Source organism: Shewanella inventionis (assembly GCF_019931735.1).
Taxonomy (GTDB): domain Bacteria; phylum Pseudomonadota; class Gammaproteobacteria; order Enterobacterales; family Shewanellaceae; genus Shewanella; species Shewanella inventionis.
On record NZ_CP082926.1, the window covers coordinates 2,537,546 to 2,998,918 of the forward strand.

381 protein-coding genes, 10 tRNA genes and 6 pseudogenes (2 of these 397 only partly in view) are annotated in these 461,373 nt (G+C 41.3%); 195 read left to right on the forward strand and 202 right to left on the reverse strand.

The features are described from left to right. Together K8B83_RS11305 and K8B83_RS11310 are read right to left on the reverse strand one after the other, a co-directional pair. Positions 1-2,172, reverse strand: the 5' portion of a protein-coding gene (locus K8B83_RS11305; protein ID WP_223417196.1) for an efflux RND transporter permease subunit. The gene continues 1,077 nt to the left of window position 1, outside the view; the window shows 2,172 of its 3,249 coding nt (coding positions 1-2,172); its start codon is at positions 2,170-2,172; its stop codon lies off the left edge, out of view. Positions 2,173-2,184: 12 nt separating this feature from the next. Further along, the gene (locus tag K8B83_RS11310) at positions 2,185-3,258 is read right to left on the reverse strand and encodes an efflux RND transporter periplasmic adaptor subunit (RefSeq protein ID WP_223417197.1); all 1,074 of its coding nucleotides are present in this window, start codon (positions 3,256-3,258) and stop codon (positions 2,185-2,187) included. Positions 3,259-3,567: 309 nt separating this feature from the next. Between K8B83_RS11310 and rhlP the strand changes: the two genes are divergently transcribed. Then, the gene (rhlP, locus tag K8B83_RS11315; protein ID WP_223417198.1) at positions 3,568-4,428 is read left to right on the forward strand and encodes a rhombotarget lipoprotein; all 861 of its coding nucleotides are present in this window, start codon (positions 3,568-3,570) and stop codon (positions 4,426-4,428) included. Positions 4,429-4,523: 95 nt separating this feature from the next. On the opposite strand, the gene K8B83_RS11320 is transcribed toward rhlP, so the two are convergent. Continuing rightward, positions 4,524-5,810, reverse strand: a complete 1,287-nt coding sequence (locus K8B83_RS11320) for a citrate synthase (protein ID WP_188739251.1) — start codon at positions 5,808-5,810, stop codon at positions 4,524-4,526. Between the two features lie 409 nt (positions 5,811-6,219). On the opposite strand from K8B83_RS11320, the gene sdhC reads away from it, so the two are divergent. The 9 genes from sdhC (at position 6,220) to K8B83_RS11365 (ending at position 16,802) form a co-directional block, all read left to right on the forward strand. Next, positions 6,220-6,615: a succinate dehydrogenase cytochrome b556 subunit gene (gene sdhC / locus K8B83_RS11325; RefSeq protein WP_223417199.1), complete on the forward strand. Its 396-nt coding sequence runs from the start codon at positions 6,220-6,222 to the stop codon at positions 6,613-6,615. Continuing rightward, on the forward strand, positions 6,609-6,956 hold the full coding sequence (sdhD, locus tag K8B83_RS11330; RefSeq protein ID WP_223417200.1) for a succinate dehydrogenase, hydrophobic membrane anchor protein: 348 nt from the start codon (positions 6,609-6,611) through the stop codon (positions 6,954-6,956). The genes sdhC and sdhD overlap by 7 nt, the downstream gene beginning before the upstream one ends. Continuing rightward, the gene (gene sdhA / locus K8B83_RS11335) at positions 6,957-8,723 is read left to right on the forward strand and encodes a succinate dehydrogenase flavoprotein subunit (RefSeq protein ID WP_188739249.1); all 1,767 of its coding nucleotides are present in this window, start codon (positions 6,957-6,959) and stop codon (positions 8,721-8,723) included. It begins immediately after the preceding gene. Positions 8,724-8,739: 16 nt separating this feature from the next. Beyond that, the gene (locus tag K8B83_RS11340) at positions 8,740-9,447 is read left to right on the forward strand and encodes a succinate dehydrogenase iron-sulfur subunit (protein ID WP_188739248.1); all 708 of its coding nucleotides are present in this window, start codon (positions 8,740-8,742) and stop codon (positions 9,445-9,447) included. A 200-nt stretch (positions 9,448-9,647) separates the two neighbouring features. After that, positions 9,648-12,470: a 2-oxoglutarate dehydrogenase E1 component gene (gene sucA, locus K8B83_RS11345; RefSeq protein ID WP_223417201.1), complete on the forward strand. Its 2,823-nt coding sequence runs from the start codon at positions 9,648-9,650 to the stop codon at positions 12,468-12,470. A gap of 28 nt (positions 12,471-12,498) precedes the next feature. Then, positions 12,499-13,695: a 2-oxoglutarate dehydrogenase complex dihydrolipoyllysine-residue succinyltransferase gene (gene odhB / locus K8B83_RS11350; RefSeq protein ID WP_188739246.1), complete on the forward strand. Its 1,197-nt coding sequence runs from the start codon at positions 12,499-12,501 to the stop codon at positions 13,693-13,695. Between the two features lie 75 nt (positions 13,696-13,770). Then, positions 13,771-14,937, forward strand: coding sequence for an ADP-forming succinate--CoA ligase subunit beta (gene sucC, locus K8B83_RS11355; RefSeq protein WP_188739245.1), 1,167 nt, complete (start codon positions 13,771-13,773; stop codon positions 14,935-14,937). Then, complete coding sequence (gene sucD / locus K8B83_RS11360) at positions 14,937-15,809, forward strand: succinate--CoA ligase subunit alpha (RefSeq protein ID WP_188739244.1); 873 nt, start codon at positions 14,937-14,939, stop codon at positions 15,807-15,809. Before sucC ends, sucD begins: the two co-directional genes overlap by 1 nt. Positions 15,810-15,875: 66 nt before the next feature. Further along, a complete protein-coding gene (locus K8B83_RS11365; protein WP_223417202.1) occupies positions 15,876-16,802 on the forward strand; it encodes an AEC family transporter in 927 nt (308 codons plus the stop codon). A gap of 61 nt (positions 16,803-16,863) precedes the next feature. On the opposite strand, the gene fur is transcribed toward K8B83_RS11365, so the two are convergent. Beyond that, positions 16,864-17,295 carry a ferric iron uptake transcriptional regulator gene (fur, locus tag K8B83_RS11370; RefSeq protein ID WP_188739279.1) on the reverse strand — a complete coding sequence of 144 codons (432 nt, stop codon included), beginning with the start codon at positions 17,293-17,295 and terminating at the stop codon, positions 16,864-16,866. 355 nt (positions 17,296-17,650) lie between these two features. On the opposite strand from fur, the gene cobB reads away from it, so the two are divergent. Continuing rightward, the gene (gene cobB, locus K8B83_RS11375) at positions 17,651-18,385 is read left to right on the forward strand and encodes a Sir2 family NAD+-dependent deacetylase (protein WP_188739242.1); all 735 of its coding nucleotides are present in this window, start codon (positions 17,651-17,653) and stop codon (positions 18,383-18,385) included. Positions 18,386-18,422: 37 nt separating this feature from the next. Then, positions 18,423-18,848: an ATP-binding protein gene (locus tag K8B83_RS11380; RefSeq protein WP_223420055.1), complete on the forward strand. Its 426-nt coding sequence runs from the start codon at positions 18,423-18,425 to the stop codon at positions 18,846-18,848. A 47-nt stretch (positions 18,849-18,895) separates the two neighbouring features. Here K8B83_RS11380 and K8B83_RS11385 read toward each other — a convergent pair whose 3' ends face one another. From K8B83_RS11385 to ggt, 4 genes are all read right to left on the reverse strand, one after another. Beyond that, positions 18,896-20,992 (reverse strand): bifunctional 2',3'-cyclic-nucleotide 2'-phosphodiesterase/3'-nucleotidase, encoded by a 2,097-nt coding sequence (locus K8B83_RS11385; protein WP_223417203.1) that lies wholly within the window; start codon positions 20,990-20,992, stop codon positions 18,896-18,898. 504 nt (positions 20,993-21,496) lie between these two features. After that, positions 21,497-21,892, reverse strand: coding sequence for a type 2 periplasmic-binding domain-containing protein (locus K8B83_RS11390; protein WP_223417204.1), 396 nt, complete (start codon positions 21,890-21,892; stop codon positions 21,497-21,499). An 11-nt stretch (positions 21,893-21,903) separates the two neighbouring features. After that, a complete protein-coding gene (locus tag K8B83_RS11395; RefSeq protein ID WP_223417205.1) occupies positions 21,904-22,650 on the reverse strand; it encodes a hypothetical protein in 747 nt (248 codons plus the stop codon). Positions 22,651-22,682: 32 nt separating this feature from the next. Beyond that, a complete protein-coding gene (gene ggt / locus K8B83_RS11400; protein WP_223417206.1) occupies positions 22,683-24,431 on the reverse strand; it encodes a gamma-glutamyltransferase in 1,749 nt (582 codons plus the stop codon). A gap of 108 nt (positions 24,432-24,539) precedes the next feature. On the opposite strand from ggt, the gene K8B83_RS11405 reads away from it, so the two are divergent. Beyond that, positions 24,540-25,379 (forward strand): peptidogalycan biosysnthesis protein, encoded by an 840-nt coding sequence (locus tag K8B83_RS11405; RefSeq protein ID WP_317846429.1) that lies wholly within the window; start codon positions 24,540-24,542, stop codon positions 25,377-25,379. Continuing rightward, complete coding sequence (locus K8B83_RS21705; protein ID WP_317846430.1) at positions 25,357-25,716, forward strand: peptidogalycan biosysnthesis protein; 360 nt, start codon at positions 25,357-25,359, stop codon at positions 25,714-25,716. Before K8B83_RS11405 ends, K8B83_RS21705 begins: the two co-directional genes overlap by 23 nt. A gap of 18 nt (positions 25,717-25,734) precedes the next feature. On the opposite strand, the pseudogene K8B83_RS11410 reads toward K8B83_RS21705, so the two are convergent. From K8B83_RS11410 to K8B83_RS11430, 5 genes and pseudogenes are all read right to left on the reverse strand, one after another. Next, a pseudogene (locus tag K8B83_RS11410) lies at positions 25,735-26,094 on the reverse strand (LysE family translocator); the annotation flags it as partial. 14 nt (positions 26,095-26,108) lie between these two features. Next, positions 26,109-27,377 carry an IS4 family transposase gene (locus K8B83_RS11415; protein WP_188741273.1) on the reverse strand — a complete coding sequence of 423 codons (1,269 nt, stop codon included), beginning with the start codon at positions 27,375-27,377 and terminating at the stop codon, positions 26,109-26,111. A gap of 109 nt (positions 27,378-27,486) precedes the next feature. Further along, a pseudogene (locus tag K8B83_RS11420) lies at positions 27,487-27,753 on the reverse strand (LysE family translocator); the annotation flags it as partial. A 101-nt stretch (positions 27,754-27,854) separates the two neighbouring features. Then, positions 27,855-28,895 carry a 4-hydroxyphenylpyruvate dioxygenase gene (hppD, locus tag K8B83_RS11425; RefSeq protein WP_223417207.1) on the reverse strand — a complete coding sequence of 347 codons (1,041 nt, stop codon included), beginning with the start codon at positions 28,893-28,895 and terminating at the stop codon, positions 27,855-27,857. Between the two features lie 69 nt (positions 28,896-28,964). Further along, positions 28,965-30,125 carry a homogentisate 1,2-dioxygenase gene (locus tag K8B83_RS11430; protein WP_223417208.1) on the reverse strand — a complete coding sequence of 387 codons (1,161 nt, stop codon included), beginning with the start codon at positions 30,123-30,125 and terminating at the stop codon, positions 28,965-28,967. 218 nt (positions 30,126-30,343) lie between these two features. Between K8B83_RS11430 and K8B83_RS11435 the strand changes: the two genes are divergently transcribed. Both K8B83_RS11435 and K8B83_RS11440 read left to right on the forward strand, forming a co-directional pair. Next, positions 30,344-31,270: a LysR family transcriptional regulator gene (locus K8B83_RS11435; protein ID WP_223417209.1), complete on the forward strand. Its 927-nt coding sequence runs from the start codon at positions 30,344-30,346 to the stop codon at positions 31,268-31,270. 139 nt (positions 31,271-31,409) lie between these two features. Next, entirely contained in the window at positions 31,410-32,198 is a 789-nt protein-coding gene (locus K8B83_RS11440; RefSeq protein WP_188739230.1) for a TIGR00266 family protein, read from the forward strand. 64 nt (positions 32,199-32,262) lie between these two features. Here the strand turns inward: K8B83_RS11440 and K8B83_RS11445 are convergent, their stop codons facing one another. Together K8B83_RS11445 and K8B83_RS11450 are read right to left on the reverse strand one after the other, a co-directional pair. Then, positions 32,263-32,724: an EVE domain-containing protein gene (locus K8B83_RS11445; protein WP_223417210.1), complete on the reverse strand. Its 462-nt coding sequence runs from the start codon at positions 32,722-32,724 to the stop codon at positions 32,263-32,265. A 93-nt stretch (positions 32,725-32,817) separates the two neighbouring features. After that, positions 32,818-33,228, reverse strand: coding sequence for a YccF domain-containing protein (locus tag K8B83_RS11450; protein ID WP_223417211.1), 411 nt, complete (start codon positions 33,226-33,228; stop codon positions 32,818-32,820). 221 nt (positions 33,229-33,449) lie between these two features. On the opposite strand from K8B83_RS11450, the gene K8B83_RS11455 reads away from it, so the two are divergent. Next, a complete protein-coding gene (locus K8B83_RS11455; RefSeq protein ID WP_223417212.1) occupies positions 33,450-34,403 on the forward strand; it encodes a 1-aminocyclopropane-1-carboxylate deaminase/D-cysteine desulfhydrase in 954 nt (317 codons plus the stop codon). Positions 34,404-34,581: 178 nt separating this feature from the next. Here K8B83_RS11455 and K8B83_RS11460 read toward each other — a convergent pair whose 3' ends face one another. The 5 genes from K8B83_RS11460 to K8B83_RS11480 all read right to left on the reverse strand — a co-directional run bounded on the left by K8B83_RS11460 (position 34,582) and on the right by K8B83_RS11480 (position 38,051). Next, positions 34,582-34,755, reverse strand: coding sequence for a hypothetical protein (locus K8B83_RS11460; RefSeq protein ID WP_188739226.1), 174 nt, complete (start codon positions 34,753-34,755; stop codon positions 34,582-34,584). 601 nt (positions 34,756-35,356) lie between these two features. Beyond that, complete coding sequence (locus K8B83_RS11465) at positions 35,357-36,049, reverse strand: ChrR family anti-sigma-E factor (protein WP_223417213.1); 693 nt, start codon at positions 36,047-36,049, stop codon at positions 35,357-35,359. Continuing rightward, a complete protein-coding gene (locus K8B83_RS11470) occupies positions 36,042-36,704 on the reverse strand; it encodes a sigma-70 family RNA polymerase sigma factor (RefSeq protein ID WP_223417214.1) in 663 nt (220 codons plus the stop codon). Before K8B83_RS11470 ends, K8B83_RS11465 begins: the two co-directional genes overlap by 8 nt. Positions 36,705-36,850: 146 nt before the next feature. Beyond that, the gene (locus K8B83_RS11475) at positions 36,851-37,441 is read right to left on the reverse strand and encodes an LON peptidase substrate-binding domain-containing protein (RefSeq protein ID WP_188739224.1); all 591 of its coding nucleotides are present in this window, start codon (positions 37,439-37,441) and stop codon (positions 36,851-36,853) included. Positions 37,442-37,499: 58 nt separating this feature from the next. Continuing rightward, positions 37,500-38,051 (reverse strand): lipocalin family protein, encoded by a 552-nt coding sequence (locus K8B83_RS11480; protein ID WP_188739223.1) that lies wholly within the window; start codon positions 38,049-38,051, stop codon positions 37,500-37,502. A 186-nt stretch (positions 38,052-38,237) separates the two neighbouring features. On the opposite strand from K8B83_RS11480, the gene K8B83_RS11485 reads away from it, so the two are divergent. Further along, entirely contained in the window at positions 38,238-39,182 is a 945-nt protein-coding gene (locus K8B83_RS11485; protein WP_223417215.1) for a chemotaxis protein CheV, read from the forward strand. A 99-nt stretch (positions 39,183-39,281) separates the two neighbouring features. On the opposite strand, the gene K8B83_RS11490 is transcribed toward K8B83_RS11485, so the two are convergent. After that, positions 39,282-39,923 carry a hypothetical protein gene (locus K8B83_RS11490; protein WP_223417216.1) on the reverse strand — a complete coding sequence of 214 codons (642 nt, stop codon included), beginning with the start codon at positions 39,921-39,923 and terminating at the stop codon, positions 39,282-39,284. Between the two features lie 66 nt (positions 39,924-39,989). Next, a complete protein-coding gene (locus K8B83_RS11495; protein ID WP_188739220.1) occupies positions 39,990-40,349 on the reverse strand; it encodes a DUF2750 domain-containing protein in 360 nt (119 codons plus the stop codon). Between the two features lie 225 nt (positions 40,350-40,574). Here K8B83_RS11495 and K8B83_RS11500 point away from each other — a divergent pair, with 225 nt between their 5' ends. The 5 genes from K8B83_RS11500 (at position 40,575) to ushA (ending at position 45,483) form a co-directional block, all read left to right on the forward strand. After that, entirely contained in the window at positions 40,575-41,822 is a 1,248-nt protein-coding gene (locus tag K8B83_RS11500) for a lytic murein transglycosylase (RefSeq protein WP_188739219.1), read from the forward strand. 89 nt (positions 41,823-41,911) lie between these two features. Then, positions 41,912-42,394, forward strand: coding sequence for an FKBP-type peptidyl-prolyl cis-trans isomerase (locus K8B83_RS11505; protein WP_223417217.1), 483 nt, complete (start codon positions 41,912-41,914; stop codon positions 42,392-42,394). 85 nt (positions 42,395-42,479) lie between these two features. After that, positions 42,480-42,707: a DUF3389 family protein gene (locus K8B83_RS11510; RefSeq protein ID WP_188739217.1), complete on the forward strand. Its 228-nt coding sequence runs from the start codon at positions 42,480-42,482 to the stop codon at positions 42,705-42,707. Positions 42,708-42,784: 77 nt separating this feature from the next. After that, positions 42,785-43,456, forward strand: coding sequence for an alpha/beta hydrolase (locus K8B83_RS11515; protein WP_223417218.1), 672 nt, complete (start codon positions 42,785-42,787; stop codon positions 43,454-43,456). A 308-nt stretch (positions 43,457-43,764) separates the two neighbouring features. After that, positions 43,765-45,483 carry a bifunctional UDP-sugar hydrolase/5'-nucleotidase UshA gene (gene ushA / locus K8B83_RS11520; RefSeq protein ID WP_223417219.1) on the forward strand — a complete coding sequence of 573 codons (1,719 nt, stop codon included), beginning with the start codon at positions 43,765-43,767 and terminating at the stop codon, positions 45,481-45,483. 95 nt (positions 45,484-45,578) lie between these two features. Here the strand turns inward: ushA and K8B83_RS11525 are convergent, their stop codons facing one another. From K8B83_RS11525 to K8B83_RS11550, 6 genes are all read right to left on the reverse strand, one after another. After that, a complete protein-coding gene (locus K8B83_RS11525) occupies positions 45,579-46,424 on the reverse strand; it encodes a D-hexose-6-phosphate mutarotase (RefSeq protein WP_223417220.1) in 846 nt (281 codons plus the stop codon). A 97-nt stretch (positions 46,425-46,521) separates the two neighbouring features. Next, the gene (locus K8B83_RS11530; RefSeq protein WP_223417221.1) at positions 46,522-47,139 is read right to left on the reverse strand and encodes a DUF938 domain-containing protein; all 618 of its coding nucleotides are present in this window, start codon (positions 47,137-47,139) and stop codon (positions 46,522-46,524) included. Further along, a complete protein-coding gene (locus K8B83_RS11535) occupies positions 47,139-47,801 on the reverse strand; it encodes a response regulator transcription factor (RefSeq protein WP_223417222.1) in 663 nt (220 codons plus the stop codon). Before K8B83_RS11535 ends, K8B83_RS11530 begins: the two co-directional genes overlap by 1 nt. 192 nt (positions 47,802-47,993) lie before the next feature. After that, positions 47,994-48,431 carry an acyl-CoA thioesterase gene (locus K8B83_RS11540; protein WP_188739211.1) on the reverse strand — a complete coding sequence of 146 codons (438 nt, stop codon included), beginning with the start codon at positions 48,429-48,431 and terminating at the stop codon, positions 47,994-47,996. A 116-nt stretch (positions 48,432-48,547) separates the two neighbouring features. Then, positions 48,548-48,811: a Rho-binding antiterminator gene (locus K8B83_RS11545; RefSeq protein ID WP_223417223.1), complete on the reverse strand. Its 264-nt coding sequence runs from the start codon at positions 48,809-48,811 to the stop codon at positions 48,548-48,550. Positions 48,812-49,195: 384 nt separating this feature from the next. Continuing rightward, complete coding sequence (locus K8B83_RS11550; RefSeq protein WP_223417224.1) at positions 49,196-49,729, reverse strand: SixA phosphatase family protein; 534 nt, start codon at positions 49,727-49,729, stop codon at positions 49,196-49,198. Between the two features lie 266 nt (positions 49,730-49,995). On the opposite strand from K8B83_RS11550, the gene K8B83_RS11555 reads away from it, so the two are divergent. Next, a complete protein-coding gene (locus tag K8B83_RS11555) occupies positions 49,996-51,258 on the forward strand; it encodes an HD-GYP domain-containing protein (RefSeq protein ID WP_223417225.1) in 1,263 nt (420 codons plus the stop codon). 304 nt (positions 51,259-51,562) lie between these two features. Here the strand turns inward: K8B83_RS11555 and K8B83_RS11560 are convergent, their stop codons facing one another. After that, positions 51,563-52,627 carry a 3-deoxy-7-phosphoheptulonate synthase gene (locus K8B83_RS11560; RefSeq protein WP_223417226.1) on the reverse strand — a complete coding sequence of 355 codons (1,065 nt, stop codon included), beginning with the start codon at positions 52,625-52,627 and terminating at the stop codon, positions 51,563-51,565. Between the two features lie 206 nt (positions 52,628-52,833). Beyond that, complete coding sequence (gene ppsR / locus K8B83_RS11565; protein ID WP_223417227.1) at positions 52,834-53,646, reverse strand: posphoenolpyruvate synthetase regulatory kinase/phosphorylase PpsR; 813 nt, start codon at positions 53,644-53,646, stop codon at positions 52,834-52,836. Between the two features lie 126 nt (positions 53,647-53,772). Between ppsR and ppsA the strand changes: the two genes are divergently transcribed. The 6 genes and pseudogenes from ppsA (at position 53,773) to K8B83_RS11595 (ending at position 65,472) form a co-directional block, all read left to right on the forward strand. Then, entirely contained in the window at positions 53,773-56,142 is a 2,370-nt protein-coding gene (ppsA, locus tag K8B83_RS11570; RefSeq protein ID WP_223420057.1) for a phosphoenolpyruvate synthase, read from the forward strand. A 117-nt stretch (positions 56,143-56,259) separates the two neighbouring features. Then, complete coding sequence (gene ydiJ / locus K8B83_RS11575) at positions 56,260-59,307, forward strand: D-2-hydroxyglutarate dehydrogenase YdiJ (RefSeq protein WP_223417228.1); 3,048 nt, start codon at positions 56,260-56,262, stop codon at positions 59,305-59,307. Between the two features lie 21 nt (positions 59,308-59,328). Beyond that, the gene (locus K8B83_RS11580) at positions 59,329-59,769 is read left to right on the forward strand and encodes a DUF1285 domain-containing protein (RefSeq protein ID WP_223417229.1); all 441 of its coding nucleotides are present in this window, start codon (positions 59,329-59,331) and stop codon (positions 59,767-59,769) included. Positions 59,770-60,463: 694 nt separating this feature from the next. After that, positions 60,464-60,883, forward strand: a complete 420-nt coding sequence (locus tag K8B83_RS11585; RefSeq protein ID WP_188739204.1) for a MarR family winged helix-turn-helix transcriptional regulator — start codon at positions 60,464-60,466, stop codon at positions 60,881-60,883. A 977-nt stretch (positions 60,884-61,860) separates the two neighbouring features. Then, positions 61,861-63,465 (forward strand): annotated as a pseudogene (locus tag K8B83_RS11590) (BCCT family transporter). Positions 63,466-63,891: 426 nt separating this feature from the next. Next, a complete protein-coding gene (locus tag K8B83_RS11595; RefSeq protein ID WP_188739201.1) occupies positions 63,892-65,472 on the forward strand; it encodes a BCCT family transporter in 1,581 nt (526 codons plus the stop codon). 72 nt (positions 65,473-65,544) lie between these two features. On the opposite strand, the gene K8B83_RS11600 is transcribed toward K8B83_RS11595, so the two are convergent. Together K8B83_RS11600 and K8B83_RS11605 are read right to left on the reverse strand one after the other, a co-directional pair. After that, positions 65,545-66,261 carry a 3'-5' exonuclease gene (locus K8B83_RS11600; protein WP_188739200.1) on the reverse strand — a complete coding sequence of 239 codons (717 nt, stop codon included), beginning with the start codon at positions 66,259-66,261 and terminating at the stop codon, positions 65,545-65,547. Positions 66,262-66,271: 10 nt separating this feature from the next. Continuing rightward, entirely contained in the window at positions 66,272-68,149 is a 1,878-nt protein-coding gene (locus K8B83_RS11605) for a putative nucleotidyltransferase substrate binding domain-containing protein (protein WP_188739199.1), read from the reverse strand. A gap of 508 nt (positions 68,150-68,657) precedes the next feature. Between K8B83_RS11605 and K8B83_RS11610 the strand changes: the two genes are divergently transcribed. Further along, positions 68,658-69,872, forward strand: a complete 1,215-nt coding sequence (locus tag K8B83_RS11610) for a class I SAM-dependent methyltransferase (protein ID WP_223417230.1) — start codon at positions 68,658-68,660, stop codon at positions 69,870-69,872. A 90-nt stretch (positions 69,873-69,962) separates the two neighbouring features. Here K8B83_RS11610 and K8B83_RS11615 read toward each other — a convergent pair whose 3' ends face one another. From K8B83_RS11615 to K8B83_RS11625, 3 genes are read right to left on the reverse strand one after another with little or no spacing between them, the layout of a single operon-like run. Further along, complete coding sequence (locus tag K8B83_RS11615; protein ID WP_223417231.1) at positions 69,963-71,039, reverse strand: OprO/OprP family phosphate-selective porin; 1,077 nt, start codon at positions 71,037-71,039, stop codon at positions 69,963-69,965. Then, a complete protein-coding gene (locus K8B83_RS11620) occupies positions 71,036-71,659 on the reverse strand; it encodes a DUF4956 domain-containing protein (RefSeq protein ID WP_188739196.1) in 624 nt (207 codons plus the stop codon). Before K8B83_RS11620 ends, K8B83_RS11615 begins: the two co-directional genes overlap by 4 nt. A 1-nt stretch (position 71,660) precedes the next feature. Then, positions 71,661-72,458: a polyphosphate polymerase domain-containing protein gene (locus K8B83_RS11625; RefSeq protein WP_188739195.1), complete on the reverse strand. Its 798-nt coding sequence runs from the start codon at positions 72,456-72,458 to the stop codon at positions 71,661-71,663. Between the two features lie 666 nt (positions 72,459-73,124). Between K8B83_RS11625 and K8B83_RS11630 the strand changes: the two are divergent. Further along, a pseudogene (locus K8B83_RS11630) lies at positions 73,125-73,796 on the forward strand (ABC transporter ATP-binding protein); the annotation flags it as partial. A 129-nt stretch (positions 73,797-73,925) separates the two neighbouring features. Beyond that, entirely contained in the window at positions 73,926-74,099 is a 174-nt protein-coding gene (locus tag K8B83_RS11635; protein ID WP_223417232.1) for a hypothetical protein, read from the forward strand. Between the two features lie 56 nt (positions 74,100-74,155). On the opposite strand, the gene K8B83_RS11640 is transcribed toward K8B83_RS11635, so the two are convergent. After that, complete coding sequence (locus K8B83_RS11640; RefSeq protein WP_223417233.1) at positions 74,156-75,175, reverse strand: NAD(P)H-hydrate dehydratase; 1,020 nt, start codon at positions 75,173-75,175, stop codon at positions 74,156-74,158. A 257-nt stretch (positions 75,176-75,432) separates the two neighbouring features. Next, positions 75,433-76,083 carry a peroxiredoxin-like family protein gene (locus tag K8B83_RS11645; RefSeq protein ID WP_223417234.1) on the reverse strand — a complete coding sequence of 217 codons (651 nt, stop codon included), beginning with the start codon at positions 76,081-76,083 and terminating at the stop codon, positions 75,433-75,435. A 147-nt stretch (positions 76,084-76,230) separates the two neighbouring features. Between K8B83_RS11645 and K8B83_RS11650 the strand changes: the two genes are divergently transcribed. Then, on the forward strand, positions 76,231-77,124 hold the full coding sequence (locus K8B83_RS11650; RefSeq protein ID WP_223417235.1) for a LysR family transcriptional regulator: 894 nt from the start codon (positions 76,231-76,233) through the stop codon (positions 77,122-77,124). A 116-nt stretch (positions 77,125-77,240) separates the two neighbouring features. Next, the gene (locus K8B83_RS11655; protein WP_223417236.1) at positions 77,241-78,383 is read left to right on the forward strand and encodes an acyltransferase family protein; all 1,143 of its coding nucleotides are present in this window, start codon (positions 77,241-77,243) and stop codon (positions 78,381-78,383) included. A 29-nt stretch (positions 78,384-78,412) separates the two neighbouring features. On the opposite strand, the gene K8B83_RS11660 is transcribed toward K8B83_RS11655, so the two are convergent. Continuing rightward, a complete protein-coding gene (locus K8B83_RS11660; protein WP_223417237.1) occupies positions 78,413-79,630 on the reverse strand; it encodes an HD-GYP domain-containing protein in 1,218 nt (405 codons plus the stop codon). Positions 79,631-80,076: 446 nt separating this feature from the next. On the opposite strand from K8B83_RS11660, the gene K8B83_RS11665 reads away from it, so the two are divergent. Together K8B83_RS11665 and K8B83_RS11670 are read left to right on the forward strand one after the other, a co-directional pair. Beyond that, entirely contained in the window at positions 80,077-80,946 is an 870-nt protein-coding gene (locus K8B83_RS11665; RefSeq protein WP_223417238.1) for an AraC family transcriptional regulator, read from the forward strand. Between the two features lie 96 nt (positions 80,947-81,042). Beyond that, on the forward strand, positions 81,043-81,963 hold the full coding sequence (locus K8B83_RS11670) for a nuclear transport factor 2 family protein (RefSeq protein ID WP_223417239.1): 921 nt from the start codon (positions 81,043-81,045) through the stop codon (positions 81,961-81,963). Positions 81,964-82,045: 82 nt separating this feature from the next. Here the strand turns inward: K8B83_RS11670 and K8B83_RS11675 are convergent, their stop codons facing one another. Then, positions 82,046-82,927: a LysR family transcriptional regulator gene (locus K8B83_RS11675; RefSeq protein ID WP_188740148.1), complete on the reverse strand. Its 882-nt coding sequence runs from the start codon at positions 82,925-82,927 to the stop codon at positions 82,046-82,048. 85 nt (positions 82,928-83,012) lie between these two features. Here K8B83_RS11675 and K8B83_RS11680 point away from each other — a divergent pair, with 85 nt between their 5' ends. The 4 genes from K8B83_RS11680 (at position 83,013) to K8B83_RS11695 (ending at position 85,528) form a co-directional block, all read left to right on the forward strand. Then, positions 83,013-83,444, forward strand: coding sequence for a PACE efflux transporter (locus K8B83_RS11680; protein WP_223417240.1), 432 nt, complete (start codon positions 83,013-83,015; stop codon positions 83,442-83,444). A 152-nt stretch (positions 83,445-83,596) separates the two neighbouring features. Beyond that, positions 83,597-83,992 carry a hypothetical protein gene (locus K8B83_RS11685; RefSeq protein WP_223420059.1) on the forward strand — a complete coding sequence of 132 codons (396 nt, stop codon included), beginning with the start codon at positions 83,597-83,599 and terminating at the stop codon, positions 83,990-83,992. Positions 83,993-84,169: 177 nt separating this feature from the next. Next, positions 84,170-84,640, forward strand: a complete 471-nt coding sequence (locus K8B83_RS11690; RefSeq protein ID WP_188740150.1) for a Dps family protein — start codon at positions 84,170-84,172, stop codon at positions 84,638-84,640. Positions 84,641-84,757: 117 nt separating this feature from the next. Beyond that, the gene (locus K8B83_RS11695; protein ID WP_188740151.1) at positions 84,758-85,528 is read left to right on the forward strand and encodes a fumarylacetoacetate hydrolase family protein; all 771 of its coding nucleotides are present in this window, start codon (positions 84,758-84,760) and stop codon (positions 85,526-85,528) included. 47 nt (positions 85,529-85,575) lie between these two features. Here K8B83_RS11695 and K8B83_RS11700 read toward each other — a convergent pair whose 3' ends face one another. Next, positions 85,576-86,163 carry a TetR/AcrR family transcriptional regulator gene (locus tag K8B83_RS11700; protein ID WP_188740152.1) on the reverse strand — a complete coding sequence of 196 codons (588 nt, stop codon included), beginning with the start codon at positions 86,161-86,163 and terminating at the stop codon, positions 85,576-85,578. Between the two features lie 431 nt (positions 86,164-86,594). Between K8B83_RS11700 and K8B83_RS11705 the strand changes: the two genes are divergently transcribed. Continuing rightward, complete coding sequence (locus tag K8B83_RS11705; protein WP_223417241.1) at positions 86,595-87,677, forward strand: major royal jelly family protein; 1,083 nt, start codon at positions 86,595-86,597, stop codon at positions 87,675-87,677. Positions 87,678-87,811: 134 nt separating this feature from the next. On the opposite strand, the gene K8B83_RS11710 is transcribed toward K8B83_RS11705, so the two are convergent. From K8B83_RS11710 to K8B83_RS11720, 3 genes are all read right to left on the reverse strand, one after another. Continuing rightward, on the reverse strand, positions 87,812-89,218 hold the full coding sequence (locus tag K8B83_RS11710) for an alanine/glycine:cation symporter family protein (protein WP_188740153.1): 1,407 nt from the start codon (positions 89,216-89,218) through the stop codon (positions 87,812-87,814). A 76-nt stretch (positions 89,219-89,294) separates the two neighbouring features. After that, complete coding sequence (ctlX, locus tag K8B83_RS11715; RefSeq protein WP_188740154.1) at positions 89,295-90,218, reverse strand: citrulline utilization hydrolase CtlX; 924 nt, start codon at positions 90,216-90,218, stop codon at positions 89,295-89,297. After that, the gene (locus K8B83_RS11720) at positions 90,218-91,294 is read right to left on the reverse strand and encodes an ornithine cyclodeaminase (protein ID WP_188740155.1); all 1,077 of its coding nucleotides are present in this window, start codon (positions 91,292-91,294) and stop codon (positions 90,218-90,220) included. Before K8B83_RS11720 ends, ctlX begins: the two co-directional genes overlap by 1 nt. A gap of 172 nt (positions 91,295-91,466) precedes the next feature. On the opposite strand from K8B83_RS11720, the gene K8B83_RS11725 reads away from it, so the two are divergent. From K8B83_RS11725 to K8B83_RS11735, 3 genes are read left to right on the forward strand one after another with little or no spacing between them, the layout of a single operon-like run. Next, complete coding sequence (locus K8B83_RS11725) at positions 91,467-91,910, forward strand: Lrp/AsnC family transcriptional regulator (protein WP_188740156.1); 444 nt, start codon at positions 91,467-91,469, stop codon at positions 91,908-91,910. A gap of 19 nt (positions 91,911-91,929) precedes the next feature. Continuing rightward, entirely contained in the window at positions 91,930-93,264 is a 1,335-nt protein-coding gene (locus tag K8B83_RS11730) for a sensor histidine kinase (protein ID WP_223417242.1), read from the forward strand. 19 nt (positions 93,265-93,283) lie between these two features. Beyond that, the gene (locus tag K8B83_RS11735; protein WP_188740158.1) at positions 93,284-93,823 is read left to right on the forward strand and encodes a response regulator transcription factor; all 540 of its coding nucleotides are present in this window, start codon (positions 93,284-93,286) and stop codon (positions 93,821-93,823) included. 87 nt (positions 93,824-93,910) lie between these two features. Here K8B83_RS11735 and K8B83_RS11740 read toward each other — a convergent pair whose 3' ends face one another. The 4 genes from K8B83_RS11740 to K8B83_RS11755 all read right to left on the reverse strand — a co-directional run bounded on the left by K8B83_RS11740 (position 93,911) and on the right by K8B83_RS11755 (position 98,121). Continuing rightward, positions 93,911-94,963 (reverse strand): methionine synthase, encoded by a 1,053-nt coding sequence (locus tag K8B83_RS11740; protein WP_223417243.1) that lies wholly within the window; start codon positions 94,961-94,963, stop codon positions 93,911-93,913. 72 nt (positions 94,964-95,035) lie between these two features. Then, positions 95,036-96,010: a DUF1852 domain-containing protein gene (locus K8B83_RS11745; protein WP_223417244.1), complete on the reverse strand. Its 975-nt coding sequence runs from the start codon at positions 96,008-96,010 to the stop codon at positions 95,036-95,038. A gap of 476 nt (positions 96,011-96,486) precedes the next feature. After that, a complete protein-coding gene (locus K8B83_RS11750; protein WP_223417245.1) occupies positions 96,487-96,921 on the reverse strand; it encodes a hypothetical protein in 435 nt (144 codons plus the stop codon). A gap of 525 nt (positions 96,922-97,446) precedes the next feature. Continuing rightward, entirely contained in the window at positions 97,447-98,121 is a 675-nt protein-coding gene (locus K8B83_RS11755; protein ID WP_223417246.1) for a hypothetical protein, read from the reverse strand. Between the two features lie 1,811 nt (positions 98,122-99,932). Between K8B83_RS11755 and K8B83_RS11760 the strand changes: the two genes are divergently transcribed. Next, positions 99,933-101,687 carry a protein adenylyltransferase SelO gene (locus K8B83_RS11760; protein WP_223417247.1) on the forward strand — a complete coding sequence of 585 codons (1,755 nt, stop codon included), beginning with the start codon at positions 99,933-99,935 and terminating at the stop codon, positions 101,685-101,687. Positions 101,688-101,767: 80 nt separating this feature from the next. Here K8B83_RS11760 and K8B83_RS11765 read toward each other — a convergent pair whose 3' ends face one another. Beyond that, the gene (locus tag K8B83_RS11765; RefSeq protein ID WP_223417248.1) at positions 101,768-102,640 is read right to left on the reverse strand and encodes a hypothetical protein; all 873 of its coding nucleotides are present in this window, start codon (positions 102,638-102,640) and stop codon (positions 101,768-101,770) included. A gap of 477 nt (positions 102,641-103,117) precedes the next feature. Here K8B83_RS11765 and K8B83_RS11770 point away from each other — a divergent pair, with 477 nt between their 5' ends. The 5 genes from K8B83_RS11770 (at position 103,118) to K8B83_RS11790 (ending at position 108,029) form a co-directional block, all read left to right on the forward strand. After that, positions 103,118-103,768, forward strand: a complete 651-nt coding sequence (locus tag K8B83_RS11770; protein ID WP_223417249.1) for a SatD family protein — start codon at positions 103,118-103,120, stop codon at positions 103,766-103,768. Beyond that, positions 103,761-104,669: a DUF3307 domain-containing protein gene (locus tag K8B83_RS11775; RefSeq protein ID WP_223417250.1), complete on the forward strand. Its 909-nt coding sequence runs from the start codon at positions 103,761-103,763 to the stop codon at positions 104,667-104,669. Before K8B83_RS11770 ends, K8B83_RS11775 begins: the two co-directional genes overlap by 8 nt. Before the next feature lie 651 nt (positions 104,670-105,320). Then, positions 105,321-106,067 (forward strand): (Fe-S)-binding protein, encoded by a 747-nt coding sequence (locus tag K8B83_RS11780; RefSeq protein ID WP_223417251.1) that lies wholly within the window; start codon positions 105,321-105,323, stop codon positions 106,065-106,067. 8 nt (positions 106,068-106,075) lie between these two features. Then, the gene (locus tag K8B83_RS11785) at positions 106,076-107,464 is read left to right on the forward strand and encodes a lactate utilization protein B (protein ID WP_223417252.1); all 1,389 of its coding nucleotides are present in this window, start codon (positions 106,076-106,078) and stop codon (positions 107,462-107,464) included. Between the two features lies 1 nt (position 107,465). Then, on the forward strand, positions 107,466-108,029 hold the full coding sequence (locus tag K8B83_RS11790) for a LutC/YkgG family protein (RefSeq protein WP_223417253.1): 564 nt from the start codon (positions 107,466-107,468) through the stop codon (positions 108,027-108,029). Between the two features lie 940 nt (positions 108,030-108,969). Here K8B83_RS11790 and K8B83_RS11795 read toward each other — a convergent pair. Both K8B83_RS11795 and K8B83_RS11800 read right to left on the reverse strand, forming a co-directional pair. Then, positions 108,970-109,458: a hypothetical protein gene (locus tag K8B83_RS11795; RefSeq protein WP_223417254.1), complete on the reverse strand. Its 489-nt coding sequence runs from the start codon at positions 109,456-109,458 to the stop codon at positions 108,970-108,972. A gap of 939 nt (positions 109,459-110,397) precedes the next feature. After that, positions 110,398-111,297, reverse strand: coding sequence for a LysR family transcriptional regulator (locus K8B83_RS11800; protein WP_223417255.1), 900 nt, complete (start codon positions 111,295-111,297; stop codon positions 110,398-110,400). 232 nt (positions 111,298-111,529) lie between these two features. Between K8B83_RS11800 and K8B83_RS11805 the strand changes: the two genes are divergently transcribed. The 6 genes from K8B83_RS11805 (at position 111,530) to K8B83_RS11830 (ending at position 120,828) form a co-directional block, all read left to right on the forward strand. After that, complete coding sequence (locus K8B83_RS11805; RefSeq protein WP_188740173.1) at positions 111,530-112,174, forward strand: GntR family transcriptional regulator; 645 nt, start codon at positions 111,530-111,532, stop codon at positions 112,172-112,174. Between the two features lie 54 nt (positions 112,175-112,228). Then, positions 112,229-113,107, forward strand: coding sequence for a methylisocitrate lyase (gene prpB / locus K8B83_RS11810; protein ID WP_188740174.1), 879 nt, complete (start codon positions 112,229-112,231; stop codon positions 113,105-113,107). 89 nt (positions 113,108-113,196) lie between these two features. Further along, on the forward strand, positions 113,197-114,321 hold the full coding sequence (gene prpC, locus K8B83_RS11815; protein WP_223417257.1) for a bifunctional 2-methylcitrate synthase/citrate synthase: 1,125 nt from the start codon (positions 113,197-113,199) through the stop codon (positions 114,319-114,321). Positions 114,322-114,401: 80 nt separating this feature from the next. Next, entirely contained in the window at positions 114,402-116,996 is a 2,595-nt protein-coding gene (acnD, locus tag K8B83_RS11820) for a Fe/S-dependent 2-methylisocitrate dehydratase AcnD (RefSeq protein WP_223417258.1), read from the forward strand. A 60-nt stretch (positions 116,997-117,056) separates the two neighbouring features. Further along, positions 117,057-118,232 carry a 2-methylaconitate cis-trans isomerase PrpF gene (prpF, locus tag K8B83_RS11825; protein ID WP_223417259.1) on the forward strand — a complete coding sequence of 392 codons (1,176 nt, stop codon included), beginning with the start codon at positions 117,057-117,059 and terminating at the stop codon, positions 118,230-118,232. Between the two features lie 406 nt (positions 118,233-118,638). Further along, a complete protein-coding gene (locus tag K8B83_RS11830) occupies positions 118,639-120,828 on the forward strand; it encodes a cation:proton antiporter domain-containing protein (protein ID WP_188740178.1) in 2,190 nt (729 codons plus the stop codon). A 106-nt stretch (positions 120,829-120,934) separates the two neighbouring features. Here K8B83_RS11830 and bcp read toward each other — a convergent pair whose 3' ends face one another. Together bcp and K8B83_RS11840 are read right to left on the reverse strand one after the other, a co-directional pair. Further along, entirely contained in the window at positions 120,935-121,399 is a 465-nt protein-coding gene (bcp, locus tag K8B83_RS11835; RefSeq protein ID WP_223417260.1) for a thioredoxin-dependent thiol peroxidase, read from the reverse strand. Between the two features lie 85 nt (positions 121,400-121,484). Continuing rightward, positions 121,485-122,021, reverse strand: a complete 537-nt coding sequence (locus K8B83_RS11840) for a glycine cleavage system protein R (protein WP_188739741.1) — start codon at positions 122,019-122,021, stop codon at positions 121,485-121,487. Positions 122,022-122,303: 282 nt separating this feature from the next. On the opposite strand from K8B83_RS11840, the gene dapA reads away from it, so the two are divergent. Together dapA and bamC are read left to right on the forward strand one after the other, a co-directional pair. Beyond that, positions 122,304-123,185, forward strand: a complete 882-nt coding sequence (gene dapA / locus K8B83_RS11845) for a 4-hydroxy-tetrahydrodipicolinate synthase (protein ID WP_223417261.1) — start codon at positions 122,304-122,306, stop codon at positions 123,183-123,185. Positions 123,186-123,192: 7 nt separating this feature from the next. After that, positions 123,193-124,293 (forward strand): outer membrane protein assembly factor BamC, encoded by a 1,101-nt coding sequence (gene bamC / locus K8B83_RS11850; RefSeq protein WP_223417262.1) that lies wholly within the window; start codon positions 123,193-123,195, stop codon positions 124,291-124,293. Between the two features lie 136 nt (positions 124,294-124,429). Here bamC and K8B83_RS11855 read toward each other — a convergent pair. Next, positions 124,430-125,474, reverse strand: a protein-coding gene (locus tag K8B83_RS11855) for an IS630 family transposase (RefSeq protein ID WP_223417263.1) whose coding sequence is annotated in 2 segments (ribosomal slippage) — positions 124,430-125,009 and positions 125,008-125,474 — 1,047 coding nt in all. Because the reading frame shifts where the segments join, the coding sequence is not laid out codon by codon here. Positions 125,475-125,744: 270 nt separating this feature from the next. On the opposite strand from K8B83_RS11855, the gene K8B83_RS11860 reads away from it, so the two are divergent. Then, positions 125,745-126,827 carry an efflux RND transporter periplasmic adaptor subunit gene (locus K8B83_RS11860; protein WP_223417264.1) on the forward strand — a complete coding sequence of 361 codons (1,083 nt, stop codon included), beginning with the start codon at positions 125,745-125,747 and terminating at the stop codon, positions 126,825-126,827. Next, positions 126,824-129,919: an efflux RND transporter permease subunit gene (locus K8B83_RS11865; protein ID WP_188739737.1), complete on the forward strand. Its 3,096-nt coding sequence runs from the start codon at positions 126,824-126,826 to the stop codon at positions 129,917-129,919. Before K8B83_RS11860 ends, K8B83_RS11865 begins: the two co-directional genes overlap by 4 nt. A gap of 65 nt (positions 129,920-129,984) precedes the next feature. Here the strand turns inward: K8B83_RS11865 and K8B83_RS11870 are convergent, their stop codons facing one another. Both K8B83_RS11870 and fadE read right to left on the reverse strand, forming a co-directional pair. Next, positions 129,985-130,413, reverse strand: a complete 429-nt coding sequence (locus K8B83_RS11870; RefSeq protein WP_188739736.1) for a PaaI family thioesterase — start codon at positions 130,411-130,413, stop codon at positions 129,985-129,987. An 89-nt stretch (positions 130,414-130,502) separates the two neighbouring features. After that, positions 130,503-132,950: an acyl-CoA dehydrogenase FadE gene (gene fadE / locus K8B83_RS11875; protein WP_188739735.1), complete on the reverse strand. Its 2,448-nt coding sequence runs from the start codon at positions 132,948-132,950 to the stop codon at positions 130,503-130,505. Between the two features lie 259 nt (positions 132,951-133,209). On the opposite strand from fadE, the gene K8B83_RS11880 reads away from it, so the two are divergent. Further along, complete coding sequence (locus tag K8B83_RS11880; protein ID WP_223417265.1) at positions 133,210-133,989, forward strand: class II glutamine amidotransferase; 780 nt, start codon at positions 133,210-133,212, stop codon at positions 133,987-133,989. Here the strand turns inward: K8B83_RS11880 and K8B83_RS11885 are convergent. From K8B83_RS11885 to trhA, 3 genes are all read right to left on the reverse strand, one after another. Next, entirely contained in the window at positions 133,975-134,979 is a 1,005-nt protein-coding gene (locus K8B83_RS11885; RefSeq protein WP_223417266.1) for a DUF3108 domain-containing protein, read from the reverse strand. The genes K8B83_RS11880 and K8B83_RS11885 overlap by 15 nt on opposite strands. A gap of 42 nt (positions 134,980-135,021) precedes the next feature. Further along, on the reverse strand, positions 135,022-135,366 hold the full coding sequence (locus K8B83_RS11890; protein WP_223417267.1) for an MGMT family protein: 345 nt from the start codon (positions 135,364-135,366) through the stop codon (positions 135,022-135,024). 112 nt (positions 135,367-135,478) lie between these two features. After that, positions 135,479-136,162, reverse strand: a complete 684-nt coding sequence (gene trhA / locus K8B83_RS11895; protein WP_223417268.1) for a PAQR family membrane homeostasis protein TrhA — start codon at positions 136,160-136,162, stop codon at positions 135,479-135,481. Positions 136,163-136,479: 317 nt separating this feature from the next. On the opposite strand from trhA, the gene K8B83_RS11900 reads away from it, so the two are divergent. After that, a complete protein-coding gene (locus K8B83_RS11900) occupies positions 136,480-137,022 on the forward strand; it encodes a hypothetical protein (protein WP_188739731.1) in 543 nt (180 codons plus the stop codon). Positions 137,023-137,039: 17 nt separating this feature from the next. On the opposite strand, the gene rrtA is transcribed toward K8B83_RS11900, so the two are convergent. Both rrtA and queC read right to left on the reverse strand, forming a co-directional pair. Then, positions 137,040-137,666 carry a rhombosortase gene (gene rrtA / locus K8B83_RS11905; protein WP_373284924.1) on the reverse strand — a complete coding sequence of 209 codons (627 nt, stop codon included), beginning with the start codon at positions 137,664-137,666 and terminating at the stop codon, positions 137,040-137,042. Between the two features lie 154 nt (positions 137,667-137,820). Continuing rightward, positions 137,821-138,528, reverse strand: a complete 708-nt coding sequence (queC, locus tag K8B83_RS11910; RefSeq protein WP_223417269.1) for a 7-cyano-7-deazaguanine synthase QueC — start codon at positions 138,526-138,528, stop codon at positions 137,821-137,823. Positions 138,529-138,726: 198 nt separating this feature from the next. On the opposite strand from queC, the gene queE reads away from it, so the two are divergent. Then, positions 138,727-139,395, forward strand: coding sequence for a 7-carboxy-7-deazaguanine synthase QueE (gene queE / locus K8B83_RS11915; RefSeq protein WP_188739753.1), 669 nt, complete (start codon positions 138,727-138,729; stop codon positions 139,393-139,395). 89 nt (positions 139,396-139,484) lie between these two features. Here the strand turns inward: queE and K8B83_RS11920 are convergent, their stop codons facing one another. The 4 genes from K8B83_RS11920 to K8B83_RS11935 form a co-directional block, all read right to left on the reverse strand. Further along, positions 139,485-140,543 carry a PLP-dependent cysteine synthase family protein gene (locus K8B83_RS11920; protein WP_223417270.1) on the reverse strand — a complete coding sequence of 353 codons (1,059 nt, stop codon included), beginning with the start codon at positions 140,541-140,543 and terminating at the stop codon, positions 139,485-139,487. A gap of 178 nt (positions 140,544-140,721) precedes the next feature. After that, positions 140,722-140,806 (reverse strand) — tRNA-Tyr (locus K8B83_RS11925). Between the two features lie 26 nt (positions 140,807-140,832). Continuing rightward, positions 140,833-140,917, reverse strand: a tRNA-Tyr gene (locus K8B83_RS11930). Between the two features lie 95 nt (positions 140,918-141,012). Then, positions 141,013-141,097, reverse strand: a tRNA-Tyr gene (locus tag K8B83_RS11935). A 124-nt stretch (positions 141,098-141,221) separates the two neighbouring features. Here K8B83_RS11935 and K8B83_RS11940 point away from each other — a divergent pair. From K8B83_RS11940 to K8B83_RS11950, 3 genes are all read left to right on the forward strand, one after another. Further along, positions 141,222-141,707, forward strand: coding sequence for a VC2046/SO_2500 family protein (locus K8B83_RS11940; protein ID WP_223417271.1), 486 nt, complete (start codon positions 141,222-141,224; stop codon positions 141,705-141,707). A gap of 100 nt (positions 141,708-141,807) precedes the next feature. Beyond that, positions 141,808-142,098, forward strand: coding sequence for a DUF406 family protein (locus K8B83_RS11945; RefSeq protein ID WP_398408990.1), 291 nt, complete (start codon positions 141,808-141,810; stop codon positions 142,096-142,098). A gap of 370 nt (positions 142,099-142,468) precedes the next feature. Then, a complete protein-coding gene (locus tag K8B83_RS11950) occupies positions 142,469-144,697 on the forward strand; it encodes a bifunctional diguanylate cyclase/phosphodiesterase (protein WP_223417272.1) in 2,229 nt (742 codons plus the stop codon). On the opposite strand, the gene K8B83_RS11955 is transcribed toward K8B83_RS11950, so the two are convergent. Then, a complete protein-coding gene (locus K8B83_RS11955) occupies positions 144,694-145,173 on the reverse strand; it encodes a YchJ family protein (RefSeq protein ID WP_223417273.1) in 480 nt (159 codons plus the stop codon). The genes K8B83_RS11950 and K8B83_RS11955 overlap by 4 nt on opposite strands. Further along, entirely contained in the window at positions 145,173-145,775 is a 603-nt protein-coding gene (locus K8B83_RS11960) for a YybH family protein (RefSeq protein ID WP_223417274.1), read from the reverse strand. Before K8B83_RS11960 ends, K8B83_RS11955 begins: the two co-directional genes overlap by 1 nt. Positions 145,776-145,897: 122 nt before the next feature. Between K8B83_RS11960 and smrA the strand changes: the two genes are divergently transcribed. Then, on the forward strand, positions 145,898-146,500 hold the full coding sequence (gene smrA / locus K8B83_RS11965; protein ID WP_188739724.1) for a DNA endonuclease SmrA: 603 nt from the start codon (positions 145,898-145,900) through the stop codon (positions 146,498-146,500). Between the two features lie 56 nt (positions 146,501-146,556). Here the strand turns inward: smrA and K8B83_RS11970 are convergent, their stop codons facing one another. Continuing rightward, positions 146,557-148,407 (reverse strand): M2 family metallopeptidase, encoded by a 1,851-nt coding sequence (locus K8B83_RS11970; protein ID WP_223417275.1) that lies wholly within the window; start codon positions 148,405-148,407, stop codon positions 146,557-146,559. A gap of 196 nt (positions 148,408-148,603) precedes the next feature. On the opposite strand from K8B83_RS11970, the gene K8B83_RS11975 reads away from it, so the two are divergent. Next, a complete protein-coding gene (locus K8B83_RS11975) occupies positions 148,604-149,245 on the forward strand; it encodes a TetR/AcrR family transcriptional regulator (RefSeq protein ID WP_188739722.1) in 642 nt (213 codons plus the stop codon). Positions 149,246-149,256: 11 nt separating this feature from the next. After that, positions 149,257-151,533 carry an acyl-CoA dehydrogenase gene (locus tag K8B83_RS11980; RefSeq protein ID WP_223417276.1) on the forward strand — a complete coding sequence of 759 codons (2,277 nt, stop codon included), beginning with the start codon at positions 149,257-149,259 and terminating at the stop codon, positions 151,531-151,533. A 747-nt stretch (positions 151,534-152,280) separates the two neighbouring features. On the opposite strand, the gene pyk is transcribed toward K8B83_RS11980, so the two are convergent. After that, positions 152,281-153,720: a pyruvate kinase gene (gene pyk, locus K8B83_RS11985; RefSeq protein ID WP_223417277.1), complete on the reverse strand. Its 1,440-nt coding sequence runs from the start codon at positions 153,718-153,720 to the stop codon at positions 152,281-152,283. A 317-nt stretch (positions 153,721-154,037) separates the two neighbouring features. Continuing rightward, positions 154,038-154,892 carry a MurR/RpiR family transcriptional regulator gene (locus K8B83_RS11990; protein WP_188739719.1) on the reverse strand — a complete coding sequence of 285 codons (855 nt, stop codon included), beginning with the start codon at positions 154,890-154,892 and terminating at the stop codon, positions 154,038-154,040. Between the two features lie 339 nt (positions 154,893-155,231). On the opposite strand from K8B83_RS11990, the gene zwf reads away from it, so the two are divergent. The 6 genes from zwf to K8B83_RS12020 all read left to right on the forward strand — a co-directional run bounded on the left by zwf (position 155,232) and on the right by K8B83_RS12020 (position 162,046). Then, a complete protein-coding gene (zwf, locus tag K8B83_RS11995; protein WP_188739718.1) occupies positions 155,232-156,701 on the forward strand; it encodes a glucose-6-phosphate dehydrogenase in 1,470 nt (489 codons plus the stop codon). Positions 156,702-156,710: 9 nt separating this feature from the next. Next, complete coding sequence (gene pgl / locus K8B83_RS12000; RefSeq protein ID WP_188739717.1) at positions 156,711-157,409, forward strand: 6-phosphogluconolactonase; 699 nt, start codon at positions 156,711-156,713, stop codon at positions 157,407-157,409. A gap of 11 nt (positions 157,410-157,420) precedes the next feature. After that, complete coding sequence (gene edd / locus K8B83_RS12005) at positions 157,421-159,247, forward strand: phosphogluconate dehydratase (RefSeq protein ID WP_223417278.1); 1,827 nt, start codon at positions 157,421-157,423, stop codon at positions 159,245-159,247. A gap of 20 nt (positions 159,248-159,267) precedes the next feature. Continuing rightward, on the forward strand, positions 159,268-159,912 hold the full coding sequence (locus tag K8B83_RS12010; protein ID WP_223417279.1) for a bifunctional 4-hydroxy-2-oxoglutarate aldolase/2-dehydro-3-deoxy-phosphogluconate aldolase: 645 nt from the start codon (positions 159,268-159,270) through the stop codon (positions 159,910-159,912). 1,062 nt (positions 159,913-160,974) lie between these two features. Continuing rightward, on the forward strand, positions 160,975-161,202 hold the full coding sequence (locus K8B83_RS12015) for a hypothetical protein (protein WP_223417280.1): 228 nt from the start codon (positions 160,975-160,977) through the stop codon (positions 161,200-161,202). A 151-nt stretch (positions 161,203-161,353) separates the two neighbouring features. Further along, positions 161,354-162,046, forward strand: coding sequence for an aspartate/glutamate racemase family protein (locus K8B83_RS12020; RefSeq protein WP_223417281.1), 693 nt, complete (start codon positions 161,354-161,356; stop codon positions 162,044-162,046). Positions 162,047-162,102: 56 nt separating this feature from the next. On the opposite strand, the gene adhE is transcribed toward K8B83_RS12020, so the two are convergent. After that, positions 162,103-164,700: a bifunctional acetaldehyde-CoA/alcohol dehydrogenase gene (adhE, locus tag K8B83_RS12025; RefSeq protein WP_223417282.1), complete on the reverse strand. Its 2,598-nt coding sequence runs from the start codon at positions 164,698-164,700 to the stop codon at positions 162,103-162,105. A 673-nt stretch (positions 164,701-165,373) separates the two neighbouring features. On the opposite strand from adhE, the gene K8B83_RS12030 reads away from it, so the two are divergent. The 5 genes from K8B83_RS12030 (at position 165,374) to K8B83_RS12050 (ending at position 171,556) form a co-directional block, all read left to right on the forward strand. Further along, on the forward strand, positions 165,374-166,045 hold the full coding sequence (locus K8B83_RS12030; protein ID WP_223417283.1) for an HAD family hydrolase: 672 nt from the start codon (positions 165,374-165,376) through the stop codon (positions 166,043-166,045). Between the two features lie 21 nt (positions 166,046-166,066). After that, on the forward strand, positions 166,067-167,029 hold the full coding sequence (locus K8B83_RS12035) for a sugar-binding transcriptional regulator (RefSeq protein ID WP_223417284.1): 963 nt from the start codon (positions 166,067-166,069) through the stop codon (positions 167,027-167,029). 266 nt (positions 167,030-167,295) lie between these two features. After that, on the forward strand, positions 167,296-169,011 hold the full coding sequence (locus tag K8B83_RS12040; protein ID WP_223417285.1) for a purine-cytosine permease family protein: 1,716 nt from the start codon (positions 167,296-167,298) through the stop codon (positions 169,009-169,011). Positions 169,012-169,109: 98 nt separating this feature from the next. Further along, positions 169,110-170,630, forward strand: a complete 1,521-nt coding sequence (locus K8B83_RS12045) for a mannitol dehydrogenase family protein (RefSeq protein WP_223417286.1) — start codon at positions 169,110-169,112, stop codon at positions 170,628-170,630. 5 nt (positions 170,631-170,635) lie between these two features. Next, positions 170,636-171,556, forward strand: coding sequence for a carbohydrate kinase family protein (locus tag K8B83_RS12050; RefSeq protein ID WP_223417287.1), 921 nt, complete (start codon positions 170,636-170,638; stop codon positions 171,554-171,556). A 152-nt stretch (positions 171,557-171,708) separates the two neighbouring features. Here K8B83_RS12050 and K8B83_RS12055 read toward each other — a convergent pair whose 3' ends face one another. The 9 genes from K8B83_RS12055 to K8B83_RS12095 form a co-directional block, all read right to left on the reverse strand. Further along, positions 171,709-173,070, reverse strand: a complete 1,362-nt coding sequence (locus K8B83_RS12055) for an anti-phage deoxyguanosine triphosphatase (protein ID WP_223417288.1) — start codon at positions 173,068-173,070, stop codon at positions 171,709-171,711. 8 nt (positions 173,071-173,078) lie between these two features. After that, on the reverse strand, positions 173,079-173,666 hold the full coding sequence (gene yfbR / locus K8B83_RS12060; protein ID WP_188739702.1) for a 5'-deoxynucleotidase: 588 nt from the start codon (positions 173,664-173,666) through the stop codon (positions 173,079-173,081). Between the two features lie 121 nt (positions 173,667-173,787). Then, positions 173,788-175,002, reverse strand: a complete 1,215-nt coding sequence (locus K8B83_RS12065) for a pyridoxal phosphate-dependent aminotransferase (protein WP_223417289.1) — start codon at positions 175,000-175,002, stop codon at positions 173,788-173,790. A 276-nt stretch (positions 175,003-175,278) separates the two neighbouring features. After that, the gene (gene efp, locus K8B83_RS12070) at positions 175,279-175,839 is read right to left on the reverse strand and encodes an elongation factor P (RefSeq protein WP_188739700.1); all 561 of its coding nucleotides are present in this window, start codon (positions 175,837-175,839) and stop codon (positions 175,279-175,281) included. 49 nt (positions 175,840-175,888) lie between these two features. After that, positions 175,889-177,076, reverse strand: coding sequence for an elongation factor P maturation arginine rhamnosyltransferase EarP (gene earP / locus K8B83_RS12075; protein WP_223417290.1), 1,188 nt, complete (start codon positions 177,074-177,076; stop codon positions 175,889-175,891). Positions 177,077-177,157: 81 nt separating this feature from the next. Beyond that, on the reverse strand, positions 177,158-177,685 hold the full coding sequence (fldA, locus tag K8B83_RS12080) for a flavodoxin FldA (RefSeq protein WP_223417291.1): 528 nt from the start codon (positions 177,683-177,685) through the stop codon (positions 177,158-177,160). Positions 177,686-177,736: 51 nt separating this feature from the next. Continuing rightward, positions 177,737-178,009 carry a LexA regulated protein gene (ybfE, locus tag K8B83_RS12085; protein ID WP_188739697.1) on the reverse strand — a complete coding sequence of 91 codons (273 nt, stop codon included), beginning with the start codon at positions 178,007-178,009 and terminating at the stop codon, positions 177,737-177,739. Positions 178,010-178,016: 7 nt separating this feature from the next. Then, positions 178,017-178,238 (reverse strand): DUF2788 domain-containing protein, encoded by a 222-nt coding sequence (locus K8B83_RS12090; RefSeq protein ID WP_188739696.1) that lies wholly within the window; start codon positions 178,236-178,238, stop codon positions 178,017-178,019. Between the two features lie 98 nt (positions 178,239-178,336). Then, positions 178,337-179,110 carry an alpha/beta fold hydrolase gene (locus K8B83_RS12095; protein WP_223417292.1) on the reverse strand — a complete coding sequence of 258 codons (774 nt, stop codon included), beginning with the start codon at positions 179,108-179,110 and terminating at the stop codon, positions 178,337-178,339. A gap of 297 nt (positions 179,111-179,407) precedes the next feature. On the opposite strand from K8B83_RS12095, the gene seqA reads away from it, so the two are divergent. Together seqA and pgm are read left to right on the forward strand one after the other, a co-directional pair. Continuing rightward, positions 179,408-180,043: a replication initiation negative regulator SeqA gene (gene seqA, locus K8B83_RS12100; protein WP_188739694.1), complete on the forward strand. Its 636-nt coding sequence runs from the start codon at positions 179,408-179,410 to the stop codon at positions 180,041-180,043. A 35-nt stretch (positions 180,044-180,078) separates the two neighbouring features. Further along, positions 180,079-181,722, forward strand: coding sequence for a phosphoglucomutase (alpha-D-glucose-1,6-bisphosphate-dependent) (gene pgm / locus K8B83_RS12105; protein WP_223417293.1), 1,644 nt, complete (start codon positions 180,079-180,081; stop codon positions 181,720-181,722). Positions 181,723-181,798: 76 nt separating this feature from the next. Here pgm and katG read toward each other — a convergent pair whose 3' ends face one another. The 3 genes from katG to dacB form a co-directional block, all read right to left on the reverse strand. Beyond that, the gene (gene katG / locus K8B83_RS12110) at positions 181,799-183,985 is read right to left on the reverse strand and encodes a catalase/peroxidase HPI (RefSeq protein WP_223417294.1); all 2,187 of its coding nucleotides are present in this window, start codon (positions 183,983-183,985) and stop codon (positions 181,799-181,801) included. A 572-nt stretch (positions 183,986-184,557) separates the two neighbouring features. Continuing rightward, positions 184,558-185,970 (reverse strand): TonB-dependent receptor, encoded by a 1,413-nt coding sequence (locus K8B83_RS12115; RefSeq protein WP_223417295.1) that lies wholly within the window; start codon positions 185,968-185,970, stop codon positions 184,558-184,560. A 119-nt stretch (positions 185,971-186,089) separates the two neighbouring features. Further along, a complete protein-coding gene (dacB, locus tag K8B83_RS12120; RefSeq protein WP_223417296.1) occupies positions 186,090-187,733 on the reverse strand; it encodes a D-alanyl-D-alanine carboxypeptidase/D-alanyl-D-alanine endopeptidase in 1,644 nt (547 codons plus the stop codon). A 556-nt stretch (positions 187,734-188,289) separates the two neighbouring features. On the opposite strand from dacB, the gene pssA reads away from it, so the two are divergent. The 5 genes from pssA (at position 188,290) to K8B83_RS12145 (ending at position 193,343) form a co-directional block, all read left to right on the forward strand. Then, complete coding sequence (gene pssA / locus K8B83_RS12125) at positions 188,290-189,603, forward strand: CDP-diacylglycerol--serine O-phosphatidyltransferase (RefSeq protein WP_223417302.1); 1,314 nt, start codon at positions 188,290-188,292, stop codon at positions 189,601-189,603. 73 nt (positions 189,604-189,676) lie between these two features. Further along, complete coding sequence (locus K8B83_RS12130) at positions 189,677-190,486, forward strand: tRNA-uridine aminocarboxypropyltransferase (RefSeq protein ID WP_188739688.1); 810 nt, start codon at positions 189,677-189,679, stop codon at positions 190,484-190,486. A gap of 169 nt (positions 190,487-190,655) precedes the next feature. After that, complete coding sequence (locus K8B83_RS12135; protein ID WP_223417306.1) at positions 190,656-190,979, forward strand: hypothetical protein; 324 nt, start codon at positions 190,656-190,658, stop codon at positions 190,977-190,979. Between the two features lie 85 nt (positions 190,980-191,064). Beyond that, positions 191,065-193,071, forward strand: coding sequence for a RecQ family ATP-dependent DNA helicase (locus tag K8B83_RS12140; protein ID WP_223417313.1), 2,007 nt, complete (start codon positions 191,065-191,067; stop codon positions 193,069-193,071). Further along, entirely contained in the window at positions 193,068-193,343 is a 276-nt protein-coding gene (locus tag K8B83_RS12145) for a hypothetical protein (protein ID WP_188739685.1), read from the forward strand. The genes K8B83_RS12140 and K8B83_RS12145 overlap by 4 nt, the downstream gene beginning before the upstream one ends. Positions 193,344-193,506: 163 nt before the next feature. Here the strand turns inward: K8B83_RS12145 and eco are convergent, their stop codons facing one another. Continuing rightward, positions 193,507-194,064 (reverse strand): serine protease inhibitor ecotin, encoded by a 558-nt coding sequence (gene eco, locus K8B83_RS12150; protein ID WP_223417318.1) that lies wholly within the window; start codon positions 194,062-194,064, stop codon positions 193,507-193,509. A 179-nt stretch (positions 194,065-194,243) separates the two neighbouring features. Here eco and K8B83_RS12155 point away from each other — a divergent pair, with 179 nt between their 5' ends. Next, on the forward strand, positions 194,244-195,266 hold the full coding sequence (locus K8B83_RS12155; protein WP_188739684.1) for a GGDEF domain-containing protein: 1,023 nt from the start codon (positions 194,244-194,246) through the stop codon (positions 195,264-195,266). Between the two features lie 59 nt (positions 195,267-195,325). Here K8B83_RS12155 and K8B83_RS12160 read toward each other — a convergent pair whose 3' ends face one another. The 3 genes from K8B83_RS12160 to K8B83_RS12170 all read right to left on the reverse strand — a co-directional run bounded on the left by K8B83_RS12160 (position 195,326) and on the right by K8B83_RS12170 (position 202,610). Then, positions 195,326-198,040, reverse strand: coding sequence for a bifunctional acetate--CoA ligase family protein/GNAT family N-acetyltransferase (locus K8B83_RS12160; RefSeq protein WP_188739683.1), 2,715 nt, complete (start codon positions 198,038-198,040; stop codon positions 195,326-195,328). A gap of 185 nt (positions 198,041-198,225) precedes the next feature. Then, entirely contained in the window at positions 198,226-201,414 is a 3,189-nt protein-coding gene (locus tag K8B83_RS12165) for an efflux RND transporter permease subunit (protein ID WP_223417322.1), read from the reverse strand. Between the two features lie 5 nt (positions 201,415-201,419). After that, on the reverse strand, positions 201,420-202,610 hold the full coding sequence (locus K8B83_RS12170) for an efflux RND transporter periplasmic adaptor subunit (protein ID WP_223417327.1): 1,191 nt from the start codon (positions 202,608-202,610) through the stop codon (positions 201,420-201,422). Positions 202,611-202,821: 211 nt separating this feature from the next. Between K8B83_RS12170 and K8B83_RS12175 the strand changes: the two genes are divergently transcribed. Next, positions 202,822-203,382, forward strand: coding sequence for a GNAT family N-acetyltransferase (locus tag K8B83_RS12175; protein WP_188739680.1), 561 nt, complete (start codon positions 202,822-202,824; stop codon positions 203,380-203,382). 98 nt (positions 203,383-203,480) lie between these two features. Here the strand turns inward: K8B83_RS12175 and trxB are convergent, their stop codons facing one another. After that, on the reverse strand, positions 203,481-204,434 hold the full coding sequence (gene trxB, locus K8B83_RS12180) for a thioredoxin-disulfide reductase (protein ID WP_188739679.1): 954 nt from the start codon (positions 204,432-204,434) through the stop codon (positions 203,481-203,483). A 400-nt stretch (positions 204,435-204,834) separates the two neighbouring features. Next, positions 204,835-205,314 carry a peptide-methionine (S)-S-oxide reductase MsrA gene (msrA, locus tag K8B83_RS12185; RefSeq protein WP_188739678.1) on the reverse strand — a complete coding sequence of 160 codons (480 nt, stop codon included), beginning with the start codon at positions 205,312-205,314 and terminating at the stop codon, positions 204,835-204,837. Between the two features lie 219 nt (positions 205,315-205,533). Here msrA and astE point away from each other — a divergent pair, with 219 nt between their 5' ends. The 5 genes from astE (at position 205,534) to nadA (ending at position 211,699) form a co-directional block, all read left to right on the forward strand. Then, positions 205,534-206,577: a succinylglutamate desuccinylase gene (astE, locus tag K8B83_RS12190; RefSeq protein WP_188739677.1), complete on the forward strand. Its 1,044-nt coding sequence runs from the start codon at positions 205,534-205,536 to the stop codon at positions 206,575-206,577. A gap of 187 nt (positions 206,578-206,764) precedes the next feature. Then, complete coding sequence (locus K8B83_RS12195) at positions 206,765-207,943, forward strand: thiamine pyrophosphate-dependent dehydrogenase E1 component subunit alpha (RefSeq protein WP_188739676.1); 1,179 nt, start codon at positions 206,765-206,767, stop codon at positions 207,941-207,943. A gap of 2 nt (positions 207,944-207,945) precedes the next feature. Beyond that, complete coding sequence (locus tag K8B83_RS12200; RefSeq protein WP_188739675.1) at positions 207,946-208,923, forward strand: alpha-ketoacid dehydrogenase subunit beta; 978 nt, start codon at positions 207,946-207,948, stop codon at positions 208,921-208,923. Between the two features lie 9 nt (positions 208,924-208,932). Further along, on the forward strand, positions 208,933-210,522 hold the full coding sequence (locus K8B83_RS12205; RefSeq protein WP_188739674.1) for a dihydrolipoyllysine-residue acetyltransferase: 1,590 nt from the start codon (positions 208,933-208,935) through the stop codon (positions 210,520-210,522). Positions 210,523-210,631: 109 nt separating this feature from the next. Further along, positions 210,632-211,699 carry a quinolinate synthase NadA gene (nadA, locus tag K8B83_RS12210; RefSeq protein ID WP_188739673.1) on the forward strand — a complete coding sequence of 356 codons (1,068 nt, stop codon included), beginning with the start codon at positions 210,632-210,634 and terminating at the stop codon, positions 211,697-211,699. A gap of 167 nt (positions 211,700-211,866) precedes the next feature. Here nadA and gap read toward each other — a convergent pair whose 3' ends face one another. Together gap and K8B83_RS12220 are read right to left on the reverse strand one after the other, a co-directional pair. Beyond that, positions 211,867-212,877, reverse strand: coding sequence for a type I glyceraldehyde-3-phosphate dehydrogenase (gene gap / locus K8B83_RS12215; RefSeq protein ID WP_188739672.1), 1,011 nt, complete (start codon positions 212,875-212,877; stop codon positions 211,867-211,869). A 233-nt stretch (positions 212,878-213,110) separates the two neighbouring features. After that, complete coding sequence (locus K8B83_RS12220; RefSeq protein ID WP_188739671.1) at positions 213,111-213,941, reverse strand: DUF2989 domain-containing protein; 831 nt, start codon at positions 213,939-213,941, stop codon at positions 213,111-213,113. Positions 213,942-214,141: 200 nt separating this feature from the next. Between K8B83_RS12220 and K8B83_RS12225 the strand changes: the two genes are divergently transcribed. From K8B83_RS12225 to K8B83_RS12250, 6 genes are all read left to right on the forward strand, one after another. Beyond that, positions 214,142-215,578: a glyceraldehyde-3-phosphate dehydrogenase gene (locus K8B83_RS12225; RefSeq protein WP_188739670.1), complete on the forward strand. Its 1,437-nt coding sequence runs from the start codon at positions 214,142-214,144 to the stop codon at positions 215,576-215,578. 353 nt (positions 215,579-215,931) lie between these two features. Next, positions 215,932-216,007: transfer RNA gene (locus tag K8B83_RS12230), tRNA-Gly, on the forward strand. 41 nt (positions 216,008-216,048) lie between these two features. Further along, a tRNA-Cys gene (locus tag K8B83_RS12235) sits at positions 216,049-216,122 on the forward strand. Between the two features lie 49 nt (positions 216,123-216,171). Continuing rightward, positions 216,172-216,257: transfer RNA gene (locus K8B83_RS12240), tRNA-Leu, on the forward strand. Positions 216,258-216,769: 512 nt separating this feature from the next. Continuing rightward, positions 216,770-217,018 (forward strand): type II toxin-antitoxin system Phd/YefM family antitoxin, encoded by a 249-nt coding sequence (locus tag K8B83_RS12245; protein WP_188741287.1) that lies wholly within the window; start codon positions 216,770-216,772, stop codon positions 217,016-217,018. Next, a complete protein-coding gene (locus K8B83_RS12250; protein WP_188741286.1) occupies positions 217,018-217,350 on the forward strand; it encodes a type II toxin-antitoxin system RelE/ParE family toxin in 333 nt (110 codons plus the stop codon). The genes K8B83_RS12245 and K8B83_RS12250 overlap by 1 nt, the downstream gene beginning before the upstream one ends. Positions 217,351-217,788: 438 nt before the next feature. Here the strand turns inward: K8B83_RS12250 and K8B83_RS12255 are convergent, their stop codons facing one another. After that, complete coding sequence (locus K8B83_RS12255) at positions 217,789-218,655, reverse strand: PA4780 family RIO1-like protein kinase (protein WP_188740510.1); 867 nt, start codon at positions 218,653-218,655, stop codon at positions 217,789-217,791. 257 nt (positions 218,656-218,912) lie between these two features. On the opposite strand from K8B83_RS12255, the gene K8B83_RS12260 reads away from it, so the two are divergent. Both K8B83_RS12260 and K8B83_RS12265 read left to right on the forward strand, forming a co-directional pair. Beyond that, positions 218,913-219,386 (forward strand): YciI family protein, encoded by a 474-nt coding sequence (locus K8B83_RS12260; RefSeq protein ID WP_223417332.1) that lies wholly within the window; start codon positions 218,913-218,915, stop codon positions 219,384-219,386. A gap of 503 nt (positions 219,387-219,889) precedes the next feature. After that, complete coding sequence (locus K8B83_RS12265; RefSeq protein WP_398410869.1) at positions 219,890-220,159, forward strand: 2OG-Fe(II) oxygenase; 270 nt, start codon at positions 219,890-219,892, stop codon at positions 220,157-220,159. Positions 220,160-220,221: 62 nt separating this feature from the next. Here the strand turns inward: K8B83_RS12265 and yfaE are convergent, their stop codons facing one another. The 5 genes from yfaE to ubiG all read right to left on the reverse strand — a co-directional run bounded on the left by yfaE (position 220,222) and on the right by ubiG (position 226,098). Next, complete coding sequence (gene yfaE, locus K8B83_RS12270; RefSeq protein ID WP_188740508.1) at positions 220,222-220,587, reverse strand: class I ribonucleotide reductase maintenance protein YfaE; 366 nt, start codon at positions 220,585-220,587, stop codon at positions 220,222-220,224. Continuing rightward, positions 220,577-221,707 carry a class Ia ribonucleoside-diphosphate reductase subunit beta gene (gene nrdB, locus K8B83_RS12275; protein WP_223417343.1) on the reverse strand — a complete coding sequence of 377 codons (1,131 nt, stop codon included), beginning with the start codon at positions 221,705-221,707 and terminating at the stop codon, positions 220,577-220,579. The genes yfaE and nrdB overlap by 11 nt, the downstream gene beginning before the upstream one ends. Before the next feature lie 66 nt (positions 221,708-221,773). Then, positions 221,774-224,062, reverse strand: coding sequence for a class 1a ribonucleoside-diphosphate reductase subunit alpha (gene nrdA, locus K8B83_RS12280; protein ID WP_223417347.1), 2,289 nt, complete (start codon positions 224,060-224,062; stop codon positions 221,774-221,776). A 562-nt stretch (positions 224,063-224,624) separates the two neighbouring features. Further along, positions 224,625-225,287, reverse strand: a complete 663-nt coding sequence (locus K8B83_RS12285; protein ID WP_223417348.1) for an HAD family hydrolase — start codon at positions 225,285-225,287, stop codon at positions 224,625-224,627. Positions 225,288-225,375: 88 nt separating this feature from the next. Beyond that, positions 225,376-226,098, reverse strand: coding sequence for a bifunctional 2-polyprenyl-6-hydroxyphenol methylase/3-demethylubiquinol 3-O-methyltransferase UbiG (gene ubiG / locus K8B83_RS12290; protein WP_223417349.1), 723 nt, complete (start codon positions 226,096-226,098; stop codon positions 225,376-225,378). Between the two features lie 387 nt (positions 226,099-226,485). Here ubiG and gyrA point away from each other — a divergent pair, with 387 nt between their 5' ends. The 3 genes from gyrA to K8B83_RS12305 all read left to right on the forward strand — a co-directional run bounded on the left by gyrA (position 226,486) and on the right by K8B83_RS12305 (position 231,100). Further along, positions 226,486-229,206 (forward strand): DNA gyrase subunit A, encoded by a 2,721-nt coding sequence (gene gyrA, locus K8B83_RS12295; RefSeq protein WP_223417350.1) that lies wholly within the window; start codon positions 226,486-226,488, stop codon positions 229,204-229,206. Between the two features lie 223 nt (positions 229,207-229,429). Then, the gene (gene serC, locus K8B83_RS12300; protein ID WP_223417351.1) at positions 229,430-230,521 is read left to right on the forward strand and encodes a 3-phosphoserine/phosphohydroxythreonine transaminase; all 1,092 of its coding nucleotides are present in this window, start codon (positions 229,430-229,432) and stop codon (positions 230,519-230,521) included. A 186-nt stretch (positions 230,522-230,707) separates the two neighbouring features. Beyond that, entirely contained in the window at positions 230,708-231,100 is a 393-nt protein-coding gene (locus K8B83_RS12305) for a hypothetical protein (protein WP_223417352.1), read from the forward strand. Here the strand turns inward: K8B83_RS12305 and K8B83_RS12310 are convergent. Further along, positions 231,043-231,804 (reverse strand): IS5 family transposase, encoded by a 762-nt coding sequence (locus K8B83_RS12310; protein WP_223417353.1) that lies wholly within the window; start codon positions 231,802-231,804, stop codon positions 231,043-231,045. The genes K8B83_RS12305 and K8B83_RS12310 overlap by 58 nt on opposite strands. A 94-nt stretch (positions 231,805-231,898) precedes the next feature. Here K8B83_RS12310 and K8B83_RS12315 point away from each other — a divergent pair, with 94 nt between their 5' ends. From K8B83_RS12315 to K8B83_RS12325, 3 genes are read left to right on the forward strand one after another with little or no spacing between them, the layout of a single operon-like run. Further along, the gene (locus tag K8B83_RS12315; protein ID WP_398410872.1) at positions 231,899-232,993 is read left to right on the forward strand and encodes a ferredoxin reductase family protein; all 1,095 of its coding nucleotides are present in this window, start codon (positions 231,899-231,901) and stop codon (positions 232,991-232,993) included. A 13-nt stretch (positions 232,994-233,006) separates the two neighbouring features. Next, positions 233,007-233,222, forward strand: coding sequence for a 4Fe-4S dicluster domain-containing protein (locus tag K8B83_RS12320; protein WP_223417355.1), 216 nt, complete (start codon positions 233,007-233,009; stop codon positions 233,220-233,222). A gap of 2 nt (positions 233,223-233,224) precedes the next feature. Further along, entirely contained in the window at positions 233,225-235,009 is a 1,785-nt protein-coding gene (locus K8B83_RS12325; protein ID WP_223417356.1) for an FAD-dependent oxidoreductase, read from the forward strand. An 85-nt stretch (positions 235,010-235,094) separates the two neighbouring features. Here K8B83_RS12325 and K8B83_RS12330 read toward each other — a convergent pair whose 3' ends face one another. Then, positions 235,095-236,288: an amino acid aminotransferase gene (locus K8B83_RS12330; RefSeq protein ID WP_223417357.1), complete on the reverse strand. Its 1,194-nt coding sequence runs from the start codon at positions 236,286-236,288 to the stop codon at positions 235,095-235,097. 415 nt (positions 236,289-236,703) lie between these two features. Between K8B83_RS12330 and aroA the strand changes: the two genes are divergently transcribed. The 9 genes from aroA to K8B83_RS12375 all read left to right on the forward strand — a co-directional run bounded on the left by aroA (position 236,704) and on the right by K8B83_RS12375 (position 244,784). Then, on the forward strand, positions 236,704-237,984 hold the full coding sequence (aroA, locus tag K8B83_RS12335) for a 3-phosphoshikimate 1-carboxyvinyltransferase (RefSeq protein WP_223417358.1): 1,281 nt from the start codon (positions 236,704-236,706) through the stop codon (positions 237,982-237,984). Positions 237,985-238,162: 178 nt separating this feature from the next. After that, positions 238,163-238,852: a (d)CMP kinase gene (gene cmk, locus K8B83_RS12340; RefSeq protein WP_188740496.1), complete on the forward strand. Its 690-nt coding sequence runs from the start codon at positions 238,163-238,165 to the stop codon at positions 238,850-238,852. Positions 238,853-238,966: 114 nt separating this feature from the next. Beyond that, positions 238,967-240,634, forward strand: a complete 1,668-nt coding sequence (rpsA, locus tag K8B83_RS12345) for a 30S ribosomal protein S1 (RefSeq protein WP_188740495.1) — start codon at positions 238,967-238,969, stop codon at positions 240,632-240,634. A gap of 76 nt (positions 240,635-240,710) precedes the next feature. After that, a complete protein-coding gene (gene ihfB, locus K8B83_RS12350) occupies positions 240,711-240,998 on the forward strand; it encodes an integration host factor subunit beta (RefSeq protein ID WP_188740494.1) in 288 nt (95 codons plus the stop codon). A gap of 121 nt (positions 240,999-241,119) precedes the next feature. Further along, the gene (locus tag K8B83_RS12355; RefSeq protein ID WP_223417359.1) at positions 241,120-241,416 is read left to right on the forward strand and encodes a LapA family protein; all 297 of its coding nucleotides are present in this window, start codon (positions 241,120-241,122) and stop codon (positions 241,414-241,416) included. Position 241,417: 1 nt separating this feature from the next. Then, entirely contained in the window at positions 241,418-242,578 is a 1,161-nt protein-coding gene (gene lapB, locus K8B83_RS12360) for a lipopolysaccharide assembly protein LapB (protein WP_188740492.1), read from the forward strand. Between the two features lie 54 nt (positions 242,579-242,632). Next, positions 242,633-243,331, forward strand: coding sequence for an orotidine-5'-phosphate decarboxylase (pyrF, locus tag K8B83_RS12365; protein ID WP_223417360.1), 699 nt, complete (start codon positions 242,633-242,635; stop codon positions 243,329-243,331). A gap of 48 nt (positions 243,332-243,379) precedes the next feature. Then, complete coding sequence (locus K8B83_RS12370; RefSeq protein WP_223417361.1) at positions 243,380-244,207, forward strand: SDR family oxidoreductase; 828 nt, start codon at positions 243,380-243,382, stop codon at positions 244,205-244,207. A gap of 25 nt (positions 244,208-244,232) precedes the next feature. Beyond that, positions 244,233-244,784: a DUF2058 domain-containing protein gene (locus tag K8B83_RS12375; RefSeq protein WP_223417362.1), complete on the forward strand. Its 552-nt coding sequence runs from the start codon at positions 244,233-244,235 to the stop codon at positions 244,782-244,784. Between the two features lie 73 nt (positions 244,785-244,857). On the opposite strand, the gene K8B83_RS12380 is transcribed toward K8B83_RS12375, so the two are convergent. Then, positions 244,858-245,802 carry a hypothetical protein gene (locus K8B83_RS12380; protein ID WP_223417363.1) on the reverse strand — a complete coding sequence of 315 codons (945 nt, stop codon included), beginning with the start codon at positions 245,800-245,802 and terminating at the stop codon, positions 244,858-244,860. 235 nt (positions 245,803-246,037) lie between these two features. Between K8B83_RS12380 and K8B83_RS12385 the strand changes: the two genes are divergently transcribed. After that, complete coding sequence (locus K8B83_RS12385) at positions 246,038-247,795, forward strand: acyl-CoA dehydrogenase C-terminal domain-containing protein (protein ID WP_223417364.1); 1,758 nt, start codon at positions 246,038-246,040, stop codon at positions 247,793-247,795. Positions 247,796-247,922: 127 nt separating this feature from the next. Here K8B83_RS12385 and K8B83_RS12390 read toward each other — a convergent pair whose 3' ends face one another. From K8B83_RS12390 to hyaA, 12 genes are all read right to left on the reverse strand, one after another. Beyond that, entirely contained in the window at positions 247,923-248,087 is a 165-nt protein-coding gene (locus tag K8B83_RS12390) for a hypothetical protein (protein ID WP_188740486.1), read from the reverse strand. Positions 248,088-248,166: 79 nt separating this feature from the next. After that, on the reverse strand, positions 248,167-248,511 hold the full coding sequence (locus tag K8B83_RS12395) for a hydrogenase maturation nickel metallochaperone HypA/HybF (RefSeq protein ID WP_223417365.1): 345 nt from the start codon (positions 248,509-248,511) through the stop codon (positions 248,167-248,169). Further along, positions 248,511-249,518: a hydrogenase expression/formation protein HypE gene (hypE, locus tag K8B83_RS12400; RefSeq protein ID WP_223417366.1), complete on the reverse strand. Its 1,008-nt coding sequence runs from the start codon at positions 249,516-249,518 to the stop codon at positions 248,511-248,513. Before hypE ends, K8B83_RS12395 begins: the two co-directional genes overlap by 1 nt. After that, positions 249,508-250,635 (reverse strand): hydrogenase formation protein HypD, encoded by a 1,128-nt coding sequence (hypD, locus tag K8B83_RS12405; RefSeq protein ID WP_223417367.1) that lies wholly within the window; start codon positions 250,633-250,635, stop codon positions 249,508-249,510. Before hypD ends, hypE begins: the two co-directional genes overlap by 11 nt. Further along, positions 250,635-250,874 (reverse strand): HypC/HybG/HupF family hydrogenase formation chaperone, encoded by a 240-nt coding sequence (locus K8B83_RS12410; protein WP_188740482.1) that lies wholly within the window; start codon positions 250,872-250,874, stop codon positions 250,635-250,637. Before K8B83_RS12410 ends, hypD begins: the two co-directional genes overlap by 1 nt. Before the next feature lie 2 nt (positions 250,875-250,876). After that, positions 250,877-251,611: a hydrogenase nickel incorporation protein HypB gene (gene hypB / locus K8B83_RS12415; protein WP_188740481.1), complete on the reverse strand. Its 735-nt coding sequence runs from the start codon at positions 251,609-251,611 to the stop codon at positions 250,877-250,879. Between the two features lie 140 nt (positions 251,612-251,751). Next, on the reverse strand, positions 251,752-254,229 hold the full coding sequence (hypF, locus tag K8B83_RS12420; RefSeq protein ID WP_223417368.1) for a carbamoyltransferase HypF: 2,478 nt from the start codon (positions 254,227-254,229) through the stop codon (positions 251,752-251,754). Positions 254,230-254,269: 40 nt separating this feature from the next. Further along, positions 254,270-256,165 carry a NiFe hydrogenase gene (locus K8B83_RS12425; protein WP_223417369.1) on the reverse strand — a complete coding sequence of 632 codons (1,896 nt, stop codon included), beginning with the start codon at positions 256,163-256,165 and terminating at the stop codon, positions 254,270-254,272. Beyond that, positions 256,152-256,706: a HyaD/HybD family hydrogenase maturation endopeptidase gene (locus tag K8B83_RS12430; protein ID WP_223417370.1), complete on the reverse strand. Its 555-nt coding sequence runs from the start codon at positions 256,704-256,706 to the stop codon at positions 256,152-256,154. Before K8B83_RS12430 ends, K8B83_RS12425 begins: the two co-directional genes overlap by 14 nt. Before the next feature lie 5 nt (positions 256,707-256,711). Further along, a complete protein-coding gene (cybH, locus tag K8B83_RS12435) occupies positions 256,712-257,377 on the reverse strand; it encodes a Ni/Fe-hydrogenase, b-type cytochrome subunit (RefSeq protein WP_223417371.1) in 666 nt (221 codons plus the stop codon). A 30-nt stretch (positions 257,378-257,407) separates the two neighbouring features. Then, positions 257,408-259,111, reverse strand: a complete 1,704-nt coding sequence (hyaB, locus tag K8B83_RS12440; RefSeq protein WP_223417372.1) for a nickel-dependent hydrogenase large subunit — start codon at positions 259,109-259,111, stop codon at positions 257,408-257,410. A 2-nt stretch (positions 259,112-259,113) separates the two neighbouring features. Beyond that, positions 259,114-260,250 carry a nickel-dependent hydrogenase small subunit gene (gene hyaA, locus K8B83_RS12445; protein ID WP_188740475.1) on the reverse strand — a complete coding sequence of 379 codons (1,137 nt, stop codon included), beginning with the start codon at positions 260,248-260,250 and terminating at the stop codon, positions 259,114-259,116. A gap of 364 nt (positions 260,251-260,614) precedes the next feature. Here hyaA and K8B83_RS12450 point away from each other — a divergent pair, with 364 nt between their 5' ends. Continuing rightward, positions 260,615-261,457 carry a mechanosensitive ion channel family protein gene (locus K8B83_RS12450; protein WP_188740474.1) on the forward strand — a complete coding sequence of 281 codons (843 nt, stop codon included), beginning with the start codon at positions 260,615-260,617 and terminating at the stop codon, positions 261,455-261,457. Here the strand turns inward: K8B83_RS12450 and K8B83_RS12455 are convergent. Then, entirely contained in the window at positions 261,454-262,272 is an 819-nt protein-coding gene (locus K8B83_RS12455; protein WP_188740473.1) for a RecX family transcriptional regulator, read from the reverse strand. The genes K8B83_RS12450 and K8B83_RS12455 overlap by 4 nt on opposite strands. Before the next feature lie 87 nt (positions 262,273-262,359). Next, positions 262,360-263,049 (reverse strand): Hpt domain-containing protein, encoded by a 690-nt coding sequence (locus K8B83_RS12460; RefSeq protein WP_188740472.1) that lies wholly within the window; start codon positions 263,047-263,049, stop codon positions 262,360-262,362. Between the two features lie 255 nt (positions 263,050-263,304). Here K8B83_RS12460 and K8B83_RS12465 point away from each other — a divergent pair, with 255 nt between their 5' ends. The 3 genes from K8B83_RS12465 (at position 263,305) to K8B83_RS12480 (ending at position 267,422) form a co-directional block, all read left to right on the forward strand. Beyond that, positions 263,305-263,712 (forward strand): response regulator, encoded by a 408-nt coding sequence (locus K8B83_RS12465; RefSeq protein WP_188740471.1) that lies wholly within the window; start codon positions 263,305-263,307, stop codon positions 263,710-263,712. 3 nt (positions 263,713-263,715) lie between these two features. Further along, the gene (locus tag K8B83_RS12475; RefSeq protein ID WP_188740470.1) at positions 263,716-266,094 is read left to right on the forward strand and encodes a PAS domain-containing protein; all 2,379 of its coding nucleotides are present in this window, start codon (positions 263,716-263,718) and stop codon (positions 266,092-266,094) included. 488 nt (positions 266,095-266,582) lie between these two features. Further along, positions 266,583-267,422 carry a CLCA_X family protein gene (locus tag K8B83_RS12480; RefSeq protein ID WP_188740469.1) on the forward strand — a complete coding sequence of 280 codons (840 nt, stop codon included), beginning with the start codon at positions 266,583-266,585 and terminating at the stop codon, positions 267,420-267,422. A gap of 73 nt (positions 267,423-267,495) precedes the next feature. Here K8B83_RS12480 and K8B83_RS12485 read toward each other — a convergent pair whose 3' ends face one another. The 3 genes from K8B83_RS12485 to K8B83_RS12495 form a co-directional block, all read right to left on the reverse strand. Beyond that, entirely contained in the window at positions 267,496-270,390 is a 2,895-nt protein-coding gene (locus tag K8B83_RS12485; protein WP_188740468.1) for a DEAD/DEAH box helicase family protein, read from the reverse strand. A 16-nt stretch (positions 270,391-270,406) separates the two neighbouring features. Beyond that, the gene (locus tag K8B83_RS12490) at positions 270,407-270,988 is read right to left on the reverse strand and encodes a class I SAM-dependent methyltransferase (RefSeq protein ID WP_188740467.1); all 582 of its coding nucleotides are present in this window, start codon (positions 270,986-270,988) and stop codon (positions 270,407-270,409) included. 79 nt (positions 270,989-271,067) lie between these two features. After that, the gene (locus K8B83_RS12495; protein WP_188740466.1) at positions 271,068-272,039 is read right to left on the reverse strand and encodes a DUF4268 domain-containing protein; all 972 of its coding nucleotides are present in this window, start codon (positions 272,037-272,039) and stop codon (positions 271,068-271,070) included. A gap of 500 nt (positions 272,040-272,539) precedes the next feature. On the opposite strand from K8B83_RS12495, the gene K8B83_RS12500 reads away from it, so the two are divergent. Next, complete coding sequence (locus K8B83_RS12500; protein ID WP_188740465.1) at positions 272,540-273,187, forward strand: HEPN domain-containing protein; 648 nt, start codon at positions 272,540-272,542, stop codon at positions 273,185-273,187. Between the two features lie 1,119 nt (positions 273,188-274,306). Here the strand turns inward: K8B83_RS12500 and K8B83_RS12505 are convergent. Further along, entirely contained in the window at positions 274,307-274,819 is a 513-nt protein-coding gene (locus K8B83_RS12505; RefSeq protein WP_188740464.1) for a hypothetical protein, read from the reverse strand. A 53-nt stretch (positions 274,820-274,872) separates the two neighbouring features. Between K8B83_RS12505 and K8B83_RS12510 the strand changes: the two genes are divergently transcribed. Then, positions 274,873-275,908, forward strand: a protein-coding gene (locus K8B83_RS12510) for an IS630 family transposase (protein ID WP_398409063.1) whose coding sequence is annotated in 2 segments (ribosomal slippage) — positions 274,873-275,337 and positions 275,339-275,908 — 1,035 coding nt in all. Because the reading frame shifts where the segments join, the coding sequence is not laid out codon by codon here. A gap of 443 nt (positions 275,909-276,351) precedes the next feature. Further along, positions 276,352-277,883 (forward strand): IS3 family transposase gene (locus K8B83_RS12515; RefSeq protein WP_223417374.1). Its coding sequence is split into 2 segments (ribosomal slippage): positions 276,352-276,814 and positions 276,814-277,883, totalling 1,533 coding nucleotides; the frame shifts between segments, so codons are not numbered across the junction. 103 nt (positions 277,884-277,986) lie between these two features. On the opposite strand, the gene K8B83_RS12520 is transcribed toward K8B83_RS12515, so the two are convergent. From K8B83_RS12520 to K8B83_RS12540, 5 genes are all read right to left on the reverse strand, one after another. Then, positions 277,987-279,087, reverse strand: a complete 1,101-nt coding sequence (locus K8B83_RS12520; RefSeq protein ID WP_188741130.1) for an alkene reductase — start codon at positions 279,085-279,087, stop codon at positions 277,987-277,989. A 137-nt stretch (positions 279,088-279,224) separates the two neighbouring features. Beyond that, entirely contained in the window at positions 279,225-279,578 is a 354-nt protein-coding gene (locus K8B83_RS12525) for a YkgJ family cysteine cluster protein (RefSeq protein ID WP_188741129.1), read from the reverse strand. 443 nt (positions 279,579-280,021) lie between these two features. Next, positions 280,022-280,900: an NAD(P)-dependent oxidoreductase gene (locus K8B83_RS12530; RefSeq protein WP_188741128.1), complete on the reverse strand. Its 879-nt coding sequence runs from the start codon at positions 280,898-280,900 to the stop codon at positions 280,022-280,024. Positions 280,901-281,436: 536 nt separating this feature from the next. Next, complete coding sequence (locus K8B83_RS12535) at positions 281,437-284,421, reverse strand: TonB-dependent receptor (protein WP_188741127.1); 2,985 nt, start codon at positions 284,419-284,421, stop codon at positions 281,437-281,439. A 1,312-nt stretch (positions 284,422-285,733) separates the two neighbouring features. Beyond that, positions 285,734-287,329, reverse strand: a complete 1,596-nt coding sequence (locus K8B83_RS12540; RefSeq protein ID WP_188741125.1) for an ABC-F family ATPase — start codon at positions 287,327-287,329, stop codon at positions 285,734-285,736. 664 nt (positions 287,330-287,993) lie between these two features. Between K8B83_RS12540 and K8B83_RS12545 the strand changes: the two genes are divergently transcribed. Further along, complete coding sequence (locus tag K8B83_RS12545; RefSeq protein ID WP_188741124.1) at positions 287,994-290,759, forward strand: EAL domain-containing protein; 2,766 nt, start codon at positions 287,994-287,996, stop codon at positions 290,757-290,759. A 192-nt stretch (positions 290,760-290,951) separates the two neighbouring features. Beyond that, positions 290,952-291,455, forward strand: a complete 504-nt coding sequence (locus K8B83_RS12550; protein WP_188741123.1) for a VF530 family protein — start codon at positions 290,952-290,954, stop codon at positions 291,453-291,455. An 85-nt stretch (positions 291,456-291,540) separates the two neighbouring features. On the opposite strand, the gene K8B83_RS21645 is transcribed toward K8B83_RS12550, so the two are convergent. Both K8B83_RS21645 and tnpA read right to left on the reverse strand, forming a co-directional pair. Further along, complete coding sequence (locus tag K8B83_RS21645; protein ID WP_263283546.1) at positions 291,541-291,669, reverse strand: hypothetical protein; 129 nt, start codon at positions 291,667-291,669, stop codon at positions 291,541-291,543. Between the two features lie 176 nt (positions 291,670-291,845). Further along, on the reverse strand, positions 291,846-292,250 hold the full coding sequence (tnpA, locus tag K8B83_RS12555) for an IS200/IS605 family transposase (RefSeq protein WP_188741279.1): 405 nt from the start codon (positions 292,248-292,250) through the stop codon (positions 291,846-291,848). Between the two features lie 124 nt (positions 292,251-292,374). Here tnpA and K8B83_RS12560 point away from each other — a divergent pair, with 124 nt between their 5' ends. Both K8B83_RS12560 and K8B83_RS12565 read left to right on the forward strand, forming a co-directional pair. Next, on the forward strand, positions 292,375-293,628 hold the full coding sequence (locus tag K8B83_RS12560; RefSeq protein ID WP_223417375.1) for an RNA-guided endonuclease InsQ/TnpB family protein: 1,254 nt from the start codon (positions 292,375-292,377) through the stop codon (positions 293,626-293,628). Between the two features lie 189 nt (positions 293,629-293,817). Further along, positions 293,818-294,720, forward strand: a complete 903-nt coding sequence (locus K8B83_RS12565; protein ID WP_188740260.1) for a dienelactone hydrolase family protein — start codon at positions 293,818-293,820, stop codon at positions 294,718-294,720. Between the two features lie 278 nt (positions 294,721-294,998). On the opposite strand, the gene K8B83_RS12570 is transcribed toward K8B83_RS12565, so the two are convergent. From K8B83_RS12570 to K8B83_RS12580, 3 genes are all read right to left on the reverse strand, one after another. Beyond that, positions 294,999-295,340, reverse strand: coding sequence for a response regulator (locus tag K8B83_RS12570; RefSeq protein WP_223417376.1), 342 nt, complete (start codon positions 295,338-295,340; stop codon positions 294,999-295,001). 21 nt (positions 295,341-295,361) lie between these two features. After that, entirely contained in the window at positions 295,362-295,688 is a 327-nt protein-coding gene (locus tag K8B83_RS12575) for a response regulator (RefSeq protein WP_188740262.1), read from the reverse strand. A gap of 76 nt (positions 295,689-295,764) precedes the next feature. Then, positions 295,765-296,706, reverse strand: coding sequence for a LysR family transcriptional regulator (locus K8B83_RS12580; protein ID WP_188740263.1), 942 nt, complete (start codon positions 296,704-296,706; stop codon positions 295,765-295,767). 284 nt (positions 296,707-296,990) lie between these two features. Here K8B83_RS12580 and K8B83_RS12585 point away from each other — a divergent pair, with 284 nt between their 5' ends. The 17 genes from K8B83_RS12585 (at position 296,991) to K8B83_RS12665 (ending at position 317,020) form a co-directional block, all read left to right on the forward strand. Beyond that, positions 296,991-297,722, forward strand: a complete 732-nt coding sequence (locus K8B83_RS12585; protein ID WP_188740264.1) for a histidine phosphatase family protein — start codon at positions 296,991-296,993, stop codon at positions 297,720-297,722. 34 nt (positions 297,723-297,756) lie between these two features. Continuing rightward, positions 297,757-298,527, forward strand: coding sequence for an SDR family oxidoreductase (locus K8B83_RS12590; protein ID WP_188740265.1), 771 nt, complete (start codon positions 297,757-297,759; stop codon positions 298,525-298,527). 48 nt (positions 298,528-298,575) lie between these two features. Next, positions 298,576-299,700, forward strand: a complete 1,125-nt coding sequence (locus K8B83_RS12595; RefSeq protein WP_188740319.1) for an NADH:flavin oxidoreductase — start codon at positions 298,576-298,578, stop codon at positions 299,698-299,700. A gap of 75 nt (positions 299,701-299,775) precedes the next feature. Beyond that, the gene (locus tag K8B83_RS12600) at positions 299,776-300,987 is read left to right on the forward strand and encodes an acyl-CoA dehydrogenase family protein (protein ID WP_188740266.1); all 1,212 of its coding nucleotides are present in this window, start codon (positions 299,776-299,778) and stop codon (positions 300,985-300,987) included. Between the two features lie 105 nt (positions 300,988-301,092). Next, a complete protein-coding gene (locus K8B83_RS12605; protein WP_188740267.1) occupies positions 301,093-302,127 on the forward strand; it encodes a phosphotransferase family protein in 1,035 nt (344 codons plus the stop codon). A 50-nt stretch (positions 302,128-302,177) separates the two neighbouring features. After that, positions 302,178-302,939: an SDR family NAD(P)-dependent oxidoreductase gene (locus tag K8B83_RS12610; protein ID WP_188740268.1), complete on the forward strand. Its 762-nt coding sequence runs from the start codon at positions 302,178-302,180 to the stop codon at positions 302,937-302,939. A 59-nt stretch (positions 302,940-302,998) separates the two neighbouring features. Further along, positions 302,999-304,804, forward strand: a complete 1,806-nt coding sequence (locus K8B83_RS12615) for an acyl-CoA dehydrogenase (protein WP_188740269.1) — start codon at positions 302,999-303,001, stop codon at positions 304,802-304,804. Between the two features lie 294 nt (positions 304,805-305,098). Continuing rightward, entirely contained in the window at positions 305,099-305,560 is a 462-nt protein-coding gene (locus K8B83_RS12620; protein ID WP_188740270.1) for a MaoC family dehydratase, read from the forward strand. Between the two features lie 163 nt (positions 305,561-305,723). After that, complete coding sequence (locus K8B83_RS12625) at positions 305,724-306,644, forward strand: SDR family NAD(P)-dependent oxidoreductase (RefSeq protein ID WP_188740271.1); 921 nt, start codon at positions 305,724-305,726, stop codon at positions 306,642-306,644. Between the two features lie 82 nt (positions 306,645-306,726). Beyond that, on the forward strand, positions 306,727-307,908 hold the full coding sequence (locus K8B83_RS12630) for an acetyl-CoA C-acyltransferase (protein WP_188740272.1): 1,182 nt from the start codon (positions 306,727-306,729) through the stop codon (positions 307,906-307,908). A gap of 102 nt (positions 307,909-308,010) precedes the next feature. Beyond that, positions 308,011-309,675, forward strand: coding sequence for an AMP-binding protein (locus K8B83_RS12635; RefSeq protein WP_223417377.1), 1,665 nt, complete (start codon positions 308,011-308,013; stop codon positions 309,673-309,675). Positions 309,676-309,816: 141 nt separating this feature from the next. Next, complete coding sequence (locus tag K8B83_RS12640) at positions 309,817-310,878, forward strand: patatin-like phospholipase family protein (protein WP_188740274.1); 1,062 nt, start codon at positions 309,817-309,819, stop codon at positions 310,876-310,878. Positions 310,879-310,939: 61 nt separating this feature from the next. Beyond that, positions 310,940-311,938 carry an NADP-dependent oxidoreductase gene (locus tag K8B83_RS12645; protein WP_188740275.1) on the forward strand — a complete coding sequence of 333 codons (999 nt, stop codon included), beginning with the start codon at positions 310,940-310,942 and terminating at the stop codon, positions 311,936-311,938. Positions 311,939-312,006: 68 nt separating this feature from the next. Next, positions 312,007-314,121 (forward strand): molybdopterin-dependent oxidoreductase, encoded by a 2,115-nt coding sequence (locus K8B83_RS12650; protein ID WP_188740276.1) that lies wholly within the window; start codon positions 312,007-312,009, stop codon positions 314,119-314,121. A gap of 47 nt (positions 314,122-314,168) precedes the next feature. Next, positions 314,169-315,002, forward strand: coding sequence for an AAA family ATPase (locus K8B83_RS12655; protein WP_188740277.1), 834 nt, complete (start codon positions 314,169-314,171; stop codon positions 315,000-315,002). A gap of 7 nt (positions 315,003-315,009) precedes the next feature. Next, positions 315,010-316,182 carry a vWA domain-containing protein gene (locus K8B83_RS12660; RefSeq protein WP_188740278.1) on the forward strand — a complete coding sequence of 391 codons (1,173 nt, stop codon included), beginning with the start codon at positions 315,010-315,012 and terminating at the stop codon, positions 316,180-316,182. A 43-nt stretch (positions 316,183-316,225) separates the two neighbouring features. After that, positions 316,226-317,020 carry an SGNH/GDSL hydrolase family protein gene (locus tag K8B83_RS12665; protein ID WP_188740279.1) on the forward strand — a complete coding sequence of 265 codons (795 nt, stop codon included), beginning with the start codon at positions 316,226-316,228 and terminating at the stop codon, positions 317,018-317,020. A gap of 56 nt (positions 317,021-317,076) precedes the next feature. Here the strand turns inward: K8B83_RS12665 and K8B83_RS12670 are convergent, their stop codons facing one another. The 11 genes from K8B83_RS12670 to K8B83_RS12720 all read right to left on the reverse strand — a co-directional run bounded on the left by K8B83_RS12670 (position 317,077) and on the right by K8B83_RS12720 (position 328,772). After that, positions 317,077-317,853 (reverse strand): polysaccharide deacetylase family protein, encoded by a 777-nt coding sequence (locus K8B83_RS12670; RefSeq protein WP_188740280.1) that lies wholly within the window; start codon positions 317,851-317,853, stop codon positions 317,077-317,079. Then, a complete protein-coding gene (locus tag K8B83_RS12675) occupies positions 317,850-318,569 on the reverse strand; it encodes a GDSL-type esterase/lipase family protein (RefSeq protein WP_188740281.1) in 720 nt (239 codons plus the stop codon). Before K8B83_RS12675 ends, K8B83_RS12670 begins: the two co-directional genes overlap by 4 nt. Before the next feature lie 1,331 nt (positions 318,570-319,900). Beyond that, positions 319,901-321,001 (reverse strand): PQQ-dependent sugar dehydrogenase, encoded by a 1,101-nt coding sequence (locus K8B83_RS12680; RefSeq protein ID WP_188740282.1) that lies wholly within the window; start codon positions 320,999-321,001, stop codon positions 319,901-319,903. A 45-nt stretch (positions 321,002-321,046) separates the two neighbouring features. Further along, the gene (locus K8B83_RS12685; protein WP_188740283.1) at positions 321,047-321,832 is read right to left on the reverse strand and encodes an alpha/beta fold hydrolase; all 786 of its coding nucleotides are present in this window, start codon (positions 321,830-321,832) and stop codon (positions 321,047-321,049) included. A 250-nt stretch (positions 321,833-322,082) separates the two neighbouring features. Further along, positions 322,083-322,943 (reverse strand): crotonase/enoyl-CoA hydratase family protein, encoded by an 861-nt coding sequence (locus K8B83_RS12690; RefSeq protein WP_373284938.1) that lies wholly within the window; start codon positions 322,941-322,943, stop codon positions 322,083-322,085. 4 nt (positions 322,944-322,947) lie between these two features. Then, positions 322,948-323,640, reverse strand: a complete 693-nt coding sequence (locus K8B83_RS12695) for a crotonase/enoyl-CoA hydratase family protein (protein ID WP_188740285.1) — start codon at positions 323,638-323,640, stop codon at positions 322,948-322,950. A gap of 34 nt (positions 323,641-323,674) precedes the next feature. Next, positions 323,675-324,580 (reverse strand): bile acid:sodium symporter family protein, encoded by a 906-nt coding sequence (locus tag K8B83_RS12700; protein WP_188740286.1) that lies wholly within the window; start codon positions 324,578-324,580, stop codon positions 323,675-323,677. Positions 324,581-324,640: 60 nt separating this feature from the next. Then, the gene (locus K8B83_RS12705; protein WP_188740287.1) at positions 324,641-325,771 is read right to left on the reverse strand and encodes a DUF2855 family protein; all 1,131 of its coding nucleotides are present in this window, start codon (positions 325,769-325,771) and stop codon (positions 324,641-324,643) included. Between the two features lie 21 nt (positions 325,772-325,792). Next, positions 325,793-326,734, reverse strand: coding sequence for an alpha/beta fold hydrolase (locus K8B83_RS12710; RefSeq protein ID WP_188740288.1), 942 nt, complete (start codon positions 326,732-326,734; stop codon positions 325,793-325,795). A gap of 33 nt (positions 326,735-326,767) precedes the next feature. Then, complete coding sequence (locus K8B83_RS12715; protein ID WP_188740289.1) at positions 326,768-327,430, reverse strand: nitroreductase; 663 nt, start codon at positions 327,428-327,430, stop codon at positions 326,768-326,770. Positions 327,431-327,533: 103 nt separating this feature from the next. After that, positions 327,534-328,772 carry a TonB-dependent receptor domain-containing protein gene (locus K8B83_RS12720; protein ID WP_263283547.1) on the reverse strand — a complete coding sequence of 413 codons (1,239 nt, stop codon included), beginning with the start codon at positions 328,770-328,772 and terminating at the stop codon, positions 327,534-327,536. Positions 328,773-328,778: 6 nt separating this feature from the next. On the opposite strand from K8B83_RS12720, the gene K8B83_RS12725 reads away from it, so the two are divergent. After that, entirely contained in the window at positions 328,779-329,540 is a 762-nt protein-coding gene (locus K8B83_RS12725; RefSeq protein ID WP_011789342.1) for an IS5-like element ISSpu10 family transposase, read from the forward strand. A gap of 17 nt (positions 329,541-329,557) precedes the next feature. Here K8B83_RS12725 and K8B83_RS12730 read toward each other — a convergent pair whose 3' ends face one another. Then, positions 329,558-330,856, reverse strand: a complete 1,299-nt coding sequence (locus tag K8B83_RS12730) for a TonB-dependent receptor (protein ID WP_223417379.1) — start codon at positions 330,854-330,856, stop codon at positions 329,558-329,560. A gap of 563 nt (positions 330,857-331,419) precedes the next feature. On the opposite strand from K8B83_RS12730, the gene K8B83_RS12735 reads away from it, so the two are divergent. Then, entirely contained in the window at positions 331,420-333,216 is a 1,797-nt protein-coding gene (locus tag K8B83_RS12735; protein ID WP_188740290.1) for an acyl-CoA dehydrogenase C-terminal domain-containing protein, read from the forward strand. A gap of 384 nt (positions 333,217-333,600) precedes the next feature. Continuing rightward, positions 333,601-335,352 carry a DUF885 domain-containing protein gene (locus tag K8B83_RS12740; protein WP_188740291.1) on the forward strand — a complete coding sequence of 584 codons (1,752 nt, stop codon included), beginning with the start codon at positions 333,601-333,603 and terminating at the stop codon, positions 335,350-335,352. Positions 335,353-335,451: 99 nt separating this feature from the next. On the opposite strand, the gene K8B83_RS12745 is transcribed toward K8B83_RS12740, so the two are convergent. From K8B83_RS12745 to K8B83_RS12755, 3 genes are all read right to left on the reverse strand, one after another. Beyond that, entirely contained in the window at positions 335,452-336,060 is a 609-nt protein-coding gene (locus K8B83_RS12745) for a flavin reductase family protein (RefSeq protein ID WP_188740292.1), read from the reverse strand. A gap of 100 nt (positions 336,061-336,160) precedes the next feature. Next, positions 336,161-336,907, reverse strand: coding sequence for a phosphatase (locus K8B83_RS12750; protein ID WP_188740293.1), 747 nt, complete (start codon positions 336,905-336,907; stop codon positions 336,161-336,163). Between the two features lie 658 nt (positions 336,908-337,565). Further along, a complete protein-coding gene (locus K8B83_RS12755) occupies positions 337,566-339,497 on the reverse strand; it encodes a S9 family peptidase (RefSeq protein ID WP_188740294.1) in 1,932 nt (643 codons plus the stop codon). Between the two features lie 576 nt (positions 339,498-340,073). Between K8B83_RS12755 and K8B83_RS12760 the strand changes: the two genes are divergently transcribed. From K8B83_RS12760 to darG, 3 genes are read left to right on the forward strand one after another with little or no spacing between them, the layout of a single operon-like run. Then, positions 340,074-340,277 (forward strand): hypothetical protein, encoded by a 204-nt coding sequence (locus K8B83_RS12760; protein WP_188740295.1) that lies wholly within the window; start codon positions 340,074-340,076, stop codon positions 340,275-340,277. Between the two features lie 18 nt (positions 340,278-340,295). Then, on the forward strand, positions 340,296-340,973 hold the full coding sequence (darT, locus tag K8B83_RS12765; protein ID WP_188740296.1) for a type II toxin-antitoxin system toxin DNA ADP-ribosyl transferase DarT: 678 nt from the start codon (positions 340,296-340,298) through the stop codon (positions 340,971-340,973). Positions 340,974-340,981: 8 nt separating this feature from the next. Further along, positions 340,982-342,016, forward strand: coding sequence for a type II toxin-antitoxin system antitoxin DNA ADP-ribosyl glycohydrolase DarG (darG, locus tag K8B83_RS12770; RefSeq protein ID WP_188740297.1), 1,035 nt, complete (start codon positions 340,982-340,984; stop codon positions 342,014-342,016). A gap of 324 nt (positions 342,017-342,340) precedes the next feature. Here darG and K8B83_RS12775 read toward each other — a convergent pair whose 3' ends face one another. From K8B83_RS12775 to K8B83_RS12785, 3 genes are all read right to left on the reverse strand, one after another. Next, the gene (locus K8B83_RS12775) at positions 342,341-343,639 is read right to left on the reverse strand and encodes a tyrosine-type recombinase/integrase (RefSeq protein WP_188740298.1); all 1,299 of its coding nucleotides are present in this window, start codon (positions 343,637-343,639) and stop codon (positions 342,341-342,343) included. A 97-nt stretch (positions 343,640-343,736) separates the two neighbouring features. Continuing rightward, a complete protein-coding gene (locus tag K8B83_RS12780; protein WP_188740299.1) occupies positions 343,737-343,979 on the reverse strand; it encodes a hypothetical protein in 243 nt (80 codons plus the stop codon). Positions 343,980-344,230: 251 nt separating this feature from the next. Next, positions 344,231-344,680, reverse strand: coding sequence for a hypothetical protein (locus tag K8B83_RS12785; protein WP_188740300.1), 450 nt, complete (start codon positions 344,678-344,680; stop codon positions 344,231-344,233). Positions 344,681-344,949: 269 nt separating this feature from the next. Between K8B83_RS12785 and ccoN the strand changes: the two genes are divergently transcribed. The 11 genes from ccoN (at position 344,950) to ttcA (ending at position 354,913) form a co-directional block, all read left to right on the forward strand. Next, on the forward strand, positions 344,950-346,377 hold the full coding sequence (gene ccoN, locus K8B83_RS12790) for a cytochrome-c oxidase, cbb3-type subunit I (protein ID WP_188740301.1): 1,428 nt from the start codon (positions 344,950-344,952) through the stop codon (positions 346,375-346,377). A gap of 12 nt (positions 346,378-346,389) precedes the next feature. Further along, a complete protein-coding gene (gene ccoO, locus K8B83_RS12795; protein ID WP_188740302.1) occupies positions 346,390-347,016 on the forward strand; it encodes a cytochrome-c oxidase, cbb3-type subunit II in 627 nt (208 codons plus the stop codon). An 8-nt stretch (positions 347,017-347,024) separates the two neighbouring features. Then, positions 347,025-347,201, forward strand: a complete 177-nt coding sequence (locus K8B83_RS12800) for a cbb3-type cytochrome oxidase subunit 3 (protein ID WP_188740320.1) — start codon at positions 347,025-347,027, stop codon at positions 347,199-347,201. A 5-nt stretch (positions 347,202-347,206) separates the two neighbouring features. Continuing rightward, a complete protein-coding gene (ccoP, locus tag K8B83_RS12805; protein WP_188740303.1) occupies positions 347,207-348,175 on the forward strand; it encodes a cytochrome-c oxidase, cbb3-type subunit III in 969 nt (322 codons plus the stop codon). A 115-nt stretch (positions 348,176-348,290) separates the two neighbouring features. Next, positions 348,291-348,770 carry a FixH family protein gene (locus K8B83_RS12810; protein ID WP_188740304.1) on the forward strand — a complete coding sequence of 160 codons (480 nt, stop codon included), beginning with the start codon at positions 348,291-348,293 and terminating at the stop codon, positions 348,768-348,770. A 3-nt stretch (positions 348,771-348,773) separates the two neighbouring features. Beyond that, on the forward strand, positions 348,774-351,164 hold the full coding sequence (locus K8B83_RS12815) for a heavy metal translocating P-type ATPase (RefSeq protein ID WP_188740305.1): 2,391 nt from the start codon (positions 348,774-348,776) through the stop codon (positions 351,162-351,164). Beyond that, on the forward strand, positions 351,161-351,355 hold the full coding sequence (ccoS, locus tag K8B83_RS12820; RefSeq protein WP_188740306.1) for a cbb3-type cytochrome oxidase assembly protein CcoS: 195 nt from the start codon (positions 351,161-351,163) through the stop codon (positions 351,353-351,355). The genes K8B83_RS12815 and ccoS overlap by 4 nt, the downstream gene beginning before the upstream one ends. Beyond that, the gene (locus tag K8B83_RS12825; protein ID WP_188740307.1) at positions 351,352-352,041 is read left to right on the forward strand and encodes a sulfite exporter TauE/SafE family protein; all 690 of its coding nucleotides are present in this window, start codon (positions 351,352-351,354) and stop codon (positions 352,039-352,041) included. Before ccoS ends, K8B83_RS12825 begins: the two co-directional genes overlap by 4 nt. A gap of 55 nt (positions 352,042-352,096) precedes the next feature. Then, the gene (gene etrA, locus K8B83_RS12830) at positions 352,097-352,849 is read left to right on the forward strand and encodes an electron transport transcriptional regulator EtrA (RefSeq protein ID WP_188740308.1); all 753 of its coding nucleotides are present in this window, start codon (positions 352,097-352,099) and stop codon (positions 352,847-352,849) included. Between the two features lie 100 nt (positions 352,850-352,949). Then, positions 352,950-353,879 (forward strand): universal stress protein UspE, encoded by a 930-nt coding sequence (gene uspE, locus K8B83_RS12835; protein ID WP_188740309.1) that lies wholly within the window; start codon positions 352,950-352,952, stop codon positions 353,877-353,879. An 89-nt stretch (positions 353,880-353,968) separates the two neighbouring features. Continuing rightward, the gene (gene ttcA, locus K8B83_RS12840; RefSeq protein WP_188740310.1) at positions 353,969-354,913 is read left to right on the forward strand and encodes a tRNA 2-thiocytidine(32) synthetase TtcA; all 945 of its coding nucleotides are present in this window, start codon (positions 353,969-353,971) and stop codon (positions 354,911-354,913) included. 286 nt (positions 354,914-355,199) lie between these two features. Here ttcA and K8B83_RS12845 read toward each other — a convergent pair whose 3' ends face one another. Then, positions 355,200-355,838, reverse strand: a complete 639-nt coding sequence (locus K8B83_RS12845) for a DUF2987 domain-containing protein (protein ID WP_188740311.1) — start codon at positions 355,836-355,838, stop codon at positions 355,200-355,202. Beyond that, positions 355,831-356,649 carry a glucosaminidase domain-containing protein gene (locus K8B83_RS12850; protein ID WP_188740312.1) on the reverse strand — a complete coding sequence of 273 codons (819 nt, stop codon included), beginning with the start codon at positions 356,647-356,649 and terminating at the stop codon, positions 355,831-355,833. Before K8B83_RS12850 ends, K8B83_RS12845 begins: the two co-directional genes overlap by 8 nt. A gap of 394 nt (positions 356,650-357,043) precedes the next feature. Between K8B83_RS12850 and yvcK the strand changes: the two genes are divergently transcribed. Further along, complete coding sequence (yvcK, locus tag K8B83_RS12855) at positions 357,044-357,976, forward strand: uridine diphosphate-N-acetylglucosamine-binding protein YvcK (protein WP_188740321.1); 933 nt, start codon at positions 357,044-357,046, stop codon at positions 357,974-357,976. Positions 357,977-358,204: 228 nt separating this feature from the next. Here yvcK and K8B83_RS12860 read toward each other — a convergent pair whose 3' ends face one another. The 5 genes from K8B83_RS12860 to thrS form a co-directional block, all read right to left on the reverse strand. Next, the gene (locus K8B83_RS12860) at positions 358,205-359,398 is read right to left on the reverse strand and encodes an amino acid aminotransferase (RefSeq protein WP_188740313.1); all 1,194 of its coding nucleotides are present in this window, start codon (positions 359,396-359,398) and stop codon (positions 358,205-358,207) included. Between the two features lie 334 nt (positions 359,399-359,732). Continuing rightward, on the reverse strand, positions 359,733-360,092 hold the full coding sequence (rplT, locus tag K8B83_RS12865) for a 50S ribosomal protein L20 (RefSeq protein ID WP_011637486.1): 360 nt from the start codon (positions 360,090-360,092) through the stop codon (positions 359,733-359,735). 18 nt (positions 360,093-360,110) lie between these two features. Then, the gene (gene rpmI / locus K8B83_RS12870) at positions 360,111-360,305 is read right to left on the reverse strand and encodes a 50S ribosomal protein L35 (RefSeq protein ID WP_011865828.1); all 195 of its coding nucleotides are present in this window, start codon (positions 360,303-360,305) and stop codon (positions 360,111-360,113) included. 82 nt (positions 360,306-360,387) lie between these two features. Continuing rightward, complete coding sequence (gene infC, locus K8B83_RS12875) at positions 360,388-360,930, reverse strand: translation initiation factor IF-3 (protein WP_248957923.1); 543 nt, start codon at positions 360,928-360,930, stop codon at positions 360,388-360,390. A 3-nt stretch (positions 360,931-360,933) separates the two neighbouring features. Then, entirely contained in the window at positions 360,934-362,862 is a 1,929-nt protein-coding gene (gene thrS, locus K8B83_RS12880) for a threonine--tRNA ligase (RefSeq protein ID WP_188740314.1), read from the reverse strand. A gap of 487 nt (positions 362,863-363,349) precedes the next feature. On the opposite strand from thrS, the gene K8B83_RS12885 reads away from it, so the two are divergent. Continuing rightward, positions 363,350-363,550: a CPXCG motif-containing cysteine-rich protein gene (locus tag K8B83_RS12885; RefSeq protein ID WP_188740315.1), complete on the forward strand. Its 201-nt coding sequence runs from the start codon at positions 363,350-363,352 to the stop codon at positions 363,548-363,550. Between the two features lie 77 nt (positions 363,551-363,627). On the opposite strand, the gene K8B83_RS12890 is transcribed toward K8B83_RS12885, so the two are convergent. Next, entirely contained in the window at positions 363,628-364,248 is a 621-nt protein-coding gene (locus tag K8B83_RS12890; RefSeq protein WP_188740316.1) for a riboflavin synthase subunit alpha, read from the reverse strand. Positions 364,249-364,277: 29 nt separating this feature from the next. On the opposite strand from K8B83_RS12890, the gene K8B83_RS12895 reads away from it, so the two are divergent. The 4 genes from K8B83_RS12895 to K8B83_RS12910 all read left to right on the forward strand — a co-directional run bounded on the left by K8B83_RS12895 (position 364,278) and on the right by K8B83_RS12910 (position 366,153). Next, the gene (locus K8B83_RS12895; protein ID WP_188740317.1) at positions 364,278-365,639 is read left to right on the forward strand and encodes an MATE family efflux transporter; all 1,362 of its coding nucleotides are present in this window, start codon (positions 364,278-364,280) and stop codon (positions 365,637-365,639) included. A 176-nt stretch (positions 365,640-365,815) separates the two neighbouring features. Continuing rightward, positions 365,816-365,923: transfer RNA gene (locus tag K8B83_RS12900), tRNA-OTHER, on the forward strand. A gap of 38 nt (positions 365,924-365,961) precedes the next feature. Then, a tRNA-Val gene (locus K8B83_RS12905) sits at positions 365,962-366,038 on the forward strand. 38 nt (positions 366,039-366,076) lie between these two features. Further along, a tRNA-Val gene (locus K8B83_RS12910) sits at positions 366,077-366,153 on the forward strand. Between the two features lie 687 nt (positions 366,154-366,840). Here K8B83_RS12910 and istB read toward each other — a convergent pair. Beyond that, positions 366,841-367,599 carry an IS21-like element ISShfr5 family helper ATPase IstB gene (istB, locus tag K8B83_RS12915; protein ID WP_011637026.1) on the reverse strand — a complete coding sequence of 253 codons (759 nt, stop codon included), beginning with the start codon at positions 367,597-367,599 and terminating at the stop codon, positions 366,841-366,843. 28 nt (positions 367,600-367,627) lie between these two features. Next, positions 367,628-369,172: an IS21-like element ISShfr5 family transposase gene (istA, locus tag K8B83_RS12920; protein ID WP_160056813.1), complete on the reverse strand. Its 1,545-nt coding sequence runs from the start codon at positions 369,170-369,172 to the stop codon at positions 367,628-367,630. A gap of 199 nt (positions 369,173-369,371) precedes the next feature. On the opposite strand from istA, the gene K8B83_RS12925 reads away from it, so the two are divergent. Continuing rightward, entirely contained in the window at positions 369,372-370,010 is a 639-nt protein-coding gene (locus K8B83_RS12925) for a hypothetical protein (protein WP_223417380.1), read from the forward strand. A 400-nt stretch (positions 370,011-370,410) separates the two neighbouring features. Here K8B83_RS12925 and K8B83_RS12930 read toward each other — a convergent pair whose 3' ends face one another. The 7 genes from K8B83_RS12930 to K8B83_RS12960 form a co-directional block, all read right to left on the reverse strand. After that, entirely contained in the window at positions 370,411-373,524 is a 3,114-nt protein-coding gene (locus K8B83_RS12930) for an HsdR family type I site-specific deoxyribonuclease (RefSeq protein WP_223417381.1), read from the reverse strand. A 68-nt stretch (positions 373,525-373,592) separates the two neighbouring features. Beyond that, complete coding sequence (locus K8B83_RS12935; RefSeq protein ID WP_223417382.1) at positions 373,593-373,946, reverse strand: winged helix-turn-helix transcriptional regulator; 354 nt, start codon at positions 373,944-373,946, stop codon at positions 373,593-373,595. Beyond that, on the reverse strand, positions 373,946-375,001 hold the full coding sequence (locus K8B83_RS12940; RefSeq protein ID WP_223417383.1) for a virulence RhuM family protein: 1,056 nt from the start codon (positions 374,999-375,001) through the stop codon (positions 373,946-373,948). The genes K8B83_RS12935 and K8B83_RS12940 overlap by 1 nt, the downstream gene beginning before the upstream one ends. Continuing rightward, positions 375,001-376,239 carry a restriction endonuclease subunit S gene (locus K8B83_RS12945; RefSeq protein WP_223417384.1) on the reverse strand — a complete coding sequence of 413 codons (1,239 nt, stop codon included), beginning with the start codon at positions 376,237-376,239 and terminating at the stop codon, positions 375,001-375,003. The genes K8B83_RS12940 and K8B83_RS12945 overlap by 1 nt, the downstream gene beginning before the upstream one ends. Beyond that, entirely contained in the window at positions 376,236-377,795 is a 1,560-nt protein-coding gene (locus K8B83_RS12950) for a type I restriction-modification system subunit M (protein ID WP_223417385.1), read from the reverse strand. The genes K8B83_RS12945 and K8B83_RS12950 overlap by 4 nt, the downstream gene beginning before the upstream one ends. Before the next feature lie 69 nt (positions 377,796-377,864). Then, on the reverse strand, positions 377,865-378,836 hold the full coding sequence (locus K8B83_RS12955) for a WYL domain-containing protein (protein ID WP_223417386.1): 972 nt from the start codon (positions 378,834-378,836) through the stop codon (positions 377,865-377,867). Positions 378,837-379,480: 644 nt separating this feature from the next. Continuing rightward, positions 379,481-379,702, reverse strand: a complete 222-nt coding sequence (locus tag K8B83_RS12960) for a helix-turn-helix domain-containing protein (protein WP_223417387.1) — start codon at positions 379,700-379,702, stop codon at positions 379,481-379,483. A 90-nt stretch (positions 379,703-379,792) separates the two neighbouring features. Between K8B83_RS12960 and K8B83_RS12965 the strand changes: the two genes are divergently transcribed. The 3 genes from K8B83_RS12965 to K8B83_RS12975 are packed head-to-tail and all read left to right on the forward strand — an operon-like array spanning position 379,793 to position 381,870. Next, positions 379,793-380,044 carry a hypothetical protein gene (locus K8B83_RS12965; protein ID WP_223417388.1) on the forward strand — a complete coding sequence of 84 codons (252 nt, stop codon included), beginning with the start codon at positions 379,793-379,795 and terminating at the stop codon, positions 380,042-380,044. Continuing rightward, complete coding sequence (locus K8B83_RS12970) at positions 380,037-381,254, forward strand: Arm DNA-binding domain-containing protein (RefSeq protein ID WP_223417389.1); 1,218 nt, start codon at positions 380,037-380,039, stop codon at positions 381,252-381,254. Before K8B83_RS12965 ends, K8B83_RS12970 begins: the two co-directional genes overlap by 8 nt. After that, positions 381,247-381,870 (forward strand): HDIG domain-containing metalloprotein, encoded by a 624-nt coding sequence (locus tag K8B83_RS12975; protein WP_223417390.1) that lies wholly within the window; start codon positions 381,247-381,249, stop codon positions 381,868-381,870. Before K8B83_RS12970 ends, K8B83_RS12975 begins: the two co-directional genes overlap by 8 nt. 1,011 nt (positions 381,871-382,881) lie before the next feature. Here the strand turns inward: K8B83_RS12975 and K8B83_RS12980 are convergent. The 4 genes from K8B83_RS12980 to K8B83_RS12995 form a co-directional block, all read right to left on the reverse strand. Then, positions 382,882-385,032, reverse strand: coding sequence for a putative bifunctional diguanylate cyclase/phosphodiesterase (locus K8B83_RS12980; RefSeq protein WP_223417391.1), 2,151 nt, complete (start codon positions 385,030-385,032; stop codon positions 382,882-382,884). Positions 385,033-385,344: 312 nt separating this feature from the next. Next, positions 385,345-386,601, reverse strand: a complete 1,257-nt coding sequence (locus K8B83_RS12985; protein ID WP_223417392.1) for a Y-family DNA polymerase — start codon at positions 386,599-386,601, stop codon at positions 385,345-385,347. Positions 386,602-386,613: 12 nt separating this feature from the next. Continuing rightward, positions 386,614-387,021 carry a LexA family protein gene (locus K8B83_RS12990; RefSeq protein WP_223417393.1) on the reverse strand — a complete coding sequence of 136 codons (408 nt, stop codon included), beginning with the start codon at positions 387,019-387,021 and terminating at the stop codon, positions 386,614-386,616. A 762-nt stretch (positions 387,022-387,783) separates the two neighbouring features. Beyond that, positions 387,784-388,071 carry a hypothetical protein gene (locus K8B83_RS12995; RefSeq protein WP_188741153.1) on the reverse strand — a complete coding sequence of 96 codons (288 nt, stop codon included), beginning with the start codon at positions 388,069-388,071 and terminating at the stop codon, positions 387,784-387,786. Positions 388,072-388,310: 239 nt separating this feature from the next. Here K8B83_RS12995 and K8B83_RS13000 point away from each other — a divergent pair. Both K8B83_RS13000 and K8B83_RS13005 read left to right on the forward strand, forming a co-directional pair. After that, positions 388,311-388,435 (forward strand): annotated as a pseudogene (locus K8B83_RS13000) (IS66 family transposase); the annotation flags it as partial. 57 nt (positions 388,436-388,492) lie between these two features. Next, a pseudogene (locus K8B83_RS13005) lies at positions 388,493-388,726 on the forward strand (transposase); the annotation flags it as partial. A 140-nt stretch (positions 388,727-388,866) separates the two neighbouring features. Here K8B83_RS13005 and K8B83_RS13010 read toward each other — a convergent pair. The 7 genes from K8B83_RS13010 to K8B83_RS13040 form a co-directional block, all read right to left on the reverse strand. Continuing rightward, positions 388,867-389,208 carry a type II toxin-antitoxin system HicB family antitoxin gene (locus K8B83_RS13010; RefSeq protein ID WP_188741154.1) on the reverse strand — a complete coding sequence of 114 codons (342 nt, stop codon included), beginning with the start codon at positions 389,206-389,208 and terminating at the stop codon, positions 388,867-388,869. Continuing rightward, positions 389,205-389,459 (reverse strand): type II toxin-antitoxin system HicA family toxin, encoded by a 255-nt coding sequence (locus K8B83_RS13015; RefSeq protein ID WP_188741155.1) that lies wholly within the window; start codon positions 389,457-389,459, stop codon positions 389,205-389,207. Before K8B83_RS13015 ends, K8B83_RS13010 begins: the two co-directional genes overlap by 4 nt. Positions 389,460-389,542: 83 nt before the next feature. After that, positions 389,543-389,728: a site-specific integrase gene (locus K8B83_RS13020; protein ID WP_223417394.1), complete on the reverse strand. Its 186-nt coding sequence runs from the start codon at positions 389,726-389,728 to the stop codon at positions 389,543-389,545. Between the two features lie 159 nt (positions 389,729-389,887). Then, on the reverse strand, positions 389,888-390,118 hold the full coding sequence (locus tag K8B83_RS13025; RefSeq protein ID WP_223417395.1) for a GDCCVxC domain-containing (seleno)protein: 231 nt from the start codon (positions 390,116-390,118) through the stop codon (positions 389,888-389,890). Further along, a complete protein-coding gene (gene merC, locus K8B83_RS13030; protein ID WP_223417396.1) occupies positions 390,100-390,495 on the reverse strand; it encodes an organomercurial transporter MerC in 396 nt (131 codons plus the stop codon). The genes K8B83_RS13025 and merC overlap by 19 nt, the downstream gene beginning before the upstream one ends. 67 nt (positions 390,496-390,562) lie before the next feature. Beyond that, complete coding sequence (locus K8B83_RS13035; RefSeq protein ID WP_188739080.1) at positions 390,563-390,940, reverse strand: MerR family transcriptional regulator; 378 nt, start codon at positions 390,938-390,940, stop codon at positions 390,563-390,565. A gap of 470 nt (positions 390,941-391,410) precedes the next feature. Further along, positions 391,411-393,177 (reverse strand): putative bifunctional diguanylate cyclase/phosphodiesterase, encoded by a 1,767-nt coding sequence (locus tag K8B83_RS13040; RefSeq protein ID WP_223417397.1) that lies wholly within the window; start codon positions 393,175-393,177, stop codon positions 391,411-391,413. Positions 393,178-393,392: 215 nt separating this feature from the next. Between K8B83_RS13040 and K8B83_RS13045 the strand changes: the two genes are divergently transcribed. Then, positions 393,393-394,924 (forward strand): IS3 family transposase gene (locus K8B83_RS13045; RefSeq protein ID WP_223417398.1). Its coding sequence is split into 2 segments (ribosomal slippage): positions 393,393-393,855 and positions 393,855-394,924, totalling 1,533 coding nucleotides; the frame shifts between segments, so codons are not numbered across the junction. Here the strand turns inward: K8B83_RS13045 and K8B83_RS13050 are convergent. From K8B83_RS13050 to K8B83_RS13075, 6 genes are all read right to left on the reverse strand, one after another. After that, positions 394,921-396,126: an MASE1 domain-containing protein gene (locus tag K8B83_RS13050; protein WP_223417399.1), complete on the reverse strand. Its 1,206-nt coding sequence runs from the start codon at positions 396,124-396,126 to the stop codon at positions 394,921-394,923. The two genes, K8B83_RS13045 and K8B83_RS13050, sit on opposite strands and share 4 nt — an antisense overlap. Before the next feature lie 168 nt (positions 396,127-396,294). Beyond that, positions 396,295-396,498 (reverse strand): hypothetical protein, encoded by a 204-nt coding sequence (locus tag K8B83_RS13055; RefSeq protein ID WP_223417400.1) that lies wholly within the window; start codon positions 396,496-396,498, stop codon positions 396,295-396,297. A gap of 108 nt (positions 396,499-396,606) precedes the next feature. Then, a complete protein-coding gene (locus K8B83_RS13060) occupies positions 396,607-397,290 on the reverse strand; it encodes a DUF6933 domain-containing protein (protein WP_223417401.1) in 684 nt (227 codons plus the stop codon). Between the two features lie 196 nt (positions 397,291-397,486). Next, positions 397,487-400,717 carry a site-specific integrase gene (locus K8B83_RS13065; RefSeq protein WP_223417402.1) on the reverse strand — a complete coding sequence of 1,077 codons (3,231 nt, stop codon included), beginning with the start codon at positions 400,715-400,717 and terminating at the stop codon, positions 397,487-397,489. Next, positions 400,687-403,224: a hypothetical protein gene (locus K8B83_RS13070; protein WP_223417403.1), complete on the reverse strand. Its 2,538-nt coding sequence runs from the start codon at positions 403,222-403,224 to the stop codon at positions 400,687-400,689. Before K8B83_RS13070 ends, K8B83_RS13065 begins: the two co-directional genes overlap by 31 nt. Next, the gene (locus K8B83_RS13075) at positions 403,221-403,799 is read right to left on the reverse strand and encodes a hypothetical protein (RefSeq protein WP_223417404.1); all 579 of its coding nucleotides are present in this window, start codon (positions 403,797-403,799) and stop codon (positions 403,221-403,223) included. Before K8B83_RS13075 ends, K8B83_RS13070 begins: the two co-directional genes overlap by 4 nt. A gap of 290 nt (positions 403,800-404,089) precedes the next feature. Between K8B83_RS13075 and K8B83_RS13080 the strand changes: the two genes are divergently transcribed. Next, a tRNA-OTHER gene (locus tag K8B83_RS13080) sits at positions 404,090-404,197 on the forward strand. A gap of 695 nt (positions 404,198-404,892) precedes the next feature. On the opposite strand, the gene K8B83_RS13085 is transcribed toward K8B83_RS13080, so the two are convergent. From K8B83_RS13085 to K8B83_RS13120, 8 genes are all read right to left on the reverse strand, one after another. Next, positions 404,893-405,963: an ACP S-malonyltransferase gene (locus K8B83_RS13085; RefSeq protein WP_188737761.1), complete on the reverse strand. Its 1,071-nt coding sequence runs from the start codon at positions 405,961-405,963 to the stop codon at positions 404,893-404,895. Further along, positions 405,960-408,248: a dehydrogenase E1 component subunit alpha/beta gene (locus K8B83_RS13090; protein WP_188737759.1), complete on the reverse strand. Its 2,289-nt coding sequence runs from the start codon at positions 408,246-408,248 to the stop codon at positions 405,960-405,962. The genes K8B83_RS13085 and K8B83_RS13090 overlap by 4 nt, the downstream gene beginning before the upstream one ends. Positions 408,249-408,648: 400 nt before the next feature. Continuing rightward, positions 408,649-409,824: an acyl-CoA dehydrogenase gene (locus tag K8B83_RS13095; protein ID WP_188737757.1), complete on the reverse strand. Its 1,176-nt coding sequence runs from the start codon at positions 409,822-409,824 to the stop codon at positions 408,649-408,651. 72 nt (positions 409,825-409,896) lie between these two features. Then, positions 409,897-410,679: a peptidylprolyl isomerase gene (locus tag K8B83_RS13100; protein ID WP_188737755.1), complete on the reverse strand. Its 783-nt coding sequence runs from the start codon at positions 410,677-410,679 to the stop codon at positions 409,897-409,899. Between the two features lie 58 nt (positions 410,680-410,737). After that, a complete protein-coding gene (gene narI, locus K8B83_RS13105) occupies positions 410,738-411,421 on the reverse strand; it encodes a respiratory nitrate reductase subunit gamma (protein WP_167680241.1) in 684 nt (227 codons plus the stop codon). Between the two features lie 9 nt (positions 411,422-411,430). Then, positions 411,431-412,144, reverse strand: a complete 714-nt coding sequence (gene narJ / locus K8B83_RS13110) for a nitrate reductase molybdenum cofactor assembly chaperone (RefSeq protein WP_167680242.1) — start codon at positions 412,142-412,144, stop codon at positions 411,431-411,433. Between the two features lie 10 nt (positions 412,145-412,154). Next, a complete protein-coding gene (gene narH, locus K8B83_RS13115) occupies positions 412,155-413,687 on the reverse strand; it encodes a nitrate reductase subunit beta (protein ID WP_167680243.1) in 1,533 nt (510 codons plus the stop codon). 15 nt (positions 413,688-413,702) lie between these two features. After that, positions 413,703-417,428 carry a nitrate reductase subunit alpha gene (locus tag K8B83_RS13120; protein WP_188737753.1) on the reverse strand — a complete coding sequence of 1,242 codons (3,726 nt, stop codon included), beginning with the start codon at positions 417,426-417,428 and terminating at the stop codon, positions 413,703-413,705. Positions 417,429-417,716: 288 nt separating this feature from the next. Here K8B83_RS13120 and K8B83_RS13125 point away from each other — a divergent pair, with 288 nt between their 5' ends. Further along, a complete protein-coding gene (locus K8B83_RS13125; RefSeq protein WP_188737751.1) occupies positions 417,717-419,531 on the forward strand; it encodes an ATP-binding protein in 1,815 nt (604 codons plus the stop codon). Between the two features lie 201 nt (positions 419,532-419,732). Here K8B83_RS13125 and narL read toward each other — a convergent pair whose 3' ends face one another. Beyond that, positions 419,733-420,380, reverse strand: a complete 648-nt coding sequence (narL, locus tag K8B83_RS13130; protein WP_188737749.1) for a two-component system response regulator NarL — start codon at positions 420,378-420,380, stop codon at positions 419,733-419,735. A gap of 306 nt (positions 420,381-420,686) precedes the next feature. Between narL and K8B83_RS13135 the strand changes: the two genes are divergently transcribed. Continuing rightward, positions 420,687-422,300 carry an MFS transporter gene (locus K8B83_RS13135; protein WP_188737747.1) on the forward strand — a complete coding sequence of 538 codons (1,614 nt, stop codon included), beginning with the start codon at positions 420,687-420,689 and terminating at the stop codon, positions 422,298-422,300. Between the two features lie 82 nt (positions 422,301-422,382). Then, positions 422,383-422,754, forward strand: a complete 372-nt coding sequence (locus K8B83_RS13140; protein ID WP_188737745.1) for a ribonucleotide reductase subunit alpha — start codon at positions 422,383-422,385, stop codon at positions 422,752-422,754. 402 nt (positions 422,755-423,156) lie between these two features. On the opposite strand, the gene K8B83_RS13145 is transcribed toward K8B83_RS13140, so the two are convergent. Next, positions 423,157-423,663 (reverse strand): hypothetical protein, encoded by a 507-nt coding sequence (locus K8B83_RS13145; RefSeq protein ID WP_188737744.1) that lies wholly within the window; start codon positions 423,661-423,663, stop codon positions 423,157-423,159. A 27-nt stretch (positions 423,664-423,690) separates the two neighbouring features. Beyond that, positions 423,691-425,418 carry a bifunctional protein-serine/threonine kinase/phosphatase gene (locus K8B83_RS13150; protein WP_188737742.1) on the reverse strand — a complete coding sequence of 576 codons (1,728 nt, stop codon included), beginning with the start codon at positions 425,416-425,418 and terminating at the stop codon, positions 423,691-423,693. Between the two features lie 303 nt (positions 425,419-425,721). Between K8B83_RS13150 and K8B83_RS13155 the strand changes: the two genes are divergently transcribed. The 3 genes from K8B83_RS13155 (at position 425,722) to K8B83_RS13165 (ending at position 429,290) form a co-directional block, all read left to right on the forward strand. Beyond that, a complete protein-coding gene (locus K8B83_RS13155) occupies positions 425,722-427,008 on the forward strand; it encodes an MFS transporter (protein ID WP_188737740.1) in 1,287 nt (428 codons plus the stop codon). Continuing rightward, positions 427,005-427,379, forward strand: coding sequence for a putative zinc-binding protein (locus K8B83_RS13160; RefSeq protein ID WP_188737738.1), 375 nt, complete (start codon positions 427,005-427,007; stop codon positions 427,377-427,379). The genes K8B83_RS13155 and K8B83_RS13160 overlap by 4 nt, the downstream gene beginning before the upstream one ends. Positions 427,380-427,814: 435 nt before the next feature. Continuing rightward, complete coding sequence (locus K8B83_RS13165) at positions 427,815-429,290, forward strand: NarK family nitrate/nitrite MFS transporter (protein WP_188737735.1); 1,476 nt, start codon at positions 427,815-427,817, stop codon at positions 429,288-429,290. Positions 429,291-429,382: 92 nt separating this feature from the next. On the opposite strand, the gene K8B83_RS13170 is transcribed toward K8B83_RS13165, so the two are convergent. The 7 genes from K8B83_RS13170 to K8B83_RS13200 form a co-directional block, all read right to left on the reverse strand. Continuing rightward, a complete protein-coding gene (locus K8B83_RS13170) occupies positions 429,383-430,339 on the reverse strand; it encodes a Gfo/Idh/MocA family protein (RefSeq protein WP_188737733.1) in 957 nt (318 codons plus the stop codon). 90 nt (positions 430,340-430,429) lie between these two features. Then, positions 430,430-432,523, reverse strand: a complete 2,094-nt coding sequence (locus tag K8B83_RS13175; protein WP_188737731.1) for a two-component system response regulator — start codon at positions 432,521-432,523, stop codon at positions 430,430-430,432. Beyond that, positions 432,523-434,874, reverse strand: a complete 2,352-nt coding sequence (locus tag K8B83_RS13180) for an ATP-binding protein (RefSeq protein WP_188737729.1) — start codon at positions 434,872-434,874, stop codon at positions 432,523-432,525. Before K8B83_RS13180 ends, K8B83_RS13175 begins: the two co-directional genes overlap by 1 nt. Beyond that, entirely contained in the window at positions 434,871-435,329 is a 459-nt protein-coding gene (locus K8B83_RS13185; RefSeq protein WP_223417405.1) for a YfiR family protein, read from the reverse strand. Before K8B83_RS13185 ends, K8B83_RS13180 begins: the two co-directional genes overlap by 4 nt. A gap of 81 nt (positions 435,330-435,410) precedes the next feature. Beyond that, positions 435,411-437,447, reverse strand: a complete 2,037-nt coding sequence (locus K8B83_RS13190) for a TonB-dependent receptor plug domain-containing protein (protein ID WP_188737725.1) — start codon at positions 437,445-437,447, stop codon at positions 435,411-435,413. Between the two features lie 608 nt (positions 437,448-438,055). Continuing rightward, positions 438,056-439,480, reverse strand: a complete 1,425-nt coding sequence (locus K8B83_RS13195) for a LysM peptidoglycan-binding domain-containing protein (protein ID WP_188737723.1) — start codon at positions 439,478-439,480, stop codon at positions 438,056-438,058. Between the two features lie 144 nt (positions 439,481-439,624). Then, positions 439,625-440,989, reverse strand: coding sequence for an MATE family efflux transporter (locus K8B83_RS13200; RefSeq protein ID WP_223417406.1), 1,365 nt, complete (start codon positions 440,987-440,989; stop codon positions 439,625-439,627). Between the two features lie 502 nt (positions 440,990-441,491). On the opposite strand from K8B83_RS13200, the gene K8B83_RS13205 reads away from it, so the two are divergent. From K8B83_RS13205 to K8B83_RS13215, 3 genes are all read left to right on the forward strand, one after another. Further along, positions 441,492-442,205: a FadR/GntR family transcriptional regulator gene (locus tag K8B83_RS13205; protein WP_188737721.1), complete on the forward strand. Its 714-nt coding sequence runs from the start codon at positions 441,492-441,494 to the stop codon at positions 442,203-442,205. Positions 442,206-442,545: 340 nt separating this feature from the next. Beyond that, positions 442,546-444,411: a putative nucleotidyltransferase substrate binding domain-containing protein gene (locus tag K8B83_RS13210; RefSeq protein WP_223417407.1), complete on the forward strand. Its 1,866-nt coding sequence runs from the start codon at positions 442,546-442,548 to the stop codon at positions 444,409-444,411. Continuing rightward, on the forward strand, positions 444,411-445,124 hold the full coding sequence (locus K8B83_RS13215; RefSeq protein WP_188737717.1) for a 3'-5' exonuclease: 714 nt from the start codon (positions 444,411-444,413) through the stop codon (positions 445,122-445,124). The genes K8B83_RS13210 and K8B83_RS13215 overlap by 1 nt, the downstream gene beginning before the upstream one ends. Positions 445,125-445,267: 143 nt before the next feature. Here the strand turns inward: K8B83_RS13215 and K8B83_RS13220 are convergent, their stop codons facing one another. From K8B83_RS13220 to K8B83_RS13230, 3 genes are all read right to left on the reverse strand, one after another. Then, positions 445,268-445,672: a PaaI family thioesterase gene (locus tag K8B83_RS13220; protein ID WP_188737715.1), complete on the reverse strand. Its 405-nt coding sequence runs from the start codon at positions 445,670-445,672 to the stop codon at positions 445,268-445,270. A gap of 124 nt (positions 445,673-445,796) precedes the next feature. Further along, positions 445,797-447,947 (reverse strand): heparinase II/III domain-containing protein, encoded by a 2,151-nt coding sequence (locus tag K8B83_RS13225; protein ID WP_188737713.1) that lies wholly within the window; start codon positions 447,945-447,947, stop codon positions 445,797-445,799. A gap of 1 nt (position 447,948) precedes the next feature. Further along, complete coding sequence (locus K8B83_RS13230; protein ID WP_188737711.1) at positions 447,949-450,102, reverse strand: heparinase II/III domain-containing protein; 2,154 nt, start codon at positions 450,100-450,102, stop codon at positions 447,949-447,951. Between the two features lie 302 nt (positions 450,103-450,404). Between K8B83_RS13230 and K8B83_RS13235 the strand changes: the two genes are divergently transcribed. From K8B83_RS13235 to K8B83_RS13250, 4 genes are all read left to right on the forward strand, one after another. Further along, positions 450,405-450,740 (forward strand): cupin domain-containing protein, encoded by a 336-nt coding sequence (locus K8B83_RS13235; RefSeq protein WP_188737709.1) that lies wholly within the window; start codon positions 450,405-450,407, stop codon positions 450,738-450,740. Between the two features lie 25 nt (positions 450,741-450,765). Continuing rightward, a complete protein-coding gene (locus tag K8B83_RS13240) occupies positions 450,766-451,698 on the forward strand; it encodes a 2-dehydro-3-deoxygluconokinase (RefSeq protein ID WP_188737707.1) in 933 nt (310 codons plus the stop codon). 17 nt (positions 451,699-451,715) lie between these two features. Further along, positions 451,716-452,348: a bifunctional 4-hydroxy-2-oxoglutarate aldolase/2-dehydro-3-deoxy-phosphogluconate aldolase gene (locus K8B83_RS13245; RefSeq protein ID WP_223417408.1), complete on the forward strand. Its 633-nt coding sequence runs from the start codon at positions 451,716-451,718 to the stop codon at positions 452,346-452,348. A gap of 89 nt (positions 452,349-452,437) precedes the next feature. Further along, on the forward strand, positions 452,438-454,210 hold the full coding sequence (locus tag K8B83_RS13250) for a sodium:solute symporter family transporter (RefSeq protein ID WP_188737700.1): 1,773 nt from the start codon (positions 452,438-452,440) through the stop codon (positions 454,208-454,210). A gap of 58 nt (positions 454,211-454,268) precedes the next feature. Here the strand turns inward: K8B83_RS13250 and K8B83_RS13255 are convergent, their stop codons facing one another. Next, a complete protein-coding gene (locus K8B83_RS13255; RefSeq protein ID WP_223417409.1) occupies positions 454,269-455,591 on the reverse strand; it encodes an IS4 family transposase in 1,323 nt (440 codons plus the stop codon). Positions 455,592-455,949: 358 nt separating this feature from the next. Between K8B83_RS13255 and K8B83_RS13260 the strand changes: the two genes are divergently transcribed. Beyond that, positions 455,950-458,025, forward strand: coding sequence for a M13 family metallopeptidase (locus tag K8B83_RS13260; RefSeq protein ID WP_188737698.1), 2,076 nt, complete (start codon positions 455,950-455,952; stop codon positions 458,023-458,025). 261 nt (positions 458,026-458,286) lie between these two features. Further along, positions 458,287-459,189 carry a homocysteine S-methyltransferase family protein gene (locus tag K8B83_RS13265; protein WP_188737696.1) on the forward strand — a complete coding sequence of 301 codons (903 nt, stop codon included), beginning with the start codon at positions 458,287-458,289 and terminating at the stop codon, positions 459,187-459,189. Positions 459,190-459,268: 79 nt separating this feature from the next. On the opposite strand, the gene K8B83_RS13270 is transcribed toward K8B83_RS13265, so the two are convergent. Further along, on the reverse strand, positions 459,269-459,631 hold the full coding sequence (locus K8B83_RS13270) for a hypothetical protein (protein WP_188737694.1): 363 nt from the start codon (positions 459,629-459,631) through the stop codon (positions 459,269-459,271). A 436-nt stretch (positions 459,632-460,067) separates the two neighbouring features. Between K8B83_RS13270 and K8B83_RS13275 the strand changes: the two genes are divergently transcribed. Next, positions 460,068-460,709 (forward strand): peroxiredoxin, encoded by a 642-nt coding sequence (locus K8B83_RS13275; protein WP_188737692.1) that lies wholly within the window; start codon positions 460,068-460,070, stop codon positions 460,707-460,709. Positions 460,710-460,768: 59 nt separating this feature from the next. Then, positions 460,769-461,373: the 5' portion of an MBL fold metallo-hydrolase gene (locus K8B83_RS13280; protein WP_188737690.1), read on the forward strand. It continues 265 nt past the right edge of the window; only the first 605 of its 870 coding nucleotides appear in the window; the start codon lies at positions 460,769-460,771; its stop codon lies beyond the right edge, outside the window.

Genomic DNA, 461,373 nt, shown 5'->3' on the forward strand with positions numbered 1-461,373 from the left:
TGAGAGCTCAATTTCTATCGGCGTTTTAAAACTAAATAATTCAGGATGCTCTATTTGTGCTTCAAGCGCTGGAATGCTACGGGCTGTTTTACGAAGCACCTGGCTAACGGCATCAAAGGCTAAGTGATCAGCCAATACCACTTGTAATCGCCCCCAGTTTTCGCCACCTCTTGCTGTGTCTGATGTCATTAAGCCGCCGCTACCAGCCTGGCTGTATGCGTGTTTTACATCGTCGCGATCGTTAATTGATAACGCGAGCTGTTGAAGAACCGCGTCTGTCTCGCTAACTTCGGTACCTGGTGGTAATAGTATTTCTACATAAAACTCACCCTGATTCATGGGGGGAATGAGCTCCATACCAAGCCTAGGCAATAAACTACTAGCAGCCAATGTCATTATCAACGCGACAACCACAGTGAACACTTGATGGCGCAGCGCATGACGTAAAATGCGGTAATAAAATGACTCAACTATGCGATAAACTGCATTAAAACCTGCACAAATTGGCCTTAATATTAATCCCATTACGCTACTGACACATCTGCTGATAACGATAACTGCGGTGAGTAGGCCTGCTGGGATATAGCTAAACAGTAACTTAAATGGAAATTGTACTATCGCCAGGGCGTAGTAACCTGTTTTGCCTTTTAGGCTAGTTGGTTTTGTTACAACATTAGCTGTAAGTGGCTGAGGCAAGCTAGTAAACCCATTGCGTGATGCCAACATGGGGATGGCGGTTAAAGCAACAAACAGTGAGGCAAGTAGAGCAAAGGTGACGGTTAACGCTTGGTCGGCAAACAGTGCAGCAGCTATTCCATCAACAAACACTAACGGTAAAAACACGGCTAATGTGGTTAACGTTGAGGCAAAAATGGCGCCTGATACTTCTTTACAGCCTGTAACTGCGGCCTCAATTTTGCTCATTCCTTGTGCTTTGTAACGGTCTATGTTCTCTAAAACCACAATGGCATTATCAACTAACAAGCCGATGGCCAGTGCAATGCCGCCCAGTGACATGATGTTTAAACTAATATCAGCAAAATACATCATATTAAAGGTTGCAATAACTGAGAATGGAATGGATATTGAAATAATGAGGGTGGCGATAATGTCGCGTAAAAAGAGGTAAATCACCATCATTGCCAATAAGCTACCAAACAAGGCGGCAGAGGTGACTTCATTAACGGCACTCTCAATAAATTCAGATTGATCGTAAATTACTTTTAATTGATGTTCATTGCCGGCCTGATTAATGTTAGCCAGTTCTGCGAGTAACTTTTTAGCCACGGCAACGGTATTGGCATCACCTTCTTTATAAATGGCAAGTTCAATCGACTCCATTTCACCGATACGCGTAATGTCACTGCGCTCTTTGTAAGCATCTGATATGGTTGCAATGTCAGCTAGCCTTACGAGAGTTTGTCCGTGACGATAAACGATGACTTGGCCAAGCTCGTCCAGTGAGTTGAATTGATTTAAGGTTCTAACTAAATATTCTTTGTCGCCTTGAATCACTTTACCCGCAGATAAATTGATATTTTCTTCATTTATGCGACGTTTTATTTGGTCGGCATTAAGATTTAATTGACTGAGTTTTTGCTGATTGAGCTCAATGTGGACTTCTTGTTCTAGCCCTCCTGATAATCGCACTGCCGCAACACCAGATAATGCTTCAAGACGACGTTTAAGTTCTTCATCAGCAAAGGTACGCATTTGTTTTAATTGTTCTGCGTCGGCATTAGGGACAGAAAACGCTAAGCGCATAATAGGATCTAAATTAGGGTTAAAGCGCAATAACAGGGGTTTATTAATGTCTAAAGGCAGCTCAATGGTGTCGATTTTTTCTCGCACTTCTAGGCTTGCCATGTCCATGTTTGTGCCCCATTCAAATTCAAGCACTACATCAGACATACCTGAGCGTGAAATCGAGCTGATTTTACGTAAGCCTTTGACGACGCCAACGGCTTCTTCTATGGGTTTAGACACAAGTTGTTCAATTTCAACCGGTGCTGCGCCATCGTAAGCGGTACGAATGGTCACGCTAGGGTAGCTTAAGTCGGGTAATAATTTTACAGCTAGGCGTGAAAAGCCCACCATTCCAAAAAGCATTACTGCAAGCATGAACATCCACACAGTGACCGGACGGTTCACTGAAGTATTTATCATCGACATGTTCTTGCTCCGTTATCTAATTGCAGCAAAGTTAAGTGGTGTAATTATCTCAACCAAAGACCGATCTTTAAGGTTTTGTTGGCCACGAATAACAATTTGCTCGCCAGCACTAACGCCAGACAAAATTTCAACGGTATTGTTTTCACGGTAGCCTAAGCTAACTTCACGTCGCTCGGCTGTTGTGTCTTTGATAACATATAATGCTTGAGTATTATCTTGGTTTATCAGTGCATTATAGGGCACGGTTAACACATTTTGATGGGTGTCATATTTCAATTCTACGCGGGTAAACATACCCGCTTTTAAGACTGCATTTTGATTGGGTACCGCTAAGGTTACTTTAAATGTGCCACTTTGCGGATCGACAATCGGGCTAATCCGCAAAACCGTGGCATCGATTATCGTGTTGTTTGCTGTTGGATGTTGTTGAGAAATACTGGCATGTTGACCAATGCGTAAGCTGGTCAGTTCTTGTTCTGGCAAATGTAAAATACCGTGGAGCTGATCTTGATTAACCACATAAAAGAGTTCTTGAAATTCTTTGGCCATATTACCCACTTTGATATGGCGCGCTGCGATTACACCGTCAATAGGTGAGGTGATCTGACTTTCTTTGACTTGTAATTGCGCTAAGTCGCGTTGCGCTTTAGCGGCTTGAAGGTTGAATTCAAGTTTTGCTAATGCATCTTGGCTAATAAACTCTTTATTACTCATTTTATTTAAACGATTGAGTTCTTGCTCAATGATTTGTACTTCAGCTTCGGAGCGATTAAAGTCATATCGTTGGCGCTTAGCATCAATTACCGCCAGTACTTGTCCTTTAGTCACTCTGTCGCCTTCTTCTACATTAATGACTTCTACAATGCCTGAGATACGGCTCATCACGTGTGATTCTTCGGGGGCTTCAAGTGTTGCAGTGGTACTGTAAAATGAGGATACATTGCCGGTTTGAACGACTGTTGTTTCAACGGGTATAGCAAACTTTTCTTCCTGTTTACTCTTTTCTTCTTCGCCGCCACATGCGCTGAGTGCAGTGATACAAACGAAGGGGATGATGAGTTTTTTCATGCTGTTAAACCTATCCATTGGATACCTGCCAGTGTTATATTTTTTAGTTAATGACGGTTTAAAAATATGTTATGCCTTTATTGGTAAACGTCACGTTATCATTTGTAACTAATGTTAATTAACTGGGTGTAGCACTAAGTGTGCCAAAGTTTATAAGTATTAAATTACAAAGAGTTATGTGGTATGACTTACTGTGTTGGCGAAATTGACAATGTTAAATTAGTGAGAATAATTACAATTTGGTGTGATTCGTGATCATTTAATCGTTGAATTGGTAGACGGGTGTTTGATGTGGATAACAATTGATCTTAATAAAAGGAAATATTAATGAGAGCAGCAATATGGTTGTGCACAGTAACAGCGGCATTGTTATTGTCTTCTTGCAGTATGTTAGTGAGTCAGCAAACAGGTAAGCAGTCAGTATCAAGTAGTTTGATAGACTTTTTGTATCCTAAAAAAGAGCAGCGAGCAATACACAGTGAAGAAATCCCTGTGCTGACTTTGCCTGTTAAAGTGGGTATTGCATTTGTGCCTTCGTCTGGATGGCAACATGATGGTATCCATAATAAAGATCAATATGAGTTACTTGATAAGGTTAAAAGCGCATTTGTTAAATATGACTATATTGATCATATTGAGGTTATTCCTAGCTCATATTTAGCGGGTGGCGAGGGGTTCACAACACTTGAACAAGTAGGGCGTTTATATGATATCGATGTTATCGCGTTAGTGTCGTACGATCAGGTTACACAATCGGTTGAAAATAACGCGGCACTCTTGTATTGGACCATTGTGGGTATGTATGTGATACCGGGTAACGAAAATACCATTCAAACGTTTGTTGATACCGCAGTATTTGATATTAAAAGTCGTAAAATGCTATTTAGGGCACCAGGGATCAGCAAACTCGAAAAACGCACCACAGCTATTGGTATTGATGAAACCATGACTGAAAAATCGATGGAGGGGTTCAATATTGCTGTCAGTGATATGAGCAAAAATCTCGATGATGAACTTGCTCGATTTAAAGTGAGGGTGAAAGAAGAGAAGATTGCGAAGGTTGAGCACAGCAGCAATTACAGTGGTGGTTCTGTTGATCTGTACTTTAGCTTGCTGCTATTAGCCATGTTATGCATTCGATTTAGCGGTCATTACGTTAAGCGCTTAGTGTTGAGTGCTAAGTGCTAGCAAGCATTTTTCCTCTGCTGCATTGTAAACACCAGTTAATTTTACACAACAAAAAAGCGCCTTTCGGCGCTTTTTTAGTTTGGTTAATCAAGAGATTAACGCTTATCAACGCTCACAAAATCACGCGAAGACTCACCAGTGTATAACTGACGAGGACGGCTGATTTTATGGCCTGGTTGATCTAACATTTCTTTCCAGTGAGAAATCCAACCAACAGTACGTGACAATGCAAATAGCACTGTAAACATGCTGGTAGGGATACCAATGGCTTTCATGATGATACCAGAGTAGAAGTCAACGTTAGGGTATAGCTTCTTAGAGATGAAGTACTCATCTTCAAGTGCAATACGCTCAAGTTCCATTGCTACATCTAATAATGGATCAACCACTTTCAGTTCTTTAAGGACTTCATGACAGGTTTCACGCATGACTTTAGCGCGAGGGTCGAAGTTTTTATAAACACGGTGACCAAAGCCCATTAGGCGGAATGGATCATTTTTGTCTTTCGCTTTCTCGATGAACTCAGGAATGCGATCAACGCTGCCGATTTCTTCTAGCATCTGCAGACACGCTTCGTTAGCACCGCCATGAGCAGGTCCCCATAACGAAGCAATACCTGCTGCGATACATGCAAATGGATTAGCACCTGAAGAGCCAGCTAAACGAACTGTAGATGTTGATGCATTTTGCTCGTGATCTGCGTGTAATACAAAAATACGTTCCATGGCTTGTTCAACCACTGGATTAACTTTGTATGGTTCACAAGGCGTCGCAAACATCATCGACAGGAAGTTACCCGCATAACTTAAATCGTTGCGTGGGTAAACAAAAGGTTGACCCATTGAATATTTGTAGCACATCGCTGCGATGGTCGGCATTTTCGACACTAGGCGGTAAGCTGCAATTTCGCGATGCTTTGGATTGTTCACATCAAGAGAGTCTTGATAGAAAGCAGAAAGTGCACCGGTCACACCACAAAGCATTGCCATTGGGTGTGCATCACGACGGAAGCCTCTGAAGAAGAAGGCAATTTGCTCGTGAACCATAGTGTGTTCTTTCACCGTGGCAACAAATTGTTCATATTCAGCTTTCGATGGCAAATCACCGTAAAGGAGCAAGTAGCATAAATCTAAATAAGTTGATTCAGTGGCTAGCTGTTCAATTGGGTATCCACGATGTAACAAAATACCTTTATCACCGTCGATATAGGTAATTGCTGACTCACAAGATGCAGTCGCTAAAAAACCTGGATCAAAGGTGAAATACCCTTTTTTCCCAAGTGTACTGATGTCAATAACATCAAAACCTTCAGTACCTTTTTTAATAGGCAGGTCGATTGAATCGTTTCCTGGTAACTCTAATTTGGCTATATTATCAGCCATACCCCGTTCTCCTTACGTCATTCTTATCTATGAGTGCGGCATGTTAAGCGGACATTACTGTACAGCGAATGTGGATCGCAGATCAATTTAAATAAGCGTTTAAATTTGTTAGACCATGGTATATGTCCACTGAAAACCGCACTGTGCTTGCATTAGAATAAAAAATTACTAAAAAAACTTATTTTGCATAATGTGAGGTTTGTATTTGACAATTCCCGCGAGTATACTTGCCTGCGTCCCTAAGGGAGACCAACGTCACAGTTTAGAAATGATGAATTTACGAACTAAATAGTGATTTCTCAACTGACTAGATGTTTGAGAGTAGTCTGTTTTTTGTTTAATAGTGTTATGCCGAATGTCGACATTGTCCATTAAGCAAAGAATAGACACATAACAAAAATAATGCTCAATGGAGCTGAGTGAGCAGAACGTGAAAAAGCAAAGACCTGTCCATCTAGACCTGCAAACGATTCGCTTTCCTGCAACAGCGATCGCGTCAATCCTACACCGTATTTCCGGTGTCATCATGCTATTTGCTATTGGTATCCTTCTTTGGTTGTTAAATTCAACTTTAACATCAGCAGACGGTTTCGCTAGCGTACAATCCTTGTTTGATAGTTTCGTGATGAAGTTCATCCTCTGGGGAATTCTAACCGCGTTGGGTTATCACTTATTAGGTGGCATTCGTCATTTAATTATGGATACCGGCCGTTGGGAAGAGTTAACGTCGGGTGTCGCATCAGCTAAGGCTACATTTGCATTAGCAGCAGCCTTATCAATCATAGCGGGGATTTGGGTATGGTAACAAACGCAGCAAGTTTTGGACGCAGTGGTGTTCATGACTATATTTTATTACGCGCAAGCGCAGTGATTCTCGCTTGTTATACTATTTTTTTAGTAGGCTTTATCGCGTGTAGTGCCCCGTTAACCTTCGAGATTTGGAGTGGCTTATTTAGCGCACTGCCAATGAAAGTGTTTACCCTATTAACGCTGGTTGCCTTGCTTGTCCATGCTTGGATTGGTGTATGGCAAGTGTTGACTGACTATGTCAAACACACTGCGTTACGTGGTGTATTACAGTTTACCTTTGTTGTTGTCGCGTTTAGTTATTTAGCGTCAGGCATTGTAATAGTGTGGGGTGTTTAAGTGAGTATTCCAGTACGCGAATTTGATGCTATCGTAATCGGCGCTGGTGGCGCTGGTATGCGTGCAGCATTACAGATTTCTAAAGAAGGTAAAAGCTGTGCGCTTTTATCAAAAGTGTTTCCAACTCGTTCACATACCGTGTCTGCTCAAGGTGGTATCACCGTAGCATTAGGTAATGCGCACGAAGACCATTGGGAACAGCACATGTACGATACGGTTAAAGGTTCTGATTTTATCGGTGACCAAGAAGCCATTGAATTTATGTGCCAAACCGGCCCAGAAGCCATTATCGAACTTGAACAAATGGGCTTACCATTTTCTCGTTTCGATAACGGTACTATTTATCAACGTCCTTTCGGTGGTCAATCTCGTAACTTTGGTGGCGAGCAAGCAGCACGTACTGCCGCAGCGGCTGACCGTACAGGTCACGCGTTACTGCATTGTCTATATCAACAAAACGTTAAGCATAAAACAGATGTATTTTCTGAATGGTATGCATTAGATCTCGTTAAAAACGAAGATGGCGTTGTTGTGGGTTGTACCGCGATTGAAATCGAAACTGGCGAAATTGTTTACTTTAAAGCTAAAGCAACCATTTTAGCGACGGGTGGTGCAGGGCGTATTTACGCGTCAACCACTAACGCCCATATTAACACTGGCGATGGTGTTGGTATGGCTGCTCGCGCTGGTGTTCAGTTACAAGACATGGAAATGTGGCAGTTCCACCCAACGGGTATTGCTGGCGCAGGTGTGTTGGTTACTGAAGGTTGCCGTGGTGAAGGTGGATATCTGTTAAACAAAGATGGCGAACGTTTCATGGAACGTTATGCGCCAAACGCAAAAGACTTGGCGTCACGTGACGTAGTTGCGCGTTCAATGATGACAGAAATCCGTGAAGGTCGTGGTTTAGATGGTCCTTTAGGCCCACACTGCTTGCTTAAACTGGATCACCTAGGTAAAGAAACTCTAGAAGCTCGTTTACCAGGCGTTTGTGAACTATCGCGTACATTTGCGCATATCGATCCGGCTGATGGCCCGATCCCTGTATTACCAACTTGTCATTATATGATGGGTGGTTTACCGACTAAAGTTAGCGGACAGGTTATTCGTAAGAATGATGACGGCACAGAACAAGATGTACTTGGTTTGTTTGCAGTAGGTGAGATTGCCTGTGTATCAGTACATGGTGCTAACCGTTTAGGCGGTAACTCACTTCTCGATTTAGTGGTATTTGGTCGTGCAGCAGGTCAGCATTTAGGTAAAGCATTAGATGCAACACCTGATCCAAAAGCAGCGACAGACGTAGAAATTAATGCATCACTTGCCCGTCTTAACCGTTGGGAAAGCAACAAAGACGGTGAAGATCCAGCGGTTATCCGTAAAGATCTTCAATTGTGTATGCAATTAAATTTCTCTGTTTTCCGCAGTGGTGAAGCCATGGCTGAAGGTTTAGAACAGCTTCAAGCAATTCAAAAGCGTCTTGAAAATGCTAAGTTAAGCGATAACTCAAAAGAGTTTAATACTCAACGTATTGAATGCTTAGAGTTAGACAACTTAATGGCTACAGCGCTAGCGACTGCCTATGCAGCTAACTTCCGTACTGAAAGCCGCGGCGCGCATTCTCGTGAAGATTATTTAGAGCGTGATGATGATAACTGGTTATGCCATAGCTTATTTGACCCTGTCACTAGAGCAATGAGCAAGCGTGATGTCAACATGGCACCTAAATTACGTGAAGCCTTCCCACCTAAGAAACGTACCTACTAAGGCAGGAGTTGCAAAGATGAAATTAACATTTGCAGTGTATCGTTATAATCCTGATGTAGATACTAAGCCTTACATGAAGGATTACACCCTAGAAGTGCCAGACGGCTCTGATATGATGGTGTTAGATGCATTAATCAAACTGAAAGAACAAGACTCAACGCTTGCGTTTCGTCGCTCATGCCGTGAAGGTGTTTGTGGTTCTGACGGTTTAAACATGAATGGTAAAAACGGACTTGCGTGTATCACGCCATTATCGACCTTTAAAGGGAAGAAAATTGAAATCCGTCCTTTACCAGGCATGCCGGTAGTCCGTGATTTGGTTGTAGACTTAACGCAATTCTACAAGCAATACGAAAAAATTAAGCCTTATCTAATTAATGATGAAAAGGCGCCAGCTCGTGAACATTTACAATCACCTGAAGAGCGTGCTCATTTAGATGGTTTATATGAATGTATCATGTGTGCCTGCTGTTCAACTGCGTGTCCATCTTTCTGGTGGAACCCAGATAAATTTATCGGGCCAAGCGGCTTATTACATGCTTATCGCTTCTTGATTGATAGTCGTGACACGGCCACTGAAGAGCGTTTGTCTGAGTTAGACGATGCTTACAGTGTGTTCCGTTGCCACGGTATCATGAACTGTGTTGACGTTTGTCCAAAAGGATTAAACCCAACAAAAGCGATTGGCCATATTAAGTCAATGTTGCTTAAGCGAGCTGTTTAATGCACGAAGTAGAGCAACATAATATTTATTATTAGCTCTTGTAAGAGTCATCTTCATATTGGGGGTGGCTCTTTTGTGTGTTTAAGAAAGACCTTCTGCAATAATCTTGTTAAGATAATTTCAGAATACGTGTGAATAACCCTGCTTATTCACTGTTATGTTTATGGCTAGCACGTGTATCAAGTTTGAAAGGAATAACAATGCACCAAGGCATCATGAAAGCCTGGCTCGATTCATCACATTTAAGTGGTGCTAACTCGACCTACGTAGAAGAGATGTATGAAGCCTATCAAGAAGATCCGCAATCGGTAACTGCTGATTGGCAGCTTGTTTTTGATAATCTCCCGCCAGTGAACGGTGCCTCAGTAGATGTGCCCGAAACCGCCCACTCTAAAGTTCGTGACTATTTTCGTAGTTTAGCCCTTGAAAGTCGTTCAAAAGGCGCAGCGCGCGTAAGTGACCCCGAGCTAGACGCAAAACAAGTTAAAGTCTTGCAACTTATAAACGCTCACCGTTTCCGTGGTCACCAAAATGCAAATCTTGATCCTTTAGGATTATGGAAGCGTGAGGCTGTTCAAGAATTAGACCCTGCTTACCACGGCTTAACGGCTGAAGACATGCAGCGCGAGTTTAATACTGGTTCGTTTGCTTTAGGCGGCGAAACCATGAAGCTTGCAGATATAATTCACGCGTTGAAAACCACCTATTGTGGTTCGATTGGCGCTGAGTATATGCACATTACCGACACTGATGAAAAACGTTGGATCCAACAACGTCTTGAGCCAACACTGGGTAAAGCAAAATACGATAACGCGGTTAAAAAACGTATTCTTGAAGGGTTGAACGCTGCTGAAGGTATGGAAAAATACCTTGGTGCTAAGTTCCCTGGGGCTAAACGTTTCTCCCTAGAAGGTGGCGATGCGTTAGTACCTATGATGCGTGAAATTATTTACCGTGCAGGCGAAGCCGGAACCAAAGAAATTGTCGTCGGTATGGCTCACCGCGGTCGATTAAACCTGTTGGTCAATATTTTAGGTAAACGTCCTGCTGAATTGTTTGACGAATTTGCTGGTAAGCATGCTGATACTCATGGTTCAGGTGATGTGAAATACCATCAAGGTTTTTCATCAGATTTTGAAACCCCAGGCGGCAATGTTCATTTAGCATTAGCCTTTAACCCATCTCACCTAGAGATCGTTAACCCAGTGGTTATTGGTTCTGTTCGCGCTCGTCAAGACCGTCGTGGTTGTAAAGATGGCTTACAAGTGATGCCAATTACCATTCACGGTGACTCGGCCATTACGGGGCAGGGCATTGTACAAGAGACGTTTAACATGTCTCAAACACGTGGTTTTACTGTGGGCGGAAGTATTCGTATCGTAGTGAACAACCAAGTGGGCTTTACCACGTCTAACCATGCTGATGTGCGTTCTACAGAATACTGTACTGACATCGCCAAAATGGTGCAGGCGCCTATTTTCCACGTTAATTCAGATGACCCAGAAGCGGTAGCGTTTATTTCTCAGCTTGCTGTCGATTATCGTAATGAATTTAAACGTGATGTTGTTATTGATTTAGTGTGTTACCGTCGTCATGGCCATAACGAAGCCGATGAGCCTAGTGCCACTCAGCCGTTAATGTACGCAAAAATCAAAAAGCATCAAACTCCTCGTAAAATTTATGCTGACAAGCTGATTGCTGAGAAAAGTATAGATGAGGAAGAAGTAACAGGCTTAATTAATCATTACCGTGACGCACTAGATGCCGGTGATTGTGTGGTAAAAGAATGGCGCCCAATGACGCTACACACGGTTGACTGGACACCTTATTTAAATCGCGAATGGGATGAAGATTACGTCAGCGAAATGCCGATGGAACGCTTACAGAATCTAGCTAATAAATTAGTCGATATTCCTCAAAACCATGCTTTACAGTCACGTGTTGCTAAAATATATAGCGACCGCGTAGCAATGGCGAAAGGCGAAAAATTATTAGATTGGGGTTTTGCAGAAACCTTAGCTTATGCTTCTATCCTTGAAGATAAAAAGCGTGTGCGTATAACAGGTCAAGACTCTGGTCGTGGTACTTTCTTCCATCGCCATGCTGTTTTGCATAATCAAAAAGATGGCACAACATATTTACCACTTCGTAATGTGGCCGAAGATCAAGCGCCAATTAACATTACCGATTCTGTGTTGTCTGAAGCATCAGTACTTGCATTTGAATATGGCTACGCAACTGCAGAGCCTGGTGGATTGACTATTTGGGAAGCTCAGTTTGGCGATTTTGTTAACTGTGCTCAAGTGGTTATCGATCAGTTCTTGTCATCAGGTGAGCAAAAATGGGGCCGTTTATGTGGTCTAACAATGCTGCTTCCTCATGGTTATGAAGGCCAAGGCCCTGAACATTCTAGTGCACGTTTAGAGCGTTTCTTGCAACTTTGTGCTAACCATAATATGCAAGTGTGTGTACCTTCAACACCTGCACAGGTTTACCACATGTTACGCCGTCAAGTGGTTCGCCCTATGCGTCGTCCATTAGTGGTAATGTCACCTAAATCTTTGCTACGTCATCCTCTTGCAGTGTCAAGTTTGGAAGAGCTGGCTGAAGGGACGTTCCAAAACATTATTGGTGAAATCGATACATTAGATGCCAGTAAAGTCGATCGCGTAGTATTTTGTAGCGGTAAAGTTTACTTTGAACTGCTCGAAAAACGCCGTAAAGAAAACATCGAAAACATCGCCATTATTCGTGTTGAACAGTTGTACCCGTTCCCTGATTTGGAAATGCGTGCAGCACTAGAAGCATATCAACATGTTAAAGACTTTGTATGGTGTCAGGAAGAACCACAAAACCAGGGTGCATGGTACTGTAGTCAGCATCATTTCTGGGCTAACATTCCAGCAGGTGCGCAATTAACGTATGCCGGTCGTGAAGCGTCAGCTGCGCCAGCATGTGGTTATCCAGCATTGCATGTACACCAGCAAGAATCATTAGTGAATAGCGCATTAAAACTGTCGTAATAGATAATATATATAAGGGAAGCTTTCAATGAGTATCGAAATTAAGGTACCCGTATTACCAGAATCTGTTGCTGATGCAACGATTGCTACTTGGCATGTTAAACCTGGTGAAGCGGTCACTCGCGATCAAAATTTAGTTGATATCGAGACTGATAAAGTCGTGTTAGAAGTGGTTGCACCAGAAGACGGTTCTATTTCTGAATTGTTGTTCCAAGAAGGCGACACAGTTTTAGGTGAGCAAGTAATTGCTAAGTTTGTTGCTGGTGTTGTATCTGGTCAAGAAGTGACTAAAGCTGAAGCGCAAGCTCCAGCAGCATCTGCAACTACAGAAGCGGCAAGTGATGAGTCTAACGATGCATTAAGCCCATCTGTTCGTCGTTTGATTGCCGAACACAACCTTGATGCTGCCAAAATTAAAGGTACTGGTGTTGGTGGACGCATTACTAAAGAAGACGTTGAAGCATTCGTTAAGTCTGCTCCTGCAAAATCTGCCCCAGCAGCTGCACCCGTTGCACCGCTTGAAGGCCGTAGCGAAAAACGTGTCCCTATGACTCGTTTACGTAAAACCATTGCAACACGTCTGTTAGAAGCTAAAAACTCGACAGCCATGTTAACGACGTTTAACGAAGTTAACATGAAGCCAATCATGGATATTCGTAAGCAATACCAAGATGTGTTTGAAAAACGCCACGGTATTCGTTTAGGTTTTATGTCTTTCTATATCAAAGCGGTTACAGAAGCACTTAAACGTTTCCCTGAAGTTAACGCGTCAATCGATGGTGATGATATTGTTTATCACAACTATTTCGATATCAGCATCGCAGTATCAACTCCTCGTGGCCTGGTAACACCAGTACTACGTGATACAGATACCATGAACCTAGCTGAAATTGAAAAAGCGGTTCGTGATCTTGCTATTAAAGGCCGTGACGGTAAATTATCTGTTGCTGACATGACTGGCGGTAACTTCACTGTGACTAACGGTGGTGTGTTTGGCTCACTTATGTCTACCCCTATTTTAAACCTGCCACAAAGCGCAATCTTAGGCATGCATGCCATTAAAGATCGCCCAATGGCAGTTAATGGCCAGGTTGAAATCCTGCCTATGATGTACCTAGCACTCTCTTATGACCATCGTATTGTTGATGGCCGTGAGTCAGTTGGCTTCTTAGTCGCTATTAAAGACTTCTTAGAAGATCCAACACGTCTACTACTTGATCTATAAGTCAGTAGATAAACCCTCGTCGCTGGCTCACAACGAGCCAGTTGGATTTGATTAGAAGTATATGGATAGATCATCATGAATTTGCATGAGTATCAGGCAAAATCTTTATTTGCCGAATATGGTTTACCAGTCTCTGAAGGTTTTGCATGTGATACTGCTCAAGAAGCAGTTGAAGCAGCTGGCCACATTGGCGGAAATATGTGGGTTGTTAAGTGTCAAGTACACGCTGGCGGCCGTGGTAAAGCTGGTGGAGTTAAAGTGACTGGCAACAAAGACGAAATCAGAGCATTCGCTGAAAACTGGTTAGGTAAAAACTTAGTAACATATCAGACTGACGCTAAAGGTCAGCCAGTTGCTAAAATCCTAGTTGAAAGCTGTACTGACATCGCTAACGAACTGTACCTAGGTGCAGTAGTTGACCGTAGCACTCGTCGTGTAGTGTTCATGGCGTCAACTGAAGGTGGCGTTGAAATTGAAAAAGTAGCAGAAGAGTCTCCTGAACTTATTCACACTGCTATTATCGACCCATTAACTGGTCCTCAAGCATACCAAGCACGTGATCTTGGCTTCAAGTTAGGTTTAAACCCAACTCAAATGAAGCAGTTCACTAAGATCTTTATGGGTCTAGCTAACATGTTTAACGACCATGATTTTGCGTTATTAGAAATCAACCCACTTGTTATCACCACTGAAGGTAACCTTCACTGTTTAGATGGCAAAATCGGTATCGATGGCAACGCATTATTCCGTCAACCAAAAATCAAAGCAATGCACGATCCATCTCAAGATGACGCTCGTGAAGCGCACGCTGCTAAGTTTGAATTAAACTATGTAGCATTAGATGGCAACGTAGGTTGTATGGTTAACGGTGCTGGCCTAGCAATGGGCACAATGGACATCGTAAATCTACACGGCGGCAAGCCAGCTAACTTCCTAGACGTTGGCGGCGGAGCAACAAAAGAACGTGTTGCTGAAGCATTTAAGATCATTCTTTCTGACAGCAATGTTAAAGCCGTATTGGTTAACATCTTCGGTGGTATCGTTCGTTGCGATATGATCGCTGAAGGTATTATCGGTGCAGTGAAAGAAGTGGGCGTTAAAGTGCCAGTGGTTGTTCGTCTTGAAGGTACTAACGCCGAATTAGGTCGTGAAGTATTGGCTAAGTCTGGTCTTGATATCATCGCGGCAACAAGTCTAACTGACGCGGCTGAGCAAGTTGTTAAAGCTGCGGAGGGCAAATAATGTCTGTTTTAATTAACAAAGATACCAAGGTAATCTGTCAAGGTTTCACTGGTGGTCAGGGTACTTTCCACTCTGAGCAGGCGATTGCTTATGGCACGCAAATGGTTGGTGGTGTTTCTCCAGGAAAAGGTGGTCAAACTCACCTAGGTCTTCCTGTGTTTAACACAGTTAAAGATGCAGTAGCGGCAACAGGCGCAACTGCAACTGTTATCTATGTACCAGCACCATTTTGTAAAGATGCAATCCTTGAAGCAATCGATGCTGGCCTTGAGCTAATCGTTTGTATCACTGAAGGTATCCCTACACTTGATATGCTACAAGTGAAAGTGAAGCTAGAAGAAACTGGCACTCGCATGATCGGTCCTAACTGCCCAGGTGTTATCACTCCTGGTGAATGTAAGATTGGTATTATGCCTGGTCACATTCACAAGCCAGGTAAAGTGGGTATTGTTTCACGCTCTGGTACTTTAACGTACGAAGCGGTTAAGCAAACAACTGACGAAGGTTTCGGCCAATCTACTTGTGTTGGTATTGGTGGCGACCCAATTCCTGGTACTAACTTCATCGACGTATTGGAAATGTTCCAAAACGATCCACAAACTGAAGCGATTGTTATGATCGGTGAAATCGGTGGTAACGCTGAAGAAGAAGCTGCTGAATATATCAAAGCACACGTAACTAAGCCTGTTGTATCTTACATTGCTGGTGTGACTGCACCAGAAGGTAAGCGTATGGGCCATGCTGGCGCGATTATCGCTGGCGGTAAAGGTACTGCTGCTGATAAATTTGCTGCGCTTGAAGCTGCTGGTGTAACTACTGTTCGCTCTTTAGCTGACATTGGTAAAGCATTACGCACTAAAACTGGCTGGTAATTCATTACCCAGTTGGAAAAAGGCGCTTAGGCGCCTTTTTTATTACCTTTTATATAGGTTTTATAGATGGCCATTGCGAATATTATTTTTCCGATTATGTTTATAGTTACTCTTGGCTATGGACTGACTCGTGCTGGCTTTTTTAATAAAGATCACATTGCAGGCCTGAGTAAATTTACCTTTTATGTCAGTATTCCTGCGTTTTTATTTATTAATATGTTGGCGGCACCTTTTGCTCAAAGTATTGACCCGTATTTGTTATTAGCATTTTATATTCCAGTGATATTGGTGTTTGTTATCGGCTATCAGATTAATCGATATTTTGGAGCAAACACACACAGAACCAGCGATGCTAGTGCTGTTTTTGGATTAGGTTGTAGTTATTCAAACACTGTTATTGTTGGGTTACCGGTGATTTCTGCAGCACTGGGCAAAGCAATGATTGGTTCGATATTCATGATCATTACTTTCCACAGTGCTGTCTTGTTTGCGTTAACATTCTTATTGGCTTCACGCGCTCAGCAGCATGGCTTTTCTTGGCGCAACTTTGCCCGCTCTATGGTGCTAAATCCTGTGGTGTTAAGTATTACTCTTGGGATTATTGCTAACGGTTTGAATATCAATTTAGGCCAACAACTTAATGATGGACTGTCATTATTAGCTACGCCTGCTCTGGCTTGTGCTTTATTTGTGTTAGGTGCAAATCTGAGTTTTTATCGAATTGGCGAAAACTGGCGCTTTGCTTTGGTTGCGAGCATGCTGAAAATTTTAATATTACCGGCTTTGGTTTACCTGATGGCGGATAAGGTATTTGGCTTTACTTTACAAAATACCGTTATGCTGGTCTTACTAAGTGCTTCACCCTTAGGTGTTAATGCCTATTTAATTGCGACAGAGATTAAACAATATCAATCAACGTTAGGCAGTACAGTGGTGTTATCAACGTTGTTATCAGTATTGAGCTATAGCTTATGGCTAACCTGGTTGATTTAGGGAAAAACAGGAATGATAGGCAATAAAAAACCAGCTAAACAGCTGGTTTTTTACATACTGACTATTCGTCGGCGTGATCGCAAGTGTCGTTGGTGCAGTGACCATAAAGATACAAACTGTGATGAGTTAATTTGATATTGTGGCGCATGGCGATTTCGTCCTGGCGACGTTCAATTACTTCGTCAGAAAACTCAATCACTTTATCACAGGTTAAGCACACCAGATGGTCATGGTGGTGTTGCGTTGACATTTCAAATACGGCTTTGCCACTTTCAAAATGATGACGATTAAGGATCCCTGCATCGTCAAATTGGTTGAGTACGCGATATACCGTTGCTAAACCAATTTCTTCGCCGACTTCGAGAAGTTTTTTATACAAGTCTTCGGCGCTGATGTGCTGATTTTCAGGGTCTTGCATCAGTTCTAGGATTTTAACTCGCGGCAGGGTTATTTTTAATCCGGCTTTTTTTAGCGCTTGATTTCCATCTGTCATTGCTAATCTCTTGATTGCAGAACCCATCGGTTCATCGGTGGATAATATAATCATTATATGTCTTGATGTTGCAAACATAAACCTCTTAACGCGCTTTATCAACTAATATGGAGAATATTTAGTAAAACACCGACTTAAGTTGATGCAATTTGTGCGATATTGGTTAAATAACAACAGTAAACTTACTTCTACTAAGGGATTATTGCACTTACTATGGGTAAGGTTATGATGAGACTATAAGATTTACAGTTAAAAAATGTGCTAATTTGTTGTAGATTTGACTGATATCTATCCAGAAAGTGTTAATGTTAAATCATGCAATTATATAAAATATAACAACAATAAAGGACGTAACATGTACCGGCATATTGTGGTACTGACCGGCGCGGGGATTTCAGCTGAGTCAGGGATTAAAACGTTTCGAGATCAACATGGTTTGTGGGAGGAGCACCATATAGAAGATGTGGCCACTCCTGAGGGGTATGCTCGTGATATTGAGTTAGTTGAGCGTTTTTACAATACACGTTGGCAGCAATTACGTGGTGGTGATGTCGCCCCTAATGCCGCCCATGAAGCCTTGGCTAAACTTGAAGCTGAGTTTGACGGTGAGCTTTTAGTTATCACCCAAAATGTGGATGATTTACATGAGCGAGCGGGTTCACGTCGTCTTTTGCATATGCACGGTGAGCTTGCTAAGGGCCGTTGTCCGCAATCCTTACAAACGTTTATATTACGTGAGCCATTTGGTGTCGATAACTGTTGTACCTGCTGTATTCCTGCAAGGCGATTACGCCCACATATTGTATGGTTTGGTGAAATGCCTTTTGGTATGGACAGAATTCATGATGCGTTAGACAGATGTGATTTATTTATCGCAATTGGCACTTCTGGTACGGTGTATCCTGCTGCAGGTTTTGTCGATTCAGCAAATCATCACGGCGCACAAACGGTAGAAGTTAACTTATTGGCGGCAGACAGGCATAGCCAGTTTCAATATCATTTTACCGGAAAAGCAGGTGAGATTATGCCAAGGTTAGTTGAGCAAATATTAGCAGGTAAGGTGATAGGTAGTGACTCAGCAGAGCAATAAAATACCAACTGCGGATTTGTCAAAAGTAGCGATTATCATGCGTGGCTTACCAGGTAGCGGAAAATCATATTGGGTTGAACAATACATTAATTCTTTAGGAATTGAGCAATCATTGCATATTCGACAATATGGATATTTTTCTACAGATGATTATTTTATGGACAATGGTGAGTACCATTTTAATCCCAAACATTTGGCACAATTTCATCAAGCAAATCTAACGGCATTTATTAATGCTATGTCGCACGGTGAGCCTGTGGTTATTTGTGATAATACCAATGTGGCTAAATGGGAGTTTATGGCGTATGAAGCCGCAGCAAGGGCATTAGGTTATCAAGTAAGAGTGGTGTTGATTGGTCAGCCCAAAGATGCTGAACATCAGCTATTGTGTGCAGAGCGTAATCGTCATCGTGTTCCGTTAGCGCATATTCAAAAAATGGGACACTTATTTGACATAGATTAGGTGATAAAAAAGGCGCGGTTAGCGCCTTTTTTGTATTTGCTTTAGATTTATTGAGCGGTAAGAGGTGTTGTTAGATCAATACTGTAAATCGCAAAGCCAGCAACAACATCGTCAGTTGTTGGTAACTTCACCATTTTACGTTGTTGATTTTCTGCAACAAATTTATCAGCAAGTTCACTGTCCTGTGTTTCAAAACGAATGTCTAATGCAACGGTAGCATTGTCGATAGTTTTAAAGTCCCAGTTATAATCAGCAGATGGATCAACCATTGCTTCATATTCGCCCGCAGCATTAGGTTGTGATTGCTCTGTAATATAAGCAGATAGCGCATCACGGTTGGTATCTGGTAGTTCAAGCACAACATGATCAGAACCAGTGCCAGCAAATGATCCACCAAACGCGCGGTAGTTATTAGATGCAACTATGAATGACATCGCGGCTAATTCGTCACCTGTAATCACAGTACCATCAGGTGCTGTGTAAGCTAAGTCCACAATTCGATTAGCATCGGCATTAACTACAACACAACTACGGTCAAATTTGCTTGGTTGCGTCACGTCAATTTTATACGTTAAGCCATCGATAACATCAAAGTTATAGGTTGGGTGACCAGCACGGTTAATCAAGTTTTGTGGTGTGCTGATTGTTGGGTCAATTTGGTTGAACTGGTTGGCCGAACATTCTAGCCAATCTTTTAGCTCTGCACCGGTCGCTTTGACTGCAACCATGGTATTTGGGTAAAGATAGAGATCAGCTGCGTTTTTGTACGATAAGTTGCCCGCAGGCACTTGTACATATTGGCTTGCATCACCTTCTGCATAGCGTCCACCTGCTTTAAACGGCGCAGAGGCAGACAAAATAGGTAAGTCTTTTAAATCATCGGTGATTAAGGCCTTTACACGGGCGATTTGAGCATTTGAGACAATTTGAACCGTAGGATCATCTTGAACCAAGGTTAAAAAGCTATACATGTCAGCAGCGGCAACACCGATAGGTTGGCTAACATAATCAATGGTTCCATTGTGCTCAACTTCAATCGCATCTCTTAGACTGGCTTCACCTGTGACTAACTCTACTTTATTGGCATTGTCGTAAATAGGGCGAGCTTTAGCGGTAGATTCTTCATGGATCACAGTCCATTTTCCTTCCACTTGACGTAGTACTAAATCGACAACGCCTAGGTTATCTCCCCAGCGGCCTGGCATCACGGCTGGTATACCGTTTAATAAACCTTTTTCTACATCAGTGTTTGGAAGATCACTGTACGTTGCTGATGGGAAAACAGAGTGGCTATGGCCAAAGAAAATAGCATCAATACCGTCAACATTGGTTAATGCGTAAGTTGCGTTTTCTGCCCAAGGATCGCCAGGATTTTCACTCGAGCCAATACCAGAATGCGGTATGGCTAAAATAATATCAGCGCCTTCAGCCTTCATTTGTGGCACAAATTTATTTGCGGCCTGAACAATGCCTAATACTTCAACTTTACCCTCTAAGTTTGCTTTGTCCCATTGTAAAATCTGCGGTGGAACAAATCCGATATACCCAATTTTTATTGTGTGCTCGTTACCATCAAGGTCAGTAACGACTTTTTCTTTGATGATATAGGGAGTGAACATGTTTTCATTAAATAAAACATCATCCCAACAGCCGTTTTTGTCTGCACAAATAACGTTAGCATTAATATAAGGGAAGTTTGCGCCATCTAATGACTGTTCTAAAAAATCTAATCCATAGTTAAATTCGTGATTACCGATATTGCCTACTTCATAGTCAAGCGTATTCATCGCTTTATAAACAGGGTGAGTATCGGTAAGCATATTACTGTCGGTTTTGAATTTATTTGCAACATAATCGCCCATAGGGCTGCCTTGCAATAAATCGCCATTATCGACCAATACTGAGTTTGTGACTTCAGCACGTGCAGCATTAATTAAGCTAGCTGTGCGCACAAGACCGATGGTTTTATCTTCTTTACCAGAATAATAATTATAATCCATCATGTTTGTATGAAGATCAGTTGTTTCCATCACGCGCAGTGAAATGTCTGCAATCTCTGTGTCTTTACTGTCATTATTTGAGTTACAGCCGCCAAGCCCCATTGCACCGGCGATAACAACGGCTAATATTTTTTTGTTTAACATATGTGTCTCTCTATTTAATTGACCCCAGGGCATATTTATTGTTATTTGCCCTTACGTAGCGTTAACATTGTTTACCTATTTTGATAATAAAATGAAAACACGGTCGTGATTATAAGCATAATAAATGAATAAATTGTGATGAAACGCTAAATTAAATGGATTAATCAGTGGGCTTGCTTATTTATTAATCATTTGTGTAAGTGATTTTTTTAATTGGTTTGTTAAAACGAGTGATTAAATTATGAAATGGTTTTTATTTGTGTTTTTTATTCATCATTAATGATGAATAAAAAACACAAATAAAAATCATAGAGATAGCATTTTTAATCATAAAATTGGCGTATTTATTCTGATATGTTTTGAGTGCTACAGATAATATTGTTTTTTAGATTGTTGTTATATAAAAATGTAAACGCTTACATTGTTGTAAATAAAAAACCGAGTAACATTACGGTTACTCGGTTTAATTACTTTTTACACAAGTGTGCATTACGCCAAATTATATTATGGCTTAAGGATCACTTTTACAGTGGCATCTACATCTGCTTCGTCTATATAGCCGATAGCATTGGGACTACTGGCAACAGCTGATTTCATTGCCGCAGCATTGGGTACTGTAGCCGGTGGATTACCTTTACCGGTAAATACCTGCTTTGACCAGAAGGCCTTTAACTGCGCATCTGATTTACCCGTTACAGCTTGGTGGAATTCACTGCGAGTTGCATTGCCTTCTTCAAGCTCATATACCGCAACAGAAGAATCACCTTTACCTAAAAAAGCTTTTTTTGCATCACTGGCAGATAAATCTCCAGCAGCAGGATTACCAATAACGACCACAGCAGCCTGTGCTGAAATAATCGTTGAAATGCTTAGAGCTAATACACTTAGTAACGTTCTCATTTCGACACTCCTTAGAATACTGCGTCAAATTTAACGGTGTAGATCAGGGTGTCATCATAAGTGAATTTACCTGTTGTAGTATCAAGACTGTTACTGGTTAATCCGCCTGAGATATCGCCAAATTCGTCTGCATAGGTTATGTCAAATTTAACCGCTAGGTTATCAATTGCGTCCCAGCGTAAACCAAGGCTATAAGCCATGCGTTCAGCATTAAACGCAATCATTTGAATCGCCGCTGCTTGCGATAATGGCAAACGTTCGTCATTATCTTGTGTTTCCATATAGGCGACTGTGACATAAGGCGTAAACGCTTTAATGCGGTAGCCTAAGGTTAAATAACCTGAGTCGGTATCAGGGTAGGCTTCATTTATCTCAGAGCGAGTCCATTCAGTAATCGCAATGATTTCACCGTTATCATAACTTGCACCAACACCGACAAAAGATCCTTTTTCATCGTCGATATCAAGTACAGTATATTTTGCGGTGGTGTTAACGTTGCTGGCTAATTCAACATCAACTTCGTTGACTACAGGGCCATCTAATTGTGCTTGAGCATAAACAGCGCGCAGTGTCCAAATTTCGTCTGTCCAGCTGACGTTAGCACCCATTAAATTACTGAGTTTAACCGCTGAGTTTTTAACGTCAGATTCGCCACCAAAAGCTTGGATTGTCAGGGTTGAGTCATCGTAATCAACATAATGCATATCATAATATTTCAATCTTAATAATGGCGACTTTGCTAATTGTAAAGTCGCCATAGAAGTGAAATAGCTAACAATATCGAACAGGATTAATGACCGATGGCCGCTGAGCCTGCACGGCGTGGATCTGATGCCCCAAAAATACCTTGTTCAGTCACCATGATTGATTGCGTACTGCCAATAGACTCCTGAGTCTTAACTTGGTGACCTTTTGCTTCTAGCAGTGAAATGGTATCGCGGTTTAACGTATGCTCTGCCCAAATAAAATCTGGTTGCCATTGATGATGGATTCGCGCAGCAGCGGTGGCTTCAGCGATATTCAATTTATGATCTATCACATTCATGATGATCTGTAAGGTGATGTTGATAATACGTGAACCTCCAGGGCTACCTGTCACGATAAACGGTTTTCCGTCTTTCATTACAATGGTTGGGCTCATGGAACTCAGAGGTCGCTTATTGCCCTGAACAGCATTGGCGTCACCACCAATTAAGCCATAGCCATTTGGTGTGCCAGGTTTTACTGAAAAATCATCCATTTCATTATTTAATAAAATTCCCGTTCCTTCAGCAACTAGGCCTGAGCCATAGCTAAAGTTAAGCGTATAAGTGTTAGCAACCGCATTACCCCATTGGTCTATAACTGAGTAATGTGTTGTTTGATCGCTTTCATATCCTGCAAGCTTACCGGGCTTAATTTCGCTGCTAGGGGTTGTTTTATTAATGGCGATTTTATTTGCAATACTGGTTGCATAGTCACGGCTAATGAGTTGTTTAACGGGCACCTTAACAAAATCAGGGTCGCCTAAAAATTCACTGCGATCAGCGTAGGCATACTTCATGGTTTCTGCCATTAGGTGCAGTGTATTGGCGGTATTGTGACCTAATTGATCAATTGGGAATTTTTCGAGCACATTTAGCATCTCAATAATGTGAATTCCGCCCGATGATGGAGGTGGCATTGAGACGATTTCGTAGCCGCGATATTGGCCGCGAACCGGTTCACGTTCAACCACTTTATAATTAGCTAAATCTTGTAAACTCATTACGCCGCCAGCATCTTTTACTGCAGCAACAATTTTTTCAGCGGTTTCACCATAATAAAAACCTTTACTGCCCTTGTCGGCAATGAGTGACAGAGAATGTGCCAGTTCAGGTTGCTTAAGGAGATCATTTACTTGAAAATCACTTCCATCAGGACGATAAAATATTTTTGCAGAGCTTGGCCATTGGGCAATACGTGATTTGAGTCCACTCAGTGAGTTTGATAAATCAGAGGTAACAAGAATGCCTTCTTTAGCTAATTTAATTGCTGGGGCAATGACTTGTTTTAAGTCCATTGTGCCGTATTTTTCAAGTGCTAGTTCAAACCCTAAAACGGTACCAGGCACGCCAACGGCCAAACCATGCTCACGACTTAGTTTATCGACAGCATTGCCTTGTTCGTCTAAAAAGATATCTTTATGCGCTTTGCCTGGTGCTGTTTCACGGTAATCTATCGCGATGGTTTTATTTTGTTCGGCTAAGTGCACTAACATAAAACCGCCACCACCGATGTTACCCGCACGAGGCAGTGTTACAGCAAGTGCATAACCTACCGCAACCGCAGCATCAACAGCGTTACCGCCTTGTTTTAAAATATCAACACCAATTTGGCTGGCGATAGCTTCTTGGCTTGAGACCATGCCATGTTTGGCATAAATGGGTTGAGCTGTCGCCATTTCGCTGAAAATAGAGATATCATTGGCGTATACACCAGTGCTTAATGCCGGGTAGCAGAATACAACTGACAATGCAGTGCTAAGTAAAAGAGGTTTCAGTTTAGGGAGTCGGCTCACGATCATTCCTTGGTATTGATTTGATTATGTTGTAGAACATGCCACATGATAGTGACAAATGGTACGAGATTTTAACGAGAACGATTTAGCATAAACAGGTAGGATTCGGTGGAACAAAGTAAAGCGTTAGTGTATCAATTCAAATTTGTTAATACTATTAGTGACATAAAAATATCTGACTGGAATACATATTTTGGCCATTTGAATCCCTTTACCCGTCATGAATATTTATCCGCTTTAGAATTAAGCCAATGTGTAAGCCATAACATCGGCTGGCAACCGCATCATCTTATGGTCACTCAAGGTGATACGATTGTAGCGTTAATGCCGTTGTATATTAAAACTCATTCCTGGGGCGAATACGTGTTTGATTGGGCGTGGGCTGAAGCCTATGAACGTAATCAATTAGACTATTATCCTAAACTGGTGAGCAGTATTCCCTTTACGCCAACAACGGGTGCCCGTATTGGTTTTTTGCCTACGTTAAGCGACATCGACAAGCAGCACGTCATTTCAGAAGTCATCACAGTCATAAAGCAGCAATTAAGCGAGCGGCAATGGTCTTCGTGGCATGGTTTATTTAGCCATAAAGCAGAACATACCTTGTGGGTAAATACCGGCATTATTGAGCGTCATGGTTGCCAGTTTCATTGGCGTAATAATGACTATGTGGACTTTAATGATTTTTTAAGCACTATGAGCTCCAGAAAGCGTAAAAATATCAGCAAAGAGCGCGCACAAATACACAAGGCGCAACTGCGTTTTACCTTTATAAATGGCGATAATGCCACCGATGAGCAATGGCAAGGTTTTGTTCGCTGTTATCAACGCACTTATCTTAAGCGTTCTGGCCATCAAGGGTATTTATCTGCGGAATTTTTTCAGGTTAATTGCCCAAACAATGGGGGAGTCAATCAGATTATTAATGATACACAATGCACAAGATGAGTTGGTGGCATCAGCGCTTTATTTTGTTTCAAACACCCATTTGTATGGTCGTTACTGGGGAGCGTTGAGCGATTACGACGGCTTGCATTTTGAAGCCTGTTATTATCAAGGCATCGAATATGCAATTGCTAATCAGCTAAATGTGTTTGATGCTGGCGCGCAAGGTGAGCATAAAGTGGCAAGAGGTTTTTATCCGGTACAGACGTATTCAAGCCATGTGATTGAACACCCTGCATTTGGTGATGCCATTGCTCATTTTTGTGAGCAAGAGCAAGCACACATTAAATTGTATATGGAGCAGATGACACAACAATTACCCTATAAAACCAGTAATTAATCTCGTTTTTTAAAGGGGCTAATCCAGCGCGAGCCAGACTCCTACAAGCATCATTAAGCTGCCGGCGATGCGGTTCATCCAGCGGATATTATCGCCGCGGCTTAAAAACAAACGTAAGCTTTTTCCGCCGCTGGCATAGGCCAACATCGACACACTTTCGGTTATCATAATAATACCCAGCAATACTCCAAGTTGTGGACCAACTGGACTGTCGACATTGATAAACGGAGGCAGTAACGAAATCATAAATGCCCATCCTTTGGGATTGGCAATGGCAGTAATAAACCCCTGGCTAATTAAGCTTGTTCTGCGGGTGTTCACTTGTGCACTGTCGATAACCGCCATTTTACCTTTGGCGCGCCACATATTAATGCCGATACATACACTGGACCTTAAGCATTAAGGCCTGCAAAAACTCCATCTAACGTTATGTCTTTTCTAGATTTTCTTTGTTGTGACTTTTTTGCGTTTATTGTTATATAGCTGACCGCCCAGTCTATCTTTTCTGTTATTTCTGACCAAGCCCGATGACAGATACACTCAAAGATTGGCAGTAGCCAAACGTCCACATTCTTTGCCGCTTTGAACAGCGAAACTGAAGGCATGATGCGCATCGCAGTGCTGCGTCTGATGATAAGTGCCAACAGGCTGGCCCATACTAGGCCGTCAACTATCGCTTTCTGCGCGGTGGCAAATCTCTGCCAGTTTGTATGTGATTTCAACTCTTTGAACAGCAGTTCAACCTGCCAGCGGCAGCGGTAAATCGCCATAATGTCATCGGCTGAGTAAGACTCTGCCGGTAAGTTGGTTAGCCAGATGCAAAATCGTTTTTCTTCTGCAAACCAACGCCTTATCACTCGAAATTCCTGCGTTCCCCGCAGGGCTTTTAGGTCAAGCACTTCTGAGCGATTGGTGCGACGCGTGATGTCTTTAAGCTTCATTCCGGCAAGCTTAGGCAGTACACGGCCCTTGCCATTTCTAGCTTCAACTATTCTTGGGTTGAGTGACTTTTGCCCCCGAAAAATATAGAACCCTTGATGCCGTTCCACATTGGCAAAATATTCGAAATCAGGATAGCCCGCATCAGCCAGAAGCAGTGTATTTTTCATTCTAAAGGCCATGGGGAGATAGGTTCTTTCTGAAGCGGTATCAGCACTTATCGCCATTGCCGTGGGGTTAAATGTGCGCAATGACAGGGTCATATGGCACTCTATCGCGGCTGGATTACGCTTAAAGCGGCTTGGGTACACGTCAGCTAACGCCTTGTGAACATGAAAAGAACTGCCGTCCTGAAGCAAAATATCATCAAAGCCTAACAACTTCTTCGGAAGCGAAGCGCATTGTTGGCGAGCAAACTGAGCGATAGCCAGCTGAACCAATTGCTTCATAAAATCAGCAAAGGCGGCTTTGCGGAGCTGATTATGAAAAGGTTTGTAAGCCACATTATCATTTTCTGTCAGACACATACCATTAAACTGACGATGTAAGTCAGCAATGGCATGGCAGTTCCCTTTGCTCAACGCAGAGAGCAAGCTCGGTACCAATAGTTCAGGTAATACAGCGCGATTTCGCTGTATAAACCCTGTGCGCTTAGCCATTTTTTGAAGGATGTCTGCATTGAAGAATTGCATAAATTGCTTTTTTAAGGTGATAATTGTCATCGGCTTTATTTATTGGTCATGTTGATTTGTTTGGCGACAATTATCAGATCATAAATAAGGCCTTTTTTCTATCTAAAATATAGGTTTATTGCTAAAGATCCTGTCTATGAATGCCGATATAGATTAAATATCCGCCACCCACCCATTTGAGTAAATCAAATACCTGTGGGTAATTAAGCATAATACTGGCTACGCCCAGTACGGCTGCAATGGCCACTAGTGCCACTCCGACCAGCTCCCCTAGCATCATCCATAAGGTTTTACGCACGCCAACACTCATGCCCAGTGTCATGGCTAAGGTCATGCACATACCAGGGGTGATGGAGACAAAAAAGAAGGTCGGAATAAACACGGCAAGTACGGCGTAATCAGGCATTGGCGTCAATTATCAATAACAGAATGTGGCCAAGTGTAATGGCCTAAAATGATAAAAACCAGCAATTTGCTGGTTTTTATGTATCAAATTATACCGATTGGTTACAACACACCGCGTTTGATTTGGTCGCGTTCAATAGATTCAAATAACGCTTTAAAATTACCTTCACCAAAGCCTAGGTTATTTTTACGTTGAATGATTTCAATAAAAATAGGGCCAAATAAGTTTTTGGTGAAAATTTGTAGCAAATAACCCTCGTCATCACCATCAACTAAGATTTGATGATGCTTAATACGTTCACGGTCTTCAGTGACCTGCGGTAATTTATCAAAAATGGTGTCGTAATATTCCGGAATAATATCCAATGTTTGGATTGATGTGCCTTCCATTGCATCTAAAGACGCCACAATATCGCGGCTTCTAAAGGCTAAATGCTGTACACCTGGGCCGTTATATTCACCTAAGTATTCATCAATTTGGTTGTTATTATTGCCTTTACCCTCGTTGATGGGGATACAGAAACTGCCATCGGGTGAACGTAAGGCGTAAGAGACTAAGGCCGTTTGTGCGCCGCTAATGTCAAAGTAACGCACTTCGGTAAAGCCAAAGATATCTTTATAAAAGTTTGCCCATTTTTCCATTGTGCCTTTATAGACGTTATTGGTTAAGTGGTCGACTTCCATAAAGCCTTTTTCTGGCGTGACAATTGGTTGGTCTAAATCGACAAAATCGCTTTGATAAATGTTGTTTTGCTCACCAAAGGTATCAATAAAGTAAATTAAGCTGTCGCCAATACCGTAAATGGCAGGATAAGGCATGTCTTTATTGGAGTCATCTGCCGGTTTTGCACCACGATTAACAGCCTCGATGAAGGCAAAGTCAGCATCTTCAACACGCCAGCCCATAGAGCAAATTGCTGGGCCGTGTGATTTAGCAAACTCAGCCGAAAAGCCACTACGGCCTTTATTGAGTAAAAAGTTAATGTCGTTTTGTTTGTAGTAAACAATGTCGTTGTTTTTGGCTTTTTTTAACATCGAAAAACCAAAATCAATAAAGACCTGGTGCATAAATTGAGTATCTGGGCTGGCAAATTCAGTAAATTCGATACCTAAAAGCCCCAGTGGATTAAGTTCGCTAGCCATTTTGTTTTCCTTTATTTTTCTGTCAACACGCCATCACTCTTTGGTGACTTGGGTTAGTTAAATTACATCTTAGTTTTCTAACCAAGAACGGTTGTAGTCAGCACTCATGCAATGTTTAACATGGGTGGTTAAATTGAGTGGGGCGAATGTATCGACCATCACTGCGTATTCGTAGGTTTCTGTTTTGCCAATGGATGCTTCTGTGCGCCCAGGTTGTGGGCCGTGAGGTACCCCTTTTTGATGCAGCGTCATGTAACCGGCTTCAATACCGGTGCGGCTCATAAAGTCGCCGTCGACGTAGTAAAGCACTTCGTCGCTGTCGATATTGTTGTGGTAATAAGGTGCAGGGATAGACTTAGGGTGAAAGTCGTAAGGGCGTGGTACAAAATTGCAAACCACAAAGTTGTGAGCACTAAACACAAGATGCTCAGATGGCGGTAAGTGGATTTGGCCCACTTTAGGGGCATATTCTGTAATATTAAATGCCCATGGGTACACACAACCGTCCCAACCCACGAGGTCAAAAGGATGCCACTGCAATAGCATTTGTTGGTATCGCTCGCCAAATTTACACACCAAAGCAAACTCGCCTTTTTCAACCACGGCGTCGGTTAACGTTGGTGTGCGAATATCGCGTTCACAATAAGGAGCGGATTCGAGCATTTGGCCATATTCATTTCTAAAGTGTTTTGGCACTTCAACCATTGACGATGACTCAATGACAAACAAGCGCACATTTTGATAATCGTTAAAGGTTAATTGGTAAGTGGTACCGCGTGGAATGACCAAATAATCCCATTTCTTGGTATTAATCACGCCATATTCACTTAATAACTGACCTTCGCCCTCATGGATAAAGACCACCTCATCTGCATACGCGTTGCGATAAAACTCATTCGTTGACTCAGTGACCTTAGCGGTATACATAGCGACATCGTTATTAAAAAAGATTTTATTACGCGCGCTGAAAAAATTGCCTTGGCAATCGGCCTGGCGTGAGTCAAGTTTGTAGTTTTGAATTAATGAGTCTTGCCATTGCTCGCCGTGACTTAACGCATAGGGTTTAACATCAATCGCTTTGGTTGGCATATTGTGATGATATTTATTGGAATAAATATTTGAAAACCCGTGAGTGGAGAACAACTCTTCACGGTAAAGTTCACCATTTTCTTTTTCGAAAGCGATGTGACGTTTTGGCGGCACTTGACCTTGTTTAACATAGAATGGCATTTGATTGTCCTCTGGCAAATCGACTGCATGTGATGCGGCTGAGTGTTAATTATTGTTATGGCCTAATCGCACTGGGCAAACCAATATGTGATCTTATTAACAATTTAGTGGTAAAGATCAACAAAAAAAAGAATAATAAAAAGCTTAACTCAATCAAATTTCTAGATTGTCTTGCTGGCTTTACATTGGTGTATTGATAACAAGACACGGGAGTGGGTATGCGGATTGATATCGATGCGTTTAATGTTTTGCAAGTTCTTGTTGAAGAAGGGAGTTTTGCTAAGGCATCCGAGCGTTTACATAAAGCGCAATCAGCGGTGAGCTACCAAGTTAAGAAGCTAGAACAACATTTAGGGGTGACATTATTTAATCGAGATCACTACCGAGCAGAGTTAACGCCAGAGGGTAAAGTCATTTTGGCAGAGGGCCAGCGACTGCTTCAACATTTAGCCAATATTGAGCATCTTGCTAGTCGTTATAGTCAGGGCTGGGAGCCTAAGCTTGAATTAATCATTGACGGGGCATTGCCGATGGAGCCCATTATGAGCGCATTAAAGTTGATGTCAGAGCACAATATCCCCACCAAAATTCAATTAAATATGGAGTTTTTAGGTGGTGTGCAACATAGGTTTGAGCGAGAACAAGCAGATTTGATGTTGGTTAAAGATTATCGTACTGGGCCGTCGTATCATCCTAAACCCTTACCCACCATTACCAGTGTGCTGGTTGCGGCAAGATTGCATCCATTAAGCCAAAGGCGAGACATAAGCCTGCCTGAGCTGCAACAGCATGTAGAGCTCACCATTGAAGACTCATCGCCGGGTAAACGTGCGCGTGATGAAATGCAATTTGGCGGTGATAAAGTGTTTTATCTGTCAGGCTTTATTATGAAAAAAAATGCATTATTAAAAGGCCTGGGCTTTGGATGGATGCCGGATTTTTTAATCACTGAAGAGTTAGCCAATGGTGAGTTAACGGCAATTGATTTTGTGGGCGGCAATCGTTTTAGCTTTACCCCGCAATTAGTGTCAACCTCAGAGCGTCCTTTAGGCCGAGCTGGGCAATTATTTACTGAACTTATTTTGCAAGAATTTGCCCTATATCAACAGCAACAAACAGGATTAAGTGGCGCAGGATTAGGCTAGTTAGGTGCATGCAATCTTTTTTTGACATATTATGTCACAAAGTTTCCATAGGAATAAAAGTAACATCTTGTTAACCTAAAGCAATAATAGCATCTGTGCTAACGCTGAATCTGCCACACTCATTTTTAAGGAGCAAAAAATGACCAGAAAATGTCACGAAGTTGATTACGAAATTATCGGTTCAAGTATGCAATTAGTTGAAATTGAACTAGACCCGCATGAGGCAGTGGTCGCCGAAGCTGGGGCCATGACATACCTTGAAGAAGATATTTCATTTGAAGCCAAAATGGGTGATGGCTCAGAACCAGAGTCAGGCTTTTTTGGTAAATTGTTGGGTGCAGGAAAGCGAGCCATTACAGGTGAGGGGATTTTTATGACTCACTTTACCAACGAGGGCGGTCGTAAACGTAAAGTGGCTTTTTCAGCCCCATTTCCAGGCACTGTCTTAGCTATCGATCTTGCCAAGCATAATGGCGAACTAATTTGCCAAAAAGACAGTTTTTTAGCCGCGGCAATGGGTACCCAAGTGTCGATGAAGTTTAATAAACGCCTTGGTGTGGGGTTCTTTGGTGGTGAAGGCTTTATTTTACAGAGCCTTAAAGGCGATGGCATGGCGTTTGTGCATGCTGGTGGCACCTTGATTAAAAAAGAATTACGCGGTGAAACTTTACGTGTTGATACCGGTTGTTTAGTGGGTTTTACCCCAGGCATTGATTATGATATTCAGCGTGCAGGCTCATTAAAATCGATGGTGTTTGGCGGTGAGGGGTTATTTCTTGCAACGTTACAAGGTCACGGCACTGTGTGGCTGCAAAGTTTACCGTTTTCTCGCATGGCTGATCGTATTATTGCCCATGCACCGTCAAGTGGTGGTAAAGATCAAGGTGAAGGTTCTGTGTTAGGTGGCATTGGGCGAATGATTAATTAACGTTTCTTTTTTCTGCTCAATTAAAAGGGTGGCTAAATTCAGTCACCCTTTTTTTATACTTAAATCATTGCCCTAGCATAACAATATGAGCAAATTCATCAGCGCTGACAGGTTGAACGCTTAACCGTGCACCTTTGGTCACTAATACCATGTCTTGTAAAGCCGGGTCACTTTTGAGTTGTTGTAAACTGACTATCTGATTCAGTTTTGCAGTAAATTGAATATCTACTTGCCACCACCGCGGTTTGTCTGGCTCTGACTTAGGGTCAAAGTAGCGAGATTGTGGATCAAAAGCACTTTCATCAAGTGTAGGCTGGCTAACAACTGTGGCAATACCGACAACACCTGGCACTTTGCAACTAGAATGGTAAAACAACACTTGATCGCCATGTGTGATTTCATCGCGGATAAAGTTCCTTGCTTGGTAATTTCGAATACCTTGCCAAGCCATTGTATGATTTGGGCTATCACGTAAATCACCAATACTGATGTCATCGGGTTCGGACTTCATTAACCAATATTTCATACTTTACTCTTTTATATTCATTTTTTGGCATATTATCATCCGCACACTAAAAAGCCGACTACGAGATGTAATCGGCTTTCACTAAGAGGTTGTTTATACGGGCTTGGTAACGATAGTTTGACCAATTGGCGTTAAGCTTAATAGCGCTAACTTAATGTGTTGTATTGCAAACGGGATACCAATGATAGTGATAAAACAGGCCAGGGCATGGGCTAAATGACCAATCGCCAACCAAATACCAAAGAATAAAAACCAAATAACGTTACCAATTAAGCCAAAGCTACCGGTGCCAAGATCTTCATGGCCGGTTAAATGCTTGCGGTTAACGCTTTCTTGTCCAAATGGCCAAAACGCCATTTCACCAATCACAAAACATGCACGACCAAATGGAATACCGACAATACTGATAAAGCATAAGAGTCCGGCAAGCCACCAGGCTAAGCCCATCACAAAACCGCCCAAAACAAACCAAGCAATATTAAACAGTAAACGTAAAAGTGACATTGTTTTTCCTTATTGAAATCTAAAAATTCAAAACGGGTACTGAACTGACTTAAGTTTAACTAAGCGATATTTATGCCAAAGTTTTAACTTATTGATTATAAATGTTTTACTGTGATTTTAATAAGGAGGGAATAACGCACGTTAGTGAAATCGTTAAATCAATCGGTGAGTTTTATCATTTATTAGTTAAAATACTCAAATCAAGTATTTAGAGAGCGCCAATGTTTGCTATAAGCCCTGTACAACCAATGCTATTTGAACAAAGACCTATCTTTGTCAAACGAGATGACTTATTACACCCTGACTTTAGCGGTAATAAAGCGCGTAAGTTTTATCATTTTTTATCGCAAGATTATGCGCATATTACCCAACTTGTCGGTTCGGGTTCTGCCCAAGCAAATTCGTTATATTCGATGTCAGTGCTGGCTAAACAACAGGGTTGGCAATTTGATTACTATGTCAGTCATATCAGCGATTTTATTCTCCAGCACCCTAATGGAAATTATGCAGCAGCTATTGCCAATGGCGCTAATATTATTGAAGTCGGCCAACTTAAGTTAGCGGATAAATATCAGCAGATGCATTTAGATGACGTCGTACAACATATTGTTGCATCTGACTACAATAACAAAAACTCATTGTTACACATCCCTGAGGGTGGGCGCTGCGAGTATGCTGAAGCGGGTGTTGCCATATTAGCAACAGAGATTATTGATTGGGCAAGATTACGTAATACCAAAGCATTAAAAGTATTTTTACCTTCAGGCACAGGTACAACTGCAGCGTATTTAAATAAGCAGTTGCTACAACAACAGACAAACAACAATATTAATATCGAGGTATTAACTTGCAGTACAGTTGGCGGGGATGATTATTTACGCCAACAATTTTCTCAATTAGTTGCTCAAGAGTATTTTCCAACCATAGTGAATGACGGGCACAAATACCATTTTGGAAAATTAACGAAACGTTGTTATGAAATGTGGCAAACGGTGTGTCAATCTGGAATTGAATTTGAGTTGTTGTACGATCCGGTTGGTTTTTTAGTGTTAAAACATTATTTACAGCAACATTCGCAGTGGGCCGACGACATCGTGTATGTACATCAGGGTGGGGTTTTAGGTAATCAAACCATGTTACCTAGGTATCAGCGTAAATTTGGCTATTCTGAATAAATCAGAAAACGATAGACAGTTAACAACTAAATAAAAGTTAACGTTAGAGTGAGTGAGGTGTAATAGGGGGAGGTTCATTTTGCTCTGTTTTAATAAACATCGGTAAGTGAGAGGAGAATACCGAGAAATGAGTTTATTAAATAACAGAGCAAATGATTAACGCTAGGCGTTAGGAGTATTACTTATTTGCAGTAATTAACCATTTCATGAAGTTTAGTGCTTCAGTACGCTTTGAAAAGGTTTTTTTGTTTTTACCTAGGCTGTCAGTAAAAGCAATTGAATTTTTGTTTGATGAAATTGAATTAACTGGAAAGCTAACTGAAATTTCATGTCCATTAATGTTGTATGACATATGCCACACTCCTTATTTTTGCTATTCACCCTTGGGTGAGAAAATTGTTCAATAAAATATCCTTGGCATTTTTTAGTGGTGCGAAAGATTAACTTGTCGAGATTTAACTTAACCTATTCTGAACTCACTAATCAAGTGTTGTGATATAAATAGTTGATTAAAGTCAGGTTAACTTGTGATCACAATCAATCATCTGGGTTAACTTACAACTAGAATAACGTTTCACTTAACTCAGTAAGTTGAACATAATCATGTGACAAAAGCATGACCAATACAGTTTGTTTTTAAATTTTACAAACATTGGTGCTATGTCATGAGTATGTACAGAAGCTTGTCTTGGGTTTACGAAGGAAGTTGAGCAGACTTACAGGTAGGTAACCAAAATTAACAAGATTTTAAATCTGTGTAGATTCTATACTCACTTTTCATTTATAGCAACAACGTTTTTCTAAAAAAATACAAACAACATGCAATTTGTACGTATTTTAATCGATAAAAAGTAGAGCTGTAACAAAACACGTGATAAGTAGATGTTTTTAATCGCGATACGCTGTAGCTGATAAAGACACGTATCGCGATTAAAAAAGTTACATCACTTGCGTTAATACAATAAGTCACCAATTGGATTAAGTAACTTGCTTATTCCTTTTGTGAAATATAACGGAGCATCAACGATGGTGTAACACAAACAGCCTTCGGTAGTTTTAGGTGAATGCTCGTGGTTTTGGTCTAGCAGCATAAAGTCACCAGGTTTGTAAGTGTTGTAGCAATCACTAAATTCACCCGCTAATAATAGGGTTAACTCTGAACCTTTGTGAGTATGGTCTGGTATTTCACCATTGGCTGCAATGTGTAATAAGCTTGCTCGAGCTTGTGGTTCGCCAGTGTCTAGTCGTAACCTACTCACCTTACCAATACCTTGCCATCCACTTGTAATCTGCTGTTTAAAAACACGAGGTAACATGTATTGTTGCCCCTTAATGGTGACGCTATTGTCTGCTACCAAGGAGGATTGTGGTTTCGTTTTTACTTCGGTGTCTAATGAATCGAGAGTATTATTTAAAAACTGATTCAGTAGATCATCAAGTTGCCCATGTTGCTCAATAGAGGCAGGTTGAATGGTTTGATTTTGCTCAAAATGCTGCTCAGAAAGTGCAAGTGTCATCTGATCTAATTGCTGCTGACAGTGTGCACAAAACTCGGCATGGGCTGAGATGGCGATAGACATAGACAGAGGCAATTCGCCTTTTGCATGGAGAGACAGCAAATGCTGATCTGGGTGGTAATTAATCATAATGTTTCTCCATAAAGCTTTTTAATTTTTCTAGACCTAGTCTGAGCCGTGACTTAACGGTTCCTATTGGGATATTGAGTTTGTCTGCGAGTTCTTGTTGTGTGAGTTCTTGCATGTAAATACCTTGCACAACTTGACGTTGCAATGGCGGCAGTTCTTCGACATGTTGCAGTAAACTGGCCGACAGTAAAAAATCGTCGTCATTATTTTCAGCGTCATCAGACTCAAATAGTGGCCAAATGTCGTCACCAAATGCATCTTCACGGTTGTGTTGCACTTTGCGCAGCATGTCAAAACACTGGTTGCGCATGATGGTGAACACCCATGTACTCACAGCCGCTTTGTCAGCATTGTATAGATGTGCTTTGGTCCACACTCGTGACATGGTTTCTTGCACCAAATCCATTGCCAAGCCTTGTTGACTTAATCGCTGAACCCCAAAAGAATTGATTTTTGGAGCAAAATGCGAAAACAGTTTTGCAAATGATGTTTTACATCGGTTGTTAGCAACGAGCATCATCAACTGCGCAAGCTCATCTGTGAGCGGATTAGGTTCGTCTGAATTCATAGCACCACTTCGTTGATTAGAATATCTTAGTGAAAGATTTCCTTTATCATAACGAGTTTGACTACTTTGTGATTGAATATTTTCCATTTTTTCACTCATATCCAGTAAATCACGATGAAGCATAGTATTTATGCCGTTTATGCTGCCTATAAAACAACCTTGGAAGATCGTTTGACATCACGTTATATTGAGTAATACGCTGGTGAGCGATAAGTGGATCAGGAAAGCCGGAATTATTTTATGATGTCGAGCAAAAATGATTTTGCTAAAAGATGATCATGGTTATTAATGCACTGATATTTTTGGCTGGCACTTAAAGGGATTATCTCTAACCAACGTTGACAAACCCAGGCGATATCATTGAAGTCGCTTTCACTGTAGTGGGCTAAATGTTGTGGGTATTGCTGTAATAATTGTTTTAACGTATTACTGAGAAATTGATCCTTATCCCGCGCTTGTGATCGTATGTGTGGTTGAGCACTGTTTTCATCAATAATATTACTTGGCCAGCCGTCGATGAGTGTGACGTCTGCTCTCTTAAGCCCATCATCTTCTACTGTTATGTTGTTAATTTTGAATGTTTGTTTACCTTGAACACAGATCCCTAATAGACCATCCTCAAGCGTTTCAAAATCAATGATGTGTGTCAAAGTGCCAATTGGCATAATGGTTTTTTTGTCATCAGACAGCATGCAAAGTCCAAATCCTTGGCCACTTTTGAGTGATTCAGACACTAATCTTTTGTATCTTGGTTCAAAAATGCGCAGTTGCGTATACCCTTGTGGGAGTAAGCAAATGGGTAAAGGAAAAATGGGGATTATCATTACAGCCTCTGGGTAAAATAAAACAATGTTTCTGGGTTAATGTACGTGTTTAGTGTAATTATCGATCACCTTGATTAACCCATATGAGCTGATCTTCACTGATTGAAAGGGCATTAAGTTTGCCAATGAAGCGCTGTTTTATGGTTGGATTTATGTTAGGTGTTCGAGATAAAATCCATGCGTACTTGTTATTAGGTCCAATCACTAATGAGTCTGTATATAATCCTTGTTCATTTTGCACTACGTCGTGGATTTGATAAGCGCCGTAAAATGGCCCAAAGAAAGACACCTTGAGTAAACCTTTGTCATCACCGTCAATAAAGTACGCTTTGCCTTCTGCTGAATCCCATTGCTGCTCGTCTTGTTTAAATCCTTTATTAATCACCACCACTTTGTCACCGTCAATGCTGTATTGCGCGGTCACATTGGTCATTCCACGTTCAAATGAATGATCCAGCCGGGCAACTTCATACCAGGTACCAAGGTACTGGTTTAGTTGAAACGGTTTAACGACATCAACAGGTTCATCAATGACGGTGCAGGCTGATAGCCCAAGCGCGCAAATGCCAAGAAATGGTAAGGTGATGAGATGGCGTAATGACGTTTTCATGGTTAACTCCGTTTCTACAACAACAGTATTTAATGTCAACTATACGACGCAACGGGTTGGTTTGATCTTGAATTGGCCGGTTTAATCTTATTTTGTCGGTTGTGTCATGCTTACAAAGTCCTTTTATAGGCCAATTTTTAGTATAATAAAGCCGATTGTTATTGTTAAGTTTAGGTGGTTTGTTTCATGAATAAAGTGCTAGATACGGTAGACCAACGTACCCAATTAGTCGGTCAAAACCGTTTAGAGCTGTTGTTATTTCGCATTAGTTCAACACAATTATTCGCGATCAATGTGTTTAAAGTAAAAGAAGTGGTTAAATTACCTGCAATCAATATGTTGCCCGGTAGTAACCCTAATATTTACGGTGTGGCTAATATCCGTGGTACATCCATTCCTGTTATCAACTTACGTGAAGCAATTGGTTTTTCGAAATTGCCGATTACTGACGACAGTAATTTAATTATTACTGAGTACAATCGAAGCGTGCAGGCCTTTTTAGTCGGTAAAGTTGAACATATTATCAATATGACATGGAGTGATATTATGCCGCCGCCGAAAACCTCAGGGGCACATAATTACTTAACCGCAATCACCAAAGTGGAGCAAGAGGGGATAACGCGGTTGGTGTCTATTATTGATGTGGAAAAGGTATTGGCAGAAATTATTGATTATGATGTGAGCTTGTCAGACGGGGTGCTCGACGAGAGCCTTGTACCGAGTATGCCTGGTCGTAAAGTATTAATCGTTGATGATTCATCAACTGCTCGCAAACAAGTTCGCGACACATTAACACCTTTAGGCATTGAGATCATCGAAGCTTCAGACGGATTACAAGCGCTGAGGTTGCTGCAATCTTGGGCTGGTGATGGCAAACAAGTGGCCGATGAGCTGTTAATGATGATTACCGATGCAGAAATGCCAGAGATGGACGGTTATAAACTGACCGCTGAAGTACGCGCCGACACGCGCATGTCTGGGTTATTTATCACCTTAAATACGTCATTAAGTGGCAGTTTTAATAAGGCCATGGTTGAGAAGGTCGGATGTAACGAATTTATTTCTAAGTTTCAACCTGACTTGCTGGTGGGTGTTGTTCAAGAGCGTTTGCGTTATCTATTAGGTAAATAATCGGCGCTGCATTTTGTGATCAGTTCGGTAAATACCGCACTGGTCCATGCAACTTATTGCAGGCGTGAAGACTTTAACATTTGGCATAAGATGGTTTAGTTAATCATCTGTATCTTCAATTAATTCATCGATAATTTTTCGTTGGTGTTCACGGGTTATGCCAATATTCAGTCTGGCAATTTTAATGGCGTGGCCAAATTTAGCCTTGCCTAGTAATGTCACTAGTTGTTGTAAAAAGTGCGGGTCTAAAGACAAGGTATGGCTGTAGTGTTCTATTGCTTTAGGCAAAGAAGTAAACCTGACGTCATCAAATTCAAACCCTGCCTGATAATGACCGCTTTCTGCGTCTAGCAATATTCCATCTAGACTAAGTGGCCATCCTTTAGCGTTAATGCGTCCTTGGGCTATTTGATACATCATCCAGGCACTTTTTTTAAAGCCACCAAAAATTTTGCATTCAAATTCAGATTCTTCCAGTTCCTGTTTAGTCCAATTAATGCCGATGGCTAAATCTTTTTGATAGATATGCATTAATTGATCTTTTACCGCATCGCGGCAATCCCAAATTGAGGTCAGGGGATTTTTTTTTGCAAGCCCCAGGCATTCTTTGCATGCGGGTACAGTCAATGACGGGTGAGGCGTATGTGTCATTCTGTAATATTCAAATAATTGATTGCTAGGCTCAGCGCAAAACCAGCACGTATGACGTTGATCAAATGGAATATCAATTAATGGAGGCATAAAAAGGCCATTTAATAAAAAAGCCACTCAAAAGAGCAGCTTAATGGATAAAAAGTCGATAAAGATTTATTCTTTTTCGAAGTCAACGAGTTCTTTTGCTAATATGATAGGATCTAGCTCTTCGCATTCTTGCTCGGCTTCCCAATCGATGCCAACCAGTACGCCGTCATCATTTAAATCGCCAACCCAGTACTCTAAAAACTCAGTTAAAGTAATCGTAACTGCTTTGTAATCAGCCCACTCTTCAGTGCAATGACTGTTTGCTGCTGCTTCACTTGACCATAATGGCATGACATCGGTGTCTTCAAATTCAGATGAGTCACATACAACCCAACCTTCACCCGTTTCATCTTGTAAGCCCCATAAGACTTGGTGTTGTTTTACGTTTTCGATAAAGGCGATTAGTGCAGGAGTTTGTTCGGTCATGATATGTCGCTTCAATGAGTGAGAATTAACATCATTATACGTACTCAAAAAATAAGGAAAAGGCTTAATTAATGACAATTATGTTTATGTTGAAACTTTGTACCAATTAAAATACAAAAACACAATTTCTGATAAATAAACAGGGTTTAATGCTAACACCTCTTGTGTCCTGAATGGGGATGCGTCACGATATTCATTATTTAATTGTGAAAAGTAAGTGTTTACATGGTCCTTCAAAGTCGTTTTTCGGTGTTTATTGCAGCAATGTGTGTTTCAAGCACCTTGTTGAGTGCTTGTGCGGTATCTGCTTCTCCAGAGCCTGTTGTCAATGTTGTGCCTGAGCCTGTCGTTGCAGATTTTGCAAGCTGTGTTGTTAATCTTCAGCAAAAAGCAAAGCTTGCTGGTATATCACAGGAGATAATCAACACCACTGTTGCTAATTTAAAGTTTGTTCCGCGAGTGATTGAACTTGATAATCAGCAACCTGAATTTACGACCACTTTTGGCGATTACTTTGACAAGCGAGTCACAACGTGGCGAGTTGACCAAGGCAAAAAAATGTTGGCCAAACATCATAAGTTATTGGCTAATTTAACAACAGAGTACGGCGTGCCTGGGCAATATATCGTGGCTTTTTGGGGCTTAGAAACGAATTACGGCAGTTATAAAGGCAGTATGCCTGTACTGGATTCATTAGCCACTTTGGCCTGTGATCCTCGACGCAGTGATTACTTCACTGGCGAATTAATTCAAGCTCTTAAGTTAAAACAGCAATATCAATTTGCTGATAATAAAATGGTGGGTTCGTGGGCTGGCGCCATGGGGCATACTCAATTTATGCCAACAAACTATCGTAAATATGCCGTTGATGGCGATGGCGATGGTGTTGCAGATTTATGGAATAGCGAAGCTGATGCATTGACATCTGCGGCAAACTTTTTACAGCATTTAGGTTGGAAAGCTGATCAACGCTGGGGACGTGAAGTGCTGCTACCGCAAGATTACAGCTTTGAGTATTTGGGCAGTCAGTCTGTTTTACCGTTATCGAAGTGGCATGCCTTAAACATTAAGCAAACTAATGGTCAACCCATTGCCACACCAGAAATGCAAGCGGCTTTGTATTTACCCGCAGGGCATACGGGGCCTGCATTTTTAGGCTACGATAACTTTAATGTGATTATGCGCTGGAACCGATCAGAGTTTTATGCCATTTCAGTAGGGCATTTGGCTGACAGAATTAAAGGCGGCGCCCAGCTGAGCCGTGCTGTGCCAAAACAGCCTAGATTAAGCCGCGAAATGGTAAAACAATTGCAGCAAAAGCTTAATGATTTAGGTTTTGATGTCGGTAAGCCTGATGGTATTTTTGGCCGTAACTCAGCACTTGGCTTGCAAGGCTATCAGAAAACACAGGGGTTAATTGCCGACGGTTTTCCTGATGTAGATACCTTTAAAGCGTTGGGGATCCAACTGTAATAAGCCTTTTTTGGCGAGCAACATTATTTTTGTGGATGCATTGGCAGTCATTTGTTAAGCTTCGGAAAAATTTAGATTAAGGGATAACAATGAGCATTAAAGATGATATGGTTGTGCAGTTTAATTACACACTGCGTGACGAAAAAGGCAAAGTGATCGAGTCTAATGAAGGTCGCGATCCTATTGCATATTTGCACGGCCATGACAACATGATGCCAGGCATTGAAGATGCGATTAATGGTAAATCAGTGGGCGATAAGTTCACGGTTACGCCACCTGCAGCAGACACCTATGGTGAGCGTCAAGAAGGTGCTGAGCAACGCGTATCGGTAAAACATTTAGTGGGTGCTAAAGTGTGGAAACCAGGTATGGCAGCAGTTGTTCAAACTGAGCAGGGACAACGTCAAGTCACTATATTAAAAGTGGGTAAGTTTATGGCAACTGTGGATGTGAATCATCCTTTAGCTGGCCGTGAATTAACTTTTGATATCGAAATTGTTGCTGCTCGTGAAGCGTCTGATGAAGAAATCGCCCATGGCCATGCTCATGGCGCTGGTGGACACCATCACTAAGTAAAAATACTGTTTACCTTGAAATCCCAAGTGAATAACTTGGGATTTTTATTTGTGGTATATAAATACATATAAAGGAAAATCGATGGTTATCGACTTGTCTATCGGTAAACTGATTGTCACCGAAACTGAAATTCAGTGTCGTTTTCATGCCAGTCAAATCGTATTAACTGCTTCAGTCGATGACATTAGCTGTTTTCATCAAGGCTTGGTTATCGCCGCAGACGGCGGAACAGTTCGCTGGAGTATTAAGCTTGATAACGCCACACAACTAGAGCAAGTGCTCAACTGTACCGGTATACAAGCACAGTAACGCTTACTTTACTCAAAATAACCACAATGGTGAAATGTACGTGCTTTATATTTAACAAGTAATTGATATAAAAAGGAATGCTTATGTCGTCTTTAGATAAAATTGTTATAGAACCTCAAAAGCCTGCTACAGCCTGTGTGATTTGGCTACATGGTTTAGGTGATTCAGGTGCTGGTTTTGCTCCTGTGGTTCCGTTACTGGGCTTGCCAAGCGATCACGCAATTCGTTTTATTTTCCCGCATGCGCCAGAACAAGCCGTGACCATTAATGGGGGTTATGTGATGCGCTCTTGGTACGACATTAAAAGCATGGATTTACATGACAGAGCTGACTTACAAGGTGTGATTAAATCTGAGCAAGCTGTGAAAGAATTGATTCAAGCGCAAATTGATCAAGGTATAAAGGCAGATAAAATCGTTCTCGCTGGTTTTAGTCAGGGAGGTGTTATGAGTTTGTTCACAGGTTTGCGTTTTACCCAGAAACTGGCGGGTATTATGGCATTGTCTTGTTATTTACCCGGTGGTGAACATTTACCAGAGCAACTCGCAGATGAAAACCAGACAACCCCTATTTTGCAACATCATGGTGAGCAAGACGATGTGGTGCCTTTATTTGCCGGAAAAATGGCCTTTGATGCGCTGACTTCTGCTCATTATCAAACAACGTGGAAAAGTTATCCGATGGCTCACAGTGTTATGCCTAATCAACTTGCTGATATAGGTCAATGGATACAACAAGTGTTGAAATAAAAATTTAACACCGCTGTTCCCTGTGGCGAACAATGGCGTAAACAGCTAGGTTACCTGAAAAGTGAATTATTTAAATGGCTTAACAGCTTATCTGTTACAGCCATTTTTTTTACTTGTTTTTAACAAGTGCATTAACAATCGCATTGTTTTTTGTATGGGGCAATTGCGGTTTAAGTTATTGTTATTAATGTATTAAAAATCACACTTTTTCATAAAAATGAAATCAAAAGTCGTCAATCTTTGTTAATATGCTGTTTGTGAATTGGATTTCACAGATTTAAAAAATAAATAATAACTCGGGGTAAATCATGACTAACATGTTAATTAAAGGATTAGTGGCAACGGCTGTAATAGCAGCATTAACCGGTTGTAACAGCGACGATGATATTATTGAAACACCTATTGCTGCGACGTGTGCAGAAGCGGGTGAAGATTGTAAGACGTTTACTGTGTTGCACACAAATGACAACCATGGTCGTTTTTGGCATAACAGTGATGGCGAATATGGTATGGCAGCACGTAAAGCGCTTATCGATCAAATTCGTGATGAGGTCAGTTCAAATGGTGGTGTCACGTTAGTGTTATCGGGTGGCGATATTAATACTGGTGTGCCAGAGTCCGATTTACAAGACGCTTTACCTGACTTTATTGGTATGAATGAAATTGCGTATGATGCCATGGCCGTCGGTAACCATGAGTTTGACAATCCATTAGCTGTATTAGACTCTCAACGTTCTATTGCTAATTTCCCAATGCTTGCGGCTAACATTTATAAGGCCGACGGTACTCGTTACTTTGATGCTTATAAAGTTTTTGACGTTAATGGCTTACGAGTAGCGGTGATCGGTTTAACCACAGAAGACACTGCTAAAATTGGTAATCCAGAGTATATCTCGGAATTGACCTTCACAGATCCTGCAACTGAAGCTGCAAAAGTTATCGCCGAAATTAAAGAAGCTAATGCAGCGGACTTAATTTTTGCAACCACTCATATGGGGCATTACGCTGATGCGCAAAATGGCAGTAACGCGCCTGGTGATGTAACTTTAGCACGCACACTAACGGCTGGTGATTTAAGCGCTATCATTGGCGGTCACTCACAAAATCCAGTTTGTATGGAACCCGATACAAATAATTATGCTGACTTTGAACCAGGCGATGACTGTACTCCTGATATGCAAAACGGCACTTACATCATGCAAGCTCATGAGTGGGGTAAGTATGTAGGTCGTGCTGACTTTGAATATTTTAACGGTGAACTTCACCTTGCAAGCTATAAGTTACTGCCTGTTAATTTAAAAACAACAGTAACTGATGCCGATGGCAATAAAACTAAAGTATTGGTGGCTGATGAAATTACGCCTGATGCAGAACTTGAAGAATTACTGTCATACTATCAAGAACGTGGTCAAGGTCAGTTAGATGAAGTGATTGCCACCACAGACGCCTTACTTGATGGTGAACGTGCCAACGTGCGCAACATGCAAACCAACCTAGGTCGCTTAATCGCAGAAGCCCAACGTACTAAAGTAGGTGCAGATATCGGCGTGATGAACTCAGGTGGTGTACGTGCTTCAATTCAAGCGGGTGAGATTACGTACCGTGACGTGCTAACGGTTCAACCATTTGGTAATACCGTTACGTTAATGACCATGACGGGTGCTGAAATTACTGAATATTTAAATACAGTCGCTTCGTTCCAACGTGGTGCAGGGGCTTATGCTCAAATAACTGGCGTTAAAATGAACGTTGATTGTGTAGCAAAAACCGTCGCAATTAGCGAAATTAACGGTAAAGACTACAGTGCAACTGACTCATACAGCTTTACTGTGCCAAGCTTTAACGCAGCGGGTGGAGACGGTTACCCAGTACTCGATCCAATCCAAACCGGTTATGTTGATGCTGAAGTGCTGTACAGTTTCTTCCAAGATAAAGGGTCAATTGTTGCGGCAGATTATGCACCAGTAGGCGATATTGTTTATGAAAACTCTGACAGCCAATTAGGTTGTACTATCACAGCAAACTAATTAACGTTTAAGGGCTCATCCTTAAACGATAATCAATACGTGATTAAATAAAAAAGGTAGCATCGGCTACCTTTTTTGTTGCTTAAAATTTATGGCTACTTCCAGCAAATATGGGTCGTTAATGTGTGGCTTTCACCCGGGGCTAACACCACTTTATCGTCCAGCACATTAGCTGCTTCTAAACACACCATGGTGAGGTAATCATTGTTATTAAAACGTGACAACCTTACTGATTTATCTATCCACGGATTCCATAATACTGCAGAACGGCTATTTTCACGGCTAACAACAATGGTGCCATGTGGTGTATTCAGTTCCTGGCTAGCGGTTAAATGGGTGTAAACCCGATCGGTTTCTCGGTCAAAAGTGACGTTATCTTGTGGTTGTTGGAACGGCCCTTGACCAAATTCAATATATTGAGCCCCGCTAAAACCTGTTGCACTCAATTGATGGATATCGCCAATAGGAAAATAACTGTGTAATGCTTGGGTTAAGCTCACTGGGTGATTATCCTTGTTAGTATTAACAATACTAACAGTAAGAGTTTCACCTAAAGTGAACAGAACTTTGACTTGGGTGTTATGTGGCCAATATTGTTGTTCGTATTCACTTTGCGGCAGGCTAAATACCAAATCGACTACTTGATCTTTTATATCAACTGATTCAAGAGACCAAATTTTATTACGGGCAAAGCCATGTTGTGGATATTGAGGATTTTCATGCATTCCAAACCATGGCCAACATACTGGCACCCCACCACGAATGCCATTACCTGGCTGATAGTCATCGGCAGAGGATACCCACAGTAAGGGAGGCTTACCAGACGGTATAAATTGATCTATTTGGGCGCCTTGCATGAAAATCCGCGCCTGGCAGAGCTTTGTTTCAATACTTACATACTCAAGACCATTAGGGTGTTTTTGGGTGGTAACAGAACCCATAGTAAGTGTCCTTGTATTAATCAAAATCGCGAAATGAATTAAGCTTGTAGCTTACCTTATTTTCAAACAAGTGATAATGGGCAAGTGATTGTTGGGATTATACTAATGTAAAAAGTAACATTCGGTTGTTGGCTGGCATGGCTATGTCCTCTTTAAGCTCAAAGCTTTGTTGATGAGCTAATGACGTAATCCATTCAATATCTCGGATCCCACTAACGGGGTTTTGTTGCTTAAGCCAAACATCAAACTGTCTATTACTGTCGCTTGTATAATTGCCAGAGTAATTGAAAGGACCATAAATGACCAAGCATCCTTTACTTGCTAAATGCTTAGCACAGCCTGAAAACAATGCCACCACATTTTCTTTGCTCATGATGTGCAGTGTGTTGGCAGTAAAGATTGCATCTAACGTTGTGGGTAATTGCGGCCAACTAGTACTTACATCCAGCTCTATGGGAGGGGCTAAATTGGCTAAAGGAAAATGAGCTATTCTTGCATGTAATGTAGGTAAGTAACTTGCTTGATCACTGGGTTGCCAATGAAGATGGCTAAGGTGTTTGGCAAAGTAGGTACAGTGTTGTCCAGTGCCGCTGCCAATCTCTAAAACATGTGACGAATTAGCAAACCAGTGAAATAAATTATCTACTATAACTGACTTGTTATTTTCACATGCCTGAGAAAATGGCAACTGTGCTAGTGGTATTATGTGCGGCATTACGAAAGATCAACTTTTTCCATTTCAAGTTGCTGTAATGCAATGACTGCTTGAGTGCGATTGCGCACGCCAAGCTTTCTAAATATTGCAGTCGCATGGGCTTTAATGGTGGCTTCTGACACACCAAAATCATACGCAATTTGCTTATTAAGTAGCCCTTCTGCAAACATTTGTAATACACGATATTGTTGTGGGGTTAAATCGGATAAGCGGCTGGCCATTTGGTCTGTTGGATCATCAGACACTGGCACTAATTCTGTGTCGGCAGGCAACCAAATATCGCCATATAACACCGCCGTTAACGCCTCGGTCAATGACTCCATTGACGCTGATTTTGGGATAAAACCGCTGCTGCCATAATGTACAGCGCGGCTTATGGTATTGATATCCTCGTGTGCTGAAATCACCACCACTGGAATATTCGGGTAGTGTGTACGAAGGTGGATCAAGGTTGAATAACCATGTGAGCCAGGCATTTGTAGATCAAGCAAAATTAAATCAAATCGGCATTCGCTGTTTTCAAGTACAGATTCCAGTGCTTCTGCACTGTCTGCTTCGAGCCATTGTGTATGATTAAATGCGCTGCTTAATGCTTGGCGTAAGGCATTACGAAATAGCGGATGGTCATCAGCAATTATGATATTTAAATTTTCGAGCTTCATGGCTTTTTTTATTCTATGTTGCACGTGAAGATTAACTCAATGTAACAGAAAAGTAATCGAGTGTTCTATTGCTTTGTGACATAAAAAGAGGGTTTTTTGCGAATAACCATTCAATTATAGACTTTAGTCTATGGCGCAAGATGGCTTCTGGGTAACAAATGCAGCCAAATGACCGCATTTGTTACATTGTGCTTAAGCGTGAGGCCACACTTGTGTGGGTTGTCTGTTTTCATCAACGGCAACAAAGGTAAACACACCACGAATGGCATGCTCTCGATGATCTTTGTACATGTCTTCAACATAGATATTAACCTCGACTTTTACTGAGGTATTACCCACATGAATGACTTTGGCAATGAGTTCAGCAAGGCTGCCAGCAGGTATTGCTTTTTTAAAGTCGATACGGTCTGAACTCACTGTCACTAACGATTTTCGACAAAAACGCGTGGCTGCGATAAAGGCGGTTTCATCCATCCATGCTAATGCATCCCCACCAAATAAAGTATTGTGATGGTTGGTGTTAGAGGGAAAAATAGCTTTGATCACCCGCGCTTCAGATTGAATGATCCTCGCCGCGATATCGTCAGGGAAATGGGTTTCTGTTTGATTTGGATTTTGAGCAAGCGACATACAAGGACCTAAATTAACTAATAGACAGGAAAAGCGGCGCGCATTGTACTGTATGAGCTTAAGATATGTCGAATATTACCCAGTATTATTTATCCTGATTGGTATTGCTGTTTAATTTAATCGAGTTGCAAATGTTTGAACATGGCATGTTCATTGAGTACATCAATATGCTTAATGTCAGTTAACAAAATGGTTATTGGTTGCTGCTGTTGTGTTACGCCGCTAATTGCTTCATGTTTTGTTTCACCCTGGTGAACGATAATGGTTTGGCTAAAGCGCCCCACAAGCTCAACACCTGAACGTAAGCTTATCTTCACTTGGTACTGCTGTAAGCACATGATTTCTATGTAGTCATAGTGTTCACATTTTATTAGAGTCATTTTTTATACCATTTCAGTTGTCGATATTGAGCTAATCTAAGCTGTGTTTGTTTTTTAATACTGATGTTGTTTGAAAATATAACGGATTAAGCACGGCGAATGAATTAGCGCCTAGCGGTTTAGAGCATACTCGTTGAACAAAGCAGTAAGTATGTACAAGAGTCTGATGATTTTTCCTGTTTTTTGCAGCGTTTGTTGGCCATTATTTTTGTTGGCCATTATTAAAGCGTTATCGGTTTTTTATCTAGATCGTTATTTTACCTTTGAATATATTTATCAACTAAGATAAACACGCACTTGGTGCTCAATTCATTTATGCACAGAGTGAAACCGCTAATATGTTAGACATCGATTTTGACTTAATAACAACAGCAAATAGGGCGGTTAATATCGTAACAATACGGTAGATACTTGGTGATTATTGGCATCAAGCGTGATGATATAAAGCCTGTCAAATTCAGTTGCATCATTTATAGCGGGTTGTTTTTCTGCGCCCAGTTGTTCTGCAAGCGCTGTGGTTGTATTGCTGTGGCCGATCACCAAAATATGCCCTTGCTGTTTACGTAATATTTCTGCGGTAGAGTTAAGATCAGATGGGTCGTACAAATGGGGTGCTAGTTGTTGGTCTTTTGCAACCGCAAGAGCAGTTTCGCGGGTTCGCTTGTAGTCAGTGGTATACACTTTGGCCAATGGTGTACTTGATAATACGCTCGCTAAACGAATGGCACGTAGTTTACCTTGGGCCGACAGGCTAGGGTCGTTTCCCTCTAGTTTTTCAGCGTGTCTCACTAAATAAAACACTTTGGATTGGACTGCAATGATGCCATCTTTTTCTACTGGTTTGATGGTTTGTGCCATAGTGTAATGACTAAAAAATGTTACTAAAAACAAAAAACAGTATCGAATGCTAAGCGTCATGCCTTACTCCCTTAACGATGTATTGTTTATCAATAGCGGATTAGCAAAAAAGGCAAAAGAGTAACTTTGCCATAAATGTAAAGTTTATATGCAATTTTACATCATTTGAGTTACATGAGTTAAAGGTTATTCAAGGGTTATTAATCGTGATCAATTTTTTGCTAGTTTGCCATTATCCAGCAATACTTGCTTTAAGTTGATGCTCATGCGAACCGCATCTATTAATGCAAGCAGGATGGTGGGTGCACACAAACTAAGGATGGGTTATGTCTGAATCGTTAACCGCACAAATTATTCAAATAGAGCCAGATGATGCCTTGCCGTTATGGCGCCATACTATTTTTATGCGCTTATTTACCACTCTCGTGATCATATGTGTTCCTGTCTATATTACGAGTGTTTACTTGTGTATTGAGCAAGGCATCTGGTACATGGCTATATTTGATACCATTGCTTATGGCCTAATGATATTTGTGGTGTTTTATTCTTCTATAACTGATAAAACCCGTTATATGTGTGGTTGCGGTTTGGCATTTTTTATTGGGGCAGGTTTTTTAATTGTTCTTGGTCCTTCTGGTGCTGGATTTTTTTGGTTATTTACGTTTCCCCCATTAACCAGTGTGTTACTGGGTTCAAAAGCTGCTATTGCTGCGCAACTTATCAACGCTGTTTTATTAATCATAATGGGTGTGGCTTTTCACTATCAATGGTTACATTGGCCTGTAATGGAGCACTTTTCAACCTTGATTTGGTATGTTGTAGTGATTAACTTTTTAGTCACCTGTGCCATTGTTACTCAGTCAATTTCTTACCTATTGGGTAAATTAACCCATTCATTACAATCTACTTTAGCATCTAGACAAGCCACAGTGATTGGTTTGGCAAAGTTAGCAGAATATCGTGACAATGATACGGGGGCGCATCTTATTAGAATGCAGCAATACGCGAAAATGTTAGCTAAGCAAAGATTAGAAGATGAACAGGTTCCAGAGGAGCTCACAGAAGCTTTTATTAAAGAAATAAGCTTGTCTTCAATTTTACATGATATTGGTAAGGTAGGGGTTGCTGATCATATTTTGCTTAAGCCCGGTAAGTTAACGCCTGCAGAGTTTGAACACATAAAAGCTCACCCACAAATGGGCGCAAAGGTCATAGACAGTTTGCTAAAGTATGCTCCTCAATGTCAGTTTTTGTTAATGGGACGAGATATTGCTGGAGGACACCATGAAAAATGGGATGGCAGTGGTTATCCAAAAGGCATTAAAGGTGAGGCGATCCCTTTATCGGCAAGAATAGTGGCGTTAGTTGATGTTTATGATGCATTAACATCCCCCCGTTGCTATAAACGTCCTTTTACTCATCAAGAGGCAAAAGACATTATTTTGGCTGGTCGTTCTACTCATTTTGATCCGGCATTAGTAGACAGTTTTATATCCATTGAGCATCACTTTGCCGAATTATCTCAAGCCTCTTTATCACACCATTCTGCAAGTTATGAATCTGCCTTAAAGACAGCTAACAGTGTGTGATGATTTGTGTCTATATTGGTGGTGTGTTCGTATTTATGAATAAAAAATGCCAGTCTATTTTGACTGGCACTTGATGTGTGGCACGTACATTATTTGGCGTTTAAATTACTTAACCTCAACTCTGGTTAAGAGATGAATAAATAACATCGATTCTAACAATAACTCCATACGATGCATTCAAACTTGAAATTTGCGCTGATAACTAGGCAAATTTACGCGTCAATAGCGAGTCTATTGCAAGTGAATTTAACAACGTTATCGGTGCAAAGAACTGTTTGAAATGCATTTATTATCCAGAGTTAGGTTACTTCGCAAGTAAGTTTATACGGTCACGAGAGGCTTGGGCTAATTCACGTAATAGCTTTTCAGAATCTGCCCAATGTAGGCAGGCATCGGTAATACTTTGACCATAGGTTAAAGGCTCACCTTTAACCACTTTCTGGTTACCTTCAATCATAAAGCTCTCTGCCATAATCCCAGCAATTGCAGTACTGCCTGCGCGCATTTGTTCCATAATACTCTGAGCAACGTTTAGCTGGTTTTTATGCTGTTTTTCGCTGTTACCATGGCTAAAATCAACCACCATGCGTTGAGTTACACCAACTTGTTCTAGCTGTGCTCGAGCGATTTCAATGTCTTTAGCAGAATAATTAGGTGTTTTACCACCCCGTAAAATAATGTGGCCAAATGGATTGCCGTGAGTCCGGTAAACAGCCATTGCGCCATCTTTATCTGGCGAGTAGAAAATATGTGGCACTTGTGCTGCACGAACGGCATCAACAGCAATATTGATATTACCGTCGGTACCATTTTTAAACCCAACAGGGCAAGACAGTGCAGAGGCCATTTCACGGTGAATTTGGCTTTCAGTGGTGCGTGCGCCAATAGCACCCCAGGTTATAAGATCTGCAATATATTGACCATTGACCATGTCTAAGAATTCAGTAGCGATAGGCAATTTAAGCTCAGTAATTTGTTGCAGCAGCTGCCGTGCCATACGCAAACCTTTATTAGGGCTAAAACTGCCATCTAAATCTGGGTCAGAAATAAGGCCTTTCCAACCTACAATCGTGCGCGGCTTTTCAAAATACACTCGCATTAAAATACATAAGTCGTCTTTGAGCTCGTGATGCAGTGTGGCTAATTTTTGAGCGTACTCTAAAGCCGCCTTGGTGTCATGTATTGAACAAGGCCCGATAATCACTAACAAGCGTTGATCTTCACCGGCAATAATGGCTTCTACTTCGCGGCGCTGAGCCACTAAATAATCTGCTGCATCTTGAGTTAAAGGGTATTCTGACGCCAACTGAGCCGGAGAAATCACTTTGCTTAGCAGGGTTGTTCTTAGTTCATCTGTTTTAATAGTCATGCACATTACCGAAAAATCGTGAGATGCATCAGCATCATAATGCTCGGGATTATATACCCAAAGAACTTAAAGATGCGAGGCTTAGCCTAGGATTGTCTGGACTAAAAAAGCGATTGCGTTAAACGTGAAAGGCGAATTGACCCTAGTCAATGTCGCCACCTGATGGTTTTATCGGCTATTTGTAACCTAAATCGATTGTTTATTTATCAGAACATATGGCGTTCAAGGCCTGTGATGTCGAGTATTTTTGTGGCTATTTCTTCTACAGAGTGATTCGTGGTGTTCACAAAAGGGATACGTTCTCTTTTGTACATCATTTCAACTTCTTTAACTTCAAGGCGGCATTGTCTTAATGACGAATAACGGCTGTTTTCCATGCGACTTTGTCTAATTTCATGCAGTCGTTGAGGGTCAATAGTTAGGCCGAATAACTTTGATTTATTGCGTTTAAGCGACTCAGGTAACTTAAGATTATCCATGTCATCTTCAGTAAACGGGTAGTTTGCAGCTTTTATACCAAATTGCATGGACAGGTATAAACTCGATGGCGTTTTACCACAACGAGATACACCTAATAAAATAATGTCGGCTTTATCCATGTGTTTCATGGTTTGGCCATCGTCATTCTCCATTGCATAGTTTATGGCATCAATTCGGGTCTCATAGCCATGATTACCTTTACCATGAGTACGATGCAAAATGGGCTTGGCTTGTACCCCTAAGTGTTGTTCGAGTGGCGCAACAAAGGTATTCAAAAAGTCGTAATCGACACATTCGCTCGAAAAAATCACATTACGAATTTCAGGATTAATGATCGAATGGAATACAAGTGGTCTTTCGCCTGTTGTAATAAAACAATCATTTATTTGTTGTTTAACTTTTTGTGCTCGTTGGACCGTTTCAACGAAAGGAATTGTAAGTGCTTCAAATTCAATAGGAAACTGTGAAAGAACCGCATGCCCAAAAACCTCTGCTGTGATCGCGGTCCCATCTGAAATATAAAATACTTTTGGCGTCATTCTGACCTCTTGTAGTAATAAAATTACAAATAAAATTATAGATTTACGCGTGTTGTATGGGAGTGTAAGATGCTATTGCCCTCGTGTGAAGTGGCCACTGAAATAAAAACTTGCGGAGATAAAACTGTGCAGCAATACGTACTCTGGTATCAAGAATTAGGCATGGGTGATGTAAACAAGGTTGGCGGAAAAAACGCATCCCTTGGTGAGATGATCAGCAATCTGGCTAATGCAGGGGTTCAAGTTCCTGGCGGTTTTGCTACGACTTCTCATGCGTTCAATGAGTTCCTTGAACAAAGTGGAGTAAACCAGAAGATTTTTGACATTCTGGCTACATTGGATGTGGATGATGTCAATGAACTGGCAAAAGTAGGTGCACAGATCAGGCAATGGGTGATTGAGACCCCATTCCAGCCTGCACTTGAAAATGCTATTCGTGAAGCATATGAGCAATTATCAAGTGAAACGCAAGATGCGTCATTTGCGGTGCGTTCATCAGCAACGGCTGAAGACATGCCAGATGCATCATTTGCAGGCCAACAAGAAACATTTTTAAACGTAAAAGGGTTTGATGCTGTCATGCTAGCGATTAAGCATGTATACGCGTCGCTCTTTAACGATCGTGCAATTTCTTATCGTGTTCATCAAGGTTATGAACATCAAGGTGTTGCTTTATCTGCTGGCGTACAACGTATGGTGCGTTCAGACAAAGCGGCTTCTGGTGTGATGTTTACAATGGACACTGAGTCAGGCAATAACGACGTTGTGTTTATCACTTCATCTTTTGGTTTAGGTGAAATGGTTGTACAAGGTGCGGTTAACCCTGACGAATTCTACGTGCACAAACCAATTTTATCTCAAGGTCACGATGCCGTTGTGCGCCGTAACATTGGTAGTAAGTTGATTCAGATGGTTTATTCTGATGACGCTTCTCATGGTAAGCAGGTTAAAATTGAAGACGTGGCCGCAGAGCAACGCCGTGTATTCTCTATTAATGATGCCGAAGTGATGGAGCTTGCTAAGCAAGCCATGATCATTGAGCAACATTATGGTCGTCCAATGGATATCGAATGGGCAAAAGACGGTAATGACGGTAAGTTGTATATCGTTCAAGCTCGTCCAGAAACCGTTCGTAGCCGTGAAGATGTACAATTAATTGAACGCTACCACTTAAAAACCAAAGGCGATGTAATATGTGAAGGTCGTGCCATTGGTCATAAAATCGGCACAGGTGTGGCCAAGGTGCTAGCGTCTATTGAAGACATGGACCAAATTCAGCCTGGCGATGTGTTAGTGACAGACATGACAGACCCAGATTGGGAACCCATCATGAAGCGCGCAAGTGCGATTGTTACTAACCGTGGTGGTCGTACATGTCATGCTGCAATTATCGCTCGTGAATTAGGCGTACCAGCAGTTGTTGGCTGTGGTGACGTTACCGACCGTATTAAGAGCGGCGACATTGTTACTGTATCTTGTGCCGAAGGTGATACTGGTTTGATTTACTCAGGCGAGCAAAAGTTTGAAGTTATCACCAATCGTGTAGACACTTTGCCGTCATTACCAATGAAAATCATGATGAACGTGGGTAATCCAGATCGTGCATTCGATTTTGCTCGTTTGCCAAACGAAGGTGTGGGCTTAGCGCGTTTAGAGTTCATCATTAACCGCATGATTGGTATTCACCCTAAAGCCTTGCTTGAATTTAACGACCAAACTGCTGAGCTACAATCTGAAATCAATGACATGATTGCCGGTTACGACTCACCCGTTGAATTTTATATCGCTCGCCTAGTGGAAGGCATTGCAACGATTGCGTCTGCTTTCTATCCGAAAAAAGTGATTGTACGTATGTCAGACTTTAAGTCTAACGAATACGCTAACTTAGTCGGCGGTGATCGTTACGAACCAGAAGAAGAAAACCCAATGTTGGGCTTCCGTGGTGCAAGCCGTTATATTTCTGAGTCATTCCGCGATTGTTTTGCGCTTGAATGTGAAGCGATTAAACGTGTACGTAACCAAATGGGCTTAACTAACGTTGAAGTGATGATCCCGTTTGTTCGTACAGTAAGCGAAGCATCACAAGTAATTGAATTACTCAAAGAGCAAGGTTTAGAGCGTGGAAAAGATGGTTTACGTGTCATCATGATGTGTGAGCTTCCTTCTAACGCCTTATTAGCTGACCAATTCCTTGAGCATTTCGATGGTTTCTCTATCGGTTCAAACGATTTAACTCAGTTAACATTAGGGTTAGACCGCGACTCAGGTATTATCAGTCATTTGTTTGATGAGCGTAATGATGCTGTTAAAGCATTATTATCTATGGCCATCAAAGCCGCAAAAGCCAAAGGTGCTTATGTAGGTATTTGTGGCCAAGGCCCATCAGATCATTCTGATTTTGCTGCATGGTTAGTTGAACAAGGCATCGACACAGTGTCATTAAATCCTGATACCGTCATTGATACTTGGTTATATTTAGCCGAAGCTCATGGATAAATAACACCAAAATTGCAATTCAACCTGCAATTTTATCAAGTTGTCTTAAAAGCCGCTTTTTAGCGGCTTTTTTTTGTTTATAATGAACTCAATATACCAACAATTAAAAAGCCCTCTATGTTACCTTTGCTATCACATAAACAAACATTAGAACCTATCTATCTTGAGTTTCTTGACGCGCTCGAACAAAGTGAGTTTGAGGGTGAAATAGACAAGCGCTACAGTGCGAGGCTTATTCAGGCAACCGATAATTCGGTATACCAATTTTTACCCCAAGCGGTGATATACCCACTACATCAACAAGATGTTGAATTAGTGTTATCACTAGCCGCACAGCCAAAATATAAACAAGTCACGTTTAGTGCTCGTGGTGGCGGTACGGGTACTAATGGCCAATCATTAACGCACGGGTTGATTTTAGATGTGTCACGCCATTTAAACCAAGTACTTGAAATAAATGCAAAAGAAGGCTGGGCAAGGGTACAGGCTGGGGTTGTTAAAGATGCATTAAACGATGCTTTGCGTCCACATGGATTCTTTTTTAGTCCAGACTTATCAACGTCTAACCGAGCAACTATAGGCGGTATGGTTAATACCGATGCTTCTGGTGCTGGTTCATTGGTTTACGGCAAAACCTCAGATCATGTGTTAGGTATCACAAGTGTACTTATAGATGGCAGTGTATTGAGCACAACCCCAATAAAAAACCATTTACTTAAGCAACAACCCTTTGGTGATAATCAATTAGCCAATACTATTGCCACTAACATTGCAGATGTCTGCCGTGCAAAACGCGACGCCATTATTGATCGTTTTCCAAAACTTAATCGCTTTTTAACCGGTTACGATTTAAAGCATGTGTGGAATGATGAGTTAACACAATTTGACCTATCACGTATTTTAGCGGGCTCAGAGGGCACGCTTGCTGTTATCACTGAGACTAAACTAAACCTAACTCCGTTACCTAAAACCCGGATAATGGTTAACATCAAATACGATTCATTTGAGTCTGCACTGCGCCATGCTCCGTCGTTAGTACAAGCTAAAGCGACAGTTGTTGAAACCGTTGACTCTAAAGTACTTAACCTAGCTCGTGAAGATATTATTTGGCATTCAGTAGCAGAGCAAATTAAGGCGGTGCCTAATAAAGTCATAGAAGGTCTCAACATGGTTGAGTTTGCCGGTGAAGATGACGAAGTGAACCATAAGGTTGCACAGTTAGATGCCATGTTGAGTGAACAACTCAACCAACAGCAATATGGATTAGTTGGTTTTCAAGTTATTACCGATAGAAATGATATCGACAATATTTATGCCATGCGAAAAAAGGCTGTGGGTTTATTGGGAGCAACAAAAGGCAACCGCAAGCCCTTAGCATTTGCTGAAGATACCGCCGTGCCCCCAGAAAATTTAGCCGATTATATTATGGAATTTCGCGCATTATTAGATGGCCATGATTTACAATATGGGATGTTTGGTCATGTTGATGCTGGTGTGTTGCATGTGCGACCCGCACTAGATATGTGCGATCAAGCGGACGAAAAACTGCTTAAAGTTATATCAGATCAAGTGGCTGCGTTAACCCTTAAATATGGCGGCTTAATGTGGGGCGAACACGGTAAAGGTGTTCGCGGTGAGTATGGCCCAGCAGTGTTTGGTGATGAACTTTATGCTGTGCTTGAACAAATTAAAGGCTGGTTTGACCCTGATAATCGTTTAAACCCCGGAAAACTAGTTGCACCAGCGCAATCTGGCCCACTTATGTTTAATGTCGACAGTGTTAAGCGTGGTAGTTTCGACAGACAAATCCCAGTGCAAACGCGTAATGCATTTCCAGATGTGATGAATTGCAATGGTAACGGCTTGTGCTTTAACTACAGCAGTTACTCTCCAATGTGTCCATCGTTTAAAGCGACAGGCGATAGAGTACAATCTCCAAAGGGCCGTGCAGGATTAATGCGAGAATGGTTACGTTTGTTAGAGGCCGAAGGTGTTGATGTAGAACAACTGGCCAAATCTAAACCATTAGGTTGGATGCAGCGTACTCAAAATACCCTAAACAACCAGCGTGATTACGATTACTCCCATGAGGTGATGGAGTCGCTAAAAGGCTGTTTAGCTTGTAAGGCTTGTTCTGGTCAATGTCCTGTTAAAGTGGACGTGCCAAAATTTAGGGCGCAGTTTTTCAATATTTATTACAAACGTTATTTACGCCCAGCAAAAGATTACCTAGTCGCGGGTATTGAAGACACATTACCCTTGATGGCGACGATGCCAAAGGTCACTAATTTTGCATCGCAAAACCCACTTAGCCAGTGGGTGATTAAAAAAGCCATTGGTTATGTCGATGCACCCAAATTGTCAGTTCCTACATTAAAGCAACGCTTAGATGGGCACGCCAGTCGTGGCTATGACCTTGATGCTTTGTGTGCAATTCCCGAGGCTGAACGCAGTAAATATGTATTGGTAGTACAAGATCCATTTAATAGCTTTTATGATGCAGGCTTGGTATATCGTTTTATTCAGCTCATTGAAAAGTTAGGTTTAAAGCCGGTGTTATTGCCGTTCAAACCCAATGGTAAACCTACACACATTAAAGGCTTTTTAGACAAGTTTGCTAAAACTGCACAAGACAGTGCAGACTTTTTAAACCGTGTTCATGCGCTAGGCATGCCAATGGTTGGCCTCGATCCAGCCTTAGTATTGTGTTACCGCGATGAATATAAAGAAGCACTAGGCCAACGCCGTGGGCCGTTTGAAGTCAAATTGGCTAATGAGTGGTTAAGCTCAGTGATAGCAACTCGTGCAGTGGTTGAACCTTTAGCCAAAGATGCACCACAATTTACCTGGTTTAGCCATTGTACGGAATCGACCGCAAAACCGAATACCGCTAACGAATGGAAAGCCATATTCAGTCACTTTGGGGCCAAACTCAATAGCGTTAATTTAGGTTGTTGTGGCATGGCGGGGACTTATGGCCATGAACTGGATAATCTCGAACGTTCTGAACAATTATTTGAAATGTCTTGGCAACCAAGTATTGAAAAAATTGCACAACATAGCCAGGTGCTAGTATCGGGGTATTCTTGTCGTAGCCAAGTAAAGCGTTTTGCAGGCTTTAAACCTCAACACCCAATTGAAGCATTACTTAAGTTGATGGATTAACAATAGATTAAGGCGGATCGCATGGCAGATGAAACAACAGCGCTAAACTCATTTACCCATCCAGATGGCGTGGCGTTATGCAGTGAGGATGTGTTGTTTCATATTAAAGAAAATGGTGAGTGGCTGTACCTTAACAGCCCGTTGCCAGCAAAGTTTGCTGCGTTATTTAGCAGTATTTTGCACTGTATCGATAATGAATATTTCCTCATTACACCCGTCGAAAAGGTAAAGGTGGCCGTAGAATCCTATCCTCTCGTGCTAGTAGATTATCAATCAATTGCCACGTCAGCTAATGAACTGTTTTTTACTACCAGTATTGCAACCCAAGTTAACGCCGTTAAATTGCAAGATATACATGTCACTGATGATGGTATTTATGTTCCATTAATCAGGGGGTTAACTGGAAAACTTAATCGAGCTTGTTATTACCGATATATTAACGATTATATCGATTTTGATTAGCATAGGTGTACCAGTTTATTCGTTAGCTCTTTGTTTTATTACTGAGTGTTTTTGTGCTCGAGCCTAACAAACACGTTTCGTCCTGTTAACTGCGTTAAATGAACTTGCAATAGGCGTTAATTAGGGTCTGGTGAGCTTTGCTGTTTGAATTTTGTTCGAGTAAAAAACGTTTTAATCGAGACGAATGGATTGATGCCTAGTCATCTAAGCAAAATCCATTCAACAAAGAGTAAAACGTTTTTAGCCGAACCTTTCAGGCAGCGTTTGTTGGCCATTTTTACTGCGTTATCGACTTTTTATGTAGAATAACTACACCTCAAAGTCTCTGCCGCGCAGTTATATATGTGAGTAAAGACCAACAATTCGCTGCAAAAACAATCTTGAAAGATCAACAGACCCTGGCCTTGTGAGTAAAATAAATGACAAGATTGACAGTGGATTTTAGTCAAAACATTGTTTTTTATTGTTATAAATATCGCTGTGGGTTAAACAATATTTTATGTAACACAATGAAAAATATGTTCTTTACTATATTAAATACAAATAGTTAACATTTTTTAATCGATATATTCACTCAAACTAAGGCTAAAGCGCTTCTCTTAACGTATAGACATGGTAATCTTAATTTGTTCGCGTTCGTTGAATTGCTATCGAAAGTAACTCAACATGCTAATGACGATGTAGGAGGTATCATTTGAAACGTTTTGAAAGTTTAAGTTACCTGATTTCCCATCTTAATATTGCTTTACAGCAAGAACTTGATACACGCTTAAAGCGTTATGAGTTGGACAGTAAACTCTGGCCTGTGCTATTTGCTTTATGGCAAGAAGAGGGCTTGAGTCAAACTGAGCTGTCTAAACGGTGCGATGTGGCAAACTACACCATGACACGCCTGCTCGACACACTTCAAGTGCAGGGGTTTATCACCCGTCATCAAGAGGCAGACAATCGTCGTGCTTTTCAAATCTTTTTAACTGACAACGGCAAAGCGTTAGAACAAGATTTAGTCCATGAAGCGCAGTGGGTTAATGAGCGCTTTTTAGCGGTGTTGTCAGATGAAGAGCAACAGGAATTTATGCGCTTACTAAATAAAGTGAATCAATTTAGTCAATAAGTGTTAACTCATTTCTCATCATCCTTGTAATTGATTAATAATAAGATATTATTCTGTACGACATTGTTTAAGTCGCAAAAATAGGTGTTGCACTAACAGTATCACGAGAACTTTTGAAATCAGTCAGATAAACTTATTGTTCAGAGCTATCGGTAAAGTAATGAAATCGAGCTATGTTTTTGCTTAAATGTCACTTGCTTTAATCTCATTTGCATTAATCTCACTTGCTTACATGTTACTTGTTTACATGTCACTTGTTTACATGTCACTTGTTTACATGTCACTTGTTTACATGTCACTTGTTTACATGTCACTTGTTTACATGTCACTTGTTTACATGTCACTTGTTTAAATGTCACTTGTTTAAATGTTACTTGCTTAAATAATGTAAGCGTTCAGCAAACTGCGCCTTGCCCAGTTCAACTAGCCAGAGTCATACACTGTTGAAGTCAAAATCAGGATGGGATAATTGTTTTAAGCAGTGTTTGATATATTGAACGGGATTAGTCCATTCGCTTTGGCCGTTTCTATGATACAGTACAATATAGCGCTCGCCTCTACACCACTGTGGTTGTGGTTAAAAGTGATGTGACATCTTATTTTGGTGATCCTATTGGGCTGCAGATTGGACATATGAATTAAATAGCACGATGGGAAATAGTCCAACAGGTTTATCAAAAACCGCAATGTTGTTCAAAATATAGGTTGCTTCATTTTGTTACTCAGACAATGTGTCAGCTCTTTACATGATCAGAGCACCCAACAACGTATATTTTACACGTTTCTTTTTATCCAAATATTTACGCGATAAGGGCTTTCCTTGTTTAAATATGTGATCGATACGCGATAAGGGCTTCCTCTTTGATGTATGTGATGGCATGTAAACCCCTTGTACTTTATTATCTATCTAATCAACACCAATCAAAAATGGAGTTAGTTTCTCTTATTCCTCATTCGAATAGTGAAGCCTGTAAATTATGAAATTCAAGTCAAAAAAATACAGTATAGAATCAACCGATTATCAGGTTGGTCAAGACAATATCTTCAAGTGGGGCATGGATGTCCACAACACAGTTTTTAGCGTTTCCGTCGGTTTATCTATTTTATTTATTGTGGCTCTGCTGGTTTTCCCCCCTGCAGATGCAAAAGCCGCTATCGATGCAGTGAAGGGCGCAGCGTTATCTCACTTTGACTTCGTGTTCATGTGGACTGCTAACATTATGCTCATTTGTGCTATCGGGATTGCGTTTTCTCCATTAGGTAAAATTCGCTTGGGCGGTGATAACGCCACAACGGATTACTCGACAATATCCTGGGTATCTATGCTATTTGCAGCAGGTATGGGTATTGGCCTTATCTTCTGGGGCGTGGCAGAGCCAACTGCGTTTTACACTGATTGGTTTGGCACCCCGCTCGACGTGGCACCTTTTACACCATAAGGCCGTGAATTAGCGCTTGGCGCTTCGGTATTCCACTGGGGGTTTCATGCTTGGGCTATCTACGGTATGACCGCGCTGTCATTGGCATACTTTGTTTATAACAAGGGCTTACCACTTTCAATGCGTTCGGTTTTCTATCCCATATTAGGTGATAAAGTTTGGGGCAAAACCGGTGATGTGATCGACATTATGGCCGTACTGGTTATTTTGTTCGGCCTTGCAACGTCTCTGGGTTTAGGTGGGTCTCAAGCGGCCAGCGGAATAAGCCACGTGTTTGGTTTTGAGAATAGCATTTTTCTGCAGCTGACGATTATTCTGGTCATTATGGGGCTTGCTATTCTATCAGTTGTTCGTGGCATGGATGGCGGGGTTAAATTGTTGAGTAACATCAACATGGTTATTGCCTTTATATTTCTTGGTTTTATCAGCATTCTTAATTTCACGACTGTGCTTGATTCATTGGTCACAGGCGTTGTCGGTTACGTCAAAAACATCATACCATTGAGCCAAAATTCTGGTCGTGAAGACACCAGTTGGCTACACGGTTGGACGGTATTCTACTGGGCTTGGTGGATTGCGTATGCGCCATTCTTTGGTATGTTTGTGGCACGAATTTCACGTGGCCGCACTGTACGCGAGTTTCTGGCTTGTGTGTTGATTATACCCACTTTAGTGACCACCGCTTGGATGTCATTTTTTGGCGGTATCGCGATTCAACAAATCATTGATAAAGTTGGCCAGCTAGGTGTAGAGCAAGGTATTACAGACGTTTCATTGAGTTTGTTCTACATGCTTGATGCTTATCCTATGGGGGATATCCTGTCCATTATTGCGGTATTACTGATTATCGTGTTTTTTGTGACAACCTTAGATTCAGGCTCTATCGTGGTCGATAGCATGACCGCAGGTGGTAAGTTAGAATTACCGATGAAGCAAAAGATTGTTTGGGCGGTTATCTCTGCGCTAATTGCGATGGTGATGTTGTGGATTGGTGGCACTGACTCCATTAAAGCGCTTCAGTCGGTTACTATTATCGCTGCGCTTCCGTTTGCGATTATATTAGTGCTTGCTTGCGTTAGCTTGGTGCTTGGCATGTTTACTGAAGTCAAAAAGCCGCAATTAAACCGTAATCAATCCGCTTAATTACGATGAAGGGGCTTACAAGGTACATTCTTGTAAGCCCTTCTTTTTGTATACGTCACACTGGAAAATGAAGTGCACAGGCTCAAGCTGCAAGTAAGTCGATTTAAAGCATAGATGCTCTGTATCGTTACAGTAGAGCATTACGCTCCATCTTCAATATAGTGTCGGAGTCAGTCTTAATAGGACATATGACAACTTGGCAATATTCGATAGCCTCTATTTACACCTTTTTAACTCATATAAAATTCAATCAACAAAGATCAACATGCTGAGTGACTTGTGATTAATTATTTAAATAAATCATATAGCTAAATAAGTTTGAATCTTAAATAAGCCTGAAATTATTATCTATTTTTGCTAAAATCCGTTACACAAATTATATCGACCCTCACTTTTAAAGTGTCAGGTCGCTCTAACAAAGGTTTTATGATGATGAATAAGGACAAGTACAGTATAGATAATACCGATTATACTGTCGGGCAAGATAACATCCAAAAATGGGGTTTTGATATACATAACGCCGTTTTTGGGATTAGCGCAGGTTTAATTCTTGCTTTTTTAATTGCTATATTAATCATTGATCCGGCTACATCAAAAGAATTTTTAGACGGTTTAAAATGGCAAATTATTGGTACATTTGACAGCCTCTTTATGTGGTCGGCAAATATTTTTGTGGTTTTTTGCTTGGTATTAATCGTTTCTCCTTTCGGTAAAATCCGCTTAGGCGGAGAGGGTGCAAAAGCCGATTATTCAAGACTTTCCTGGATTGCGATGCTATTTGCTGCGGGCATGGGAATTGGTTTGATGTTTTGGGGGGTTGCTGAACCGTTAGCCTATTACACTGGTTGGTATGAAACACCGTTGAATGTGGCAGCAAATACGCCTGAAGCGGTAGAGCTAGCACTTGGTGCAACCATGTTCCACTGGGGATTACACCCTTGGTCAATTTATGGTGTGGTTGCCTTGTCTATGGCTTTCTTTGCTTTTAACAAAGGTTTACCTCTTTCAATTCGTTCGGCTTTTTATCCAATTTTGGGTGATCGTACATGGGGCTGGCCTGGGCATATCATTGATATTTTCGCCGTATTAGCCACATTGTTTGGTCTTGCAACGTCTTTAGGCTTAGGTGCTCAACAAGCTGCATCAGGATTTCATCATGTGTTTGGCATTGAGGCAGGCTTAACCTTACAAGTCACTATTATTGTTGTTGTGACGCTGTTAGCTGTTATCTCTGTTGTCAGAGGCCTTGAAGGCGGGGTTAAAGTTATCAGTAACATTAATATGTTACTTGCTGTTGCCTTGCTCATCTTTGTTGCACTTGTGTCTTTTGCTGTTTCAATGGGGACAATACCTACAACGGTAATGGGTTATATTAAGAATATTATCCCGCTAAGTAACCCAATTGGTCGAGAAGATGAAGCTTGGATGCACGGTTGGACAGTGTTCTATTGGGCTTGGTGGATCTCTTGGTCACCATTTGTGGGCATGTTTATTGCGCGAATTTCTCGTGGCCGTACAGTACGTGAGTTCCTTGCCACTGTATTGATCGTGCCAACGGTAGTGACTATTTTATGGATGTCTGTGTTTGGTGGCGTTGCCATTGACCAAATTATCAATAATATCGGTACATTAGGGAGTAAGGGATTAACTGAGGTTCCGCTTGCTATGTTCCAAATGTTTGATTCGCTGCCATTAGGTAATCTGTTATCGATGTTGGCTGTGTTATTGGTATTGGTATTCTTTATTACCTCTTCAGATTCAGGCTCACTCGTTATCGACAGTATTACAGCAGGTGGTAAAATTGATGCTCCGATCCCACAGCGTATCTTTTGGGCTGTTATAGAAGGTGCAATTGCTGCTGTTTTATTGTGGGTTGGTGGCACTCAGGCGATTGAGGCATTACAAGCGGGTGCCATTTCGACAGGCCTTCCGTTCACCATTATTTTATTGTTGATGTGCGTGAGTTTGATAATGGGCATGCGGACCGAAAAGCATAACCAAAACTAGCTTTTGGGTAACAACAAAAGCCGATGATAAATTCATCGGCTTTTTTATGCATGTTGATTTAGGTTAACGGTATTACACCCATAAGTTTTTGATCGCAGTGTCTGGACTAAAGTGATACTTAATTTGTGCCTGCAGTAATTCAGCCGTGGCAATCGCATCGGTTAATGCATCGTGAGGCGCGTAAGCGGGTAAGTTATAACGTTCACGGCTATTTGCTAACCGAATTGAATGCGGACGCTTACGTTTAAAGAAATTAAAAAATCCCTGAGTTTTGGCGCGATGCAAATTAGCTTCAATTTGCATGGTATCGATTACCGGAAAAACAATGCCTTCATTGATTAACAGGCGTAACGTGTGATTAAGAAAATCACGCTCAATATGTCGATAATGTACCACCACCACTTTACCTGCCAGTTGGTCTAAAAGCTGTTCTAAAATCAATAAAAGATCTGGAGCATCTTGTAGATCTGAGTGAGTGATGCCATGAATAATAATTGAGTTTTCTTGGAGCTTATCTTGTGGATTGAGAAACCATTTTTTGGCTTTACGGCAAAAAATACGCTGTAACGTAAAGGGCACTAGACCAATGCTAATGATGCTATTTTTCTCTGAGTCTAAGCCGGTGGTTTCAAAGTCTAGGGCAACAAAATCAATATCACTTAATGGTGTTTCATTGTGATAGGTTCCAGCATGGTAAAAGTCAAACAAGCGCCGATCTTTGCTTTTTTGCATTTTTAATTCGAGAAAGGCTTGCCAGTTTAAAATTTCTGATTTACTGAAATGTGTCATAAGTTGGCCTTTAACGTTTGTTTGAACTGTAGCGATATTTCAAAAAGTTCTGCGCATTGCTTAGCACTAAAAAAGCATCTTTAAGATTACGACGTTCAAAATCAGACATATTTTCGGGTTCAATATTATTATCAGGCTCAATCCCAGATTCAATATCGGATGATTGGTGACGTAGGCGTACTAAAGAGATAAGTTCCATCGCATGTTGTAAATCTTCCGCTTTTGAAGTGGGGAGAATGCCAGCGTCGATAATATCCTCTAAGCGTTCAAATGAGTTTTGCGATTGTGAGCCAATGGCGAGAGCATGTACTCGGATTAAGTCTGCTAATGGCGCAGTGCCACGACGTTTTAAATTGATGGAATTGTTATGACGACCATCTTTTTCCATCACAAAATCTTTAAAAAATCCTAGCGGCGGTGTCCGGTTAAGGGCGTTGTGTGCCATGCAAGCTAAAAAGTGGTTGTTTTTCTTGGCCTTGTTTAAGATAAATGCATTTAATTGTTCAGCCCATTTAACCCGACCATAAACCCCAGTTAGATCGAAGAAGATAGAACAGTTTAATAAGGCTTGCGGGTTGGGTTTTTCTATCCAGTCACCAAAACAGGCTTCCCATTCTGAGCGAGTTTTACGGTACTCGGGGTTACTGGCCATAATATCGCCAGTACAATAACTGTAACCGCAAGCAGCTAAACCATCACATACAAAGTCTGCTAACTTTGCAAAATATTCACCGTGCACTGCGGCGTTATAGCTGTTATCTAGAATAATCGCATTGTCTTGATCGGTTACCATCAGTTGCTCATCGCGAGCCATTGAGCCTAGCGCTAAAAAACAATAAGGAACTGGTGGTGGGCCGAATTTTTCTTCTGCAAGTTCTAATAAACGCTGCTTAAAGTTACGGCCGATTTCAGACATTGCCCGCCCGACCATATGTGAGTTGGCATCTTCATTAACCATGCGCACAAAACAGTTTTTTAACTGTGAAGATAACAACACTAAATCTTCGCAGCTTTTTTGCTGAAAGATACTACTGACAAATAACAAACTGTTTTGCGACTCGTAACGGATTATATCGGCTACTTCAATTAGGCCTATGGGGATTTTATTTTTAAGAATAGGCAGATGATCAATTTTATTACGAAGCATAAGTAGCATAGCTTCAAAGATGTATGCATTGTGATCCAGTGAAATTAACTCGGTCGACATGACTTGTGAAATAGGACTATCTACATTCACTCCAGCAGCAATCACTTTAGCGCAGAGATCATGTTCAGTAATAATACCCACAAAACTACTGTCTTGTTGATCTTCAATATCTGGATCATTAATTAATACCGCAGAAATATTTTCTTCAGTCATTATCTGGGCAACAGCTTGTATGGTGCTATTACAAGGTAGAATAACAGGCTCTCTGGTCACTAACGTTTTTACTTTAGAGGTGGTAAGGGCATTAGCATCTTCTGTTTTACCCTTTACAGCTTGCTTTAAGCGAGTGGTATCCTCAGCCTCTACAAAATCTGCAAAATCATCATAGTTTTCGCATAAGTCATTGAACACAGATTCAGGTATACAGTATACGAGGGTATCTTTTACTGCTTTGGCCGGAAAACGCACTTTATTGTTGGTCAATAAGCCCATTTGGCCAAATAACTGCCCCTGATCAAGACGATTATAGAGCTCACCTTTACGACGATATAACTCTACAACGCCACTGCGGATCATATAAAGTTCGGTGATCCTGTCATTAAAGTTAACAATCATACTATCGGTTCGGTAGTAAGAAATCTCGACACTTTTGGCAACGTCAATTAAGACGTGTTCTGGAAGCTGATCAAACGGAGCGTACTGAGCGATAAAGCTCTGAATTTCGAGTACTTCGGCTGTCATGAGTAGACCTGTTAATGTGATAACTTGAACTTTGTTTATAGCTATGTCGATATTATACGAGTAAACAAAGCAATATGGGGATTTATCGAGTTCTTGACTATTTTGCAGCAGAACAGCTCAAGGGAGGTGGTCTGTTCTAAGCAGCTCTCAACTCCAATATAAGGGTGAAAAACAATCTGATTGTCATGGGCCTTAGGGTTTGTAGAACTTTTAAGCGTTTTTTACAATAGGTTTTCCTCGATTACTAAACTGCAATTCACTCACCACGCTTAATTTTATTTATCTTGAATAAATTCAGCAAAGATAAACACACTCTAACCTTAAGTGATACCTTAATTATCTCAGCGGACCACAATGAGTTTGATCATAAAGCTTCAAAATCAATATCATCAAAATAAGAGCTCAGTGGCCTAGATGGTGTAGAATAGGGCACAAGCGTCAGATGCAGGTGATTCTGGTTAATCATTTGCGCAACAAGGCTTTCATTTTTACTGTATATGAGATTGTAATGTCAAACCTTACTTCCCCTGAACTTAATAGCTTCGTGCAAGAGTGCGTAAACGCATTAACCGACAATAGATTACAACGCCTGGTGTTTTCTAAATACCGTGGCGATGACAAAGAGCTTAATCGTATTGCGGTGCGCAGTGTCGAGCTTAAAAACCAGCTTGTTGCATCTTGTTTATATGAATATCGTACAAATCATATTACCAAAAATGTTGAAATTACTGAGACTGGTGCGTTGTTTCAACAATGGTTAACCGCCGATTTTCAAAGTGCACATTTGATATGCAGTGAGTGGGAAGTGCAGTTGAGTATCAGTAAAAAGGGCAAAGTATTAATTAATAAATACCGCAATAAAAATGCGCCCAAAACGAGTAATAAGGAAAATACCGAAGACAGTGCAATGTCACACAATCGGGCCAAAAAACGCTTTGTTGAACAACATCGTCCTTACTTACGCGAGCTCGGTATTACGGATGCAAAAGGCGAGATTATTCCGTCGATGTCACGAAAGTGGAAGCAAATCAATAAGTTTATTGAAGTGCTATCTCGTGCCATTGACAACACTGGCTTAGCTGAAAAAAATGAAGTGCATATAGCTGATTTTGGCTCGGGCAAGGCGTATTTAACCTTTGCAGTGCACGATTATTTTACTGACAAGTTACGAGTAAACACGCAGGTTACTGGGGTTGAGCTACGTCAGGGATTGGTTGATTTGTGCAATCAAACCGCATCAAAGTTAGCGTTAACCGGAATTAAGTTTGAGCAAGGCGATGTGCAGCATTTTAAAGCCCAGGGCATTAACATCATGATTGCCTTGCATGCGTGTGATATAGCGACTGATTATGCTTTGCATATGGGAATTAGCACTGGCGCCGAAATTATAATGTGTTCGCCATGTTGTCATAAGCAAATTAGACCACAAATGAAAAGCCCTGACATGCTGGCGCCTTTACTACAACATGGTATTCATATGGGGCAAGAGGCCGAAATGGTCACCGATGGCCTACGTGCATTATTGCTAGAAGCAAATGGTTACGATACCCAGGTATTTGAGTTTATTTCACTGGAACATACCAGTAAAAATAAAATGATATTGGCGCAAAAACGTCAGCAACCGCGTGATAACAGTGCAATATTAGAGCAAATTGCAGGTATTAAATCGTTTTATGGCATTAAAGAGCAGTGTCTCGAAACCTTGCTCTATAGTAAGCCTTAAATTGATAGCTTGATGTAAACTCCTAAGACACATCATCATCGATGTGTCTTAGGTTAGTAAGTGAAAGGATACATTTATTGACGTTTTTGACTAAAAACTGTATTGCGCTCTAAACGAAAACGCATTGTCATACCCAAACGTTTCACCGTCTTCTTGATGTTTAGCACGGATGAGGTTGGCTTTAAACATGAGGTCTTTATTGACAAGATAATTGATTCCAACGGCAAAAGTTTGGGCTTTGCGATCTTCCTGCTCTAACTCAAATTGGCTCACTCGCCATGTGAGTTCCCAGTCGTGTTTGGCCTTAATGGTGCCTAATTTTCCATCTTTGTATCGACGATTTTTACCAGAGAGTGGGTAACTCATTTGGTAATAGCCACCTTGATAGTGGTACTCACCACGGGTTGCATCGTCGATATCTGTTTCAATCCATTCTGCCATCGACACCACGCCTAAGTATTGCCACATGAGCTCTATACTCGCCATTGACATATCTTCTGCATCTAAGCGTGTGCCTTCAAGTAACGAGTCGCTAGAGTACACCTCTAAGGTTTCGTTAATTCTAAACTCATCACCGTTACGTTTTCGCTCACTTAATGCTGAGCCAAGGTGGATAAAGTTATCATCTTGATCTATCAATGCCCAGGTTAACCTACCTGTTACCCCCTGGCTGTTTTGTGAGTTGTCATCGTGAAAATAACCGATATTCCAGGTAAAGTTGCCAGGATTACCGTCGAGCTTAACGCCCATACTGCGACCAGGGGCTAGTGCCTCTGTGACCATGCTGCGTTCTATCATAAAGGTGTCGCTCGAGCTGGTCAGTTTTTCTAACCCAAACGGTTCTTTTTGCTGGCCAAGTGTGATGTTAGCCCAATCCATGCCTTTATACTGTATGTAAGCATCTTTAATATCAAACTCACCTTCAGCAATATCTACCTGAAATTTACTACGCCAATCATCACTCAATTTAGCCTTGGCACTTAATCTTGCACGGCGAATGTCGGTTCCATCATTTGAGTTTTCCTCATCTTCAAGATACAGATCTGAAAATTGATCATGATCAACCATAATATAACCGCCAATACTCAGATCAGGGTAGTCGGTGGCATTTGTACTTGCAGCGAATACTAATAAAGCTGGCGCAACATAGAGGCTTAACTTTTTCATGATTTTGCTTCCACTGGATTTGTATGAGTCGTTGCGAGGTCTTGCTTTGGGCTATCGGGAATGTAGTAAACGATAAGTTCGGCAGTGTCTCTTAAAAAATCGATATGTGCTATTTCTACGTTGGTGACTTCTAAGCCGGTACGTTCACGAAGATCAGCTAATAATAATGCTTTATTTTTAGGTTTAATGTTCTCAATGCGTTCGTATGCAATACGTTGAATTTTATGATGTCCTTGAAAAAAGCGGGTGTCGACTAAAAATGCAACAAAACATAAAAAAGCATTGATTAAAAACAATTGTAACGTAGGCAATTTACTTACAGCACATAACAGGGCGATAGCGGTGACCATGAACAAATACGTCATTTCTTTGATTGAAATGGTGTCTGTGCGATACCGCAACATGCCAAATACGGCAAATAACCCAAAAGCAAACTCCATAGACATATCAACGCCATGGAGCAAATAGGTAATTAAAAAGATCCCAATGCCAAAGAGTACAAATGAGCCCGCAACAGTGGCGTTTTTATTACTGCGGAAATAACAACCGTAGCACAGCATCACAATCGAGATAAAATTGACGGCAAAAAGCACAATAAAACGTGGGGTAATTTCGGTCATTTTAGTGACTCCATAATGCAGTATGTTGGTTGGATTGAGTTAATGATGAAAGTTTCATCAATGTGGGTTTAAAGCGGTTGTATTTAATCGTTTGCTGGTTAAGCAGAACACAACCGATGCAGTATTTGCTGAATGCTGTTGGTGCAAAATAGTGCTGTGGCATCAACTGATAAAATGGCGAGTTTTTTGAATGTTTTAGCTGCTTTAATTCCACAATAAAAAAGCCGTTAAGATCGATGCGTTCATGCCCCATTGATGATTGATACCATAGGTTAAAATCGATAGTTAGTCGCTCTGGTATAGCTTCATTAGCAAGTGCAATTCGTTGGTATCCACCTTGTTGTGAAATTGAAAGTTGAGCAAAGTCATAACCTAAATGCTGTTGAATAAACGAATGATTATTGTCATCTGACTGCAGATTATCATTGCAACGAATACGGCTTTTGATAGTGCGTTTGTGGTTATTTTTAAATTTAACTTCTAAATATTGTGTCTGAGTGTCGAGATAAGTGCGCTTACGCACTTTAAAGCGGTTTAATTTACCGTTGTGGTGGTCTTTATAAAAACTCATTTCAGGGGTGTCAAAGTACTGATTAAAATAATTTGACGTACGCTTACCGTTAATTTCTAACACACTGTAATGCTCACGAGCGGCTTGCAGTAATGTAGGTAAATATGCCAAAGGTAAAATGAACTTAGAGTCCACTCTGTCTTGTAAATTAGCATGTGTTAAGTCGTCTAAATTATGGCTGTCAAAGTTTGATAGCAATTGTTCAATATTATGGTTAATTATATTCATTTGAACCACTTATCATTATTAGTATGGTGTTTACTTAAGTTGGTATCGCGATAGTAAATAGGCATATATTTGCCACTGAAACTGGCAGAGTTATTAACAGGCAAGTATTCGTTTAATTTTTGTGTTGCTCTTTAAATTTCAACGAATATTACAGTTATGTTAAGTGTACAAAGGGATTGTGCAGAAAATATGATGTAAGTGTGGAGAAAAGCTGTAGATATCAATCTAATTTAATTGGTTTAATCAGATAAATATTAATCAATGTTGATGGTGGACTATTTAATTCAGTGTGCATGAAAATCCAATAGTAATTGGCACTATTAGTCATTAAATAACTTGTGGGTACAGAGTAAAGTCGCTAATAAAATGAATGCTTTGTGTCTAAAAAAAATATATGAAAAATAGTTATTCTTCATATTTGTGGCGCTAACGCTATAGGGCCATTTCTTAGCGGTAAATCATTCAATCTAACAGCTAAGCATCAAGAGCAATTTGCAAACAAAATGCTAGCTCCTCTCTAATGTTTCACTCGAAATCTCATCGTTGTTAGCATTTTTCCCAAGCTGCAATCTTGAATATTAAAAAATTTGCAACATAAATGATAGCTAAGTCATTGTTAATTATGGGTTTAAATTAAAGTGTTAAATTTTTTGTGTTTTTTTATCGTTAAACTTAGATACTTATCTTGATCGCAAGCCTGGATAGCTTTAGGGCGGGCAGCGTCAACGCGTTGCCATTGGTCGAGCTATTGTTCGTCAACCGTCGGCATTTTTATTTGACGAGCCGTTATCAAATCTAGATGCCTCTTTACGGGTCAATATGCGTTTAGAGATTTCTGAACTGCATAAAAGTTTAGCCACCACTATGGTTTATGTTAATCACGATCAAGTTGAAGCGATGACCATGGCAGATAGAATTGCGGTATTTAATGCCGGGATTATTGAGCAAGTTGGAACGCCTTTAGAGCTTTATAATAAACCGGTTAACCAGTTTGTTGCTGAGTTTATTGGCTCACCTAAAATGAATTTTATGAGCGTGAAACCTGTTGAAAATGATCCCACCGTCACTATTGGGGTACGTCCTGAACATCTTGCGATTACAAAAGACAGTGGTAAGTGGCATGGCACCGTTGGCGTGATTGAACATTTAGGTTCAGAAACGTTTTTACACGTTCATATTGATAATGGTGAAACATTAACCGTACGTGCAGATGGTAATTGTGATATTCAATATGGTGATAAAGTATACCTTAATGCCTCGCCAGACAAAGTGTTACATTTTGATGCAAAAGGGCTAACCTTATCTGAAGGGACTAAAGACACATTAATGTCTGCATAATTGATTATTTTTAGTCAAAGTGTGTAAGCAAAAGCTCATCAGAAATGATGGGCTTTTTTTTGTTATAGGTATAGAGTGTAATATCTTGATTGTTAGATGCTATATCATTCATACACGATGGGGAAATACATGACTAAATCGATAAAATATCTGTTATTAGCCGCCGTGGTTTGCTTGGCGTTAGTGTGTTTATTTATCGGGAGTGTGCTGGGCGCTGTGGCATTTATTACGATGGGTCTCCTGTTAGAAAGTGCCTTTTGGCTTGGTATCATCACCTCGGTGCAAAAACGCAAACCAACTTAATATTGATATGGTTTATGCCTGCTTGAGTGATACTGATGCGGTTGAGTAATGAACTATCATTGTCGTAATAATTGTTTAATGGCCTTAGGGATATAATCCAGTAAATCACTGGCGAGAACTGAATATTCGCTTAACTCTTTGGCCGCTAAGTCACCGGTTAAACCGTGTAAATAGACACCTAAACAAGCTGCATTTAACGGGCTTACTCCCTGGGCACAAAATCCACTGATAATACCTGTCAATACATCGCCACTGCCTGCTTTGGCTAGGGCGCTATTACCTGTGGGATTAATCAATGTGTATTCACCATCTGTGATGATGCTATTTTTACCTTTTAATACCACGGTAGCGCCAAATTGTTTTGCCGCAATTTTTGCATAATGGGCTCGGTTGTTTTGAATGTCGTTGATATCAATATTGAGCAAGCGAGCGAGTTCTTTAGGGTGTGGGGTGATAATGCTTTTAATTGGTAAACTGGGTATTGATTGATGTGAATTTTTACTGTGATGCAGTACATGGCTGATAAAATTGAGCGCGTCTGCATCAAATATCACACTTTGTTGGCAGGTGTGTAGCTTAGCGAGTAACCCAAAGAAAAAACCATGATTGCCTTCAGCAATGACATCTTCAGTTGCCATTGTTACAGTAAATTGATCTTTACTTTGGGCAATGCTCAAACCGCTACCCACACTAATCACATTGGCTTGTTTTAATTTATCGTCCAGTTGCAATAGCGCTTTTTCGTCAATTGATTCAGTATCGATAGATTGCAGTTCAATAGAGACTGACTCCTCAATATTTGGATTTATCTCGGCATAGATAATCGGACGAGTTAACAAAGGATGCATAACAATATTGGGTGTTAATGTACTGACACTTTGGCAAACCCCCGGGCTACTGGCCAAAGTAACATAGCCCGCACCAACGCGCATTGCGGCAATACTCGATAAATACGCAGCGCCACGATAGTGAAGTGATCCTGCAATGTTAAGCACATGGCCAAATGATAATTTATGGCTGTCCTGTGGTCGATTCGGTAAAAGTGTTTTGATGTATTCTTGCGTGAGGGTCTTCATTTTACCGTCCATTATCGTCAACTCCTTTTGTATAAACATATCATAAGGACGGTTAAAAATTGTGCGCTAGAACAAGAAATGACAACAAAACAAGATGTTGTATTATTTTTGGGTAGATCATTTCACACAACGCGGGTAGATGGATTTCTAGCGAAAGAGGTTTCATTAATATATTGATTACCTCATAAGGTAATCAATAAGGCAATATTATCAATTTTTTTAGTCTAAGTTATTGTCTTAAGATGGAATGTTTAGGCTTAAACCTGTGTGCGTAGTGCCTCGATAATGTCGTTAGGTTCGGCACGGGTACGGTAATCAACATCGACAAAGCGCCAAACAACTTTGCCTGCACGGTCAACCACAAATGTTGCAGGGATAGGTAATATTGTGCCGTTACCATTGTTTATAGCGTCTAAATCGAGCTTGCGATCCACGCGCATATGCTCACTTAAAAATGCTGGGACTTGCCACGCCACACCAAATTGTGCCGCAACTTTTGCATCTTGATCAGACAATACCTCAAAATCCATATTACTGATTTCATCTTGGGTCATTGTGCCGTCGGGAATTTGTGGACTAATAGCAACAAGTTGGGCATCGAGTGCGTTAATATCACTTAAGCGTGCTTGCAATGCCCGCAGTTGTAAATTGCAATATGGGCACCAACTGCCTCGGTAAAATGTCACCACCACAGGGCCTTTTTGCAGTAAATTAGCCAATGAAATTGCTTGTCCATTTGCATTAGGTAGTGAAAAGTGTGGGGCAGTTTGCCCAAGTTTTAACGCGTCGCTACCTTGTTGAAACGATTTTGATTGAGCAATTATTTCGTCAACTTTTTGCATAAACACAGGATTTTTTTGTCTTCCTTCTGCGATTTTCGCATCGGTTTGCAGTTGTAAGCTTTGCATTGTGTTTTTCCTATCGGTATTACGCTGTTTTACAGCCTGTAATCTTATTGGTTGTAGAATAAACACAAACAAGCTATAACAAAAATATTATTATTTTATGGAATCTATACAAAATTTGTATTTGAGGTGGTTGTGGACATTAAAATATTGAAAAGTTTTATAAGCGTTGCTGCACATCAGAGTTTTTCTGCTGCGGCGCGCGAACTCAACACGGTACAGCCGGCCATTAGTCGTCATATTGCCATGCTTGAAGACGAGCTTGGGGTAGCGCTGTTTATTCGCAACTCGCGCGAAGTGGCAATTACCAGTGCTGGTGAGCAATTACTGCATGATGCCAAACAGATCATTGCCTTAGCTGATAAGGCCAAAGACCAGGTAAAGCGCGCGCAGCAAGGGCAGGTGGGCGAGTTAAACATTGCTTATTTAAGTTCAGCTTGCTTAAGTTTTATGGCGGACCTTATTCGAAGTTATTCGCAGTTATATCCGGATGTGCATGTGAGTTTATTTGAGATGACCGCCAGCGAACAAATAGCAGCATTTAATCAAAATCGCATTGATGTTGGGTTTTCTCGGCCATTACCTGCAGGTATTCAAGATGAATTTATCAGTACAGACATTTATATCGACAAGCTTGTTGCTGTTGTGGGAGCACATCACCCTTTAGCACAATATTCTCAAATTTCACTGAGTCAGCTGCAGCAACAAAAAATGATATTATTTCATCGAGATGAAGCTGTCGGGTTATTCGATGACACGATAATGATGTGTAAGCAGGCCGGGTTTTCAGCCAATATCGTGAGTCAGCCGCGGCACATGCAAACTTTACTAACCGAGGTGGCAGCAGGCTTAGGTGTCGCCATTGCGCCGTATTGTATTAGGAAATTATACAGTCAAGGTTGTCATTTTTTGCCAATCAACGATGCACATAAATCGATACCCACTCAGTTACATGTTAAGCGCGTTAATTACAGTGCAGCAGTCGATGGATTTGTGGCGCTAGTCATCGCTAATCAACCAAGCATTGCAAAAAGTATGGCCTAATATAAGTCGGGGTTTGTTGCCGTATGTGATTCATGCCTTAAAATAGCCTTATTGCCGATGGTTATCGGCATATTATCGCGGCAATAATTACACGAATAAGCCAGAGGAAGGCATTAATGATGAATGAGGTTTTACCCCAACGTAAACGCTATTCTGAGCTTGATTGGTTACGGGTTATATTAATATTTGCTGTTTTTTTACATCATGCTTTTATGCCATTTAATGGTGATGGTTGGCATGTCATGAATAATGAGTCTAGCAAAGTGCTTGACGATATTATGGTTTACTTTGAGCAGCTTAGGTTGCAAACGTTATTTTTTATTGCCGGTGCTGGTAGTTTATTGTTACTGCAAAAAACGTCGGCAAAGTCATTTATGCTAAGTAAATGTCATCGGTTATTTATACCATTATTGGTGGGGATGATATTGATTGTTCCGCCGCAAAATTATATCGAAAATATCGCAGATTATGACTCGTTTTTATCGGCATACGGTCAACTCATGCTGTCGTTTGATACCAATCACTTATGGTTTATCGAGTTTCTGCTGATATTTATGTTACTGGCTATCCCGTTTAAGCGCTTTTTAGATGGCGCAACGGGGATTGTGTGGCTTAAATGGCTTGAGCGATTAAGTCAGTTTAAATTGGGGTTAATTGCGTTAGTTATCGTGCTGGTACTGATCCGAGGCTTAGCAAAATACCTGATGCCAGATGACAGTCATCATATTGAAAACCTGTCTCTGAGTGTGTTTTATCTGTTTTTCTTTTTTGCAGGCATGAGTTTTATACACAGTGCGCGAGTTTGGCAAACATTGGCTTTGCATCGTCGCACCTATTTAATCTGTTTGCTCATTAGCACGTTACTGTTTTATGCCTACTATTACTCGCCAGATTTAAGCCCGTATTTGTCATTAACCACTCGGTGGCAGATTTGGTGGTTGGTGTGCACCATGGTGTCGTGGTCGGGGTTATTAACCATGGTTGGTTTTGCCAGTGCACATATTCGTAAAACCCCAGGGTGGTTAATGCAAACGAATGAACTCATTTACCCGTTTTATATTTTGCATCAAACCGTCATTGTGATGTTGGCGTTTTATATCGTGCAGTGGCAGGTGGGCATCATGGTAAAGTCGCTCAGTTTACTTGTTAGCGCTTTTATTATTTGTGCATCACTATGCTATTGGCTGATAAAACCCTTTAACCTGATGCGTTATTTATTTGGCTTAAAAAAGATCACCCGTGAACAAGAAAACACCTGAGATTTTGCAGAAAATTGCTGCGTTTGACATTAACCTTCGTGTGCCAAAAACTCGATAATTTGTTCCATATTAAGATTGTAATCGTCAGCACGAACACACTTTACAATCAGATCATCGGTGACGGTAGCTAAGTCAATTTTTTTCCCTGCTTCAAAGTGATCCGGCTTTAAATGGTAGAAAGGTTTAACTAAAGGGCGGATAGGATCTTTGGGGTTATGGCCTTCAACAATGGCCAGTCTATTGGATTCTAACTGAACCACTGAGCCGACAGGGTAAACCCCCATACAGCGAATAAATTCGTCGACTAAATCTTTGTCGAGTTCATTTTTGTCTCCCAAAGCCCGTAATATGCTAAAAGCTTTAACCTGAGCATACCCTTGTTTATAGCAACGGTGTGATGTCAGCGCATCGTAAATATCGCAAATGCTGATCATCCGCCCATACAAGGTGATTTTTTCGGCCGGCACGCCAAAAGGATAGCCTTGGCCATTGAGTTTTTCGTGGTGGAGGCTGGCAACCTCCAGGCTTAATGGGCTAATTCCTGGGGTGTTTTTCATGATCTCAATAGAATAACTGGCATGAGTTTTCATGATATGAAACTCTTCATCAGTTAATTTGTCAGGCTTATTTAAAATTCGATCGGGGATCATGATTTTGCCCACATCATGCAAAAATGCCCCTACAGCCAATTGATTTACAATGTCTTTGTCTATTTTTTTATAAACAGCAAACATGGTCATCAATACCGATACTGACACCGAATGCTCCAATAAATACTCATCTTTATTACGGATATTTATCACGCACGAAAGGGCGTTGGGATTATTAAAAATCAGGTCGGTTGATTCAGTGGTAATTTTTTGTACCGGGTCCATGTCTAATGGCAAACCATGCTGCGCATTATGAAACAGCTTTTTTTGAATATCTTTTGACTCGTTAAACACCTGGCGCGCTCTGACGATTTCTTGATTAAAGAAATTAGGCTTGGTGATTGGGCGTGCGGGTGGTACTTGCTTTGGTGGCTTAACTGTTGGTTGGCTCACTTCTGGCTGAGTTGACTCATCAATTATTTCAGTTTTACTCGTATCAATTAATAATTTGGTAACAGATTTACGCTTTAACGCTTCAATGACACGTTCACTTTTAAGCACGCCTGGCTTAGTGAGAGAAAACGTATCTTTTGGCTCGGTGATTTCAACCACATACATTCCAACTCGTACGTCAGTAATGTCATGTTCAATCAGCATAAATCGATTCCTAGGTCTATTCATAAGCAATTAAAACGATGCTATAGGGTCTGTTTATCTTTCAAGGTTGTTTTTGCAGCGAGTTAACATTCAATCAGCAAAGATCAACAGATCAACAGATCAAGTATGCTACAAGATAACCTATTTATTGTAGTAATATAAAGTAAATATGGAAATCGAGTTCAAGCTTTTCTAAAAAAGTGATATCCATGTTATTACTATGCTAATCAATAAGGTATTATCCTGTGTTAATCACAATATCTGCTGTATTTTTACACAAAACCTGTACTTTTTAGGATGGAATAGTTGGTATTAATGATGCTCTGCAATATTAAGTTTAATCAAACTAACACTTTTATGTTGGCTTAACGTACAAAGCGCCTTAAATAACACATTATAAGATTTTGAGTATAGTCGAGTAATAACTGCCATAAATCGAGCTACTGATGACAATCCCTAATATAGGTTTTAACCATAAAAAAACCAAACAAGCAGAATTTGAACTAATTGAATTGAATGACTTGTATAAGAGACCTATGTTGGAGCATGATCCTCAAGCCCCGCATCGCGTGTCGTTTTTTATGCTGATTTATATTGAGCAGGGTGAGGGCGAGCATATGGTTGATTTTAACCATTATGGTTTTGGGCCAGGTTCGCTCATTTTTGTGCAACAAGACCAAGTGCATAGCTTTGACTTTTCTGGGCAACCTCAAGGTAAGATATTACTGTTTACTCAGGCTTTTTTAGATAAAGTGCATGCCAATATGCGCTTGCCAAACTACACGCCAACGCATTTAAATCAGCAACATAACCCTATATTGCAACTCGACACGACTCACCATGCTCGCAGCCATATTTTAATTGATCAAATTCAAGCTGAAATAAACACACCGGCCTCAGAGCCGCTTATTATCATGTATTTATTTTCGGCTTTAGCCTTGTTATTGCACCGGTTACGTCCGGAATTAAGCCACGACAACTTATCTGTTGAGCAGAGCAGCAAGCTCGCACGTTTTTTTAGTTTAATGCAGCAGCATGTACAACAAGTGCGCGATGCAAATTGGTATGCAGGCAAAATCCATACAACCTATAAAACCCTCAATCAAATTTGTAAACTGGCAACAGGGTTAACCGCCAAACAAATGATAGATGCCTACACCATTATTGAAATAAAGCGTCGCCTTGTGGTGAGCAAAACCACGACACAGCAACTAGCCAATGATTTTGGCTTTGAAGACAGCAGTAACTTTGTTAAATACTTTAAAAAGCAAACCGAATTGACCCCAAGCCAATTTTTGAAACACCATTTGTCTTAACGGGTTCGACTTTTACCATTTTTATGCCTTTTTACACTCTATTAACAAATAGGTGCACCTTATAAACTGTCCTCATTGAAACCAGAGGACAAAATCATGAATACCATTACTCACAACACCATTGCAGTTAACAGCACATCAACAGCGCGTAAATCTATTATCAGTGCACTTATTACGAGTGCGTTATTGGGTGCAGCCTTAGTGTCTGGCAACAGCGTTGCGGCAACCGAAAAATCACAAGGTCAAGTCAGCTATAAGCAACAAGCGGTTGAGTTAGTCAGCAGCATTGAAACTGGCGACCCAGCACCCATAGGCTATATCAACCCTAACAAATACATTCAACATAACTTAGCGGTTGCCGATGGATTAGCCGGTTTTGGTGCGGTAATGCAGCAGTTACCTAAAGGCAGCGCAAAAGCGCAGGTTAAACGTGCATTTCAAGACGGTAATTATGTGGTTACGCACACCGAATATAACTTTTTCGGCCCAAAAGTTGGCTTTGATATTTTCCGCTTTGAAGACGGTAAAATAGTTGAGCATTGGGATAACCTACAAACCATCGCTGCGGTAAACCCAAGTGGTCATACACAGTTTGATGGCGCAACAAAGATCACTGATTTAGACAAAACAGAGCAAAATAAAACCTTAGTGGCCGATTTTGTAAACACCATCTTGATCAAAGGTGATATGGCCAAAATAGGTCAATTTATTGGTAGTGAAGATACTGATTATATTCAGCACAACCCTAATATTGGCGACGGCTTAAATAACCTTGGCAACGCCTTAGGTGAGCTCGCTAAAATGGGCATGCCAATGGTTGTAAAAACCCATCATAAAGTGCTTGGCGAAGGTAACTTTGTGTTGTCGATTAGCGAAGGCACATTTATGCAACAACATGTGGCGTTTTATGACTTGTTCCGTGTTGAAAATAATATGATTGTGGAACATTGGGACACCATTGAAACCATTCCAGCCAAAGCCGATTGGAAAAACAGCAACGGTAAATTTGGTTTTTAATCGCCAATGAGTTGTGTACTACATTTTATAAAACACAGGCCGCTTTTAGCTGCCTGTGTTTTTTTACGTATATGCACACTTTTTATGGCGTCAGCAATTGCCTTAACGAATGCCTAAATTGCTTAAACATTGGCTCAAGGCTGTAGCGATGATGCTGAATAACATCAACATTGGCATGCCAGCCCATATCGATAAACTCGCTGGGCAATATTACCAGTTGACCATTGTTGACATATTCATTGGCAATATGATTGGGCAGTAAACACCAGCCATTGCCCTGTAATGTCAGTTCAAGTAACACATAATAGTTGTCTGCGTACCAAACCTCTGGGCTCAAGGCGAGCTGAAAGTCACTCGATTTGTTATTACGCGAGCGCATGAGCAGTTGCCTATGCAATTTAAGGTTGGCCAGATTATTAACTGGTTGTTGAGCTAGCGGGTGAGCGCTCGCAACATAAATATCAAACTTAATCGAACCAATGGATTCATAATCAATGTAAGGAGGCAGTGACAAGTCACTAAAAATTATCCCTGTCACCGCTTTGTTAGAGTCAATCATGTCGACAATATCGATACTCGATGCGGTAAAAAATTCCAGTGTCGTATTGGGGAAATCGATTTCGAGTTGATTAACCATACTGGAGAGTTTTTGAAAGGGTATACCTTCATCTAAGCCGATGGTGAGCTCTGAAATAAACGGTTTATCAAGATGTTGGGCGCATGAACGTAAGCGTTGATGTTGCGCTAACAACACTTGCGCGTGTGATAACAACGTATGTCCTGCCTGGGTAAGTTGTGGATAACGGCCGCTGCGGTCAAATAACGCAGCATTACAATCTATTTCAAGGTTGATGACATGTTGGCTTACTACTGATTGCGCTTTATTGAGCGACCGCGCCGCAGATGAAAATGAACCCGTCTTGGCTGTTTCTACAAATGCTTCGAGTTGATCAATGCTATACATATCGCTTTTCCAGATACTATCTAACTATTATGTATCCTTATATTGGATGATAATGAGCTAAACGTCACCAATAAATGAGTTCATCATGCAAAGAAAAGAACGGATATTTCACGCAGTGTCTTTTGAAGTGTTGGCTGCGGCTATTATTGTCCCTGTGAGCGCAATATTGATGGAGAAAAGCACGACAGATATGTTGGTGGTCAGTATTGGTTTGTCACTTCTTGCTGTGATGTGGAACTACGTCTACAACATTTGGTTCGACAAGTTGTTGGGTAGCGACCGAATTAATCGTACATTAGCAATGCGTATCGTTCATGCTACGGGTTTTGAAGGCGGCTTGTTAGTTGTAACTCTTCCAATGGTATCCTGGTATTTAAGTTTAAACCTCATCGATACCATGATGCTTGAAGGTGGCGTGTTATTGTTTTTCTTTGTTTATACTGGCGTATTCAATTGGGCCTACGATATTTATCAACCCTATCAGCGCTGGTTTGGCAAAACCATTGGCGTAAGATAAACCGATTATTTGTTAAGTCATTACTGCCAAAAAATTAGCCGTTTTATATTACTGTCATGGTTACTATGGCATCATCAATCGGTATTCATTGTTGCAGGGTGGCAAGCATAATGCTTTATCGTTTTAATCAATTGTTAGTTGCTGTGTGTGCCATGTTGCTGCTTAGCTGTGCCCAAGCAGATACGTTAGCGCCATTTACTAGTGACGGTTGTAGTGCATTTCCTAATGGTACCTTTGAGCAACGTGAACTGTGGCTTACGTGCTGCCAAAAACACGACTTTGATTACTGGAAAGGCGGCACTTTTGATGAGCGATTAGCCTCAGATAAAGCCTTGCGAGTCTGTGTTGCTAAAGTTGGCCAACCACAAATTGCCTTGTTGATGTTAGCCGGGGTGAGGGTTGGCGGGACACCGTATTTACCGACGCAATTTAGATGGGGCTATGGCTGGCCCTATCCCAGAGATTATGGTGCATTAACAGACGATGAACGTAAACAAGTCGAGTTATTATCGACACAAGTTTTCATGATAAATAATACTGACAAATAGATTAAAAATATTAACTCTAATAGTTTTTATGATTTAAAAAGTGATCTATTATTGAACTCATCAAGTATCAACAAGTAGATAAAGACAATATTTAGCAATGGCGACAAACATCACAATTTGATAAATGTGATGCGATATATTGTCTGGTAGATTAATTCATTAAAATAAGGAGTTAACATGACAGAGATCGATATTGGTATCAAAAAAGATGACCGTCTTAAAATCGCTGAAGGTCTAAAAAGTTTATTGGCCGACTCGTATACCCTTTATTTGCAAACCCATAACTTTCACTGGAACGTTACCGGGCCTCAGTTTCGCGAATTACACCTGATGTTTGAAGAGCATTACACTGAGCTTGCCACTGCAGTTGATGATATCGCAGAGCGTATTCGTACCCTTGATGTTGCCGCGCCTGGAACATATAAAGAATTTGCTCGTTTGAGTTCGATTAAAGAGGTTGAAGGCGTACCGTCTTCAATCGATATGGTTGAGTTACTGATAAAAGGCCATGAGCAAGTGGTCAGAACCTCGCGAGAAGTGCTCAAGTTAGCCCAAGAGGCTGATGATGAGTCAACAGCATCATTAGTGTCTGACCGTATGGGAATACACGAAAAAACCGCCTGGATGTTACGCGCAACCCGCAAGTAAGCGCACTTAAACAACCTAATTTTATAAACCGCTGGCTTTCAGCGGTTTTTATTTGCCGCTAGAAAAAGCCAACCAAACCCGTTAATGTATGATTTTTATTTTTATGATGATGCAGCCGTGACCTATAACACACACCTAACTGAACTGGCACAACATTTATTTGCGCAACGAAATTACCCCAATCCAAACTCAGATTTTGCTGTTAGTTTACAAAGCATTGAGCAAGCGATACGTGTTCAACAAAAAATGGCTGAGTTAAATGGCCATGTTACTGGTTGGAAATGCCTCGTGCCGCAAGCAAACGATCAACTTATTGTGGCGCCAATTCTGCAAGCCGCTGAGCGGGGGCAATTGTGTGGCATTATCCCGGCGATAAAAGATGAACAGTCTTTAGCATTAATAGAGCCAGAAATTGCCTTTATACTAGGCCAAGATATAGAGCCGTATCGCCACTATAGCCATGATGAGATTGATGCAGCAATCAGCGCGACTCATATGGCATTAGAGTTAATTCAAAACCGATTTAGCCGTGACAGCCAACCAAGCTATTTACAAAAATTGGCAGACGGATTAAGTAACCAGGGTGTGTATATTGGCCCGCAAATACCTAAATCGGTCGCTTATCAAGCAAGCCATGTTGATCTTGTGGTAACTGCAAATAACCAACAGCAGGTATTTAACGGTAAACATCCGTGTGAATTACCGCAATTACCCATTTACTGGATGATTAACTATTTGGCTGAGCAGGGGATTACACTCTGTGCTGGGCAGGCGATTATTACTGGTTCTTATTGCGGGGTGGTAAAAGTGCCGATGACTGCAGAGGTTACGATTGAGTATAAAGACATTGGCCAATTTACCGTGAGTTTTGTAGATGCATTAGCTTAATCATAACCGCTTCGGTCAAGATAAAAAAAGCGCCCCAGGCGCTTTTTTTATTGTGTTTCTAATTGAGTAAAAAACTCTTCTAGTTGTTGGCTAACCGTGTCGGTATCGCCTGTGGCTTTTAAGTATGAACGTAAGCCAATAATGTGTACCTGAAGTTTTTTAGCTAACTGCTGTTTATCAAACGCTTTAGATAAATCACCTTGCTGTTGTGCTTGTGCAATAATGCTAGCAAAACGATTTTCAACTTGAGTGAGTAAATCTTTAGCAATATCAAGCGTTTCTTGATGTGACTCATCAAGCTCTGCAAGTGTGCGCATTACCATGCATAACTCACTGGGTACACCTGCACTGCATGGCACAATTAAACCGCGCAAATATTGCTTTAATCCTGACCAAGGGCTGTCGTGCTGAGCTAATTGCTCATTAAGCGCATTTGTTGATGTTTGAGCATAATGGAGCAATGTTTGATTAAATAAATCGGCTTTGCTACCAAAAGCGGCATATATACTGCCTGGTCGCATGTCCATGGTAGTTTGAATTTCTCGCGTAGAGGTGGCCAAAAAACCTTTTTGCCAAAATAGGTTTCTTGCTTTTTCAAGTACGTCTTCGCGATCAAATTTAGAAATATTAGCCATGAGCCCCTCTTTAGTTAGTTTACCATTTTACGATATTGCATTGAGGTAAGGCCAGTTTATTGCATTAATTTTTAATCACGAATGGTTATATTCAATAATGTCCCGCCATGCACTCTGCTGTTTTTAGTATTTAGTACACCTTTGCATCACTTTTGATAACGTACTGCTATGAAGAAAATTTAAACCGATTACCTCAATTAAGCCGCATTTAAGCTTGTGCTGAGCGATGTCTGGCCTGCTAAACCAATCTAATAATGACATGTTCCATTGTTGATTAACCCATCATTATCAATTTTTATTTGATAATAATTCACTCATTAGCGCGTTTTTCTCTAAGTAATTAGCCATTAATATACATCCATCAGCACTAAGTTGTTCTGACAGTCGTAAACATTTTTTTACTTATATTCAGGTTTATCACGAGGTTTATTATGAAAAAGATGACAACATTATTTGCTGTGGCAACAGCCTTTATATGTAGTACAACACAAGCCGCTGAGTTCGAGGTGGTAGCAAAGTTTGATGGAACACGTCCTGGTAATGTAACCGTAACTGAACAGGGACGTACATTTCTTTCAATGCAACCGCTTGATGGCCCTGAGTTTCGTGTTGTTGAATTATTAAAAGATGGCTCAACAGTGCCGTTTCCTACTGTGGATTGGGCCGATGGCCCAGCAAAAGGTGAGGTGGGTTTATCATCTGTGATTGGTATTGATAGCACTGTAGACGGTGTTGTGTGGATCCTTGATATGGGCAGTGCGGATGCTGCGGCGCAAATTGTTGCCTGGGACACGGTTAACAACAAACTCTTTAAGCGTATCGAAATCAGTAAAAATGCCATGGTCGCGAACTCATTTTTACAAGATTTCGTTATCGACACTCAACGCCAGCAAATTTATATTGCCGATACCAGTTTAGGTAATTTATACGGAGAGCCAGCGCCAGCCTTTGTTGTAGTTGATTTAGCAAGCGGCAAAGCACGGCGCGTTTTACAGTCAAATAAGGCATTATTATCACCAAAGCATGATGTCATTATTGACGATTCACTGTTAGCGGCAAAGCGTGAAGATGGCAGTGTTGATACGCTTTATCTTAATTTAAACCCAATCACAATCGATGCTCAACAGCAGTGGGTCTATTTTGGTACCGTGAATGGCAGTGCTGTTTATCGTATTGCCGCAGCGGCGTTAGCCAATGACAAATTAACCGATAAAGAACTTGCCAACAAGATTGAGTTTTATAGTGAAAAACGCCCAAGTGATGGCATGATCATTGATAAAAACAACAACATTTATGTGGGCGATGTTGAACGTAATGCCATTGGTATTATTGGTCAAGCTGGTTACAAGGTATTTGCACAAGATGACACATTATTGTCTTGGGCTGATGGTTTCTCTATTCAAGGTGGATATTTGTACGTGACTCAAAACTCACTGCATTTAAACCCAGCGCTTAATGCAGGTGAAGAAGGGGCCGCTAAACCATTTCACTTGTTACGCATCAAGCTAGATTAAGAGTGGTCATCCGAGCAGTGTTAATTCAGCTTTGTTGTGTTTAACTACAAACAACCCGTAATGGTATGGCCATTACGGGTTGTTTTTTATTCACTCACGTTAAAAGAACGCGGTGATAACTCAGCCTTATTAGCTTACGACCACACACCGTCTTCGGTTTTACCTTGAATTTTCACATCGGCCAGTTTGAATTCAGGTTTGTTAGTGGCTTTAAGCTTAACTTGATAGTCGCGGGTTAAATTAACAATGGTGGGGGTTAACAGCATCAATGCACTGATATTCACCACAGTCATCAAGCCCAGAGCCATGTCGGCCATGTTCCACACTTCTTTTAAGGTGGCATTGGCGCCCCAATACACCATGCTTAAATACAGCAAGGTATACACAGTACGGCCATAAATGTTATCGAGTTTAAACAGGTGTAAGTTACTCTCGGCATAGGCATAATTGGCCACCACAGAGGTAAACGAAAATAGGGTGATAATAATAGCGACAAACATATCACCACTCATACCCATATGGTGAGTCATGGCATTTTGTGTGATACGAATGCCTTCCATTTCGCTGCCGATATTACCTTGCGCCAGTAAAATCACAATGGCAGTACAGCTACACAACACCATAGTGTCGATAAACACCCCAAGCATTTGCACATAACCTTGAGCTACCGGATGGTTAGGTACTGGTGTTGCGCCCGCCGCGGCGTGAGGCACACTACCTGCCCCCGCTTCGTTAGAATAAAGACCGCGCTGAATACCATTTTTGATTGCTGCGCCTAATGCACCAGCGCCCGCTTCGGTTAACCCAAAGGCTGAGTTAAAAATGTCCATTAATACGGCAGGAACGTGTTGAATATTGATTAAAGTCACTGCTACCGCAGCCAAAATAAAGGCGAGGCCCATAAAGGGCACAATTAATTCGGCAAAGCGGGCGATACTGCGCAGGCCACCCATCACAATAATACCTGCTATGGCTGTAATAACGGCTCCGGAGTAAACGCTAGATATATCAAAGGTGTGATTGAGGGCGTCGGTGATGGTGTTAGCTTGCATGGCACTAAAGCTAATGCCGTAACCTAAAAATAAACACAAGGCGAACAGCACAGCCAGCCAGGGTTTATTTAACCCCGCGCGAATATAGTAAGCGGGGCCGCCGCGGTATTCTTTATGATCATCGCGTACTTTATACAGCTGACCTAAAATACTCTCGGCAAACCCGGTTGCCATACCGAGCAGGGCTATTACCCACATCCAAAACACGGCGCCGCTGCCGCCAAGGGATATGGCCATGGCGACGCCTGCTAAGTTACCCGTACCTACACGGGCTGACAACCCGGTACACAAGGCCTGGTAAGAGCTGATCCCTGATTTATCGCCCTGGGTACTGCCTTTCATGACTTTGAACATGTAGGCAAAGTGACGCAGCTGAATAAATCGTAACCTCAGTGAAAACCACACACCGGCGAATACCAAAATATAAATCAATACCTGGTATTCGCCCCATAACACATTGTTGGCGAACGAGACAAAATCTTTAATCATTGAGTAACTTCCTTTATAAGTCTTTTTTTATTGTTTTAGGAGATCTTTGTCAGGCTTTGTTATGGGTAAATGCGGGTTATCTTTTCGATAAATGGATCCCTGCTAGCATACACCGAACAGAACCACCAGCCATTTCGATAGCTGATACATTTAATGGTAACAGAGTCACACTTTGATTTAATAACGCAATCTGCTCATGTGTCAATGCTTGATAGGCACATTGTGATAATGCTAAATAGCGGCCAGTTTTCGATTGCAACTCAAGGGCATTGCCACAAAAATGGCGAATTTGCTTGTCGGTTAGGTCGATAATGGTTCTGCCACTGTCTTCAAATCGGCTTATTATTTGTTGGCGTCGAGCCACATCTTTAATCATGTTAAAGCCAGCCATGACAAAATCACTGCCAATACACATTAAGACATTGGTGTGATAAATCGGCACACCGGCTTCATCTTCAGCGTCAAATACCATAGGTTCAAAATTAAACTGTGTGCAAAAACGCTCTAGCGCTAATGAGTCTGTGCGTTTTGATCTCACCGCATAGGCCACACGTTCAATATGGTCGAGTACCATGGCACCCGTGCCTTCAAGGTATATGTTGTCGTATTCTAGGCCTGAATAGTCAATAACATCTTGCACACGGTATTGGGCTTTTAGCATATCAATAATATCAGTGCGACGCTCTTTACGACGGTTTTTGGCATACATAGGGTAAATAGCCACATGGCCCCCTAAGTGGGTCGAAAACCAATTGTTAGGAAACACTGAATCAGGAGTGTCGGTGCCTGTGTCTTCAAACACATGCACGTTAATGCCCGCAGCTTGTAACTGTTGTTGCGCCTGGCTAACTTGTTCATAAGCCTGTGTTGCAAGCAAAGCCTGGTCTTGGCTGACATCTCTGCTTTGGTAGCTATTGTCTGGCAGGGTTTCAGGGTTTGGACTGAAGTTGTGAGGGCGGATCATCACAACGGCTGATGGAGCTTGTGGATTAATGGCCATTATGCACCTACTACTAAGCGAGTCGCTTGTGTTGCTGGCGTTAATAAACCAAATAAATCACGAGGATTTGCTTGGTTTGTGAGTAGTTCAAGTTGCTGGTGGCTCGATTGTTGTTTAATTAAATCATGTACATAACGTAGTGCAGAGAAATCTTCAATCGCAAAACCCACCCCATCAAAAATGGTTAATTGTGCAGCAAAGCTACGGCCTTTACGATCGCCACGGATAACCTTATACATTTCGGTCACTACAAATGATGAGTCAAGTTGCTGAATGTCACCCTCGATACGGGTTTGTGGCTCATATTCAACAAATACGTCAGCGCGTAAAAGCAGTGCTGCTTCAAGTTCTGTTTTACCCGGGCAGTCGCCGCCAATCGCATTAATATGCACGCCATCTTGCACCATGTCACTGGTTAAAATAGTGGCATTACGTTTATCTGCAGTGCAGGTAGTAATGATTTCAGCGCCTTTTACAACCTCATGTGCACTGTCACATAAGATAATGTCGAGCCCTTGGTTGGCTAAATTTTGCTGGCACTTTAGCATGGCAGTGCGGTCGATATCGTAAATGCGCACCTGGTTAATGCCGAGTATTACTTTAAAAGCCAAAATTTGAAATTCAGACTGGGCACCACAGCCAATCATCGCCATGGTTTTCGCCTCTTTTGGCGCCAGGTATTTGGCCATCATGGCTGAGGTCGCAGCGGTGCGAAGCGCGGTGAGTATGGTCATTTCAGACAGCATTAATGGATAACCACTCTGTACATCAGCTAGCACACCAAAGGCGGTGACCGTTTGTAAACCAATGCGGGTGTTTTTAGGGTGGCCATTAACATATTTAAAGCTAAATTGTTGTTGGTCACTGGTCGGCATTAATTCAATCACACCATCGGTTGAATGGCTGGCAAAACGGGGTGATTTATCAAACAGTTCCCAGCGCAAATAATCTTGCTCCAGATATTCTACTAGGCCCAGTAAAAAGGCCTCTGTGCCAATGTGTTGTAATAGCGAAAGCATATCGCTAACGCTAACAAAGCCGACATTGTTTAAATTGGTGTTATTGACTGTGTGCATATTGCTCATTCCTATTGACTGTAACTCAGGGTAATTCATTTAATAAGATGATAGTCATTGGCAGAGTTAAACAAAATGGCAATTATTTGTAATAAATGTACTATTATTTGTCATTATGCTAGGTTGTATTAAGCACTTTGCTAAGCTTGATTGACGGTTTAAGGTGGTACACATGTATTCTTCTGCTCATCCCTATTTGTACGACGATCTCGATAAGCAATTGATTTCAATTTTGCGAAAAGACGGCAGGGCATCCATTTCTAAATTGGCGCAGCTGCTGGATGTGTCCCGCGGGACCATACAAAATCGCCTAGATCGTCTTGTCAGTAGCGGGGCTATTTTAGGTTTTACCATTCGGGCTCATGAGCAAATTGAGTCAAATGTGGTGCGAGCTATCATGCTGATTGAAGTGGTGGGGCGCTCAACAACCCAAGTCATTAATAAATTACGGGGGATCCCGCAGTTAGAAAAATTACACACCACAAACGGTGCCTGGGATTTAGTGGCCGACATTCGTGCCACTAGCCTTGAAGAATTTGATAAAGTATTACGTGAAGTGCGCTCAATTGAAGGCGTGCTTAATAGCGAAACCAGTATTTTATTAAGTACGGTATAACACTGAGGCACATGGTTCTATGGCCAAACTTAATCTGCCCTTTAGCGCAAATCAGCAGCAACTAGCCTTACTACGCCTAATTAATTGGGGCTTAAAAATAGGCTTGATTGTGTTTGCAGCTGACTTATTTGGGTTAACTACACCGCCGACCACCTTAAGCTATGTATTGATTATTGAAGCCTGTTATGTGGGCTTTAGTTATCGGTTTCATCGCCTGAGTATCGACAATCATGGTTTATTGTTTCTAACCTTATTACTCGACACAGTATTTTGGGCTAACTGGTTGTATTTCACCGGCGGTGCCACCAATGCGTTTGTGTCATTATTACTGCTGCCGATAGCCATTTCAGCCATTACTTTACCTCGGTGGGCACCCTGGTCGTTAACGGCGTTATCGACTGTGTTTTACAGCCTGATGATTATCACAATTGCCGATCATATGCCTGACGCCGCAACACCTGCTAATGCTGATTTACACGCGGGCCACAATATGAGCCAAATGGCAATGGACACGCCTGTCGCCAGTATGGATCACAGCATGAACATGGGCTCGCATTATTTAGGCATGTGGTTCAACTTTGTTATTTCAGCCTTGGTGTTAACCATTACCGTGGGCTTTATCGCTAAGCGTATTAGGCAAAAAAATGTTGAGTTAGGCTATTTACGTGAAGCGCAATTAAGGCAAGAGAAACTACTCGCATTAGGCACTGTATCGGCACAAATGGCGCATCAATTAGCCACGCCTTTGGCTACGTTACGGTTATTGGTTGATGAAATATCAGATGTAACACACGATGCAGAACAAGCTGAATTACTCACCGAGATGCAACAAGCACTTAACCGCTGCGAAATAACCTTAAGCGATTTACGTTTAGCGACAGAGTCTATCCGTGAGCAAAAATGGCAACAACAGTCGGTTAACGATCTTATTGCGCAGTTATCAGAACAAGTGGGGCTGTTAATGCCTGAAACCCGGTTAAATATTGATATCTCACCACAGGTCAACACGGCGATATTGCGAACAGACATGAGTTTATTACCGGCATTATTGGCGCTTATTCAAAATGGCGCACAGGCAAGTGAAGACAACCATCAAGGGGCAATCGTCGATATCAGTGTGCAATTATCTCAGCCACATGCCTTAACTATTACCATTCGTGATTATGGCGCAGGCATTGCGGCGCATTTATTACACACGCTTGGCAGTCACATGGTTAATAGCCCTAAAGGCATGGGAATTGCGGTGTTACTAAGCCATACCAGCTTTGAGCGGTTAGGCGGAACTTTACACCTTAAACAACTTGCACAAGGTGGCACAGAAGCCATCGTGACCTTACCCCTTAGCGGGCAGTAAAAATAAAGCGATAAAAATAATGAATAAATTATTGATTATTGAAGATGATGTAGCATTAGCCACCATTTTAGCTCGTCGATTAAGTAAACATGGCTTTGAGTGTCACATTGGCCACAATGCCAGTGATGGTTTATTGATGGCAAGGCAATGTTTGCCAACCCATATTGTGCTGGACATGAAGCTGGCTGAGCAAAATGGTTTATCACTCATTAAACCGTTAAGGCAATTATTACCCTCTGTACGTATGGTATTGCTCACAGGTTTTGCTAGTATTGCCACCGCTGTAGAGGCGATACGTTTAGGCGCAGATAACTACCTTGCCAAACCTGTAGACACCCAAACGTTATTAAATGCATTGTTAATCACGCCCGCTGCCACAACAACCTATGGTGACATTGAAGAGTTACCACTTAACCCTAAGCGAGTTGAGTGGGAGCACATTCAACAAGTGCTTGCTCATAACAATGGCAATGTATCAGAAACCGCTCGCCAACTCGGCATGCACCGCCGCACTTTGCAGCGCAAGCTATTGAAAAAGCCAACGGCGGATAACAGATAGGTTTTTATTTTTGGTTATTGGCCAGGTAATAACCTCGTTTATGATGTTATTGCTTACTGTATTTGCGGTTATTGTGTTACCGAAACCTTAACGGATCTTGGCCAAAAGTTGTTGTCTCACAATTTCGGCACCGGCATGTAAGGCGTTGAGTTTTGCATTTGCTACCTGATGCGATAACGGCGCCATGCCGCAGTTGGTGCAAGGGTAGAGCTTGTCGGCATCAACAAATTGCAGGGCTTTTAGTAGGGTATCGGCCACTTCCTGAGGTGTTTCTATGGTGTTGCTTGCTACATCAATGGCGCCAACCATGACTTTTTTACCGCGTATCAATTCAAGCAGTTCCAATGGCACATGAGAGTTGTGACATTCGAGTGAGATGATATCAATGTTCGACTGTTGCAGTTTAGGAAAGGCTTGTTCGTATTGACGCCACTCAGAGCCTAAGGTTTTTTTCCAGTCGGTATTGGCTTTAATGCCATATCCATAACAGATATGCACTGCGGTTTCGCAGGTAAGCCCTTCAATGGCTCTTTCTAGGCAGGCAATACCCCAATCATTAACCTCATCAAAAAACACATTAAATGCTGGCTCGTCAAATTGAATAATATCGACTCCCGCCGCTTCTAGTTCTTTGGCTTCTTGATTGAGTATTTTGGCAAATTCCCAGGCGAGCTTTTCGCGGCTTTTGTAATGATCATCAAACAGTGTATCTATCATGGTCATGGGGCCAGGAAGTGCCCATTTTATCGGCTGCGTAGTTTGTTGGCGTAAAAACTTGGCGTCTTCAACAAACACTGACTTTTGTCGACTGACTGGGCCAATAACGGTGGGAACACTGGCATCATAACGGTCACGAATTTTAACGGTTTTACGTTTATTAAAATCAACGCCGTTGAGGTGCTCAATAAAGGTGGTGACAAAATGCTGCCGCGTTTGCTCGCCATCGCTAACGATATCAATCCCTGCTTGCAGTTGATTATGCAGTGATAAGCGCAGCGCATCTTGCTTGCCTGCAATTAATTCATCCCCCTGTAATTTCCAGGGTGACCAGAGCGTTTCAGGCTCGGCTAGCCATAAGGGTTTAGGTAAACTGCCCGCAGTAGATGTTGGTAACAGTGTCTTATTAAGCAATGTGTTCATAGTATGAATGCCATAAATTGGGTTAAACATGTAAAGTAGCGATTAAACAGAGTGGTTTTTCAAGCCTAGCGATTACGCATAACTAGCAGACCATTGCTCAAGCACTGCTTGGTATGGTTTGATAAAGTGCTCAGCAGCAAATTTGCCTTGCTGAGTTGCCAGTTGGCTGCGCTCTGCACGGTCATAGACAATTTTTGTGAGCGAGTGGTCCTGGCTATTCAAATTGGGTTGATAGCATTTACCGGCCACGGCATTGGCATTATAAATTTCAGGGCGGTAGATTTTTTGAAAAGTGCCCATTGTGCTAATTGTGCTGATCAGCTCAAGGTGGGTGTAATCATTGAGTAAATCTCCAACAAAATAAAAAGCCAGTGGCGCCACGCTGTTGGGCGGCATAAAGTAACGTACCTGTAAGCCCATTTTTTGGAAATATTGCTCTGTTAATGACGATTCATTTGGCTGGTATTCAACCCCTAGTACAGGGTGTTGATTCTCTGTGCGGTAATAGGTTTTGTTGTCGGACACACTGAGACAAATAACCGGCGGCTTTGTAAAGTGCTGTTTGTAGCTGTCTGAGTTAATAAAGCATTTAAACAGTTTGCCGTGTAGTTCGCCAAAGTCAGCTGGTACCGTAAATGTCGGCTTGCCTTTGTTATATTCTGGCAGTAAAACGCTAAAGTCGTAATCGCGTAAATAAGATGAAAAATTATTGCCAACAATACCGTCAATGCGTTTATTGGTTTTGCTATCAAGGATATTGGTTTTCAAGATCTCAATCGATGGAAAGGTTTGGCCGCCGCCTTCGATATTGATGTTAACCGAAATAATCTCAAGTTCGACTGTATAGCGATCGCCTTTGGGGTTATCCCAATGCGCTAAGGCATTAAAACTATTGTTAATCATTTTTAACGCATTGCGTAAGTTTTCCTGACGATAACTGCCTCTGGCTAAGTTGGCAAAATTGGTGGTGACGCGGGTCTTGTCTGATGGATGATAATGTTCATCAAGACAAATGCTTTCAAGGGTAAAAGTAAAATGTGTATTCATGATGTTGTGTTCCCATTTGTCTTAGTCCAAACCCTATAGCGGTATAACTCTGATGGCTAAATCAGTCGATATCAGCGCCTGGATTGTCGTATTTTAGTCATCACCAGCAGCTTAATATCGTGTTTAAATAAGCATTTTTGGTAAGCCTTGGGATATTTATACGTGGTTTGGAACATGAACAAAAACGGGTTTATTTCACCTGCAACGTGAGTGAAATTCATCATTAGTAAATAGCATGATTAGTATAGGCAGTCGCCTGAGGTTAGCATTGGTTGTTAGCTAGTTTCTCGTCGCCTCAACTCTAATATCGTCCCGTTCTCACACGTCGTCCGGGTAAGGCTTTTGAGCCGGGCCTCAGGTGTTTTGCTTTGTTTTGTGCTTATTTACTTATGGCCTGAGCCCACTAAATTCGGAGCCGCATGCAGGGGGTGGGTGGCTGGGGGCTAGAAACCTCCGGCTACCCGATTACATGTACGTTACTCATCAAGTCGTCGTTCTTTTTCTGCTTCTGGTAATTTATCCCACAGAGTTTCATAGTAAAACTTTTTAATTAAAGGGTAATTAGCCTGCGCAAATTCTTTTACTTTATCAGGATTAGAATACCTCATTGGTTGATGAAATAATTCGTTAGCCTTTTCCATGAACTCAAATAATTCTATGAACTCATTTTGAGATAATTTAATTGAAGGTAAATCATCTACAATTTCAAATTCAGCGTCCTTTGAATCAAAGATTTCTAACCAAATTGTACAGCCATCTTTGTCGCAACACTCAAGGTCAAAAGCTCCGTCATAGACATCAATAATAGTCGCAATATCACCAACTCTGGGAGAACGTGTACCCATGTGTTTTTCATTAAATGTGAACTCACGATTCAACTTTTTAATTTTAACGACTGAATATTGCTTCATCCGTGACCTTAGTGCATATAACGAGCCTGTAGAATTACTCGTTTTTAAATTCATTTTGATTAATGAATAAACAATATCTGAGTTTATATTTTGATTCAATTATTTAGTGGTGTTTAGATTATTATTTAACATGAAGTTTTGTTTATTTCTTAGTGCGCTTTAGGGTAATTGAGGCGTGGTTGAAGTGTTTTGGGTATCACAAGTAAAAGCCCAGGAACACAGAAAATATTGAGCAATGCCAAGCTTGAATAAATAGTGAAGAAAGCAGTATTACATTCACTAAGAGATGGATGGATCGCAGTTCATTATTGTAATAACTAGCTAACCAGAAAGTGAGTTAGGTCATTTTTCAAAAAGAGTAAATGAACCGCCCTCGGCAACATGCTCCTGCGTTGCTCTACCTCCTGAATCTGACCGCCATGGATTGCGAGAATGTCATGTTGATGCCTGGATCATCATTGGTCATTCAGTCGTGTGCGAAGCCGCATGCAGGGGGCTGGTGGCTAGAAACCTCCGGCTACCCGATTATGAGTGCAGGTTAAGAACAATCTTCTTGCACTCGTTAAATAATGGCTTTGCCTTATCCGGTATTTCTAATAGCGGGCTAAACTCAATGTCTAGCGTTCGAATAGGGTTATGCATTTGCCCAAGTAGAAAGTCCATCTCCATGCACATTAGATAAAGAGCGCGTAGTGAATTTTCAAAATCAGATTTAAAGGCTAAATCTCTTTTCTCAAGGCTCTCCGCCAAATTTGGATCTGCCGGGCTAAATTCTTTCGACTTATTATGAACCAACTTGTTTCGCGCTGAAATAAGCTTCTTAAGGGAACCAAATGCAGGGCCCGACTTATTAATAGTTCTTCCACATACAAGATTTGGAATAACAACCCACTTGGAAATCACATCCATACTATGAAGATGCTTCTCGCTATAACTGTCGCCTAAATGAATTCCAGAATAATTATTGATTGCGGCCTCCACACAAAGTGCAGAGAAAATGATTGCCTTAACTGCATGCTCGGTTGCCTTGTCAGATAACTCTGATTTTTCACCATCATGCATATCAGAATCATCAATGGCCTCAACTTCTAGGCATTTCACATATTCATCTTGAGCAATGTCAAAGTAAACATAATGAAGTCCGCCAATTCTCGAGTGAGAATCCCTCGGATGCTCGACATATATAGGCTCACCTTTCATATTGGCACTCCCTTACTCATAACAGCTTATTGAAGGGCAAAATAAATTTAAAGTCGGCCCTTTAACTTATTGATTATTAACATCCTACATTTACTATCTTCTTGATGTAAAGCAGTTTTATTTAACGCCACTGACAAATAAAAGTGAGGTTGGCGTTAAAAGTTGGCGCAATATTCGGCAGGAAATAAAAATACAATTAATTCACGTGGTTATGGAGTAAATAAAATTATTTATCGTACTGCTTTAGTTTACTTACTACCCGATTTAACTAAAAAAACACTAAAAACCATTACAACGGTTTTTGTTTACAGTACATACAACATAAAGGTGAGTAATATGGCATACACAGGATATTTATCCGATATTTTTAAGTCAGTTAAGATGCAGTTTAACGCTGGACGTTGCGCCACTACGTGAGTGGTCGCAGGCCATGAATACAAAACGACCAAACAACAAAAGCTAACACCTGGATCCCGGCTTAAAAACATTGCCGGGACGACGACAAAGCAGCTAACAAGCTTCCATCCAAAAATGCGTTAGATCTTCCAATTACAAATAAGGTTGAATCGAAGATAGCTATACAGCGGATGTCATCGCGGCTATGACCTTCGAAAACATGGATGTTTTCGCAGAGCGCCCATGGATGGGGTTACCGCGTGTCATAGCAGTGATTTCATTTGAGTATCGTTGCCTAACACCTCAATTTAGTTTGATTTGAATTTTTATAAATTTTGCATCCAAAAATGCGTTAGATAGCATCTAGAGTAGCGACTTACTTTCATTGGACACTCTTACTCTGGTGGGCGAAGCGCCACTTCGTTAGTGGCCATATTTTAAACACAATCTGTGTACATGGATAAGTTACGTATATTGCTTGCAAACAGCCCAAATTCAACTCTGAACTTGAGGCCGTTGAAGACATTTTACAAAAGAATACGTGACCTGACCAACGCATGCACCTCACTAAACTATTCTTTAAAACTTGCTGATAAGACAAACATTAACAGCTTCATCATGGTGGTTTGCGAGCCGACCGTCCGACCCATGGACGGGTCGGTCGAGCTACATGGATGTACTAGCGCGTGTCGGTAAGTGAATGCCATGTTGAAGCCAAATAAAACCTTACAGCTATATGTTTTGCAATGTGTGAAGCGCCACGACGCTAGTGGCCGTAGGCCATAAGTACAAAAGTAGAAGCAAACACCTGGTTCCCGGCTTAAAACCGTTGCCGGGAAGACGGTTAATGAATCTTAATTGAATCAGAGTAACATTTAATCTAACCCCGAGTGGGCGAAGCGCCACGACGTTAGTGGCCGTAGGCCATAAGTACATAAGCACAAAAACGAACACCTGGATCCCGGCTCAAAAGCGTTGCCGGGACGACGGTTAATGAACCTTAATTGAATCAGAGTAACATTTAATCTAACTCCGGAGTCAGCGAAGCGCCACGATGTTTGTGGCCATAGGCCATAGGCCATAGGCCATAGGCCATAAGTACATAAGTACATAAGTACATAAGTACATAAGTACATAAGTACATAAGTACATAAGTATAAAAACACACCTTATCCCTATTACAAGATATCAATTTTGTAGATGTAGCAAAGTCTGCTTTTCATTAGTACAAGCTGTCGTTACCATAGATTTGTTTCTTTCAGGCTCTTTCAACTATCACAGTGCAGGCTTTTGACATATATGCTGAAAAGATCCGCTTCTAGAACTCGAATAAATCATCGTCGACACGATAAACCATACCGTGGGGAGCTTGACCATAACAAACATCCCTTCGACTCAAACAACAAGGTATCTCTATGACTCATCAACTGTCCCTGCAAATACCCGTTACTGTCGAGACAGTCGACTGTCTCGCTCAGTTGGTTGACTATTCATTGATGAATACGCTTAACCGCGATCCTTACGCAACAGTAAATGGCGACGACCATGCGCCGCGGCAAGTGTTTTCAGGCCATTATGTCCCCGTAAAACCGACACCGATTGAACATCCTGAATACATAGCACACAGCAGCCGCTTTTTTAGTGAGTTGGGTTTTGCCGATAGCATGGCGCAGTCTGCCGACTTTATGCGCTTATTCTCTGGTGATCTGTCAAACGTCCCCGAGCCAATGAGTAAAGTGGGGTGGGCGTGTGGTTATGCCTTGTCTATTTACGGCACCGAATACATTCAACAATGCCCATTTAGAACCGGTAATGGCTACGGCGACGGCCGAGCGGTGTCGGTGGTTGAAGCGCTTATCAATGGTAAGCGTTGGGAGATGCAGCTTAAAGGCGGTGGTCGTACGCCTTATTGCCGTGGAGCCGATGGCCGCGCGGTATTGCGCTCGAGTGTGCGTGAGTTTTTAGCACAAGAACACATGCACGCGCTGGGTGTGCCCACGTCGCGCTCGCTCAGTTTATATGTGTCTAAATCCGAAACGGTGCAGCGGCCTTGGTACTCTGAGGGTTCGCGTGAGCAAGATCCTGACCGAATGATCACCGAAGCCGTGGCGATTTCGACTCGTGTAGCACCGTCATTTATTCGGGTAGGGCAGCTTGAGCTTTTTGGTCGCCGTGCTCGCAAACATGAATATCCCCAAGCGATGGCAGAGCTTGAACAGTTGGTGCTGCATTTAATTGATCGTGAATACGCTGATGTTATCGACCCGCAACTTTGCCTGCGCGATAAAGTACTCAAGCTTGCAAGTGAATTCCGTAATCGTTTAACGTCACTGGTAGCTAACTGGGTTCGCGTGGGTTATTGCCAGGGTAACTTTAATAGTGATAATTGCGCCGCCGGTGGCTTTACCCTAGATTACGGCCCGTTTGGTTTTTGTGATGTGTTTAACCCACAATATCAACCATGGACCGGCGGCGGGCAGCACTTTGCCTTTTTAAATCAAGACGCCGCGGCTGAGCGAAACTACTTGATGTTTTGTACCGCATTAAGTCCATTGCTAGCAAATGAAGCTGATGGTTTAGATGAGCTTCAACAATTGGTTAATGACTTTTCTACCAAGATGCAAACCCAAATGGAGCAGATGTGGGCGAGCAAGCTTGGGCTTAACTCGTTTGATGCCGCGCTATTTAATGAGCTTGAAACATTGATGCAGCAAACACCAGTGGATTACACCCTGTTTTTCCGTGAGCTTTCATCGTTACCTGATGATATTGGCCCACTGGCAAAAAGCTTTTATCGAGATTTATCGCAAACACCAAAAGGGTTGGAACAACGTTGGGTGGCGTGGCTAGCACAGTGGCAGTCGCTGCTCGGTAAAGAAGCCAATAGCGATGCCTCTAGCGATGAAACTAGCGAATTGACTCGCAACCGTGACGAAATCGTTAAGCAGATGAAACAGGTTAACCCTAAGTATAGCTTGCGCGAGTGGTTGTTGGTGCCGGCATATCAACAAGCGAGCCAGGGGGATTATACCTTGCTGCGCGAATTACAGGCGGTGATGACCAATCCTTATGCTGAGCAATCTCAAGAGGTTGAGGACAAATACTATCGCCTTAAGGCATCTGAATATTTTGGGGTCGGTGGCTGTTCGCACTTGAGCTGCTCGTCATAAAGTTTAGTTAACGATTTAGTTAACGATTTAGTATCGACGACAAACTCGATTGGTGAATTGATAAATAACAGTAGGAAGGCTTAAGGCGTTGCCTTCCAAAATTCATCTAAACTGCCACAATCTGTTTTTCCATAAAGGATATCACCATAGTCAAACTGCCTGGTATAGAGTTCAAACATTGAAAAATGTTCTATCCAAACAACGACTCCGTCTTTAATACCGTAAGAATAAGACGGTCTGTTGTAGGTTAATACGTTGGTATCGATTACAGAATGAGTTTGCTCAGGCTGACCTAATACGGCGAGTATATGTGTTTCTGTGTCGCCGAGTTGAATGGTGCTTGCTAGCTCGTAGCGATTCGTAATGGTTTTCTGCTCATTTTCATTCTTTCCAGTCATTTCATCATGAATCATAAAAGGTGCAGCGACGAGCAGTGCGGGTGAATACACAATGAGCGTTAAGGTATTGGCTATCACTGTATTGACTGGCGTTTTGTCTGTGGTTGCTTTTGGATGATTAACGCGAAAATTAAGCCCCTTACTTAATTGGTCTTTTGATTTTATCCAATCATGGTAGGGTGTTATCCCTGCACTTAGCCAGTGTTTTCTTTTGGTTTTAAACAGCGTTCTGCAGGAGAATAAGTCACGAACATCGTCATCTAACATGACTGATTGTAATGTGTCGTCTTTAAAGTAAAGACCGATGTTGACGTTGGTGTTGACATTGATTGCTTCAATATAAGAGTAAGTACTCTGGCCTTCTATAACATCAAATGCATGAATGCGTGGGTAAGTTATCAGTTTGAGGACATCTTGCTTCGATTTACCTAAAAAAAGTTTTTTAAGAATACGCTCTTGCGCTGAAACGTACTGTTCATCGGGTATATGTTCTATTGGCTGTTGGGTACTACAACCAGTGAGTAATACCGTGATCATCATTACCATTCGTAGCATCGAGTTTTCTCACTTTCGAAGAATGTAGCAGTATTATATTGATCCGTGGGCAATGTAAATAACCTGAGCTCGGGATAATAAATGCCTTTCAAACAGTCCTTTGCCCTGCTCACTGCGTTGAATCGACTTACAATAGGCTAGCTATTGACGCGTCAATTCGCCTTGTTAGCAGAACAAATGACAAGCTTGAAAGTGAGAATGGGTAACATGTTGATTTTAAATAGTATAAGTTCATCCCTTATCCCGAGCTCAGGTTAAATAACCTAAGTTCCAAATCTTAAAACCCAATGCTCTGTGCATAATAAAACGACAATTGATATTAGCTGTTTATGGCTAAATGTTAATGTTTAGCCATTAAAGGCTAAATTTATCGATAGGGCTTGGGTTATCAATTGCTATTAGCCAAAAAAGGCTAAATTTGCATTATTAGCCGAAAGTGGCTAAATTAGTGTCAGTCTGCAAACAAAGGAGCGTTATGTGGAGCCTACCTATAAGCCTATCGCGGTAATTGTCGGCGATGTTGTTGACTCAACCAAGCTTACATCAACTCAATTTGAGCATCTGCTTGAACGGATTAAATCTATCCAGACATGGATAAGTAAAGGGCATAGCGCCAATGCGCACAGTATTGAGCGCGGAGATGAGTTTCAGTCAGTGGTGCATGATATTGAAAATGCGTTGAGATACACCATTGTCTACCGCATTGGCATAAAAGCGCTGGGTAAAGCCTTTGATAGCCGCATTAGTTTTGCCATTGCTGCGCATGCTGAGCTGCGTGAGTCGGTGTCGGAGTCAATGGGGCCTGCCTTTGTGCTTTCTGGCCGAGGGCTTAATGGCCTTAAGCATGACCGATTATTGTTCAGCTCAGATAACGTAGCATTGGCAGAGTATTTTGACTTGTTGGTTAAGTACCTTGATAAACAACTGACCGAACTAACCGCGCGTCAATGTGAAGTCATGCTGCCCATGCTGCAAGCACGTGAAGACTTATCAATTAGCGAGCTTGCAGAAAAGCTTGATATCGCGACGGCTACTACCAGTAAATCACTTAAAGCATCAGGTTGGCCATTGATTAATGAGCTTAATTGTCGGTTTGTCGACAAAGTTGCGGGGCTCAACTATGACTGATTTTTTCGGCGTGCTTATTCCATTTTTATTGATCCACATTATCTGTGATTTTTATCTTCAGCCTGACAGCTGGATCGAAGCTAAACAAGCGCACACTTATCGTTCGTCAAAGTTGTACTTACACTCGGTGTTACATGGGGTAGGGTTAATACTGCCAGCGTTGGTGCTAAACATTGATTGGCGTTCAACGCTTTGCCTCGTTGTGATTGTTGCCGTGACGCATTTTGTGATCGATTTATGGAAGGTGACCACTTCCAAGGGCAATAATGTAGCCTACTTTGTGATTGATCAGGCTTTGCATGTGTTGGTACTGGCAGCGATTGCGTTTCATGTCACCGATGGGGTATCGATTGATGCCGTGTTGCAGCATGAACATTTCTCTAATGGCGTGTTAGTGGTGTGTGCTTATTTGCTGATCCTTAAGCCTACATCCATTGTAATAAGTGCTGTGTTAAACAAATATCCCATCGTTAACCCTGCGGACTATACCGAAGCAAAAACAGAAGCAAAAACAGAAGCAAAAACAGAAGCTGATATTCAAGCGGTAACGGATACTCAAGCTGAAATGGATACTCAAACCGTCACGAACAGTGCTGCGGCGCCTGTTATCTCTGTTAGCCCTGCTAAAGATGAGTCGACGAATGTCAGTGGTTTAGTTGCCGGTGGCGAGTTGATTGGTTACCTAGAACGATTATTAATACTGACGTTTGCGCTGGTGGGCAGCTATGCCGCTGTGGGGGTTGTATTAGCCGCTAAGTCGATATTCAGATTTGGTGAGTTAAATCAATCAGCTAACCGTAGCATGACAGAGTATGTATTGATTGGCTCATTACTGTCGGTGGTGATCACAACCCTAATAGGGGCGATAGTGTCATTGGGTTTAGGTGTAAAACTGAAATAAATAACCTCAGCCTGACGCTATTGTGATGGCAAAAAAAAAATCATAAAAAAAAGCCTCTAAAACGATAGAGGCTCGATAATCTTATGCAGATTAAAAGCGATACCTATAATCAGCGTTTATCTCCATTCCCATAACAGATAAACGCTGAGTATAGTCACCAAGCATTGTGTAGACAGTTGATTATATTCAATTAAGCGTTACTGTAATTTCAATTAAGTTTTTCTCAATCAAGATTAAATTCAGCCCTAAATACAATCAAACAATGCCAAAGCGTTGTACCCGCTAGATTAACATCAGTGTGAATAAGTCCATTTAGCAAGATTGTTAAAAAGGGGGAAGTCACTGACGTTACCCTTAAATTGATTTTGCAAAATTGATGAAAAAGTCACAATCATAAAAGCACTATCTGCGACATTGTGTCGCAGGCATCGTTGACGTGAGGTTAAAAATCGCACTATTTATGTCATTGTTGTTGATCTATTCACCATAAAAATGAAAAAGTCTGTCGCGATATTTGCTAAATAAGCACTACATTTTATAAGGGTATAAGCATACATTGTTGACTCGATAATAAGTCGTTAGCCATTAACTTGGGTGAAAACAGTTTGCTAAGTTAATGAGTATTAACGCGTTTGGGGAACATACTATCTTATGAAAATAGCGCTATTTATTCCGTGTTTAGTTAATCAAATGATGCCAGAAGTGGCCATCGCGACTCTGCAAGTGTTGGAGAAGCTGGGGCATGAAGTGGTTTTTCCGCAAGGGCAAACCTGTTGTGGCCAACCCATGACCAATTCGGGTTGTTTTACTGAAGCCAAAAAAACCACGCTTAAGTTGCTTAACGCCTTTAAAGGCGTTGAATGTGACGCCATTGTTTGCCCTGCTGCGAGTTGCCTGGTTGCAGCCAAAGAAAACTTTCATGAGTTTGACAGCAGCCAAGAGGCTCAAGATGTGATTAATAAACTCTATGAGTTGACCGAGTTTTTACATGATATTGCGCCAATTGAAGGCTTTGCACGACCAATAAACAAAAAAATCAGCCTGCAAATGAGCTGTCACGGCATCCGTATGCTCAACTTGGCCACACCAACAGAGGAAATGGGTAAGCAGCGTTTTAATAAAGTCGAGGCCGTATTAGGCAAGATTGCAGGGCTTGAGATTGTTTATCCGGCGCGTATTGATGAATGCTGTGGCTTTGGCGGAACCTTTGCGGTTGATGAGGGCGCTGTGTCGGCCAAAATGGGTAAAGATAAAGCGCAGGCTCACGCCGCAACGGGGGCTAAATATGCTGTAGGTTTTGACCCATCTTGCTTATTGCATTTAGACGGCATGATCCGCCGTCAATTATTGGCCATTGAAACCCGCCATATTGCCCAAATCATTAACGATGCCCTCTAGGAGACACCATGACTGAATTATATTCTGCATCTGGCTCAAAGGTGCATTCACATAAAGCGGATATATTTTGCCGTGACGAAACCCGCGTCGATTGGCACTCAAAAGCCTTATGGTTACTGCGTGAAAAGCGTGACCGTGCTGCGGCGAGTATTCCAGAGTGGGAGCAATTAAGACAACTTGGCTCAGAGCTTAAGCTGCATACCTTAACTCACCTAACAGATTACTTGCAGCAATTTGAACAACAATGTCAAGCCAATGGCATTGTGGTGCATTGGGCCAAAGATGGCCAAGAGCATAACCAAATTGTATTAAATATATTGGCAAAGCATCAGGTTAAACGTTTAGTTAAATCTAAATCGATGCTTACCGAAGAATGCCACATGAACCCATTTTTAGAACAGCATGGTATTGAAGTTGTAGATACCGATTTGGGTGAACGGATCATTCAGTTAGCTAAGATGCCGCCATCGCACATTGTGGTGCCTGCCATCCACATGAAAAAACAAGAAGTGGGTGAGTTGTTTCATCAACAATTGGGCACTAAAAAGGGTGAATCAGACCCATTGTATTTAACCCGTGCTGCCCGCGCCCATTTAAGAGAGAAGTTTTTAACGGCTGATGCAGCAATGACTGGCGTTAACATGGCCATTGCAGATCAAGGCGCTGTTGTGGTGTGTACCAACGAAGGCAATGCCGATATGGGTGCTAACTTGCCTAAACTGCAACTGCATTCTATGGGTATCGACAAAGTGGTGCCAAATATGGATGCCGCTGGTGTATTGCTGCGTACTTTAGCTCGTAATGCGACAGGGCAACCAGTAACCACCTATTCATCATTTTACCGTGGTCCGCAACAGGGCGGTGAGATGCACGTGATCATTGTTGATAATGGCCGTACTGAAATGATGAAGGATAAAATTTTAGCCGAATCATTGAAGTGTATCCGCTGCGGTGGTTGTTTAAACACCTGTCCGGTATATCGTCGCTCTGGTGGTTACAGCTATAACTACACCATCCCAGGGCCAATTGGTATTGCAGTTGGGGCGCAGCATGACGACACAAACTCAATTCCGTGGGCCTGCACTCTATGTGGCAGTTGTACTTATGTATGCCCAACTAAGGTGCCATTAGACAAAATAATTGCTCATCACCGTCGTTTAAAAGCAGAAGCTAAGACTTTACCTTATGGCAAAAGCGGTTATATGCCTTTGGTTGGTCGATTTATGGCAAATGAAGCCATGATGAATACGTCAATGTCTGCGGCAAGGCTGGCTTTGCGTGTGTTACCTGGCAGTTTACTTAAGCCATTTAGTGGTGCTTGGGGTAAATATCGCGAGTTGCCTGTTGCGCCAGAGTCAAGCTTTGCTACTTGGTATGCTAAAAATCGGAGTCGTTAATATGTCGAGCAAAAACAGTATTTTATCAGCGTTAAAACAGTCAGCATTAACCGCTCATCCGATGCCAATAATCGATATAGAGGTGACACCACAGCCTTTAGTTGACACCTTTGCAGCCAGCCTCGCTACTGTTGCGGGAGAGTTACATCAACAAGGCGGTTTGGCGGCATTACAAGCCAAAGTCGATGAATTAATGGCGCAAGGTTTACAAGTCTTGTCATTGGTTGAGGGGGTTAGCGGTAATCGTCAAGTACCGAATACGGCTCATGAATTGGCAGATATTGATTATGCCATTTTAGCGGGGGAGTTAGGTGTTGCTGAAAACGGCGCTATTTGGGTGAGCCAAACGCAGCACCGGGTGACGCCATTTATTTGTGAGAACTTGATTTTAGCCTTACCTAAAAAGGCGCTGGTGGCCAATATGCACCAAGCTGTGAATCAAGTGTCTTTAGCACAAGGAGAATTAGGTGTGTTTGTAGCAGGCCCATCTAAAACGGCAGATATTGAACAAGCACTGGTTGTAGGGGCGCACGGTGCATGCAGCCTTCAGGTGTATTTGTATTAGTGTTATCCGAAGGTAAATAGGTGCAAGGCTGGCTCATGTTAGGTTACTAACATAAGCCAGCTTAGATAAGTGCTTTGCATCTGTTTTCGAGCAAAAGCGTGTTAGCTAGTTTCTCGTCGCCCCAACTCTCACGTCGACCCAACTGACACATCGACCAGACTCACACGTCGACCTAACTGACTCGTCTACCAGACTCACACATCGACCAAACTCACACGTCGTCCTAACTGACTCGTCGTCCCGGCAATGCTTTTGAGCCGGGGTCCATGTGTTTGCTTCTACTTTTGTACTTATGGCCTGCTGCCACACCAGATCAAGAGTGGTTGAGACTATCTAACTAAATAAAACTAGGGTGTGAGGTGGCGATACTCAATGAAATCACTTCTATGACACGCGGTAAACCCATCCCTGGGCGCTCTGCGAAAACATCCATGTTTTCGAAGGTCATAGCCGCGATTACATCCGCCGTATGGTTATCTTCGATTTAACCTCTTTGTAATTGAACGATCTAACACATTTTTGGATGGAAGCCTATTAGCTACTTTCTCGTCGTCCTAACTCTAATATCGACCTAACTCACACGTCGTCCCGGCAATGCTTTTGAGCCGGGATCCAGGTGTTTACTTCTACTTTTGTACTTATGGCCTGCTGCCACACCAGATCAAGAGTGGTTGAGACTATCTAACTCAAACAAAACTAGGGTGTGAGGCAACGATACTCAATGAAATCACTTCTATGACACGCGGTAAACCCATCCCTAGGCGCTCTGCGAAAACATCCATGTTTTCGAAGGTCATAGCCGCGATTACATCCGCCGTATGGGTATCTTCGATTCAACCTTATTTGTAATTGGAAGATCTAACGCATTTAAGGAGCTAAATTAGCTTAAGGGACAAGTGTTGAACTGTTTTTATAAACGTTTACTCTGATTCCACTAAATTTATGCTCGATTTCTCAGCAATACTTCAAGCTCTTTAGTGTGCTTCTTCATATTACTAAGCTCTTCCTGCATTTGAATTTTGATCGTTTCAGCGGTTTCATTGGGCAAAAAATGATTATTCCCATCATTACAAGCATTCAGTTTCTGCTGGCTAACTGAGGCGGCCGTACCGTAAGAGTTTATAAGAGCAGTTAATGCACTAATTTTTGTTTGAATGACTTGTTCAACACCTGATTTTTTAAGTTCGCCTTTTAATTGCTCTAATTCGTCTTTTTGAATACTAACTGAGTATATTAGCCAGATAACTGCAAACAATGCGATAATAACACCAGCAGTTCCACTGAGATAACTACCAAACGCTCCCCAGTCATCTGATTTTTGGGAAAGCTCTCCACTAAACGAAAAGTAATATAAAGCTGAGGCTATTACTAAAACGCCAACTACGATTATGATTGATAATAACCATTTCCAATTCTTTCGTATCCACATTATCTAAACTTAACCTCCGAGAACATGAAGTTTTAGTATTTATGCATTTCGCTGTTTGCAAGGCATAAATCGCTTGTTGTACTTGGCCCATGCCACATCCAAATTAATCGGTAACTTTTACTAAACATAAGATGCTATAGGAATTTACTTTTTTACGGTAGTGGTATTTTGTACAAACTTTCGTCTAATTATCTGTTCTGATTACACCTTTTATGGTGGGATTGATGATGTTTAATCTTTTTTATTGATCGATTATTGCCTTGTGCCTGGTACACCTTACAGACACGAAATGGTACAAAAGCTTGGTAACTACTTTCTCATCGACCCAACTCACACGTCGTCCCGGCAATGCTTTTGAGCCGGGATCCAGGTGTTTGTACTTTTTATGGTCTGCTGCCACACTAGATCAAAAGTGGTTGAGACTATCTAACTAAACAAAACTAGGGAGTGAGGTAACGATACTCAATGAAATCACTTCTATGACACGCGGTAAACCCATCCCTAGGCGCTCTGCGAAAACATCCATGTTTTCGAAGGTCATAGCCGCGATTACATCCGCCGTATGGGTATCTTAGATTCAACATTATCTGTCATTGAACGATCTAAGGTATTTAGAGACAAAGCTTGTTAGCTAGTTTTTCGTCTTCCTAACTCTAATATCGACCTAACTCACACGTCGTCCCGGCAATGCTTTTGAGCCGGGATCCAGGTGTTTGTACTTTTTATGGGCTGCTGCCACACCAGATCAAGAGTGGTTGAGACTATCTAACTAAACAAAACTAGGGAGGGAGGCAACGATACTAATGAAATCACTTCTATGACACGCGGTAAACCCATCCATGGGCTATGACATTCGCTGTATGGGTATCTTCGAGTTAGCCTTGTTTGTTATTCAAAGATCTAACGCATTTTTTGACACATCTCTTTTATGCCAGGGCGTTAAAATAGATCAAAAATACTGGCACAGCGCTTTTGAATAAATTCAATAAACAGTTTTACTTTTAAGGGTTGTTGTCGGCGCTGATGATATAAAATACTGATCCTGCGATGCTCTCCAGCCCAGTCTGGTAATACTCTAACCAATTCGCCTTGCTCAAGTTGCGGCTTAACAAACAATGCAGGACCATACATAATCCCACCATCTGCCACCGTGGCTTTAACGGCGGCATGAATATCGCCTAAGGTCAGTTTTGCTGGGCCGTCATAGTAAAATTCTTGACCGTTTTTATGTTTAAGGCTCCAATTAAACAGTGGCCATACTTTAATCAAAGGGAACTGAATTAATTGCTGTGGATGACGTAACTCGGTCAACTTTTCGGCAAATGTGGCAGAGGCGTATAACCCATAATCCAGCACACCTAGTGATGTCGATACCCACGACGAGTCGGGTTGAGCACCACCGACAATGGCAATATCAACACCTTCATCAATCAAATCAATCGTGCTGTTATTTTGCGTCACATGCAGCTGTATATGTGGATGTAACTTAGAAAAATCATTTATCGCATCAATCAGGATCATCGACGTAATCGAGATGGGAGTACAGATCCGTAAAGTCGACTGTTGCTCATTAATATGGGTTGCAGATAACTGGTCAAATTGCGCAACGAGTTGATGGTAACGGTCAAACAGCGCGCCGCCTTCTTCTGTTAAGCGTAATTTGCGTGTGCTGCGCATGATCAGCTGAGTATTCAGATTACGTTCTAATTTGCTGATCTTTCGGCTCACCGTCGCGACGGGTAATTGTAATGCAGTTGCGGCAGGCGAAAAACCACCGGCATTAACCACATGAATGAATAAATGAATCAGCTCTAATTGTGGGCCTGATGGCTGGGTCATGCGCATTCCTTGTCGTGTAGCTAGGTTGATCTGTGAGGCACGATATTGGTCGTCATTTTAGCATGCATTGCTTATTAGAGATGCAAGCCAAACACCGGTTAAGCGTTTATCTCATCATTAAATGCACTTTGTCGACAATAAGTAGCCTTTTATGGTTGTTTTATGTTAAAAACTTGCTATATTGTCGACAACTTGGTGTTAATTATTCTATTTCTATGTTCAAGGTATTATGATGAACCAACCAATAACCGCAGCTGACAAGACCTTTATTGCACTTCGTGACGATATCGTCGAAGGTCGTATTGAAGCCGGTTCAAAGTTAAGCGAGACTGAATTGTCGACAAAGTATGCGGTCAGTCGCGCGGTGATCCGAGAAGCGATTAATCGCTTGGAGTCTTGCCATATTGTAGAGCGTAAAGCCAATGTGGGTGCTCGGGTAGTGGCGTTGTCGCCGCAAGGGTTAATTGAATTGTATCAAGTGCGCGAATCGCTTGAAGGCATGGCCGCACGGTTAGCGGCAACCAATATGACAGATGATGAAATTGCCGACTTAAGTGCTTTACTGCAATCTCATTTTAATGAGGTCAAAGGCGGTGAGTCATATTATCAAGAAGCCGGTGATGTGGACTTTCATTATCGAATTATTTTAGGTAGTAAAAACAAGCACCTAATTTCAATGTTATTTGATGGTATTTACCATTTAGTGCGCATGTATCGCGTACAACTTGGCATGGCGGGGCCGCGTGTGACCACCGCTTATGATGAACACAAGCACATTGTTCAGGCCATTTTAAATCGTGACGCGGAACTGGCTGAAATGCTAATGCGTCGCCACATTTTATATTCTAAAAACAGTATAGAACGCAAATTATCATAATCGCATATAGCTGACGTAAAGCGTCACTCACGACATTATATAAAGGGGAATAGCATGAGCGCAGGGAAAAAATTTCGTCAAGCCTTAGCCAATAACAAACCATTGCAAATTGTGGGCACCATTAATGCCTACTCAGCAATGATGGCTAAACAAATTGGTCATCAAGCTATTTATTTATCAGGTGGCGGTGTGGCTAATGCGTCATACGGTTTACCAGACCTTGGCATGACATCACTTAATGATGTGCTAGTAGATGTACAACGTATTACCTCTGCCTGTGACTTACCTTTATTGGTCGATATTGATACCGGTTGGGGCGGGGCGTTTAACATTGCAAAAACCGTGCGCGATATGGAAAAAGCCGGTGCAGCCGCGGTGCACATGGAAGATCAAGTGGCGCAAAAGCGTTGTGGTCATCGCCCAAATAAAGAGATTGTGCCCGTTGAAGAAATGGTCGACCGCATTAAAGCGGCGGTTGATGCACGTACCGATCCAGACTTTTTTATTATGGCGCGTACCGATGCATTTGCTCAAGAAGGCTTAGACGCTGCGATTGAACGTGCTAAAGCGTACGTAGCCGCCGGTGCCGACGGTATTTTTGCTGAAGCGATTAAAACCGAAGAACATTACCGTGCATTTTCACAAGCGTTAGATGTGCCTATTTTGGCTAACATCACAGAGTTTGGCCAAACCGAATTATGGAATAAACAGCAGTTAGGCGAGTGGGGCGCAGCCATGGTGTTGTACCCATTAAGCGCATTTAGAGCCATGAATAAAGCGGCTGAAATGGTTTACAGCGCCATATTAACCGACGGTGACCAAAAAGCGGTAGTCGACAAAATGCAAACGCGCATGGAGCTTTATGATTACCTGGGTTATCACGACTATGAGCAAAAGTTAGACAGTTTATTTGCTCAAGGCAAAAACAAATAAGCGTATAAATATAAACAACAAGACTCAAACCCTACACATGTGTGTCCTTGATGGGGGCACACAGCAAGCAATAAGAAGGAAGATAAATCATGGTAGACAAGAAATTATCGGGCGCTGGATTACGTGGTCAAAGTGCTGGCGAAACAAAATTATGTACCGTAGGTAAATCAGGTTCTGGCTTAACCTATTGTGGCTACGATGTGTCAGACTTGGCAGATAACGCCACCTTTGAAGAAGTTGCTTACTTATTATTTAATGGCGAATTACCGACATCTGCCCAGCTTAGCGCATATAAAGCAGAGCTTACCGCGCAGCGTGATTTACCCGATGCATTAAAAGCGGTACTTAAACTGATCCCCGCTGATGCTCACCCAATGGATGTGATGCGCACGGGTTGCTCATTTTTAGGTAATCTTGAGCCAGAAGTGGATTTTACTCAGCAAAACAAAGCCGCTAATCGTTTACTTGCCGCATTCCCGGCCATTATGTGTTACTGGTATCGCTACAGCCATGATGGCGTAGAAATTGATTGCACCACAGACGAAGACTCATTAGGTGGCCATTTCCTTAAATTACTGCGCGGCGAAACGCCTTCTGATCAACATCGTAAAGTGATGGACGTGTCGTTGATTTTGTATGCAGAGCATGAATTTAACGCCTCAACCTTTACTGCGCGCGTGTGTGCATCAACCTTGTCTGATATGTATTCGTGTGTGACTGGCGCGATTGGTTCATTGCGTGGCCCATTACACGGCGGTGCTAACGAAGCCGCCATGGACATGATCCAAAAGTTCAGTTCACCAGCCGATGCCAAAGTACAAATGGCCGCAATGCTTGAGCGTAAAGAAAAAATCATGGGCTTTGGACATGCGATTTATAGCGTGTCTGATCCACGTAATGTGATCATTAAAGCCTGGTCTGAAAAACTAGCCCATGAACATGGCGATACTTCGTTATACGACATCTCTGTCGCGTGTGAAGAGTTTATGTGGGACACCAAAAAGCTGTTCTGTAACGCAGACTTTTTCCATGCCTCGGCTTATCACTTTATGGGCATTCCAACCAAACTGTTCACCCCAATCTTTGTTTGTTCACGCTTAACCGGTTGGGCTGCACACGTAATGGAGCAGCGCTCAAATAACCGCATTATTCGCCCAAGTGCTGATTATGTGGGTAGCGAGCCTCGTAAAGTTGTGCCAATTAGCCAACGTTAATCCACTGGCCGAGCATATTGGCTCGGCTTTTTCGATTTTGATAGTCGATCACCCAATTTGTATTAACCGTGGATGTTGTTATGAATACTCAATACCGTAAATCTTTACCCGGCACCAAGCTCGATTATTTTGATACTCAAGAAGCGGTTAACGCCATTGAGCCAGGTGCTTATGCCAAATTGCCGTACTGCTCACGTGTGTTTGCCGAGAACTTAGTACGCCGTTGTTCACCTGATATGCTCGTTGACTCGCTAAAGCAGTTAATTGAACGCAAACGCGATTTAGATTTTCCGTGGTTTCCAGCGCGTGTAGTGTGTCACGACATTTTAGGCCAAACCGCATTGGTTGACTTAGCCGGCCTACGAGACGCCATTGCTGAAAAAGGCGGCGACCCGTCAAAAGTAAATCCAGTCGTGCCGACACAATTGATTGTTGATCACTCACTTGCAGTTGAACATGCTGGTTTTGAAAAAGACGCGTTTGAAAAAAATCGCGCCATTGAAGACCGCCGCAATGAAGACCGTTTTCATTTTATTAACTGGACAAAAACGGCGTTCAAAAACGTTGATGTTATCCAACCGGGTAACGGCATTATGCATCAAATCAACCTAGAGAAAATGTCACCAGTGGTTCATGCCCTCAATGGCGTGGCATTTCCAGACACTTTAGTCGGCACCGACAGCCATACTCCGCATGTTGATGCGTTAGGTGTTATCGCCATTGGTGTGGGCGGGTTAGAAGCTGAAAGCGTGATGTTAGGCCGCGCATCGTATATGCGTTTGCCAGACATTGTAGGCGTTGAAATTACCGGCAAACCACAACCAGGTATTACCGCGACCGACATCGTACTTGCGTTAACAGAGTACCTGCGCGCTCAAAAAGTGGTGTCGTCGTATTTAGAGTTTTTTGGCGAAGGTACAACCCATTTAACCTTGGGTGACCGTGCAACTATTACCAACATGACCCCAGAATACGGCGCAACTGCCGCGATGTTTTATATCGATAAACAAACTATTGATTATTTAACACTCACTGGCCGTGATGATGAGCAGGTTAAGCTAGTTGAAACTTACGCTAAGCAAGCGGGTTTATGGGCTGATACCTTAACTGAAGTGGAATATGAGCGCGTGTTGCATTTCGACCTATCTACCGTTGGGCGTAACATTGCTGGGCCATCAAATCCGCACAACCGGGTGCCAACCTCTGAGCTTGCAGCTCGTGGTATTAGTGGCGTGGTTGAAAACGAGCCAGGTAAAATGCCAGACGGCGCGGTGATTATTGCTGCTATTACTAGCTGTACTAATACCAGTAACCCACGCAACATGATTGCTGCTGGCTTATTAGCCCGTAATGCCAATGCCCGTGGTTTATTGCGTAAACCCTGGGTGAAGTCGTCACTGGCCCCTGGCTCAAAAGCGGTGCAATTGTATTTAGAAGAAGCAGGCTTATTACCCGAGCTTGAAAACTTAGGCTTTGGCATTGTGGCGTTTGCCTGTACTACCTGTAATGGCATGAGCGGCGCGTTAGATCCTGTTATTCAGCAAGAAGTGATAGACCGTGATTTATACGCCACCGCAGTGTTGTCGGGTAACCGTAACTTTGATGGTCGTATTCATCCATATGCCAAGCAAGCGTTTTTAGCCTCACCGCCATTGGTCATTGCCTATGCCATTGCCGGTACCATTCGTTTTGATATTGAAAAAGATATCCTAGGTATCGATAAAGATGGCAACCCTGTCACCTTAAAAGACATTTGGCCGACCGATGAAGAAATCGATGCAGTGATTAAAACCAGCGTTAAACCAGAGCAGTTCCGCAAAGTGTATGAGCCTATGTTCGACATAAAAGTTGAATATGGCAGCCACGTTAATCCGCAATATGACTGGCGGCCACAAAGTACCTATATTCGTCGCCCACCTTATTGGGAAGGCGCATTAGCCGGTGAGCGCACCATGAAGGGAATGCGTCCGTTAGCGGTATTAGGCGACAACATTACTACAGATCATTTATCGCCTTCGAACGCGATTATGCTAGACAGCGCTGCTGGTGCTTATTTAGCTAAAATGGGCTTACCGGAAGAAGATTTTAACTCGTATGCAACACACCGTGGCGATCACTTAACCGCGCAGCGTGCCACGTTTGCTAACCCTAAATTGTATAACGAAATGGTCCAAGAAGACGGCAACGTGCGCCAGGGTTCGTTAGCCCGTATTGAGCCAGAAGGACAAGTGATCCGCATGTGGGAAGCCATTGAAACCTACATGGAGCGTAAGCAACCACTGATCATTATTGCTGGAGCTGATTATGGTCAAGGTTCATCACGTGATTGGGCAGCAAAAGGCGTACGTCTTGCTGGTGTTGAAGTGATAGTCGCAGAAGGTTTTGAGCGAATTCACCGTACCAATTTAGTCGGAATGGGCGTATTACCACTTGAGTTTATTAAAGGTGAAAACCGTCATACCTATGAGATTAACGGCACAGAAACCTTTGATGTCGTTGGTACTCCAAAACCAGGAGCCATGTTGTCTGTTGTAATGACGCGTCTTGATGAAGAGCAAGTGACAATTCCGGTTAAGTGCCGCTTAGATACAGCTGAAGAGTGTTCTATCTATGAGGCCGGTGGGGTATTACAACGTTTTGCTCAAGACTTTTTAGCCAACGAAGCGGCTAGCTAGTTCTTAATCGCTATATCGGCAGCCAGGCTGCCGATTTCTTATTTTTTGTAGGATGTTGTTATGGCTCATTTACCACAAATTAGAATTCCCGCCACTTATATGCGTGGCGGCACCAGTAAAGGGGTATTTTTTAACCTAACTGATCTGCCTCAAGCCGCTCAGATTGCTGGTCCTGAGCGTGATGCCTTGTTGTTGCGAGTCATTGGCAGCCCAGATCCCTATGGCAAACACACCGATGGCATGGGCGGAGCAACGTCAAGCACCAGTAAAACGGTGATTTTATCAAAAAGCACTCAAGCCGATCACGATGTGGATTATCTGTTTGGACAAGTTGCCATCGATAAGCCTTTTATTGATTGGAGTGGCAATTGCGGCAACTTAACAGCCGCAGTTGGCTCATTTGCGATAAGTAATGGCCTGATTGACCCAAACCGTGTGCCACAAAATGGCACTGCCGTGGTGCGAATTTGGCAAGCCAATATTCAAAAAACCATTATCGCCCATGTGCCGATCACCGACGGTGAAGTGCAAGAAACTGGCGATTTTGAACTCGATGGCGTGACCTTTCCGGCCGCAGAAGTGCAAGTTGAGTTTTTAGATCCCGCTGACGGCGAAGGCGCGATGTTCCCAACGGGGAATGTCGTTGATGTGCTCGAGGTACCAGGCGTGGGTAGCTTTAACGCCACCTTGATTAATGCAGGTATTCCCACCATTTTTGTTAATGCAGCAGATATCAATTATGTGGGCACTGAACTACAAGATGACATTAATAATGATGACAAAGCGTTAGCCATGTTTGAAACCATCCGTGCTTATGGCGCGGTTAAAATGGGTTTAATAAAACACATTGATGAAGCCGGAGCGCGTCAACATACGCCTAAAGTGGCGTTTGTCGCACCGGCAAAAGAATATGTATCATCAAGTGGTAAAGCAGTGGCCATGGCTGATATTGACCTCGTGGTACGAGCATTGTCTATGGGCAAGCTCCATCATGCCATGATGGGTACGGCAGCAGTGGCTATTGGTACTGCCGCCGCCATTCCTGGCACCTTAGTGAATTTAGCCGCTGGCGGTGGAGAGCGCAGTGCCGTGCGCTTTGGTCATCCTTCTGGAACGCTTCGTGTTGGTGCTGAAGCGCAATTAATTGATGGCCAATGGCAGGTGAAAAAAGCCATTATGAGCCGCAGTGCTAGGGTGTTAATGGAAGGCAAGGTAAGAGTTCCAAGCAAACGTTAAACATTCCTGATTTCCCCCAAAAACAAAACCTTGGTAATACCGAGGTTTTTTTATTTTATTTATACAAACAGAAAAAAATATTTTCAGGCATTAAGTTAAAAAATAATCTTATTAATCAAAATTTTATAGCTTTATTTTGCAATCGATTAAAAATGTGATAAACATCAAAAAACGCTTGATTCAATAGTAAAATTAGTATGTTATATGCAGAATTTACAGACATTATTTATCAAAATTTCTAGGGTAACTAAAAGGAATAACACAGCAGTTAACCGATAATGTTATAACAACCTTTGCTGGTTTAGGTTACAAAATAATAAGCCAGACATATATTACAGTTCACGTATTATCGTGAAGCACATTGCATAGAATTTAGGTGCAATGTATTAAAAGAAGGAAATCAAATATGGTTGAACACATTACAGGTATGCTGGCGTTAATCGGTGTTCTGTCGCTTTTGTGTCAATGGGTGGGCTGGAAATTACGTTTACCAGCCATTTTACCGCTTTTATTGTGTGGTTTATTGTTAGGCCCAGGTCTTGGAATACTCGATCCTGATGCTATTTTTGGCGATTTATTATTCCCGATTATTTCGTTAGGGGTTGCGGTTATTCTTTTTGAAGGTGCGCTAACCCTTAACTTTAAAGAAATTAAAGACCATGGCCGTATGGTTACCAACTTAGTCAGTGTTGGTGCATTAGTGACTTGGTTGGTCATTGTGCCCGCAGCGCACTTTTTAATGGGCTTTGAGTGGAGTATCGCCGCATTATTTGGCGCGTTAGTCGTGGTAACCGGCCCAACCGTAATTGTGCCTATGTTACGTTCAGTGCAACCAAAATCTAATCTAGCCAGTATTCTGCGCTGGGAAGGTATTGTCATTGACCCAATTGGCGCCTTAATGGCGGTTTTAGTGTTTGAATACATTGCCGTGTCTAACGATCCAACCACTCATGTACTTCATGCATTAGGGTTAACGTTAGCAATTGGTTTTGGTTTAGGCGCAGCAGTGGGCTATTTTGTTGGTATTGCCATCCGTAATAACGTTTTCCCGCATTATTTACGTAATACTGCGGTATTAACCATTATGTTAGGGGTGTTTGTTGGTTCTAACTTATTACAGCATGAATCGGGATTATTGACTGTAACTGTTATGGGGATCTTACTTGCTAACATGCGCGGTGTAGATATTGCCGACATTTTAGAATTTAAAGAAACCTTAACCGTATTGCTGATCTCTGCATTGTTCATTTTACTTGCTGCCCGTTTAGATTCTGGTGCTATGCTCGATCTTGGGTTTGGTGGCATTGCAGTTTTATTGGTGGTGATGTTTGTTGCTAGACCGCTCAGCATTTGGATTTCGGGACTTGGAACCAATTTATCTTCTAAAGATAAGTGGTTTTTAAGTTGGGTTGCTCCAAGGGGTATTGTTGCCGCTGCCATTTCATCTTTATTTGCGATTAAGCTTGAAGCCGTCGGTCTTGAAGGCGCGAGTTCAATTGTGCCTTTAGTGTTTTTAGTGATTATTGGTACGGTTGTTATTCAGAGTTTAACCGCTGGCCGTTGGGCAAAATATCTTGGCGTTAAAGAAGGATCAAACCAAGGGTTATTGATTTTTGGTGCGTCTAAGTTTTCACGTGAGTTGGCATCAATTTTAATTTCTCGAAACATTAAAGTGGTGTTAGCTGATAATAACTGGGACAGCATTCGCCAGGCGCGAATGGAAAATATTCCAGTTTATTTTGGTAACCCAGCGTCTGAACATGCTGAAACCTATATGGACTTAAGTGGAGTAGGGCGCGTACTTGTGATGTCACCTTATCGTCAATTAAATCCATTAGTGACCTTCTATTTCCAGGATTTACTGGGTGTAGAGAAAGTTTACGGCTTGAATAATGCAGACAGCGGCAGTGCTCGTCATCAATTGTCAGAGTCTTATTTAAAGCGTTTGTGTTTGTTTGGTGAAAATATTTCCTATGCCAAAATTGCCAGCTTAATGGCAAAAGGTGCAGTGTTAAAAGTAACTAACATTACCGAAAACTTCACTTATGAACACTTTAAAAAGCGTTATGGCGAAACTGCAATGCCGCTAGTGTACTTAACCAAAGACGGTAAAGTAAAAGTGTTGGCAGGTGCAGCGCCATTTGAATACCCTGTTGGTATTGAACTTATTAGTTTATTGCCGCAAGAGGCGCAAGAGCAGGCCGTTATTCAGCGCGCGTTAGATGAAGAAGCCGAGCGTAAAGCGAAAGCATTAGCCGAAGAAGAAGCTAAAGCCGCAGCCGAAGCGCGAGCTATTCGCGAAGCTGAAGAAGCTGAGCAACGTGCAATTGAAAAAGCCCGTCGCAAAGAAGAAGAACTTGCACAGTTTGAAGAGCAAGAAAAAGCGCGCTTACTTGCAGAAGAAGAGGCTGCATTAGTGAAAAAAGAAGCCGCTGAACTAGCTAAAGAGCAAGCGATAAAAGAACAGGCGAAAAAAGCATCTGCAGCACTTGCCGTTGACGCAACCCCTATTGAAGAAGTTGCTGATAATACTGACAAGGTATCGTCTGACGATGAGGCCAAGCCTGACACCGTGGTTGAGCCTAAAACGGTTTAACACTGTGAGACGTTAACAACAAAAAAGGCCTAGCATAAATGCTAGGCCTTTTTATTTAACTACGTGATTGCGTGGTTAATGTCAGTTAATTACGCTCAATGGTAGATTAGGCTAACGTAGCCAGTACCACTTCATGGTGATCTTTGGTTTTAAATTTGTTTAATACATGGCTAATTTTGCCATCTGTACCTACAACAAAACTTAAACGATGAATTCCATCATATATTTTTCCCATAAATTTCTTCTCTCCCCATACGCCAAACCCATCAGCCACAGCGTGGTCTTCATCACTTAATAGGTTGAAATTAAGGGCTTGCTTTTCAGCAAATTTGGCTAATTTAGCCACTGGATCTGGGCTGATCCCAAATACGGTAACGTTTAACCCGTCAAGCTGTGCTTTAATATCTCGCAGGCCTTGGGCTTGCACAGTGCAACCTGGTGTTGAAGCTTTTGGGTAAAAATAAACTAAAACAGGCCCATGAGTGAGCGCTTGTTGTAACGATACGGTTTCGCCTGATTGATTTTGTAAACTAAAATTAGGTGCTGTATCACCAACGTTAAGTGTATTCATGATGGGTCCTTATCAAAAGATGTGCGAGTAATACGAAAAATAGCCAACATAGGTTCAAACTCATACTCAATGTATATTTTGGCTTTTAAGGGGTCGCAATGCCCTGCATACGCTTAATTGTGCATTCAAGAGACAAAGACTCTGCCAATTCATGAATACCTTGCTCAAGCTGTAATAAATCGACTTTATCAGGAATATTTATCGCTAATAAAATGGATTGCGTTTTAAGGTGGTCATTATCGTCTGCATGAGAGCGAACTGCGGCCAAATCTAACCCACGCTCTGCTAGAAACTGGGTAATACTTTTCATTGTTCCGCGTTGGTCTTCACCGTTAAATAGCACTTCAATACGCGAAATAAAGTTTTTAGGTGTGTGTTTTGACGTGCGTTTCATTACCGTCATTAGTTCTAGCTCGACACTGAGACTGGGTAATAAACTTTCTATTTTGGTAATGGCTGCCCATGAGCCAGATATCATCATGATTAAGGTAAATTCATTACCAAATAGTGCCATACGACTGTCGACAATATCGCAATCACATTCACTTGCTAAACGCGCTAAACGACTGACTAAACCAGGGCGATCTGCGCCCATTGCCGTAACGACCAGGTAGTTGGCCATGGATTTTCCTCACTGTCGATATCTTTGAGCTAAAACGCTTATCATTGCATTGCGTTTTGTGCGGGTGCTAATGCTAACATTTATCAGCAAATTACCTCAAGATTCTATCCTATATCGGTCACATTAATGTGATTATTTTTTAGTTGCTCAAGGCGAAAAAATGCTAGCTTATGCCAATCACACATGCCTAAATGACTTATTTCAACTAATGCTTGCCGTAGTGCTTGTCATTAGTGGTTGGCATCAGTAACATAGCGAATCCTGAAACCTTGGGGAAGATAGATGATAAACGGAAGCATCGTAGCCTTAATCACACCAATGAATAGTGATGGCACAATAGATTACGCAAGTTTAGAAAGGCTTGTCGAGTTTCATATCGAACAGGGCACAGATGCCATCGTTGCAGTGGGTACGACTGGTGAGTCGGCTACCTTACCAATGAAAGAGCATGCTGCTGTTGTGGCTCAAACCGTTAAATTTGCCTCAGGTCGAATTCCTGTTATAGGTGGTAACGGTGCCAACGCGACCGCTGAAGCTGTCGAACTGACTCAATCACTGCAACATACTGGTGTTGCAGCAATGTTAGGTGTTACGCCTTACTATAATAAGCCTACGCCTAAGGGGTTAATCGCTCACTATAAAGCCGTGGCTGCCAGTACTGATATCCCACAAATTTTATATAACGTTCCTGGTAGAACGGCAGTAGACATGAAGCCAGAAACCGTTGCTGAGTTAGTTGGCGTAAGCAACATTATTGGGCTTAAAGAAGCGACGGGCGATGTGAGTCGTGTTGCACGTTTACGTGAATTGTGTGGTGAAGATTTTTTACTGTACAGTGGCGATGATGCTTCCGCCCGTGAGTTTTTATTACTTGGTGGTAATGGCGTTATTTCGGTTGCTAACAATGTGGTGCCTCGCGCGTTTAAAGCCATGTGTGATGCTGCACTTGCAAAAGATGCCCAATTAGCGCTATCGATAGATGAGCCATTAAAGGGCTTATACAGTTCTTTGTTTTGTGAAGCCAATCCTATCCCAGTGAAATGGGCTGTGCATAAGATGGGATTAATCAGCAATGGACATATTCGTCTGCCTTTAACTGAACTTTCTGAGCAGTTTCATGGTCTGTTAATAGAAACAATGAAACAAGCCCAGATAAAGGTGTAATAAATTCATGTTAAAGAAAGTCACTCCGTTACTTCTTGTTGCAGCTGTTTCAGCTTGCAGTACTCCTCTTGATCGTCGTCAAGCCAATGGCAATGACGACTTCATTAATGCTGAAACTACGCCGTTATTGACGATACCAGAAGGGCTAAACACCCCAACGTATAGTAAAGAATATGAAATTCCTGCTGTTGGCACTAAATCTGATAAATCGTTAATTGGTAAAAAACTTGATATTCGTGCACCGCTACAGGTTTTACCTATGGCTGAGGGTACCTATATTGAAGAAAGCACTAATAATATGCGCATTATTATCGACTCGATTGATAATTATGCAGATTTAAAACAAGAGATATTTGATGTTATTAAAGGCTATTTAGCTAAAAATGACATGAAGTTGATTGTTGAAGATTATGCTTCAGGCTTAATCGAAACCGATTGGATTGAGCACACCGAAGTGATCGAATCGAGTTGGTGGGGTGCCGATAAAGTGTATGTGTTGCGTCAGCGTTATGGTTATAACATCGACGTTAAACCTCACGGACGTTCTGGCAGTGTTGAAATAACATTGCTCGATCACGAAGAGCTTTATAACGGCGAAGATCAACAAATTATTCTCAGTGGTGATGATAAACGTCGTTACACCACAGACATGCTCAACAATGCCATTGCTTATATGAGCGTTGAGCGTGACAGAGCTATTCGCGCAGCACAATTAGAAAAGAGCTTAGGTATTAGTGTTGGTTTAGTTAGCGCAAATGGCTCTGATGAGTCTTATTGGTTAGCTGAGGCAAAATACAGTTCAGTTTGGGACCGTTTACGAATAGTGCTACCTGAAATGGGCTTTGATGTTGTTGATATGGATACCAGTAAAGGTCTGTTTTATATTAACTTGGTTGAGAGTGGTGGTTTTTGGAGCTCGTTATGGGGCGAAGAAAAGTTATCGCTTAAAAAAGGCAACTACCGTTTACTGCTAGAAGAAACCGATAACGCAGATCAAACCAAGATTTTATTGCGTGATGTGGAAGATAATCCATTAGACAATGAATCGATTAATAAAGTGAATCAAATTTTGTCTGATTTGATGCAAGAAGACCGTAAATCACGTTAAAGATAAGCGGTAACATTATCTAATTTGAAAAGACGTTCAATTTGAACGTCTTTTTTTTTGGGCTAATTGTCACAATTTGTGTCAAGTGTAAGCTATTTTTAACAAATCAACTTGGTAATATTCGTTTTAATACCAATTACGATTGAAGACTTCCCAGTTTAGCCCAATCTCTGTGACACAATCTTTTTACCCTGTCCTTGCACTCAATGAATGTATTCCATGCACGACAGCATTCCTCAACAATATCATTAAAATCTTTAAAACTACGATTAGCGAGACAATGCTGGCGTAGCCATTGCCAAACCTGTTCAATGGGATTTAGCTCTGGAGAATAGGGTGGCAATTTCAGTATCCAGAGATTATCAAACTCAGCGGCAACGTCTTGCGTATGCCAACCCGCACCATCAAGGATCACTAGCGCATAACGGTCATTTGCAGTGGCTTCTGATATTTGCTTCAAGTGCTGCCTCATTGCATCTTGATTAACAAAAGGCGTAACTAGGGCTTCTGTTGCACCGGTTGCGGGGCAAATTGCGCCAAAAAGATAAGCGTACTCAAATTGTTGTTGCCTCACCGATCTTGGTCGAGAGCCTTTTGGAGCCCAAAGTCTGGTTGTTGTATTTTGTTGGCCAAATCGTGCTTCGTCTTGAAACCAAATATCAACGCGATCAAAAGGAACATGGACTGGGAGTATATCGATCGCTTTATTTTGCAGTTTTTTTAAAGGTTTCTTGAGCCTCATCAGATTGCTTGGGATGCTTAGAACGACTGGTTATCCAACTAAACCCCAGCTTATGCAATAACCAATAAATATGTGAATGGCTATACGAGACATCGTATTTTGAGGTGATAAATTCCTGAATATCCCGTGCGGTTAAGCGGCCACCTTTGGTGGAATGTGCCGCATCCTTAACAAACAGGTACACTTGCTCTTTCTGCTTAGTGGTCAATCGACTCTTTTTACCTATGCGAGGCTTGTCATCTAGACCAGCTAAACCTTGGTTCAAGAAGCTTGATACCCAATCATTAACACTTCGACGGCTGACATTTAAGCGCCTGGCGACTTCTGAGCGATTATTAATTTGCATAAACATCGCAACGGCTAATAAGCGGATCCTCTTATTAGCTTTTTTCTCTTGTTTAGCGTAATTGAGTATTTCTTGGTAGGTTAACGTTTTCATGCATAAACGGGGTTGAATGTTGTGCTGTTATTAGATCACATTTCAATCATAATTGGTATAAATCCATATTTATGCGCTATTTATGCATTTGGTACCATTTATTTATAGTATTTGTGCATAACCGTGTGTTTTGAACCTTGGGATAAGTAAATTCGTAATCAATAGGGCAAAGTAAAACGCCTTGAAGCAGGCGAATTGCTGAGTACAATCACTTAATTAATTAGTCAGCTAAATAATGATTCATTTACCCTGGATGGTTACGGAAACACAATGAAAAAAATACTATTACTGATCGCTATAGTGTCAATTGCGCTGTTCGGTTACTTCTCTTTTGAGCCAGAAAAATCTCAATCTCAACGTCCACGAGCGATACCCAACGTGGTAGTGGCAAAAGTTGAAGTGATGCCTATTCGTGACGAAGTTGAAGCACTAGGTACAGGCCGAGCTTATGAGTCCATTATTGTGACCTCTAAAGTGTCTGAAATCGTCAGTGAAATTAATTTTGATGATGGTGATATCGTTGAAAAAGGGGCTGTACTTGTTCGTTTACGTAATGATGAACATAAAGCTAAAGTGGCTGTGGCGGAGGTTAAGCTAGCCGAAAACTTGCGTGAGCTTGAACGTATTCGCTCACTGATCAGCAGTAAAACCATTGCAGAATTAGAACGTGATCGCTTGCAAAGCCTAATAGACACGACTCGCGCAGAAGTGGAACAAGCTAAAGCGGCATTAAATGACCGTGTTATTTCAGCCCCATTTGCTGGGCGACTTGGCTTGCGACAAGTCAGTGTGGGGAGCTTAGTTACCCCGGGTGAACAGATCAGCACGCTCGATGATGTTAGTAAAATTAAATTAGATTTCTCTGTACCTGAGCGATTTATACAGGAGTTAATACCAGGAAAATTAGTTGAAGCACATGCCGTAGCCTATCCCGATAGGGTTTTTAAGGGCGTAGTAACGTCAATTGACAGCCGGGTTAATCCCGAAACTCGCGCAGTTGTTGTGCGCGCGGTAATGGCCAATGCTGATTTAAGCTTACTGCCAGGTATGCTGATGAAGGTCAAACTGATTAAACAAAGTCGCGAAGCGCTTTTATTACCAGAAGCCGCCATAATACCGATCCAAGATAAGCATTATGTATATCTGGTTGATCAAGATAACAAAGTGGTGCAACAACAAGTTACTTTAGGTATTCGTTCACGCGGATGGGCTGAAATTACAGATGGATTATCAGTAGGCCAGCAGGTCATGATCAGGGGGATATTAAAAGTTCGCCCAGGTGATGAAGTGAAAGTACAGCAGGCAGAAAACTTTAAGTTTGCTCAGGTCGAAGAGATGGAGAAATCGGCATGATATTAACAGACTTATCGGTTAAAAGACCGGTTTTCGCATCTGTTGTCAGTATTTTACTGATTGTATTAGGCTTAGTATCGTTTGGGAAATTACCGCTACGTGAATACCCCAATATTGATCCACCAATTGTGTCTGTTGAAACCAGTTATCGTGGTGCCAGTGCTTCTGTTGTAGAAAGCCGAATAACACAATTAGTTGAAGATCAAATTAGTGGTATTGAGGGAATACGTCACATTAGCTCATCGAGTAGTGACGGCCGCTCAAGTGTGACCATTGAATTTGATATTAACCGCGATATTGAAGCGGCAACAAACGATGTTCGTGATCGCATATCGGGTTTATTAGAACAATTACCAGAAGAAGCAGATTCACCTTCTATTTTTAAAGCTAACGGCAGTGATGAAGTGATAATGTGGTTAAATTTGGTTTCAGACCAAATGGACACGTTAGAGCTAACAGATTATGCCAATCGGTATTTAGTTGACAGATTCTCGGTGATAGACGGTGTGTCTACTTTGCGGCTAGGTGGCGGTAAAGTGTATGCACTGCGCATATGGATTGACCGCCAGGCATTAGCCTCTCGCAACTTGACTGTGTCTGATGTTGAAGACGCGCTTCGTTCTGAAAACGTTGAGTTACCGGCAGGTTCTATTGAATCTAAAGACCGCCATTTTACAGTCAGGCTAGATAGGGTCTTTAAAAACGCAGAAGACTTTTCTAACCTAGTGATTACTCAAGGTGATGATGGTTATTTAGTCAAGCTGTCTGATGTAGCCAAAGTTGAGATCGGCTCTGAAGAAGAGCGGATTATCTTCAGAGGCAATAAAGAGTCAATGATTGGTTTGGGGGTCAGTAAGCAGTCTACCGCCAACACATTGGAGGTGGCACGTGCTGCCAATGCCCTCGTTGATAAATTAAACCCTACCTTGCCAGCAGGTATGGAGATTAAACGCTCATACGACAGCTCTGTGTTTATTGAAGCCTCTATCGATGAAGTGTATCAAACCTTATTTATTGCCATGATATTGGTGATTGTGGTGATTTACTTGTTTTTAGGTTCAGTAAGGGCAATGTTAATCCCCGCGATTACCGTTCCTGTGTCCTTGTTAGCCACTTTTATTGTGCTATATGCCTTAGGCTATACCATCAATTTACTGACCTTACTGGCCATGATTTTGGCAATTGGTATGGTAGTTGATGATGCCATTGTGATGCTAGAAAACATTCATCGACGTATCGAAGAGGGTGACTCACCACTAAAAGCGGCATTTTTAGGTGCTCGTGAAGTCGCTTTTGCGGTTGTGGCAACCACGTTAGTGCTGGTAGCGGTATTTATGCCAATTACCTTTCTAGAAGGCGATTTAGGTAAGCTATTTAAAGAGTTTGCTGTGACGATGAGCGCTGCGGTGATTTTTTCAAGTATCGTAGCATTAACGTTAACGCCAATGATGTGTTCTAAATTACTTAAACCTGCTGATCAAGACCCATGGTTAGTTAAGCAGGTTGATAAAATGATGAATTCATTGTCTCAATGGTACTTAATCACCCTTCATGCGGGGATAAAACGTCCTGTTTTAGTCTCACTTGTTGTGCTCATTTCTTTTGCGCTAAGTGGATATTTACTTAACAAAGTGCCCCAAGAGTTTGCACCTCAAGAAGACCGTGGAGCCATGTTTTTAATGGTTAACGGGCCTCAAGGTGCCAGCTTTGAATACATTGAAAAATACATGGACGAAGTCGAAGGGCGCTTAATGCCATTGGTTGAAAGCGGCGATATCAAACGCTTACTTATTCGTGCTCCGCGTGGGTTTGGTAATGCGGCTGATTTTTCAAATGGTATGGCGATTATTGTTCTTGAGGATTGGGCTGAACGCAGAAGTGCCAATGAAATTATTGCAGATATCCGCAGCCGTTTAGATGATTTAGCGGGTATTAGAGCATTTCCGATAATGCGACAAGCATTTGGGCGGGGTGTTGGCAAACCTGTTCAGTTTGTGATTGGTGGTCCAAGCTATGAAGAGCTTGCTGATTGGCGTGACACCTTGCTTGAAAAAGCAAAAGAAAATCATAACATTATTGGTTTAGATCACGATTACCAAGAAACTAAACCGCAATTAAGAGTGATCATTGACCGTGAACGTGCGGCAGATCTTGGTGTGTCAATTTCTCATATTGGACGTACTCTCGAATCCATGTTGGGTTCACGTTTAGTGACAACTTTTATGAGAGATGGTGAAGAATACGATGTCATTGTCGAGGGTAATCGAGATAATCAAAGCACCGCAACCGATATGGAAAACATTTATGTACGCTCAGATCGTTCACAAGCGTTAATACCACTGTCAAATTTGGTGTCCATTGAAGAGTTTGCCGATGCTAGTTCGCTTAACCGTTACAATCGAATGCGTTCTATTACCCTTGAAGCTAACTTGGCACCCGATTATAGCCTAGGTGAAGCGCTAGATTATTTAAACAATCTTGCCGCCACCTATTTGCCTGCCGAAGTGGTCATAAGTTACAAAGGGCCATCTTTGGATTATCAAAGCTCTGGTAGTTCAATGAACTTTGTCTTTTTATTGGCGCTGGGGATAGTGTTTTTAGTACTGGCCGCTCAGTTTGAAAGTTATATTCATCCCATGGTCATTATGCTTACTGTGCCGTTGGCAACGCTAGGTGCGTTAGTAGGATTATGGTTAACGGGGCAGAGTATCAATATCTACAGTCAAATTGGCATTATTATGCTGGTCGGTTTGGCGGCAAAAAATGGGATTTTAATCGTTGAGTTTGCAAACCAGTTGCGAGATCGTGGCGTTGAGTTTCAACAGGCCATTTTACAAGCATCAACCCAACGTTTACGTCCTATTTTAATGACAGGTATTACCACTGCAGCAGGTTCGATCCCTTTAGTGATTGCCTCTGGCGCAGGCGCAGAAACGCGTTTTGTGATAGGTGTGGTGGTGTTGTCGGGGATTTTACTGGCAACGTTTTTCACCTTAATTGTCATTCCTGTTGCTTATAGCTTATTTGCGCGTAACAGCAGCTCACCAGAATCGGTCGCAAGACAATTAGAGATAGAGTTAAAACAAGACTAACTCAAATACAAAAAGCCAGTCACGTAAATGACTGGCTTTTTGTTATCCCACCTAAACGTTGTTCGTTACGGACGCAAAATAAGACAGCTGGCTGTGGCAGTGGCTAATAATTTTCCGTCTTCTGTTGTTAATCTCCCTTCAGAAATGCCTAATGACTTAGACAGGTTCATTAAGCTGCCGGTAGCAATCAACGTTTTATTTTGCGGCACAGGGCGTACCATTTTAATCGCTAAATCAATGGTTGAATAACTCACACCTGCGCCAAGTGCTGAGTGAACAGCACATGCGGTTACAGTGTCTAATACTGTTGCGGCAAATCCACCATGTACACCACCCATAGGATTAAGGTGACGCTCATTGGCCATGGCTTCGAATGTCACTTTACCGTCACTCACTTCAACGGCTTTCATTGGGATGGTTTCGCTAATAGAGGGAGGCGGAATATCGCCCTTTAGCATGGCTTGCATAAGCTCTAGGCCTGTAAGGTGTTTCATGATTGTCCTTAATGTTTTTGTTTTTGATTTTTTTTAGTGATAAAAAAAGGTAAAGCACAGGCTTTACCTTTTTTACATCAGCTTAATGGTTAAGCTGCTTTTTCTTGCTTAGCTTTAGGGGCAAGTTGAGCACGTAATTCATTAGTATCAAAATCATCAACGTTAATTGATTTTAGACGACCAATTTCAGCACGTTCAAGTAAAGCGATTTCGCTGTCGCTTAACACACCTAGCGCTTTACCTTCTGCTGCAACTTTATCTAACCACATAAATGGTAGACGTTTACCCGCAGCCTTACACACTTTGTCATACAAAGGTTCTGCGGCAAGAATATCCTTAAACGTTTGTTCTTGGATACCTACAGCGTTGAACTCAGATGGAGTCCAGAACTGACCTTTACCTAAACGATCACGGCTTGCACATGGTGTTTGCATGATTTTAGCCACTTTGTGATCTAATACATCACTAGGACGTTTAATTGGACGACCAAATGGGAAGATTACAGCACGTAATGCAATACCTAACCCCATTGGGAAGTTATTCAATAAGTCATCTAATGAATCTTGTAGTTTGTACAATGAGTCTTCTACAGCCCATTGCACTAAAGGTAAATCTTCAGTTAAACGACCGTCATCTTCATAACGTTTTAGGGTTGCAGAGGTCAAATACAACTGACTTAATAAGTCACCTAAACGCGCAGAAATACGTTCTTTACGTTTTAAGTTTCCACCTAAGGTTGCCATAGCTAAATCAGATAACAATGCTAAGTTAGCACTGAAACGGTTCATTTGCTGATAGTAACGTTTGGTTTTATCTGAGTATGGGCTGTTGGTGAAGTAAGATGAGGTCACACCCATCCACAAGCTACGAATAAAGTTAGAAGTAGCAAAACCAATATGTCCAAAGATAGCCGCGTCAAAATTGTCTAAGCCACGGTTAGCATCAGTGTCAAAAGCAGATTCCATCTCAGCTAATACATATGGATGACAACGAATAGCGCCTTGACCATAAATAATCATTGAGCGGGTTAAAATGTTTGCACCTTCTACCGTAATGGCAATTGGTGCCGCTTGATAACCACGACCTAGATAGTTATTAGGCCCAAGACACACACCTTTACCACCGTGAATGTCCATTGCGTCGATGACACATTTTTGCATTCTGTCTGTTAAGTGGTATTTAACAATGGCTGAAATAACAGATGGTTTTTCACCTAAATCGATAGCAGTGGTCGTTAATGTAGCAACTGCATCCATAAGGTAAGCGTTACCACCAATACGTGCCATTGGCTCTTCGATACCTTCTAACTTACCGATAGGTAATTTAAATTGACGACGAATGCGAGCGTATGCACCGGTTGCAACCGCTGCAGTTTTAACACCACCTGCTGAGTTTGAAGGTAGCGTAATACCACGACCTACAGATAAACACTCAACTAACATTCTCCAACCTTGGCCGGCCATTTCTGGGCCACCAATAATGAAGCTTAACGGTACAAACACTTCGTTGCCGCGTGTTGGACCATTTTGGAACATACAGTTTAACGGGAAGTGACGGCGGCCGGTTTCTACACCTGGAATGTCAGTAGGAATTAACGCGCAAGTGATGCCTAATTCTTCTTTATCGCCTAATAGGTGGTCAGGGTCGCGCAGTTTAAAGGCAAGGCCTAATACTGTTGCTACTGGTGCTAAGGTAATGTAACGCTTGTTCCACGTTAGTTTCATACCAAGCACTTCTTCGCCTTGGAATTCGCCTTTACACACTACACCAAAGTCAGGGATAGAACCTGCATCACTGCCTGCTTCTGGGCTGGTTAGTGCAAAACAAGGGACTTCTAATCCTTTTGCTAGGCGAGGTAAATAATGGTCTTGTTGATCTTTAGTACCATAATGTTGCAGTAATTCACCAGGACCAAGTGAGTTAGGTACACCCACAGTAGAAGCCAGTTCGCTGCTAACGCCAGCTAATTTTTGTAATACACAAGATTGAGCATAAGCAGAGTACTCTAAACCGCCATACTTTTTCTTAATGATCATGGCAAAGAAGCCGTTATCTTTTAAGTACTGCCACACATCTTGTGGTAAATCGCCAAGCTCATGCGAAACTTGGTGTTGATTGACCATTTTACACACTTCTTCAACAGGGCCATCTAAGAAAGCCTGTTCTTCAGCAGTTAAACGTGCTTTAGGGTAATTATGAAGTTTGCTCCAGTTAGGGTTACCGGCAAACAAATCAGCTTCCCACCATGTGGTACCCGCTTCAATGGCTTCTTTTTCAGTTGAAGACATCTCAGGCATAATACCGCGATAAACTTTTAGCAGTGGACGACTGATAAAGTTTTGTCTAAACGATTTGATGTTTAATGGCAGTGCAATAACAAGGAATACTATCCATGAAATAACACCAATAATGTCCATTGTGCTGCCAACAACGAGCACAACTGCCGCAGCAATTGTTGTCGATAATAGCGATACTCTTAAGTATGCCATTGCGCCGAGCACAAAGATCATCGCGATGATCCAAAGTAGGGTGGTCACTGTACTTCTCCTTAAAGCTATTTGTGTAGGCAAAAATAGCTTATTTATTGTTGATCTCATTCACAGGAAAGATTGTGGTCAGACCTGTGTCACATAAAAGTTAACCTGATGTAGCCTCGAATACAAGTGTTTTTCAAACAATTGTTTAAATATTTGTGTGTTTGAAATATTCCACTCTATAAGCATAGTAGATACAATACGTTCGACTTATTAAAATCGCTCAATTTAGCGTAATTTAACAACTATAAAGGCAAGTTTAATGTGCGAATTACTGGCGATGAGTGCCAATGTACCCACAGATATTGTGTTTAGTTTTACCGGATTAGCTGAGCGTGGTGGGGTAACTGGCCCGCATGTTGATGGTTGGGGAATTACGTTTTACGAAGGTAAAGGTAATCGTACATTTAAAGATGCTTGCCCGAGCAGTAAATCACATATTGCGGAGCTGATTAAATCTTATCCCATCAAAAGTGAAATCGTTGTAAGCCACATACGCCAGGCCAATCGAGGTTGTGTGTCTTTAGTTAATACTCACCCATTTACTCGCGAGTTATGGGGCCGTTATTGGACCTATGCTCATAATGGCCAATTAACTGGTTACGCTGACAAATTTGCTGGCGTTTCTCGTTTTCAACCTGTGGGCGATACCGACAGTGAACTGGCTTTTTGCTGGATTTTAGATGCTGTCGTTAACCAATTTGGTGAGCATGAACCTGACGATGTAGCGCCGGTATTTGATTATATTGCCCAGCTGGCAGATGAAATTCGTCAGTTAGGAGTATTTAATATGCTATTAAGCAACGGGATTGATTTAATGGCGTATTGCACAAACAATTTATGTCATATCACGCGCCGTGCCCCGTTTGGTAAAGCTACGTTAATTGATACTGATGTGGTGATTGATTTTAGTAAAGAAACCACGCCAAACGACGTGGTCACTGTGATTGCCACAAGACCATTAACCAATAATGAAAACTGGATTAAATTGGCTCCTGGTGAATGGAAAATATTTCGTCAAGGTGAATTAATCAGTCGCTAAACGTTTAATTTCATCTAATTCGGAATCACTGATGTCAGTATTGTTTTCAGCATCAGTGACTAAATCATCTAAGGCGGTTGTGTCTGTCGACAAAGGGCCATCGATCATAATTGGTGTCATCGGTGGCAATGGTTTTTCAAAATGGTAGTCAGCTAACTGAATATCTAATTGTTTACTGCCTTTTGAAAAATGACTTAATCGTACTGGCAGGTAGGCAAGATTGGTGGCCATCCAGAAATAGGTTTGGCGTTTTTTAGCCTTTTTTGCCTCACGCACCACTTCGACTTTTACGGTATCGTAAGTGCCACTTTTTAGTACAAGCGTTTCTTTGCCTAAGACACGAAATTGATAATCATCGACTTCCTTTTCTTTTACCATTTTATAGTCTAACGGCCTGATGTTAGCCGCTAAATCCATTCTAAATTGCAATTGAACGGCCAAAGGATCAAATATGTTGTCCTCATAGGGCAACTTGAGTGCTTCTTTTTTGTAAATGGTATGAATAAATTGTTGTGCTTTAGCAAAAGCGGTTTGTTCCGCGTAGTCACTTCCGGTACCGCTTCGCTCGTGAACATATCGAAAAGGGACCAACTTACCGTTTTCTAAAGTGAACTCACTTTTAAGACTGCGTTGGTCAGACAACATCAATAAACTCACATCGCTGTTAAATTCGTAGCGATAAAAGCCGCTGTTAGTGGCAGGAAGTCGATAACGTGCAACGCCTAGTTCGATGTCGCCATAAAAGACAGTATAATTAGCTGTATGAGCAATTAAAGGGGATAAAATTGCCGCTTGCTCGTCAATGTTTGTCAGCCTTTGAGGCTGATGTTGTATTATTGTTTCAGCAATTGCGTTGACTTCAGATGCGTTCAACTGTTTAGTTGATTCTCCATCCGTAGCCGTTGATAAAGCATTATCTGCACCGTGAACAAACGCCACAGGGCTCATAAAGCACATTAATGTCAGTGAGCGAAAAAATATATTGATCAATGTGTTATTACCTTAACAGTTTATAACGTTAACAGCTTGACTTTAAAAGGGTAGCTCAAAAACTAACGTTGCGAGATCTGGTTTCCATTGATATTGAGACAACGAAATCTTGCCAGCGTTCACTGTAATACCTTCTGATCTGAGCAATTCTTGTTGTGTACGAAATGGTTCAGTGTCTTTTGCAAACGAAATTTTACCCTGACTATTGATTACTCTGTGCCATGGTAGAAAAAGTGGATCGGGTGCCAGCCTAAGAGCCCTTGAGACATACCTCGCTCGCCCAGGAAGCCCTGCTAAGTCAGCCACTACGCCGTAAGGTAACACAGAACCGTGGGGGATAAGATTAACAATAAACCATATTCGCTCCATAGGAGTCAGTTTATTCATGCTCTTGCAACCGAGAATGTATTAGCAATAGATGATAGAAAAATGGCAGTCAATGTACAACTGCATTTTATTTTTTGCTGATAAATGTTGATAACGAACTTTTAATCATTTTTTACAGTACGGTAAGATAAATACACAAAAAGTGACTAAACGCGCCGCCTAATACAAATAGATGCCAAATCGCATGGTTAAATGGGATGCGTTTGCCTACGTAAAATATCACACCAAGACTGTAAAATATCCCCCCAGCAAGTAACAGGCCTAAACCTAAATCACTCATTTGGCTTTTTAAATCGCCCATTACCGTGACGCATAACCAACCCATAATTAAATACAGTATCACGCTAAAGGCTTTAAATCGGCCAATAAAGAGGGTTTTAAACACAATGCCGCCTAATGCTAGCGTCCAAATAGACGCTAAGACTATTGTGGCTTGCGGGCTTTGAATGCTAATTAACATTAACGGAGTGTATGTACCCGCAATTAACGTATAAATAGCACAATGATCGGCCATTTTAAAACGTTTACGCCAGAGCTGGCTTTTACTGGAGTGATATAACGTTGAGGCCATAAAAAGCACAATGATGCTTATGCCATACACAGTAACGCCACTGATTTGCATAAAAGACAATTCTGGTGGTGCTTTTAATAACATTAAAATTAACCCCACTATACCCGCAAATACACCAAGCGCATGGGATATGGCATTGGCGAGTTCTTCTTTGTGCGAATAGTCAGATATTGAAACCGCTGCAGTGGATTGCTCGGTAATTAATGTATCGGTTAAAGAGTTCATACTATCCTGTTTGAAAACGTGGATTGATCTTAAGCTGTGCTGGCCTGTTAATCTTTTAGGGTTAAACGTAACAACCTTAAAACGACTATGAGCATTAGTCTATCAGCCCCAATTTCAAATAGCCACATTTAGGTGAACACGTGTAAGCTGAAAGTTGTGATTTTTGGTTTTTATCATTTTATTCAGTTGATTAAGTTCCCTTAAAATAGCTGGAGTTCACTTTTTTAATATGAATATAGATAAATACAATGCTAATAAAATGGTGATTCACGTTATACTTAAGCCAAATATCAAAGCATGTGATGTAGGTTGAGCATATGAACACAACAAGGTTGACACCTGAGGATGACGTTGAACACATTCAGTTTAACCTCGATGTGACCCCCTTCATTAGCGATGAAAATAACTTCGATGTTGACACTCTTGAGCAACATCAACAGCACATAGCCGATGATATTCAATTACAGTTTAAAGGTGTGATATCACCCATTAGTGAAACTAATGAGCCGTTATTGTCTGATGAATCCTTGCCACAAGAGGCTGGCTTAAGCGGAAAATTAACACGTTTAATGGCGAATAATAGTTGGTTTGTGGTGCTCATGATCCATGTCATTGTGATAGCCATTGCCCTTATATTCGGGCGAGTGGACATCAGTGGTTTGGCAGACATTCCATTGGAGCAAAAAGCTGCTAGCACTTTACCACCGCTAAAAAGCTATTTAATTACTGAATCTGAATACAATAAATTAGTTGAGCGAGCACAGGAGGCTGAAAAATTAACCTCTAAAGCACCGCTTGATAAACTTGGCAATGAAACTCAAAACAACGATACGGTAACTGAAAAATCTGACAAGCAATGACGAGTTTATTCTGCTGGTTAAGATAACTTATTATATTTAAATCGGTTAGCAACAAAAGACCAGCAAAGCGCACACAGTAAACCACAAATTAAGCCCACAAGATGAGACTCTGTTGCTACTCTTGCACCAATTAATGCCGTTACACTTTCTGTTGCACCAAAATATTGTTCATATGCCACTTTAGCGATAACACCAAGCAGTAGTAAGTACCCTGAATAATAACCTTTACGGATATCCATTAAGGCGCCAAAGGCAAATAAGCCATGCAAAATACCACTTAGGCCGACATAGGCTTTTAAGCTTGGGTAAAATAGGTATAACCCGATACCTTCAAGTAAGCATAAGCACACAAAGAGTAAAACCAGCTTCTCTGGGTGACGTTTATAGTGCACGTCATGTAAAAAAACAATCACCCAAAAGCCGGCTAAATTCATCAGCAGGTGCCACAGGTTTGTATGCAATAAGTTTCCAGTCACTAATCGCCACACCTGGCCATGTTGGATATCGTCGTAACGATAACTAAAATATTGATCTATTGGATAAAAAGGGGGGGAAGGGATGTCAGCAGCAAACAAGGCGATACAGAGTAAGCTGATCACGACTAAAAAATGATAGGGTCCAACTGAGCTTGATTGTTTAGCCACAATTACCTCTAATCGTTTTAGTTGAAGCTGTCAGGATAACAACCAATATGAAATCAAGTTATTACAATGGCAGGGGGCGTTGTTAGGCAACCCCCGGCAATCAATGATATTTTATTATTATAACATGTCGCAGTGTTAATGGCTGTGTTTGCTGTTATTGCATTTTACTGTTTAATGATGCCATAACTGCCTGTTGGTTTTGTAAATAATCATCAAGACCACGCTGGCGAAGCAAACAAGCAGGACAGTCGCCACAACCCGTGCCAATGATACCGTTATAACAGGTTAGGGTTTTATTTTGCACTAACGCTAATTGTTGATATTTATCAGCCAAAGCCCAGGTTTCAGCTTTATTGAGCCACATTAACGGCGTGACTATCTTCAATGGCTTGTCCATTCCTAAAGCTAACGATTGCTGCATTGACTGAATAAATTCATTTCGGCAATCTGGGTAGCCTGAAAAGTCCGTTTCGCACACGCCTGTGATAATGACATCACAGCCAAGTTGGTAGGCATAAATACCTGCCAATGTTAAAAATAATATATTACGCCCCGGCACAAATGTGTTAGGTAAGCCGTTATTCATAAGTTCGTGCGACACAGGAATTGCATCACGTGTTAATGCTGATATGGCTAGCTCGTTTAACAAGGTGGTGTCCATCACTTTATGGCTGGCTAAATTGAGCTCAAACGCTAACGCTTTGGCCACTTCTATTTCTTGTCGGTGGCGCTGACCATAATCAAAAGTGATGCCATGGACTTCATCGTATTGTGACAATGCTTGAATAAGGCAAGTGGTTGAATCTTGTCCGCCGCTGAATACGACTAATGCTTTGGTTGAGTGTGATGCAGTGTTTGACATAAATACTCTTAACGCACCGATAAACAGTTGGCGCTATTACTCTTGTTGTTCAAAAATATCGAACAGATAGTTTACCTAAGGTCAGCACAAGTGCAAAGCACGTCGCGTAAATACTTGCAGCTGGCGGTAAAATCCTCTATAAATGCCGCCCTGTTATTTGTCTGGTGCTATTGCTAGGCGTTAAAAGTAAGGTAAATGATGAAATATCCAGTTAACGAAGTATTTCAAACAATACAAGGTGAGGGCTCTTTGACCGGAGTCGCGGCACTTTTCGTTCGCTTACAGGGTTGTCCTGTGGGGTGTGCTTGGTGTGATACTAAACAAACCTGGGATGTGTTGCCTGAAAATAAAGTCAGCGCAGAGCAAGTTATCCAAGTTGATGGCACTATTGGCCGTTGGGCCGATCATACCGGCAGCAGTTTAATCCAAGCTTTTAAAGATAAAGGCTTTACGGCAAAACACATCGTGTTAACTGGTGGTGAGCCATGCTTATATGATTTAACTGAACTGACAAATGATTTTATTGCAGCAGGGTATCAGGTTCAAATTGAGACCAGTGGCACTTTTGAAGTTAAATGTCATGACTCGGTTTGGGTGACGGTGTCGCCTAAAGTGAATATGAAAGGCGGTTATAAAGTACTTGAGCAAGCGTTAGTGCGCGCCAATGAAATTAAACACCCCATCGCCACAGAAAAACATATTGATGAATTAGATGCACTACTGAATGACATCGACGTCACAGGCAAAACCATTTGTTTACAACCTATTAGTCAAAAGCCCCGCGCAACACAGCTTGCAATGCAAGTTTGTATTGCTCGTAACTGGCGCTTGTCTATTCAGACCCACAAATATTTAAATATCGATTAATAGAATGATCTTGGTATAAGTCCATATATTCAAATGATAAAATAATGCCGCAAATAATCTGCGGCATTGTTGTATTGAGGTAAGGTGACTTAAAGCAAACCACTATCATTAAAATTTTCAAGCTTTTTGCGATAATGTTCAAAGCAGCCAATATGGGTGTCGATCCATTGTGGATTGTAATAAGTGTCGAGGTAACGCTCACCCGCATCACAAATTAACGTCACGATTGAACCGCTTTCACCAGCTTGTCGCATTTTAGTCGCCAATAAGAGTGCGCCATATAAATTAGTCCCTGTCGATGCCCCTGTTTTACGGCCAATCAATTGTTCTAACCATTGTATTGTTGCAATTGAGGCTGCATCGGGTATTTGCAACATACTGTCAACGACCCCAGCAATAAATGATGGCTCAACTCTAGGCCTGCCAATGCCTTCAATTTTACTGCTTTTATTACTCGTTATTGAGGCATCACCACGTTGAAAATAATCATAAAAAACGGAGTTTTCAGGATCAACGACACATAACTGGGTTGCACGTTGTTGATATCGAATATAACGGCCTATGGTGGCACTTGTGCCGCCAGTACCTGGGCTCATCACAATCCAACTTGGAATGGGGTGAGGCTCTTTTTCCATTTGACTAAAAATAGAATCAGCGATGTTGTTATTACCACGCCAATCAGTTGCCCGCTCTGCATAAGTAAATTGATCCATGTAGTGGCCATTGAGTTCACGAGCTAACCGTTCTGACTCTGCATACATTTGGCTACCATTATCGACAAAGTGACACTGACCACCGTAAAACTCAATTTGTTGAATTTTCTTTTTGGCCGTTGTTTTTGGCATAACAGCAATAAACGGCAAGCCCAGTAAGCGAGCAAAATAGGCCTCAGAGACGGCGGTGCTGCCTGATGATGATTCTATGATGGGCGTGCCTTGCTTTACCCAACCATTACATAATGCATATAAAAATAACGAGCGGGCTAAACGATGTTTCAAACTGCCGGTTGGGTGAGTGCTCTCGTCTTTTAAATAGATATCAACGCCGACTAATTGTGGTAAATCTAATTTGATTAAATGCGTGTCTGCAGAACGTTGGTAATCTGCTTCAATTTTTGCGATGGCCTGATTGACCCAAGTAGTTGGCATGACAAAACTCGTTATTACAAATGGGAATAAATCATAACCAAAATAAAAAATGAAAAGAAGAAATAAATGTTAATGGGATAAAAAATGAGATTTATAGAAGTAAATCAATAGATTATTGATGAGTGTACAGTGAGGATAACAACAAGCTGGAAATGTTAAGGCTTAACGAGATGTAAAATGGTGGAGGGAGAAGGATTCGAACCTTCGAAGGCGGAGCCGTCAGATTTACAGTCTGATCCCTTTGGCCACTCGGGAACCCCTCCACAGCGAAAGAAGATAATAAAGAAAATGGTGGAGGGAGAAGGATTCGAACCTTCGAAGGCGGAGCCGTCAGATTTACAGTCTGATCCCTTTGGCCACTCGGGAACCCCTCCAGATTTTTCTTTATTGCTTACTTTCTATTTACACTTTAACGCTTTTGTTTTAATCATATACATGACTAAAACGGGTACAAGATACAACAGGCAAATGGTGGAGGGAGAAGGATTCGAACCTTCGAAGGCGGAGCCGTCAGATTTACAGTCTGATCCCTTTGGCCACTCGGGAACCCCTCCTCAATTGCGGCCGCCATAGTATTCACAAACCCTTTGTATGTAAAGCCTAAAAATGAAAATTTTTTAAAGTTTTGATTTATTTGGTCGATAAAATATCACTGAGCAGTTGTAGTGATGTTTTTATATGCAAATTGAGTCAACATTAGTCAATGAGTTACAAATAGGCAGCCGATTAAACGGGGCGGTTGAACACAATCGTCGTGGAGAATTTGGTTTACTATTGGCTATGTTGTCAGCCGATGCACGCGACATGGCGCAATTTCAGTTTGACAAGGACCTGAGCGTTGAACAAAAACTTCGCAAAACATTTTCGCTCCCACCCGCGCAAGCGTTAATTGCTGATGTCTCCACTGACATTCCCCTTACCGATAACGCAGCGACTTTTCAACGCGAGGGTGCTCGCCAATTTCAATTACAACAAGCATTAACGCCAGAAGCTTTAGTTATCAGAGGCTCACAACCTGACGCCATGGTTGAAGTCTTAAGCAACTGCGACGTGCTGACAAAACGTAAAGCCCTCAATTTATATCAACAACACAATATTATTGAAGAGATGCATTTTGTTGATCAAATCGCGACGCAGAGAAAAATAAGCCAAATCCTGGCGTAATAAAACGAAGTTGTCTATTTGTGAGCTTGGCAAATATAAATTTCTGCTGTTTAGGTTAGCATGCTTGTCACACATTGACGTAGGCAGTTGAGGACACGATATGATCAATCAAATTAAACAGCAGCAAGCCGATAATGTTAACGACAGTTGTGCCGATTGCGGAAGCTTCGTTGATATTGGCGCAGTAGTAGAAGCACAAGACACATTACTGGAGTTGAGTTTTATCGGTGATGATGCCTTAGCAAGAGCTAGCGCACTAAAATTAGCGGCAGAACAACGATTTCCGGGCACAAAAGCAAGCATTCATCACACAGCAGATCAATGCGCGTTAACCTTAGATTTTGCCTTTAGTGTTGAAAAAATGATTTTTCAGCTCGAAAACGCATTGTAAAGAAACAATTACAAAGCAAAGCGATATTGGAGCAGAGATGGATTTCGGTTCATTTTTGTTCCATTAAATGAATAACTTAAACTCAGTTCAGCGTATTGTCTCGCTTGTTTAAAAACCTAACTAAATGTTTGCTGTTAATAGGTAAAAAGTGTAATCTTCGCCATTATTAGTCAGTATAGTAGCTAACGCTTGTTTACTGAAAAGCCTTTGTATACATTAGCCTTGTATACATGAGTAAAGCGGACATTGTTCCCAAATTGCACTCAAATTTTTTGTAGCTGCCTTGTCATTAAATAAAAAATATAAAAAATCACATTGAAGTGATGCAAGTCAGAACAGTTGAGTCGTTCGATCACGTTTCGGAATTTAAATGAATCGAAAAGAGCAACAGCACTTATTGGAATTAATTGTAAATTCCAGTGCTAAACAAAAAGGTGATTTTACCGCAACCTCTGAGTTGGTATGCCAACTTTTAAGAGAGCACTTTGACGCGTCTTTTGTGTCGGTGTGGTTGTTAAGCCAGGATGACTCTACTCCCAGTAATCTTGATGGATTTCATGTTTGCCAGCATAATTTAGTTGCTAGCCATGTTGCTAATATGCTTGAACATAATGCATCTTTACGCCAAACGTCGGCAATTGACCCGCTCTATTTCACTGAACTTCGATCCCATCGTTACCTTCTTTCTTCTGATGATCAGCAAAGCGCGCAAATTCCACAATTCACCGCTTATTATCAGCACCACAATATAAACACCCGCCTTGATGTCGCCATTCGTATCAATGGACATATAGAAGGGGTGCTTTCAATTGAGTTTGTTGAACAACATAAATGGCTAAAAGCAGACATTCAATTTTCTGTTCAATGTGCCGATCAATTAGCGCTCACTCTTGCCACACGCTACACTTACGACAGCAATGAACAAATTTACTTACTGCGTAATGCTACTGAGCAATCAGAACATGTGGTGATGTTGGTTAATACTGAGACTAAAATTGTCGAGTATGTGAACGGCGCGCATGAAAAAATGACCGGTCTTGCCAGGACTTCTATCGAGCACCATAGTGCAATGAACCTGGATATTTTTAGATCTAATCCTAATCTATTTGATGTGATTGTAAAAAAACTTCATGATAATGAGATAGTTAAAGGTAATATAAAATTAACCCGTGTTGATGGAAGCCAATATTGGCTTAATTATCATATTACCCCTTTTGTTACTGAGCTCGGTAAACACTACGCGTTAGTGTCTAGCTATGATAATTCCAGTGAGTATTTACATAAAGCCGAATTAGAGTATTTGGCTTGGCATTGCAGCTTAACCGGTTTGCACAACCGCAGTTATTTTACTCAGCAATTGGATCGTGCAGTTGACGGCACCTTAATTCTGATTGATTTAATGAGTTTTAAACGGTTTAACGATACGCATGGGCATGAACAAGGTGACGCATTGCTGATCGAAGTCGCTCGCCGTTTAAAGCACTTTTCCTTTTCGGTAAAGGCCATTGATGTTGCAAGAGTCGGCAGTGATGAGTTTGCCGTCTTGCTGCCGCCTCAAATGCATGAACAGGGTGCAAATTCGGGTGAGCACGAGCAAATGATTAAGCGACTTTATTTGAGTTTAGCTGCGCCAGCGGTGATTTCTCGAGAAAAAGTCGATCCAAAGCCTGCCATTGCCGTTGTCGATATCCAATCAGTTGCTGGAATGTTTTCTCCTTTATCCTGTGCCGACATAACTTTGCAATACGCCAAGGGTAAGTCTGAAATGCATTATCAGTTCTTTAATGCTGATTTATTAGATTCGTTTACCAGTAATGCAGAAATCGAACGAGATTTACAACAAGCGATTAAAGGTCGAGAGTTTGAGCTTTATTACCAACCCTTAATGGATTTACAAACCAATCAATATATTGGTGCTGAAGCGTTAATACGTTGGCATCACCCTAAAAAAGGGGTGTTGTATCCAGGTTCGTTTATTGATATTGCTGAACAAACAGGATTAATCAATCCCATTGGTGAATGGGTACTTGAAACTGCCTGCAAGCAACTTAATTTATGGCAGCATAAAAATGTGAATATCGCCATGCACGTTAACGTTGCAGCAAGGCAGTTTTTTAGCGGCAATTTATATGAACAAGTTTGGCGCTTAGTCACACGCTATCGCCTCAAACCTAAAACGTTAATTTTAGAAATCACCGAAACGGAGTTAATGGGCGATGTTCGTTATGCCATTAACTTATGTCACGAACTGGCCGAGTTAGGTGTGGGGTTAGCAATTGATGATTTTGGAACCGGTTACAGCTCAATGAAATATCTGAAACAGTTCCCCATTTCAAAGTTAAAAATAGACCGCTCATTTATTATGGATATTTCGTCGAGCCGTGAAAGCCGTGAAATTGTTAGCGCGATAATTGCCATGGCAAAAGCGTTAAATATTTCATTAACCGCTGAAGGGGTCGAAACCAAAGAACAAGAAGCATTTTTAACCTTAAGCGCCTGTCATCACGCCCAAGGTTATCTTTATAGCCCAGCGATAAGAGTAAGTGACTTTGTTCAGTTTATCGACCAACAACCCACCTCGTTGCCATTATTGGATTAATGACACAATTTTGCACAGCACTGTTTAAATTTTTTACCACTGTGGCAAATACACGGATCATTTCTACCAGGAAGGCGGGTGTGCATTTGCTGACCATGAGTATATAACCAGCAACCGTCAACCAATACGAACGATGATGTTTCGTATATTGCATCTATCTGTTTATCTTCAAGATACCAGGCTTTAAATGTAACCTCACCGCTAGTGTCAAACAAGGATGTGTTAATGATTTGCAGGCCTAACCAATGCGTCTTGCTACTGGCTAATTGTGATGCGGTTAACCCTTGCCGATAATCAAGATGATGAGTAGATATCAAATAATCAAATTGCCCGATGACAAAGGCACAATAACGCGAGCGCATGAGTTCAACAGGCGACGTTGCGAGTCGTTGTTGATTGTGCAAAGGCTGGCAGCATTGTTGATATGTTGTTTTACTTCCACAAGGGCATAGGGCTGTTGTTATATTGGCATTCATTAGGGTGCTGAACTCGGTTCAATATTTTTAGATGTAATGAATTGACGTCCATAATAAAGGTTGGGGACGGGTTTAGCGTCATAATAAAATTTAGGTAACGCATGGGTGTTCGAATCCACGCTAATTTGCCATTTGCCTTTATTATCTTTGGCAAAGACAGTAACAAATTTACCCGCAAATTCACTTATTGGTTCGCCAGAGTCCTCCCCAGGATGAAAACGCACTAGGTAATAACCAATATCAGTTGCACTATTTGCGTCGCTGTGACGTATTAATACTCTAAAATCGACTTCTAATTTGGCGTTTTTGCGTTTAATTTTATCGAAAAAACGAGTGTACAAGCTCAGGATATTGTCTTTACCAGAAAAAATGCCTTTTTCCTGTGTTTCTGAAATGTAAACTGCATCGTCGGTATATATTTGTTCAATGCTAGACAGATCTAATTGTTCAAATGCTTGCGTTAATTTAGCAAAATTAGCATTAAGCGCTTTATGAGGAACCGATTCTGACGCAGACGATTTAAGCGTGAAAATACACAAACACAAGGTAAGGATAAAGTAAGCTAAGATGTTTGTGTTAAAACGAAACAATAATTTTTTCAATGCGTTTTCTCTATTTTATAGGTGAAAAGGGTACCTTAAACACGATACCGTAAGCGTAACTATAAATTATTCAATGATTTTGCCAAGCGCATAATCTTTACAAAGTATGTAGGAGGTAAACCATGGCTTTTAGTGATAATGATTTATTTTTACAAGAAATGGCTGATGTCACCCCCTTAAAACCTGATAACCAGAGTTTATCATCACAAACGTGGCTTAATCCATTAAGTATCACAGAAGCTCAGTTAGCCAAAAGGGCAGCAGCACAGCAACATGAATTGTTACAGTTATTACCACTTGATCCGCATTTAATTCATCCACTACAACCCGATGACATCGTCAGTTATAAAGTTGAAGGTATCCAAGAAGCCGTATTTAAACTGCTAAGGTTGGGTAAATACCCCATTAAAACGGTTTTAGACTTGCATGAATATCGCCTCAAGCAGGCGCGTGATAGCTTGGTTAATTGTGTCTTGAGTGCTTATGAACGTGGCGAACGTAATGTGTTGGTTATTCATGGTAAAGGGTACAAAAGTAAACCTTATCCAGGGTTAATGAAGTCTGCCGTATGTCATTGGTTGCAACAACTCGAGCCCGTTGTGGCCTATCATTCAGCCACCCGTAACCAGGGCGGGGTTGGAGCCGTATTTGTGATGCTAAAAAAATCACATCAAAAGAAAATAGAAACCAGCGAGTTGAATCGAAAAGGCAGCGGTTTTAGATAAAAACAGGGCGCTTACTCAGCGCCCTGTTTTGTTACTTATGTGCTATTGGTTACGCGTTACCAACCACATTGGCGGTTAGCTTCAGTGTTTTGCTCATCTAACCATACTTGTAATGGCGCAAAGTAATCGAGTACTGCCTTGGCATCCATTTGTTTGGTTCCAGTGACAACATTGAGCGCTTCTGGCCAAGGTTGGCTCGCTCCCATTTCAAGCATCTCATTTAACTTAGCACCAGCTTCTTTGTTGCCATAAATACTGCAACGATGAACTGGGCCGGTATCTCCAGCAATATCACACAAAGCTTTGTGAAATTGGAACTGTAATACATGTGCTAAAAAGTAACGGGTATACGGAACATTACCAGGTACATGGTATTTTGCTCCTGGGTCAAAATTTGCTTCAGTGCGTGCTATAGGGGCTTTTACGCCTTGATATTTTTCACGTAAATCCCACCAGGCCTGGTTATATTGATCTGGCTTAATTGTGCCGTTAAACACCTGCCAGCGCCATTGATCAATCATTAAACCAAACGGCATAAAGGCAATTTTATCTAAGGCTTGACGCAAAAGTAGGCCAATGTCTTTAGAGGCGTCTGGTACTGTGTCTAGCAAGCCAATTTGTTGCAAATATTTAGGTGTTATCGATAACGCGATAGTGTCACCAATGGCTTCGTGGAACCCGTCATTTGCTGAGTTTTTAAAAATAAATGGCTGATTTTTGTATGCGCGTTGATAAAAATTATGGCCTAACTCATGGTGGATAACCGTAAAGTCTTCAGCATTTTTTTGAATGCACATTTTAATTCGGATATCGTCAAGATTATCCAAATCCCATGCTGATGCGTGACAGACTACGTCTCGGTCTTGCGGTTGCACAAAAAGCGACCGAGTCCAGAAACTCTCTGGTAGCGCGTCAAAACCTAAAGAGGTAAAAAAGCCTTCAGCTTGCTTTACCATTTTGATTTCGTCGTAACCATTTTTTGCTAAGAGTTCGGTAACGTTGTAACCAGGATCTGCATTTTCTGGCGCAACGCTGTTATAAATGGTGCCCCATTGTTGTGCCCACATATTACCTAATAGATGGGCCGGAATAGGGCCGGTTTTAGGCGCGACATCATCACCGTATTGCTCGTTTAATTCCCCACGTACATAACAATGCAAAGAGTCGTATAGTGGTTTTATTTGTGTCCACAGACGGTCAAGTTCGGCAGAAAATGCGTCAGGCTCCATGTCATATTGGCTACGCCATAATTCAGATAAATCAGCATAACCTAAATCTTTTGCTCCTTGGTTGGCGAGTTCGACTTCACGCTCAAACAGAGGCCGCATAGGTTTAGCTATTTCACGCCACCCTTGCCATGCTTCTAGCAATACAGCTGGGTCTTTCGACTCTGCCATTAAGTTAGACAATTCTGGCTGAGTTAAACAGCGCCCGTCAGCGAAGCAGTATTTACCTTTACCGTATAAACCATTGAGCTCAGATACGATACCGGCCAGTTCTGCGTTTTTAGCAGGATCTAATGGCGCAGGTAACACAAGGCTACTGCGTAAACTATTTAATTTTCTTGCGTTAACGGCATCAAGCTCAACATTGGCGTATTTAGCCGCTTCAGTTGCATATTGTACCGATGTTGAAGTGATTTTTTCACCCATTGCAGCCGACAAGGCGGCGGTATCGTCGGTGATAAAGTTTGAATAAATCCATTCTGCACGATTGGCTTCAACATTTAAATTGGCTAAATCCGCTTCAGCTTTATTGATAAATTCTATGGCAGCAGCACTGTCAATTTGCGGTGTGTTGTTTGCTGAAACGCTGGTCGTTTCTTGGGGGGCATCACAGGCGCTAAGTCCTAAAGCGAGTGACACAATAAGGGCAATTTGAGACGGTTGTTTTAAAGGGAAGTTCATTATATTGGCATCCTTGTTTTTCTTATCGGCGTCAGTGTACCTAAAAAATGCCTTCATTGCATATAAGTTAACAATCTGGTGCAGTTGTTACGCTTTTGGTGGTTTGATTTTAGATACAAAGCAAATAATTTCGATTGACATCTGTTCGCTCAATGATTAATTTAAACGGGTGTTTAAATTAACTTTGGGTCATGGAATGGCAAGCCGTACTGATACAAAAACAAGAATACTCGATGCAGCTGAAAAGTTGTTTGCTGAAAGAGGTTTTTCTGAAACTTCGTTAAGACTGATCACCAGTAAAGCCGAAGTCAATTTGGCGTCGGTCAATTACCATTTTGGTTCTAAAAAAGAATTAATTCGTGCTGTATTAGCAAGATACCTTGATGTTTTTATGCCAAGTGCATCAATTGAAATTAATCGCTTACACCTTGCACCTGAGCATGCCTCACTCAATGAGATTTTTTCTGCTTTAATTAAACCGTTACTTGAATTAAATAAAGTACGTAATGGTGGAACGATCATCTTTTTACAGTTGCTTGGCAGAGGCTACATTGAAAGCCAAGGGCATTTACGCTGGTTTATTACTACGCATTATGCAGAACATTTGGCTACATTTGTTAAAGCGGTTTCTGCAAGCGCACCGCACATTCCACCTGCAGAAATGTTTTGGCGTTTACATTTCACCCTGGGGACCATAGTGTTCACCATGGCATCAGCAGACGCATTAAATGAGATTGCAGCAGCAGATTATGGAGAACATAACAACACTGAAGCAATTATTCGTAAAGTCATTCCCTACATGGCAGCGGGTGTTGCTGTCCCTGTGTTAACAAACTAAGAAGGTATAAAATGAGTATCGTCATATTGCTATTGATTGCGATCATTGTCCTCTTTGGTGTACGTAATATCCGCATGCAATTTATCACGCGTCCGGTATTTTCGTTCTTCAAAAAGGTGTTGCCACCGCTGTCTAGCACCGAAAAAGAAGCCATGGAAGCGGGCGATGTGTGGTGGGAAGGGGAGTTATTCCGCGGAAAACCAAACTGGAATACCTTGCACGGTTTCGGTAAACCAACATTAACCGCAGAAGAACAAGATTTTATCGACAATCAGGTACAAACTGCCCTCACCATGATTGACGATTTTGATATCGTACATAATCGTAAAGATTTACCTCCAGAGCTTTGGCAATATTTTAAAGAAGAAGGCTTCTTTGCGTTAATCATCCCTAAAAAATACGGTGGTCGTGAATTTTCAGCTTATGCGAATTCAACGATTGTGGCTAAAATTGCCACTCGCAGTGTAAGCGCTGCGGTAACTGTCATGGTGCCTAACTCTTTAGGTCCTGGTGAATTATTAACTCACTATGGTACTCAAGAGCAAAAAGAGCGCTGGTTACCGTCGCTTGCAGTAGGTAAAGACATCCCTTGCTTTGCATTAACAGGTCCTGAAGCGGGCAGTGATGCAGGCGCAATCCCTGATGTGGGCATTGTGTGTCGTCGTGAGTTTAACGGCGAAGAAACTCTTGGCTTAAGTCTAACCTGGAACAAACGCTATATTACCCTTGCACCAGTGGCGACGGTATTAGGTTTAGCCTTCCAAATGCGCGACCCTGATGGTTTATTGGGGGATGTTAAAAATCTAGGTATTACCTGTGCTTTAATCCCAACCGATCACGAAGGCGTAGAAATTGGTCGTCGTCATAATCCATTAATGATGGCCTTTATGAACGGTACCACAAGCGGCAAAGATGTGTTTATCCCTTTAGACTGGATTATTGGTGGTCCTCAATTTGCAGGTAAAGGCTGGCGCATGCTGGTTGAATGTTTGTCAGCGGGGCGCGGTATTTCGTTACCAGCACTGGCAACTGCATCGGGGCATGTGGCAACTAAAACCACCACAGCATACAGCTACGTACGTCAACAGTTTGGTATGCCAATTGGTAATTTTGAGGGCGTGCAAGAAGCCATGGCTCGCATTATTGCCAACACTTATCAGCTTGAGGCTGCTCGCCGCTTAACTACACAAGGTATCGATTTAAAGGTAAAACCTTCAGTTGTAACAGCTATTGCTAAGTATCACATGACAGAGTTAGGTCGTGATGTACTCGAAGATGCCATGGATATTCAATCAGGTAAGGGTATTCAGTTAGGACCTAAAAACTATTTAGGTCATGCATTTATGGCTAATCCAATCTCAATTACCGTAGAAGGTGCAAATATTCTTACGCGTTCATTGATGATTTTTGGTCAAGGTGCAACACGCTGTCACCCATACGTACTGGCTGAAATGGAAGCCGCTGGTATGGAAGATGAAACCTCGGCATTAGATCGTTTCGATTCATTACTGCTTGGTCATATGGGTTATGCCATTGGTAATGCATTACGTTCATTTGGTAGTGCGTTAACGGGCAGTCGTTTTGCCAGTGCACCAGTGAGTGGTCCAACTCAGCAATATTATCGCGACATGACACGTATTTCGTCATCACTTGCTATCATGACTGACTTGTCTATGTTGATTATGGGTGGCGATCTTAAACGTAAAGAAATGATTTCTGCACGTATGGGTGATGTATTGAGCCAATTGTATCTTGCATCAGCAACGTTAAAATTGTTTGAAGACAATGGTCGCCAACAAGATGATTTACCTGCTGTGCATTATGCAATGACAGAACGATTGCACTTGGCCGCAAAAGCACTAGAGGATGCCATTCGTAATTTTCCAAGTAAAATTGCTGGGGTATTATTACGCGTGCTTATATTCCCATTGGGTAACCATTTTAATGCGCCTAGCGATACAAATGCAGTTGAAGTGTGTAAAGGCATGCTGAAACCTGGACCAGCTCGTAACCGCATTACCTTCTTATGTGGTGAGTTTGACGGTGACACCAGCGGTATTGCTGAAGTAGAAAATGCATTTTTAGCGAAATACGCCGCAAAAGATGTCTATAAAAAGCTGAAAAAAGCGCAACGCAGCGGTCATTTAAAGTCTAAATTACCAATGCTTGAACTATTTGATGTTGCACTTGATAAAGACATTATTACAGAAGCTGAACATAAACAGCTTGTTGAAGCCGATAAGCTGCGTTTGGCAGCCATCAATGTGAATGATTTCGATAAGCTATAATGACTGTAAAATAGTGAAGTTAAAATTAGTGCAGTAAAAATTAGTGCAGTAAAAATTAAGCCCTGACTCAGTTGGGGCTTTTTTATTGCCGATATCCGCTGGTTTGTTATTTGATCATCAGGCGAGGGCGATGAGCCTTACAGGTATGATGGGATCAGATACGCGTGTTTATACCATTTCCATTAATTATGTGACCAATCAGAGTCGCTCAGACTGTTCAGTTTGAGGCGCATTGTTGAAATAATGGTTATTCCCTTCTAAGGCAATGCAACAAAGAAATGGACTGTCTGAGCGTCTCCTGAAAGGCGGGTTTCTGTGCCTTCTATGCTGCTTAATAGTATTTTGACGTAGAGCAACTATGCCTACAATCCTATTACTTGCCTAGAAGGTACAGAATTCCCGCTGAATGACCAGATAATTAGTGGAATTGGTATTACACCGCGCATAAAAACAGTCTCTAACGTACAAATAACCAATCAGCACAAGAATGTGATCATTCTTAATGGTTAACATCGCTTATAACGTCGTTATAATTTTTAAGGTAGAAGGAGCTCGCTGCAATTTCAGCCTTATTTTAAGCCGTTTTTCTAAGCAATCACTGATCACTTATTTATCCTGGTTGGTTGTATCCTGATTGCTATTACCATTTATGAATGATAATAAAAAAGCCAACCGCAAGGTTGGCTTAGTTTGGTATCAACCCACAGGTTCGCGATTCACCGCTTTGAGTGGGTCGTTATTAGCTACTTAAGCTACAACAAGTACTTTACAAGTGTTAGTGCCACCGATGGTTTCCATCGCATCACCTTTGGTCATTAATACCATGTCACCACTTGATAAGAAACCGGCTTTAACCATGCAATTTAATGCTTCTTGAGCTAGTAAATCAGCTGGATAAGCTGTTGAGTCAAACTCAATTGGCTGAACACCACGGTATAACGCCATGCTTGCCAAGGTTTTTTGATGACGAGATAGTGCAAAAATCGGTAAGCCTGAGCTAATACGTGACATTAACTTAGCTGTTGCGCCAGATTCAGTTAACGAGATAATCGCTTTCACGCCAGCTAAGTGGTTAGCCGCATACATAGTAGAAAGTGCGATGGTTTCTTCAACAGACGTGAAGCTTTGATCCATACGGTGTTTTGACACTTTCACACTTGGGTGTGATTCTGCGCCTAGACACACGTTAGCCATTGCTTTAACGGTTTCTTCAGGGAAGTCACCTGCAGCGGTTTCAGCAGACAACATCACCGCGTCGGTGCCGTCTAATACTGCGTTTGCTACGTCCATCACTTCTGCACGTGTTGGCATTGGGCTGGTGATCATTGACTCCATCATTTGGGTCGCAGTGATCACTGCTTTGTTTAACTGGCGTGAACGTTGAATTAAACGCTTTTGTACTGCTACTAATGCAGCATCGCCAATTTCAACACCTAAATCACCACGAGCAACCATTACAACGTCTGATGCTTTAATCACATCATCCATCGCTTCGTCAGTTTCAACGGCTTCAGCACGTTCAACTTTAGCAACGATTAATGCTTTGCTACCTGCTTCTAAAGCAAGTTTACGTGCGAGATCTAAATCAGCACCTGTACGTGGAAATGACACCGCTAAATAATCAACATCAATCATGGCTGCTGTTTTAATGTCAGCCATGTCTTTTTCTGTTAATGCAGGAGCTGTTAATCCGCCGCCTTTTTTGTTGATGCCTTTGTTGTTAGACAAAGGACCCGCAACAGTCACAGTGGTAAACACTTTACGGCCTTCAACACGATCTACTCGTAGTTGAACACGACCATCATCAAGCATCAAAATATCACCAATTACCACATCATCAGGTAATTGTTTGTAATCGATACCCACTTGGTTTTCATCACCTTCGCCTTTTGCTAATTCAGCGTCAAGGACGAATGTGTCACCTAGGTTAAGCTTAATTTTTTTGTTGTCTTTGAAGGTTGAAACACGAATTTTAGGGCCTTGCAAGTCACCTAGAATAGCAACATGTTTACCTAATTCTTTAGCGATATTACGTGCATCAGTTGCACGTTTTAAATGATCTTCTGGTGAACCGTGTGAAAAGTTAAGTCTAACCACGTTAGCGCCTGCTGCGATAATTTTACGTAAATTGTCATCGCGATCAGTTGCTGGTCCAAGTGTAGTAACGATTTTAGTTCTGCGGAACATGAGATACTCCGTTAAATGAAAAGAAAGATTTTGTGTTAAATAGAATTCGGTTATTAAAAGTACATTAACAGTCTGAGTACTTAAATGATGTAACTATATTAACAGACATTCTCAAATAATGTAGTAAAGTTACAAACAAAAAGACGAATTTTGCTGTGTAATTTATGTGACAGATAAGTGATTTTTACAATAAAAAGGCCAAGGGGAAGATCCCCTTGGCCTTTATTAGCTGTTCAACTGCTCATTTAGCGATGCATTTACACACACCTCGTTGAGTATTGTGTAATTATTTAACAGCTCTGACAGTCGTTATAGCGTTAAATCGTCAGGTCTTTGTTGACGCGAGATTCTTTTAAAACTTCTTTAACACGCTTTAAATTGTCACGGAATCGAGGCCCACGACGCAAGGTAAAACCAGTTGCTAACACATCGATTGTCACTAACTGTGCTAAACGTGACGCCATAGGTAAGTACATGTCGGTATCTTCTGGTACTTCCATCGTGACAGGTAACGTACACTCTAATGATAAGGGCGAGTTACGGGCGGTTATACCGATAACTGCGGCGCCATTTTCACGAGCTATTCGCGCAATTTCGATTAATGATTTAGTGCGCCCAGTGTGCGAGATAAGCACAACAACGTCACCTTCATTACAGTTAATGCAACTCATGCGCTGCATTAAAACATCGTCAAAACAAATCACAGGCACGTTAAAACGGAAGAATTTGTTTTGTGCATCGTGGGCAACAGCAGAAGAAGCCCCAAGACCAAAAAACGAAATGGTTTTGGCTTGGGTCAGCACATCTACCGCTTTATTGATTGCGGCGGTATCAAGGCTTTGGCGTGCAGTATCTAGCGATGCCATTGAAGATTCAAAGATTTTTGTTGTATAGGAGTCTGGTGAGTCGTCTTCTTCTACATGTCGACTAACATAAGGTGTACCGTTAGCAAGACTTTGAGCCAAATGTAACTTAAAATCAGGGAAGCCCTTGGTATCGAGTCGACGACAAAAACGGTTAACGGTTGGCTCACTCACATCGGCCATTTTGGCCAGAGTTGCGATACTTGAATGTATAGCTGTTTGCGGTGAGGCTAATATGACTTCGGCAACTTTACGTTCCGATTTACTAAATTGGGTAAGGCTTTTTTGAACCTTTTCTAGGGTATTCATAAGCAAGCATCCGCTAAAATAGTAGCTAAAAAGTAGGTGATGTAGTTTTATACCATAACTTACAGGAATTTCGTGATTTAAGTTATTTTTTTACCTTTGACACGATCCTGTTGTTATTTTTCAAGACCTAGATCACGTAAAAATGGTTCTTAAGCCTTGTTATAGGTGGAAAATCATACCAGATATTTACTATATATGACTAGTTCAACAACAGTGCAATATTTGTAAATTAAAGATGCAATATTTAAATTCTGTTGTTATATTACAACAAAAGTGTGTTTTTATTCATCGACAGAATTCGAACATGGCGCACACATACCATCAGGAGAGCTTTCAGCAATGGGCAAATCAACTGGAGCCAAGGCTTGTGACTTTGTACTTTTTGGTACCAAAGGTGACTTAGCTAGGCGTAAACTACTACCTTCACTATATCAGCTAGACAAAGCAGAGTTACTTGATAAAGAAACCAAGGTTATTGGTGTAGCAAAAGATGCATTCACACATGAAGAATTCATTGCGCTGGTAACCAAAGCATTAAATACCTTTGTTAAAGATGAAATTTGCCCAACCACGTTAGAACGCTTTTTGAGTCGTTGTCATTACATCGGCACCAACTTTACTGAGCCAGAAGGCTATAAAGCTTTCCATGATTTACTTGAGCCAAGTAAACGTGTCATGGTGAATTACTTCGCAACTCCTCCTTCTATTTTTGGTGCTATCTGTCGTTGTTTGCATGAGCAAGATTTAATTAAATCAGATACTCGTGTCGTATTAGAAAAACCTATTGGTACCGATTTAGCTTCATCGCATGTAATTAACGATCAAGTTGCTGAGTTCTTTAACGAAAACCAGGTTTACCGTATTGACCATTATTTAGGTAAAGAAACAGTACAAAACTTAATTGCACTGCGTTTTGCTAACTCGTTGTTTGCTTCTAAGTGGGATAACCGCACAATTGATCATGTCCAAATTACCGTTGCTGAAGAAGTCGGTATTGAAGGCCGCTGGGGTTACTTTGATGGCGCAGGGCAAATGCGCGATATGATCCAAAACCATTTACTACAAGTGTTAACGCTTGTTGCAATGGACCCGCCAGTTAACCTGGACGCTGACAGTATTCGTGATGAAAAAGTTAAAGTGCTTAAATCGTTGCGTCCAATCAATCAAGACAACGTGTATGAAAACACCGTACGTGGTCAATATAGCGCTGGCTTCTTAAAAGGCTCACCTGTGCCAGGTTATTTAGAAGAAGATGACGCGAACACCAACTCAAACACAGAAACCTTTGTGGCGCTTCGAGTTGATATTGACAACTGGCGTTGGGCTGGCGTGCCATTCTATTTACGCAGTGGTAAGCGTATGCCGTTTAAGAGCAGTGAAATTGTGGTGTACTTTAAAAATCCACCACACAATTTGTATCGCGCAAGCTACCGTAATCTGCCACCGAACAAATTAACCATTCGTTTACAGCCTCACGAAGGGGTTGAAATCCAGATGATGAACAAGGTGCCAGGTCTTGAGCAAAAGCAACGCCTACAAACCACCAAACTGGATTTAAGTTTTACCGACACCTTTAAGAGTGAACGCATTGCCGATGCCTATGAACGTTTATTATTAGAAGCCATGTTAGGCAACCAAGCCTTATTCGTGCGTCGTGACGAAGTAGAACAGGCATGGAAGTGGGTTGACGGGATCATTCAGTCGTGGGAACAAAGCGGTGAAAAGCCAAAACCTTACCCTGCTGGTACATGGGGACCTGTAGCGTCTGTTGCGTTAATCACTAAAGACGGCCGTTCTTGGGACGAGTAGGGAGCAAACATGATTAAAGAAACTGTATTTAAATCATTTGATTCACCAGCGGATCTTGAAGCTAAGCTTGCCGACAAAATTGCTAAGCAGTTGCAAGATGCTGTTGATACTCGTGGTAAAGCCAGTCTTGTTGTTTCAGGCGGGTCAACACCACTCAAACTGTTTCAACTGTTAAGCCAAAAGTTAGTTGATTGGAGTGATGTCTACGTCACATTAGCTGACGAGCGTTGGGTTAATGCCGATGAGCAAGACTCAAATGAACGATTAGTTCGCGAACATTTATTGCAAAATCGTGCTGCCAGCGCCAAATTTCGTGGCCTTAAAAACATGTTTGCCACGCCAGAAGCGGGTTGTGACATGACCAGCGAATCTTTAGCCAATTTCCCTCGTCCATTTGACGTTGTGGTATTAGGCATGGGCACTGATGGGCATACCTGTTCATGGTTTCCTTGCAGTAAAGAATTAGATAATGCACTGACCACTAAAGCTTTGTGTGCTGCTGTTAATCCAACTACAGCCCCTCACGCTCGCATTACGCTGTCTAAAGATGCCATTTTGAATAGTCGCCAGATTTATCTACATCTTGTCGGCGCACCAAAATTAACTGTATATCATCAAGCCCTTGAAAGTGATGATGTTACCCAAATGCCCATTAGAGCCGTATTAGCGCAGCGTAAAACGCCCGTTGATGTGTTCTATAGCGCGTAAGGAGTTTTACCATGCATTCAGTAGTACAAAGCGTTACTGATAGAATTATTGCTCGCAGTAAACCATCGCGTGATAAATATCTATCAGCCCTAAACGATGCTAAAGCTAAAGGTGTTCATCGCAGCGCGTTAAGTTGCGGCAACCTCGCTCATGGTTTTGCCGCCTGTCAGCCAGCGGAAAAAGATTCATTACGCCAACTGACTAAAGCGAATATTGGTATTGTTACCGCATTTAACGACATGTTATCGGCTCACCAACCATACGAAACATACCCAAACATGCTTAAACAAGCATGTATAGATGTGGGCAGTGTGGCACAAGTTGCCGCGGGTGTACCGGCGATGTGTGACGGCGTGACTCAAGGTCAACCAGGAATGGAACTGAGCCTACTGAGCCGCGAAGTGATTGCAATGTCTACTGCAGTTGGCTTATCGCACAACATGTTTGACGGTGCATTACTGCTTGGGATTTGTGACAAAATTGTACCGGGTTTATTGATTGGTGCGTTAAGTTTTGGCCATTTACCAATGCTATTTGTGCCAGCAGGTCCAATGAAGTCTGGTATTCCAAACAAAGAAAAAGCCCGTGTTCGTCAGCAGTTTGCTCAAGGGCAGGTTGATCGTGCTGCATTACTTGAGGCTGAATCAAAGTCTTATCACAGTGCCGGTACTTGTACTTTTTATGGCACGGCTAACTCTAACCAGTTAATGCTTGAAGTGATGGGATTACAGTTACCAGGTTCTTCATTTGTTAACCCTGATGATCCATTGCGTGACGAATTGAGCAAAATAGCGGCTAAGCAAGTGTGCCGTTTAACTGCAATGGGCACGCAATACACACCAATTGGTGAAGTGGTTAACGAAAAATCAGTGGTTAACGGTATTGTTGCGTTACTTGCAACAGGCGGTTCAACTAATTTAACTATGCACATCGTGGCGATTGCACGTGCAGCTGGCATTATTGTCAACTGGGATGATTTCTCAGATTTATCTGCAGCAGTGCCATTATTGGCTCGCGTGTATCCTAATGGTCATGCTGATATTAACCATTTCCATGCTGCTGGCGGTATGGCGTTATTGGTTAAAGAATTGCTTGATGGCGGCTTAATTCACGAAGATGTAAACACAGTCGCAGGCTATGGCTTACGTCGTTACACCCAAGAACCTCGTTTTGTTGATGGCGAGCTAAAGTGGGTTGACGGTGTAACTGAGTCGTTAGACAAAGAAGTATTAACGCATCTTGATACGCCTTTCCAAAGCAACGGCGGTTTAACCTTACTGAAAGGTAACCTTGGCCGCGCTGTGATCAAAGTATCTGCAGTACCTGCCGGCAACCGCGTTATTGAAGCACCTGCTGTTGTAATTAACGATCAAAATGAAATTGATGCCTTGTTTAAATCTGGCTCACTAGACCGAGATTGCGTGGTTGTGGTTAAAGGTCAGGGCCCTAAAGCCAATGGTATGCCAGAGCTACACAAACTCACGCCGTTTTTAGGTACCTTACAAGATAAAGGCTTTAGAGTGGCGCTTGTTACTGACGGACGTATGTCTGGTGCATCAGGTAAAGTACCTGCTGCCATTCACTTAACGCCAGAAGCATTAGACGGCGGATTAATTGCCAAAGTTGAAGATGGTGATTTAATTCGCATTGATGCAACTACAGGTGAGTTAACGTTATTAGTTGATGAAAACATTCTTGCAAACCGCACCGCAGGGACAGTGGACTTACACCATTCAGCGTATGGCATGGGCCGTGAATTGTTTGGTGCGTTACGTAGTAGCTTAAGCAGCCCAGAAACGGGTGCGCGAAGCACTAGCGCGATTGATGAATTATATTAAAAATAAAGGAAGTCGGTAACATGATTGAGCCTAATAACTGGTTACTTCAACCACAAGAAGTGTTTAAACGTAGCCCAGTAGTTCCGGTTATGGTGATAAATAAACTAGAACATGCTGTGCCTTTAGCTAAAGCATTAGTTGCTGGCGGGATCAGTGTATTAGAAGTGACGTTACGTACTCCTTGTGCACTTGAAGCCATTGCCAAAATTGCTAAAGAAGTGCCAGAAGCCCTTGTGGGTGCGGGTACTATTTTAAATGAAACTCAGCTAAACCAGGCGGTTGCAGCTGGTTCGCAATTTATCATTACCCCTGGCGCCACGGTTGATTTATTAAAAGCGGCTAAAAAAGGCACTGTGCCATTAATCCCAGGTATTGCCAGTATTTCTGAAATCATGGTAGGCATGGAGTTAGGTTACACTCACTTCAAGTTTTTCCCAGCAGAAGCTTCTGGTGGCGTAAATGCACTTAAGTCATTCTCCGGCCCATTAGCTGACATTCGTTTCTGCCCAACAGGCGGCATTAGCCCTGCTACTTACAAAGATTATTTGGCATTGCCAAATGTTGATTGTATCGGCGGCAGCTGGATTGCACCAACAGATGCAGTAGACAATGAAGAATGGCATCGTATTACACAGTTATGTAAAGACGCGCTAGCCGCCCTTTAATTAACCGTTTAATCACATCACTCTAAAACCAGCTAATCAGCTGGTTTTTTTATGGCTTTTTCATATAGCCGCAAGTATGTTGCCTAGGGCCACTAACATCTTGGGGCTTCGTCACACCATTGCAAAGGCCGCAAGTTTTTAACTCACGCAGGGTAGTGTAATCGTCGTCCCGGTAATGCTTTTGAGCCGGGATCCAGGTGTTTGTTTTGTTGCTTTATGGCCTGCGACCACTAGCGACGTGGCGCTTCACCCACACCAGAGTAAGAGTGTCCAATGAAAGTAAGTTGCTACTCTAGATGCTATCTAACGCATTTTTGGATGCAAAATTTATAACACTTCAATTTAGTCTGAGTTAAGTTTTATAAAATCTTCCGTCCAAAAGTTAACTCGATAGTATCTAAAGTAGTGAATTACTTTCGTTGACTACTCATGTTCTGGTGTGGACGAAGGACATAAAAAATAACACCCGGGTCCCGGCTCAAAAGCATTACCGGGACGACGTGTGAGTACGGACGACGTTAGGAATTTAGTGGGGTCAGGGTAAACTTTTATAAAAACAGTTCAATACTTGTCCCTAAAGCTAATTTATATCCAGAAATGTGTTAGATTTTTTAATAACAAACAAGGTTAAATCGAAGATACGCATACGGCGGATGTAATCGCGGCTATGATCTTCGAAAACATGGATGTTTTCGCAGAGCGCCCAGGGATGGGTTAACCGCGTGTCATAGAAGTGATTTCATTGAGTATCGTTGACTAACACCTCAATTTAGTATGAGTTAAGTTTTATAAAATCTTCCGTCCAAAAGTTAACTCGATAGTATCTAAAGTAGTGAATTACTTTCGTTGACTAATCGTGTTCTGGTGTGGACGAAGGACATAAAGAATAACACCTGGGTCCCGGCTCAAAAGCATTACCGGGACGACGTGTGAGTACGGACGACGTTAGTGTTGAGACGACATGAAGTTAGTTTTCAAGCTTTTGCCCATAAATGCGTCAAATCTTTGAATAACAAACAAGGTTAAATCGAAGATACGCATACGGCGGATGTAATCGCGGCTATGACCTTCGAAAACATGGATGTTTTCGCAGAGCGCCCAGGGATGGGTTTACCGCGTGTCATAGAAGTGATTTCATTGAGTATCGTTACCCACTGTAAAATAAGCCGCCACAGTAATTCCTGTTCAAAAGCTCAAAGCAAAATAACACCTAGATCCCGGCTCAAAGGCATTGCCGGGATGACGCCGTATTTGGTCTGTGCAGGGTGGAACCTCGCAATCTTACTTTAAGCGAAGTTTGAAAGTGTTGAGTGGGTGAAGCGTTACGCCGTTAGTGGGGGGAGGCCTTAGGTAAAAATTTTTTGGGTCTATAAGCCTTTATATAAATATCAACATGGGTAAAATCAGTTAATCTTCATAAATTTATGTCACAGGAATAAGCATGAAAACCATTGGTATGATTGGCGGCATGAGTTGGGAGTCGACACAAAGCTATTATCAGGCGATTAACCAAGGGGTTAAGGCTGCGTTAGGTGGCTTACACTCAGCAAAGATATGTTTGTACAGCGTCGATTTTGCTGAAATTGAAGCTCTACAACATCAAGGGTTATGGGATGAAACCGCCAAGATATTAGCTGATGCAGCTATAGCGGTTGAAGCCGGTGGTGCTGATTTTGTGCTGATTTGTACCAATACCATGCACAAAGTGGCAGATGAGATCCAGGCGCAAATCTCAATACCGATTTTGCATATTGCCGATGCGACCGCTAATGCTCTGCTTGCTGATGGCATCACTAAAGTCGGTTTGTTAGGTACTCGATTTACCATGGAGCAAGACTTCTATAAACGCAGGATCAGCGACAACTATCCCATTGAAGTGATAGTGCCCAATATAGAAGACCAAACGCAAATTCATGATGTGATATATCAAGAGTTATGTTTAGGAAAGATTAACCCGCAATCAAGGCTGGCTTACTTAGCCATTATCGATAAACTCTTTGCTCAAGGCGCGCAAGCAGTGATTTTAGGTTGTACCGAAATTGCCTTGCTAGTGCAGCAGCAACATACTCATGTACCGTTATTTGACACCACTCAAATTCATGCTGACAGCGCGGTATTGATGGCGTTAACATAAAAAACGCCTTAAGCGTGGTGGCGCTTAAGGCGTTGTATATTAGCGTTTAAATAATACTAGTCTTTATATGCACGGCCATAGAAGCTGTCTAATAGCACTTGTTTAATCTCGCTAATGAGTGGGTAACGAGGGTTTGCACCAGTACATTGGTCGTCAAATGCATCTTCTGCTAATTCATCTAACTTGGCGATAAAGTCTGCTTCATTAACACCGGCTTCTTGAATCGAAGCAGGGATCCCAATGAGCTTTTTAAGCTCTTCGATTTTCTCAATCAGTTTTTCCACTTTTTGCTCGTCTGTTTTACCACCTAACTTTAAGTGTTCACTAATGGCGGCATAACGACATAATGCTTTAGGTCGATCGTATTGACTAAACGCGGCTTGTTTGGTTGGCATGTCTGTCGCATTAAAACGAATAACGTTAGAGATTAACAATGCATTGGCAAGACCGTGTGCTAAGTGAAACTCCGCTCCTAATTTGTGTGCCATTGAGTGACAAATACCTAAAAATGCATTGGCAAAGGCAATACCAGCAATGGTGGCGCCGTTATGGACTTTTTCACGAGCGACTGGTGCTTTTGCACCTAACTCATAAGCATCGGGTAAGTATTTTACCAATAAATCTAATGCCTGTAGTGCCTGGCCATCACTGTATTCGTTTGCCATCACACTGACATAGGCTTCTAATGCATGGGTTACCGCATCAATACCGCCAAAGGCTGTTAACGATTTAGGCATATCCATCACAAGGTTAGGGTCAACAATCGCCATGCTTGGGGTTAACTCGTAATCGGCAATAGGGTATTTCATGCCTGTTGTTTCATCGGTTACTACCGCAAAAGGAGTGACCTCTGAGCCTGTGCCTGATGTGGTTGGTATCGCCACCATTTTGGCTTTACGGCCCATTTTTGGAAACTTGTAGATACGCTTACGAATATCCATAAAGCGTAGGGCTAAATCGGCAAAATCGACATCTGGATGTTCATACATTACCCAAATGATTTTTGCCGCATCCATGGGTGAGCCGCCACCTAATGCAATAATCACATCTGGCTGGAAGCTTTGTGCAACCGCTGCGCCTTGACGAACAATGGCTAAAGTTGGGTCGGCTTCTACCTCATAAAAGACTTCAGTTTCTAGCCCTTGTGCTTTTAAAATCTTTAAGGTTTCGTTGCAATAACCATTATTGAACAAGAATTTGTCGGTAATGATTAATGCACGTTTTTTGTCGCTTAACTCTTCAAGGGCAATCGGTAAACTGCCACGGCGGAAGTAGATTGATGATGGAAGCTTGTGCCACAACATGTTTTCAGCCCTCTTAGCGACCATTTTTTTGTTAATTAAGTGACTTGGGCCAACGTTTTCTGAAATAGAATTACCGCCCCAAGAGCCGCAACCTAAGGTTAATGATGGCGCTAACTTGAAATTGTATAAGTCGCCAATACCGCCTTGTGAAGCTGGAGTGTTAATTAAAATTCGTGCGGTTTTCATTCTAAAACCAAAGGCTTTGATGCGCGCTTCTTGAGTGTCTTGATCTGTATATAAACCAGAGGTATGGCCAATGCCGCCAAGGGTAACAAGGGCTTCAGCTTTATCCATGGCCTCATTAAAGTCTTTGGCCTTGTACATGCCAAGTAATGGTGAGAGCTTTTCATGGGCGAAGGCTTCAGCGTCGTTAATGTCGGTCACTTCGCCAATCAATACTTTGGTGTGGCTGGGGACAGTGATACCTGCCATAGCAGCAATCGTTACAGCACTTTGGCCTACGATGTCGGCATTGAGTGCGCCCTTTTTAAGGATGACATTTTGCATAGCAGCGGTTTCAGCTTTTGACAAAATGTAACCGCCATACTGAGCAAAACGTTCTTTTACTTGCTTATAGATGCTGTCGACAATAATCACCGCTTGCTCTGACGCACACACCACACCGTTGTCGAAGGTTTTTGACATTAAAATTGAGCTCACCGCACGTTTAATGTCTGCGGTTTCATCAATCACAATTGGAGTATTACCCGCGCCAACACCAATAGCTGGCTTACCAGAAGAGTAGGCGGCTTTTACCATGCCTGGGCCACCAGTGGCTAAAATCAAATTGATTTTGTCGTGTGTCATTAATTGGTTAGACAATGCCACACTAGGTTGGTCTATCCAGCCAATAATGTCTTTTGGTGCACCCGCTGCAATCGCGGCTTCGAGTACGATTCTGGCTGCGGTTGTGGTCGAGTTTTTAGCCCGTGGGTGCGGCGAAAAGATAATACCGTTACGGGTTTTTAAGCTGATTAATGCTTTAAAAATGGCGGTAGAAGTTGGGTTGGTTGTTGGCACAATTCCACAAATTATCCCTACGGGCTCAGCGATTGTAATGGTGCCAAAGGTTAAATCTTCAGACAAAATACCGCAGGTTTTCTCATCTTTATACTTGTTATATATGTATTCAGACGCAAAGTGGTTTTTAATGACTTTGTCTTCAAGCACGCCCATGCCGGTTTCAGTTGCGGCCATTTTTGCAAGTGAAATGCGCGCATCTGCTGCAGCTAAGGCTGCGGCTCTAAAAATTACATCGACTTGCTCTTGGCTAAAATTAGCAAACTGAGCTTGTGCTTTGGCTACACGTTCAACTAATAGATCAAGTTCTTGAGTGTTAGTTACTGTCATGTTGATTTCCTCTAAAAATATTCAACAAATCGTTTTTGTAAAATATTCTTTGTTAATAAAAATTACAGTTTATAAGGTAAATGTGCTGTGATGTTGACCGCAAAAAGCTAATTTACGTAATTTTATTACATGGTTTTTATGGGTTAACACACTGTAATTCGCTTTGGCGTGGCGTAATTTTGAAAAGTTTGGTTAACTTTCACGCTAAAGCATATTTAAAGCGTTGTTATTTTGAGCATGTAAAATAGGCAAGTATCACTTATTGAATCAGTGTTTGGCTGCAATGTTTGTCGAAAATAGCGTGTTATGACATTGTTCTGTAATTCAAATAGAGTGATTTTTGCTCATTCTGACTAGGGTGTTTTATATCAATAAAAAAAACTAAAAATTATTATTTTATTGAATTTAAATAACATTTTATTAGCTTTAAAACTAAATAAGCAACGGCTAAAGCATGTTTTGCTTATTTAATGTAATAAATGTGATTGACATCAATTTACAGAAGAGGGAATATGCTCAGTGCGAGGGCAAATGCTCAATCTGTTTGTTTGTGCATCATTGGATAGTAAAAAATCACTCGTTAAGCGATGTGAGCTATGCACTTAGCATTGGGGTTTTAAACCAAAATCATTGTAATATAGCCGCTTGATATTTTATTGATTAAGGCTGGTTTATGGATACAAACCCACAATTGGTTATTTTTGATTGCGATGGTGTCGTGATTGATAGTGAAGTCATTAGCGCCAATGTATTAATTGATAAATTGGCCTTATTGGGCGCACAAATTGACATGGCGTTTGTGCAACAACATTTTTTAGGATGCCAGTTTGCAACTGTAGCGGCAAAAATTAACAGTTTATTGTCGATTTCGATACCAGTAGATTTTGAGGCTCAATATCGCGAGCAACTTTTACAAGCCTTCGAACGCGACTTAACCGTAACGCAAGGCATTAAAGAGGTATTAGCAGCACTTAAAGTACCGTGCTGTATTGCCACAAGCAGCAGTTTACCACGCACAACAAAAGCGTTGTCGGTTGTTGGGCTAACCGATGTGTTTGCCGATAAGGTGTTTACTGCTAGCGATGTGAGTAGAGGAAAACCTGCTCCGGATTTATTTTTACATGCCGCCAACAGGATGGGGGTGGCACCAGAACATTGTTTAGTGATTGAAGATAGCTATTTTGGCGTAACAGCCGCGATTGCTGCAAATATGCCCGTTATTCATTATATTGGTGGCGGCCACATTAGTTATCATAATCATCCAGTTGCAACGGCTTACCCACAGGTGCCTGCGTTAACTGATTGGAACGATTTAACACGCTTAATGCCAAGCATCATGCGTTAATACTGAATCAATAGGACTATCATGGACAGTAAATCAAATTCAGAATTAGCGCGGTTAGAAGACGCAGCAAGAGCGGCTTGGTTGTATTACGTAGCTAAAAATACTCAAGATGAAATAGCGCAAAAACTCGAAGTGTCGAGGCAGTCTGCGCAAAGGTTAGTTGCATTAGCAGTAAGTGAAGGGTTAATTAAAGTTCGGTTAGATCACCCCATTGCTAAGTGCATGGAGTTAGGCGAAGAGCTTAAACGGCGTTTTTCGTTAATTGAATGTGAAATTGTGCCAAGTGACCCGATTGATGACAGTTCGGTACATGGTTTAGCGCAAATGAGTGCGGCAGTTGTAGAACGCTATTTAAAGTCAGAACAACCCAGAACATTGGCATTTGGTACGGGTAGGGCGCTTAAAGCCTGTATTGATGAGCTGCCTTCCATGCAATGCCCGCAACACAAGATTGTGTCTTTGCTTGGTAACATGATGTCTGACGGTTCTGCTTCGGCATTTGATATTGTGGTCAGCATGGCCAACAGGGTACAGGCTAAACATTACCCAATGCCTTTGCCTGTGATTGCTAACTCAGTGGAAGAAAAAACCTTATTGCATGAGCTCAGACCGGTAAAAAGTATTTTATCGTTAATTGAGCAAGCTGATGCCACATTTGTTGGGGTTGGCCAAATGAGTGGCCAATCGCCACTGATGCTTGATGGATTTATCGATCAAAACCAATTAACTGAATTAGTGAGTGTGAAAGCTGCCGGTGAAATTATTAGCTGGGTATATGATCAACAAGGGCGATTATTAGAACATCCTATTAATCAATTGGTCATGAGTTCACCACTTAAGATAAATGCAAACAAACCCGTTTATGGTATTGCCGCGGGCAAAAATAAAGTGGATGCCATTTTAGGTGCTTTGCATGGTGGGTTAATTAATTCATTAATTACAAACGAATATACAGCTGAGCAAATACTGGCAAGGTTAAAGTAACAATATTGACAAGTCATGAGTTAAGTTGCTAGCACTAAAAGTGATTTGATTAACAGAATACAATAAAAATTAGAATTGGCTCATAATTGTCTAGGGATTAAACCCCAGGTAATTATGAGTTTAATAAAAGCGGTAAGTAAAGCGAAAGTAAATGGGGTTATTATTTCAACTCAACAGAAATAATAAGTAAATAAAGGTAATGTTAATTTATCACCTGTCTGGGGTGAGGGTTCATTTTACCTCGAAAAATTAGGAATATAAAAATAATGACTACAAGTCACCAGGATTCTTCATTTCATCAAATGAATGAAGAGCAGCTTCCCGTTGCTAAAAATAAACTGCACGGGTGGAAACACTTTGCGGGTTTATATGCTGGGGAGCATGTTGCTGCAACTGAATTTGTTATTGGTGCGACCTTTGTTGCCTTAGGTGCATCGACAATTGATATTCTTCTGGGGTTATTAATTGGTAATCTATTAGCCATGTGCTCTTGGTGGTTATTAACGGCACCTATTGCCGTAGAAACACGATTAAGTTTGTACAATTATTTAAATAAAATTGCTGGCGATTCGATGACTAAGCTCTATAACTGGGCTAACGTGATTATCTTTGCGGTCATTTCTGCCGCAATGATTACAGTGTCGTCAACCGCGGTTCGTTTCTTGTTTGATATCCCTGCACAGTTAAATTGGTATCCGAGTAGTTTGTGGTTTGTCATGATCGTATTGGCCGTTGGCTCAATTGTGGTTGTGGTAGCCATGTACGGATTCTCAACCGTAGCTGACTTTTCTAAAATATGTGCTCCTTGGCTATTTGTCATATTCATTGCAGGTTCTTTCAGTTTGTTTCCTGAGTTGTCAAACCATGTTATCGGCTCAACCACGCTAACGAGTTGGCAAGACTTTATGACCATTGGCGACAGCTCGATTTGGACTGGGGTTAATGACAAAGGTGAAAAGGGCATAGGCTTATTAGAAGTCATTGGCTTTGCTTGGGCAGCTAACTCGATTACTCACTTTGGTTTAATTGACATGGCCATTTTCCGCTTTGCTAAGCGTAAAAGTTATGGTTTATTTTCTGGTGTGGGCATGTTTTTTGGCCATTACCTAGCTTGGATCTCTGCAGGTATTATGGGTGCAGGTACTGCTGTGCTTTTAAAAACCACCATTACGCAACTTGATCCAGGTGATGTGGCATATCATGCATTGGGCTTTTCTGGTTTTGTTATTATCATTATTGCGGGTTGGACCACTGCAAATGCTAACCTTTATCGTGCCGGTTTAGCCGCTCAGTCAATCTTTGTTAATCAATCACGTGAACGCACGACCGCTGTTGTAGGGCTAGTGACAGTTGTGATTGCCTGCTTCCCATTTGTGTTTACCCAAATGCTGCCACTCTTAACTTATGCAGGTTTATTAGTTGTGCCAGTAGGCGGTATTGTATTTGCTGAGCACGTGTTATTTCCTAAAATTGGGTTAACTCGTTATTGGGCTAAATATCAAAACCTCTCTAAAAGTACACCTGCTATTGCAACGTGGGCGTTAGCATTAATATTTGGTTTTGGTTTAAATAGTTTAGATATTATTTCGTTTTATTACTTATTTATTCCAACATGGATATTCACCATTATTGTTTATACCGTGTTAGCGAAAAATTATGGCGCTGATTTAGACTATACCGATGCTATTTTAGCTGATGAAAAAGAGCAGCAACAAATTGCTGAATATCAAGATGCAATGGCCAAAGATGATAAAGAAACAATCGATGACACGAGCAAATTGACTAAGTTATTAAATGGTTTTGCATTTGTTTCTTTAGCTATTATTGCCGGGTTGGCTGTTAATGTGATGTTTTATAGTCCTAGCATGGATATTTATGCAGAGAATAAATCACTATTTGAATCAGTCAGTTTTGCATGTACTGTTATTTATTTTAGTTGCTCGTATTTTGCATTGAAACGTCATAAAAATTTAAATTCATAAAGAGTATTGAACGACCCAAAGCGTGAATAAATTGCTTTGGGTCAGGCGTGTTATGTTAATAACACGAAATAGATAATTATATTTTACGGGGCATGAACATGCAGCACACTCAACAATCAAACGTTAAACTGAACACGCTAAATCAACAATCGTTACCAACTTTACCTGCCGATGTTGATGTGCCTAATTATGACCGCAGTTCACTCACTGCCGGTATTGTGCATATTGGTGTGGGTGGTTTTCATCGCGCTCATCAAGCGATGTATGTCAATGAGCTGCTAAAAAAGCCAGGCTCAGAATCGTGGGCGATTTGTGGTGTTGGCTTATTAGAAGCAAACCGCGGTTTACGTGACGTATTGGTAAAACAAGATTACTTGTATAGCCTTACTGTTCGACACCCAAATGGGCAGATCGATCATCAAGTGATTGGTTCAATGATCGACTTTTTATTTGCACCAGAAAACAAAAAGCAGGTCATTGATAAATTGGTTAATCCTGACACCAAAATTGTGTCTCTCACGATTACCGAAGGTGGTTACAACTTTAACCCTGCAACAGGTGAGTTTGATTTTACTAACCCAGAAATTATCCATGATATGGCTAATTTACAAGATCCAATCACTGCCTTTGGTTATATCACTGCTGCATTAATACAGCGTAAAGCCTTGGGCATGAAACCTTTTACTATTCAGTCTTGCGACAATATTCAGCACAACGGTGACATGACCCGTAAAATGCTATTAGCATTTGTGAGTAAAATTGATGCAGAACTTGGCCAATGGATTGCTGCAAATGTGGCGTTTCCAAATGCGATGGTTGACCGTATTACCCCATTAACAACCAAAGCAGATATTGAATATGTGGCCAATGCATATAATGTTAATGATGAATGGCCAATTACGTGTGAAGCCTTTACTCAATGGGTTATTGAAGATAACTTTAGTGATGGCCGCCCTGCGTTAGATACTGTTGGTGCTCAATTTGTTAGCGATGTTACCCCTTTTGAGAAAATGAAAATTCGTTTACTCAATGCTGGCCATTCTGTTTTAGGCTTGCTTGGTTCTATCAATGGGTTTGCTACTATTGATGAGTCGGTGACCGATCCGTTATTTGCAGCGTATTTACGCAAATTTATGGATGATGAAGTCACACCATTATTAGACCAACTAGACGGTATTGATTTAACTCAGTACAAAGACACCTTAATTGAGCGTTTTGCTAATCCAAACATTAAAGACAGTTTGGCGCGTATTTGTTTAGAAAGCTCAGCAAAATTACCTAAGTTTCTTATTGCTTCAATTAATGAAAACATCGCACAGGGCCGAGATACTTCTTTAGCGACTTTAGTTATTGCAGCGTGGTGTTTATACAGTGACAAGCGTGTGGATCAGCAAGGTAATAAACTTGATATTAACGACCAAATGGCTGCTCAATTACACGATTATGCAAGTAAAACCGAGCAAGATCCTTTGGCGTTTTTACAGATAACCGACTTATTTGGTGAGTTAAATAATCAGGCTAATTTCTGTAAGGATTACCGCCAAGCCATTGCTACATTGTATGCACCTGGCAGTGATATAAAAACGATTATGCAAGCAAGATTACAAGCAAAAGGTTAAGCCATATGAATAGCATATTAATTAATCATAAAGCCAAGGCTGATATTAACATCAGTTGTTTTGGTGAAGTGTTGTGGGATTGCTTTCCTGACGGTAAGCGCGTTGGCGGGGCACCACTAAATGTGTGTGTTAGGCTCAATGCGTTAGGCATTAAAGGCGCCATGATTAGTGCTGTTGGTGATGATGCGCTTGGGCAAGAGTTGTTGGCCTTTATTGATGAGCGTGGCGTCAATCGTGATTGTATTGCCATTGATCCGCATAAAAGTACCAGTACAGTACAAGTAACATTAGATAAAAATGGATCTGCATCATATGAAATTGTTGCCGACACTGCCTGGGATAATATTGAGTTAACAGACAGTGTGATTAGCCAGGTAAAACAGGCTGATGTATTTGTGTTTGGTAGTTTAATCGGCCGAAGCCCTGTCTCTTTTGCAACGTTAGCTGCTTTAGTGGAATGCGCTAATTTTAGTGTGTTTGACGTTAACCTTCGTGCGCCACACTATGACATCGACAGTATAGTTAAGTTGATGAATAAAGCTGATTTTATCAAATTAAACGATGATGAGTTATACGAGATAGCTAAAGCAATGGGGTCACCGTTTAATTCTTTAGAACAAAATTTAGATTTTATTGCTGCGCAAACACAAACTCAGTATTTGTGTGTGACAAAAGGCAGTCATGGTGCTTTGTTAAGTGTTAATGGCCAAAAGTTTTACAACTCTGGCTACTTAGTCAAAGTGGTTGATACGGTTGGTGCAGGCGATTCTTTTTTAGGATCGTTATTGTATCAATTATGCACTGACAATAATCCACAGTTTGCCATCGATTTTGCTTGCGCTGTTGGTGCGATGGTTGCTCAGTCTGCTGGTGCAACACCTGTGTTAACGCTTGAACAAATTAATGCATTTATGCAGCCACAATAAGGGGTTAATGGATAAGGCAGTAAACCGTTTTATGTAAACAATTGTTGTATGTAAAAGTGAAGTGTCGTGTGTCGTTTGGGTTAGTTCCCCTTTATTTAACCCAGTAGCGCTTAGTTGAGATAACTAAGCGCTTTTTTCTTTTCTAACCACCATTAGTGCTCGTTGTTTAACTCTAAAATCCCTGCACTTTTAGAACCAAACAACTGTTGATGTAACCTGCCTGCAAACTCATCTGTCATGCCTGATATATAATCTGCAATTACTCGCATAGGGTTGGTTTGCTCTGAGGTTGCCGTTAACCATCGCTCGCGCGTATTAACGGGTAATAAACGTTCAGGATCTGAGGCAAAAGCTTCAAATAACTCCATTACAATTTGCTGGCCTTTATATTCGATCATTTGAATTTCAGGCTTACGAATGACGTATTTAAACACCAGTTGTTTGAGTACATGAAGCGTTAGGGCAAAATCGGTTTGTAATTCTGCATTATATTTGAGTAACTCGGCTTCAAAGAGCTCATGGGTATTGATATTTATGGCAGTAACAAAGCCATTTACCAGGGTGCCAATGGCATCTTTTCGAAGGTGATGCTCGTGAGAAAACAGCTTTTCGCCAATCTTGGCAATTTCTGATTTAAGCCACTCATCATTTATATTGCAAAGTGGCTCTACGACATCGCTTTGCCATTGCCTTTGGTTAACAATGCCCATGACGATGGCGTCTTCGAGATCGTGTACTGCATAGGCAATATCATCTGCCAGCTCCATAATTGAGCAGTCTAATGATTTAAAGCGCGTTTTAAGGTGAGGGTAATGGGTGTTAACTGTGCTTTGCTCGCTGCTAATAAACAATTGCCGGTCGTCGTCGCTCAGAGCAGATAATACCCAATCAATAATCGGTTGGTCATCGTCAAATAACCCTTTTACGGGCGGCCAATCAGAGGGCTTTAATTGCCTATGGTTTGCAATGTCGGGTTTGTTGAGATCTATATACAGTTGTGAATGCATTGCCGGGTATTTCATGATCCCAAGCAAGGTTCGTCTTGTGAGGTTCATGCCCCAGGATGGCGTGTAAGGTTCTAGTCTCGACAAAATCCTGAAGGTTTGGCCGTTGCCTTCAAATCCGCCGTGATGGCGCATCATATAATTCAGTGCAACTTCACCGCCGTGTCCAAATGGCGGGTGACCTATATCGTGAGCTAAACAGATTGATTCGATTAAACTCATTGAGTTGAGTAAGGGTTTTAACTGAGGGTATTTACGGCGTAATTGGGCGGTAATGCCTGTACCGATTTGAGACACTTCTAGCGAATGCGTTAACCGTGTGCGATAAAAATCATTCATACCAACACCGAGTACCTGGGTTTTGGCTTGTAAACGTCTAAATGCAGCTGAGTGCAGTATGCGAGCGCGATCGCGTTGAAAAGGGCTTCGATGATCATTACGGCGTTGCTTGTCTTCACCTAACAGGCGCTGGTGCCATACATTGTCTTGCTGTGTTGTGGTGTCGGACATAGGGCTCCTTACAGCATTTGATTAATTTCGTCTAAATTGAGGGTAAAGCTTGGGATAAAACAGTCTCTAAAATATCGTACTGCTGGGTTAGGGTTTTCATCTAGCATGTGTTCTAAACGTTTACGGGCACTGTTAAATTCACTGTTTCCGGCTTTTTGTTCTTCTAAACATTTTAAATAGGCGCACAGGGTGTCGGCGGCTTTAACAATGGCTTTATATTGTGGGTCGGCCTGTTCGCTAATAAATAAGCTGCGATAATCGTCTTTAAATTCATCGGGCACCATTTCTAACATACGTTGCTCTGCAATGGCTTCTATCTTTTTATATTCCGCTTCAATTTCTTTATTAAAGTACTTCACCGGCGTCGGTAAATCGCCTGTTAGAATTTCACTGGCATCATGATAAATCGCAATGGTTGCGGCTTTGTTTGCGTCTAAGTGGGTTGCAAACTTCTTATTACTGATAATCACTAATGCATGGGCGACCATGGCCACTTGTAATGAATGCTCCTGAACGTTTTCACGGCGAACGTTATACATTAATGGCCAACGTTGAATTAACTTCATCCGGGCTAAATGGGCAAATAAATGGCTCATGAGACTCCTTACTGCGCTCAATCAACTGTAGTTTCTGTTTTGTCAGCTTACCTGAGCTTTAGGATAAAAAAAAGCGACTGTTCAGTCGCTTATCTTTAAGTTATGTTGAAAATCAACCCATTTACTGGCGGTAATCTTCTAAAAAGTCACCAAACTCGTGTAGTGCTTTGGCCAAATCTTCTTTATGCGGTAAAAATACAACACGTAAATGATCGGGCTCTGGCCAATTAAACGCAGTGCCTTGTACTAGCAAAATTTTCTTTGTTTTAAGCAAATCTAACACTAGGCGTTCATCATCGCGCAAATTAAACTTTTTCATGTCTAATTTTGGGAAGGCATATAAGGCGCCTTTTGGCTTTTTGCAGCTCACGCCAGGAATTTGATTAAGCAATTCGTACACGGCATCTCGCTGTACGGTTAACCGACCATTAGGCAGAATTAATTCGTTAATTGATTGATAGCCGCCTAAAGCCGTTTGTATTGCATGTTGATTGGGTACGTTGGCACATAAGCGCATAGAGGCAAGCATTTCTAGGCCTTCAATGTAGCTCTTGGCTGCCTTTAAATTTCCCGATAACATCATCCAACCCACGCGAAAACCCGCGGCGCGATATGCTTTAGATAAACCATTAAAGGTGATGGTTAAAATATCGTCAGACAAACGCGCGGCAGGAATGTGCTTTGCCTCGTCATATAAAATTTTATCGTAAATTTCATCAGCAAATAATATGAGGTCGTGCTGGCGGCAAAGTTCAATAACCTGTAACAGCAACTCTTCACTATATACTGCGCCAGTTGGGTTGTTTGGGTTAATTAATACTATGGCTCGAGTGCGGCTGCTGATTTTACTTTTTATATCGTCTAAATCTGGAAACCAATCTGCTTCTTCGTCGCAACGATAGTGCACGGCTTTGCCACCGGCTAAATTCGCTGCCGCTGTCCACAATGGATAGTCAGGCGAGGGGATGAGCACTTCATCGTCGGTATTGAGTAACCCTTGCATGGCCATCACAATTAGCTCAGAGACACCGTTACCAATATAGATATCTTCAATATCTACCCCAAATATACCTTGTGCTTGGTAATGTTGCACAATGGCTTTGCGGGCAGAAAATAACCCTTTAGATTCGCAATAACCTTGGGCGCTGGGCAGGTTTAAAATCACGTCTCGCACGATTTCTTCTGGGGCTTCAAATCCAAATGGGGCTGGGTTACCGATGTTTAATTTTAAAATACGGTGACCTTCGTCTTCTAAACGACGGGCCTCTTTGTGAACAGGTCCTCTGATGTCGTAGCAAACAGAGTCAAGTTTATTGGATTTGATTATGGGGCGCATACTTCTCTCGATAACTAATTACGGCTTAAGTTAGCGAACCATAACGAATTTATTGATATTGTGGAAGAGGCAAATGTACAAATTGAATAATAATATTAGTGATTAATGCTGTTTTGTGGGCTACTTAAGCCTTTGCTTTAGTGTTTTATGCTGTGGAGTTTGTTGTTTTTAGATTTTTAATGTTGTTTGGGTGCAAAAAAGCCAGCACGTATGCTGGCTTTTGGGGTGTTTACTTGAGTTATTGCTATTTCTGCTTAAACTCAAATTAACAGGCGATTAAACGCGCTTTTTGAACTCGCCAGTGCGAGTGTCAATTTCAATTTTGTCGCCCACTTTAACGAAGTCTGCAACAGTAACAGTACCACCACCAGTGATAGTCGCTGGCTTCATTACTTTACCTGACGTATCGCCACGAGCAGATGGCTCAGTGTAGATAACTTCACGTACGATGTGCACTGGTAATTCTACAGAAATGGCTTTGCCGTTGTAGAATGTCACTTGGCATTGATCTTCCATACCATCAACGATGAATGCTGCTGCATCACCTAGGTTGTCAGCTTCAACGTCGTATTGGTTGTATTCTTCATCCATAAATACATACATAGGATCAGCAAAGTAAGAATACGTACAATCTAGACGTTCTAAAATGATATCGTCTAACTTGTCTTCACCTTTGAAGGTTTGTTCAGTGCCAGAATCGAGCAATAAGTTTTTTAATTTTAACTTAACGATTGCAGCGTTACGGCCAGAACGAGTTGTTTCAGTTTTTTGAACAACCCATGGGCTGCCATCTAACATGATCACGTTACCAGGACGGATTTCATGAGCAGTTTTCATTGTACTATTTCCTATATATATGGACTTTTTATATTTACAGAGCAGTATCTTAGCTATTTTTAACGAATTGAACTAGTCGACTCGCAAGATCTGCATCATTTAATGCGTTATTTGGCCAATTAATGGCATGTTGCTGTAACGGCAAAATAACAGAATTTAATTGTTGCCAATAACTCACTATGGCATTTTGATCGCCTTGATTGAAGGCCAAATTCACCTCACGCCAAGGGGTCGCGATTTCTGCCGGCAGATTATCGCAGTAAATCTTCATAAAAGCTTCTAATTTTACCAGATGATAATCATCTTCTTGCGGATAAATGTGCCAAATAAATGGTTTTGCAGCCCATTGTGCTCGTAAAAATGAATCTTCACCGCGTACAATATTAAAATCAGCGCTCCATAACAAGCGATCAAAGCCAATTTGGTCGGTCATAGGTAAGATATGAACCGTGAGATTGCCAATAGAGAATTGTTGACCGGGTATCAAATTTTGTGTGTCACAATTGAGCACGGACGCCAAGCTGGTTAAACTGCGGCCTTTTGGGACAAGTGCATGTATGGCGGTGGCAGATGTTTGCCAATGGTGAATGAGGGCAGGAAGCGCTTCGGTTTCGTAGCTAAATACACTGATAACAGAGTCATTAACTTTAATTCCATGTAAACCGAGGTCGGCAAATAATGCCATCTTATTGTTAGGATTTGCTTGCCATTGAATGCGATCATTAAGAATATGTTTTTCGCAAATCAATCCGCCCGTGTTATGGGTAAATCCTGGGAAATAAAACCACTTTTTTATGCCATTCATTTGCGTTGACGGTAAACCATGACAGCCTTCAACCCACTCTTCGGCGCTTAAATATTCTAAGTTTATCCAATGAGGTGTTTGGCTTTGTGGGCATTGATGTAATTGCTCAATAACGGTTTTTACCTGTTCGGGTAATTCACAGGCAAACGCCTCTATGACGACTTGGCCAGCGTTGTAGCTTGTATCCAGTGGGTTATTCCATTGAAATATATTCACACCGTTAAAGGTTTGCTGTGGCAGGCTTGGGTTTAATGTCGGTAAGATATGCGAAAAACTGTGTAGATCATCGACCCATAAATTAACGGGTAAAAGGTATTCTGCTGCCAGTTGTTTCGCTAAACGCCACGTTACGCCGATGTCGCCATAGTTGTCGACCACGGTGCAAAAGATGTCCCAGTGCTTAGCTGTGGGGTTGGGCTTTATTGTAGGCATAACTAGATTGATCGTCAGGGTAGATGTTTATACTAAAAAAGCGGCTATAAGCCGCTTTTTGTTGACAGAGTCGGCCAGGATTTAGTCGGCCAATTCAGCTAAACACATTTCGTCGTAAATTTGCTTAACCCATGCATCAACACGTTCTTCTGTTAATTCTGGCTGGCGGTCTTCGTCGATCCCTAAACCGACAAAGTGCTTATCGTCGACCATACCTTTAGAGGCTTCAAAGTCGTAACCTTCCGTTGGCCAGTGACCAATGATGATACCACCACGGGCTTCAACGATGTCGCGGACCATGCCCATTGCATCCAAGAAGTATTCTGCATAGTCTTCTTGGTCACCACAACCAAAAATCGCCACTAACTTGTCGGTAAAGTCGATTTGCTCAAGTTCTGGGAAAAAATCATCCCAATCGCACTGTGCTTCGCCGTAATACCAGGTCGGGATACCAAACATAAGCAAGTCGTATTCAGCGATTTGCTCTTTGGTGCTCTTAGCGATGTCTTTAACATCGATCATGCTTTTACCCAGTTTTTTCTGGATCATTTTGGCTACAGCTTCGGTGTTACCTGTGTCGCTACCGAAAAAAAGACCTACAGTTGCCATTGTCTATCCTTTAAATATCTAGTTCGCGTTGTGCGATGTTCGAAAAACGTCTCAGTTGTCGAGTTGCTGTTGCAGAATAAATTCGATTAACTGGCTACGACTGATGTTACTGTTCAAAGCTTGTTGGTTCAAGGCATCATATAAATCTTGTGACACTTTTAACTCTATTCGCTTTAAACCGTTAGCGCGATCACGCTGAATTTGGTTTCGCTTATTGATCTTTAATTGCTGTTCCCGAGACAGTGGGTTACTTCTCGGACGCCCTCGGCGTGTTTCTGTGGCAAAAAGGTCAATAGTCGTTCTATCTGTTGTTTCTTTTGCCATTGTATTTTTAACCGATCCCAGAGCCTTCCCAGGTCATCTGTATAATACCTTTTGCAATAAACCCGGCGCAGCCGAGAAATAGCACTGCCCAAACAATATATCGACCAAATTTAGGGACATTACCTTGCTTGAGCACATCATGGATTGCCATACCGATAAAGAAGAATATCGCAGCAAAAAACAAGTTTAACCCAACGGCTTCAATTTGATCCATGTACTGATTTAACATACTTCTACCTTCGCTTTTATCATGTCTGGCGAAAAGAGGGCGCGAATATATCACATCGTGTCAGAATTGGGTATGCGCAATAAAGTAAATTATTAAATTTACCCTTGGTTTTGTTCAATAAACTCAGCAACGATACGATTAAACATTTCAGGCTTTTGTGCATGTAGCCAATGGCCTGTGCCATTTAGGGTTTTTGCGGTGACCTGTGGAAATTGGCGAACAATTTCATCCCGGTGTTCTGCCGTAACATAGTTTGAGTCCCCGCCGCGTATAAATAGCGTTGGCTTGTTAAAATGTACATCAGCACTGATTGGCAAATCCCAACCAATAATACGTTCATAGGCGTTAATTAGACCATCAAGGTTCATTTTCCATTCAAAGCCAGACTCGGTTCGTTGTAGGTTTTTAAGTAAAAACTGTGCGGTACCTTCATCTATGCCAGAAGACACTAAATGGGTTAATGCCGATTTACGGCTGGTATTTTCGTCAAAGACTAGGCTGGTTAGCCCTGCAAATACAGTTTGATGGCGTGGCTCATAAGCCACAGGGGCAATATCTGCAACGACTAGACTTTTTACTCGTGTGGGATGTAACAATGCCATTGCCATGGCGATTTTTCCGCCCATTGAGTGACCAACCACATGTGTAGCAGTTAGGTTTAATTGATCTAATAACTGAACCATTGCATTAGCCAGTGTTGGGTAATCCATATCGTCCCAGTGTTCACTTAAACCGTGATTAGGCACATCGACACGGATAACTTGATGATTGTGAATTAACACACTACCTAAGTTTTTTAAGTTATCCAGATTGCCAAATAAACCATGAATAAGCAGCACCGGTTCGCCGTGACCGTCAGAAACATAATGCATAATGCGATAAACTCGTTACAACAATGAATGGGGCAGAATTTTGCGGTAATGAGTTAAGCAAATCAAGTTTTGATGCTTGTTTAAGCCAATGTTGCTGTAAATTTAAACGTGTACCAATAATTTTTAATGAATATGAACGATTAAATGATTTTGTCACTTTATTAGTAGGTTATGCTTGGCATACACTGAAGCTATATTTTGATCCCGATACGTTAATTTGATCGGCGATCGCTCGTTTGGCGTTAGTTGTTTGGTAACGTTAAACCTAATACAGATAAAAGAATAAGGATGACTCTGATGAAATACATTGAAATTGATGAAGAACTTTATCGTTATATTGCCAGTAAAACGGAACGTATTGGTGAGAGTGCTTCAGATATTTTACGTCGTTTATTACATTTATCAGTGGAAACCGTTGTTGTTGATTTACCCGATGCCATTAGTGAGCCTAGCCTTGAAACTGAGCCAAAGCCAGTATCAGACGCTCAGAGTCAACGCAGTCAGTTATTTAACCAAGCAAAAGCGGCCGTTGAAAAAGTCATTGCAGATCAAGCCTCGCCAGATACAAAAACAGAGTCAGAAGACAATACCGTCGTGATTGATTTTAAGTCTATCGTGAATGAGCATTTATTGGCTCAGCAAAAGGGCGCGGTGGGGCGGTTTATGTTTTTATTAGGCAATTTACAAGCCGCCAGCGCGACTGAGTTTAATAAGGTTCTTGATATTCAAGGTAAAGGGCGTTTGTATTTTGCCCGTTCAAAACAAGCGTTATTGGATTCAAGCCAGTCATCGAACCCGAAAGAAATTGGTGCCAGCGGTTTTTGGGTGACAACTAATAATAATACTGCGAAAAAGCAAACCATATTAACTGAGGTGTTGGTGCATTTGGGGTGTGACAGTGAAAAAGCTCGTATCATTGCGCAATACATTTAATTTAATCTTTGTTAACTAACTCAAGGAGACCACTTGTGGCCATTCATCAACGTGCAGGACAGCAAGCTTTACAAACGGATTTAGTGAATATTCCTAAATTGATGAGTCACTATTATCGTATTATTCCGAATGTGGAAGACGTGCAACAAAAAGTGACATTTGGTACATCTGGCCATCGTGGCAGTGCATTTAACACAAGCTTTAATCAAAATCACATTTGGGCGATAACACAGGCCGTTGTTGACTATCGTCAAAGTGCGAATATTACCGGCCCCATGATAGTGGGTTTTGACACCCACGCCTTGTCTTATGCGGCATTTATGTCTGTGGTTGAAGTCTTAACGGCTAACCAGGTAAAAATGTTAATCCAACAAGATGATGGATTTACCCCGACACCAGTTGTTTCTCAAGCCATTGTTCGTGCAAATGCGGCTAAGCCATCGGGTTTAGTGGATGGTTTGATTATCACTCCATCGCACAACCCACCACAAGATGGCGGCATTAAGTACAATCCACCTCATGGTGGACCGGCTGAAGGTGAGATCACTAAAATTATTGAAGCTAAAGCTAATCGATACCTAGCCGAGCAATTATCTGGCGTTAAGAAAGTCAATTATGGCGTGGCGGTTAAATCGGGTTGGATTGATGAGGTTGACTTTATTGCCCCTTATGTTGAGTCTCTGGCTCAAGTTATTGACATGGAAGCAATTAATAAAGCCAATATTCGTATAGGTGTCGATCCGTTAGGTGGTTCTGGTATTTATTATTGGGAACAAATTGCCGCCCAATATGGTCTTGATATAACGCTTGTTAATGACAAAGTAGACCCAACTTTTGGGTTTATGCCGCTGGACAAAGACGGCAAAATCCGTATGGATTGCTCATCGCCTTATGCCATGGCAGGGCTTCTTGCTCACAGCGAAAACTACGATTTATGTGTTGGTAACGACCCTGATTATGACCGTCATGGTATTGTGTGCCCAGGCTTTGGGTTAATGAACCCTAACCATTATTTAGCTGTGGCCATTGATTACTTGATGACACATCGCCCTGACTGGAATCAGTCGTTAGCAGTAGGTAAAACGTTAGTGTCAAGTGCGATGATTGACCGGGTGTGTCATGCACTAGGTCGTCAGTGCTTAGAAGTACCAGTGGGTTTTAAATGGTTTGTTGATGGTTTAGCCCAAAGCACCATTGCTTTTGGCGGTGAAGAAAGTGCCGGCGCGGCGTTTTTAAAACGTGATGGCAGCACCTGGTGTACTGATAAAGATGGCTTTATTTTAGCGCTATTAGCCGCTGAGATTTTAGCGGTGACCGGTAAAACGCCAGCGCAGCGTTATAAAGAGTTAACTGAAGAGTTTGGTGAGAGTTTTTATACCCGTATCGACAGCCCAATTAGCCTGAAGAAAAAAGCCAAGTTTGAATTGCTCAACGCTCAAAGCTTTACTGAGACCGAGCTTGCCGGTGAAGCTATTACAGCCATTTTAAGCCATGCGCCGGGTAACAATGCGGCTATTGGTGGGATTAAAGTGACCACTGCCAATGGCTGGTTTGCTGCTCGCCCATCTGGCACTGAAGCGTTATTTAAAATCTACGCTGAAAGCTTTATAAGCCAGCAGCATCTTGATGAGATTATTGCTCAAGCGCAAATCATGATTGATTCGGCTTTAAAAGGTTAGTTTGACTCACAGTAATTTTAACGCGTAAATAAAAAAGCACTGAATACTCAGTGCTTTTTTTGCCTAACAAAGAAGGTTATGCAAGATCGAATCGATCGGCATTCATCACTTTGGTCCATGCGTTAACAAAGTCGTTTACAAACTTCTCTTTTGCATCGTCTTGGGCATAAACTTCAGCGTACGAGCGTAAAATAGAGTTTGAACCAAACACTAAGTCAACACGAGTCGCAGTCCACTTCACTTTATTGGTACCACGTTCAACAATGTTGTACAGGTTGGTGCCGACAGGTTTCCAGCTGTAAGCCATGTCAGTTAAATTGACGAAAAAGTCATTTGATAACACCCCCACATTGTCGGTAAATACACCGTGCTGTGTGTTGTCGTAATTAGTGCCCAATACACGCATGCCGCCAACAAGTACTGTCATTTCATGTGCGGTTAAGCCCATTAATTGGGTGCGGTCTAGCATCATCTCTTCTGGCTGCACAACATAGTCTTTCTTTTGCCAGTTACGATAAGCATCGTGTAGTGGTTCTAACACTTCAAATGACTCAACATCGGTTTGCTCTTGGGTGGCATCACCACGACCAGGTGCAAACGGGACAGTGATATTAACACCAGCATCTCTTGCTGCTTGTTCAACAGCTGCACTGCCGCCCAGTACAATAAGATCTGCCATGCTCACTGATTTGCTGAACCCAGCTTGAACGCTAGCAAGTGCTGCAAGCACTTTTTGTAATCTTGCCGGTTCATTACCTTGCCAGTCTTTTTGTGGTGCTAAACGAATGCGAGCACCATTTGCGCCACCACGGTAATCAGAACCTCGGAAAGTACGCGCGCTGTCCCATGCGGTCGCCACTAGCTCAGCAACGCTTAACCCTGTGGCTAAGATGTTTGCTTTTAAGTCACTGATTTCTTGTTCAGTTAAGGTGTAATCCACTTTTGGAATAGGATCTTGCCAAATTAACTCTTCTGCTGGCACATCTGGGCCTAGGTAACGAGCTTTAGGGCCCAAATCACGGTGAGTTAGCTTAAACCAGGCGCGAGCAAATACGTCAGAGAAGTAGGCTGGATCTTTATAAAATCGTTCTGAAATCTTGCGGTATTGAGGATCCATTTTCATTGCCATGTCGGCGTCGGTCATCATAGGTTCGACTTTAATTGACGGGTCTTCAACGTCTGCAGGCTTGTGCTCTTCTTTAAGATCGACAGCCTTCCATTGCCATGCGCCAGCAGGGCTTTTGGTGAGTTCCCAATCGTAGTTAAGTAATAACTCAAAATAACCGTTATCCCATTGTGTAGGGTTTGTGGTCCAGGCGCCTTCAATACCACTGGTGACGGTATCGCGGCCAATTCCTCGGCTTTTTTTGTTGATCCAACCTAGGCCTTGCTCTTCAATATCCGCACCTTCTGGATCTGGGCCTAAGTTCTCAGCTCGGCCGTTACCATGGGCTTTACCTACTGTGTGACCACCTGCGGTAAGGGCAACGGTTTCTTCATCATTCATTGCCATACGCGCGAAGGTAATGCGAATGTCGTGTGCGGTTTTCAGTGGATCTGGGTTACCGTCAACCCCTTCAGGGTTCACATATATTAAGCCCATCATGACTGCAGCAAGTGGGTTCTCGAGATCGCGCTCACCAGAATAACGGCTGTTTTCAGATCCACTTGGTGCTAGCCATTGTTTTTCTGAACCCCAATAGATGTCTTTTTCTGGATGCCAAATGTCAGCGCGACCACCAGCAAAGCCAAAGGTTTTTAAGCCCATCGATTCATAGGCTACGTTACCAGCCAAAATCATCAGATCAGCCCAAGAGAGTTTGTTGCCATATTTTTTCTTGATTGGCCATAAAAGGCGACGAGCTTTATCTAAGTTGCCGTTATCTGGCCAGCTGTTAAGTGGAGCAAAACGTTGGTTACCTGTGCCAGCACCACCGCGACCATCGGCAATACGGTAGGTACCTGCTGAGTGCCAGGCCATACGGATCATCAAACCACCATAGTGGCCCCAGTCTGCTGGCCACCAGTCTTGGCTGTCTGTCATTAGTGCGGTGAGATCTTTTTTTACAGCGGCAAGGTCTAAAGATTTAAAGGCTTCACGATAGTTAAAATTAGGATCCATTGGATCGGTTTTGCTGTCGTGTTGATGAAGAATATCGAGGTTAAGTGCGTTAGGCCACCATTCCATCACATCGTTAGCTACAGCGGTGTTACCGCCGTGGTTTACCGGACATTTACCCTGGGGGTGTTTTGCTTTTTCCATGAGATTTTCCTTTATCACAGTACGAGTTTATACGTTAAGCACCATTGACTATCTCTCAAGACTAACTGACTCAATTTGGCTATTAAAGCGACTTTTATGAATCTGTCTAATCGATTTTACTAATACAGAGTTCGTTCAAGTTTATAGGCCTAATTGATCAACCTCCGCTCTCGATATTCGGTGAATGTACGACTCTGAGGTTGTCTGCTACGTGTACATATTTTCAAAACCTTAGATTCAAAATCATATCCAACTTGTCGTTTACACTGATACTTTGTCGAATTAGCATAGCAATACTTATTAAGTTAATTAGACTCGATTATCGGCGTAAAAGTATGTTGGTTTTTTAATGAATGCTCAGAACGGTGAGCGCTTAATAATAGAACAATTTTTAATTGAAAAGATTAAAGAATTATTTAATTGAAAAGTATGATCTACATCATTAAATGATTTTATGCTGGGTAAAGGTTTGTCAACGAATGTGGGCAGAAACCGCAAGCGATAAACATGCCAATCATAGGGTGGCTGACATTGCCATCCTATGATTGCGCGTTGTTATGGAGGCGTTATGATTAACCGCGACAGCCAAATAACTTTAATTCAGTAATGGCGTTTGCGACTGCTTCTGGTACCACCTCTTTCCATTCGTCTTGTCCACGGCAAATTTGTTGTAAAATTTCACGTGAATAAATACTGAATAATTCAGGGTTGCTGTTTTCTATGCTGGTGATGAAGCCATTATCGAGTAAATGGCGGAATAGATAACGCAAATTATTGGGCACGCTCACCGTGGTTAAGTCGTTAACTTCACCTTTTTCATTCATTTCTGGATAAACGAATAAGCGGGTATTGTCTGGGAAGAGTTTACCAAATGCTTCAAGAATACCGCCTTCCATGCCGCGGTAATATTCTTCATCAAAAATTTGCTTAATGTTAACCATTCCAACCACAATACCAATTTGTAATTGGGTGTATTGTCTAAAGTAGGCTCGCAGTGAAAAGTATCGGGTATAGTCCGATATCATCACGTTATAACCAAGTGTGTTAAGCAGCTTTACACGTTCCATGATGTCTTTTTCAGACATATTGGCGTCTTTACCGTGTAAATCATTTAATGAGATTTCGGCAATGAGTACAGTATTTTTGTTATTGACACCGTCAAGCAGAGTAAACGCTTTAAGGCCTTGCTCAATCATGTCGACATTGAGTTTTGTGACGGGCTTAAATGAACCGCGGATGGTCAATACGTTTTTTTTGTAGAGCATATCTGCAGGTATGGCCACACTGCCATCGGCTTTAAACATAATCGCCCGGGTTTTCCAGCTACGAATAAGGTGGATGTTCTTGGCTTGATTGTCTACATCTTCGAAATAGGGACCCTGAAAATCGATACAATCAATCTCAATACGATTGGCTTTCATGTTATCGGTTAACGAGTCGATGATTTTCTTTGGATCTTCAAAATAATAGTAGCTGGCATAAATCAGGTTGACTCCTAAAATGCCAAGAGCCTGTTGCTGCGCTTCTGCACTGTCGTCAAACATACGCACGTGCACTATGATATTTGAGGGCTCAGCGCCAGGATACATTTGGATCCGTACACCACACCAAGCATGACATTCGTTTTTACGATTAAAGCTTTTTGCTGCCACGGTAGCTGCATAGGTAAAGTAGCGAGATGATTTAGAACGTACAGAACCGACACGATCAACCACTAAATCAAACTCTTGCTCCATCATTGCAAGCACGCGTGCCTTGCTGACATAGCGGCCATCTTCTTGAACGCCATAAATGGCATCTGAGAACTTCATATCGTAAGCAGACATGGTTTTAGCGATTGTGCCCGCCGCCGCGCCAGCGACAAAGAAGTTACGCGCTACTTCCTGGCCCGCACCAATTTCAACAATAGTACCGTACTTTTTGTCGTCTAAATTTAGGCGTAAAGCTTTTTCTTTGGTGCCTCGGGAACTGACTTGCTTATCCATATTATCTCCAACCGATTTGCGTCTAGCTTTTCAATTTTGCTGACAATGTTATATCAACAGTCAATGACTGTCAGTGTTAGACTGAAATTATTGAGATTATTATTGAAAACCACTGCGCTTTAGCGGTTCTCGTTTCTTGGTACATCAATCATTGTTTGTAAAAATACTGCTGAGAAAGGGGCTTTTTGTTGCTTTTTAATTTGCGGGCTTAAGCCATTTTCTATTAATACAAATAAGTAGTCATGGCCGTTGCTTGCTTTGACTTTACCAGCAAGATTGGCCACACCTAACATGCTGCCCGTTTTGGCAAATACATGGTTTTTTAAGGGTGATTTATTAAAGTAACGTTTGTAACGTAAGGTGCCGCTAACACCAGACTCTGGCAAGGTGTCGAGTAAAAAATGATATTCAGGGTGCTGATAAACTGTGGTCAGTACATTTAGTACTTGCTGTGCACTGAGTAAATTATAACGTGATAACCCTGAACCATCTGCAATGTTGGCGCCAGCTAAGTCGATACCTAAAGAATACAATATGGCTTTCAATGCTTGACTACTTCGAGCAAAGTCACTGGGCGATTGATAATACGACTCGCCAAGTTTTTTTAATAAACTGTCTGCAATTAAATTATCTGACTTTAATAGCATGGTTGATAACAATGCTGTTAATGGGGTAGATTGATGACTGGCAATCAGTTGCCGTTGACCCGATGCAGGTTTAATTTGGTGGCGACTTAGTACCATAGGCGCATTATGTTGTATGCCTAAAGTGGTTAATTGCTTAGCCACAATATTTTGGGCATAAAGTGCGGGGTGCGTAATCGCAATCGCTAGGGGTAATGATTTAGCTCCTACGTGGCAACCTGTGAGATGGTAACGATTATTGTCAAATCGGTTTAGGGTTAATTGGCAGGCTGGTTGGCTGTTGGCTTGCGTATACACCGAGCCTGCAGGAGCGGCTTTGTGTTGCGATTGTGCCACGGTAGGGTTAATAAAGTAGGCATCGTTGCTAATGTCGATAGGGCGCTTGCCCATTAACGTTATTTGAGCGGTTTTATTATACCCTTTGGTTGACAAACGCCCATAAACGCAATTTTTATCAATAATAAAAGGCGATATTGGCGCGGCATAACAAATGCCTAAATCATCCCACACCCAACCAGGCGCTTGTAGTTGGCTGTCTTGATCGCTGACTAACACTACTTGGCCGTCAATTTTCTTGATGCCTAGATCCCGCAATGATGTCAGTAATTGGTATAGGTTTTGATACGTTAATGTAGGGTCGCCACTAAATTCGACATAAATATCACCCCCATAAACTCCATTACTTATTATCTGTTTGGTGAGCGGCGTTGGATGGTATGTGCTTAATTGGGTTTGGTAATAAAAATTTGGGCCGAGTTGCTTTGTTGCCGCTAATGCCGTTAACAGTTTTTGAATGCTCGCTGGCTGCATCAATGATTGGTCATTATAGGTAAATACAGCTTGTTGTGTGGTCATGTCCCAAACACTTATTCCAAGTTGCGCGTAAGCCGGCTTAAGTAATTGCAACATGTTTTCAAGGTATTGGGTTTCGGCTTTATCTGAGGCGGTTGTTTCAATGACCTGTGAAGATGTCGCTAGATTTTGTGGGATTTTTATTTCTGCTAATGCAGCCGGAGCCGCTAAAAAATAAGTTGTTAATACACATAACAGGCTACATAAGCGCAAATGCTGCCGCTGAGAAGGTTTTTGGGGCAATGCAGTAGGAAAAGGTAAATACATATCTGCCTATAACGTTGTCTAAGTGCGATGATGCTTTGCAATATCTTGTTATTTTAGCTTAACAAATTATTCACCGAAACGACTATATAGGGCGTTTAGCAAAATATATTGTTGAGGTTAATGCTCTAATGGTCAAACGGCTTATATACCAAAGGGATTACGCGAAAGTCGGCACTTAGTGGCGTAAGTTGCTGTGCACTAAGCCAGCACATTGCAACATATTTAGCTAGGTTGTGTTCATTTTGTGCAATTAATGCCACTAAAACCTGTATAAAGTAAGAAACATCTTGCTCATCACTTGGTTAGTCGGTAATTTCTATCAGCTAAATTAGGCTCCATTGCTGCGATTTAACGCAAACTTAACCATTGTATGGTCTATTAATGCGATATCTTGTGGAAAAGGGGGGGGTGTGGCGAAACGTCTGTCAATATTGCCCGTTAAGCCCGAAGCCTTGCTTATGTCGCAGCCCACATAATCATAACGATAGGCTGTAGACTGTTTTATTTTCTCATCACTTTACGATTGTGAGAGTCACTCATTTTTAAGGAGGATGCCTTGCTGGATAAGCTAGGTGGTATAGCGCTAAAAGCGGATGCGGTATCTTGGTTGTTAACTCCCCAAGAATTTAAACAAGCATTATTAGCTCGAATTGCATCAGCAACATCTTCAATTTACATTGCCGCCTTGTACGTCGAAGACGATGAAGCCGGCCGTGAAGTGTTGCATGCGTTATTAGCTGCTAAAGCGCGCCAACCAGATTTAGACATCAAAGTACTGGTCGATTATCACCGTGCCCGTCGTGGGCTCATTGGCCATAAAGGCGACAGTGGTAATTATATTTTGTACCGTAATTTGATGGACGAAGCATCGCATCCGTTTGATATTATTGGTGTACCGGTTAAATCACGTGAGTTTATGGGCGTGTTGCACCTCAAGGGCTTTGTTATTGACGATGCCGTGATATATAGCGGTGCAAGTATTAACAATATTTATCTGCACCAAAAAGATAAGTACCGATTTGATCGTTATCATGTCATTGAAAGCGCTGAATTAGCTCGTTGTATGCGCGATATGATAAAAAATGACATCATCAATGATGCTGCTGTTAGCGTGTTAAGTCAGCCTTTAGAAAACGAATACAACCCTGAAAAGCAGGATATTAAGAACTTTAAAAACAAGCTCTCTCAAGCGCATTATCAGTATTCTGGCACAACCGTTGGTAATCGTGTTACTCCGCTATTGGGGTTGGGGCGTAAAAATAATTTATTGAACGACACTGTCATTAAGCTGGTTGAGTCATCTAGGCAACACCTGTTTATTTGTACCCCCTATTTTAACCCTCCAGCCATATTATCACGAGCACTGGCTAAGCATCTTCGTGCGGGCAAAAAGATAGACATAGTGGTAGGTGATAAAACCGCAAACGATTTTTACATACCACCAGAGCAAGATTTTACAACCATTGGTGCTTTGCCATACATGTATGAGCAATCGTTACGTAAATTTGCCAAACGCCAGCAATGGGCCATTGAAAATGGTCAGTTGAATATTCATTTATGGAAAGACGGCATCAATAGTTTCCATTTAAAGGGGATTAGTGCCGACAATCGTAAACACCTTATTACAGGCTCTAATCTTAACCCCCGTGCGTGGGCATTAGATTTAGAAAATGGCTTGTTGTTACATGACGAGTCAGGAAGTTGGAAAGCGTCTTTTATTGCTGAACAAGCACATATTTTATTGCATACCGAGCGCTTGTTTCATTACAGTCAAATAGACACTTTACATAAATATCCCAAGCCAGTGAAAAAGATCATGAATCGGATCCGTCGTTTAAAAGCTGATTTTTTATTGCGCCGTATCCTATAATCCTCATTGTATGAACCGTATTTTATATTCATCACCTTTATGGTGATGAATTTTTTTCACTTCAGAGTGTTATATGACCCAAGTTGTTAGCCAAAATCTTAAAGCTCCGATACATGCAGTGCATCGCTTGCATGCTTATCGAAAATCACTGTCAACAAAACCGTTTGGTGCGCGTGGGAAAAAGCTGATCCGTTGTGAATTGTGTTTATTGGGTGAATTATTTTGCACATGCAAATACCGGCAATATTTGGCGACGCAAGTCAGTTTTATGTTATTGATGTATAACGACGAAGTATTAAAGCCTACCAATAGCGGCCGCTTGATTGCTGATTTAATCCCTGATACCCATGCGTTTTTATGGACTCGTACAGATCCCGATCAAGCTATGTTTGCCGTGCTAAATGATGACCGTTATCAGCCTTACTTAGTGTTTCCGCAGCAATACATTGAAAACCAGCAACCTATTGTTAATCAAATTTTGCCACATGATTTAGGGCAAGCTCAGGGCAATAAAAAAATTCCCTTGTTGATTATGCTTGATGGTAGTTGGCGTGAAGCCATAAAAATGTACCGTAAAAGTCCGTATTTGCACCAGATGCCAGTGTTATCCTTTGCCCCTGAGGCATTAGCGACGTATGCACTGCGTAAAGGCAGTCATGATTTTCAGCTTGGTACTGCTGAAGTGGCTTCATTGGCGCTAACCGCAGCCCAAGAGCCGCAAAATGGTGTTGCGTTGTCTGCCTGGTTTGATTTATTTGTTGAGTCATCATTGCTTGGACGTAATCGCCGCGCTAAAGAAACCTTAACGCCGATAAATCAATATATTAACGCTTTTACTGATGCATTAGCTGTGAGCCTTGACCAACCGGTGAGTGATAAGTAAAAACTGGGCAATTTGCATCTTTTTGATTTTTACGGGATGCTAAATGGCAGCTCAATTGGATCGCTTGCTTGGTTTAAATCCTAAGTGCCATAATACAAATTTACCCGACTGATAAGGATGATATAACAATTGTATGGAAGACCTACTCAATAGCTCTGGGCATAACAGCATGCAAAAATTAGTCATATTATGTAGACTCGAACCCGGATGCCTAGGCCCTGATGGCGTCGGTCATATTATCACTTTTTCTCAACTTGCCGAGCGGAGCTTAGCCAATTTTAATGCCGATATATGCCAATGGTTTATCTCTCCTCGTTTTGATAAATCCTTAGCAGAAATTCAATACAGCCTTGCTGGTAAAATATTACCCCGCGATAAGGCCATCAAATTTGTGCAATCGTTCGATCAAAACCTTGATGATATAGAAGAGCGATTTGAAGACAAACTAACCCAGTTGATTAACCAATATATTGCCCGTAAACAGGCTCAATAAGGGTATATTGAGCCTGATGGTTGGCACGCTCTTTTTTACATAAGCCTATGTTGTATTGGGTTTAACATTCATAACAAGGAACATTATGACAACCCATACCCCAATTATTGCACAGGGCTCTTCACGCTTAAACGTTGCCGATTTACATTTACTTTTGCAGCAACAGTTTGGCTTTGCTGAGTTTAGAGAAGGGCAGCAACAGGTCATCGAAACGATTTTGTCTGGTCACTCCGCGTTAGCGATTTTCCCCACTGGTTCTGGTAAATCTTTGTGTTATCAGTTTTGTGCTCAACAACTGCCCAATTTGACGTTAGTGATTTCACCATTATTGGCATTAATGAAAGATCAGCTGGCTTTTTTGGCCAGTAAAGGCATTGCTGCCGCCAGTATTGATTCGAGTTTAACCTACGAGCAAACTCAACAAGTTATGCGAGATATTCGTGACAAACAGACTCGGATATTAATGGTCTCGGTTGAGCGTTTTAAAAATGAGCGCTTTAGGCAGTTTTTACATTCTGTGCCGATTTCATTACTGGTGGTTGATGAAGCTCACTGCATTTCAGAGTGGGGGCATAATTTTCGTCCTGATTATTTAAAAATTCCGCAGTTTTGTCAGGCGTTTTCAATCCCACAAACCTTGTTACTAACGGCCACAGCAACAGAACAGGTTAAACGCGATATGGCCTCGCGGTTTGCATTGGCACCACAGCAGATTGTTCAAACTGGTTTTTATCGTTCAAATTTAGATTTGTCTGTGATTGCCGTGACTGAACAAGAGAAAAATCATCATCTTGTGCATTATGTAAAGCACTTTACGGCGAGTGATTGCGTAGGGATAGTGTACGTTACGTTACAGCACACTGCAGAAGACGTTGCCCAGCTGTTAAAAACGGCTGGGGTTAACGCGCAGGCGTATCATGCAGGGATGGAGCAAGAGTCACGACAAAGTATTCAGCAACAGTTTATGGATAATCAAGTCCAGGTGATAGTCGCGACTATTGCCTTTGGTATGGGAATAGATAAATCTGATATTCGCTTTGTTATTCATTATGACTTACCTAAATCGATAGAAAATTACAGTCAGGAAATCGGCCGAGCAGGGCGCGATGGACAGCTATCTTATTGCTATACTCTGGCAAACTTGGATGGGTTAAATACGGTCGAAAACTTTGTGTATGGCGATACACCTGAGCCAGAAAGCATTGCTGATTTATTAGAGATTATTGCGACAGAAACGGATCAAGGGCGCTGGGAAGTGCAAGAGCTATCTTTATCTACCGCTTGCAACATTAGAACGCTGCCCTTAAAAACCTTATTTGTGCAGTTAGAACTCATGGATGTGATTAAGCCAAGTTTTGCGTATTTTGCCGACTTTAAATATCGCTTTGTTGAAGACAAACACGTCATACTTAATCGCTTTAACCCTGAGCGCCAGGCATTTTTAAACCAGATATTTGAACATACGCATTTTAAAAAGATTTGGGGGCAACTGGATTTTGACCGTTTGTACCAGCAATATGGTAGCGAGCGTCAGCGGGTAGTTGCAGCGCTTGAATATCTAGCCGAACAACAATTGATTGTGCTTGAAACAAAAAAAATTACTCAAGTATTTACCGTCAATCAGCAAGTGTTGCACTCTACTTTGCAGCGACAGCAACTGACGCAACAATTATCGGACTATTTTAGTGATAATGAGCGCAAAGAAATTGTGCGGATAAGTAAGTTGGTCGCCTATTTTGAGCTCGACACTTGTTTAAGTTCTGCATTAGCGCTGTATTTTGATGATCACGCTGCGCCACAAACATGTGGCCATTGCAGTGTTTGTCGAGGGCAAATTGCGGTATTATCTAAACAGACGTTGCCTGCATTACCAGAGGCAGACAACATTGCCACTTTACTTGCACCATTGCAGCAAGTGGTTCAAGACAAATCGTTACCCACTTTGACCATAGCAACACAGGCTAAGTTTTTAGCTGGTATGGTGATGCCAAGATTTAGTCGATTGAAAGTTAAACAATTTGAAGGCTTTGGCCGTTTTAGTGCTTATCGATACCAAGACATTCTGGATGCTCTTAAGAAGGTGAATTCATGAAACCCGTTCCAGAAGCATTATTAAAGAAACACGCTAATTTAGTGCAAACTGAAGGCGTGACTGTCATTTCTCATACGCAGCGAGAAATCGGTGATTGGGTGCTGCAAACCCTTATGATTGAAAATTGTGATGTTCCCTTTAAGTACAAAAGACCTAAGCGCTTTAAAAGTTTGCAGGGTCAAAAGGTGAATTTAATTTATTACCCTTCTAAAGAAGTGATTGCAGGCTTTGAAATCGAAATAATGCAAGTCGTGCGGGTACGACGCTATTAATCACTCTTCTACTGGCTCTGTACAATAGGTCATCTCGTTGAGTTGAACTCTTATAAACCTGATGGCAAACACAAGTCTGTCAACAAGGCTGCAACTGGCAGCCTTAATCCCATATAATAGTCGTAACCTATTGACGGCAGGTAATTGATAATTTAACTATTATCTATTTAATACTGTAGTTAAATTCACTTACCGCCCGCCAAATTCGATAACGTAATTGAGCGTCTTTTGGTAGATAAAATACTGTGGGTAAACGACTGTCGTATGCTTGGGTTAGGCTGTCGCCTAGGGTTACAAATTGCACGGTTTTAGCATCTGTACACATCATTTTGGTGCTTGGTCCTTGCATTATGCTGTTCACTTGATAATACCGATAGCCCCAGCCCTCAAGTGATAGGGTTTCTATTTCACCCAGTAATGTGACTTTATTACAATCTACTTGCTTATTTTGACCTATTTGAATTTCAATTAAATAGTCAGATTCATTATTGAGTTTAGGTAAGGTTAAAATGTGCTGCACCATAGCCTTAATCGGAGCAGGGAACATGTTTGTATCTGTTTGAGCCTGATAGTTATCTGCACTCATTACGCGGCTTTGCACCGTGATTGTGTTTAGTGTGTCGTTATTGGTTTTCGGTGTGGCTTGAGTTATCAATGGCATGCTCGTGATGAGCAAACTTGCAGCCAATATTAGTGGTTTACATTGTATGCTTGTGTTCATTGGTGTTATTTCCTTATTGAATATGAATACAGAGTAAACGGCTGAGACTGACAATGGGGTTATTTTATTAATTTAAAGTTTGTTTAAATTAGCATCTCTAATTGAGTTTAGTTCATAAGTGTGACATAACATACTGATAACCTTTGACACATTGTTTTTATCATAAGGTATCGTTTTCGATGCACAATAATCAAAATTTAGAACAAACATCGCAAATCTTGCATTTAGCGTTACCTAAAATGGCAGAGTTAGCTATCCCTGTAACGCCTGAAAACTATGCCATTTGGTATGATTATTTTGCCGAAACTAACCTCAACCTTAAACGTGCCATAGATGGTCTAATTGCCAATGATGTTAAGTTTACCCCAGAAGTCAATTTAGGCTTATATAATCGCTTTATTGAAGAGCACTCGCCAGAAATTATCGAAAACGTTCAAATTGAAACTCAAATATTGATCAATAGTCTCGTCAACAAAATTGAGCAACTTGGTCAAGGGACTGAGTCCTTTTCTGCTAATTTGAGTGGTTACGGTACTCAATTGCAAGCTAAGCCAAGCTCGGATGAATTAAACCTTATCGCGCTCAGTATTGCTGCTGAAGTTGAACAAGTGATTGCCAAAAATCGTGAAATGACCAGCAGCTTGGTCTCGTTGTCAGATGAAATTGCTAACCTAAAAAGTGAAATGGATAACTTAAGTAAGGTGGCCATGACTGATGAGTTGACCTCGCTGAAGAATCGCCGCGCTTATGAATTATTTGCAGCAGAGCAAATGACCAAATTTACAGACACTCAAACGGTTTGCAGTTTGTTAATGATTGATATCGATCATTTTAAGTTATTTAACGATACTTTTGGTCATCTAATTGGCGACAAAGTGTTAGCGTATGTGGCTTTAGCCATGAAAAATACAGTTAAAGGCGATGATTTAGTGGCGCGTTATGGCGGTGAAGAGTTTGTGGTGATGCTGCCAAATGCAAAACTGCATGATGCCGTCAATGTGGCAGAAAAAATTCGTGAGCGTATTTCACTTAAAAAGCTGTCTATCGGAAAAGAAAAGAAACAGAGTTTAGGCCATATTACCGTATCGATTGGTGTGGCGACCCTACAAACTGGGGATGATGCTGAGACGTTAATGGCGCGAGCAGACGAGCAACTCTATAAGGCGAAAAATGCTGGGCGTAACTGTGTAAAATACGCTTAAAAACGCATTAATCTCAGCAAAAAGGCCAATAATCGCTCTATTGGCCTTTTTAGGTTTAGTTACCCATTAGTGTATTTGTCTTGATTATCTAAATCCATGTGCATTTTAATCAGATGTTCTTCCATATCAAATGACACTTTAAAGCCTAATGATTTAGCTAAACTGGCCATGTTACGGTTTTCGAACATGGTAAAACCGGTTAAGTACAAGGTATTGTTGTTTTTGTAGTAATGGATCAGTTTTTCCAGTAACAGTTTGCCTAACCCAATACCTTGGTAATCACTGCGCACAGCCATTGCAAACTCGGCTTCTGTGTTGTCTGGATCGATTGAGGCCCTTACTGCACCTAAAGTGAGTTCGTCGCCATTTGCGGTGGTCGTGGTGGCAATAAATGCCATTTCGCGTGCATAATCAATTTGAGTCAATACCGCCATTTCTTCATGTGTCATCCGTGATCGCACGCCAAAATAACGTTTGTATCTGTCTTCATCGCTCAGTGAATTATCAAATTCTAAATGCTTAGGCTCATCTTCTGGCAAAATGGGTCTTAACATAACGGTTAAACCATTTTTAAGTGTTGAGATTTGTTCTAATTCTTTAGGGTAAGGCATTATCGCCAACCGGCCAATATTGTCTTGTGGGCTATCATGCAGGCGCATATTTACATCTAACAAGGTGATTTTTTCGCCTGCTGCTAGCACTGGATTGATGTCGATTTCAGCAATCTCAGGACAGTCGATAATTAAATGTGATATTTGGGTGAGCATGACGCACAATGCGTTCATATCAAGCCCTAAAGGCAAATGCCGATCACGCAGTTTATGGGTTTTAAGTGCTTGTATCACCATGTAGCGTGCTAAAGCCATGTTCAGTGGTGGTAGTGCCACGGCGGCATCACGGGTGGGGTCCCATTCTGAACCGCCTTCGCCAAGACAAATTGCTGGGCCAAAGACAGGGTCGTTAATGACCGAGACTCGAATTTCTTGTGCGCCCGCAGTTAACGCCATCTTTTGAATAATCAATCCATCAATTTTAGCATTAGGATTGATTTGATGAACCCGGTCAATGATTGAGTGGGCCGCATTACTCACATCTTCATCAGAGGTTAAGTTCAACACCACACCATGAACATCAGATTTATACAGGAGATCTGGTGATTGTACTTTTAATGCAACGGGATAGCCTGCGATATTGGCAATATTAACGGCCTCTTCAACATCACTGACAAACCAGGTGTCTATGGTGTTTAATCCGTAGGCTTTTAAAATATCAACAGCTTGATGGGTTTCAATCACGGTTTGACCGCAATCAATGGCTTGCTGAAGTAAGGTTCTGGCCACATTACGGTCTGCTGGAATATTGTCTGGAATAGACAAGGGGACTTCTTGCAGCAATTTTTGGTTGCGGCGATATTCCACCATGTGCATAAATGCACGTACCGCACCTTCTGGTGTGCGGTAGGTGGGAATGCCTGCTTTTGTGAAGCGCTTACGCCCGAGATAGGCTGAGTCTTCACCGCTCCAATTGGTTAAAATATTCAGTTTATGTCGGTTTGGGTGTTGGCTAATGGTGTCAATTAAGCTGGTGGCGATCTCGACACTTTCTGACAATATTGACGGTGAATGCAGCACTAAAATGGTATCAGCGTCATTGCTTTTCATTAAAATATCGAGGGTTTTGGCATACCGTTGATGATCGGCATCTCCAATCATATCGATAGGGTTTTGTCTTGACCAGGTGTCTGGTAACACCTTATTGAGTTCATTGATGGTGGTTTCTGATAACTGCGCTAATTTTCCGCCTTTAATGATCAACTCATCTGCTGCAAGAACCGCGGGGCCTCCACCATTGCTCATGATGACTAATCGCTCGCCTTTTAATGTTGTAGAGTGGGCTAAGCTTTCTACTGCGGCGAAAAGCTCAATTAAGTCGTTTACCCTTAACATACCTGCGCGACGAAATGCCGCTTCATAAACTGCGTCGTTACCGCCAACACCGCCGGTATGGATCATTGCCGCTTTAACCCCTTCATGACTGCGACCAGATTTAATGACAAAAATGGGCTTGTTGCGTGAAGCGGCTCTAGCTGCGGATAAAAAATGACGCTTTTCGTTGATTGAGTCGATATAAAGCATGATTGCACTGGTTTTACTGTCTCGACCTAAATAATCTAGTAATTCGTCAAAATCAATGTCAGTTGCATCGCCTAACGAAATAAACGATGAAAACCCAATGCCTTTATTGTTGGCCCAGTCTAATACCGTGGTGCAAATAGCAGCTGATTGCGACACAAAAGCAATTTTACCTGAAATAGCCCCCGCATGTGCCAAACTGGCATTTAAACCAATAGGAGGCAAAATCATGCCTAAGCTGTTTGGACCAAGTAAGCGCATGCCATAACGTTTTGCATATTGCTTTGTTAATGCTAATAAATTATTGCCATGCTCGTCGGTTTGCAGCGCCATGCCAGAGGCCATAATAATGGCCACTTTGCAGCCAAATTGAGCCAAACGTTCAACTATGCTCGGCACTTTTTGCGCGCTAGTACATATGATGGCTAAATCCGGTTTAATTGGCAGGGCTTCAATATTAGGGTAAGCAAGTACCCCCATTACCGCAGTATATTTTGGCGTAACAGGCATGATTGGCCCAGAAAATCCACTTGAGAGTAGGTTTTTCATAATGCCCTTACCAGCCCGTTTATTGCCGTTTGACGCCCCAATGACGGCTACAGAAGTGGGCTTAAATAGCGAGTGAATACTGCGTTGACTCATGTTGGCGTCCTTGGGTTACAAACGATGACAATCAGATTAGCATATTCTCAATAAAATGATGATGTTGCTATACAATATCGGGATTAATTTGATCTGTTAACTATAGCACCTTGCCAGTTTGGTTGTTTGCACAAAAAAAAGGGATCTTATAAAAGATCCCTTTAATAATACAATGGCAGTTATGTTCAGTTCTGCTTTGAGCCTTCAAGCGTTGATTGAGCTGAACTTGGAGAATAAATTCCAATAATACGACTAATTAATGCTTTACTGTCTTCAATTGCAATATACAGGCAAGGGATCAAACACAGGGTGACTACAGTTGCAAATAACACCCCAAATGCCAATGACACTGCCATAGGGATCACCATTTGCGCCTGCATGCTGGTTTCAGACATGATTGGCACTAAACCAATAAAGGTGGTTAAAGAGGTCAACATAATGGCTCTAAAACGTTTACAACCTGCATTGAGCACAGCTAAACGCATAGGTACTCCTGCTTTGCGCGAGTTATTAACATAGTCGACCATCACCAATGAGTCGTTAACCACCACACCTGCTGCGGCAATAATACCAAACATAGATAGTGCACTTAAATCTATGCCTAATATGATGTGCCCCATAACCGAGCCAATAATTCCAAATGGGATCACTGACATGATCATCACAGGTTGGATGTACGAGCGAAGTGGAATTGCCAACAAGCTGTAAATCACCAGCATGGATAAAATAAAGTCACGTAGCTGAGTATTAGCGCTATCAAGTTGTTCTTGAATGTTACCCGACACTTCACTGCGAACTTGAGGGTATTTTAGCAACAGCTCAGGAATAAAGTTATCACGTATATCTTTTGCAAGCTTAAAGGGTTCTGCTTGCTCTGCATCAACAGAAGCCCACACGTTAATGGTACGGCTGCCATTTTCACGACGAATACTGTTAACCCCCTGAACCACTTTAATGTCAGCTACTTCTGATAAGGGCAATTCAGCACCTTGAGGTGTTTTAATTAACACATCTTGTACTAACGCAATTGAATTACGTTGATCTTCTGGGTAGCGAAGCATGACTTTGATCTCTTCGCCATTGCGAATAATACGCTGAGCCTCTAAACCGTAAAAACTATTGCCCACTTGTGAAGCGATATTTGCCAGGGTTAAACCAAGTACATTGGCTAATGGTTTTAGCTCAAACTGCACCTCTTTGGCGCTAGATTGACGACTGTCGTTAACATCGCTTACGCCTTTTAAGCCATTTAGCTTCTCTTTCAAGGCTAACGATGCTGCCACAAGTTGGGTTTCGTCATTACCTTCTAGTCTAAAGCTGATGTCACCGTCTTCACGGCCGCCACCCATTAAACTGTCTTGAATGGTAAAGGACTTAACCCCTGGAATTAACGGCATGGCCTGACGCCACAGTTCTGCTAGCGCAAAGGTGTCCATAGGACGTAATTCTGGATCAACTAGCTTTGTCATGACTTCTGCGCTGGTTTGACTGCGAAGGTCAACCTGCATATCAGAAATCATTCGTTGGCCGTATTCGTCTTCAACTTTTTTATCAACTCGATACAGCGTTTCCTCAATGGCGAGTGCCGCTGCCAAGGTGGCTTTTTCAGACGCGTCAACGTTCATTTCAATTTTAATGCGCGGAAAGTCGTGTGGAATTTTTGGCTGACCAATAAAGCGCACTAATCCGCCCCCGTATAACCCTGCACAGACTAAAATTAAACTGACAAACAGCATGATGACGGCGTAGCGATATTTAATGGCAATTTCAAGCGATGGGCGATAAAAGTTTTCGATATATTTGCTTAAATTACGGTCAACATTGCTTTGAATAAAATTCACCCCATTGCGCAGCCAGTCTAGCGGGTTTTTAGAGCCAGCTTTGACTTTCTTGGGTTTTTTCATGTGAGCCAAATGCGCAGGTAAAATCAATTTTGACTCAACCAATGAAAAGAGCAAACATAAAATGACCACATAACCAATCGCCTGACCAAAGGCAGAAGAGGGGCCATCATCCATGGTGATGGGTAAAAAAGCTGCAATTGTGGTTAATACACCAAAGGTGGCTGGCATAGCGACTTTTTGCACGCCGCGGATAACACTTTCGACACTGTGGCCGTGATCTTCTGATTCGCTGTGGGCACTTTCCCCCATCACGATGGCATCATCTACCACAATACCGAGCACTAAAATAAACGCGAATAAACTGATCACGTTGATGGTGACATCAATAAAAGCCATTGGCATAAAGAGTAGGGTACCTAAAAAACAAACAGGTAAGCCCATCATGACCCAAAATGCTAAACGAACACGTAAAAACAGGGCTAGCATTAAAAATACCAATACTGCGCCGCTTTTCATGCTATCGAGCATGAGTTCTAATCGACCATCGAGGTAGTAGGTCATGTCAACCCAGGGTTCAAGCTTAACACCGTGAGGTAACGCTTTTTGTTTTTTCTCTACATAGGTTTTTATGGTGGCGGCAACGTCGGTAATACTTTGGTTTTTAGCTGCACCAATAAAGAAAGTAACTGAGTTTTTACCGTTAAATTTAGAGTATTGAATACCTTCTTCAAAACCATCATTAACCACAGCGATATCGCCTAACGATAATGTTGTACCATCATCTAGGGTTAGCAATGGTAAATCTTCAAACTCATAACCAACATAAGCTTGGTTTTGAACCCGCAGGTTTATGTAGCCATTTTCAGCTTTAATTTGGCCGGCTGACATATTGCGTGAATAGCCCTGAACCGCTTGGGCAACATCGTTAAAGGTCAGGCCAAATTCACGCAGTTTATCTTTACTGACCTCGATGCTGATCTCATAACCTAAACCACCGTAATACTCTGAAATATTAACGTTTGGTAGTTGCATTATTTCGTTGTGGATTTTGTCGCCTAAATCTTTAAGTTGGCGCTCAGACATGTCACCGTAAAGACTTAAATACATCACCTCCTGACGAAACTTAATCCGTTCAACTTTCGGCGGCTCCATGTCAGCAGGAAAGGTAGAGATTGAATCAATTTCAGATTTAATTTCATCTAATACCACTAATGGGTCGTAAGATTCTTCAACCTGAAAATAACCCTGAGCCATATTACGGTTCGAATAGGTGATAACCCGTTTTAAGCCTTGGACGCTTTCAAGAGCCTGCTCAATCTTAATGGTGATACCTTCTTCCACTTCTTGTGGGGCGGTACCCGGATATACAGCGCTAAATTCAATCCAGTTGATTTCTACTTCAGGAAAAAATTGTTTTCTAATGGTGCTGGCGGTTAATAAACCGCCTAATAAAATAATGATCATTAGCAAGTTTGCCGCCACACTGTTGCGGGCAAACCAAGCTATAAGACCTTTGTGAGTATCAGCCATGATTGTTATTCACCTTCCATCGCAAGTTCAGAGTCATCTTTTTCTGTTGGCGGCTCTTTTTGCAGAATTCGGTCTTCGGGTAGGGCGACTTTCATGCCATCAACGGGGTAATCAAGTGCGGAGGTAATTAATTGCATGCCAGACTCTAAGCCCTGCGTTATTACGACATTAGCACCGTCCTGGCGGATAACTGTGACGGGTTTATACCTAAGGGTCTTTTCTGCGTCCATGATAGCCACCGCGCCGTTAACAATAAGGTGGCGAGGCACAACAGCAACACTACCGGCCTGTAACCCTTCAATATTTGCAGTAACATAAGTGCCGTAACGCAATTCATTTTTACCCGTTGATAAACCATATGGATCGTCAATTTCGGCAACCAAATAAGTCATGCGGCTTTTACTGTCAACAACCCCTTCACTGCGAACAATTTTACCGGTCCATGCCTGTTTACTGCCGGCAAAATTACCCGATAAACTGACATTAGCATTGACGCCTTTATCGACTAAATATTGCATTTCTTTGTCTGCAATGGGTAAGCGCACTTCGGCTTTGTCGGTATTTAATACTCTGCCAATAGGGCTGCCTTTGCTCACAAATGAACCCAAGCCTATTTCTCGGGCCTCTATCAATGCATCATAAGGAGCACGAATGATGGTTCGCTCTAGGTCGCGTTTGGCTCTATTTAAGCTGGCTTCTGCGCTTTTTAATTTTGCTAACTCTTGTGCTAATTGCGGTTTACGCAAACTCAAATCCGTTGGCTCTCTGTTGGTGATATCTGCCCATTCACGGATAGCAACCTCAGCATTTGCACGCTCTTGAACTAACGAAGCTTGCGATGAAGCGATACTTGCTTGTGCGTCTAGTAAGCTTGATTGGTAATCACTTGGATCGATTTTAGCTAAAATCTCGCCTTTTTTAACAAATCCACCTTTAACAAAGTTGGGATCTAAATAAATAATTTCACCGCCGACTTGGGCAACGATGTCTGTCATGTATTTTGCATTAACAACACCATAAGAGCTGACTTCAAAGGTCATGGGTTGATAAATTACTTCTTCAACCGATACTAGCGGAGTGCTATCTATTTCAGGTTTTTCTTCAGGTGGTTTTTTTAGTGCAGAAAGCCCAACAAGCCCAACAATGCCAATGCCCAATACAATAATGGGTAAAATAATCTGTTTTTTAGTCGCCACAATGCTTCCTTTTAAATGATTTGTGATTGCAGTGTTACCCTTAATGGCTTGCAATTAATCTATTTTTCTATTGTTTATATTAATCGATATGTTTCGACTATGTTGTGTCAATGTGTAAACTTGTGTTTCAAAATAAGCTAAACAGTCGATTCAGCTTTTTCTTTAGCTTAAATTGACAGTGTTTAATTTTAGCCAAAATAGGAATAAATCCATGCAGATCCCTAATACACCTCGTTTAACACTGTCATTAATGAGTCTTGATGACGGTGCGTTGATGTATGAATTAGATCAAGATGAACGGGTTATGCACTTTCTCAATGGGGGCATTAAAACCACACAAAATCAGATTGATACTGTAATGTTGCCAAGATTAGCTCAGTATTTAAATCCCGCAAAAGGTTGGGGTTTGTGGAAAGTTGAAGCGCTAGATTGCGCTGAAAATGATAAATACCAATTGAGTGGTCAGTATTTGGGGTGGATTTTAGTCAGGCCAATGCATTTTTTCACCCAACCTGAACTACATAATATTGAACTTGGCTGGCGCTTTAAATATGACTGTTGGGGCAAAGGCTACGCGACAGAAGCGGCGAAGGCAGTAATGCAGGCAATCAGTGCTTGTGGTGATGTGACCCATGTAAGTGCGATAGCGGTTGAAGATAATCATGCATCAATTGCGATTATGAAAAAGCTTGGCATGACTTTTTTGTACAAACGAATTCACCGAGATCCATTAGGCGATACTGAGGCTGTTTTTTATCAAAAAACAGTTTAAAGCCTGTGGTTGTGAGCATCTTATTTGAAAGCGCTTATTGCGAAGCAAAAAAAGAGCAGAAAGTCTGCTCTTTTTGTCATGTTAAGTCAGTTTGATAATTACTTTTTTGCGTCTAAGTAGCGTTCTGCATCTAATGCAGCCATACAACCTGTGCCAGCAGAGGTAATTGCTTGACGGTAATGTTGATCCATTACGTCACCACATGCATAAACGCCTTCAATGCTGGTTTGTGTCGCATTGCCTTGCAAACCACTGTTTACTTTTAAGTAACCGTGGTTCATTTCTAATTGGCCTTCAAAAATACCTGTGTTAGGGCTGTGACCAATAGCAACGAATACACCGGCAACCTCTAAATCTGTGATTGAGCCATCTTTGGTGCTTTTCTTTTTAAGACCCGTTACACCCATATCATTGCCTGTCACTTCTTCCAGGGTTTGGTCTAGGTGTAAAATGATATTGCCGTTAGCCACTTTGTCCATTAAGCGGTCAATCAGAATTTTCTCTGAACGGAAACTATCACGGCGATGAATTAAGTGAACTTCAGAAGCAATGTTACTTAAGTAAAGTGCTTCTTCAACTGCGGTGTTACCACCGCCAATGACCGCAACTTTTTGGTTACGATAAAAGAAACCGTCACAAGTTGCGCAAGCTGATACGCCACGGCCCATAAAGGCTTCTTCAGATGGAAGGCCTAAATACTTAGCAGAAGCACCCGTTGCAATAATTAATGCATCACAGGTAAATTCGCCATTGTCGCCTTTTAAACGAAAAGGACGCTCAGTTAAATTAACTTCATTGATGTGGTCAAAAATAATTTCAGTGTCAAACTTTTCAGCGTGCTTTTGCATGCGTTCCATTAATGCTGGACCGGTTAAGTCTTCTGCATCGCCTGGCCAGTTTTCAACTTCAGTCGTAGTGGTTAATTGACCACCTTGCTGCATACCTGTGATCATTACAGGTTTTAAATTTGCACGCGCAGCATAAACCGCAGCGGTATAGCCAGCAGGGCCAGAACCTAAAATTAATAGGTTAACGTGACGAGCTTCACTCATGATTTTATTCTCCGATAACATGCCTTAAGCAATTTGCATGGGATTGTATGGAATTTACATCGGCGGGTAAAGGGAAGTTAACGGTAGTAAATCGATTGCGTTAATCTATTGTGTAAATAATATTGTTCAAGATAAAACAGATAAAGCGCGACGAGGGAATTGTCTGGCAATCTAAGCGTCATTTGCTCAACAAAGCAGGATCTGTTTTACACAACCCTTTAAACTGTGTTTGATGGCCATATTGACATCGTTATCGACTTTTTATGCACAATAACGACACTGTAGAGCCGATGGCTTTTAGAAATGAACAACAAGTTTCTTTGTAAGATCAACACGTCTTGATGTTGATCTTACATCCGCCGAAATTCCGGCAAACCGAACCAAAGTTAATTTTCAGCGTTTAATACACTAAATGACAAGACGGTAAATTATTTTTTTCTAAATAATTCTGGTGGTATTCCTCGGCAATGTGGAATGTTTGTATCGGTACAATTTCAGTCACAATATGACGTTGACCCCATTTTCCACTGCGCGCGAGCGCCAGCTTTGAGCTTTCAGCAAGTGCTTTTTGCTCTTTATCATGGAAGAAAATAGTACTGCGATATTGAGTACCAATGTCACCGCCCTGCATATTGAGCATGGTTGGGTTATGGTTTTTCCAAAATGTATCTAATAAATCATTGTAGCTTACAATGCTTGGGTCAAATTCAACCTGAACAACTTCAGCATGGCCAGTGGTGCCTGTTTTGACTTCTTTGTAGGTAGTAGCACTGTCTTTACCACCCATGTAGCCACAGGTTGCGTTAATTACGCCATTAATTTCTCTGAAAAAATATTCAACGCCCCAAAAACAGCCTGCCCCAAATGTTGCTAACGCCATGATGTACCCTTAAAACAGTTTAGAAGTCTAGATGGCTGTAATTGTGTTGAATGTTGACGATTTTTGCAAGCAAACTTTTATTAATAAATAAATCTAACTTATAGCAACAATAAAATACATTGTGGCTATGATAGAATCCGCGCAAATAGGCTATTAATCTAACGTGCTCAACTGTACGTGAGTGAATGTGCCACATAATAATGAGACAAGGAGTTCATCGTGTTATCTGACCTGTTGATAAACAATGATTTTTTAGATTATACCTTAGCCAATCCCAATCAATTGCCAAGCGCCTATGACTTTATGCTAGGGGATCATACCCGTGTAGATGTATGGGACACAGGTGTAATAGTTTTCACCCCGTTAGATGCAACCAAAGACATTGTATTGTCATGTGCTGTTCACGGTAATGAAACCGCACCCATAGAAATATGCAATCAAATCATTAAAGATCTGCTCACTCAACGCATCATGGCTAAGCAACGCGTACTGTTTTTAATTGGCAATCCCGCAGCTATTATCAATCAAACCCGGTTTATCGATGAAAACATGAATCGCTTATTCAGTGGCGCGCATTCAAAAGGTGAGGGCTTAACGCATCCTGAACGTCATCGTGCAAAAGCACTTGAACAATACGTAGCTGATTTCTTTAATTCCAATAATGATCGTCAACGCATCCATTACGATTTGCATACTGCGATCCGTGCTTCTAAGCATGAAAAATTTGCCATCTATCCTTATCGACCAGGCCGCGCTTACAGCGCAGAACAAATTATGTTTTTAGCGGCATGTGGTGTCGACACGATTTTGTTTCATCATGAACCTACCACCACTTTTAGTTATTACTCTTCAGAACAATTTAACGCAGATGCCTTTACCGTAGAGCTCGGTAAAGTGATGCCGTTTGGTCAAAATGATATGAGTCGTTTTAGCCAAACTCATACTATGCTTGAAAAACTAATTACTGAAACCACTCTTGCTCCGATTGAATTCGATTCGAGTAAAGTCAATTTGTACAAGGTTTCTCGCTCTATAAATAAGCATTTCGATGACTTTGCCTTTAATTTTGCCAATGATGCCGAAAATTTCAGTGCCTTCAAGCAAGGTGAGGTATTGGCCACAGAGGGCGGACAGCAAATTGTGGTAGAACATCCACAAGAGGCTATTGTATTTCCTAATGCTAATGTGCCTATTGGGCAACGGACGGTGCTATGCCTAGTGCCAGCGCCAAACGAGAATATTATCAATACCCAATCAAACTGAAGATACTCAGAAACATGTATTCAAGTTGTAGTCGTAAAGCAAAATATACATGTTAATTGTGAGTAAAATGCGTTTAGAGTGAGAGTAAGTATTGATAGGTAGTTTACGTTAACGTAATGTTTACTTGCATAGTATCAATAAAGCCATGTTTATGTTGAACATGGCTTAACAATAATAAGAGCATAATATGAGCAACGCACCACTGACCAATGAAACAGTGCACCGTGTCAGCTTCTTAGACAAAGCGTCATTGCACATTCCCATTTTGCGAATTTTACAAGCAGATGGCACCACCTATGAAAATGCGGTTCTGCCAGTTATCGACAAGACTTTAGCCGAAAAAATCTTTGATACTTGTGTTTTTACTCGAGTATTAGACGAGCGTATGTTGGGTGCGCAACGTCAAGGCCGTATTAGTTTTTACATGACCTGTACCGGTGAAGAAGCCTCAATAGTAGGCAGTACAGCAGCACTTGATAAAGACGATGTTATTTTGGCTCAATACCGTGAACATGCCTCATTGCGTTATCGCGGGTTTAGCACTGAACAATTTATGAATCAGATGTTCAGTAACGAGAAAGATTTAGGTAAAGGCCGGCAAATGCCTATCCATTACGGCTGCCGCGAACTGAATTATCAAACTATTTCATCACCCTTGGCAACGCAAATTCCACAGGCAACAGGTGTTGCATACGGTATGAAGTTACAAGGCAAACGTAATGTCGCTATTTGTTACTTCGGTGAAGGCGCTGCCTCAGAGGGCGATTTTCATGCGGGTTTAAATATGGCCGCAGTACTTAAATCGCCAGTTATTTTCTTTTGCCGTAACAATGGTTATGCCATTTCAACACCAACAGAAGAGCAGTTTGCGGGTAACGGCATTGCTAGCCGTGGTGTTGGTTATGGTATGCACACAATCCGTGTTGATGGTAACGACATGCTAGCGGTGCTTGCAGCAACACAACAGGCGCGTGCCCATGCATTAGAGCATAATGCCCCAGTACTCATCGAAGCCATGACATATCGTTTAGGGGCACATTCTTCATCAGATGACCCGTCAGGTTATCGCTCAAAAGATGAAGAAGCCAAATGGCAACAGCATGATCCGGTTAAACGCTTTAAATTGTGGATGATTAATAAAGGTTGGATCAGCGAAGCTGACGAAGCCAAATTATTTGAACGCTACCGTGAAGAAGTGTTAGCGGCAGTAAAAGTGGCCGAAAAACTACCTATTCCTATGCTTGATGAAATCATTGAAGACGTGCTCGATAAACCAACGCCAGCGCTTAAAAAGCAGCTGAAAGAATTAAAAGAGCACATCAATAAGTATCCAAAAGCCTATCCTAAAAGCGCAGGGAGACTGTAACCGTGGCTCAAATGAATATGTTACACGCCATCAATGAGGCGTTATCGATTGCCATGAAAGCTGACGAGCGCATGGTTATTTTTGGTGAAGACGTGGGCCACTTTGGTGGTGTTTTTCGTGCAACTTCTGGATTACAAGAGCAATTTGGTCGTGACCGTTGCTTTAATACACCGTTAACAGAGCAGGGCATCGCCGGTTTTGCCAATGGCCTGGCATCATTTGGCATGACTGCGGTTGCTGAAATTCAGTTTGCTGATTATATTTTCCCAGCCTTTGATCAAATCGTTAATGAATCTGCAAAATTTAGATACCGCAGTGGTAATCAATTTGATGTGGGGGGATTAACCTTTCGCACACCTTATGGCGGTGGTATTGCTGGTGGTCATTACCATTCGCAATCGCCAGAAGCTTACTTTACTCAAACCCCAGGGCTAAAAGTGGTTGTGCCACGTAATCCTGAGCAAGCTAAAGGTTTATTATTAGCTTCAATTCGAGACCCTAACCCCGTTATTTTCTTTGAGCCTAAACGTTTATACCGCGCCTCAGTAGGTGAAGTCCCCGCTGGCGATTATCAAATCGAACTGGGCAAAGCACAAGTGGTTAAACAAGGCCGTGACATAACCGTATTAGCGTGGGGCGCGCAGATGGAAATTGTTGAAAAAGCTTGCGAGCGTGCCGAAAAAGAAGGTATTTCATGCGAAATTATCGACTTACGCACTCTAGCGCCTTGGGATGTCGACACGGTGGCTAAATCGGTGACTAAAACCGGCCGTTTATTGATTAACCATGAAGCGCCACTGACTGGCGGGTTTGCGGGTGAAATTGCCGCAACCATTCAACAAGAATGTTTCTTATCGCTTGAGTCGCCAATTAGTCGAGTGTGTGGTTTAGATACGCCGTATCCATTAATTCACGAAAAAGAATACATGCCAGATGAATTGAAAACCTTCGAAGCCATCAAAGCTTCAGTTGCGTTTTAGGAGTAAGATATGATTAAAGATTTTATTTTACCCGACATCGGTGAAGGTGTAGTGGAATGTGAATTAGTAGATTGGTTAGTGAGCGAAGGTGATATCGTCACCGAAGACCAGCCGATTGCTGACGTAATGACAGACAAAGCATTAGTGCAAATACCGGCGCCTCATGCTGGCAAAATCACTAAGCTATATTATGCCAAAGGTGATATTGCCATTGTTCATCAACCGCTTTATGCCGTAGAAATGGACATTGATGACTCAGAGCCAACGCAAGTCCCAATGGCAGAAGTCACGCCTGTTGTAGAAGGCCGTTCTGAGGTTGCTTGTACGAGTCAGTCAAACGTAGAAGACTTTTTATTGCCAGATATTGGTGAAGGTATTGTCGAGTGTGAGCTCGTTGAGTGGCTGGTTGAAGAAGGTGATGTGGTGGTTGAAGACCAACCGATCGCCGATGTGATGACAGATAAAGCGCTCGTACAAATACCCGCGATGAAAGCCGGTAAAATAGTCAAACTATATTACCGTAAAGGCCAACTTGCGAAAGTTCACTCGCCTTTATTTGCCATTGAAGTAGAAACAGACACCGTACAGGATATTGCACCAGAGCAGGTGCTACAGCAAGCTGACACTTCACCAGTATTGGTTAGCGCAGAGCCTGTTGCGCAAGGTAAGGCTTTAGCCAGTCCTGCCGTTCGACGTTTAGCGCGATCACTTGACATTAACATAGCCCTGGTTTCTGGTAGTGGTAAAAACGGCCGCGTTTATAAAGAAGATATTGAACGCCATCAACAAGGTGCTGCTAAGCCTACTGTTGCAGCCTCTACAAACAGCGCAAACGTTTCAGCATCGAGTCAAGTTAGTACCACAACCGAAGTGGCAACTATTAGTCATTCTGGTGTGGATCGCGTTGAGCCGATAAAAGGTGTTAAAGCGGTGATGGCGAAGATGATGGTTGAGTCGGTATCGACTATTCCACACTTTACTTACTGTGAAGAGTTTGATTTAACAGAGTTAGTTGCTCTTCGCGACAATATGAAACAACGTTATTCAACCGATGAAGTTAAACTCACCATGATGCCATTCTTTATGAAGGCCATGTCATTAGCGATTACCGAGTTTCCCATACTTAACAGCCAGGTGAATGCTGATTGTACCGAGCTGACTTATAAATCACGTCATAACATTGGTATGGCCGTTGACTCAAAAGTGGGTTTATTGGTGCCGAATGTCAAAGATGTGCAAAGTAAGTCTATTTTGGACATTGCCGCCGACATTACGCGTTTAACCGCTGCAGCTCGCAGTGGCCGTGTATCGCCAGCAGATTTAAAAGACGGTACGATTTCAATCTCTAATATTGGCGCCTTGGGTGGCACGGTTGCTACACCTATTATTAATAAACCCGAAGTGGCCATCGTTGCTTTAGGTAAGTTACAGGTGTTGCCACGCTTTAATGTTAAGGGCGAAGTAGAAGCGCGAAAAATAATGCAAGTGAGCTGGTCTGGGGATCATCGTGTCATTGATGGCGGAACTATCGCACGATTCTGTAACTTGTGGAAACACTACCTAGAACAACCGCAAGAAATGCTATTGGCCATGCGTTAAGCTCGCAATAGCAATGCACAGTTTTATCTAAAAGGACGCAATCGCGTCCTTTTGTTTTCAGCCTCTTTTTCGTATAATCTGCGGATAATCTCAATCGCTTGGAACCTGTATGAGTCTGTCGGCACCTAAAATTGAAACTATCGAGTATCCGTTTCCACCCAAACCTGCCGTGTTGTCTGACGCTGAAAAAGCACAATATAAAGCACGAATTAAACAGTTGTTGATCGATCAAAATGCGGTGTTAGTCGCCCATTATTACACCGATCCTGAAATTCAAGCTTTAGCAGAAGAGACGGGCGGCTGTGTGTCTGACTCGCTAGAGATGGCGCGTTTTGGCCGTGACCATCCTGCTAAAAAATTAATTGTTGCAGGGGTTAAGTTTATGGGCGAAACCGCCAAAATCTTAAGTCCAGAAAAAACCATTTTAATGCCAACACTAGAAGCAACCTGTTCATTAGATTTAGGATGTCCAATCGAGCAGTTTAATGCGTTTTGTGATGCGCACCCAGATCACACTGTGGTGGTTTACGCCAATACATCTGCCGCAGTAAAAGCTCGTGCTGATTGGGTTGTCACTTCCAGTATTGCGTTAGAAATTGTTGAGCATCTTGATAGCCAAGATAAAAAAATTATTTGGGCACCAGACCGTCATTTAGGCTCTTACATCAACAAACAAACTGGCGCAGACATGTTGTTGTGGCAGGGCGAATGTATTGTCCATGATGAGTTTCAAGCCAAAGCGCTACGTGAGCTCAAAAAACTTCACCCAGGTGCGGCAATTTTGGTTCACCCAGAGTCACCAGCAAGCGTGGTTGAACTTGCCGATGCAGTAGGCTCAACTAGCCAGTTGATCAAAGCTGCGCAAACGATGGCAAATGACACCTTTATTGTGGCCACCGATCGCGGCATATTTTACAAAATGCAACAAGCTGCGCCAGGTAAAACATTAATTGAAGCTCCGACAGGGGGTAATGGCGCCACTTGTAAAAGTTGTGCACATTGTCCTTGGATGGCCATGAATGGTTTACAAGCCATTGAACAATCATTGATCAATAGTGACAAATCCAATCACGAAATTTTTGTTGATGATGAGCTACGCGTTAAAGCACTTATCCCACTGACACGCATGCTCGATTTTGCTAAAGGGCTAAACATGAAAGTGAAGGGCAATGCTTAAAAAGCACTTAGCCTCGTAAGCATAAAAAGCCGACAGCAAGTCGGCTTTTTTATGGCTAATTTTAGTTGCCTAATTGATTAGATCTAAGCCGTTGACGTATTGGCTTGCAGGTAACAAAAAGCCCCGCATAAATGCGAGGCTCTTATCTAAGTAATCTATTAAATAGATTATTTAGCGTTCATTAATGCAACTGTGTTGTCTAGCATGCGGTTACTGAAACCCCATTCGTTGTCATACCATGCCATAACTTTCACTAAACGACCTTTAACACGTGTTTGTGTCGCATCGAAATTAGATGAGAATGGGTTGTGGTTGAAATCGATAGACACTAAAGGCTCTTCATTAATCGCTAACACTTGATTTAGTGGTGACGTTTTAGCCGCATCAGCAACGATTTGGTTAATTTCTTCAACAGTTGTATCGCGTGATGCTAAGAAGGTTAGGTCGACTAACGATACGTTTACCGTTGGAACACGTACTGCTAAACCGTCAAATTTACCTTGTAGCTCAGGAACCACTAATCCTACCGCAGCTGCTGCACCCGTTTGTGTTGGGATCATAGACATTGCCGCTGCACGAGCACGACGTAAATCAGTGTGGTATACGTCTGACAAACGTTGATCGTTAGTGTAAGCATGGATAGTCGTCATTAAACCTGACTCTATACCAACCGCATCACTTAATGGCTTAGCCACTGGAGCTAAACAGTTAGTGGTACATGAAGCATTTGAAATCACAGTCATGTCGGCAGTTAATACGTCTTGGTTAACACCGTAAACAACAGTTGCATCTACGTTTTTACCAGGAGCTGAAATGATCACTTTTTTAGCACCAGCATCTAAGTGCGGTTGAACAGCAGCCTTAGAAGTGAAAATACCAGTACATTCGTATACCACATCAACGTTTAATTCAGCCCAAGGCAATTTAGAAGGATCGCGTTCTTGGAAAGTCAGGATTTTGTCGCCATTAACATAGATAGCTTCATCATCGTGATCAACTTTGGCATTGAAACGACCATGCACAGAATCGTACTTGGTTAAATGGGCGTTGATTGATGCGTCACCTAAATCGTTTAATGCAACGATTTGGATTGGATAATCTTTTTCGCTTTCATAAAGTGCACGTAGAACATTTCTTCCGATACGGCCATAGCCGTTAATAGCAACACGGATAGTCATCTCATATCCCTCAAGTGATAAAATAATTTGGTGGCATGCTGATCGCCTGGTTGTAAAATTACCAAATTAACCGTAATGGTCAAGTTAAATCACCCTAAATTGGCAAAATAGGGGGATTATTTTGTATTTTTTTTACATTTAGCACGTTTTGAAGATAATTTAAGCACAGTTTTGTAAGTTGGCACATTAAGTCAGACTCAGATCAGCTTGGCTAATTTAGCATAACATGGTGTTTATTTGAGCAACAGTTCACTGGCACTGTTGGCAAAAGATCCACTCATTACCGAAGCAATTAATTCAGTAGCTTGCTGATCTAATCGCTGAGCGAGGTGCTTATTCCCTTGGATAATCGCCAATAATTGTTCTTCATTGACATGATTTGGGCTTATTAATAAATAGGCACGTGTTAATAAGTATTCTTTTTGGTGATCTTGTTGTTGTTTGTAAATTGATGCCAGTGCTAAAAACCAGTCAGGACTAATTAATTCTGCCTCTGTGTTAGCCAATAATGTTAGGTAGAGATGCTTGGCATCGTTTGGTTGATAACGCACATAATGGGCTGCCAATTGGCTGATAATTTCAGGGTCGGTTAATTGTCCTTGCTGATAAGTTTGCTCAACAATGGCAAGACCAGCCTGATCATTAAATCGTATCCATCGATAATAAGCTAAATGGAGATCATTATTATTTTGAGTAAACGCTTGTAGCTCTGCTAACGTTTGCGTGCTAACAGCAAATGCACGTTCACGATCCCGTGTTCGGTCTGTATTGAGTTTATGTTGAACACCGGCGGCAAGTTCGATGCATTTGCTGTAATTTTCAAGGTAGATAAGTTGCTGGTAAAGCTCTTTTCCTGTTGGAGCAGAACTCTGTTTTAGTAAGTATCTATGGCGAATAAGATCCCCTTTTTCAAATCGACACCAACTATCTTTGTGTAAATCGCTACAAAGTTCAGGATTATTTTTACAAATTAGGTCGCTATTACGGTCATTATCGCAGCCAAAAAGACCAAAAAATGCCCCAATAAATGTAAATGATGTAATTAATACAAAATTTTGGCTCAAAACCGTCTCCGAGAGGTAAATTGTCTAATAAAATTACATATTTACCGAAAATTTGTTACTGGCGAAATGTCGTGTATTTCATTACAATGTCGCCGACCAAGAGGGTAAAACCCATACAACAATTTAATTATTGGTCTTTTCTTTTTGTTACTCAAACCTTTCTGTTAAAAAACTGGAAAAGTGAGATAAAGGATCCCTACATGAGCGCAGATAAACATTTACAAAGCTGGCAAGAACGTTTCGAAATGGCTGAAGCAATGCAACCATTGCTCGGTAAGTTATATCGTAACCAAGGTGTAGAAGTGGTGGTATATGGAAAACCACTTTTAAACGCATCAACTATCGAAATTATTAAGTCACACCGTTTAGTACGTCGTCATGTTGGAGAAAAGTTACGCCTTCGCGAAAGTTTCCCATTTGTTGAAGCGCTAAGCAAATTAGCTGTTCAACATTGTAAAGTGGACATTGGTAAACTGGCGATTAATTACTGGCGTGACAACAAGGACGCAAGCGGAATAGAAGCATACATGGCTAATGAGTTAGCACCAGCATTGAATCATGGTGATGATACTCCAGCCAGAGATGTAGTACTTTATGGTTTTGGGCGTATTGGGCGTTTACTTGCTCGTTTGTTGATTGAGCGTACTGGTAAAAGCAATAAAATGTGTTTACGTGCAATTGTGCTTCGTGGTGGTAAACAAGGTGATTTAGAAAAACGTGCCAGTTTGTTACGCCGTGATTCAGTGCATGGACCATTTAATGGTTCTGTAGAAGTGGATGAAGAAAATAACGCCATCATTGCAAATGGTACATACATCCAAGTCATTTATGCTAATTCGCCTGATCAGGTCGATTACACTAAATACGGAATTAATAACGCTTTAATCGTTGATAACACTGGTATTTGGAAAGATGAAGACGGTTTAGGTTTACATCTTAAAAGTCCTGGAGCAAGCAAAGTGTTGTTAACTGCACCGGCTAAAGGCGCAATTAAGAATGTTGTGTATGGTGTTAATGAAAACGACATTTTAGATGAAGACATGATTGTGTCAGCAGCAAGTTGTACTACTAATGCCATCACACCAGTATTGAAAGCAGTAAATGATAAATATGGTATTGAGAATGGTCATGTTGAGACTATTCATTCATATACCAATGATCAAAACTTAATTGATAACTACCACAGTGCAGATCGTCGTGGCCGTAGTGCGCCATTAAACATGGTTATCACTGAAACGGGCGCCGCTAAAGCTGTGGCAAAAGCGCTACCCGTACTAGCAGGTAAACTAACCGGCAATGCAATTCGGGTCCCAACGCCTAATGTGTCAATGGCGATTATCAGTGTTAATTTAAACTCTGAAACTAATCGTGACGAGTTAAATGAATACTTAAAAGATGTGGCCCTGCAGTCTGGATTACAAAATCAAATCGACTTTACTGAATCTACTGAAATTGTATCAAGTGACTTGGTCGGCTCACGTTATGCTGGTGTTGTTGACTCACAGGCCACGATTGCAGAAGGCAAGCGTGCAATTTTGTATGTTTGGTACGATAACGAGTTCGGTTATAGCTGTCAGGTCGTCGGCGTGATGCAAAAAATGTTGGGTTTAACCACTTTATCACTGCCTAACCTATAAACAGCAACTGTAGTTATTGTTATCCTTCATTTAAACACCTCAATGATTGAGGTGTTTTTATTTGAGCCTGACTGATTTAAACATTGAAACACGTGTGTAGCAGGGCATAATTGGTTTCATATTATTAAAAATTAATCACAGTGATGATTTATGCAGCAAACAGTCATTTTGTTGCAATAATCCTGTTTTTATTGATTGACTATCCCGATCAAATCGGTAGAATGCCATTCCGCAGTCAGGGGAAACGTCCTCAGGTTGTAAAGATTGAAAATGCGACATTAGCTCAGTTGGGTAGGTTGAAAGACGATACCTTTCTCGCAGTGTTAAAAATAGCATGTACGAAGATTGAAAATGCGACATTAGCTCAGTTGGTAGAGCGATACCTTGCCAAGGTATAGGTCATCGGTTCGAACCCGATATGTCGCTCCAATTTCTTATCTCCTCCGATGGATTCGAATTTGGTAAAGCATGGCGCGATGGCAGAATGGCTATGCTGCGGATTGCAAATCCGTCGATCTCGGTTCGACTCCGGGTCGCGCCTCCACAAAATTGCGTTTAATGGTTACTTATTGTAACGGTTAAAACAACACTTTGCCCGAGTGGTGGAATCGGTAGACACAAGGGATTTAAAATCCCTCGCTGAATAAGCGTGCCGGTTCAAGTCCGGCCTCGGGTACCATTATTTATAGTAAGAAATTACATACGTAAGTATGGTGTAAAAAAGCCTTGACATTAGTCGGGGCTTTTTTACGTCTGAAATTTGAGTTTATTATTAAGGATTAAAGTCAAAAACAAAATCCCTCGCGCTCTGGTTGAAAATCAGGCGTGCCATTCTTTGCTATCGAGAGTAGTCCGGCCTCGGATACCATTATAATTTTTAGCAATAGAGAGTGATGTAAAAAACTTCGAAACTACACGAACTCGTTTAAGCCCAAAAATGAGTTTACATCAGCAATTCGTCCAACGCAGCACTAACCTCATTGCAATACTTTTTCTCAGCTGTCGGAAAGGTATGGGTTCCGTCAGCGAGAACCTTTTAGTTAGCCAATGCTTGTACTTTTATGGCGCTGATCCATTTCTGTATTGGTTGTGGATATAATACCTACCAATCTTGAAAATGAATATATCGTTCGATTTGACTGTTTTGTTCGATTGTATTAATGTGTATTTAATCAAGATGAGGGTCTTTAGATGCTTACACTAAATGCAAATGAAGCAAAAACCAATTTCGGTAAGATGCTTTTAAAAGTTCAATCGGAACCTATTGAAATTAAAAAGAACGGCAATCCTGTCGCAGTTATTGTCTCCTGTGAAGAATACAATCGTTTTGAAGAATTGAAGATGGAGCTTGTTCGATCACGCTTCGAAAATATTGATGAAGATGATCTTATGGACGGTAATGACTTTTTAGATGAGTTAGATTCTGGAAAGTATGATTAATGAAAAATACACCATTCTTACTTAGAGGCCATGCAAGAAAAGATTTAGAGTCTATTCGCAAGTACACAATCAAAAAGTGGGGAAATCCTCAATGGTTAAAGTACAAAGAGGTCTTGCGAAAAAGAATGCAAGCTTTAGCTAATAATCCAAATCTGGGATTGTCCATTTATGAGGTTTCTAAGGATGGCTATAGATTTCCAGATGGCAAGCATGTTTTCTATTATTTAAAAAGAGATAATGATGTTGTTTTTGTTGGATTTCTATCTAATCAAATGGCTCCTGAAAAACACCTTGAAAGAATTAAAAGTATAGATTCAGAGTTAAATTTATGAAGTTAACTTATGAAGATCGTCATTTTTTAATAACGAGAATTTTAAATGGAGCTGCAATATCATCTATTGCAGCAGAATTAAAATGCCCCAAATGTATTAATGTCTCGAATGTGGTAGCTACAGCCCTTATGACGTTGAATTTAGTCATGTAGAATTTTTTATTCTTTGATATTGCACAAAGGACTGTTTAATTCGCATCGGGGACGTTAGCCCTATATTTTTCTCATCTGAACCATCCGAATTAGTACAAATAATCTAACCCATTTCTGTGCAGAAATGAGTTAGCTGCCTCAGTTTAAAATGCCAACATTTAACGCTGAACTTAAAATCGTTGAAGAATCCTTATAAAAAAACGTGGGCTTGCAAATACTAAGGCAACCTAGTGGTTGCCTTAGTATTTCATGTTGATGGTTGTTTTTTTCGCCTCGTTATATCGGCCTAATCATCATAATGATCATTATCTATCGCCTGTTGACGTTGTTTTTTAAACTGAGCGTCTTCATAGGCGGCGTTAATTTCATCAAGAACAGAGTCAATATCGGCTAAATCTGTATCATCTTCAAATTGTCCGGTCAGCACAGTGTCTGGCTCAAGTTCGCCTTGCTCGTAAAGGGCCCACATTTCTTTGGCGTATTTGGTTTGTAGCAGCTCTGGTGCAAATTGGCCGTAGTATTCGGTCATATTATTCACATCACGATACAACATAGCTCTGGCATTGTTGTTAGCCGATGCATCGACGGCTTGTGGTAAGTCGATGATTACTGGGCCATGACTATCTACCAGTACATTAAATTCTGATAAGTCACCGTGCACAATACCGGCACATAACATACGAACGATATAACCCATCATGGTGTGATGTTGCGACATGGCTTGTGCATGGGTTAAGTTAACGTCGTTTAAACGCGGTGCGACATCACCGTTTGCGTCGGTGATCAGCTCCATCAATAATACGCCGTCGAAACAACCGTAAGGTACAGGCACTCGAATTTGGGCTGCTGCGCATTGATACAATGCATCAACCTCAGCGTTTTGCCAGGCTTTCTCTTGTTCTTCACGGCCGTATTTAGAGCCTTTTTCCATCGCGCGGCCACGACGGCTATTTTTGGTTTTGCGTCCTTCTTGATATTGTGCAGCCTTTTTAAAACTGCGTTTAGTCGCTTCTTTATAGACTTTGGCGCAGCGAATATCAGCGCCACACCGGATCATGTAGACGGTAGCTTCTTTGCCACTCATCAGTTGGCTTATCACTTCATCAACGAGACCATCGTCAACCAGTGGTTGTAATCGTATTGGGGTTTTCATAGCGCCCGTTATACCTTAGTTGTGTCTATGATGATATATCTTGGCTGACTATTTTTATGCAGTGCAGATAATAGGTATTTTTTTGTACAGTTTGTGTCTGTAAATTATCTAATGTCATAGTTTTACAGACACCATGTCGGTATCACATTGAAAATATGTCATTAATTTGATATTAGTTTATTGTAGCGTAAGATAAAAAATGGCTATTGTACACTTGCTCAAGCACACCAAAATTTGAGAGACAAAGAGGAATACCGATGAAATTGTATACCAATACATTAACAAGCTTGTTAATGATGAGTGCGATGATATCAACGCCTTTAATGGCTCAATCTGAGATTAACCCTCAGTTCGATCAGGCTCGTGCTGCAAAGGCGGGGGCTGATGAATATGGAATGAAACGTTATGTGATGGCATTTCTTAAGCGTGGACCTAATCGTGATCGCACTAAAGCAGAGGCCGATGAATTACAACGTTTGCATATGGCAAATATTGGACGTCTTGCCGAGGCGGGTAAATTGGTTTTAGCAGGTCCATTTTTGGACAATGGTGAGTTGCGCGGTATATATATTTTCGATGTAGAAACCATAGAGCAAGCAAAGCAGCTGACCGAAACGGATCCTGCAATTCAAGCTGGTAGTTTAGTCATGGAGTTAATACCTTGGTATGGCAGTGCTGCGTTAATGGAGGTTAATGATATTCACAATACGCTGGCTAAAACGCTGATGTAATTTATCAATGCTTTATGGTTTTTATCATGAGCATTGAGCGTTGTTGGAATTAGATATTGAGCGCAGTTAAAAACTTAATAACTTATGCATAATTGAATGGTGTAGTGGCATCATTTGGCGATGATTAAACGGTACAATACAGCCAAGTGAGTTGATTGGAGCCATTATGGCCAATGTGGTGAATAGAGCCATTTTTAGCAGCAGGATATTTTCTATTAATTAGTTATACCATTTCCATTAATTATGTGACCAATCAGAGTCGCTCAGACTGTTCAGTTTGAGGCGCATTGTTGAAATAATGGTATTCCCTTCTAAGGCAATGCAACAAAGAAATGGACAGTCTGAGCGCCTCCTGCAAGGCGGGTTTCTGTGCCTTCTATGCTGCTTAATAGTATTTTGACGTACGACTGCATGGATGCAGGAGGTAGAGCAACGCAGGAGCAGTTGCCGAGAGCAACTATGCCTACAATCCTATTACTTGCCTAGAAGGCACAGAATTACCGCTGAGTGACCAGATAATTAGTGGAATTGGTATTACTTATCAACAAAATCATCGTGTGATGAAACATGTTGATCCTGTGCAGCAAGGGCGATACTACAAGTTAAATGTAGTGATTAAACAGCCTCTTATTGGCGGCGTATTTACCTGTGAAAAATACATTATAAATCTGTTTAATCGCGTGTATTTGTTTCGCCCTGATCTATATGAACACAGCGTGACTAAAATAGAATCTGGTAAACGGGTTTTATTAAGTATTGCTGTGAATATTTAAAAGGCTCTCTTATGCATCACGCGTGACACTTATGCAAGCCGGTGCAGTAAAAACGTGGGTGATTAGCTTTCGTGTGCGAGCTTGGTAAGGAGCGGCGCAGGTTGATGAGTGTTGTATTGACGTTTAGCGACAACCTCAACACCTTTGCAAGATAGCTTAAGGTTGAGATCTGTTTCGGGCACGCAGCAGCAGGGGAGGCACTCGTTGGCTTTTAGTTCAGCAAGTGGTGTTGTGATATAACTGACGTCACCTGAAATGACAGTGGTTTTACAGGCGCCGCAAAACCCATTGCGGCACTCTGAAAAAATGTTTACCTTTTTCGACTCAAGCGCTTCTAATAAGCTTGAATGTTTACCGTCAAACAGAATAACGGGCTGACCTTTCAAGCTTACGATCGGGGCTTTTTTAAAAAATGTCTTATAAGTCAAAATCTAAAAACTCATCGCCATCGACAGAAGAATCAATTTGACCTACAAGGTAGGAAGACACTTCAACTTCTTGCGGGGCCACTTGTACCGCATCACTTTCTAGCCAGTTTTTCATCCACGGTAGTGGGTTTGAAGATTCTTCGTACGGTTGTGGTAAATGCACTGACTTCATGCGTTGGTTAGTAATAAACTCAACGTATTGGCATAAAATCTGTTCGTTTAAACCGATCATTGAACCGTCTTTAAATAAGTATTTAGCCCATTCTTTTTCTTGCTCAGCGGCTTTAACAAACAAATCGTAAGCTTCTTGTTGGCACTCAATGGCAATTTCGGCCATTTCTGGGTCGTCTTTACCGCCCTGCATTAAGCTCAGTATGTGCTGAGTGCTGTTAAGATGTAGAGCTTCATCACGGGCAATTAAGCGAATGATTTTGGCGTTACCTTCCATTAAGCGGCGCTCTGCAAAGGCAAATGAACAGGCAAAGCTCACATAGAAACGAATCGCTTCTAATGCGTTAACAGACATCATGCACAAGTACAGTGACTTTTTAAGAATGCGTAAGTTAACAGTAATTTTTTCGCCGTTAACTTGGTGCGTTCCTGCACCAAATAGGTTGTAAACTTGAGTCAGCTTGATTAAGTCATCGTAATAACGGGCAATGTCACCTGCACGTTTTAAAATTTGTTCGTTTTCAACGATATCATCAAACACCACAGAAGGGTTATTAACAATATTTCTGATAATGTGCGTGTATGAACGAGAATGAATGGTTTCTGAAAACGACCAGGTTTCAATCCAGGTTTCTAGCTCTGGCAAAGACACTAACGGTAAAAATGCAACGTTTGGTGAGCGCCCTTGAATTGAGTCGAGCAAGGTTTGATATTTAAGATTTGAAATAAAAATATGCTTTTCGTGCTCTGGTAAACTAGCAAAGTCGATTTTGTCACGGCTGACATCAACTTCTTCAGGTCGCCAGAAAAACGAAAGTTGTTTTTCAATGAGCTTTTCGAAGACTTCGTATTTTTGTTGATCGTAGCGAGCCACATTAACGGGTTGACCAAAAAACATTGGTTCTTTGGTTGAGTCGTTAGGTGTTTGACAAAATGTTGAATAAGCCATTATTAAGTGTCCTGATAACGCATTTCAAAAAGCGGGGAAGTCCCCGCTAATAATTCCATTAGATGATTAAATTTTGCACGCACCGCCTGCGCAACCATCATCTTCTTCCTCTACGGCAACTAGGTCGTCAAACTGATCTTTTGCGCCGTCACGAGTGTTATGGTAATACAAGGTTTTAACCCCTAGCTTGTACACACTTAACAAATCTTTAAGCAAGGTTTGCATGGGTACACGGCCGCCTTCAAAACGGCTTGGGTCGTAGTTAGTGTTAGCTGAAATCGCTTGGTCAACGAACTTCTGCATAATGCCCACAAGTTGGATGTAACCGTCATTGTTTGGCATGTTCCATAACAATTCATACTTGTCTTTAAGTTGATCAAAGTCAGGTACTACTTGCTTTAATTGTCCGTCTTTACTCGCTTTAACGCTGATTAAGCCGCGTGGAGGCTCAATACCGTTAGTCGCGTTAGATATTTGCGATGAGGTTTCAGACGGCATTAAGGCTGACAAGGTTGAGTTGCGTAAACCATACTGCTTAATGTCGCTGCGTAATCCTTCCCAATCCATGTGTAATGGCTCGTCACAAATTTTATCTAAATCACGTTTGTAAGTGTCAATCGGTAAAATGCCTTGCGAATAGGTTGTTTCATGGAACAAAGGACATGCGCCTTGTTCTTTCGCGAGGTTCATTGAGGCTTTCAATAAATAAAACTGAATCGCTTCAAAGGTTTTGTGGGTCAAATTGTTTGCTGAACCGTCTGAATACTTCTTGCCATTTTTAGCAAGGTAGTTAGCAAAGTTAATCACACCAATACCTAAAGTACGGCGGTTCATTGAACCAAGCTTTGCCGACTTGATTGGGTAATCTTGATAATCAAGTAAGTTATCAAGGGCACGCACAGCAAGATCTGCTAGAGGCTCAAGTTCAGTTAAATCCTGGATCGCGCCCAAGTTTAAAGCTGACAATGTACACAATGCGATTTCACCATTTGGATCGTCGATGTTTGTCAGAGGTTTAGTCGGTAAAGCAATTTCTAAACAAAGGTTAGATTGCTTAATTGGCGCGACTTTAGAGTCAAACGGGCTGTGTGTATTACAGTGATCCACGTTTTGAATATAGATACGGCCAGTTGAAGCACGCTCTTGCATCATGAGTGAAAACAGTTCGACCGCTTTAATTTGTTTTTTACGTACGTTGCTGTCCTGTTCATACTGTAGGTATAAACGTTCAAACTCTACCTGATCTTCAAAAAATGCATCGTAAAGGCCGGGCACATCTGATGGGCTGAATAAGCTGATGTATTCGCCTTTGATCAAACGTTGGTACATTAATTTGTTTAACTGCACGCCATAGTCAAGATGACGCACACGGTTATCTTCTACGCCGCGGTTGTTTTTAAGGACCAGTAATGACTCAACTTCTAAATGCCATAACGGGTAGAACAGGGTGGCAGCACCGCCACGAACGCCGCCTTGAGAGCACGACTTAACCGCAGTTTGGAAATATTTGTAAAAAGGTAAGCAACCTGTATGGAATGCTTCGCCGCCACGAATAGGGCTACCTAAGGCGCGGATACGACCTGCGTTAATACCAATACCAGCACGTTGACTAACGTATTTAACGATAGAAGATGCCGTTGCATTGATTGAATCAAGGCTGTCATCGCATTCAATGAGTACACAAGAGCTGAACTGACGCGTAGGAGTACGAACGCCAGACATAATCGGTGTCGGTAATGAAATTTTGAATAAAGACGTCGCATCATAAAAACGCTTGATGTAATCCAAACGAGTGTCTTTTGGATAACGAGCAAATAAACATGCTGCCACTAAAATGTATAAAAACTGCGCGCTCTCATATACTTCATGGGTTACACGGTTTTGCACTAAATACTTACCTTCAAGCTGCTTAACGGCGGCATAAGAGAAGTTCATATCGCGCCAGTGATCGATATAGCTGTCTAAGGTTTCAATCTCTTCACGAGTGTAGTCGGCCAAAATATGCATATCATATTTGCCCATTTCCACTAAGCGAGTCACATGGTCGTATAACTTAGGTGGTTCAAATTGACCAAAGGCTTTTTTGCGTAGGTGAAACACCGCTAAGCGCGCTGCTAAAAATTGGTAATCTGGCGAGTCTGGCGAGATTAAGTCAGCAGCTGCTTTAATGATGGTTTCATGAATGGCTTCAGTTGGAATGCCGTCAAAAAACTGCAGGTGAGATCGAAGTTCAACTTCAGATACTGAGACGTTTTTTAATCCCTTGGCTGCCCAAGTGATCACGCGGTGAATTTTATCTAAATGGATACTTTCACGTTCGCCACTGCGTTTAGTGACTGTCATATTGCTATTCATTGAAGAGAGGCCTTGGTTCTATATCCGGTCATGTGATCATGTTCAGGATGCTGTGCTACTTTGATTCGATCAGAACAAATCACAAAACAGTTCCATGTTAAAACAATCGTCCAGAATGTACTTACGGCAAGGTGGATCTACAGTACATTCATTAAGACACTACCTTGTAAATTCACAAGGAGAGTAGTGTTTCGATTGTTACCCACACACAAGATATGGTGTTATTTATAAACTGAGATACAAGATAGTGAGGTTTGAGCTGATTTGCAAGTCACAATTACATTAACTTCTTGTGGATAAGTTGAGGATAAACGGCAGGGTTAGTAATGGCTAACCCTAGAGCCCAAATTTATATAGTGTTTTTAACGCTTGATGTTTTTTTATGCAATAGATTAGAAAAATTTGATCGCTAAAATAAGCAGCGATCAAAAATTTACGACCATTTTTAGATTGATCTTTTATGGCTTTTGATCTGCAGATCAAAACAGCCATCTTGTTGTAAGCTAGATAACAAATGCCGTTCAAATACGACTCGCTTAATAAAACATAAGCCATTAATGGCTTATTCAGTAAAAAACTGTGTTAAAGATGAACCATCTGCAAAATGTCGTTTTGATGGCCATAGTTCTGGTTTGTCTGAAGCAGATAAATACCCCCAAAGTGCCACACCTCCAAGCATGTTGGCGTTATGGGCGGCAACGAGATCACGCTCTGCGTCACCTAAATACAGGATCTGCTGAGGCGACGTTGCAATTTGCTGGGCGGCTAACAACATTGGTGCGGTATGTGGTTTTGCATGGCGGGTACTGTCACCGCTGATCATGGCGTTAACTCGGCCTGTTAAGCCTAATTTATCAACTAAAGGGCGGGCAAAGCGGGCGGGTTTATTGGTGACGATGCCATAAGGAATATTGTGTTGATCAAATAAGTTGAGTAGCTCAGGTAATCCATCAAATAAACGGCTAAGCTCGCCATTAATTTGGCCATAATGCTGCAGTAATCCCTGTTGTATTTTAAGTTGCAATGCTTCGTCGGCATCAGGTATCGCTGTTTTTACTAAATATAAACTACCGTGAGAGGCTGCATGGCGCATTTTTTCAAGGGGTTGGGCGGTAAAACCTGCATCTTCTAAGCTAAGATTAAGTGCGTAAACTAAATCTGGTGCGGTGTCTGCTAATGTACCGTCAAGGTCAAATAAAACGCCTTTCACATCGTGTTTATGCACTTAATTATTCCTTATATAAGCGTTAGGTATTGCGAGGTTCAATTGAAAAAGTGCATTACCGATAACCTTGAGGTTACCGGCATGACGATTAATCTACTTTTTGTGTGGCTATCATGTAGTTTACATCCACACTTTTTGTGTATTTAAACACACCAGAAAGCGGGTTATACGTGATACCTAATGCGTCTTTACATAATAAGTCAGTGTTATCGACCAATGCCATCAACTCTGATGGGCGGATAAATTTGCTGTGATCGTGGGTACCAACAGGAAGCATTTTAAGTAGGTATTCAGCTCCGATGATGGTTTGTACATAAGACATGATATTGCGGTTAATGGTTGAGAAAAATACAAACCCATTGGGTTTAACCATGTCACAACATGCTTGAATAACTGATTGTGGGTCGGGCACATGTTCTAACATTTCCATGCAGGTGACCACGTCATAATATTCGCGGTGGCTGTCCCGGTGGTTTTCTGCAGTGGTTTTAAGGTAATTTACACTGACCCCAGCGTCTAATGCGTGCAATTTTGCCACTTCTAACGGCTCAGTGCCCATGTCGATGCCGTCAACATTTGCACCAATACGCGCCATGCTTTCCGATAAAATACCGCCGCCGCAGCCGACATCCAGTACTTTTTTACCAAATACACCGCCAGCAGTTTGATCAATGTAATTTAATCGCAGTGGATTAAGTAAATGCAATGGCTTGAACTCGCCATTAAGATCCCACCAGGTTTGCGCCATGGCTTCAAATTTTGCGATCTCATGGGGATCAACATTGGCTGTTGATTGTTCGGCGTCTGACATAAGTTAACCTAACTGTCTAATAATGTATGGCGGTTATTATAACGATAACCTTTACGAATAGTAGTCAACATTGTGCTTTTGCGGTCAATGCTTGCTTATAAAATCGCCATTTAGCACGTGCGTTGATTATTTTTACAAAATAAAGCGCTTAAACCATCAGCAGTTTGGCTTTTAAGTCATCAAATTTCACCAACATATTAGTGTTCGCTTAAACTAAATTTGCTGAAAATATTAGCTTTTTTATTAATTTTGTCTCGTAGATGGGATTTGGCTGGTGTTTGCTCTGGCGACAATAAATATCTGTGTTAGAATGCCAAATCACGTTTTTAAGCTAGATAATAATATGGAAGATTTATTGTCAGCTAACTTTAGGGGAACGCGCAGTTTATGACTGATCTGGCATCATCTATTTCGCCAATTAATATCGAAGACGAACTTAAGAATTCTTATCTTGATTACGCAATGAGCGTAATTGTGGGTCGTGCATTACCTGACGTACGTGACGGTTTAAAACCAGTTCACCGTCGCGTATTGTTTGCAATGAGCGAATTAAAAAACGATTGGAACAAACCATATAAAAAATCCGCTCGTGTCGTTGGTGACGTAATTGGTAAATATCACCCACATGGTGATACTGCTGTATACGATACAATTGTACGTATGGCGCAACCTTTCTCGCTTCGTTACACCTTAGTTGACGGACAAGGAAACTTCGGTTCGGTTGACGGTGACTCAGCAGCGGCAATGCGTTATACCGAAATCCGTATGCAAAAGTTGGCGCACTCACTGCTTGCCGACCTTGAAAAAGAAACCGTTGATTTTGTGCCTAACTACGACGGCACTGAATTTATTCCTGCTGTATTACCAACACGTGTACCTAACCTGTTAATTAACGGTTCATCTGGTATTGCGGTAGGTATGGCAACCAATATTCCGCCACACAACTTAACTGAAGTGGTTAAAGGGTGTTTAGCGTTAATCGAAGAGCCTAGCTTGTCGATTGAACAGCTAATGGAATACATTCCTGGCCCAGATTTCCCAACTGCTGCGTCTATTAATGGTCGTAAAGGCATTATTGATGCCTATAAAACGGGCCGCGGCCGTGCTGTGATGCGCTCAAAAGCGGAAGTGGAAACAGATGAAAATGGCCGTGAGCGTATCATCGTTCATGAAATTCCTTATCAGGTGAACAAAGCTAAGTTGATTGAAAAAATCGCAGAGCTTGTTAAAGATAAGAAAATTGAAGGCATTAGCGGTTTACGTGACGAGTCTGATAAAGACGGTATGCGTATCGTAATTGAAATCAAGCGCGGCGAAGTGGGCGAAGTTGTACTTAACAACTTATATGCTCAAACACAAATGCAGTGTTCTTTTGGTATTAACATGGTGGCATTGACCAATGGTCAGCCTAAATTGTTTAACCTTAAAGAAATGCTTGAGTGCTTTATTCTTCACCGTCGTGAAGTGGTTACTCGCCGTACCGTGTTTGAACTGCGTAAAGCGCGCGAACGTGCTCACATTCTTGAAGCCCTTGCCATTGCCCTTGCTAACATTGACCCAATTATTGCGTTAATTAAAGCATCGCCAACGCCTGCTGAAGCAAAAGTGAAATTAGTTGAGCAGGGTTGGGCACTTGGCCATGTTCAAGGCATGCTTGAAAAAGCCGGTGATGATGCTGCTCGCCCTGAATGGTTAGAGCCTGAGTTTGGTATTCGTGATGGCAAATACTATTTAACTGAGCAACAAGCACAGGCGATTCTTGAATTGCGTTTACACCGTTTAACCGGTTTAGAGCATGACAAGATTTTAGCTGAATACGAAGAACTATTAGTACTGATTGCCGGTTTATTGTTGATCCTTCGTAGTCCAGAGCGTTTGATGGAAGTGATCAAAGAAGAACTAGAAGAAATTCTAGAGCAATATGGTGATGCCCGCCGTACTGTGATTAACGCCAACGAAATTGACATGAGTCTTGAAGACTTAATCAATGAAGAAGACGTTGTGGTTACATTGTCGCATTTAGGTTACGCCAAGTACCAACCATTGTCTGACTACCAAGCTCAGCGCCGTGGTGGTAAAGGTAAAGCTGCAACTAAAGTAAAAGACGAAGATTTCGTTGAAAAACTGCTGGTTGCTAATACCCATGACACTATTTTGTGCTTCTCAGACTTTGGTAAAATGTACTGGTTAAAAGTGTACCAATTACCATTGGCAAGTCGTACAGCACGCGGTCGCCCAATTGTTAACTTATTACCACTGGCTGACGGTGAGCGCATTACCGCGATTCTACCTGTACGTGAATACGCTGATGATAAATACATTATCATGGCAACTGCAGACGGCACAGTGAAGAAAACAGCCTTAACAGCTTACAGTAATCCTCGTGCAAACGGCATTATTGCGGTGAACCTAAAAGATGGCGACCAATTAATTGGCGTTGATATTACTGAAGGTAGTGACGACATCATGTTGTTCTCTAACGAAGGTAAAGTGGTTCGCTTTAACGAAAAAGCTCGCGATTCTGAAACTGGTGAAGTGAAAATTGACGCAGAAACCGGTGAAGAGATCATTGCATTGCGTCCAATGGGTCGTACAGCAACCGGTGTTCGTGGTATCAAGCTTGAAGCAGGCCAAAAAGTGGTATCGCTCATTGTGCCAAAAGGTGACGGCGCAATCTTAACCGTAACCGAAAACGGTTATGGTAAGCGTACTGAACTAAGCGAATACCCAGCGAAGAGCCGCGGCACTAAAGGTGTTGTGTCTATTAAAGTGAGTGAGCGTAATGGCGCCGTTGTCGGTGCTGTACAAGTGGGTGAGTTTGATGAAATCATGCTCATTAGCGACAAAGGCACATTGGTTCGTACACCTGCTGAAGGCGTATCAATCATTGGTCGTAACACTCAAGGTGTGACCATTATTCGCACCGCAGACGACGAAAAAGTGGTTGGCTTACAGCGAATTGATGAAATTCAAACTGAAGAGCTATTAGATGAAGAAGGCAATGTGATCCCACCTGCTGACATTATCGAAGGCGAAGAAGCTACAGAGGTTGATGCACAAATCGATAGCGATGCACCAGCTGATGAACAAGGTGACGATCAGCAATAAGCTGAACGAGCTACCCAAACCACCGAAAACGAGCGCCTAAGGGCGCTCGTTTTATTTTGCGGAAAATTATTCATCAAAATAGGCAAATAAAGGCCTATTCAACGGTAACTAAAGACCTTAGTATTAACGGCTACATATGATGTTATCAATCTTATCAATTCACTGATTCGTTCAGAGCGTGAAAATGATTGATATAAATACAAACTGAGTCAAGGAGTTGTCTGTGAGCGCGATTTATAATTTCTGTGCGGGTCCTGCCATGTTACCTCAAGCTGTGATGCAAAAAGCACAACAGGAATTGATTGATTGGAATGGTCTTGGCGTCTCCGTGATGGAAATCAGCCACCGCAGTAAAGAATTTATTGCGTTAACTGAACAAGCTGAAGTGACTTTGCGCCAGCTAATGAATATTCCTCAAAACTACCATGTGTTATTTATGCACGGTGGTGGGCGCGCGCAGTTTTCGAATGTAGTCAACAACTTTTTAGGTGATAACGGCAGAGCCCTATATCTCGTGAGCGGGCAGTGGTCATCTGCTGCGGTGAGTGAGGCCATCAAACTGGCGGGTGAAGCTCAAATTGACAGCCTAAATATTGTTGAAAACGTTAACGGACTCAATCAAGTCAACTTGCCAGATCTGCATGCTATCGACAAAGACTACCGCTACGTGCATTACTGCTCAAACGAAACCGTAGATGGTATTGAGATATTTGAAGAGCTAGACAGCCCATGGCCAGTGGTTGCAGATCTGTCATCAACCATTATGTCTCATGAGATTGATGTCAGTAAATATGGGCTTATATATGCAGGCGCACAAAAGAACATTGGCCCATCTGGGTTATCAATTGTGATAGTACGCGACGACATGCTTAAGTTACCTTCATTGCCTCAATCGTCAGTGATGGATTATCGCGTGGCAGTTGAGCATGGCTCGATGTTTAATACACCGCCCACGTTTGCCTGGTATTTAGCCTCCGAAGTGTTTGCATGGTTAGCGGCCAATGGTGGTGTAAGCGCAATGGCTGACGTTAATCAGCAAAAAGCAGCATTATTGTACGATTGTATTGATTCAAATCCATTTTATAAAAATGGTGTTGCGCCACACAATCGCTCACGCATGAACGTGACATTCCAATTGGTTAATGACACTCTTGATGGTGAATTTTTAAAACAAGCAGAGCAGGCCGGTTTAGTGGCATTAAAGGGTCATCGTATTGTCGGCGGTATGCGCGCCAGCATTTATAATGCGATGCCATTAGCAGGTGTGCAAAAACTGGTTGATTTTATGAACCAATTTGCCCAGCAACATGCTTAACGGTTTTGCCATTGTTAACGCCTCAGCTGAGGCGTTAAATCAATAAAAGCTCGTGTAGCGTAAATTGTGGAGGAGTCATCACTTATCTTTGCTCAACTTTACGCTTAAATACCGCCTTGTTAACCCCTTTTTAACCCCATTCAATTTATAGTCTCATTATGGTGTCGCACTACATATAGAGACAAAATGAACACTCCTATTACTGTTAAATCTCAGGCTATGAAGCAGCCCAAAAAGGGATTTGAGCTCACTCAAAAACATAAATTAGCGCTAGCATACCTTTCAGTAGCTGTGTTGCCTTTTGTGCTAGCACAGTTATTAGGGATGGAGTTTACTGGGTTGTACACCAGTGTGCTCAGTGCAGTTAACTTACTTGCGATGATGGTATTTTTTATTCAATTTCCGCTAGCGGGAAGGCTTAAAAAAGTGCCGTTATTTTCCAATATAGATTGGGGAATAACTCAACATAAAAAACTGGGTAAATACCTAGGGTCTGTTGATCTTTGCTGTACACATTTTATTCAACAATACATCGGCAGCCACATTATAGTAAACGCCAGTGATACCATACTGGCGTAATTTCTTGCTAACTTATCATATCTTGTTGATATTGCTCGGAAGTGCTTTATCCTCGCGAAAGCATTCTCAACCAAATGTCGATACTTGTAGAGACACCAATCCATGCTTTCTTTGTCGATATCTTGCCCATAATTTCGCTTCGGTATAACGGTTTTGCCACCTTTAGAATTGACATATGCCCTTAAAGCGTCGCTGTCATAGCCTTTATCAGCGATAAATACGTTGACCTCCTTAAGGTGGTCAACAAGACTCTCGGCACGAGCAATATCATTTCTCTGGCCTTCTGATAGCTCGAAATAGATTGGTAATCCACCGCTATCCACGACCAAATGAATTTTCGTTGAGTTACCGCCGCGACTCTTTCCAATACACTCATTATCTGGTGTCGCAGCTCCTGCGCTATGCTGATGAGCTTTGACTATTGAGCCGTCTGCAAACACCCAATCATAATCGGAAAGTTTTGATAACTCTTTGAATAGTATATCTAACAGGCCTTTTTTAGACCACAGATTAAAGCGACGATAAACAGTGCTCCAGTCCCCAAACTCTGTTGGAAGATCACGCCATGGAACTCCTGTTCGCAAGCGGTAAAGAATTCCTTCAAAGGTCATTCTATGTTCAGATTTATTATAGATGCGGCCAGTGTTCTTCATCAGTTGAAGTAGCTTTTGCCACCACTTATCAGTTAGCATTAGTCTCGGCATGGTATGGAGTTATCGTTTATTTTTGGCGAAACAAATTATAACGCCTTACCATGCTGCTTAAAAAGCCATCACGAAAGATCAACAGACCCTAGGGATATTTTTCTTTCTTCATCCAATATTCATTGTACTACCTAAAGCACTGATGTCAGCTGATGATCTTAGTGTCAGCGTATGGAGTATTGTTACATCGCCGCATTTGCTTACTGCTCTTATAGCTTGGTGTGCAATGGCCATATGGGTATTAATGTCGATATATAAAGACAGACTCAATTTACGCTATGAAACATGGCGATTAATGCATGTAACTGGCTTTGCAATCATCGCCACACTCGCGACATTGCATATCACTACTATAGGTAGCCACGGCCAATTTAACCCAAGGTTTAATACCCTGTGGTGGTTGCTTTATGGGCTGTCAATGACATTGCTAATTTATAACTATGTTATCAAGCCCAAACTAAGCATAAATCAGGCTTATTCTATTAGCTCAATTGAAAAAATCACCGACAGTGACTGGCAATTGAGTGTTCAAAATAACAACCAAACCCCTCTTGTATATCAGGCAGGCCAGTTTGTTTGGATTAACACCAGTGGCAACCCTTACAGTCTTGAGCAACACCCATTTTCAATCGTATCAGCAACTGCAGATGGTCAAGTCAATTTTGCCATTAGAGCGCTGGGAGATTACACCTCTTCATTAGGCAAACTTAAGCCTGAGCAAGTTGTATATATTGATGGGCCTTATGGCAACATGACACTTACCCCTAGTCAATTTGCCAGCGGTATTACCCTTATTGCAGGTGGCGCGGGTATTTCACCAATGTTGAGTTTACTCACTCAGCTGGCAAAACAACAAGATCAGCGCCCCATCAGGTTACTTTACGCCAACCACAATATGTCACGGATGATCTACTTAGAAACATTAGCCGAGTTACAACGCACTATGGCCAACTTTAAAGTGCAACTAGTGTGTGAATACATTGAACTTTATCAAACCTATGAACAGCCTAATATAACCCATGGACTAATCCAGGGGCAGGATATTGTCGACACCGTCACTAAAGGACAAGAAAGCCAATGGGCATATTACCTTTGTGGCCCCGCACCCATGATAAGCAACATGAGAGACACTTTGCATCGTTTGGGAGTCAGCAATAATCAAATCCATTATGAACAACTGACTTTTTAATAAGGAAAACAATATGCCAATCAAGCAAATATCTGGCTGCATCGGTTGTGAGGCTTGCGTTAAAAGTTGTCCAACCGATGTGATCCACATGAATAAACAAACCAATAAAGCTGAAATACGTTACCCAGAAGATTGTCAAATTTGTCATTTATGCAGACTGTATTGCCCTGTAGGGGCTATCACAATCACGCCTGAGAAAAGTATTCCAGTTATGGTCTCGTGGAGGTAACTATGTCATTTAATGCTCACTTATCTCGTCGTCAGTTTATCGGTATTGCGGGCGGTATTGCAGGGGCTGCAGCATTTGCCAATATGGGGTTTGACGCACCGGCTCAAGAAAATAAGCCCAAAATTGACAGCAACAATTTTACTGTTGAACACCATCATACTGATGTATTGGTGATTGGCGGTGGCATGGCCGGATTATTTGCGGCGGTTAAAGCCCACGACGCAGGAGCCAGCGTCATGATGGTATCAAAAGGACGTGTTGGCAGTTCGGGACTCACCCCTTTTGCAAAAGGGATTTTTAGTTACGATAAAGCCAATGCAAGCGTGACCATTGACGAATTTGTAGCTCAAGTTACGGAGTCTGCAATTGAGACAAATAATCCTGTGTTTACAAGGCAATTAGCCGAGCATTCTTATGCTAGAGTGCAGGAGTTAACCTCATGGGGATTTTTCGATTCAGCGCTGTATCATCACAGTTTTATGAAGCCGATTAACGAGCGAAATATTCCTGTAAATGAACGTATCATGATCACCCATTTATTAAAACAGGATGGCAGAGTGGTGGGGGCGTCGGGTTTTAGTTTAGATGAACTGAAAATTGTTCATTATCACGCTAAAAGCGTGGTGCTATGTACAGGAGCGGGTGGTTTTAAACCCAATGGGTTCCCCGTGAGTGATTTAACCCATGACGGCACCATTATGGCTTATAAAATTGGGGCTAAAGTGACCGGTAAAGAATGGAACGATGGCCATCCAGGTTCAGCTAAAAACTCAGGCTCAAGTTATGATAATTGGCACGGCCAAGTGGAAGAAAAGCCATCAGTCACCTCGGTCACCATTAATCATCATTTGGGGGTCGATCTCAACTACCTTGCTTATACCCAGGGCTCACCAGTGGTCATGAGGCCGCCAAGACCTGAAGGTCCGGGTATGCAACGAGATAATAATGTCATGGCTGCACAGCAAGGGCAGAATTATCCTGCTGGTCCCTATGTGCCACCGGCATTTAGACAATCAGGCCCGCCACCCAAACCACCAGAACAAGGTTTTTTACGCAGTTTAGTGTCAAGTAAAGGCCATTCAGGCCCACCGGGCATGGGCGGCGAGCAGGTTGGCGGTTCGAGTGCCGGTATGGCTATTCATAAGTCAGAAGGATTAGTACCGATAAATGATCAAGGTTTATCAACTATACCGGGTTTGTATGCCGCGGGTGATGCCTTAGGATCTTACATGTCCGGTGGTATTTATACTCAAATAGGTTCGTCGTTAGCGGGTTCGGCTGTACAAGGTGCTATTGCAGGCGCAGCCGCGGCAAATGACAGCTTAGCAATACAAGGAAAACAAGATGTGTCAGAGCAATACTTAACCTTAGTTAATCAGCAAATTCTGGCACCATTAACACGTAAGCGGGGTTATAGCCCAGCCTGGGTGACTCAAGTGTTACAAGGCGTGATGATCCCCAACTTTGTGTTATACATTAAAAAAGAACGCATGATGCAAGCCGCGTTAGCCTATGTTGAGGAGCTCTATGAGCACCATGTGCCTATGTTAATGGCAGATGATTTACATGCACTTAGGCTAGCTCACGAAACGGAAAACATGATCATCACCGCAGAGATGAAACTCAAAGCATCCATTATGCGCAAAGAGAGCCGTTGCAGCCATTATCGTTTAGATTGTCCAGACATTGATTATGAAAATTGGCAAGCGTGGATCAATATTTATAAAGATGACGCAGGCAACATGGTGTTAGAAAAACAACCTTTTAAAAGCTGGCCCAATTTTTAACTGCTTTTGGACATTGCTAATCTGACAAAATAAAGCCGACTGTGCAAGGAGTCGGCTTTATTATTTGAGTCAATATAACCAGAGGTTATTTAATGACTGCTGCGATTGATTTGGCCAAATAATCAACGTTAGTTTCGCTAATACCGGCAATACTAATTCGGCTTGAACCCACCATATACACACTAAAGTCTTGCTTTAAAGTGGCTACTTGCTCAGGGCTTACCCCTAAAAATGAAAACATGCCTTTTTGCTGAGCAATAAAGCTAAAATCACGGTCAACACCGTTAGCAATTAACTGCTTAACCAGCATTTCACGGTTACCGTTAATGCGGTCGCGCATCACTTTAAGCTCTTCAAGCCATTGTTGTTTAAGTGCAGGTGTGCCTAAAATGGTTTCAACAATGGCTGCGCCATGGGCTGGTGGCATTGAATAGATACAACGAACAACATACAACAATACAGATTGAGCAATATCGGCTGTTGCGCTGTCTTTAGCCACAATTGAACATGCGCCAATACGTTCACGGTATAAGCCAAAGTTTTTAGAGCATGAGCTGCATAAAATCATGCTTTCAACTGCCGCAGCCATTTGACGCACACCGTAAGCATCTTCATCAACACCATCGCCAAAGCCTTGATAAGCCATGTCGATTAGCGGTGTAAATCCTTGCTTAACGGTCACCTTAACCACTTCATCCCACTGCGCTGTGGTTAAATCCATACCACTTGGGTTATGACAACATGCGTGCAGTAACACCACGTCGTCTTTACCAATGGTATTTAACGTGGCAATCATTTGCTCAAATTTAAGGCTCTTGGTGTCGTAATCGTAATATGGGTAGGTTTTTACCCTAATACCCGCCGCTTCAAAAAGCCCGGTATGGTTGGCCCATGTTGGGTCACTCACCCACAATACTGCGTTAGGGTTACAGCGCTTGATAAAATCAGCTGCCACTCTTAACGCCCCAGTTCCGCCAGGGGTTGATACCGTTCTGACACGATTGGCGATTAATGCCGAGTGAGAAGCGCCAAAGGCTAATTCACCCATTAATTGATTAAAGGGCACAGAGCCCGTTGGGCCGATGTAGACCTTGGTTGTTTCTGTGTCTAGACGGATTTTTTCAGCCGCTTTAACGCAATCCAAAATCGGAGTATGGCCAGCAGGATCTTTATAAACCCCAACACCCAGGTCCACCTTGTTAGGGTGACTGTCTTCTCGGTATTGTGTCAGCAGACCCAAAATAGGATCAGCAGGTAGTGCTTTGAGAGTATCAAACATGAGTAGAACCTTATATTTACTATTTGGTCTAAGCATAACGCGCTTTAAACTCAGAGTTAAAGTCATTCTTGTCTGATAAGATAATTAATCGCCAGTTGAGATTATTTCAATTGGAAAGTTAATTGAACGGGCAAATAATGCTGTTATCTCGGTAGATTATCTGCTGTAATGGTGCTCCATTACAGTGTTTATTCGACATTAACGCGTAATCACGGTGTTAACGACATAAATAATCAATGTTAAGCTTGATATCACGGTGGCGATCCGTATTTTATAAGCATGATTGCGTCGCTTACACTGAATGAACACTGTAATGAATTTATGCCACTTGATTTACGCTGTTTGGCCATAACTGAGTGATGTTTACCACCAAGATTAACCTGAACTTAATCTGTAGCAAAAAAGAAGAAAGCGAATGAAGCAACTGCGTCTTGATCCAATTACCTGCATAAACGGCGAAATTAATATTCCTGGCTCTAAGAGTATTTCCAATCGGGCATTATTGTTAGCCACTCTAGCCAAAGGCTCAACTACACTCACCAACTTGCTCGACTCAGACGACATTCGTTATATGTTGGCATCACTCAAACAGTTAGGTATTCAATACAGCTTAAGTGACGATAAAACCGTGTGTGTGGTTGAAGGTAATGGTGGGCCAATTTCGTCAACTACTGCACAAAGCTTATTTTTAGGTAATGCCGGTACTGCAATGCGTCCATTATGTGCCGCACTGACATTAGGCGAGGGAGAGTTTACCCTTACAGGCGAGCCGCGCATGGAAGAGCGCCCAATTGGCGACTTAGTGGATGCCTTGCGTCAATTAGGGGCTGATGTAACGTACCTTAAAAATGAAGGATTTCCGCCATTAACGATTAACGCTACCGGCCTTAGTGGTGGTGATGTTGAAATTGCAGGCGATTTATCAAGCCAGTTTTTAACCGCCTTGTTAATGGTTGCGCCGCTCACCAAAGACAGCGTAAACATAAAAATTAAAGGCGAGTTGGTGTCTAAGCCATATATCGACATCACCATTGCATTAATGAAACAGTTTGGCGTTGACGTGATCAATCATCAATATCAGCGCTTTGAGATTAAAGCCGGCCAGCAATATGTATCACCTGGTAAAGTATTAGTTGAAGGTGACGCCTCGTCAGCATCGTACTTTTTAGCGGCGGGCGCGATTCAAGGCGGTGAAGTCAAAGTCACTGGCGTTGGGCGTTTAAGTATTCAAGGCGATGTAAAATTTGCCGATGCGTTAGCACAAATGGGCGCTCAAATAGAGTGGGGTGACGATCACATCATTGCTCGTAAATCGCCATTAACCGCCATCGAAATGGACATGAATCACATTCCCGATGCAGCCATGACCATTGCTACCGCAGCGCTATTTGCTAAAGGCACCACCAAACTGACTAATATTTACAACTGGCGCATTAAAGAAACCGACCGATTAGCCGCAATGGCCACAGAGCTGCGCAAAGTAGGTGCAACGGTTGAAGAAGGTCATGACTACATTACCATCACACCACCAGAAACACTCAATACTGCCGACATTGACACCTATAATGATCACCGCATGGCGATGTGTTTTTCAATGATGGCTTTTGCTGATTGTGGTATTACAATTAATGATCCTGATTGCACATCAAAAACATTTCCTAACTATTTTGAACAATTTGCGGGATTAGCAAAATAGCCAATATTTCAGATTAACTGTCGCCCTTTTACGTTCGCTTACAACGTAAAAGGGCGATCTTAGTTTTAATATCCAAAAATTCATCAGTAATTAACACATTTTTGTTATACAATGCGCGCGCTTATTTTGATGACCCTTTATCTTTTTCAGGGACGATAGATTATTTTCGGAGGAAATTATGTCAGAGCGATCTCCAGTGATCACAGTTGATGGCCCTAGCGGTGCAGGGAAAGGGACAATCTGTCAATTATTGGCGCAGCATTTAGGCTGGCATTTATTAGACAGCGGTGCAATTTATCGTGTGCTAGCGTTAGCCGCTATTCACCATGATGTAGAACTAGAAAACGAAGAAGCCTTAACGCTGTTAGCAGCCCATCTTGACGTACAATTTTTAACGGGTACTGAAAACGATGCCATTAAGGTGATTTTAGAAGGTGAAGACGTTACAACCACCATTCGTACCCAAGAATGCTCAAATGCAGCCTCAAAAGTTGCAGCATTACCTCGAGTGCGTGAGGCATTACTACGTCGTCAACGTGCGTTTAGTACCGCACCAGGATTAGTCGCCGACGGTCGTGATATGGGCACGGTGGTTTTCTCCAAAGCGCCGGTAAAAATCTTTTTAACGGCCTCCGCTGAAGAACGAGCTCAAAGACGCTATAATCAGTTGCAGGACAAGGGCTTCGATGTTAAAATCGATCGCCTTTTAGCTGAAATTATTGAACGTGACGACCGCGACATCAATCGCGCCGCCTCGCCGTTGGTTCCCGCTGAAGATGCACTTGTTATTGATACAAGCGGTATAGGCATTGAAGATGTATTAAAGCGCGTGCTTGAATACGTCGAACAAAAAATTACTGTCGCTTAGTCGAATCGTCGATTATTACGCAGTAGGTATTTGTGTTAAGGATGACACAAATAATATTACTAGACTCCACATCTAGGATGGATGGTGGTTTATTTAATGAAAGTAACCTAAAACATGACTGAATCTTTTGCTGATCTATTTGAACAATCCCTTCAAACCCTAGAGTTCCGTCCAGGTTCTATCGTTCGTGGTACAGTTGTTGCCATCGAAAACGGTATGGTACTTGTTGACGCAGGCCTTAAGTCTGAAAGCCCAATCTCTGCTGACGAATTCAAAAACGCTCAAGGCGTTTTAGAAATTCAAGTAGGCGATGAAGTTGACGTAGCGCTTGACTCTGTTGAAGATGGCTTTGGTGAGACTCAATTGTCTCGCGAAAAAGCTAAGCGTCATGAAGCTTGGATCGTTCTAGAAAAAGCGTACGAAGATGCTGAAACTGTAATCGGTATCATCAATGGTAAAGTTAAAGGTGGTTTCACTGTTGAATTAAACGGTATCCGTGCCTTCTTACCAGGTTCTCTAGTTGACGTGCGCCCAGTTCGCGACACCGCTCACTTAGAGTACAAAGAATTAGAATTCAAAGTTATCAAGCTAGACCAGAAGCGCAACAACGTTGTTGTTTCTCGTCGTGCAGTTATCGAATCTGAAAGCAGTGCAGAGCGTGATGCACTTCTTGAAAATCTACAAGAAGGCCAAGCAGTTAAGGGTATCGTTAAGAACCTTACTGACTACGGTGCATTCGTAGATTTAGGTGGCGTTGACGGTCTACTACATATCACTGATATGGCGTGGAAACGTGTTAAGCACCCATCTGAAATCGTTAATGTTGGTGACGAAATCAACGTTAAAGTTCTTAAGTATGACCGTGAGCGTACTCGCGTATCACTAGGTCTTAAGCAACTTGGCGAAGATCCATGGTTAGAAATCAGCAAACGTTACCCAGAAAGCACTAAGCTAACTGGTCGCGTTACTAACCTAACTGACTACGGCTGCTTCGTAGAAATCGAAGAAGGCGTTGAAGGTTTAGTACACGTTTCTGAAATGGATTGGACTAACAAAAACATTCACCCATCTAAAGTTGTTAACTTAGGTGATGAAGTTGAAGTGTTAGTACTAGACATCGATGAAGAACGTCGTCGTATTTCTCTAGGCCTAAAACAATGTAAAGTTAACCCATGGGATGACTTCGCAACTAAGTTTAACAAAGGCGACAAAGTATCTGGTAAGATCAAGTCAATCACTGACTTCGGTATCTTTATCGGTCTTGACGGTGGAATCGATGGTCTTGTTCACTTATCTGACATTTCTTGGAACGGTACTGGCGAAGATGCAGTGTCTGAATACAAGAAAGGCGACGAAATCCACGCTGTAGTTCTTTCAGTAGACCCAGAGCGTGAGCGCATCAGCTTAGGTGTTAAGCAAACTGAAGATGATCCATTCAACGCATACCTAGCTGACAAGAAGAAAGGCACCGTAGTTAACGGTACTGTTTCTGCTGTTGACGCAAAAGGTGTTACAGTTGAACTAGCAGAAACTGTTGAAGGTTACATCCGTGTAGCTGACATCTCTGCAGAACGCATCGAAGATGCATCTACTGTATACTCAGTAGGTGATGCAATCGAAGCTAAGTTCATGGGCGTAGATCGTAAGAACCGTTCTATCAGCTTATCTATCAAAGCGAAAGATGAAGCTGAACAGAAAGAAGCGATTGCTACTCTGAACAAGCAAGATGACGTTGTAATGAGCAGCGCGATGGCAGAAGCTTTCAAAGCAGCTCGTAAGTAATCGAGATCGTCTGTTGTATGGGGACTTGTTCCCCATTAGGCGACTGTGTTTGGCTTGATAATATAGGATAGCTAAGATGACAAAATCTGAACTGATCGAAAAACTCGCCACTAGGCAGTCGCAATTGTCTGCAAAAGAAGTGGAAAGTGCAATCAAAGAAATGTTAGAGCAAATGGCGACAACATTAGAAACCGGTGATCGTATTGAAATCCGTGGATTTGGTAGTTTTTCTCTTCACTATCGTGCACCTCGTACGGGCCGTAACCCAAAAACAGGTACTTCTGTTGAATTGGAAGGCAAGTATGTACCGCACTTTAAGCCAGGCAAAGAACTGCGCGAACGTGTCGATGCTGTTAATGCTTAATTAACGCTCTTAAAAAAGCCTCCTTTTGGAGGCTTTTTTGTATCTAATCAAAGTCAATGCTGGTCAGTTTGGTAAATTTCTTGGATAATCATTATATTGATGCGTAAACATGGAGAATAGCGTGAAATCTTTTATTGTTGTAATACTAATAGGATTACTGTTTGTTTTAGCTTTATTATTTGGCGCAAAAAACGAACAGCTGGTTACGTTGAGTTACTTTGTTGCTGAGGGTGAATATCGTTTACCTGTTGTACTTGCTACGGTCTTTTTTAGTGGGTTTTTAATTAGCTGGGTATTTGCAAGTTATCACATCATTAAACTTAAACTGGCATTACGTAAAAGTAATAAAGCATTAAAAAAATTCACCGAAGTGGATGCAATAAACATCGATGTAACGCCTAAGGATCAAGCAGTCTAGTATGCTAGAAATCTTGTTCTTGCTATTGCCCATTGCCGCCGGATACGGTTGGTACATGGGGCGACGCAGTATTCGCCATAGCGATAGCCAGCAAAGTAAAAAGTTAAGCCGAGATTATTTTACTGGGCTTAATTTTTTACTGTCTAATGAGTCTGATAAAGCCGTCGATCTTTTTATCAGTATGTTAGATGTTGATGATGAAACCATAGATACTCACTTATCACTTGGCTCATTGTTTCGTAAACGCGGCGAAGTTGACCGCTCCATTCGCATTCATCAAAATTTAATTGCACGTCCAAGCCTAACCAATGAACAGCGCGATATCGCGATGATGGAGTTGGGTAAAGATTACATGGCGGCCGGTTTTTACGACCGCGCAGAAGAGATCTTTATTAACCTAGTTAGCCAAGATGAACACAGTGAAGAAGCCGAAACGCAACTTATCCTGATTTACCAGGTCACCAAAGAATGGCAAAACGCCATTGATATTACCAAACGATTACCGCGTAAACGCCAACAGGCACTTAAAGGCACCACCGCACATTTTTATTGTCAGCTAGCCGATGAGGCAAAAAGTGACAACGATAAAATTAAAAAGCTGCAACAAGCCATCAAACAAGATAATAAATGCGGCCGAGCCTGGTTAACACTTGCCAAAATCTACCTAGATGCAGGCCAATTTGATTTATGTAAGCAAGCCATATCAGAACTCATCACAGCAGATATTGATTTATTTGCCGACGTGGTGCCAACCGCAAAGCAGGTGTATCGAGATACTCAAGACCCACAAGGGTTTCAAGAGCTACTTGCTAAAGCGATTGCCGACGGTGCCGGTGCCAGTGTTGTGGTTGCACTTGCCGAACATAAAATCAGCTTAAACCAACATCAGAGTGCTGAATCATTGATGCTCGATAATTTATATCGTCATCCCACCATGAAAGGCTTTCAGCACTTAATGAAATTACACATTAAACAAGCAGAAGATGGCCAGGCAAAACAAAGCCTATCAATGCTTGAACAGCTTGTTGAACAACAAATTAAATTCCGTCCTAGCTATCGCTGTACTGCCTGCGGTTTCCCATCTCACGGTTTATATTGGCATTGTCCATCTTGTAAACAATGGGGCAGCATAAAACGCATTAAAGGCCTGGACGGTGAATAACGCTGCTTAACACACTCTATAATAATTAACACATGTATTGCCGCTGGAGTCCGAATGACTAATAAACCCATTGTAGTTGCCCTAGATTATGACAATAAAACCGACGCTCTGACGTTTATTGATAAACTCGATCCCACCATGTGCCGCTTAAAAATCGGCAAAGAAATGTTTACCCTGTTTGGCCCACAATTAGTGAAAGACATTCATAGCCGTGATTTTGACTTATTTCTGGATTTAAAATTTCACGACATCCCCAATACCGTAGCCAAAGCGGTTGCTGCCGCAGCTGATTTGGGTGTGTGGATGACCAATGTGCACGCCAGTGGCGGTTTAGCTATGATGCAAGCGGCTAAAAATGCGTTAGCTCCTTTTGGTAAAGATGCGCCATTATTAATCGCCGTAACTGTATTAACCTCTATGTCTGATGAAGACTTAGCCTTACTTGGCATTAATGTGCCAGCCTTTGAGCATGTGTTACGTTTAGCTAAACTGACTCACCAGGCAGGGCTTGATGGCGTGGTGTGCTCGGCTCAAGAAGCTAAATTACTTAAATCAACATTTGGGCAAGACTTTACTTTAGTTACCCCAGGCATTCGCCCAGCAGGAAGCGATGCAGGCGATCAACATCGTGTAATGACACCGCCACAAGCCATTGCAGCAGGCTCTGATTACCTAGTGATTGGCCGTCCTATTACTCAAGCGGCAGATCCTTTAGCGGCATTAACTGCAATACACCAATCGCTGCAAGCTTAATACTGCCATGAGGTTGAATTAAAAGAACAAACAACAGGAATGAAAACTATGTCGAATGGATCTGCGTTTAACTATACCAACAAAAATGTTGTGGTGGTCGGTGGTACTTCGGGTATTAACCTCAACGTCGCAATAGCCTTTGCAAAGGCAGGGGCTAATGTTGCTGTGGCCAGTCGAAACATTGATAAAGTAAACAATGCCGTTGATTTGTTAAATCAAGCCAATGCCAATGGTACACATTTGGGTGTCAGTTTTGATGTGCGTGACAATGACGCATTAACATTGGGCTTTGCAGAAATAGTCAAACACTATGGCCATATTGATGTACTGATTAGTGGCGCAGCCGGTAATTTCCCTGCCAGCGCAGCTAAACTATCAACTAATGGCTTTAAATCAGTCATCGATATCGATTTAATTGGCAGTTTTCAGGTGTTAAAACAAGCCTATCCTTTGTTAAAAAGGCCTACTGCCAGTATTATCCAAATTTCAGCTCCACAAGCGTTTATCGCCATGCCACTGCAAGCTCATGTGTGCGCGGCAAAAGCGGGTGTAGATATGTTAACGCGCACATTAGCGTTAGAATGGGGCATTGAAGGTGTTAGAATTAACTCCATTGTGCCAGGGCCTATTGCCGATACCGAAGGCTTTAATCGTTTAGCGCCAAGCGATGAATTACAACAACGGGTGGCGAACAGCGTGCCCTTAAAACGTAATGGTCAAGGGCAAGATATCGCCAATGCAGCCTTATTTTTAGCATCTGATATGGCATCATATATTACGGGTGTGGTTTTGCCAGTAGATGGCGGCTGGTCATTAGGTGGAGCCAGTATTGCAATGACTGAGTTAGGCGATTTAGGTGCCAAACAAGGCTTATAGATATTCATTTTTAAAGGTAATAATCATGGCAAATGCATTACAAGTTCAATTATTAAAGGCCGGTCTTGCCAGCAAACAAAAAGTACGAGACGTGAAAACTCAAAAACGTCGCGATAAAAAAGCCAAGGTCGATGACGGCAGCGGCGAGCTTAAAAAGCAAATTGCAGAGCAAAAATTACAGCAGGCTAAAAAAGATAAAGCGTTAAATGAAGAGCGCTTTGCACAAGCATCAGAAAAGGGCCAAGTTCGTGGGTTAATTACTGAATTTTCTAAATTTGCCATTAACATCCCTAAAGATGCGGAAATTAAGTTTAACTACACCTTAGAAAACAAAATTTACTCTTTGTACATTACCGATAAAATTCAAGCTGAATTGCTTAACGGCACATTAGGTATTGTGCGTCATGACGATAAAAGCTATTTAGTGCCTCATAAATTGGCTGAACGAGTTAAATTACTGGTGCCACAATGGTGTGGATACTTATGGGATAAAGCCGCTAAAGATTCTGTAGAGCAGGTCAGTGATGCCGACGATCCATATGCTGATTACGCCATCCCAGATGACTTAATGTGGTAATGAATATCCTAAAATAGCCTCTTTACAGAGGCTTTTTTATGTAAAAATATTGATACCCGCTTACCGTATTTGCTTACGATAATTTTGAATCGTTTTCTGTAGTTGATTTTGCCGTTAACGCTAACACTTGCTGGCAGTATGCCAAGTGATGGCGAATGTTATCTAAAAACTGCGATGCCTGGTAATCCACTAAATACCAATAACTGGCTTGTGTTTGCGGGTGCTCATTATAAAACAGCGCTTCAGCAGTAATGAGGTCATCTTGTGTCGCATACGACAACCAATGCACGCTGGGTAAATTACTTAACGCCGCTAACAATGCATATTGTAAATCGGGCTGCGCAGGGCGCTCAAAAGTCACTTGTAAAGCCAAAGCCTGAGATGTGCCTACATAATATGTCGGCTTAACATCGCTATTTTTGCGGCGAATATAATCACTCAATAACACTTCAAATGGGTTAATGTCAGGTTGTTCAGATTGAGTATCAAGTTCAGCAGGAATAGATGCTTGATCAATGAATAACTCCGGCCAATAAATATGCGGGTTTGTAAGCTGTAATCCCAGTGCAAGTCTTCGCTCCCCTAGCCAATTATGAACCATGCAAGGCAAATACTCATCGGCAGCTAAAGATGATGCGCGGCTTAATGTCGGCATTAGCGACATACGTTGTACGGAGACTTGTGATGCCACAATCGTCATTAAAAAACTGGTGACGAGCCCTGATGAAGGCCAACAATGCAATTGCTGTTCGAGGGTTTGTGCTACTTGGGTTAATAGCGCCACTAATTGGCTATTATCAGGGCTGTTGCTTACTGCAAAAGCATGGCTTGATTCTGCATAAGGCCCATTACAAATATTGATGACATTGTCTGCTTGATGTTGGGTCGTATTAAACACAATGGTGTGACCGTTCTCAGCAGGTTGCCACTCTCCTTGGCCATTACCAATAATGGTAACATTTTGGTAAGGTTGAATATTATTGGGTTTAGCTGCGATGGGGTTCTCTGAAAACGGCATTATTTCGAGTTCACTTTTGACATATCGACATCATTGGGTATTCATCATCACTTAAAGCGAATGACACTACTGAGTAACCAATTGTAACTCATTGATCTTGTATTATGTCGATAATCTCAGCGAAACGTTAAAAGGTCACATTTATAAAGGTTATAGATTAAAAACCCTTTTCTTTTTGTTACGCTTTAGTATAAATTAAAACAACTGTTTTAATTATTCGTTTTAAGAGAGCCCTATGTATCCATATCAAGCCCCATTAAAAGACATGCAATTCTTGCTAGAAAACGTTTTTGATGCGCCAACAACCTGGCAGCAACTTCCAGCAATGGCAGAAACGGTAGACATGGATACTGCGTTAGCCATCTTAGATGAATCAGCCAAAATTAGCCGTGATCTACTGCAACCTTTAAACCGCAATGGCGATGAGCAAGGTGTTGTTCACTCTGGCAACGACATTATTACCCCAGACGGTTTTAAAGAGGCCTATAACCAGTTTGCTGAAGGCGGCTGGGTAGGGTTGTGCGGCGAAGCTGATTTTGGCGGCATGGGCATGCCGAAAATGCTTGGGGTATTAGTTGACGAAATGGGCTACAGCACCTGTAACGCTTTTACCTTATATAATTCTCTTACAGCGGGCGCGGCTTTGTGTATCCATGCCCACGCAAGTGATGACTTAAAACAAACCTATTTACCTAATTTATATTCTGGCCACTGGGCTGGCGCAATGGACATGACAGAGCCGCATGCTGGCTCTGATCTTAAAGGGATCCGCACCAAGGCTGAACCATTAGATGATGGCAGCTATGCCATAACAGGTAACAAGATTTTTATTACCGGTGGCGATCAAGATCTAACAGAAAACGTGATTCATCTCGTGTTGGCTAAATTACCTAACTCAAAAGGTATTTCGTTATTTCTTGTACCTAAAATCAGTGTTAACTCAGATGGCAGTTTAGGTGAGCCAAACGGGGTTACTGTAGGCTCAATTGAGCACAAAATGGGCCTTAAAGCCTCAGCAACGTGTGTAATGAATTACGACAACGCAAAAGGCTTTTTGATAGGCGAGCCCGATCGCGGTTTAGTATGCATGTTTACCATGATGAACTACGAGCGGTTAGCCATAGGCTTACAGGGCCTTGGCAATAGCCAAGCTGCATATCAATTGGCCAGTGATTACGCCAAAGAACGCCTACAAGGTGTTGCGGCTGCAGGTTCTGCAACTGGTGCAACATCTGACCCTATTATTGTGCACGGTGATGTGCGTCGTATGTTATTAACCATTCGCGCCATGACAGAAGCCGGTCGTGCATTGTCTGTGTATACAGGTAAGCAATTAGATTTAGCAAAATACGCCAGCGGTGATGTGCAAGCTAAAGCAGCAAGATACGTAGGTTTATTAACCCCAGTATCAAAAGCATTTTTAACCGATCGTGGTTTAGACGCAACCATCATGGGGCAGCAAGTTTTTGGCGGCCATGGTTATATCCGCGAAACCGGTATTGAGCAGTTTGTTCGTGATACTCGCATTGCCCAAATTTATGAAGGCACAAACGGTATACAAGCCATTGACTTTTTAGGGCGTAAAATTACCTACGATAATGTAGCGACGTTAACTGAGTTTGTTGCTGATGTTAATGCAAGCCTTGCTGAGTTAACTCAGGCTAGCCCAGCACATAAAGCCACTGTCAGTCAGGTATTTTCTGAGTTATTAGTCACAGCCAATTACATTAACGATAATAAGAAAACCCAACCTGCACTGGTTAACGCTTGCGCGGTCGATTTCTTAGATGCCTTTGGTTATGCGCTTTACGGTTACTTCTGGTTATTGATGGCAGATAAAGCCTCAAACCATGAAGACAACACCTTTGCCGCGCAAAAGCAGTATGTAGCCGATTTTTATATGGACAAGTTGCTGAGCAAGTCGCAATACCATTTATCGCAAGTTAATCAAGGTGATAAGTCTATTATGGCGATGCCAGCTGAGATGTTCTAAGCATCGATGGCATCGAAGATAGTCACATTAAATTAGTCACGCTATATTAGTCATTAGGTGACAAACAGCAGTAAAGCCTTCCACTGGAAGGCTTTTTAATGTCTGTAAGCTTTTCTTTTAGTATTGGTTACTTACTGCGTTTCCAATAAATAAATGCAGCTATAGCAACCAAAGCAATGGCTGGTGTTAGTTCTAATAAATGATGAAACAACCCAACACCACCATGTCCCTCATGCGCCATAGCAAGAGACGGAATAGTGGCCAGGATGAAGGCGAGTGATAAATATTTCATGGTGTGTGGTCCTTTTGTTTTGCACCTGTTGTAGCGCTTTTTGTTGTGTAATGTGTTGTTAATAAGCCAATAAACAATTTCAAGTATCTAATACCAGTTGCATTAACATCATGTCTTCGCCGTCTATCACCTGTGTATGATGGCTATTACAAACCGGGCAAATAATGGTTCTCTCTTGTACTTCTGATTGCTTATCACAGGTACGACACTGCAACACTAATGGCTGAATATTCATCACCAGTTTTGCATTATGGCATCGTGTTTCAAGTTTAAAGGTGTCAAATGCTTGAGCTAACAATGCTGGCTCTACACCACTTAATATGCCTATTTTAAGCTCAACCTGTTCAATGGATTTTGCTGAGTTAGCTAATGCAAGTTCTTCACATTGTTCCATTAATGACATCACAATCGAGTATTCGTGCATTAACAGATCCTTGGTAATAATTCTCCTTGGGGTAAATCTAAATAGCGGCTGCTACCCCAAGGCGTGTTGAGTATCACTTTGCCTACTTGTTTATCAGTGACATGGCCGATAATGGCTGCGTGTTCGCAATGACCATAACGTTGCATTATTTCAATCACGCCCAAGGCAATCTCTTGCGGCACAGATACTAAAAAGGTGCCTTCATTAGCTAAATCAAAAGGCTCAAATCCAAATAATTCGCATAAGCCTTTGACTTCATCGCATACTGGGATGGCGGTTTCATCTACACTAATGCCAACATTAGAGGCTACAGCCCATTCATTTAATACTGCAGAAATTCCCCCTCGAGTGGCATCGCGCATCGCATGGATTTTGACGTTTGCTGCCAGTAATTGCTCAACAATAGGCCACAGCGTATCGCAATCACTGTATAGCGATGACTCAAGGGTTAACCCATCACGAGCCATTAAAATTGCAGCGCCATGACGGCCTATGTCTCTAGAGACAATAATCGCATCGCCTAACTGTAAGTTACGTACTGAAATATCGGGGTTTAAAATGCGCCCAACACCAGAGGTATTAATAAATAGCCCATCGGCACAGCCTTTAGGCACTACTTTTGTGTCTCCGCAGACAATTCTGGCGCCAGATTTATGTAACTCTTCAGCCATGCTGTTCACTATGGTGTTTAAGTCATCAAGCGCAAAACCTTCTTCAATAATAAAGCTGCAACTTAAATATTCTGGTTGTGCTGCCATCATGGCAAGATCATTGACAGTACCAGCGACGGCTAATTTCCCAATATCGCCACCAGCAAAAAAAAGTGGTGAAACGGTAAAAGAGTCAGTGGTAAAGGCAATATGGCCACACATCTTTAATTTGGCGGCATCTTCTTGTGAGGCTAAAATAGGGTTATTAAACGCCTTAAAAAACATCTCAGTAATTAACTGATTCATTTCTTTACCGCCACCACCATGGCTCAGTTGAACTGTTTTTTTAGTTGCCATTTTGCACCTCTCCATAGCGATAATAAGCGTTACAAGCCCCTTCTGAGCTCACCATACAACTGCCTAATGGCGTTTGTGGGGTACAGCCTCGGCCAAATACCTTGCAGTCTTTAGGATTAGCTAATCCACGTAAAATGTCGCCACACTGGCAGGCTTTATGGTCATCGATTTCGGCTGTTGGTAGCACCTTAACGAAGATACGTTCGGCGTCTCGGTGTTGATATTCGGGCTTTAAGGCTAGTGCTGAGCGCGAAATGGGACCAAGTCCGCGCCAACGAAAACTGTCTCGCACCATAAAGTATTTGTTCACCAGTTGCTGTGCAGCGACATTACCTTCATAGGTCACAGAGCGGCTGTACTGAATATCGAGTTGCGCCTCATTTGCCACTTTTTGTTTAACAATGCGTAAAATCGACTCCATCACGTCAACAGGCTCAAAGCCAGACACCACCACAGGCGTGTTGTAGGTGTCGACAGCTGGCTGATAAATTTTGGCGCCACTAATTACGCTTACATGGGCTGGGCCAATAAAAGCATTAACCTGAGCACGACTGTCTGCCATTACAGCATCAATTGCAGGTGGTACAAGCACATGATTAATATGAAACAACAAATTAGCGATATTTTGCGCTTCTGCCTGTGCCAGTAATGCTGCTGTCATTGGGGTTGAGGTTTCAAAGCCGATGGCAAAAAATATTACTGTTTTATCTGGGTTATCACGGGCAATGGTTAATGCATCGAGTGGATCGTAAAGAGGGCGGATATCGCAGCCTTGAGAACGAAATTGCGCCAAACTGCCCATTGAGCCGGGCACACGGATCATATCGCCTAAGGTCACTAAAATGACATTTTCTTGGCTGGCTAGCACTGTAGCATGGTCAATGCGCTCTTTTGGCATCACGCAAACAGGGCAGCCTGGCCCGTGAATAAACCGAATGTTATTTGGCAGCAGTTGCAATAACCCGTATTTCATAATGGTGTGAGTATGGCCGCCGCACACTTCCATTATATTAATTTGCGCTGTGGTCAGTGCTGCTTGCTCACGTATGAGTGCCGCTAAATGTGCAATGGTTTTTGGATCTCGAAACCCTTGATAGAAATCATTAAGGGTAATCATTACTCAGACTCCAGTTGCATTTTTTCAACAATCTCTTGGTATAAATCGAGACTTTGCTGGGCATCTTTCTCATCGATTTTATTCATTACAAAACCAATATGTATTAATACATAGTCACCTGGGCTTAATGGCTCGGTCATTAAATGACTACTTACACGGCGCTTAACGCCTAATGTGTCAACAGTTACACTTGCATCATCATGTATTTCAACAATTTTAGAGGGTACTGATAAACACATGATTATCGCTCCAGATTGGCGCTGATCCATTGCGCAAAGGCATTCATTGAATCAGAATTTTTCACAGATAACACAAAAAGTTCAACATTCGGGTTAAGTTTGTGCAGTTGCTGTTTTGCCTGTTCAATATCAAAATCAAAGTAAGGCAGAAGGTCCGATTTGGTAATCACTACCACGTCAGCACGGCGAAACATCACCGGATACTTTTCAATTTTGTCATCGCCTTCTGGGACCGACAGCAATACAATATTTTTGTGGGTACCCACATCGTAACTGGCAGGGCAAACCAAATTGCCAACGTTCTCTACAAAGCAAATGTCGATGGGATTTAAATCCATATGATGCAATGCGCCATGCACCATAAAGGCATCGAGGTGACAGGCTGAGCCAGTTTGTATTTGATATGCATTAATCCCTTTAGCTAGCAGACGGTCGGCATCGCGTGAGGTTTCTAAATCACCTTCGATCACCGCATATTTTTGCTCAAGGTACTCTTGTAAGCATTCAAGGAGCGTGGTTTTGCCACTGCCAGGGCTGCTCATTAAATTAAACGCTGTCACATGGTGAGAGGCAAAATGATCTCGGTTATGCTGGGCCTCAACATCGTTTTTATCCAAAATTTTATGAATAACCGCTAAGGTTTTTTTGTCGTTTAATTGAGGATTGCTGTGGAGATGGTCGCCATGATGATGACCCGTATGATCCTGTGTGATAGAGCAGCCGCAATCTTTGCACATAATATTTCCCTAACCTGACTTTTCTTATTTCTAGTGTCAGATAACTTACACATGGATTCTTTGACACATATCAGCTTTTAATCAAAACAACGCGTCCTTACGCAGCATCTAGTGTAAAAATGTGATCGGCCCCACAAGCGCTAAGTCGTTACAGGGGGAGTCTGTGATGTTTTTGGTATAAATCTTTGTAATCCATACCATAACTGGCCAAGTGCAATACCGCCGTCATTAATGGGTACATATTGACTTGCTAATACCGGATGCTGGTTAAGCTGAGCGTTTGTTAAGCACTGGTTTAATAGGGTTTTGTTTTGAAATACGCCACCGCAAAAAACCATGGGGATATGGCGATAATCTCTCGATATCACATCGATTTGCTCAGCAATTTGCGCCATAAAATGCCAGCACACTTGTTGAATATGCACATTTTCAGGTGTTGATACAGCGAGCGGGTTGTTTGTGTGATGCGCTGCAGTTACTAGCTCGGTGATCAAGGCGCTGCTGTTCCATGTTATTGTTGAAGATCCACTCTGCGGTGTGGTTATGCGCTGTAATGTTATGGTTTGTGCGCCATTGTTATTTATTTCGTGGCCAGTATTTGGGTGAGTTTTACGCTTAAGATAGAGATTAGCAGCCGTTTCTATCATCATTCCGGCCTGGCCTTCATATTGATTTTGTTCAAGTAAATTAAGACCCACCGCCAAAGCATCAAATAAACGACCAACAGAGCGACATGGAATACAGTGACGGTTATTACGCCACAATGTGTATAAGTTTCTTACGGTATTCTCACCTAAGTGTTGAATGGCGTTTATCGGTAATGTAAGGATGTGCTCAACGGATAAATGCTCAAACAGCAGAGCTAATAAAATACGCACAGGTTGCTTAATGGCCTGCTCACCACCGATAAGCGAAAACTCACTAAAATGGGCGAGGGTACGATACCCATGAATATCGGCAAGCATCACTTCGCTGCCCCATAACACGCCATCGTCACCAAGGCCTGTGCCATCAAAGCTTATCCCCAATACACTATCCGTGTGTTGATTGACCGCCATTACAGACAACACATGTGCATAATGATGCTGTACGCCAATGCAATGCGCTGCAGGTAATGCATGTTGCTGTTGGTAATTACATGCCCATTGGCTTGGTGCATATTGTGGATGCTTGTCATGTACGATATGGCTGGGAGTAAAGTCATACAAGCGGTTAAATGTGGCTAAGCTTTGGTGAAAATACGTTTGTGCCTCAAGACTAAACAAATCACCAATGTGCGGCGATAACATCATGCAATGGTCAAAACCGAATGCGACAGCATTTTTTTGCTGTGCACCTACCGCTAAAATATTGCAGCCAAGTGACTCATGAGTTGCAGCTTGGTTTTCATTCTCAGCGGTTGTCGCTACCTGACGGTTTATGGTCAATGGCGCATAGCCACGGGCCAGGCGGATCACTTGTAATTGATGGTTGATCACTTGCACCACACTGTCATCACAAGCATTAATAATGGGCCTGTTATGGTCAACAATAGCGTCTACAACGTGCCCAAGATGACGCTCAATTTCTGCTTTGCTACCAATAATGGGCTCACCGCTTCGGTTAGCACTCGTTGCCACTATGGGGTTGTCGAGTGCTTGCATCAATAAATAATGCAATGGTGTATAGGGTAAAAACACCCCAAGACGGTCAATTCCAGGGGCAAGTTGCTCGCTCAGTTTAAGCGGATTGTTGACCTGTTTAGTTAATAAGGTGATGGGCTTCTCTGCGCTAGTTAATACCTGCCATTCTGTGTCATTACCCGTAACGCACAGCTTTGCTTGGGCCAAGTCTTTTACCATAATTGCCAGAGGTTTTGCTGGGCGCTGCTTACGCAAGCGTAATTGGTTTACGGCGGTGTCGTTAGCGGCATCACACACAAGATGAAACCCACCTAAACCTTTAATGGCCACAATGGCGCCACGTTTAATGAGTTCAGCGGTATCAATGAGAGGGTCGTTATATAGCAATGGTGCAAATCGATCATTTAATAGGGTTAACTGCAATTGTGGCCCGCACGTTGGGCAACTAACTGGCTGTGCATGATAGCGGCGGTTGAGTGGATCTGTGTATGCATTGTGGCATTGGTTACACATAACAAAATCGGCCATAGCAGTATTGCAGCGGTCGTATGGCAAGGCCTTAATAATGCTGTAACGTGGGCCGCAATTAGTGCAATTTGTAAAGGGGTATAAATAATGGCGATTAAACGGATCGTTTATCTCGTTAATACAATCCTCACAGACACTTTTGTCTGCAGAAACGGCTACATTTGCATGCTCGCCATCAACCGCCTGGCTGTCAATAATGGTAAATGCGTTAAAAGGAGATAATGGTTCAATATAGGTTTTATCAATACTGTCTATTCTGGCCAATGGGGGCGGCGATGTGGTTAACGTATTAATAAATTGGCTGATAACATTTGACTCACCTTGGAGTTCGATGGTTACGCCATGGTGATTATTGAGCACAGTGCCAAGTAAATTAAGTTGTTTAGCTAAACGATATACAAAGGGGCGAAACCCAACCCCTTGTACAATACCTTTTACTACAATGATCACTTGTTGTACTGATGCCATACTCAATCTGCCGTTAAATTAGACAGTGCTATTTTAACGTTTATCCACGGCGCTGTTTGAGATATAGCCCACCAATTGCGATATTAACGCCATCAAGATCGAGTAATGGGTTAACCACCAGCGGATAATTTTTACCGATGCGCAATTGAATGCGTTCGGTCAATACTGGGTTTGCAAAATCACTGCCTGCAAGCACCAGTTGTTTAATGCCAATATTTTGATCCACATGCTCAATCCAATGGCTTAAATAATCGGCAAACGAGTCATGAAACGCAAACGCAAGTTTTGCCAAATTGGCATCGCCAGCCAGTTTAAAACTCATTAACGCCCCAAGTGTTTTACACCAATTTAGGCTTCTGTGTGCCATCCCTTTTGTTAACGGAAAGTCAATCCGCGGTGCGCTATTACCCTGGTAAGACATGGCTAACGAGATAAATCTGTCTGCTAAAGCCATGACACTGATCTGTTTATTGTCTCGTTTGTGGCTTTGCTCAGCGCCAATCACGACGGCACAAGCGGCCATTAACTGGTTGAGCCGGCCATCGTTTGCACTAAAGTGTAAATCCAGTAACTGGTTGTACTCTTTGGGATGCAGTTGTTTAAATTTGTCGAATAAACTTTTTTGCGCCGAGTCCTGTAGGGCGTGACACAACTCATATCCATTATGAGGAAGCTCAGGCAGTTCAAAAAATAGCTCAGCTTGGCTGTTATCATCCATGGTCACAATTTGGCATGGGTGATGTTGACTGAAATACAGCACCGCAGCATGTTTTACAAACTGGGGTTTACCATAATGCTCGTTGCTATTATGGCGTAAAAGGCCAGCAGATAGGGCTCGCAGGCTTTTGTTAATATTGGCATCATCAGCAGAGGTTACACTTTGGTTTATTGTGTAAGTAGCCGCCTGTTGTTGAGCCGTACAAAGCGATATAACATGCCATGCCAATTCGTTGTGATGGCTTTTTACCACATATTTGTGGGTATCAGTTTTATAACTGCTTTCATCGTGTAAACAGGTTAGGTTTGTTGGCAACGGGATATGGCCGTCAGCATAACTGGTTATCGGCAACCAACTCTTGGCAATACTGGCCAGGTACAAAGGCGGATCCATTTTGGCTTTATCTACTTCATCTTGATAAACATACACCCAATGCACGCCTTTTTGGCGCAGCATTTCAGTTAATATTACCAGTAAGCGATTTTCTGCAAATTGAATATCATACAAAGGGGCATGAAGGCTTGGGTGATCGCTACTTGGCCTTACCCTTAAAATGGGCTTTTCTATGCTCGACAACGCCAGTACCTGATTGTCATTTACACAAAATTGGCTGTTTAGCGAGTTAGGATTACACACTAATATCCGTTGTCTTTGATATGTACTATTTGCCGTGTTATTTGCCGTGATTGGCGATATTGCCAGGGCGATCCCAAGCATAGGTAAAGCAAGGGTTTGTTCACTGAGTAATTGACCTGCCATTGCTGCAATGTCTAGCCGAGTTAACGATTTTTGCTCACGGCTTAATTTGAAATGGCCTTTACAGTGCTCACAAGCTAAGTTGATGTCACCAAAGTTGGGGTGTTGATTGTCGCCAAATTGCGGCTGACAATGCTGACAAAAATACAAGGGTAGGCCTTGGTGCTTAATATCCGCAAACGGTGTGTTTTTACCTGTTTTAGATTCAATGCGTTTAATTTCAGTTTTTTGCAGCCAAACCGACAGCAAAAAGTCACTGGCAATGTCATCGGCTAACGACTCAAGCTGTGCTTGTTGAGCATAAGCCTCAATAAAATAACAGACGGCCCCATCTTCTTGTTGTGGCTCACAACCAATACTAATGGCTAACGCCGTACGTGTTAAATAGTGATTACATAAATGCTCGTACAATGGCACCGGGCGCTGGCAAACAAAATCAAATCGAATGTTATGCATCGACATAGCAACCTCGCTTATAGGCATCAGGGATCACATGACTAATGGCAATATCTGCAACGCAGTCATAGGTAAAACCAATGGATGACATATGCCTAAGCAGTGCCTTTTCCATTGTGGGTATTGCATCAAGCAGGTGATTGGTTAGGCCTAAAACCATGGGTTCAATAACGGTTGGGGTTACACCTAACACAAAGGTATGCGGTCTATCGCCAACGATGTCCATCATGTTGAGGGTTTGCAGCATTTCGACTTCGTGGGCACTGCCTTGCCAGTCAATTTCAGCTGGGGCGTGGTCAAAATCAAAAAAATACACTTCGCCTGGGCCGACGCCCACACTGTTTACGGTATCAACCACAATCAAATGATCATACTGACAAATGATGGGAATAAGCCCCTGGGCTAAAGTGCCGCCATCAATAATATCCAGTTGTTCATGTGCGTGGTTAAATTGATATTTATCTTTGATATAATTGACAAAATGTACGCCGACACCTTCGTCGGCATACAATACATTGCCTATACCTAACAGCAATATTTTTTTCACGCTTATTAGTGATCCTTATGGTAGTCGTAACCTGACACGATAGAGTCGACAGAGTTATGTTTAAAGCGAATACCAGACCACACCGCCATATACACATGGATCACCACAAAGATGATAAATGCCCATGTTAAATAGTGATGAATAATCCGTAAGTTAGCTAATCCGCCACACCAGGCTGTTAACCAGGCCGATACGTCTGCGAGTAAACCACCTACACCCAAGTGATACACATTGGCATACAGTACCAATCCGGTAATACAGATGATTAATGCCACAAACGAAATGGCCACATAGGTGACAAACTGCAATGGGCCGTAAACCCCAGCTTTATGCAAATGCCCCATCCAAATGTAAGATTTAAGCTGAACAATCCAGCTGTTAATACTCAGTACATCCTTAAACGATTTTCGCTCAATGTTATTGCGGCTAAAAAAATACAAATAAAACCGCACTAGGGTGATACTTGTGAGTAAAAAGCCAAACACGATATGTGCAAAGCGGATCCAGCCTTGCACCAGCACATCAGAGCTTTCTGGTGCCACTAAAAATGGCCACGAGAGATAAAATCCCGTGATCACCAACACCAAAATGGCCAAGGCCCTCAGCCAGTGAAATATGCGAATTGCCGGAGTAAATATCAGCTTCCTGTGGTGGGTTGCGATATGTTCCATACTTTTATCCCTCCTAATCCAACAGCCTAATTAAAATCCGTTAGGATCAATTTTAAATTGGCCAAGCGTTTGCTTGTTGTAATCCATCACATGGACAGAACACGCCATACAAGGATCAAACGAATGGATAATACGAATGACCTCCAATGGCTTAGTTGGATCTTCAAGTTTTAAGCCAATAAGTGATGCTTCATATGGCCCCATTTTGCCATTAGCATCTACAGGCCCAGCATTCCAGGTGGTGGGTACCACAGCTTGATAGTTTTCTACCTTGGCATCTTTAATGCGGATCCAATGGCTTAACATGCCGCGTGGCGCCTCAATCATGGAGTAACCTTCATAAACTTTATTAGGGTCAATTTCAGGTTTTACATAGGTTGATTCGTCTGACTGCATATTGGTTAATAGCGCATCAAACGTGGCTAAACTGGCCTGGCCGACGAGCACGGTTTGCAACATACGAGCAGCGGTTCTACCTAAGGTGGTAAATAGCGCATCGATAGGTAAACCAGTGCGAGCCAACAGACCATCAACGGCATTTACCACGGTTTGATTACCACGGGCGTAGTTGACTAATAAGCAGGCGAGTGGGCCTACCTCAACGGGCTCATCTTGGTAGCGCGGTGATTTCACCCATGAGTATTTACCATCGCCATCTAACGTGGGCAATTTGCCATACACGGTGTCGCGTTCAACAAACCCTGTGTAATCTGGCACCGTTGTGCCTTCATAAGGGTGCTGTGGACCATCGGCTTTGTACCAGGCGTGGGTAACATCTTCGCGGATTAAATCAGGATTAATGTCCATCACATTGGCTAAATCGCCTTTAATGATTACCCCCTGGTTAAACAAGTATTCGCCGTCGGCCATAATAAAATCATCGCCACACAAGAAACTGTTTACATTAACGCCGCCAAGCACACTGGCCTCAGTGCCAAAAGCCTCTGCTGCCATGACAATATCAGCTTGATAAGCACGCTCAATAAAGTCTTGTACAATAGCGTGTTTTTGTTTCCACTCTTGTAAACGTGCAGGGCTTAGCATGTCGCGTACAGAGGTAACACCACCCACCACAATCGATTGTGGGTGAGGTGATTTACCGCCAAAAATAGCTAGCATTTCGGCTGCCACACGCTGAACTTCTAACGCTTTTAAGTAGTGCGATAACGCAATAAGGTTTTGTTCAGGGCTAAAGCGATAAGTACCATTGCCCCAGTACGCATTAGCAAAGGGGCCAAGCTTGCCAGTTTCAACTAACCCTTTTACTCGTGCTTGTACTGCTTTTAATTCACCTTCACCTGCAGCGATGGGCGCATCAGAATATTGCATGGCCACCTTGGCTGCTAAAGCTGGGTCGGCGCTTAATGCCGAGACCACATCAACCCAATCTAAACCGTGTAAGTGATAAAAATGCACAATATGGTCGTGCATGTATAACGACGACTGCATCAAACTACGTAAATACTTTGCATTGAGCGGAATTTTTACCCCTAATGCATCTTCAACCGCTTCAGTACCGCAGCGATAGTGGGAATAAGTACAAACACCACAAATACGCTGCACAATTAAGCCCACATCCATTGGAATACGGCCCTTTAAAATCACTTCAATGCCACGCCACAAGGTAGATGATGACCAGGCTTTAGTAATGACATTATTGTCATCAACTTCTACCTCTACGCGTAAATGGCCTTCGATACGGGTGATAGGGTCGATTACGACACGTTTACTCATGATTATTCCTCCAAAGGCTTAGCAAATACGCTAGCAACAGCATGGGCGCCAATACCAACAACGGTCGCACCTAAAATTACCGCTCCAATTGTGTCAGCGGTGGCATCAATGCCATGTAAAAGTTGACGTCCTAACGGTTTTTCAAAATCCGCCATGTCATCCCAAAAATTCGGTTCAGAGCAGCCCATACAGCCATGACCGGCTAACACAGGCCAACTGGTGTGGTGGTTAAAGCGTTCTGTTGGGCAGTTGTTGTAGGTATAAGGGCCTTTACAACCCACTTTGTATAAGCAGTAACCTTCTTTAGCGCCTTCATCGCCAAACTCTTCAACAAACTCACCTGCATCAAAACGGCCGCGGCGTTCACAGTTATCATGTACCCGTGCGCCATAAGCCCATTTGGGTCGGTTAAACATGTCAAGCGCAGGTAATTTGCCGAACATAATGAAGTACATTAACGTGCCAACAATGTTCTTTTCACTCGGTGGACAACCGCCTAAATTGATAACGGTTTTATTCACCACTTCGTGCACGCCTTTAGCACCGGTTGGGTTTGGCGCCGCCGCTTGTACACCACCAAAGGCTGCACAGGTACCGACAGACACAATCGCCGCAGCATTGGCCGCAGCCTCTTTAACTATGTGCAGCCCAGTGTGACCTTTACAACCCACGGTTAAAAACGCGCCGTTATTGGCCGTAGGCACTGCACCTTCAACTGCCAGTAAATAACGGCCTTTGTAGGTTTCTAAGGCATGCTCTAGGTTTTCTTCTGCTTGCCATCCCGAAGCCGCCATTAAGGTTTCGTGATATTCAAGCGAGATATGGTCGAAAATAAGACTGTCTAAATTGGGCGAATCAGTCCGAATGAGCGACTCAGAACACCCTGTACATTCGGCCATGTGCAGCCAAATTAACGGCACCCTATCAGCTAACTCAGCCGCTTCGGCGACCAAATTACTAAAGGGTAAGGGTAGAGCAAACATTGCGGTGACCGATGCGGTCCATTTAATGAAGTCTCGACGAGATATGCCTATGTCGGCCATTTTTTGTTGTAATGACTTGGGCTGACGCTGGGCAAATTGGCGTAAATAATCAAGACGCTCTTGGCCTTGCTTATAAAGGGCTGCATGTGTGTCCATGTTGATACCTTCTGCTTAATTTAGCGTGGTGCTAATAAATAGTTGCATTCCATCAGTATCAATATTAAAACTCGGTTAATTATCCACTTTGATGTAAATCAAATTATCATACTTCCCCTTACTCTAAGTGCGGTAATTTGGTCAAATACATGATGTTGATCAAGTTAACAAAAATGACAATAGACAAAATGTCTCAGTTTCCATCGCGAGATCCTGTCTACCCACATCGAGTTATGGGTGGTGGGTGAACACATAGTGGAATTGAAACCTATTACCGGTATAACCTTGTTTTCTGCCCCCAATCGCCATAAAGTGTCGGCTAGTGTCTAATCACTAAAAAAACAAATAAAAATAGGTAGCAGGTTTGGTAGAAACATTAACGTTAGTCACCGATTTTCTTCTCGAAAACAAATTATTATTAACCGCACTGTTAATTGTATTGATATCACTGTTCAAGCAATGGCTAGTCGCTATTATTCGTGGCAATGTGTCTTTTTTAACCGACAGGCAGCGTAAATGGATTTCACGCAGCAAAAATGGCATTTTTCTATTAACAATCACAATGTTATTTATGCTTTGGCAAACCGAAGTCAGTAAATTTGCCTTGTCGGTAACCGCAATAGCTATTGCCTTTGTTGTTGCCTCTAAAGAAATTATTTTATGTTTTACCGGCTCGATACAGCGGGCGAGTTCGCGCTCGTTTGTGATTGGAGACTGGATAGAAGTGGGCAATATTTACGGCCAGGTAATTGAACACAACTTAATGGCAACCGTGATCCAAGAAATCGATCTGGTCAATGGTCAGTACCATTTCACCGGTAAAACAGCCACATTACCTAACAGCATGTTTTTTACTTATGCCGTAAAAAACCATAACTTTATGAAACGGTATGTGTACCACCACATGACCATTACCGTAGCGCAATTTGTGAATTTGTATCCATTATTGCCTGAGCTCACAAACAAAATTGAATCTTATTGCGAAGATTTTATCGAGGTCGCTAAACGCTATAACAGCGTGATTGAAAAACATGCAGGTGTTGATTTGCCGGGTAGCGAGCCGCACATTCATATCAGCAGCGGCGCAACGGGTGAACAAAACGTCAACATTATGATTTTTTGCCCTACAGAGCGGGCGATCGCATTAGAACACAAAATAAGACAAGATTTTATGGAGGCGTTTGAACAACGCTTTAAGCAGGCTTAATCTCGTTCATCGTCATCAAGCGACATTGCGTGTTTAATTTCATCACTGCTAAAGCCTTTGCGAGACAAATACGCATAGGCTTTAGACTTATCCTTATAATCGGTTAAATCATAACGCTTTTTTGCTAACTGGTTTTTACAGCTTTGATAAAAATCGATGTCATCAGCCAGGCTTAGTTGATAAACCGTGTCTTCAAAGTCGGTTACATCAATTAAGCGTTGCTTGAGTTCTTGCAAAATGAGGGTTTTACCTTTGCCTTTATTGAACAGCTTAATGATCTCCTGACGCAAATCCGCTTTGTCTGCTTTAATGGCTAAGGTAGAACGAAGTGAATCGCGCTCAGGGTGCTGAGATATCGCGTGGTCTATCTCAGCGTGAGTAAAGCCTTTGGTGGTCATGTGAGCATAAACTTTTTCTTTACTGGTGCCGGTAAACTGTTCAAATTTATTTTGTAGTCTTGTGCTCGCCATTGTTAACGGATCAACCTGTAGTGCATGCATAACGTGCTCGATGGCGCTTTCAATATCTGCCATCGCAATACCGCGTTGTTGCAGCTTACGTTTAATCGCGCCTGGGCCAATGTCATGGCTAAAGGCTAACTCACAATAGCGCTTTGTAAAATCAGCATCATTTTTTAAATATCCAGCGTCAATCAATCTCGCAATCACGGTGGCAATCCATTGTGGATTATCTGTTTTGCGCGCCAATTTTTGCTGCATTTCATTCACGGTATAATCTTGCTGGCCAAGGTGCCAATAAGCATGACTCAATACATGTTCAATAGTTTGAGCTTGACGAAGTGTAGTACGTGGCATAATGGACTGATCTTTAATAGTAAATAAAAAATAATCTAGCAGAAACTGGACTGGCTTATTTTAAAGCCTCACCATAAAACAACACGGCTAATCATAATCCGCGAGATCTATCGTCGCTAAAATATGTAATGCCTGGCTAAAGTCTAATTGCTCAACAGCGTCAATAAGGGCGGATAACTCAGGCTTAATGGCACTATTATTAGCGGTATTGGCTTGTAATTGTTGGCAAAGCTCAATGGCATCAAGATTATTATCAATTAACTGTTGTTTCAGCGTTTTGAGTAAGGGCTGAATGCCTAACGTTGATGCCGATGATGTGTGAGTAGCGGTTTGTTCATTACTGGTGGCCAATAATGCGTTAATGTCATTAAGTTCAGTATGCGCGACAGCGGCGACGTGTTTGGCTAAATTGACAATGTGCGGAGCATTAAGGCTGTCATAGTCACTAAGCTGCTTTAATGCAAGCTCAAAGTCATACAAGGCGTGATGAAGACTAGCAAACCCCGCCGTACCTGAGGTGCCTTTAAGCGTATGCACAGTAACCAAAAGCGCCTTACTGTCGCCTAGTGACATCAACGTATCAATGGTGAGTAGCTGCTCGGTAAGATTAGCTTGAAAAATCGTGAGCAAACGCCGATAAAATTGCACATTACCAGCAAAGGGCTTTAGCAAAGAGTCTAGCGTCATGCTGGTATTTGTTGAACCATTATCATCTGAGCTTTGTGCACAAGCGCTGTCAACCTTGGGCGGGTTAACGTGCTTTTTATCTGCATTCATAACAGCGCCTCTTTGTGCATTAATAACAACGGTGGGTAATTGCTTTGTCCACACCGTCTGTTGTGCAACATAGGTACATAAGCCAAATTATTCATATTAAATGAATGATTCAATCTTTTTATTCAATCCATTTTTTCAATAGCTTAGTTTGCTACATTAGCAATAATAATACAATATTAAGGTCTGTTATGCTTTTGTGAGTGTAATGTTGTCATTTTTAGATGTCGCTCAGGGCCTCAACTAATTGGAGTTAACATGCCGTTAGAGAAAATTTTACACATAGAAGACGATGAATCGATACGAGTTATTGTTGATATGGCGTTAGTGGATATTTCAGGTTATACCCTGGTGTCTTGTGCAAGCGGGCAAGATGCAATTAACCAGGTAGAACAATATACGCCTAACTTGATCTTGCTCGACGCCATGATGCCAGGTATGGACGGTTTACAAACGCTGATTGAATTACGTAAAAAGTCATCTTATCAACAGATCCCAGTTGTGTTTATGACCGCACGTATACAACAATCAGAACAGCAAGAATATCTCGATGCGGGCGCCGTCGCTGTTATTGAAAAGCCATTTGATCCTATGAGCCTTGGTAATCAATTAGCGACCATCTACCAAACGTTTATTACCGCAGCAGACAATCATTCTTCGGAGTAACTAATGCAAAAGCCTGTTAAACCCAAAACAGAGCAACAACGACTGAGCGCATTGTTCAACACAGGCCTGTTAGATACCGAGCCAGAGCCGCGCTTTGACCGTTTAACCCATTTAGCCCAGCTTTGTTTAGGCACTGAGATTGTTCTAGTGTCATTAATCGACAGCGATAGACAATGGTTTAAATCAAGGCAAGGTCTTGATGCATGCGAAACTCACCGAGATATTTCTTTTTGTGGCCATACCATTTTAGGTGACGAGATTTTTGAAATACCCGACGCCGTAGTCGACAACAGATTTACAGATAATCCGCTGGTTCTTGATGCCCCCTTTATTCGCTTTTATGCCGGTGTGCCCTTGTCAATTAATGGGGCAAACATTGGTACGCTTTGCTTTATCGACAGCAAACCACGCCAATTTACCGACAAAGAACGCCAAATCGCAGAGCAGTTTGCCAAGAGTATTGAGCAAGAAATCGTAGACAGGTTACAAGAACAGGCTCATTCGGAGCTACTTGAAAGCGACAAAATGTACCGGCTAGTGCTCGAAGGCACTCAAATAGGCACATGGCAATGGAATGTACAAACAGGTGAAACCGTATTAAATGAACGTTGGGCCGAAATTATTGGTTACCAACTTGAAGAGCTAACCCCGATATCTCTAGACACCTGGTTAACCAAGGTGCATCCCGACGATTTAACCCTGTCTGAGCAATCATTACAGGATCATTTTAGCGGCTCAACTACTTTTTATGACATCGAATGCCGCATGAAACACAAACACGGCCATTATGTGTGGGTGAGGGCTCGCGGCAAAGTTGTCAGCTACAGCAAAGATGGTAAGCCGCTAATGATTTGCGGTACCCACGCCGATATCACAACACAAAAAGTGAACGAGTTAGCCTTAAAGCAAAGCCGAGATCAACTCTACAAACTGACACAAGAGCTGCCTGGGGTGGTGTATCAATTTCAGTCTTGGCCAGATGGTCGCTCAGCATTTCCATTTGCAAGCTCAGGTATTGAGGCCATCTATGGTGTCACGCCAGAAGAAGTGCGCCTAGACGCATCAACAGCATTTAACAGAATTTATTTAGAAGACCTAGAAGCAATCGCTCACAGTATTGAGCTGTCTAGCCAGAACCTTAGTGTTTGGGAGTTGGAGTACAGAGTACACAGTAACGACAATGCGCTAAAGTGGTTATCAGGCAGTGCCACACCAGAAAGAATGCCAGACGGTAGCACCTTGTGGCATGGTTACATACAAGATATTACTCAAACCAAAGAGCATTACCTCAAACTAGAAGAGCTAAATATACAGCTTGGCATTGCACAGCAAAGCCTCGACCTAGCCAGCGAACAGGCGCAAATCGGCTATTGGCAAGCGTCGCTCAAACAGGGCACATTATGGTGGTCGCCAATCATTTACCAAATTTTTGGTTTAAATGAGCAAGACTTTAGCCCAAGTGTCAGCTTATTTAAACGCGCAATACATCCCGACGATGTGGCAAAAGTTGAAAAAAGCGAAGATCAAGCAAGAGTCACCGGTATTCACAATGTCGTCCATCGCATTATACGCCCTAACGGCGAGGTACGTTGGGTACATGAACTAGGCCAACTCGTGTCTGAAGACAAAAACCCAGAGTTAATTATGATTGGCTCGGTACAAGACATTACCGACAGGATGAAATTACAAAAAATAAAAGATGATTTTATTTCTACCGTCAGTCATGAGTTACGTACCCCGTTAACCTCAATTTTTGGATCGTTAACCCTATTGCAGTCTGGCAAGTTAGCCGCATTGCCTGAAAAAGCCCAAAAACTCATCGACATCGCCAGCAGTAACTGTCAACAACTGAGTCGGTTAATTAACGATTTACTCGATATTGAAAAACTTGCAGCAGGCAAAATGTCATTTGAAATGAAGCCATCTCACATTATGCCGCTACTTCAACGCGCCTTAAAAGATCATCAACCCTATGCCGATTTACACCACATAAGCTTAACCTTACAAGTTAATCAGCCAATGGATGAGCTGTTATTGTTTGTCGACGAACACAGATTGCTGCAAATTTTGACCAACTTTTTGTCTAATGCGGTTAAGTTTTCACCGCAAGGCGAAAGCGTAACCTTGTCTGCTACGCTGATGGACGAACAAATTGAAATTGCAGTACAAGATCAAGGCAGTGGCATACCTGACGATTTTAAAGGCAAAATATTTGAACGTTTTTCTCAAGCTGACGCCAGTAGCTCAAAAGCAAAAGGCGGCACAGGGTTAGGGTTAGCACTGTGTAAAGAGCTCATACAAGCGATGAACGGCAGCATAGGGTATCAATCTGAACCCGGCTCAGGCGCCCGGTTTTATGTACGCTTACCCATAATGAAATAAAGTCTACATAATCCCAGTAACGCAAACCTGTCACTGGGATTTTTATTGGCCAGTGCATAGATGAGTGATTACTTATTGGGTGTTGTGGCTGCTTTGCTCAACAATTCAAGCACATTACAGCCTGTAATGTGATGGCGTTGTTTAAGAAACTGCGGATTGTTATACAACAAACACTTTATTGTGTGCATCTTCTGTAATTAACACCTTTTGCGGTAAATCAATGGCAACCTCATTGAATACTTAATAAACAAAATGCTTTTTTTGACTATTTATTCACTTTTGCGCGTAGGGGTTAAAAAATTACCGAGGGTAATACCTTTCTTCTTTGCATAAAAGAGCATAAGGCTGCATAAATATGCTGGTGGTCAGGCTGTGTTTACGGCTAATTCATTGGCATATCCATTTATTTCGCTACGTTCAAAAGCACTAAAGTTGTAAACTACCTCGTTAAAAGAGTGTCAGTTCAGTTTGTAGATCAGAGGTACTGTTTGGCGTCACATCATTCGTTATTAAATCACCAGCGCTACTTTGAGCGTATCGGCCCAGACTATCGTAATGGCTGCTCGGTGAGCTTTTTAGACATCAAACACACCTTTGCCTTACGCCACATTCGTGTGGGTAAATGGGTTAATAAAACCGAGTCGGCATTAGCCGCAAACTTAATTTTTGACTCACTGGCCGATCTTGCCAATATTTTACGGGTTCCACCTGCATTAATAGGCTTACGTGGTAGCCTAAAATTTGCCTTTGGCTCAGGCGGGCAAAAAGGCGTACAAGCACATTATGCACCAATGCATCGAGAGTTGGCGTTAGCCAAAAATGCCGGAGCAGGGGCATTAGCCCACGAGTTTTGGCATGCATTCGACCACTACATCGCCAGTAAAATGTTCACGAGCCACAACCTGCTAGACCCATACCAAAGTGCTTTAGCCTGTGCCAGCGACAACTGGCTGGCAGACAAAGCCATAGTAAATCACCCGCTTAATCAGCAATTGGCTAATGTGTTTAAAGTTACCTTGTTAAGCGCCAACGGCCAAGAACCCCACGATTATGTACGCCGCTCAATCGCATTAGACAAATCACAACGCTGTCATTATTTTGCTAAACCCACCGAAATGATGGCGCGCGCTTTTGAATCCTGCATTGAAATGTATTCACATCAATACGCACAAATCAGCAATCCTTACCTGGTAAACAGTACTATAAACTCACCACTATCAAAGCTAGGCGCACATCCTGACGCCGAGCATTGTCGTGAAATTTACACAGCCTTAATGGAATATTTTGAACCGCTCGGAGTGGCATTTGATAAGCAAGAGAATGGATAGGCATTTTTTTATATTAAATAACTGCCTATCGCATGGCGTACACATGTTTAATAACCTCTTTAATCATCTTTTGTTATCTAACAATATCGTCAGCACTTAATACCTGCTTTAATCGTGCAAACGTAACCATGCTTTCATTGGCAATCATGGGCGCATAATCAAGATTATGTGCATTAAGCTGATATTGACCATTTGGTAATTTACTCACTTTTCGCAGTAAATACTGATTGTCGCCAGCGTCATCCTGTATTTCGATTGCCATGATTTTACCTGTTATTGAACCTGCATTAATGGCGGTAACACGTTCAAGTAATAATAAATCACCATCGTGAATGGGATTCTTGCCACCATTCATCGAGTTACCGCTTGCTGGGGCTATAAAGTAAATCGTGGGATCAAGTTTACTGTATGTGTTGCTTAGTTTGAGTAACTCATGATTATCATCAGTACCCGTTTTAAAATGGCCACAGGCAATTTTTAAATCTGGGTAAAAATTAAGTTGAACAGAGTCTTTGGTATTAGCTGTTTTAGTGAATGAAACCACATTGTCTTGTTCATTGTTAATAGCAAGATTTTTGGACTTTTGACGCTCGCTGTAACGCGCTAACAGTAATTCAGTTAGTTCTCTGATTGCCATTGATAACAGAGAGATATCTGAGCTATTTATTTCAATATTGGCTTGTAATTGGCCATTTTTTACAACAAACCACGGCTGTGGGTCGGCCTTATCTTGTTTGCATAAAAACGTAATTGGATTGTTCAGCCAATAGGTTTTCCATTTAGGTGAGTTTGCATCGATGGTTTGCAAGTCGGCTTTAACATCTTGAACCCATAGCTTGGGATAACGCTTAAATATGTGCCAACTTTTAACACAGACAGCTTCAATTGTGGGTGGCTGATTTAAACCATCTAATTCTATAAATGCTTCTAGTAAGATGGCTTTAAAACACTTGCTCATTGATGCTTTTTCTATGCCTTGACTGAGAAATGACAGATAAGGTGCTAGGTTAGCTATTTGCTTATTTTCGCTTTCATCTTGTTCTTGGCTTAACACAAGTTCAAACCAGCTACCAAACTGCTTGGTTATTTTATTCCAAGCATAATCACTTCTAAAAAACTCAGTTGCTGTTGGTCTATGCCCTAAATTATCTCTGAGTAATCGATATTGTTCATCTGCTTTGGTGTAATCGAGTTTCAGTTGTCGCCAAAAGTCGATTAATTGTGGATCGATGTTAATAACACAGTCTGGATGAAGCTTTGGCGCGTCGAGCTCTTTTAATGTCTTTTTGGCATCGCTTGTTTGCAGTAATGCCATTGGACGATTTAAAAAGCTAATATGATTTCCAATGAAGTCGATGACTGATACATAGGTTTTATTAGTGTCGGGTGACGTGCGTAGACCTCGGCCTAACTGCTGTAAAAATAAGATTTTTGACTCAGTAGGGCGCAAGATCAAAATCGTGTCAATTGAGGGTAAATCCGTACCTTCATTGAATAAATCGACCGAAAAAATAACTTCAATTTTGCCCATGGCTAATAGACTCAGTGCCTCACCACGTTTTACTTGAGAGTCACTGTGAACAGACACTGCGTTTATGCCTTGAGTCTTAAACCATGTAGCCATGAAGTCTGCATGTGCTTTAGACACACAAAATGCCAAGGTGCGTTGTTGTTTATATGATTGCCAATGACCAAAAATGTGTTTTGCCCGTTTTTGTGTGGCAAATTTGAATTCAAGCGCTTTAGGATCAAACTTACCATTTCGCCATGGTAAATCACGATAATCTACGGTTTCGTCATTAATGCCTTGGTAACGAAATGGCACCAAAATGCCTAACTCAATACCGTCAACGATGTTCTTTTCGTACACCAAATTGTTATCGCACAGGGATAAAATATCAGCTTGATCGGTCCGCTCTGGTGTGGCGGTCAAGCCAAGTAAAAATTTGGGCGTAAAATGGTTCAATAAAGCCTGATAGCTAGAGGCTCCAGCATGGTGAAACTCATCGACAATCACATAATCAAAATAGTCAGGTTTGACCTCGTTTAAGTATTTTTGTTTGCCTAAAGTTTGTATTGAGGCAAACACAACATCTGCATCCAGAACCTTTGAGCTGGCATTAAAATGGCCACTGACAAGCATAGGTAGTAACGACTTAAAGGTGCGTTCAGCTTGCAATAAAATCTCTTCTCGATGTGCTACAAAGAGCACTTTTTTGGCATTAAATTGTTGTACATCAAATGCGGCTAACCATGTTTTGCCCATACCTGTTGCTAAAACAACTAGGCCCTTAGATAGTTGCTCTACACGTGTTTGTGTTAATGCATTTAAGGCTTCTTGTTGGGCAAAGTTAGGGGCGATATCTTCAGGTTCAACTTCATTAACAATCACTAAAGGCGGTTTTACCTTTTTTCGTTGCTCTGCATAATCGTTGATGAATTGAATATTTAAATCAATAGCCTGAGGATGATTAAATATCGCTGAAAACTGCTCACGAATGTAATCGAATTCATTTGGGTGCTGATTTTCGACCAAATCATGGCGTAAGCACCATTCAAAGGCATAGGTTAATGCAGTCTTACTAATGTTATTAGAACCAATATATGCACTGCCAGTTTGTGTTGAATCCAACTCTTGTTTCACAAAAATATAGGTTTTCATGTGAAAACTTTGTTGGGCTTGGCAAGTAAATATCTTGGTTTGCGCTCCACGAGATTGCAAAATCATTAAATGACGTAGTGCAACGGGATCTGTGATATGCAGATAATCTGAGGTGATAATAGCAATAGAGGCATTACGTTCTAACGCATCGCATAGGCTGTCAAATAGTAGATTTAGCCCTGATTGCTGGATAAATGAAACAGATATTTCAATTGAGGTCGCGCGATTAATCGCTTTTAATAACTTAGGTAAAAGCGGGTCATCCATACCACCGCTGGTTAATACAGGTCCTTCTGCTAACTTCATATATTATCTCTGTTTATTAAGCTTTAATAAGAATGGCATTTAGCCATTTTTCATTTTCACGACCAGGGCGAACATCTGTTGTTATCCATGTTTGTTTTATCGATAAACCTGTATGTTCAATCCATTGCAGTAACAGTGTTTCATTAGCATCAGCAAAGAAACGACCATTATGGACTCGCTCTTGATCGCCATACTTGAAAGAACAATAAAATACGCCGTTTGCTACTAAGGTACTGGCTAAATGTAAAAAAGTAGCGGGCAGGGTGTTTGCCTCTACATGAAGTAAAGAGGCACAAGCCCAGATACCATCAAATTGCTCAGTTTTGTCTATTTCATCAAAACGACATACCAAAACGGGTTGACCAATTAACTCAGCTGCAGCTTTAGCGAGTTCGCGACTGGCATCAATGGCGGTGACTTTAAATCCCATTTCAATAAATGCTTTACTGTCGCGCCCAGACCCGCAACCAGCATCTAATATACGCGCTCCCAACGGTAGGTGTTGGATAAAAGGGTGGTAAAGTTCGCTCACGTCAGCATTAACAGTAGAGTCAAAAAAAAACTGTGAATTTGTATCGTAGAATTCGATGGTAGACATAACTAAGCCTATGATTTGTTGTTTTAAGTCTTTCAATGCGCTCGAAAACTCATATTGTTATGATATCGCAAAAAGGTAATTAGTCTATCAACGTATTAATATTCAGATGATCAAATGTCTTTAAATGTTTAGTAAAGACAGACTTGAATTTTAATAGATTTTTTATATGCCATTGGGTGATTAGTTCTAGTTCAGCAGCTGAACTCTTTTCAATTGAACCATCTTTATAAATCGCTACTCTTGTTGCTCTTTTTCCTTCGATACTTTCCCATGAAAGAGCACAACCGAATTCATTTTCAATAGTTGTTTTGTTTTTTTCCAAATATTGAAGCAACTGCATATTCTGATCTGCATCACCTCTATCAATATACAATTCAGTCCTTACTTTACTGCCTTGGCAAAAATTAGCACCAAATGATGAACCGCTGATACCGGAAGAAAATGCATACCAATTTTGCGGTTGACCAGCTCGAGCTGAAGTAAAATGATATTTTTCACGCAATTCATCAATTAAAGATTGAAAATAATTACGATATTTTTCACCTTTAGGACTAGCTTGATTTGAGGCTGAGCGCTTTGTTCTACTTTTATGCCATTCATTTGGGAAAACAATCGGTTTGAAATTATAAGCAGGTTTTGAGTCATCAATTTTTAAAACCTCAACCACCACAGCAAAGAACTGTGTTTCTGTATCGGTTCTATTATTCAACCATTCTAGGGCTTGGCGATGTTCTTCTCGGATATATTCAGCAACCCAGATAACAAATGAAGCATCAAAACCTGCTGCATATGTTAACAATTTTCCTAAATGGTCATGGTTTGTTTGTGTCAGTTGGTTTTCAATAATCGCAACTTTTGATGTACTTAGATCTTTTGCTAGCAAATCCAGCGAAAAATCTCCAACACATGCTTCTTCCTTTATAAGCTCCAATTCTAGACCTAATGCTTGGCCTAATGAATCGATATTTGCTGCAAGCCAAGGTGTAAAGTCTAGCGCTTCATGTGACCATACATTGCGAAGGGGGACTTTTTTTAATGAACCAAACATCATAAATATTCCTTTATTAAAATGCTGTTAACTAGTAAAACAACAAGGATGTTTATACTCATAAAAGTCGAAAATGTATATGTTTTTTAACAATATTTTTGATGTGATTAGCCTTGTTTTTCATAGTTAGCAATAATCAAGAAATACCTAATACATACTTCTGTATTAATTTGTGAATAAACAACTTGTTCTATGACGCTGATTAAAGTCGGACATAGCCTTTTGTGGTTAACTCGATGGCCAGTGTAAGCGGTTGTTTCGCAATATTAAACGTGTTTGGTTTAACAGCATTATGTAGCCGATAAAACTAAGGCTTGTTTTAATGAATAACGCGATTTACTCATTTTGTGATGTCTTAACGATAACGGTTATTTTGTATAATTAACAGGGTGATACAAGATAAAAATTGATAGCTTAATTGTTAAGATGCTGTAATGTTGCTTATAAGCCTATTTGGTTTTTTGCTATTTATGCAGTATATGATTTCGGATAAGGATATTGGAATGAAGTATCACACATTAAAACAACAACAGCGGCAGGTTCGTGGTGAGTTTTGTGAAGGTTTGGCGTTAAGGGTGCACCGGGCGTTAAGTTGGTTAGATAAGTCTGAAAAATGTGAAGACAAAGACAGCCAGTTTATATTTCTTTGGATCGCGTTTAATGCCGCTTATGCACAAGACACAGAAGTATTAAGGCATACAGAGTCTGAAGCGTTTTCTAAGTTTATCAATAAATTAGTCAATCTTGATACTCACAACCAGATTTATAATCTGCTTTGGAGTGAGTTTTCATCCAGCATTAGGGTGTTGTTAGCCAATAAATTTGTGTTTCAACCTTTTTGGGATTTTCATAACGGTAAAATCACTGAGGTGGAATGGCAAACCCGGTTTACTAAAGCTAAAGTGGCGGCAAATCATGCACTGGCTAACAAGTCGACTGATGCACTAGCCTCAATTATTTTACAGCGCTTATACACCTTAAGAAATCAACTCGTGCACGGCGGTGCAACCTGGCAAAGTTCGGCTAATCGCGACCAAATTAGAGACGGCGTGATGTTTTTATCTCAGTTGGTACCGATAATTATCACGATAATGATGGATCACCCAAAAGAGTTGTGGGGTGATGCCAATTACCCCGTGGTGCCGATTTAACGCTTTAGTAAAGTGAGCTTTGCTGTTGTTTAACGGCAGAAGAGCGAACACCTGGATTCCTGCTCAAAAGCATTGCAGGAATGACAGAATTGAGGTCGTTGCACGAATGACGGAATTAAGGGCATTGCAGGAATGACGGAGCAGGTGGCGTTGCTTTTGATTTATTCGGTCATCCCCAAGTGATTGTATTGGGGATCCAGGTGTTGATTGGGTATTTGAGCTTTTGTTTAACAGCCAAGAGCGAACACCTGGATTCCTGCTCAACAGCATTGCAGGAATGACGGAGCAGGTGGCGTTGCATTTGATTTATGCGGTCATCCCCAAGTGATTGTATTGGGGATCCAGGTGTTGATTGGGTATTTGAGCTTTTGTTTAACAGCCAAGAGCGAACACCTGGATTCCTGCTCAAAAGCATTGCAGGAATGACGGAATTAAGGGCATTGCAGGAATGACGGAATTGAAGGCATTTCAGGAAAGACAGCGTTGGGTTGGATGTAGTTGACGGCGTTGCAGGAATGACTGAGCAGGTTGGCTCATGCCTTCATCACTTATGCATTTTCTTCGCCCTATGCCGTCATCCTCAAGTGCTTGTATTGGGGATCCAGGTGTTGCCTTATGCCGTCATCCCCAAGTGCTTGTATTGGGGAGCCAGGTGTTGCTTTGGTTTGTGGGTTTTTGTTTAACAGCCAAGAACGAACACCTGGATTCCTGCTCAAAAGCATTGCAGGAATAACGGAATTAAGGGCATTGCAGGAATGACGGAATTGAGGGCATTTCAGGAAAGACAGCGTTGGGTTGGATGTAGTTGACGGCGTTGCAGGAATGACAGCGCGGGTTGGCACATACCGTCATCACTTATGCATTTTCTTCGCCCTATGCCGTCATCCTCAAATGCTTGTATTGGGGATCCAGGTGTTGATTGGGTTTGTGGGTTTTTGTTTAACAGCCAAGAGCGAACACCTAGATTCCTGCTCAAAAGCATTGCAGGAATGACAGAGTTGGGGCGTTGCTGGGTGAAGTCGGCCGCATTGCAGGAATTTCAGAGAGGGTGTGATTGCTTTTGCCCTATGCCGTCATCCTCAAGTGCTTGTATTGGGGATCCAGGTGTTGATTTTTCTGTTAATAATCTACTTGTTTTATGACGCTGATTGCGCTTGGGCCGCGGCCTTTTTTTGAGGGGACTCGGTGGCCGGTGTCTGGGTTGGTTTTCATGGTTTGTAAAAACTGGTTTTGTTGTGGACCAAAACTTAGGTGGAGTGGGCGGTGTTTGCCGTAGTAGTACAGGCGATCAAACTTTAGGTTTTCGCATATCCACAGTGCTACGTGTTGCATAGTAATGGCATGTGTTTTCAATTGCGGTTGTTGGGCAATGGCGGGCAGAATAAAGTCACATGCGGCGCCAAGTCGTGTGCAAATAAGTGCCTGTTTGTTGTTCAGTTCGTGGGCACAATGTTGGTCAAGCTGCGGGGCGATGTGTGGGTTGGGGTTTTTAGCAATTAGCCTTGCCAGTTCTGGTGAGCAAAATCCGTAGGTTAATGTTATCGGTCCAAATTGGTCAACTATGGGATCAAGCAGTCTTGTTGCCAATGCACTGAGTGCGCGCCAGGTGTCGGGCTGTTTAGGTAATACCATTCCGCGAAAAAATGTGATCTAATTGCTATATCCGTTACTCATCTTTTTTAGCAATGAAACAACACACCAGTTTCGAATTAATCAGGCTATCCAAGCAAACAGCAGATGCCCGAATGCGTTTGCGATTATTGGCCGTAGCACACTTTCTTGAGGGAGCGAATAGAACTCAAGTCGCTGCTATGACCAAGGTCAGTCGTCGGATTGTGAATCAATGGATCAGCAATTATTTAAGCCAAGGTCTAAGTGGTATTGAGAGTAAAAAGTCTTCAGGCAGACCACCGCGATTAACAGACGAGCAAGCCAAACAGTTAACCCTGATGTTGACAGAGGCTGCCAAATCAGAGGCCGGTGGTAGACTCACTGGTCAAGATATACGACGCTATATATTGAGCGAGTTTGGTATTTCGTTTCACCTCAATCACGTCTATAAAATACTTTATAAACTCGGATTTAGCTGGCTTTCTAGCCGTTCTAAACATCCGAAACAAGATGTTGAAGTCATGGAGGCTTTTAAAAAACTTCCCCTTGTCAACGATCGTTGACATCCCTGTTTTTGTGTCGCCGGCTGATGTAGATATCTGGTTTCAAGATGAGGCGCGTATTGGTCAGCAAAATACCACCACCAAACTTTGGGCTGAAAAAGGTACCCGTCCGCTCGCAGTGAGGCAACAGCAATTCGAGTATGTCCATCTTTTTGGTGCGGTTTGTCCGAGAAACGGAGCAACTGAGGCCTTCATTTCACCTTGCATCAATAAAGAGGTAATGCGACAACACTTAGGACAAATTTCCTTGGCGACATCAAGCGGGCGCTATGCTGTCGTGATTATGGATGGCGCGAGTTGGCATGCTAATGATATTGCAGATGATTTTGAGAATCTATCTATCGTAAAGCTACCGCCTTATTCTCCGGAATTAAACCCAATTGAGCAAGTGTGGAGTTGGTTGAGGCAGCATAAGTTAGCTAATCGTTGCTTTGAAGGTTACGAGTCAATAGTTGATGCCTGTAGTGAAGCGTGGAATGCATTCATTGAAGATAAAGAGCGTGTGAAAAAAATGTGCCATCGACAATGGGCAACAATGATCACTTAGTTATGCGGAATGGTATAAGTTTTCAAGTTGATGCAATTGTGCCGTGCTGCCGCAGTTTATAAGGTCTGCATAGGTAAAATGGCGGCTGGCTTTGCCATTGATATTATAGGAAAACAATCGACATCCCTGTTGGTGTGCACATATTGGCTGTAACCATACCCTGTATTGATTATGTTGACTAGATAGTCGTGCTAATTGAAGTGCCAAGATGTTGATCATGTTATGACGTGTGATCGGTTTAGCTTTAGCAGTAATGCTTTTATATGGCGGTTAGATAATTTGCTTAGTCACCATTGATAATTGAATTACATAGCTAACAATTAAGGGATGAGCTTTTGTTGTGGAGTTTATGATTTTTAACGTTAACAAATCCCCCTGTGTCAGGATAGTTGTCGCCTCAGTTTTTCATAAAAATAAAACAGGGAGCGGTAAGTTAGTTATGAATGAAGCATTATCCAGAAGAGCATAAGCAAGCCGTCATTAGAAAGCTCCTTGAAAGTGGCTTATCATTAGGCCAATTCGCAAAGCTAGAAAGTATCAACTTATCTACTTTGTATTCATGGCGAGATAAGTATTTAAAAGTAGGTTCTAGTTTGGCAGAGAGTAATAATTTAGATGGTTGGTCACCAGAGCAAAAATTCTCAATTGTTTTAGAAACGGCAGCATTAAGCGAAATTGAGTTAAGTGAGTATTGCCGTGAAAAAGGGCTTTACCCTGAACAAGTTAAAGAATGGAAGCAAAGCTGTATTGCAGGCAATCAAACACAAGCCCAGCAGCGTAAGCAATTAGCCCAAGAGCGAAAAGCCGACCGTAAGCGAATTAAAGAGCTAGAAAAAGAGTTAAAACGTAAGGATGCAGCCCTAGCTGAAACCGCGGCATTATTGGTGTTAAGAAAAAAGTTAAATGCCTACTGGGGGGAAGACGAGGACAGTTAACCTCACTCTCAGATAGGCTGCATTACACATCCTTGATTGATAATGCCGTTACCTCAGGCGCAAGAAAAGAGAAAGCCTGTGAAGAAATTGGTTTGTCTATACGGACGTTACAGCGCTGGCAAGAAGGCGGTAAAATCATCGGTGATAAAAGGCCTATAGCGGATAGACCCCAGCCCCCAAATAAGCTAACAGAGGAAGAACAGCAAGCCATATTAGCTATCAGTAATCAAGAAGAATACGCTAATTTAGGGCCAAGCCAGATAGTACCAATGCTGGCAGATAATGGGCAATATATCGCTTCTGAATCAAGCTTTTATCGTGTGCTGAAGGCCAACAACCAACTCACTCATCGAGGAAAAGAAAAACCTAAAGGTAGCCGAGCTAAGCCTAGGGGGTACACAGCGACAGGACCAAATCAAGTGTGGACCTGGGATATCAGCTACTGTCCTTCAACAGTGATTGGACGGTTTTTCTACCTTTACATGATAATCGACATTTTCAGTCGTAAAATTGTGGGTTGGGAAGTTCATGATAGTGAATCAGGTGACTATGCTGCAAAGTTGCTTGAGCGAACTCTCTGGGCTGAGAAATGCGTTAAACAAAACGTGGTATTGCACTCAGATAACGGCAGTCCGATGAAATGCTTAACGATGCAGTCCAAGATGCTTGAAATGGGAGTAATAGGCTCTCGTAGTCGTCCCGGTGTCAGCAATGATAATCCGTACTCGGAATCACTGTTTCGCACGGTCAAATACAGCCACCGCTGGCCAAGTGAAGGCTTTAAAAGCCTTGAAGATGCAAGAACTTGGGTGAAAGACTTCGCGAATTGGTACAACAATGAGCACAGACATAGTCGTATCAAATTCGTGACACCCGCACAACGTCATCATGGTGAAGATAAAGCGATATTGGCAAAACGCCGTGAGTTATACAAAAAATCGCAAAAAATTAACCCTAACCGCTGGTCAAATGGCACCAGAAACTGGGATGAAATCGGTGAGGTGGAGTTAAACCCAGAGAACAAAAAAGAAGCAGCTTAACAGCTTAGGCGACAACTACCTTGAAAAACGCCGAAATTAAAAAGCCCGAAACTTTATGGTTTTGGGCTTTTAGCATTACGTTAGTGGTATAGGTTAAGACTTATTACGCCTTATATTGCGGATAGTCGCTGTAGCCTTTGGCATCACCACCATATAAGGTGAGGCGTACGTCGGCGTCAAATTCGGCTAATGGCCAGTTGTGGTAGAAACGTTCAACCAAATCTGGGTTAGTGACATAAGGCGTGGCAAACGCGACTAAATCGGCATACTGCTTGGCAAGCAAGACTTGTGCTGTTTCTTTGGTTAACTTGCCTGTGATCATGATTGGGTTAGGGTATACCTCACGTACTTGCTGGCGAAACGATTCTGGCACCTCAAGGTAACGTGAGATGTTTTCAGAAAAGTGCACGTAGGCTAAGTCTAATTTCACCATGTTTGCCAATGCTGCTAGTGTTAACTCAACAATTTCAGGATCTTCTTCTGTAAAGCCTTCAATAACATGCGGTGATAGTCGCACGGCCACTTTATTGCCACCAATGGCATCAGCTACTGCGGTTAAGGTTTCTAATAAAAAGCGCATTCTATTTTGTTGACTGCCACCATATTGGTCTTGGCGCTGATTACTTTCTATGTGTAAAAAAGTGTCAAACAAGTAGCCGTGTGCAGCATGAATCTCGACACCATCAAATCCGGCTTCTATGGCATTTTTAGCGGCTTGCACAAAATCGTTAATGGTATTGTTGATATCTTCTTGTGTCATGGCTTTAGGTTGCTCGGTTTCGATCATCCCAAAACCACCTTCTGGCAATGGACCAAACACTTGGTCGGGGATTTTTATCGCCGAAGCTGCCACAGGTTGTTGGCCTGAAATGCTTGAATGACTGCGACGACCAACATGCCACAATTGAGCAAATATCTTCCCGTCTTTGGCGTGTACGGCTTGTGTGACCTGTTTCCAGCCCTCAATGTGTGCTGTGGTGTAAATGCCTGGGGTCATCGAGTAGCCACGGCCCACTGCAGAAATAGGTGTGCCTTCACTAATAATTAGCCCCGCACTGGCGCGTTGTTGATAATAATCAGCCATGATTTGGTTGGGTACATCACCTGGCTGTGAGCTGCGTGAACGTGTCATTGGTGCCATGACAATTCGGTTTTTTAGGGTGATATCGCCCAGTTGAATGGGTTGGAAAAGAGATGTTGTCATTTGTGAGCCCTCATAAAGAATTGACCACAGAGTAACAAATAACACTAATTTGATTTATAGCGCTAATCGAAAATAATCTTTGTAGAAAATGAAGGTAATAATAGCCTCACAACAAAGCGGGTTAGCTGTACTTTGAGTTACACCAGCACTTGACGAGTATTGGCGATGTAATGGTGAATTTGTGCCTCGGTTTTATGATCGATCATTTCTTCTGGGCGGCATTTTTCTGGGCAGGGCATTCTTGGTGTAGCGCCAAACAGGCGACAAATTAATGGGCGTTCTTCGTACACTTCACAGCCATTTGGCCCTAAATATACACAGTTCCAGTGTTTTAAGGCGGCTTCATGTTGTGCTGCAGTTTTTACAGGTAAACGAGCCATTTCTGCAGACGAGGTTGTGATCGGTCCGCAGCAATCATGACAACCCGGTTTGCAGTTAAATGATGGGATCCGCGCACGAAGTAAATCGACTATTTCAATATCATTAATCATGATTGGGCGTCCATGGCGAATTTGGTTAATTTTACCTCTTGATTATCACCATATACAAGAGTTTAAGGTGGCGGTTTTTGATGATAAATGTAGTTCAACCTGCAGTTTACTTAACCTCAGTTGTTAACTCTTACTCGTTTGAGGTTTATAGGCTTTGAAAACACTCGTCAGTCGATTGAGCTTTGCGATCATGTGAGTGTTGATATTACCAAGTTAGGCGAAAGGCTACATGAGTTAATAGCAACGTTTGAAGTGACAAACGATGAATATTCTGCACAGCGACGTAACATGATAAGAAAAGAGGACTAATACTAACCAGTATATGAGTGCGATCACTTATTTATCCTGGTTGGTATAAAATCACGTTCGTGGGGATTTTGGACAATAAAAAACCTTTTTATCTTAAGCCGATAAAAAGGTTTTTTATTTGTAGGGCAATAGGCTTATTTAGCTAATTTTACAAAGTAGTCAAAGATTTCTGGCACGTTACCGTTACCTAAACCTGCATCAAATGCGGCTTGTAGGTTAGCAGATGAACCTTCGGCAATTTTAGATTCTGTGCCTAGATCTTCTACCATTTTTAAGAAGTAACCTAAATCTTTATTCGCGTTAGCAATTGAGAAGCCTAGGTCGCTTACGCCATCTACCGCGTAGTTTTTACAAAACTTCATAAATGGTGAGTTAGATGGGCCGGCAGACATGATGTCGAAAAGTTGTTGACGGTCTACACCTGCCAGTTTAGCAACAGCAAATGCTTGCGACATGGCACATACAGTTGTCATACCCATAAAGTTATTAATTAACTTTGTAGTGTGGCCTGCACCTAGTTCACCAAGGTGGAATACGTTTTCGCCTTGGTCGTCTAGCACAGGTTTAACTTTATTAAATGTTTCAATGTCGCCTGCGGCCATAATGTTTAATAAACCATCTTTTGCGTGTGCTGGCGTACGGCCGAGTGGGGCGTCAATCATGCCTGCGCCTTTAGCGGCTAAATCTGCACCAATTTTGCGAGTAGATGATGGGATTGATGTACCAAAGTCAATCAATACTGAGCCAGCTTTAATGCCTGCTAGGATCCCGTCGTCGCCATATACTAGCTTTTCTACTACTGCTGATGTGGTTAAACATAACATAACAATGTCACTGGCTGCGGCGAGTTCTTTTGCAGAACTCACTGCATTTGCACCACGAGCTACGCAGGTTGCTACAGCTTCTTTATTAAGATCCATAACATTTAATTGGTAACCTCTTTTTTGAAGGTTCTCAACCATGTTGCCGCCCATTAGGCCTAGGCCGATGAAACCGATGACTGGTTTTGTCATATTTAACTCCTAAATATTTTAGTAAATGCGTGTCTGTAGACTAACTCTGCGCACCCAAGCGAGAAGGTATGCGATGCTTTAATGCTGAATTTGTTTAACGTAAAATGCCTAGTTAATTGGCAACCAACTTGTATTACAAAATGTTAGTAAATTATAACCAGATTGTCAACCAATTATAGTAATTGGACATACCAAAATTAATATTGGTAAGATTTTCTTTAAATCAATTAATGCTGAGTCACTCACCAACGCTAAATTTGCCTTGGGCCAGCTAATGTTTACCGCTATTACCATTAAAATAACTGAGGCATATTGGGTTCACCTCGTTGAGGCGATTTGCACTCAATATTGCCTAGCGTGTGGTATGAAACCGGGTTGCAATTAACTAGCGCTTCATTGGTAATTTTTTTGCTATTTTATTTAAGTTAAAACACTGATTTTGTAAGTATTATTTTAATAAAACTCATTGTGACTTTGCAGGTAGAGTTGGTTAAGTAAAAAGCCTATCGTTTGATAGGCTTTTTACTGTGAGTCGATTAGAACTTAGCGCGCACGCCTAGTGTGTATCGACGGTCTGCTTCACTGTATGCCCAAACAGAACCTAGCTCAGTAGTGTATTCAATTGGTTCACCTGTTAGGTTTACCGCATTGGCTACCACTGTGATGCTATCGTTGATGTCATAGCTTACAGAGAAATCAAACTGACCTCTGGCTTCACGATAGCTATTACCCACTGTTGGGTCGTAGTTATCAGCTGCTGGGTCGTTTTGGTTAAATACGTTGTAACCTAACGCACCTACAGTTTGAACACGTTTAGTGGTTTGTTCATCTAAGTAACGATCACGCCAGTTGTAAGCGAGACGTAATTGTAGGTCTTCGCCTTCCCAGTAAAATTGCGTGTTAGCGGTATGCTTAGAAATGTTTAACAATGGGTTACCGTCTGGTTGCTCACTGTCGGCGTAGGTATAGTTAGCATTAACACCAAGGCCTGACCAAATGCCTGGTAAAAAGTCAAACTGCTGCTGATATCCAAGCTCTAAACCTCTTACTTCACCACTGCCACCGTTGACGTCGGTATCGATAACAATACCAGTACGGCCTGCTGCTTTTTCTGCATCAACATAGGCTAAGCCTTGATCTTCTGTCGCGTTAACAATATCGCCTTGGCTTTGGCCTGCTGTGTCAAGTAAACAGATGTTGTTCCATTGCGTGGTGTTTTGGCCAGTAATGGTGCTTGAGTCTGCTAAACAGCTGCTGTCGCTTTGGGTAAACGATTGCACGTCTTTGTAGAATATGGCTGCAGAGACAATTCCGCCGCCATCAAAGTAGTGTTCAACTGAGAAGTCATATTGAGTGACGCGGTATGGGTCAAGTTGGTAAGAACCTTGAGTACCGGTAACTAACGAGTTATCAATTGAGAGTGCAGGGCTTAACTCATCAAAGTCGGCACGACGCATAACTTTTGCTGCTGCAAATCGTAATAATGTTTCTTCTGATAAAGTGTAAGTTACGTTTAAGCTTGGTAAAAAGTCTGAGTAGTCATTTTTACCTGTAGTGAGAATTCTATTGCCATTTGTGTCAATTGAATCAACGATGCTTGATTCTAATTCGGTTTGAATATAACGACCACCGACCACGGCTGTGATATCTTCAAAGTCTAAATGGAATTGAGCGTAAATGGCGTTAGTTTTTTCGTTAATGGCTTTGTATGCGCCAGTATCTTCAACCATGTTGTCTGCTAGAGAGCCATCCATTGCATAGGTGGTTCCGGCTAACATTTGTTGTACTAATGCGTATGTGGCTTCAGCATCTTGTAGTTTTTCAGCATCATATACGTTGTATGTGAGCAAATCGTTTTGGCCAGCAATGCCTGTTTGGTCAAAAGAGTTATCCATGTTGATGGTTTTAAAACTGTCGGCAATAATGGCGTTATCAATCCAGGTTGGGCTGTATAAACCATCTGAATTTTTAGCATTTTTGTATGCATCTTTTAATGTGTTGCCGTTTGGTTTTAGGTCAAAACGGTTGGCGGTATAGTCTCGGTCTGTAAAGCGAACACCCGCTTTAACTGCTGTGACAAAGTCTACGCCAATATCATTGATTTTAAAGTCAAAGCGTAATGCTTGTTCTTCGTTGTCTGTGTCTAACGTTTTGTGGAAAAACTCACGGAATACTAAATTGTCTGGGTTAGTTAGCATGCCAGTATCAGCAAATACGTAAGATGGAATACCACTTCCGCTAGTTGAACTGCCTGTACTGGTGTGTGTAACAAGGCTTAATGTTGGTTCTGTGCGCTCGATAGGGCGTAAGTTAAATTCTGATGCAACTTGACGCTCTTCTGATTTTGAAATTGAATACTCACCCGATAATTCAATATTGCCGGTGACATTCCATTCTGCACCAATGGCGTGTGATGATGTTTCGTTAGTGGTAAAGTCACTCCATGTTTTTGGAATGGTTAACACACCGGTTAAATCGTAATTATGAAGTTGACCGTTACTGTCGTAGTACGAATCGCTTCTTGGAACCACGGTTCCACCAACGTCAAGGATTGAGTAGGCAGCTTGTCCACCATCGAGCTCAGTTGCGTTCATGTCTACGTAGATATTTAAATCTTCGCTGGTAGGAGCCCATTGTAAAGATAAACCGTAAGCAGTACGTTCACGTTCTTCTGTTTTTTGCTCAACTGTGCTTTCTGTGCGGCGAAGGTATTTGCCGTTAGGTCCGCCTGATACATCTACGGTGCCGTCTCCGTCTATATCTATATCGTCTTGTAAATCGACTTTATTGAAGTATTCGTCGCGACGAAGTTCGCGGTCTTGATAAGACATATTAACAGCAGCACCAAAGGTGCCAGAGTCACCTAGGTCCCAATTTTTACCCATTGCTGCAGTAAAGTTTGGCGCGACGTTTTCTGTTTTGTCTGCGTATTCACCATCAAGAGTGAATGCAAAAAGAGGGTCTGATAGTTCTAAAGGACGAACCGTTTGCATATTAACAGTACCGCCAAGAGCACCTTCAATCATTTCAGGTGTTGGCGACTTAACGACTTCAACGGTTTTTAAGAAGCTTGATGGAAAATCATCTAAGCTGATACCGCCGCGGCCTGGGCCTGCAGTTGAGCGGCCATTAAGTAAGATAAGGTTTTCTGATACGCCGCGAATGGTAACTGATTCACCTACACCAAAATCTGACTCGATAGAAACACCCGTGATACGTTGAAGTGCTTCTGCAATGTTGTTGTCAGGTAATTTACCGATGTCTTCTGCAACGATGGCATCGACGATACGAGCATCAGTACGTTTTAACAAGTTAGCGGCTTTTAAACTACCAAAAATACCGCGTACAGCAATCACTTCAATTTCGCTTGTGTCTACTTCTTCTGCTGCAACCTGTTCTGCATCAGCGGCTAACGCTGTTGGCATGCTTAACAATGCTGTTAGTGTTGCGCCAAATATTGTTATGTTATTGGCTTTATTTTTTGAGCTACTAAACATAGCGCTTATTTTATTGAGCTTCATAATTCCCCCCAAAGAACCTGTTAGCTGGTATTACCATCTGGTATACCAATTGTTGTTGTAATAATCAACATAAACATTTATATAACACGTTACCAATAATTGCAATCTGCTTTACCAAGATAATAATATTGTCATACCAAGGTCTGAGCCGCCTATATTTTGATTGTTTCTTCAGTGTTAATAGGCAATAAGGCTTGGTTTGTATGATGTAAATTAACTAATTCCTAGTATAGAAAAAACAGAATCTTATATACGAGTCACTGATTTTTACGGTTTCGATGTGCATCACAAAGTTATAACAATTCAACATTCTTGGTAAGGTGTGATTTAAAGCTTGGTAATACCAGTTTGTTGATGGTTCGCATTGTCAACGATTTTAGCACTTATTCACTTAAGGTATTTTGAGGTGTTTGTTTTGATTTTTGTCTGCCATTGGTGAGTTCTGTTGATGGTGAACCAGGTGTTGCTTTAAGCCATCATCACTTATGCCTTGTCTTTGCCCAATGCCTTAATCCCCAAGAGCGAACACCTGGATTCCTGCTCAAAAGCATTGCAGGAATGACGGAGCAGGTGGCGTTGCTTTTGATTTATGCCGTCATCACTTATGCATTTTCTTCGAATTATGCCGTCATCCCCAAGTGCTTGTATTGGGGATCCAGGTGTTGCCTTATGCCGTCATCCTCAAATGCTTGTATTGGGGATCCAGCTGTTGATTGGGTATATGTGTGCTTTTGTTTAACAGCCAAGAGCGAACACCTGGATTCCTGGTCAAAAGCATTGCAGGAATGACGGAATTAAGGGCATTGCAGGAATGACAGCGCGGGTTGGCTCATGCCGTCATCACTTATGCATTTTCTTCGACTTATGCCGTCATCCTCAAGTGCTTGTATTGGGGATCCAGGTGTTGCATTATGCCGTCATCACTTATGCATTTTCTTCGCCCTATGCCGTCATCCCCAAGTGCTTGTATTGGGGATCCAGAAGTTGCTTTGGTTTGTGGGCTTTTGTTTAACAGCCAAGAGCGAACACCTGGATTCCTGCTCAAAAGCATTGCAGGAATGACAGCGCGGGTGAGGCGCTTTTGCATTATACCGTCATCACTTATGCATTTTCTTCGCCTTATGCCGTCATCCTCAAATGCTTGTATTGGGGATCCAGGTGTTGATTTGGTATATGTGTGCTTGAGGTATTGTTGTGTGCTGTTTAATTAATAAAAAGGCCTTTAATGTGGTATGTATACGCCACAAGAAAGGCCTTAATCATTATTCGGTTACATTAATGCTTTGCGGTAACGCACTTGCAACAGGTAGGGTTAAGCTTCGCTTTCTGCCTTGCTTGCAAGATATTCATCGAAAGTCCCCTGGAAATTAACCAGCTTTTTATTAGTTACATCAATGATCCGTGTTGCTAGTGATGATACAAATTCGCGGTCGTGGCTAACAAATATCAGCGTGCCTTCAAATAATTTCAAGGCTTGGTTTAACGCTTCAATGGCTTCCATGTCCATGTGGTTTGTTGGCTCGTCCATTACCAGTACGTTAATATCCATCATCATTAACTTACCAAATAAGAGACGGTTTTTTTCTCCACCTGAGCAGTTACGTACTTTTTTGTTGGCGTCGTCTTCGGTAAATAATAAACGCCCAAGCATGCCTCGTACCATTAAGTCATTGTGCTTTGGTGTGCGCCATAACGACATCCAGTCAAATAAGGTCATGTCATTGTCAAAATCTGCTGTGCTGTCTTGCGGGCAATAGCCAATAGATGCGTTTTCTGACCATTTAATGCGGCCGTGATTATGCTCTATTTCATTAACTAAACAGCGTAGTAATGTGGTTTTACCCACGCCGTTTTCACCTATGATAGCCAGTTTTGAACCTGCTTCTAAAATAAGATCGCCGTGTTCAAACAATACTTCATCAAATCCATGGCCTAGGTCTTCTAAAACAAGCGCTTGGCGATGTAATTTTTTTGATTCGGTAAAACGAATCGATGGCGTGATACGACTAGACGATTTAACGTCATCCAGTTTAATTTTATCCATCTTTTTAGCACGTGAACTGGCTTGTTTAGCTTTAGATGCGTTAGCACCAAAACGGTTAACAAAGTCTTGAAGTTCTTCAATTTCAGCGCTTTTTTTGGCGTTGCCTGCTAATAATTGTTCACGTAATAGGCTTGATTGCGCCAAGAAATACTCGTAGTTACCAGGGTAAATACGCAATTCGCCGTAGTCGATGTCAGCCATGTGGGTACATACTGAATTTAAAAAATGTCTGTCGTGCGAAATGATGATCATGGTGCACTTGCGTTTGTTTAGCTCGGTCGCTAACCAACTAATAGTATGAATGTCTAAGTTGTTGGTTGGTTCGTCGAGTAACAAGATGTCAGGATTTGCAAACAAGGCCTGAGCCAACAGTACACGTAATTTCCAACCGGGGGCGACTTGCTGCATTAAGCCAAAATGGAACGACTCTTCGATACCTGCTTCAAGTAAAATTTCACCAGCACGGCTTTCTGCTGTGTAACCGTCCATTTCAGCAAACTGGCTTTCAAGATCGCCTACACGCATGCCATCTTCGTCTGTCATTTCGGCTTTGCTGTAGATGTAATCACGCTCTTGTTTGACTTTCCAAAGCTCAACATCACCCATGATCACGGCATCAACTACTGTGTACTTTTCAAAGGCGAATTGGTCCTGGCTTAATGTACCCACTTTTAACCCTGGCGTAATAGAAACGTTGCCTGAGGTTGGTGCTAATGCACCGCTGAGGATTTTCATAAATGTGGACTTACCACACCCATTGGCACCAATTAAGCCGTAACGATTGCCATGGCCAAATTGTGCCGAAATGTTTTCAAACAAAGGCTCAGGGCCAAACTGCATAGTAATATTAGCGGTAGAAATCAAAATAAGTTTCCATAGAGTGGTACTGCATTGTTATCAACAAGCGGCTAGGGTGTAGCGTTGTGAAAATAAGACTGACAGGACGTTAGTTAAAAGTGCGCGAATTATACAGATAAGTAGTCAATTGTCGATTTATTATCTATTTGGACTACATCAGAAGGTGTTTATTTTATTCTATAGTTAAGTTGATTGATAAAACGAATTGTATAGCACCGCGGTGATGATGCTTTTATCTTTAACTTGTTGATATTACGTCAATCTATTTCATGTAATATGCAGTTAGCTTTTTTATGTTATGGTTTCTTACTGGCCCAAACATAAAAATATAGCCGTTACTGATGCCCATCGTGCGGTGATGTTATCAAGGTACAACTTAGTGTTGACACACAAGAATTGTTTAACATTAAGCTTTTAAAATATGAATATTTTTCAACATGTTAAATGTATTTTGTGCTTTTGCTCACAAGAATTTGCATTTGTTTAGTATTTTCTTATTTAATGACGAAATTTTTAACCTAAGTTACTATAATCAAAGCTAAATAAATATTTGTTGGTGATTTGTTGTGTAATTGTTTTTATATTGGGTGTTATTTTGCTACTTTGCATGTTAAGTGGTTGTGTCAAATAGTTAACGAGCGTGATTAGCGGTCGATGTTGGAATGAGTGGATGCTAACGAAAAAATCTATACGTTTTGTCAATGTCAGTCTTTTTTTACTGAGTCTGTTGTGCTTTATAACTTCTGTTATTGCTGCAGAGGGCTCTTTGGCTGTTGGTGGCTCCTCAATAATTGAACGTGTTACAGAAAGTCCTTCCCCTGTATTAACGCCGCAAGAATTACAATGGTTAGCAGACAATCAACCCATTAGAGTTGGGGTTGATGGTTTTTTTCCGCCCTATAGTTTTGTTGATGACCGTGGACAAATGGTGGGCTTGGCCGTTGATACACTTAATTTGATGGGTAAAAAATTGGGGGTCTCCTTTGTTATTGATGAAGAACACCGCTGGCCCAATATCGTTAACAATTTAAATGATGCCAATATAGATGCCATATTAACCATGGTTAATACCCCACAACGTGCAGAACAATATCATTTTACTACGCCAATTATTTATAAATCACTGGTGGTTATTACCCAAAAAAGTCTGTTTTCTGTGCATAACCGTGGTGATCTAGCAGATAAAACCGTTGCGTTAGTGCGGGACTATCATTATTCAGAAAAGATTGTTACCGAATTTCCAAGTGTAACACCGTATTATGTCGATACCATGCGAGAATCGTTAGAGGCAGTGCAAGCAGGGCAAGCCGATGCCGCTATCAGTTTTTTGGCGGCGGCAAATTATTTACAGTTTAAATATTCATTGGCAGACTTAAAAGTGGCTGCATTTTATGAAAAAAACAGCGCAAATGAGTCTATTGCCGTGAGGCAAGATTTGCCAATATTATTGAGTATTATGCAAAAAGGTATCGATTCGATAACCCTTGAAGAACGCAAAGCCATTAATGAGGCGTGGGGCGCCAATATTGAACTGCCAAAAGATTATCAGGAGTTAATTGAGTTTGCCTCTATCGCTGGTATTTTGATTTTATTGCTTGTGATATGGATTGTGCAAACAAGGCGTCATAATCGCGCTTTATTAGTGGCTAATAAGCAAACTGCTAATGCAAATCATGAACTAAAACGTATACAGGATAATTTACAAGATATTGTTTTAGAAAGAACTTTGCAACTCACAAACAGCGAAAATCGATATCGCGGTTTGGTTGAATCGCTAGAAGATGAATATATATTTTATCAACACGATACAGAAGGCTTTGTGTACTATGTTAGCCCTTCGGTGACTCATATCCTTGGGCATACCATTAGCGGTTTTGGTGATTATTATTATAAGTTTTTAACTGATAATCCTAAAAATGCACAAATTTCTGGATACATACAACGTATTTTGGCCGGTGAGCATTTACCACCATTTGAGATGGAAATGTTCGATATTCATGGCAAGGTTCATATTTTTGATGTGCTGGAGCGCCCAATGTACGACGCCGATGGAAAATGCATTGGCTGTGAGGGTATTGCCCATGATGTAACATCGCAAAAACAACAACAAGATAAGCTTTATCAATTATCGCATTTTGACGAGTTAACCGGTTTGGCGAATCGTTATTATTTTAAATTGCTGTTGGATCAAGAAATTGCCCGCTGTAAGCAAAATCAACAACCATTGGCGCTTTTATTTTTGGACTTAACCCGATTTAAAGTCATTAACGACAATTTTGGCCACAGTGCGGGTGATTATATTCTTAAACAAGCTGCAACACGGATCACAAGTAGTTTAAAAGGGCAGTACACAGTGTCGCGCTTTGGTGGCGACAAATTTTGTATCTCTTTGATTAACACGACTGCAGAAAAAGCCAATTTAATCGCGGTCGAGTTGGTAAATAATTTTAAGCATCACTTTGAATTTTTAGAGCAAACCATAGTGTTGGGTTGTCGTGTTGGGATCAGTGTTTACCCAGAAGACGGCCTAGATGCCGAAGCTATTTTGAGCCAGGCAGATTCTGCGTTATTTGAAGCTAAAAAAACACCATTTTGCGTCGCTTTTTGTAATAAAGAACAAGCAATATTTAATAAAAAACGCCTTGAGATTGAACAAAGTTTACGCTTGGCCTTGGCGGCGTCGACGCTGCAAAATCCTCAATTATTTATGGTTTACCAACCTTTAATTGAACTACCAGATTGCCAGTTAGCGGGGTTTGAAGCGCTAGTGCGTTGGCAACACCCCGATTTAGGTGTTATCCCACCAGATGAGTTTATTCCGATCGCAGAAGATACAGGGTTAATATTTGAGCTCAGCCGTTGGGTATTGAGTAATGTATGCCAACAATTAGTAATATGGCACAAGCAAGGGTTTGATTTTTCGCGTGTATCGGTGAATTTATCTGGCTTAGATTTAATGAATATTATGTTAGCTGAAGAGTTGTTGGCAATAATAGCTGAGCATGGTGCACAACCAAGTTGGTTTAAGTTTGAAATCACCGAAACGGCACTGATGGCCATACCGAGTCAATCTATCGACATTTTACAAAAATTAAGACTTGCCGATGTGCATGTGGCAATTGATGATTTTGGCACTGGCTATTCATCGCTTGCATATCTTAAATCGTTACCGGCCACAAATCTTAAAATTGATCGTTCTTTTATCAGTAACTTAGTTGATTCAGCAGAAGATCAAGCCGTTGTTAAAGCGGTGATCAGCATGGCTCATTCACTTGGTAAGTTGGTCACAGCTGAAGGGGTTGAGTTGCAAGAACAAGTGGATTTTTTAATTGAGCATGACTGCGATATCGCTCAAGGTTATTACTTTTCTCGGCCAATAACTGCAAGCGAAGTGTATAAACGCTTTATTTACGACACCGAATTTGCATTAAATTAACTAACCCAATCACTGTTTCTCTTTAATTAGATTCGTAATCACCGGGAATTAATTGATTAACGTCAGTTAATTTTCGGCCATTCAAAGGGGATGTATCAAACAGAATACCTTTTTTAGTCGCTGTGACTGGTCTTTTGTTGATACTATGATGCCTAGTGCCAAACTGGCCACAAAGACAATATCGGAAATACCATGGTAGAAGAGCAACAAAACAATCCATTACATGGACTTAAGCTTGAGACATTAATAACAGAGCTGGTTGAATGTTATGATTGGAAAATTTTATACGCTGCATTGAAACTTGAGTGCTTTAACCTCAATCCGTCGATTGAAGGCTGCCTTAAGTTTTTAAAAAAGACTGAATGGGCACGTGAAAAAGTCGAAAATTTTTATCTGTATCGTTATAAGCGTATGCCAAAAGCGGTAGGCGAGCAGTTTGAGCTTAAACCTCGTGAGCGTGGTTTTGCTGCTGGTATAGTACCTCGTAAACCCATGGAATTGACCTTTGAGTCTATTGCAAGAATGCATGCTCAAACGGCCGAAAATTTTGAAGCAAACCGTAACGCGAGAGGCCCAAAAAATAAGGGTAAACCACAGGTTAGTCGTAACAGTAGTGGTTATGAAAAACGCGTCACCGACGGTAAATCATCTAACAAAGTACCATCAGCAGACCCAAGTAATCCTTGGGGTAAATAATACCAATTATATTAAAAAGCCCTGAATCTTCAGGGCTTTTTACACTTATTTTTCATCATTAAGCGCTGTTGTAGACCTTATCCCATTAGTTTGCAATTGAAAGATCAGATTCTGCCGCTGCTAGCATTGCAAACTCCTCATCTGCACTTTTACTTACCAGTCTTTTAGCACTGTATCCAAAGTAATAGGCTGCACCAATTGCAAATAAGCCCATTATTTGGTGAAAATCCTTCACATACTCTTAAGCGTAATCAAAATGAGCTAAAGTAATAATTGCAATCGTATTGATTTAAATGACAGAGTAAAACACACCAAATAAACCCGCTCAAATCTAGCGCTTAACTTGATAACGAGCGAGTAGCCCCGTCACCTGTGGCGGGGAAAGCGAGTTCAGTGAGGTCTGTTTTGTTGTTCTATGTATTGGCGCAAAACCTCGATAGGAGCACCACCTACCGATCCAACAAAGTAACTTGGAGACCAAAGGGCATTTTTACGCCATGCAACCTGATTTAACTCTGGGAAGTGCCTTTTCATTTCACGGCTTGTTATTCCCTTTAGTGCGTTCGTTAATTTAGATAATGACGTTGCCGGGTGATAATCAATCAGTAAGTGTACGTGATCTGATTCACCATTAAATTCTGATAATGTTGCTTGATGATTTTTGCAAATATCGCCCATCATCTCTTTTAGCTTATCTAGATGCTCACTGGTGAAAACCTTTCCCCTGTATTTTGTGATAAATATCAAATGAGCGTGGAGCATGTAAACAACATGCCTGCCTTTTCTTAATTCCATAAATAGACCTTGACTGAGTTTATTATTTAACTATATATTAAACATATCATTTACTCAAATAGACCATGCAAAATCAGCATTCAACGGTGCTCCAATTAGAACGCCAAACTAAGGTTGAAATTAAGTGGAAATTGAAAAAGCCTACAGATTCAAATTAGAACCAACGTCAGAGCAAGCTAAAAAACTGGCTCAAATGGCGGGATGCGGGCGTGTGGTTTTCAATGATAGCCTTGATTATGTGCTTAACATTATTAAAAAATCAGTGGCAATCACGGACAAAAAAGCAATTTATGAACACCTAAATGATTTATCTTATCAAGATCGCAAGTTGCTTAAAAAATCTTTTCCTAATTCTGCTTTTCTAAACAAACAACTAACATCATGGAAAAAACTTAATCATCGGGCATGGTTGGACGATGCATTTACGGATTGCTTACAGCAACGTCAGCGTGATTTTGTAAAAGCACTGGATGAATGGTCAAAAGGCAAGCGAGGATTTCCAGTGTTTCGCACGCGCAAACTATCGCACCATTCAACAATGCGGTTCCCAGCGCCCAAAAAGCAAATCAATATCCAAAATAAACATATCAAATTACCTAACGGCTTAGGCCTGGTTCGTTACCACAATAGCCAACCTGTAATTGGTGAATTGCGTAATGCTACCGTATCGCTAAATGCAGTTGGTGAGTGGCATATTTCTATCATGTGCTTGGTTGAGATTGAGCTATCAACGCACGTACCAGGTGAAATGACAGGCATTGATATGGGTATCGCCAAAAACATGACCTTATCCACTGATTGTTGTGGTAACGAGGGTGTTTTTGATGGCGTCCATTCTTTTAAGTCCTATCAAGATAAGTTAGCTATCGAACAGCGTAAGTTATCGAGAAAGACTTTAGGCTCCGAGAACTGGAAGAAACAAAAACTCAAAGTAAGCAGGCTGCATCAACGCATTACCAATATTCGCAACGACTACCAACATAAAGCGACATCTGAAATCTGCAAGAACCACGCAATGATTATCTGTGAAGCTTTAAAAGTTGCGAATATGAGTAAATCAGCGAAAGGTGACAGCGAAAATCACGGCAAGAATGTCGCGGCTAAATCAGGGCTTAATAAATCTATTTTAGATCAAGGCTGGCATGAATTACGTCGCCAACTTGAATATAAAATGCGATGGAAAGGCGGGATTTACGGTGAAGTAAATCCTAGAAATACTAGCCGTGAATGTGCTTGCTGTGGTCATACAGAAAAGAATAACCGAAAAACTCAGGCAGAATTTATCTGTCTGTCATGCGGTCATTCAGATAATGCGGATAAAAACGCTGCTAAAGTGGTCCTAAATCGCTATTTACGCGAATTAGAGCAAGCGGCATAAGTAATTAATCAGGTTCGGGCAGAGCCGTAGCGTCTGTGAAGTGAATTGCATTAGCAATCAGCAGCAGAAAGTAGATGATAAAGTAATTTATTATCGCCTGTATTCAGGGATCCCCGTCATTCATGGCGGGGAGCATGTCAAATTGCGTGAATTTGAGCCTTAGGGGCGTACAAAGACATGAGGGAACTTATGCAACAACAATTAGCAAAAACAATACCGCAAGAAGCGTTTGACTGGTATGACTCCTATGCGCATGGCGGGATGGACCGACGTACGTTTATTGCAAAATTAGGCTCGTTAGTGGCGCTAGGCTACTCAATGAGTGTATTAACCTCTGCTTTATTACCTAATTACGCGCTGGCTGAACAAGTGTCGTTTAATGATGCAGATATTAAGGCCAGGTACGTCAATTTTGATTCGCCCTCAGGACACGGTAAAGGGCGAGGATATTTAGTTGAACCGACTCATATTGATAACGATAAAGAAGGGCGCTTACCTGTGGTGCTAGTCGTACATGAAAACCGTGGATTAAACCCCTATATTGAAGATGTTGCAAGACGCCTGGCAAAAGCAGGTTTTATTGCTTTAGCGCCCGATGCATTATTCCCCTTGGGTGGCTATCCAGGTAATGATGATGAAGGCCGTCAAATGCAGAGCACGCTTGATAGAAGCAAAATAGAACAGGACTTTGTCGCAGCGGCTGAGTTTTTAAAAGCCAATTCACGCAGTAATGGCAAATTAGGCGCGGTTGGATTTTGTTTTGGTGGTTACATTGTTAATTACCTTGCAGCTTATAAACCCGATTTATTGCAGGCTGGGGTGCCGTTTTATGGCACACCTGCTGAAAAAACATTAAGGGCTAATATTAAAGCGCCGTTACTCATTCAGTTAGCTGAACTTGATGAACGTGTTAATGCAACCTGGCCAGAATACGAGCAAGACTTAATCGCAGCCAAAGTGCCTTATACCTTGCATATGTATAACAAGGCCAATCATGGTTTTCATAATGATTCTATTGCACGATATGATGAGGAAAATGCAGAACTGGCGTGGCAACGTACCCTCGTATTTTTTAAAAAACACCTCAGTTGATCAACGGACGATAAAGGGCGAGAGCTTGCCCTTTTATCGACTTGCTTATTGCTATTAGCTAATTCCACTCAACCTTAGCCCGATAAAAATGCTGATAAGAATGAGCGTGGCATTAAATATTAAATTACCCATTCCCAGCTCACAATCAATAAAGGTTGATTGATAGTTTACTCATTCTGGTGTTCGTGGTTTACGTTAACAACGTAGAGTATTCGCCATTGTTAACGTAAAACCAATCAGCAATCTCTTTTTACTTATTTATCCTGATTGGTATCACCTTAGTTCGATTCAGCGGGTTTAGCGGGTTTTTCGGTTTCTGTTTCAGTTTTAGGTTCTGCTGGTAAATCGGTTTGGTTTTCTTTTTCAGTGTCAGATGAAGCTTCTTTATCTGTGTCAGATTTGGGTTGTAAATAACTGATTAGCTTTTGCTCTAACACCTTGTAATTTAATGGCTTTAAAATGTAGCCCGACACACCGGCGCTCATTGCCTGTACAATTTGCTCCTGTGAACCATTGGTGCTCATAATAAACACATCTGTATTGGCCAATGCTTCATCTAGTCTAATTTCTTTTAATAAATCGATACCGCTTTTTCCTTCCATATCATCATCTGTTAACACTATTTTAAAGGGTGTACCCGCCTATGCGGCTTCCTTAAGCTGTGTTATTGCTTTTTCTGCACTTAGCACCGCAACCACTTTAGTAAAACCAATTTTATATAAAATATCATCAACTATTGTTTGTACTTCATCTACATCGTCAACAATAAGCACTCTAGGGATCTGTGGTTTGTTCGCGTTTGCAAACTGACTTGCATGGTAATTAGTTAGTTTGTTGTTGATTGAAACAAGCTGCATTAGCCTACTGTCAGTTTCGTCTGAAGCACCAGCCTGGCTATTTTGTCTTTGTTGTTTGATCATTGACTCAAAAATCTCTAAACAAATTTGTACTTCAGATAATGTGAACATTTACTACCTCATACTTAAGAAAAATCGTTGTTATTAATATAAATTTAGCCTAGCAATTGCAACGTGTCACACTCAGTTAGTTGTTATTGTTGCGAACATGACGGTTTGAAGTAATTTTTTTACTCTCAGTAGCAGCAATAATCATTTTATTTCTTAGCCATTTATTGGCGGGCTCTTTGTCGACATTAACGTGCCAGTATAAATGCACGCCAAGTTCGGGCAATTCAACTGGCATAGGGTAAATCGCAATATCGAGCATATTGGCGTACATTTGCGCTGCTGTTTTGGGCAGTGTGAGCAACATATCATTATTTAAAATAACCCGACATGCTGATAACGCATGTTGACAACGCAGGGCAATTTTTCGATGTAGACCAATGCGTGACAGTTCAAAATCTTCCAAACTTGGGCCTGTTGAGCGCGATGAAACTAATACATGGCCAAGCTTTAGGTAGGTTTCTAAATCTAAATCAGGATTAATCGCGGGATGATTTTTTCGTGCAACAACCACAAGCCGGTCAAGCTCTAATTGGGTATGCATGATGTTATTGCTAACCGGTATGAGGGTATCGATGGCGAGATCTATGTCTCCACTGGCGAGTTTATTTTCAAGTTCTGTTCGTCTTACTCTTTTATTGCTACGCAAATTAATGGCCGGCGACTCTAGCGATAAACTTTCTTGTAATATTGGCAAGTAGTATGGCTCCAACGAGCCATGCAATGACAACGAAAAGCTTTTGCGAGACGTGAGCGGTTCAAATTGCCTAGACTGCACTAAACATACCTGTAATTGATGTAATGCTTCACGCACATCGTCAATCACATTTTTGGCCACAGGAGTTGGCCGCATTTCATTACCCTGGCGAATAAATAAGGCGTCATCAAAATGATCCCTTAATTTTCCTAGTGAGTGGCTTACAGCAGGTTGAGATAAGTTCAGTACCGATGCGGCCTTGGTGATATTGCCTTCACAATAAATAGCATCAAAAACCACAAACAAATTCAAATCAATTTTCATACTTACTCCGTGTATCTCACCATGTCCATTGTTATAGCCAATGGCACTCATCAACTATTAAAAATATAAATAGTAGGGTATTAGAACTATTCATTTGTTCAATTTAGATGTTGATATTAGCATAGTCAAGTAGATTTAATTTAGTCGTTAGTATCCTTAGAACAGGTATTAGTCATGGCCTTGTAATGCATTTTCAGTGAGTAACCCGTTAAGGTTAATTACAACAAGGTGATCCCTGTATTTACGCCCAGTTAAGGCATCACATATTCAGTTAGAGACTCTTCATGGCAGCTATTTATTTGATAAGACACGGGCAGGCATCATTTGGCAGTAATGATTATGATCAACTGTCTGAAAAAGGAAGTCAGCAAGCAGCCATATTAGGGCAGTATTGGCGCGCTAGACCTGAGCCGAGTAAATTTTTTTGTGGTGACTTATTGCGTCATGGCCAAACATTAACTGGCTTTATGAAAGGTTATCAAGGCGAGACAACACCGACTGTTATTCACTCAGGTTTTAATGAGTTTGACCATGTTGATATTTTGCAAAAGTACAATGCGCAGTGGCACAACTTTGCAAAAATGAATGAGTCACTCAATCAATTAAGTGATCCGAATAAAGCGCTACAAAAAGAGTTTCTTCAGGCTTTAAATCGTTGGATATCGGGCACCCACGACCAAGATTACAAAGAGAGTTGGGTTCAGTTTAAGGCGCGCTGTATACGGGCGCTGCAAAATGTGATTGAACAGGAGTTGGCTAAAAAACGTCAACCTTCACGCGACAGCCAAACTAGCAAATCAAAAGATATTTTAGTGTTTACCTCAGGTGGGACCATTTCGGTGATTGTGCAGCACATACTGCAATTAAGTGATCAACAAACATTAGCCTTAAACCAGCAAGCAAGAAATACGGGGGTCACTAAATTGTTGTTTTCTGAAAACATGCTAAGTATAGATTATTTCAATAATTATAGTCACCTAGAGCAAGTTGGTGAAGAATGGGTGACATTTAAATAAACATTTTACGTTCAAAAAATATAAAGGAATGAATATGAACAACAGTAATTTATTTGATTTAACAGGGAAGGTTGCATTAGTGACAGGTGCAAGCCGTGGCATTGGTGAAAGTGTGGCAAAAGTATTGGCGCAGTATGGTGCGCATGTGATTGTGTCGAGTCGTAAAATCGATGCATGCCAAGCTGTTGTTGATGAGATTGTAAAAGCCGGTGGTAGTGCACAAGCAATAGCATGTCATATTGGCGAATTAGATCAAATTGATGCCATTTTTGCGGCCATTACGGAGCAACATGGCAAGTTAGATATTCTGGTTAACAATGCTGCTGCAAACCCATATTTTGGCCACATTATCGATACTGATTTAGCCGCATTTCAAAAAACTGTTGATGTGAATATTCGCGGTTACTTTTTCATGTCGACTCAAGGCGCCAAGTTAATGAAAGCCAGTGGCGGCGGTTCGATTATTAACGTGGCTTCTGTCAATGGTGTTATCCCTGGTGATTATCAAGGCATTTATTCAGTCACAAAAGCCGCTGTCATTTCAATGACTCAGGCATTTGCCAAAGAATGTGCCCAATTCAATATTCGTGTTAACGCCTTACTCCCTGGTGGTACCGACACCAAGTTTGCTTCAGCGCTCGTTGATAACCCAGCCATTTTAAAACAGATGATGCACCACGTGCCGATGAAACGGGTAGCCCAACCTGACGAAATGGCCGGTACTGTGTTGTATCTAGCCTCAAATGCATCAAGTTATACCACAGGTACTGCCATCAATGTTGATGGTGGTTACTTGATTGGTTAACGATTCAAAACAAAAACAAAAAACGAATATCACGCATAGGAATTTATGATGACTAGCACTCAAAACACCAGCATCAACAAGCTATTTGAAACGTTTTCAAATAAATCGTTATCGCTTAAAAACAAAACGGTAATGGCGCCAATGACTCGCGCGTTTTCGCCTAATTATGTCCCAAATGATGAGGTTGCTGGTTATTACCGCCGCCGTGCCGAAGGGGATGTGGGCTTAATTATTACTGAAGGCACTTTTATTTCGCATAAAGCCGCCAACGGCTATGAAAATGTACCGGCCATTTATGGCGAAGCCGCATTAGCGGGCTGGAAGCATGTTGTTGATGAAGTCCACGCAGCTGGCGGCAAAATTGCGCCACAGCTTTGGCATGTTGGCGCGGTGAGAAAACCCGGTGTAGGGCCAGACAAAGAAATGCCTGCATACAGCCCTTCTGGATTGTATAAACCCGGTGCACCTAATGGTGTTGCCATGACACAAGCTGACATTGATGAAGTGGTTGCTTCATTTGCCCAAGCAGCACTTGATGCCAAAAACATAGGTTTTGATGCGATTGAAGTGCATGGCGCCCATGGTTACTTAGTGGATCAATTTTTTTGGGAAGGCACCAATCAACGCGATGATAAATACGGTGGCACGCTTGAAAACCGTACTCGCTTTGGCGTTGAAATTGTTAAAGCCATCCGCGCAGCAGTGGGCGATGACTTTACCATTATCTTCCGTTTTTCGCAGTGGAAACAACAAGATTACACGGCAAAGCTGTGTCAAACCCCAGAAGAACTCGCCATCTTTTTAGGCTTATTAAGCGATGCTGGTGTGGATATTTTTCATGCGAGTACCCGCCGCTTTTGGGTTCCAGAATTTGAAGGTTCTGAGTTAAACCTTGCTGGTTGGACTAAAAAACTGACTAACAAACCTGTGATCACCGTGGGTAATGTGGGCCTTGACGCTGACTTTATTGGCGAAGGCAATGCTGATTTATCGGGCACTTCAAACCCTACTGGTATTGATGAATTATTGGTGCGCTTAAATAACGACGAGTTTGATTTAGTCGGTATTGGCCGTGCGTTATTGGTTGATCCTCAGTGGGTGAACAAAATTAAAACCAATGCAATTTCAGAAATTAAACCGTTTAATAAAAAGTCATTAATGTCGCTTAGCTAAGTTGTTGATTAAGAGATGGTAAACCATGCAATCGCGCCAATGATGACGCACTAGGATCCAATACAAGGACAGCATATGAATTTTGAATACAGTGAAAAAGTTCAAGGATTAATCGACCAGGTTAATGCGTTTATGGACTTACATGTTTATCCGGTTGAAGAAGAAATGCATCGTCAAGTTGAGCGCGATCCGTGGTCAACGCCCCCATTAATGGAAGAGCTTAAGGCCAAAGCAAAAGCGCAAGGTTTATGGAACCTGTTTTTACCTGTGGCATACGGCAAGTACAGTGGTGGGTTGACCAATTTAGAATATGCGCCATTAGCTGAAATTATGGGTAAAGTGATGTGGGCGCCTGAAGTATTTAACTGCGCGGCGCCCGATACCGGCAATATGGAAGTATTAGCCAAATACGGCAGCGAATCTCAAAAAAAGCAGTGGTTAGAGCCACTGCTTGAAGGCAAAATTCGCTCGGCATTTGCCATGACAGAACCCGAAGTTGCCTCAAGCGATGCAACCAACATTGAATTAAGCATTGTCCGTGATGGTGATGAATATGTCATTAATGGCCGTAAGTTTTACATTAGCGGCGCGTGTCGTAAACAATGTGAAATTATGATTGTGATGGGTAAAACCGACCCTCATAACAGCAACCGCTATATTCAACAATCTCAAGTGCTTGTACCCATGAAAACCCCAGGTGTTAAGGTGGTTAGGCCAATGAAAGTATTTGGCTACGATGATTCACCAGAAGGCCACGCAGAAGTGACCTTTAACGATGTGCGTGTACCAGTAGACAACATTATTGTGGGTGAGGGTAAAGGCTTTGAAATCGCCCAAGGTCGCTTGGGGCCGGGGCGCATTCACCATTGTATGCGTTCAGTTGGGATTGCACAGCGTGCGTTAGATTTAATGTGCAAACGTGTGAGTGAGCGCATTGTGTTTGGTCAACCTATGATTAAACAACAATCTGTACGTGAAGATATTGCCAAATCGGCCTGCCAAATTGAACAAGCGCGTTTAATGACGTTAAAAGCCGCGCAAAAAATGGACACCGAAGGTAATAAAGCCGCTAAAGACCTCATTGCCATGATAAAAATCGTGGCGCCTAGTATGTCGCTTGATGTAATAGACCGTGCCATTCAATGTCATGGCGCTGTTGGTGTGAGTCAAGATACCTTTTTAGCCCATGCCTGGGCAGGCCAGCGCACTCTGCGTTTAGCTGACGGCCCTGATCAAGTTCATATGATGCAACTTGGCCGTGATTTAGTGAAAAAAGTAACGCAATAACCTTGCAGGCAGGCCAATAATTTCTGGGGTGAGTTGGCCTGCCATTATCATTTTATGACTGTCATTAATCTAATCCAATCTATTCAATAATAAGAGTATTTAGAAATGCCACATACGTTTCCTATTGATAATGAAAAGCTGAGTGCTTATTTGCAGCACCATGTTGAGGGCTTTCAAGGGCCAATTACACTTGAAAAGTTCTCGGGTGGGCAATCTAATCCTACTTATAAAGTGACCGCTCAGTCGGGCGTTTATGTTTTGCGTCGTCAGCCACCCGGAAAATTACTCAAGTCAGCTCATGCAGTGGACCGAGAATATCGCGTGTTACATGCATTAAATGGCACAGATGTGCCGGTTGCAAAGGTGTATCACCTGTGTGAAGACCTGAGCATTATTGGCTCTATGTTTTATGTGATGGAATATTGCGACGGCACTGTGTATTGGAGCGCGTCATTGGCTGAAATTGACACCAACGAGCGACGTGGGGCCATGTACAGCGAGATGAATAGAGTGCTTGCAGCGTTACACAGCATTAATGTAGATGACATTGGGTTAACTGATTACGGCAAAGCCGGTAATTATTTTGAGCGTCAGTTAGGGCGTTGGACCTCGCAATATCGACTCACCGAACTTCAAAATATTCCTGCTATGGATGTACTTATTAAATGGCTAGAAGACAACTTACCCGTCGATGACGGTCGTGTGTGCCTGGTTCACGGTGATTTTCGTTTAGACAATATGATGTTTGCAAAAGATAAGCCCAGTGTTATTGCCTTGCTTGACTGGGAGTTATCTACCTTAGGCCATCCTTTTGCCGATCTTGCCTATCAATGCATGCAACTGCGTATGCCTGCTGGCATGGGAACCATTGACGGTTTAAAAGACATTGATAGAGCCAGTTTAGGCATTCCGAGTGAAGAAGACTATGTGGCGCAATATTGTCAACGCATGGGCATTGACCGAATCGACAATTGGCCATTTTATCTTGCTTTTAGTTTTTTCCGTTTAGGTGCAATTGCACAGGGCGTGGCTAAACGCGCAGCCGAAGGCAATGCTTCAAACGAAAATGCCAACAAAGTAGGCGCTTTTGTTGCACCGCTGGCGCAAATGGCATTGCAAGTGATTAACAACGCAAAATAATCAATGACAAAAACAATACAACAAGACCATCAATTACAGGAGTTACTCGCATGGATCCATTATTAGATTTTACTGGCAAAGTTGCTGTTATTACTGGCGCTGCACAGGGTTTTGGTCAGTTACTAGCACAAGAATTGGCAAAGCGTGGCGCAAAACTCGTCATCAGCGACATTAACGAAGCCGGTGTTCATCAGGTGGCTGACGATATCGCGGCTACTGGCGCTGAAATTGTCGCTATGAAATGCGATGTATCAAAAGATGAATCTTGTAAAGCCATGGTCGACACCGCGCTTGAGTATTTTGGCCGCGTTGATATTGGGGTTAACAACGCAGGTATTGCCCATGAATTTATGCCGCTGCACATGATTGACGAGTCAATCATGGACCGCCAATTTGCGATTAACGTTAAAGGGGTTCAATTTGGCATGCGCCATCAAATTGCCCAAATGCTTAAGCAAGGCGAGGGCACCATTTTAAATGTCAGTTCAATGGCTGGTTTAGGTGGGGCAGCTAGAGGCAGTGCTTATGCAATGGCAAAACATGCGGTGATTGGCTTAACCAAAACCGGTGCAGTGGAATATGGCCGCGACAACATTCGCATTAATGCCATTTGCCCGTTTTTTACCTTAACTCCTATGGTCACCAATTTTGCCGATGAAGAAAAGCAAAAGAAAATGGCCCGTGGCACACCGATGAACCGCCTTGGTGAGCCCAAAGAGATTGTTGCTGTAATGCTGATGATGTTGTCGCCAGCAAATACTTACATGACAGGGCAATGTATTGCCGTTGATGGTGGTGTGTCAGCCTTTTAAAGGCAGGTAATTTAGCCATCACCATTGGGTTACGCATTAAAAGATAAGAAGAGAATATTATGCCAGCAACATTAATGAATGAACGCGATCTTGAATTTATGCTTTATGAGCTATTTGACAGTGAAAGCTTAGTTAATCGGTCGCGTTATCAGGATCACGATCGCCAAACCTTTAATGAAGTGGTTAGCACAGCAAAAACCATTGCCGAAAAGTACTTCCTTCCGATCAGGCAAAAATTAGACACGCACCAGCCCACGTTTGATGGCAAAAAAGTGCATATCATTCCAGAGCTTAAAACCGCAATCGATGCAGTTAATCAATCAGGTATAGGCTCTGCTACTGCTGATTATGATTTGGGGGGAATGCAACTGCCGCCAATTATTGCCAGTGCTGCGGCATCTTATTTAACCGTAGCTGGCGGTGTGGGTATGGGTTACAACATGCTCACCACAGCCAATGCCAATTTATTACAAGCTCATGGTAGCCCTGAGTTAATCAATACCTGGGTTAAACCCATGCGTGAAGGCCGATTTATGGGCACCATGGCGATGACAGAGCCAGGCAGTGGCTCGTCATTAGGTGATCTCATCACTAAAGCCGTAAAAGCAGATGATGGCACGTATCGCATTAGCGGTAATAAAATTTATATCTCAGGTGGCGATCACGATTTAAGCGAAAACATAGTGCATTTAGTGCTTGCGCGCATTCAGGGTGCACCAAAAGGGGTGAAAGGTATTTCGCTATTTGTGGTGCCAAAGTTTTTACTCAATGAAGACGGTTCTACTGGTGCAGATAACGAAGTGGCCCTTGCAGGGTTATTCCACAAAATGGGGGGCCGCGCTCAAACCTCTACGGCGTTGAGTTTTGGTGAAAAAAACGGATCAGTGGGTTATTTGGTCGGTGAAGAAAACTGCGGCTTAAAGTACATGTTCCACATGATGAATGAAGCCCGCATTATGGTGGGTACTAGCGGTGCGGTACTGGCTGTGGCGGGTTATCAATACTCTGTTGATTATGCAAAAAATCGCCCTCAAGGGCGTTTACCCTCATGTAAAGATCCGCAATCACCCATGGTCAATATCATTGAACATGCTGATGTAAAGCGAATGCTTTTAGCACAAAAAGCCTATGCCGAAGGAGCTTTAGCATTGGTGCTATACGGCACGCAGTTAAGTGACGATGAACATACCGCCGAGACCGAAGAGCAGCGTCAACACGCCCATACCTTATTAGACTTTTTAACCCCAATCATTAAAACCTGGCCGTCAGAATATGGGCCTAAAGCCAACTCGTTGGCAATACAAGTGATGGGTGGGCACGGTTACATTAATGAGCATCCCGTTGAAATGTTTTACCGCGATAATCGGTTAAACCCAATCCATGAAGGCACTACCGGGATCCAATCGTTAGATTTGCTCACTCGTAAAGTGCCGATGAATAACATGCAGGGCTATAAAGCAACCCTACACGAAATCGCAAAAACCATAGAAAGTGCTAAGCAATACAATAGTTTACAGGAATACACTCACAAACTCAGTGATGCACTAAACACACTTAACAGCACAACCGATGCGGTAATGACCAGTATGGCAACCAAGAATATTGATTTAGCCTTGTCTAACTCGGTTAAATACCTTGAGCTATTTGGCCATGTGATTATCGCCTGGTTATGGTTAAAACAAAGTATGGTTGCCACTGATGCCTTATCGCACCAACCTCACCAGGACGACTTTAATTTTTATCAGGGCAAGTTACAGGCAGCTCAGTATTTTTACCGATTTGAGTTACCTGAAATTGAATTGTGGTCTAGGTTACTTATTAACACTGACAGCACCAGTTATGACATGCACAGCGATTGGTTTTGATAACTTACCCTGAGTTGAAGTTATCACAGCCAACTTTTTCAGCAACGCTGAGTTGCGTAGGGGCATTTAGCTCAATTATGTAGCTCAAACATGCAGATCAATGATCTAAAAAATAACCAGCATCATTTATGTTAAATGGTGCTTTTTTTTATTTTTCACCCCACCACTATTCATTTGGTTAATATCCAGGTATCAAAACTATTCATTTGTTTAATTAACTTAGCCCAATTAGCATGAGTTATCGCTTAATTTTCATTCATGGATTGTGTTGCGAAAGCAAACGAGGACAGGATAATGCCAACAGTGATTAATCGAAATAACATTGCAAATTATATTGGCCATCAAGCCGCACCCACTCAGTGGCATCAAATCAACCAACAGCAGATTAACCAATTTGCTGATTGCACCTTAGATCACCAGTTTATTCACGTTGATGAAGAAAAGGCAAAAGCCACGCCTTTTGGCTCAACCATTGCTCATGGCTTTTTATCGTTATCTATGCTGTCGCATTTTGCGGAAGAGTTTAGCGTTATTATCGACGGTTTTTACATGGGGCTGAATGCTGGGTTCGATAAAGTACGATTTTTGCAGCCGGTAACGGTTAATAGTCGCATAAGAGCCCATGCCAAAACCTTGTCGATAGAAGAAAAAAAGCCTGGTCAATTTCGTATATCAACCGAAGTCACCATAGAAATCGAAGGTATAGATACGCCAGCCTTGGTTGCTGAGTGGATATCGGTGCAAATGGTCAAATAACGAGGGTTTATAGGGTGTAATAGTCATTAATAGTAAATGCCACACTTAGCCCTATTAACTATTAGCTATTCATTTGGTTTCATTTTAGTCAGTAATCACACAACTAATAAAACTGCGACAACAAAGATAACAATAAAATAATCAGCACAGTGAGAGGTTCAATATGACTATCAGTTTTGCAGGGCAAGTTGCCATAGTTACAGGTGCAGGTAATGGATTAGGCCGCTCACATGCGTTGGAGTTGGCTAAACGTGGCGCTAAAGTCGTGGTCAATGATCTTGGCGGTGCACGCGATGGTAGCGGCGCTTCTTCTGCTGCCTCAAAAGAGGTGGTTGAATTAATTCAAGCCATGGGTGGAGAGGCCATCAGTCATGGTGCAAATGTAGCCAATTTTGATGAAGTCCAAGACATGGTGCAGCAAACCATGGACAAATGGGGGCGTGTTGACATTCTCATTAACAATGCTGGGATTTTGCGCGATAAGTCGTTTTCTAAAATGACCTTAGATGATTTTAAACTGGTGATGGACGTGCATGTAATGGGCTCAGTTAACTGCACTAAAGCCGTTTGGGAAATCATGAAACAGCAAAATTATGGCCGAATTGTTATGACAACGTCATCAAGCGGCATGTACGGCAATTTTGGACAGTCCAATTATGGTGCCGCAAAAATGGCAGTCATTGGGTTAATGAACACGCTAGTACTTGAAGGTGCAAAAAATAATATTCACATTAATGCATTAGCGCCCACCGCTGGTACCCGTATGACAGAAGATTTAATGCCAGAAGAAATCGTTAAAGCCTTTGCGCCAGAGGCGGTTACTGCAGGCATGTTGACCCTGTGTGATGAAGCCGCACCTAACCGATTTATTCTATGTGCAGGCGCTGGCGGTTATTCAAGCGCAAGCATTTTTGAAACAGACGGCTGCTTTATTCCAACTGCTAAACAAAGCCCTGAAGCGGTACGAGAAAATTGGCCTAAATTAACGGCGCAAGACAACCAACAGGCGCTGGTATCGGGCGCTCAACAAGGTGAAAAATTTATCATGAAAGCCATGGCGTTCATGAAATCACAACAGGCATAACACGTTACCTGTTCATGATAAATCATTAACCGGCCGTTGTATTAGCCCTAATTTTAAACAATAAGAATAAAAGGACCTTGTCATGAGAGAAGCCGTTATTGTATCTGTCGCACGAACTCCAATAGGCAAAGCCTACCGTGGTGCATTTAATGATTTATCTGCGCCAACCTTGTCAGCAGTGGCAGTTAACGCCGCCGTTGAGCGTGCTGGGATCGACCCAAATGAAATTGACGATTGTATTTTTGGCGCGGCATTAACTCAGGGCAACCAAGGCATGAACTTTGGACGCCAGGTCGCAATGGCAGCTAACTTACCTGTTTCTGTGCCAGGCATGACAGTTGATCGCCAATGTTCATCTGGCCTAATGTCAATTGCCATTGCCGCAAACCATATTGTGGTTGACGGTGCCAAGGTGGTCGTCGCTGGCGGGTGTGATTCAATCAGTTTGGTGCAAAACGATAAAATGAACATGCACCGCGCCGTAGACCCAAGTGTAAAAGCTTATCGTCCTGCGATTTATATGCCCATGCTTGATACGGCCGAAATTGTGGCAAATCGATATGATATTTCCCGTGAACGCCAAGATGCCTATGCGCTTACTTCACAACAACGCACTGCAGCAGCACAAGAAGCCGGTAAGTTTGATGATGAAATTGTGCCGGTTTCCTGCACTAAATTAGTCATGGACAAAGACAGCGGAGCAATCAGTAAGCAGGAAGTCACTCTGACTCAAGATGAGGGTAATCGTCCATCAACTAACCTTGAAGGCTTAGCCGGTTTAAAAGCGGTAAAAGATAACGGTTCTATTACTGGTGGTAATGCATCGCAATTGTCTGATGGCGCAGCGGCCGTCGTTGTAATGGAGCGATCATTAGCCGAACAGCGCGGCCTTAAACCCTTAGGCGCTTATCGAGGCATGGTGGTTGCTGGTTGTGAGCCGGACGAAATGGGTATTGGGCCAATTTATGCCATTCCAAAGTTGCTTGAACGCAATGGCTTAACCATGGATGACATCGGCTTATGGGAAATCAATGAAGCCTTTGCGGTACAGGTGATTTATTGTGCCGACAAACTCGGCATTCCCGCTGATAAATTAAATGTCAATGGAGGTGCTATATCGATTGGGCATCCTTATGGTATGAGTGGCACACGCATGGTGATGCACGCATTAATTGAAGGCAAACGCCGTGGGGTTAAATACGTTGTCATCAGTATGTGTATTGGTGGCGGGCAAGGCGCAGCTGGTTTGTTTGAAGTCTTGTAAAACTAAGTGTAGGTTAAAGCATTGTAAAAAAGAAAAACAATAACAATGACAGTAGCTAATTAAATGGCTACAGATCATTTTGTCAACATTGGGGAGAGTATTATGGAAAGGATTTGGCTAGAAAAGAGTTATCCACCTGGGGTTGAGTTTGAAATAGATCCCGATAAATACCGCTCTTTAGCAGAATTATTTTTTAAATATACCAAACAATACGCAAGTAATACGGCATTCATTAACATGGATGTGAGTATCACTTATCAACAGCTTGAACAGCAAGCTACTGATTTTGCAGCCTACTTACAACATAATTTAGGGTTAGTAAAAGGCGATAAGTTTGCCATTATGATCCCCAATACTTTGCAATATCCTATCGCTTTATTTGGTGCACTCATCGCAGGGCTAACCGTTGTTAATGTCAATCCATTGTATACAGCCCGTGAACTAGAACATCAATTAAAAGACTCTGGTGCAAAGGGCATTCTAATTCTTGAAAACTTTGCTCATGTATTGCAGCAAGTTATCAATAAAACGGATGTAAAGCATGTTATTACTACTGGTGTAGGCGACCGCTTAGGGCTTATCAAAGGCGCGTTAGTTAACGGTGCAATTAAACACGTTAAAAAGCTTGTCCCTGCGTTTGATATCCCAAATGCGGTTAAATTTAATGATGCCATGGCCAAAGGCAGCAAACACACTTTTACACCTGTAGACATCAATGGTGAAGATTTGGCTTTTTTACAATATACCGGTGGCACCACAGGCCCATCAAAGGGCGCAATGCTAACTCACCGCAATATGGTTGCTAACCTCGAACAGTCCAATGCTGTGACCAAAAATGTGTATGAAGTCGGCAAAGAACTCATTGTTACTGCACTACCGCTTTACCATATTTACGCATTGACCTCTAATTGCCTGGCCTTTTTACCCTTTGGCGGCATTAACTTATTAATCACTAATCCGCGTGATATGCCAGGCTTTGTTAAAGAGTTAGCCAAGTATAAATTTACCGTTATTACTGGGGTAAATACGCTATTTAATGGTTTGCTTAATACGCCAGGGTTTGATCAACTCGATTTTAGTGCATTAAAAATGGGTTTTGGTGGCGGAATGTCAGTACAACGCCCTGTAGCAGAACACTGGGAGCGCGTGACCAAAAGCCGTTTACTGGAAGGTTACGGTTTAACAGAATGTGCGCCACTGGTAACCATGAGTCCCTATAATCAAAAAAGTTACAATGGCTCAATTGGCTTACCAGCATCATCGACAGACGTTCGTTTAGTGGGTGCAGACGGTGAAGATGTGGCTTTAGGTGAACCAGGTGAAATGTGGGTTAAAGGCCCTCAGGTGATGAAAGGTTATTACAATCGCCAAAAAGCCACCGATGAAGTATTAAGAGACGGTTGGCTAGCCACGGGCGATATTGCCACCATGGATGAAAACGGCTTCTTTAGGATTGTTGACCGTAAAAAAGACATGATTATTGTGTCTGGTTTTAATGTATTCCCTAATGAAATCGAAGAAGTGATTGTGGCACATGAAGGCGTACTTGAAGCCGCTGCGGTGGGTGTGTCTTGTGATGCAACCGGTGAGCGGGTAAAAGTGTACATTGTGCGTAAAGATCCTAACCTAACCGAGCAAGATATCTTTGACCATTGCAACAAAATGCTCACTAACTATAAACGCCCTAAAATTATTGAATTTATGGATGAATTACCAAAAAGTAATGTGGGCAAAGTATTGCGTAAAGACTTACGCAGCAAGGCATAGTTAATCCTTAGTACTGAGTCGGTGCCATGCCGACTCAGTGTATCAATCAACTTCAGTTAATCTCTTTTCTATGGCGAATCGTCATGTTTTTAATTTAAACATGGCATTTGAGTAGCTGTTTGAGTATGAAATAAACAATTTATGTTAGAAATTTATGCCGGTGATACGGCGTTAAAAACAATACAAAGAGATGGATTTTCTCCTGATCTATTTAACGCTTTTTTGGGTGCCAGTGGCGGCCCGAAATGGTTTACCTTGTTTGGTTTAGATAAATATTTATTTGGCGAATTTTTTAATGGCAGGCAACAACCTTTAAACTTAATTGGGTCAAGTGCAGGGGCTTTTCGTGCTGCCTGTTTTGCCCAAAATGATCCCGTAGCCGCAATAGAGCGTTTGGCAAAAAACTATAGTGAGACAGTCTATTCAGACGATAAAAAGCCTCAACCTGTTGAAATCACCACTAAAGCCTTTGAGTTACTTGAAGCCTTATTTGGCAATACAGGGGCAGATGAAATCATTAATAACCCCGTATTTAAAGCCCATTTTATTGTGGCAAAATGCAATGGCTTGGTCGCTTCAGAAAACAAATTTAAGCAGGGTCTTGGTCTAACCAAAAGTTTTATTAACAATGCATTACGTCGGCCATTACTCAAAAAACAGTATGAGCGGTATATTTTTCAACATAATCAGAGTGATCTGTTATTAACCGATCCAGATAACTTACCTACAACCTCAGTCAGTTTAACGACAGATAATATCAAACGAGCATTGCTAGCGTCGGGCTCAATCCCGATGGTAATGCAAGGCATTAACGACATTCCTGATTGTCCTAAAGGCATGTATCGTGACGGCGGCATAATTGACTACCACTTTGATTTTAATATTCAAAATGACGGCTTAACCTTATATCCGCATTTTAGTTCAACGTTAAAAGCAGGTTGGTTTGATAAAAATTTGTCTCGTAATGTCAGATTACAGCATTACGATAAAACCGTGTTGCTGTGTCCATCTGCCGAGTTTGTTGCCTCTTTGCCCTATCAAAAAATACCCGATCGCAAAGACTTTGTGGAACTAGCGCCACAGCAACGAATTAAATACTGGCAACAAGTGTTTGTAGAAAGCGAAAAATTGGCCTTGCACTTTAAACACTTTTATAAACACCAACGCATTGATCAAATTAAAAATATTAAACAGTTAATGTAAAGCAATACGATAAATACAACGCCATTGACGGCGAAACAACTAACCACTGAGAGAGAAAACCATGAGCACATTTACCGCAATCAATCTTATCGCTCGTCCACAAGGCGGCCCAGTTGGTCCTGAATTATTTGAAGTAGTGCAAAAGCCAATGCCAATCGTAAGCGATGGCCAATTTCTGGTGAAACAAAGCCATATGTCCCTTGACCCAGCCATGTTTGGTTGGATGAGCCCCGACACTGAAAGTTACATTCCGCCAGTTGAGTTAGGCGAGGTGATGCGCAGCTCTGGCATTGGCGAAGTGGTTGAAAGCAAACACCCAGATTTTAAGGCCGGTGATCGCGTAATGGGCATGATGGGTTGGCAAGAATATTTTTTAAGTAATGGCCCAGGGTTAAACAAAGTCACCGCGCCTTTACCCGACGAAGCTATTTTATCTGTATTTGCATTACCAGGGTTAACCGCCACCCAAGGGCTTTTTAATGTGGGTAAACCTAAGCCAGGCGAAACCATTGTGGTGTCAGGTGCTGCGGGTTCAGTGGGCTCTATTGTAGGGCAACTGGCTAAAGCTGATGGTTTAACGGTGATAGGTGTTGTTGGTAGCGATGAAAAAGCAGATTGGATTGTCAATGAGTTAGGTTTTGACGGAGCGATAAACTACAAAACCGATGATATTGCCGCCAAGCTCGCTGAGTTAACGCCAAAGGGCGTTGATATTTATTTTGAAAACACCGGTGGTCCTATTCAACACCATGTATTTGCCAGAATGAATGCCCACGGGCGTATTGTGGTGTGCGGCATGATTGCAGATTATCCAAAATCAGTACCTGATCTTGGGCCAAACTGGATCCAAGTAATAAAAAAACGCTTAACCATTCAAGGTTTCACCATGCCAGATCACTTTGGCGACGTACCGGCTTTATTACAAAAACTAACACCCTATGTCATGAACGGCCAGATTAAACATCGCGCGCATGTGTTAGAGGGGCTTGAATCAGCGATGACAGGGCTTAATTTGTTCTTTACCGGTGCGAACAAAGGCAAATTAATCGTTAAAATTTAACCCTTAATCCATCAGCACAATTGCTACCGATTGTGCTGTTTTTACATCTGGCCAAGCAGGTAAACAATATGAGCGAAATCAAAAGCCATTATCGAAATTGCAATATCTGTGAGGCCATGTGTGGCCTAGACATTAGTTACCAAAACGGGCAAATTATTGCCATAAAAGGCGATCAACTTGACCCATTCAGCCAGGGCTATAACTGCCCTAAGGCGTTGGCTTTAGAAGATTTTTATACCGATAAAGACCGCTTAAAAACCCCAATAAAACGTACCGCTGAAGGTTGGCAAGCCATCAGTTGGGATGATGCGTTTAGCGAAATCGTCGACAAATTCAAACATATTCAGCAACAACATGGCAAAAATGCATTAGCGGTGTATTTGGGTAATCCAAATGCCCACAGTTTAGGTAATGCGTTATTTCTCAAACCGTTTATGAAATCCCTTGGCACCCTTAATCGGTTTAGCTCAGCTTCTGCCGACCAATTACCGCATCATGTTGCGGCTAATTTTATGTTTGGCGCAGGTATGTTAATTCCGGTGTCTGATATTGACCGCACCGACTTTATGCTCATTATTGGCGCAAACCCTGTGGTGTCAAATGGCAGTATGATGACAGCCCCTAATGTGATAGGTCGCTTAAAAGCCATTCAAAAACGCGGTGGTAAAGTGGTGGTGGTTGATCCGCGCAAAACCCGCACCGCCAAAATAGCCGACCAACATGTGTTTATTCGCCCCGAAAAAGACGCTTTTTTATTGCTGGCATTAATCCATTGCGTGTTTGCGCATAACAAGGTCAATATACGCCATTTAAGCGATAAAGTTGATGGGTTAGGTGACATCGAAAATCTAGTAAGAGATTACTCGCCACAAGTTGTTAGCCCATTGGTAGGCATTGAGGTAGAAGTCATTGAAACCTTATCAGCGCAAATGCTTGCAGCCGACTCAGCAGTTTGTTATAGCCGCATGGGTGCATCAACCCAGAGCTTTGGCGGCATTTGTTTATGGCTCACCAATGTGCTCAATATTATTACCGGCAACTTTGATAGAGCAGGCGGAGCAATGTTTCCGCAACCGGCATTTGATTTATTGCGTAATCACCAGGCGGGTCATAAAAGCTCATTTGGCCAACACCAATCCCGTGTGCGCAAATTACCGTTTTTTAATGGTGAGTTTCCGGTTGCAGCATTAGCAGAAGAAATTCAAACCCCAGGAGAAGGGCAAATTAGAAGCATAATTACGATTGCGGGTAATCCTGTGTTATCAGCGCCCAGTGGCCATAAATTGGCTGAAGCATTTAGTGAGCTTGAGTACATGGTATCGATTGATATTTACCTCAATGAAACCACTCAATACGCTGACATCATTTTACCGGGCACCACGGGCGTCGAAAACTCGCACTTTGATATTTTCTTTAACTCGTTCTCAGTGAGAAATACGGTTAAATATTCAGCGCCATTATTTGAAAAGCACAGCGAGCAACGCGGTGATTGGCAAATATTGAAAGAGATTGCTGCGCGCATGCTTAATGTGCCAGCAGATGACCCAATGCAACAAATTACCCCTGAAATGATCTTGGATATGGAGCTTAAAAAAGGACCATATGGTAAGCAGGGCATGAGTTTGCAAACGTTAATTGATAATCCACACGGTATTGATATTGGCCCATTGATGCCGTGTTTATCAGAGCGGATTAAAACCGCGAATGGCAACATTGATTTATTCCCGCAGGTTTATCAAGACGATTTACCGCGATTGCAGGCGTTTATGACTCAAACTACACGCGATAATCAATACCCATTTGATTTAATCAGCAGGCGCTTAGTGAAAAGCCACAATACCTGGACCCAAAATTCAGAGCGGCTCATTAAAGGTAAAAACCCGTGCACCTTAGAAATGCATCCGCAAGATGCACAAAAGCTTGGCGCGCACACTGGCCAGCAGGTAATAGTAAGCTCAGCGGTTGGTGAAATTAAAATAGACATTGTGATTACCGATGATGTACAACCCGGCGTTGTTACCATGCCGCAAGGTTGGGGCCATAATCAACCTGACACCAAAATGTCGGTAGCCGCCACTCAACCCGGTGTGAGTATTAATGATTTAACAGATGCTAAACGAGTTGATATGCTCACAGGTAATGCGGCTTTTAATGGCACACCGGTAGCGATTAAACTTGCTTAATAATTCAACGCATTATCAAAAACAACGAATAAATATAAAGGTTGACCATGTTTAAAAGTACCAACAACTACATTGCCTCAAATGAACTCACACTCGCGGTTAATGCCGCCATTGCGCTCGAAAAACCCTTATTAATAAAAGGGGAGCCAGGTACAGGCAAAACCCAGCTTGCTGAAGAGTTAGCTCGCTCGCTTAACTGTAAACTGTACCAATGGCACATCAAGTCGACCACCAAAGCCCAACAAGGGTTATACGAGTACGATGCAGTATCACGCCTGCGTGACAGTCAATTAGGCGATGCCAGAGTGCATGATATTGGCAACTACATTGTCAAAGGTAAGTTGTGGCAGGCGTTTGAAGAAGAACAACGTCCCATTTTATTGATTGATGAAATCGATAAAGCCGACATTGAGTTCCCTAACGATTTGCTGCAAGAGCTCGATAAAATGGAGTTTTATGTGTATGAAACTCAACAATTAATCAAAGCTAAACAGCGCCCCATTATTATCATCACGTCAAATAATGAAAAAGAACTGCCCGATGCTTTTTTACGTCGTTGTTTTTTCCATTACATTAAATTCCCAACCAAAGATGAAATGGCAAAAATCATCGACGTGCATCACCCTAACGTTAAGCAAACCCTGTTAACTCAGGCTTTAGAAGTATTTTTTGATCTGCGCGACGTTAATGGCATTAAGAAAAAGCCGTCAACATCTGAGCTCATCGACTGGTTAAAACTACTGATCTCCGATGATATTGCCCAAGACACATTACTTGATAAGCAATCTGATATTATTCCGCTGTTTGGCGCATTATTAAAGAATGAACAGGATGTGTCCTTAATTGAAAAACTGGCCTTTATGAGCCGCAGAAACAGGTAGTATTGCTGTGTTTATTGATTTTTTTCTCACCCTAAAAAAACACAAAGTACCCTGTAGTTTGCGTGAACTACTGGATTTAATTGCATTATTAAAAGCTGGGGTCGTGTTTGCCGATGTGGACGCGTTTTATAACTTAGCCAAAATTGTCATGGTGAAAGACGAGATCCATTACGACAAGTATGACAATGCCTTCGCCGAATACTTTAAAGGCATAGAAAGCATTGATATATTTGATAAGATCTTGCCAGAAGATTGGCTTCGCAAAGAGTTTGAAAAACACTTAAGCCAACAAGAGAAAGACCAACTTAAGGCGCTTGGCGGGCTAGAAGCATTAATGAAAGCGTTAAAAGAGCGCCTAGAAGAACAGCAAAAACGCCATGCCGGTGGCAATAAATGGGTCGGAACTGGCGGCACATCGCCTTTTGGTGCTTACGGTTATAACCCAGAAGGCATAAGGGTTGGTCAGGATAAAAACCGCAATAACCGCGCGGTGAAAGTATGGGACAAACGTGAGTTTAAAAACTTCGACCAGGACCGAGAACTGGGTACCCGTAATATCAAATTAGCATTAAAAAAATTGCGAAAATTTGCCCGCACAGGTGCCAGCGAAAAACTCGATATTAATACCACTATTCGTTCTACCGCCCAAAATGGCGGCTTACTTGATGTGCACATGGAGCCAGAGCGTCACAACGCGGTAAAAGTGCTAATGTTTTTTGATATCGGCGGCTCAATGGATGATTACATTCATACCTGCGAAGAGTTATTTTCAGCCGCACACAGCGAATTTAAACACCTACGCTTTTTTTATTTTCATAATTGTGTGTACGACAAAGTTTGGCAAGACAATCGTCGCCGTTTTGATAACATGATCGATTTAGAAGAAGTCATAAGAACCTTTGGCTCAGACTATAAAGTGATATTTGTAGGTGATGCCACTATGGGCCCTTACGAGATCATCGCCAAAGGCGGCAGTGTTGAACATTGGAATGAAAAGCCCGGCATAGATTATATGAATCGGCTACTCGGTCATTTTCATAAAGTCGCCTGGCTTAACCCACAGCCAGAGCAATATTGGCATGTACATCATTCAATTTCGATTATTCAAAAGCTGGTTGGCGACAAAATGTACCCGTTAACTGTAGATGGCATAGGCCGGGCCATTAAAGACTTAAGTTAGTCTCGTATTATTTTAGAATTGTTAATTCATATTAAGGACAGCGATGTTATATCAAGGAGTGTCACTTATTTTATCGCCACTGTTGATTGCTCAAGGGCTCAAAGTGCGTCGCACAACACCAAAGTTGCCAGAGCCAGAAGGCGAACGAGTGGGGCAAACCGGGCCAAACCCAACATTAAATTTATTGATTTTAGGCGACTCAGCCGCCGCGGGTGTTGGGGTTTCTAATCAAAGTGAGGCACTTCTTGGCCAGGTTATTGAGCAATTAAGCCCAACACTAGATGTGAATTACGCCTTGTTTGCCAAAACTGGTGCGACAACATCTACAACCTTGGAGGCGCTCAAGCAGCAGTGTACACCGGCACACCCAATATTAGGGCAATCAACATTTGATGTAATTATCACCTCACTTGGTGTAAACGACATCACCTCATCGGTAAGTTGCGATAAATGGTTGCAGCAACAACAGCAATTTTTTGAACTTATCCGTCAGCGTTATCAGCCAAAACTCATACTCGTTACAGCATTACCGCCACTGGGATTATTCCCGGCTTTACCCCATCCTCTGCGGTGGAGTTTAGGCCAACGTGCTAATCAGTTTAATGAGCGCTTAGCGCAATTAATCCATAAACTTAATCAGCAAGGCAATCAAACAAGCCGTTTTGCTATAATTAAATTACCATTAGATAACCCGCAACCCGAATTAACTATGCTCGATTTTATGCGACAAGTGATGGCCAGTGATGGGTTTCACCCAGGAGCACCGATTTACAATGCATGGGCGAGTTTAGCGGTAGAGCAGATCCTTGATGGTGCTGTTGCTCCAACGTTTGTTTAGCCACTAACACGTAAGGTAAGCATGAGATTAATCGGTATAGATTTAACAGGGCTGTATTACTGTTTGATACTTTCTAAAAATTGAATAAACTCTGCTGCCGATACATACCAAATATCATCTTTGTTTGAGACCGTCCGAATAAGCTTTTCGGCGTAATCCCAATTATTATTTTTGGTATTTTTATCAAACTCCCAAGCGTGGCCCCATATCATCATCACGGTCAGTTTTTCGCTTTTAAGTGCGATATATTGTTTAACTAATGGCATCGCTTTTTCATGATGAACTGTAGGGTTCCACTCCATATGGTTTTTGGGTAGTTCAAAATCAAGGGTATCGTTTGTGGTTCTTGCGTTGGTCAATCCTGCTTGTTTAACTAATTGCATGGCGGCGTTATCGTACGAACCTAAAGGGTAAGCAAATGATTTTAAAGGGCTGCCTTTAATCGGTGCTAAAATTTGCTGATCGCGAGACAGTTGAAATTTGAGTTCCGCTTCGTTTAACCCAGCAAAACCAGGATGTGAGTAACTGTGACTTGCAATTTCATGGCCTTTATAAAGCGACTTTATTTCATCAAGGTTAATGTATTCACCTTGTTTACCAGTGAAGGCTTCCATCCAAGGTAGTTTTTTACCAAACAACCCTGAATTTAAGTTAAATGTGCCCACCACATGATATTGGTTAAATAATTCAACCAATTTTCTATCTTGAATAACACCATCATCATAACTGAATATAACGGCTTTTGTTGCCCCGTTTGGATAGCTGTGTATGGGTTTTTCATCTGCAAGGCATAAATTTATCGCCAAAAAATAGAGTATAAAAATATACTTCATTTTAACTCTGCCATTATTGGAGCCAGTTGCTCCGCCCATAGTGCGTAGCCTGCTTGATTTAAATGTGTCCCATCGGTAGTTAGAGAGCTGTTCATTGTGCCATTTGAGGACAAAAATGCAGAATGTAAATCGATATAGGTAAAACGAGCGTGTTTAATCGTTTTGATTTGTTGATTAACGGTTTGCACCATGTCAGTGATAAAATCTCGATGATCAGGCAGAATACTTTGCACAAAAATAGGCGTATTGGGCAGGGCTTCGTTTAGTTGTATCACGATGTTTTCGATGTTTTCACTGACAGATGATAAGTTTTTTATTTGTTTAATATAATAAAAATTAAAAATATCGTTTACACCTATTTTTAAAAATATCGCCTTAGGTTGTGCCATTTTCAGTTCGTCTAAGCGAGCCAAAACACCATAGGTCGTGTCACCGCTAATACCACGGTTTCTCACTCGCAGGTCGTTAAACCTTATTGCCCAATTTAGCCCTTGCTCAGTAATACTGTCGCCAATAAATACAATATCACCAGATCTCAGAGGCTGTATTGTAAAATGAGCAATTCGTTCTGCGTAATGATTTTTTAACCAGTCAGATTGATAAGGGATTGGTTCTGAACCGTATGCATTCCCCCCGACAAGAGCAGCCCACATAAAAACAAAAAAATGAACCGTCGCGGTGTATTTGTGTCGGAGTTTGTTTTGTTTAAAACCCATAAAAACCTGTACTTGTAGATATTCGTTTTTACAATGTATCGATTAATACCATTTTATGTAATGTACTGCATTCGTATTCAAGCACTAAAAAATTTAGTGGTGTCAGGTTAACGTTTATTAAACAAGTTCAAAACTTGCCCCTTTAGCTAATATCTGTCAAAAAATGCATTAAATCTTTTAATGACAAACAAGGTTAAATCGAAGATATCCATACAGCTGATGTCATCGCGGCTATGACCTAGAGCGCCCATGGATTGGTCGAGCTACATGGATGTACTTGCGCGTGTTGGTAAGTGAATGCCATGTTGACGCCAAATAAAACCTTACAGTTACATGCTTTACAATTGGCGAGGCACCACGACGTTAGTGCCGCAGGCCATAAGTACAAAAGTAGAAGCAAACACCTGGATCCCGGCTCAAAAGCATTACCGGGACGACGTTAAGTTGCCATATTTTAAACACAATCTGTGTACATGGATAAGTTACGTATATTGCTTGCAAACAGCCCAAATTCAACTCTGAACTTGAGGCCGTTGAAGACATTTTACAAAAGAATACGTGACCTGACCAACGCATGCACCTCACTAAACTATTCTTTAAAACTTGCTGATAAGACAAACATTGACAGCTTCATCATGGTGGTTTGCGAGCCGACCGTCCGACCCACGGACGGGTCGGTCGAGCTACATGGATGTACTTGCGCGTGTCGGTAAGTGAATGCCATGTTGACGCCAAATAAAACCTTACAGTTACATGCTTTACAATTGGCGAGGCGCCACGACGTGAAAATTAGGACGACGAGAAAATAGCTAACAAGCTTCTATCCAAAAATGCGTTAGATCTTCCCATTACAAACAAGGTTAAATCGAAGATAACTATACGGCGGATGTAATCGCGGCTATGACCTTCGAAAACACGGATGTTTTCGCAGAGCGCCCATGGAGGGGTTTACCGCGTGTCATAGAAGTGATTTCATTGAGTATTGCCACCTCACCCCCTAGTTTTGTTTAGTTAGATAGCCTCAACCATTCTTGATCTGGTGTGGGCGCAGACCATAAAAAGTACAAACACCTGGGTCCCGGCTCAAAAGCATTACCGGGACGACGTGAAAATTAGGACGACGTGAAAATTAGACGATGAGAAAATAGCTAACAAGTTTTTGTAAAAAAATGCGTTAGATCGTTCAACCACAAATAAGGTTAAATCGAAGATACCCATACAGCTGATGTCATCGCGGCTATGACACAGAGCGCCAAGGGATGGGTTTACCGCGTATCAAAGAGTTGATTTCATTGAGTATCGTTGCACAGTGGTTAAGTTAAACCTTAACGCTACTGGGTATAACTCACCCGATAAATTGCATTGGCAAAGTCATCTGATATCAAGATAGAACCATCTGCCAGAGTCATTACATCAACTGGACGCCCCCAGCTTTGTTCGCCATCAAGCCAACCTGTGGCAAAGGGTTTGTAATCTATCACCTTATTGCCTTCAAGTACGACTTGCATTACACGGTAACCGACTTTGTTTGTGCGGTTCCACGAGCCATGTTGTGCAATCAAGATTGAGTGTTTATAAGCGGCAGGAAATTGCTTGCCTTGATAAAACTCCATGCCTAATGCGGCAACATGAGCGCCTAAAGCTAATACTGGAGGCGTGTTGAGTTTGGCAATGGTAGGGTTAGTAAAATCGGGGTCATTGATGTCAGAGTTGTGAATAAAAGGAAAACCGAAGTGTTGGCCAGTTTGAGTGACATGATTAAGCTCATCATCAGGTAAATCATCGCCCATCATGTCGCGGCCGTTGTCGGTAAACCATAAATCGCCGGTAACGGGATGAAAATCAAACCCAACGCTATTACGCACACCTTTAGCCACAATCGTGGTTTGTTTAGTGTCGACATTGAGTTTTAAGATGGACGCAAAAGGTAAATCACTTTCACATACATTGCAGGGTGCGCCAACGGGAATATATAAATGGCTATCGGGTCCAAAGGTAATAAATTTCCAACCATGGTGGGCTTTATTAGGTAGCTTATCGAAAACTAATTCTGGTTTAGGGATGCTAGGTAAGGTGTTTTCAATGTTAGGGTAACGCCAGATTTTATCGACCTCTGCAACATACAAACTGCCATTATGAAATGCTAATCCTGATGGCATAAACAAATCTTTCGCAATAACGATCTGTTTGTCGGCTTTAAAGTCATTATTACTGTCTATAAGCGCATATACATTACCAGCCTTGCGACTGCCCACAAATACCGTGCCTTTATCGCCCAGTGCCATTTGGCGTGCGTTTTCGATATTGTCAGCGTAAATATCAATACTAAATCCCTGAGGGAGTTGTATTTTATCTAACGGTAACGCGAACACAGAAAAACTTAATCCCAAGCCACAGGTAAGGGCGGTTAACAATGTCGTTGGCTTTAGCATTGCACACTCCTTTTATTGCTATTTAATCAACACCGACTATTGCTGTTACCAATCTTTAATAATCTCTTTGACCATGGCAGCAGTGTTTTCGGGCTGTTCTAATGGAAACATGTGGCCGCCCTTAGGTAACGTCATTAAATCGATGTCGTTTAATTTAGCAAAACGCTTAAAATGTTTAATTGGAAAGATAGTGGTTTTTTCACCGTAAATGAGTTTAGCGGGTACCGTTAGTTTATGTTTAAACTGAGATAAATTAGTGGGTAAGTGCCTAAAAATATCAGCTTCTACAGCGGGCGAAAAACTTAGCTCTAACCGATTATTACGCTGCACTGCACAAGATGAGGCGTAGTCTTGCAAGCAACGCGGGTCAAAATCTTTAAACAAACTTTTCTGTGAAAAATAATCAACCAAATTTGTGTTTTCTGGCCAATGGCTTTGCCGTGTTTTTGCTTTTCCAGCCGGTGAAAGCTTGTCTATATATGGAGTTCGTTTGATAAAACTCAGTAAATGTGAAAAAGCACCGGTGACAACAGGCGGGTCTAGCATGACTAAACCGCGAAACAACTCAGGGTGTTGGCAGGCGGCAATAAATGAAATAACGCCACCAAATGAATGGCCAACACAAATGACTTTTTCATCTTGTTTCTTTATAAATTCAGCAAGTTCTGTTACCAGATGCTGCCAGTTACTGTGAATTGGATATAAGGCATTATGGCCAAACTGATTGTGGGCAACGGTTCGGTAATCGTTTTCAAACTGATGTAAAAATGTTTTATAGCTGCCAGCAGGGAAGCCATTAGCATGCACGAGATTAATTAATGGTTTTGTCATAATTTGCTCTAAGGGCTCAGCGTCAATTACTGTTAAAATAATTCATCCAGTGCGGTTTACGCAAACCCATTACTTATATCTATCAGAATAAAAAGTGATCATGCTTACAGGTTAATATCGCTTATAACGTCGTTAAACATGTTGAAGGTAGAACAAGGAGTACGCTGAAATTTCTACCTTATTTTAAACGATTTACACTCTATACGATTTTCATTAGGCAATCGCTGATCACTTATTTTCCTGATTGATATTAGAATATTTTTACAGGGTCGATGGGTGTTAACTCTTCAAATTCAGGAGCGCGATTTTGCGCCTTAGCATTAAAGACTTCCATCATGTCATTTTGCGGTTGAAACATACCGCTTTGCCAAACCGACATATATTGTAGACTGTCGGCGACACTGTGATCGCGGGCATAATTAATCATTTCTTTACAGCCGGTAACCGCCAGCGGCGAGCGCGCCGCAATCTCTTTTGCAATATCAAATACCGCAGCAAGCATTGTTTCATGGTCTGGATACACCTGATTAACTAAGCCTGAATCTTTAGCCTCAGCAGCGGTCATTCTGCGGCCTGTGAAGGCTAACTCTTTCACTAAGCCCATGGAAATTAATTTGGGTAAACGTTGTAAGGTACCGACATCTGCTGTCATACCGAGTTTGGTTTCTTCGATGCTAAAAAATGCATCATGAGTGCAGTAGCGGCAATCAGCGGCGCTGATCATGTCAAGCGCACCACCAATACAACCACCATGAATGGCCATGAGTACCGGCATTCGGGCAGTTTCAAGTACAGTAAAGCAATCTTGAAGTTTAAGGACTAAACGGCGTAAATGATCGTGCTTGCGGCCCAATTCAATAGTGTTATCAGCGCCTGTGGCTGTAAACACGCCTAAGTCCATGCCGGCGCAAAAATGCTTACCAGTAGATGAAATCACAATGGCACGCGCTGCAGATTGATTGTTGATGTCATGTATGACACTAGGAAATTCATGCCAAAAGTCGACATTCATTGAATTCAATTCATTTGGTCGATTCAGCACAATGTGAGCCACTTTGTCGGTAATGTCGACCGTTAAGGTTTGGTAGGTTTTGTGCGATAGCATCGTGATGTCCTTATAAATTAAGTGTGATGTGCTTATCTTGCTCTATCGCCTCATCCAATGAGGCGAGTATCGACTGTCGCTCTTTTAATTTGGTGCCTAAATGTGCTGGCATATTAAGCGTTTGCATGTGTTTAGCCACCATATGAGCTGTGTTCATGAGTTGATCAGGCTCAACCACTTGATCAAGAAAGCCTGCTAACACGGCTTGTTCGGGGGCAAATAATTCGGCATTGATCACCGCACGCGTTAGGTAATGTTGCGGGATGCGATTACGAGCAATTTCAATGCCTGCTTGGTGCATAGTCATGCCAATAGCCACTTCATTAAGGCCGATTTTAAAAGGACCATGACAGCCAATGCGATAGTCGCAACTGAGCATTAAAAAGGCACCTTTCGCAATCGCATGGCCAGAGCAGGCGCCAATTATCGGTGTAGGAAATGACAACATTCTGCGAGCTAATGTTGACCCCGCAGTCACAAGTGCAATGGCGGCTTCAGGGCTGTGCTTCATTGTTTTAAGATCGTAACCGCCAGATAAAATCCCAGGTTGCCCAGTTAAAATAACCACGGCATTTTGTTGCTCAGCCTCATCTAATGCACGATTAATTTGGCTAATCACCTCAGGAGATATTGCATTGACTTTACCGTTATTAAGGGTAATGACATGCACGTTGTTTTCGATTGTTACACTGACAAGTTCCATTTTTTACCTTTGTTATTATGATGAGTTAGGCTAATTATTTTGCAGTAGCACCTGCAAGCTGTTTCGATTTTACATACTTAGAATTTAACATACCCGCTAGAATCCCTGCGGTAAAGAACATTGTGAGAGTGTATATTGCTGGCGTAAAAGACATTTTGTAATTACCTAACAATGTTAACGCCATAAACATTGATAAGGTGCTGTTTTGTAAGCCACATTCTATTGTTATTGATGTTCTTTGTGCAAAGTTAAGCCCAAACCATTTACTTGAGTAATAACCCAACAGCATGGTTGATAAATTAAGAATAATCGACACTGGACCTGCGGCTATTAGTGCAGGGATAACAATATCTTGTTGGATATAAGTAAGAAAAATCATCAACAAGGTTAAAAACAAAATACCAAATCTAGATACATGAACCTGAGTGCTTGCAGCAAGGTTAGGGGCAAAGCGTCTTATTAACATCCCTATACAAATGGGCACTATGGTGAGCTTCATTAAACTTATCATGGTCGCAATAATGGGTAATTTAAACTCACTGCCAGCACCCATAAAATGAATTAGAGAATAATTAAGCACCACAGGAATGGTAAATACGGTAATTAAACTGGCCACCGCTGTCATAGTAACCGATAGCGCTACATCGGCTTTGGCTAAATGTGAAAACATATTGGAGGTGGTGCCACCAGGACACAAGGCTAACAACATCACACCTACAGCATACTCAGGCTCTAACGGCATGATATTGGCCAAGGCAAAACCAATAATGGGTAGCAGAATTAATTGATTTGTGAGCCCTATTGCTGCCGCTTTAGGGTATTTAAAAACTCGTTTAAAATCATTTACGACCAGTGATAGACCCATACCCATCATAATCAAAAAAATACACACTGGGATAATTTGAGTATTCACTAAGGTAATCAATTGCATATTGTCCATAATAACCTCTTAAAATAGGTAATGTGCTTAAGGTAAACATCCATTGTTAAGCAACATAAGTTAGCCATTTGGGTGAACAACGATGCCGACAGATGCATTGGCTTGTCCGGCAAGTACCGCTTGGTATGCAGGATCTATTGCTTCAAAATCATTAATGTGTGCAATCGAAATGCTGTTTTTACAAAAATCGATATAACCTAATAATGCCGTGTTAATGAGTGTCATTGTGGCCGTTGCGCCATGTTCTTTGCTGCGTTTGGCAAGCTGCGAGGGCGCAAAGAAAAAACTCGGGACAGGACCAGGAAGAAGGGTGTTGTTGTCATTGATGTCAATGTCTTGATGATGAGTTAGGCCAATGCGACAAGAGTATTTAAGTTGCTCGCTAAAGTGATGATGGATCAAAGCCAGTGTGGTTTTGCTGCCCGCCATATCCACTAAAATGGTCGCGGCAGTGTCTAATTGGCTCACTTGGTCATAACTAATCACCTTGTCATAACAGCCCAACGAGGCAACAAACGCTTTATTTTCATTTGATGTCACGCCAATAACTGGCCTTTGTGCTTGCTGCTTAATGCAAAAGGCAAGGGCGATACTGGTTTTACTTGAAGCGCTGGTAATTAGGTATTGCTCAGCACCAAAATACTGATTGTCGCTCATGTAATCATTGATTAACCATGAGGTAGTAAACAGGCCTCTCAGTAAAATGTCATAGTCTTCGTTTTGGGGCAGATAAAAAGGATTAGCATTTACACGATCAAATCGGCTGTATAAAGGGGATAATCCCTCTCGGCATGGGCTAATATCACTGAAGCTATTTTGTGAGACATTGCCAGCCACAATCATAAAATGGCTCGCCATTGGCATGAAACCCCAAACTCGCTCACCCACCAATATTTGATCATTTTTAGATTTAATCACTTCGGCATAGCCCATAACAGGCAATCGCCCCCAATGAACGGGATCGGTAGAGGGGAAAAATCGCCAATACCCTAATGAATCGCCCATAATGCCGTAGCTGATGTTGTTAGCTGTTAATGCAAATTTATCTACCCGTAATAACACATCGTTATGAGCCATGGGCGCCGTAAACGCGAGTGGGTTTACGCGGGTGTTTTGTAAGCTATGTTTATTGACTTCAAATACGGTTGCACTTTTTGGTATCGCATCATGCGAAGCTTCATCGGTTGTCATGCTATATCGCCTTTTTGGTTTTTATTGTAATGACGTTAAAAATTCACTGATCGCGTTATTAACCTCGTTTGGCCGCTCATGTTGGATCCAGTGGCTTGTATTAGAAAATCGTTTGATGGTGCAATCTGTTACGTAATCAGTTAATCCATCTAAGTTTTCATTTACAAAGGCTAAATCTTGCTCGCCCCAAAGCACTAGCGTGGGAATATTAATGCGAATATTGGGGATTTTTAGGGCCGAAACCGGTTTAACCTGATGACTTAACCTAGTATCGCCGTGGCCTACATTATCGTTTGTGTCATCATGGGCCAGTTGTGGCATGGCGCGATAATATTGCAACATGCCATTTATCGCCCCTGGCTGTTGCCAAACCTGGCGATACGAGGCTAATAACTCATCTGTAAACAGAGCAGGTAACTGGCTTTGCATCAATTTATCGACCAAGTATTGGTAGTTATTTTGGCTGAGTAGGCTATTTGCCCCAGAAGATATCAGTTGATGAATATAAGCACTTTTAGCTCGCTGATTTGGATTATTAATCATTTCACGGGTAAAGGTGCTAGGGTGCGCAGCATTTAAGATAACTAGTCGACTTAATAACGAGGCGTTAAATGCGGCTAATGGCCAAGCAATGGCGCCGCCCCAATCGTGGGCAACTAAAGTGACTGGCTTATGTGGGCTAATGGCACTAATCAATTTTGCAATAAATGCGATAAGCTTGGGTACAGTGTAAAACTCAAGATCTGTAGGTTTATCGCTGAGGTTATACCCAGGTAAATCGGGCGCGATGACTCGATAATTAGGGGCAAAAAATTCAAGTTGTTTATGCCAAGTACCCCAAAACTCAGGAAAACCATGTAAAAATACTAAGGTTTCAACCTGAGTTGGCTTACCCATTGGCACAGACTCAACATAATGAATATTAGTGTGTTCTATATTGATATAATGATGGGTGAGTGTCATTGGCATTCTCAGTATCGCAGGTGTTCGATTGCGTTAGTCAAAAAAGGCAACAGCGTTATCGAGTGACTCTCGCTCAGTGCGAGTTTGATTAACCGGTGCGTTTTCATCGGCATAACCAAACGACATACCAAATAAAATTCCACGCTCTTCTGGTAGGGCTAAAATTTCACGAACAGGATCAGGGAATTGCCCCAGCGCGCCTTGCATGCAATTTGCTACGCCGTGCTCTGCCATAACTAATGACAATGTTTGCGCATAGATGCCTAAATCTACTGCGCCCATAATGTCTAAGTATTTATCCATAGTAAAAAACACCGCATGTGGCGCATCAAAAAACTGCCAATTACGTACCATCGCCATTTGACGGGCTTTTTTGTCTTCACGAGCGATACCTACCGAGCTATAAAGCGCATTAGCTGAGCCAAATTGACGGTCGCGGTGCACCCCTTGATATTGTGGCAACCAATTAAAATCGGGGTTAGGTGTGGCGCCGCTCATTAAGGTTTCGATAAATTTGGCTTTTAATTTGTCTTTAGTTGCCCCCGATACCACGCACGTTTGCCAGGGTTGCACGTTACAGTTTGAGGGGGAAAGTTGCGCACTAGAAAAGATTTGTTTGAGCACATTTTCTGGTACAGGTTTAGGCTGAAAGGCACGAACGGAATAGCGATTTTTTAAGATTGATTCTATAGACATAGTGACGACTCTTATTGTTATTCATCAGGCTACACCTGATGTTGAGAATGTAAATCAAGCAGTAACGCCAGCAATCTACTGCCTGGCGTTACTATTGTGGTGATTAAAATTGGTACGACACGTTTGCACCAAAAGTACGTGGTTGATTAGGGTAGCCGTTAAAGCTGCCAGACTGGATTGGTGGTGGGAAAGCCGACAATAAATACTCGTCATTGGTTAAGTTACGTACCCAAAGCTGAACACTCACACCATTATCAAAGGCAAGCCCTGTACTGGCATTAACGGAATTGACTTCACGCGTTAATGACTCTGGTGTGTTTTCAGCCACTTTAACGTCGCTTTCATATAAATAATCAGCACGTACATAACCATCTGCGCCGTTAAATACCTCAAAGTTATACACCACTCCAGCAGTAATACTCACTTCATGAATACCTGCAGGTTTTTCACCAGACAAGTCTGTAGGGCCGTCTATACCTGATGCGCCTTCAAACGAATCGTAAATAGGATCAAGGAAGGTGCCTGCTAATGTAAATGACCAGTCATCGGTTAAGTTGTAATTTGAATCAAATTCAAATCCTTGGGTACTTTGCTTACCTGCATTAGCCAGTACATAGCCGGTGCCGATAAAGATTGATGATTGAAAACCTTCAATGGTTTGGTCAAAAATCGTGGCATTAAACGAGCCGTTTTCAAATTGGGTTTTAATACCAATTTCATACACCATGGCTTCTTCAGGAGAGGCATAGCGGCCACCGTAAACTTGATTGGGTTCTTCAATGCCTGCTGTGGCGAGTGCGGCTTGATCGGCAGCAAATGGGCTAGAGTATCGCGATAAGTTCCACGATGAAGCCTTAAACCCTGTTGCGGCAGTAGCAAACACGTTAATGTTGTCGTTAATTTCGTAAGATAAACGCAACGACCAAGTGGTTTTACTGTCATCGGTTTTGTTGTCTTCAACGCCATTTGGTAAACCTAACATGGGCGGTAAAAACTGTAAGCTTTTTAATGTAGGTACAGCCGGCGCTAAAGTGGGAATACTGCCAATAGGCACACCAAATAGCGTAGACTCAGTGTCTAAGTCTAAAGATGAAAATACATCGGTGTTATTTTGCGAAATCGTGATTTCTTTTTGGTCGTTGGTATAGCTCACTCCAAAAATAGCGGTAAATTGATCTGTAATGTGATAATCAAAACTGGCGAATAATGAGTAGGCATCATTGTCTTGTTCAAAGTCTGAACTCACCGCAGATGTATTAGGGCTTGTTGATCTTTCGTGATGGATTATTAGACAGCATGATGGGCTGGTATAATTACTTTCGCCAAAAACTAACCATGACAACCCATCATGCCAAGAACAATGTTAACAGACGAGTACTGGTCAAAGCTAATCAGATTGATGCTTAAAACGGGCCGCGTATATGACAAGCCCGAACACAGAAATACTTTCGAAGGCATTTTGTATCGGATGCGGGTCGGTTGCCCTTGGCGCGATGTGCCAGAAGCTTTTGGAGATTGGAGCGCCATCTACCGGCGTTTTAACCTGTGGTCTAAAAAAGGCATTCTAATGCAGCTATTCGCAGAGTTAAGGCAATTGGCTGATTTAGAGTGGGAATTTATAGACGGCAGCATCGTCAAAGCGCATCAGCATGCGACAGGTGCTCGCTCAGAAGATAAAGAAGCGATTGGGAAAAGTCGTGGTGGTAACACGACGAAAATCCATATGGCAGTGGATAGTTGCGGCTTGCCAATAGATTTTATTGTGACAGGCGGTGAGGTTCATGACAGTAAAGCTGCCATAGAGTTACTAAAACAGCTGCCTGATGCCGAACACGTTATCGCTGACCGGGGCTATGATAGCGAGAAGATACGAGAGCAGATCCGAGAGAAAAAGGGCGTCCCTAACATACCGCGCAAGCGTAATTCGAAGATTGGGAATGGCGATATTGACTGGTGTCTGTACAAATATCGCCATCTGGTTGAGAACGTGTTTGCCAGGCTAAAACATTACCGCTCAGTAGCAACAAGGTATGATAAATTAGCCCGGAATTATGCAAGTACACTGGCCTTGGCTTGCTGCCTTATATGGCTGCCAATGTGGGTTGGCTGAATTATGAACAGCAAAGATCAACAGGCCCTAGAAAAGAAAGTACCTTGATCTAAGCCATAAACCCCTTCAACGCCACTGAGTAATCCTGCAGCGCCACCAGCCGCCATTAACATATCAAAATAGTTTCTGATATCGTCGCCATAGTACAAAGTGTCACCTGTGGTTACTTCCTCATGAAAAAGGTAAGCACCGAACATCCATTCTAGGGTGCGATCACCCGTAGATGTTAGACGAAACTCTTGTGTCATGGTGTCAATATCTGTGTATCCACCTTCAGTGAGAATATCTAGAGTGGTGTAATCAACATCGTTCATAAAGTCAGATTCGTTGTTACGTATCGCACTGATTGAAGTAAATGAATACCCATCAAAATCGATATCGAGCTGCAACGACACGCCACCGTCTTTAACGTTGTTGATGGGGTCTGAATTTAAAGCCGATTGATAGGCAAATGAACTGGATTCATCGATGTCTGTGCCGCCCAGCGCGCGAACAACAGCAGTGGTTGGGCCGTTTACAGAGTTCTCGACGGTACAGCAGGCCTCTTCAATTTCGCTGTAATCAGCAATTAAGCGTAATTTAACCGCGTCTGTGGGCTCAAACAGGGCTTGACCGCGTACATTCCAACGATCTTTGTCGTTAACATCATCTAATCCAGAAACCGACTCGGTATAACCGTCACGAGTATTAAAACCACCCGATACACTAAAGGCTAAATTATCTGTAATGCCATTGGTGTAATAACCTTTCATCACTCTTTGATTAAAGTTGCCAATACCTGCTTCAATTTTACCTTCTTGATAATAAGCTGGCTCACGGGTTGTCACACTTATCACACCCGCAGAAGCATTTTTACCAAACAGAGTACTTTGCGGACCACTTAATACTTCGACTTGCTGAAGTCTTGGTAAATCACCTATTTGAGCCGCAGCACGCGAGCGATAAACACCGTCAACAAATACCCCAACAGAGGGTTCAATCCCGGTATTGTTAGTCCCGTTACCAAAACCACGAATGGCAAAGTTGGTATTGGTTGAGCGTTGTAATGGAGTGACTCGCAGCGTAGGAACTAAAGTTTGTAGATCGTCAATGTCCATCACCTTTGCCTGATCAATGGCTTTACTGCTGACCACAGTGACTGCCACGGGCGTTTCTTGTAAACCCTTAGGTCTTTTAGACGCTGTAACGACAATACGTTCCATATCTTCATCTTGCTTGACGGGTTTTGCATCATCTGCATAAGCGGCTGTACTGAGTACACCTAGTACCGCAAATGAGACGATAGAGTACTTGAAAATTTGTGATTTATTATTCATTTATTTCCCCAGATAAAGTCGAATCAAAATTAAACAAGCTAACTAATACGTTGAATTACCAATGATATATACGACGCTTAAGCGTTCTTGTTTGTACAGTGTAAATATCGATCTTTGTAAAACAGCTATATTCAATAACGACAAGGGGATTCAACAGCACATCATTTTCGCTATGAAAATGTATCCTGAAAATACGAAATGACCACTTATAGTGAACAATTAACCGTAAAATCATGCTAGGACGAGTTACAACATTAAACAAATCAATTATTTTAATATGCAACTATTCGTAATACGAATAAGGCAAACATAAACTAGTGTTTTTACTCAAATTTTGTGTCGCGATTCAGTATAAATGCGCTTTATGATCATCAATGGTTGGTCACTCACCAAAGCGAAAACGGCTAAATACACCCAGCACTATTAATAATGCGAATGTGAACATATAAGTAATATGCATTTGGATAATACTTGCAGTTAACTTAGCATCAGTAATCTGAGATGAATTGCTTTATCTAAATAAACACTTGATAGACGCTGAAAAGACATGGAGAGTAACAACAATGCCTGAATATAAAGCCCCCATACGTGATGTAAAATTTGTAATGCAAGAACTGCTTGATTGTGAAGGGCACTATCAACGCTTGGGTTACCATGACGCCAGTATTGATATGGTTGATGCCATTATTGCAGAAGCGGCTAAATTAACCGAACAGGTCGTTGCTCCATTAAATCAAATTGGTGATCAGCAAGGATGTACCTTCAAAGACGGTGTTGTCACTACGCCAGACGGATTTAAAGCCGCATACGACAAGTATGTAGAAGGCGGATGGCCAACGTTGTCTCAAAGTGAAGAATTTGGCGGTCAGGGTTTACCACATTCATTAAACATTAGTATTGCAGAGCTTTTCTCAAGCGCTAACCACAGTTTTGCCATGTATCCAGGCTTAAGCCACGGCGCATTAGCCACCATTGAAGCCCATGGTACCGAAGCCCAAAAACAACAATTTATGCCAAACCTTGTTGAAGGTAAATGGACAGGTACCATGTGTTTAACTGAGCCTCATTGCGGCACAGATTTAGGCATGTTGCGTACCAAAGCAGAATTACAGACCGACGGCACATATTCGTTAACTGGCACAAAAATCTTTATTTCTGCCGGTGAGCACGATTTATCTGACAACATTGTGCATATCGTTATTGCACGTATTCCTGGTGCTCCTGAGGGTAACAAAGGCATATCGTTATTTATTGTGCCTAAATTTAACGTTAATGCAGATGGCAGCATTGCCGACAGAAACGGGGTAACCTGTGGTTCAATCGAACACAAAATGGGAATTAATGGTAACGCGACCTGTGTAATTAATTTCGACGGCGCAACAGGGCACTTAATTGGTGAGCCAAATCGTGGTCTTAAATGTATGTTTACCTTTATGAATGCAGCGCGTATTGGTGTTGCCAGTGAAGGTGTTGCCGCCGCAGAAGCCTCATTCCAGGGGGCGTTAGCGTATGCTAAAGATCGCTTGCAAATGCGCTCTATCAGTGGCGTTAAAAATCCTAATGGCCCAGCCGACCCCATTATTGTGCATCCCGATGTACGTAGAATGCTGTTAACTCAAAAATCTATTGCTGAAGGCGGACGTGCACTGATTTCGTATCTTGCCCAGCTTGTAGATATTGGCCATGCAGAAAAAGATGAAGCCATTAAAGCCGATGCCGAAACCAAACTGGCTTTATTAACCCCAATAGCTAAGGCATTTTTATCTGAGCTTGGCTTTGAATGTACAAGCCACGGTGTACAGGTTTTTGGTGGCCACGGCTTTATTAAAGAGTGGGGCATGGAACAGCTAATGCGCGATACTAAAATTAGCTGTATTTATGAAGGCACAACCGGTGTGCAGGCCTTGGACTTATTAGCCCGTAAAATTATTGGCACACAAGGCGAAGTATTAAAGCCGTTTTCTAAAGATGTCACTGCATTTTGCCAGCAAAACATGGACAACCCTGCTATGGCAGAGTTTATTAAACCGATTATGGCCTATGCTAAAGAGTGGCATGACTTAACCGTGCTCATTGGCGGAAAAGCCATGAAAAACCCAGATGAAATCGGCGGCGCATCGGTTGACTACCTAATGTACGCAGGTTATGTCACGCTGGCGTTCTTTTGGGCCAAAATGGCTAAAGTGGCGCAAGATAAACTGGCGGCAGGTACCACAGAAGCAGCGTTTTATGAAGCTAAAATCAAAACCGCGCAGTTCTACATGCAGCGAATGTTACCTAGAGCAAAAGGCCATGCAGCGTGTATCGCAAATGGTGTTGACTCTATGATGGCGCTAGACAGTGAAGATTTTGTCTTTTAATTTTACTACCGTTTTATCTTTGTAAAATAATAGTAATTTAATCTTAATCCTCAACCCAAAACCGCAACCAAACGTTGCGGTTTTTTATTACCTAGCTTCAGTCTAATTTTAAGTAATTCCAAGCAGGATAAATAAGTGTTCAGAGATTGCGTGGGAAAAATCGCTTAGATAAGGCAGAAATTGCAGCTAGCGAGTTGTTCTAACTTCAACATTTCTAACGATGTTATAAGCGGTTTTAACCAGTAAGCATGATCATATTCTTGTGCTGGTTGGTATAAAGTACCCATGATAATTATTGGTTACAGATTAGTTAATCTCTTGATAATCACTTTAGCGGATGATTCAGCTATAGTAATTGCTTCATATCAAAAAAGGATTTAGCTAATGTCAGGTAAACTGCTCACTTGTGTGATCCCATTGCTGGCTGTTGTTCCATTTGCATCTTCTGCTCAAACCTGGGTTGAGATCAGTAATGAATACACTAACAAACAAATTAATATTAACAGTCAATTTCAACCCGAAATGGCAAGCTCATTTGGTATTGTTGAAGCCGATAAGCGATGTAGCAACATTACAAAGGCACAACAAGATAAGTATTTAAACACCCTTAAAAGCAGTAAACAGACGTTATTAAAAGCACTAGATACTGAAACATTGCTGCCAGTACGCCAAGACTTAAACATCATTATTGACGATATAGATCAAACCATTGCCAGTGCAGCACTAGAAGACAAATACATGCTGCCCTGGGTAGATGTGCCTTTAATCATATTCAGAGGTGTATCGGCACTGCTTGATGATCAAATGTCAGATACGCGCAAGCAAGACGCAAATAACCGCCTTGCATGTTATGTCGGTAAAGCCGGGCAACCTGCATTAACCGAGCAAGCCAAAGCCTTATATGAAGCCGCGTTAGCCAACAAGTCGTTAATGGGACCAACAAAAGAAGAAGTAGAACAGGCGCTTGCAAGAACCGACACCCTAATACAAGGTTTGCAGCAGTTATTTGAAAAAAATGATTTTATCAAAGCAGATGACAATTTAGCGCTGTTAACACAACAAATTACAGATTACCGTCAATGGGCTGAAAAAACGGTCATTCCGACAAGTCGAGAAGATTTTCGTTTACCGCCAGAAATGTATGCACTAAATCTTAAAACTGTGGGTATCGATATTGAACCAGAGTTATTAATTGAGCGGGCCAAAGCAAGTTACATGATAACAAAGGCCAACATGCAAGCTTTAGCGCCATTAGTGGCTAAAAAGTTTGATATGCCATCAAGTGATTATCGAGATGTTATCAGAGAACTTAAAAAAGACTCGTTAACCAATGATAAGATTGAAGGCCATTACCATGCCATCAATAAACAACTCGAAGCCTTAATCAGTAAACAACAGGTGGTTAATTTACCTGAACGCGACATGATAATGCGTCTTGCAAGCGACGCCGAAGCCGCTGGAAGTCCTGCACCTCACATGTTACCGCCACCGTTTATTGGTAATACAGGTGAACAAGGCCAGTTTGTGCTTACCACCGGCAACCCCGCGTTAAAGGGTGATGCCGCTTACGATGACTTTAATTTTAATGCGGTAGCTTACACCTTAAGCGCTCATGAAGGCCGCCCAGGGCATGAACTGCAATTTTCGGTCATGTTAGAGCAGGGCGTGTCACTGGCACGAGTTTATTATGCGTTTAATAGTGTAAACGTTGAGGGTTGGGCACTGTACGCCGAAGCAGAAATGCTGCCGTATTTACCTATTGAAGCACAATTGATTGCACTGCAGCACAGGTTATTACGTAATGCCCGTGCCATGTTAGACCCAATGTTAAATCTTGGACTTACCACCAAAGAAAATGCATATGCATTATTGCGTAATGAGGTGGTGTTTTCTGAGGCGGCGGTAAAACAAGAAGTAGACCGTTACACCATGAGAATGCCTGGCCAAGCGGGCAGCTACTTCTATGGATTATCACGTTTACTCGAAATCAGGGCCGAGGTAGAAATTGCCTTAGGTGATAAATTTGACCGCTTAGCGTTTAATAACTTTGTATTAGAGCAGGGGTTAATTCCACCCAATTTAATGGCACAAGCGGTTAAAGAACGGTTTTTAACGCCAGCGGTAAAAACAAACTAAGCCATTATTATTAAAGCCTTAATTAATATACGTAAACATCCCATTGAAATCTAATTTGAATGGGATGTTTTTATTTGGTAATGACTATAAAAAACAAGGTTATTTTTTTGCGTAAGGTAAGCGCGCTAATTTATTCGTTGTGTGATAGCTATCAAGCCCAGAGATAGCCACAGTATCAATGGCATGTAAATCAATAAAACCATCATCTTCAACGGCGTTATCATCAACATACACATCAATGATTTCACCTATTACCAATTCGGTTCCATTCACGGCTAGATGTTGTTGTTCAACCAGTTTGACAGAATACTTAAGGCGGCTTTGTTTAACAAAAGGTGCATAAAAACCCGTTAGGTATTCAACAGTTAACCCCGTGGCATCAAATTCTGATTCATCTCTGTCATATCGAGCCGACGTTTGGTGCGCTTGTGAAAAAATAAACTGATTTACCTGATTAATGGTGTAAAAACCTGTTTGTAGAATATTTTCAAAGGTGTGCCTAGGCACACTGTGAGGTCGTATTATCATGCCCACAAGTGGCGGATTAGCGCCTAAGTGGAACACCGAACTCACTATCGACAAGTTGGTCTGGCCTTGAGCATCTTGCGTACCAATAAGATTGGCATTTTTAAACCCCGACAACGAATTAATAAAATGTGCACGTGTGCGTGTATCGAGGGCGTCGATACGCTCTTTAGTAAAATGCATAGGGATCCTTTACCTTGCCTGATTAACCTGATGTAAAATCTTCAGTTTAAATGGAAATATCCCTGTTATTACGTGACAGGCAATTGAATGGATCTGCTTACTAATCGATTAGCACATTATATTCATCTAAGGTGGTGTGGCCTCTTGAGGCTAAAAAAGATAACAAAGCCGCAGGGTTACGATTTAATAATCGATCTAGAGGAAAATCGACCGACTCAATGACCTCAATGGATTTATCAAACTCGCCTAGGCTAAATGCCACATGAGAGTCAGAGCCCATCACCAATAATCCGCCTGCATTTTTTACCGCTCTGGCGATGTCAGTACAGTTGTGTAGACTGCCATTACGTGATGTTAAAAATGACGAATTATTAATTTCAAGCGCAACATTATGTTTTGCTGCAGCCTGCGCCACTTTATCTATGTCGATAGGGTATTTGGGATTGCCAGGATGGGTAATAATATCCACGTGGCCACTTTCGATACAATTGATTAGCGCTTTTGTATGCGCCTCTTTGGTTGACGGGGGAAACACCGGCTCGTGAAAACCAGCCAGTACAATATCGAGCTCTTGTAAATAACTGCCAAAATAATCTATCTCGCCGTATTCATTTTTAATATTGGCTTCAATACCTCTAAGCAGCCCAATACCATCAACTATTCTGGGCAGTACTCGCATATTCACAAAGTGCCAAAAATGCGGAGCGTCGGCCATATCTGGGCCATGATCGGTTATGGCAAATAACTTCATGCCCTTTGATTTTGCCACAGATAAATAATCGTGAACTGTACTGTATGCGTGAGTTGAAGCTATAGTATGGGCGTGAATATCAACAGTGTATTTCATAGTTTGCTCACAAGAGGACTCATACCAATTAGCACAAAAATGTGATCATGCTTACTGGTTTTCATCGCTTATCACTTTGTTAGAAATGTTGAAGTTAGAACAACTAGCTCGCTGCACTCTCGGCCTTATTTTAAACGGTTTTTGCTTCGTAATCTCTGAATACTTATTTATCGTGTTTGGTATAAACAGATCGAAAGTTTATGCATAGCTTTTGAAAATATAGCCATTAAAAAATGGTCATTAGCTTGCCATTACGCTCTCAAAATAACATATCGTTCCCGCGATAGAAAACCCATCGACTCATTAATGGCTTTACGCTTCGTTATGATGTTGATTTAAGCCTTAACATTAAACCTAATCGTTAAAAAATGGCGTTGATAAAACTGGTTTTGCAATAAAAGGGCGCCTTTGCATAACGTTACCTTGTTACCCCAAACGGATACAAGCAGCGTCAATAAGCGGGATAGAGTAAATAACTGTAAGCCGTTACTGCACCAGCAAAAGAAAAGCCATTGGGTAAGCAATGGCTTGATGTGGTGTTTAACGCAGGTTAAATATTACTCAATATAAAACGGATTAAGCTAAAAGATTGTATTGATTTACAAACTGAGCTAAAACCGCTGTAAAAACACCATTTAACATCAACCTGCCAGAGTATTTATTTGCTTGCTTTTAGTAAGTAAGCATCTAAAAATTCGAGATATTTATTAGATGCACTAATTCGATTATTCTTTTTAGAAAAACCATGGCCTTCATCATCAAAAAGCAGATAATCAACATAGGTACCACCCGAGCGAATGGCTTGGACCATTTCATCACTCTCAATTTTAAGTACCCGTGGGTCATTAACACCTTGCACAACTAAAACCGGGTTATTAACTTTTTCACCAAAAAATACTGGTGAAATACGGTGTAACCTTTCTTTATCTGTTGCGGGATCGCCTAATTCATCGTACAAACTTTTTCTAAAAGACTCCCAATATGGCGGAATACTTTCGAGGGTACGCACCCAGTTCGTCACACCAAAAATATTAATACCAACCTTAAACTCATCGGTAAATGTCATTGCAGCCATAGTCAGGTAACCGCCGTAACTGCCACCCATCACCCCAATTTTTTCAGCATCTACCCAATCTAATGTTTGAAGATACTTTTTGTTATAAACGACATCTTGTAAGTCATCTTCACCATGGCGCTTATCATCCAAATGGAAAAAGGTTTTTCCATAACCACTTGAGCCACGATTGTTAATCATGATGATGGCATAACCGTTATTAACAAGATGTTGGATCGTTGCACTGTATCCTTTACGTGACTGTCCACCAGGGCCACCATGAATAAACACCAATGCAGGGACTTTATTTATCATGCTCGCTTGCTTGGGTTTATACAAAATGGCTGGAATGACTATGCCATCAAAACTCTTAAACCGCACCACCTCACCAGTAACCAAATTTTGCTCTTTTATGTTGGGATTACCCGAGTTAGTCAAGCGCGTAATCGAGTCTGAACCCAGTGTGTGAACATATAAATTTGAGGGAGAAGTATCTGAGTTGAGATAGAACACCATAGATTTAGAATCATTACTAAAATTAACACCACTTAAATCACCACTAGGTAATGCAGGTAATGTCAGCTCTGACTGGGTTTTTAAGTCTTTAATAATTAATTGTGTTTGCGCATCAGCATTAACACCAATAATTTGGTATCTGCCGTCTTTTGAAAAATAACTAAAGCTAACATCCCAGTCAGCTTTATAATTTAACGTACTTTTACCCGTGTCTAAATCGTAGGCCCAAGCCTGATTAAACTCACCAAACTCATCTGTTGCATATAACAACTGTTTATTTTTTTTTGAAAAGGTATGAACATAATATGAAACATCGCCACTATGCGGGGTGATCAATGTTGGCTTTGCCATTGTTGACTGTAAATCAACCAAGTAGAGATCTGAGTTACTATTTGAATGTGTTTTGCTCAGCGCAATAAATTGCCCATTCGGGCTGATATTTTCAACATTAAAACCTGAATCATTTTTAAACACTAATTCACGGCTATAATTATCAGCATTGTATTGATAAACATCAAAAAACTTTGGATCTCGCTCATTAGTGGCAACAAAAAATGAGCGGTCATTTTCATGCCAAGTTAACATTAAGGCTTTTAAACCTTCACCTGGGGTTAAATCGAGCTGTGAACCATCTAATTGTTGAACATAAAGATGGTCTAATTCATCACCGCCTTTGTCAGCGCTAAATAAAAACCGCTCATCGTTAGGAAACCAAGACGCAACAAAAATTGATTCTTTGGTCGAGAAAGTAAGTTGTTTTGCAGGTCCGCCATCTACCGGAACGCGGTAAGCATTAAAAATCCCACTGGCATCATTACTCACTAACACAGCATCACTTGAATGATTTATAGAAGAACCGTACACACTCGTTGTTTTATAAAACTCTTCAGCACTATAGGTTTCAAAAGCAACTGAACTCACTGGCGCAGACAGAGCAGTTACAGCATTGGGTTTATCCACCGTCGAACAAGCGCTGAGTACAGCGAATGCAACGACAGTTGTGACGACAAACTTATACATAAAAATATCCTTTTTTTATTGATCATATTAATCGAGAACGCCCGCAAACACAGACGGGAGCAACGTCATCCCAATCACCCAGTAAAAATCCTTAATAATAGGCAAGTTCAGCCTGTTATTAATGTTGATTATTACCGTATTCAAGCTAGTCGTAAAAACGGATATTAACAAGGAGGGTCGCACCACGAAAATTTGGACCTAGCAAACTTAAGGCGGCCAATTGGGGCTGATAAGATTTTTAACACTGTATGTTGTAAGTGTTAAAAAGTCTTTTAGAGTGAAAACGCAGAACTTTATGATGTTAATTTTGTATCTGCATGTAATTATTGGTGATTTCACAAATATGTGGCAAACTAATTTCAATTACAGTTTGTTGCTGTGCTAGAAGGAACTAGAATTCATATGAGCATCAATAAAGCCAAGCTTACCGAAACCGATATCATCTCCAAATACAGTTCCAACTTTAGATGTTGCAGCATTTGAAACGTTTAGAGGTTTTTTTGAGTTCATTACGGAAATTATCACTCCTGATACGGCACATTAATGGAATATCAACAATTTAAGCATAGGTATTGTATGGAAACATCTGAAAGAATTGAAATATGGAACGCATTTCTAACTGAGTGTTCATACCCTGGTTTTGCGCGTGACCATATCATTGCAATAGGCGATAACCCACCAGAAGTTATACAATTTGTTGGGGCTGTAGGTAATGCATACCACAGACTTTACACACCTTTGATGTCATATAAAGATGAACTTCAGCTCTTGAAAGGTTAATTTAATTGGAGCACCTTGATGACAATGCCAAGACCTGTTCGTTTGTTCCATATTACTGCGTTAGATAATTTGGCTATGATATGCCAGCAAGGGGAATTAACCAGTAAAGCTAAAAACGCGGGTTTAGGAATTAGCTATCACAATATTGCTCATACAGGCGCGCAACAGACTCGATCTTATAAAACTGTAATTAATCCACCTGGTGGTGGTATTCATGAATTTGTGCCGTTCTATTTTGCGCCTCGCTTACCTATGTTGTCGGCCATTCATCATGGCCGTGTAGTAGGGTGTAACTATGCTCAAATTGATATTATTTACTTTGAACTCACTATTGAAGGTGCTTTAAAGCAAGGGCTTAGTGAATTTGTTTTTTATGATCGAAATGCCACAAAAGCGTATAGTCAAGCATACACAGAGTTAACCCTATTACATTCTGTTATCGATTGGCAGACGCTAACTGAAGCCCCCACATTAGATGGATTTTGTAAGTATTTTCAAGATGTTCACAGCAACCCACGCTACATAGACCGAATGGAAAAGCGCCAAGCTGAGTTTTTAATAAAAAATGAAGTTCCACTCACTTGGATAACCCGGATAGGCGTTGCAAATGAAGCCAAAGCACAACAAGTTCATGCTATTTTGCAACAATTTGGGGTAAACTTGCCGGTAATGATAATGAAAGATTGGTATTTTTAGGAAATAACATGGTGATTAAATCAGTAGAAGGTGACTTACTACAGCAACAAGACGTTGATGCCATTGTTAATACCGTTAACTGTGTTGGTGTGATGGGCAAAGGCATTGCGCTGCAGTTTAAGAAAAAGTGGCCAAATAATTTTAAAGCTTATGCAGCCGCTTGTAAGGCGGGTGAAGTCAAGCTAGGGCAAATGTTCACTTTTGAGTTAGGCCCAATGGCGACCCCTCAATTTATCATTAACTTTCCCACTAAAGGCCATTGGCGCAGCGCCTCACGGATTGAGGATATTGAAAGCGGGCTTGCTGATTTAGTTAATCAAATTACATTACACAATATTGGTTCAATCGCTATACCGCCATTAGGCTGTGGCAATGGCGGTTTGCTTTGGGCTGACGTAAAACCCCTGGTTATACAATATTTATCAGCGTTACCTTCATTAGAAGTGCGTTTATTTGAACCAACAGGATTAATTAAACCCACATCACTAATTATTAATACCTCTAAACCTAAAATGACAGCGGGTAGAGCAGCCATACTTGCACTACTGGAAACCTATAAAAGTCTCAATTACGGTTTGTCTAAAATTGAAGTGCAAAAGCTTGCATATTTTCTACAAGTCGCCGGCCAAGATTTAAGACTCAAGTTTGTAAAACATCACTATGGTCCTTATGCAGATGCATTAAGACATGCGCTAGAACGTATGGATGGACATTTTATTCAGGGTGTCGGTGATGGTGTTGTTGAGGCTGAAATTAAACCTGATGAACAAGCGCTGCAACAGGCTAAACAATTTTTACAAGATGCTGACTCAACAATCAATTCACACATTGAACGAGTTGCGAATTTAATTGATGGTTATCAATCTCCCTATGGAGTTGAGTTGTTGTCAACTGTGCATTGGGTTATTAAAAACGAAGGCGCGCAAACACCAGAGCAAGCATTTCATTTGATCCAGCAATGGAATGCGCGTAAAAAACAATTGATGACACGACAACATATCGATGCCGCTTGGAACCAATTAGCAGATCAACACTGGATTTAATAAGTAACAATTGCAGTTAGTTATTAATGAAAGTGTATTTAGATATTCCACGAAGTGAGACAAAACTCATTTGGTATGAGAAACCACACACAGGTGATTAACCAATAAAACACAAATAGCGTATTTAACATAATATACATTGTGCGCATAAATGGTTTTGGTTATACATGCGCACATTTGTGGCTATGTTAATTAGCATGACTGATTGGTATTTATGTCTGTTTGATGGTTTTAGCCCATTACACCTTGATTATCGATTAAATCATAAGCTTTAAATCGTGCTGACATTGCATGCTTTTGGTTTTTAGCACTCATGCCAGCCAATTATTCAATTTGAGCAAGATGATTTAACGGTTTGTTTGCTGCACTTTGATGACGTTCGGTTTGTGTGGTGTGTAAATACTGTGACGTGGTGTCGATACTTTCATGGCCTGCATCTGCTTGTACATGTGACAATGGCCGACGGTTGATGTTGATATCGTGTGTAATACCGGTGTGACGAATATTATGTGCGGTGAGTTTTCTCATGAGTTGACTGTCGTGTTCAAAGCCATCCTTTGCGGCGTTGTCGGCGGCCAGGCTTATTAACTTGTCTATTTCATCTCGTATTTGTCTAATGCCTAAGTTTGCATTAACAATACCGGATTCTCTGCCATGAGCTGCGGCTTTATGCCGAATAAAAATAGGATGCTGGTCATTAATACTCGGTAAATCTGATAGGCCCAAATGCTGTCGGTATTGGATAAGGCTTTGCAGTAGCACTTTTGAAATGGCGATATTGCGAGCTTTTCCACTTTTAGAAAATGGCACATGAAAATACCAAACCCCGGAATGTGGATCTTGCCTAAATTGACTCATTATGGGTGCGTAACCAGCGCGAGCGCTGATCTCTGATATACGCAAATAGCAGCTATATAATAGTGTGATTAAAAATAAACTACGCTGATGTTGTTCTGGTTGCTGTGTTGCTAATGCCTCAACGGTACTGACAACATATGACCATTGTAACTCGGTAAAGGCATGATGGTTGTTATCTTCATCTAGAGTAAACTTGCGCTTTATCGCAAAGCGACTGTGTTTGAGCCACAGTTGTGCTGGGTTACGTTCTGTGTATTCTTCGCTAATGAGATAACCATAAAACGATGATAAAATAGCGATTTTGGTTTTTAATGCATTATCACTTAGCTGATATGGCAAACATTTACCGAGGTTTTTTTTACCAATAAATGGTCGCCATTGGCTATTGGGGTTCCGTTCGCCGCTGGCTTTGTCTAGTTTAAATTGTGCAACGTTGAAATATCCAATTAACTCTTGTGGTGGCGATTGGCAGTAGTCGATGTACTTTGCAATGTCTTTACGTGTGACTGCACTTGGCGATAATGCCACTACGTCAAAGCACCAATGTAAGTATGTTGTGAGCTCACTGCGGTAGGCTTTGTAGTTGTTTTCAGACTGTTTTTGCTCAAATAACCAGTCTGCACAATGTTCAATTACCAGCCCTGCGTCGGTTACTTTGTTGATTGAAATACGAGTAATGTATTGATTAACAATTGGATTACCTTGCAATACGTATTGAGCTGAATCAAATAATGGTAATACTGGTGGCAGTGGTTCTGTGATCATGACCTTAAACTTATACTATTGATTATACTAATATTATAGCTAAATATGTTTAATGCCGATAACGTTATTTATCGGCATTAAACCAGGTGAAAATTGGTTAGCAAATATCTTTGTCGTGGATCACTTGATATGCTGGTTGCTTAAGCCCAGCATAACTGCAGGTTTGCTGACACTGAGATTTTTGACAACCAATGCGATTTTGGCAACTCCAAAGACACAATTGCCACAGGGTTTGTTTACTGCTTTTATCTAAACAATGTAAATCTGCGGCACATAAATGCCCTGCTCTTATCAGCTGAGCCACTTTATGACTGTCGATAGCTACATTTATTTTGGCCATGTTACCTTCCCATTCAAAACTGATATGAGATCAATAATACATTGTTGAGAATGATTATCAATTAGGTTTTGTTTATGACCAGCCTTTTTGTGCGCTAGCACTCGTTTGTTGGGTCTGCCCTATCTTAGGCTCATAAGATTAGCTGATAGAAAAGTTGAGCTTAATCCAATCATGTAAGTTAGCACTACAATGTCCTTAATTAACGATAGGTGAACACGATGCCCTGCCCGTCGACACTCAAAGGCCAATATTTATTCGGGGCTGTCGGCTAAAAAGTCGTACGTTAGCGTTCGTGTTTGCCCTTGATAATCAAATGAAACAAATGCACGCCAAACCATGTAATTACTGCTGCATGATCCATAAATCAGTGTGCCTTGTGCTTGATTGTTCGCCGTTGAGGATAATGCAACCGGTATGATGCCCATAAACATATCTCGGCCTTCTACCCTCATCGCAATATTAGTGATCGCTTGTGAAAAGTTAAGCGTAATATTAAGTGGTTTTTCACTTGGTGTACGAACCGGATCTATCATCAAGCCGACGGTTAAATCGGCAACTTTTTGGTAACATTGGCCGGCTGAAAATTGACATAAGCTGGGGTCTTTTTCAAATGTGGTTTGTTGACTGTTTTTTGTATTGTCACATGCTATTAAAAAGATTGAAGAAATTACTAAAATGAATATTTTGGTTATTTTGTGCACAATAATTAACCTTTACCCTGTTGTTGATAACATTATCTTGCAGACCTTGATCTAGATCAACTTTGATGCATGTTGCGAAGTATCTTTTTTGACTCAGCTCAAGTATCATTAGTCCGCCTCGTGATAGAGAGCATAAAAACGAGGTAACACCTTGACAAACTGTTGTAAAAATAGCCTTTATGGTTGGTTTTGTAACCATTTGTCAACTTAACTGGTAAAGCTCGCTTTACTAAATATTAAAAGTATAAGTAATAAGCCGTGGAAGCATTATGATGAACCATTCCCAGTCTACAGGCGCTGATTACAATTACACTATTGTCCGTCAATTCGCACTCACCACAGTACTGTGGGGAATCGTTGGTATGGCAGTGGGTGTATTGATTGCGGCTCAGTTAATCTGGCCACAACTGAACTTTGAAACTCCGTGGTTAACGTTTAGTCGTTTACGACCTTTACATACCAATGCGGTGATTTTCGCGTTCGGAACATCAGCTCTTTTCGCTACATCCTACTATGTTGTGCAACGCACTTGTCAAATCCGTCTATTTGCGCCTAAATTGGCCGCATTTACGTTTTGGGGTTGGCAAGCAGTTATTATTGCAGCTGCAATCACTTTACCAATGGGTTACACCCAGGGCAAAGAATATGCAGAATTAGAATGGCCTATTGATATCGCAATTGCGGTGATTTGGGTCAGTTATGCAATTGTCTTCTTTGGCACAATCGCTAAAAGAACTACCTCACATATTTATGTGGCTAACTGGTTCTTTGGTGCCTTTATTATCACTGTTGCTGTACTGCACATTGTTAACTCAATGGCTGTACCTGTAAGCTTATTTAAGTCTTACTCACTGTACTCCGGTGCCGTGGATGCGATGGTTCAGTGGTGGTATGGTCACAATGCTGTAGGCTTCTTACTTACCGCTGGTTTCTTAGGGATGATGTATTACTTTGTACCTAAGCAAGCTGGTCGTCCTGTTTATTCTTATCGTTTATCGATTGTTCACTTTTGGGCATTGATTGCGCTGTATATTTGGGCCGGTCCTCACCACTTACATTACACTGCCCTTCCTGACTGGACTCAGTCTTTAGGTATGGTGATGTCATTAATCCTATTCGCACCTTCATGGGGCGGTATGATTAACGGTATTATGACCCTCTCTGGTGCTTGGCATAAGCTACGTACTGACCCAGTATTGCGTTTCTTAGTTGTTTCATTGTCTTTCTATGGTATGTCTACCTTCGAAGGCCCAATGATGGCAATCAAAACGGTAAACGCGTTATCTCATTACACTGACTGGACCGTTGGTCACGTTCACTCTGGCGCGCTAGGCTGGGTTGCAATGGTCTCTATTGGTTCGTTATATCACCTTGTACCTGTGCTTTTTGGCCATGGTCGTATGTTTAGCACTTCGCTAGTTAACGTACACTTCTGGTTAGCCACTATTGGTACTGTGTTGTATATCGTAAGTATGTGGATTTCTGGTGTTATGCAAGGTCTTATGTGGCGTGCAGTAAACTCTGACGGTACCTTAACGTACAGCTTTGTTGAGAGTTTAGAAGCATCTTACCCATTCTACTTTGTACGCTTTCTTGGTGGTTGTTTCTTCTTAACCGGTATGTTGATTATGGCTTATAACGTGCTTCGCACTGTGAAAGCGCCTAAAGATTCATTACCTGCGTTAGCAGAAGCTTAAGGAGCAGATTCGATGAAATTTAATCATGAATTAATTGAAAAGAATGTGGGCCTGCTAGCCATTTTCACCGTAATCGCTATTAGTTTTGGTGGTTTGGTGCAAATTACTCCGCTAATTTTCCAAAAAGACACTACTGAAGCCGTTGAAGGTTTGATCCCTTACACTGCACTGCAGATTGAAGGTCGTGACATTTATGTTCGTGAAGGTTGTTACAACTGTCACAGCCAAATGATCCGTCCTTTACGTGCTGAAACTGAACGTTACGGTCACTATTCTGTAGCGGGCGAATCAGTTTGGGACCACCCTTTCCAATGGGGTTCTAAGCGTACAGGGCCAGATCTTGCTCGTGTTGGTGGTCGTTATAGTGATAAATGGCATGAAGTGCATTTAATCAATCCACGTGATGTGGTACCACAATCAAACATGCCTGCTTTCCCATGGTTAGCTGAAAACACGCTAGACGGCAAATTGACTGGTGACAAGATGTCTATCCTACGTAACCTTCATAAAGGTGGTTACAAAGGTGGCGACTTATACACCGACGAAGAAATTGCTGGCGCTCAAAAAGCGGTTGAAGGCAAAACTGAATTACAAGCACTAATCGCGTATTTGCAATCTTTGGGTCATGCACTCAAGTAGGAGCAATGATGGATTACGGTACTTTTCAAGGCATTTTAACCATTATAGTAATGGTGACGTTTGTTGGAATTTTTTACTGGGCATACAGTAAGCACAGCAAGTCTAAATTTGACGAAGCGGCTAACTTAGTATTTTCAGAAGAAGAACTGGCAAAAATGTCTAAAGACTCGGGAGATCAGAAGTAATGATTATGAGTAACTTCTGGAGCATTTGGATTTCTGTACTGACTATTGTGGTCATTGTTGGTTGTTTTATTCTTCTTAAAGTGGTGAACAAAAATTACACCGGTGTTGAAGAAGGTAAATCAATGGGCCACGAGTTCGATGGTATTGAAGAACTTAACAACCCACTGCCAAAGTGGTGGGCTTACATGTTCTACCTAACCATCGTGTTTGGTGTGATCTATTTAGCTCTTTATCCAGGCCTAGGTAACTACAAAGGTCTGTTTGGTTGGACAAGCTCTAACCAAAGCATTGGTACTGAAAAAGGCCTAAAAGCCGACTCAGCTGCAGCATTAGAAGCGGCAAAAGCAGAAAATCGTTTATCTCAGTATGACCGCGAAGTGGCTCATGCTGACGAAAAATACGGTCCAATTTTTGCCGCGTATTTAGCAACTCCTTTAGAAGAGTTAGTTAAAGATGAAGAAGCATTGAAAGTGGGTGGCCGTTTGTTTTTACAAAACTGCGCTCAATGTCATGGTTCTGATGCACGTGGCTCAAAGGGCTTCCCTAACTTGACTGACAGTGATTGGTTATATGGTGGCGATTTAGCCACGATTAAAACCACATTGATGAATGGTCGCAACGGTATGATGCCGCCTAAAGGTGGTTTACCTATCGAAGACAGTGAGATTAAAGGTCTTGCTGAATATGTGATCAAACTGTCTGGTGGCGAGCACGACGAAGCCTTAGCTGCACAAGGTCAAGGTTCATTTATGAAAGGTTGTTTTGCGTGTCATGGTATGGACGCAAAAGGTAACAAGTTCATGGGTGCACCAAACTTAACTGACAATGTGTGGTTATATGGTGGCAGCCGCGGCAGCATTGAAGAGTCAATCATCAATGGCCGTGCCGGTGTTATGCCAGCATGGAAAGACATTCTTGGTGAAGAGAAAGTTCATGTAATTGCAGCTTATGTTTATAGCTTATCAAACAAATAGTTAGCAATACCTAATAAAAGGCCTCGAGTTTATCGAGGCCTTTTTTTTAAGTGATTATTAAGCACTAACGCGCTAAAATAGCGCAGTAATTTTTAGCGAATATTTAGGATGTATCATGTCTACTCAACTCCCTTGGTATAAACAGTTTTGGCCATGGTTTTTAATCGTTTTACCAATGTGTGCCGTTGTTGCCAGTATCACCACATTAAAAATTGCTTTAGACAATTCTGACTCCTTGGTGGCTGAAGAATATTATAAAGAAGGCAAAGGCATTAATATGGACTTGCGTAAGATAAAATACGCACAGCAAATTGGCATGAAGTTTTTGGTTAAAGTGTCAGATCAAGAATTACAAATAACACAACAAGGTGGGCCTGAATACCGCGCAGCACTTAATGTGCAATTTTATCACCCAACCATAGAAGAAAGAGACTTTAGTCTGAATGCTACGGCCGATGCAAGTTATGTGTATCGTGTACCATTGTCTGAAGCCATTAAAGGCCCCTGGGAAGTACGTATAGAAGGATTTGATGGCAAATGGCGTGTTCAACAACGCATTGATATTAAAGATGATGTTGAATATTGGCTAAATTAATCTATGACATCTTGCTTTCATTGTAATGAACTTGTCGTTACTGGCGACCAATTTACCACGACAATTAACGGGCATGCACAACCCATGTGTTGCCCTGGTTGTCAGGCGGTTTCACAAGCTATTATTGATGCTGGATTAACCAGTTATTACCAGTTCAGAAGCGAACCCGGTAATCGTCAAACTGCGCTGGTGCCTGAGCAATTAACTCAATACAGTGCTTATGATCTCCCTGAAGTGCAACAGGATTTTGTTCATAAACAAGGTAACGTGGACACCACTTCGTTATCGATTGACGGCATAACATGCGCCGCTTGTGCCTGGCTGATTGAACACAAATTAAAACCTGTTCAAGGTATTGATAAAGTGCTGGTTAACTCAACCACGCAGCGGGCTTTGGTGAGCTGGAACAATGACACCATTAAACTGAGTGAAATTTTACAATTAATTAGCCAAATTGGTTATCAAGCCGCGCCCTATCAAGTCGATGAGCAAGAAAAACAATCAAAAGCCGATAGCCGTAAATTTTTATTACGCCTTGGCTTAGCGGGCTTTGCTACTATGCAAGTGATGATGTTTGCCCTTGCTTTATATACTGGCTATTTTACCGAGTTAGACATTGAGTTTAGAGATTACTTTCGCTGGGTAAGTTTAATTTTTGCAGCCCCTGTGGTGCTGTATTCTGCACAGCCATTTTACTTTAGTGCCATGCGAAGCTTACTGAGCGGCAAACTTAACATGGATGTGTCTGTCTCAATTGCCATTGGCGGCGCGTTCATCGCCAGTTGCGTTGCCACAATTCAAGGTAACGGAGAAGTGTATTTTGAATCCGTGTCGATGTTTACTTTCTTTTTATTGCTTGGCCGATACTTTGAACAAACCGCCAGGCAAAAAGCCTCTGTCAGCTCAAGCAATTTACATAAGTTAATCCCATTAACGGCTCACCTGCTAAAAGATGGCCAAGTGACAGAAATCGCCGCAAAACAATTACGCATAAACGATATTATTTTGGTTAAACCTGGTGAGGTTATTGCTGCCGATGCGGTTGTTGTGTCTGGTAAATCCAGTATTAATGAGGCCATGTTAACAGGCGAGCAAATGCCTATTACCAAACAAATACACGATAATGTGTATGCCGGCACGATTAATGTTGAGCAGCCATTACAGGCTAAAGTAACCGCCTTAGGCCAAGATCAGCTTGTTGCTGAGATTATTCGTTTACAAGAATTAGCATCTAATAACAAACCCACCATTGCGTTAGTGGCAGATAGATTAGCCAGGTATTTTTCGGCTACCATTTTATCGATTGCGCTTGTGACTTACATTGTTTGGTCTTTTATATCGCCTGAAGATGCTTTTTGGGTGACTTTATCGGTACTAGTGGCAACCTGCCCTTGTGCCCTCGCCTTAGCAACCCCAACCGCAGTTACCTGTGCAACTGCAATATTTACCAAGTTGGGTATTATCACACGTAAGGCTGGTGTATTTGAAAAATTAACCCAAATTGATCATGTGGTATTTGATAAAACGGGCACGTTAACTTGTGGTCATTTGACTATCGGTGACATCAACATTGAACAACCCTATTCACAACAACAAGTATTAGCTATTGCAGCGGCCATTGAACAAGGCTCGTTACACCCGATAGCTCAAGCATTTAAACCGTTTTTTGATAACCGCTATGTTGTCACCGATATTCAACATCATGTTGGCCAGGGGATTGAGGGCATAATTGATCGCCAAAAGGTAAAAGTGGGGAAGCTTTCGTTTGTGTTACCTGAGCATAGCGAGCCTTCTCGTCAGCACCATTCTCAACACATTTATATGTCGATTGATAATAAGCTCGTTGCACAAATAGAAATGCTAGATCAAGTTAGATTAGATGTTAAAGATACTATTGCTAAGCTGTCTGGTGCAAATATCGGCTTAAGCATTGCCAGTGGTGACAGCTCTGGCCATGTTGAATATTTAGCTCAAAAACTTGGCATCAAGGATGTACATTCTGGCTTATCGCCTCAAGGCAAGTTATCGCTTATCAATCGATTACAGCAAGCCAAAAAGGTTGCCATGTTTGGTGATGGCATTAATGATGCCCCGGTACTGGCCGGCGCAAATCTCTCTGTTGCGATGGGGAGCGGCAGTGCAATTGCTAAAAACAGTGCAGATTTAATCTTACTTGGCGATCACTTGTCTCGGTTTAACGATGCAATTAGTGTGGCTAAACAGGCCCAAAATATAATTCATCAAAATTTATTATGGGCTTTTGCTTATAACGTTATTATTTTGCCTCTTGCTGTAACCGGACATGTTGCCCCTTATATTGCAGCAATTGGTATGTCTGTTAGCTCACTCATTGTTGTGAGTAACAGTTTAAGGCTACTTAGGATAAAACTATGAGTATCATTTATGTGCTAATCCCTATTGCTATGTTGTTTGTACTCATTGCCGTTGCCATCTTTTTTTGGGCGGTAAAATCTGAGCAATTTGACGACTTAGACAGGCAAAGTGTGTCAATTTTATTTGATGAAGAAGCCAAACCGTCAGTAACGGATAGTCAAACAGAAACAAAATCAGAGCAGCAATTGTGATTGAATACAATATAGGTGGTGCCTTTATTGTCGGGTTAATGGGTGCGGCACATTGTTTTGGTATGTGCGGTGGGTTAATCGGTGCTTTTTCTGCCAATATTCCAGACAACAAGCAAAATAAGCTAGCCAATCAATTACGATTTTTAATCAGCTATAATTTAGGCAGAATTAGCAGCTATACACTTGCTGGTATATTTGTTGGAGGCAGTGCCTCTGCACTTGGACAATTGTTTGACGCCGATGTTTACCTGCTTTGTTTACGCATTTTTGCCGGTGTAATGATGATATTAACAGGCTTATATATTGCTCAAATATGGTTTGGAATTGTCCATATTGAAAAAGTAGGTAAAGTGTTATGGCGTTATTTACAACCATTAACGCGCAAATTATTGCCCATTCAACATCCTTATCAGGCATTACTTGCTGGCATGGTTTGGGGCTGGTTACCTTGCGGGCTGGTTTATAGCACACTAACCTGGTCTGTTGCCTCTGGCAGCGCACTGCAAGGGGGTCTGATCATGTTAGCTTTTGGTCTTGGTACCATTCCAGCTTTATTTGCAGCGGGTTTGGCAGCCAAAACGCTTGCGCATTGGGTCCAAAAACGTGCTGTTAGGCTATTTAGCGGACTCCTTTTAGTGTTGTTTGGTTTACAGACACTGTTTATTGCGGTGGATCAGCTAAACTAGTTTGTAAAGTTAAATTGGTTTAACATGGTAATGTTTACATAAATTGAGAATGGGTATGACTTCAGAACTAACAAAAGCGCGTCGTCCTTCAAACAGTGGTTGTGCCATTCATTGCCACGATTGCAGTATGGAAGCGTTATGTATTCCTTTTACCTTGAACAATGATGAGCTAGATAAACTTGATAACATCATAGAGCGCAAAAAACCCATTCAAAAAGGCGATCTTATTTTTAAGTCTGGTGATGGCCTTAAATCCCTCTACGCCATTCGCTCAGGTACTATTAAGAGTTATACCATTACCGAACAGGGTGATGAACAAATTACTGGCTTTCATCTTGCTGGTGATGTTATCGGATTTGACGGTATACATGCACAGCAACACCAGAGTTTTGCCCAAGCATTAGAAACCTCAATGGTGTGTGAAATCCCTTTTGACACTCTCGATACTCTCGCCGGTACTATGCCCAAACTGCGTCAACAAATTATGCGCTTAATGAGCAGCGAAATCATGACAGATCAAGAAATGATCCTTTTACTGTCTAAGAAAAATGCTGAAGAACGCCTGGCTGCTTTTATCAATAATTTAGCCAAACGATTTGGTAATCGTGGGTTTTCATCTAAAGAATTTAGATTAACGATGACACGCGGTGATATCGGCAATTATTTAGGACTAACCGTAGAAACCATTAGTCGCTTATTGGGGCGTTTTCAAAAAGCGGGCTTAATTGAAGTGAATGGAAAGTACATCAGTATTGTTGACCATGTTGAACTTGCAAAATTGGCAGGCAATGCGCAGATAGCAACTTAAAATGAATTTGTATGATCTACTTCAAGGTTTATTAATTAGTAAAGGGTAATACTTAAAGCTATTAATATATAAACAAAAAATCAACAGCTTTGGAGGTTTTATGAAGGAATATAAAAAGATTTTAGTGGTGATAAACCCTACAACAGATCATCAACCCGCTCTAGCTCGTGCTGTAGAACTTGCCAGTAAAAGTAATGCTACCATCACCGCATTTTTATCTATTTTTGATTTTTCATATGAAATGACCTCTATTTTATCTAGCCAGGAGCGTGAGGCGATGCGCCAAGGCGTGATAGATCAACGCGTAGCCTGGTTAGAAAGTGCCATTAGCGGTTATAACAGTAAAAAATTAACGATTAATACCGAAGTGGTTTGGCACAATCGCCCTTTTGAAAGTGTGATTAATTACGCCATGAAAGGTGATTATAATCTGATTGTAAAAAGCACTCATCAACACGACAAACTCAAAGCGGTTATTTTTACACCAACTGACTGGCACTTAATGCGCAAATCGCCTGTGCCAGTATTGATGGTAAAAGAACATGACTGGCCTGTTGCGGGTAAAATTGTTTGTGCGGTCAATGTGGTGTCAGAAGATGAAGATCACCAAAACCTTAACGGTAAAATCATTAATCATGCACTTGATTTAGCCAAAAAATTCTCGGCAAGTGTGCATCTGGTTAACGGCTACCCTGGAACACCTGTTAATTTAGCCATCGAACTACCCGATTTTGACGCCAACATTTATAACAATACTGTCAGGATGCAACACGAACAGCGTGTTCAATATCTTGCTCAAGCCTATAACATCCCACTTGAGAATTGCCATGTTGAAGAAGGCCTACCTGAAGATGTTATCCCTGAACTGGCTACTAAATTAGACGCTGAACTTGTCGTTTTAGGTACCGTCGGTAGAACTGGGTTTTCTGCAGCATTAATCGGTAATACTGCTGAACACGTTATCGACAGCATTAATTGTGACTTATTAGCGATTAAACCCGATGGTTATAAATCACCTTTAGAAGATTAGTCGATTAAGAGTAAGCTAAAACCTTTACCCTGCCCTCGATTACTGGAATAATACGCGCCCTGAAACACTTGGTTACTGGGCGCATTTTTATGTCTGAAGTTGAAGTCGATACAATCGCAAAAAAAAATATTACTCGTATGAATAAACTGCAAAAGCGTTTACGTCGTGAAGTCGGCTCGGCGATTGCAGATTACAATATGATCGAAGATGGCGATCGTGTTATGTGCTGTTTATCTGGCGGTAAAGACAGTTACACCATGCTCGATATTTTGTTAAATCTTCAACAACGTGCCCCGATTAAGTTTGAAATTGTTGCGGTAAATCTAGATCAAAAACAACCTGGGTTTCCTGAGCATATCCTTCCGGCCTACCTTGATAAAATTGGCGTGCCTTATCATATTCTTGAAAAAGACACTTATTCTATTGTTAAAGAGAAAGTGCCTGAAGGCAAAACAACGTGTGCTTTGTGTTCTCGTTTACGTCGCGGAACATTATATGGTTTTGCACAACACATTGGCGCAACCAAAATTGCATTAGGCCACCATCGTGATGACATCATCGAAACCCTATTTTTGAACATGTTTTACGGCGGTAAACTCAAAGCAATGCCGCCAAAGCTATTGTCGGATGACGGCGCCAATATGGTTATTCGTCCATTAGCCTACTGCCGTGAAAAAGACATTGAAGCGTATTCAACGCTTAAACAGTTTCCGATTATTCCGTGTAATTTATGTGGTTCACAGGAAAACTTAAAGCGCGCAGAAATCAAAAACATGTTGCAGCTGTGGGATAAGCAATCGCCAGGGCGTTTAGAAACGATTTTTACAGCCATGCAAAACACCGCTCCATCGCAAGGTGTTGATCGCGAGCAGTTTGATTTTGTGTCACTTAAACGTGATCCCAACGCAGAAAACAAAGGTGACGTAGCGGATGCTGATTTACCTGCATTTGATTTTGTAGATGTTAGTAACAATGGCCACATTAATTTAGATATTAGTAATCGAATAGATATCGTGGCAACGTTTAAACCATAATCTTATACCTATCAGGGATAAACAAAAATCGCTTAGAATATGGCAGAAATCGCAGCTAGCGAGTTGTTCTACCGTCAAAATGTCTAACGACGATATAAGCGATTTAGAAGCGATGTTAACCAATAAGAATGGTCACATTTTTGTGCTGATTGGTGTTAGTACAGTGATGAAAAGGCGTTGATAATATCAACGCCTTTTTGTTTTACTGATATGTGGGCGTTTCATCTTTGATTATTTTCATCAACAAAGATGAGCGCCCTAATGTGGTTAAAATAAGGATTAATCGCTATTGATTAACCAAAGGGCTCACAACAATAGGTTGTTGGCTAAATGAAATGTGTTTTAGCCTATTGATTTGCTGCGCATTGAGCGTAAATTTTTGTGACGATGCTTGTACCTCACCATCAATAACGATCTCAGTATCTGATGAGAGAAATTCAAATGTAATGCCATCAATAGGTTTACGAAAATATTTCATCGGGAAACCTTGTAAGCCATCTAATAAACGATCCATATCGGCATTAAGTGCTAATAACTCAGCCTGGGTATATTGCTGCTGAGTATTACTGGCTCTAACTTGCATAGCAATAGCACATTGACTCGAGTCGCCTGCAACATCGATGTTGACCAACGCCCTGTCTGATTTTAATTGCGCATCATAAGGGATAAACAATCTTTGTTGACGTGTGTAAGTTAATGGAAAGGTTTGGTTTTCAGTTGTTATATTACCGGATTTTATCGTGCAATCAGTTGTAATGGGCACACTAAAGGCTAATTCAACCAACGGATAATTTTTCTTATTGACTTGCTTTAATCGATCGTAAAAACCAACATACTCTAACGACACTGTGTCAGCAAAACTGGTTGTGGTAATAAAAAGAGTTGAACATAAAATGAATCCAGTTCGTAGCGAACGGTTAAGCATTGGCTTGGTTTCCTGTTAACAAAGATTTGTTGTGTTTAAGCATTTCGAGCAACTCATCAATATAGTCTTCTCTTCGCTCTGAATAATTAATCAGTCCAAAAACGAGCTTTTCTGCTGTCGGTTTAATTTTTTGTGCGCGAAGATCGGCCCGCATTGCTCGAAATAAACGATACGCGTGGTTAGTATTTAAATTAACCATGTACGCAATGATAGAATCTTTAGGCGAATTAAATACAGCAACTTCATGATTTTTATTTTCGTCTCTTGCAGACGGCACAATGCCACAACCTTTAGTGAAACACCACTGGCCAAAAAAGTTAAACCCTTTTTTAGCAAAACGAGAACTGCCCCATCCACTTTCATTAGCAGCTTGAATCAATACCATCTCAACAGGAATGGTATCGATGCGTCTGAGTAAAGGAGATAACGACGCAGGGGTAAACATGTCTATATCGTACTGATATTTTTCTACAATAGACTGTAAGCGTTCATTGTCAGCTTTATTTAAACCAATACCTTTATCTAACTGCTCAATCATCGACACAACAAATTGACGCTCATGAATAATGATTTGGTTTTGCGCTTCGATGGCTGGACGTAAATAATCAAAAAATGTTTGTTTCTTGGTGGTTATATCATCTATGTTTGAAAAATCAGGCATTTTGCCCAAATCGATATTGTGCAAATGGCCTAAGGTCATTCGTTTTAAAGGGATACTCGTTGATGGAATAACAAATACTCTGATAGCTAACAGTGCGATGACAGCTAATCCTAACGCAAATGTGATTTGACCAACATGACCTATCTTCAAACGTACCTACCTTAAAATAAAATCGTTATAGCTCAAATAGTATAACCGCTAAAGTATTCTGATCCATTAATGTGATTTACCAATGAACGTAGCAATCGTTATCATATATTACCCAGGCAAAAGCTTAAAATTAATTACACTTTAATGTCATTAAAGGAGTAAAATCATAGGATTGTTATGTTGGTTGTTATTTTTATCATTTCAATTTACCTATTGAGCATTGCTGGGATAATTTTTAGAGTTAAAAACGCTTTAGCCGACATTTTCAGGCCTCGTTTTTACCATTTTCACGTCGTTATCGACTGTTTATGTAGGATAACATTACAGTATAAACGACGTTATTGGATCAATCAGTGCCTCATTCAACATGTTAAGGAAGTATCACAACATTATGTTGAATCATCAACTTATAAATACAAAGCATGTCGTCGCTATTGGTGGCGGGCATGGTTTAGGCCGAATTCTTGCTGCACTCTCTTTTTTAGGCCCGCGATTAACCGGCATTGTCGCAACAACAGATAACGGTGGCTCTACTGGGCGCTTAAGACAAGATCAACAAACCATTGCATGGGGAGATTTGCGTAATTGTTTGTCGCATTTAAGCCACCGCCCTTCACTCGGTGCAATGTTATTTGATCATCGCTTTACCGGCACTAATGAGCTGGCTGGGCATAATTTAGGCAACCTTGTGTTACACGCACTTGATCAGCTTTGCGTACGGCCGCTTGAGGCGGTTAATTTAATTCGTGGCATTTTAAACATTGAAACCAATATTATCCCGATGTCTGAAGCATCAACACATCTCGTTGCCCTCAGTCATTGTGGTGCCAAAGTCTTTGGTGAGTTAAATGTAGACAGCATGAAAGAGGCACCTATTGCGCTGTCACTCGAACCTCAAGTACAGGCAACCAATGAAGCATGTGCAGCTATAGAACAAGCTGAATTGATTATATTAGGGCCTGGGAGTTTTTTAACCAGCGTGATCCCGCCTTTATTGTTGCCTGAAATCGCAGCCAGTATTCGCCACTCAAATGCGCATGTGATACTCATTGATAATTTAACCGCTGAATATTCACCAGCAAGCACATTCAGCATAGAAGATAAGATTGTGTGGTTAAATCAATTGATTGGTAAAGAAGCCATTATTGATGTGATACAGGATAACAGTGCAGCAAATATAACCAGTCAGTACTGTACAAACGTACGATTTAACCAATTTAACTTAGTTAGTCATCATCACTCGGGCTTGCACGATAAACAATCATTAGCAGAAGCGATTGAACAGGTACATCTACACTACCAAACGCAATTACAACCTCAAGTTTAATCTAATACCATTAATCAGGTTAAATAAGTGTTCAAAGATTGCGTAAGAAAAATCGCTTAGCATAGGCAGAAATTACAGCGAGTGAGTTGTTCTACCTTAAAATTCTAACAAGCTTATAAGCGATGTTAATGAGTAAGAATGATCACATTCTGGTGCTGATTGGTACAATCGTTTAAATAATAATAAAGGCTGCAAATGCAGCCTTTAGTCCGGTATAAAGCCTGCGTATTATAATACTTGCGCGATAGCTTTACACACTGCTGGCATATTGTTTTTGGTTAAACCAGCCACACTTATACGGCCAGAACCCACAATATAAATGGCAAATTCATCTTTTAAACGTGCCACTTGTTGTTTATTTAAGCCTGAAAAACTAAACATACCATTTTGACGTGAAATAAAGCTAAAGTCTTGTTCTACACCTTCCGCTTTTAAACTTTCAACAAAAAGCGTACGCATTTCTGCGATACGTTGGCGCATCTCAGTTAATTCACCTTCCCAGAGTTGACGCAATTCTGGATTAGATAAAATGGTACTCACAATTAAACCGCCATGTGCTGGAGGGTTTGAGTAATTTGCACGGATGGTTTTTTTGATTTGGCTAAAGCTGTTAGTTGCTGTGTTTTCATCTTCTGCTACAACGGTAACTGCACCTATACGTTCATTGTATAAACCAAAGTTTTTAGAAAATGAATTAGCGATTAATAACTCTGGCAGCACGGCTGCAACAGCACGAAGACCTTGTGCATCTTCTTCAATGCCCACACCAAAACCTTGGTAAGCAAAATCAAATAACGGCAACAATTGTTTATCTAAACAAAGTTGTGCCACCTGGCTCCACTGTGCCAATGATAAATCAATACCGGTAGGGTTATGGCAACAGCCATGTAGTAACACAACATCGCCAGGCTGCGCAGTGGCAAGATCGGCTAGCATGGCATCGAAATCCATATCATGAGTTTCGGCTTTATAGTAACGGTATTCTTTAACCACTAGTCCAGCTGTTTCAAAAATATTTTGATGATTTGCCCAAGTAGGATTGCTTACCCAAATGGTAGTAGATTGAGTGTTACGAACTAAGAACTCAGCAGCAACACGTAATGCGCCTGTACCACCTGGAGCTTGTGCAGTTGCGGCACGTTTATCACTGATGATCTTGCTGTCTTGTCCAAATAATAAACCTTGAACAACCTGGTTATATGCTTGAACACCTTCAATACCAAGATAATTTTTGGTCGATTCTGTTTCAAGTAAGATTGCTTCTGCTTTTTTTACAGATTTTAGTACAGGTGTTTGTCCTGCCTCATCTTTATAAATACCGACACCTAAATTGACTTTATGTGCACGAGTATCAGCTTTAAAAGCGTCAGTTAAGCCTAAAATGGGGTCTGCTGGAGCTAGCGTTACTTCAGAAAAGATCATACAACTATCCTAAGTGGTGGGTGATACAAATTTTGCTTAGTTATACCATTGTATCAACAAACTGAGTAGTGAGTTTTTTGATTGTTGCGACAAAATGAGCTTTTCGTATTGTTATACCCAATCAACACAAAAATGTGATCATTCTTACTGCTTAGCATTGCTTATAGTTTCGTTAGAAATGTTGAAGATAAGACAACTCGCTTGCTGCAATTCATGCCTATGCTAAGCAATTTTTCTACTCACTATTTATCCAGATTACAATTAGCAATATTGATTGAATTTGAGGCATAAAAAAAGGAACCCTAAGGTTCCTTTTTCCAAAACATTTCACTAATTACTTAGTTAATGCTTCTTTTGCTTTTTCAACTAAAGTTGCAAATACAACTTTGTCAAATACAGCGATGTCAGCCAAAATCTTACGATCGATTTCGATAGACGCCTTTTTCAGACCGTTGATGAAACGGCTGTAAGACAGACCATTTTGACGTGAAGCCGCATTAATACGTGCAATCCATAATTGACGGAATTGACGTTTTTTCTGACGACGGTCACGGTAAGCATATTGACCAGCTTTAGTTACTGCTTGAACAGCAACACGGTAAGTACGGCTACGAGCGCCATAATAACCTTTAGCTAGTTTAAGTACTTTTTTGTGACGAGCACGAGCGGTTACACCACGCTTAACTCTAGGCATTTGTTATCTCTCCTTTAATTAAGCGTATGGTAGTTGACGTGCAATTGCTGGCACATCAGACTTAGCGACTAAACATTTAGCACGTAAGTGACGCTTACGCTTAGTGCTCTTCTTGGTCAAAATGTGACGTAAGTGTGCTTGTTTGCGTTTGAAACCATTAGCGGTTTTCTTAAAACGCTTTTGTACACCCTTGTCTGTTTTCATTTTAGGCATTTCTAAAACTCCGCATTGGGACGTTAATAAACGTAAGGCGAGCAAAAGCCTCAAGAGACTTTTGCTACTTTAGGTTGCCCTACTATTTCTTTTTAGGTGCTAGCACCATAATTGCTTGACGACCTTCCATTTTAGGGAAAGATTCGACAACCGCATACTCTTCCAAATCAGCCTTGATACGGTTCAAAAGATCCATACCTAGGTTTTGGTGTGCCATTTCGCGACCACGGAAACGCAGCGTAATTTTCGCTTTGTCCCCATCTTCTAGAAAACGAATCAGGTTGCGTAGTTTTACCTGATAGTCGTTTTCATCAGTGCCTGGACGGAATTTAATTTCCTTAACCTGGACCTGTTTCTGCTTCTTTTTTTGTTCCTTTTGAGCTTTCGCTTTATCAAAAAGGAACTTACCGTAGTCCATTATGCGACAGACAGGAGGCTCAGCATTCGGGCTGATCTCTACGAGATCAACGCCTGCTTCATCTGCAATACTCTGAGCTTCTTTAATGCTAACGATACCAATTGATTCACCTTCTAAATCCGATAAACGGACTTCAGGAACACCAGTGATTTCTTCATTGATTCTATTAGGGGCTGGCTGTCGCCCTGCTGTTCTTTTGATCTTTATGACCTATTCCTCCAACAATTTGAGACTACGGAGCGAAATTTGTTGACGTATTTTAGAGGCAAAATCTTCTAATTTTAACTTGCCTAAATCAATACCGTCACGTGTACGCACCGCGACTTCCTTATTTTCCATTTCTTGATCACCAACGACCAACAAATAAGGCACACGTCTTAGTGTGTGTTCGCGTATTTTAAAGCCTATTTTCTCATTCCTCAAGTCAAAAGATGCTCGAATACCCTGTTCTTTGAAGAATTTAACGATTTCTTCAACATAATCAGCTTGTTTATCGGTAATATTCATTACAACAACTTGCATTGGAGCAAGCCACGTTGGGAATTTACCTGCGTATTCTTCTATCAAGATACCTAAGAAGCGCTCTAACGAACCTAAAATAGCACGATGGATCATTACCGGCGTTTGGCGACTGTTGTCTTCAGCAACATAAGTTGCACCTAAACGAGTCGGTAATGCGTAATCGAGCTGTACTGTACCACATTGCCATGCACGATCTAAACAATCATGTAAGGTAAATTCGATTTTTGGGCCATAAAACGCACCTTCGCCTGGTAATATCTCAAATTCGATATTATTTGCGGCTAAAGCTTGTTTCAGTGCTTCTTCTGCACGGTCCCACATTGCGTCATCACCGATACGCTTTTCTGGGCGTGTCGATAATTTAACAACAATGTTTTCGAAACCAAATGTAGCGTAAGTATCATATACCATTTGGATACATGCACTCACTTCTTGTTGAACTTGATCGTCGGTACAGAATATATGCGCGTCATCTTGGGTAAAACCACGTACTCGCATTAAACCGTGTAAAGAACCTGATGGTTCGTTACGGTGACAACATCCAAACTCTGCCATACGTAATGGCAAATCACGGTAAGATTTTAACCCTTGGTTAAAGATCTGTACGTGGCCTGGGCAGTTCATTGGCTTAATTGCATATTCGCGGCTTTCACTGTTTGTCGTGAACATGGCTTCTGAATATTTGTCCCAATGGCCAGAACGCTCCCATAAAGAACGGTCCATCATTAATGGGCCTTTCACTTCTTGGTAAGTGTATTGACCTAATTTTTGACGAATAAACTTTTCAAGCTCTAGGAATATGCTCCAACCATCGTTATGCCAAAACACCATTCCTGGTGCCTCTTCTTGCATGTGGTATAAGTCTAACTGTTTACCAATTTTACGGTGGTCACGCTTTGCGGCTTCTTCTAGGCGAACTAAGTGAGTTTTTAGGGCTTTTTTGTCTGCCCATGCCGTGCCGTAAATACGCTGCAACATTTTGTTTTCAGAGTTACCGCGCCAGTATGCACCTGCGATACTCATTAACTTGAAATTTTGACAAAAACGCATGTTAGGTACATGTGGGCCGCGACACATATCAATGTATTCTTCGTGGTGATATAGCGCAGGCGTGGCATCTTTGCTGATATTTTCATCTAAGATTGCCATTTTATATTCTTCGCCACGTTGTGCGAATGTGTCACGCGCTTCTTGCCAAGAAACCACTTTTTTAACGACGTCATAGTTAGTTTTGGCTAAATCTAACATGCGTTTTTCAAGCGCTTCGATATCTTCTTGAGTTAGTTTGTGATCTAAATCGATATCGTAATAAAAACCGTTGTCGATAACAGGGCCAATCGCCATTTTAGTTTCAGGCCACATTTGCTTGATAGCATGACCCAATAAATGCGCACAAGAATGGCGAAGGATTTCAACACCCTCTTCGTCTTTAGCCGTAATGATAGCTAACTCTGAATCTGCTGTAATTAGGTCTGTTGCATCTTTAAGCTCACCGTTAACACGGCCAGCAATACAAGCTTTTGCTAAGCCAGGACCGATATCGAGTGCAACATCAAGAGTTGATACAGGATTGGCAAACTCACGTTTGCTGCCATCAGGCAATGTAATAATAGGCATGAAATGTCCTTGTCCAGTGGTGACCCGCACGTAGGGCCACATGGTAATTAAGTATGTTCTTTTGGAACGAGAGACACGTTAATGAAATCAAGACAGTACAGGAGTCTTAGTTACCCAAAAACGTAGGTCGATATTCTATGTGATAAGCGCTTTGTGGCGCAACCATGTAAGGCTTAATATCGATAATATTTAGGCCAGGTTGCAAATATCCTTACACTCAAATTTCGATATTTTTATTATTTTTAATATACAAGCGCTTATGTCAGATTTCGCTATTTAGATATTGTTAACATTAACTGGCCATCCACTTTGATGATAAAATAACATCCCATAACATTTTGTATTAAAATAAATAAATTAACATAACACCCGTAGTGATAATTTTAGAATCAAAATAATTCAACGATATAAAATCAGTACTATGGTTGAGCCAGAATAATAAAATCCCACTATAATCATTATATCGACAACAGTGGGAGGCTTTACGATGAGATTATTATCACGCGCAATTTGTTGCCCGCATTGCGGTCATCATCAACATATCACGATAGATGCAAGTGCAGGCGATCAAGAGTATTACGATGATTGCCGCATTTGCTGTAACCCTATTCATATACGTATGCACTTAGATGACAACCGGCGTATGATAGAGTTACATGTTGATTCAGATGATGAACAAATATACTGAGTGTTAGCGCATTTCCTGCAGCTAGCCACGTTTTACTCAACTGACGTGGCTACTGTGACATAGGTGATAGTAGTAACTTAACTATTAACAAGCTGCTTTTTAGCCAAAATACGCTCTACAGTATCGACTATGACTTGTGTCTGGCTGTCTATTTCAATATTGATATCATCGCCGACCTGATAATCGCTTAAGTTAGTTAATTTCAGTGTTTCAGGAATTAAGTGCAACATAAACCCGCTATCACTCACCTGTCCTACGGTTAAACTACAGCCATTAATACCAATAAACCCCTTGTAAAAAATGTAGTGCATCCATTTCGGATCTATTTCTAGTTCAATATTATAGTGTTCTGCCGTATTGCTAACAGATTTTACCTTTGCCTGAGTATGTATATGCCCAGACAAAATATGCCCACCGATTTCAGTACCAAACGTCAGCGAACGTTCAATATTAACTCTATCGCCAACAGCGGTTTTACCTAAATTTGTCAGCTGTAATGTTTCTTCCATTACATCAAAGAAAACCTTATCATTTAATATCTTGGTTACAGTAAGACAAACGCCATTATTGGCTACACTTGCACCTGTTACTAATCCCTTTGTTAATTCTGGTGTCATTGCGACTTCAAAGGTTTTTAGGCCTGCAGCTTTATAAATTGATACCACTTCACAAGTGGCTTGAACTATACCAGTAAACATATTTCTCTCGTTCCGTAATAGGCTTTTTGATGAATAATACAGGTTTTCAAATTCAGCGCTTAATTAAATTAGCGCTTCCGGTTCTTATTGCCCAGGTCACCCAAACAATGATGGGGTTTATCGACACAGTTATGGCGGGGCGTGTCAGTGCCGTTGATATGGCCGCTGTGGCAGTTGGCACTAGTCTCTGGTTACCTGCGATATTATTTGTACAGGGATTGTTAATGTCTTTTACACCTGTGTTTTCGCAGCACCATGGCGCAAATAACCAAAAAATCATCCCATCGCTTATTTTTCAAGCTGGATATATTGCCATAATTGGTGCTATTGGCGTGATGATCTTTCTCGCATCTTCAACCTATTTACTCGATTTGATGAATTTAGAACCACAGTTACACGCATTAACGGTAGGTTATATCGACGCGATCTTGTGGGGAGCGCCTGCATTTGTGATTTACCAGGTGTTAAGGGGCTGTAGTGAAGGCATTTCTTATACGATGCCACCAATGATGATAGGTTTTATTGGACTTGCCGTAAACATTCCTGCCAACTACATCTTTATATACGGTGGATTTGGGATCCCTGCCATGGGTGGTGCCGGCTGTGGTGTTGCAACGGCATTAGTTTTTTGGGCAATGTTAGCTGCAATGGTTATCTACATGCTTGTGGATAAAACATTTAAAGAACTTGCTCCTTTTAAACACTTCTATCGTCCGCATTTAGCCAACATGTGGTCAATGACTAAACTTGGAATGCCAATCGCAATGGCCTTGTTTTTTGAAGTCAGTTTATTTGCTGTTATCGCATTATTTCTGGCGCCATTAGGCTCTAATGTCGTGGCGAGTCATCAAATAGCCCTTAATTTTTCATCTATTGTATTTATGCTGCCTTTGTCTATCGGTATCGCAGTGTCAATTCGTATTGGCTACTATCTTGGTCGAAACCAACCTGAAATTGCAGCATTGGTAGCCAGAGTGGGCTTAGGGTTATCACTTATGTTGGCGGTATGTACTGCGTTTTTAACCGTTATGTTTAGGCATGAAATCGCCCTGCTATATAACGACAATCCTGAAGTTGTTGCATTAGCAGGTAGTTTAATGATGCTGGCAGCCTTTTATCAAATATCAGACTCGGTACAGGTGGTTGCTGCAGGCGCCCTGCGTGGTTATAAAGATACCCGTAGTGCTTTTTACATCACGTTATTTTCTTATTGGTGTGTTGGCATGACAACCGGGTATGTTTTAGGTTACACCGATTTTATTGTACACCCAATTGGGGCACATGGTTTTTGGATAGGGTTAATTGCAGGCTTAACCGTTGCTGCTATTTTGTTTGCTGCTCGGCTAAAGTACATCCAAAAGAAAGGATTTGAGTTTCAACAAATTGGATAAATTGATTAAGAATTTAACGTTTTTGTACTGACGATTGCTTAACCTTGAATCAAGTTGCACAGCAAATCACCATTTAGTCATAAAAATGTTTTTTTTACTTGCAAGCAACCGCCTATCCCACTTAAGATAGCGACCGCTTTAAAGCAAAACATAATTGGTGTTTTGCTTTAAACAATACACCCGTAGCTCAGTTGGTAAAAAAGAGTAGCACTACCTACTCATTTGAAAAGCTGTGTTAGGTGTCGGTATTCTCGATGTAGAAAGCAGTCCACTCGGGTGTACCACTCTTCTGACAGAGTTTAAACAGTCAAATTCAAACAATACACCCGTAGCTCAGTTGGTTAGAGCACTACCTTGACATGGTAGGGGTCGGTGGTTCGAGTCCACTCGGGTGTACCACTCTTCTGACAGAGTCTAAATAGTCAGATTCAAACAATACACCCGTAGCTCAGCTGGTTAGAGCACTACCTTGACATGGTAGGGGTCGGTGGTTCGAGTCCACTCGGGTGTACCATTTCTTGCTGTAATTCAATATTTTACCTCGTTTTACATCACTTTGCTCTGTGCCCAAACCAAATTAAAGAACTACTATCTTAAAATTTATTCAAACAGGTACAACATTTCAAGCACTCAATAAATTGATATGTTTTCACGCCGGTAAAAATCAAAGCTAACATCATTTGTGCCCAAACTTGTGCCCATGTGCCCAAAGTAGTTTTTAAAAGTGACTTGCTGTGACCCCTACCCTAGTTAGTAAAAATTGAACATCTTTCACATAACCGTTAGTTTCTATTTATACAATTTGAGAGTTTATGCGCAGGTGTTGTAAAAACGTTTTACAGATTTTGCGCAATTAGTACTTAATTGATTATTAGAGGTGTGGCGAAACCGAAAATCGTGTAGTAAATTTCATGGGCGATAGCTTTCTTACCATTAGCAATTATGATAATTTTACCTTTGGCTTGACACCACCCTACTGCGTTGGGAAACGTCATTATTAAACCGTTTATTTTTCTTGAAGTGGCAATTATCTCAAGCAGTATGTGATGTAACTAAATTGAGTTTTAGTGCTTTACCATAGAGAGATAATCGTCATGATAACAATTCCAAACATAGTGCGTAATACCATGATGCCGATCGGTCAATACCATTCAAGCCGATCACTTTTTTGTTCGCCAGTAGACCTCCGTAAAATCTAGCTTCAGTGATCGGCTTCAGTCAAGGTATTTAGTTTTTTTCGCATCGATTCGCCTTTTAATTCCAACTTTATTGCTCCGTGAACAAGTCGATCTAGAATCGCATCAGCATGTGTCGATTCTCCTATCATTTCATACCAATTTTCTATCGGTAATTGACTGGCAATTAATGTCGATTTTGTATCATATCTTGCATCAATTAATTCCAATAAATCACTACGTTGTTGAGCCGTTAATGGCTCTAATCCCCAATCATCTAAGATCAGTAAATTAGCAGAGCTAAGCTTGTTGATCAGTTTTCGATAACTACCATCGGCTTGCGCTAAGAACATCTTTTCTAATAGCTCCTTGAGCCTAAAATAATAAACGCTACTCCCTTGTTGGCAGTGGTTTTGACCAAGAGCGCAAGCGAGGTAAGTTTTGCCGCACCCCGTTGCTCCCGTAATCAAAATATTTTGGTGAAGGCGAAGCCATTCACCTTGTGCTAATGAACGGATCTGAGTTTTATCGAGTTGTCGTGCTGCGCCATAGTTGAGTTGAGCAAGCGTGCCACCAACTCTGAACTTTGCTTGTCGAGTTAGGCGGTCAATTTTACGCTGGTCACGCTGCGTTATTTCATGCTCAAGCAATAAACTTAGCCGCTCTTCGAAGCTTTGTTCTACGTATAGATTAGGTTGTTCAAGTTGCTGTAATAGCGCATCACGTATGCCGCTTAGCTTTAAGTTACTTAACTGGTTATTGACTTGTTGATTGATATTTTTCATAAGATTTCCTTTGATTGGTTAGTTTTTATTAATGGTAATAGTTATTGCCGCGGATATTTTTATGATCAATATCTTGTAGCGAATCACCCTGAGCTTGTGGCAAGGGTTGCTTATCCAAGCCTTTTTCTAAGATGGTTTTCACTTGTTTTACGCGAGTAACACCTGTGGCTAATGCGCGATGACAGGCGGCTTCAAGACGTTGGTCTGTAAACTTCTTGCCTAGGCTTAATAACCCCATACAAGCACGGTAGCTTTGCTCTGGATGCTTTTTAGCTTGCATCAATTGCATAACAAACTGCTCGGTTGATTTACCAAACTGACTTGCCCAGCGCTCAAATCGCTGCGGTGTCCATTGCTGTTGTTTTTGGTGAGCGATAGGCATATGTAGCTCAAGTGTTGTATGCGCACCTTCTCGGTATGATCTGGGGTGAACAGCGACTCGTATGCCTTGATGGTAGAGTGTCACCAATTTTCCTGAGGCATGTGCTTCAAGTTTTTGCTTGATCAAGGTATGTGGCACTGAGTAATAGTGCTTTTCAATCTCAATATGATAATCAATATGTACGCTCACTTGTTTCACTAAGGTGTAGCTGTAAGGCAGCATGGGCAATGGTTTTAACGCTGGTTTATCAATGGCTTCAAATTGACTTAATCGTGAGCCAGGATGTTTTTTCATTTGTCGCTGATTTAAATCGATGAGTAATTCTTGAATCTTTAGATTTAATTGACGCAAGCTAAAGAAGGTTTCATTACGAAGACGTGCCATGATCCAACGTTCAACAATTTGTACACCCACTTCAGCCTTGGCTTTATCCTTTGGTTTATAGGGTCTTGCAGGCACAATGACGGTATCGTAATGCGTCGCTAGTTGTTGGTAGGTTGGGTTTAAGTCAGGCTCATATCGGCAGGGTTTGGTGACGGCACTTTTAAGGTTGTCAGGAATGATCTGCTCAGGAACACCACCAAGAAACTCAAAACAACGGGCATGACTCATCACCCAATCTTCAAGTTTCTGGCTGTAAGTCGCTTCGGCATAGGTATAATTTGATGCCCCCATGACCGCGACGAACACTTGTGCAGTACGGCATTCGCCTGTACTTCTATCAACAATACTCATGGTTGGGCCACAGTAATCCACAAACAGTTTTTCACCAGCTTTATGGTTTTGTCGCATCGAGGGTTTTTGGCATTTAAGCCATGCCTTGTACTGACGGCAGAAGTGAGTGTAACTGTAAAAACCTTCCGCGTGCCGCTCTTTGTATTCTTCCCAAAGCAGCAACAACGTCATGGTTTTAGGCCGAAGCTCTTGTTGAACTAACGACCAGTCAGGAATGGTAAAGCCTTTTAAACGAGGCTTTGTTTTGAAAAACGCTTGTTGTAGAGAGTTATCATCCCACTTCTCATCAAGCGGCCAGCAAGTAATGTCTAGCTCTGCTGATTTACAGGCATATTTAGACACGATTGAGGGTGAAACAGATAAGCTTTTTGCTATCTGACGATGACTGAGTTTACAGCCGTATTTTAGTCTTAAAATTTCTTTGAGTTTACGCATTGAAATAGGTGCCGTTGGCATGGTCATTCTCATCATCAAAAATGAAAAGAATAACGGTTAAAAACACCTACTGGCAGACAAAAAGTACAAAAAACGAACGGTACTATTCAAGCCGATCACTCAATACTATTTTGACCGAAAAGTGATCGGCATCGATGGTATTGAGTGATCGCGATGAATGGTATTAGGTGATCGGCTTAGATGGTATTAGGTGATCGCGATGCATGAGAATATGCACATAGAAAATAGTATTAAAGAACTAGCCAGAAGAACTCCCTCTAGCGACCTTTCCCATTGCCAGAATATAGATCACTACATCCAGAAACTTGGATTTAATAATCGCCATCACCTTAAGACTTATCTGAGTGCTCAAAAACCTAATAGTCCGATTTTTACTCAATTAGCCAAAGCAATATGTGCTATCCGTGAACCGAGTACAGAGCCTTATGGAGCTCTTGAGTTTGTAGAGTACCGAACTGGATATCGAATTCGCGGTGGCTACAACGTTGATGTTCATGACATTTGGCTCGGCTTAGATGCTGATTATCGTGATGTCAGAATTCCAAGTGGGGACTTTGATGCCAAAAGAGTTGTACCTTATACTAGAAACGATGCTGATACGACTATATATGTAATAGAGAATCTATACGAGCTACAGGCGTGGGAAAAGCATAAGTGGCAAGGAATGGCAGTTGTGTCCTTTACATTAATACAAACTCATTACAAACATTTTTTCGCGTCTGAGGGCAGGCTTATCGAAGGCTATGATGAAGATCATGCACGTAAAGTCATACAAGCAAGAACTGAAATACGCAGGATTCTTGGTAATAGTGGCTTAACTATTGATGAAGTTCTTTAGTATTTAAGCTCTTTGTATAATTAGGGATATCTAGCCCCACCAGTAGATAATACAATATCCATGATATTGTATTATCTCGCCATGACCCCACGTGGCGAGATCAATGTGAGAAATCTCAGGGAGCAATGTGTTGGTTTAAGACTCACTTCTTAAGGTATGAAGGTTCATAAAGTCACCGGCGGTGACTTAGATACAATAAATCCAGATCTATTGACACACAGATATTTTGGATCTAACAAGCTATTCAAGACCATTAGTAGCCTAGCTAGCGACAAACCTTCATTATTTCCTGTCATAAAACCATCCTTAAACCTAAATAAATTCTACTCACCAAAAGAATAGATTCTGTAAAATCTATATCATCGAGCAAGCGAGCGGCACTTAAATAGATCGTCATTTTTTATATCTGTCCACCCACACCTTTAAACTTCTCAACAAAAGTGGCAATTTTCTGAAAAACCGTTTGCTTCTGAGTTCGGTACTGTGGGTTCAATGGGCTAAGTTTGGGCAGCGCCTCATTAAGTGCAGTGCCATTTTCAGAGGCGTACTCACGTTTGAGTGATGACGCAATATAGCGTTTGGCTGCTTCTTCATTGAGCTTTTCAGAGGCAATAATGGCATTGGCTTCGCGCTTCTGCTCCGCCTGGGCGAACTTGAAGAAGGCGTCGATAATGCTGGCTTTGTCATTGATCTCATCTAGGTTTGTCTGGTTAATAAAATCAACCACCAAGCTCTCCTTCGCTCTATTGCCAAGGCTACCGCGGATCATACGACGAACATCTTCAATCAAGCCTTCTTTGCTCTTGTTCTTCTTATTGTGATCAAAAATCAGTTCAAGAATGTAATCGAGGTTAATTTCTTGAGATTTAAGCAAATCAATTTCAAAGACCACATCGTCCCAGTCTACCGTTGACTTATCTTTGTCCTGACCTTCTTTATCGCGTCGCAACCAGTCGCGGGTATCGTTGTAGGTAGAGCGATAATCTTGAATAGCACGCTCGCTTGGCATATCGATGGTTTGCATTGCCTCGATGTCAGCATCGTCCAAATAGTACTTTGACTTGAACTCTTCAACAGCTTGTTCATCACTAGTATCTAAGCTTTGCAGTGCTTTTAATCCAGCAAACTCATCGTAGTTTTGTAAAATATTTTCTGCTTTGAGGTATTCACCAAATAGCTTGGCAAATTCCTTTTTATCTTGTTCTTTTTCAATATTTTCTGGGTTTGGAAAACGTTCTTGCAGTTCTTTTACGATATCAACAAAACCACGACGCGCTTGGCCAGTAGCAATATCGTTAAAGCCTTCCATGTATTCTTTGTAACTCTTCTCCAACACCACGTTTTTGGTGTTTTTGTCACCAAACAAGGTGATGGCATCAATGGTTGCCTGCTCCAAGTCCCGGAAGGTAACAATATTGCCGAAAGTCTTCGTTGCATCATAAATGCGGTTAGTGCGAGAAAATGCCTGCATCAAGCCGTGATAGCGCAAATTCTTATCAACAAACAAGGTGTTGAGCGTAGGCGCATCAAAGCCCGTTAAAAACATACCGACCACGATAAGCAGATCTATTTCTTGATTCTTCACGCGCTGGGCAAGGTCACGGTAGTAGTTCTGAAAGCCATTACTGTCCACGCCATAGTTAGATTTAAACATGGCGTTGTAATCCGTAATCGCGGCGCTCAAAAACTCTTTTGCACTGCTGTTCATAGCGCTAACTTCAAAACTCTCATCTAAAATATCACCAATGGCGTCCTGCTCTTCATTGGCAGCAAATGAGAAGATAGTCGCAATGCGCAGAGGTTTACTTGTGGGTCCATTCTCAGCCTCGGCCTGCAATGTTTTGAAGGTTTCATAGTACACTTTCGCCGCATCAACACTACTTACCGCAAACATGGCGTTAAAGCCTTTCGCGCCAGAATAGGCTCGATGGGTTTTCTGGTTAAAATGATTGAGAATGTACTGTGAGATTTCACGAATGCGCATCGGGTGTAAGAACGCTTGTTTGTTCTCAGCGGCACTGAGTTTTTTATCATCCTGTTCAGTCTCAATACTCTTAAATTGCGGGCGAACGTCGTTATAGTCCACTTTGAACTTGAGGACTTTTTCATCACGAATGGCATCGGTGATCACATAAGTGTGCAACTGCTGGCCAAACACGTCGCCCGTGGTTTCTGCACCCAGCGCGTTTTCTGGGAAAATTGGCGTACCGGTAAAGCCAAACTGGTAGTACTTTTTAAATTTCTTCTTCAGGTTTTTCTGCGCTTCACCAAACTGGCTTCGATGACACTCATCAAAAATAAATACCACTTGCTTGTTGTAAATAGGTAAATCACTTTCGCTTTTGATTAAGTTGTTGAGCTTTTGGATCGTGGTAACAACGATCTTGTTATCGTCTTTATCCAGGTTACTCTTAAGCCCTGCGGTACTATCTGAACCGTTCACACTATCAGGTGAGAAGCGCTGATACTCTTTCATGGTCTGATAGTCGAGATCTTTTCTGTCCACTACAAAAAAGACTTTATCGATACAGTCTAAATCGGTGGCCAAACGTGCCGCTTTAAAGCTGGTGAGTGTTTTACCTGATCCTGTAGTGTGCCAAATGTACCCACCGCTTTCGGTGTTGCTCCAATTCTTAGCGTTAAATGCGCTCTTAATCTTCCATAAAATGCGCTCTGTAGCAGCAATTTGGTAGGGGCGCATTACAAGTAAGGTATTGCTTACGTCAAACACCGAGTAACGCAAGATCACTTCAAGCAACGTCTCTTTCTGGAAAAAAGTGGCGGTAAAGTCTTTTAAATCCTTGATTAGCGTATTGTCTGATTTCGCCCAGTTCATCGTAAAATCGAAGCTGTTTTTGTCGCGCTTGGTTGTATTGGCAAAATAGCGCGTGTCGGTGCCATTAGAGATCACAAACAGCTGTAAGAACTTGTACAAGGAGTTCTCAGCATTAAAGCTTTCTTTGCTGTAGCGATGTATTTGGTTAAACGCCTCACGGATCGCCACACCACGCTTTTTCAGTTCGATTTGCACCAACGGCAAACCATTGACCAAAATCGTCACATCATAACGATTGGCATGGCTTCCCGTTTGCTCAAACTGCTTAATAACCTGCACTTTGTTACGCGCAATGGTCTTCTTGTCGAACAGGTAGATGTTTTCTATATGGCCATCATCAAAAACAAAATCGAAGATATAGTCACTGTGCACCTTGCGGGTTTTATCGAGAGTATTGTCGCTGGGTGTGTTCAGGTATTGCTCACAAAATCGAACCCACTCGGCATCGGTAAACTCAACTTTATTCAGGGCTTGTAGCTGCTTGCGTACATTCGCCAGCATGGCATCGGGTGTCGTTAGGGCAGGTAAATACTCATAGCCCTGATTACTTAGATCCTGAATCAGCTCACGCTCTAAATCACCTTCGCTCTGAAAGTTTTCTGCTACTTTCCATTCTTTAGTGTATTTATCTAAAACGATAAAATTATTGGATTCTGCAACTGCTTTATACGTTGTCATTCATCTACATCCTGTATCTTTTCGTTAGCAATGGTGTTTTCCCAAATGGAAATAGCCACAGCATCGCATTATTCAGTGACTTGCCAATGGCCGGTTTTATCTGAACCTACTCGGGTTAACCTGCCTTCTTTTTGTAGTTTGCTAATGGCACGACCAATGGTTCTAACGTCTTTATTCAAGGTATCCGCGAGTTGTTGTCGGGTCAGCTCGGGCGTGCTACTCAGCAATGCTAAAATAGCCTCAGGCGTTTTAAGGCCCGTTAAATTCAGAAGGACATTTACAGGGGCGTTTCGGCCTACCTTTAGAAGGGCGTTTACAGAGGCATTCAACTGGCTGGCGTTTAATTCACCCACCTGCTGGCTGATTTGTGCCACTAAATTCAAAATATCGGTGGTAATGGTAAACGGCGGTTGGTAGACCATTACTCTGTATCCTTTTTCTTACTATCTTGCCCAAGTAGCTTTTTAACCTCACGATCAAAATCTGATTCGTACAACCTGTCTTGTATAACACGGTATTTTTCAAATTCGCTTTCAGCGTGGGCCTTTGCAATGGTGGCCGTGACTTTGCCTGCATCTTGTAACACTTCGCGGTCAGTGGCTTCGATAAAGCGATTAAGCCTTAGCTCCCAATCGGCCATCGTCATTGGGATTTGCCTCAATGCCATGTCTTCGGCCAAATCAAGATAGGCGTTGACCAGCCTTTGCAGTTGCGCCAATTCATTATCAGTTAAATAATTCTTGGCAATACTGACATCAAATTTTTGAATTTTGCCTTGCGGAGCCGCTTTCCAAGAGGTTAGTCCCATGTTGTCTTTTTCGGCATCAGCGCGGTGATAGACAACTTCAGCAGCGGTTTGACCATGAATCGCCCAGTGCAATTTATTTTGCACCGTAGCGAAAAAGCGTTTTGTTACTTGCCCTGTTACATCGTAATCGATTGATGTTGCGTAAATATCGGTGATTTTTTGATAAAATTTGCGCTCACTCAGGCGTATTTCACGAATGCGAGCTAATTGCTCTTCGAAATACTTTTTGCCCAATATCGTGCCATCATTTTTTAGGCGTTCATCGTCCATGGCAAAGCCTTTGATGGTGTATTGGTTAAGCACCTCAGTAGCCCATTTTCTAAACTGTACAGCCCGCTCTGAGTTCACCTTGTAGCCCACTGCAATGGTTGCAGCAAGTTTGTAATGCTTAGTGTTGTAGTTTTTGCCATCCTTAGCAGTTATTCGAAAATCTCGAATAACTGAATTTTCTTCTAATTCTCTGTCACCAAAAATCTTTTTAAGGTGATAGTTAATGGTATGAGTTTCTACATCATACAACACACCCATCATTTTCTGGCTTAGCCAAATATCCTCATCGGCATAAATGGCTTCAACGCCGCCTTCACCCGTGGCCGCAATAAAGGTAAGGTACTCGGCAGCAGAAGAACGAAGAATGGTCGCTGGCGGTGTTTTGCTTGATTTACTCATTAAGCTGCCTCATCTGATTTCGGAAAGCTTAATAACAGGTCACGATAATACTCGTATTGCTTTTGACGTAACTCGATTTCGCGGGGAAGGCCTTCGGTGATGGAGGTAGTCAGTATCTCGAACTTATCCAAAATAGCCACGATACGTTCTTGCTCGTTCAACGACTTTTTCTCATCATTCGGATACGGTACGGGAATTTTTACCTTCGAAAAGCCTTTAATCAATAATGTATTGATTTTCGTGCGTGCAACATATTTAGCTTTTGAAGCAATAAAATTTGCTGTCTGCATACAATAGGAAACATATTTAGGATTCATGCGATGGCGTAGCGCATAACAGTGGTCGTGTATTGCCACCTTGTCACTACCGAGCCAAGCGGTAGCTTTACCAACCTCTTCCACGGTTTCTCCTACGTCTGTAAATACGACATCTCCCGATTCAACGTATCGCAATGATTCTGCTAGTTCTAAACGAACTTGTGATAGCGCATGAGTGGTAAATGTTCCAAAGTGAGTATAAATTTCTCCATAATGCAAAACCTGAACTCCACCATCACTTACATAGTCAGCTTTTGTAAATCGCTTACCACGAATAAATTCACCGACTTCACCTAACGTCTTCCACTCAACTTCGCCATCTTCAAAACTCAACAACTGGTCGCGGTAGTAGTTGTATTGTTTTTTCCGCATGTTAAGCTCGGCGGTCAGCTCGGCGGTCAGCTCGGCGGTCATGGCGGTAAATGCGTCCAGAATACGCACAATTTCAGCTTGTATTGCCAGCGATTTTTCTGGGTTATCTGGGCATGGTATGGGGAGCGGTATATCAACCAGCTTTCCTTTGGTCAGCTTGGCGCGACCACCACCAGATAAAAACGGAACAAAGTTAACAATACAAAGATAGTGATATAGGTAGCGTGTATTGAGACCTTCTTTACCTCTCACAACATGAACATGGTTGTTTGCCCAGAACCGACCCGTTGCGTATTGAATAGAGTAGTTATCAAGACTTGCTGAACCATCTTCAGCAATAAGCACGAACTCACCATCATGTGTGTAGCCGTCAACATAATCTTGAATGTTGTTTGCGCCATAATACGGCGTTTCTCCTGCTACACGCAGCGCAGCTTTTACGGGCTTTCGACCACTATTGGCTATTTCAACCGCGTGTTCATTCCCTAGCGTCGTCCACTCAACCTCAACCCCATCCAGCAGTTTCTCTAAATAGTTCAACTGACTCATGCCTCAACCTCCTCACCTTCAATTTCCGCCACAATGGCGTCAATATCACTGCGAAGCGCATCAATTTTAGCAACGGTGGTTTTAAGTTCGGCATTAAGCTCCGCAATATTCACTAACTCACGGTTGTCTTTCGCTTCTACATAACTGCTCACCGAGAGGTTGTAGCTGTTGCCTGCTATGACGTCCAAATCAACCGATTTAGCAAAGTGATCCACGTTCTCTTTGCTGGCAAACACTTTCATGATGTCTTCAATATGCTGCTCAGTCAGCACGTTATTATTGGTTTCTTTTTTAAACAAACCGCTGGCATCAATAAACTGGGTGGTGGTGTCAGTTTTGTGCTTAGACAGCACTAAAATATTCACCGCAATGGTGGTGCCAAAGAACAGATTTGGTGCCAATGAAATCACGGTTTCAACGTAGTTGTTATCTACAAGGTACTGGCGAATTTTTTGCTCAGCACCACCACGGTAAAAAATACCGGGGAAGCAAACAATGGCTGCGCGGCCTTTGCTTGATAGGTAACTTAGCGCATGCAGCACAAAGGCAAAGTCGGCTTTTGATTTAGGCGCAAGCACACCTGCGGGCGCAAAGCGGTCATCGTTGATCAAGGTTGGGTCGTCGCTACCAATCCATTTCACCGAATAAGGCGGGTTAGAGACAATCGCATCAAAGGGTTTGTCATCTAAAAAGTGTGGTTCGGTTAAGGTATCACCCAACTGAATATTAAACTTGTCGTAGTTAATGTTGTGCAAAAACATATTCATACGCGCCAAGTTATAGGTGGTGTGGTTGAGCTCTTGACCAAAAAAACCATCTTCAATGATATGCGCATCAAAGTGCTTTTTAGCTTGTAAGAGCAATGAACCGGAGCCCGCTGCAGGGTCATAAATTTTATTCACACTGGTTTGGCCGTGCATGGCGAGCTGCGCGATCAATTTTGAGACGTGCTGAGGCGTGAAAAATTCGCCACCGGATTTACCCGCATTGGCGGCATAGTTTGAAATAAGAAACTCGTAGGCATCACCAAACAGGTCGTTTTCATTGTCTTCAAATTGAGTAATATTTAGCCCAGACACACCTTTTAATACGGCAGCAAGGCGTTTGTTCTTGGCGTCTACTGTATTGCCTAAACGATTACTGGTGGTATCAAAATCCGCAAACAAGCCTTTGATGTCTTTTTCTGAATCATAGCCATTGGCTGAGTTTTCAATTGCAGCAAAAATTGCTGCCAAATCCGTATTTAAATTTTCGTTTTTGTGTGCATTGGCAGCAACATTACTAAACAACTGGCTAGGAAGAATAAAATAGCCTTTTGTACGAATAGCATCATCTTTTGCCGCTATGATATTTTCATCGCTGTCGTCCATTGCTGCATAGTTAACGCTTTCGTCACCACCAGTAATGTAGACTTCAAAGTTCTCACTGATAAAGCGGTAGAACAGCGTACCCAATACATACTGCTTAAAATCCCAGCCATCCACTGAGCCTCGCACATCGTTGGCAATCGCCCATATTTGGCGCTGAAGTTCGGCACGTTGTTGTAAACTTGTCATCTGTTAATTCCTGCTTTTAATTCGTCATAATTCGTTTATTGGTTACGCAATGTTCACAGTCGTCGAACATCATTCGTTAAACCCTGGAGCTAAATTCAAATTTCCGACCCCGTAGAGTGTCGGAGTATTCTTTAACCAAAGCTGGTATTCAGTGCCTTGAAGGCTGTGCGCTTTGGAACAATCCACATGCCATTGGCGAAGCAAATACCCAGCGGTTGCAGCTCTAATCTCAACCTTTAGAACGCCACCCGTCATGCCATAGTCCAGCTCTATCGCTTTGCTGTGCTCAATACGTGGATGCGGCACTAACTCTAACTCAACAAAGCGATTCCATTGCCGATCTTGGGTTTCTAGTTCAGCTTCAGATAACCTTGAGTCTTCAAGTACAACCGCTGCTTTAATTCGGGTCAGCACAAAGTCACGGAACCCATTTGGCGCTCCGCTTGGGCCATGCTTGCGATCAAAACTACGAACATGCCAACGCAGACCATTGTCCACCAACGTATGCGGCACAATTTCACGCGTGGTTTCACCGCTCGATAACGACACATAGGTGATACTCAAGACTTTGCCTTTGTGTATGGCTTCGGTGACTTTCGCCACTATCGATAGATTCGGTTTGTTAAGGTGATAAGGCGCTTCACAAGCCAGCGGTGGTTTTACCTTTCCAGTGAAGCCATCGCCGTACCCTTGGCTAATCGTCGCCAGCGTTCTCACAACGTCATAGTCGAACAAGGGCACAAAAGCTTCACCGCGCTTATGCAACTTGAGCTTTTGGTCATACTCAATGTTGCCTGGCGCAAGCTCTCGATACATTGTGAAGTCTTTCGTTGCTTGTGCAGCGGCTATGCTGAAGCGATCGACTAAATCCGCCCGCACCGCGTCTCCCTTAAACAATAAAGTGAAATCGATGTGGGCAATGCGATCCCTGGTTGCTTGTGGCAACTGCGCTATCTGCGAAAGCCTATCTGGCTTTCCTTTCGCGCCTTCTTTAGCGAGTGAACTCGCTGGTACCGTTTGTTTCAGAGCATCATTTGTCATGCGTCTTGTTTATCCAATTCAACCAGATTCTTAAAAATTCTGTTTATAAAGTAAGGACCGACATCGCGTAATCACATTGAAAAGCATAACTCAATGCTGCTCTTCATCCGCAATGACTTAGCAATCTCTAACGGTTGAAGCTGGACAGATGGACATAAAACACTGAGTAGGCTTCAACCTAATTAATTTTATTAGGTGTCATGCTATCACAAATTATTTTGTAGGGAAGACTGAGCGGCAACTTTTTGATCTTAATTGCAATTAATGCTCAGTGCTTGTGATTAGAAGTTATGCTCTTGGTCTTGGCCTTAGAGATAGCAGATATCAATGCGCTTACCGAGTCAGCGATATCACTTATATTATTGCTATGAGATATTCCACGTCCTATAGCAAAACACATCAGAGCGCATAGTTCGCTAACCTGCCCCGCCAAACAACTACTGCCTGCACAGACCTTAGGACGTTAACAATTCAAAAAATCGCCAATGAGGCGAACACTTCACCTGAGTAAATCGACTTATTTATTAAAGTTTTTAGAAAGTGAATGCAAATCACATGGGAGGAAAAAGACAAATGATTGACCGCCTATCGAGATAAATCTAAAAAACAAAAATCGTATCAGTCATTTAAGTATCAATAACAATTTAAGGCTTAACATGCTCAATGATGTCTTCAACTTTACAGTCAAAGTAAATACACAAAGCATCAAGTGTGCGCGTTGTTGTCGAATAATTGGTATTAGAAGACATTTTAGAGATAGCAGCCTTATTCACACCAGCAGCCGTAGCAACTTCATCAAGTGTGATTTTTCGTTTTTCTATTGATGATTTTTTAGCTATTAATTCTTTTAGGTTATATTTAATCATGTTTTTATATCTAAATATTATCAAAAGTATCCTTGCAAGAAACTTCAAATATGGTTAAATTGGTTTAAAGTTTCTTGTGAGGATACGAAAATGAGTTTACAGCCAAAAACACTGCTTACTGCTAAAGAGCTTTCACCACTCATAAAATTCAATCCAGATTACATCAACAGTAAATTGAAGGACAAGGTTTTTTTTGAAGGAGTTCATTACATTAGGCCGTTTGGATCACGAAAAATTTTTTATGTGTGGGAACAGATAGAAAAAGAACTGTATCAACACACCAGATACCAAACTCAAAAGGTCATTATTCCTATGGCTAAGGGAGGTATTTGTCATGGCTAGTATCAGATCTCGTAACCAAAAACTTTTTTTTGATTTTTACTATCAGGGTATTCGATGTCGTGAACAGACGTCTTTAAATGATACCAAGCTTAACCGTAGTCGGTTAGAGGGTGTGTTACGTAATATAGAAGCTCAAATCCGATTGGATCGCTTTGTTTACTCAGATATATTTCCTGATAGTAAACGTTGTGAGGATTTTAAAAAATATGATGACCAAATCAAGTTAGTCAAAGAAAGTGAACCAGAACCGACGGAGCATTTACTGTTTAACATTCCCACTTTTAGTCAATTCGCTAGCGAATGGCTTGCTGAAAACCGTGTTCATTGGAAGATTAGCCATAATAAAAATGTGACTATGATTTTTGAAAAATATTTAATCCCTGAGTTTGGTTCATTTAACCTGGACCAAATAACACGGCCACAAATTATCAAATACCGCGCGAGTATTATTCAACCTAAGCGAAAGCATTCGAATAAGCTCAGTAATGATTGGATCAATCATGTGATGACACCTTTGCGTGGCATTTTAAATGAAGCTGCTATGCGCTTTGACTTCCCTACTCCGTTTATCAATATCAAACCGTTAAAGATTGATAAGACGGCTATTGAACCATTTTCACTGGCTGAAGTGCAGTTTTTCTTGTCTAGAGTACGTGATGACTTTAAAGACTATTACATTGTGAGATTTTTTACCGCAATGAGAACGGCTGAAATCGATGGACTTAAATGGCAATTTGTTAATTTGGACCGAAACGAAATTTTGATCCAGGAAACGCTGGTTGACGGAAATGTTGAAACACCTAAAACATCGGCGTCTTATCGCAGTATTCAATTGTCTCAACCCGTGGTGGATGCACTTAAAAGACAGCGGAAAGTCACTGGCAATAAGGATTATGTATTTTGTAATGCTAATGGCAACCCTCTTGATCATCGCAACGTAACAAAACGTGTTTGGTATCCTGCATTGAATGAAATGCGCTTAAAAAAACGGCGACCATACCAAACTAGGCATACATGCGCGACCTTATGGTTAGCCGCAGGAGAAAACCCAGAATGGATTGCAAAACAAATGGGGCATAGCACGACCAAAATGTTATTTGAAGTCTATAGCCGCTATGTACCCAACGCCACAAGACAAGATGGAAGTGCGTTTGATCGTCTTATTGAGCAAGTGAATTTTAATACCATGTTGGAGAATGTTGATGAATAAACCAATATTTGTCTGGGTTAAAAATATTCAATTTGGTGCACATCTGCCTACTGCAAACTGTGAATTTATTTCATCCAATAACGTGGTTAACGCAATTATGACAGCAGAAACCGCCAGGAACTGTCAGTTTACTCATGGTCTGGCACAAATGGTAATAGCACACGACTATCAAGGTAATACTGTGGTTTGTGCTATCAAACCTGTGCACATTCAATGCACTGAAGGGCAATTTATCAAAATGGTGAATTTTTCTCACAATAAGAATGAGGGGCTGGTTGGTCGATTTTTGAAACTGCTCAGTTTTGTGTCGGTTAAGGAGCTACTGCCTTTCGTCGTTTTTATCCTCAATAATGAAGAAGTACTTAAGCTATTCATGCGCTCTGAAGCCAGTTTTAAGCATCATCATTGCTATCTTGGTGGCCTATTTGAGCATAGTATTGAGGTAGCTGAAATGACTTATCAAAATGCTAAACATCTAGGTCATTCAGACATAGAGTGCCAAACAGGCCTAGTTGCGGCGTTATTTCATGATATTGGTAAAATCTACCCTGCACTCAACATGAACAATGAAAAATATTGTTCAGGCCCTCATGAGAGCTATAATTTGCCTTACTAGCTAAACCGCTAGGTGAATTAGGGAGTCGTAACAGCCGAATATTTTCGATGTTAACCGAGCTTTTAGCCGGGAAACCATACGGACACAAGACTCGCTACCCAATTGAACATGTATTAAAACAAGCGGATCGAAGCTCTGCCGAATCTAACTATGCCAAAATTCAATTTGACGCTCTACCGTCACATTATTACTTTACTAAAGTAAATGGCAACGTGATGTATAGACTCAATAGCTCTAGCTAAATCAAGGAGGCTTGAAAGGATGAGCATATTAATGAGTAGCGTAAAGGAGTGGGCTGAGAAAAATTTAAGCTCATTGAATATTGTTAGATAAAGTTCTCTTTTAATCGTTGTTTTTATACAAATGATGGGCAGAAAATAATATTGGGCATTAGCGGTTAATCCACAACTCACTCGATGAATAATCAATTCGACTGAAAAGAATTTAGCTTAAATTTAATCTAAATGACATCAATCACTTGTTAAGTAATGAGAAAAACCGCTTCGAAGGCGGCTTTTTAAAGAGTGGGATTATCCGAATATTCGACTCAGGTAATAGAGCATACTAAAGGTCGCTAAAAGAGATAGCCCGATGATAGTAAAAGACATTGCTACTGACATATTACCCTCTTACGTTATGTGGTTCCACTGCGTCTTGTAAAAAGCATAACAGCAGTCATCAAACTCCGAAATATCTGTTGTAATAACCCCTGCTAGTTCAAGATGTATGGCAAGCCAATTTCAGGTGATTACTGCAACTTACTTCATGGACTGCTCGTCTTTATCTTCAGCTTGTTTAGCCTTGAATGAATGAAAGATAATGATGTGATAAATACCCAGAGTTAAAGCACCAATGATGACAATGCCTATTTAAAATAGGGCGAGATCGTAACTCAAAAATTCTGAAATCATCATTTACCTCATTGACATGGATAGGCCCATTAAGCTTTAAACATTAGGACTAAACATTGAGTGCTAGTACAGTTAAATTGCTCACCCCATCGAATAAAACCTATATTCTGGCACAAATCCAAGGTGGAGACGAATTCCACAACTGAATCCAAGCAGGTACTGCGCAAGCTGTCATTGGCCTGGCTATACCGAAGCCTTGCGCTTTATAACATCCCATCTTGAGTAATTGTTCACCATGTTCTTTGGTTTCTACGCCTTCAGCTATCACAGAACGACCAAAAGTCTTCGATAATTCAATAATACTTTTTACAATCGCTTGATCATCCATATCTTCTAACATGTCAATTACAAAGGATTTATCTATTTTTACAGCATCCGTCATCAACTTCCTCAAATAACTTAAAGATGAATACCCCGTACCAAAATCATCTAACGAAAAACATATCCCATATTGTTTACATTGATTAATAACGTCAGCAATATGCTGAGTATCTTTTATAATACTGGATTCTAGGATCTCAAATTCAAGTTGACCTGCTTGAAAATTATTGTTGAGAAATAAAACTTCATTTAATTGTTTTATAAAATCTTCATGTTGAAGTTGTAATGGACTGACATTCACACTTATTGGTATGGTTATTCCTATGCTGCGCCATTCATTGAGTTGCTTTATTGCCTGGTCAATTACCCATTTACCTAATTCAATTTCCATGGATGAACCTTCAATGTAAGGCAAAAATCGAAATGGTGGCAAAAGACCTTCTGTCGGATGCTGCCATCGAATAAGTGCCTCTAAACCTATAATTTCATTAGTTTTCATATTTATTTTGGGTTGGTAATATAAAACGAACTCTTTGTTATTAAACCCTTTGCTTATGTATTCAAGTTCTCGGTACTGTTGCTTTATGGCTACATCATTTTCAAAGTCAAATTCATGTATGCAATTCTTTCCCTGCTCTTTAGCTCTATACATAGCCTGATCAGCATGTCGAATTAGTATGTCAGCGTAGCTATCGTCTTCAGGATAAAAAGTTACCCCAATACTCACTGTGACTGACAGGAGTTTATTTTTTATAACAAAATTTTCTGCGATTGATGAAAGAATTCGCTGCAAGATATCTCTTGCTTGTTGGTGACTGTCTAAATCATCAAGAATCAAAACAAACTCATCACCGCCAAATCTTGCAAGAGTGTCATGTTCTCGTATAACTGTTTTAAACCTATTTGCAACAAAGCACAGAAACTCGTCACCTATGTCATGACCATAGGCATCATTTACCTCTTTAAATCCATCTAGATCTAAGAAGGCTATTGCTATATTTTTATTATATCTCTGAGCTTTGATAAGCGCTTGTTGCATTCTGTCAGCGAGTAGATTTCTATTTGGTAAATGTGTCAATTGATCATAGTTTGCAGCATACTTTAATTTCTCATTAACTTCTTTTAATACCTGATTGCTTTTTTCAAGTTTGCGTTGATTATTTTTTTCATCGCTAATATCTTGAAAAATACCACTTATTTTTATAATAACACCTTCAGAATACGTTATATTACAGGTCGTTCTAACGTCAATAAGTTGTCCTTTTGTTGTATAAGTCTCAAGCTCTAAGTCATATTCTTTACCAAGTTTAATTGCTGCATCAAAAGCATCTTGAAAAATCTTTTTCGAATCAGAATGTAAATAACTTACAACCAGCTCGATAGTAGGAGTAAATTCTTGAGGAGCAGTTTCATAAATTCTGTAAGTTTCATCTGTCCAAATCAATTCACCATTATTTAAGTTGAATTGCCAACCACCTAATTTTCCTATCCTTTGAGATTCTTTCAATAACTCGGTTGTGGTAGCTAGTAATTCTTCCTGTCGCTTACGAAAATCAATTTCTTGGTGTATTCCAATCATGCGAGTGGGTTTACCATCAGCATCCCATGAAATAGCTTTACCTGTAGACAATATCCACACGTAATGACCATTTTTGTGTTTTAAACGAACTTCTAACTCACAAAGGTCACTTTGACCTTGACAGTGATAATCAAAATTTCTAATTGCCTTAGGCAAATCATCTGGGTGAAGTACATCTATCCAAGTTTGGTAATCAATTGGCATTAGCTCAGATAAGCTATACCCTATAATTTCAGCCCAACGTTCATTACAAACAAGACCATTATTCTCTACACTCCAATCCCACACCCCGACTTTGGTCGCATCTAAAACTAACTCTTTAACCTCTGTGCTTATCTTATTTTCGTGCATGGTTTATATACTTTTTAACAAAAGTGTGGATTGAATCGGCTTTAAAAAGAACAATTTTTTTGTTAATTGATCAGAGTTCATATTCCTGCTTTCAATATTGATACAAAACTTGGTGAAAAAACGAATAGTTACTCCACAATATAAGATAGACTTCAAAAATGTCAAATGAGGCGGCTTGGGTCTTGGATAATGTTAGGTATAAGAATGTAGGCCTATCGTCATAGGTAGTAACAACGCGCATTTAAACATTAGGTGAATTACCTGGCCCAGGATTTATTGTTAATTGCTATTCTCGATGTAATCAAAACATATCTAACACTTTATCGCAGGTAAACTTTTCCAATTTGTCGTGTACTGTGGTGTGAGTAAATCACGTCGCATCGACCATTTTTGTTCTATCCCTTGAGCGGCTAAGAATAAGGTATCAGTGCCATAACGCTGGTTAATGTCGTCTAGGGTTTGCATCAATGCAGGATTGGCTTTAGATGAATTAAACATGTCGAGTTGAGTGTGTTTTTGAGCGCTTAAATCAAGCAGCCCTATCCCCATTCGGTAATATCTCACTCCTGGCCTAAAAAGTCTTGGTGCCGCCATGATCATTGCCTGGGTTAACTCTTTTGTACAATTTGTTGGGCAAGGAAAAGACACCAACACTTTAAAGTTTGCAGGATGGTCATCATAGGGTGAATTACTCGCAAACATCATCATGGTTTTACAGTGTGATCCTTGTCGTCTGGCTTTTGCAGCAGCAATACCAATATGTTTACTCAATGCTTGCAACAAAGAATCGTAATCTATAATTCGCTCACCAACGCTGCGAGTCGAGAATATTTGCAGTTTATCTGCCCTTGCCTCATCCCATTGTTTACAAGCCAGTCCATTTAATTCACGTACAGTTCGCTCGATTTCAATACTAAATTGTTTGCGGGCTAACCCTGGAGGAATATTGGCAAGCTCTAATGCGTTTTTTATATCCATCAATGCTAATTTTTGACTAATACGACGACCAATGCCCCATACATCATTGACATTCATGGCACGTAAAATAGCCAATCGCTCATCTTCATTGTCAATGACGCATACACCTTGGTAGCTAGGCAATTTTTTGGCTGCGTGATTAGCTGCTTTTGCCAACGTTAAAGTTGGCCCCATCCCCACACACACGGGTAATCGAGTTTCTTTCCAGACAGCGCGTCTAATGAGCTGACCTTGACTTCGCAAGCATTTAATTGCTGGATAGCATTGTTTAAATGACAGAAAGCTTTCATCAATGGAATAAATATGTTGCTCTGGCGCAAAACGGCCAATAATGTTCATCATTTTCACGGATAAATCAGCATAGAGTTCATAGTTGCTTGAGCAAGCAATCACTCCTAAGCGCTGACACATGCCTTTAACTTTGAAGTAAGGAGAAAACTTAGGTATGCCAAGTTCTTTGGCTTGCCGATTTGCAGCCACAATACAACCATCATTGTTACTTAATACAATAATGGGTTTACCACGCCAATCAGGCCTAAAGACTTGCTCTGCACTGCAATAAAATGAGTTAGCATCCACCAAAGCAAACATGTTTCACTCTCCTTACTTACCAGCCAGTAACGGGCTTTGTCGATGGCACCGTATTGAGCGGATAACCACGCCTTCAATACTGAAAGAGTCATAATCATTGATGGGTTGAGGCTGATGATTTTCATTGGATGACAGTAGCTGTCTGCGAGGTTTATCAAGGATTTTGCATACAAACTCACCATTGAAATTAGCCACTATAACATCACCATTTCGAACCGTTTCATGCCTGTCCACTATCAATAAATCACCATAGAAAATTCTCACACCTTGCATCGAATCACCAGTGGCCACACCAATGAATGTGGCACTAGGATGCTCTATAAGTAGCTCATCTAGACTTAATGCTAACTGTAAATATTCTGAAGCTGGAGATTCAAACCCAGTAATACCAGCACTTGCATGAATAGGGATAATGCGCATATTTATAACCGCTGTACATTTGTACAGTTATTTTATGCGATCTAATTTTTATTGCTAGATCTTTAATGTTTTTTTCGCAGAAGGAACCTCTTCAAAAATAAGACCAGCATGCGCCAGTCATTATATCTATCTGATTATATTATTAAAGTTTATATGAAGAAGGTAATATATTCGTTTAACTTGGAAAATTAAGAAGAGGTTATTGCATTTGTTGTAACGTCTCAAAAATATTAGTGGTGTGCTCGTACCTACTTGAAAAACACTAGGTAGCATCTTCTCGACTGCAATTCCTCTCCTGGTTCGAGGTAATTCAATATTTCCATGCTCAACCTAAGTAAACTAACTTAACAGTTCAACCCCAGTATTTTTATTGAATTTGCTGTAAGGATTACTAAAGCCATCACAGAATTAGGCGGCAAAAGCATCAGCTTTGCCAATATTGTCAGCGTGATTTAATCTACTAAAGCTTGGAAGTTATGGACGCCTTTACCGGTTGTGGAAGTGGCCAGCTCGCGGCAAGCTTTATAGTATTGACGAAACAACAAAGGTAAATGGCTTAACGCCATTTGAATTAATCATGGCTTGCCTTGATGAACTCTGCACCAGCACCGGATATTGACAGCCTGTTACCTTGGAATGTTAAAAATAGCTGCCGTTGACTAGATGTTTACAACAGAGCCAATAAAATTAATGGCTCTTGACGCTCTTCTAGGATCTTAAAAAACAAAGCTCCTCAAAGAAGGAGCTTTATTATCGTGAGATTTACTTGTAGTACTGATAACGTCGTTTGGAATTATGCTTCCAACTTTTTGCTAGGTCAAACACATACGCTGGGTAGTCATCCCATGGGTTAGCTAACGATCTTCCTCGTGCTGCTCGTAACTTGATTGGGTAACCTTTGCACTCAATCATATGTAGGAAGTAATAACCCTTTTCCTGTTTTGTTGAAAAGTGCTTGTGGGCTCCACTGCGTACGCTGGGATAATAACCCCAAAAATATTGACACTGGCTTTTAATACGATTTCGGTACTGATGTTTTAGTTTTTTCATTTACCCTCCAGGTTTACATTACCTAGAAGGGATCCTCTGCAAAGTAGTTCATTTATCCACCTTATATGTGCTGTCTAACTTAGTCTTACATATCAACAGTATGATCATATGAGTTATATTTGTAAAATTATCTTTCATTGTTATTTCCTGGTGATAAGTTTACTCAGTCAACTTATTACCAGGAAGCCATGTTCATGCAATACGATATTGAGCTCAGTCGCCAAATCATGAGCAGCTGGATAGATGATGGCAGACTAAGCATCGATAATAATAGATCTAACCGTACAGTAAAACCATTTGTGATATGCCGAAATAATTGGTTTTTTGCCACACGGCAAATGGGGTCCATGCCAGTGGCACGCATTAAAATATAGTCGAAACGGCGAAGGTAAATGGTCTAATCCCATTTTATTACATCATGGTTCACCACAGTCTATACTGGCTGTTGGATGATTCAATGGGTGAGGACTATTGCCTGATTTATCAAAATCATGCATCAGAGAATTGGTCATTGTTACGCAAACTATCGTTAAATATGCTCCGCTCAGAATCATCTAAGTGAAGTATACCCATGAAACAAAAACGAGCCAGGATGAAACCAGAATATTTAGAAGACGTTTTGAGTGCAGGCTTAACCGAGTTGGTTGAAATTTAATTCAATATTTCCATGCTCAACCTAAGTAAACTAACTTAACAGTTCAACCCCAGTATTTTTATTGAATTTGCTGTAAGGATGTGACATTAGCTGCTCGACCTTCGTCAAATGGAAGTTCTTCTGACATTCTAGTTTCCGTCCTACGCTGAATGTGCAATGTAGTCATTGACTGCATTTTCTACCGCAGCATTCAAACTAATGCTTTGCGATAGCGCTATTTCATTCAGTCGAGCGTGAACCTCTGGCGAGATCCGAACGTTGAATTTGCCAGAGAAGTTTTTATAAGGCTCAATGCCACGCTCCTGACACATCTCTAAAAAAACGCTTAATGACTTCGCGCCCTCGGCTTCCAATTGATTGATGCTTTCACCGTAGAAATCCGCGCCGCCGTTTAACCCAACGAACTCTCCACGGAATGTTTCAGCGTCTGGATCAAAATTAATAAAGGCTTTTACCCCGTTGATCATCATTAGATTTTTCATGCTTTTACCCCGTTTCTTTCTAACCATTTTTTGACGCTTACCACTGCGCCTTTGTCAGTTTCTTTATGAGGATGTGGGCGGTGATATACCTGAACTTCACCAAACAGCACCACACCAATTCGAGAACCCTCACGTTCCTCTATGTCTGCCCCTAGAGCAATAAACAGCGCTTCAATATCAGACCACTTGATAGAACCGCTGACAGGTCTAGCAAAAATAGCCGCTAACGTTCTTAAATGTTTTTTGTTCATAAAGCCTCATAATCCGTTAAATTCATAGTACCACTTTTTAGTATCATTTCAAGCGGATTTGATACTATTTTTTAGTACCATCATTAAAAGGCATTTGCAGCTATAGCCCCCATAGATACGGGGTCAGTTGTTAGCAGCTTTTGCGTGGTTTCGAGTGTGCGATTACCTAGCATGTGATGTATGTGGGCAACATCGTAGCCTTGGCGGTGAAGCTCTACGGCGAACACTCTGCGGCCAGATAACACACTTGGCGACTTGTGTACGACCATAATAAAGTTTGATAAAAATTATGGTTGTCATGAACGGTAATACCGCTATTGTTTGATAATTTATCTGAGGACGAATGTCAGTTTCTGATAATTAAGTTTGATCATTTTCAAACTCACTTTGGACAGAAATGCGTTAGATCTAATACCTAATTTAGGCCATTAAGAGGCTGTCACTGAGCTCATACAACAGCTTTGTACTTCTTGAATTGGTGGACATTTAACTGTTCCATAGGAGCAAAATACACAACAGTCGCCCGTCAAGGGCTTTAGAAGAACTTTGCAAGATTCACATTCATAATACCACTGGCAAGCGTTGGTTGGCATTTTTTCAGTTTTACTGAAGCCGCATTCAGGGCAAGTAATGGTAGAATTTAACTCAATATTTTGCATGTTTGCTCCTTCAAAGGTTTAACAATGTCTAATACGGACATGACAATCATCAAACAAATACCTACATAGAATAAATAAGTGCTCCAATCGTATTGCCATAACGGATAGAGGGTTAACAAAACCGCTATAGGGCCAATAACTCCAAGAGTACCTCTCATATGATTTTTGTTTTTATACCAGTTATACAAATTTACCAACAATGCCAGTGTTGCAAATATAGGTAATACGGTATTTACAGCAATCCCCTCAAAGTGAGAGAGAAAGCCTAATCCCAATGCTGATGATAATGAGCCTAGAGCAGGAAAACACCCTGTGCAACTAAGGGCTGCAATCCAAACTCCACCTGAGCCAACTTTATCTAAAATCTTATTAATCATTTTTTGAACATCTAACTTTATTTGAATGATTTGAGTGTAAACTCCGTAGGTAGATACGGAGTCAATACTATTTTAGCGAATCTATTATTGGGCAGTGAGATTGGTCGTTATTGTTGCGGCATGAATTAGTCATTTCTTTTATGACGACTTCTAAACGTTGAAGGTCATCTATCTTACTTTGAATTATGCTCAATTTCTGCAAGCTTAGAGACTCAACTTTGGCACAATCGCCATCCATTGACATCAACGAAGCCACTTCTTTTAGAGTAAAGCCAAGTGCTTTGGCCTTACTAATGAATTGTAATTGTTTAGTGATCGAGTCGTCATACACACGATAACCATTTTGAGGTTTTTGAGGCTGATTTATCAAGCCTTCTCGCTCATAAAACCGTATAGTTTCTATGCCTAAATCAAGTTCTTTAGCCAACTTGCCTATTGTTCTCATCGTCTGACCACAAAATCAACTTTAATCATGACATGAGTATATCAATACGAATTATAATTGCTCGAATTACAATGAGTGCTTTCCGCTCAAAGCTGCCGTCAACATACACTATGCCTTAGTCAGACTTCACGTCAATTGTTTTGGAATAGATATGCAAAAGTGAGATCTGGCAGGAATTGCTACAAGATGAACGCTTTTGGGAGTTTCCTTTCATCGTTTCTTTGCGGCCACGCATGAGAAAATGTAGAACGAATTGAAGCGATATTTATCAGCCGAAAATCTCGCTAGCAAGGTTTGGGGCAATAATGTGTTACTCAAGCTAACTTAAAAATGGACAGAATCGTGTTAGTTGGTTCGCTAATTTAGTGACAAATGAATCAACCCATTTATCTAACATCGAACGTTTAGATGTCTTATCTAATAAACATCTGTGTAGTTGTAGTGGGCCAAATTAGCTAACTTTTTTATAGCTATGTCAAATTTAAGATTAACTTATTTTCTGCCACTGGTTTTCCAAAAAAGAAGCCCTGATACTGATCGCATTTTTCGTTGATCAAAAAATCAAGCTCTTCCTGACACTCAACCCCCTCAGCAATCGTTTTCATTCCTAAAGCTTGAGCCATGCCGATTATTGCTCTAACCAAATTCTGCTTTTTTCCATCCAGATGTACATTTTTAATAAAGCTAATGTCAATTTTCAGAATGTCAACCGGGTATAATCTCAAATAAGCTAAGTTAGAATAACCAGTACCAAAATCATCAATTGACAGACCGATCCCTAATTTTTTTAACTCCTTAAGGGTATTTAACGTGTATTCGACATCCAACATTGCTACTCTTTCGGTGATCTCTAATTCTAATAGTGCAGGAGGTATACCTAAATCTGTGATTAACTTTGCCAATATCGCCACAAATTCTTGCTCAGCGAATAAAGCAGCAGAAATATTAACGGCTACAGGTAATACCCTACCAGGATAACGTACAAGCCAATGGCTTAATTTTGTGATTGTATTATTGAGTACCCATTGATCGATGTCGGATATTAGGCCAACTTTCTCAGCTAAAGGGATAAATTCTCCAGGTGAAATCATGCTACCATCTTGTTGTGGCCAACGAATAAGTGCTTCATAACCAACGATCTGAACGTGTCCATCAGTGACTGTAACTTTCGGTTGAAAATATAAAGTCAGTTCATTATTAACAATGGCTTTATCAAGGTTACGTCTCATAATCATCTGTTCTTGCACTTCTTTTTGCATAGACAGATTAAAGAATACCGATTCGTTTCCTCCAAGAGCCTTGGCTTTGTACATTGCTGTATCAGCTGCTTGTATTAAATTTTCTAATTTAATACCGTCCTGTGGGAACATGGCAATACCGATACTTGCACCGATATGGACATCTAAGTCTTCGATTAAAAACTCTTGTCTGATCTCATTTATATATCTCATCGCCATTTGGCTGGCTTCATCCATGTTGCATTGTGCAATAATAATGAACTCATCCCCACCGAAACGGCTGAATAGGTCGGTTTCTCGAATGTGTAAACTTAACCTTGCTGTAACGAGTCGTAATAGTTCATCGCCATAATGGTGGCCAAAGGCATCATTGATTTCTTTAAATTTATCCAAGTCAATGAATAATAAAGCCCATGTTAGACCGGAGCGATGCGATTCCGCAGATGCCTTCAGGAAATATTCGTTGAGTAGAGTACGATTGGGAAGACCAGTTAATTGATCGTAGTTGGCCAAATGTACAATAGTGGCTTCATCTTGTTGCCTTTGGGTGACATCTTCCATGATAGAAATGATATGAAGAATTGCACCATCAGCATCTAAAACAGTTGTAAAACTTCCACGTTGAAAGTAAAGCTCACCATTTTTCCTTTTATTCCAAAATTCCCCACTCCAGATACCATGCTTTTGTAGCTGCCGAAAAATGCTTTCATAAAATGCACTATTTTGTTTATCGGACTTTAATATTCTAGGATTTTGACCGATGGCCTCGTCACGACTGTAGCCTGAAATAATAGAGAATGCTGGATTGACATCTAAAATAGTACCTTGACCATCAGTGATAATAATCGATTCACAACTGTAGTCGAATACTTCTGTGGTTTGTTTAAGCCGCTTTTGAGAGTCGTGCATTGAAATTGCAAAACCAGTATCATCGGCCAATTCCTGAAACAATCGCAACATTTCTGGTGTGAAATTAAATTCTCTTTTAGAGAAAATCATTAAGCATCCGACACAGTTTGAATGTTGTTTTATAGGAAACGCTGCTACAGAGTTGTAGTTCAAAAGTATTGCTGGGTCATAAATGTGTTTTTTGGATTGGAGTAATTCATACGATTCACTTTCGATTACTCGCTTTACAATAACCCCCTGTGTCAGGATAGTTGTCGCCTCAGTTTTTCATAAAAATAAAACAGGGAGCGGTAAGTTAGTTATGAATGAAGCATTATCCAGAAGAGCATAAGCAAGCCGTCATTAGAAAGCTCCTTGAAAGTGGCTTATCATTAGGCCAATTCGCAAAGCTAGAAAGTATCAACTTATCTACTTTGTATTCATGGCGAGATAAGTATTTAAAAGTAGGTTCTAGTTTGGCAGAGAGTAATAATTTAGATGGTTGGTCACCAGAGCAAAAGTTCTCAATTGTTTTAGAAACGTCAGCATTAAGCGAAATTGAGTTAAGTGAGTATTGCCGTGAAAAAGGGCTTTACCCTGAACAAGTTAAAGAATGGAAGCAAAGCTGTATTGCAGGCAATCAAACACAAGCCCAGCAGCGTAAGCAATTAGCCCAAGAGCGAAAAGCCGACCGTAAGCGAATTAAAGAGCTAGAAAAAGAGTTAAAACGTAAGGATGCAGCCCTAGCTGAAACCGCGGCATTATTGGTGTTAAGAAAAAAGTTAAATGCCTACTGGGGGGAAGACGAGGACAGTTAACCTCACTCTCAGATAGGCTGCATTACACATCCTTGATTGATAATGCCGTTACCTCAGGCGCAAGAAAAGAGAAAGCCTGTGAAGAAATTGGTTTGTCTATACGGACGTTACAGCGCTGGCAAGAAGGCGGTGAAATCATCGGTGATAAAAGACCTATAGCGGATAGACCCCAGCCCCCAAATAAGCTAACAGAGGAAGAACAGCAAGCCATATTAGCTATCAGTAATCAAGAAGAATACGCTAATTTAGGGCCAAGCCAGATAGTACCAATGCTGGCAGATAATGGGCAATATATCGCTTCTGAATCAAGCTTTTATCGTGTGCTGAAGGCCAACAACCAACTCACTCATCGAGGAAAAGAAAAACCTAAAGGTAGCCGAGCTAAGCCTAGGGGGTACACAGCGACAGGACCAAATCAAGTGTGGACCTGGGATATCAGCTACTGTCCTTCAACAGTGATTGGACGGTTTTTCTACCTTTACATGATAATCGACATTTTCAGTCGTAAAATTGTGGGTTGGGAAGTTCATGATAGTGAATCAGGTGACTATGCTGCAAAGTTGCTTGAGCGAACTCTCTGGGCTGAGAAATGCGTTAAACAAAACGTGGTATTGCACTCAGATAACGGCAGTCCGATGAAATGCTTAACGATGCAGTCCAAGATGCTTGAAATGGGAGTAATAGGCTCTCGTAGTCGTCCAGGTGTCAGCAATGATAATCCGTACTCGGAATCACTGTTTCGCACGGTCAAATACAGCCACCGCTGGCCAAGTGAAGGCTTTAAAAGCCTTGAAGATGCAAGAACTTGGGTGAAAGACTTCGCGAATTGGTACAACAATGAGCACAGACATAGTCGTATCAAATTCGTGACACCCGCACAACGTCATCATGGTGAAGATAAAGCAATATTGGCAAAACGCCGTGAGTTATACAAAAAAGCGCAAAAAATTAACCCTAACCGCTGGTCAAATGGCACCAGAAACTGGGATGAAATCGGTGAGGTGGAGTTAAACCCAGAGAACAAAAAAGAAGCAGCTTAACAGCTTAGGCGACAACTACCTTGAAAAACGCCGATAACACTATGTTTGTCAACGCAGGGTAATGCAGGAATGATATCATTCTCGGTTCGAACCAGAGCGCAGTTAATGACATTTTCATTCGATAAATAGTTATCAAAATAAATGATAGATACACGGTCACACTTGATTTCTTCAATAATAATTTTACAAGCAGATTCAAAAAGTTGAGGTTTTTCTAAAGGCTGCTTTATAAGCAATTGATTAAAACGACTCAACATTTCATAAAGATAGTGTAGTGTCGTTTCTTTTTCTAAATGTTGTTCTCGCTCCTGAATCATCATCCCGACCAACCACGCTACGAGTGCATTGAAACTTATAAATACAGATAACGCAATCAGACTATTGACAACTTGTTGTGATTGACCGGCATAGCGTGAGTCTGCCCAAAAAGAGGCCAAACTAATACCTAATACAACCAACAGGCTTTGTAGTAATGGTAAACGGATAGCAGCAAACAACGTAAATGGCATCAATAAAGAACTGTATGTAGCAAGAGCTCTACCTGCGGGGTTCTCTATTGAAAAAACCATCACTGCGATGATTAGCCCTGCTAACAATGTCCAAAAAAATGATGACGTTTTTGCCAAAAGGCTCAAAAAATGAGATTGCTGAAGATCGTGCTGCAAGAGTAGTAAGGGAGTAATTATTACCATAGATGTAAAACGAAGGGCTGCCCAGTACAAGAACTCCTGTTCAATTCCATTGAAAGTAAAAGGTTGAGGTGAAACCAATCGCTCCAGCAGAGGTTGTATAATTGATGATGCTAATACTGGCAATGTCACAGCGAATATAAGAAAATTTATGGACTTTTTTAAAGTACTAGGGAATTGAGCATCTGGTGTGAACCGCCTTAACAAGAACCAGCCAAGAAAAGCCTGAAAAATTAAGGTTAAACTTATAGTTGCTGATAGAAGGGGGGATATTCCAAGTAACACATTTTCTATCACATAATTGGCTGCAAAAATGCCTAATGACATTATTGCTATGTGATGTACTCGGTACTCTGATTGTGTCAGATATATAAGTGCGGCTAAAAGAACTGAACCGCCGATACGAAACGACGCTTGCTCATAAAAAGAGTATGTTAACAAATGCCAAACTGAAACGGATAAACAATAAATTAAAAACCAAGCAAACCAAGGAGTTCGACTCAATGCTTTCATGATTTTCCTTTCAAATTTACATCTTCGGTTCGTGTTAATATCTTAGCTGTTCCAATTTAAATTGATAGGGTTTTGATTTTTATATTTGGGACTATTGTTTTTTGACGTTGCAGGCCAAATTCTCTAGCAAGCGAGAACCGCCAGGATACTTTCAATAATAATTTAAATTTACCACAGAGTCGCTAAAACTGTAAGATGCTTGAATAGAGCAAAAGCATGTTCAACTAAATACCAATATGAGAATAAACACCCATCGATATCGCCATTACCCATTTGCTCTGGTGTGGGTGAAGCGTCACGACGTTTGTGGGCATAAATGTGCCAGCAGTATTCGACTGGCACGCCTTTGCACATCAACGCGTTATTAAGCATGCTCAAACTTACTTGATTAATTACCTCTTTTTACTTGCTCAATGTGCAGAGAAGCTTTTAGGCGGGGAGTGTCAGCTGAGTCGCTACAAAAAAAGTTATTCTTATCCTCTATTGTCTGCGATGGCTTAACACGATGACATTACTCATATCCACTGGTTGAGGCTTTAATGCCCACTGTTGCCACTGGTTAACAAATTCTTCATTAGGGAAAAAGTGCTCCTTCTTGTGCTTACTATTACGAGGAAACTGACCTGAAAATAAGTTAAAGCCAAGTAGATCAACATCTTCAAGTAACATTCCATCTTCATAGCAGTGACGTTCAAGATGCCAATGAACGTCATTTAGGTGAGCTTGCACGCTACGGTCACTTCGAGGGTAGAAGGCACGGTCATTAACTTCTCTGTCATAATGGTCAACACAGTTCTCTACCTCGACCGTATCAACACCGCTTTCATTGGCTAGACTGTGAAAACACGCCTTTAGCATTGGCTCAAAGGTATTGAGAAACTGATAAATATCACCTTTCTTTCCTGCTAGTACTGTTATACAAAAACGACTTTGATAATCCATCGCCATTAAGTATCTTTTGCGTTTAATGGATACACAATGTAGTACCCACTGCCATTGAAATTCACCATTGTTGTTGGTATCAACACCGTTTGGAAAAACAGGCGTTTCAATCGACTCTGCGATGGTTTTATGTGGCGCAGGCTCTAGATCTGAAACCTTTTGGCCTTGACGTGTAACCGTAAAAAACTCTACTGCGGCTTTGGTGCAGTTAAAAACTAACATTTCGTATTACCTATTTTTGATAGTACATCACCATCGTCATGGTGTTCTATTTTTACTCGCATTACATGATAACTCATACTAAATATGAGGAATATTTTATGGTTTATCGCATTATAATAGTTTAGGTAATGAGGAAACTGAAAAATGTTAGGGAAAGCAGCACTGAATTGGAATGGGACATAAGTAAGCTAACACTTTATTTGTTCTCATAGCTCAAAATCAGTAGAAAATGTAAAAAGCTAAATATGCTTTGATGTCGTTGTGGCTGCTTATATGTATTGTTGACCAATGCGATTTCTAAAAATCCATTACCATCATGGTTACCTAAGTAGAGTCCTTGATCCTCTTTTGCAAATAAAAAGTTTTTAGGATTAAAACCAAAATCTGAGATTGTTTTTTTCCACCGAATTTCAATGTGCTTTGACTCTTCAATAGTTAAATCGGCCCTGTAAAACGTGAATACTAAATGCCTACCCTTTAAGCCTAAAAGTTGACAAAAACGCATAAACATTCTTGATAATGTTGAGTCCGGACACCTCAACTCATAACCTTTACCTGGTACGGCGTATTTTAATATTTCCATGCTCAACCTCACGTTAGCTAAGGTTAACGGTTCAACTCCAATACTCTTGTCAAATTTGTCGCAAAGATACATAAATACTTTACTGGATTTAGCAACAGTTGCATCAGCTTTGGCAACATATTCGGCATTATGTAATCTTGGAAAGGCTGGGATCAATGGAAGTCGCTTACCTATGCGCGGGTAATGTTGATGTATTTGCTCAGCATTATTAAGTAGTTGCTGTAACTCTTCGAGTGGAACATTGTAATATTGAGAAGACTCGATAACCGAGCTGACTTTCAAGGCGTTCAGTGCACGAGCCCAAGTCATGCTGCTTATCTCAATATTTGGTTTTATTTCTTTGTCATACGTTGAAAATGTTGGCACCGATAAGGATGACGTTAATGGTGCAGGCTTTATTGCTAATTTCGCTTCTGTATCTCGAGTGTAATAGTTTAACCTTTCAGCCAAACTTAAGCCCGACTCTGGTTCTAGCCAAGATACTCGCCCAACACATTCTGAAGTAAAATACTTAGTTAACGTAAAGTAAGGCTTTAAGTCTAAGTAGTACAAAATATCTTTAAGGTGTAAATAGCTATTTAACGTTGATTGAACATCTTTATGCCCCATCAGATGAGCCAAGATGAACATTTTTTTACGGCTATTCATATTAAAGCGTAATCTGCTTTGTAACCGTTGTAGGTAATCATCATCGAATATTTGATGACCGAATATCGTTAGTTGTACACGCCCCTGCTTTATGGTTCTTGGATTTAAGCGGCACCAAGACCAATTAGCAAAACTATGACGAAGATGATGAATTCGTAAAGTGTAGTCTTGAGTAAAGTGACGGATTAAATCTGTTATTAACTCATAAGCCTGATTGACTCGAGTTGCATCGTCAAACAATAGCGCCTTTTTGTTTGCACCTGAGTGTTGCTGTATTTGATATCGCACCCGTAACTTTTCTATGGCTGTCTTTGGCCAAAGTGCATCTAGTGGTAACTCTCGTCGAGCAGAAGTCGTTTTGAGCGTGCGATGCTGATTGGGTCTAACCGAAAGCTGCACATAGTCAAATGCATCTTTGGCTGGCGTATTGACTGCAAATGAAAAGTCAGCCCAGGTTAATTTTGCAGCTTCATTCCTTCGCAAGCCGCTGTAAAAGCAAAAACATAACAAAAAATAAGCATATTGATAGACAAGACCATCATGAATATGATCTGTGAGATATTTCAATACTTCATCAATATGACTTGGTGAAATTAAATTCGCGTCAACTTCACTAGAACTACCAATAACATCGATATCGGATAGGCAGAGATCTCGAACTAAATTTGTTTCTATTAAAAACTGTGCAAAATAATACACATATTTTTTTCGTTGGGCTGAGGTAAAAACGTCAGAGGATTCATTCAGTTTATTAGCCCAATCCTCTCCCGATAATAACCCTATATCGCACGTACTAAATACGACGAGAAACGGATTGCTCAAGCTTTTGACATAATCCACTGCAGTGGCCAACTTTAATCGGCGCTTGTAGGTACCTCCATTTTTTAACAGTGAGAATAACCAAGAGCATAGCAGCCAGAGGTAAGGATTGGCGGTGACATCTAATGACTTAAGCTTTTTACTTAAAGTATCTAAACATGCTGATCTTGATGCTTCTTTGATTAAATCCGAATAAATGGCATCTAGTTGTTTTAATGTAGTATCAATAGCAATAAAACAATGGTTGTTGTTGGCCACATGCCTCAATTGTTTAAATTCGTTTGTGCATAAATCACTTGCCCCTAACAAATGCGGCTCGAAATATATGCATGCTTTATCAGTTAAAATCCGCATAAAAGCATGATCTGGTAATGCTTGACTCATACTGGGTAAAAAATACATCTGATACTGTACTGGTCCTAACTGCAGAATATTATGAATTTTTCTCAGTGTACTTAATTTAAGCATTGATAGATCTGACCAATCAAATTCAGATGTCGTGTTTAAATACTTTACAATGCACCCTTGGATTTTTGATACATTTTGTTTGACGTTAGCCCATTGTTGTAATGCCATTACCGCAACATCACTTAAAATGTATCGTGATTGAGCAGTTGTTATCTGCTGTTTTTGCCAATAACAAATTCCGCCGACGTAAAACACATCCTGTGGATGCTCAAGAATAGACATAAGCTCTTGAGTATCGCTTACGTTAACGGTTAAATATACCAACAGAGCAGAACGACCTAGTTTTTGGTTGTTAGATAGAGCTCTATTTGGGGTCATTAATTCTTTATCGAGTAGCGAGAAAAGCATATCAACAATTGGCAGCTGGACGAGCTCAACCGGCGATATAATGGGTTTATCTCGTTTAAGAGTAATAATCGACGGTATGTTAGGAGAATCAATACCATGATGCTTTTTGGCATAGTTGAGTATTGACTGCAAAATCAACAACTGCGTTTGCTTACTCAACACCGCTGGTTTAAGTTGCGCAATTAATGCCTCTAGCTCAGCAGGTAAAAATTTTGTTTCCGATAGGATGATTCGTTTTTTTAAATGCCCAAGTAAATTGTTATAAGATTGATAAAAATCCTCTTCAACTTTTCTTAAAGCATCTTCTTCAGCTTTACTTTGAGTATCATCTTCAGCTTTGCTTTGAGTATCATCTTCAGCTTTGCTTTGAGTATCATCTTCAGCTTTGCTTTGAGTATCGTCTTCAGCTTTGCTTTGAGTATCATCTTCAGCTTTGCTTTGAGTATCGTCTTCAAATTCATCTTTTTTTACATATGCATCAAAAACCTCTCGATATAAAGGGTGAAATTTTCCACTTTCGTAGAGGTTTTTTATGAAATGACGGACTTTAATGATTTCCATCCGACCTCCTCAAATAACTCATCAAGCACAGGGACTATTTCATTGATGGCTTCAACATGACTTAAAGCTGAATAATCACCTAATGGCACTTCTCCAGCTTGCCAATGACCCATTTGGAAATTGATTAACTCAGGGCAAATGTTTTTCTTTAATAAGTGGGATTTTAACCAATGTCGTCCAGCATTAGCAGGCAGTTGTAATTCATTTTTACAATAGTTTACAAGCTCTGAAGGTGATAAGTTTGTCGCTACTACACTATTGCCTTGTCTATTTAAAAAAAAGAAAGGACCTTGTTCTTTACGTGAATTTCGGATGACTTTGTACCATTGTGTTGCCTGAGTATGATTAAAGCTCAACACGTTTTGCTGAACGTCAACTATGTTGTCAATCGTACTGCACATCTTTGGCAGTAACACGCGCAACAATGAACGTAAACACCCTAAGTGACGTTTATATTCGTTCAATTGAGATACTAAAATATTGGGCACTGCGACAATACGAGAATGACTAAAGTCAGAATCGTCTTTGTCACTTATCCCCATTAAATTTAATGACGGTAAAAATAAGGCAAATGTTGGTAACGGATTCCAAGCCGCTCTATAGCCCGTTCCAAATAGCAACATCCAAGCTGTATAAGCGGTAAATGCATTATGATATTCAATCATATCTAGCAATCGATGTTGAAAACCAGGTATAGACGCCGACACTCGCTTTGTTAACGAGTTAATTAAGGTTGCTATGGCATCATTTGTCGGTGTGAATGATGACCCCAAGAAGGGATTTGTTTGATCAAAATGTCGAAGCTCAAATAATGAAACCGGTAGTGGTTTGCCCGTGAACAGCTGAATATCTTGTTCAACATTTTGCCATAATTTAGAGAGTTGCTCGGTTCTAAAATGATCCCTGACATTCGCGTAACTTCTCGCAACACGAGTCGTGTACATATGCACTGCATAGCTATAGTCGATAAAAATAGGATCAATAACATCAGTTGAATTTAGATAATAACTAACAAAGTTAACCAAACGTCGGACACTTACGCGGCCTGAAGCATGTCGATCTGATAGCTTTTTTAGTTTTCGAACGACTGAACTCGTAATTCTTTTTGAATCTTTTTCATTAAGGATGGGGCCGGTTAACTGAGCTCCCCTATTTGAAACTATGAGCTTTTGTAAAAACTCGGGGCATGGCGTAAAAACCTCCTCTTTAACTTCTCTTAGCCCTTCGTTATCCAGCTTAGCTTTTGCTGAATGGCTTACATAGAAGAACCACCACCCTTGCCCAAGTTCATCAATATACAAGCCCTGCTGTTTTCTAGATAAATCTGTAAATACGACTAAGCTTTGTATTTCTTCTACAGATTTACTCAATAGCAACATTAGCCATATTACTATCGCCATTTCGCGGTTGGCTGGTCGATGCCCCATCAGGATTAATTTTTCAATGAGGAAGTTAAGCTCTTCAGGCATTAATAATTGTGTATTTTGTATGCCCATATTATGAGAGCGACGAACACTTGCGGTGACATCAATAGCAGTTCGGTTTTGTACGTGCTTATTGAAAGGAATAGCTGTGTCGAGTAGTTCTGTTTTATCACGTTTAGTATCTACGTCACGGTTATTAATGACAAATGTCTGAGCAGCATACTGGTCATCATCATTTAAACCTTCACTATTAGGTATTAAAGGTTCGTCAGGGAGCAATGCAAATATGTCATCATGGGCGCCGACAATCGGGATCGCAATGGGATCTGCATAACGTTTAGGTACTCGATCAATTGCAGGTCTTCTTCGAGTGATATGTTTTGCAGGTTTCCAATCATTGGAAAAGAAATGACAAAGTGTTCGAAGATAATTTTTATGTGGTAGATATGGCCATGTTTCTTTACTAGTAAGATATTGATCTAATTGGTGGGCAATGGCCGCTGGTGAATCACCTGTTGTATTGGGAATTGTCTCGCGTACAAAATTCAGTTCAGCAACATTGGTTCTCATGAAAAGCCTGAAATTAGAACAGGCATCTTCTTCCCTGGTTGAAGATTCCCTGGCTAAGTCTTTGTCTCTGAGGGTATCTAACACTGAGTAATAGTGCTTGATGAATGTAGCAAATAATTCGCATGATTTTATCGTCAGGTTGTATTCATAAGATTTAAGCAATACAACATAAAAGGGATATTCACTGCACCACCCTTTTTGATACTTGGTCCGATGATATTCATTGCTGATATAACGGTCCTCGATATCAAAACTATACTTGTGTAATGCATCAAAAATATAGGTTGCTAAATTTAACTCTTTCATTATCGATTGTGCTGAGTGAAAGGATATATTTCTAACACGGGCGATCAATCTAATAACTTGTTTAAGCCCTCCTAGTGATTCAGGGGCAAAAATACGATCAACAAAATCATCTAAATCTTCACTGACCTCATCTTTACCAATGTGCGGCTTTTTGAGTTCGCAATATCGACATATATGCTCTATTAAATGTTGCTTGATACTTGTCATTTTAATCTGACCGTTTTAGTGCTGACATGTAACCACTCACACAATTGTGTTTTGGTTTTTATCATTGGAAACAGCGACTGCCATTGTGGGGAGTTAAAAACTGATGGTTGTTCATCAGTGACAAACCATGCAGATAAAGATTGAGTGATTGAATCTCCTGTGACATTAACAAACTGTTTTAATAACGGCCTAACAATATCATTGAGCATTAATAAATGGAGTGTGTCTTTATTAGGGCGCCGAGGTAACACAATACAAGGTACTAGAGCTTTGGCATCACCAGCATATATTTTACATAGCTTTTGATAGGTCATTAATCCAGAAATTAAACGATAATAACCTGCCTCAGTTATACTTGCTAACAAGGGTGCTTGGTATGAGTCGAGCAATATTGATGCGGGGGATTCGACGCTATCATCTGAGCTTGGTTTTAGAGTACTAAGAAGGTTAAACGATTCACAGAAGGTTTTAAGCGAACGCTCAAGTTGAATTTGATTAAATGAAACCATCTCGAGTTTAACGTCGACTAGCAACTTATCTAAACTCTTATTGAAATGCTCAGCATGTTCGTTCATCACTCCCCCTAAACGACAAAATAGTGGTCAATTTGGACATTTCTATATTGTGCCTAAATCGTGCCCAGTTCAAGCAAAAATGTTGTGAATATTCTCTTAAATTATCGAAAATGAGATGCCCGTTTATTTTGAAAACTCATATTAGTTAAGGGGTGTAGGCGAAAGGTGTAGCGCTGAGGGGGTATAAGAAATAATATTTTTAACGTCTTGACATGGTAGGGGTCGGTGGTTCGAGTCCACTCGGGTGTACCACTCTTCTGACAGAGTATAATTAGTCAAATTCATACAATACACCCGTAGCTCAGCTGGTAAAAAAGAGTAGCACTACCTACTGATTTGAAAAGCTGTGGTAGGTGTCGGTATTCTCGATGTAGAAAGCAATCCACTCGGGTGTACCATTTCTCTATAGATATATGATGTGAAGAATAACTGGCCAACTAAAGTTGGTTTTTTATGCCTATAATTCACTGATGTCTAAAATTAAAAGAGTAAAGCAGCGCACTACCCTCACTTTGTTAACGGCGGCGGTAGGGGTCGGTATTCTCGATGTAGAAAACAGTCCACTCGGGTGTACCATTCTTGTATTTAATACAATACCTTAACTAAATTTCAATTCTTTAACTCTGTGCCTGAAGAAACTTTTTTGCCCCTAAATCCTGAGTTTTTCAAATATATTTAAATACCCCCTCTCCCTGTTAACCGCTTAGTGATGCGTTAATCACGCAATCAAAATTTGTTACTTTAACCTCAAAAAATTGTGTTTTTATGATTTTGTGCCAATTTCGTGCCAAACAAGTTGGCACCACTACCTAGATTGCTTGAAATTTAAGCGCCCATGCATTCACCCTGGTTAATTTACTTCATATTATTTATTCTTCTTCATTTTCACTGTTTTCATCATCCTTGCTGTCGTTTACTCTCGAATCACAGTAATACAAGAGCAAGGTAAAAAATATAAAGCCTAGGGTCAAACTATATTTAATCATCACAACTCTCCTCATATTTTCAATTAGTTAAGCGATAGGCAATCCTATACGAATACTTAATCAATTTATCAGCTAAGACTTTTCATATACTAAAAATTAACGTTACGTTAGCCATGACTAACGAACTTTCTTTGTACCTGATGTCCCATTGCTAATAGTTTTGGAGTTTTTTCTTGTGTATTGATAAAGTCCGTTTTATTGGTCCAACCATAACCTTGTGTATTTATAATTGACTGAGCCGTTGGCCCGCCTAAGGTATTGCCAGGGCCTAGTACGATGACTTTGTCTGGAGCAAACTCTTTTATGCCAACCTCTATTGCTTTAGTGAAATCATAAGGCGCTAATACCTGATGCCCTAGGGTGTATTCATGTAATTTATTAGTATCTGTGCTGTATTGTGTCCAAATACGTCCTTCGCCATCGATCATCGGGATTTTGGGTTGCTGAAATAACTCGGCAGTTAATGCAGCCTTACCTCGCGCTGAAATATCCGCCATTAAAGGAGAATGAAATGCACCGTGGTTATATAGGCGCATTGGGTATCTATCGTCAATGTTTGGGAATAACGATTCAGCGCGTTTAAGTCCGGCTTCGTTACCCGCTAATACTCGATAACCGCCAAGGTAAATTGATGTATAAAGATGACACCCCTCCTCATTGTTAATTTGCTCCATCAGGTTATCGATAAGCTGAGTTTTTGCGCAGTCTAGCCGCCATTGCTCGTCCATTTCAGGATAGATAAGCTGCCCGCCAATTAAGCCATTGACCATCATAAAGCCCATAGTATTAATGACTTGAATAGCGCCATCGAGATCTAAAGCCCCCGCCAACGCTAAGGCGATATACCACCCCATCGAATTACCTGTTACAGCAACAATGTCAAATTGTTCGCGGTCAATGTCGATAAAGTCACTCATTGAACACGCATAAATTAGCGCGGAGGCATTTTCGCCGGAAGTATGCTGTTTGAATGAGTATTTTGTTTCACTATCAAGTTCAGCTATGCTCATTTGGTTTTGCTTACGTCGATAAGCATCGATATGTGCAATAAAGTCCTGTTTATCAGCATGATTTCGCTGTAAATAACCAAGTTCGTCTTTGTTATAGCAACCTCGGCCTGGGGCAACCACCAGTATTCTTTGTTTAGGTTTTTGACCATTTATTTGATTTGGGTTCATGCTGGTATCTCCTGCTGTTGCACCAGACTGTTATCTAGGGCTTGATTAGCTGATTGATCAACAGGATTGTTTTTAACTAAGGCTAAAGCCGCGTCAACTATGGTATCTCGCATGGGTAACGGCAGGGTTGCAGCATCAGCTAGCGGAATATAACAATCCTCGGCGGTTATTCTTGCCACTTCAGGGCATAACGAACCAAGTTGTTCATGCAGGCTGGTTATAATCGCTTCGCTCACCGAACCACTTCGACGGCACTCATCCACGATTAATATATGACGGCAATGGCGGGCTTTTTCGGCTATAGCGGTTTCATTGAGTGGCGCGAGGTAACGTAGGTCGATAACCGTGACGGCAATACCCTGCTCGGCCAATATTTTTTCTGCTTGGCGACTTAAATAATACCCATTGCCATAACTAATAATGCAGAGGTCTTTACCCTCGCCAAACAGTCCTAATTCACCATAGACAAGTGGCAAAGCTTTGGCTTGTGGCACATATTGCCCAGCCCATAAATTATCACCTACCTCGTGTAAATCACGGGTCATGTAAAGGGCTATAGGCTCAAGAAATACTACGACACGTTGCTCTTCCTGAGCTAAACGCACACATTCGCGGAGCATAGCCATCGCGTCTTCACCATTAGATGGACATGCCAAAATAAGCCCCGGAATATCCCGAAATACGGTAAATGAATTGTCATTATGAAAATGACCACCGAAGCCTTTTTGATAACCAAGTCCAGCGATGCGAATGACCATGGGATTAGTGAATTGACCATTAGAGAAAAACGATAACGTTGCAGCTTCACCGCGAATTTGATCTTCTGCATTATGTACGTATGCCAGAAATTGGATCTCTGGGATCGGCAAAATACCGTTGTGTGCCATGCCGATTGCCAAGCCTAAAATAGCGGTTTCATCTAGCAAGGTGTTGATCACACGATTAGGACCAAAGCGTTCAACTAAGCGAGAAGTAACATGATATACCCCACCTTTTTTACCCACATCTTCACCGCAGACCACAATATTGTCGTTACGACCCATCAGCTCAGTTAAGGTGAGATTAATGAGTTTACCCATGTGCACTGGCTTATCTAACGATAGTTTATCGGCGCTCATTAATTGATTGAACGCATCTTCAGTGAATGGCTTTGATTCGGCTAACGTTGATTTCACTATTTTGGGAGGAATAATACTGGCCATGACTTGTGCGGCCGATTGCAATTTTGGCCTGTTGACCACTTGCATAGCAATCGCACTTATCCTTGCTTTAAGCTCTTGATATAATTCAATCACTTGATCTGAGGTTAACAGTTTGGCTTTAATTATTTGTTGCGCCGTAACCAGTAAAGGATCCTGGGCTTCATTTTGTAAAATATAGTCTTTACTTAAATAGGCTATTTCGGCGTCACTGCCTGCATGGCCCATTAACCGCACTGTGCGCACATGTAAAAACACTGGTTTTTTATGTTTACGGACATAGTCTGCCGCAAGCTTACTGACTCGATAGGTATCCAATACATCACGGCCGTCGCAATGAAAATATTTAAGCCCTGCACGCTGGCTAAAATTGGCTGTTATCCAGCCTTTGGGAGTACGAGTTGAAATACCAATACCGTTGTCTTCGCACACAAACATTATTGGCAACGGAATTTGCTGGTACGCTGTCCAACATGCAGCATTGATTGCGGTTTGAGCACTGGCATGATTCGATGATGCATCACCAAAATTACACACGACGATACTGTCTGCGGGCATATTAGCGGCAACCGATAATCGCGAGGTAAGTGGAATACTAAATGCAGCACCAATAGCCTTTGGTAAATGCGATGCAATAGTTGAAGTTTGCGGAGGAATAAATAAGCGTTTACTGCCCAGCACTTTATGACGCCCACCAGAAATGGGATCGTCGCTTGAGGCTGAAAAAGACAGCAACATGTCCCAAAGCTGGGTTTCACCAGCAACTCGCCTGCCACGCTCTATCATGAAAGCGGCGCTGCGATAATGCAGAAACGCCATATCTGTAGGCCGCGTTGCTAATGCATAGGCCGCATTACCTTCGTGTCCTGAGCTACCAATAGTATAAAAACCTTGATTACGAGCACGCATGCGGCGCGACTCTAAATCCAGTAAACGACTTTTAAGTTGTGATTCAAATAACCCAAGAAAATCAGCATCACTTAACTCCAAGTTGGCGTGATCCCAGCCTTCGCCTATATCTTCAAAATCTTCAGCTAATACGCGCTCAATAAACTGCTGCTCTAATGCTATTGCCCTATCTTCCATAGCTGTAATCCTACATAATTTGCTGTATCACACATTGGCTCAACCACAGCTAATTCAAGTTATTACTTGGGCTGAATTAACAATTTTAGCTCGCAAAAATTCACCCTATGAGAAAACCCAAAGGGCATTGCAACTTTGAATTTGGCTAAGTCTTACTTGATTTGATTTTTTAGTGACTCTAGTTCTGATACTTAGCGTGATGCTTAAAATAGAACTGCTATTTAATTGACCTCTTCATACGTTGACCTGTGCATATGTTGGTCTTATGTACATGTTGGCCTGACACATAGATTGAAGCCTTTGCGGCTCACTGACTGACGAATATGAGATACGCGTCAGTCATTACCCATTTGAAACTAAGTTAATATTCAGATCACAATCTACTTAGCATAGCCTCGGGTTAGCCAAAGGCTTGAATGCCCGTTTGCGCACGACCTAAAATCAGCGCATGAATATCATGAGTGCCTTCGTAGGTATTGACGGCTTCTAGGTTCATGACATGGCGGATAACATGAAACTCATCGCTAATGCCATTGCCACCGTGCATATCACGAGCCATGCGGGCTATGTCTAACGCCTTACCACAGGAATTACGCTTGATCATCGAAATAGCTTCAACGGGCAAGGTATCGTTATCCATCAACCGACCCACTTGTAAGCAAGCAAATAACCCCATGGTGATATCTGTTTGCATATCAGCAAGCTTTTTTTGGATAAGCTGAGTTGCCGCTAATGGGCGATTAAATTGAATTCTATCTAGGCTGTATTGACGCGCCGCGTGCCAACAAAACTCTGCTGCACCCAATGCACCCCAAGCGATACCGTATCTGGCTTTATTAAGGCAACCAAAAGGCCCTTTTAAGCCAGACACATTAGGCAGCAATGCATCTTCACCCACTTCAACGTTATCCATCACTATCTCACCAGTGATAGAAGCACGCAGGGAAAATTTACCTTCAATTTTTGGGGCACTTAATCCTTTCATGCCTTTTTCTAGTATGAATCCTCGGATCTCGCCGTCTAGTTTGGCCCACACCACAAACACATCAGCAATAGGTGAGTTGGTGATCCACATTTTAGCGCCAGTTAGGACATAACCCCCTTGGGTTTTAGTCGCTCGCGTTTTCATGCCACCAGGGTCTGAGCCAACATCTGGCTCTGTTAATCCAAAGCATCCAACCCATTCACCACTGGCTAATTTTGGCAAATATTTCATCCGCTGTGCTTCGCTGCCATAGGCATAAATCGGATGCATCACTAAAGATGACTGCACGCTCATGGCTGAACGGTATCCACTGTCGACGCGTTCGATTTCACGGGCAACTAATCCATAACTCACATAATTAGCGTCTGAGCCGCCGTATTGCTCCGGCAACGTTGAACCTAATAAACCAAGTGCACCAAGTTCATTCATGATCTCGCGATCAAAATGTTCTTTTCGATTCGCCATTAATACTCGAGTCATTAATTTTTCTTGTGCGAATTCATGAGTCATATCTCGGATCATGCGTTCTTCGCCAGTTAACAAACTATCGAACTGCAATGGATCTTTCCAATCAAATATTACACGAGACATGGGTTCCCCTTATTTTTATTGTTTTATCTACAAAGACAGTGTTTAACTTCTCTAATTGTTTAACTACTGTAACTATTGCATTAATGGACTGGCATCAATATCAAATTCAAATCCATCAATATTAGCCTGGCTTATTAGGTGTCTAATGTATTGTGCTATTGCTTTACGTTTTACTTTTTCATTTAAATAAGTCGTGATACGTTGCTTAACTAAATCATAAGGTAATTGATTACCGGCAATTTTCATGTCAATAAATACCACATGGTATCCATAACGTGATTCTACTGCATGAGTCATTAACCCTTCACTTGCAGCAAAAACTTGTCGTTCAAATTCTGCAACGGTTTGACCTTTACTCAATTGCCCCAATACACCTCCATGCTTCGAAGAGTCGCATTTAGAATGTGCTGAAGCTAAAACGCTGAAGCTTTCACCCTGTTTTAGTTGCTTAATAATCTCGTCAGCTAATGCTTTAGCCTCTAATCTTGCATTGATATCTTCTACTGGAGCAGGCAATAAAATGTGTCTTGCGGCCACTAATGGTGATGTCGTAAATTTTGATAAATTGGCTTGGTAATACTGTTGGCACTCTGCCGATGTGGCTTGTGGTATTTTAATATCTTGATTAATAAGTTGCTCTAAAACGGCATCTTGGTAAGTTTTTTCATCTGCAAATGTTGTTGCATCAATGTTATTGGTCAAATTGAGTTCGTCTGCACGTTGTAATAGCAATTTACCAATAATTAAACTTTGAGCAGCACTTACCATAGCGGCTCTATGATTGTCTGCTGGATGGTATTGCATTTCATTCAATACGGCTTGTTCAGAGATAGACTCTTGATTAACGCTTATCATAAGGTACCCTCAATGGAGATGAAAAATGCCCTGAGCTAAGCCCAGGGCATCACTATCATTAACGTTTCACACGAACAACTTGGTAGTTTCTGCTTAAGTATTGAACTGGAACACTGGCAATGTGAACTAGACGACTAAACGGAAATAATACAAACAAACTCATACCAAGAAATATATGCAGTTTGAAGATAATATTCACATCGGCAATCGATGCTGTCGCTTCAGAAATATCAAATGTCACCACATTTTGAGCCCAGCTCATCAGCAATAACATTTCTGAACCATCAAGATGCCCCAATGACACTATGATAGTTATTAATCCGAGTACAAGCTGGACATAGAGCACCATCAAAATGGCAATGTCCATGTTACTGCTTGTTGCTTTTATTCTCGGGTTGTTTAAGCGACGTTTGATTAAAATGGTTAATCCATATAAACAAATTAAACCAAATATTCCACCAGCCGTTATCGCGATTAATTGTTTGTCACTGGCTTCAATGCCAAACAAGTGCCATACCTCCGCTGGAGTAAGCAAACCAACAAAGTGACCAAGTAAAATCGCGATAATTCCAATATGAAAAGCTCGACTTCCTCTTTTAAGGTCTTTACTTTCAAGTAGCTGGCTTGAACCTGTTTTCCACGTATACTGCTCTCTATCGTAACGTACGATAGAGCCTACAATAAAAATAGCGAAGGCAATATAAGGGTAAATGCCAAAAAACAGCGTGTTTAAATAACTCATGGTTTACTCCTAACTGGCACGTTTATCAAAACCAGTCCAGGTGACTGGCACAAACTGATCTTTGCGTTGACTTTCACTCGGACGATTAACAGAGCTTGGGCAGTTTTCTGCATCAGGGGCACCAAAGGTAACCGCTTCTTCTTCCCATTCTTTATCAATCGCCTGCTTAGTATCATCACGCTTTTCATTAACGAGTTGGGCTCGAATTGGAGCCAAGTCGACCTGGTTTTGCGCTATATGAAGTAACGCATCAAGCAACACCGCGTAATCACTCTGACGTTTCTCTAGGCGACAAAATAGAAGTGCAAGAATATGCTCTACTTCTTGTATTCCCGCCCTAGCATTTTCATCACCTTGGCTTGATAAAAACTCAAGAAATAGTGGGATATAATCCGGCAATTCTTTTTTATCGAGTTCTAATCCTGCTTGTTTGTATTGGCTAACCAAATCAACCATCGCTTGACCACGATCCCGGCTTTCGCCGTGCAAGTGTTCAAATAACCACAAACCAAGAGCACGACCACGCTCAAATAGGCCATCATACTCTGCTTGCCAGTCCATTAAATCACCTGCAAAACGGTGTTCAATAAAGCCGACTACAGCTGCTTGATGTTGCTCATTCAATGGACTATTTTGTACCACTTCAATGAGTTCATCACACGCATCAATCATCTCCTGCTTGGGGTAATCCAGCAGATGAGATATCACACTCAATACTTGCATGTTTTACTCCTTATTTGATCTCAACAGGGATAATCTGGCGAACAGTTTGCTTTTTGTTACCAAACAAATTCACGCTATTTCCACCGTCACTACAACCGTTACCAAAGCTAAATCCACAGCCGCTCTTCATGTCATAAGCATTGGCAGCATAGGCTTTATGGCTAGTTGGAATGACGAAGCGATCCTCGTAATTTGCAATCGCCATATAGCGATACATTTCTTCAACTTGGTTTACCGTTAAACCAACTTGCTTAAGCACGGCTAAATCTTCAACACCCTCAACTTGCTGAGCACGTTTAAAGGCGCGCATTGCAATCATTCTTTCAAGCGCATGAATAACAGGGCGTTCGTCACCCGCTGTTAATAAGTTAGCCAAATAGCGCATTGGAATTCGCTGAGATTTCAAATCAGGAATAACACCATTCATGCCAATATGACCTGCTTTTACGGCAGTTTGTATTGGTGATAGAGGCGGCACATACCACACCATTGGTAAAGTGCGATATTCAGGGTGTAATGGTAGTGCCACTTTCCAGTCAACAGCCATTTTGTATACTGGTGACTGACGAGCTGACTCTAACCAACTATCAGGGATCCCTTCCGCTCTAGCAGCTGCAATAACTTCTGGGTCACTTGGGTCAAGGAACATACTTAATTGAGCGGGATACAAGTCATGCTCATTAGGTACGCTTGCGACTTCTTCGACTCTGTCAGCATCATATAAAAGCACGCCTAGATAGCGAATTCGGCCCACACAGGTTTCTGCACATACTGTTGGTTGCCCAGCTTCGATACGTGGGAAACAGAAAATACATTTCTCTGATTTACCTGATTTCCAGTTGTAATAGATCTTTTTGTATGGACAACCCGATACACACATACGCCAGCCACGACACTTGTCTTGGTCAATCAGCACAATGCCATCTTCTTCACGCTTATAGATAGCGCCCGATGGACAACTCGCAACACAAGCAGGGTTGATGCAATGTTCGCATAAGCGTGGCAAATACATCATGAATGTTTTTTCAAACTGGCCATAGATGTCTTTTTGCACAACTTCATCAAAGTTTTTATCTTTTTTACGCTCAGAGAACTCTGTACCAAGAATTTCTTCCCAGTTTGGCCCCCAGTTAATTTTCTCCATACGTTGACCGGTAATCAACGAACGAGGACGAGCCACTGGCTGATGCTTGCTATCTGGTGCATTGTGTAAATGTTGATAATCAAAATCGAATGGTTCGTAATAATCATCAATTTCAGGTAAATCTGGATTAGCAAAAATATTAGCTAATAATCTACGGCGATTACCTTGACGAGGCTCTAAAGAGCCATTTTTATTGCGCTTCCATCCACCATTATATTTATCTTGGTTTTCCCATTCTTTTGGATAACCAATACCCGGTTTGGTTTCTACGTTATTGAACCAGGCATATTCCACACCCTCGCGGCTAGTCCAAACGTTTTTACAAGTAATAGAGCAAGTGTGGCAGCCGATACATTTATCTAGGTTTAACACCATGCCAATTTGAGCACGTACTTTCATATTTTTATCCTCGACTTACTCTACGTCTAACCAGTCAACATTGTCCATTTTACGAACAATCACGAACTCATCTCGGTTACAACCTACGGTACCGTAATAGTTAAAACCGTATGATTGCTGTGCATAACCACCGATCATATGGGTTGGTTTCATCACAGCTCGAGTGACTGAGTTATGGATACCACCACGAGTTCTTGTTGTTTCAGCACCTGGGGTGTTAACAATTCGCTCTTGAGCGTGATACATCATGCTCATCCCTTGTGGTACACGTTGTGATACAACCGCACGACACGCTATTGCACCGTTTACGTTAAAGACTTCAATCCAATCGTTATCTTTAATGCCTGCATCTTTGGCGTCGATTTCGCTTAACCACACAATCGGACCACCACGACTTAACGTAAGCATGAGTAGGTTGTCTGAATAGGTTGAATGAATACCCCATTTTTGATGCGGAGTGATCCAGTTCAACACCAACTCTTTATTACCATTTGGTTTTTTGCCTATAATAGGTTGAGTCGTTTTTAAGTTAACAGGTGGTTTGTAACTCACTAATGTCTCGCCAAAATCGCGCATCCATTGATGATCTTGATAGAACTGTTGGCGACCCGTTACTGTGCGCCAAGGTATAAACTCATGAACGTTTGTATAGCCAGCGTTGTAAGACACATGCTCGTCTTCTAACCCAGACCAAGTTGGCGAGCTAATAATTTTACGTGGTTGCGCTTGGATATCCCGGAAGCGAATTTTCTCTTCTTCTTTAGGTTTGGCTAAGTGGCTATGGTCAAGACCTGTAAACTCACTTAATGCAGCCCACGCTTTAACCGCTACTTGACCATTTGTTTCTGGTGCCAAGCTCAAGATGACTTCGGCAGCATCAATAGACGATTCAATTTTTGGTCTACCTTTTTGAGGGCCTTCAGTAGTGTGCAGATAGTTGAGCTCACCAAGGAATGCCACTTCTTTTTCGGTATTCCAGTTAATGCCTTTACCTCCATTACCTTGGCTTTCCAATAAAGGACCAAGAGAGGTAAATCGGTTATAGGTATTAGGATAATCACGCTCTACAACCATAAAGTTTGGCGCTGTTTTACCCGGAATAAGGTCACATTCACCTTTCCACCACATTTTAACGCCATCTGGTTGAGCTAATTCAGCAGGTGTATCGTGCATTAAAGGCACTGAAACAAGGTCTTGCTCCACACCTAAATGCCCTACACAAAGGTTAGAGAATGTTTTAGCGATACCTTTAAAAATGTCCCAATCTGAACGAGATTCCCAAACAGGATCAACCGCCTTAGATAATGGGTGAATAAATGGATGCATATCTGATGTATTCATATCGTCTTTTTCATACCAAGTCGCGGTAGGTAAAACGATGTCTGAATACAAGCAAGTTGTAGACATACGGAAATCCAATGTCACCCATAAATCTACTTTGCCTTCAGGTGCTTTATCATGCCAAATCACATCTTCTGGTTTTTTATCACCACTTTCGCCTAAGTCTTTACCTTGTAGGCCATGCTTAGTACCAAGGAGGTGGCGCAACATGTATTCATGGCCTTTACCTGAAGATCCCAGTAGGTTTGAACGCCAAATAAACATGTTGTGTGGGTAGTTTTTAGGATTATCAGGATCTAAACTCGCAAATTGCATTTCACCTGAAGTTAACTGCTGCACAGTATAATCTTTAGGTGACATACCCGCTTTAACCGCTTCTTTACATAAATCAAGTGGGTTTTTATTAAATTGTGGCGCTGAAGGCAACCACCCCATGCGTTCAGCACGTGTGTTGTAGTCAAGTACTGATGCTGTCCACTTAGTCTTATCTGCCAGAGGCGACAACACTTCGGTCATTTCGAGTTTTTCATAACGCCATTGATCAGAATGGTTATAGAAAAACGAAGTTCCGTTCATTTGACGTGGTGGTTTTTGCCAATCTGAACCGAAAGCTAATGGTACCCAACCGCACTGAGGGCGTAACTTTTCTTGGCCAACATAATGCGCCCAACCGCCACCTGATTGACCAACACAGCCACACATCATGAGCATGTTGATTAAACCACGGTAGTTCATATCCATGTTGTACCAATGGTTTAAGCCGGCACCCACAATAACCATGCTGCGGCCTTTGGTTTTATGTGCATTATCTGCAAACTCACGGGCAACTTGAATGACATTTTCAGGATCAACGCCGGTGATTTGTTGCTGCCAACCAGGTGTATAAGGCACATTATCTAAATAAGATTTAGCAGTATTTTCGTCGCCAAGACCATTATCAACACCGTAGTGCGCAATCATTAAATCAAATACGCTGGCAACTAAAACGCTGGTGCCATCTTTAAGCGTAACGTTCTTAACAGGGACTTTGCGAACTTGGATTTCATCATGTTCAGTGTGTTGAAAGTAGCCTAAATCATGAGCTTTGCTGCCAAAATAAGGAAACTGTACATCGGCTACGCTGTCAGCTTGTTGCTTTAAGCTCAATGCAAACTTATGTTTTTCTCCTGTTTTGCCGTTACGTTGCTCAATGTTCCATTTGCCCTTCTCACCCCATCGGTAACCAATTGAACCCGTTGGAGAAATAAGTTCTCCAGTGTTTTCATCTATTGCAATGGTTTTCCATTCAGGGTTGTTATCTTGGCCAAGATTGTCTGCTAAATCAGATGCACGTAAAAAGGCACCTTGGACTAAACCAGTGTCATTTTTATCTAACTTAACCAACATTGGCATATCGGTATAAGTGCGCACATAGTCAGCAAAATATTCACTCGGTTTTTCAATGTGAAATTCTTTTAAAATGACATGGCCAAAAGCCATCGCGAGTGCAGCGTCGGTTCCCTGCTTTGGTGATAACCAAATGTCAGACAATTTAGAACATTCAGAATAATCTGATGTGATAACGACAGTTTTAGTGCCTTTGTAACGCACTTCAGTAAAGAAGTGGGCGTCAGGTGTACGAGTTTGAGGTACGTTTGACCCCCAAGCAATAATGTAGTTTGAGTTATACCAGTCTGCCGATTCTGGTACGTCTGTTTGTTCGCCCCATACTTGAGGAGATGACGGTGGTAAATCACAATACCAGTCATAGAAACTTAAACAGTTACCACCGATTAGCGATAGATAACGAGAACCTGCGGCGTAACTCACCATACTCATGGCCGGAATAGGAGAAAATCCCATAATACGGTCTGGACCATATTCTTTAGCCGTATAAATATTTGATGCTGCAATAATTTCGTTTACTTCATCCCATTCAGAACGAATAAAACCGCCTAAACCGCGCTTCGTTTTATAGCTTTTAGCCTTAATTGGGTCATTAACAATTGAAGCCCATGCATCAACAGGATCGCTAAATTGAGTTTTAGCTTCACGCCAAAGTTTTAATAAGGCTTGACGTACTTTAGGGTATTTTAAGCGATTGGCACTATAGATGTACCAAGAGTAACTTGCACCACGTGGACAACCTCTAGGCTCGTGGTTTGGTAAATCTGGGCGAGTTCTTGGATAGTCAGTTTGTTGTGTTTCCCATGTGACTAACCCATCTTTAACATATATTTTCCAGCTACACGAACCTGTACAGTTTACACCGTGTGTTGAACGTACAATTTTATCATGTTGCCAACGACGACGATATCCATCTTCCCACTCGCGACTTTCATCAGTAGTCACGCCATGTTCATTGGAAAACGATTGCTTATTTGTCTTAAAGAAGCGCATTTTATTTAAGAAATGGCTCATGTTTACATCTCCTCACCTACTCGGTAGTTGGCCTGTTACTCTTTTTTCTTATGCCAAAACAAGTTTGTATTATGCTCAGCGATAATCTGTAATATATGATTACAAAGCAGACTTTAATTTGACTCAGATCACGTCAAAATCAGTAATAAAAGTGATGCAGAACAAGAAAATACCCTCTTGTGAGTATATTCTGGATAGTGTTTTTTTGCGGCAATACAGGCTTGTGTAACCGAATGTGGCTATTGATATGTCACATTATTGAGTAATCAATTCTTTGTGGGTAATTAGATGAAAAAACGTTTTATGGGTTCAGTGATGCTTTACATCACCCTGTCGTTAACCAGCATTATCGCTATTGCAATAATGACGATGTTTGCGTCTTATTGGATAACAGAACAAGCCGACATTGATGCATATGCTATCAATATTGGTGGTTCACTCAGGATGCAAACATACCAGATAGGATTTTATACCAATGCAGGGCTAACAGAAGAAACTAAACAAACAGTATCCTTATTTGAAGCAAAATTAGATTCACCAATCTTCAACAAGTTAAGACAATCACCGGATGTGATAACTGTATTACAAGATTTATCAGTATTTTGGTATCAAAAAGTCAAACCTAATCTTGTTGCCAATAATCCTCAGTTAACACAACTTCTCGCTACTCAGGTAGAAAAAGCTAACCAGATCGTGAGCCTTTTGCAAAAAAACGCCGAACATAGAATTGTTTTATTGAGAACAATACAACTTGTTGCCGTATTTATTACCCTAATATTAGGTGTGTTAATTATATATTTGATGAAATTATGGGTACAAATACCAATGGCACAACTCACCAAGGCAGCACATGCAATAGGTAAAGGAGATTTTACGCAGAGAGTACAAATAAAAGGAGACGACGAATTAGCCTTGCTTGCTGCTACATTAAACCATACTTGCGATGCAATAGCGGCAATGTATGGACAGCTTGAAAAAAGAGTCATTGAACAAACACAAGAACTAAAAAGAAATAATAAAGCGTTGATGTTTTTGTTCACCACGGTAAGGACAATGTTAGAAAAACAAGAGCATAAAATTGACTATCAAAAACTACTCGATGAACTAGCCGATTTAATTAACGTTGATAATATTGAACTGTGTTTGATGACTGCCCAAGGGGATAATCCCTATTTACAGGTTCAAAACCATCAATTAACCAGTCACTTATGCACGACAAAAAACTGTAATAAATGCCATGGAGATGCAGTATTTATAAATATTTCAGAACCTCAAAATACTCTGTACCCTCTAGTCTACAATGATATAAACTATGGGGTGTTAGTCGTAACAAACGATTTAACCATGAGCCCGCATAGTTGGCAAAATCAGTTAATTCAATCTGTGGCAGATCAAGTCGCTCTATCTCTTAATCTAGCGGACCAACACAATAAAGAAAGACGTATAGCCCTTCTGCAAGAGCGTACTGTGATTGCCAGAGAATTGCATGATTCGTTAGCTCAAGCCCTTTCGTATTTAAAGATTCAAGTTACGCGTTTAGATTTTAGTCAAAAAAGACTGCAATACGAGCAACAGCAACCGATTATTGACGAGCTACGATTAGGGTTAGACTCCGCCTATCGACAATTACGAGAACTGCTCACGACATTCAGATTAAAAGTACTTGATGAGGGCTTACACCCTGCGTTGAACAAAACATTGGAATTACTGACAGAGCAAAGTGAAATGCAATTCTATTTACATTTTGCTATTCAGCAAGTTCCTTTGTCACCCATGGAAGAAATTCATTTATTGCAAATTGCACGAGAAGCATGTCAAAACACTGTTCATCATAGTCAGGGGAAACACGTTTGGATAGACATAAAACAATCAGAAAATAACAAGATAGTATTGACGGTTAGCGATGATGGTATTGGTATCACTCAGTCTGCCAAACTTAATCATTATGGCATGGCTATTATGCAAGAGCGATCAAAACAATTAAACGGTGAACTGAAAATAAGAGACCGTTTAGGTGGCGGTACAGAAGTGGAGCTAACATTTATGCCACAAAGTACGTTATCGCAAACCAGCGTAAAAGCTAATAATAATGATGCGGAATAAATAGCATCTTTGAATTATAGGATTTGATATAGAGTAGATCTGATTTACATTTGTACTTAAGTTACAGTTAATGATGTATTACTCATTAAATATCATCATTAACTGTACACAGTAACGTAATTCAGCATTTGATTGTTAATTAACTTATGTAAAACCAACCGATTGCAAAAAATTAAACGTATAATTAGTAGATATTTTTATTTATTTTTGTTGGTGCAACATCCACACGGCAGCTTCAACACGAGAGCGCATTCCTAATTTTTTTAATAAATGTTTTACATGTACTTTAACAGTGCCATCGGTAATATCGAGATCTCGAGCAATTAATTTATTCGTCAAGCCTTTTGCAATAAGCTTTAATATTTCAAATTCTCTACTAGTCAGTGAATTTAACATCAACGCTTTTTGTGATACATCTGGCTTACGGATAGCTTTAGCTAATATAGCGGCCAATTTTTCAGATATAACCATCTTGCCTGTCACTGCTTGTTTAATTTTTTCTAGGATTAACACAGGATCCATATCTTTAAGTAAGTAACCATCTGCGCCAAAACTGATCGCTTGAATAACATCTTCATCATTGTCAGAAACAGTTAACATAATAATACGTGAGGTTACCCCTTCTGAACGCATAATACGTAACGTTTCGAGTCCATCAAGTCCGTGCATATTCAAGTCTAAAATAATTAAATCAGGATCTAATTCCTTCGCCAATTCAATGCCTTTAGTACCGTTATCGGCTTCCCCCACAACTTCTAAATCGTCTTCTAAGGCAATGAGTTGTATCAGGCCCTTTCGTAAAAGTGGATGATCATCAATCAAAATAATCGTCGCGATATCCTTGTTCATTTTGTAGCCCTTAAATGCATAAAAATAAAACCCAGGTCATATTAAGTAACATACCCGAAACAAAAATTGATTTACATCATGAACTGATCAGAATGTTTTCACGGCGGTATGAAGCTTAAATACTTAGCTGGAGTAAAATCAACTAACAATAAAAACTATAATTAACAGTAGATTAATGCAAACGCATACCTACTGGTAGGTACACCAATCTGTAATTTAACCTATAAAATTACCCACGAATGTGCATTGTCTATAAGACGGTCTGTCACCATAGTGATGCTAAATTTAACCCAATGGATGAGTATCATGACAGATCTAAACAAATGGGAACCAGAAAATGAGCAGTTCTGGCAAACCAGTGGCAAATCAATTGCTCGAAGAAATCTGTGGATTTCTATACCCAGCTTATTATGTGGCTTTGCCGTTTGGCTTTATTGGGGCATTCTGACCGTTCAAATGATGAATGCTGGTTTTGACTTTACTTCTGACGAACTATTTACTTTGACAGCGATTGCTGGTTTGTCAGGGGCAACCTTACGAATTCCTAGTAGTTTTTTTATTCGTTTTTGTGGTGGTCGAAACACTATCTTTTTTACAACATCATTATTGATTATCCCGGCATTTTTTACTGGGGTCGCGCTACAAAACCCGGATACACCATTATGGCAATACCAGTTACTAGCATTATTATCAGGTTTTGGCGGTGGTAACTTTGCTTCTTCGATGTCTAACATCAGTTTCTTCTTCCCTAAAAGCCAACAAGGGTTAGCATTAGGCTTAAATGCAGGGTTGGGTAACTTTGGTGTTACTTCAATGCAAATACTTATCCCATTATTTATGACCTATGGTGTCTTTGGAGCATTTGGCGGCGATCCTGTGACGTTAGTCAGTCCATCAGGTAGTTTGATTGGTAAGGTGCCTGCTGGTTCAGAGACTTGGATCCAGAATGGCGGTTACTTGTGGTTGCTCATATTAGTGCCACTATTTTTTGCGACTTGGTTTGGTATGAACAATATTCGAACTAAAGAAGTATCACCTGATGTTGGTTCTCCACTAAGCGCTATCGCTATGATTAGCGTTATGTTAAGCATAGGCTTAGTGATTGCTGCAGCAGGCCTATGGTTAATATTGCCCGAAGCGGCAAATGGCTCTGGATGGGGTATCCCCAAAGAATTAGTCTTAGTGTTAGTCGTGGCATCAACGGTATTTTGTTTAAAAATGCTACCAGGAGCAATAGGTGATAGCCTATCAAAGCAATACCAAATCTTTAATAACAAACATACTTGGGTTATGAGCGTTATCTACACTATGACATTTGGTTCATTCATTGGTTTCTCTGCTGCATTTCCATTAGCCATTAAAGTGATTTTTGGTTTTCAACATGTACTGGTTGATGGTCAAATGACACACGATACAGTTAACCCTAATGGTCCAAGTGCACTAATGTATGCTTGGATGGCACCATTTATTGGAGCCCTAATTCGCCCCGTTGGTGGTTGGATTGCAGATAAACTGGGTGGAGCTTTTGTTACTCAATTGTGCTCAGCAGTAATGGTGATTTCAAGCTTTGGTGCTGCTTATTACATGGAGCAGGCATATAATTCTGCAACTCCAGAAGAGTTTTTTATGCCGTTCTTCATCATCTTTTTAGTTCTGTTCGCTGCTACCGGAATTGGTAATGGCTCTACTTTTAGAACGATAGCAATGGTATTTCCAAAAGAACAAGCGGGTCCAGTATTAGGTTGGACTTCGGCTGTTGCTGCTTATGGCGCATTTTATATTCCTATGGTTTTTGGCCAGCAAATAAAAGCAGGTACACCTGATGTAGCCCTAATTGGCTTTGCCATATTTTATGCCGTTTGTTTACTTGTTAATTGGTGGTTTTATCTTCGTAAAGATGGAGAGTTTTACAATCCATAAATAATAGTTTGCCCCAGGCTTACTTCAATAGTGAGCCTGTAACCATATCGATTCAAAAGTTGTCTAGATAAAGAGTATTAATATGAGTGCATTAAAAGAATTAATTACCATGGCTGGCTATCAAGGTGAACCGGTAAAATTGTTATTTTTGTTCGCTAAAGCGGATTATGAGCAATTGGACAATGGTGAAAATAAAGGCCATATGATGCCTGTTATGTGTGTTGACAAATCCCCTACTGAACTCACTACTTTCACTGAGTTATGTAATGAAGCAGATAATATAAACACTGATTGGGAATTTATTTTTGTCACTAGCATGCTGGCAGATGTTGACAAAGAAGCATTAGATAATGGGTTAAAACGAATGGCAAGTGATATTGAAAATGGCGAAAATACGGCTATGTATGTTGTATTAGACAGAAAAGAAAATGTCATCCAAATGATGCGCAGTTGACCTGTATTTATCGACATTTTTACTAAAGGATTCCCACCTTATGTTAGGTCGGGTTTATCTAAACTAATCAATAATCTAGTCGGATAATTTTCTGTTAGGCAATCTCAAATTAGCGCTAATTAGCCGACTAAAAAAGTGAAGTTGTAGGTAGTAACTGAAAATTGCCGTTGCCTGCCGGGCTGAGACTAACATGGTTTATAACCCTGAAATCTCGACGTTGGCAACTATGCCCGCAATGATAGGCCTTGAGTAACACTCATTTTATCTCTCAACATAAAAAATATGCAAAGATAAACCCGCTCTAGCCTGCATTGATGATAAATTACTGGCAGATTGTAGAAGTTCACCCCGATTAATCACTAAAAGATGTTGCACAGAACACTCATACCATCGGTTTTATCATTATTTTGCTGCGGCATAATGTGCCAATGTCAAAAATAAATCTGCTATATCTTCTTGCTTCAAAGTTTCGTCAATCGTAGGAAAAAAAATACTCTCACTCTTTATATTGATCGCTTTCAACAAACTTTCTAACTCATCAAAAAAAGTGATTAAGTCAGTTACCTGTTGCTTCACATTCATTTGAGCTCCTTCATAATTTGATTGAATTAACAGGAGTATTTGCTCAAACTCTTTATTAATGTGTTCAATTAATATTCTGCAGTGTTGAAACTCTAATTGTAATGAATACGTTGGGTAAGTCTCAAACAGTGGACTATTTCTATCTTCAAATAGTGGCAATAAAACTTTTTCTTCCCAATTAATGTAAAATGATATGTCCTTTTTTACGTGATTAAAGACATGTTGTGCCTTGACGATATTTGTTGTTAGTAAGCATTTGGCATAAAAAATCATTAACAGTTGTTTGTCGTGAGTAGCAGAAAAATAATTAGTCACTAATCCATGCATTACGGTACTCCTTTAACAATCCGGGCATTATGCTGTTTGGCTGAAGAGATAGATAACAACCACCAAGGTCACAAACCAAAAGCCACTCACTAACTTCCAGAAAAAAAGACTATTAGATTGTTTTACTTCAGGTTGAGGCTTTAGAAAATTGGGATTAGGTTGAGTTAAATCGGTCATGAATTCGGAAACAGTATTATAACGTTCACTCAAATCAAACTTGACCCCTTTCTCTAATGCCTTATCAAACCATATTGGTATAACTGGATTGATATCGGATGCTGTTATGTACCTTAGTTTGTCGTAATCTCGCATGCTTTTACAATCTTCAACCTGTTTACCATAAGGCAAACAGGCTGTGAATATTTCATAACATAAGGTTGATAAACTATAAATATCACCCTGGACGCCAGGATTTTTACCTTGTAGATAGTTTGGGTCAGAATAACTCGCTGTACCTAACACGCCTTGAAATTCAATAGGACTGTAAAGTTCTGCGATACCTGCAACAAATACCGAACCAAAATCGACAATTTTGACTAAATCTTGGTCCATAATCATGATGTTCGCAGGTCTTAGATCTTGATGAACAGCATCCTGTTGATGAAATGCTTCGAGTGCCGAGGCGATCTTTTTTACTATCTGAATAGCCCTTTTAGGTGAAACAGGATAATGCTGCTCGAGCCATTTATCTAAACTTTCTCCTGGAAGCCATTCCATAAGGTAATACAACCCCGTTCTTGGCCTATGATGCTGAATAATCTTGACCACATACTCTGAATCAATACGACTACCAACCCACTGCTCTCTGATAAACCGATCAATATAATGAATGTCATCAATAAAATTCTTGGAGGGAACTTTCATTGCAAATTGTTCATGAGTCTCTTCGTCTTCAACAAGATATAAATGACTTCTGCTCGACGAAAAGACTTCCTTTATTACGCGGTATCCATCAAGTTTCATACCCGATTTTAAAATTGGGGGAAAAGGTAAACGCGTTAACTCCAGATTTAAATCATCTATATGTTGCTCAGGTAGCGATCTCAAATGCAATAAAAGGCAACTCATGTTGTCATCACTATTACCATTGACTGATGCCGAAATGAGTTGTTTGCAAATCTCAGACATGGGTATAGGTTGATTGATCAGCCTGAGTAATTCATCTTCAACGATAAAATCATGTATACCGTCTGTGCAAAGCAAAAATCGATCATCTTGTTGTAAATTGAATCGACTAAAATCAATATGCAGTTTATTGTCCATCCCAACCGCGCGAGTAAGAAAGGTTTTACCTTTTTCAATACTTGCAAAATGGTCCTGTGTTAACTGAGTTAATTTATTATCTCTAATAAGATAAATTCTGCTATCACCAACATGGAAAAAATAGCCGCTATGGCCTTTTAAGACTAAAGTGCTTAGTGTTGTGAGATAGCCTTTATGATCATTTTTATATTGATGACTTTTACGAAACAAACGCAAATTTATTGCGGAGAGAACTTGTTCGCCGCTCTTACTCACTGACCACATGTCCGGTGTTTGGTAATATTCAACTAAAAATCGTTCTACCGCAATTTGACTCGCTTCACGCCCTGCTTCAGCAGAGCTTACACCATCTGCAACAACAAAAGTGTAACCTTTAACTTGTTGTAAATACGGGTCATGAGGTAATAGAAAATCTGCGGCATCTTCGTTTATGCTTTTTATACCAGCATCTGTTTTATAGGCTACATCTATGTCAAACCCACGCATAGGCATAATAAACCTTCCAAGTAGATTTATTGAGTTAATGACAACAATAACCGACTTATTAGACTATCGATATGGTACAAAACAAGATCTACGATATATAAGCAAAACCTTTCAATTCAGATCTACCTACCCCAACCTATTATAAGCACATGTAATTATCATTAATAACAGAGACATAAATTCAGGAACACCTAAAAGTAGGTAACTAATACAACAAGAATTTATTTCAGTAGGATATTAAAGAGTAGTTTGATCATTTACCGATTAACTTGGTTAAACTCTATAAAACAAGTTAGAAAGTGAGTGGTCATGGCTGTTCTTCAATCTAAAGCTTGGCAAGCATTATTATTTGCGACATTGGCCTTTGCAGCTAACTTTTCTGTGTGGACACTGTATGCTGCCGTTGTAATCCCTTTTGCAGACCAACTCGGGTTTTCACTCACTCAGTTAGGTATATTGTTAGCATCACCAATGCTTACAGGGGCATTAAGTCGAATCCCAGCAGGTCTATTAGTTAATCAATTTAATACTAAAAATTTATTCTGTTTACAAATGCTGTTGTGCATACCTCCATTGCTATTATTACCTTTAGCTGATGATTACAATAGCTTGCTGATTATTGGTTTTTGGATTGGATTGAGCGGAAGTTCATTTACCTTCGGTATTAATTATATTAATGATTTTTTCCCTAGTAAAAACCAAGGCACAACAATGGGTATATTTGGTGTTGGTAATGCGGGAGCCGCTATCAATTTAGTGTTTGCGCCAATAATAATTGAACTTTGGGGGTGGTCCTATTTGGGGCCTGTATATGCCATCGGATTAATTATTATTACAAGTCTATTTTTTTGGTTTGCCCCAAACTCTACAGTAAAAAAACAACCCATTTCAGTTAATCTCAATATGCAATTCAATCATTTGTTTGAAACAATAAAAAACCTACATGTATGGGCTTTGGGGTTATACTACTATTTTGTATTTGGCTCCTTTCTGGCGTTATTAATGTGGTTACCTTATTACTACATGCATGCCTACCAATTAAATATTATGCGAGCTATGGCCTTTACTTTATTTTTTGTCGCTACATCATCCGTTGTTAGAGCTCTCGGCGGTTGGTTTGCAGACAAATATGGTGGAAGAACTGTTAATTGGAGCGTGTTCTGGGTCTGTTTAGTCTGCTTATTCTTTTTAAGCTATCCACCAACCACTATGACAATTCACGGTGTCCATCAAGACGTTAATTTAACTATTTCAATCAATGTATGGCTGTTTACGGCCCTACTATTCATTATCGGTGTCGCTCAAGGATTTGGGCGAGCCAGCGTATTTAAAGTTATTCACGATCAATATCCCAAAAATACAGGTGGTGTCGGTGGTGTTGTTGCGGCAATTGGTGCTTTGGGCGGTTGTACGTTACCCATTCTCTTTGGTATATCCGTGGATATTATAGGTATTTATAGTGCAAGTTTTATGGTGTTGTATGGTGTTTTAGCTCTGTGCATGATGGCGATGTATTTGGCAATCCAAGCAGAAGAACACCAAAAAAGAATTGTTGAAGCAAAAAGATATAATTTCCTAGAGGATGATAATTTATGAATCAGATAATTAATGATGGTGATTTGCCCTTAGTTTATTCATGTTCTGGTTGCTCTAATGTTGCACAATTAGCCAATGATTTAGCAATCGAACTTACTGTTTTGGGCATTGCAGAAATGTCTTGTATTTCCGGTGTAGGAGGACATGTAAGGCCTTTGGTTAAATTGGCTAAATCAGGTAGGCCTATCATCGCAATCGATGGTTGCCCATTAAGTTGTGTTGCATCATGCTTAAATCAACACAATATCAAAGCGACACATCATTTTGAGTTAACTAACACTATGAACTTACAAAAGCGTCAATATAACCAATGCACAAAAACCGACTTGCAAAGTGCTTTGGCAATGATCATCTCAAAAATAGGTGATTAATTATAAAATAAATATGCATTTGGATATTTTAAGTCAATTAAACTATATATTTATCATATTTAAAACCATCAAAACCCCTAAAAAGAGCATTTTAAATATCACACACAAAATGCTCTATTCCACCTGTTTTTCTTAGCAACCTTTAAAAGGTTTTGAATTTATTTCGTCTATAATTTGACTAAAATAGCGAACAGTTATTTTCATCCATCACAGATCTATTCCTTTAAAGTTAACTTTCACCAAATACCAAATAACACATACTCACTTGTGGATACAATATCAGTAACACCAACAGCTCAACATTATATCAAAATAAAAATAGTGAGTAGTTTATTTTTAAGGCTAAAGTAATGCTTTTGAATTAAATGACATACATCAACTTTTTTATTATTTAGTCAGCCAGAATACCTTATCACTGCATGATTGGAGTTTAATATGGCTACTGAAAAATTTAACCTTTTTGCTTTCAAAGACAAGATGAAAATTTTGCATCTTAGTTGGATGGCATTTTTTATAACCTTTTTTGTTTGGTTTAACTTCGCCCCCATGTTAATGGCAGTTAAAGAGTCGCTTGGATTAACTACGGATCAAATTAAAACGTTATTAATTTTGAATGTTGCCTTAACAATCCCCGCACGCGTGATTATTGGGATGTTGACGGACAAATATGGTCCCAAAATTGTTTATTCTGCCTTACTGATCTTTTGCTCAATTCCTTGTTTCATGTTTGCGTTAGCTGATGATTTTATCCAAGCCGCAATAGCTAGATTCTTACTAGGTTTTATAGGTGCAGGGTTTGTCATTGGTATTAGAATGGTATCCGAATGGTTTCCGCATAACGAACTGGGAACAGCTGAAGGGATTTATGGAGGTTGGGGGAACTTTGGTTCTGCTGCAGCAGCATTTACTTTACCGTCCATCGCACTGTTATTTGGCGGTGATGATGGTTGGCGTTATGCTATTGGAATTACAGGTATAATTAGTTTTTTATTTGGTTTTATATATTATTTTAATGTCACAAATACACCAAAAGGCTCTACTTATTTCCGTCCTAAAAATTCATCCGCAATGGAGGTTACTTCAGTTGGTGATTTTTATTTATTACTACTAATGAAAATCCCTATGTATGCCGCATTGTCACTACTCACCTGGAAACTATCTCCATATGGCGTAAATCTGCTGAGTCACCTTATCACTTACTTCATTTATAGTGGTTTATTTGTGCTTTATTTATTTGAAGTTTATAAAGTATGGAACGTTAACAAACATATTTTTAGAGAAAAAGTACCTGAAATACATAGATACAGTTTCAAACAAGTCGCCGTTCTCGATATTCTCTATTTTACGAATTTTGGTTCTGAGCTTGCTGTTGTTTCCATGTTACCATTGTTTTTTTCAGACATTTTTTCATTGGATCCCGTTTTAGCTGGACTGGTTGCAGGTGCGTATGCATTTATGAACCTTATGTCTCGACCTGCAGGTGGATTTATTTCAGACAGATTTGGCAGAAAATCAACACTATTAATTCTGACAGCTGGATTAGCTGTGGGTTATTTCCTGATGGGCCAAGTCGATAGTGGTTGGCCACTGTGGTTAGCTGTTGTGACAGCGATGGGTTGCTCTTTCTTTGTTCAATCTGGTGAGGGAGCTGTATTTGCTGTTGTACCATTAATTAAAAGAAGACTTACAGGGCAAATCGCTGGTATGACCGGTGCTTATGGGAATGTTGGAGCAGTAACCTTTTTGACCGTATTATCTTTCGTTGATTATAAATCGTTCTTTTTAATTATCTCAGCGACTGCTTTAGTGGGTTTTATTACGCTATTTTTTATGGAAGAACCTCGCGGCCAAATCGCTGAAATCAAGGAGGATGGAACCGTAGAATTAATCAATGTTTCTCATAAAGGTTAATTTTTATAAGCCACGAACACTATGGTGTTTGTGGCTTTCATAAACCTTAATATAGTTCAACGCCTTATAATCTTTAATTTAGAGGGTTTGGGTTAAATAAGTGCTTTTACCCTAGCTAATTGAGACTGGAACAGCAAACTGCAATTATGGGTGACAACTTGGCTTTCAATGTCACCTCGTAGTATGAGTTTGCAGGCTTCATCTGCTTCAAAATTATATCCTAGCGTTTGCCGTTTATCTGTAAAGCTATCGACAAGATCTTCAAGATGATACAAATGGCATTGTGATGCTCTAAATGCATCAGGAATAACAATATAACCTTTATCGCCGATTAAATAAGCGTTGTTACTTAATCGACATTGAAACGATGTGGCTAAACTAACCATAACGTCATCACTTTTACCAATGATAATAACATCGTCTTCAACACCGGTTTCACACACGTTAGCTTGCACGTAGAGGTTGTTGATGTCTGATGTTAAAAAGTAATCGGCTATGGCTAACGGGTAAATCCCCATGTCTAATAAGCAGCCACCTGCAAGTTGCGGGTTATATTCTCTGCCCTGTGCGTTAAAGGGAATAGGATAACCAAAATCAACTTTGACATGTTTTAGCTGGCCGATCCGCCCTTCGTCTAACCATAATTTTGCCTGCTGTATAGCCGGTAAAAAATAGGTCCACATCGCCTCCATTAGTAACAGACCTTTGCTTTTGGCTAATGTGGTTAATATTTGGCATTCATCCAGAGTGACTGTCATCGGCTTTTCACACAACACGTGTTTTCCTGCCATTAATGCAGCATAAGTTTGCTTAAAATGAAAATTATGCGGTGTTGCAATATAAACAATGTCCACTTTTGGGTCGTCAAATAATGTTTGGTAGCCTTGATAGGCTTTTTCGATCTGGTGTTGTTCTGCAAACCTGTCTGCATCGGCTTGCTTACGCGCGGCGACTGCATACAAATGACTGTGAGTAGAGTGAACTAAATCTTGGCAAAATAACGCTGCTATTCGACCTGCGCTGACTATTCCCCAATTTAACTGCGTCATTTTAATTTCCTTATTATGTTTTATACAACTGAAACTAGGCTAAAGCCATTATCAACTATGTAGAACACCTGATAATACAGACTGTGTCAATCAAAGCTTGTCAGAGGAAATGGGTTTACTGAACAGATACCCTTGAAGACCATCGCAGCCCATGGTTTTTAATAATTCATGTTGTTCTGTGTACTCTACCCCTTCGGCAATGGTACTTAAGCCTAGATTAAGTGCGAGTTGCACTATTGTACGGGCAATGGCTGCATCTTTTGGATTGTTGACGATGCCGTCAACAAATGATTTATCAATTTTCAGGGTATCAATAGGAAAGTTTTTTAAATAATTTAAAGAAGAATACCCGGTCCCAAAATCATCAATAGCAAGCTTTACACCTAACTTTTTAAGTTTGTTTAATAAAACAATTGCATCATCCACATTGTCAATAATTGCCGACTCGGTTATTTCAAGCTCGAGTAAGTGTGGTGGTAAACTTGTTTGCTCAAGTGCTGTTTTAACATGATCAAAAATGCTAGCGTGATTAAATTGTAACGCTGATAAGTTAACCGCCATTCGAGTAAAGTGTTGATGAGATACGCTTAATGTTTTAGCCTGTTTACACGCTTCAAGTAATGCCCATTCACCTATCGCAATAATTAAACCACTTGTTTCTGCAATATGAATAAAATCATATGGGGATAACATTCCTTTCGTTGGGTGTTCCCATCGCATTAATGCCTCATAACCCACAACGTCACCATGAGATGAGGATATTTGAGGTTGATAATATAATTTGAGTTGGTCGCCTAATGCTAACGCCTCTCTCAGCTCTGCTTCTATTTGCAGCCTGTGCATTAATGACTGATGCATTTCATGAGAAAAAAGCTGATAACCGTTCTTACCATTATTTTTAACTTCATACATTGCAGTGTCGGCATGTTGTAGCAATATGTCACCGGTCACACCATCGTCAGGGTAAAAAGAAATACCCACACTTGCTGAGATAAATGTTTTTTTACCCATTACAAAATATGGTTTTGCCAACTCATTAATAAGTCGCTGGGCCACATTGGCGACACAGTCAAAAGACTCAAGCTCGGTCAGTAATAAGGTAAATTCATCTCCACCTAGTCTGGCTATATGGCTATTTTCATATTCTGCGTTTTCACAGTTAATGGCCATCAAATCTGTTTGCCGTATTGTGGTTTTAATGCGATTTGCGGCTTCACACAACAGTTCATCGCCTGCTTTGTGTCCTAATGTATCGTTTATGCGCTTAAAATGGTCTAAATCTATAAAAAGTAGTGCTAATTTGTTTGCACGTCTTTTTGCGACAGCAATGGCTGTATCTAACCTATCTAAAAAGTTACGCCGGTTTGGTAGATCGGTTAATGTATCATAATAGGCATAGTAGGTTATTTCTTGTTCAGATTTTTTACGGGTAGAAATATCGTGTAAAGTGCCATTTAATATTGGTTGGCCAAAGTCTTCTGATATATCGGTTCGATCATGCAACGTAATGATCTCACCATTTTCGCGTAAAATACGGTATTCAATGTCATAACCTTGCCTTGTTTTAAGGGCGTGGGTTACAGTTTGAGATAACATTTGTCGATCATCTGGGTGAACAATTTCTATCAAATTGCTAAAGGTCAGTTCACGTTCTTTAGGTTGCATGCCTAACATGCGATACACTTCGTCTGAACAATCAAGGGTTTTATTGTTAAAGTCCCATTCCCAAGAACCTAAATGAGCAATACTTTGCGCTTTAGCAAGTTTGTTTTTACTTTTAGTTAGCTCTTTAATGGTTTTATTGGCTTTTAGTACGTAGTGGATACGGTGACTGAGTAAAGGCCACTTTACTGGTTTGGTCATAAAATCTGTAGCGCCAACATCAAAAGCCTTTTGAATATCTTGAGGTTGATCCAGAGCGGTAACCATAATAATGGCTACATTTTCACCTTCAGGTAATGCGCGAATAGCTGAGCAGCAGGCAAAACCATCCATTTTATCCATAGAGACATCTAGCAAAATTAAATCAGGTAAATACTGAGTAAAAAGTGCTATAGCTTCTTCTCCAGAGCTAGCTTCAATAATGTTGGTCATCGATGGATGTAAAGCACGGCGCATTAAAATGCGAATAACAGGATCGTCATCAACAATTAAAACAATCTCTCCTTGAACATGTTTTGTCATTAAACAAGCTCCTGTATTTTACGCTGTAATGCATGTTCAGTTTGCTCAAAAACATGGTTCAATGGACCTGTTAATTTACTAAGATCGCTCAGTTGATTTTTACGTGCTGAATGCTCAATTTGATTGGCTAACGATTGCATTTTAGCGGCTCCGACATTGGCAGAGCTCGATTTCAATGAATGAGATGCTTTAAAAACCTGCTCAGCATTTTGAACGGTTATTCCATTAGTAATTTCTGTCAATAATTCTGGAGTACTTTTTAGGTACATTTCAACAATGGTTTTAACCAGTTCATTGGTATTTTCAGTTGATATTTGCATGATGTCATTTAGCGGGCCTTCAATGAAAATAGGGGGTTCGTTATCTTGCGAAATAACAGGTTCAATAAGGCTAGTATCAGAGACAAATACCCACTTGTTTAAACATTCACTGATATTTTGCCTGGTAAAGGGTTTCAGAAGTGTGTCTTTTGCCCCAGCATCTCGAAAACGGCGTTTAACATTAGGTTGTATATCGGCTGTAAGCGCAATGATAGGCGTTGTTGCATTAACACTATTAGGCCCAAGCTTAACGATTGCTTGTGTGGCTTCTATACCATCGGCAACAGGCATGTGATAATCCATAAAGATGATGTCGAATTTTTTTTCACCAGCAAGTTTTATCGCTTCTTTACCGTTGTCTACAATTTCACAATCATGCCCTAATGATGCTAATAGACTTTTAATAACCAGCTGATTTACCACATTGTCTTCTGCAACCAACACCATGGTTTTACGGTATATGACATTATTAGTATTGTGATGCATGACAGGCACATTGTTTACATTAGCCAGTGTTTTATCAATTGGGACTAATGGGATACTGAACCAAAATGTACTGCCTTGGCTAATGGTGCTATTTACGCCATATTTTCCATTCATCAACATAATAAGTTGTTGGCATATGGCTAAACCTAGCCCGGTACCACCATATTCGCGTGTTATCGAATTATCAGCTTGAGTAAACGGGGTAAATATAGACTCCAGTTTATCGTTTGAAATACCAATTCCAGTATCATTAACGGTAAATTTTATTGTTGTATCTGAACCTTCAACATGTTCACTCACCTCAATGTTTATCGTTCCTTTGTGAGTGAACTTAATCGCGTTTGATACCAGATTATTAATAATTTGACGGATCCTAACAGGGTCGCCTAAAAAATGTTGGTGACTTAAAGAAGAGATATTAATACTAAAAAGTAACTGTTTTTTTTCAGCGACGATTTGATGAGCTTGACACGCTGAGCGAACTAAATCCTCCAGCTTAAACTCCCGTATGTCTAGATCGAGCTTATTGGCATCTATTTTAGAAAAGTCTAGCACTTCATTAAGCAGCACGAGTAGCGTTTGTGCAGACTCATTTATCATGTCTACGGTGTTTGATACATCACTATGTAAATCATAAGACTTAAGCAAATCAGAAAAACCTATAATTCCATTCAAAGGTGTTCTTATTTCATGACTCATTACCGCTAAAAATTCTGATTTTGCAAGATTGGCACTCTTGGCCATTTCTAGTGTTTGTTGTAACTCGAATGTACGCTCATTGACACGATTTTCAAGCTCTTGATTAATCCGTTCAAGTTGTCGCCCTCGAGTATCTACCTCGGATATCATGGCATTAAAGCTCTCAGCTAATTGTGCAAATTCATCGTGAGAATCAATACTGACACGTTGGGTATAATCTTTGTTATGAGATATACCTTCAATAACATTTACTAGTGTATTCATTGGTTTAGTGAATAATGACTGCAACCAAAACATCACTAACAAACTTGCCAAAAAGGCTGAAATACTGGCCATGATAACCAGGACTAAATAATCTTCTAATTGCTTTGACAGTGTGTTCATGTTGTCAGTGATATGCAATATGCCAACGAGCTCACCGTCTGAAACCAAGGGGGTATAGGAGTGAACCCCATTATTATTAAAGGTAGTTTGCTTTTTATGGCTAACAAGACTCTCAGTAACATGCTCAGGGTTTCGAGTCACTTCGCTTATTTGTGGATTTAAGTAAGATGCAAAAATAGTATTGGTGGGGTCATATATATCTGCATTAACAATATCGGGTTGAGCAACCAATGCAGATAAGGTTTTTTGTGCCGAATAAGGATCTTTAAATATAACGGCGGTTAGACTATTACTTGCGATAACATCACTTAATACGGTTAAATTTTGTTCGGCCTTTTGTTGAGTGATAACGTATTGTTGTTTAATTAGCGAAGTAGAAATAATGGTTATTACAATGATTGCAATGGTCATCATTGAAACAATCAATTTAGTGCGAATGGAAAATATATTGATTTTTTTCATCGTTTTACCTCAAGCGCGAGTTTTAACACTTGAGAACTAATGTTTAGTCCCGATTTTTCTAACACTTGTGTGTTTACTTTAAAGTATAAACGTTGATCTTGTTCGACAATTTCAATCATGCCACCTTGCGCTGTAAACCCAGAAATATCAGACACAGTTAAAATAGGCTTATCGTCAACGGCTAAAAATAACCGACGCGTTAATTCACGGTAATTTGAATCAATAAATATCACATCACATTGTTCAACTTGATTAGTTTCAGTCAATTCTATGGGTAAAATAAATTGGTTCTCGATTTGCTTTTTAGACAGCGACATAAAGCTGTCGCGATATTGCTTACCAAAAAAACATATCTTCCAAGCTGACTGCTGCGCAACCCGGGGTTGTGGCCAATGTGTGAATTTAGCAAAGTTATAGGTGAAAGCCGCTTTCAACGATAAAGCGTCTTCTGCCATAGATGAACCTGAAAACAGGACAAATATAACCATTAACCTATAGATAAATTGCTTATAAAAAGTCACTTTTTTCATCGTAATTTAAAAATCAACGCTGACTTTAACAAAATAACTAGGGCCAACACTATAAGGCAGTAAAATGCTTTCGGCTTCATATTCTAGGTGGGCTGGGTAAAATAAGTTTTTACCGTAAGCCGATAACATAATATCGGGCGACACAGCCCAATTTAGCGCAATATCAACCCCTTTATAACTATCGATGGTTTTGTAACGAGTTCCTTCACCCGTGAGCGATTCTGTACTGTCAATAAAGCGCCAAACAACATTAACCCCCAGCGTTGTCAATGGTTGCCAATCAATAATGCTTGATACCATTTGCTCAGGGGCTTTAGTGTTTTGACCAAGCACATCATCGAATTCATTGCGAATATAGCTGTAGTTAATGCGCATTTGCAGCAAATCAGTAACAGCCCACATTGACGATAGCTCTGCACCATAGTTATATCCATCGTACTGGTTTTCAAAATAGGTATATTGGCTGACATAATCTGGATATGTACTAAAGTCGGTGATCCCTTCAGATGTACTACGTAATTTGTTATAATCGTTAAAGAACATCGCGACATCAAAAGACAAGGTGTTCATTGGCATGAAGCGATAACCCATTTCATATGAAATAATCTCTTCAGACTCATAATCCTCACTGCCTACCACAAAGACTTTAACTAAAGGCGATACCTCACTTGGTGCGATATTGACGGCGTTGACTGAAGTATTATTCTCAACTCTTGCTGGGGTTCTTAATGCCCTACCAACCGATCCCCATAGATTGTTTTGGTTATCAATCTGCCACATTAGCCGAACATTGGGCTGGATTTCAAACCCCGTATAATCATTGTGCTCAAAACGAGATGCAAAGGTAAGCCATAACTGGTCATCAACTATTGAAATTTCGTCACTAATAAATGCACTCCATAATTGAGTACTAGTTGAAGGTGACTCTGAGCTGGTTAAAATCGTCGATGAAGTTAAATCATCTTGAATAACGCGGTATCCTAAGCCCCAGAGGATATTATGGTCAGTGCCAAATAAAAATTGATGTTGAAAATCAATATCAAAGGTATTGGTTTTTAACTGATACAGTTCCTCTTCTCTATCGGCATAATCAAAATAGGCTTGCAGGCTGTATTCTGAGGTTGCAGTTAACGCTTTTGTGTATTTAGATAACAGATTCACACCTTCGCTTTTAAGCTCTTCATGATAAAAATCACGATAAGCAGGCCCCTCTACAGATGCAACATTTGATGCCTGCTCCATATTTGCCGTATAGGCGTCACTACTTAATGTAAAACTGGTGTCGGCTTCGAGCTGCACATCTATACGCCCACCCATTTGCAGGTGATTCCAGCTATTGTCTTTACTCACCGAGGCGGCAGATTCAACCAGATTACTATCTAAGTCTTGTGACTGATGCGCTAAGGAATCTCTTTGATTTGCTTTGATATAAACTCTTGATGTTGCACTGTCTGATAAGTGCGAACCATAACGAGTACCTGCAAAACCTTGTTCATAATCACCCACACCAAGTTCAGCATAACCACCTAGCGTATCAGCACTGTGCTTGGTAATGATGTTAATTACACCGTTAACTGCGTTCGCGCCCCATAGTGCAGCACTTGGGCCTCGAATCACCTCAATACGTTCAATATCGGCCATTAGGGTGTCTTGCACTTCCCAATATACGCCTGAAAATGCGGGGGAATATAATGTTCGGCCGTCCATCATCACTAACAATTTATTATTATAACGGCCATTAAAACCACGGCTACTGACTGCCCATTTTTGTGAGTCTAATTGGGCGACATGAAGCCCTGGTACATCCCGTAAAGCTTGAGGAATCGATGTTGCACCAGAATGACGGATAGCTTCATTTGTGATCACATATATCGCGGCGGGTGAATTTGATAAGGGCTGTTTTTGCTTTGAAACCGATGTAACCTCGACGCTCATCAATTCTTGTAAACTAAGATCTAATGAATCTGACTCATTTGCTATAAGTGGCAAGCTGGTAAACGCAGTTACGATTGCAGAGTAAGAAAATAAATTCAACTTCACCATGTTAACAAAGCCCTCAAATGTTATGCACAACTTACGAAACATTAATTCCATTTAAGACAAATTTACACGAACAAATAATAAAAGTATGCCATATTGATTGGATTTTTATAAAATTTTAATTTAGTGTTTATTTATTATATTCAGAGATAAAGTGAGATTAAGCAAGACGGATAATTGCGGGGATAGTTGTTGCAAGAATAGCTATTGTGGACCTAGTTATTGTGGACCTAATTCTTATCGGCATACGTTGATGTGAATGTAGTTGTTGTGGGCATTTCAGCCCTACATCAACGTTTTTACGCGGCATAAAATAATGTTATAAACCATGTTAACCAGCAAGAATGATCACATTCTTGCGTTGATTGGTATTAACCTCAACCCGACGGGCAGAGGCTTTTTGTAGTTTATGCTGCCCACAAATTTATTAATTTAGGGGGCTAAACGGTGCTTATATTCGATTTTCTGACAAAATAGAGTATGACTTATCAACAAAGTGAACACGTCAAACATAATCCGTTATACAATGTAGATTATTGTAATCTTTGCACAAACAATCTGAGCAAATAATATACAAACAACCCACCCTCGGACGGTCAAATAATAACCAACTAAAGTTGTCTTTGTTTATTATTAGACTGAGGATAAAATCTTAATGTTTTCCCCACTGACAATTTATCTCTATCGCTCATGTTATTCCAGCTGATAATTTGTTCAACACTGACTTTATATACTCTGGCAATACTCCAGAGCGTATCACCATACTGTACAGTGTGAGCAACTTTAGCGCCGGTATTAGTGGTAACTGCAATAGCTTTGCTATTAACTTTGGATACCGAAGGTTTATTGGCAGTTTGTTTTGCCGCAGACTGCGTTGCAGCACGTTCTACATCTAAAATAACTTGTGAAGCTGTGTGAGGCATATACAAAATATCGCCGGCAATAATTTTATCACCTTGAATGTCATTCATGGCTTTGATTTTTTCAACGCTGGTTTGGTGGCGCTGAGCAATCACAGTAATATTGTCACCATTTTGGATAAGATATTTATACCATTTTAGCCTTTCGTTAATATCGGTAGCGGCGAGTGCTTGTTTAAATTTATGAGCCTTACTCACAGGCACAACTAATTGATGGGGACCTTGTGGTGACGTAGCCCAACGATTAAAACCGGGGTTTAACTTTTGCAAACGCTTAACAGGGATCTTGGCTAACTTAGCTGCAACAGCCAAGTCAATTTGACTACCAACATCAATCACTTCAACCAACGGTTTATTGGGGATGGAATGTAAGGTAATACCATAACTCTCTGCGTTTTTAACTACATCGGCAATCGCTAATAATTGTGGCACATATTGTTTGGTTTCTGTGGGTAAAGGCAATGACCAAAAATCAGTTCCTAGTCCCTTTTCTTCGTTGTACCGTATTGCTTCTCTTAATCTGCCCTCACCTGCGTTATAAGCAGCAAGCGCATAAAGCCAATTGTCGGTTTTTTTATACAAGTATTCGAGCATATCAAGGGCAGCAGACGTTGCGGCAGGAACATCTTTACGGCCGTCGTACCACCAGTTCATGTCTAATCCAAAATGGCTTGCCATTGGCGAAGTAAATTGCCACAACCCGGATGCGTTGGCACTTGAATAAGCAAGCGGATTAAATGAACTTTCAACAATAGGAAGTAATGCAAGCTCTATGGGCAAATCACGATGCTCAAACTCTTGAACAATTAAATACAAAAATGGCCGAGCACGTTGAGATATTTGCTCTAAGTGCTTAGGGTTATCGATATACCATTGGCGATAACGGTTAACTAAGTGCTGGTCAGGTATGGGCATATCCATAGAAAAGCGGATCCGTTCCCATACATCACCAGACTCTTTGTATTCACGGCGTACTATCGATTTAGGGATCTTGTATTGCGTTGCATTTTGAGCGTTTTTTGCGGGTTTATGTGCTTTTACATCGTTTACTGCTGTAGTTTGACAACCACTTAACAGCATAAATCCCGTTGTTAAAAGGAAGAGTGATGTTTTCAATTATGGGTATTCCTAAACATTGACGCTGGTTGATTGAGTAATGCGTCTAACGCAAAATAGGATTAGTATAATTGAGAATTGTAGGCCTTACTATTAAATTCAATTGCTTGATATTTATGCTCAACGTTGTTAATTACTATCGTGTTAAATGAGCTTATCAGCGGTTTGACTATCAAATTCTGATAAGGTTTTTCTAGCAAGATATCGAAAAGGTAATGCTTTAACCGCTTCTTCAAATGGCATCACAGCAAAAGCCCAAAATAGTGAAGCATCAAAGTACAGTATTAACAATGCACATAGCGGAATAGAAATTAACCATTGCCCGGTAAAATTGATTTTAAACACTGCGGTCGTTTTGCCTAATGCACGCAATATATGACCATGTACTGTGTTATAGCCGCGGATAAACGGCAATAATATATAAAGCGGAGCAATGGCGGAGAGAGCTAAATAGGTTTCAGGGTCTAATCCTGGATAAATATCTGCAATAACAAAACTTAATCCCCAGAATAGCCCACAAGAACATACAGATAACACCACTGCCATAATAATACTTATATCAACATCTTGAGTTAAGTTGTCGAGCTTTTTAGAACCAATCGCCTGGCTAATCGTGATGGCAGAGGCATGCGCCCATGAGGTAATAAATTGTGTACCTCCTCGTATCCAGGGCATTAATAGTGTAATGGCGGCATAGGCATTAATAGACAGCTGCGAATACAATAATTGGTAGACTGTCGCACCAATTGACAACATAGTCACGTTAGCAGCGACTGGAAATATTTCAACGAAATGCAATTTAATATTATTTATGAACAATGCCATTTTACTGTTAAAAGAAAGGTCCAAACCTTGTTTATACTTTAAACATACAGTTAAAAAGACCATTCTTAAGCTAATCGCAATCACACTGCCTATCGCTGCACCAACGACCCCAAGCCCATGCCAATCAAAAACACCATAAATTAATATATAAGATGCGCAAGCATTAATAGGCAATTCAATTAAATAACTTTTAAAGGGTATTTTGCTTTGACCGAGTGCATTAAACATGGCCGTTATCACCTGAGTGATTGCAGTAAATAACACTAAATACTTTGCAACATTAAGATAGGCCGCTATTTCATTATACAGGTTAGCATTATCAGTAAGCCATTGAATAATATCGCCATCTAAAACTGTTAACATCACCCAAAAAAACACAGCAACAAGCATATTGATTAACATGCCAGACCAAAAACTGTTTGCTAATTTTTGGCTATTGCCTGAGCCCACCGCCCGGCTCATAACCAGTTGGGTTCCATTAGCCAGTGCCATCTGAATACCCAAAATAAATGCCACTATGGTTGTGGCTATCCCCATTGCCGCTAATGACACCTCCCCTAACGGGCTAACTAACAGCGTATCAATCATTAACATCGACTGCATTAACAAGGCATTTAATGCCAAAGGCCAACCTAGGGAAATATTGCGTTTAATATAAGCGTTCGATGTTAAAGGTAAAAACACAGTATTTCCTTACACAATAATGACAATAAACACAGTGAGTGAATCACGTCAGTAGGGCCTATTGAAGTCAAGGCGACTTCGGTTCGGTCATTAAAAGACAGGCATTAATGTCAATGCAATTTAGGTTTATCTATTTCCTTACAGCCTTGTAGATTACACATTAAGTAATACAAATGCATCTGATAATATAGTAAAAAACAGTCATGGTAATGTGCTTTCTTGCTCAAAAAGCACAAGGTGGCACACAAGAAAGAAAACAGAAAACTGATTTTAAACGCCAAAGATAGACGGATCAAAAATCAAACAACAACGACTTAAAAAAATATAATCCATTAATAAGATAGAAGAAAATACAAACAACACCATCAAACACGACTCATTTTTAAATCGATACATTTAACATAGCCATGTTAAGTCGACAGTAAAATATTACGCATTTATATCGTTGGTCTTTAGGTGTATAGTTGTCATTAAATAGTATTTATAATAAATAGAGATGATTATGATCGGTGATTTTGATTCGATTGCGGGCTCAAAGAGAAGTTTACATGTACAAGTCGCTCGTGAAATTGCGAGAAAGATATTGTCTGGCGAACTTGCTCAAAATTCGGTTATTCCGAGTGAAATCGATCTCTGCGATCAATTTGGTGTCAGTCGCACGGCACTTAGAGAAGCCGTTAAATTGCTCACATCAAAAGGCATGCTTAAATCAAAACCGAAAGTTGGTACTAAAGTGGTTGAGCGAGCCTACTGGAACTTTTTAGACTCGCAACTCATTGAATGGATGGACGGTATTTCTGATAATGACGAATTTTGTTGTCAATTTCTTGGATTACGTATTGCAATAGAACCTGAAGCCTGTGCCCTTGCCGCTCGCCATGCCACCGTAGAGCAACGAATGCAGCTGTCGGAAATCTTTGAAAAAATGTGCGACATTGCCAAAGCTGATGTATTTGATCAAGCAAAGTGGACCTCGGTTGACACCCAGTTTCATAGCTTAATTTTTAATGCCACCGGCAATGTATTTTACCTGCCCTTTGGTAACATCTTAACCACCATGTTTGCTAACTTTATCCATCACACGTCTGAAGATGGCAGCACATGTATTGAAGAACATCGTAAAATTTACAGCGCTATCATGTCTGGAAACAGCGAAAAAGCTCGCGCAGCATCGGCAGCTCACTTACTTACTGTTAAAGATAAATACCCAGCTTAATCATAAAAGTTATAGTCGTGTGTTTTATTAGGACAACAACAGCCTTTAATTGACTAAGTATGACAATGTTGTCGGTATTTTATTAATAGAAACATGTGTTAATACCAAAAATGTTTGCCTTCACGCATGACAACTGTGTGTTCATAATTTGTGTTATACCAATCAGGATAAAATACGTATTCAGAGATTGCGTAGCAAAAATCGCTTAGAATAACGCATAAATTGCAGCGAGCGAGTTGTTCTACCTTCAACATGGCTAACGACGTTATAAGAGATGTTAACCAGTAAGAATGATCACATTATTGTGCTGATTGTTATTAAGTACCAGAGGTTTTATGTTATGCCGCAATCTTTACTGCCTAATATATTGTCATTTATTAACCAGATAGACCCTTTTGATAAAATCGATAAAACAGAGTTAAGGGAGCTTTGCGGTCACGTTAAGATCTGCTACTTAGGCAAAGGCGAAAAAATTAACCTGGCAGAAAAAGATAAAGAGAAGTCGCTTTATATTGTTCGTACAGGTTCAATGGAGCAACGAAAAACCAATGGTGTGCTGCGCGCAAGGCTTGGTGCGGAAGATCTGTTTGGATTTACGTTTTTAGATTCTAACGTCAATGAAGACGAAGGGTATTACGCCACCGCAATTGAAAATACGCTGCTTTATTTAATTCCACACTCCGCACTGCAAACCTTATTTACACAATCACCTCATATTGCTGAGCATTTTGCCTCACAAGCACAAGTAAGGTTAAAGTCTGCTTTAGATGTTGTCTGGTCAAACAAAGAAAAAGGCTTATTTTTACGCCGTGTGGGTGATATTGCCACCGGCCGTATTGCTATTGTTACTGCTGACATGAGCATTAAACAAGTCGCTCATGAAATGCGTAATGTACTAAGAACATCTTGTGCTGTGATTTATAAAGACAATCACATCGTTGGCTTAATTACCGACCGCGATATGACCAAAAGAGTCATCGCAGATGGCGTTTCAGTGGAACGTCCCATCGAAGATGTGATGACCCTCTCGCCACACATTATTAAACCAGACGATCTTGTTTTGCATGCCGCGTCCTTAATGATGCAAAATAATATTCGTAACTTACCTGTGGTTAAAGACAATAAAGTCATTGGTTTATTAACCACGACACACCTGGTGCAAAATCACCGCATGCAAGCCATATTCTTGATTGATAAAATAAAATATGCAGGCAGCACCTCGGTTTTAGCCAGTTTTACCCCTGAACGACAAGCTATATTTGAAGCGTTAGTCGAAGGCAAAGTTGCACCAGAAACCATTGGCAAAGTAATGACCATGATTATGGACGCCTATACTCGGCGATTGATACATATCGCCATTGATAAGTTAGGCCCACCGCCCTGTGATTTTGCATGGATAGTGGCAGGCTCTCATGCGCGAAATGAAGTGCACATGTTATCCGACCAAGACAGTGCTATCGTGCTGGCCGATGATGCCACAGACAACGATAAAATCTACTTTAAACATTTAGCTAACCTGGTTACTCATGGATTAGCCAGCTGCCACTACCCTCTTTGCTCGGGCAATTATATGGGGTCCACGTCAAAGTGGTGCCAACCTGTGTCAATTTGGAAAGCCTATTATAAAAAATGGGTAGCAAACCCAGAATACGAATGCTTACTCAACATTAGTGTTTTTCTTGAAATTCGTACCATATATGGCAATGCAGAGTTTGAAACTGAACTGAGAAATGCACTGCACAGCAACATTAATAATAACCGCGAATTTTTAAGTAGCTTAGTCAAAGACGCCGTAAACACTAATCCCCCTTTAGGGATTTTTAACAAACTGGTACTTGAAAAAACCGGTGAAAACAAAAAAACTCTCGATGTAAAAAAATACGCGATTAACTTAATTATTGATCTTGCCCGTATCTATGGCCTCGCAGTTGAGTGTGATTTATCTGCCACCGATGAGCGTTTTAAAACCGCTAATGAAAAAGGCATACTCAGTGATGACTCATATAAAAATATTATTGGCGCGTATAAATTTATTTTATCGTTTAGGTTTAATCACCAATTAGTGGCTTTAAAACAAGGTGAAGAACCCAATAACAACATTAACCCCGACCATTTTGGTAGCTTTGAGCGTAAACATCTAAAAGATGCGTTTAAAATTATTGCTGACTTGCAAGAGGCGGCAAAAGTCAGGTTTGGGAGCCGTTAATGACATCATTTATTCATTACTTTCATCCCTTAATGCGCATAATGCGTGAACGTCAGCAATTTTTACTCAGTAATAAACTGCCTGACTTTATTCAAGATAACTTACTTGAAACCGTACCCACTCTATATGACACCGCAGAGTCATTTAACTATCTGGTGTTAGACTTTGAAACCACGGGATTAGACGTTGATAATGATTTAATTTTATCGATTGGCTGGGTTGAAATTATTGACTCACAAATTGATCTGGCATCGTGCAAACATCTTTACATTAACTCAAAATTACAAATCAACCCTGTAACAGCGGTAATTAACCATATTACCCCACAAATGCTAAACGAAGGAGATGCTATCCATGATGCAATTAAGGCATTATTTAGTGCATCAAAAAATAAAATTCTTGTAGCACATGGCTGCTTGGTAGAAGCACAATTTTTGCAAAAATACATGTTACGCAATTTTGGCTTATCAAGGTTACCTTTGCTCTGGTTAGACACGCTAAGTATCGAAAAACATATGGCAATGTCAGTCAATAACCCAGACATCGATTTAACACTAGCTGCAACCAGAGAGCGTTATAATTTACCCCAATACAATAGCCACAATGCCTTAGCTGATGCGGTATCGACTGCTGAGTTGTTTTTAGCCCAGCAAAAAAAATTACAACCGCAAAATAAAATGCGCTTTGCACAGCTGTACAAAATGAGTCAGTAAACTGATATAGCACACAATACTTAGGTGAAATAATAGCGATTAATAGCGACAGTGTGTATTGCAGTAACTCATTGATTATTTTGCAATGTATGTCAAACCAACAAAAAATTTACACCCGATAAAAATTAAAAATCAATAATGGTTTACACCTTTGGTATCGAGTAAGTACCAACAGCGTGAGCAATAGGTTCTAACTTACCTTCAGAATATAAAGTCACTTCGCCCACAACCAGTGTAGTCCCTAATTTTAGTAAATTGCATTTTGCAATAACATCCACCTCACTCGATGGCTTATTAAGAAAATTGATAGTTAAATTAGTGGTGACTGCAGACACCAATAAGCCTAGTTCGCCAAAAATAGTGGCATAAAGAGAAGCATCAATCAGTGCCATCATAAAAGGACCCGATACCGTGCCACCTGGCCTTAGATCTCGCTCAGTGACAGAGCGTCGAATAGTAGACTGTCGCGGTGAGATGCTCTCAATAACGATATTTGAATGAGCAAACTCTGTATCAAAAAAGTGCTGGATCTGTTCTATTGTCGCCATTCTACTGCTCTCGTTTTATTTTTATATATAAAATCTTACACATATTTAAAGTCAGTTGTCACGCTAACAAAAAAAGGTTGAACATCATATTCAACCTTTTTATACACTCACAGAACGTTTGGCTTTAGATTATCGCAAAAGCGCCCTGCCATTGATAAGTTTGACCATTAAACTCAACAGTATGATGAGCCTCTAACGCATCGCCACTGAGATTTGAAATCGCAACCGTATAGAAATGACCATTAGTGGTGCTAAAACTAACCACAGTGGCAATTTCATTGTGACCAACCACATCTACCTTGTTAACCAGGCCTCGCGCGCCAACAGAGGCTTCGATCGACTCATTAAAATAGCCATGTGTTTCTAACACTGAGGCAAATACATGGTTTTGCCCAGATTGGCGTAAAATAAATGCAGGTTCGCTGCGAAGATTAAAGTCTGGGTCATTCGCGCCGGTACGTGCAAAGATCACTTTGCTGTCTGGTGCCGCACTCGACACTAAACTGTAATAGCTATTGCCGTGCAGCCAGCTGAGTAAGCTGCTACCGCTGACATTACCTGAGCCAACATTCCATAAATGTTGGTAACCGTTGTCGGCGCCCAATGGCGTTAACCTTGACTCGGTTTGATAATCAAAGTCAGTGCGGATTATTTGCCCAGAATAATGCACAGGTAAATCGTATTGATGTGGTCTATCTGCCACAATCCGATACACATCGATAATCAATGGTTTTTCAAATTCAGCAATATCGGCAACAATGACAGTTCGTTGCATTTGTGTGCCATCGTAATAATCTGCAATACGGCCGCTCATCCCTTGTAAACTTGAGTCATCAGCCTTAAAAAAGTGTTTTTGGCCAAACTTAGATTCAGCAAGGGCGGTATCAAAATTGTTTTGCGTTTTTTGGTCAACAGTCACCGTATTGTGAGCGACGGTTTGCTTACAATAAGACTTGTTTTCAGGAATGTAACGCCCACCAAATTTAGGCTCAACGTTTACCCAACGGCCAAACCCATAGTCGTGTAATACTTCTTGGCCACGGTTAAACACACTTAAATGCAAACCATCGTAATGGCCGTGGTCAAGCGCAGAATGATATTGATGATCGCTACCGTGTTGGCCAAACCAGATAAGTGCCATGGTATCGTCATTTTTAGCATCGCGATGACGTAAAATACCTACGCCGCCCTTTTCACCTTCTGGCCCGTCTGTTACAAACAAGCTGCCCCAGCTAAAAGGTTTAATGTTATCGGTGTCTTTAACCGCGTTAGATAAAGTTAACCCAGAAATATGTACCCACACATCTTGCTGATGATTAGCCATACTCAGTAAGGTGTCATTTTGCTCATAACGGTGATAACACACGCTGGTGGCCATGATCACACCTTCATCATTAATGCTGATGGTTTTAGATGAATCATTTAGTGCTGGTAAGGTGCCGTCAGGAAACGCCGTCGACATTACCGCATAAGAGGTGGTTTTAATCACTGAGTTGTTAAATTGGTAAATGCCGATATCTGGTTGACGACGCTCAATGGCTTCGGCAAACAAGTAAATAGGCCGTAGCGAAAAGCGGTGATAATAAGGCCCTTCCATGTAATAGCCGTCTGGCGAGAACAATTGATCTAACTGCGCTAAAAATCCGCCACTGATTTTATCTAACTTAAGGCCAAACAGTGCTTTGTCCACTGATGCTTGATCGTTTATCGCATAACCACAAATACCTACGGCAGCCACTGCCCACAAGCCATGATTATGAATAATATCAAAATCATGCGCATAGGTAACAACAAACATATCAATCATTTGTTTAAGTAAGTTGTCTTCAATATGACGTTTTTGAGATTCATCTAAGGTGTGATAAATACAGCTATACGCGCACGATGCATAGAGCATCCACATGTTTTCATTGAGTGTTTGGTGAAAGAGCTTACCCGGTGGATTACTGTCACGGCTGACATTGCTTTCAAGTGTTGGGTACACAGTGGCGTAGGCGGTTAACATATTCACAATGTAATTGCGGTATTTATCTTCTTGAGTAATTAAAAATAACCGGCCAGCTAAATCCATGTGAATGTAATTTTGCTTATGGCGGTTATGCTCGTAACCGCCACCTTCACCGTGTCCTGGCACTTCAATGCCTACCGTAGCCATATAGTTGTCTGTTTGGGCAATGTCACGCGATAGGGCTTTGCCCAAAAGGGTGTCGGTATTGAGCGACTGTCTGAGCTGCGCTGCTTCTTCAAAATTGAGTAATAAAGGTTGGTAACTCATGTTATTTCTCCTGCTTAATGGCAGTAATGTCGACAGCGTAAGGGCCAGTCCATTGATAGTTTATCTGATTAAAAGTCACACTGTGTTGACTTGTTGCTGTGGTTAATTGATTACAAACCATAAGAATAATAAGCGAGTTACTGGTGAATATTTGCACCACCGAACCGACATCATTGTGACCTAAGACTTTGATGGACGACACTTTACCGCGAGCGTTTACCGACTGCTCAAACTCTTCATTAAAATATCCGTGAGTTTCAAGCACTGATGCTAACAAGGTTGTTTTACCTGCAGTGCGATAAATAAAAGCAGGTTCGCTACGTAAATTGAAACTTGGGTCATTAGCGCCTGTGCGCGTAAAAAACACTTCACTTGAGTCATTACTGCTGGTGCCAAGCCATGTGTAATAGGTGTTGTTTTGTAACCAACTGACTAAAGCGGTCTCACTCGGTTTACCGCTGGCGATATTCCACAAATGTTGGTAGCCATTGTCAGCACCTAACGTAGACACTTCTTGATGGCTTTGATAATCAAAGCTGGTGCGAATAATTTGCCCGGCATATTGATGAGAATAGTCGTATTGATGCTCACTCTCGCCCGCTAAACGATATAAATCGATTAACAGAGGCGATTCAAGCTCATCTAGCGCCAACATAAACACGCTACGCTGCATCGATAAACCATCATAATGTTGGTTCGCAAAAGCACTCATGCCGCTAATCACATCGCTGTCGACACTAAAAAAGTGCGGTATGCCGTGTACACTGTCTGCTCGGGCGACGTCAAAGTTGTTTTGGCACTTTTCATCAACGGTAACAGCATTATGTGCAATCGTTTGCCGTGCATAAGATTTGTTTTCGTCAAGATAACGGCCGCCAAATTTAGGCTCAACATTAACCCAACGGGCAAAACCATATTCACGTAGTACTTCCTGGCCACGGTTAAAGAAACTGATCCCTAAGGTGTCAAAATTACCGTGCCCCATACCATGCTGGCCGTAATTCATCACCAGTTGCGACACATCACCGTTTTTATCCTGCATGCGGATAAAACCTTGTGCGCCATGGGTACCATCAGGGCCTTCGTTTAACTCTACACTTGGCCAAAATGGCATGCCAACACTGGCCTTTTGCTCTGCTTGTTCAAGTGCACGCGACAACACTAATCCACATGGATGCATCCAAACTCTGTCTTGAATTTTAGCCATGCCTAATAAGTTATCGTCAACACCATAATGTTTGCTATACACACTCACAGCAACTTGTACGCCCATGTCAGTAATCGACATAGTACGTGACGCATCATTTAATGCTGGGAATTCGCCATTAGGATAGGCAGTCGACAATAAGGCTTCAACTGTATTACCAATCACTTTGTCTTTGTAGTTGTATATATCCACTTCAGGCATATGGCGATGTAACACTTCAGCAAATAAACAGGTTGGACGGATGGCGTAGCGATGATAATAAGGCCCTTCCATGTAGTAACCAGATGGTGCAAACAATTGCGAAATTTGCGCAAGAAAACCACCGCTGTCATTACGCTCTATGCCGTAAACCGCCATATCTAAATATTCTCGCTTACCGATTGCTAAGCCACAAATGCCTACCGCAGCGACGGCCCAAATACCGTGATTATGGATACGGTCAAAGTCATGGGCATATTTAACCGTAAACATCTCTAACATAGGTTCAAATATTTGGCTTTCTATGCGGTTACGTTGCGCTGGGGTCATCACTTGTGACACGCAAGAATAGGCAAGGCTTGTGAATAATAACCAGCAATGTTCGTTTAATATTTGGTGAAATAAACGCCCTGTTGGGTTCGTGTTTTTTTGCACATGAAAATCAAATGTTAAATACTTATCTGCATACTCGTCTAATAGCGCAATAACAAAGTCTGCATACTGTTGCTGCTCAGTGATTAAAAACAACCGACCGGCTAAATTCATATAGGTGTAGTTTTGCTTGTGTCGGTTATGTTCATAACCACCCGCCTCACCGTGCCCAGGCACATCGATAGGCAAAGCCATAAAATTTTGCAGTTCATTGATATGGGCAGCTATTGTTTTCCCCATCAAACTTGTGCGTCCAAACTCTTTACGTAAATCGGCTATTTCTGCCTGCGTAAGTAAGATGGGCGTTGTTATGGTCATAGTATTTACCTTTTGGCTAATAACTTATCTTCATCGCATCTAAATTTGTATGACAATATTGTCATACAAATTAGCTTTTTTACAATGATTTTTATCAAATACACCTAAAATATACGCTTTTATTTCAATTTATCTAAACTTATTCAAAAATATTTTAAATAATAAGCACCTGTATTTAAATGGTTTTATTTCTATATTACCGATTTACACACCATTGGTAAGAACTAATTGTATTACAATATGTATTTAATGTTTATTATTTGTATAATGAAGGCAACATATAATGCAGTTGGAGAACGAACATGAATCCTTTTTTTATCGCTGATGATCACCCCTGGGAAAATTTAGGTGATGGTATAAAACGTAAAATCGTTGGATACACTGACGAATTAATGGCTGTGCATTTAAATTTTGATAAAGGCGCCATCGGTTATGTGCATGCACACGAGATCCACGATCAAATAGGTTATGTCATTCGTGGCAGCTTTGAAGCTGAAGTCGATGGCAAAAAGCAAGTGCTTAAAGCCGGCGATGCCTATATTGCTCGCAAACACCTTATGCACGGAGCTGTCGCCCTAGAGCATGACAGTGTGTTGCTTGACATGTTCTCTCCTGCCCGCGAAGACTTTTTAAAGTAATCGATACTCATTATAAGGTAACAGCATGAAACCATTGAAAATTGCAATTATTGGCGAATGTATGGTTGAGCTTCAAAAGAAATTGAGCGGCTTAAAGCAAGCTTTTGGTGGCGACACACTCAACACAGCATTGTACCTTGCTCGTTTAACTCAAGCTCAGTCAATTACCACCAGCTATGTAACGGCTCTCGGTTATGACTCATTCAGTGAGCAAATGTTAGCCGCCTGGCAGGCTGAAGGCATTGACACCAGTTTAGTATTGCAACTAGCTCATAAAAACCCTGGTTTGTACTACATTGAAACCGATGACACTGGTGAGCGCAGTTTTCATTATTGGCGTAATGATTCAGCGGCAAAATACCTGTTTGATCAGCCAGAATCTGAACATCTTACAGAGCAATTGCTCAGTTACGATTATCTGTTAATTACTGGTATTACCCTGGCAATATTAACTGAGTCAGGCAGAAGCACATTATTTTCGTTACTCAGTGAATTTAAGCGCCGTGGCGGTAAAGTGATTTTTGATAATAATTACCGCCCCAAATTGTGGTCAAACCCACAGCAAACAATGGATGAATACGCTAAAGCATTAGCCTTAACAGATATTGCCATACTCACCTTTGATGACGAAATACAATTGTACGGTGATACAGAGGTTACACAATGCATTAGCCGTACACAAACAGCAGGCGTAACAGAACTCATCATTAAAAGAGGCGCTGAGGATTGTATAGTCATTGAAAATAATCAAACCAGTTATGTAGCAGCAACCCCTGTAAGCAACATTATTGACACCACAGCAGCTGGCGACTCATTTAATGCTGGCTTTTTAGCTAAACGCCTCAGTCAAGGCAGCGCAGTACAAGCCGCATTAGCAGGACACATTATGGCCAGTACCGTGATCCAATATCCCGGAGCCATTATTCCCATGGTTGCCATGCCAGAAATCCAATTATAAATAGCCTCGAGAATACCATGATTTTGATGAACGATTTATTAGCTAAACATAAACTCATCCCTGTTATTGCCATTAATAAGACCTCAGATGCGGTCCCGCTAGCAAAAACACTGATTGATAACGGCATGCCAAGCGCTGAAGTCACCTTTAGAACAGACTGCGCAGCCGATGCCATTAAAGCTATGCGAGACGCATTTCCTTTAATGTTTATTGGTGCGGGGACCATTTTAACCACAGAGCAAGCCGATCAGGCGATAGATGCTGGAGTCGACTTTATTGTTAGCCCAGGGTTTAATCCACGTGTGGTGCAACACTGTCTTGATAAAGGCATGCCAATTGTGCCCGGCGTCAACAACCCAAGCCTGGTTGAACAAGCCATGGAAATGGGGCTCAGAACACTTAAGTTTTTCCCTGCTGAGCCCTCTGGTGGCGTTAACATGCTTAAGGCTTTAACTGCCGTTTATCCGGTAACGTTTATGCCAACGGGTGGGGTGAATTTAGACAATATTGATTCGTATCTTGATATCCCTGCTGTGCTTGCTTGTGGCGGCACCTGGATGGTTCCCACTAACCTGATTGACTCAGGACAATGGGATGAAATTGGCCGTTTAGTGCGCGTTGCTGTATCACATATTCATAATTCAAAATAAATACTATTTGACCATACAGGCTATGGTCTTTTTTTCGCGGTTAACATTGTTAACACAAAAATGAGCTTTTTATTTATCGAGGCTAAATCATGACTATTGATATGCTTGTCGTACTTGCCTATTTTTTCTTCTTAATTGCCATTGGGTGGATGTTTAGAAAATTCACTACATCTACCAGTGATTACTTTAGAGGTGGCGGCAAAATGTTGTGGTGGATGGTTGGGGCCACCGCATTCATGACTCAGTTTAGCGCATGGACCTTTACCGGTGCTGCGGGTCGGGCTTTTTCTGACGGGTTTGTCGTTGTTGTGTTGTTTTTAGCCAATGCCTTTGGCTATTTAATGAATTACCTCTACTTCGCACCTAGGTTTAGACAACTTAGAGTCGTCACCGCGATTGAAGCGATCCGCCAACGTTTTGGTAAAACATCAGAGCAGTTTTTTACCTGGGCGGGCATGCCTGACTCATTAATTTCCGCAGGTATATGGCTTAATGGTTTAGCGATTTTTGTATCGGCTGTGTTTGATATCCCAATGGAAACCACCATCATAGTGACCGGTGCAGTACTGGTTATTATGTCAGTCACGGGTGGGTCTTGGGCGGTTGTCGCCTCTGATTTCATGCAAATGATTGTCATTATGGCCGTGACCATTACCTGTGCAATAGCAGCTTATTTTTATGGTGGTGGGATCGGCAATATCATCGACAAATTCCACGGTAACTTTGTGTTGGGCAATGACTTAAATTACGTCAGCATATTTGTACTCTGGGTAGTGTTTATCTTTGTTAAGCAATTTGGCGTGATGAACAACAGCATTAATGCATATCGTTATTTATGTGCCAAAGACAGTGAAAATGCCAAAAAGGCCGCTGCCCTCGCCTGCATATTAATGGTTGTTGGCCCATTAATTTGGTTTTTACCGCCTTGGTATGTAAGCGCATTTATGCCTGAATTTGCCTTGCAATATGCTTCAATGGGCGACAAAGCGGGCGATGCAGCCTATTTAGCCTTTGTACAAGAAGTGATGCCTGCCGGTATGGTCGGCTTGTTAATGTCGGCCATGTTTGCCGCCACCATGTCGTCAATGGACTCAGGCTTAAACCGTAATGCAGGCATCTTTGTCTGTAACTTCTATTCACCGATATTACGTGAGCATGCCTCGCAAAAAGAGTTAGTCACCGTGAGTAAAATCACCACTGTCATCATGGGCGTTATCATGATTTTGATTGGCTTGTTTATCAACTCTCTTAGTCACTTAAGCTTGTTCGATATTGTATTAAACGTTGGAGCATTAATCGGCTTCCCGATGTTAATTCCGGTATTACTTGGCATGTGGATCCGTAACACACCAGACTGGTCTGGTTGGACAACCTTAATTGTGGGTGGTTTTGTGTCTTACGTCTTTGGTATTGCGCTAACAGCTGGACAATTTGAAGCTATATTAGGTTTAGAAACGCCACTTACCGATCGTGAATGGTCTGACTTAAAGATTGGCCTAAGCTTAGCGGCGCACGTTATTTTTACTGGTGGTTTCTTCTTTACGACCATGCTGTTTTATAAAGGCTTAACCCCTGAACGAGAAAAAGAAGTCGACCAACTGTTTATTAACTGGAACACCCCTGTTATTGCAGACAGTGAAGATCAGCAAACCCTAGACACTAAACAGCGTTCAATGCTCGGTAACCTCATTACCGTTGCAGGTTTTGGTGTGTTGATTATGGCGTTAATCCCTAATGAACCTACAGGTCGATTAATGTTCTTACTTTGTGGTTCGATTGTGTTAATTGTTGGTGTATTACTGGTTTATGCTGCACGTTCTGGCAATGGAAGCGTTAAAAAAGCTGTGGTACAAAACGCGTAGATGACATCGGCATTGCATCATATAAAAAGGCCTTATAGAAATATATAATGCCGCTCGCTTAACAGTGAGCGGCTCTTTTCTTATAGGGGTAACGTGGTGCTTTATATAGCACTTGTCTTGGAAATGGTTTTCGCTTTCTTTTTTTTGGTAGGATTAATCGCTTTCCATTCTCCCTAAGGTTTTGCAGCTTTTTAGGGATCGTTCCAGGTGTCCGTCCTGAGCACCATAGGAACTCATCTTGAATGAGTCTTAATGCATTGATAAAGCTTATTCTTAATGGCTCTACGTCATGAGATTCTGCCATCCTTTTCATTTCTAATCGAACTAGGTTATAAGAAATTAAGATTCCCCATAGTTCTTGATAAATACCTTCGACTTTTTGGCTTCTAAGAATGGCTTGATTATTCAGTTGACCTTGCTTGAGTTCACCATAACTCTGCTCTATTTCCCAGCGTTCCCAATAAACGTTAATGATATCTTTCAATGGGTAGGTAATCGGGCATTCTAGTGAGGTTATAAACCCTTTGATTTCTCCTTTAGGCACAGGAATAAGCACCAAACGAGCTTGCCAACTATCCCTAAGGTGAGGATATTTTCTTTTTGCATCAGGTGACACAGGCATTTTTATCAGTTTATCGTGCTCTGAGTATTCTTCTAAAACTTCGTACCTAAATTTGCTTTTTATTGGTGTGAGCCAGTGAGTATTCGCTCCTGCTCCACGCCATGATTCAAAAAGCTCTGCAGACATGAAACCACGGTCAAAAAGAGTCAAAGAATTATCTGGGGCTGAGCCTACAAGTTGTTGAGCATAAGATATTTCACTGTTTGTTATGGGGCCGAAGGCGGCATCAGAAATGAGGTGCGTTCGTGTTGACATGAGCGTCACAGCAAGGACCGAGGGGAATGTTGATTTACCTCTGGCGTAGCCTAACTTTTTATTATCTTCAGTTTCTGGCGTTTTAAATTGAGTGCCATCAACGCTAAGAAGCTTAAGACCGCAGACTGAGTCTGACTGTCCTTCAGCTTCCCAGTGAGTTGCCGTGGTGTGAAATAGGTACCGCAATGGTTCATAACCAATGCGCTGTCTAGCTTTAACAATGCTGCTCGTGGCTAAGGGGGGCAAATCGCCTTTTGAATCAGGAAAAGCCAATTCCAATTTATCGCAAACATCGCTAATAGAACGATTACGCATCAAACCAATCCCAAGTACCAACCAAACGGCTTGTTCAGCAGGGAATCTTCTCTTTCTGACGGCGGCACGGCCTGTTTGATTAACGGCTTCCGATACCCATTCGATAGGGATATTTTTGCGAAATGAGTCGATTGACTCTGGAAAATGCAATTCAGCAGTCGCTTGTAACTCTAAAGAAAATTCAGACATAAAAAATCGGCCTCAGAAATAAATCTAAGACCGATTATGAAGCCTAGAAAAGATCGTTCAAGTCGCTTAAACGATCGGCATTATATAGAAATATAAGGCCTTTTTACCTCAAACTGACTAAAAAATTCAAACCGTGATAGCAAGCAATTGAGCCTGCAGCAATTCAACTTAATTTAAGGTTATTGATTTATAATCAATAATTCATCTTGTTGTTAGACTGTCTATACGAATTAAAACGCAACAGATATAAATTTACTAACAATTCGTTGATTGACAATTTTTGCCAGTTTTAGATGATATAACCGCAAACAACAAATAAATCATAAAAATGAGAATATAAAAAGGAAATAAGCTCACAATGAATAAATCCTTAATTTCTATCGCATTAACAGCTGTAATGCTAACGGCTTGTAGTGATAATGACACACAAAAAACCACCGAAGCCACACCTGCAGTACAACCAGCCCCAGTGGCTAAGGCTGAACTTGGTACTTTTGGCATTGACTTATCTGCGCGTAATGAAGCCGTTAAACCCGGTGATGATTTCTTTATGTATACCAGCGGTACCTGGTATGACAATTTTGAAATGCCAGCAGATAAAACCCGTTACGGTGCATTTGCTGTATTAGCTGAGCGCAGTGAAGATCAAGTAAAAGCCATTATTGATGATATCGCCAGTCGTGAAAATCTAACCGCAGATGAACAACTTATTGCTGATTTTTATCACGCATACATGGACACAGACACCATTAATAAACGTGGTATTAGCCCAATCCAGCCCGTATTAGATGACATCAACGCGGTTAACAGCACAGACGATTTAACCAAAATTTTTGGTCAAGGCTGGTTAACAGGTGCAGCGTCACCAATTGGTGGCGGCATGTGGTTTAACAGACTGGATCCAGACCAATACGAGCTGACCATTGGTGCGGGTGGCCTAGGTTTACCTGACCGTTCATATTACCTAGAAGACGATGAGCGTTTTATTACCATTAGAGCGGCCTATCTTGAACACATTGCTACTATGTTGGCCTATGCTGGCATAAAAGACGGCAAACAACGCGCCGAAGCGATTTTAGCCTTAGAAACCCAAATTGCAGAAGGCCAATGGCCTAGAGAAAAACGCCGCGACCGTGATTTAACCCTGAATCAATTAAATCGTAGTGAGCTAGCTACCACATATCCTGGCTTTAATTGGGATCTGTTCTTTGAACAAATGGGCTATCAAGTTCCACAACTTAACATTGCTCAACCAGACCCAGTCAATGCAATGATTAAATTGGTCAATAATAGCCCTATCAATGTATGGAAAGACTATTTAATCTTCCACACTATCACCAACAATGCTGAACTATTATCTGACGATATTTTTAACAGTAACTTTGCCTTTTTTGGAAAAACCCTAAATGGCCAAGAAGAACCTCGCCCACGTTGGAAACGCGCAGTTGAGCAGATGTCAGGCACGCAATCTTTAGGCTTTGCCATTGGTAAAGTGTACGTTGCCCGTTACTTCCCTGAATCGTCTAAGCAACAAATGGCAGAGCTGGTCGAAAACCTACGCACCGCGCTTGGTCAACGTATTGATGGTTTAGATTGGATGGGCAAAGAAACTAAGGTTAACGCACACGCAAAATTAGCTGCGTTTACCCCTAAGATTGGTTATCCCGATGTCTGGCAAGAATACGATGGTCTAACCCTAACCAAAGACAATTTAGTCAGTAATATTCGTTCATTACGTGAGTTTTTCCAGGCTGATAGTGTGGCTAACGAGCTGAAAAAAACCGACCGTAACCGTTGGGGTATGACACCGCAATTTGTGAATGCATATTACAACAGTTCATTTAATGAAATCGTGTTTCCTGCTGCTATTTTACAACCACCGTTTTTTGACCCCAATGCCGATCCAGCAGTGAACTACGGCAGCATTGGTGCGGTTATTGGCCATGAAATGGGCCACGGATTTGATGATCAGGGCTCAAAATCAGATGCCCACGGTATTCAGCGTAACTGGTGGACAGATGAAGACCGTGCAGCATTTGAAGCAAAAGCAGACATGCTGGCGCAACAATACAGCTTGTATGAGCCAATCTCTGGCAACTTTGTAAATGGGCGTAATAGTTTAGGCGAAAACATTGGTGACGTAGGCGGACTATCAATGGCCTACCATGCATATAAATTGAGCCTTAATGGTAAAGAAGCCCCCATCATCGATGGCACCACGGGTGACCAACGTTTCTTTATGGCTTGGGCACAAGTCTGGAAAGAAAAACGCACTGAGCAAAGCATGTTAAGCCAACTGCGTGCTGGGACTCATGCTCCTGGTCGTTACCGTGCACTTGCGCCACGTAACCACGATGCATGGTACAAAGCGTTTGATGTTAAACCGGGTGACAAGCTGTATTTACCTGAAGATCAACGCGTACGTATTTGGTAATTAAATATCGACTTAGATATTTGCGTTATCAATCAAAAAAGCCAATCAGATAATGATTGGCTTTTTTACATTCGTAGTTATATTAGCACTGTGATGCTGTCAGCCATTAAATGCCAACCTCATCAATATCATTGGTATAATCTCGCGGATATCCACAATAGCGAAATGTTATCTTATCGATAATGAGAAGATTTCGCTTTGAGTTGGAGGATATTATGTTTGAATAGCCCGAGTAGATATTGAGTAGTACGGAAGTCCATTATGAAAACACTGACAATTTTAGACGGCGGTATGGGGCGTGAACTCAAACGTATCGGCGCGCCTTTTTCTCAACCACTGTGGAGTGCGCAAGCACTGATTGAATCCCCACAATTTGTAGCGCAAGCACATCAAAACTTTATCGAAGCTGGAGCGCAGATTATTACCGTCAATAGCTATGCCTGTGTACCGTTTCATTTAGGTGAAGGACTGTATGCCGAGCAAGGAGCAAAACTTGCTGAAAAAGCGGCAAATATTGCGCGTGAGGTTGTGACTCAATCTCAACAAAAAGTGCTTGTTGCTGGCTCAATCCCTCCCGCTTTAGGATCCTACCGTCCCGAGTTATTTGAGGCAAAGCGGGCCTATGAGATCTGTTCTACCTTATTTAACGCTCAAGATAAGCACGTCGATATCTGGCTTGCTGAGACAATTGCCAGTATTGCTGAAGCACAGGTGATAGCTAAAGTGCTAGCCAATACCGATAAACCCTGTTATTTCGCTTATACTCTGATTGATGAAGTTGACCAGCCGATTCGACTACGTTCAGGAGAATTGCTAACCGATGCTGTTGCGGCATTGTTAGTAACAAATGCAACGGGGATCTTGTTTAACTGTTCTATCCCAGAGGTTATCGAGCAAGCCATTAAGGATGTGTTACAGGTATTAGCGCAACACAATAACTCGCTCGCGATTGGTGTCTATGCAAATAGTTTTACCCCAATCAAATCAGGCCATCAAGCCAATGGCACTTTGCAAACGTTGCGTCATGTTTCTGAGGACGAATATCTTGAGTTTGCCAAGCGCTGGCATCAATTAGGAGCGACCATTATCGGTGGCTGTTGTGGTATTTACCCAAGCCACATTAACGCGCTGGCCACATGGCGAGATAGCCTGAATAAATGCTAACCACAACCTTGATTAGGAATGAATCGCCGCTAGCAGGGTTGCATGTGGCTGGACGCTAATACCTCCAGCTACCCTATATTTAATCTACTTTAGTTGCTTCAATAACGATTGAACGACAATCTCCAGTGACATAGGGGCCAAGAGCAAGCTTTAATGATGAAAAATGATATGCTAAATCACAATGTTGGTATATTGATGCTATTGGGGAACCTTTGGTATTAAACCTTGCAACAATAAGGTTGTCACTTTGTTGAAGGATTAACGCTGAATTTGATGATATCGCATTTTTAACGTCTTCTTGTAGCGTCCCTACTTGTGGCTCTGGCGCATTAACGAAAGTGGCAATTAATGCATCCTTTACCTTCAAAGGATTATTTTGTTCAACTTTCGCCACTTCTTTGAGTTCTGACTTGTCAGTAGATGAACATCCACTGATTAACAATATTAATATCGCCCCTAAGCCAATTCCAATTTTTGCACTAAATACTCCTTAAAACAAAACGTTCAAAAACAGTGGTTAACCAAATCAATAATCTAAACTTCTATGATTAGTCACCATTTTGCGGTTCATCTCAGTAACGTTTGCATCATTGATGAATGTAAATCAACTTAATGCCATATATGACAGTCAAATAATACAGTAATTGACATTTGTGACAAACACTATGCATTACCTATTGCTAATACATTACATCAACAATGACACCAATAAAAAAACGTAAAAACATTATCCATATAAAACAGTTGGTTAGATATTTAATTAACTCATTTGTTGAAAAAACCCAAAGTTGGCCCAGCCATTGCTATTACAAAGTATGTTTGTAATCTAGTTTTCAGATTTAAAACATCCTTAATTTAATACCATTTGGAGTAATAACATGACTGAATCAATCGTTTCGTTTCCACAACTTAACCGCCCTGCACCTGCGTTCAATACTAAAACAACGCACGGTATGCGTTCATTGAATGATTATAAAGGTAAGTGGTTAGTTTTATTCTCTCACCCTGCTGACTTTACCCCAGTATGTACTACTGAGTTTATGGGGTTTGCACAACGAGCTGAAGAATTTGCGCAATTGAATACCGAACTATTAGGCCTATCAATTGACAGTATCCATTCTCACATTGCCTGGGTACGCAACATTGAAGAAAACTTTGGTGTTGAAATTACTTTCCCAATCATTTCTGACTTATCAATGGAAGTGGCCAAAGCATACGGCATGATCCAACCAGGTGCTAGTGATACCGCTGCAGTAAGAGCCACATTCATTATCGATCCAGAAGGTGTACTGCGTGCGATGGTGTACTACCCAATGAGTAACGGCCGTTCAGTCGATGAATTTGTACGCCTAGTTAAAGCACTGCAAACAAGCGATGCCAATGCCGTAGCAACCCCAGAAAACTGGCAGCCTGGTGACGACGTGATTGTTCCACCACCAGCAACAACAGCCGATGCAAAAGCACGTTTAGGCCAAGGGTTCGACTACGTTGATTGGTACTTCAGCAAAAAGTCTCTTTAATCCATTATTGCACAGGGGCTCCCCCGACCCCTGTGCATCATTTGTAAAGGAGGTTTGTAATGAACTCAACATTTAGCGTTCATGAATTTTTAGATGATGACAGCGAAACATTTACTTACGTGGTTGCAGATAATGCCACCCGTTTTGCGGTCATTATTGATCCGGTTTTAGACTTTGATTATAAGTCTGGGCGCACAGACACACGCAGTGCTCAACGAGTCATGCATTGGGTTAAACGCCAAGAGTTAAGTGTTAAATGGATACTTGAGACTCACGCACATGCCGATCATTTGTCTGCTGCCAGTTATATTCGTGAACAAATTGGTGGGCAAATTGGCATTGGAGAACATATCACTCAAGTACAACAAACATTTAAAAAAGTCTTTAATTTAGAACGTGATTTTTTACCCAATGGCAGCCAGTTTGACCGATTATTCAAACATAACGAATTATTGCAAGTCGGCAATATGGCCATTCGTATCATGCATACCCCTGGGCACACTCCAGCCGATCTCGCTTATGTCATTAATGAGCAAGCTGCTTTTGTAGGTGACACTATATTTATGCCAGATGTCGGCACGGCACGTTGCGACTTCCCTGGTGGTGATGCCAACACCTTATATGACTCGATTCAATCATTGTTTAGTTTACCAGACTCAACCGA

Bases quoted from the DNA above. Each gene is read 5' to 3' on its own strand.
- K8B83_RS11310 (WP_223417197.1), bottom strand. From the start codon at position 3,258: ATGGATAGGTTTAACAGCATGAAAAAACTCATCATCCCCTTCGTTTGT.
- rhlP (WP_223417198.1), top strand. From the start codon at position 3,568: ATGAGAGCAGCAATATGGTTGTGCACAGTAACAGCGGCATTGTTATTG.
- K8B83_RS11320 (WP_188739251.1), bottom strand. From the start codon at position 5,810: ATGGCTGATAATATAGCCAAATTAGAGTTACCAGGAAACGATTCAATC.
- sdhC (WP_223417199.1), top strand. From the start codon at position 6,220: ATGGAGCTGAGTGAGCAGAACGTGAAAAAGCAAAGACCTGTCCATCTA.
- sdhD (WP_223417200.1), top strand. From the start codon at position 6,609: ATGGTAACAAACGCAGCAAGTTTTGGACGCAGTGGTGTTCATGACTAT.
- K8B83_RS11340 (WP_188739248.1), top strand. From the start codon at position 8,740: ATGAAATTAACATTTGCAGTGTATCGTTATAATCCTGATGTAGATACT.
- sucA (WP_223417201.1), top strand. From the start codon at position 9,648: ATGCACCAAGGCATCATGAAAGCCTGGCTCGATTCATCACATTTAAGT.
- odhB (WP_188739246.1), top strand. From the start codon at position 12,499: ATGAGTATCGAAATTAAGGTACCCGTATTACCAGAATCTGTTGCTGAT.
- sucC (WP_188739245.1), top strand. From the start codon at position 13,771: ATGAATTTGCATGAGTATCAGGCAAAATCTTTATTTGCCGAATATGGT.
- sucD (WP_188739244.1), top strand. From the start codon at position 14,937: ATGTCTGTTTTAATTAACAAAGATACCAAGGTAATCTGTCAAGGTTTC.
- K8B83_RS11365 (WP_223417202.1), top strand. From the start codon at position 15,876: ATGGCCATTGCGAATATTATTTTTCCGATTATGTTTATAGTTACTCTT.
- fur (WP_188739279.1), bottom strand. From the start codon at position 17,295: ATGACAGATGGAAATCAAGCGCTAAAAAAAGCCGGATTAAAAATAACC.
- cobB (WP_188739242.1), top strand. From the start codon at position 17,651: ATGTACCGGCATATTGTGGTACTGACCGGCGCGGGGATTTCAGCTGAG.
- K8B83_RS11380 (WP_223420055.1), top strand. From the start codon at position 18,423: ATGCGTGGCTTACCAGGTAGCGGAAAATCATATTGGGTTGAACAATAC.
- K8B83_RS11385 (WP_223417203.1), bottom strand. From the start codon at position 20,992: ATGTTAAACAAAAAAATATTAGCCGTTGTTATCGCCGGTGCAATGGGG.
- K8B83_RS11390 (WP_223417204.1), bottom strand. From the start codon at position 21,892: ATGAGAACGTTACTAAGTGTATTAGCTCTAAGCATTTCAACGATTATT.
- K8B83_RS11395 (WP_223417205.1), bottom strand. From the start codon at position 22,650: ATGGCGACTTTACAATTAGCAAAGTCGCCATTATTAAGATTGAAATAT.
- K8B83_RS21705 (WP_317846430.1), top strand. From the start codon at position 25,357: ATGATACACAATGCACAAGATGAGTTGGTGGCATCAGCGCTTTATTTT.
- K8B83_RS11415 (WP_188741273.1), bottom strand. From the start codon at position 27,377: ATGACAATTATCACCTTAAAAAAGCAATTTATGCAATTCTTCAATGCA.
- hppD (WP_223417207.1), bottom strand. From the start codon at position 28,895: ATGGCTAGCGAACTTAATCCACTGGGGCTTTTAGGTATCGAATTTACT.
- K8B83_RS11430 (WP_223417208.1), bottom strand. From the start codon at position 30,125: ATGCCATTCTATGTTAAACAAGGTCAAGTGCCGCCAAAACGTCACATC.
- K8B83_RS11435 (WP_223417209.1), top strand. From the start codon at position 30,344: ATGCGGATTGATATCGATGCGTTTAATGTTTTGCAAGTTCTTGTTGAA.
- K8B83_RS11440 (WP_188739230.1), top strand. From the start codon at position 31,410: ATGACCAGAAAATGTCACGAAGTTGATTACGAAATTATCGGTTCAAGT.
- K8B83_RS11445 (WP_223417210.1), bottom strand. From the start codon at position 32,724: ATGAAATATTGGTTAATGAAGTCCGAACCCGATGACATCAGTATTGGT.
- K8B83_RS11450 (WP_223417211.1), bottom strand. From the start codon at position 33,228: ATGTCACTTTTACGTTTACTGTTTAATATTGCTTGGTTTGTTTTGGGC.
- K8B83_RS11455 (WP_223417212.1), top strand. From the start codon at position 33,450: ATGTTTGCTATAAGCCCTGTACAACCAATGCTATTTGAACAAAGACCT.
- K8B83_RS11460 (WP_188739226.1), bottom strand. From the start codon at position 34,755: ATGTCATACAACATTAATGGACATGAAATTTCAGTTAGCTTTCCAGTT.
- K8B83_RS11465 (WP_223417213.1), bottom strand. From the start codon at position 36,049: ATGATTAATTACCACCCAGATCAGCATTTGCTGTCTCTCCATGCAAAA.
- K8B83_RS11470 (WP_223417214.1), bottom strand. From the start codon at position 36,704: ATGGAAAATATTCAATCACAAAGTAGTCAAACTCGTTATGATAAAGGA.
- K8B83_RS11475 (WP_188739224.1), bottom strand. From the start codon at position 37,441: ATGATAATCCCCATTTTTCCTTTACCCATTTGCTTACTCCCACAAGGG.
- K8B83_RS11480 (WP_188739223.1), bottom strand. From the start codon at position 38,051: ATGAAAACGTCATTACGCCATCTCATCACCTTACCATTTCTTGGCATT.
- K8B83_RS11485 (WP_223417215.1), top strand. From the start codon at position 38,238: ATGAATAAAGTGCTAGATACGGTAGACCAACGTACCCAATTAGTCGGT.
- K8B83_RS11490 (WP_223417216.1), bottom strand. From the start codon at position 39,923: ATGCCTCCATTAATTGATATTCCATTTGATCAACGTCATACGTGCTGG.
- K8B83_RS11495 (WP_188739220.1), bottom strand. From the start codon at position 40,349: ATGACCGAACAAACTCCTGCACTAATCGCCTTTATCGAAAACGTAAAA.
- K8B83_RS11500 (WP_188739219.1), top strand. From the start codon at position 40,575: ATGGTCCTTCAAAGTCGTTTTTCGGTGTTTATTGCAGCAATGTGTGTT.
- K8B83_RS11505 (WP_223417217.1), top strand. From the start codon at position 41,912: ATGAGCATTAAAGATGATATGGTTGTGCAGTTTAATTACACACTGCGT.
- K8B83_RS11510 (WP_188739217.1), top strand. From the start codon at position 42,480: ATGGTTATCGACTTGTCTATCGGTAAACTGATTGTCACCGAAACTGAA.
- K8B83_RS11515 (WP_223417218.1), top strand. From the start codon at position 42,785: ATGCTTATGTCGTCTTTAGATAAAATTGTTATAGAACCTCAAAAGCCT.
- ushA (WP_223417219.1), top strand. From the start codon at position 43,765: ATGACTAACATGTTAATTAAAGGATTAGTGGCAACGGCTGTAATAGCA.
- K8B83_RS11525 (WP_223417220.1), bottom strand. From the start codon at position 46,424: ATGGGTTCTGTTACCACCCAAAAACACCCTAATGGTCTTGAGTATGTA.
- K8B83_RS11530 (WP_223417221.1), bottom strand. From the start codon at position 47,139: ATGCCGCACATAATACCACTAGCACAGTTGCCATTTTCTCAGGCATGT.
- K8B83_RS11535 (WP_223417222.1), bottom strand. From the start codon at position 47,801: ATGAAGCTCGAAAATTTAAATATCATAATTGCTGATGACCATCCGCTA.
- K8B83_RS11540 (WP_188739211.1), bottom strand. From the start codon at position 48,431: ATGTCGCTTGCTCAAAATCCAAATCAAACAGAAACCCATTTCCCTGAC.
- K8B83_RS11545 (WP_223417223.1), bottom strand. From the start codon at position 48,811: ATGACTCTAATAAAATGTGAACACTATGACTACATAGAAATCATGTGC.
- K8B83_RS11550 (WP_223417224.1), bottom strand. From the start codon at position 49,729: ATGACGCTTAGCATTCGATACTGTTTTTTGTTTTTAGTAACATTTTTT.
- K8B83_RS11555 (WP_223417225.1), top strand. From the start codon at position 49,996: ATGTCTGAATCGTTAACCGCACAAATTATTCAAATAGAGCCAGATGAT.
- K8B83_RS11560 (WP_223417226.1), bottom strand. From the start codon at position 52,627: ATGACTATTAAAACAGATGAACTAAGAACAACCCTGCTAAGCAAAGTG.
- ppsR (WP_223417227.1), bottom strand. From the start codon at position 53,646: ATGACGCCAAAAGTATTTTATATTTCAGATGGGACCGCGATCACAGCA.
- ydiJ (WP_223417228.1), top strand. From the start codon at position 56,260: ATGTTACCTTTGCTATCACATAAACAAACATTAGAACCTATCTATCTT.
- K8B83_RS11580 (WP_223417229.1), top strand. From the start codon at position 59,329: ATGGCAGATGAAACAACAGCGCTAAACTCATTTACCCATCCAGATGGC.
- K8B83_RS11595 (WP_188739201.1), top strand. From the start codon at position 63,892: ATGATGATGAATAAGGACAAGTACAGTATAGATAATACCGATTATACT.
- K8B83_RS11600 (WP_188739200.1), bottom strand. From the start codon at position 66,261: ATGACACATTTCAGTAAATCAGAAATTTTAAACTGGCAAGCCTTTCTC.
- K8B83_RS11605 (WP_188739199.1), bottom strand. From the start codon at position 68,149: ATGACAGCCGAAGTACTCGAAATTCAGAGCTTTATCGCTCAGTACGCT.
- K8B83_RS11610 (WP_223417230.1), top strand. From the start codon at position 68,658: ATGTCAAACCTTACTTCCCCTGAACTTAATAGCTTCGTGCAAGAGTGC.
- K8B83_RS11615 (WP_223417231.1), bottom strand. From the start codon at position 71,039: ATGAAAAAGTTAAGCCTCTATGTTGCGCCAGCTTTATTAGTATTCGCT.
- K8B83_RS11620 (WP_188739196.1), bottom strand. From the start codon at position 71,659: ATGACCGAAATTACCCCACGTTTTATTGTGCTTTTTGCCGTCAATTTT.
- K8B83_RS11625 (WP_188739195.1), bottom strand. From the start codon at position 72,458: ATGAATATAATTAACCATAATATTGAACAATTGCTATCAAACTTTGAC.
- K8B83_RS11635 (WP_223417232.1), top strand. From the start codon at position 73,926: ATGACTAAATCGATAAAATATCTGTTATTAGCCGCCGTGGTTTGCTTG.
- K8B83_RS11640 (WP_223417233.1), bottom strand. From the start codon at position 75,175: ATGAAGACCCTCACGCAAGAATACATCAAAACACTTTTACCGAATCGA.
- K8B83_RS11645 (WP_223417234.1), bottom strand. From the start codon at position 76,083: ATGCAAAGCTTACAACTGCAAACCGATGCGAAAATCGCAGAAGGAAGA.
- K8B83_RS11655 (WP_223417236.1), top strand. From the start codon at position 77,241: ATGATGAATGAGGTTTTACCCCAACGTAAACGCTATTCTGAGCTTGAT.
- K8B83_RS11660 (WP_223417237.1), bottom strand. From the start codon at position 79,630: ATGCTGATTGAACATGACATTACTGACGTACGAGTTGGAATGTATGTG.
- K8B83_RS11665 (WP_223417238.1), top strand. From the start codon at position 80,077: ATGACAATCCCTAATATAGGTTTTAACCATAAAAAAACCAAACAAGCA.
- K8B83_RS11670 (WP_223417239.1), top strand. From the start codon at position 81,043: ATGAATACCATTACTCACAACACCATTGCAGTTAACAGCACATCAACA.
- K8B83_RS11675 (WP_188740148.1), bottom strand. From the start codon at position 82,927: ATGTATAGCATTGATCAACTCGAAGCATTTGTAGAAACAGCCAAGACG.
- K8B83_RS11680 (WP_223417240.1), top strand. From the start codon at position 83,013: ATGCAAAGAAAAGAACGGATATTTCACGCAGTGTCTTTTGAAGTGTTG.
- K8B83_RS11685 (WP_223420059.1), top strand. From the start codon at position 83,597: ATGTTGCTGCTTAGCTGTGCCCAAGCAGATACGTTAGCGCCATTTACT.
- K8B83_RS11690 (WP_188740150.1), top strand. From the start codon at position 84,170: ATGACAGAGATCGATATTGGTATCAAAAAAGATGACCGTCTTAAAATC.
- K8B83_RS11700 (WP_188740152.1), bottom strand. From the start codon at position 86,163: ATGGCTAATATTTCTAAATTTGATCGCGAAGACGTACTTGAAAAAGCA.
- K8B83_RS11705 (WP_223417241.1), top strand. From the start codon at position 86,595: ATGAAAAAGATGACAACATTATTTGCTGTGGCAACAGCCTTTATATGT.
- K8B83_RS11710 (WP_188740153.1), bottom strand. From the start codon at position 89,218: ATGATTAAAGATTTTGTCTCGTTCGCCAACAATGTGTTATGGGGCGAA.
- ctlX (WP_188740154.1), bottom strand. From the start codon at position 90,218: ATGGCCATTAATCCACAAGCTCCATCAGCCGTTGTGATGATCCGCCCT.
- K8B83_RS11720 (WP_188740155.1), bottom strand. From the start codon at position 91,294: ATGCACACAGTCAATAACACCAATTTAAACAATGTCGGCTTTGTTAGC.
- K8B83_RS11725 (WP_188740156.1), top strand. From the start codon at position 91,467: ATGTATTCTTCTGCTCATCCCTATTTGTACGACGATCTCGATAAGCAA.
- K8B83_RS11730 (WP_223417242.1), top strand. From the start codon at position 91,930: ATGGCCAAACTTAATCTGCCCTTTAGCGCAAATCAGCAGCAACTAGCC.
- K8B83_RS11735 (WP_188740158.1), top strand. From the start codon at position 93,284: ATGAATAAATTATTGATTATTGAAGATGATGTAGCATTAGCCACCATT.
- K8B83_RS11740 (WP_223417243.1), bottom strand. From the start codon at position 94,963: ATGAACACATTGCTTAATAAGACACTGTTACCAACATCTACTGCGGGC.
- K8B83_RS11745 (WP_223417244.1), bottom strand. From the start codon at position 96,010: ATGAATACACATTTTACTTTTACCCTTGAAAGCATTTGTCTTGATGAA.
- K8B83_RS11750 (WP_223417245.1), bottom strand. From the start codon at position 96,921: ATGAAGCAATATTCAGTCGTTAAAATTAAAAAGTTGAATCGTGAGTTC.
- K8B83_RS11755 (WP_223417246.1), bottom strand. From the start codon at position 98,121: ATGAAAGGTGAGCCTATATATGTCGAGCATCCGAGGGATTCTCACTCG.
- K8B83_RS11760 (WP_223417247.1), top strand. From the start codon at position 99,933: ATGACTCATCAACTGTCCCTGCAAATACCCGTTACTGTCGAGACAGTC.
- K8B83_RS11765 (WP_223417248.1), bottom strand. From the start codon at position 102,640: ATGCTACGAATGGTAATGATGATCACGGTATTACTCACTGGTTGTAGT.
- K8B83_RS11775 (WP_223417250.1), top strand. From the start codon at position 103,761: ATGACTGATTTTTTCGGCGTGCTTATTCCATTTTTATTGATCCACATT.
- K8B83_RS11780 (WP_223417251.1), top strand. From the start codon at position 105,321: ATGAAAATAGCGCTATTTATTCCGTGTTTAGTTAATCAAATGATGCCA.
- K8B83_RS11785 (WP_223417252.1), top strand. From the start codon at position 106,076: ATGACTGAATTATATTCTGCATCTGGCTCAAAGGTGCATTCACATAAA.
- K8B83_RS11790 (WP_223417253.1), top strand. From the start codon at position 107,466: ATGTCGAGCAAAAACAGTATTTTATCAGCGTTAAAACAGTCAGCATTA.
- K8B83_RS11795 (WP_223417254.1), bottom strand. From the start codon at position 109,458: ATGTGGATACGAAAGAATTGGAAATGGTTATTATCAATCATAATCGTA.
- K8B83_RS11800 (WP_223417255.1), bottom strand. From the start codon at position 111,297: ATGACCCAGCCATCAGGCCCACAATTAGAGCTGATTCATTTATTCATT.
- K8B83_RS11805 (WP_188740173.1), top strand. From the start codon at position 111,530: ATGAACCAACCAATAACCGCAGCTGACAAGACCTTTATTGCACTTCGT.
- prpB (WP_188740174.1), top strand. From the start codon at position 112,229: ATGAGCGCAGGGAAAAAATTTCGTCAAGCCTTAGCCAATAACAAACCA.
- prpC (WP_223417257.1), top strand. From the start codon at position 113,197: ATGGTAGACAAGAAATTATCGGGCGCTGGATTACGTGGTCAAAGTGCT.
- acnD (WP_223417258.1), top strand. From the start codon at position 114,402: ATGAATACTCAATACCGTAAATCTTTACCCGGCACCAAGCTCGATTAT.
- prpF (WP_223417259.1), top strand. From the start codon at position 117,057: ATGGCTCATTTACCACAAATTAGAATTCCCGCCACTTATATGCGTGGC.
- K8B83_RS11830 (WP_188740178.1), top strand. From the start codon at position 118,639: ATGGTTGAACACATTACAGGTATGCTGGCGTTAATCGGTGTTCTGTCG.
- bcp (WP_223417260.1), bottom strand. From the start codon at position 121,399: ATGAATACACTTAACGTTGGTGATACAGCACCTAATTTTAGTTTACAA.
- K8B83_RS11840 (WP_188739741.1), bottom strand. From the start codon at position 122,021: ATGGCCAACTACCTGGTCGTTACGGCAATGGGCGCAGATCGCCCTGGT.
- dapA (WP_223417261.1), top strand. From the start codon at position 122,304: ATGATAAACGGAAGCATCGTAGCCTTAATCACACCAATGAATAGTGAT.
- bamC (WP_223417262.1), top strand. From the start codon at position 123,193: ATGTTAAAGAAAGTCACTCCGTTACTTCTTGTTGCAGCTGTTTCAGCT.
- K8B83_RS11860 (WP_223417264.1), top strand. From the start codon at position 125,745: ATGAAAAAAATACTATTACTGATCGCTATAGTGTCAATTGCGCTGTTC.
- K8B83_RS11865 (WP_188739737.1), top strand. From the start codon at position 126,824: ATGATATTAACAGACTTATCGGTTAAAAGACCGGTTTTCGCATCTGTT.
- K8B83_RS11870 (WP_188739736.1), bottom strand. From the start codon at position 130,413: ATGAAACACCTTACAGGCCTAGAGCTTATGCAAGCCATGCTAAAGGGC.
- K8B83_RS11880 (WP_223417265.1), top strand. From the start codon at position 133,210: ATGTGCGAATTACTGGCGATGAGTGCCAATGTACCCACAGATATTGTG.
- K8B83_RS11890 (WP_223417267.1), bottom strand. From the start codon at position 135,366: ATGAATAAACTGACTCCTATGGAGCGAATATGGTTTATTGTTAATCTT.
- trhA (WP_223417268.1), bottom strand. From the start codon at position 136,162: ATGAACTCTTTAACCGATACATTAATTACCGAGCAATCCACTGCAGCG.
- K8B83_RS11900 (WP_188739731.1), top strand. From the start codon at position 136,480: ATGAACACAACAAGGTTGACACCTGAGGATGACGTTGAACACATTCAG.
- queC (WP_223417269.1), bottom strand. From the start codon at position 138,528: ATGTCAAACACTGCATCACACTCAACCAAAGCATTAGTCGTATTCAGC.
- queE (WP_188739753.1), top strand. From the start codon at position 138,727: ATGAAATATCCAGTTAACGAAGTATTTCAAACAATACAAGGTGAGGGC.
- K8B83_RS11920 (WP_223417270.1), bottom strand. From the start codon at position 140,543: ATGCCAACTACTTGGGTCAATCAGGCCATCGCAAAAATTGAAGCAGAT.
- K8B83_RS11940 (WP_223417271.1), top strand. From the start codon at position 141,222: ATGCAAATTGAGTCAACATTAGTCAATGAGTTACAAATAGGCAGCCGA.
- K8B83_RS11945 (WP_398408990.1), top strand. From the start codon at position 141,808: ATGATCAATCAAATTAAACAGCAGCAAGCCGATAATGTTAACGACAGT.
- K8B83_RS11950 (WP_223417272.1), top strand. From the start codon at position 142,469: ATGAATCGAAAAGAGCAACAGCACTTATTGGAATTAATTGTAAATTCC.
- K8B83_RS11955 (WP_223417273.1), bottom strand. From the start codon at position 145,173: ATGAATGCCAATATAACAACAGCCCTATGCCCTTGTGGAAGTAAAACA.
- smrA (WP_188739724.1), top strand. From the start codon at position 145,898: ATGGCTTTTAGTGATAATGATTTATTTTTACAAGAAATGGCTGATGTC.
- K8B83_RS11970 (WP_223417275.1), bottom strand. From the start codon at position 148,407: ATGAACTTCCCTTTAAAACAACCGTCTCAAATTGCCCTTATTGTGTCA.
- K8B83_RS11975 (WP_188739722.1), top strand. From the start codon at position 148,604: ATGGCAAGCCGTACTGATACAAAAACAAGAATACTCGATGCAGCTGAA.
- K8B83_RS11980 (WP_223417276.1), top strand. From the start codon at position 149,257: ATGAGTATCGTCATATTGCTATTGATTGCGATCATTGTCCTCTTTGGT.
- pyk (WP_223417277.1), bottom strand. From the start codon at position 153,720: ATGTTCCGCAGAACTAAAATCGTTACTACACTTGGACCAGCAACTGAT.
- K8B83_RS11990 (WP_188739719.1), bottom strand. From the start codon at position 154,892: ATGAATACCCTAGAAAAGGTTCAAAAAAGCCTTACCCAATTTAGTAAA.
- zwf (WP_188739718.1), top strand. From the start codon at position 155,232: ATGGGCAAATCAACTGGAGCCAAGGCTTGTGACTTTGTACTTTTTGGT.
- pgl (WP_188739717.1), top strand. From the start codon at position 156,711: ATGATTAAAGAAACTGTATTTAAATCATTTGATTCACCAGCGGATCTT.
- edd (WP_223417278.1), top strand. From the start codon at position 157,421: ATGCATTCAGTAGTACAAAGCGTTACTGATAGAATTATTGCTCGCAGT.
- K8B83_RS12010 (WP_223417279.1), top strand. From the start codon at position 159,268: ATGATTGAGCCTAATAACTGGTTACTTCAACCACAAGAAGTGTTTAAA.
- K8B83_RS12015 (WP_223417280.1), top strand. From the start codon at position 160,975: ATGACCTTCGAAAACATGGATGTTTTCGCAGAGCGCCCAGGGATGGGT.
- K8B83_RS12020 (WP_223417281.1), top strand. From the start codon at position 161,354: ATGAAAACCATTGGTATGATTGGCGGCATGAGTTGGGAGTCGACACAA.
- adhE (WP_223417282.1), bottom strand. From the start codon at position 164,700: ATGACAGTAACTAACACTCAAGAACTTGATCTATTAGTTGAACGTGTA.
- K8B83_RS12030 (WP_223417283.1), top strand. From the start codon at position 165,374: ATGGATACAAACCCACAATTGGTTATTTTTGATTGCGATGGTGTCGTG.
- K8B83_RS12035 (WP_223417284.1), top strand. From the start codon at position 166,067: ATGGACAGTAAATCAAATTCAGAATTAGCGCGGTTAGAAGACGCAGCA.
- K8B83_RS12040 (WP_223417285.1), top strand. From the start codon at position 167,296: ATGACTACAAGTCACCAGGATTCTTCATTTCATCAAATGAATGAAGAG.
- K8B83_RS12045 (WP_223417286.1), top strand. From the start codon at position 169,110: ATGCAGCACACTCAACAATCAAACGTTAAACTGAACACGCTAAATCAA.
- K8B83_RS12050 (WP_223417287.1), top strand. From the start codon at position 170,636: ATGAATAGCATATTAATTAATCATAAAGCCAAGGCTGATATTAACATC.
- K8B83_RS12055 (WP_223417288.1), bottom strand. From the start codon at position 173,070: ATGTCCGACACCACAACACAGCAAGACAATGTATGGCACCAGCGCCTG.
- yfbR (WP_188739702.1), bottom strand. From the start codon at position 173,666: ATGAGCCATTTATTTGCCCATTTAGCCCGGATGAAGTTAATTCAACGT.
- K8B83_RS12065 (WP_223417289.1), bottom strand. From the start codon at position 175,002: ATGCGCCCCATAATCAAATCCAATAAACTTGACTCTGTTTGCTACGAC.
- efp (WP_188739700.1), bottom strand. From the start codon at position 175,839: ATGAAAACTGCTCATGAAATCCGTCCTGGTAACGTGATCATGTTAGAT.
- earP (WP_223417290.1), bottom strand. From the start codon at position 177,076: ATGCCTACAATAAAGCCCAACCCCACAGCTAAGCACTGGGACATCTTT.
- fldA (WP_223417291.1), bottom strand. From the start codon at position 177,685: ATGGCAACTGTAGGTCTTTTTTTCGGTAGCGACACAGGTAACACCGAA.
- ybfE (WP_188739697.1), bottom strand. From the start codon at position 178,009: ATGGCAAAAGAAACAACAGATAGAACGACTATTGACCTTTTTGCCACA.
- K8B83_RS12090 (WP_188739696.1), bottom strand. From the start codon at position 178,238: ATGTTAAATCAGTACATGGATCAAATTGAAGCCGTTGGGTTAAACTTG.
- K8B83_RS12095 (WP_223417292.1), bottom strand. From the start codon at position 179,110: ATGCATTATGTTTCTGACGGTCACGGCGAACCGGTGCTGCTTATTCAT.
- seqA (WP_188739694.1), top strand. From the start codon at position 179,408: ATGAAATACATTGAAATTGATGAAGAACTTTATCGTTATATTGCCAGT.
- katG (WP_223417294.1), bottom strand. From the start codon at position 183,985: ATGGAAAAAGCAAAACACCCCCAGGGTAAATGTCCGGTAAACCACGGC.
- K8B83_RS12115 (WP_223417295.1), bottom strand. From the start codon at position 185,970: ATGGATAAGCAAGTCAGTTCCCGAGGCACCAAAGAAAAAGCTTTACGC.
- dacB (WP_223417296.1), bottom strand. From the start codon at position 187,733: ATGTATTTACCTTTTCCTACTGCATTGCCCCAAAAACCTTCTCAGCGG.
- K8B83_RS12130 (WP_188739688.1), top strand. From the start codon at position 189,677: ATGACCCAAGTTGTTAGCCAAAATCTTAAAGCTCCGATACATGCAGTG.
- K8B83_RS12135 (WP_223417306.1), top strand. From the start codon at position 190,656: ATGCAAAAATTAGTCATATTATGTAGACTCGAACCCGGATGCCTAGGC.
- K8B83_RS12140 (WP_223417313.1), top strand. From the start codon at position 191,065: ATGACAACCCATACCCCAATTATTGCACAGGGCTCTTCACGCTTAAAC.
- K8B83_RS12145 (WP_188739685.1), top strand. From the start codon at position 193,068: ATGAAACCCGTTCCAGAAGCATTATTAAAGAAACACGCTAATTTAGTG.
- eco (WP_223417318.1), bottom strand. From the start codon at position 194,064: ATGAACACAAGCATACAATGTAAACCACTAATATTGGCTGCAAGTTTG.
- K8B83_RS12155 (WP_188739684.1), top strand. From the start codon at position 194,244: ATGCACAATAATCAAAATTTAGAACAAACATCGCAAATCTTGCATTTA.
- K8B83_RS12160 (WP_188739683.1), bottom strand. From the start codon at position 198,040: ATGAGTCAACGCAGTATTCACTCGCTATTTAAGCCCACTTCTGTAGCC.
- K8B83_RS12165 (WP_223417322.1), bottom strand. From the start codon at position 201,414: ATGGCTGATACTCACAAAGGTCTTATAGCTTGGTTTGCCCGCAACAGT.
- K8B83_RS12175 (WP_188739680.1), top strand. From the start codon at position 202,822: ATGCAGATCCCTAATACACCTCGTTTAACACTGTCATTAATGAGTCTT.
- trxB (WP_188739679.1), bottom strand. From the start codon at position 204,434: ATGAGTGAAGCTCGTCACGTTAACCTATTAATTTTAGGTTCTGGCCCT.
- msrA (WP_188739678.1), bottom strand. From the start codon at position 205,314: ATGGCGTTAGCAACATTTGGGGCAGGCTGTTTTTGGGGCGTTGAATAT.
- K8B83_RS12195 (WP_188739676.1), top strand. From the start codon at position 206,765: ATGAGCAACGCACCACTGACCAATGAAACAGTGCACCGTGTCAGCTTC.
- K8B83_RS12205 (WP_188739674.1), top strand. From the start codon at position 208,933: ATGATTAAAGATTTTATTTTACCCGACATCGGTGAAGGTGTAGTGGAA.
- nadA (WP_188739673.1), top strand. From the start codon at position 210,632: ATGAGTCTGTCGGCACCTAAAATTGAAACTATCGAGTATCCGTTTCCA.
- gap (WP_188739672.1), bottom strand. From the start codon at position 212,877: ATGACTATCCGTGTTGCTATTAACGGCTATGGCCGTATCGGAAGAAAT.
- K8B83_RS12225 (WP_188739670.1), top strand. From the start codon at position 214,142: ATGAGCGCAGATAAACATTTACAAAGCTGGCAAGAACGTTTCGAAATG.
- K8B83_RS12245 (WP_188741287.1), top strand. From the start codon at position 216,770: ATGCTTACACTAAATGCAAATGAAGCAAAAACCAATTTCGGTAAGATG.
- K8B83_RS12250 (WP_188741286.1), top strand. From the start codon at position 217,018: ATGAAAAATACACCATTCTTACTTAGAGGCCATGCAAGAAAAGATTTA.
- K8B83_RS12255 (WP_188740510.1), bottom strand. From the start codon at position 218,655: ATGAAAACCCCAATACGATTACAACCACTGGTTGACGATGGTCTCGTT.
- K8B83_RS12260 (WP_223417332.1), top strand. From the start codon at position 218,913: ATGAAATTGTATACCAATACATTAACAAGCTTGTTAATGATGAGTGCG.
- nrdB (WP_223417343.1), bottom strand. From the start codon at position 221,707: ATGGCTTATTCAACATTTTGTCAAACACCTAACGACTCAACCAAAGAA.
- nrdA (WP_223417347.1), bottom strand. From the start codon at position 224,062: ATGAATAGCAATATGACAGTCACTAAACGCAGTGGCGAACGTGAAAGT.
- ubiG (WP_223417349.1), bottom strand. From the start codon at position 226,098: ATGTCAGACGCCGAACAATCAACAGCCAATGTTGATCCCCATGAGATC.
- gyrA (WP_223417350.1), top strand. From the start codon at position 226,486: ATGACTGATCTGGCATCATCTATTTCGCCAATTAATATCGAAGACGAA.
- K8B83_RS12305 (WP_223417352.1), top strand. From the start codon at position 230,708: ATGAACACTCCTATTACTGTTAAATCTCAGGCTATGAAGCAGCCCAAA.
- K8B83_RS12310 (WP_223417353.1), bottom strand. From the start codon at position 231,804: ATGCCGAGACTAATGCTAACTGATAAGTGGTGGCAAAAGCTACTTCAA.
- K8B83_RS12320 (WP_223417355.1), top strand. From the start codon at position 233,007: ATGCCAATCAAGCAAATATCTGGCTGCATCGGTTGTGAGGCTTGCGTT.
- K8B83_RS12325 (WP_223417356.1), top strand. From the start codon at position 233,225: ATGTCATTTAATGCTCACTTATCTCGTCGTCAGTTTATCGGTATTGCG.
- K8B83_RS12330 (WP_223417357.1), bottom strand. From the start codon at position 236,288: ATGTTTGATACTCTCAAAGCACTACCTGCTGATCCTATTTTGGGTCTG.
- aroA (WP_223417358.1), top strand. From the start codon at position 236,704: ATGAAGCAACTGCGTCTTGATCCAATTACCTGCATAAACGGCGAAATT.
- cmk (WP_188740496.1), top strand. From the start codon at position 238,163: ATGTCAGAGCGATCTCCAGTGATCACAGTTGATGGCCCTAGCGGTGCA.
- rpsA (WP_188740495.1), top strand. From the start codon at position 238,967: ATGACTGAATCTTTTGCTGATCTATTTGAACAATCCCTTCAAACCCTA.
- ihfB (WP_188740494.1), top strand. From the start codon at position 240,711: ATGACAAAATCTGAACTGATCGAAAAACTCGCCACTAGGCAGTCGCAA.
- lapB (WP_188740492.1), top strand. From the start codon at position 241,418: ATGCTAGAAATCTTGTTCTTGCTATTGCCCATTGCCGCCGGATACGGT.
- pyrF (WP_223417360.1), top strand. From the start codon at position 242,633: ATGACTAATAAACCCATTGTAGTTGCCCTAGATTATGACAATAAAACC.
- K8B83_RS12370 (WP_223417361.1), top strand. From the start codon at position 243,380: ATGTCGAATGGATCTGCGTTTAACTATACCAACAAAAATGTTGTGGTG.
- K8B83_RS12375 (WP_223417362.1), top strand. From the start codon at position 244,233: ATGGCAAATGCATTACAAGTTCAATTATTAAAGGCCGGTCTTGCCAGC.
- K8B83_RS12380 (WP_223417363.1), bottom strand. From the start codon at position 245,802: ATGCCGTTTTCAGAGAACCCCATCGCAGCTAAACCCAATAATATTCAA.
- K8B83_RS12385 (WP_223417364.1), top strand. From the start codon at position 246,038: ATGTATCCATATCAAGCCCCATTAAAAGACATGCAATTCTTGCTAGAA.
- K8B83_RS12390 (WP_188740486.1), bottom strand. From the start codon at position 248,087: ATGAAATATTTATCACTCGCCTTCATCCTGGCCACTATTCCGTCTCTT.
- K8B83_RS12395 (WP_223417365.1), bottom strand. From the start codon at position 248,511: ATGCACGAATACTCGATTGTGATGTCATTAATGGAACAATGTGAAGAA.
- hypE (WP_223417366.1), bottom strand. From the start codon at position 249,518: ATGGCAACTAAAAAAACAGTTCAACTGAGCCATGGTGGTGGCGGTAAA.
- hypD (WP_223417367.1), bottom strand. From the start codon at position 250,635: ATGATTACCCTTAATGATTTCTATCAAGGGTTTCGAGATCCAAAAACC.
- K8B83_RS12410 (WP_188740482.1), bottom strand. From the start codon at position 250,874: ATGTGTTTATCAGTACCCTCTAAAATTGTTGAAATACATGATGATGCA.
- hypB (WP_188740481.1), bottom strand. From the start codon at position 251,611: ATGTGCAAAGATTGCGGCTGCTCTATCACACAGGATCATACGGGTCAT.
- hypF (WP_223417368.1), bottom strand. From the start codon at position 254,229: ATGGCATCAGTACAACAAGTGATCATTGTAGTAAAAGGTATTGTACAA.
- K8B83_RS12425 (WP_223417369.1), bottom strand. From the start codon at position 256,165: ATGTCGATGCATAACATTCGATTTGATTTTGTTTGCCAGCGCCCGGTG.
- cybH (WP_223417371.1), bottom strand. From the start codon at position 257,377: ATGGAACATATCGCAACCCACCACAGGAAGCTGATATTTACTCCGGCA.
- hyaB (WP_223417372.1), bottom strand. From the start codon at position 259,111: ATGAGTAAACGTGTCGTAATCGACCCTATCACCCGTATCGAAGGCCAT.
- hyaA (WP_188740475.1), bottom strand. From the start codon at position 260,250: ATGGACACACATGCAGCCCTTTATAAGCAAGGCCAAGAGCGTCTTGAT.
- K8B83_RS12455 (WP_188740473.1), bottom strand. From the start codon at position 262,272: ATGCCACGTACTACACTTCGTCAAGCTCAAACTATTGAACATGTATTG.
- K8B83_RS12460 (WP_188740472.1), bottom strand. From the start codon at position 263,049: ATGAATGCAGATAAAAAGCACGTTAACCCGCCCAAGGTTGACAGCGCT.
- K8B83_RS12465 (WP_188740471.1), top strand. From the start codon at position 263,305: ATGCCGTTAGAGAAAATTTTACACATAGAAGACGATGAATCGATACGA.
- K8B83_RS12475 (WP_188740470.1), top strand. From the start codon at position 263,716: ATGCAAAAGCCTGTTAAACCCAAAACAGAGCAACAACGACTGAGCGCA.
- K8B83_RS12485 (WP_188740468.1), bottom strand. From the start codon at position 270,390: ATGAAGTTAGCAGAAGGACCTGTATTAACCAGCGGTGGTATGGATGAC.
- K8B83_RS12490 (WP_188740467.1), bottom strand. From the start codon at position 270,988: ATGTCTACCATCGAATTCTACGATACAAATTCACAGTTTTTTTTTGAC.
- K8B83_RS12495 (WP_188740466.1), bottom strand. From the start codon at position 272,039: ATGATGTTTGGTTCATTAAAAAAAGTCCCCCTTCGCAATGTATGGTCA.
- K8B83_RS12500 (WP_188740465.1), top strand. From the start codon at position 272,540: ATGAAGTATCACACATTAAAACAACAACAGCGGCAGGTTCGTGGTGAG.
- K8B83_RS12505 (WP_188740464.1), bottom strand. From the start codon at position 274,819: ATGGTATTACCTAAACAGCCCGACACCTGGCGCGCACTCAGTGCATTG.
- K8B83_RS12520 (WP_188741130.1), bottom strand. From the start codon at position 279,087: ATGACAACATCTCTTTTCCAACCCATTCAACTGGGCGATATCACCCTA.
- K8B83_RS12525 (WP_188741129.1), bottom strand. From the start codon at position 279,578: ATGATTAATGATATTGAAATAGTCGATTTACTTCGTGCGCGGATCCCA.
- K8B83_RS12530 (WP_188741128.1), bottom strand. From the start codon at position 280,900: ATGACAAAACCAGTCATCGGTTTCATCGGCCTAGGCCTAATGGGCGGC.
- K8B83_RS12535 (WP_188741127.1), bottom strand. From the start codon at position 284,421: ATGAAGCTCAATAAAATAAGCGCTATGTTTAGTAGCTCAAAAAATAAA.
- K8B83_RS12545 (WP_188741124.1), top strand. From the start codon at position 287,994: ATGCTAACGAAAAAATCTATACGTTTTGTCAATGTCAGTCTTTTTTTA.
- K8B83_RS12550 (WP_188741123.1), top strand. From the start codon at position 290,952: ATGGTAGAAGAGCAACAAAACAATCCATTACATGGACTTAAGCTTGAG.
- K8B83_RS21645 (WP_263283546.1), bottom strand. From the start codon at position 291,669: ATGGGCTTATTTGCAATTGGTGCAGCCTATTACTTTGGATACAGTGCT.
- tnpA (WP_188741279.1), bottom strand. From the start codon at position 292,250: ATGGAATTAAGAAAAGGCAGGCATGTTGTTTACATGCTCCACGCTCAT.
- K8B83_RS12565 (WP_188740260.1), top strand. From the start codon at position 293,818: ATGCAACAACAATTAGCAAAAACAATACCGCAAGAAGCGTTTGACTGG.
- K8B83_RS12575 (WP_188740262.1), bottom strand. From the start codon at position 295,688: ATGTTCACATTATCTGAAGTACAAATTTGTTTAGAGATTTTTGAGTCA.
- K8B83_RS12580 (WP_188740263.1), bottom strand. From the start codon at position 296,706: ATGAAAATTGATTTGAATTTGTTTGTGGTTTTTGATGCTATTTATTGT.
- K8B83_RS12585 (WP_188740264.1), top strand. From the start codon at position 296,991: ATGGCAGCTATTTATTTGATAAGACACGGGCAGGCATCATTTGGCAGT.
- K8B83_RS12590 (WP_188740265.1), top strand. From the start codon at position 297,757: ATGAACAACAGTAATTTATTTGATTTAACAGGGAAGGTTGCATTAGTG.
- K8B83_RS12595 (WP_188740319.1), top strand. From the start codon at position 298,576: ATGACTAGCACTCAAAACACCAGCATCAACAAGCTATTTGAAACGTTT.
- K8B83_RS12600 (WP_188740266.1), top strand. From the start codon at position 299,776: ATGAATTTTGAATACAGTGAAAAAGTTCAAGGATTAATCGACCAGGTT.
- K8B83_RS12605 (WP_188740267.1), top strand. From the start codon at position 301,093: ATGCCACATACGTTTCCTATTGATAATGAAAAGCTGAGTGCTTATTTG.
- K8B83_RS12610 (WP_188740268.1), top strand. From the start codon at position 302,178: ATGGATCCATTATTAGATTTTACTGGCAAAGTTGCTGTTATTACTGGC.
- K8B83_RS12615 (WP_188740269.1), top strand. From the start codon at position 302,999: ATGCCAGCAACATTAATGAATGAACGCGATCTTGAATTTATGCTTTAT.
- K8B83_RS12620 (WP_188740270.1), top strand. From the start codon at position 305,099: ATGCCAACAGTGATTAATCGAAATAACATTGCAAATTATATTGGCCAT.
- K8B83_RS12625 (WP_188740271.1), top strand. From the start codon at position 305,724: ATGACTATCAGTTTTGCAGGGCAAGTTGCCATAGTTACAGGTGCAGGT.
- K8B83_RS12630 (WP_188740272.1), top strand. From the start codon at position 306,727: ATGAGAGAAGCCGTTATTGTATCTGTCGCACGAACTCCAATAGGCAAA.
- K8B83_RS12635 (WP_223417377.1), top strand. From the start codon at position 308,011: ATGGAAAGGATTTGGCTAGAAAAGAGTTATCCACCTGGGGTTGAGTTT.
- K8B83_RS12640 (WP_188740274.1), top strand. From the start codon at position 309,817: ATGTTAGAAATTTATGCCGGTGATACGGCGTTAAAAACAATACAAAGA.
- K8B83_RS12645 (WP_188740275.1), top strand. From the start codon at position 310,940: ATGAGCACATTTACCGCAATCAATCTTATCGCTCGTCCACAAGGCGGC.
- K8B83_RS12650 (WP_188740276.1), top strand. From the start codon at position 312,007: ATGAGCGAAATCAAAAGCCATTATCGAAATTGCAATATCTGTGAGGCC.
- K8B83_RS12655 (WP_188740277.1), top strand. From the start codon at position 314,169: ATGTTTAAAAGTACCAACAACTACATTGCCTCAAATGAACTCACACTC.
- K8B83_RS12665 (WP_188740279.1), top strand. From the start codon at position 316,226: ATGTTATATCAAGGAGTGTCACTTATTTTATCGCCACTGTTGATTGCT.
- K8B83_RS12670 (WP_188740280.1), bottom strand. From the start codon at position 317,853: ATGAAGTATATTTTTATACTCTATTTTTTGGCGATAAATTTATGCCTT.
- K8B83_RS12675 (WP_188740281.1), bottom strand. From the start codon at position 318,569: ATGGGTTTTAAACAAAACAAACTCCGACACAAATACACCGCGACGGTT.
- K8B83_RS12680 (WP_188740282.1), bottom strand. From the start codon at position 321,001: ATGCTAAAGCCAACGACATTGTTAACCGCCCTTACCTGTGGCTTGGGA.
- K8B83_RS12685 (WP_188740283.1), bottom strand. From the start codon at position 321,832: ATGACAAAACCATTAATTAATCTCGTGCATGCTAATGGCTTCCCTGCT.
- K8B83_RS12695 (WP_188740285.1), bottom strand. From the start codon at position 323,640: ATGGAACTTGTCAGTGTAACAATCGAAAACAACGTGCATGTCATTACC.
- K8B83_RS12700 (WP_188740286.1), bottom strand. From the start codon at position 324,580: ATGGACAATATGCAATTGATTACCTTAGTGAATACTCAAATTATCCCA.
- K8B83_RS12705 (WP_188740287.1), bottom strand. From the start codon at position 325,771: ATGACAACCGATGAAGCTTCGCATGATGCGATACCAAAAAGTGCAACC.
- K8B83_RS12710 (WP_188740288.1), bottom strand. From the start codon at position 326,734: ATGACACTCACCCATCATTATATCAATATAGAACACACTAATATTCAT.
- K8B83_RS12715 (WP_188740289.1), bottom strand. From the start codon at position 327,430: ATGTCTATAGAATCAATCTTAAAAAATCGCTATTCCGTTCGTGCCTTT.
- K8B83_RS12725 (WP_011789342.1), top strand. From the start codon at position 328,779: ATGCCAAGAACAATGTTAACAGACGAGTACTGGTCAAAGCTAATCAGA.
- K8B83_RS12730 (WP_223417379.1), bottom strand. From the start codon at position 330,856: ATGAATAATAAATCACAAATTTTCAAGTACTCTATCGTCTCATTTGCG.
- K8B83_RS12735 (WP_188740290.1), top strand. From the start codon at position 331,420: ATGCCTGAATATAAAGCCCCCATACGTGATGTAAAATTTGTAATGCAA.
- K8B83_RS12740 (WP_188740291.1), top strand. From the start codon at position 333,601: ATGTCAGGTAAACTGCTCACTTGTGTGATCCCATTGCTGGCTGTTGTT.
- K8B83_RS12745 (WP_188740292.1), bottom strand. From the start codon at position 336,060: ATGCATTTTACTAAAGAGCGTATCGACGCCCTCGATACACGCACACGT.
- K8B83_RS12750 (WP_188740293.1), bottom strand. From the start codon at position 336,907: ATGAAATACACTGTTGATATTCACGCCCATACTATAGCTTCAACTCAC.
- K8B83_RS12755 (WP_188740294.1), bottom strand. From the start codon at position 339,497: ATGTATAAGTTTGTCGTCACAACTGTCGTTGCATTCGCTGTACTCAGC.
- K8B83_RS12760 (WP_188740295.1), top strand. From the start codon at position 340,074: ATGGAAACATCTGAAAGAATTGAAATATGGAACGCATTTCTAACTGAG.
- darT (WP_188740296.1), top strand. From the start codon at position 340,296: ATGACAATGCCAAGACCTGTTCGTTTGTTCCATATTACTGCGTTAGAT.
- darG (WP_188740297.1), top strand. From the start codon at position 340,982: ATGGTGATTAAATCAGTAGAAGGTGACTTACTACAGCAACAAGACGTT.
- K8B83_RS12775 (WP_188740298.1), bottom strand. From the start codon at position 343,639: ATGATCACAGAACCACTGCCACCAGTATTACCATTATTTGATTCAGCT.
- K8B83_RS12780 (WP_188740299.1), bottom strand. From the start codon at position 343,979: ATGGCCAAAATAAATGTAGCTATCGACAGTCATAAAGTGGCTCAGCTG.
- ccoN (WP_188740301.1), top strand. From the start codon at position 344,950: ATGATGAACCATTCCCAGTCTACAGGCGCTGATTACAATTACACTATT.
- ccoO (WP_188740302.1), top strand. From the start codon at position 346,390: ATGAAATTTAATCATGAATTAATTGAAAAGAATGTGGGCCTGCTAGCC.
- K8B83_RS12800 (WP_188740320.1), top strand. From the start codon at position 347,025: ATGGATTACGGTACTTTTCAAGGCATTTTAACCATTATAGTAATGGTG.
- ccoP (WP_188740303.1), top strand. From the start codon at position 347,207: ATGAGTAACTTCTGGAGCATTTGGATTTCTGTACTGACTATTGTGGTC.
- K8B83_RS12810 (WP_188740304.1), top strand. From the start codon at position 348,291: ATGTCTACTCAACTCCCTTGGTATAAACAGTTTTGGCCATGGTTTTTA.
- K8B83_RS12815 (WP_188740305.1), top strand. From the start codon at position 348,774: ATGACATCTTGCTTTCATTGTAATGAACTTGTCGTTACTGGCGACCAA.
- ccoS (WP_188740306.1), top strand. From the start codon at position 351,161: ATGAGTATCATTTATGTGCTAATCCCTATTGCTATGTTGTTTGTACTC.
- etrA (WP_188740308.1), top strand. From the start codon at position 352,097: ATGACTTCAGAACTAACAAAAGCGCGTCGTCCTTCAAACAGTGGTTGT.
- uspE (WP_188740309.1), top strand. From the start codon at position 352,950: ATGAAGGAATATAAAAAGATTTTAGTGGTGATAAACCCTACAACAGAT.
- ttcA (WP_188740310.1), top strand. From the start codon at position 353,969: ATGTCTGAAGTTGAAGTCGATACAATCGCAAAAAAAAATATTACTCGT.
- K8B83_RS12845 (WP_188740311.1), bottom strand. From the start codon at position 355,838: ATGCTTAACCGTTCGCTACGAACTGGATTCATTTTATGTTCAACTCTT.
- K8B83_RS12860 (WP_188740313.1), bottom strand. From the start codon at position 359,398: ATGATCTTTTCTGAAGTAACGCTAGCTCCAGCAGACCCCATTTTAGGC.
- rplT (WP_011637486.1), bottom strand. From the start codon at position 360,092: ATGCCTAGAGTTAAGCGTGGTGTAACCGCTCGTGCTCGTCACAAAAAA.
- rpmI (WP_011865828.1), bottom strand. From the start codon at position 360,305: ATGCCTAAAATGAAAACAGACAAGGGTGTACAAAAGCGTTTTAAGAAA.
- thrS (WP_188740314.1), bottom strand. From the start codon at position 362,862: ATGCCTATTATTACATTGCCTGATGGCAGCAAACGTGAGTTTGCCAAT.
- K8B83_RS12885 (WP_188740315.1), top strand. From the start codon at position 363,350: ATGAGATTATTATCACGCGCAATTTGTTGCCCGCATTGCGGTCATCAT.
- K8B83_RS12890 (WP_188740316.1), bottom strand. From the start codon at position 364,248: ATGTTTACTGGTATAGTTCAAGCCACTTGTGAAGTGGTATCAATTTAT.
- K8B83_RS12895 (WP_188740317.1), top strand. From the start codon at position 364,278: ATGAATAATACAGGTTTTCAAATTCAGCGCTTAATTAAATTAGCGCTT.
- istB (WP_011637026.1), bottom strand. From the start codon at position 367,599: ATGAAAAATATCAATCAACAAGTCAATAACCAGTTAAGTAACTTAAAG.
- istA (WP_160056813.1), bottom strand. From the start codon at position 369,172: ATGCCAACGGCACCTATTTCAATGCGTAAACTCAAAGAAATTTTAAGA.
- K8B83_RS12925 (WP_223417380.1), top strand. From the start codon at position 369,372: ATGCATGAGAATATGCACATAGAAAATAGTATTAAAGAACTAGCCAGA.
- K8B83_RS12930 (WP_223417381.1), bottom strand. From the start codon at position 373,524: ATGACAACGTATAAAGCAGTTGCAGAATCCAATAATTTTATCGTTTTA.
- K8B83_RS12935 (WP_223417382.1), bottom strand. From the start codon at position 373,946: ATGGTCTACCAACCGCCGTTTACCATTACCACCGATATTTTGAATTTA.
- K8B83_RS12940 (WP_223417383.1), bottom strand. From the start codon at position 375,001: ATGAGTAAATCAAGCAAAACACCGCCAGCGACCATTCTTCGTTCTTCT.
- K8B83_RS12945 (WP_223417384.1), bottom strand. From the start codon at position 376,239: ATGAGTCAGTTGAACTATTTAGAGAAACTGCTGGATGGGGTTGAGGTT.
- K8B83_RS12950 (WP_223417385.1), bottom strand. From the start codon at position 377,795: ATGACAAGTTTACAACAACGTGCCGAACTTCAGCGCCAAATATGGGCG.
- K8B83_RS12955 (WP_223417386.1), bottom strand. From the start codon at position 378,836: ATGACAAATGATGCTCTGAAACAAACGGTACCAGCGAGTTCACTCGCT.
- K8B83_RS12960 (WP_223417387.1), bottom strand. From the start codon at position 379,702: ATGATTAAATATAACCTAAAAGAATTAATAGCTAAAAAATCATCAATA.
- K8B83_RS12965 (WP_223417388.1), top strand. From the start codon at position 379,793: ATGAGTTTACAGCCAAAAACACTGCTTACTGCTAAAGAGCTTTCACCA.
- K8B83_RS12970 (WP_223417389.1), top strand. From the start codon at position 380,037: ATGGCTAGTATCAGATCTCGTAACCAAAAACTTTTTTTTGATTTTTAC.
- K8B83_RS12975 (WP_223417390.1), top strand. From the start codon at position 381,247: ATGAATAAACCAATATTTGTCTGGGTTAAAAATATTCAATTTGGTGCA.
- K8B83_RS12980 (WP_223417391.1), bottom strand. From the start codon at position 385,032: ATGCACGAAAATAAGATAAGCACAGAGGTTAAAGAGTTAGTTTTAGAT.
- K8B83_RS12985 (WP_223417392.1), bottom strand. From the start codon at position 386,601: ATGTTTGCTTTGGTGGATGCTAACTCATTTTATTGCAGTGCAGAGCAA.
- K8B83_RS12990 (WP_223417393.1), bottom strand. From the start codon at position 387,021: ATGCGCATTATCCCTATTCATGCAAGTGCTGGTATTACTGGGTTTGAA.
- K8B83_RS12995 (WP_188741153.1), bottom strand. From the start codon at position 388,071: ATGAAAAAACTAAAACATCAGTACCGAAATCGTATTAAAAGCCAGTGT.
- K8B83_RS13010 (WP_188741154.1), bottom strand. From the start codon at position 389,208: ATGAAAAATCTAATGATGATCAACGGGGTAAAAGCCTTTATTAATTTT.
- K8B83_RS13015 (WP_188741155.1), bottom strand. From the start codon at position 389,459: ATGAACAAAAAACATTTAAGAACGTTAGCGGCTATTTTTGCTAGACCT.
- K8B83_RS13020 (WP_223417394.1), bottom strand. From the start codon at position 389,728: ATGGTCGTACACAAGTCGCCAAGTGTGTTATCTGGCCGCAGAGTGTTC.
- K8B83_RS13025 (WP_223417395.1), bottom strand. From the start codon at position 390,118: ATGCAAAATATTGAGTTAAATTCTACCATTACTTGCCCTGAATGCGGC.
- merC (WP_223417396.1), bottom strand. From the start codon at position 390,495: ATGATTAATAAGATTTTAGATAAAGTTGGCTCAGGTGGAGTTTGGATT.
- K8B83_RS13035 (WP_188739080.1), bottom strand. From the start codon at position 390,940: ATGAGAACAATAGGCAAGTTGGCTAAAGAACTTGATTTAGGCATAGAA.
- K8B83_RS13040 (WP_223417397.1), bottom strand. From the start codon at position 393,177: ATGATTTTCTCTAAAAGAGAATTTAATTTCACACCAGAAATGTTGCGA.
- K8B83_RS13050 (WP_223417399.1), bottom strand. From the start codon at position 396,126: ATGAAAGCATTGAGTCGAACTCCTTGGTTTGCTTGGTTTTTAATTTAT.
- K8B83_RS13055 (WP_223417400.1), bottom strand. From the start codon at position 396,498: ATGCTTAATAACGCGTTGATGTGCAAAGGCGTGCCAGTCGAATACTGC.
- K8B83_RS13060 (WP_223417401.1), bottom strand. From the start codon at position 397,290: ATGTTAGTTTTTAACTGCACCAAAGCCGCAGTAGAGTTTTTTACGGTT.
- K8B83_RS13065 (WP_223417402.1), bottom strand. From the start codon at position 400,717: ATGGAAATCATTAAAGTCCGTCATTTCATAAAAAACCTCTACGAAAGT.
- K8B83_RS13070 (WP_223417403.1), bottom strand. From the start codon at position 403,224: ATGACAAGTATCAAGCAACATTTAATAGAGCATATATGTCGATATTGC.
- K8B83_RS13075 (WP_223417404.1), bottom strand. From the start codon at position 403,799: ATGAACGAACATGCTGAGCATTTCAATAAGAGTTTAGATAAGTTGCTA.
- K8B83_RS13085 (WP_188737761.1), bottom strand. From the start codon at position 405,963: ATGAACCCAAATCAAATAAATGGTCAAAAACCTAAACAAAGAATACTG.
- K8B83_RS13090 (WP_188737759.1), bottom strand. From the start codon at position 408,248: ATGGAAGATAGGGCAATAGCATTAGAGCAGCAGTTTATTGAGCGCGTA.
- K8B83_RS13095 (WP_188737757.1), bottom strand. From the start codon at position 409,824: ATGTCTCGTGTAATATTTGATTGGAAAGATCCATTGCAGTTCGATAGT.
- K8B83_RS13100 (WP_188737755.1), bottom strand. From the start codon at position 410,679: ATGATAAGCGTTAATCAAGAGTCTATCTCTGAACAAGCCGTATTGAAT.
- narI (WP_167680241.1), bottom strand. From the start codon at position 411,421: ATGAGTTATTTAAACACGCTGTTTTTTGGCATTTACCCTTATATTGCC.
- narJ (WP_167680242.1), bottom strand. From the start codon at position 412,144: ATGCAAGTATTGAGTGTGATATCTCATCTGCTGGATTACCCCAAGCAG.
- narH (WP_167680243.1), bottom strand. From the start codon at position 413,687: ATGAAAGTACGTGCTCAAATTGGCATGGTGTTAAACCTAGATAAATGT.
- K8B83_RS13120 (WP_188737753.1), bottom strand. From the start codon at position 417,428: ATGAGCCATTTCTTAAATAAAATGCGCTTCTTTAAGACAAATAAGCAA.
- K8B83_RS13125 (WP_188737751.1), top strand. From the start codon at position 417,717: ATGAAAAAACGTTTTATGGGTTCAGTGATGCTTTACATCACCCTGTCG.
- narL (WP_188737749.1), bottom strand. From the start codon at position 420,380: ATGAACAAGGATATCGCGACGATTATTTTGATTGATGATCATCCACTT.
- K8B83_RS13135 (WP_188737747.1), top strand. From the start codon at position 420,687: ATGACAGATCTAAACAAATGGGAACCAGAAAATGAGCAGTTCTGGCAA.
- K8B83_RS13140 (WP_188737745.1), top strand. From the start codon at position 422,383: ATGAGTGCATTAAAAGAATTAATTACCATGGCTGGCTATCAAGGTGAA.
- K8B83_RS13145 (WP_188737744.1), bottom strand. From the start codon at position 423,663: ATGCATGGATTAGTGACTAATTATTTTTCTGCTACTCACGACAAACAA.
- K8B83_RS13150 (WP_188737742.1), bottom strand. From the start codon at position 425,418: ATGCCTATGCGTGGGTTTGACATAGATGTAGCCTATAAAACAGATGCT.
- K8B83_RS13155 (WP_188737740.1), top strand. From the start codon at position 425,722: ATGGCTGTTCTTCAATCTAAAGCTTGGCAAGCATTATTATTTGCGACA.
- K8B83_RS13160 (WP_188737738.1), top strand. From the start codon at position 427,005: ATGAATCAGATAATTAATGATGGTGATTTGCCCTTAGTTTATTCATGT.
- K8B83_RS13165 (WP_188737735.1), top strand. From the start codon at position 427,815: ATGGCTACTGAAAAATTTAACCTTTTTGCTTTCAAAGACAAGATGAAA.
- K8B83_RS13170 (WP_188737733.1), bottom strand. From the start codon at position 430,339: ATGACGCAGTTAAATTGGGGAATAGTCAGCGCAGGTCGAATAGCAGCG.
- K8B83_RS13175 (WP_188737731.1), bottom strand. From the start codon at position 432,523: ATGACAAAACATGTTCAAGGAGAGATTGTTTTAATTGTTGATGACGAT.
- K8B83_RS13180 (WP_188737729.1), bottom strand. From the start codon at position 434,874: ATGAAAAAAATCAATATATTTTCCATTCGCACTAAATTGATTGTTTCA.
- K8B83_RS13185 (WP_223417405.1), bottom strand. From the start codon at position 435,329: ATGGCAGAAGACGCTTTATCGTTGAAAGCGGCTTTCACCTATAACTTT.
- K8B83_RS13190 (WP_188737725.1), bottom strand. From the start codon at position 437,447: ATGGTGAAGTTGAATTTATTTTCTTACTCTGCAATCGTAACTGCGTTT.
- K8B83_RS13205 (WP_188737721.1), top strand. From the start codon at position 441,492: ATGATCGGTGATTTTGATTCGATTGCGGGCTCAAAGAGAAGTTTACAT.
- K8B83_RS13210 (WP_223417407.1), top strand. From the start codon at position 442,546: ATGCCGCAATCTTTACTGCCTAATATATTGTCATTTATTAACCAGATA.
- K8B83_RS13215 (WP_188737717.1), top strand. From the start codon at position 444,411: ATGACATCATTTATTCATTACTTTCATCCCTTAATGCGCATAATGCGT.
- K8B83_RS13220 (WP_188737715.1), bottom strand. From the start codon at position 445,672: ATGGCGACAATAGAACAGATCCAGCACTTTTTTGATACAGAGTTTGCT.
- K8B83_RS13225 (WP_188737713.1), bottom strand. From the start codon at position 447,947: ATGAGTTACCAACCTTTATTACTCAATTTTGAAGAAGCAGCGCAGCTC.
- K8B83_RS13230 (WP_188737711.1), bottom strand. From the start codon at position 450,102: ATGACCATAACAACGCCCATCTTACTTACGCAGGCAGAAATAGCCGAT.
- K8B83_RS13235 (WP_188737709.1), top strand. From the start codon at position 450,405: ATGAATCCTTTTTTTATCGCTGATGATCACCCCTGGGAAAATTTAGGT.
- K8B83_RS13240 (WP_188737707.1), top strand. From the start codon at position 450,766: ATGAAACCATTGAAAATTGCAATTATTGGCGAATGTATGGTTGAGCTT.
- K8B83_RS13245 (WP_223417408.1), top strand. From the start codon at position 451,716: ATGATTTTGATGAACGATTTATTAGCTAAACATAAACTCATCCCTGTT.
- K8B83_RS13250 (WP_188737700.1), top strand. From the start codon at position 452,438: ATGACTATTGATATGCTTGTCGTACTTGCCTATTTTTTCTTCTTAATT.
- K8B83_RS13255 (WP_223417409.1), bottom strand. From the start codon at position 455,591: ATGTCTGAATTTTCTTTAGAGTTACAAGCGACTGCTGAATTGCATTTT.
- K8B83_RS13260 (WP_188737698.1), top strand. From the start codon at position 455,950: ATGAATAAATCCTTAATTTCTATCGCATTAACAGCTGTAATGCTAACG.
- K8B83_RS13265 (WP_188737696.1), top strand. From the start codon at position 458,287: ATGAAAACACTGACAATTTTAGACGGCGGTATGGGGCGTGAACTCAAA.
- K8B83_RS13275 (WP_188737692.1), top strand. From the start codon at position 460,068: ATGACTGAATCAATCGTTTCGTTTCCACAACTTAACCGCCCTGCACCT.